The following is a 387,989-nucleotide window of genomic DNA, read 5'->3' as shown; positions in this document are numbered from 1 at the left end:
GGAAGACAGGACTAAAGACTGTCGGAGCTGACCGGTACTAATAAGCCGATAACTTGATAATCACTACACTCATACCGTTGTAAAGGCTGGTAGGAGTGGCCAGAGATTGCTTGCGTCCACTTTGTGGTTCCCAGAAGACGGGCACCCCGCATCCTCCTTCGGGAGGAGCGGAACAATTGAATACACGCACGGCGTGTAACCCAGATTTGACCATGTGCCCTCGGGTGCGTGTGTCGCCAGGGTTACGGCGGCCATAGCGAGAGGGAAACGCCCGGTCACATTCCGAACCCGGAAGCTAAGACTCTCAGCGCCGATGGTACTGCAGGGGGGACCCTGTGGGAGAGTAGGACACCGCCGGACACCATTCACGATGGCCACCCAGAAATGGGTGGCCATCGCTGTTTAACCGGTCGGTCTCTGTTCGAGGAGGAACAGGGCCGGCCGGAGCGACGATGACCGTCGTCGCCCGACTCCGGAACGAGGAGCAGCGATGACTCAGCACGACCCGACGCCCTCTCCGGAATCGAGGCCGCTCCAGAACGGCTTCGACGCCGTGGAGGAACACGTCCTGTCAGACGAGCTCCTCCGGATCGAGCAGACTCCGCTCAACGAGAGGGCAGCCGGATACGTCCAGCTGCAGGAGCAGCTGCGCATCCGACTCGAGAACGCCGACCGCGACCGATGACCGAAGACTCGCGACTCGACTCGGCTCTCGCCGAACGGGGCGTCGCCCGGTCCCGCACCCATGCCGCTCGGATGATCGCCGACGGTCTGGTGACGGTGGACGGCGTCCCTGCACTGAAGCCCTCGATCCGCGTCCGCGACGATCAGGACGTCGCGGTCGCCGGCCTCGACCACTACGTCAGCCGGGCCGCCCACAAGCTGCTCGCCGCCCTCGACACCTTCGCGACGGTGCGAGTCGCCGGCCGGAACGCTCTCGACGTCGGGGCGTCGACGGGCGGGTTCTCGCAGGTCCTGCTCGAGCGCGGCGCCGCCTCGGTGATCGCCCTCGACGTCGGGCACGCGCAGCTCGCTCCCCGGATCCGGTCCGACGATCGCGTCCACGTGGTGGAGGGGTTCAATGCGCGGGATCTCACCGCCGCCCGGCTCGCCGAAGCCGCCAGGACCGAGATCGTCCCGGACCTGGTCGTGTCCGACGTGTCCTTCATCTCCCTGCGGATGGTTCTGCCTCCCGTCGCCGCCTCCGTGGATCCGCTCGCCGACTTCGTGGTGCTGGTGAAGCCGCAGTTCGAGGTCGGCCGCTTGGGAGTGCGGGAGGGGATCGTCCGGGATCCGGAGCTGCGTCGCGAGGCCCTCTCGGACGTCCTGTGGTCGGCGTGGGACCTGGGGCTCGGCGTCGTCGGGCTGGCCGAGTCGCCACTCCCGGGGGGCGCTGGGAATCGCGAGTATCTGGCGCACCTCCACCGCGACCGCGGAACGATTCCGACAGAATGGAGGGACGCGGTCACCGCGCTCACCACCGGATGACGCGATCGTGTCCGCCGCTGTCGACCGACCAGAAGGACACACCCTCGATGCAGTCCCCTCGTGACGAGCGCAACATCCTCGTCGTCGCCCACACCGGACGGACGGACTCCCTCGATGCGGCGGTCCTCGTCGTCGAGCGCCTCCGGAACTCCGGCGCCCACCCCGTCCTCTGCGCCGACGACAAGGGCGACATCGTCGCGGTCGCTCCGGGTCTGAGCGACGTCGCCGTGCTCGGGTCCGACGTCCCGCTCGAGTCCATCGAGCTCGTGTTCGTGCTCGGCGGGGACGGGACCATCCTCCGCGCAGCGGAGATCGTCCGGTCCGGGACGGCCCCTCTGCTCGGCGTGAACCTCGGCCACGTCGGGTTCCTCGCGGAGAGCGAGCGGGACGATCTCGACGACGCCGTCGCCCGTGCGCTCGACGGCGACTACGCGGTCGAGGAGCGGATGACCCTGCAGGTGCGCGTCAAGATCGACGAGGCCGTCGTCTACGAGACCTGGGCGCTCAACGAGGCGACCGTCGAGAAGGGCAGCCGCGAGCGGATGCTCGAGGTCATGGTGGGCGTCGACGGACGTCCGCTGTCGAGCTTCGGCTGCGACGGCATCGTCGTGTCCACTCCGACCGGTTCCACCGCTTACGCCTTCTCCGGGGGCGGCCCCGTCGTGTGGCCGACCGTCGAGGCGATGCTCCTCGTTCCGCTCAGTGCCCATGCCCTCTTCGCGCGGCCCCTCGTCGTGGGCCCGTCGTCGAGCCTCGCCGTCGAGGTCAAGGAGAGGACCGACGGCGTCGGCGTCCTCTGGGCCGACGGCCGGCGCGCCTACGAGCTGCCGCCGGGAGCGCGCGTCGTCTACCGGCGCTCGCCCGTGCCCGTGCGCTTCGCACGCCTGCACGACGCCCCCTTCACCGATCGACTCGTGCACAAGTTCGGTCTCCCCATCCGCGGATGGCGGGGGTCGGCGGAGACGGAGTAAGGCCCGATGCTCGAAGAGCTGCAGATCCGCGACCTCGGAGTGATCGCCGAGGCGACGCTCCCGCTCGGACCGGGCTTCACCGCGGTCACCGGCGAGACCGGCGCCGGCAAGACGATGGTGGTCACGGCGCTCGGCCTCGTGCTGGGCGTGCGCTCGGACGCGTCCGCGGTGCGCTCGGGAGCGAAGCAGGCCTGGGTGTCGGGGCGCTGGCTGGTCCCCGAGGAGGGCCCGGTCGCCGAGCGCGTCCACGACGCCGGCGGCGATCTCGACGGCCCGGAGCTGCTCCTCGCGCGGTCCGTCTCGGCGGAGGGACGCGGGCGAGCCGTCGTCGGCGGCCGGAGCGCACCGGTCAGCGTGCTAAGCGAGCTCGCCGATCAGCTGGTCGTCGTGCACGGGCAGTCGGACCAGATCCGCCTCCGCTCCGCCGCGGCGCAGCGCGAGGCGCTCGACCGGTTCGGCGGACCCGGTCTCGCCGACGCCCTCCGCGACTACGCGAGCGCCTTCGAGCGTTGGCGGGCCAACCGGGAGGAGCTCGACTCGCTCACCGAGGCCCGGGAGACGCGCGCCCGCGAAGCCGAACGGCTCCGCTCCGCCCTCGCCGAGATCGAGGTGGTCGCCCCCCAGCGCGGGGAGGACGTCGAGCTCGCGGCGCAGTCCGCCCGGCTCGGGAGCATCGAGCAGCTCCGGCTCGCCGCCGGCGAGGCCCGCGAGGCGATCTCGTCCGAGGAGCTGGACGGGCGGGACGCGCTCGGGCTCCTCGAGACGGCGCGGCGCGTGCTGGAGCGGGCGGCCGAGCACGACGCCGCCCTGCAGCCGACGGTCCAGACGCTCGGCGAGGCGGCGGTGCTCCTCGTCGACGCCGCCGGCGGGCTCTCCTCCTACCTGGCGGAGCTCGACCTCGACGGCGCGCACGACCTGGAGCTGATCGAGAACCGGCGGGCGGAGCTGTCCCTGCTCGCCCGCACCTACGGACCGACCCTGGACGACGTGCTCGACCTGGTGGACTCCTCCGGACTCCGCCTGCTCGAGCTCGACGGCGACGACGAGAGGATCGCGGCTCTCGAGGCCGACACCGCGGCCGACGCGGACCTCGTCGACCGCCTCGCGACCCGGCTGACCGAGCTGCGGACCGCGGCGGCCGCCGAGCTGGGGGAGCGGGTCAGCGACGAGCTCACCGCGCTGGCCATGGCGGATGCGCGCCTGCACGTGAAGGTGACGGCCGCGGGGGAGCCGAGCGTCCACGGGCGCGACTCCGTCGAGATGCTGCTCCAGCCGCACACCGGGGCCGCACCCCGGCCCCTCGCCCGCGGAGCCTCGGGAGGCGAGCTCTCGCGGGTGATGCTCGCGATCGAGGTCGTGGTCGCCGCCAACGACCCCGTGCCGACGTTCGTCTTCGACGAGGTCGACGCAGGGGTCGGCGGAGCGGCGGCGATCGAGATCGGCCGACGGCTCGCGCGGCTCGCCGAGACGTCGCAGGTCATCGTGGTGACCCACCTCGCGCAGGTCGCCGCATTCGCCACGAACCACCTCCGCGTCGAGAAGGGCTCGGACGGCGCGGTGACCTCGAGCGCCGTGACGCAGCTCGACTCCGAGGAGCGGGTGTCCGAGATGGCGCGCCTGCTCTCGGGGCTCACCGACTCCGCCAACGCTCTCGCTCATGCGCGGGAGCTCCTCGAATCGAGTCGGCGGGGCTGATCGCGAGCGGCCCGGGACGACATCGATCCGTCCCGGGCGGTCCGCCGCCGCCGTTCTGCTGTTACGGTGGAACCCCGTGGTGGACTTTACGAACGCGGGCCTTTCCTCTTCTTCTCCCTCGGATCCCGAGGGCTCCTCCGGGTCCTCGACCCGGAACGCTTCGACGGCCGGGCAGGACGCCCCCTCGAAGATCACGAAGCACATCTTCGTCACCGGCGGTGTCGTCTCCTCGCTCGGCAAGGGACTCACGGCCGCGAGCCTGGGCAACCTGCTGACCGCGCGCGGGCTGCGCGTCGTCATGCAGAAGCTCGACCCGTACCTCAACGTGGACCCGGGGACGATGAACCCGTTCCAGCACGGCGAGGTCTTCGTGACCGACGACGGCGCCGAGACCGATCTCGACATCGGCCACTACGAGCGCTTCCTCGACATCAACCTGAACCAGGCCGCGAACGTCACGACCGGCCAGATCTACTCGCGGGTCATCGCGCGCGAGCGCGCCGGCGAGTACCTCGGCGACACGGTCCAGGTCATCCCGCACATCACGGACGAGATCAAGCGGCGCATGCGCCTCCAGTCGGAGGACGACCCGCAGCCGGACGTCATCATCACCGAGATCGGCGGCACCGTCGGCGACATCGAGAGCCAGCCGTTCATCGAGTCGGCCCGCCAGGTCCGCCACGAGCTCGGCCGCCGCAACGTCTTCTTCGTGCACGTCTCGCTGGTGCCCTTCATGGGCGCCTCCGGCGAGCAGAAGACCAAGCCCACCCAGCACTCCGTCGCGGCGCTGCGCTCGATCGGCATCCAGCCGGACGCGCTGGTGCTGCGGAGCGACCGGCCCGTCTCGGAGTCGAACAAGCGCAAGATCGCGCTGATGTGCGACGTCGACGAGCAGGCCGTGGTCAACGCCAAGGACGTCGCGTCGATCTACGAGATCCCGCAGATGCTCAACGAGCAGGGCCTCGACGCCTACATCATCGACCAGCTGGGCCTCCCGGCCGGCGAGGTCGTCTGGGACGGCTGGTCGCGACTGCTCGAGGCCGTGCACGAGCCCAAGCACGAGGTCACCATCGGCCTGGTCGGGAAGTACATCGACCTGCCCGACGCCTACCTCTCCGTGACGGAGGCCCTGCGAGCCGGCGGCTTCGCGCAGCAGACGAAGGTCGCCATCCGCTGGATCGCCTCCGACGGGCTCGAGGACCCCGAGGCTGCGGCAAAGGCGCTCTCCGAGCTCGACGGCATCTGCGTGCCCGGCGGCTTCGGCATCCGCGGTATCGAGGGCAAGCTCGGCGCGCTGCGCTTCGCGCGGGAGAACGGGATCCCGACGCTCGGGCTCTGCCTCGGCCTGCAGTGCATGGTCATCGAGTACGCCCGCAACGAGGCCGGCCTCGAGGGGGCCTCGTCGTCGGAGTTCGATCCGGAGACGGAGTTCCCCGTCATCGCGACGATGGCCGAGCAGGTCGAGATCCTCGCGTCCGGGGACATGGGCGGCACGATGCGCCTCGGCCTCTACACGGCCGAGCTCGCCGAGGGCTCGATCGTCGCCGAGGTGTACGGCGCACCTGAGGCTGCCGAGCGCCACCGTCACCGCTACGAGGTCAACAACCGCTACCGCGACCGGATCGCCGAGGCGGGGCTCTGGTTCTCGGGCCTCTCGCCCGACGGCCACCTCGTGGAGTACGTCGAGCTGCCCCGCGAGAAGCACCCCTACTACGTGGGCACGCAGGCGCACCCGGAGCTCCGCTCGCGCCCGAACGCCGCGCACCCGCTCTTCCGCGGCCTCGTGACCGCCGCCCTCGAGCGCCAGGAGGCCTCGCGCCTCTTCCCGGCATCGGAGGCGGGCGCCGATGAGTGAGCCGCTGTCGGACGAGCTCGTCGAGCCGGAGGTCCTGACCAGTGAGCGCGTCTTCGACGGGATGGTCTGGGGCGTCCGCGCGGAGACGTTCCGCTACGGCGGCGGCGAGCTGCGCCGGGAGTTCCTCGATCACACGGGAGCCGTCGCGGTGCTGGCCCTCGACGACGAGGACCGCGTCGCCCTGATCAAGCAGTACCGGCACCCGGTCCGCACCCGCGAGTGGGAGATCCCGGCCGGCCTGCTCGACGTGGAGGGCGAGGATCCGCTGGTCGCCGCTCAGCGGGAGCTGGGCGAGGAGACGGACCTGCAGGCCGAGCGCTGGGACCTGCTCTCGGAGTTCGCCACTTCGCCGGGCGGCAGCGACGAGGTCATCCGGATCTACCTGGCCCGCGGGCTCTCGTCCACAGGCTCCGCCTTCGACCGCGAGGCGGAGGAGGCCGACATGGAGCTGCGGTGGGTGCCGCTGGACGAGGCGGTCGAGGCGGTCCTCGCCCGCCGGGTGCAGAACCCCTCGCTGACGATCGCGGTGCTCGCGGCGCACGCGTTCCGCTCGCGCGACTGGGAAGGGCTGGGCGACGCGTCCTCGCCGTGGACGCGCCACCCGCGGGTCCGCCACCCCCGGGGGTGAGCCCCCGCGCCTGCGCCGAGGCGTACCTCCGGCAGGCGAGCGTGGAGCGCGGGCTCTCGGCGCACACGCTCGCGGCCTACCGGCGCGACCTGGAGCTCTACCTCGGCTGGCTCGAGGAGCGCGGGACCGTCGATCTGGCGCAGCTCGGACGGGTCGACGTGGGGGAGTTCTCCTCCTGGCTGGCCGCACGCCCGGAGCGGCCGCTCGCGGCGAGCTCGCGCGCACGGATCCTCTCGAGCGTCCGAGGGCTGCACCGCTTCGCCCTCGAGGAGGGGGTCGTCGCGGACGACGTTGCCCGGGACGTGATGCCGCCGAAGGTCCCGATGACCCTGCCGAAGGCGGTCACGGTCGAGCAGATGGCGGCACTGCTCGACGCGGCGCGCGGCGAGGAGCTCGCGGACCTGCGGGACCGGGCCCTGCTGGAGCTGCTCTACGCGACGGGCGCGCGCATCTCGGAGGCGGTGGACCTGAACGTCGACGACGTGGTCGCCGCGGAGGTGGTGCGGCTGACGGGCAAGGGGTCCAAGCAGCGGATGGTGCCGCTCGGCCGCTTCGCCCGCGAGGCGGTCGACGAGTACCTTGTGCGTGCGCGGCCCGAGCTCTCGCGGAGGGGACGCGCGACGCCGGCGCTCTTCCTGGGGGTCCGCGGGAGCCGCCTGTCGCGGCAGAGCGCCTGGCTGGTCATCCGCGCCGTCGCCGAGAAGGCCGGGCTGGACCGGGAGATCTCGCCGCACACCTTCCGGCACTCGTTCGCGACCCACCTGCTCGCGGGCGGCGCCGACGTCCGCGTAGTGCAGGAGCTCCTCGGGCACGCCTCGGTGGCGACGACGCAGATCTACACGCTGGTGACGGCGGACACGCTCCGGGACGTCTACACGTCCGCGCACCCGCGAGCGCGGCGCTAGAGCCGCGGACCCGCGCGGCGGGGCGCGGCGGCCGGGGAGCGGGGCGCCGGTACACTCGTCGGAGGCCGCGCGGGAGCGCACGCCGCCACGGAAGCGAGGACGACGCAGGTGACACGCAAGACGGACGACAAGGCCGAGCTCACCGGTCTCGAAGCCCCGACGCTCGGCCCGACCGGCCGCCCCCTGCGCGACTTCCCGCTGCCGGTGGAGCTCACCGGTCACGGCCCCGCTCGGATCATCTCCCTCTGCAACCAGAAGGGCGGCGTCGGAAAGACGACGACGACCATCAACCTGGGCGCGACCCTCGCCGAGTACGGCCGCCGTGTGCTGGCCATCGACTTCGACCCGCAGGGCGCCCTCTCGGCCGGCCTCGGGGTCACCACCTACGACGCCATCACGATCTACGACCTGCTCCTCGGCACCGTGAAGGACCCGGCCGAGGCGATCCGGAGGACCCGCGTGCCGGGCCTGGACGTCATCCCGGCCAACATCGACCTCTCCGCCGCCGAGGTCCACCTCGTCAACGAGGTCGCGCGCGAGCAGATCCTCGCCCGGGTACTCCGCAAGGTGAGCGCGGACTACGACGTCATCCTGATCGACTGCCAGCCCTCGCTGGGCCTGCTCACGGTCAACGCGCTCACCGCGAGCCACGGCGTCCTCATCCCGCTCGAGTGCGAGTTCTTCGCGCTGCGCGGCGTCGCCCTGCTGATCGAGACGATCGACAAGGTCCGCGACCGGCTCAACCCGGTGATCGAGCTCGACGGCATCCTGCCCACGATGTACGACTCCCGCACCCTGCACTCGCGGGAGGTGCTCGACCGGGTGGTCGACGCCTTCGGCGACAGCGTGCTCGAGACGGTGATCGGCCGCACGGTGAAGTTCCCGGACGCCAGCGTGTCCGGCGTCCCGATCACCCAGTTCGCGCCCGAGCACAACGCCGCGAAGGCGTACCGCAAGCTCGCCAGGGAGCTGATCTCGCGTGGCGCGGTCGCCTGAGGTCCTCCTCGAGGAGCGCACCGCTCCCACCGGGTTCCACCTCGCGCTGACCAACTTCGAGGGTCCGTTCGACCTCCTGCTGAGCCTCATCGCGAAGCAGCAGGTCGACATCACCGAGATCGCGCTGAGCGCCGTGACGGACGAGTTCCTCTCGTACCTGCACGGGATCGACTCGCTCGAGGGGCTGGACCGCGCGTCGGAGTTCCTCGTCGTCGCCGCGACGCTCCTCGACCTGAAGATCGCCGGACTCCTGCCCCAGGGCGAGCTCGTGGACGCGGAGGACGCGGCGCTGCTGGAGGCGCGAGACCTGCTCTTCGCCCGGCTCCTGCAGTACCGGGCCTTCAAGCAGGTGTCGTCGTGGTTCGCCGAGCGGATCGCGATCGAGACCGCCCGTCATGTGCGCGACGTGCCTCTGGAGGAGGAGTACCGGTCCGCGAAGCCGGAGCTCGTCTGGACCCTGTCGCCCGCCGACTTCGCCGCCCTCGCGACCGTCGCCCTCGCTCCGCGCGAGCTGCCGACGGTGGGCCTGGACCACCTGCACGCCCCGCAGATCAGCATCCGGGAGCAGGCCGCCCACGTCGTGGCGATGCTGCGCGCCCGCGGGAGGGCCACCTTCGGCGAGCTGATCGCGGACGCCGACGAGAAGGGCGTGATCGTCGCGCGCTTCCTGGCCGTGCTCGAGCTCTACCGGCACGCCGCGATCTCCTTCGACCAGCCGGAGCCGCTCGGCGAGCTCGCGCTGCGCTGGGTCGCCGAGCAGTGGAGCGATGCGAGCCTCGCCGCGCTCGGAGCCGACTATGACTCCTGACGCCGGCCCCGGGACCGTCGCTTTCGAGATCGACCGGGCGGTCGAGGCGATCCTGATGGTCGCGGACGAGCCGCAGCCGCTCGCCTCCCTCGCGACCGCGCTGTCGAGGCCGATCGCCGTGGTCCGCCAGTCGATCGAGCGCCTGGTCGCCGACTACGACGGCGCCGACGGAGCGATCCGCCGGGGCTTCGAGCTGCGCGAGGTCGGTGCCGGCTGGCGGATCTACGTGCGCCGCGAGTACGACCCGGTGGTCAAGGACTTCGTCCTGACGCAGAACCCGACGCGGCTCTCGCAGGCGGCGCTCGAGACGCTCGCCGTGATCGCCTACAAGCAGCCGGTCTCGCGCGGTCAGGTCGCGCAGATCCGCGCGGTCAACGTCGACTCCGTCGCGCGCACCCTCCTCGGCCGCGGCCTCATCGCGGAGGTCGGCCACGACCCCGAGACGGGCGCGGTCCTCTACGGCACCACCGAGCAGCTGCTCGTGCACCTCGGCCTCACCTCGCTCGACGAGCTGCCGAAGATCTCCCCCCTACTGAGCGACGGAAGAGACGGATTCGATGAGCGCGCCTGACAGCGGCCCCGACGGCGAACGACTGCAGAAGGTCCTCGCGGCAGCGGGGGTCGCCTCCCGACGAGTGGTCGAGGAGATGATCGTGGCGCGGCGGATCCGCGTCAACGGCGAGGTGGCGGACGAGCTCGGCCGCCGCATCGATCCGGCGACCGACCGGATCGAGGTCGACGGGGTCGCGGTGCAGCTGGACACCTCGCGCCGCTATGTGATGCTCAACAAGCCGATCGGCGTCGTCAGCTCGCTGGCGGACGAGAACGGACGCACCGACCTCAGCCTCTACACGAAGAACTTCGAGGAGCGGCTGTTCAACGTCGGGCGCCTCGACGCCGAGACCTCGGGCCTGCTCGTGCTGACCAACGACGGCGAGCTCGCCCACGTCCTCGCGCACCCGTCGTTCGGAGTGACGAAGACCTACATCGCGAAGGTGCACGGGCAGGTCCTCCCGCAGACGATCGCGACGCTGACCTCCGGGATCGAGCTCGACGACGGACCGGTGGCCGCCGACAAGGCGCGTCTCCTCGGCCGGCCGGAGGGCCGCTCGAACGCCTCGCTCGTCGAGATCACCCTGCACTCCGGTCGCAACCGGGTCGTCCGCCGGATGATGGCGGCGGTCGGCCATCCGGTGATCGAGCTCGTCCGCCGCCAGTTCGGGCCGCTGCACCTGGGCACCCTGCGCTCGGGCGATCTTCGGGACCTGACCCGGGAGGAGCTGGGCGCGCTGCTCACGATCGCGCGGCAGGGCGGCGAGGCGGTGGCGGCCGCTCCCGCGGTCCCCTCGAAGAAGGCGAGCGCGGGTGCGCGGCGGCCCCGGCCTGACAGCGGCGAGCGCGTCGCCCCGGCGGAGCGCGGCTCGGCCGGGCGATCCTCGGATCGCGGCGGATCGTCCGGACGGTCGTCCGACCGCGGCGGCTCCTCCGCCGGCGGCGGGCGGAGCGACGGTCCTCCGCGCCGGTCCGGCGCCGACAAGCAGCGCCGCGCCGATCGCTAGGCTGTCGGGGTGAATGAGCTCCTGCACCCCGCGCCGCCCGCGATGCGGACGACCGGGACGGTGCGGGTGGTCGGCTCCGGACTGCTCGGCGCCTCCATCGGCCTCGGCCTCGCCTCCCGCGGGATCGACGTCGTCCTCGACGACGCCTCGCCCGCGAGCCTCTCCCTCGCCATCGACTACGGGGCCGGCCGCGCCGCCTCCGCCGACGACCGGCCCTCCGTCGTCGTCGTCTGCGTCCCCCCTGACGTCACCGCGAGCGTCGTCGAGCGCGAGCTCGCGGCGCACCCCGGAGCCGTCGTCACCGACGTGGCGAGCGTCAAGACCCAGCCGCTGCGCGAGCTGCGCTCCCGCGGCGTCGACCTCGCCCGCTACATCGGCTCGCACCCGATGGCCGGCCGCGAGCGCGGCGGACCGGTCGCCGCGCGGGGAGACCTCTTCGTCGGCAGACCCTGGGTGATCTGCCGCGACGGCGAGACCGCGCCCGACGCGCTCGCAAGGGTGGAGGGCCTCGCTCTCGACCTCGGCGGCACCATCGTCGAGATGGACCCGGAGGAGCACGACCTCTCGGTCGGCCTCGTCTCGCACGCCCCGCAGGTGATCTCGTCACTGCTCGGCCAGCGCCTCCTCGACGCCCCGAACGCGGCGCTCCGCCTCGCCGGGCAGGGCGTCCGCGACGTCTCGCGCCTGGCGGCCTCGGCCCCCGAGCTCTGGATGCAGATCCTGGCCGCGAACCGCGAGCACGTCGTCGCGGTGCTCGACGCCTTCCGCGACGACGTCGCCGCGGTCGCCGACGCGCTCCGCGACCTCGAGGCGCCCGGCTCGCGCCGCGTGCTCGCCGAGCACCTGGCCGCGGGCAACGCCGGAGTGGCGCGCCTGCCCGGCAAGCACGGCCAGGACCAGCGCTTCTCGACCCTGATCGTCCTCGTCGACGACTCTCCCGGAACCCTCGCGCGGCTCCTGGTGGAGATCGGCGAGGCGGGCGTCAATCTCGAGGACGTTCGCCTCGAGCACGCGCAGGGGCGCCGAGTGGGTCTCGCCGAGATCTCGGTGGTGCCCGAAGCGGTCGCGCCGCTGACCGAAGAACTGACCATACGCGGCTGGAGGATCGCCGGATGAGCACCGAGCAGAACAGGCAGGAGGGCGGCCTGAACAGGATGACGCCCGCCCGCCGGGCACAGCAGAGCATCCCGGAGGACGGGGGCGCGGCTCCCGAGCGCGAGGCGCGCTCCGAGGCCGCCGAGCAGGGCGACTTCGGCGAGGCCGTCGTGGTCGCCATCGACGGCCCGGCCGGCAGCGGCAAGTCCAGCGTGTCGAGGGCTGCCGCCCGCCGCCTCGACTTCGAGTTCCTCGACACGGGAGCGGCCTACCGCGCGCTCGCCTGGCACGGGCTCGACCGCGGCCTCGACTTCGAGGACCAGGACGCGATCGTCGACGCGCTCGACGGCTTCGACTACTCCATCGGCACCGACCCCGAGTCGTACTCGGTGTGGGTCGGTCCGACCGAGGTGACCACCGCCATCCGCGAGCCCCGGGTGACCGCGCGGGTCTCGGCCGTGGCGAAGGTCCCCGAGGTCCGTCGGAGGATCACACTGCTGTTCCGGAGGATCATCGGCGAGACGCGTCGGGAGGGCATCATCGTCGAGGGCCGCGACATCACGACGGTCGTCGCACCGACCGCTCCGGTCCGGATCCTGCTGACGGCGAGCGAAGAGGCTAGAATGGTCAGGCGTTCGCGCGAGGTCACCACGGAATCCGCCGAGGCGACGGGTCAGGCGCTGCGGTCGAGGGACCGCGCCGACTCGCAGGTGGTCGACTTCATGAACGCCGCAGAAGGAGTCACTCTTCTCGACTCCACTCATCTCGACTTCGAGCAGACCGTCGACGCGGTCGTCGCCGAGGTCCGAACTTCGAGAGCAAGGGCCGGTCATGGCACAGGACACGCACGTCGGTGACGACGAGCTGAACTTCGGAGACGACGACCTCGTCGAGCGCCTCGGCGACCTCGACGAGCAGCTCGCCTCCTCACGCGCGCAGGCGCTCCGGAGCGGACTCGAGGACTACGACCTCGACGAGGAGGACCTCGACCTCCTCGAGTTCGCCGGGGAGGACTCGGACGAGGTCCGCTACCTCCCCGCCCTCCCGGTCGTGGCGATCGTGGGCCGCCCCAACGTCGGCAAGTCCGCGCTGGTGAACCGCATCCTCGGCCGCCGCGAGGCCGTCGTCGAGGACACCCCGGGCGTCACGCGCGACCGCGTGTCCTACAAGGCGGAGTGGATCGACCGGGCGTTCACCATCGTCGACACCGGCGGCTGGGAGCCCGACGCCCGCGGCATCGACGCCTCCGTCGCCATGCAGGCCGAGATCGCCATCGACCTCGCCGACGCCGTCATCTTCGTCGTCGACGCGAACGTCGGCGCGACCGCGACCGACGAGCACGTCGTGAAGCTGCTGCGCAAGACGAAGAAGCCGGTCTTCCTCGCCGCCAACAAGGTGGACGACGCCCGCCAGGAGCCGAACGCCGCATCGCTGTGGTCGCTCGGCCTGGGCGAGCCCCGCCCCGTCTCGGCCGTCCACGGCCGCGGCGTCGCCGACCTTCTCGACGCGGTGCTCGAGAAGCTCCCTCTGGAGTCGGCCGTCGCCAAGCGCGAGGTCGGCGGACCGCGCCGCGTCGCGATCCTCGGCCGCCCGAACGTCGGCAAGTCCAGCCTGCTCAACAAGGCGGCGGGGGAGGAGCGGGTCGTCGTCAACGAGCTCGCCGGCACCACGCGCGACCCGGTCGACGAGCAGGTCGAGATCGCCGGCAAGGTCTGGCGCTTCGTCGACACCGCGGGCATCCGCCGCCGCGTGCACCTCCAGCAGGGCGCCGACTTCTACGCGTCGCTGCGCACCTCGACGGCGCTCGAGAAGGCCGAGGTCGCCGTCGTCGTCCTCGACGTCTCGCAGCCGATCTCGGAGCAGGACGTCCGCATCATCGACCTGGTGCTGGAGTCGGGCCGGGCGCTCGTGCTCGCCTTCAACAAGTGGGACCTCCTCGACGACGAGCGCCGCCGCTACCTCGAGCGCGAGATCGAGACCGACCTCGCCCACGTGGCGTGGGCGCCCCGCGTCAACATCTCGGCCCGCACCGGCCGCCACCTCGAGAAGCTCGTGCCGGCGCTCGAGCTCGCCCTCGAGTCGTGGGACACGCGCATCCCGACGGGCAAGTTCAACGCGTTCCTCGCCGAGCTCACCGCGGCGCACCCGCACCCCCTCCGCGGAGGCAAGCAGCCCCGCGTGCTCTTCGGCACGCAGGCCTCGTCGCGCCCGCCGACATTCGTCCTCTTCACGACCGGGTTCCTCGACCCGGGCTACCGCCGCTACATCGCGCGCCGCCTGCGCGAGATCTACGGCTTCCAGGGGTCGCCGGTGAACGTCAACATGCGCGTCCGCGAGAAGCGCGCGCGCTGAGCGCAGCCGCACCGTGTCCGGCCCGTGGGAGCTCCTCCCGCGGGCCGTCCGCGTCTCCGGGAGGAGCAGCGATCGAGTCGCGCGGGCGGATGCTGCTGCCGAGGCGTCACGGCCGAGCGGGACAGCTCTCTCGAGAGGGAGCGAGGAGCCGCGCGGTCCGGCTTGCGGAGTTGCGGCCGCCCTCGAGCCGAGCGGTCGACTCTCTCGGCGAGCGTCTGCGCAGCGGCGCCCGACGAGGCCGGTCAGTCGCCGGTGGCGAAGGGCCACCACGGCGGCAGGAGCCGTCGGTAGGCGGCGAGGTAGCTGCCGGGATCGCGGGGCGCGGGCAGACGGAGCCACTGCTCCATCAGGCCGACGGAGCCCGCCGCGAGGAACGAGGCCGTCGCGTCCTCGAGGAAGCCGAGCGGTGCGTCCGCGGCCGGGACGTCGAGGATCCCCGTGTCGAGCGTCGCGGAGACGGCGGTGCGGAAGTGCCCTGCCAGCATCGCGCGGAGGCCCGAGTCCCCGCCGGGGGCGTCGAAGGCGCGGAGGTAGAGGTCGCGGTGGCCGTCCAGGTGGCCGAGGACGCGGGAGGTGCCCTCGCGGATGCTCGCGTCGGTCGCGGCACCGCTCCGGAGCTGCTGGAGGTAGCCCTCCCGGATCGCGTCGAGCTCGTCCTGCAGGGCGGCACAGAGCAGCTCCGCGGCGGACGAGGCGTGGGCGTAGAAGGTGGAGCGGTTCACGCCGGCGAGATCGGTGATCTCGGAGACGGTGAGGGTGGCGACGTCGCGGCCGGTCGCGAGTTCGACGATCGCCCGGTGCAGGGCCACCTGTGATCGCTTCTGCCGCGCATCCACTGCTGACGCCTCCCGAGCTGCCGACGGCGCGTCGACCCGTGCCGACGCGTTCCGCCCAGCGAGTCTACGGGGCCCGCTCGTTTTCACTTCCGGCGTCGGCATCCGCTAAGGTAGTCGAGTTGCCCGGGCCTCGGCCCGGTCTGCCACGGGCTGTGGCGCAGCTTGGTAGCGCACTTGACTGGGGGTCAAGGGGTCGCAGGTTCAAATCCTGTCAGCCCGACGGAGAGCCCTGATGAGACCACTGGTCGTCGTCAGGGCTTCCGTCGTTTCCGGGCCTCGTCGTGACGCTGCGGACCGCTCACCGGAGCGCTGCGGCGACCTCGGCGAAAGCCACGCGACGTCGAGCGGAGCGCGCCTCCCGCTCGGCGGGATCCCGTGCCCAGAGCGCCTGTCGCGACGGGTGGAAGGTGCGGATCACCGTGAGGCCGCGCTCGCGCTCGATCGCCGGGTGCCGCCTGAGGAGGCGCCGCCAGCCGTGATCGGCGTCGCCGCCCTGCAGGAGGACCACCTCGACGTCGGGGGCGAGCGCGAGCAGATGCAGGACGGTCTCGACGCCGGCGTCGAGCTGCTCGGCGTTCGGCGCCTGGTTGATGTACCAGGGGTAGGCGTTCCACGGCAGCAGGTCGACGGGGGCGAGCCCCACCTCGTCCATCAGCCCGGCCATGAGCTCGGCCGTCGGGTCGTCGTTCTCGGTGCAGAGGAAGCCGCTTCCGATGCCGTCCTGAGTGGCGGGGCCGGGATCGCGGAGGACGCTGAGGACGCGCGCCTCCACTCCGCCGTGCAGGGGCGCGACGTAGGGCAGCCAGCCGCGTCCGTAGGGGTTCCGCAGCTCGTCGACCCAGCGGTTCACGGGAGCCACGTGCGGTGCGTAGCGCTGCTCCCACTGGGCGCGGCGGAAGGAGAGGTCGGCCATGGAGCGGGGCATGTCCGCACTCTAGAGGGTGACCGGGGCGGCGCGGCACCCTTCCTGGTCGTCGGCCGTGCCGGCGGCGCCCGGACTGAGAGGCCGGAGCGGCATGCACGGCGTCTCCCCGACCGCCCGCAAGGGCGGCGGCAGGCCGGCTCCCTAGCGTCGGTGGACGTGACCCACTCCGCTCCGCTCGCCCGCTGGTGGCGCGAACCCTGGTGGGCGCGGCTCACCCTCCTCGCGATCCTGTGCGGTTCGACGGCCCTCACCGGCTGGAATCTCGCCCGGGGCGGAGACGCCGTCTTCTACGAGGCGGCGGCACGGTCGATGTCGGAGTCGTGGCACGCGCTGGCGTTCGGAGCCTTCGATCCCGCCGCCACGGTGACGCTGGACAAGCTGGCGGGGTTCGCGGTGCCGCAGGCGCTGAGCATCCGGCTGTTCGGCATGTCGACGTCGTCGATCGCGCTGCCGCAGCTGATCGAGGGGCTGATCACGGTCGCGGCGTGCTCGGTCGTCGGGCTCCGGTGGGGCGGCCGGGGGCTCGGGCTGGTCGCGGCGGCAGCGGCGGCGAGCACGCCGATCCTCGTGTCGATGTTCGGGCACCCGATGGAGGACGGGCTGCTCACGGCGGCACTCGCCGTGGCGCTGGTGTGGTGGCAGCGCGCGGTGCTGACGGAGCGGTGGTGGCCGCTGCTGATGACCGGGCTGTCCATCGGGATCGGCTTCCAGGCGAAGATGATGCAGGCCTGGTTCGTCCTGCCGGCGCTCGTGGTGGCGACTCTCGTCGGGGTGCGCGGGTGGCGCCGAGCCCTCGCCTGGGCGGGCGGGCTCCTGGCCGTCGTGGTGGGCGCCTCGGTGGCGTGGATGGTCGCGATGCAGGCGGTGCCGGCAGGGGACCGGCCCTACATCGACGGGTCGACGGGGAACGACGTCTTCGCGATGGTGTTCGGGTTCAACGGGCTCGACCGGCTGATCCCGGGAGCGGTGCCCGGCGCCGTCGTCGCTTCCGCCCACATGGCGACGATGGGCGGAGCAGCGGGGTCTTCGCCGGCCAAGCTGCTGCTGGCGCAGTACGCGACGCAGGTCGGCTGGCTGTATCCCGCGGCGCTCGCCGGGCTGGTGCTCGGCGCCGTGCGCTGGTGGCCGCGGCGGGGGAGGCGGGGAGGTGCCCGCGGTGCCTTCGCCCTCCTGGTCTGCCTCGCGGTGTGGCTGGTGACAGCGGCGGGCGTGCTCTCGGTGGCGACGGTGCCGCACATGGCGTACGTCGCGGCGATCGGCGTGCAGCTGGCGCTCCTCGCCGCGCTGGGCTGGGCGGAGGGGGTGCGGCTGCTCGCGTCGCCCCGGGTCGGCGCGCGGCTGGTGCTGCCGCTCCTCCTGGTCGGGCAGACGGCGTGGAGCGCGGCGCTCGCCGTGGGCGGGCAGCTGCCGTCGGTGCTGGGCCTGCCGCTCGCGGCGCTCGCCGGAGCAGGGCTCGTCGTGGTCGCGGTGGCGGCCCGGTGGAGTAGGGGCGGTGCGGCGGCGAGCAGAGGCGCGGCCCGGCATCGTTCGATCGCGCTCGCAGCGGCCGTCGTGATCCTGGCAGGGCCGATCGCGTTCAGCCTCCAGGTGCTCGACGCGTCCCTCGACGGGTCGGGCGGGGACGCGCTCGTCGGCCTGCGCTTCCCGCAGAGGGCCGAGACCTCGGCTCCGTTCGCGGTCTCGTCGCCGGACGCGGTCGGCGGGCACGACTCGATGACCGCCGACGAGACCGCACTGGTCGCCGCTGCTCGTGCCGCCGGCGGCGGGGTGGACGGAGCGCCCCTGTTCCTCACCGACTCCTGGGCGATCTCGGCGCCGATCATCACGGCGACCGGCGCGAGCGTGCTCACCGACGGCGGCTACTCCGGCCAGGCGCGGGTCTTCACCGAGCAGGACGTCGCCGGGATGATCGCGGCAGGACGCACGCCTCTGCTGGTTCTGAAGAACTCGGCGCCACCGACCGAGTCGGTGCGGAAGGCCGTGGTGGCGGACGGATGCACACAGCTGCAGGAGTGGGGGCCGGCGGCGACGGAGTCGGGAGAGCACGCCTCCGCGGTCACCGGGTTCTCGTTGTGGCGGTGCGTGGCGATGCCGCACGGCTCGGCGGGCGGGGTGTCGGGTGCCGGCCAGTGACGCCGTAGGGCAGTTCTCGCCTGGACGAGATCGGCTCCCGCCGGAACGATCGCCCTCGTCCTTGCGCTCGACGGGTCAGGCCAGGCCGAGGAGGTCGAGCGTCCAGGCGTGAGCGAGGACGTTCTCCTGGTGGGACTCCTCGGGCGTCAGTCCGCTGAGGTGACCGCCCGAGGTCGCACGGAGGACGACGTGCGCGGGATCGTCGCGCTCAGCCACTGCCCGGTAGGCGCTTGCGAATTCCGCGATCGCCGACGCGTCGACTCGGGCATCGCGGAGACCGGCTCGAATCCACGCGCGCGGAAGCGGTCGGCTCCGCCCCACCATTGTGGCGATCGTCGCGAGTGGAGAGAGCCCGCTCGCGAGGATCCAGTCAGGGTCACCGAACTCCTCACGGTCGGACGCCGCCGCGGCTGCGGAGCGATCATCGAGCGCGCCGACGGGATCGAGGAAGGGATGCACGAGGTGGAGGCCACGGAGTTCTGCGGGGCGACGGAGGCAGACCGTCGCAGCGACCAGCGCGCCCGCGCTCGCCGCGGTGAGAAGGAGCCGGTGCGAGTCGATCCCTGGAAGCTCACGAAGCAACGCCAGGCAGGCGAGGAGGTCCTCGATCGGGCGCTCGCGGCCGAGGCCGGTCGCCTGCCGATGCCACTCCGGGCCGTTCTCTCCGCCCCCGCGGACATGGCAGTAGGCGACCGCGGCTCCGCGCGCGAGGAGGTCGTCCGTGAAGGGATCGAACGGCCCCTCGAGGCTGATGCCGTAGGCGCCGTAGACGTGGACGACGACGGGACAGCTGTCGGCGCCGTCAGGAGTCATCAGGGTGAGCGGGACGAGGGTGCCGTCCCGGCTCGGCGCAGTGAGTGACGTGACCTTCATCCGTTCTGTGACCTCGGTGGCGAGTGCCTTACCCGGTACAGGGGTGACGCAGTGGGCGCGGTGAGCAGGGGAGGAGACGAGCATGATCGGGTGGCGGGTGATCGGATCGACGGCGGGAACAAGGGTCCCGGCCGCCGGCGCGAGCCAGAGCGCGTCTGCCCCGCCGCCGGGCAGCCACACCGCTCTCCTGCCGGACGACCGACCGAGTACGAAGAGCTCACCCTGGGCCTCCTGCAGGTGCTCCGCCTGAAGGGCCTTCGGAACGGGAACCTCGAGAGGACGCGTCGAGCCGGTCATCCGGACGACTCCGTGCCGTCGATACAGGACCGCGAGGCCGCCCCTGCAGGCGGAGACATCCGCGTTCTCCGTGCCGAGGTCGAGGCGACGGCACGTCGGGGGACTGCTCTCCTCTCCGGTCAGCACCCAGTACCGGGAGTCGCGCGCCCCTCTCGATGCGAGTACGGCGATCGCCCCGGCGACGCTGCGCAGATCGAGCCTCCGAGCCTGATCGGGCTCTTCGAGCAGCACGTGGGGAGTCGTCAGGCTGCGATGCCACCAGACCGCCTGCCAGGGCCGACCCGCGTCGTTCCGCCTTATCCAGAGGAATCCGTCCGAGAACGATCGGATGCGCGGGGAGACGGGGCGCTCGTCCTGAACGATCTCGACGGCTCCGCTCCTGGTCGCGACGGCGACGCGGATGCGGTGATGCTCATCACCGTCCTGATCGCTCACAAGTGCGAAAGCGGCGGCGCCCGGCGAGAGCACCAGAGACTCCTGCGGTGCGATGACGAGGGTGTGCTGCACGGGGCGCCCGTCGGGATCCCGGAGGAGCACCTGCCGGGGGCCTGTCGGCTCCGCGGCTGCGCTCGACGGCTGCAGAGCTGCGAGATGTCGCAGCCGTCCGGCGATCGCAGAAACCCGAGGCGGCAGTGCGTCGCGACCCGTGATCACGTCAGACACCCTGCTCACGCAACCTCGGTCCAGGGGGACGGCGAAGCCGAGCCTGCGCGGGAATCAGGAGGATCAGCGAGAGCACGATCCACGAGCCGATGAGGCCGAGAACGACGCTCGGGACCGGCCAGATCACTACCCCTTCGCCCAGTGCTGCGCGACTGACGAGCCAGCAGACCGCGCCGGTGGCGGCGACGGGTGCGGCAGCTGCTGTGGAAGCGGCGAGGGACATCGCGAGGCTCTCGGAGACGACGAGCCCGATGATCTGTCGGCGCTGCAGGCCCGCTGCCTGGAGCAGGGCGATCTCGCGCTCGCGGTTCTGCGCAGAGAGAGCGACGACAGTGGCGCTGGTGGCGAGCATCGACACGGCTACGACTGCGACGATCGTCAGAACATCGGTGAGATCGGCGCGGGTCCCGGGCCGGACCGCCGTCGTCATGGCGACGACGGACTCCACCGCGCACAGGAGCACGGCGATCGCCCCCAGCCCTGCCGTGAGCGGCGCGATCGTGGCGGTGCTGACCTGCACCCGGGCTGCTGCCGCGCGGATTCCGAGAGCCGCGACGACGAGACCCGATCGGGCGGAGAGCGCGTGCAGAGCCCGGAAGACGAGCGCGATCACCTCCGGGCAGAGGAGGTAGACGGCCACGAGGACGCTGCCTCCTACGTCGACGGCCAGGTTGAACATCGGCGCCGGTCCGGTCGCTCCGAGTTCTCGAGCAGAGGCGGATGCCGTGACAAGGCCGGAGGCGATGAGGAGGAGGGCGATGCCGCAGCCGATCCGCACCGCGCGCATCGCCGTACCCGGTCGACCGCTCCTGACTTCACGCAGCGCGGCGCTCGGCGGCGTGCGGGCGGTGCGGCGCGCGGGCAGGACTCCGCCCGCCAGAGCGGTGAGCGTGCCGAGCGCCAGCGTGACCACCGGAGCCCAGGGCGCGAGCGAGAAGCTCGGAAGATCGACCTCGGACGAGACGGCACCGTTGAATGCGGGAACCGCCCAGAACGCCAGCAGTGTCGAGAGGAGCGCTCCGATGCCGGCGCCGAGGAGACTCACGATGCCGAGCACGAGGAGAGTGACGACGAACACCTGGGCTCGGGAGGCGCCCAGCAGGAGCCAGAGCGCGTGCGTGCGTCCTGTGGCCAGAACGCTCGCTCGGCCGACGATCGTCAGGGCGACCCAGCCGACGAGCGCCACGACAGTGTAGATCGTGATCGAGAGGATCCGGAACTCCCCGAGCGCGACGCCGGCCTCCGTGACAGCGGCGGTGAATGCGGGGTCGCCGGTCCAGGCGAACTGCTGAACGCACAACCCGATCAGCGTCGCCATCAGGGCGACCACAGCGATCGCGGGAGACCATCGGCGCCACTCGTCGGCGAACAGGCGTACGACGTAACGGGACACGAGTCAGGCCCCGGCCTCTTCGAGGATGCTCAGCAGCTCATGGCTGGTGCAGCGTCCGGTCGTCCGCACGGTCCGACCATCGTGCATCACCACGACCGTGTCCGCGAGGGCTGCGGCGTCGAGATCGTGCGTGACCATCACGATCATCTGGCCCTCGTCCGCCATCGTCCTCAGAGTCGACAGGACGACCCGCGAGCTCTGCGAGTCGAGGGCGCCGGTCGGCTCGTCGGCGAAGACGATGCCGGGCCGCCGTGCAAGGGCGCGGCAGAGAGCGGTCCTCTGCTGCTCACCTCCCGAGAGCGTTCGCGCCGGCGCACGGCGCCGGTCGCGCAGGCCGAACGATTCCACGAGTCCACCGATCAGGTCGTGCGGCACGGGTGATCGGTCGAGCCTGAAGGGGAGCGCGATGTTCTCCTCGACATCGAGGAAGGGCACGAGGTTGTACTGCTGGAACACGAACCCGATCTGGGCGCGGAGCATGCGAGCGCGATCGGCCGCTGACAGCCTGTTCACGTCCCGGCCGTTGACCTCGACGACGCCGGACGTCGGCCGGTCCAGTCCGCTGAGGCACATCAGGAGAGAGGACTTGCCGGAGCCGGAGCGGCCGACGACAGCGGTGAGCCCGCCCCCTTCCAGATCGATGTCGCAGCCCCGCAGGACGGTCGTCCGCTGCCGGCCTACGGTGATGACCTGCTCGACGGCTCGAGCCTGGAGGGTGGGGATCATGAGCGTTTCTCCTCGACGAAGGTGGGGACGTCTTACTCGTGAGACGCCCGCGATCCACGTCATGCTGGATCGCGGGCGCCCGGTAGCGACTATCAGCAGTTGCCCCACGTGATCGAGCTGGGCCAGCCCGGGCACGGCGAGATGACGCTGAAGGTGCTGACGCGCGCGGCGTCGTGCGCGTCGGCCTCACCTTCGAGGGTCTGGAAATCGAGGATCCGGTTCATGTGATCACCTCCTCTCCTCGTCTCGGGCCGACTCGGTCAGAGTCCGAACGGCAGGGCGGAGCGTCCGGTCTCGAGCTCGTCGAGCGCTGCGAGCACTCCGAGCGAGCCGGTCAGGTAGTCCGACGAGAGTCGGAGGTTCTGGTTGCCGCGGAAGAAGACGCCGGTGTCGTCGAGCACGGCGTGCAGGCGCAGCGACCGGACGTGCGAGCGGAGGACCTCCTCGAGTTCCGCGCTAGGGCGGTGCAGTACGCGGCGGCGGAGGTAGACGAGGAATCCGGACAGACCGTGGGCGAGTGAGGCCTGCGCGCACTGCTGGTAGGACGCGGCGGCGTCGATGGACGCGAGGGGATCGGCGAAGAGCTCCTCGCCCGTGACCCGCCGCAGCTCCAGGATCGCCAGGCCGGGCCCGGTCGAGCCGATCCCCAGGTAAGGAAGAGTCCTCCATCCCTCGTCGAACTCGAGAGTGTTGTTCCGGGTGATCGCACAGCGCGCCAGATCGGCGTCGACGGCTCGTATCGCGAGCGTGATGTACAAGTCGTCGCCAGTGGCTTCGTGGAGTCGGGCGAACAGGATCGCGGCCGCAGACCATCCGTGCAGGAGGCCGACGGAGGCTCCTCGGACGTCCTCATCGAGCAGCGTGGTGAGATGGTGGGCCGCCTCCGACGGGTCCCCTCCGTCTGCGAGCTCGGCGAGCCCTGCACCGGCCCACCCCGACCACAGCGTCGGACCTGAAGGGGCGGCCGAGGGCCTGCGGTCGAGGACCTCGAGTGTGCGCGCGAGTCCTGCCTGGCGAGCCGCGTAGCGAATTCCCTCGCGTCCGCAGAGACCACGCGACCGCACCTGGGCCACGCGAGCGGCGAGCCAGTGATCGGCGGCCTCGAGGTCGACATCTCCGGATCGTCCTAAGACAGCGACGACTCCAGCCGCGCCGTAGGGGAATCCGGCACGGTGGTCCGCGCTGTCGCGGGCGAGGACAGGGATGTCTCCGGGAACGACCGGCGAGTCGTCCGTCCACTGAAGCACCGATGCGACACCGCGGGCGATCTGGCCGCGCAGCTGGTCGTCCGAGAGGGCGGCGAGTCGACCGACGTCTTCGTCGATCGACCTCTGACCGGAGGCGGGGAGTACGTCGAGGGTGGAGGTCCTGATCGACCGCAGCACGGCGGGCGGAACCGCGAGATCGTCTGCGGCTGCTCGGAGGAGCTGCTCGATCTTCGCGACGTTGCCCTGGTCGGCGATCGTCGCTTGGGGGAAGAGGAGATCGAGTTCGAGGATGCCGAGCGACCACTCGTCCGCTTCCGTCCCCTTCAGGCCTTCCAGGGGCTCGTAGCCGGGCGCTCCCTGGCGACAACGCCACTCCGGATCCATTCGATGCGCGAACTCGAAGTCGAGGAAGCACGGGTGCGTGCCGTTCCGCATGATGACGTTCTTCGGGTGGATGTCGCCGAGCAGCCATCCTGCGCGGTGCACGGAGGCGAGAGCAACGTCGAGGCGAGCGACGGTCGTGGTCAGCCAGGAGGTGTATGCAGGGTCACCGACGCGCCACGGTGCTGGTCGGAGCAGCGGAGTCCTCGTCATCCATTCGCGCTTCAGATCGTTCCCCTCGATGTGCTCCATGACCAGGTATCGGTGCTCCCAGGCCGTGAAGGATCCGTAGAAGACGGGTACGCAGTCCAGGGACTGCAGATCGACGAGCACCTCCTCCTCATGAGCCAGGCGAGTCACGGCGTCGACTCCGTCGGCGTCCAACCCGGCGTGCGGGCGCGCCTCCTTGAGGACCACGATCGTCCCGATCGGCACGAATTCGTCGGTCGTCGCTTCAGCGAGATAGACACCACCACCGTTCGAGAAGTGCAGCGCTGAGAGCATCGTGAAGCCGAAGGCGACCTCTTCCTCGTTCTCCGCCCCGACAGTGACGGACTCCGGTAGTGAAGCCCACGGGGGAGGTGTGAACGTCGGCCGCCGGACGTCCTCCACCTCGTTCCCGTCCGGGTCGAGCACCGTCGAGACGAAGCCGCTCTCCGTCTCGGACGGGACGAAGGCGCCGTAACGGAAGTGCACAGGCCCGGACTTCCACCGCCGGTCGGACAGTACGTACGGGCCTCTAAATCCGCGAAGACGGACGTCGAGGTCCTCCAGCGCTCGGGCGAACTCGTCGTCCGAACCGGGATACACGGTGATGAACTTCCCAGCTCCCGCTCGATCGGCGTACTTGCCGTTCTGCATCAGAAGGTGAGAGGTGGTCGAGAGATGCTTGAAAGGCAGTCGGGAGGCGAAGCAGTAGCGTGCAGCAGCGGCGAGGACCTTCTCCGCGTCATCGAGTGTCGACGAGAGGTGGAGCTTCCATCCCTGACGAGGGAGGAGGCAACCGTCCGGCATCCAGTTCCGCCACGGCCGCGACTCCCTCACCTGCCAGTCCTCCGGAGCGAAGGACGCGACGTCGAAGGCGTCGCCATCGATGTCGTCCCCCTCCTCGGCGACCGCGTAGAACGGGTTGCCCGGGCGGCAGTACCGGAGATATTCGAGGTCGAGCGGCATCGCTTCCCTTTCCTGTCCGACTTGTCTCGCGGTGCGGGATGCGGCTCCCGGCGCTGACTTCGAGGCTAGGAAGGTCCGCAGTCGACCACCTCCCGCCGAAGTCACGGATGAGGATGACCGGAGTCACGGTGAGGGCGTGACTGCGGTCACGGGTCGGCATCCCGGAGTCGGAGCTACAGTTGTCGACATGGGCTCAACTCCGGAGACGGCGGCGGAGATCTCCGCGCCGTCAGCGGCAGGACACGAGCGGGTCGCGGTCGCGCCGTCCCTGTCGAGCACCGTGGACAGGACCGTCATCGCACTTCAGGCGATCGCCCTGTGCTGCCTCGTCCTGGCAGGGATCCTGGGCGTCGTGGACTCCGCGCAGAGAGGCACGGGTGCAGCGGTCGCGGTCACATGGCTTGCGCTGGTGCCTGTGATCGCCGGGCTCTGGGCCGTCCGGCCCCGACTGATCCGAGCGGGACACGGGGTCGCCGTGACGACGGTGTCCATCGTCGCGGCGACGCCGGTCGTCGTCTTCGGCCGGCTCGATTTCACGATCCCGGTCCTCCTCCTCGTCGTGGCGTTCGCGGTGGTCGACGTCTCGCTCCGCGCAGGGGCGCACGCGATGATCTGGATCGCCTCCGTCGGACTGGCCCTCCATGTCGGGGGCGCCGTCGGCTCGGGGAGGGCGCTGCTCTCCGGAGTGCTCGACGGTCTGCTCAACGTGGTGCCCGTGGCCGTGCTGATGTGCTTCGGGATCGCCCTGGGACTCTCTCTTCGCGGCTTCGAGAGCGAGCGATCCGCCGACCAGCGTGTGATCAGGCGGTTGCATCGCGCCTCCGAGACGGAGAAGGAGCTGCTGCTGTCGGACGAGCGCGCCCGGAGCGCACGCGAGCTCCACGACGGCCTCGGGTACAAGCTGACCCTCGTCTCAATGAGTCTCGAGCTCGCTGATCGCCTGCGCTCCGCCGATGCCGAGCAGGCGTGGGCCGAGGTCCGCACCGCCCGATCCACGTCGAGCGAGGCTCTCGCGGACATGCGGATGTGGGTACGAGCGCTCAGTCCCTTCCGGGACGCGGGCGCCCGCGGCCTGGCTGCGCTGGAGTTGATCGCGGAGTCCTTCCGCGGCACGGGCGTGACCGCGGATGTGGTCGGCGACGAGGCGTCGGACCGTGTGCTCACCAGCGACGATGAGACCGCGCTCGTCGTCTACCGAGGCGTGCAGGAAGGGCTGACGAACGCTCTGCGGCACGGCGCTGCCCGCAGAGTCCGCATCGATATCGAGACGGACGACGTCCGGCTCGAGCTCTCGCTGCTCAGCGACATCGGCGCGGGAAGGAGCAACGGGATCAGCGACGGCGAGCCTGTGCTGGGGTTCGGGCTGCGCGGCCTCGACGATCGCGCGACGGCTCGCGGAGGTCGGTTGACGGCGCGGCGCATCGGCGACCGGTTCCTCCTGCGCCTCTCGATCCCTCTCGGAGCCGCCGACGGGGAACGGGAGAGCCGCGCCTCGTGACGGAGACGACACCGAGGCGAGTGCTGCTGGTGGAGGACCAGCAGATGATCCGCCGTGGGCTGGTCATGCTCCTCTCGACGGTCGAGGGTGTCGTGGTCTCGGCCCAGGCCGAGAACGGACAGGCTGCTCTGCACATTCTGCGCACGACGGAGGTGGACGTCGTCGTCACCGACGCGCGGATGCCGGTCATGGGCGGCGTGGAGCTCGCCGCCGAGTGTGCGCAGCTCCATCCGCGTCTGCCCGTCCTCCTTCTGACGACCTTCGACGACGACGCGCTCGTGCAGGCGGCCCTCTCGGCCGGCGCTTCCGGATTCCTCCTGAAGGACACCTCGGTGGAGGGTCTCGTCGTGGCCCTCGACGCGGTGATCGCCGGCGGGATGGTGATCGATCCGCGCGTCGCCCGGCCGGCCGTCCAGCCGGGTCGCACCGGCGAGAGCCCGCTGACGCTGCTCACGCGGAGCGAGCGGGTGGTCGCCGAGCTGGTGGCCGAAGGGCGGACCAACAGGGAGATCGCGGCCGCCCTCGTGCTCGCCGAGGGCACCGTGAAGAACCACGTCTCGGCGCTGCTGCGCAAGCTCGGCCTCCGCGACCGCACCGCGCTCGCGCTCACGCTCTACAAAGGCTTCCGCCCCGACGGCGCCTGAAGGCGCTGGTCGGATTGCGGCCCAGGCGCGGCCGTCCTCGGGCGCCCGGCCCGCCGCCTATCCTTGAGGGCGATGTCGAACTCCCGCGCCGAGGCCGCCTACCTGCGCTCCCTCGGCGCCTTCAGGACGCCGACCCTCGATCTCCTCCACGGCCGCTACGCGCCGTTCGTCGTCGCCGCTCTGTCGCTCGTGTTCACGGTCGACCGGCAGGCCGTGGCGGTCGCCGACGCGCACGCCGAGGTGGGGGAGCTGCTCGAAGAGCTCCGCTCGGCCGGGTACGACGAGGGCGAGCGCGCGCTGCCGAGCGGCACGGCGCGCGAGGTGTGCCGCTACTGGGTCCGCGTCGGCTGGCTCGTGCCGCAGATCGAGGGCGAGGCCGAGGTCTACCGGCTGAGCGCCCACGCCGTGAGCGCCCTCGAGATCACCGGGCGCACCGGAGGCGGACGCACGCGCGTCTCGAACTCGCGGGTGCGCACTCTGCTGGAGGCGGTCGAGCGGCTGGCCGCGGACGTCGAGCCCGACCCGGAGGCCCGGCTCTCGCGGCTCCGCGAGGAGCGGGCGCGCCTGAACGCCGAGATCGCCGCACTCGAGGAGGGCGCCGGTCTCGAGCCGGCCGACGACGAGCAGCTCCTGGAGGAGGCCGAGAACGTGGTGCACCTCGCCCGCGAGCTGCCGGCCGACTTCGCGCGGGTGGCGGAGTCGATCAAGGCGATGCAGCGCGACGTGGTCGCGGACCTGCGCCGCGACGTCCGTCCGACCGGCGAGGTGCTGCGGGAGTACCTCGAGCGCGGGCAGCACGTGATGCAGGCCACCAGCGAGGGCCGTGCGTTCGCCGGAGCCCTCCGCCTCCTGGGCGACCCCGAGCGGATCGATGCGCTCGCCGATCAGCTGCACACCGTGCTCGTGCAGCCGTTCTCCCGCCTGATGGACCCGGCCCAGCGCGGGGAGCTGGCCGCGATCGGCCGCCGGGTGGAGCTGGGCGTACAGGAGGTCCTGACCGCGCAGCGTCGCGCGTCCCACGTCATCACGGGCCAGGTCCGCACCCACGATCCCGCTCGCGACCGCCAGGTGGACGAGCTGCTGCGCGACGTGATGGCGGGGCTCCAGGAGTGGACGGGCGGGATCTCGCCGGACGCGGCGGTCGCGCCGCTGCGGCACCTGCCCGTCGCCGGGATCGGCCACCTGCGCCAGACCCTGGGCGACGTGCGCCCGGCCGGCGGGCCGCCGCCCCTGGCCGGAGACGACGGCGACGCCGAGTTCGTCGGCGACGACAGCCGGGCCTGGGGCGGTCCCCGCTACGCGGAGCTGGAGGCCTACGTGGCGGAGCTCGGCGACGAGTTCGATCTGGCGGACGCGTTCAGCGCGGCTCCGGAGGACACTCGACGGCCCGTCGACCTGCTCGGGCTGCTCGAGATCGCGCACCGGACGGGCCTCGTCGACCGCGAGGGCTACTCCGTCGTGAGCACGCGCCGACCCGACGGGACCGTGCGCCGCTTCGCCTTCGGATCCGTGACCGCCCGCACCGAGGAGGAGACCGACGATGAGTGACACCCTGGCGACCGACGGGACCGCCGCCGATCCGTTCATCGCGCCCGTGTCGATGGAGGAGGACCCCGACGAGCTCTTCCCCGGCGACCGCGGCGTCCTCGACACCGAGGTGCGCCGGGTGCTCGTGCACGTGCTGCAGCGACGCTTCCTCCTGGCCGACCGCCACCGCGAGCAGTGGGCCGTGCTCCAGGAGCACCGGCAGCTGATCGAGTCGCGGCTGAACGACCTCTTCGTGCGGCTCGTCGTCGACCACGAGCGCGGGGTCGCCTACAAGCAGCAGGTGCGCTCCGACGAGGTCGAGATGCCGGTGCTGCTGCGCGACCTCCCCTACACCCGCGCCGAGACGCTGGTCCTGGTGCACCTGCGCACGGTCCATCAGCGGGAGTCGGCGGCCGGCGAGGCGTCGGCGCGCGTGGACGTCGAGGAGGTCGAGCAGACGGTGCTCAGCTACTTCGCCGACGCCGAGCGCGACACCGCCCGCCGGCAGCGCATGGTCCGCAAGGCGCTGGAGCGGCTCGGGCGCGACGGCATCGTCGACGAGGAGTCCGCAGGGCGGTACAGGATCAGCCCGATCGTGGAGATCGTGCTGAGCGCGCCGAAGCTGCGGGAGCTGAGCGACTGGCTGCGCGGGCGGGCGGGCGAAGACGCTTCCTCGGTGGTCGCAGAAGCGGCGGTCGCCGAGGAGCCCGGCTCGGACGATCCGGAGCAGGCGGACGACGACGCGCTCGAGGACGACGGCCTCGACGAGGACGCGGACCCGCCCACGGACGGCGTCCTGCCCGGGACCGATGTCGCGGACGACGAGCCGGCCGACGACGAGCCGCTGGACGACGAGCCGACCGACGACGACACCCCCGACCCGGAGGACGACCCCCGATGACGATGCTCGACACCCTCTTCGGCCTGATCCCCGCCGCCTCCCGCGGTCAGCAGTGGCTCGCCGAGGACCTGCAGCTGGTCAACTGGGGCGGCTACGACGGCGCGCACCGGGTCCGCTTCTCGCCGGGGGCCACACTGCTCTGCGGCGGCTCCGGCTCCGGCAAGTCCACGCTGATGGACGCCTACATCGCCCTGATGATGCCGCACACCACGCCGTTCAACGGCGCCTCGAACGGCGGAGTGACGGGCCGTCCGCGCGGCGAGGACCAGCGCAACATCCTCTCCTACGCGCGCGGCAAGCTCGACGAGTCGCGCACGGACGAGGGCACGACCATGCGCGTCCTGCGCGGCGACGGAGTCGACACCTGGACCGCCGTCGCGATGACCTGGGTCGACCACGACGGCTCGCGCTTCAGCGCGGTCCGCGCCTGGTATGTCCCGGCCGGCTCCCGGGTGCTCGAGGAGACCGTGCGGATCCGCGCGAGCGCCGAGGGCCCGGTCGACCTCGCCGCGCTCGACCGGGCGGCGGCGCACCGCTTCTCCGACGCGTCGCTGCGCGCGGCGGGCCTGGATCCGCTCGGCACCGACCGCGAGTTCTCGGCGCGTCTGCACGCGGTGCTCGGCATCGGAGCGGCGGGAGCCGGATCGAAGGCGATGAGCCTGCTCGCCCGCATCCAGGCCGGTCAGCAGATCACGACCGTCGACGACCTCTACAAGCGGCTCGTGCTCGAGGAGCCCGAGACCCTGGCCTCCGCCGACGCGGTCGTCGCCCACTTCGACGAGCTCGAGAGCACGCGGCAGCGGATGCTCACCGCGCGCCAGCAGGTCGCGGCACTCGAGCCGTTGCGGGGTTTGCGCCTGCGCATCGCCGCGTCCGCGGAGCGCGTGCGCCTCATCGACGCGCTCGGGGAGTTCGATGCCCCGGTGTCGCCGGCGGCCCTGTGGCGCGCTGAGCAGCGCCTCGGCCTTCTGCGCGACGTCGAGGTCGAGCTGCGCGAGCGCACCCGCGCCGTCGACGCCGTGCTCCGCGAGAAGCGGGCGCTCGCCGAGGCGGCGGAGTCGGAGCGGGACGGGCTCGCCGAGGTGCTGCGGGCCTCCGGCGGCGACCGCCTCGAGACGGCCCAGCGCGAGCTCCGCGAGGTGGAGCGGCGGCTGGGCGCGGCGCGCGAGAACCGCGCCCGGCTCGAGGAGGACCTGCGCGCTTTCGGCGAGCCGGAGACCACCCGCGAGCGGTTCGAGGCGGTGCTCGCCCGGGCGGCGAGCGCGGCCGACGCCAAGCGCAGCACCCGTGCGGCCTGGTCGGACGCGGTCGCCGAGCGGAAGGCCGCGGCGCGCGATCTCGCCGAGCTCGAGGCGGAGCAGCGCTCAGCCTCGGACCGTCGGGACAGCATCCCCCGGCCTCTGCACGAGGCGCGCGAGCGGATCGCGGAGGCAGCCGGCCTCACCGCCGACGACCTGCCCTTCGTCGGCGAGCTGGTCGAGGTGCGTGCCGAGTTCGAGCCCTGGCGCGAGGCGTTCACGCTCGCCCTCGGCGGCTTCGCGACGACGCTGATGATCGACTCCGCCCACCTCGACCGCTTCCGCCGCGCCATCGACTCCCTCCGGCTCCCGGTCCGGCTCCGCTACGAGGGCGTGGAGACCGGGCTCGAGGAGGTGCGGGGCCTCGACCCGCAGACGCTGCCCGGGCGCCTCGACTACCGCGCCACCGCCTTCACCGGCTGGCTGCAGGACCGGCTCGAGGACCGCTTCGGCTACGTGTGCGTCGACAGCGCTGCGGAGCTCGGGCGCCACCGGCTCGCCCTGACCCTCACCGGTCAGCTCTCGCAGGGGCAGCGCGGTGCGCACGGCGGCCACGGCGCCGCGAACGTCCTCGGCTTCTCCAACACCGGTCGTCTCCGCGAGCTGAACGCCCTGGTCGAGGCGGCCCGGGCCCGCAGCGCGGCGGCCGTCTCGGCGGCGTCGGCGGCGGAGGAGGCCCTCGATGCGCTCGACGACCGGATGACGCGCCACGCCCGCCTCGCGCTGGTGAGCTGGGAGACGGTCGACGTCGAGTCGCTGCTCGCCGAGCAGGAGCGCTGGGAGGCGGTCGGCGCCGAGGCGGCGGAGGCGAACCCCGAGCTCGCCGGGCTGCAGGAGCAGATCGACGGGCTGCGCGGCCACCTCGAGCGCCTCCGCCAGGAGATCGCCCGCGCCGGTGTGGAGCGCGAGCGGATCGAGGCGGAGTGGGCCGTCGTGGTCGACGACGTCGACGCGAGCCAGGCGGTTCTCGATGCGGCGGAGCGCGCCGGACGCGAGCTCGACGACGACCAGCGCGCCTTCCTGGACGCCCGGTTCACGCTGACCGAGGCCGCGGCGTCCGGCAGCGCCTCGGACGTCCTGGTCCGCTTCGACGCAGCGCTCGCCACGGCAGCGCAGCGACTGGCGGAGGACCGCCGCTCCGCGGCCGAGTCGCACGAGCAGCAGCGCGAGAGCGCCGGCCGGATCATGACCGGCTTCCTCGACCGCTGGCCGAATCCCAACCTGCTCGCGGACCCCGAGGCGTCCGCGGGCGACTTCGAGCGGCTGCTCGACGCCCTCGAGACCAGCGGCCTGCACCGGCTCGAGACCGAGTGGCGCGACAGCCTGCTCACGCTCTCCGGCAACGACCTCACGAGCTTCGACTCCACGCTCGGCCGCTCGCTGCGGGAGATCCGCGAGCGGATCGAGCCGATCAACGTGATCATGCAGGATCTGCCGTTCTACGACGACGGCCACCGCCTGCAGATCACGACGCGCGAGAACCAGTCGGAGGTGCGCCGTCGCTTCCGCCGCGAGCTCCGCGAGGTGCGCGCGCAGATCCAGGCCGTGTCCGCGGAGGAGGAGCGCGAGCAGGTCTACCGGCGGATGTCCCGGCTCATCCAGCGGCTGCGGCGCACCGCGCCCGACTTCGGCGACCTCGTCGACGTCCGCAACCACGTCCGGGTCAGCGCCGAGCGCGTGGACGCCGTCACCCGAGCGCATGTGGCGCTGTACGACCACATCGGCGAGAAGTCCGGCGGGGAGTCGCAGGAGCTGATCGCCTTCATCGTCGGCGCGGCGCTGCGCTATCAGCTCGGCGACGCGGGAGCAGACCGCCCCCGGTACGCCCCGGTCTTCATGGACGAGGCGCTGATCAAGGCCGACGCCCACTTCACCAAGCGGGCGATCGGTGCGTGGCGCGGTCTCGGCTTCCAGCTCGTGATCGGCGCCCCGAACGACAAGTACAGCGCGATCGAGCCGCACGTCGAGGTGGAGTACGACATCCTCAAGGACACGCGCGGACGCTCCTGGGCCAGGCCGAAGGTGGGCCTGGCACCCTAGGGCTGCGTGCCGATCTTCGCGTGGCTGCGCGAGTAGGCGAAGTAGATCGCGAAGCCCACGGCCAGCCAGATCAGGAAGCGCAGCCAGGTCTCGATCGAGAGGTTGAGCATCAGGTAGGTGCAGATCAGGGCCGAGAGCAGCGGGAGCCACGGGTTCAGCGGGACCCGGAAGCCGCGCTTCAGGTCGGGCCGCTTGCGGCGCAGCACCACGACGCCGACCGAGACCAGCACGAACGCCGAGAGCGTTCCGATGTTGACCATCTCCTCGAGCACGCCGATCGGAGTGAGCCCGGCGAGCAGCGCGACGACGATGGTCACGACCACGGAGGTGAACCACGGCGTGCGCAGGCGCGGGTGGACGGTGGCCAGGCGCCGGGGGAGGAGCCCGTCGCGCGCCATCGCGAAGATGATGCGCGTCGCTCCGATCAGCAGCGTCAGCACGACGGTGGTCAGACCGGCGACGGCACCGGCCGAGATGACCGTCGCCATCCAGGTCTGCCCGTGGTAGGCGAACGCATTGGCGAGCGCGGCCGACGGGTCGAGCTCGCGGTAGGGGACCATGCCGGTCACGACGAGGGCGACGGCGCAGTAGAGGACCGTGCAGATGATCAGCGAGGCGATGATGCCGATGGGCAGGTCGCGCTGGGGGCGGCGGGTCTCCTCCGCTGTCGTCGCGACGACGTCGAACCCGATGTAGGCGAAGAACACCAGGGAGGCGCCGGCGATGATGCCGCCGACGCCGAACGTGGCCGGCTCGATGCCCGAGAGGAACTGGAGCAGCGGCTGGGTCAGACCGGACGCGGACTGCGAGGGCTCGGCGGCGGGGACGAACGGGGTGTAGTTGGCGGTGTTCACGAACTGCAGGCCCGCGATGATGACGAACAGGACGATGAACAGCTTGATCGCGACGAGCACCAGGTTGACGCGCAGCGATTCCTTGATCCCGAAGGTCATCAGCGCGCCGAGCACGAGGACGAGCAGGATCGCCGGCACGTCGACCACGCCGCCGTAGGTGAGCGCCGGCGGGAGAGTCACTCCCAGCTGCTGCAGCAGCGACCCGAGGTACGCGCTCCACCCCTGCGCGACCACGCTCGCTCCGAGGAACAGCTCGAGGATCAGGTCCCAGCCGATGATCCAGGCGAAGAGCTCGCCGAGGGAGGCGTAGGAGAAGGTGTAGGCGGAGCCCGACACCGGGACCGTGGAGGCGAACTCGGCGTAGCACATGGCCGCGAGGGCGCAGGCGAAGGCGGCGACGACGAAGCTCAGGACGATCGCCGGTCCGGCGATGTCGTGGGCGGCGCGGCCGGTGAGGGTGAAGATGCCGGCGCCGATGACGACTCCGACGCCGAAGACCGTGAGATCGAGCGCAGTCAGCGACTTCTTGAGCTTGTACTCGGGCTCATCGGTGTCGGCGATCGACTGCTCGACGGACTTGGTGCGGAGGAGGCTCACGGTGGTTCTCTCTGTGGGCTGCGGGGTGGAGGCGCGAGGGCCACTGGGGAGGATAGCGGGGCGGGCGCCTCTGCCGCGCCGGGCGTCGCGCGAGTACGCTTCCCGGCCATGAGCAGGATCTTCTCCGTGGCGTTCGCCGACGTGCACCCCCTCTACGTGGCGAAGGCGGAGCGCAAGGGCCGGACGAGGGAGGAGGTCGACGAGGCGGTCCGCTGGCTCACCGGCTTCTCGGACGAGGAGCTGGCCCGGCACCTCGAGAGCAGGACGACCTTCGAGGAGTTCTTCGCGGCGGCGCGCCTGCCTCCGCAGGCCTCGGCGATCACGGGGGTGATCTGCGGCGTGCGGGTCGAGACGATCGAGGATCCGCTGATGCAGCGCATCCGGTACCTCGACAAGCTGATCGACGAGATCGCGAAGGGACGGCCGATGGCGAAGGTGCTGCGGGCTCCCGCGGCCGGCTGAGCCGCCGGCCCCGGGCGCTCCTCCACAGGCGCCGATCCGCTCCGGTTCTCCCCGGTCCGGGCCGGCGGGATCTCGCGCCGCCGGCGACGCGAGCAGGGTGTCGGACATGACATCCACACAGCGAACCCCTGCTCCTCCGTCCCGCCGCCGCGATCCCGAAGTCCTGCGGGCGAGCGCGATCCAGGACCTCCTGGCGGCCGTCCCCTCCATCATCGGCATCCGTCCGGAGGAGTCCGTCGTGGTGGTGCCGTTCCTCGGCACGCGCGCCGGAGGCGGCTTCCGGATCCCGCTCCCGGAGACGTTGCGCGGGATGGAGGCGGAGGCGCTGGCGGGCGGCTGCGCGGCCATGATGGAGACGATGCCGCGGGCCACCGGTGTGCTGGTGGTGGTCTGCACCCGTGCGGGCTACGCCGAGGAGCGGGGGATCCCGCATCTCGACCTCGGCCGCGCGGTGCTCCGGCGCCTGGAGCGCACGCGCCTGGACATCATCGCCGTGGCCTGCATCGCCGCCGACGGATGGGGGCGCTACACGGACGCCGAGGAGTGCCGCAGGCCACGTCCGCTCCTCGAGATCGAGCGGAGCGAGACCGGCGTCCTCGCCCGAGCGGTGGCCGACGAGCCACTGGACATCGACGCGCTCTCCGTGCTGCCGCCGGTCGCCGAGGAGGATCGCGCGCTCGTCGCGGAGGTGCTCCGCCGGCCGCCCCTGGTCGGCGACACGGAACGGCTCGTCGAGCGCTGGCTCAGCGGACCGCGGGACGTCCGCCGCGAAGGACTGATCGTGCGGACCCTGCAGTCGCCGCCCCTCCGCGACCGGGTGACCGTGCAGATCGCGCGGAGCCCGCAGGCAGGAGTGGGAGTGCCGCCCGGCGCGGTGGGCGACGCCCGCGCCGGAACGGACGACGACCACGACCTCGAGCTGTCGGCCCTGCTGCTCGGCAGCGGGCGTGCTCCGGAGCGCGGCCGTCTGGCGCGGGCGACCGGGCTCCTCGCCCGCGCCGCCGCGCTGGCGCCGGAGGAGGCGCGCTCCTCCGTGCTCACCGTTCTCGCGTGGTGCTGGTGGGCGAGGGGAGTCTCGAGCCTCGCGGGGCTCCACCTCGACGAGGCGCTGCGGCTCGACCCCGACGACTCGATGGCCCGGCTCTACGCCTCGCTGTTCGCGGCCCGCCCCCTGCCGGACTGGGTGCTCGCGGCCGCTGCCGAGGCCCTCGACGCCGCGAGCGCCTGAGGTCGGGCGCCGGTCGGTGCGCTCGCCCCGGAGACGGATGCTCTTGCGCGGGGGAGGGGACGGCCCTAATGTGCAACCACATGGTTGTACGAATGGACGCCGACATCGACCTGCTCTTCCGGGCGCTGGCCGACAGCACCCGCCGCGACATCGTCGCCCGGGTGCTGGTCGGCGAGCAGTCCGTCTCCGCACTCGCGGCGCGCTACGAGATGTCGTTCGCGGCGGTGCAGAAGCACGTGGCCGTCCTCGAGCGGGCGGCACTCGTCCGCAAGCGGAGGAGGGGGCGGGAGCAGCTGGTGCAGGGCGAGGTCGCCGCAGTGCGGCGGGCGTCGCGCCTGCTCGACGCCTACGAGCAGCTGTGGGCGGGGAGGATCGACCGCATGTCGGACCTCCTCGACGAGGAGTGACACCCGCGAGCCGACCGGCGCGCGGGATCTGCTGGAGGGAGAGGCGCGATGAGCGTGCTGCAGTCCGTGAAGGACATCGAGGAACTGACCCTGACCGTGACCGCCGAGTTCGACGCGGGGATCGAGCGCGTCTGGCTCCTCTGGACGGATCCGCGCCGCCTCGAGCGCTGGTGGGGGCCGCCGACCTGGCCGGCGACCTTCGAGCGGCACGAGCCGGTCGAGGGCGGACGGAGCGCCTACGTCATGACGGGACCGGACGGCGAGCAGGCGCGCGGCTGGTGGCGCGTGACCCGGGTGGAGGAGCCGACGCGGTTCGAGTTCGAGGACGGCTTCGCCGACGAGCGCGGCGACCCGGTCGACGCGCTGGGGATCACCCGGGCCACGGTCACCCTCGACGAGATCGAGCCGGGGCGCACGCGGATGGTCCTCAGCAGCCGTTTCGAGTCGGTCGAGCAGCTCGAGCAGATGGTCCAGATGGGCATGGAGGAGGGACTCCGCCAGGCGATGGGGCAGATCGACGCGATCCTGCTCGAGGACTGAGTCGGCGCCCATGGAGGCTCAGCGCTCGCCGCGCCGAGCCTCCGTGTGGAGGAGCCGCCCGCGCTACTGCTCGGGGTCGGTGAGGGCGGCGGCGTAGGCGCGGACGGAGCGCTGGTACCGGGGGAGCCCCGGAGCCAGCGCCTCCAGCGCGATCCGCAGGGCTTCGTCGACGCGCCCGGCGCTGTGCAGGGCGAGCGCGAGGAACACCTCCCGCGCGGAGCCCACCGCGGGGTGCGCAGCGGCGCCGGCGAGGAGGTCGATCGCCTCGTCGGTGCGGCCGAGGTTCCGGAGTGTCGAGGCGTACTGGATCGTCGTCCGCGCCCGCCGCTCGTCATCCAGGCCGGCGGCGAGGGCGCGCTCGTACTCGACCGCCGCCTCCGCCCCGTGTCCCGCGCTGTCGAGGGCGCCGCCCAGCTCGAAAGCGGCGACTCCGTCGTGTCCCGGATAGCGGGCTGCGAGGACGCGCATCCGCTCGACGACGCCGTCCGGGTCGTCCTGAGCGTCGAGGCGCTCGACCGCCGCGAGCCAGAGGGCGAGCGCGTCGGTCTCGGGGCGGTCGGGGTCGGAGGCGCGTGTCTCGGTCACGCCTCCGACGCTACCGCGCCCGCACAGTGCGGCGGAGCGGGGCTACGAGGCGGTCGAGTCGGCGCCGTCGTCGTCCGACCCGCCGTCGTCGGAGCCGGAGGTGCCCGCTCCGACCGGCGCGGCGCGTCGGCCGGCCTCGATCAGGGCGGTCGACGCAGCCGCTCCGCCGATCAGGGCGAACAGCGCCCAGCCGGCTCCCCACTTGCGCTTGCCGATCAGGGCGTCGAACGAGAGCGCGCCGGGGCCGTCCGCGACGATCGCGGCCGTCGCCGCGACGAGGACGGCGTTGTACTCCCACCCGCCGCCCGCGTTCCACAGGCCGTTGCTCCAGTGCACCTTGCGCACGGCGGTGACCATCGTGGCGACGAGTCCGGCGGCGGCGAGCGGAGTCGCGGCGCCGAGGGCGAGAGCGGCGCCTCCGGCCGTCTCGGTCACCGCTGCGGCGACGGCGTTGCGCCGGGCCGGGTGCATCTCCAGGCTCGACATCATCTGCTCGGTGCCGTCGAGGCCGGGGCCGTCGAACGAGCCCCGCAGCTTCTGCAGACCGTGTCCGACGAAGAGCCCGCCGACGGCGAGACGGAGAACGAGTGAGCCGACCTTCATGGTGACCTCCGGGGTGGGGTGGGGACGTGTAGTGCGAGGGTCCCGGCTGCGCCGCGCCCGGTCAAGGGGTCGCGCCCGGTGAGCGAGCCGCGCGGGAGGCGTGCGCGCTCGGGGAGGGCTCAGAGCAGCGTGTAGGCGGAGGCGTCCATCATCACGGTGCCGTCGGTGCACACCTGGAGCTCGGCGGGGGCGCGGACAGCGCCGTCCGGGGCGTCGAGGACCTCGGCGACGAGGTACGCGGAGGTCCCGACCGTGCAGCCGTAGGCGCCGGGGGAGTGCCAGGCGACCCGGACGTCCGCCCGGGCGCCCGGGACGAGGATCACGGGAGCGTCGGGGTTCGGGCCGGACGCGTCGGCGACCGCGCTGATCCGGTTCCCGTCGGCGTCGGTCGCGTAGATGCCGGGGATGCCCGCGAGAGCGCAGTCGGAGGAGGAGGTGCTGGTGAGCACGAGGTCGAAGGCGCTGTTCCCGGCACCCGACGCGTCGGGGTCGGGGCGGTACTCCATCGTCAGGTCGGAGCCTGTGCAGCGCGCCGCCGCCGGATCCGCGGCGGGAGAACCGGTTGACGAGGGCTCGGGGGTCGCCGTGACCGTCACGGTCACGGTGGGAGTCGGCGTCGGAGCGGGAGTCGGCGAAGACGTCGGGGTCGCGGTCGCGGTCGGCGTCGGGAGCGGCGTCCGCGCGGACGGGGCTCCGCCGCTGCCCGCGCAGCCGGAGAGGACGAGGACGAGTGCTGCTGCTGCCAGCGCGGAGGCGCCGGTCCGGTGCGAGAACGTGCTCATGTCCGCAGTCTGCCACCGCCCGGACCGATCGGCCCCGCGGATCCGCGAGCATTCTCGGAGGTCCCGGTCAGGGAGGCGGAGGACGGATGCGGCGGGCGTCCGGAGGTGCCCCTCCCCGCGCCCGCCGCACCGGGGTCGGCGCTAGACGCGGACGACCATCTTCCCGGTGTTACCGCCGCGCATCATCGAGAGGAACGCGTCCACGGCGTGGTCGATGCCGTCGACGACGGTCTCGTCGTAGGCGATCTCTCCGTCGGCGAACCATCCGGCCATCAGCCGGTTGAACTCCGGCGCGTGGTCGAGGTAGCCGGACAGCGTGAATCCGCGCAGCGTGAGACCGCGGGTGATGATGTTCGCCATGTTGTCGGGGCCGGGCGTCTTCTCGGTGCTGTTGTAGCCGGCGATCGCTCCGCAGAGCGCCGCGCGGCCGCCGTCGCGGAAGGCGTCGAGGGCCGCTTCGAGGTGGTCGCCGCCGACGTTGTCGAAGTACACGTCGATCCCGTCGGGCGCGGCCTCGGCCAGCTGCTCGCGGACCGGGCCGGAGTGGTAGTCGAAGGCGGCGTCGTAGCCGTACTTCTCGGTCAGCAGGGCGACCTTCTCGGCCGAGCCCGCGGATCCGACGACCCGCTCGGCTCCGAGGAGGCGCGCGATCTGACCGGCGGCCGAGCCGACGGCTCCCGCGGCGCCCGAGACGAAGACGGTGTCGCCCTCCTTCATGCCCGCGATGGCGGTGAGCCCGACGTACGCGGTGAGTCCGGTCATCCCGAGGATGCCGAGGCGGAGCGAGAGCGGCACTCCGGGGATCTCGGGGACGACGCGGAACTGCGACGACTCGGCCTGCACGACGTCGCGCCAGCCGAGCTGGTGCAGGACCGCGCTGCCGACGGGGAACGCGGGGTCGTCGGAGACGGTCACCCGGCCGACGGCACCGCCGGTCATGGTCTCGCCGAGGGCGAAGGGCGGGGTGTAGCTCTTCACGTCGTTCATGCGGCCGCGCATGTAGGGGTCGACCGAGAGGAAGGCGTTCTCGACGCGGATCTCGCCCGCGGCCGGATCGCCGTACTCGACGGTCGCGGTCCGGAAGTCCTCGGCGACGGGCCAGCCGTCGGGGCGGCGGACGAGCTGGATCTGGGTGCTGGTGACGGTGCTCATAGGACCTTTCGTGGTGGTGGATCGGAGGGGATCAGAGTGAGAGGCCGACGGCGAGAGCGATCACCGCGAGCAGACCCGGGGTCATCTGGGTCAGCGCGGCGCGGCGCTTGGTCGGAGCGGAGAGGAGCAGGACGAGTGCTGCGGCGACCATCGATCCGGCGCCGGCGAACACGAGGGCCGCGCCGACGGCGGTGGCGCCGATCGCGACGGCGACGATGCCCGCCACGGTGACGACGGCGAGGAAGAGGTTGTAGAAGCCCTGGTTGTAGGCCATCTCCTTCGTCGCCTCCGCCTCGCCGGCGGTCGTGCCGAACGTCGATCGGGCGCGCGAGGTCGTCCAGAGGACCGACTCGAGCACGAAGATGTAGACGTGCAGCGCCGCGGCGAGAGCGGCGAGCACCAGTCCGAGAACGATCACGGCGGGCCTCCAGGCGATGGTCGTGATGCGGAGGGCTCCGCACCGATTGTGTAACGACCAGTCCACAATATACTGGAGCGAGCGGTCCGTGCCAGTGCGGCGCCGCAGCTGTCACCCCTCAGGAGGAGCACCGTGGGTCGCACGCAGGGCTTCGACACCGAGCAGGTCGTCCGCGCCGCCCGCGCCGTCTTCTGGGAGAGCGGCTTCGAGGAGGCGTCGCTCCCGGACCTGGAGTCCGCGACCGGACTGCGCCGCTCCAGCCTCTACCACGCCTTCGGCAGCAAGCGCGGGCTCTTCGACGCCGCCGTGCAGAGCTACCTCGACGAGGTGGTGCGGCCCCGGCTCGCCCCGCTCGTCGATCCGGGAGGGGCGTCGCCGACGGCGCTCGAGGTGTACTTCACCGGGCTGCGGGCGGCGCTCGCCGACTCCCGCACGCTCTCCGCGAGGAGCGGCTGTCTGCTGCTCAACGCCGCGGGCGCGCCGATCGCGCGCGACGACGCCGTGCGCGAGGTGATCGCCGACTACCGGGCCGAGCTGCTGGGCGCACTGCGCGCCGGAGCGCTGGCCCGCTGGCCCGACGCGCAGGCGTGGGCGTCGGCTCAGGCGGACGTCCTCGTGTCGCTCCTGGTGGCCGCGCTCGTGCTGGCCCGCGTCGATCCGGCGCAGTCGCTCGCCACCGTGGACGCCGCGCTCGCGCTCGTCCGATCCTCCGCGCCCTGACGGCCGGCGCGACGAACGCCGGAGCACCGCTCTCGCGCCGGGCCCGCCCTCGCACCCGGCGCGCCGGGTCGGCCCGCACAGCACGACGCCCCCGTGCGCCTCGCGTCCCGGTGGGACGGATGCGCGCGGGGGCGTCGGACGGGCGGGGTCAGTCGGTTCCGGCGTCGAACGCCGCACCCTCCGAGGCCAGGTCGGTGGCGCGTCCCAGCGCGTCTGCCGCTGCGGACCCGCCGCCCTCGGTGATCGCATCGGCCTCGCCGATCTCGAGCTCGCCGACGAGCTCGGCGGTCGGACCGCCGACGAGGCCGGCGGCCGCGTACTGCTCGAGCCGCGAACGGGAGTCGGCGATGTCGAGGTTGCGCATCGTGAGCTGCCCGATGCGGTCCTCGGGGCCGAAGGCGGCGTCGCCGACCCGCTCCATCGAGAGCTTGTCGGGGTGGTAGCTCAGCGCCGGGCCGGTCGTGTCGAGGATCGTGTAGTCGTCGCCGCGGCGCAGGCGCAGGGTGACCTCCCCGGAGACGGCCGAGCCGACCCAGCGCTGGATGGACTCGCGCAGCATCAGCGACTGCGGGTCGAGCCAGCGGCCCTCGTACATGAGGCGGCCGAGACGGCGGCCCTCCGAGTGGTACTGGGCGACGGTGTCCTCGTTGTGGATCGCGTTCAGCAGGCGCTCGTAGGCGATGTGCAGCAGCGCCATGCCGGGGGCCTCGTAGATGCCGCGGCTCTTGGCCTCGATGATCCGGTTCTCGATCTGGTCCGAGACGCCGAGCCCGTGGCGTCCGCCGATCGCGTTCGCCTCGAGCACGAGCGCGACGGCGTCCGAGAACTCGACGCCGTTCAGCGCGACGGGGCGGCCGGCCTCGAAGCGCACCGAGACGACCTCGGAGGCGATCTCGACCTCGTCGCGCCACGACGCGACACCCATGATCGGCTCGACGAGCTCGAGGCCGCTGGAGAGCTCCTCGAGGCGCTTGGCCTCGTGGGTGGCGCCCCAGATGTTGGCGTCGGTCGAGTAGGCCTTCTCGGTGGCGTCGCGGTAGGGGAAGCCGCGGGCGACCAGCCACTCCGACATCTCGGTGCGGCCGCCGAGCTCGTTGACGAACTGCACGTCGAGCCAGGGCTTGTAGATGCGCAGGCGGGGGTTGGCGAGCAGGCCGTAGCGGTAAAACCGCTCGATGTCGTTGCCCTTGTAGGTCGAGCCGTCGCCCCAGATGTCGACGCCGTCCTCGCGCATGGCGCGGACGAGGAGGGTGCCGGTCACGGCGCGGCCGAGGGGGGTGGTGTTGAAGTAGGTCTTGCCGCCGGAGCGGATGTGGAAGGCGCCGCACTGCAGGGCGACGAGCCCCTCCTCGACCAGCGCGCTCTTCGCGTCGACGAGGCGCGAGATCTCGGCGCCGTACTGGGCCGCGCGGGACGGGACGCTCTCGATGTCGGGCTCGTCGTACTGGCCGATGTCGGCCGTGTACGTGCAGGGCACCGCGCCCTTCTCGCGCATCCAGGCGACGGCGACGGATGTGTCGAGGCCTCCCGAGAATGCGATTCCGACACGCTCGCCCACGGGCAGACTGCTCAACACTTTCGACATGACTCCGATTTTAGGAGGAACGGGGACCTCCTCCGTGCCGCGGGAGGTCCGAGCCGCCTCCCGGGGCGCCGGCGCGGGGTGCGCTCCGGCCGTGGGAGCACGTCCTCCGTCGATCCGCGTCGATCGCCGCCGCCCCCGACCGGGGCGCGCGAGCCGGCCGGAGGCTCCGTGGTCCGGAGGCGGCGCCCGCGCCCCCGGCGCGGATCGCCCGCTCCGGCTGAGTAGTTCCGCGCGGCCCGGATGGACGGCCGTGGCGAGCGCGTGCCAGGCTCCGCTCGACCCCGGCTTCCGCCGCCGCCGCCTCCGAAAGGGCTCTCCGTGCCACGACCTCCTCATCGCCTCGCGGCGATGGCCCTCGCCTGCCTGCTCGCCGCGGGCGGTTCCGCCGCTCTGGCGCCGTCCGCCCTCGCGACGCAGGCCGTCGCCGAGACTCCGACCGCCTTCGTCCCGGGGGAGACTCCGCCCGCCGAGGCGCGCGGATCGCAGACCTACACGAACGCCCTCCTCGGCGGCGACTCGCTCGACGCGGGCGAGCGCATCTTCTCGAACGGAGACTCCGCGAGCTTCGAGATGCAGGCGGACGGTAACGCCGTGATCTACGACGCCGGGCGCCGCCCCGTCTGGAGCACCAGGACCCAGGGCACCGGAGCGACCACGGTGCGGATGCAGGAGGACGGCAACCTCGTCGTCGTGACCGGCTCCGGCATGCCCGTCTGGGCGTCCGGGACCGCGGAAGAGACCGGCGCGCTCGCCCTCATCCAGGACGACGGGCAGCTCGTGCTCGTCCGCCCGAACGGGGACACGGCCTGGTCCTCGGCCGACGAGCAGGCGCCCGAGCCGGAGCCGATCGCCGACGTCCTCGACAGCGGGCGCGAGCTCGCTCCGGGACAGCAGCTGACCGCCTCGGACGGCCGCTCGCGCGCCGCGATGCAGAGCGACGGCAATCTCGTCGTCTCCGTGGACGGATCGCCGCGCTGGAGCTCCGTCACCTCCGGAGCAGGCAACCGCCTCGCGATGCAGACCGACGGGAACGCGGTGGTCTCGGCCCCCGGGTCCGGCGTGCGCTGGCAGGCGGGAACGCCCGGGAACCCGGGCGCGCGGATGCAAATGCAGAACGACGGCAACCTGGTGATCACCGCCGCCTCCGGACGGCCGCTCTGGGCGAGCTCGACCTCGCGCGCGCCCGAGATCCGCGACGTCCTCTCCTCCGGCTCGCGGCTCAGCCGGGGACAGCAGCTCACCTCGCCGGACGGCCGGTCCCGCGCCTCCCTGCAGGGCGACGGCAATCTCGCGGTCTACTCGCGGGGGGACGTCCGCTGGGGCGCCGGCACCCAGGGCGAGGGCGAGACGCTCTCGATGCAGTCGGACGGCAACGCCGTGGTCACCTCCGCCTCGGGCCGACCCCTCTGGGCCTCGGGAACGGCGGGCAACCCGGGATCCCGCCTGCAGATGCAGAACGACGGCAACCTGGTCGTCTACTCCGCCTCGGGCCGCGCGCTGTGGGCGAGCGACACCCCTCCGGCGCCGCCCGCGCCCGCCGTCCGGGACACCCTCTCCTCCGGGAGCCGGCTCACCTCCGGACAGCTGCTGCGCTCCTCCGACGGAGGGAGCGAGGCGGTCATGCAGGGCGACGGCAACCTCGTCGTCTACTCGCGCGGCTCGGCCCGCTGGGCGGCCGGCACGTCCGGAGGCGGCAACCGGCTCGAGATGCAGTCCGACGGCAACGCCGTGGTCTACGCGGGCTCCGGCGGAGCACGCTGGCAGTCCGGCACGGCGGGCAGCCCGGGCTCCCGGATGGTCATGCAGAACGACGGCAACCTGGTGATCTACTCGCCGCAGGGCCGCGCACTCTGGGCGAGCACCCAGGCCGCGGCGCCGGCACCGGCGCCAGGCCCGGGACGACCTGCCTATCCCGGCGACGCTGTGAACTGCGACGACTTCCCGGACCAGGCCTCAGCTCAGCGGTACTTCGACCTGTACTACCCGTACTACGGCGATGTCGCCGGGCTCGACAGGGACGACGACGGGCTCGCCTGCGAGTCCAACTGATGGCAGCGAAGGTCCGCCCCTGACGGAGGGGCGGGCCTTCGGCCGTCCTCCGACGACGAGAGCCTCACCCTCCTCTCTCAGGCCCGAGCGGTCCCCTGCAGGCCTCCGGGCCACGCTCGCGGGTATCGAGTGGCGAAGACGACCCGCCTGCGCGAGAGGCTCTCCGGCGGACGACCATCGACAAGGCGCCTTGCGCACTGATGCTCCGCTGCCGCCCGAGCTCCCGCGCCGCCGGGCGACCCGGCATGCTGGGGCAGGACTCCGCCGACGACGCGGATCGGAAGGACGCCATGACCCCGACGACCCCCTCCAGCCGCAAGAGCCTGCTGGTCACCCCTGACGAGCTCGCCGAGCTCATGGCCTCCACCGAGCCGCCGCTCGTCCTCGACGTGCGCTGGCGCCTCGACCGGCCCTACGGCCGCCCGGAGTACCTCGCGGGCCACCTGCCCGGCGCGGTGCACGTCGACCTCGATCACGAGCTGGCCGCCCACGGCGAGCCGGAGGAGGGGCGCCACCCGCTGCCTCCGATCGAGGTGCTGCAGGAGGCGGCGCGCGGCTGGGGGCTCCGCCGGGGCCGGTCAGTCGTCGTGTACGACGACGCGCGTAGCGTCCCGGCCGCGCGGGCCTGGTGGCTGCTGCGGGCGACGGGAGTGGAGGACGTCCGCCTGCTCGACGGGTCGCTCGCCGGCTGGATCCGCTCGGGGCGGGAGCTCGAGACGGGCGACGTCTTGCGCGAGCGGGGCGACGTCGAGCTGGCCTACGGTCGGCTCCCGGTGCTGGACATCGACGAGGCGGCGGCGCTGCCCTCGGCGGGCGTCCTGCTCGACGCCCGCGCCCCTGAGCGGTACCGCGGCGAGGTCGAGCCGATCGACCCGCGGGCGGGCCACATCCCCGGCGCTCGGAACGCTCCCGCGTCCGCGGCGCTCGACTCCGCGGGGCGGTTCCGGCCCGCCTCCGCCCTGCGTCCGGGATTCGAGGCGCTCGGCGTGCGGGAGGACGCCCCCGTCGGCGTGTACTGCGGCAGCGGCGTCTCGGCCGCGGTCGACGTCGTCGCGCTCACGCTCGCGGGCTTCGCGCCGGCGCTCTACCCGGGCTCCTGGTCGCAGTGGTCGAGCACGCCGGGCCGGACGGTGGCGACCGGCCCGGACGCCTGAACCGCCTGCTCCGGAGCGCCCGCGGAGCTCAACTGAGGCGGGAGTGCTCGCCGAGGTGGTGCCAGGTGCGGTTGTGGTAGACGAGCGGCGCCGTGGTCTCGGAGTCCTCGGGCACGTGGGCCTCGAGGGCGTGCACGGCGACGATCGTGGACGATCCCGCCTCCATGCGGTTGATCACCGTGCCGCGGATCCAGGCGGCGGCGCCCGGGAAGAACGGCTCGCCCGTGGGCAGCCGGGACCAAAGCGACGTGTCGGCGAAGCGGTCGATGCCGCTGGTCGAGCCCAGGCGCGCCAGGTCGAGCTGCTCCGCCCCGAGCAAGTGCACGACCAGCGTCTCGGACGCCTGGATGGCCGGAGAGCTGGACGAGGCGGACGAGAGCGAGAAGACGAACAGCGGCGGCTCGGCGCTCACCGAGAAGACGGAGGTCGCGGTCAGGGCGACCGGGCCGGTGCCCGGGTCGGCGGTGATCAGCGCGACTCCGGCGGCGTGGTTGCGGAACGCGAGCTTGAAGTCCTCCGGGGAGAGTCCGGCGAAGGCGCGGTGCTCCGGCTCGCGGTCCGGGGTGGTGGCGAGGTTCTCGCGGCTCATCGGAGACTCCTGATCGATCGAGGGTGCGGCACGGGGTGGTGGCCCGCCGTCGCGCCGCAGCACGGCCCCTCCAGACTGGCGCACCGGCCGGGGGAGGGCCGCCCCATTGCGGAGTATGACGCCGCCACCTCGGGGAACGCCGATCCGCCGCTCCCTGTTCCCGATCACGCCGGATCGGGTGCCCGTCGTCGGCGCCGGCGTCCGCGCACCCGTCGCTCGCCCTCAGCGCAACCCGTCGCCGCGGCCGCGGTCTGCGCGCAGACTCGAGGGCATGGCCCACCGTCAGCGCACGTCCACCGCGCATCCCGAGAGCAAGACCTGCGCCTCCTGCGGTCGCGAGATCGAGTGGCGCGCGAAGTGGGCACGGGACTGGGACGACGTCCGCTACTGCTCGGACGCCTGCCGCCGTCGCGGAGTCGGTCCGGAGGAGGCGCGCCTCGAGGAGGAGATCCGCACCGTCCTGCTCGCGCGAGCGGCGTCGTCGACGGCGTGCCCGTCCGAGGTCGCGCGCCGGGTCGGCGGCGAGGAGTGGCGGCCGCTGATGGAGCCCGTGCGCCGGGCCGCGCGCCGCCTGGTCGACCGGGGCGAGATCGACATCGTGCAGGGCGGACAGGTCGTCGACCCCTCGCGGGCGAAGGGCCCGATCCGGCTGCGGCGGCGCCCCGGCGGACCCCTGTCGCCGGGCGGCGCCGCGGGCTAGCCTCAGCAGATGCCCAGCAGCGACGCCGTCGTCCTCACCGTCCCCGGACCGCACGGCGACCGGGAGGTGCGGATCTCGAGCCCTGAGCGAGTGCTCTTCCCGGAGCCGGGCATCACCAAGCGCGAGGTCGCGGAGTACCTGATCGCCGTCGGCGAACCGTTCGTCGCGGCGAACGGCGGCCGCCCCGTCTCGCTGCAGCGCTTCTCCTCCGGGATCGAGGGCGAGCAGTTCTTCTCGAAGAACCCGCCCAAGGGCGCGCCCGAGTACGTCCGGTCCGTCCCGGTGACGTACCCGAGCGGGCGGGTGCATCCGCAGCTCGTGATCGACGAGCCCGCGGCCGCCGTCTGGGCGGCGCAGATGAACACCGTCGTCTTCCACCCGTGGGCGTCCCGCGCCGATGCGCCCGACCTGCCCGACCAGCTGCGGATCGACCTCGACCCGCAGCCCGGCACCGACGTCGCCGACGCGGTCGTCGCCGCGCACGCGCTGCGGGAGGTCCTGCGGGAGGCCGGCCTCGACCCGTTCGTGAAGACGTCCGGCAACCGTGGCCTGCACGTCTTCGCGCCGATCGTCGCCGAGCACGAGTTCCTCGACGTCCGCCACGCGGTGATCGCCGCGGCGCGCGAGCTGGAGCGGCGGATGCCCGGGCAGGTCACGACGGCGTGGTGGAAGGAGGAGCGCGGCGAGCGGATCTTCGTCGACTTCAACCAGGCCAACCGCGACCGGACGATCGCCGGTGCCTACAGCCCGCGGCCGCTCGCGCACGCTCCCGTCTCCACTCCGCTGGACTGGGACGAGCTCGACTGCGTCGACCCGCGGGCCTTCACGATCCGCACGGTCCCGGCGCGCCTCGCCGAGCGCGGTGATCCGTGGGCACGGATGCACGACGCCCCCGGCCGCCTCGACGCCCTGCTCGGCTGGTGGGAGCGCGATGTCGCCGCCGGCCTCGGCGAGCTGCCGTTCCCGCCCGACTTCCCCAAGATGCCGGGCGAGCCGCCCCGCGTGCAGCCCAGCCGCGCGAAGAAGGCCTAGCCGAGGACGTCGCCGAGGTCGTACGCGGTCGGCTGCTCCAGCTGCTCCATGGTGCAGGAGGCGGCGTCGCGGTCCGGGCGCCAGCGCTCGAACTGCACGGTGTGCCGGAAGCGGTCGCCCTCGCGCTGGTCGTAGCGGACCTCGAGCACGAGCTCGGGACGCAGGCGCACGAAGGAGGTGTCGCGGCCGCTCGAGAACCGGCTCCGCTCGCCCTCGCCGCGCACCGGTGCTCCCTCCGCGTCGCGCTCGACCGCGGGCGCGAGCTCCTCCAGCAGCTGCACGCGACGCTCGTCGCTGAAGGCCGAGGCCCCGCCGACCTGGCGGACCTCTCCGTCGTCGCCGTGCAGGCCGAGCAGGATCGAGCCCACGCCCGGCTTGGAGGCGTGCTCGCGGTACCCGATCGCGATCACGTCGGCCGTGCGGTGGTGCTTGACCTTGAGCACGGCGCGCTTCCCGGGGGAGTAGGGCGCGGCCAGGGGCTTCGCCACGACGCCGTCCAGTCCTGCGCCCTCGAAGCGCTCCAGCCAGTCGCGCGCCAGGGCCTCGTCGTCGGTGGCGCGGCCGAGGTGCAGCGGATGCGGGACGCCGGCCATCACCGCGGCAAGCGCCTCCCGCCGCGCCGAGTACGGCTCCTCGAGCATGCTGCGCCCGTCCACGGCGAGCAGGTCGAAGGCGACGAGCATCGCCGGGGTGGTCTCCGCCAGCATCCTCACGCGGCTCGCGGCCGGATGGATGCGCTGCGAGAGCAGGTCCCAGTCGAGCCGCTGCGCTCCCGGCTCGCCGGTCGCCAGGACGATCTCGCCGTCGAGCACGCAGCCGTCGGGGAGCAGCCGGAGGAAGGCCTCGACGAGCTCGGGGAAGTACCGGGTCAGCGGCTTGGAGCCGCGGCTCCCGATCTCGCACTCCCCGCCGGAGACCGAGACGATCGCGCGGAACCCGTCCCACTTCGGCTCGTAGGAGTATCCGCCCGCGACGGCGGTCTGCTCCGGCACCGCAGGAACGGCCTTGGCGAGCATCGGGGCGACGGGGAGCGCGAACGGGAGGTCCATGCCCTGATCATCCCGGCCGCGGTCTCGGACCGCACCCCCTTCCGGAAGGCTGTGGACCGGGACGTTCCGGGCCCGCCGCGGAGGTTCGAGGCGTAGCGTTCCCGGCATGAGCATTGACTGGAAGCGCTGGACGCCCGTCGCCGTCGTCCCCGCGGTCGTCGTCGCCGCGGCCGTCGCCCTCCCCCTCTCGGCGAGCGCCGCGGGGGACCTCCCCGAGAAGTCCGCCGCCGACCTCCTCGCCTTCGTCGCCGAGAGCGACGCCACGGCGTTCTCCGGCGAGATCCAGCAGACCTCGGACCTCGGCCTGCCCGACCTCTCGGCGCTCGGCGGCTCCGCCGGCTCGGCGTCCGCCGACCCCGCCGACTCCCTCGTCGAGCTCGCCACCGGCTCGCACCAGGCGCGCGTGTACGTCGACGCCGAGAAGGGCGCGCGCCTCCAGGTGCTCGACCGGCTGGCCGAGCGCGACGTCGTCGCCTCGACGACCGACGGAGTCTGGATCTACGACTCGAGCGCGAACACCGCCACCCACCTCGTGCCTCCCGCGGGCGGAGCCCCCGAGGCCTCGCCGGGCGATCAGGTCGTGACGCCGTCGTCGGCCGCTGAGCAGCTGCTCGCCGCGATCGACCCGACGACCACGGTCGCGGTCGGCTCGGACGTCAGCGTCGCCGGGCGCGACGCGTACGAGCTCGTGCTCACGCCCCGCGACAGCGGCACCCTCGTGGGCTCCGTGACCGTCTCGGTCGACGGCGAGACGGGCCTCCCGCTCGGGGTAGCAGTGACCGCCCGCGGGGGCACCGCGCCCGCGTTCAGCGTCGCGTACACGAGCATCGACTTCTCGACACCCGACGCGTCCCTCTTCTCCTTCACGCCCCCGGCCGGCGCCGAGGTGACGGAGCAGGCCGCTCCGGTCGACGACGAGGCGGACGCCTCCGACGCGCCCGCCGCGGACACGGCCGAGCACTCCGACGTCGTCACCACGGGGTCCGGCTGGACGAGCGTCGTCGAGCTGCCCGCCGGTGACGCCGACGCGCTCTCCTCGCTCGACGCGGTCACCACGCCGGTCGACGGGGGCCGCGTCCTCTCCTCCGCCCTGCTGACCGTCCTCGTCACCGACGACGGACGCGTCCTCGCCGGCGCGGTCCCGGCCGAGACGCTCCGCGACGCGGCCTCCGCTCGGTGACGGCGGGCGAGCTCGCCGTCGAGACGCGGGGCCTCACCAAGCGCTTCGGGCGCCAGGAAGCGGTCTCCGGTCTCGACCTCGCCGTTCCCCGCGGCGCCGTCTTCGGCTTCCTCGGCCCGAACGGCTCGGGCAAGACCACGACGATCCGGATGCTGCTCGCCCTCGCCGCGCCGACCGCGGGCAGCATCACCGTCCTCGGGCAGGCCATGCCCCGGCGCGCGGCCGAGGTCCTGCCCCGGGTGGGGGCGCTGGTCGAGGGGCCGGGCTTCTACCCGTTCCTCTCCGGAGCGGCCAACCTCCGGCGCTTCGACGCCGCGGAGGCGGGCACCTCGTCCCGCACCCGCGACACCCGCGCGAAGGAGGCCCTCGCCCGTGTCGGCCTCTCGGCCGCGGCGCGCAAGAAGGTCGGCTCCTACTCCCTGGGCATGAAGCAGCGGCTCGGCATCGCGGTCGCCCTCCTCTCGCCGCGCGACCTGATCGTGCTGGACGAGCCCACGAACGGCCTCGACCCGCAGGGCACCCGCGAGGTCCGCGCTCTCGTGCGCGGACTGAACCAGGACGGCACGACCGTCCTCGTCTCCAGCCACCTCCTCGCCGAGATCGAGCAGCTCTGCACCCACGCCGCCGTCATGCGCACAGGGCGCCTCGTCGCCCAGGGCGGGCTGGACGAGCTGCGCGGGGACGCCGCCTCGGTCGAGCTGCTGACGCCCGACCGCGAGCGCGCGATCGTGGCCCTGCACACCCGGGGTCTGGAGCCGCGCACCGCGCCGGGCCCGCACCCCGCCGATCCGCCGCTGGTCGTCGCCGCTCTGCCGCCCGGGCTCGCGGCCGAGACGCTGGTGGCCGACCTCGTGCGGGCCGACGTCCGCGTCCGCGGGTTCGCCGTCCGCCGCCCCTCGCTCGAGGAGCGCTTCGTCGAGCTGACCGGGGAGGGCTTCGATGTCGAGCGCTGACGCGACCGTCCGCCGCGCGGGGATCGGGTCCCTGCTCGCCTCCGAGCTCGCCCTGCTCTTCCGCCGGCGCCGCACCTGGGCGCTGCTCGCGGCCCTCGCCGCCATCCCGATCCTGCTCGCCGTCGCGGTGCGGCTCTCGGGCGGGGACGGAGGCGGGCCGTCCTTCGTGGGAGCGATCGCCGGCAACGGCCTCTTCACCGGCTTCGCGGCCATCACGGTCGCCGTCCCGCTGTTCCTCCCGCTCACGGTCGGGGTCGTCGCCGGCGACGCGATCGCGGGCGAGGCCTCGCTCGGGACGCTGCGCTACCTGCTGGTCAGCCCCGTCGGCCGCGAGCGGCTGCTCGCGGTGAAGTTCGCCGCCTCCCTCGCCTTCTGCCTCGCCGCAGCACTCACTGTCATGGTGGTCGGGATCCTGATCGGCCTGGCGCTCTTCCCGGCGGGACCGGTGACGCTCCTCTCCGGCAGCACCGTCCCGCTCGGCGACGCGATCGGCCGGGCCCTGGCGATCGCCGTCTACGCGGCGCTCTCGCTGGTCGGGCTCTCGGCGATCGGCCTCTTCATCTCGACGCTGACCGATGTGCCGGTCGGCGCCATGGCGGCCACCGTCGTCGTCTCCATCGCGGCGCAGATCGTCGGCTCGCTCTCGCAGCTGGACGCCCTCCACCCGTTCCTGCTGACCGACCGGTGGTTCGACTTCGCCGACCTCCTGCGCGACCCGATCGCGTGGAGCTCCTTCGGCGAGAACGCGCTGCTCCAGCTCGCCTACGTCGCCGTGTTCGGGTCCCTCGCGATCGGCCGCTTCACCACCCGCGACATCCTCTCCTGATCCTGGGACGACGGAGGCCGCCCTCCCGCACTGCGGTGGGGGCGGCCTCCGATGTCGACGGGGTCAGCCCTGCGGAGCGATCCCGAAGCTGACGGAGCCGCCCTCGTCCACCTGCGCGTCGAGGACCTTGTCGCCGAGAGCGACGGAGGCGGCGACGTCGAGGAACACGCGCGCTCCGTCCTGCTCCACGACGGCGTCCGTCGTCTCGGGGGCCGCGGCGACCGCGACAGCGAAGTTGCGGGCGTCGAGATCGGTGCCGCTGATGCGCAGGCCTCCCTCGACGGGGGTCTCGGTCTGCCCGGTGATGGTCTTGACGACGGTGCTGGCGTTGTCGGTGAGCGTGAGCATCGGGTCGTTCCTTCCGTCCGTGGTCGATGAGGGGGCCACGTTGCCGGGATCCGGCGGCACCCTCAAGGCGGCGGAGCGGATGTGGAGGGGATGCACACCTGGACGGCCCGGGGAGTCGCGGCGCTCGCCGGAGCCGCGCCGGACCGGGGGCGCCGCATCGCCTGCCACACTGGCCGGATGCATCCCGCCGACTCCTGCCCCTGCGGAAGCCGCCGCCACTACGCCGACTGCTGCCGCCCCGCCCACCTCGGCGAGGAGCCCTCGCCGACGGCGGAGCGCCTGATGCGCAGCCGCTACAGCGCGAACGTCCTCGGCAGCGCTCCCTACCTGCTCGCGAGCTGGCACCCCTCGACCCGGCCGCGCCGCATCGACCTCGATCCCGACGTGCAGTGGCGCCGGCTCCAGATCGTCGACACCTCGTTCGGCGGGGAGGGCGACGAGGAGGGCCTGGTCGAGTTCCGCGCCTCCTACCGCTCGCCCGCCGGCCCCGGCCTCGTGCACGAGCGCAGCCGCTTCCTGCGCGAGGACGGTCGCTGGCTCTACGTCGACGGCGAGATGCTCGGCGACGAGGCCTGATCCGTCCGGGCCGTCCTACTCTGGAGGCATGGCCAAGGACTTCCGCCGGGCGGACGACGCGTCGCGCTACGAGCTCCACCTCGACGGCGCCTTGGTGGGCGTCCTCGACTACCGCGAGGCGCCCGGCAGCGTCTCCCTCGTCCGCTCCTTCACGACCCCGCCCTTCCGAGGCCGCGGGCTCGCCGGGGAGCTGGTCTCCTTCGCCGTCGCCGACATCGAGGCCGCCGGCGGGCGGAGCGTCGTGCCGATGTGCTGGTACGTCGGGCAGTGGTTCGAGCAGCACCCCGAGAAGGCGCACCTCCTCGCTCCCTCCTGAGCCGCTCGCTCACTCGCGGACCGCGGGCTCCACTCCGGCCAGGTCCGGGCCGAGGCCGATGTCGACCAGGCGCAGACGGCCCGCGTAGGAGTCGCCCGGAGGCAGCAGCAGACCGGCCTTGATCGCGCCGAAGGCGACCGTCACATCGGCGCGCAGCACGGTGGGATCGGGGACCGACCCGTCGTCGGGATGGATTCCGCTCGGCAGGTCGACCGCGACGACCACCGGGCGCTCGGCCCGCCGCTCCAGCGCGTCGAGCACCGCCTCGACGACGACGCGCGGCCGCCCCCGCAGCGCGGGCTCCGTCGCTCCGATGCCGAGGATCCCGTCGACCAGGACGTCCGCCCGCGCCACCGCCGCGGCGAGGCCGGGCGCGTCGTCGGCCGGCACCTGCCCGCAGCCCTCGTCGAGCGCCACGGCGAGGCCCCGGCGGTGCACCCGCTCGGCCGTGAGGACGAGGACGACGTCGGTTCCGGAGGAGGAGAGCTCGGCGGCCGCGTAGAGCGCGTCACCGCCGTTGTCGCCCGGACCGACCAGGACGAGCACCGAGGCCGGACGGGAGCGGTCGGAGCGCCCGGCGAGCACGAGACGCAGCTCGCGGGCGAGGCCGTCGGCGGCGCGCTGCATCAGCGGCTCCCGCCGGGCCAGGTGCGGAGCCTCGGCGGCCCGCACTTGCGCGGACGTGTATCCCTCGACCATGCGCTCCACTGTGCGCGCGGCGCTGCGGGCGTGCAACCCCGTCAGCTCTCCTGCACCGCCCGGTCCGACTCCTCGACGATCGCCCGCATCGCGGCCTCCGCAGCGTCCGCGTCGCCCGAGGCGACGGCGGCGGCCACCGCCCGGTGCAGCCGCACCGCGGTGGAGTCGGCCTCGCGCGGCATGAGCGCATTGCGGGTGCGGCCGGCGAGGACCTCGGCGACCAGATCGCCCAGCTGCGCGAGCATCCGGTTGCCGGACGCGGCCAGGAGGGATCGGTGGAAGGCGGTGTCGGCGGCGAGGTAGGCGGACTGGTCGGCTGCGCGGGAGTGGGTGGAGAGGGCGTCGCCCGCCTCCGTGAGCGCCCGCCGCTGCTCCTCGGTCGCGTTCGCCGCGGCGAGCCGGGCGGCGAGCGGCTCCACCCCGAGCCGGAGCTCGCTGAGCTGGTGCAGCTGGCGCCGCCGGTCCGGGCCGTCCAGTCCCCACGCGACGACCCGCGTGTCCAGGGCGTTCCAGCACTCCGGAGGCTGGACCCGCGTCCCCGCGCGGCGGCGGGACGTCACGAGCCCGAGCGTCTCGAGGACGCGCACGGCCTCCCGCATCACCGAGCGAGAGACCCCGCGCCGCTCCGCACGCTCGTCGGCGCTGAAGGTGGTGCCCGGCGCGAGCTCGCCGCGCACGATCTGCGAACCGAGCTCGTCCAGCACCGAGTGGTGCAGCGAGGGCGTCGGCGCGGGCATGCGGTCATCCTGCCATCGCCGGAGTCGCGCCCCGGCCGATCTTCGGGCATGATCGGGACACACGCAGGTTATGTCGGACAAAAGCCGGCCGCTGGCCGTCGGCTCGACCAAGGACGCTCATGACACCGACCCTCCTCCCCGCCCTCCGCGCCGCCGCCGGGGACGCCCCCGCCACCACCGCCGGGCAGGGGCAGCTGATCCTCGCCGCCGTCGTCGGCATCGCCGTGATCGTCGTGCTGATCACCTGGCTGAAGCTGCACCCCTTCGTCTCCCTGCTGATCGGAGCGCTGACGACGGGCCTGATCGCGGGGCTGGCGGCGGCGGACGCGGTCGCCAGCTTCGCGCTGGGGTTCGGCAACACCATGGGCGGCGTCGGCATCCTCATCGGCCTCGGCGCGATGTACGGCAAGCTCCTCGCCGACTCGGGCGGCGCGGACCGCATCGTGGACACCCTCATCGCCCGCTCGAGCACTCGCGCGCTGCCCTGGATGATGGGCTTCGTCGGCGCGCTGATCGGGCTGCCGATGTTCTTCGAGGTCGGGCTCGTGCTGCTGATCCCGGTCGTGATCCTGGTCGCCCGCCGGAGCGGTCTGCCGCTGATGAAGGTGGCGATCCCGACGCTCGCCGGCCTCTCGGTGATGCACGGCCTCGTCCCGCCCCACCCCGGACCGCTGGTCGCGATCGACGCGCTCGGCGCGAACCTCGGCGTGACCCTCGCGTTCGGCGTCCTGGTCGCGATCCCCACCGTCGTCGTCGCCGGCCCGCTCTTCGGCCGGGTCGCCGCCCGCTGGGCGCCGGTGGAGACGCCGCCGCTCTTCGGCGAGGGCGCGGGCGAGACGCGCGAGCACCGCCCGGGCTTCGCCGCCGCCGTCGCGAGCATCCTGCTGCCGGTCGTGCTGATGCTGGGCAAGGCGATCGCCGACATCGCGGCCCCGGGCTCCACGGACGCGTGGAAGGGGGTCCTCGACTTCCTCGGCACGCCGACCATCGCGCTGGGGATCGCGCTCCTGGCCGGTCTGGTCCTGCTCGGCCGCGGCGGCCGGATGAACCGCACCGAGCTGCAGGCCTCGCTCTCGAGCTCGCTGCCGCCGATCGCGGGCATCCTGCTCATCGTCGGCGCGGGCGGCGGTTTCAAGCAGGTCCTCGTCGACACCGGGATCGGCGGGGTGGTCGCCCAGCTCGCGGAGGGGAGCGGCGCCTCGGCGCTGCTGCTCGCCTGGCTCGTGGCCGTCGTGATCCGCGTCGCCACCGGCTCCGCGACCGTCGCCACCGTGACCGCCGCAGGGATCCTCCAGCCGCTGACCGAGACCATGGACGGGCCGATGGTCGCCCTCATGGTGCTCGCGATCGGCGCCGGCTCGGTGTTCCTGTCGCACGTCAACGACGCCGGGTTCTGGCTGGTGAAGGAGTACCTCGGGCTCAGCATCGGCCAGACGCTCAAGACGTGGACCGTGATGGAGTGCCTGGTCTCGGTGACCGGGCTCGCCGGGGTCCTCCTGATCGGTCTCTTCGTAGGAGGTATCTGATGACCGCTCTTCCCACCGTCCCCGTCCGCGCCGTCGTCGTCATGGGCGTCTCCGGCAGCGGCAAGTCGACCGTCGCGTCGCTCCTGGCGCGCCGACTCGGCTGGGAGTTCCTCGAGGGGGACGACCTGCACCCGCAGGCGAACGTCGACAAGATGCACGCCGGCATCCCGCTGACCGACGAGGACCGGGCGCCCTGGCTGGCCGAGATCGCCCGCGTGGTGGACCAGCGGATCGCCGCGGGCGGCTCGGTCGTCGTGACCTGCTCGGCCCTGCGCCGCCGCTACCGCGACGTCCTCCGCCGCGACGACCTCGTCTTCGCGCACCTCGCGGGATCGAGGGACCGTATCGCCGGGCGGCTCGCCTCGCGGGTCGGCCACTTCATGCCGACCACGCTGCTCGACTCGCAGTTCGAGGCGCTCGAGCCCCTCGGCGACGACGAGCTCCACGTCACGGTCGACGTGGGCGGCGCTCCGGAGGAGGAGATCGCCGAGATCCTCGGGGGGCTCGGCCTCGCGCCCGCGGGCGCCTAGAGCAGCAGCGACTCCACCGGCACGGCCGGGAGGCCGAAGGCCGCGGCGACGGCGGCGTTCGTCACCCGGCCGTCGTGGGTGCTCAGGCCGCGGGCGAGCGCCGGGTCGGCGGCCAGGGCGGCCCGCCACCCGCGGTCGGCCAGCGCGAGCGCGTAGGGGAGCGTCGCGTTGGTGAGCGCGCGGGTCGAGGTCTCGGGAACGGCGCCGGGCATGTTCGCGACGCAGTAGTAGACGCTCCGGTGCACGGGGAACACCGGGTCGTCGTGCGTGGTCGGACGCGAGCCCTCGAAGCAGCCGCCCTGGTCGATCGCGATGTCGACCAGCACCGAGCCCGGCTTCATCGTGGCGACCATCTCGTCGGTCACCAGCTTGGGCGCCTTGGCGCCCGGGATGAGGACGGATCCGATCACGAGGTCGGCGTCGGCCAGCTGCGCGGCGATCTCGTAGGCCGAGGAGGCGCGGGTCTGGATCGCGCCCTGGAAGCGGTTCTCGAGCTGCGCGAGGCGGGGGAGCGAGAGGTCGACGATCGTGACGTCGGCCCCCATGCCGAGGGCGTTCGCCGCGGCGTGCTCGCCGGCCGTGCCGCCGCCGATCACGACGACCCTCGCCTTCGGAGTGCCGGGGACCCCGCCGAGCAGCGTGCCCCGTCCGCCGACGGCACTCATGAGGTGGTAGGCGCCGACCGTGATCGACAGGCGTCCGGCGACCTCGCTCATCGGCGAGAGCAGCGGCAGCCGCCGGTCGTCCAGCTGGACCGTCTCGTAGGCGATGGAGGTCGTCCCGGCGGCGAGCAGCGCATCGGTGCACGGGCGGGAGGCGGCGAGGTGGAGGTAGGTGAAGAGCACCTGGTCGCGGCGCATCCGCGGGTACTCGGCCTCGATCGGCTCCTTGACCTTGAGGACCAGCTCGGATTCGCCCCAGACCTCGTCGGGCCCGTCGACGACGCGGGCGCCGGCGCGGCGGAAGTCTTCGTCCGACACGCGGGAGCCCAGGCCCGCGCCGGCCTCGACGAGGACCTCGTGGCCGCGGCGCACCAGCTCGTGGACGCCGGCCGGAGTGGCGGCGACCCGGTTCTCGTTGTTCTTGATCTCGGTGGGGATCCCGACGCGCACGGCGGCTCCTTCGCTGCGGCCCGCGGGGCGGGCGGTGGGCGCCGATACTGCACCGGCTCTGCCCCCATCGTGCGAAGATCGTGCCCGGAGCGAGGGAACTCCGCAGGATCGGTCGGAAGTCACCGCACGGGCCGAAGGTTCGTCGGCGGAGTGAGGGAGCGGGCGCATGCCACCGAAGGATCTGCACGACCTCGACGACCTGGATCCGGTCGATCGGACCCTGGTGCGCCTCCTCCGCGCCGACGCGCGGACGCCCAACAGCCGGCTCGCTGAGCGCGCCGGCATCGCCCCGTCGACCTGCGTCGCACGCGTCCGGGGCCTCGTCGAGCGCGGCGTCATCACCGGCTTCACCGCCGAGCTCGACCCGGCGGCGCTCGGCCTGACCCTGCAGGCGCTGATCAGCGTCAGCATCCGCGTCGGCCAGCGCCAGGCGATCACGCGCTTCGCGGAGGAGATCCGCGCGCTGCCCGAGGTGGTGCAGGTGTTCTTCCTCGGCGGCTCGGAGGACTTCATCATCCACGTCGCGGTCCGCGACTCCAGCGACGTGCGGGACTTCGTGGTCTCGAACCTCTCGGCGAACCCGGCGGTGGCCTCGACGCGCACGAGCCTGGTGTTCGACCACCACCGCAAGGGCCCGGCGGTCCCCGAGTAGCGCGGGCAGGCGCGGGTCCGAGCGGCCGCTCGGCCCGCGTCCGTCCCTCGGGGCTAGTGCGCCCCGGGGTTCACGTCGCCGCCCCCGCGCTGCATGAGGCCGGGGATGCGCTTGGCGAGCCCCGGGATCGCCTCGTCCGAGATCGAGATCCGCGTGTCGCGCAGGCGCTGGCGCAGCAGGGTCTCGACGTCCTCCTCCGGTCGCAGCTCGGCGTCGCCGGCGACCTGCAGCAGCACGCCGCGCAGCTTCTCGTCGAGCTGCGCGTCGTCGCTGCCGTGCTGGATCGGGTGGTCCTGGGATGCGTTCGTCATGCCTCCATGCTGGCACCGGCGACCCCGTGCCGAGAGGACTTGCGCCGCGGCAGGATGGTCGCATGCCGTTCACCCGCGCCGAGCTCGCAGCGTTCCAGGACCGCACCGTCGAGGACCTGCTGGGCGACGACGTCCGGCTCCTCTTCGTCGGCATCAACCCGGGACTGTGGACCGCCGCCACCGGCGCGCACTTCGCCCACCCCGGCAACCGCTTCTACCCGGCGCTCGTCGCGGCCGGGATCCTCGAGCGCGCGCCGCGCGTGTCCGAGGGGATGAGCGCCGCGGACCGCGCGGAGCTCGTCTCCCGCGGCGTCGGCATCACCAATCTCGCCTCCCGGGCGACCGCCCGCGCCGACGAGCTGACCGCGGAGGAGCTGCGCGAGGGCGCTCAGCGGCTGGTCGCCACCGTGGAGCGGGTGCGGCCCCGGGCCGTCGCGGTCGTCGGCATCACCGCCTACCGGATCGCGTTCGGACGCCGCAGGGCGGTGCAGGGCAGGCAGGAGGAGGACGTGGCGGGCGCGCCGCTCTGGGTGCTGCCGAACCCGAGCGGCCTGAACGCGCACGACACCGTCGCCTCGCTCGGGCGCGCCTACCGCGAGCCGGCGCTCGAGGCGGGGATCGTCTCTTCCGACGAGCTCCTGCCCGGGGACGTCGGACCCCGCACGCAGGAATAGCCGTCGACCCCCGGAGGTTGCAGAAGTCCATGAGTATGCATGAAGTCAAGTTCGGCGTCGACACGTTCGGCGACGTCACCGCCGGCCCCGACGGCGCCCCGCTGCCGCACGGCCAGGTCCTCCGCGACGTGGTCGAGGAGGGAGTCCTGGCCGACCGGGTCGGCATCGACTTCTTCGGGATCGGCGAGCACCACCGCGCCGACTTCGCCGTGAGCGCACCGGACGTCGTGCTCGCCGCCATCGCGGCCCGCACCGAGCGCATCCACCTCGGCTCCGCCGTGACGGTCCTCTCCTCGGACGACCCGGTGCGCGTCTACCAGCGCTTCGCCACCCTCGACGGACTCTCCGGCGGCCGGGCCGAGGTCATCCTCGGCCGCGGCTCCTTCACCGAGTCCTTCCCGCTCTTCGGCTACGACCTCGCGCAGTACGAGGTCCTCTTCGAGGAGAAGCTCGACCTCTTCCACGCCCTGATCCAGGGCGGCCCGGTCACCTGGCAGGGCACGACCCGCCCCGCGCTCACCGAGCAGAGCGTCTACCCGACCCTCGACAACGGCACCCTCCGCACCTGGATCGGCGTCGGCGGCAGCCCCGAGTCGGTCGTCCGCGCCGCCCGGTACGGCTTCCCGCTCGTCCTGGCGATCATCGGCGGCTCGCCGGCCCGCTTCCGCCCCTACGTCGACCTCTTCGGCCGCGCGCTCGACCAGCTCGAGCAGCCCCGCCTCCCGGTCGCCGTGCACTCGCCCGGCTTCGTCGCCGACACCGACGAGGAGGCGCGCGAGCTGTACTTCCCGCACCACAAGGCGATGATGGACGCCATCGGCCGCGAGCGCGGCTGGTCCCCGATGACCCGCGAGCGCTTCGAGGAGGAGGCCGGCCCCGACGGCGCCATCCACCTCGGCTCGCCCGAGACGGTCGCCCGGAAGATCGCGCGAACGGTCGAGGCCCTGGGCATCGACCGCTTCGACCTCAAGTACAGCGCCGGGACGCTGCCGCACCCGGCGATCATGCGCAACATCGAGCTCTACGGCACGCAGGTCATCCCGCGGGTGCGCGAGCTGCTCGCGCACTGACCCCCGCCGGGCGCCCGTTCCCCCGCTGGGCGCTCGGCGCGTTCCGAGCCGACGCAGTGCGCGCTCCCACCGGGCGCCCGGCCCGCGTCGATACACTCGGAACCCCCCGCCCCGACCCTCCCGGAAGCACATGCCCGACAGCCACGCCGCCCGCACCCCCTACGAGGTGCTGGGTGTCGCCGCCACCGCGTCCGACGACGAGCTCCGCCGGGCGTACCGGCTCCGCCTCCGCGAGACCCATCCGGACACGGGAGGCGACGCCGCGTCGTTCCACGCGGTGCAGCTCGCCTGGGAGCGGATCGGCAGCGCCTCCGCCCGCGGCGACTACGACCGAGGCGCTCCCGCCCCCGGGAGGTCCTCCCCGCAGTCGCCGTACACCGGCTCACCGCGCCCGCAGACCGCCTCGGCCGTGCGCGCCCGCTCCTACGGTCACCCGGGAGGAGCAGCGCGCGAGTACTACCTGCGCCTGGTGCGCGAGTGGCTCGGCCGCGGCGTCGAGACCGAGGACCCCTTCGACCCGGCGATCGTCCGCTCCGCTCCTCGCGAGGTCCGCTCCTGGCTCGCGAAGGCTCAGGCCGAGGAGGCGACGGCCGCGCTCGTCGGCGCGCTCGGCATCGCCTACACGATCTGGAACGACGTCGCGGTCGGCGACGGCGGGCTCAAGATCGACCACCTCGTGCTCGGGCCGGCCGGCCTGCTCGCGCTGACCTCCGCCGACTGGGGCGACCCGGTCCGCTTGAAGAAGGGCGAGCTGGAGGGCCCCGGGATCGCCGAGGACGAGAAGCCGATCGCCTCGCTCGCGAAGGCCGCGCGCCGTCTCGGCCGCGAGCTGGGCGTCCGCTTCTCGACGAGCGTCGTGGTCGTGCCGGACGACGCGCTGGAGCAGCCGTTCGAGCAGGTCGAGCGCGGCAGGCACCAGGGCGCCGTCGTCATCCGCCGCTCGCTGCTGCCGCAGCTGCTGCGCTCCGGCACGGACGACCCGCGGCTCGGCGGGTACGGCGAGTCGTTCGAGGTCCGCACCCGCGTGCAGAACCGCATCCGCTTCGTCTGACGCCGCGCTAGCCGCCGCTCGCGACCGCGGCAAGGGGTTAGCGCGCATCCGGCGCCCCGCCCACCATGGGACGTGCCCCCGGGCATCCACGACGAGCGGAACGAGGACGGACGATGGTGCGATTCGGATACACCCTGATGACCGAGCAGAGCGGACCCAAGCAGCTGGTGGGCTACGCGGTCGACGCCGAGAGGCTCGGCTTCGAGTTCGCGGTCTCGAGCGACCACTACTCGCCGTGGCTGACCGAGCAGGGGCACGCCTCCTACGCCTGGACGCTGCTCGGAGCGGTCGCGCAGGCCACGTCGACCATCGACCTCACGACCTACGTCACCGCGCCGACCATCCGCTACCACCCGGCCGTGGTCGCGCAGAAGGCCGCGACGCTCGCGATCCTCTCCGACGACCGCTTCACGCTCGGCCTCGGCTCGGGCGAGAACCTCAACGAGCACGTCGTCGGCGAGGGCTGGCCCTCGGTCGCCGTGCGCCAGGACATGCTCGAGGAGGCCGTCCACCTCATCCGCGAGCTGCACACCGGCGAGCTGGTGACCTGGGAGGGCGAGTACTTCCGCGTCGACTCCGCCCGCATCTGGGACCTGCCGGACACGCCGGTCGAGATCGGCCTGGCGGTCTCGGGGGAGAAGTCGATCGCCCGCTTCGCGCCGATCGGCGACCACCTCATCACGACCGAGCCCGACGCCGAGCTGATCTCGCAGTGGACCGCGGTCCGCGGTGCGGACGCCGCCCCCTCGCGCACGATCGGCCAGATCCCGATCTGCTGGGCGCCGGACAAGGAGCAGGGAGTGGCGCTGGCCCACGAGCAGTTCCGCTGGTTCGCCGGCGGCTGGGCGGTCAACTCCGATCTGCCGACCCCCGCCGGCTTCGCCGGAGCGAGCCAGTTCGTGCGCCCGGAGGACGTCGCCGAGCAGATCGCCTGCGGCCCCGACCTCGACGAGCTCGCCCAGAGCTTCGTGCCCTACATCGAGGCGGGCTTCACCGACATCGCCCTCGTCCAGGTCGGCGACGAGCTGCAGCAGCGGTTCCTCGACGAGGCGGCGGAGGGGCTCCTGGAGCGCCTGCGCGCGCTCGCCCCCTGAGGCCGCTGCCGGGTCGCGCGGTCAGAATCCGCGGAGGCGCTCGATGTCGCGCCGGTCGCGCTTCGTCGGGCGGCCCGCTCCGCGGTCACGGACGATCACGCCCGGCGCGGACTCCCGGGGTGGCGGCGGGGGTGTCTGGTCCTCCATGCACTCGGCGGCCACCGGCGCACCGACCCGCTTGACCACGAGTCCGCGGACGATCAGCTCCCGGTCGAAGCCGCCGATCCGGGCGCGGACCTCATCGCCCACCCGCACGGTCTGCGCCGCCTTGGCCCGCTCGCCGTTGACGCGGATGTGGCCGGCCCGAGCCGCGGTCGTCGCGGCGGAGCGCGTCTTGTAGATGCGCACCGCCCAGAGCCACGCGTCCACCCGCACGGCACCGGTCACCGGGATCTGCATCCCCCCAGTCTACGAACGGCGCCCGCTCGCCACCCACCCCGCGGTCCTACACTGGCCGCCGACAAGGAGGTTCCCATGAACCGAGACGACAGCATCTACACCGGAGCGGACGACGCGCTGCGGAGCGGCGACGACCGCATGGTCGCGGCGAACGACAGCTCCGGAGCCGGCGGAACCCGCGGCGACGTCGGCATGAGCACGACGAGCGGCGAGGGCACCGGGGTCCCCACCCGCGGCGCGCCTCCGCAGAGCGGATCCCCGTCCGAGCTGCGCCCCACCGGCTTCCCGCACGCGGGCCTGGAGTTCTCGCTCGTCCCGTCCGGGCACGAGGAGTGGCGGATCGAGCACCCGGGCGGTCGCACCGTCGGCGTCCTCGCCGTCATCTCGCACGCGGGCGAGGAGTCGGAGGCCGTGTTCGTCACGCGCCGCGTCGGCTCCGAGGACGCCGTGGCCGAGGGCACCGACTGGCGCGGCATCGTCTCGGCCGTGATCAACGACGAGGCGGCGGACGAGCGCGATCCGGTGCAGCTCGACCCCACCGTCGAGCACGTCCGCGGCGGACTGATCAGCCGCGGCCCCGCGGACGTCGACGGCCTCTCCTGAGCCCTCTCTCCTCCGGGACGCCGTCCGCGCTCGGCGCGGGGCGTCCCACGGGGAGGATCGGAGTCTCAGCGGGCGAGCAGCGCGGCGTTGATCCGGGCCGAGAGGTCGGCGTCGACGCGGCGGTCGGTCCCGTCGACGGCGCGGACGGGAGCGGCGTTGCGCGCGCTCGAGACCAGCCACGCCGCGTCCGCCGCCTCCAGATCGCCCGAGCGCAGCGGACGCACCGCCGTCCCGAGTCCGAGGCCCGGCGCGAGCGCGAACAGGTCGGCCTGCGTGGTGCCGGGCAGCAGCCCGAGGCTCGGCGGAGGAGTCACGAGCTCCCCGCCCGTCAGCAGCACGAGGTTCGAGGTCGGCCCCTCGAGCAGGTAGCCGTCGCTCGACACGAACAGGGCGTCGTCGGCACCGCGCCGGGCAGCCTCCCGCACGGCCGCACGGTTCACCGCGTACGAGAGCGTCTTCGCGCCGGCGAGCAGCCAGGGGGACGTCGACTGCACGTCCGAGCGCAGCCCGCGGTCCAGCAGCACCACGCGCACGCCGTCGCGGCGGGCCGGGCCGAAGTCCGGGCTGGTCTGGACGAAGACGACGCCGGTGGGCCGCCCGCCGCCCTCGACGCCGCGGGTCAGGATCGTCTTCACCATCGCCTCGGCGACGGGCGGGTGCGCGGCCACCGCCGCTCCGATCGCCTCGAGCCAGGCGGGCCGGTCCGGCCGGGGCAGGTCGAGCATCCGGGCCGAGCGCTCGAAGCGGTCCAGGTGCGCGTCGAGCGCCTGCAGCCGTCCGTCGACCAGGTTGATCGTCTCGAACACGCCGTCGCCGCGGGTGAAGCCGAGGTCGGTGACGTCCAGATCGCCGCGCCCGCTCGGATCGATGCGGTGCGCGGGTCCTCCCGGCGAGTGCGCCTCGGCGTCGAGGGAGGGTCGGTCGAGGACGACGAGGGTCTCAGCGGGCATGGGCGGTGCGGTCCTTCCGGGAGCGGCGGCGGGGGGAGAAGCGGAGCAGCGCGATCGTCAGCAGGGCGCCGATCAGGGAGCCGCTGCCGTTCGAGACCAGGTCCTGCACGTCGGAGACGCGGGTCGGCAGCCACAGCAGCTGCGCGGTCTCGACGGCCGCCGACACGGCGAGCCCGATGGCGGCGGCCCACAGGCGGCGACCCGCCGGCAGCTGCGCGGCGATCAGCGCACCGAGCGGCACGAAGAGCAGCACGTTCGCGGTGAACTCCGCCACGTCGAAGTCGAACCAGCCGGTGAGCGGCGTGGAAGCGAGGAAGGCGATGATCCCGCGGATCAGCGCGTTGGGCTCCCCGGCCGGGTAGGGCGCGGGCGTCAGCGTGATCAGGGCGATCAGCGCGAGCCAGGCGAGCGTCGCGAGGCGGAGGGGTCTCGAGCGGCGCATCGTCCGATTCTGCCAGCCCGTCGGGGTCGGGCGCGGCGGGCGCGGTGTGGGAGGCTGGAGGGCATGACCAGCGAGGACCCCGGCGCGGACGCCGTGCTCCCGCGCCACCCCTTCGACGCGTCGCTCGGCGACGGCTGGGTCGAGATCGGCGACGGACGCCGCTTCTGGGGGCGCTTCGGCGCCGCCGGCCTCCTCCTGCGCGATCCGTCGGGACGCGTCCTGCTCCAGCACCGCGTCAGCTGGAGCCACTTCGGGGACACCTGGGGGCTGCCCGGCGGCGCCCGTCACCCCGAGGAGACGGCCTTCGAGGCGGCCCTCCGGGAGTCGGAGGAGGAGGCGGGCGTCCCCGCCGACCTGATCCTGCCCGTGCTCTCCAGCGTCGTCGTGATCGGACCGTGGAGCTACTCCACCGTCCTGGCCGAGTCCCGCGAGCACTTCACTCCCCGCATCAGCGACGCCGAGAGCACCGAGCTGCGCTGGGTCGCCCCCGACGAGGTCGACTCCCTGCCGCTGCACCCGGGCTTCGGGGCGGCCTGGCCGGGCCTGCGCGCGCTCGGCTCCTCGATCCCCGTGCTCGTCGTGGACGCCGCCAACGTGGTCGGCTCACGCCCCGACGGCTGGTGGCGCGACCGCGCCGGCGCCGCGGAGCGCCTCCTCGCCTCCCTGGCCCGCCTCGCGGAGGCCGGCGTCCCCGGCCGTCTCCTGGGGATCGACGCCGACACGGTCTGGCCGCGCATCGCCGTGGTGCTCGAGGGAGTGGCGCGCGCCGCCCGTCCGGAGGCGGGCGCTCTCACGGAGCGGCTGACGGTCCACGCGGCCGACGGCTCGGGCGACGACGCGATCGTCGAGCTGGTCGGCGCGCTCGAGACCGCGGTCGTCGTGACGGCCGACCGTGGACTGGCCGCCCGCGTCGAGGCGCTCGGGGCCGCCGTGGTCGGTCCGAGGTCGCTGCTCGACCTCCTCGATCCCGCCCGGGAATAGGCCGCGGGGGCACCCGGTTGCATCCCCCATGGCTACGACTGCGATGACCCTCGACTCCCACGACCAGACGATCGCCGACGGCATCGTCCTCATCGACTTCTGGGCCGACTGGTGCGGCCCGTGCAAGCAGTTCGCTCCGGTCTTCGAGGCCACGAGCGAGAAGAACGCCGACATCACCTTCGCGAAGGTCGACACGGAGGACCAGCAGCAGCTCGCCGCGAGCTACGGCATCTCCTCCATCCCCACCCTCGTGGTGTACCGCGACGGCATCCCGCTGATGGCTCAGCCCGGCGCCCTGCCCGCCCCCGCGCTCGACAACCTGATCGAGCAGGTCCGCGGCCTCGACATGGTCGAGGTGCGCCGCCAGTACGAGGAGGCGAAGGCCGCTCAGGAGGCCGGCGCCGCCCCGCAGGCCTGATCCGCCCGGCGCCTCGACCCGCTCCGCAGGCGGGAGGCGCCCGCAGACGCACGAGAACCCGCGGCAGCCGTGAGGCCGCCGGGGGTTCCGTCGTTCCGAGCCGGGATCAGCCGGTGTTCTGCAGACCCGCCGCGACTCCGTTGACCGCGAGCAGGAGCAGCCGCTGGTTCTGCTCCGTCCCGGATCCGCCCGGGTCGGTGCGGAGCGCCTTCAGTGCGCGCAGCTGCAGGAGCGAGAGCGCGTTCACGTACGGGGTGCGCAGGCGCACGGCACGGCCGAGCACGCGGTGGCCCGTGAGCAGGCTCTCCTCGCCGGTGATCGAGAGCACCCACCGGCGGGTGAGCGCCATCTCGTCGAGCACGAGTCCGGCGAGGTCGTCGCGGGAGTCGAGGGCGAGGTAGCGGCGGGCGATGCCCTCGTCGGTCTTCGCGAGCGACATCTCGACGTTGTCGACCATCGTCGTGAACAGCGGCCAGGAGGCGTAGGCCTCGCGGAGCAGGTCGAGGTCGCCGACGGCCTCGAGCGCGCTGCCCAGCCCGAACCAGCCGGTCAGGTTGACGCGGGCCTGGGTCCAGGCGAAGACCCACGGGATCGCTCGCAGGTCCTCGAGCGACTCGACGGAGAGGCCGCGGCGGGCCGGACGCGAGCCGAGGGCGAGCAGGCCCACCTCCTCCTGCGGGGTGACCCGGGCGAACCACGGCGCGAAGCCGTCGGCCTTCACGAGCTCGAAGAAGCGGCGGCGCGACTCGCGGTCCATCGTCGCCGCCACCTCGGCGAAGCGCTCCGCGGCGCCCGCGTTGCGCTCGCCGACAGCGGGGGAGGAGGCGAGCAGCGTCGCTCCCGCCACCTGCTCGATGTGCCGGGTGGCGATGTCCGGGTTGCCGTAGCGGGCGAAGATGACCTCGCCCTGCTCCGTCAGCTTGAAGCGGCCGTCCACCGATCCGGGCGGCTGCGCGAGGACGGCCCGGTTGGCCGGCCCGCCGCCGCGGCCGAGCGCTCCGCCGCGACCGTGGAACAGCGTGAGCACGATGCCCTCGTCGGCCGCCCACTGCGCGATGCGCGCCTGCGCGTCGTAGAGCGCGAGCGTCGCCGAGACCGGTCCGACGTCCTTCGACGAGTCGGAGTAGCCGAGCATCACCTCGAGCCGGTTGCCGGTGGCCGCGAGGCGCGCCTGCACCTGGGGGAGGCGGATCATCTCGGCGAGGATGTCGGTCGAGGCGTCGAGGTCGGCGAAGGTCTCGAAGAGCGGGACCGCGTCGATGATCGGCGGCTTGCCGTCGGTCGCCGCCTCGGCCAGTTCGAAGACCGTCCGCAGGTCGTCGGCCGACTGCGTGAAGGAGACGATGTACCGCCTCGCCGCGTCGGTGCCGAAGCGCTCCTGGACCTTCGCGATCGCCCGGAACACCGACAGGACCTCGCGGCCGCGCTCGTCGAGCTCCTCGCCGGCGCGGATCGCGGCGATCGTCTCGCGGTGCACCTTCGAGTGCTGGCGCACCTCGATCTCGGCCAGGTGGAAGCCGAAGGTCTCGAGCTGCCAGACGAAGTCCTGGAGGTCGCCGTAGGCGGCGCGGACGTCCTCGGCCTCGACCAGGGACTCCTGGAGGGTGCGCAGCTCGGCCAGCAGCTCGGCGGCGGCGGAGTAGGCCAGCGGCCCCTCGGAGCGGGTCGCCGCCAGGCGCTCGGCCGCGAAGAGCAGGACGCGGCGGTGCGCCTCGTTGGGCGAGCGCTCGGCGATGTCGGCGGCGAGCTCGGGAGCCCGCTCGACGCAGGAGGCCCAGAGCGCCTCGACGGCGGCCGACGGGGGAGTGGTCGACGCGTCGAGGGTCAGCGCGCGGCCCACGCGGCGGGCGACCCGCTCGAGGCCCATGAGGACGTGCTCGGAGGCGATGTCCACCGCAGCGAGGGTCGTCTCTGCGGTGACGAAGGGATTGCCGTCGCGGTCGCCGCCGATCCAGGTGCCCAGGCGGACGAAGGCCGGTGCGACCGGAGCCCGGGTGCCCGAGCCCTCGCCGAGCAGAGCGTCGTCGAGGCGGCGGTAGACGCGGGGGAGCACCGAGAACAGCGACTCGTCGAAGACGCTCATCGCGGTGCGCACCTCGTCGAGGGGAGTGGGCTTGGACTCGCGCAGCGGAGCGGTGCGCCACAGCGTGTCGACCTCGGCCAGCAGCTTGCGGCGGATCTCCACCAGCACGACGCCGCCCATGCGCGGGTCGTCGCGCTGCTCGAGCAGGTCGCTGATACGGCGGATGGTCGAGGCCACTGCGCGGCGGCGCGCCTCGGTCGGGTGCGCCGTGAGGACCGGGCGGAACTCCAGTCGGGACAGGCGCGCGAACGCCTCGTCCTCCCCGAGCTCCCCGGTCAGCCGGCGCATCGAGGCGAGGATCGAGTCCTCGGGCGACTGCGCGCCGGCGTCGGCCTCGCGCCGGCGCAGCACGCGGACGCGGTGGAACTCCTCCGCCACGTTGACGAGGTGGAAGTAGCAGGTGAACGCCCGGGCGACCTCCTCGGCGCGCTCGAGCGTGAGCGAGGCGACGAACTCCTCCGCCTCCGCGGTCCCGGCGGCGTCGCCGCTGTCGTAGGCGCTGATCGTGAGCGCGCGCAGGCGCTCCACGTCCTCGTAGAGGGAGGGCTCGCCCGACTCGCGGAGCACCTGGCCGAGCAGCTCGCCCAGCAGGTGGACGTCGGCGCGGATCCTCTCGTCGAGCGGAGGCGCGGTCGTCCCGTCGGCGGAGGAGGGGGCGGTGGCGGAGGCGGGTGCTGCGGTCGCGGCGGACGCGTCGGAGAACGGATGCACGGGAGAGACCTTAGCGGCGGTGCGTATCGAGCACATGACGCCTGCGTCACGATCCGAACTGGAATGATCGAGGGGTGACCGTGACAACCGCACCCCCCGCTCCCGCCGTCCAGACCGAGCAGGCGGCACCCCATGTCGTCGTGCTGTTCGGCGCCGTCGGCGACCTGGCCCGGCGCAAGCTCATCCCGGGGATGGCCCACCTCGCGCTCTCCTCCCTCGCACCGGACCTGCAGATCGTCGGCACCTCGCTCGAGGAGCACGACGACGCCTCGTTCCGCGCCTTCGCGAAGCTGGCCTACGACGAGTTCGGGAGCCGCTCCCTGACGCCGGCGCAGTGGGACGAGTTCGCGTCCAAGCTCCGCTACGTCCCGCAGTCCGCGGGCCCGGCCGCGCTGGCCGCCGCCGTGACCGACGCCGAGGCGGTCCTCGGCCCGGACGTGAGCCGGCTGCACTACCTCAGCGTCCCGCCCAGGGCAGCTCTCTCCGTCGTGCGGATGCTCGCCGAGGCCGGGCTGGTCGAGCGCTCGCGGATCATCATGGAGAAGCCGTTCGGCGTCGACCTCGAGAGCGCGGTCGTCCTCAACGCGGAGCTCCACGAGACCTTCAGCGAGGAGCAGATCTTCCGGATCGACCACTTCCTCGGCAAGGAGCCGGCGCAGAACATCCTCGCCTTCCGCTTCGCCAACGGCCTCTTCGAGCCGATCTGGAACCGCAACTTCATCGATCACGTCCAGATCGACATCCCCGAGCGCCTCACGCTCGACCGTCGCGCCGAGTTCTACGAGTCCACCGGCGCCTACAAGGACATGGTCGTCACCCACCTCTTCCAGGTGCTCGCGTTCATGGCGATGGAGCCGCCGACCGCGCTGGAGCCCCAGGCCATCAGCGAGGAGAAGAACAAGGTCTTCCGCTCGATGCGTCCGCTGAACCCCGAGAACGTGGTGCGCGGCCAGTACATCGGCTACCGCGACGAGCCGGGCGTCGCCGCCGACTCCGAGACCGACACGTTCGTCGCGCTGAAGTGCGAGATCGACAACTGGCGCTGGGCGGGAGTGCCGTTCTACCTCCGCACCGGCAAGCGGATGGCCGAGGGTCAGCGCATCATCTCGATCGCGTTCCGCGAGCCCCCGAAGAGCATGTTCCCGCAGGGCTCCGGAGTCGGTGCCCACGGCCCGGACCACCTCACCTTCGACCTGGCGGACGCCTCGAAGGTCTCGCTCTCGTTCTACGGGAAGCGCCCCGGTCCCGGCATGCGGCTCGACAAGCTGAGCATGCAGTTCGCGCTCCAAGAGACCGACCGCGCGGGCGACGCGCTCGAGGCCTACGAGCGCCTGATCCTCGACGCGATGCGCGGAGACCACACGCTGTTCACCACCGCGGAGGGCATCGAGCGGCTCTGGGAGGTCTCCGCGCCCCTCCTGCAGGATCCGCCGCCCGTCCGTCTCTACGCGCCCGGCTCCTGGGGGCCGAACGCCATCCACCAGCTGATCGCGCCGCACGCCTGGCGCCTGCCGTTCGAGCGGGTCTGGCGCGACAAGCGCTGACCACGCCGCCGTGCGCCCCGCCTAGGCTGGGCGCATGGCGCGCACCGGTGAGGACCGGATCTGGACGGTCCCGAACGTCCTCAGCATGGTGCGCCTCGCCCTGGTGCCGGTGTTCCTCGTGCTCGTGGTCCTCGGCGAGGACGCGCTCGCGCTCCTGACCCTCGTGGTCTCGAGCCTCACCGACTACCTCGACGGCTGGATCGCGCGCCGCTTCGACCAGATGACGCGCCTCGGCCGCGTCCTCGATCCGGCCGCCGACCGCCTCTACATCTTCGCCACCGTCCTGGGCCTCGCGGCCCGCGGACTGGTGCCCTGGTGGCTGGTCGCCGTGCTGCTCGCCCGCGACCTGATGCTCGTGGTCCTGGCGGTCGTCCTGGCGAACAACGGCTACGGACCGCTTCCCGTGCACCACCTGGGGAAATTCGCGACCTTCTGCCTCTTCTACGCGCTCCCGCTGATCATGCTGGGGCAGGCGTTCCCTGCCCTCGCGCCCGCCTCGCTCCCCATCGCCTGGGCCTTCGCGCTGTGGGGCGCGTTCCTCTACTGGTGGGCCGGGATCGTCTACGCCGTCCAGACGCGGGACCTCGTCCTGGGGGTCCGCACAGGTGCTCAGGGGTCCGACGAGGGTCACGATTCGGATACGCTGACCTGATAGGAGGTACGTCTTGGTCGAGCCCGTCGGTGGAGCATCATCCGCCCAGCACAATTCCGTTCCCGGTGAGCCGTCGACGGAGACGACTCTGACGTTCACCGACGACATCGGTGCCCAGCTCGCCGCTCTCGACAACCGCGCGTCCCGCGAGGAGGCCGAGGCCGTCGGGGCTCTGCCCTCGGGATCCGCGCTGCTGGTCGTGCGCCGCGGACCGAACACCGGCGCCCGCTTCCTCCTCGACACCGACTCCACGACGGTCGGCCGTCACCCCGACGCGGGCATCTTCCTCGACGACGTCACGGTCTCGCGCCGGCACGCCGAGTTCGTCCGCCGCGGCACGGCGTTCGAGGTCCACGACCTCGGCTCCCTGAACGGCACCTACTTCGACGGGGTCCGGATCGAGTCCGCGATCCTCACCGACGGCTCCGAGGTGCAGGTCGGCAAGTTCCGACTCACCTTCTACGCGTCCCGCGCCGACCTCGTCGCCGCTCCGGACGCGTGAGCCGTGGGCCGCTCCTCCGCGCGCGCCCTCCCCACCGGCTCCGCCGCTCTGCTGAGCATCGGGCAGGTGCTGGCCAGGCTGACCACTGAGTTCCCGGACGTCACCCCGTCCAAGCTGCGCTTCCTCGAGGAGCAGGGGCTCGTCTCGCCGGCCCGCACCGACTCCGGCTACCGCAAGTTCTCGGGCTCCGACGTCGAGCGGCTCCGGATGATCCTCGCGCTGCAGCGCGACCACTACCTCCCCCTCAAGGTCATCCGCGGGTACCTCGACGACATCGACGCCGGGCGCGAGCCCGCCCTGCCGGCCGGTGTCGGGGGTCCGAGCGCCTCGCTCCTCGGCCCCGCCACGCGCTTGACCCGCGAGGGCCTCGCGGCCGAGTCCGGTGCCACGCCCGCTCTCGTCCAGGAGGCCATCGCCGCCGGGCTCGTGCGGGGCGGCGACGTGTTCGGGGACGAGGCCGTGACGACGCTCAAGGCGCTCGTCGACCTCGGCCGATCGGGTATCGAGCCCCGTCACCTCCGACCGCTCCGCGTCGCCGTCGAGCGCGAGATGTCGCTTATCGAGAGCGTCGTCGCCTCCAGCGCCCGCCGCGGAGAGGCGTCCGGCTCCGCCGGTGCTGCCGAGAACGCGGTGGGGCTCGCGACCCAGCTGGGCACGATCCGCGGGGCGATGGTGCGCAGCGCCCTCTCGCGGATCGCCCGCTCGTGAGGGCCGCGCCGCCGGCCGACGGGCGGCCCGTGCGACACGCCGCGGCGTCGAGGCCGATGTCGTTTACTCGGCCTGCGCCGGTCGGTACGGTAGGGAGCGCGTTCGGAGGATCCGGCGTCCGGATCCGAGAGGCACAGGGATGAGAGAAGTCAGCCGCGACGTCAGCGGCCAGCGCGACCTCGTCCTGTTCACCGACGGACTGCCCGAGCTCGACGCCGACGCGGGCTACCGCGGGGCCGTCGCGGCGCGCGCCGCGGGGATCACCTACCGGCAGCTCGACTACTGGGCGCGGACCGAGCTCGTCGAGCCCACCGTGCGCGGCGCGTCCGGCTCCGGCACGCAGCGCCTCTACGGCTTCCGCGACATCCTCGTGCTGAAGCTGGTCAAGCGCCTGCTCGACACCGGGATCTCGCTCCAGCAGATCCGCACGGCGGTCAACCAGCTCCGCGAGTCCGGGGTCGACGACCTCGCGCAGACGACCCTGATGAGCGACGGCGCGAGCGTCTATCTCTGCACCTCGAACGACGAGGTCATCGACCTGCTCAGCCGCGGCCAGGGCGTCTTCGGCATCGCCGTCGGCAAGGTCCTCCGCGAGGTCGAGTCGAGCCTCGTCGAGCTCGACCACCAGTCGGTCGACCCTGGCGACGAGCTCGCCCAGCGCCGCGCCTCCCGCCGCGTCGGCTGACCGCCCACCCCTCGCGGGTCGACCGCGGCCCCGGGGACTCCGATGTCTCCTCCGCGCGCTCAACTGGTCAGGAGCGGACCCGCCTGCAGCCGTGCTGTGCGAGCAACGGGCGCCACCCGAGTCTCACCGTGCTGATCGAGTGGCGGGCTCCGCCCGCGCATCGAGAGTCCGCGCCGAACTCCGACGCCGAGCGTCTGCCGGCGCCGTCCCTGGCGCTCCTCGAGCACCGAGCATCGCCCGCGAACCGAGACCTCGAGCCGGAGGAGTCCGACGGACCCGCCGGCCCTAGGTCGCGGCGGGGACCTGCTCGCCGATGCGTCCGGTGCGGATGACGCGGTCGAGCAGCAGGTCGAAGTTGTGCGCCATCTCCTGGGCGCTCTCCCCGGGCCAGACGTGGACGGGCTTCGCCGCGCCCTGCGCCTGCTGGAGGGAGGTGCGCTCCGGGAGCTGCGGGCTGAGGACGAGCGGCCCGAACATGTCGCGCAGCTCCTTGATCCGGAACTGGTGCTCCAGCGACTGGACGCGGGCGCGGTTGACGATGATGCCCAGCGGCTGGAGGCGCGGGCTGAGTCCGCGGCGGATCTCCTCGATCGCCCGGAGCGCCCGATCGGCGGCGGCCACCGAGAACAGGCCCGGCTCCGTGACGACGGCGACGCGGTCGCTCGCGGCCCAGGCCGTGCGGGTCAGGGCGTTGAGCGAGGGGGCGCAGTCGATCAGCACGAGGTCGTAGTCGGCCTCGACGCTCGCGAGGGCCTCCTCGAGCTTCCAGATGTCGCGGATGCTGGGGTGCGGCCCGTCGAAGTTGATCGCGGAGGGGCTGCCGATCAGCACGTCGATCGTGCCGTGGTGCTCCTTGGTCCAGCCGGAGGGGGCGATCGCCGAGCGGACGATCTTCTCCTTCGGCGACGTCAGGACGTCGGCGATGTTGAGGTGGCCGGCGACGTTGATGTCCATTCCGGTCGACACGTCGGACTGGGGATCGAGGTCGACGACCAGCGTTCGCAGGCCCTTCGAGAACGCCGCGGATGCAAGGCCGAGCGTCACCGTGGTCTTGCCGACGCCGCCCTTGAGGGAGCTCACGCTGAGTACATGCATGGCTGACTACTTTACGTTCCTCCGGGCGGCAGAACCTAACCGTTCGCTGCACGCGCCGTCCGCGCCGCCTCCGGAAGCGGGCCGCACTAGCAGTCGGAGCGCGCTCCGACCAAGCCGCCCGGCGCGATCCGGGCCCGCCGGTACACTCGTCCTGAGCGGAAGGAGGCTCGTTCGCATGGATGAGCGCAACGACGAACAGCCCGACACCGACACCGGCACCGGTCCCACGCCGCGGACCGCCATGGACGCGGCTCGGGAATCGGGTCAGTACTCCCCGCGAGCGAGCGACACCGCTCCGACCCTCCTGCCCGACGGCGTGCGGATCACCCCGCCCGGCCCGCGGCGCCGCTCCACCGCCCCCGCTCCGGTCGAGGACGAGGACGCGATCGACGTCGGCCGCCTCGGCCTGCCGCCCTCGCGCTCGCGCGCTCTCGTGCCCCCGGAGCCGAGTCCTGCTCCGACCCCCTCACCGGCTCCCGCTCACCCGTCCGGCGCGAACGGACCGGTCTCGGCGGGGATCCCCGCCCGAGCGGAGTCCGCCGAGAAGCCCGCGGCGTCCGAGTCCGCAGGGGAGCCCGCCGCCGTCCCCACGCGCCGCGACCGCCTCCGCGCCGAGTCCTCGAGCGCCGCTCCCGCCCCGTCCGCGCCGAGCGCCGCCGTCCCCGAGTCGGCGTCGATGCTCACCCCGGACAGGCTCCTGGAGGTCAACCGCAAGACCCGTCCCGCTCCCACGGGCGGCTGGCACCGCTTCCTCTACGGTCTGACCTTCCACACGGTCAACCTCGGCGACTCCGCGAAGGTGAAGGCGTGGAAGGCGATGGACGAGCGGATCGGCCGGCAGTTCGAGGGCGGCACCCGCTTCGTCCCGGTCATGACCCGCAAGGGCGGCGTCGGCAAGACCACGGTCACGACGCTCCTGGGCATGGCCCTCGCCGACGCGCGCGAGGACCGCATCATCGCGGTCGACGCGAACCCCGACCGCGGCACCCTGGCCGAGCGCGTCCCCAAGCAGACGCGGGCGACCGTCCGCGACGTCGTGAACCGCGCGGCCGGCGTGACGGGGTTCACCGAGTTCTCGACGATGGTCTCCCGCGACGAGACCCGCCTCGACGTCCTCGCCTCCGACACCGACCCGCAGCTCTCCGAGGCCTTCGACGAGGACGACTACAACGTGGTCGCCGATCTGGTCGAGCGCTTCTACTCGATCATGCTCACCGACTGCGGCACGGGCATCGTGCACTCGGTGATGCGGCCCACGCTGCAGCGCGCCGACACGGTGGTGATCGTCTCGGGCGGCAGCGTCGACGAGGCCCGCCTGGCCTCCGAGACCCTCACCTGGCTGGACGCGAACGGCTACGGCGCCCTGGTGCGCAACGCGGTCGTCGCGCTCAACACGGCGACGCAGGGCACGAGCCTGGTGAAGCTGGAGGAGATCGAGTCGCACTTCCGCTCCCGCGTCCGCGACATCGTCCGGATCCCCTACGACCCGGTGCTCGCCGCCGGCTCCGTGGTGAAGTGGGAGCAGCTGCGCGAGGGCACGAAGGACGCCGCGCGCCTGCTCGCCGCGCTCGTGGTCGAGGGCATGCCGGTCCGACGTGTCTGAGCCCCGGGCTTCCGGGGCGGCGTCCGCCGCGCACCAGGACCGCACCGACGGGCGCGACGCGTCCACCGACGCCTTCGACCTGATCGTCATCGGGGCCGGCTCCGGCAACTCGATCGTCGGTCCGGAGTTCGACGGCCTGCGGGTCGCGATCCTCGACGACGGGGAGTGGTTCGGCGGCACCTGCCTCAACGCCGGCTGCATCCCGACCAAGATGTTCGTCCATGTCGCCGACGTGGTCACCGACGTCGACCAGGGCGGCCCGATCGGCGTCCACTCCCGCCTCCGCCGCCCCGAGTGGGCCGAGGTGCGCGACCGGGTGTTCGGCCGGATCGACGCGATCAGCGAGGGCGGTTTCGAGTACCGCGATCAGCGCTCCCCGAACGTGACCGTCCTCCGCGAGAGCTTCGGCTTCGAGTCGCTCGGAGACGGCGACCGCCCGCACGTCCTCGTCAGCGCCAGCGGTGCCCGCATCAGTGCGCCGCAGGTGGTCGTGGCCGCCGGCTCGCGGCCCAGGCCGCTCCTCGCCGCGTACGAGCCGGACCCCCGCATCCAGGACTCCTCCTCCGTCATGCGGCTCGACGAGCTCCCCGAGCGGATGCTGATCCTCGGCGGCGGCGCGGTGGCCGTCGAGTTCGCCCACGTCTTCTCCTCCTTCGGCACGGCCGTGACCGTCGCCGTCCGCGGCGACCGCCTCCTCCGCGCCCTCGACGAGGACGTCTCGCGCCGGTTCACCGGGATCGCCGCCGAGCGGTACACGGTGCTCACCGGAGTGAGCGCCGAGAGCGTCGACGCCCGCCCTGACGGGCTCCGCGTCGCCCTCAGCGACGGCACGACGGTCGAGACCGACCTGCTCCTCGTCGCCCTCGGCCGCGACCCCAACAGCGACACGGTCGCCGCCGCCTCCGTCGGGATCGATCTGCACGAGGACGGCCGGATCAGCGTCGACCCCGAGCAGCGCGTCCTCTCCGGCGGACGCCCCGTGCCCGGCCTCTTCGCCCTCGGCGACGTGTCGTCCCGCTGGCAGCTCAAGCACGTCGCCAACCACGAGGCGCGCCTCGTGGCGCACAACCTCCTGCACCCGGGCGAGCTGCTCTCCGACACCCTCTCGCCGGTGCCCGGCGCGATCTTCGCCCACCCGCAGATCGCCCACTTCGGGCTCACCGCGGCCGAAGCGCGGGACCAGGGCCTGGACGTCGTCACCGTCACCCAGGAGTACGGCTCCACCGCCTTCGGCTGGGCGCTCGAGGACGACTCCAGCGCCTGCCTCCTGGTCGTCGGCATCGACGGCGCCCTCCTCGGCGCGCACATCATCGGGCCGCAGGCCAGTATCCTCATTCAGCCGCTCGTCCAGGCCGCCAGCGCCGGCACCGGCATCCGCGGACTCGCCCGCAGCCAGTACTGGCCGCACCCCGCAGCGAGCGAAGTCGTCGAGAACGCCCTCCTGAGCGCGGAGGAGGCCCTGAGGGAGCGCACCACATGACCGAACGCCAGATCCGCATCTTCGGGGACCCGGTGCTGAAGACCCCGTCCACGACCATCGAGACGGTCGACGCCGGCGTCCGCGGCCTCGTCGAGGACCTCGTCGACAGCGTCCGGCCGCCCGGACGCGCCGGCGTCGCAGCCCCCCAGATCGGCGTCAACCTCCGAGCCTTCAGCTACAACGTCGACGGCGTCATCGGGTACATCCTCAACCCCGAGATCATCGAGCTCAGCGGAGACCCGCGACCGGTCGACGAGGGCTGCCTCTCCGTCCCGAACCTCTGGTACCCCGCGATCCGCTACCCGCACGCGAAGGTCCGCGGCACCGACCTCGACGGCAACGAGATCGTCCTCGAAGGCGACGGCCTCATGGCCCAGGCCCTCCAGCACGAATGCGACCACCTCGACGGACGCCTCTACCTCGACCGCCTCTCCCAGGACGACCGCCGCGCCGCCATGAAGGCCGTCCGGGAATCCGACTGGTTCTGAGTTGGATTCCGAGCCGGTCCTTGCCCGGCTCGGCGCGGTCGGCTTTTCGAGGTGGGCGCGTTCGGTGGAGCGTCGTGCGTTCCGCCGACGGTGAAGCGCTGGCACGCGCTTCACCGGATACGGCTGTGTTGAGGGGGAGCCGGTCCTTGCCCGGCTCCGCGCGGTCGGCTTTTCGAGGTGGGCGCGTTCTGTGGAGCGTCGGGCGTTCCGCCGACGGGAAAGCGCTGGGACGCGCTTTCCCGGATACGGCTGTGTTGGTGGGGAGCCGGTCCTTGCCCGGCTCCGCGCGGTCGGCCTTTCGAGGTGGGCGCGTTCTGTGGAGCGTCGTGCGTTCCGCCGACGGGAAAGCGCTGGGACGCGCTTTCCCGGATACGGCTGTGTTGAGGGGGAGCCGGTCCCTGCCCGGCCCGGCGCGGTCGGCACCGCGACAGGGGCGCGTCGAGGAGAGCGTCGGGCGTTCCGCCGACGGGATAGAGCTGGGCGCGCTGTCCCGGAGGCGGCTGCGATCGGAACGGCCTGCTGGTGACGCGGGGAGAGCGCGGGGTCAGCGGAGGGAGATGCCCTCGGTGGCGGGGGCGGCGGAGTAGACGGCGGCGATGGTGTCGGCGAAGTCGGCGAGGATGACGTTGCGCTTGATGCTCATCTTCGGAGTCAGGTGACCGCTCGCCTCCGTGAACTCGGTCGGGAGGATCACGAACTTCCGGATCGACTCTGCACGGGACACGCGCTCGTTCGCCGCATCGACGGCCCGCTGCACCTCGGCCAGAACGACCGGGTTCACGGCCGCGTCCTCGAGTGAGAGGCCCTTGTCCTGCCCGTTGTTGGCGAGCCACGTCGGCAGCATCTCGGAGTCGAGCGTGACCAGAGCGGCGATGAACGGGCGCTGATCGCCGACGACGACGACCTGGCCGACCAGCGGGTTCGCGCGGATCGGATCCTCCAGCGCCGCCGGAGCGACGTTCTTGCCGCCGGCGGTGACGATGATCTCCTTCTTCCGCCCGGTGACGCGCAGGTACCCGTCCTGGTCCAGGGTTCCGAGGTCGCCCGTGCGGAACCACTCGCCGTCGAACGACTCGGCCGTCGCCGCCTCGTTGTTCCAGTAGCCGCCGAAGACGTCGATGCCGCGCACCTGGATCTCGCCGTCGCCCGCGATCCGGATCGAGACCCCGGGCATCGCCGGGCCCACCGAGCCGATCTTGAACCGCTCGGTGCGGTTGACGGTGGCGGGCGCCGTCGTCTCCGTGAGGCCGTAGCCCTCGAGGATCTTGATGCCGAGGCTGTGGAAGAAGTGCCCGAGCCGGTCCCCCAGCGGCGCCGAGCCGGACACGGCGAAGCGGACGTTCCCGCCCATGGCGGTGCGCAGCTTCGAGTACACGAGCCGGTCGAAGAGGAGGAACTGCAGCTTCAGCGCGAGCGGCACCGAGCCCGCCTCGAGCGCCATCGAGTGGGCGACGGCGACGTCGGCCGCGCGGCGGAAGATCTTCCCCTTCCCCCCGGCCTCGGCCTTCTGCTCGGCGGAGTTGTAGACCTTCTCGAACACGCGCGGCACGGCCAGGAGGAACGTCGGCTTGAAGGACGCGAGCGAGGGGAGCAGCTGCCTGGTGTCGGCCTGGTGCCCCACCTTCACCCCGCCGTGCACGCAGAGGATCGCGATGAAGCGGGCGAACACGTGCGCGGTGGTGATGAACAGCAGCGTTGACGCGCCGGGCTGGTGGATCAGCTCCGTCAGCGCGACCGCCGAGTTGCGGCTGAGCTCGACGAAGTTCGAGTGCCGGATGATGCAGCCCTTGGGGCGGCCGGTGGAGCCGGAGGTGTAGATGATGGTCGCGATGTCGGTGCCGGTCGCCAGCGAGCGGCGGCGCTCGATCTCGGCGTCCGGCACGTCGACGCCGCGCGCGACGAGCTTGTCCAGATCGCCCAGCCCGATCTGCCAGGCGAGGCGGACCTCGGGAAGGTCGGCGCGGATCTCGTCGAAGCGGGCGAAGTGCTCGGGGGTCTCGACGATCACGGCGTGCGCGCCGGAGTCGGCGAGGTTCCACTGCACCTGCGCGGGGGAGGAGGTCTCGTACACCGGGACGAGGACCCCGCCGGCGAACCAGACGGCGAAATCGATCAGCGTCCACTCGTAGCGCGTCTTGCAGATCAGTCCGACCTTCTCGCCCGGCTCGAGGCCGGCGGCGACGAAGCCCTTCGCGAGGGCCGTGACCTGGTCGAGGAACTCCTGCGCCGTCACATCGCGCCAGCCGTCGCCGTCGGGCAGCGCGAAGAGCGGGCGATCGGGCGTCTCGCGGACGCGGTCCAGCAGGAGGGCGGTCGTGTTGGCCTGGGGATCGGCCGGAACCACCAGGGGGGAATCGAACTGGTCCACGGCAACTCCTTCGGTACCAGAATGAACGTCGTCTCCACCCTACCGGCGCGGCGCAAGCTGTGGATCCGTTCAGGGTAACGATCCAGGGGTGGCTCCGCGAGGAGGGCCGACACGCGTCGCCGGGTCTCGCCGCTGAGCCGCATCGGAGCGCTCGCGGTCACTACACTCGTCCTGGCCGCCGCTCAGGGCGGCCCGCCGACGCTGCCGCGCCGGTGGCGACGGGAAGGCGGTTCGCGTGCACGCGATCGGGATCGACATCGGCGGCACGAAGATCGCCGGAGCCCTGGTCGACGAGTTCGGGGGGATCCTCCGCGAGGACCGTCGGCCCACTCCTGCCGGGCACCCCGAGCTGATCGTCGACGTCGTGGTCGAGATGGTCGAGCATCTGCGCTCCGGCCTGCTCCCGGGAGACGTCTCCGCGGTCGGAGTCGCCGCCGCCGGCTTCATCGACGCCTCGCAGTCGATCGTCTACTACGCCCCGAACATCAACTGGCGCAACGAGCCCTTCCGCGAGAAGCTCTCGGCCCGCATCGACCTGCCGATCATCATCGAGAACGATGCGAACGCCGCCGGCTGGGCCGAGTTCCGCTACGGCTCGGGCCGCCTCGTCAGCGACATGCTGATGCTCACCATCGGCACCGGAGTGGGTGGCGCGATCGTCATCAACGACCGGCTCCTGCGCGGCGGCTTCGGCGCCGCGGCCGAGATCGGGCACATGCGCGTCGTCCCCGGAGGCCTGCCCTGCGGCTGCGGCGCCCGCGGCTGCATCGAGCAGTACGGCTCGGGCCGCGCGCTCCAGCGCTTCGCCGGCGAACTGGCCGACGCGGGCGGAATCGGCCAGGGCATCGCCGACGCCCGCGCCCGCAACGGCGGCGAGCTGAACGGCCACCTCATCTCCGAGCTGATCACCGCCGGCGACCTCGGCGCCCTCGCGGCGCTGCGACAGCTCGGCCACTGGCTGGGCGAGGCGGCGGCCAGCCTGAGCGCCGTCCTCGACCCGCAGATGTTCGTCATCGGCGGCGGAGTGGCGCAGGCGGGCGACCTCCTGCTGGACCCCATCCGCCAGGCCTACCTCGACAACCTCCCCGCCCGGGGCTACCACCCCGAGCCCGAGTTCCGCATCGCGGAGCTCGTCAACGACGCCGGAGTCGTGGGGGCCGCCGACCTGGCGCGCCTGCACGCGAGCTCCCTCTAGCGGCACCCGCCGCACCCGATCCGCCGCACCGCCGAGGAGCCCGATGTTCTACTGGTTCATGAAGCACATCGTCGCGGGCCCGCTCCTGAAGACGATCTTCCGGCCGTGGGTGGTCGGTGCCGACAAGGTGCCGCAGAACGGCGGCGTGATCCTCGCGAGCAACCACCTCTCCTTCATCGACTCCGTGATCCTCCCGCTGGTGATCGAGCGGAACATGGTCTTCCTCGCCAAGAGCGACTACTTCACCGGCAAGGGCCTCAAGGGCTGGGCGACGCGGACGTTCTTCACCGCCACGGGGATGCTGCCCATCGACCGCTCCGGTGGCAAGGCGTCGGAGGCCTCGCTCAACACGGGCCTCCGCGTCCTCGCGGGCGGCCACGCCCTGGGCATCTATCCCGAGGGCACGCGCAGCCCCGACGGCCGCATGTACCGCGGCCGCACCGGTGTCGCGCGCATGGTCCTCGAGGCCCGCGTGCCCGTCATCCCGGTCGCCATGATCGACACCGCGCGCATCATGCCCATCGGGAAGCGCCTGCCGAAGCTGGGCCGCATCGGCATCGTCTTCGGGGAGCCGCTCGACTTCAGCCGCTTCGAGGGCATGGAGGGCGACCGGTTCATCCTCCGCTCGATCACCGACGAGATCATGTACGAGCTCCTCGCCCTGAGCGGCCAGGAGTACCTCGACGTCTACGCGACCTCGGTCAAGGAGAAGCGCGCGGCCCTCACCCGCTGAGCGCGCGCTCGACGCCGGGGCCCCCTCCCGGCCGAGCGCCCTGCCAGGCGATAAGCTCGTCAACCGCTGCCGTCCGTCCGGACGGCGGCCCTCCGCGCGCCGCTGGCGCCCGTCAGAACCGGGAACACCCTCGTGGTCATCGATCCGAACGAACCGTACGTCCTCGCCGCCCCCTCCGTGGTCGCCGGCCTGGACTATTGGCGCGAGCTCGAGATCAAGCAGCAGCCGCAGTGGCCCGATGCGGAGGCCGTGCGAGCGGCGTCCGCCGAGGTGGCCGCGCTCCCTCCGCTGGTGTTCGCCGGCGAGGTGGACCAGCTGCGCGAGCGTCTCGGAGCCGCGGCCCGCGGCGAGGCGTTCCTCCTGCAGGGCGGCGACTGCGCCGAGACCTTCGCCGGAGCGACCGCCGAGCAGATCCGGAACCGCGTCAAGACCGTGCTGCAGATGGCCGTCGTCCTGACCTACGGCGCGAGCATGCCCGTCATCAAGATGGGCCGGATGGCCGGCCAGTTCGCGAAGCCGCGCTCGAGCGACCTAGAGACCCGCGGCGACGTGACCCTGCCCGCCTACCGCGGCGACATCGTCAACGGCTACGACTTCACCCCGGAGTCCCGCGCCGCGGACCCGCGCCGCATCGTGCAGGGCTACCACACCGCCGCCTCGACGCTGAACCTCATCCGCGCCTTCACGCAGGGCGGATTCGCCGACCTGCGCCTCGTCCACTACTGGAACAAGGGCTTCACCGAGAACCCGCAGAACCAGCGCTACGAGCAGCTGGCCCGCGAGATCGACCGCGCGGTCAAGTTCATGGTGGCGTGCGGGGCCGACTTCGAGGGCATGAAGCGCACCGAGTTCTACACCGGCCACGAGGGCCTGCTGATGGACTACGAGCGCCCCATGACGCGCATCGACTCGCGGACCGGCACGCCGTACAACACCTCCAGCCACTTCATCTGGATCGGCGAGCGCACCCGCGAGCTCGAGGGCGCGCACGTCGACTTCCTGTCGCGGGTGCGCAACCCGATCGGCGTGAAGCTCGGCCCGTCGACCACGCCCGAGACGATGCTCGAGCTGATCGACAAGCTCGACCCCGAGCGGGAGCCCGGTCGCCTCACCTTCATCACCCGCATGGGTGCCGGGAGGATCCGCGACGCCCTCCCGCCGCTGCTCGAGGCCGTCAAGCGGAGCGACGCCCTGCCGCTGTGGGTGACCGATCCGATGCACGGCAACGGGCTGACGACGCCGACCGGCTACAAGACCCGTCGCTTCGACGACGTGGTCGACGAGGTCAAGGGCTTCTTCGAGGCGCACCGCGCCGCGGGGACGCACCCGGGCGGCATCCACGTCGAGCTCACGGGCGACGACGTCACCGAGTGCCTCGGCGGCTCGGAGCACATCGACGAGGCGACGCTCGCCACCCGGTACGAGTCGGTCTGCGACCCGCGCCTCAACCACATGCAGTCGCTCGAGCTCGCGTTCCTCGTGGCGGAGGAGCTCCGGGGCCGCGCGATCTGATCCCGACCCCGACCGCCGGTCGAGTCCCCGCCGAGGGGCTCGACCGGCGGCGTCAGGTCGTGATGGTGATCGACAGCTGGATCGTCGTGCCGCGCTGCACGAGATCGCCGGCCTTGTTGGACTGGTTCGTGACCTTGGTCAGCTCGTTCGGCGCCGCGTCGATCAGCGGGCCGAGCGTCGTCAGGGAGTAGCTCCACGACAGGTCCGCCGCCTCGAGGGCCGCCTTCGCCTCGTCGCGGTTCATCCCCACGACGTTCGGCACGGCGACGGGCTCGGGCCCCTTCGACACGACGACCGAGACGGTGTCGCCGGTCACGGCGGGCGCCTCGGGGTTCGCCTGCGTGAGGACGACGCCCGCGGCCACGGTGTCGCTCCAGTCCTCGCCGCTGCGGTCGAGGGCGAGACCGGCCGCCTCCGCCTTCGCCGTCGCGTCGTCGATCGAGAGGCCGACGACGTTCGGGATCGGTCCGAGGCTCACCACCATCGCGATGGTGCTGGTCTCGGACATCGTCTCGGGCAGCGCCGATCCGTCAGGCAGTGAGGCGGAGACGACCACACCCACGTCGACGTCGGCGTCGAAGATCTTCGAGACGTCGCCGACGGTGAAGGAGCCGCCCGTCACCGCGGCGGCAGCGTCGGCCTCCGAGAGGCCGGCGAGCGACGGGACCGGCAGCTGGCGCGGCCCGCTCGAGACGGTCAGCGTGATGACGGAGCCCTTGTGCACCCCCTGCCCGCCGGGCGGATCGGAGCTCACCACCGTCCCCGCGGGCACGGTGAGGTCGGGCGTCTCCTGCGGCTGCACCTCGAAGCCCTGCGCCTGCAGCTGGGCCGTCGCGTCCTGCTGCGACTGGCTGACGACGTCCGGGATCGACACGATCGCGCCGGGTCCCTCGCCGAACCACCAGGCCGTCCCGCCGCCGATGAGCGCCAGGAGGAGGACGACCACCGTGAGCAGGACGCCGCGGCGCCGTCGGACGCGGCGCCTGCTCGCGAGCCGGGCGACGGTGTCGTCGTCCTCGTCGACCACGAGCACCGCTCCGGGGGCCGGCGCCGGGTCGAAGACCGAGGTCTGCCCGGGCTCCGCCGTATCGAAGACGGCCGTCGCGGGCGCCGGATCGGCGACGGGCGCCGGGAGCGGGGTGACCGCCTGCGTGTTGCCGCGGCGGTCGCTCGGTGTGATGCCCATGAGCCGCTCGGCCTCGAGCAGCTGCGCGAGCATGACACCGGCGTCGCGGGGCCGCATGTCCGGGTCGCGCTCGGTCGCCCAGAGGACGAGCTCGTCGAGCGAGGTGGGGACGGAGGCGACCGTCGCGCTGGGGTACGGGACGGAGTCGTTCGCGTGCTGGTACGCGATCTGCATCGGCTGCTCGCCCGTGAAGGGCTGCTCTCCGGTGAGCATCTCGTAGATCATGATCCCGATGGCGTAGATGTCGCTGCGGGTGTCGGCGGTGCCCCGCGTGACCAGCTCGGGGGAGAGGTAGGCGATCGTGCCGAGGAGGGCCTGACCGGAGGCGGTGTTGGCGGAGGCGGCGCGCGCGAGGCCGAAGTCGCCGATCTTGATCCGGCCGTCGTCGGCGAGGAGCACGTTCTCGGGCTTGAGGTCGCGGTGGAGGATCCCGGCGCGGTGCGCGGCGGCGAGACCCGAGAGCACGGAGTGCATGATGTCGACGACCTGCTGGGCGGTCAGCCGGCCGCGCTCCTTGAGCAGGTCGCGCAGGGTGATCCCGGGGAGGTACTCCATCACCAGGTAGGCCATGTCCGAGTCCTGGCCCTGGTCGAAGACGCTGACCACGTTCGGGTGGGCGAGACGGGCGGCGGAGCGCGCCTCCTGGACGAAGCGGTTCTTGAACGTCGCGTCGTCGGAGAGGTGGCCGTGCATGACCTTCATCGCCACGCGGCGCTCGAGGCGCTGGTCGTGCGCGAGGTAGACCGTCGCCATGCCGCCGCGGGCGATCCTCGAGCGCACCTCGTACCGGCCGTCGACGAGACGGCCGAGGAGAGGGTCGAGCTGGCTGGTGGTCACGCGACGAGTCTAGGCAAGACCCCCGGGGGAACCGGTGAGCGACGCCCGGGCGGCGCAGGACGGGCCCGACTCCTTCTCCGGGGCGCCCGCAGTTGGCGGCCCTCCGGGCTCGTGGCAGTCTTGACGCGTGACCGACTCGTCCGCTTCCCCCGCCACCTCGACCGATTCCGAGCTCGAGTGGCTGACCGTCCCCGACCTCGTGGAGCTGACCGGGCTCGGCGCCGGCCGGGTCCGCCGCCTCCTCGAGGAGCGCCACCTGCTCGGCACCCGCCGCGACGGCGTGCTGAAGGTCCCCGCCCTCTTCCTCCGCGACGGGGAGCCGATGAGCGAGATCCGCGGCACCGCGATCCTGCTCGCCGACTCCGGCTTCACCGACGACGAGGCGGTCGACTGGATGCTGACGGTCGAGGAGAGCCTGGGCACGAGCCCGATCGTCGCCCTCCGCGCCGGCCGCAAGGCCGAGGTCCGGCGGGTCGCCCAGGCCCTGGCCTGATCCCGCCCGTCCGCTCCTAGGAGGTGCGGACCGTGACCTGGGCGGCCAGCTCGCGCAGCTCCGCCACGCCCTCCGTGCGGAGCGGCGCGTCGGGGAGGACCGCGATCGCCGCGGCCACCTCCTGGTCGATGCGATCCTCGAGCCGCTCGAGGGCGCCGCTGCCCGCGATGATCTCCTGCGCCCGCGCGATGGACGCCGCGTCGGCGTCGCTCCGGCCCACGACCGCGTCGAGCTCGGCCCGCTCGCCCGGCGAGCACGCGCCGCGGGCGAGGCCGAGCAGCACGGTGCGCTTGCCCTCCCGCAGATCGTCGCCGGCCGGCTTTCCCGTCACCGCCGGGTCGCCGAAGACTCCGAGGACGTCGTCGCGCAGCTGGAAGGCGATCCCGACCGGGAGCCCGAAGCGGCGCAGGGCGTCCAGCTGAGCGTCGTCGCCGCCGGCGAGGGAGCCGCCGATCACCAGAGGCGCCTCGATGCTGTACTTCGCGCTCTTGTAGACCACCACCCGCTCCGCCCGCTGCAGGTGCTCGTGCTCGGGGTGCTGCACCCACGCGCTCTCCTCGAGGATGTCGAGGTACTGGCCCAGCGTGACCTCGGTGCGCATCAGGTTGAACTCGGCGCGCGCGCGCTCGGCCGCGACTCGATCCCCGAGCGACCACTCCGCCGCGGCGAAGATCTCGTCCGACCAGACCAGGAGGAGGTCGCCGAGGAGGATCGCGGAGGAGCGGCCGAACTCGTCGCGGTCGCCGGTCCAGCCGCCGTCGGCGTGGAAGGAGGAGAAGCGCCGGTGCGCCGCGGGAGCGCCGCGGCGGGTGTCGGAGTTGTCGATCACGTCGTCGTGGACGAGGGCGGCGGCGTGGAACAGCTCCAGGCCGGCGCCCACCCTCGCGATCGGATCGGAGCCGCTCGGATGGGCCTCGCTCGAGGTGCTCGACACGGCGTTCCAGCCCGCCTCGCAGAAGCGCGCGCGGAACCGCTTGCCCCCGCTGAGAAAGTCCCGCGAAAGGTCGCCGAGGGCGGAGACGTCCTCTCCTATGGAGCGCAGAATTGGCGTGCGCCCGGTGAGGAATTCATCGATTCGGAGCTGGACGCGATCGACCAGTCGGGAGCTGTGGTTCACCCGACCAGCCTATGCACCGAAGGTGCCTGGTGCCTGCGTCGGGCTCGGTCTACACTGAAGCGCCGCCCGACCGGTCGAGCCCAGACGCCGCCTATTCCGGTGCCGATCCCCGAAAGGGTCGACGCCGCACCCTGAAGGGGTCACGATGCCGCTTTCGGAACACGAGCAACGGCTCCTCGATGAGATGGAGCGGAACCTCTACCAGAACGACGCCGATTTCGTGGCGGCGGTCGGCAAGGGGCGCGGCGGCACCAACTACCGAGCCCTCGTGCTCGGCATCCTGCTCGGCATCCTCGGTCTCGCCGTGCTCGTCGCGGGCGTGGTCGTGCGCCAGCCCCTCGTCGGCATCCTCGGGTTCGCCTTCATGCTCGGCGGCGTGATCGTGGCCATGCGCCCGGCCGCCGGCGGCTCCGCCGAGCCCGGCCTGCCCGACGTCGGCCGTCCGTCGAAGCCCCGCTCGGGCAACCGCCAGGGGTCCGGCTTCATGGACCGACTGAACGACAGATGGGACAACCGCGGAGACGGGCGCGGCTAGCCCCCCCCGCTCCACCACAGGGTCGATCCTCACGGATCGGCCCTTTTTTCGTGCCCGCGGGCTCCCTCCCGCGGCCTTCCCCCTCCACTTCGCCCCACTGTCGCGATTCCGCGGAAACACGCGGATGACCGGGGCCTCTCCGGCGCGCCCAGCGCCGCGCCGGGGTTGTGAGTGGGGGGAAGTGGAGTACTGTGGAGGACACACCATCCTTGGCCGGAAGAAGTGGGGGGCAATCCGTGTTCCTCGGCACCTATTCCCCCAAGCTCGACGAGAAGGGCCGCGTGATCCTCCCCGCCAAGTTCCGCGACGAGCTCTCCTCCGGAGTCGTCGTCACGCGCGGCCAGGAGCGGTGCCTGTACGTGTTCAGCCAGGCCGAGTTCGAGGTGATGCACGAGAAGATCCGGCAGGCGCCGGTGACCAGCAAGCAGGCGCGGGACTTCCTCCGGGTGTTCCTCTCGGGCGCGAGCGCCGAGACGCCGGACAAGCAGAACCGCGTGACCCTTCCGGCTCCGCTGCGCGCCTACGCCGGCCTCGACCGCGACCTCACCGTCATCGGAGCGGGCAACCGCGCCGAGATCTGGGCGCAGGGCGCCTGGGAGACCTACCTGCAGGAGCAGGAGTCCGTGTTCTCCGACACCCAGGAGGAGGTGATCCCCGGCCTGTTCTAGGTCCTGTCGCGCGACTCCCAGCCACTCGGCGCCCGGACGCACCTTCCCCGGTGTCCGGACGCGAGGTGGATGGGGATCGGACGACAGGAACGGGAACGGCGGGACCGCCATGGCAGAGAACACTCCGAAGGGCGCTCCGCGCCCGACCGAGGAGCGGCACCTCCCGGTGCTGCTCGAGCGCTGCGTCGAGCTCCTGGCTCCGGCGCTGGAGCGCGACGGGGCGGTCGTCGTCGACGCGACGCTCGGCATGGGCGGGCACTCGCTCGCGCTGCTCGAGCGCTTCCCCGGCCTGCACCTCGTGGGCCTGGACCGCGACCCCGAGGCGCTGCAGCTCGCGGGGGAGCGGCTCTCCGCCCACGCCTCCAGGATCGACCTCGTGCACGCCGTCTACGACGAGCTGCCCGACGTGCTCGACGAGCTGGGCATCGACACGATCGACGGTGCGCTCTTCGACCTCGGCGTCTCCTCGCTCCAGCTCGACGAGACCGAGCGCGGCTTCTCCTACTCCAAGGACGCGCCGCTGGACATGCGGATGGACTCGACCGCCCCGCTCACGGCGGCGAGCATCCTCGCCGACTACGACGAGACCGCCCTGCGCCGCATCTTCCACGAGTACGGCGAGGAGCGCCTCGCCGCGCGCTACGCCAAGAAGATCGTGGAGGCCCGCCGCGAGGCTCCGCTGGAGCGCTCCGGCCGTCTCGTCGAGATCATCCAGGCGGCGACCCCGGTCGCGATCCAGCGGAACGGCCACCCCGCCAAGCGCGTCTTCCAGGCGCTGCGGATCGAGGTCAACCAGGAGCTGTCCGTCCTCGAGCGGGCGATCCCCGCCGCCCTGGGCCGGATCAACGAGGGCGGGCGGATCGTCGTCGAGGCGTACCAGTCGCTCGAGGACCGGATCGTCAAGCGCGCGCTCCAGGCCGCGTCCTCCTCCACCGCCCCGGCCGGCCTCCCGATGGAGCTGCCGGAGCACCGACCCGAGTTCCGACTCGTCATCCGCGGAGCCGAGCTCGCCTCCGACGACGAGAAGGCCCGCAACCCCCGAGCGACACCCGTGCGTCTGCGCGCGGCCGAGAGGATCAGGAGCACCGCATGAGCGCCACCGCCGTCATCGACCCCGCCGTCATCGACACCGCCCGCCGAGCACGCCCCGAGGAGGAGGCGCCCCGCCCCCGCATCGAGGCCGTCCCGGCCGGTCAGGCGCAGTCGCGCCCGAAGCTCGTCTACGGGATCGTCGCCGTCGCCGGCCTTTTCGCGATCATCGTCGTCCAGCTCCTGGTGAGCGTCGGCCTCTCGCAGGGGGCCTACCAGATCTCGGCACTGCAGACCGAGCAGAAGTCGCTCACCCGCAGCAACGCGGAGAAGCAGGACGCCGTCGACACGCTGAGCTCGCCGCAGAACCTCGCCACCGCCGCACAGGGCCTGGGCATGGTCGCCAACACCGCGCCGGTCTACCTCCGCCTCTCGGACGGCGCCGTGCTGGGCGACCCCTCCTCCGCCGCGTCGAGCGAAGTCGCGGGCACCGCCTCCGCGCCGCTCGTGCCCAACGCCCTCGTCCCGGCTCTCCAGCCCGGCGCGAGCGCGTCCTCCCCGGCTGTCGACGGTGCGGCCGTACCGTTGCAGGGCGAGCTGCCCGCGCCCATCACGCACTGACGCACGGCGTCGCGGTCCGCCTCCGTGCGGGCACCCGCCCCGCGGGGCGCACGACGACCATCCGGACCCGACGAACGGCGGCCCGCCCGCCCGGAGCAAGAAGGACACCGCCGCAGTGAGACACCACCGCTCGAGCAGACGCCGCACGGCCGTCACGTTCGTCATCATCGTCGCCGTCGTCGGACTCTTCATCGGCAAGCTGGTGGACATCCAGATCGTGCGGGCGAACGAGCTCACCGATGCGGCCGCCCAGAACCAGTCGAACAGCGTCGTCACCTACGGTCAGCGCGGCCCCATCGTGGACCGCTCCGGGACGGTGCTCGCGGACACCACCACGCGCTACCGGCTGACCACCTCGCCGAAGAACGTGGCCGAGTTCCCGCGCGAGCTGGGCGAGGACCAGAAGGTCATGGTCAGCGTGCAGCAGGCCGCCTCCGAGATCGGCGCGATCACCGGGCAGTCGGTCGAGCAGATCACCGGAGCGGTGGACGCCGCGCTCGCGAAGGACGCCAAGGCCAACTACCTGATCCTCTCGGAGGGGCTCGACCTCGAGGCCTACCAGAAGCTCGTCGCGCTCGACATCCCGTGGACCTACTTCGAGACCCAGCAGGGACGCAGCTACCCCAACGGCGCGGTGGCCGGCAACCTCGTCGGCTACGTCGGGGCGGACGGAGCGGCCCAGGAGGGCATGGAGTACGCGGAGAACACCTGCCTCGCGGGGCAGAACGGGTCCGAGAGCTACGAGCGCAGCGCCGACTACGTCCGGATCCCGGGCAGCACCGTCTCGGAGACCCCGGCCGTCGACGGCGGGACGCTGAAGCTCACCATCGACTCCGACCTCCAGTACTACTCCCAGCAGGTCCTCTCGCAGCGCGTCGCCGAGGTCGGCGGCAGCTACGGGATCGTCGTGGTGCAGGAGGTCAAGACCGGCAAGCTGCTCGCAGTGGCCGAGACGCCGACCGTCGACCCCAACAACGTCGAGGCGAGCGCCTCCGCCGACCGCAGCTCGCGCGCGTTCCGCGCGCCGTTCGAGCCGGGCTCGACCTTCAAGCCGATGACGGCCGCGATGCTGATCGACCAGGGCCAGGCGGGCCCGACGACGCAGGTCGTCGTCCCGGACTCCTTCGAGAAGGACGGCGCCTCCTTCAGCGACGATTTCGCGCACACCCCGACGAACTACACGCTGACCGGCATCCTCAAGGACTCGTCGAACGTCGGCATCTCGATGCTCGGCTCCCGCCTGTCGGCCCAGACCCGCTACGACTACCTGCAGAAGTTCGGTCTCGGCACGCCCACCACGAGCGGCTTCCCCGGCGAGGAGGGCGGCCTGCTCGCCGACTACCAGGACTGGGACAACCAGACGAACTACACGACGATGTTCGGCCAGGGCGTCTCGGCGACCGCGGTGCAGGTCGCGAGCATCTACCAGACGCTCGGCAACGGCGGAGTGCGGCTCCCGTCGCAGCTGATCGACGGCTGCACCACGGCCGACGGCTCCGTCGTGGACGTCCCCGATGCGACGGGCACCCAGGTGGTGTCGAGCTCGGCCGCGAAGCAGGTCGTCGACATGCTGCAGACCCATTACAACGAGGGCTGGCTGGCGAACGACATCCACGTCGACGGCTACAACATCGCCACCAAGACCGGTACCGCGCAGCAGCCCGACGGCAAGGGCGGCTACTCGAAGAGCTACACCGTCTCGCTCGCCGGGCTCGCGCCGGCGGAGGACCCGGAGTACGTCGTGACGGTCACCATCGCCGATCCGGTTAAGATGAACACGTCCCAGGCGACGGCTCCCGTCTTCCAGCAGGTCATGACCCAGGTGCTCAAGACCAACCGGGTGGAGCCGTCCACGGTGCCGCCCGTCGAGTACCCGACGACGTGGTGAGCCCCGCCGGGACCACGATCCACGCACCAGTACGAGAGAAAGAGCGGGCAGTGCACGACCCTCGCCCGCAGTCCTCCCTCCGCCCCGAGCACCCCGTGCCGCGGAGCCTCTCGCAGCTCGTGGCCGAGTTCTCCCTCGGCCCGGTCCGCGGCCTCGAGGGCGTCGAGGTGAGCGGAGTCACGCTGGACTCGAACCAGGTCGAGTCCGGAGACCTCTACGTCGGTGTCGCAGGACGCCGTGCCCATGGCGCGGCCTTCGCGTCGGCCGCCGCGGCGTCCGGAGCCGTCGCCGTGCTGACCGACCCGGCCGGAGCGGAGCTCGCCGCCGACAGCGGCCTGCCCGTGCTGGTGACCCCCGACCCGCGGGCCGCCCTCGGCGACGTCGCCGCGTGGATCCACCGCACCCGCGAGGACGTCCCGACGCTCTTCGGCGTGACGGGGACCAACGGCAAGACGAGCGTCGTCTACATCCTCGACGCGCTGCTGCGCCGGCTAGGAGTCGTCTCCGGCCTGAGCTCCACCGCCGAGCGCCGGATCGGCGACGTCGCCGTGGTCAGCTCGCTGACCACTCCCGAGGCGAGCGAGCTGCACGGCCTGCTCGCTCGGATGCGCGAGTCCGCCGTCCGCGCGGTCTCCATCGAGGTGTCGGCGCAGGCGCTCACGCGGCACCGGATCGACGGCCTCGTCTTCGACGTCGTCGGCTTCACGAACCTCAGCCACGACCACCTCGACGACTACTCCGATCTGCGCGAGTACTTCGAGGCCAAGGCCGACCTCTTCGAGCCGGAGCGCGCACGCCGCGGCGTCGTCACGGTCGACAGCGCCTGGGGGCGCGAGCTCGCCGAGCGCAGCCGCATCCCCGTCGCGACGCTCGCCGGCTCTCCGGTCGTCGGAGTCGCCCCGACGACGCCCGCCGACTGGTCGATGACGGTGCTGGACGCGACGCCCGACAGCACCACCTTCCGCCTGGAGGGGCCCGAGAACCGCTCCGTCGTCGTCACCGTCTCGCTGATCGGCTGGTACATGGCGTCCAACGCGGCGCTGGCGATCGTGATGCTGGTGGAGTCGGGCTTCGACCTGGACGCCGTCGCGCACGCGCTCGAGGACAGTCGTCTCGACGTCTACATCCCGGGCCGCGCCGAGCTCGTCTCGGGGGAGCGCGGACCGCGCGTCTACGTCGACTACGGCCACACCCCCGACGCGTTCCAGAACGCGCTCGAGGCGCTGCGGACCATCACGCCCGGCCGCCTGTTCATGGTGTTCGGGGCGGACGGGGACCGCGACACGACCAAGCGGAGCGACATGGGCGCCATCGCCGCCCGCCTCGCCGACGTCGTTGTCGTCACCGACTTCCACCCGCGCTGGGAGGATCCGGCCGCCATCCGCGCCGCGCTCCTCCAGGGCGCCCGGGCCGCCGTGCCCGACCGGGAGATCCACGAGATCGCCGACCCGCGCGCCGCCGTGCGCGCCGCCGTCGCCCTCGCGCGCGAAGGGGACTCGATCCTCTACGCCGGGCCCGGCCACGAGGACTACCAGGAGATCGCAGGAGTGCACATGCCGTATTCGGCCAGAGACGACGTCCGTCACGCGCTGCGCGAGGCGGGCTGGCTGTAGATGATCGCCCTCACCCTCACCGAGATCGCCGAGGCCGTCTCCGGACGCCTCCACCTGGCCGGCTCGTCCGCCACGGCCGCCACCGTGATCGACGGAGCGACCGAGACCGACTCCCGCGAGATCGCGCCCGGCGGGATCTTCGTCGCCAAGCGCGGCGAGCACACCGACGGCCACCTCTTCGCTCCCGCCGCTCTCGAGCGCGGTGCCGCGCTGCTCATCGTGGAGCGCCCGCTCGACCTCGACGTGCCGCAGGTCCTCGTCGACGACTCCGTCGAGGCGCTCGGAGCGCTGGCGACCGAGGTCGTCCGGCTCGTCCGCGCGAAGGGCGGGCTCACCGTCATCGGCGTCACCGGCTCGAACGGCAAGACGACGACCAAGAACCTCCTCCGCACCGTCCTCGAGCGGGTCGGAGAGACGGTCGCTCCGCGCGGATCCTTCAACAACGAGGTCGGCGCGCCGATCACGATGCTCCAGGTGTCCGAGTCGACGCGCTTCCTCGTCGCCGAGATGGGCGCGAGCGCGGTCGGCGAGATCCGCCGCCTCGTCCGGATGGCCAGGCCCGACGTCGGCGTCGTCCTCGCCGTGGGCCTCGCGCACGCCGGCGAGTTCGGCGGGATCGAGCGCACGCTCGAGGCCAAGACAGAGATGGTCGCCGACCTCACCGCCGACGACGTCGCCGTGCTGAACGCCGACGACGGCCGGGTCGCCTCGATGGCGGGCCGCACCGCCGCCCGGGTCCTCTGGTTCGGCCGCGGCGAGAGCGCGGACGTCCGCGCCGTCGACATCGACGCGACCGCCGACGGCACCCGCTTCGCCATCGAGGTCTCGGCGGGGGAGGGCCGCGAGGCCGCTCGCGCCGAGCTCCTGCTGCGCGTCCTCGGCGAGCACCACGTGATGAACGCCCTCGCGGCGACCGCCGCCGCGCTCTCTGTCGGAGTGGCGCTGCCCGCGATCGTCGAGGCTCTCGCGACCGTCACCCTCGCCGAGCGCGGCCGCATGGAGGTCCTGGGCGGCGAGGACGTCCGCATCATCAACGACGCGTACAACGCGAGTCCCGACTCCACCGCGGCCGCCCTGCGCACCCTCGCCCAGATCGCGAAGCCCGGGGGGCGCACCGTCGCCGTCCTGGGAGAGATGAGCGAGCTCGGCGAGTGGGCCGACGAGGAGCACGAGCGCGTGGGCCTGCTGGCCGTGCGCCTCAACATCTCCCAGATCGTGGTGGTGGGCCGAGGCGCCCGCCGGATCCACGTCGCGGCCGAGCGCGAGGGGTCGTGGAGCGGCGAGTCCGTCTTCGCGGAGACCTCCGACGAGGCGTTCGACCTCCTCGAGGACTACCTGCGACCCGGCGACACCGTGCTGGTCAAGTCGTCCAACTCCGCGGGGCTGCGCTTCCTCGCCGACCGTCTCGGGGAGCGTCACCGATGAGGGCACTCCTCCTGTCCGGCGCGTTCTCGGGAGCCTTCACGCTCCTGATGACGCCCCTGTTCATCCGCCTCTTCCACCGCCTGCAGTGGGGCCAGTTCATCCGCGAGGACGGACCGAAGTCGCACCACGTCAAGCACGGCACGGCGACGATGGGCGGCATCGTCATCATCATCGGCACCGTGGTCGGCTACTTCCTCGGGATGCTGTTCGGCAACCGGGCGATCGCGCCGTCGGCCCTGCTGGTGCTCTTCATGATGGTCGGGCTCGGACTCGTCGGCTTCGTCGACGACTTCCTGAAGACCCGCAACCAGCGCAGCCTCGGCCTCGGCGGCTGGGCGAAGATCGCCGGCCAGGTCATCGTCGCCGCGGCCTTCGCGGTGATCGCGATCATGGTCCGCGACTCCAACGGGCTCACCCCCGCGTCCACCTCGATCTCGTTCATCCGCGACCTGCCGTTCGACTTCGCCTCCCTCGGCTGGATCGGCATCGGCCTGTTCGTGCTGTGGATCTGCATCATCGTCACCAGCACGTCGAACGGCGTGAACGTCGCCGACGGGCTCGACGGACTCGCGACCGGGTCCTCGATCCTCGCGATCGGCTCCTACGTCATCATCGGGTTCTGGCAGTCGAACCAGTGGTGCTTCGACCAGCACCTCAACCCCGAGGTCGTCGACAAGTGCTACCAGGTGAGCGACCCGTTCGACCTGGCCATCATCGCGGCGGCCGTCTCCGGTGCCCTGGTGGGCTTCCTCTGGTGGAACACCTCGCCGGCGCAGATCTTCATGGGCGACACCGGCTCGCTCGGCCTCGGCGGCGCGCTCGCGGCCCTGGCGATCCTCACCCGCACCGAGCTGCTGGTCATCCTCATCGGCGGCCTGTTCGTCATCGTGACCGGCTCGGTCATCCTCCAGCGGATCTACTTCAAGCTGACCCGGGGCAAGCGCATCTTCCTGATGAGCCCGCTCCACCACCACTTCGAGCTCAAGGGCTGGGCCGAGATCACCGTCGTGGTCCGGTTCTGGATCATCGCCGGCATCTTTGTCGCCGCCGGAGTCGGGCTCTTCTACCTGGAATGGCTGTCGCTGGCATGACCGATCCCGCCCGTCCCGACTCCCTCCGCAGCTGGCACTCGGACTGGCGCGGCCTGCGCGTCGCCGTGCTGGGCCTGGGCGTCACCGGGTTCTCGGTGGCCGACACCCTGACCGAGCTCGGCTCCGAGGTGCTGGTCCTCGCCGACCGCGCCGACGAGGAGCGCGAGCGCCTGCTCGAGGTGATCGGCGCCCGCCTGCACCGGGCCGACCGCCTCGACTCCGCTCCGGAGGAGCTGCACGCGTTCGCACCGGAGCTGGTCGTGGTGTCGCCCGGCTTCCGGCCGACGCACCCGATCCTCGTGTGGGCGGCGGAGTCCGGGATCCCCGTGTGGGGCGACGTCGAGCTCGCCTGGCGCGTCCGCGACAAGGTCGTGCGCGCCGACGGCACTCCGGCGGACTGGGTGGCCGTCACCGGCACCAACGGGAAGACCACGACCGTCCAGCTCACGGCGACGATGCTCGTGGCCGGCGGCCTCCGCGCCGCCCCCTGCGGCAACATCGGCGTGCCCGTGCTCGACGCGGTCCGCGACCCGCAGGGCTTCGACGTCCTCGTCGTGGAGCTCTCGAGCTACCAGCTGCACTACCTGGGCGCGATCGAGCCGATCGCGAGCGCGTGCCTCAACATCGCCGACGACCACCTCGACTGGCACGGTTCGTTCGACGCCTACCGCGCGGCCAAGGGCAAGGTCTACGCCGGCACCCGCGTCGCCTGCGTGTACAACCGCGCCGACGCGGCGACCGAGCAGATGGTGCTCGACGCCGAGGTGGTGGAGGGCGCCCGGGCGATCGGGTTCGGCCTCGGCGTGCCCGGCCCGAGCGACTTCGGGATCGTCGACGGCATCCTTTGCGACCGCGCCTTCCTCGAGGACCGCCGCACCAGTGCCCTCGAGATCACCACCGTGGACGAGCTCGCCGCTCGGAACCTCGCCGCTCCGCACATCGTCCAGAACGTGCTCGCCGCGGCAGCGCTCTCCCGAGCGTGCGGGATCGAGGTCACGGCCGTCCGCACCGCGCTGGCGTCCTTCGAGCTCGACGCCCACCGCATCCAGGTCGTCGCCGAGCACGACGGGGTGACCTGGGTGAACGACTCCAAGGCCACGAACCCGCACGCCGCCGACGCCTCCCTGCGCGCGTACCCGTCGGTCGTCTGGGTCGTCGGCGGCCTGCTCAAGGGCGTCGACGTGGACGCCCTCGTGGCCGCGCACGTCGGCCGCCTGCGGGGCGCCGTGGTGATCGGCGCCGACCGCTCGGCGCTGCTCGCGGCATTCCGACGACACGCGCCCGCCCTCCCCGTGAGCGAGGCGGTGCCGGACGACACTGGTGCGGTGATGCAGGCGGCCGTCGAGGCGGCCGCGACGCTCGCCCGCTCGGGGGACGTCGTCCTGCTCGCACCCGCCGCGGCCTCGATGGACCAGTTCCTCGACTACGCGGCTCGGGGCCGCTCCTTCGCGGCCGCCGTGGCGACACACCTGGGAGGGGGAGCCGATGACCGCTCCGACGACGAGCCGCCCCGCGGGCCGCTCGCGCACTGAGCCGCGCGGGAAGGACCGGAGCGGGGCCCGCTCCGCGCGGATCGTCCTCTCGAAGGTCTTCGCCTCCCACTCGCCGAACTTCTACCTCCTCTTCGGAACCACGCTCTTCCTGGTGCTGTTCGGACTGACGATGGTGCTCTCCTCCTCGTCGGTCACCTCCTACGTGTCGAGCGACGACTCCTTCGGGGGCTTCCTGCGCCAGGGCGGGTTCGCCCTCCTCGGGATCCCGATGATGCTGGTGGTCTCGCGGCTGCCCCTCGGCGTGTGGAAGCGCGTGACGCCGATCCTGCTCATCGCCGGCTGCGTCCTCCAGTGCCTCGTGCTCTTCACACCGCTCGGCGAATCCGTCGGCGGGAACCGCAACTGGATCCGCCTCGGCGCCTTCAGCATGCAGCCCTCCGAGATCATCAAGCTCGCGCTCGCCCTCTGGCTGGGGCTCCTGCTCGCCCGCCGCTACCGGTCGCCGAAGGACTGGAAGGACGCGCTCATCCCCGTCCTGATCGTCGGCGGCGCGGCGATCGGACTGGTCCTCATCGGAGGCGACCTGGGCACGGTCGTGATCATGGCGGGCATCGTCCTCGCCGCACTCTTCTACGCGAACGTCCAGATGAAGGTCCTCGTGCCGATCGTGGTGGTCGGCGCGATCGGAGCGGTGCTGTTCGCCGTCTCCAGCGACAACCGCCTCACCCGGATCATGTCCTTCCTCGGCGACTGCTCCAACGTCGAGGAGTACCAGAACTCGTGCTGGCAGCCGGTGCACGGCACCTGGGCGATGGCCTCCGGCGGGATCTTCGGCGTGGGCCTCGGCAACTCCAAGGCCAAGTGGTCCTGGCTGCCCGCCGCGGACAACGACTACATCTTCGCCATCATCGGCGAGGAGCTCGGGCTGATCGGAGCGATCGTCGTCCTGGCGCTGTTCGTGGTCCTCGCGGTCGCCTTCTTCCGCGTCATCCACGCGTCCTCCGATCCGTTCGTGCGGATCAGCACCGGCGCGATCATGGTCTGGCTGATCGGCCAGGCGTTCGTCAACATCGGCGTGGTCCTGGGGGTGCTCCCGGTGCTGGGGGTCCCGCTGCCGCTGATCTCCTCCGGAGGCACCGCCCTGCTCAGCTCGCTCCTCGCCATCGGCGTCGTCCTCTCCTTCGCCCGCACCCAGACCGCGCCCCTGCCCGGCGCGAGCGTGCTGCGCCGCAGGAAGGCGGCGGCGGAGTGACCCGCTACCTGCTCGCCGGCGGCGGCACCGCCGGCCACGTCAATCCGCTGCTCGCGACGGCCGACGAGATCCGCAGGCGGAACCCGCGCGACGAAGTGCTCGTGCTCGGCACCGCCGAGGGGCTCGAGGCCCGCCTCGTCCCCCTCCGCGGCTACGAGCTCTCGGTGATCCCGCGGCTGCCGTTCCCGCGCCGTCCGAACGCGGCTGCGCTGCGGTTCCCCGGAGCCTTCCGTGCGACCATCGCCGGCATCGTCCGGACGATCCGCGACCGGCGGATCGACGCGGTGGTCGGCTTCGGCGGGTACGCGGCAGCACCCGCCTACCTGGCGGCGCGCCGCGCCGGCGTCCCCTTCACCGTCCACGAGGCCAACGCGCGCCCCGGGCTCGCCAACCGCCTCGGCGCGCGCGCGACCCGCTCGGTCGGCGTGGCCTTCGAGGGCACGCCCCTGCCGCACGCGCGGGTCGTCGGCATGCCGCTGCGCCGCGAGATCGCCGAGCTCGACCGGGCCGCGCGCCGCGACGAGGCGATGGCGGCGCTGGGCCTCGACCCGTCCCGGCAGACCCTCCTGGTGACCGGCGGCTCCCTCGGCGCTCGACGGATCAACGCGACGGTGCACGCCGCCGCCCGGGATCTCGTCGCCACCGGCTTCCAGGTCCTCCACATCACGGGCGACCGCGCCGAGATCACGGACCCGGGGGTGGCCGGCTACCACCTCCTCGCCTACTGCGACCGGATGGACCTCGCGCTGTCCGCCGCGGACGTGGCCGTCTCCCGCGCGGGGGCAGCGACGGTCAGCGAGCTGACAGCCCTCGGCCTGCCCGCGGTCTACGTCCCGTACCCGGTCGGCAACGGCGAGCAGCGCTACAACGCGCGCGGCGTCGTCGACGCCGGGGGAGCGGTCCTCGTCGAGGACGCCGCCTTCCTCCCCGGCTGGGTCCAGCGGGAGCTCGTACCGCTCCTGGGCGACACCGCCCGTCGCGACGAGATGGCGCGCCGGGCCGCCCGCGTGGGAGTCCGCGACGGCTCCGGGCAGCTCGTCGACCTGATCGAGTCGACCCTCTCCGAGCCGCGCTGAGCCCGCTCCGCGCGGCTCGTGAGAGCACTCCCGCCCACCGTCTACACTGATCCGGCGCACCGCGGGAGGCCCCTCCCGCCCGCCGCGACCCACCCGAAAGCGAGAGCCCCGTGATCAAGCCCGACCTCGGCATCACCGTCCCCGACGAGCTCGGCTCGGTCCACTTCATCGGCATCGGCGGCTCCGGGATGAGCGGGATCGCCCGGCTGTTCCACCACGCCGGGCACCGGGTCACCGGTTCCGACGTCCGCGAGTCCCACCCCATCGAGCAGCTCCGGGAGCTCGGCGTCCCGGTCGCCATCGGCCACGACGCGGCGAACCTCGGGGACGCCGAGGCGGTCGTCGTCACCTCCGCCCTGTGGCCCGACAATCCGGAGTACCTGCTCGCGAAGGAGCGCGGCCTGCCCGTGCTGCACCGCTCGCAGGCGCTCGCCTGGCTGGTGCGCGGCAAGCGCCTGGTCGCGGTCGCCGGAGCGCACGGCAAGACCACGTCGACCGGCATGATCGTCACCGGCCTGCTCGGCGTCGACGCCGACCCCAGCTTCGTCAACGGCGGCATCATCGAGAGCCTCGGCACCTCCTCCGCCGCCGGCTCCGGCGAGGTCTTCGTCGTCGAGGCCGACGAGTCGGACGGCAGCTTCCTCCTCTACGACACCGCGGTCGCCCTCATCACGAACGTCGACCCGGACCACCTCGACCACTACGGATCGCTGGAGGCGTTCGAGGATGCCTTCGTCACCTTCGCCTCCTCCGCGAGCGAGCTCGTCGTCATCTCCTCCGACGACCCCGGCGCCGTCCGCGTCACCGAGCGGCTGGACGGCGGACGGGTGCTGACCTTCGGCGAGGCCGAGGGGGCGGACGTCCGCGTCGTCGACCTCGACCTCGTCGGCCCCGTCGGCTTCTCGGTCGAGTACGAGGGCAGGCGCTACTCGGCCCGCCTCCGCGTCCCCGGCCGGCACAACGCGATCAACGCGGCCGGCGCGTTCGCAGTGCTGGTGGGCCTGGGCTTCGATCCGGCCGCCTCGCTCGAGGCCGTGTCGGCGTTCGGAGGCACGGAGCGCCGCTTCGAGCTGCACGGAGCGGTCCGCGGAGTCAGCGTCTACGACGACTACGCCCACCACCCCACCGAGGTGGCCGCCGCCCTCTCCGCCGCGCGCACCGTGGTCGGCGAGGGCCGCATCATCGCCGTGCACCAGCCGCACCTCTACAGCCGCACCCGCCTCTTCGCCCGCGAGTTCGCCGAGACGCTCGAGCGCTACGCCGACGAGACGATCGTCCTCGACGTCTACGGGGCGCGCGAGGATCCGGAGCCCGGAGTGTCCGGAGCGCTGGTCAGCGAGAAGTTCGCCGACCCGTCGCACGTCTCGTTCGTCCCGGACTGGGCGGAGGCGGCCCGCCTCGCGGCCGGCATCGCGCGCGAGGGCGACTTCGTCATCACTCTCGGCTGCGGCGACGTCTACCGGATCATCCCGCAGGTGCTCGAGTCGCTCGGCGCGAGCGAGGCCGCGCCGGTCGCACGATGACCGCGGTCCTCGCGCCCGAAGCGGGGGAGCGGCCGTGAAGCGGCCCGACGGCGGACGCCCTCCGGCGCCCGGTCGGAGCGTCCCCACGCGCGGCGGCGAGCCGGAGCCGGACACCGAGCCGATCCGGATCGTCTCCGCGATCCGCGTGGACCCGGAGCCGGCCGAGCGCACTCCGTCGCGCGCGGGCGCGGTCCGCCGCACCCTCTCGGGCTTGCGCCTGCCCGGAGCCGAGAACCGGGCCGTCTCCCGGGCCGCCCGCGAGCGGAGGCGCTACGAGCGGGGGGAGGTCCGCCGCTTCACGAAGCGCGCGCGTCGGCGCCGCCTGATCGCCCTGGTCGTGGCCGGGTCGCTCGTCGCCCTCGCCCTGATCGTCGGAGTCGCGGCCTTCTCGCCGCTCATGGCCGTGCGCACGATCGAGATCTCGGGCACCCAGCGCGTCGACGCCGCCGCCCTGCAGAGCGAGCTCGACGACCAGCTCGGCGTCCCGCTCACCCTGGTGGACCGGGACGAGGTCGGCCGCGTGCTGGGCGCGTCCCCGCTCATCCAGAGCTACTCGGTGCAGACCCGGCCGCCGAGCACCCTCGTGGTGTCGATCGTCGAGCGCTCGCCCCTCGGCGTGATCGCGGCGGGGGGCCGCTTCGAGCTCGTGGACGCGGCCGGAGTCGTCATCGAGACGGCGGACTCGGCGCAGCCCGGCTACCCGGTCCTCACCACCGCGTCCGGCGACGCCTCGGGAGCCGGCTTCCGCGCGACCGCGCGGGTGCTGCGCTCCCTGCCCGCGTCGCTCGCTCCGCAGGTGACGGCCGCCACGGCCACGACCGGCGACGACGTCTCGCTCACCCTGCAGAACGGCACGGAAGTCGTCTGGGGCGGGTCGGACGAGTCGGCGCTCAAGGCCGTCGTGCTCGAGAAGCTGATGGCCGCGACCGACCCCGCCGTCGTCGGCATCTACGACGTGTCCTCGCCCCAGGCCGCCGTCGTGGCGCCCCGGCCCTGACCGGCGGCGGATCCGCGCGTTCTTTCGAGCGTTGCGGGCGTGTCTGCTGGGAGCGCGACCGGACTCCGCCTACCGTCGGAGCCGAACCCCAAATGCATACTCAGCATAACTTTAAGCCTCAACTACAGGTTTAAGGTTCAGCCCGGAGGCCGGAGACGTGACTTCAAACCAGAACTACCTCGCCGTGATCAAGGTCGTCGGCATCGGCGGTGGCGGCGTCAACGCCGTCAACCGCATGATCGAGCTCGGCCTGCGCGGTGTCGAATTCATCGCGATCAACACGGACGCACAGGCGCTCCTGCTCAGCGACGCCGACGTCAAGCTCGACGTGGGCCGCGAGCTGACCCGCGGACTCGGCGCCGGCGCCGACCCCGAGGTCGGCCGCCGCGCCGCCGAGGACCACGCCGAGGAGATCGAGGAGGTCCTCGCGGGGGCCGACATGGTCTTCGTCACCGCGGGCGAGGGTGGCGGTACCGGCACCGGCGGCGCGCCCGTCGTCGCGCGGATCGCCAAGTCGATCGGCGCCCTCACCATCGGCGTCGTGACCAAGCCCTTCGGGTTCGAGGGACGCCGTCGGCAGACGCAGGCCGAGGCCGGCGTCGCGACGCTGAAGAACGAGGTCGACACGCTCATCGTCGTCCCGAACGACCGCCTGCTCGAGATCAGCGACCGCGGCATCTCGATGCTCGAGGCCTTCGCGACCGCCGACCAGGTGCTCCTCGCCGGCGTCCAGGGCATCACCGACCTGATCACCACGCCCGGCCTGATCAACCTCGACTTCGCCGACGTGAAGTCGGTCATGCAGGGCGCGGGCTCGGCGCTGATGGGCATCGGCTCGTCGCGCGGCGCCGATCGCGCGATCAAGGCGGCCGAGCTGGCCGTCGCTTCACCGCTGCTCGAGGCCAGCATCGACGGCGCGCACGGCGTGCTCCTCTCGATCCAGGGCGGCTCGAACCTCGGCATCTTCGAGATCAACGACGCGGCGCGCCTCGTCCAGGAGGCGGTGCACGCCGAGGCGAACATCATCTTCGGTGCCGTGATCGACGACACGCTCGGCGACGAGGTGCGCGTCACCGTCATCGCCGCGGGCTTCGACGGCGGAGAGCCGGGCGGGACCGCTCAGGCCGCGATCGCCCAGCCGCGCCAGCAGCAGAGCTCGGCGAGCGAGTCGGCCGCCGAGCCCGTCCCGGCTCCCGCCGCCGCCCCTGCGGCCGGCTCGATCTGGTCGAGCACCCCCGTCGCCGCCCCGGCCCCTGTCGCCGACCCGTCCTTCGACGACGACGACAGCGACCTGGACATCCCCGACTTCCTCAAGTAGTCGTGCCGGATCCGGAGCTGGCCGCGCGCTGGGCCGAGGTCTCCGAGCGGGTCGCCGACGCGACCCGCTCGGCCGGTCGCGAGGCGTCCTCGATCACGACCATCGTGGTGACCAAGTTCCACCCCGTGTCGCTGCTCCGCGACCTCCTCGAGCTGGGCGTCGTCGACTTCGGCGAGAACCGGCACCAGGAGGCGCAGGAGAAGTCGGCCGAGCTGGCGGGGACCGCTGCGCGCTGGCACTTCATCGGGCAGCTCCAGAGCAAGAAGGCGCGCCAGGTGCGCCGCTACGCCGACGCGGTCCACTCCGTCGACCGGCTCGCGCTCGTTCCGCTGCTGGAGGCGGGGGAGGATCCGCTCGACGTGTTCCTGCAGGTCAACCTCACCGAGGATCCCGACCGCGGGGGAGCGTCGCCCGCCGACGTCGAGCCCCTCGCCGAGGCTCTCGCCGGGGCGCCCGGCCTCACGCTGCGCGGCGTGATGGCGGTCGCTCCGCTGGACGAGGAGCCCCGTCCGGCTTTCGCCCGGCTCCGGTCGATCTCCGACCGCGTGCGCGCCGTCGAGCCCTCCGCCACGGCGATCTCGGCGGGCATGTCGAACGACTTCGCCGAGGCGATCGCGGAGGGTGCGACACACCTGCGAATCGGATCGGCAATCACCGGAGAACGCCCCGCCCGCACCTAACCTCGTGGTGACCCACCTGTGGGAGCACACACGACACGGAGGACACCCCATGGCCAACCCGCTGAAGAAGACGATGGTCTACCTCGGACTCGCCGACGAAGAGGTCGAGTACGAGCGCGCAGAGCCCGTCGAGGCGGCCCCGGCGACGGCCCACCGCGCACCGGTCTCCCCGGTGCAGCCCGTCCCTCCCGTCGAGCCGGTGCAGCAGCCCCGCGCGACGGTCACCCCGCTCCGCAAGCCCACCCCCCAGACCCCGAAGGCGACGGCACCCGCCGAGATGAACGAGATCCTCACCGTCCACCCGAAGCAGTACCGCGACGCGCAGGTCATCGCGGAGAACTTCCGCGACGGCATCCCCGTGATCATCAACCTCTCGCAGATGAGCGATGCGGACGCCCGCCGCCTCATCGACTTCGCGAGCGGACTCTCGCAGGGCCTCTACGGCCGCATCGAGCGCGTGACGAGCAAGGTCTTCCTGCTCTCGCCGTCGCACATCACCGTCGCCGGCGACTCCGCCTCCGCCGAGAGCGACGCCGACGCGTCGTTCTTCGCGAAGTCCTGATCCCGGGGAGCCCTGGCCCCCGGTGACCTCCGTCGTCTCGCTCCTCGGGAGCGTCCTGTACTTCGTGCTGCTGCTCTACTTCTTCGCGATGTGGGCGCGGTTCGTGCTCGACCTCGTCCGCGTGATCCGACGCGACTGGCGCCCCCGCGGTGCCGGCCTCGTCGCCGCGGAGGGCGTCTACACCGTCACGGACCCGCCGATCGGCTTCTTCCGACGCCTGATCAAGCCGGTCTCGATCGGTCCGATCGCGCTCGATTTCGGCTGGAGCCTCACCATGCTCTGCGTCATCGTGGGCATGTACATCGCCACGTGGCTCCAGCGCGCCTGACCGTCCCTGTATCGTTGGCACGTCCGGACGTTCCCCGCGGTGTCAGCACTGCGCCGTGCGCCTGAAGTTGCTAGCTTTAGTCGCGCGTTGTTAAACGTGTACCTACTTGAAATCGAAGGTGGAAAGCCATGGCGCTCACTCCCGAAGACGTTGTCAACAAGCGGTTCCAGCCGACCAAGTTCCGTGAGGGATACGACCAGGACGAGGTCGACGACTTCCTCGACGAGGTCGTCGTGGAGCTCCGCCGCCTGAACCAGGAGAACGAGGAGCTTCGTCAGCGCCTCTCCTCCGACGACAGCCGCCCCTCGGACGCCCGAGTCTCCGACGCCACGCGCGAGAGCACTCCTGCTCCCGCCCCGGTGGTCGACGAGGCACCCGAGCCGGAGCCGCAGCCCGAGCCCGAGCCCACCCCGGCTCCCGCACCGGTCGTCGCTCCCGTCAGCTCCTCGCAGTCGGCTCCGGTCGACGAGGCCGAGAGCTCCAGCGGACTCCTGCAGCTCGCCCGCCGCCTCCACGAGGAGCACGTGCGCGAGGGTGCCGAGAAGCGCGACGCTCTCGTCGCCGAGGGCCGTGCCACGGCCGCCCGCATCGTCGCCGAGGCCGAGGCCAAGCAGCGCCAGCAGGTCGCGAAGCTCGAGGAGGAGCGCGCGACGGTCGAGCACCGCATCGACGAGCTCCGCACCTTCGAGCGCGAGTACCGCCAGAAGCTGAAGAGCTACATCGAGGGCCAGCTCCGCGACCTCGACACCCAGCCGGCGTCGACGGAGTCCTCGCTGTCGGGCTTTGGGGCGTAGTCCCGCCGCAGCGGACGTCAGGCCGAGGGTGCTCGTCACCCTCGGCCTCGTCGCGCTCGCGGTCTTCGCGATCGATCAGACCGCGAAGTTCCTGGTCACGACGAACCTGACCCTGGGCGAGGACGTCCATGTCCTCGGCGACGTCCTGATCCTGCACTACGTGAAGAACCCGGGTGCCGCCTTCTCCCTCGCGAGCGGGTCGACCTGGATCTTCTCGATCATCGCGGCGTGCGTCGTCGTCGCCGTGATCTGGTTCTCGCGCCGGATCCGCTCCACCGCGTGGGGCGTCTTCTTCGGCCTGCTGCTCGGCGGCACCCTCGGCAACCTCTTCGACCGGCTGTTCCGAGAGCCCTCCTTCGGGCTCGGACACGTCGTCGACTTCCTCTTCACGCCGTGGCTGCTCCCGGCGATCTACAACGTCGCCGACATCGCGATCTGCACGGCGATGGCGCTGTTCGTCCTCCTGAGCGTGCGGGGCGTCGGCCTCGACGGCACCCGTGAGCGCGCGGGCCGCGACGAGCAGGACCAGGTCGTGTCCGAGAACGGCGCTCCCGCCGCCCCCGGAGCGGGCGCCCGCGCAGCGGCCTCCTCCGTCGAGGAGGCGGCCCGCGACGCCGACCGCCCCGGCGGACGCTGATGGTGCAGTCCCGAGAGCTGCCGGTCCCGGACGGGCTCGACGGCCTCCGCGTGGACGCGGCCGTCGCGAAGCTGCTCGGCTTCTCACGCACCTTCGCGGCCGAGGTCGCCGAGGCGGGCGGAGTGAGCGCCGACGGACGGGTCCTCGACAAGAGCGACCGCGTGCGCGCCGGAACCTGGCTGAGCGTCGAGTGGAACCCGCGCGAGGAGCCGCGGATCGTGCCGATGGCGGTCCCCGGCCTCGGCATCGTGCACGACGACGACGACATCGTGGTGATCGACAAGCCGGTCGGAGTGGCCGCGCACCCCGCCGTGGGCTGGGAGGGACCGACGGTGCTCGGCGCCCTCGCCGCCGCGGGCTTCACCGTGTCGACCTCCGGTGCGGCCGAGCGCGCGGGCATCGTGCACCGGCTCGACGCCGGCACGAGCGGCCTCATGGTCGTCGCGAAGTCCGAGCGCGCCTACACGCACCTCAAGCGCGCGTTCCACGACCGCACGGTCGAGAAGGTCTACCACGCGGTCGTGCAGGGCCACCCCGACCCGCTCGCCGGGACGATCGACGCCCCGCTCGGCCGCCACCCGTCCTCGGACTGGAAGTTCGCGGTCCGCGCCGACGGCAAGCCCTCGGTGACCCACTACGAGACGATCGAGGCCTTCCCGTTCGCCTCCCTCCTCGAGATCCACCTCGAGACCGGCCGCACCCACCAGATCCGCGTGCACATGGCCGCCCAGCGCCACCCGTGCGTCGGCGACGCGATGTACGGCGCCGATCCGACCCTCTCGAAGCGGCTCGGCCTCACCCGCCAGTGGCTCGACGCAGTCCGGCTCGGCTTCACCCACCCGGGCTCGGGGGAGTGGGTGCAGTTCGAGGCGTCGTACCCCGACGACCTGGTGCACGCCCTCGAGGTGCTGCGCGGGGAGTGATCCGCGCTCTCCCGGCCGGACCCGCGTCCGGCGCGGTTAGACTTCTTCCCGCCGTGTCCACGGGCCCTCCCGGGTCGCCGGCCATCCCTCCCCTGCCCGCAGTCCGCCGGAGGCGCATCCTTGCCGAGTAACGATTCCTTCGTCCACCTCCACGTGCACAGCGAGTACTCGATGCTCGACGGTGCAGCGCGAGTGAAGCCGCTGATCGACGCGGCGGTCGAGGAGGGTATGCCGGCCATCGCCGTGACCGACCACGGGAACGTGTTCGGCGCCTTCGACTTCTGGCGCACCGCGACGGCGGCGGGGATCAAGCCGATCATCGGCACCGAGGCCTACCTCACCCCGGGGACGCACCGCTCCGACAAGACCCGCATCCGCTGGGGCGACGGCGGAGGGGACGACGTGTCCGGCTCCGGCGCGTACACCCACATGACGCTGCTCAGCTCGACCACGACGGGCATGCACAACCTCTTCCGCCTCTCCTCGCGCGCGTCGATCGAGGGCTACTACTTCAAGCCGCGCATGGACCGCGAGATCCTCTCGCAGTACTCCGAGGGCCTGATCGGCACCACGGGCTGCCCGAGCGGCGAGGTCCAGACGCGCCTGCGCCTCGGCCAGTACAAGGAGGCCCGCCAGGCGGCCGCCGACTACCGCGACATCTTCGGCAAGGAGAACTTCTTCGCCGAGATCATGGATCACGGCCTCGACATCGAGCGGCGGGTGATCGGCGACGTCATCCGGCTCGCGAAGGACCTCGACCTCCCGCTGGTCGCCACCAACGACCTGCACTACACGCACGCGCACGACGCGACCTCGCACGCGGCGCTGCTCTGCGTGCAGTCCGGGACCACCCTCGACGACCCCAAGCGCTTCAAGTTCGACGCGGACGAGTTCTACCTCAAGTCGCCGCGCGAGATGCGCCAGGTCTTCCGCGACCACCCCGAGGCCTGCGACAACACGCTCCTCATCGCGGAGCGCTGCGACGTCCAGTTCGACACCTCGGCGAACTACATGCCGCGCTTCCCGGTGCCGGAGGGCGAGACCGAGGACACCTGGTTCGTGAAGGAGGTCGAGGCCGGACTGCGCGAGCGCTACCCGGACGGCATCTCCCAGGAAGTGCGCGACCGGGCGGACTACGAGACCCGCGTCATCCTGCAGATGGGCTTCCCCGGCTACTTCCTCGTCGTCGCCGACTTCATCAACTGGTCCAAGCGCAACGGGATCCGCGTCGGTCCCGGCCGCGGCTCCGGTGCCGGCTCGATGGCGGCCTACGCGATGAAGATCACCGACCTCGATCCGCTGCGCCACGGCCTGATCTTCGAGCGCTTCCTCAACCCCGACCGCGTGTCCATGCCCGACTTCGACGTCGACTTCGACGACCGTCGCCGCGGCGAGGTCATCCGCTACGTCACCGAGAAGTACGGCGACGAGCGCGTCGCGCAGATCGTCACCTACGGCACCATCAAGGCGAAGCAGGCTCTCAAGGACGCCTCGCGCGTCCTCGGCTTCCCGTTCGGGATGGGCGAGAAGCTGACGAAGGCCATGCCGCCCGCGATCATGGGCAAGGACATCCCGCTCAGCGGCATCAACGACCCCGCCCACGCGCGCTACAAGGAAGCGCTCGACGTGCGCAACGTCATCGCCGAGGACCCGCAGGCCAAGCTGGTCTTCGACACCGCGCTCGGACTCGAGAACCTCAAGCGCCAGTGGGGCGTGCACGCGGCCGGCGTCATCATGTCCAGCGATCCGCTGCTCGACATCATCCCGATCATGAAGCGGGAGCAGGACGGCCAGATCGTCACGCAGTTCGACTACCCCGCGTGCGAGTCGCTCGGGCTGATCAAGATGGACTTCCTGGGGCTGCGGAACCTCACGATCATCGACGACGCCCTCGACAACATCCGCGCCAACCGCGGACAGGACCTCGTGCTCGAGGACCTCGAGCTCGACGACCAGGCCGCCTACGACCTCCTCGCGCGTGGCGACACGCTCGGCGTCTTCCAGCTCGACGGCGGCCCGATGCGCGGCCTTCTCCGACTGATGAAGCCCGACAACTTCGAGGACATCTCCGCAGTCCTCGCGCTCTACCGGCCGGGCCCGATGGGCGCCGACTCCCACACCAACTACGCGCTGCGGAAGAACGGCGTGCAGGAGATCACCCCGATCCATCCGGAGCTCGAGGAGCCGCTCTCGGAGGTGCTCGGAGGGACCTACGGCCTGATCGTGTACCAGGAGCAGGTCATGTCGATCGCGCAGAAGCTCGCGGGCTTCACGCTCGCGCAGGCCGACCTGCTGCGGCGCGCGATGGGCAAGAAGAAGAAGTCCGAGCTGGACAAGCAGTTCGAGGGCTTCTCGGGCGGCATGATCGCCAACGGCTACTCGATGGAGGCCGTCAAGACCCTCTGGGACATCCTGCTGCCCTTCTCCGACTACGCCTTCAACAAGGCGCACTCGGCGGCGTACGGCGTCGTCTCCTACTGGACGGCGTACCTCAAGGCGCACTACCCCGCGGAGTACATGGCCGCGCTTCTCACCAGCGTCGGCGACTCCAAGGACAAGATGGCCGCCTACCTCAACGAGTGCCGGCGGATGGGGATCAAGGTGCTCCCGCCGGACGTCAACGAATCGATCGGCTTCTTCACCGCCGTCGGCACCGACATCCGCTTCGGCCTCGGCGCCGTCCGCAACGTCGGCATGAACGTCGTCGAGGGCATCAGGGCCGCCCGCGAGGAGAAGGGCCGCTTCGAGACGTTCCACGACTTCCTCCGCAAGGTGCCGCTGCAGGTGACCAACAAGCGCACCATCGAGTCGCTCATCAAGGCCGGCGCCTTCGACTCGCTCGGCTCGACCCGCCGCGCCCTGGTCGAGGTGCACGAGGACGCCGTCGAGGCGGCGGTGGGGGAGAAGCGCAACGAGGCGAACGGCCAGGTCGGCTTCGACTTCGACAGCCTCTGGGACGAGCCGCAGGCCGCGATCCAGGTGCCCGAGCGGCCCGAATGGGCCAAGCGCGACAAGCTCGCCTTCGAGCGCGACATGCTCGGGCTCTACGTGTCCGACCATCCGCTCGCCGGACTCGAGACCGAGCTCGCCAAGCACTACAGCACCACGATCGCCGACCTGCTGATCTCGGAGACGATCGCCGACGGCGAGACCGTGGTCGTCGCGGGCCTCGTCACAAGCGTCCAGCACCGCATGGCCAAGGCCTCCGGCAACCAGTACGGGATGATCCAGGTCGAGGACTTCGGCGGCGAGATCACCTGCATGTTCATGGGGAAGGCGTACCAGGAGTTCGCCCCGGCGCTCACGAACGACTCCATCGTCGTCGTCAGAGGCCGCGTCAGCATGCGCGACGACGGGATGAACCTGCACGCGTTCAGCCTGTTCGCCCCCGAGATGAGCCAGGACGGCGACTCGGGACCGCTCACCGTCTCGATGCCCGAGTCGCGCGCGACCACCGACACGGTCTCGCAGCTCAGCGACGTGCTCATCCGCCACTCCGGCCAGACCGAGGTGCGGCTGAAGCTCATCAAGGGCGACACGGCCCGCGTGTTCGAGGTGCCGTTCCCCGTGCGCATCACCCCGGACCTCTTCGGCGAGCTGAAGAGCCTGCTGGGGCCGAACTGTCTGTATTGAATCCGAGCCGGTCCCTGCCCGGCTCGGCGCGGTCGGCTGGGGAGGGTGGCCGGGTTCGTGAGAGCGTCATGCGTCCGGCTACGACGATCCGCTGGCACGCGGATCGCCGGTTCGCCGGGCCTGTGGCGAGCCGGTCCCCGACCGGCTCGGCGCGGTCGGCTGGGGAGGGTGGCCGGGTTCTCAAGGGCGTCCTGCGTACGGCTACGACGATCCGCTGACACGCGGATCGCCGGTTCGCCTCGGAGGGTGCGGCGAGAGGGTGGCGGATCGGAGTGCGAGCCTGCGGCCGCCGGTGTCCTCCGGGTGGTCGAGTAGCCGCGGAGCGGCGGATCGAGACCGGGCGAGGGTCGGGCGGGACGGGGTCCGGGCGGGGGAGCGCGCGGCGAGGGAGCGGGGGAGGGCGGCGCGTAGACTGGGGCGGCCATGATCCAGACTCTCGACCTCCGCGGCCGTCGTCCCTCCTCCGCCGAGCTCCTCGCCCTCGTGCCCCGCAATCCGGGCACGTCCGCCTCCGTCGGGCCCGTCGTCGCCGAGCTGATCGCCGACGTCCGAGAACGCGGCGCGGAGGCGCTCCTCGACCAGGCGGAGCGGCTGGACGGCGTGCGCCCCCCGCACCTCCGCGTGCCCGCCGAGCAGATCGCCGAGGCGCTCGACCGCCTCGACCCGGCCATCCGCAGCGCACTCGAGGAGGCGATCGCGCGCGTCCGCCGCGCCAGCGCCGCGCAGATCCCCCCGCCCCGCACCACCGAGCTCGACGACGGCGCCACGGTCACCCAGCGCTGGCAGCCCGTCGCCCGCGCCGGGCTGTACGTCCCCGGCGGCAAGGCGGTCTACCCGTCGAGCGTCGTCATGAACGCCGTGCCCGCGCAGGCCGCCGGAGTCGCCTCCATCGCCCTGGTCTCGCCGCCGCAGAAGGCGTTCGGCGGCTCCGTCCACCCCACGATCCTCGCGGCGGCCGCTCTGCTCGGCATCGACGAGGTCTACGCGGTCGGGGGCGCCGGAGCCGTCGCCGCACTGGCCTACGGCGTCGACTCGATCGGGCTGGATCCCGTCAGCATCATCACCGGGCCGGGCAACGTCTGGGTCACCACCGCGAAGCGCCAGGTGCTCGGGCAGGTCGGCATCGACTCCGAGGCGGGCCCGACCGAGATCCTCGTGATCGCCGACGACTCCGCCGACCCGCGCCTGGTCGCCGCCGACCTGGTCAGCCAGGCCGAGCACGACGAGGCCGCCTCCGCGGTCCTGGTCACCGACAGCGCCGAGCTCGCCGCCGCCGTCGAGCGCGAGGTCGCCGCCCAGGCCGCTGCCACCCGCCACGCGGAGCGCGTGGCCATCGCACTCGACGGCCCGCAGTCCGCGCTCGTGATCGTCGACGACCTCGAGCTCGCCTGCGCGTTCAGCGACGCCTACGGCCCCGAGCACCTCGAGCTGCACACGGCCGACCCCGTCGCGACGGCCGAGCGGATCCACGACGCCGGCGCGATCTTCCTCGGCCCGACCACCCCGGTGAGCCTGGGCGACTACCTCGCCGGCTCCAACCACGTGCTCCCGACGCTGGGGCAGGCGCGCTTCTCCTCCGGGCTCGGCGCCTACACCTTCCTCCGGCCGCAGCAGCTGATCTCCTACGACCGCGGTGCGCTCGAGCGCGTCGCCCCGCACATCCGCGCTCTCAGCGACGCCGAGGCGCTGCCCGCCCACGGCGACGCCGTCGACGCCCGCTTCGCCTGAGACCGAGAGGCCCTCGATGTTCTGCCCCTTCTGCCGGCACCCCGACTCCCGAGTGATCGACTCGCGCACGAGCGACGACGGCCTCTCGATCCGCCGCCGCCGGCAGTGCCCGTCGTGCGGCCGGCGCTTCTCGACGACCGAGACCGCGAGCCTCGTCGTGATCAAGCGCAGCGGAGTCGTGGAACCGTTCAGCCGCGAGAAGATCGTCAGCGGCGTCCGGAAGGCCTGCCAGGGCCGGCCCGTCACCGACACCGATCTGGCCGTGCTCGCGCAGCGGGTGGAGGAGAGCATCCGCTCCACGGGCGCCTCGCAGATCGACGCGAACGACATCGGCCTCGCCATCCTGCCGCCGCTGCGCGAGCTCGACGAGGTGGCCTACCTCCGCTTCGCGAGCGTCTACCAGGCGTTCGACTCGCTGGACGACTTCGAGTCGGCGATCACCCTGCTCCGCGCCGAGCGCACCTCCGTGCCCCACAGCGCCGACGAGATCTGAGGCCCGGGTGTACCCGCTCCTGTTCCGCACCGTCCTGCGCCGCCTCGACCCGGAGCGGGCGCACCACCTGAGCTTCCCGGTGATCCGGGCCCTCGGAGCCCTCGCTCCGGTCCTGCGCCGGACCACCGTCCCGCGCGGAACGCCCGCGGTCGAGACGCTCGGCCTCCGCTTCGAGACCCCGTTCGGCGTCGCGGCCGGCTTCGACAAGGACGCCACCGCGGTCCTGGGCTTCGGCGCGCTCGGCTTCGGACACGTCGAGGTCGGGACCCTGACCGCTCGGGCGCAGCCGGGCAACGACCGGCCGCGCCTCTTCCGGCTGATCGCGGACCGCGCCGTCGTCAACAGGATGGGCTTCAACAATCACGGCGCCGAGGCCGCGGCGCAACGGCTGATCCGGCTGCGCAGCGCGCGCCGCCGCCCCGTGATCGGCGTGAACATCGGCAAGAGCCGGGTGGTCGAGGTGGACGACGCGATCGAGGACTACCTGATCAGCACGCGCCTGCTCGCGCCGCTCGCCGACTACCTCGTCGTGAACGTCAGCTCGCCGAACACCCCCGGGCTCCGCGGCCTGCAGGAGATCGACCGCCTCGAGCCGCTCCTCGCGGCCGTCAAGGACGCCGCCGACACGACGCCCCTGCTGGTCAAGATCGCCCCGGACCTCTCCGACGACGAGGTCGGCCGGGTCGCCGAGCTCGCCGTGCGCCTGGGTCTGGACGGGATCATCGCGACCAACACGACGCTCTCCCGGGAGGGCCTCTCGACCGATCGTGCCCTGGTCGAGGCGGCCGGCGCCGGCGGCCTCTCCGGTGCCCCGCTGGCCGCGCGCTCGCTCGAGGTGCTCCGCGTGATCCGCGGCGTCGTCCCCGCGGCCTTCTGCGTGATCTCCGTCGGAGGAGTCGAGACGGCCGAGGACGTGCGCGAGCGCCTCGACGCGGGCGCCACCCTCGTCCAGGGCTACACCGCCTTCATCTACCGCGGGCCCCTGTGGGCTCGGGACATCAACCGGGGACTGGCCCGCGCCTCCTGACCCGCCGTGCACCACGAAGGGCCCCCGGAGCCGCGCGAGGCGCGACCGCAGGGGCCCTTCGTGGTCCGCCGTCCGACTACTCGGGGAAGGCGCGGCGCTTGACCTGGGGCTTCGGCAGTCGCATGACGCGCAGCTGGAGGGCGCGCATCGCGGCATACCAGCGGATGCCCTTCTCGACCTTGTCGGCGCCGTAGCGCTCGGCGAGCTTCCGGCGCATCCGCATTCCGAGGAGGATGCAGTCGATCACCGCGAGGAGGAAGAACACCCAGAGGATGACGAGCGTCGCGTACTGCAGCTCCGGCTGCGGGAAGAAGCTCAGCAGCAGGACGACGACCATCACCGGGATGAGGAACTCGCCGAGGCTGAAGCGCGCGTCGACCCAGTCGCGCACGAACTTGCGCTGGGGACCCTTGTCGCGCAGCGGCAGGTAGCGCTGGTCGCCGGCGGCCAGGCCGATGCGAGCCTGCTCGCGCGACACGGCGGCCTTCTCGCGGGCGTCGCGGGCGGCCTGCTTGCGGTCGGTGACGACCAGCGGACGCTTGCGGGCCAGCTCCTGCTCGCGCCGGGTCGGCGTCGGCCGGCCCTTCCCGGAGCCGGGCGAGCCGGCGTCGTCGGGCGTGTCGGTTGCGATCGGGTGCTTGGCCACGGGGAACGTCCTTGGAATCGGGGGTCTCTTAAGATTACCTCCATGGCTCACGACGCTCCGACTCCGCCCGCACTCTCCTCCGACGAGGAGGCCGTCCTCGCCGCCGTCCGCGACGATCTGCCGCGCTCGCTCGCCCAGCTCGGGCAGCTCGTGCGGATCCCGTCCGTCTCGTGGGACGGCTTCGACGCCACCCGCGTGGCCGCCAGCGCCGAGGCCATCGCCGAGCTCGCGCGCGAGACGGGCGTCTTCGACGACGTCGCGATCCACAGCGCCACGATCGACGGCACCGACGTGCTCGGCCAGCCTGCCGTCCTGGCCACCCGCGCCGCGCGCAACGGAGCGCCGACCGTCCTCCTCTACGCCCACCACGACGTTCAGCCGCAGGGCGCCGAGTCGGCGTGGGAGACGCCTCCGTTCGAGCCGACCGTGCGCGGCGACCGCCTGTACGGGCGCGGTGCCGCCGACGACAAGGCGGGAGTCGTGTCCCACCTCGCCGCGGTGCGCGCACTCCGTGAGGTCGCGGGCGAGGACCACGACCTCGGGCTCGTCCTCTTCATCGAGGGGGAGGAGGAGTTCGGGTCGCGCTCGTTCCCCACCTTCCTCCGCGAGCACCACGACGCCCTCCGCGCGGATGCGATCATCGTCGCCGACAGCGACAACTGGGACGTCGACACCCCCGCGCTGACGGTGGGCCTGCGCGGCAACGTCACCTTCACCCTCACCGTCAGCACTCTCGCGCACGCCTCGCACTCGGGCATGCTCGGCGGAGCGGTCCCGGATGCGATGCTCGCGGCGGTCCGCCTGCTCGCGACGCTCTGGAACGAGGACGGCTCGGTCGCCGTCGCCGGCCTCACCGAGCACGACGGAGCGGTGCCCGAGACGACCGAGGAGGACCTCCGCCGCGACTCGGGGCTGCTCGACGGGGTCTCGCCGATCGGCACCGGCGCGATCCTCTCGCGCCTGTGGTCGAAGCCGGCCGTCACGGTCACCGGGATCGACGCGCCCAGCGTCGTCGACGCCTCCAACACCCTCGTCCCGTCCGTGCGCGTGAAGATCAGCGCCCGCATCGCCCCCGGCCAGGACGCGGAGGAGGCGTTCGCCGCCATCGAGAGCCACCTCCGGGCGAACTCCCCGTTCGGCGCCCACCTCGCGATCGAGGACGTCGACACCGGCAGTCCGTTCCTGGTCGACGCGACCGGCTGGGCCGTGGACCTGGTGAAGGGCGCGATGGCGGACGCCTGGGGACGCGAGCCTCTCGAGACCGGGATCGGCGGGAGCATCCCGTTCATCGCCGACCTCGTGCGCGAGTTCCCCGAGGCGCAGATCCTCGTCACCGGTGTCGAGGACCCCGACTCGCGCGCGCACAGCCCCAACGAGTCGCTGCACCTGGGCGTCTTCAAGCGCGCCGCGCAGACCGAGGCGCTGTTCCTGCTCCGCGCCGCCGCTCACCGCGACTGACCACCGGTCGTGGAATACCCGGGTGACCACCCGGGTTGCAGCCGTAGAATCCCGGAAGGCACGACGACCGTTCCGCCCGTCCCCTGAGGAGTGACATGTCAGACACACTGACCGACCAGACGGCGACCCCCCTCGCCACCCCGCCCAGCGCGGCCCACGGCGTCTCGATGACCCCGACCGCCGCCGCCAAGGTCAAGAGCCTGCTCGAGCAGGAGGGCCGCGACGACCTGCGCCTGCGCGTCGCGGTGCAGCCCGGCGGCTGCTCCGGCCTCATCTACCAGCTCTACTTCGACGAGCGCACCCTCGACGGCGACGCCGCGGTGGAGTTCGAGGGCGTCGGCCTCGTCGTCGACAAGATGAGCGTCCCCTACCTCGACGGCGCCTCGATCGACTTCGAGGACACCATCCAGAAGCAGGGCTTCACCATCGACAACCCCAACGCGGGCGGCAGCTGCGCCTGCGGCGACAGCTTCCACTGACGCCGCGCGGCCCCGGGCCGCAGCGCCTCCGAACGGCGCCCGACAGTCCACTCCGGTGGCCCGTCGGGCGCCGTTCGTCATGACTGCACCACTCGGCCGGGACGTCAAGAGCGGGTCGTCGTGCACCGGGCCGCCGGAGCGGAAGGGTAGGCTGGAGCCGGTCTAATACAGTTTCGTGTGAACTGGTCCCCAGTCTTCCGAAAGGTCACCGGTGCGCTTCAATCGCCGAATCCGCAGATGGGTCGCTGCCCCCGTCGCAGGAGCCCTCGCCCTCGTCCTCGCGGGCTGCACGCAAGAGCAGCTCCAGGGCTGGCTCCCCACCGAACCCGGCACGACGAACCACGTCGACCGCGTCATCGGACTCTGGGTCACCTCCTGGATCGTCCTGCTCGCCGTCGGCGTCGTCACGTGGGGTCTCACCATCTGGGCGGTGGTCGTCTACCGCCGTCGCAAGGGGCAGACCGGCCTGCCGGTCCAGTTGCGCTACAACATGCCGATCGAGATCTTCTACACGATCGTGCCGCTGATCCTCGTGATCGGCTTCTTCGCCTTCACCGCGCGCGACCAGGCGGCCATCGAGCAGCCCTACGACGACCCGGACGAGACCATCCAGGTGTACGGCAAGCAGTGGGCGTGGGACTTCAACTACGTCGACGAGGACGTCTACTCCGCCGGCATCCAGGGCCAGTACCAGGAGGGCGGAGACGCCGCCGGCTCGCTCGTCGAGTCCGAGATCCCCACGCTCTACCTGCCCGTCGGACAGAAGATCAAGATCCAGCTCGACGCGCGCGACGTGATCCACTCCTTCTGGGTCGTCGACTTCCTCTACAAGAAGGACATGATCCCCGGCAAGACGAACTACATGTACGTCACGCCGCTCAAGGAGGGGACCTACGCCGGCAAGTGCGCCGAGCTCTGCGGCGAGTACCACTCCGCGATGCTCTTCAACGTCAAGGTCGTCTCGCAGGGCGAGTACGACGACTACATCCAGTCGTTGCGCGACGCGGGCCAGACCGGTCAGCTCGGCGCCGAGTACAACCGCAATTCGAACCTTCCCGGAACCGGCGCGCCGGCCCGCGAGAACGAGGAGTAAGGGAGCATGAGCACCGCCACGGCACCCCGCCCGACGCGCACCGCCGGCACTCCGCCGGTCCAGCGCAAGGCGAACGTCCTCGTCCGCTGGATGACGTCGACCGACCATAAGGTCATCGGGTACATGTACCTGATCACGTCGTTCATCTACTTCTGCATCGCCGGCGTGATGGCACTCGTCATCCGCGCCCAGCTGTTCGAGCCCGGCTTGAACGTGGTCGAGACGCGCGAGCAGTACAACCAGCTGTTCACGATGCACGGCACGATCATGCTGCTGATGTTCGCGACGCCGCTCTTCGCCGGGTTCGCCAACGTCCTGATGCCGCTGCAGATCGGCGCCCCCGACGTCGCGTTCCCCCGCCTCAACGCCTTCGCGTACTGGCTCTACAGCTTCGGCTCGCTCATCGCGGTCGCCGGATTCGTCACCCCGCAGGGTGCGGCGTCCTTCGGCTGGTTCGCGTACGCGCCACTGTCGAGCACGACGTTCTCACCAGGGCTCGGCGGCAATCTCTGGGTCTTCGGCCTCGCGCTCTCGGGCTTCGGCACGATCCTCGGCGCGGTGAACTTCATCACGACGATCATCACGATGCGCGCTCCCGGCATGACGATGTTCCGCATGCCGATCTTCACCTGGAACATCCTGGTGACGTCGATCCTCGTGCTGCTCGCGTTCCCGGTGCTCGCCGCCGCGATGTTCGCCCTCGGCGCCGACCGCGTGTTCGACGCACACATCTACGATGCGGCCAACGGCGGCGTCCTGCTCTGGCAGCACCTGTTCTGGTTCTTCGGCCACCCCGAGGTGTACATCATCGCGCTGCCGTTCTTCGGGATCGTGTCCGAGGTCTTCCCGGTCTTCAGCCGCAAGCCGATCTTCGGCTACAAGACGCTGATCTACGCGACCATCGCGATCGCCGCCCTCTCCGTGACGGTGTGGGCGCACCACATGTACGTCACCGGATCGGTCCTGCTGCCGTTCTTCTCGCTGATGACCATGCTCATCGCGGTTCCGACCGGCGTGAAGATCTTCAACTGGGTCGGCACCATGTGGCGCGGATCGGTGACCTTCGAGACCCCGATGATCTGGGCGATCGGCTTCCTGATCACCTTCACCTTCGGTGGACTCACCGGCGTGATCCTCGCGTCGCCCCCGCTCGACTTCCACGTCTCGGACTCGTACTTCGTGGTGGCGCACTTCCACTACGTCGTGTTCGGAACCGTCGTCTTCGCGATGTTCTCGGGCTTCTACTTCTGGTGGCCCAAGTGGACCGGCAAGATGCTGAACGAGACGCTGGGCAAGTGGCACTTCTGGCTGCTGTTCATCGGCTTCCACACCACCTTCCTCATCCAGCACTGGCTGGGCGTCGTCGGCATGCCGCGCCGTTACGCCAGCTACCTCCCCGAGGACGGCTTCACCTGGATGAACCAGGTGTCGACGGTCGGAGCGATGATCCTCGCGGTGTCGCTGATCCCGTTCTTCTTGAACGTGTACATCACGGCCCGCAAGGCGCCCAAGGTGACGGTGAACGACCCGTGGGGCTTCTCCCGGTCGCTCGAGTGGGCCACCTCGTGCCCGCCGCCCCGCCACAACTTCACCTCGATCCCGCGCATCCGCAGCGAGGCCCCGGCGTTCGACCTCAACCACCCCGAGGCCGGCATCCCCGTCGGAATCGGTCCGGCGAAGGACGCTCCGGACGCCCCCACGTACGACAAGTCCGAAGGCACGGTGAAGTAGGGCCATGCGCGCCAACGTCAATCTCTTCTGGCTCCTCGCGGGCTTCTTCCTCCTCGCCGACATCACGTACATCGTGTGGTCGCTGCTCGACACGGGCCAGGTGGAGTGGGTCGGCACCGTCGGCATCGGCCTCTCGGCCGTGCTGGGCGCGTTCATCGCGTTTTACGTCGGCCGCGTCCACAAGGCGCAGGGTGCCGAGCTCCCCGAGGACCGCCTCGATGCGGACATCGATGACGGAGACCCCGAGCTGGGCTTCTTCAGCCCGTGGAGCTGGTGGCCGCTGATCCTGGGCGGTTCCGCGGCCCTCGGATTCCTCGGCCTGGCCGTGGGGTTCTGGATCACCTACATCGCCGTCGGACTCTTCCTGGTCGCCATCGCCGGCTGGGTGTACGAGTACTACCGCGGGTACTTCGCCCGCTAGGGCGCATCGCACGGCCGAGGGCCGGGTGCACGAGGGCTTGGGCTCCGTGCACCCGGCCTTTTCGCTTATCCAGGAGGAAGCGATGCGCGGTCGGGGCCCGGTCGGCTCGGCCGTTCGGCTGCGTGCAGGGGCGTCATTCGCCGATCGGTGGCGGATCGAGCCTCCCGGTGAGAGCCGGGACCTCCCGGTGAGGGCCGGGGCCTCCCGGTGAGGGCCGGGATCGCTCAGTCAGGGATGACGAGGTGAGCTGGATCTCTCGCGGTGTCCTGCTGGCGGGACACCGAGGCGTCCTGCGCGGAGGAACTCGTCTGGGCACATCCCGACGGCCCGCGACGCGGAAGCTCGCAGGCGAGTGCAGCGGGCGGCGCCGAGCAGGAGCGTCGGCCGGCGTCATCACCCCTACGGGTCCGCGCTGCGACGGCTCCTGCTCCAGTCGCGGGTGAGCGGGCCACGCCTGTGGCGGCTCTCCTGTGCGCCTATGGGCGTGCCGACGGCGGTGGCGCGCTACGGATCGCGGATACTGCTGCGCCTGCGGCTGTAGTGGGGCTGCTGCGCCTGTTCTGGCGCCTGCGCCGCCCTGCGGACGTCTGCACACCGTTCCGAACCCAGCGGAGCCCGCACCCCGGCGGAACCGCGCGCGCCCCTGCGGCTCTCGGAGCTCCTCGGTACGGCTAGCGGGTCGTGCCGGTCGGCGCGAGGACAGGGAGCCTGAGACGCCGCTGCAGCGACGGTCGTCGATGTCCGGAGGTCGCCTCCTCGGTCTCACCGGCGAGCGTCGCCGTCGCCGATCACAGAGGGTTCGACCGTGAGTGGGGGAGGGCAGTCCTGATAGGCCTGCTGGGAATGGGTACCCTCGAACCGATCCGGAGCGTCTCGACGTGTACGGGGACCGGGGACCTCACCGGACGACCACACTGCGAGCACGCAGAGGGGCTGGCACACTCCATGATCGGATGGCGGCGGACGTCTCCAGCTCGGCGGTGAGACGGCGTCTCGTGATTCAAGGAGCGGAGGTCTCGAGGTCCGGAGTATCGCCCCACGTTCCTGCCGGCTTGTCGCCGTCGAGGCGCTGTGATCCGGTCTCACCGGCTCTCGGTGCACCGACGACCTCCACCGCGCCGGAGGACAGGCGCCGCCCCCCTGCGGGAACGACGAAGGGCCCGGACGAATGAACGTCCGGGCCCTTCGGGGGAGGATCAGTGCTCGCTGTGCGAGCTCTCGAGCTCCTTCTGGGTGACGGGGGTGATCCGGTCCTCGAAGAACCAGCGGGAGAGGCCGGCGCGGACGCGCTGCGGGGCGGTGATGCGGCCACGCGAGTCCGGACGGATCATCAGGGGCTCGTACTCGTCCTGACCGACGAGCTTCCAGCGCTCGTACTCGTCGAGCTGCTGGTGCACCTCGATGAACTCGCCGCCGGGGAGGCGGACGATGCGGCCCGACTCGAAGCCGTGCAGCGCGATCTCGCGGTCCTTCTTCTGCAGCGCCAGGCAGATGCGCTTGGTGATGAAGTACGCGATGAACGGACCCGCGATGAGCAGGAACTGCAGGCTGTGGATCACGCCCTCCATCGTGAGGTGGAAGTGCGTCGCGATGAGGTCGGACGAGGCGGCGGCCCAGAGGACGGCGTAGAAGCTGACTCCGGCGGCGCCGATCGCGGTGCGGGTCGCGGCGTTGCGCGGGCGATCGAGCAGGTGGTGCTCGCGCTTGTCACCGGTGATCCACGCCTCGAGGAACGGGTAGAGCATGACCACGGCGATGAACAGTCCGAGACCGACGAGCGGGATCAGGATGTTGAACGACAGGGTTCCGATGCCCGGGATGGCCCACTCGAGTCCCGGCGGGACGAGGCGCAGGGCGCCGTCGGCGAAGCCGATGTACCAGTCGGGCTGGGTTCCCGCGGAGACGGGCGAGGGGTCGTACGGGCCGTAGTTCCAGATCGGGTTGATCGTGAACAGCGAGGCGATGAGGACGACGACGCCGAAGACGATGAAGAAGAATCCACCGGCCTTCGCGGCGTAGACCGGCAGCACCGGGTAGCCGACGACGTTCTGCTCGGTCTTGCCCGCACCGGGGAACTGGGTGTGCTTGTGGACGACCACGAACACGAGGTGCAGGGCGATGAACGCGAGCACCAGCGCCGGCAGCAGCAGGATGTGCAGCGTGTAGAGGCGGCCGACGATGTCGGTGCCCGGGAACTCGCCGCCGAAGAGCAGGAACGAGATCCAGGTGCCGACGATCGGGATGCCCTTGACCATGCCGTCGATGATGCGGAGGCCGTTGCCCGAGAGCAGGTCGTCGGGGAGCGAGTAGCCGGTGAAGCCCTCGGCCATCGCGAGGATGAAGAGGACGAAGCCGATGACCCAGTTGAGCTCGCGGGGCTTGCGGAACGCACCGGTGAAGAAGATGCGCAGCATGTGCAGGCCGATCGAGGCCACGAACAGCAGTGCCGCCCAGTGGTGGATCTGCCGCATCAGCAGGCCGCCGCGGATGTCGAAGGAGATGTCGAGCGAGGACGACATCGCCGCCGACATCTCGATGCCCTTGAGGGGCAGGTAGCTGCCCTCGTAGTGCGTCTCGACCATCGAGGCCTGGAAGAAGAAGGTGAGGAAGGTGCCCGACAGCAGGATGATGACGAAGCTGTAGAGCGCGACCTCGCCGAGGAGGAAGGACCAGTGGTCGGGGAAGATCTTGCGACCGAACTCCTTGACGACCGCGGAGATGCTCGTGCGCTCGTCGATGTAGTTCGACGCCGCTCCGACGTACCCCTTCTGGAACTTGCCGGATCCGAGGATGACGCCGTCCTCGGGCTCCGCGGGGGAGCTGGAGGGGCGTGAGGGGGTGGTGGTGGACATGTGAGTCATCGCTCCCAGAAGGACGGTCCGACGGGCTCCGTGAAGTCGCTTCTGGCGACCAGGTAACCCTCGGCGTCGACGGTGATGGGGAGCTGCGGAAGCGGACGCTTCGCCGGGCCGAAGATGACGGCGGCCTCGCGCGTGATGTCGAATTGCGACTGGTGGCACGGGCACAGCAGGTGGTGGGTCTGCTGCTCGTACAGCGCCACAGGGCAGCCGACGTGCGTGCAGATCTTGGAGTAGGCGACGATTCCGTCGTAGTTCCAGGTCTCGCGACCCTCACTGACGATGAGGTCCTCCGGCTTCAGGCGCATCAGGAGGACGGCGGCCTTGGCCTTCTCCTCCAGCTTGCCCTCGGCGTCGTTGAGGCCCTCGGGGATGACGTGGAAGGCGGATCCGAGGGTGACGTCCGATGCGAGGATCGGCGCTCCCGACGGGTCCAGGGTGAGCCTCGTGCCCTCTTCCCACAGGGTGGTCTTGAGGAGGGCGACGGGGTTCTGGTCCTGCGGGCCGAGGCCCCGGAACAGGATCACGGCGGGCAGGGGGAACACGACGAGGGAGGCGATCAGGCTGTTCCGGACGAGGGAGCGGCGGCCGAAGCCGGACTCCTTGTCGGACTGGTCGAAGATCTCGAGCGCACGGGCGCGGGTGGGCTCCGCGCTGCGGACGGGGTGGCGGATGTCGATGCCCTCGTGGTCCGACATCAGCTGCTTGCCCCAGTGGACGGCGGCGATGCCGATGCCCAGGAGCGCGAGGGACATGCCCAGGCCGATGAACAGCGTGTTCAGCCGGACCGACGCGACGTCCTCGGTGATCGGGAACGCCATGTAGGCGGCGACCGCGAAGATCGAGCCCGCGAAGGAGAGGTAGAAGAGCGTGTACACCGTGCGCTCGGCACGCTTCTCGACCTTGGGGTCGAGGTCGGTCATCCGGGGGCGGTGCGGCGGGAGGCCCGGGTCCTGGACGCGGTCCCGCGTCACGACCGCGGTGCCGGCCGGAGCCGTTCCGTGCCCGGTGGCCGACGAGGTGGCGAGGTCCGTGCCACCCTCATCGTGCTCTGCCATGGTTCTCCTTTTCACGCCGTGTCGGCACCAGTCGGTGCCGTGGGTCAGTCGCGCCCGTCAGGGCGCTGCAGTCGTCTAGTTGGATCGGGCGGTGATCCACACCGTCAGGGCCACGATCGCGCCGAGGCCGAAGATCCAGAGGAACAGGCCCTCCGCGACCGGCCCGAGGGAGCCGAGCGCGAATCCGCCCGGGGACGGGTTGGCCTCGATGTACTTGAGGTACGAGATGATGTCGCGCTTGTCCTCGGGCGAGATGTTCAGGTCGTTGAAGACCGGCATGTTCTGCGGGCCGGTGACCATCGCCTCGTAGATGTGCGCCTCGGTCACGCCGCCCAGCGGGGGAGCGAACTTGCCCTCGGTGAGCGCGCCGCCGGCTCCGGCGACGTTGTGGCACATGGCGCAGTTGATGCGGAACAGCTCGGCGCCGTTCGCCGCGTCGCCCTGTCCGTCGAGGACCTCGCCCTCGGGGATCGCGGGGCCGGGGGCCAGCGACGCGACGTAGGCGGCGAGCTCGCCGACCTGCTCGTCGGTGAACTGCACCGGCTTCTCGAGCGCCTGGGGGCCGTGCATCTGCATCGGCATGCGGCCGGTGCCGACCTGGAAGTCGACCGACGCCGCGCCCACTCCGATGAGGGAGGGAGCGTTATCGGTGCCCGCGGCGTCGAGGCCGTGGCAGGTGGCGCAGTTCGCGGCGAAGAGTTTCGAGCCCTCGTCGATCGTCTGCTGGCTGGTGGACGACGTCTCCGCGGAGGCGGACGTCGCGACGCCGACCGCGGCGTAGGTCCCGCCGGTGAGCCCGAGGCCGATGGCGATCAGGGCCAGGGTGGCGAGCGGGTGGCGGCGACCCTTCTTGGCTCGGCTCTTCGTCTTCGGGGAGGCCATCGAGGCGTCCTTCCTGCGGGGGTCGGGAGTGGAGTGGGGCATCGGCGGGCGCGTCACTTGAGGAAGTAGATGACGGCGAACAGGCCGACCCAGACGACGTCGACGAAGTGCCAGTAGTACGAGACGACGATGGCGCTCGTCGCCTCCTTGTGGCCGAAGTTCTTGACTGCGAAGCCGCGGCCGATGACGAGGAGGAACGCGATGAGGCCGCCGGTGACGTGCAGGGCGTGGAAGCCGGTCGTCAGGTAGAAGGCGGAGCCGTAGGCGTTGCTGGAGAGCGTGACGCCCTCGGAGACGAGGGTCGCGTACTCGAGCACCTGGCCGGAGACGAAGACCGCGCCCAGGGCGTAGGTGAGGAAGAACCACTCGACCATGCCCCACTTGAACGGGCTGAGGCCCGTCGCACGCGGCTGCAGCCGCTCGGCGGCGAACACGCCGAACTGGCAGCTGAACGACGAGGCCACGAGGATCACGGTGTTCACGCCCGCGTAGGGGACGTTGAGGATCTGGGTCTCGGCGCCCCAGAGCTCGGGGGAGGTGCTGCGCAGGGTGAAGTAGATCGCGAAGAGGCCGGCGAAGAACATGACCTCGCTGCCCAGCCAGACGATCGTTCCGACCGCGACCGGGTTGGGTCGGTTCACTACGGGCGCGGTGGCCGTGGGGGAGAGAGAGGTGCTCGTCACACAGACCATTATGGCCGATGGCAGGGGAGGGAAGTCGCACTAGCCGGGAGGCGATCCTCGTCGCATAATCTGGGAGCCATGTCGGAAACCCTGTCCTGGCCGCACGTTCTCAGCGCACTCCTCGAGTCCTCCGATCTGAGCGTCTCCGAGGCGACGTGGGCCATGGAGCAGGTGATGGAGGGCGCGGCGACTCCGGCGCAGCTCGCCGGACTGCTGGTGGCCCTCCGGGCGAAGGGCGAGACCGTCGACGAGATCGTCGGCTTCCGCGACGCGATCCTCGACCACGCGGTGCCGCTGGACGTGGACCCGATGGCCCTGGACATCGTCGGGACGGGCGGGGACCGCTTCGGGACCGTCAACATCTCCTCCACCGCGTCGATCATCGCGGCCGCCGCCGGCACGCCCGTCGTGAAGCACGGGAACAAGGCCGCGTCCTCCTCCTCCGGCTCCTCCGACGTGCTCGCGGCACTCGGGGTCGACCTCTCCCTCTCCCCCGAGCGGGTGGCCGAGGTGTTCCGGCGGACGGGGATCGCCTTCGTCTTCGCGTCCCTCTTCCACCCCGGCTTCCGGCACGCCGGTCCGGTGCGCGCCGAGCTGGGCGTGCCGACGGTGTTCAACTTCCTCGGCCCGCTCTGCAATCCGGCGCGTCCCGAGGCGTCGGCGGTCGGAGTGGCGCACCTCGACCGGGTGCCGCTGGTCGTCGGCGTGTTCCGGACGCGCGGGGCGACGGCTCTGGTGTTCCGCGGGGACGACGGCCTCGACGAGCTCACGACCACGGGTCACAGCCACATCTGGGAGGTGTCGCGCGGCTCCGTGGTCGAGCACGACCTCGATCCGCGCGACCTGGGCCTGCCCCGCGCCCGGATCGACGAGCTGCGCGGCCGCGACGCCGCCTACAACGCGAGCGTGGTGCGCTCGGTGCTCGCGGGAGACGGCGGCCCCGTCCGCGACATCGTCCTTCTGAACGCGGCCGCGGGCCTCGCGGCGTTCGACCTGGCGCGCGACCCGGACCTGGTGCGCACGCCCGTCCTGGAGCGCCTGCGGACGTCGATGGACCGCGCGGCGGAGGCCGTCGACTCCGGGGCCGCCACGGCCAAGCTCGAGGAGTGGGTCCGCGAGACGCAGCGCGCCGTCGTCCCGCTGCCGTAGGCGCGAGCGCAGGGCGTAACGTGGGGCTGCTGTCCGCGACGGTGCGGGCGGCGATCCACCACGCGCCGGATCGCCCGCAGGTCACGGGACGCCCGAGTGGTGGCCCGATCCTGGAGGAGACCTCGATGAAGAAGCTCATCAACGACCCGAAGAACGTCGTCACGGAGTCGGTGGCCGGCTTCGGCCTGGCGCACGCCGACCTGGTCCGGGTGGTGTCGGATCCCCTGTTCGTGGTGCGGGCCGACGCGCCCCGCTCGGGCAAGGTGGGCATCGTCAGCGGAGGCGGCAGCGGGCACGAGCCGCTGCACGCGGGCTTCGTCGGATTCGGGATGCTGGACGCCGCCGTCCCCGGTCCCGTCTTCACCTCGCCCACGCCCGACCCGATCGTCGCGGCCACGCAGGCCGTCGACGGCGGCGCGGGTGTGCTGCACATCGTGAAGAACTACACGGGCGACGTCCTGAACTTCGAGACCGCGGCCGACCTCGCCGGCGCCGAGGGGATCGAGGTGCGCAGCGTGATCGTCGACGACGACGTCGCGGTGAAGGACTCGCTCTACACCGCCGGCCGCCGCGGCGTGGCCGGCACCGTGCTGGTCGAGCGGATCGCGGGCGCCGCGGCCGAGCGGGGCGACTCCCTCGACGAGGTCGCGACGATCGCCGAGACGGTGATCGCCAACGTGCGCTCGATGGGCGTCGCCCTCACGCCGTGCATCGTCCCGCACGCGGGCGAGCCGAGCTTCGAGCTGGGCGAGGACGAGATCGAGATCGGCATCGGCATCCACGGCGAGCCCGGCCGGGAGAAGATCGCGCTGGAGCCGGCCGACCGCATCGTCGACCGGATCCTCGGCCCGATCCTGGAGGACCTGCCGTTCTCCTCCGGGGACGAGGTGCTGCTCCTGGTGAACGGCATGGGCGGCTCGCCGCAGATCGAGCTGTACCTCGCCTACCGCCGCGCAGCCGAGGCGCTGGCCGAGAAGGGGATCACCGTCGCACGCGGCCTCGTCGGCAACTACACGACGTCGCTCGAGATGCAGGGCTTCTCGCTCACCGTCCTCAAGCTCGACGACGCCCTGACCGAGCTGTGGGACTCCCCGGTGCAGACCGCGGCGCTGCGGTGGGGACGCTGAGCGCCCGCGCGCACACCATGACCGGAACGACAGCCGCAGGAGCGGCCCACGAGGAGGAGACGACCATGCAGGACGCACAGGGAGCCGGGCTCGACGCGGCGTGGGCGACGGCGTGGATCCGCCGCGCCGCCGAGTCGATCGCGGAGCACCGGGTCGAGCTGATCACGCTCGACCGGGCGATCGGCGACGGGGACCACGGCGAGAACATGGACCGCGGCTTCCAGGCCGTGGTCGCGAAGCTGGACGGGGCGCCGAAGCAGGGGCTCCCGGCGGACGTGCTCAAGCTGGTCGCGACGACGCTCATCTCCACCGTCGGCGGCGCCTCGGGCCCGCTGTTCGGCACGGCGTTCCTGAAGGCCTCCGCCGCGGTCGCGGGCGAGGACGCGCTCGAGGGTGCGGACGTCGCAGCGCTCCTGGCCGCGGCGAGGGACGGCATCGTGCTCCGCGGCAAGGCCGAGGTGGGCGACAAGACGATGGTGGACGCGTGGACGCCGGCGGTCGACGCGGCCGCGGCCGCCGCCGAGGAGGGAGCGGCTCCGGCCGACGTCCTCGCCGCGGCGGCGGAGGCGGCGCAGAGGGGAGCGGAGTCGACGGACCCGCTGGTCGCCCGCAAGGGACGCGCCAGCTACCTCGGCGAGCGCGCCATCGGGCACCGTGATCCCGGCAGCGTGTCGACCGTTCTCCTGCTCCGCGCAGCAGCCGAGGCGGCGGCGTGAGCGTCGGGCTGGTCCTGGTCTCGCACAGCGCGCAGCTGGCGGAGGGGCTGGTCGAGCTCGCGGAGCAGATGGCGGCCTCGGTCGCGCTGGTCGCCGCGGGCGGGACGGACGACGGCGGCATCGGCACCAGCTTCGACCGCATCACGGCGGCCCTGGCGGAAGCGGACTCCGGCGAGGGGGTCGTCGTCCTCTGCGACCTCGGCTCGGCGATCATGACGGCGGAGACCGCGGTCGAGTTCCTCGACGACGACGCGCGCGCCCGGGTCCGGATCGCCGACGCCCCGCTGGTGGAGGGGGCGGTCGCGGCCGCCGTCGCCGCGGGCACGGGGGCGTCGCTGGACGAGGTGCTCGCCGCCGCGGAGTCGGCCCGGGGCGAGGCGCTCGCTGCTCCCGCCGAGGAGGCCTCGCCCGGTGACGAGCGCGTGCAGCGCCGCGTCCGCCTCATCAACCCGAACGGCCTGCACGCTCGTCCCGCGGCCGACTTCGTCACGCTCGCCGCCACCTTCGACGCCCGGATCGACGCGAACGGCAAGGACGCCACGAGCCTGCTCGGCGTGATGTCGCTGGGGCTCGACCGCGGGGACGAGGTCGTCCTCTCGGCGTCGGGGCCGCAGGCCCACGAGGCGGTCGGCCGGCTCGGCGATCTGGTCGAGTCGGGCTTCGGCGAGGTGTAGCGCGCCGTCGACCGGTCCAGGGACCGCGGAGGCGCCTCCTCCTACGCTGAGCGCATGGCCCTCCGCGGAACCCGACCCCCGTCCGTCCTGCTCCGCCGACTCGTCACCGTCCCGCGCGTCGTGCGCCGGGCGGACGCTCGTGCGGCCCGGCGGCTGAACGCCCGTCGCCCGTCGCCCGTCGTCGACGGGGCGCTCGTGGGGCTCTCCCGGGCCGCGGACCACGGAGTCCTCTGGGCCGGCGTCGGCGTTCTGCTGCTCCTGGCGGGCCGTCCCCGCGAGGCTCTGCGGGGGACCGCCTCGCTCGCCGCGGCCAGCGCGCTCGCGAACCTGGTCGGCAAGCGCGTGTTCGGCGGCGACCGGCCGCTCCTCGTCGACGTCCCGGTCGGCCGGCGCCTGGCGACGGTGCCGACGTCGGCGTCCTTCCCCTCGGGGCACGCGGCGAGCGCCGCTGCCTTCGCCGCCGGGGTCGCGCTCGAGTCGCCCCGAGTGGGGGCGGCGGTCGCCCCGCTCGCCGCCGCCGTGGCCTTCTCCCGCCTGCACGTCGGCGTCCACTGGCTCTCGGACGTCCTCGGCGGCGCGGCGCTCGGCGCGGCGGTCGCGGTCGTCGGCCGAGCCGTCCTGCCGGCCGAGCCGCGCCACGTGCCCGTCTCGGAGCGCGCGACCCGGCCCCCCGTCGACCGCAGCCCGCTGGGGGACGGCGCCGCCCTCCTCGTGGTCCTCAACCCCGGCGCGGGCCGGGACTCGCACCGCCCGGATCCCGAGCCGCTGGTCCGGGCCCGGTTCCCGAAGGCGCGCGTGCACCGGCTGACCGAGGGGGAGGACCTCGCCGACGTGGTGCGCGAGGCGCGCTCGGGGGACTCTCCGCCCCGGGTGCTCGGGATCTACGGCGGGGACGGGACCATGTCGGTCGGTGCCGCTCTCGCCCGCGCCGAGGGGATGACGCTGCTCGTGCTGCCGGGCGGGACCATGAATCACTTCGCGAAGGCGCTGGGGCTGCTCACCGTCCAGGACGCGCTCGACGCGGCGACGATCGGCGAGCGCCGCGACGTCGACGTGGCCGAGGTCGTCGCGGACGGGGGAGACCCGGTCACGGTGCTCAACACGGTCTCGATCGGCGTCTACCCGGAGTTCGTCGCGGCCCGCGAGAAGCGCGAGAAGCGGATCGGGAAGCCGCTCGCCGCCGTGATCGCGGCCCTCTCGGTCGTGCGGCGCACCGATCCGTTCGAGCTCCGGCGCGACGGGCGCACGCAGCTCGTCTGGTCGTACTTCGTCGGGGTGAATCAGGAGCACCCGCGCACGGCCGCCCCGCTCGCCCGGCGTCGGCTCGACGACGGCCACCTCGACGTGCGCATCCTGCACTCAGGACGGACTCCTCGCACCCGGGGAGCGTTCTCGCTCCTGCTCGGCCGTACGGCGACCCCGGTGGTCGGCCGTGTGCCCGGCTGGCGGGCACCGGTGGTGGAGTCGTTCTCGACGCCGGAGATCACCGTCGGCGCGCGCCGGCCCGCGGGGGACGACCCCGAGTGGGCGCACGACGGCGAGACCGAGCGCTTCGACGGCTCCCGCGACGGATTCGACGAGGCCGTGGTGCGGATCGTGCCGCTGGGCCTGCGGGTCTACGCGGCCGCCGACTAGGGGGCGGTGCCGGCCCGGTCCCCGCCGTCCGGATCCGCCAGCAGCTCGGCCAGCGCGTCGAGGGCGGCGACCTGCCCGGCCACCACCAGCGAGCGGGCCTCGTCGAGCGGGTGCCACCGGGCGTCCTCCAGCTCGGGGAAGCTGCGCAGCACGCCGGAGCCCCGCGGCCACTCCAGCTCGAAGGTGTTGCTCGCGACGAAGGCGGTGTCCGCGAGTCCGCGCCCGGCGAAGACGGTGACGGTCTTGGCCGCGCTCTGCCGGAACGCGCCGAGGAGGGTCAGTTCCCCGTCGGGCGGAGGAGCGCCGGTCTCCTCCTCGAATTCTCGGCGCGCGGCGTCCAGCGGCGTCTCGTCGCCCGTGTGCACGCCCTTCGGGATCGTCCACGCGCGGGGGCGCCGGGTCCAGAAGGGGCCGCCCATCCGCCCGAGGAACACCTCGGTGCCGGAGGGGCCCTCGCGGTGCAGCAGGATCCCCGCGCTCGTCACCGCGGCCATCGCGTCTCTCCGGTCATCCCGCCATCCTGCCCCGCGCCCGTGGAAGGATCGGCAGGACCCGCCCGCGACCGCACGGAGTGAACCATGCACGACCACGAGATCCTCCGACAGCTGCGCGACGCGCTCGGCGACGCGGTCCTGACCGAGGGCCCCGGGTTCGAGGCCGTGCACACCGACAAGTCGGGCTTCTCCGCACCGGGTCGCGCGCTCGCGCTCGTCGCTGCCCGCTCGGTCGAGGACGTGCAGGCGGCGCTGCGCATAGCGACGGAGCACCGGCTCCCGGTCGTGCCGCGCGGAGCGGGAACGGGCCTCGCTGCCGGGGGAGTGGCGAGCGAGGGAGCGCTCGTCCTCTCGACCGCCGCCATGGACCGCATCCTCGAGGTGTCGCTCGAGGACGAGCTGGCGGTGGTCGAGCCCGGGGTCATCAATCAGGCGCTGTCGGACGCCGTCGCTCCGCACGGCCTCGTCTTCTCGCCCGACCCCGCGAGCCGCGCGATCTCGAGCATCGGCGGCAACATCGCGACGAACGCCGGGGGGCTGCTGTGCGCCAAGTACGGCGTGACCCGCGAGGCGGTGCTCGGGTTGACGGTCGTCCTCCCCGACGGACGCCTGCTCCGCACCGGCCGCCGCAGCGTGAAGGGAGTCACCGGGTACGACCTCACCGCGCTCCTGACCGGCTCCGAGGGGACGCTGGGCGTCATCGTGGAGGCCACCGTGAAGCTCCGCCCGATCCCGACCGGGCGCGTGGTCACGGTCGGCGCGTACTTCCCGAGCGTCGTCGCCGCGGCCGCCGCCTCCGCCGCGATCACCGCCGCGCGGCTCCGTCCCGCGGTGATGGAGCTGATGGACGAGGCGGCGCTCGCCGCGATCTCGCGCTACACCGGAGCGATGCTGGACCGCGGTGCCGCCTACCTCCTCGTCCAGACGGACGGCGGAGGAGCGGCGGAGGAGTCGCAGCGCGTCCTCGAGATCGTGACCGCCTCCGGGGGCGCCGCCGAGGCGACCGAGGACCCGGCCGAGGGTGAGGCTCTGCTGGCCGTCCGCCGGGCCTTCCACCCGGCGCTCGAGGCGGAGGGCCGCGTGCTGATCGAGGACGTCTGCGTGCCCCGCTCCGCGCTGCCGGCGATGTTCGCGGCGATCCGCGGCATCGAGGAGCGGACGGGGCTCAGCATCCCCACCGTCGCCCACGCGGGGGACGGGAACCTCCACCCGAACTTCGTGCTGCCCGCGGGGGACGGACCCGTGGGGGAGGACGTCTGGGACGCCGCCGCGGAGCTCTTCCGCACGGCCCTGGCCCTCGGCGGCACGCTCACGGGCGAGCACGGCGTGGGACTGCTCAAGCAGCGCTGGCTGGCGGAGGAGCTGGGCGAGGACTCGCTGGCGCTCCAGCGCGGGATCAAGGCCGTGTTCGACCCGCTGGGGATCATGAACCCGGGGAAGGTCTTCTGAGGAGGGCGCCCCGGGCTACAGCAGCTCGGCCGTGATCATCGAGGCGGTGAGCACGATCGTCGCCGCGGACATGAGCCAGTAGAGGACCGTCTCGCGCCAGGACCCGGAGGAGCCCAGGACGGGCAGCGCGGCGTAGCCTCCGGTGGTCCAGACGTGGCGCAGCGGTGTCCGGCGCAGGCGCCGCGGCAGGCGCACGCGCAGCGGCCACAGCCAGTTGATCCCGCCGGTCGTGAGGGCGTCGCCGGCCACGTGCACGAGGTAGCCCAGCGTCGCGGCGACCCGGAGCCACGCCCAGGTGCCGTCGGCGAGCACGACGAGCAGGACCGTGACGACCGTCGCCCCGGCCCAGGCGATGCGCCAGGAGGGGGCGGCCCGGACGGCCTTCGCGGCGAACGCGAGGGCGGGCAGCGTGAGCACGGCGGCCACGGCGACGGGGCCGACGACCGGCACCGGGAAGCGCAGCGCCGTGAGCACCGGCACCAGGTACCAGACGACGGCGACCGCGAGCAGCGAGTGCATCCCGTGCCGGTGCCCTCCGCTGATCCGGCCCGCGGTCGCCGTGAGCAGGGAGGCGCCCGGCGCCGAGCGGGAGACGGTCGCGCTCGCGTGGTCCGCGTCGGGCACCAGGGCCCAGCCGGCGGCGACTCCGAGGCCGACCAGTCGGAGGTCGAGCGGGAGACCCGCGAGGCCGAGGGGCCCGGCGACGGCGGGCACGGAGGCGGCGACGGCCCAGGCGAGCGCACCGGACACGGCGTGCGAGCGGCCCATCATCGCGGGTCGGCTCCTTCGACTGGGCGCTGCGAGGCCGAGGACGACCGCGGCGGCACGAGAGAACCCCCGGCCGAGTGCGTGAGCACGGACCGGGGGTGAGGGTGGGCGATACCGGACTCGAACCGATGACCTCTTCCGTGTGAAGGAAGCGCGCTACCAACTGCGCCAATCGCCCAGGGGGACGTGCTGGACGACCCGAGAGACGATCGTAGCGGATCCGCGGGGCCCGGATGCACCGCCGACGCCCGCCACGCCCGGGTGAACGGACGGCGACGAGCCGGTTTCGCGCGGAAAGACGCGGATCGGACTCCGAGCGGCGGGATCGGCGTCCGCTCGATTTGGATTCCGGCGCCGCTGTCGTATACATTCTTCTAGGTCGAGCCGGGCAGCGAAAGCGCCGGACAGACAGCAAGACAGCACGACACGCAAGACGGCAACACCAGTACGACCTACATGCGGATGTGGCGCAGCGGTAGCGCATCACCTTGCCAAGGTGAGGGTCGCGAGTTCGAATCTCGTCATCCGCTCGAACACCGGTCCTCGGACCGGCGTCATCGGGACGGCACCCTCGGGTGCCTCCCACCTGGTCGGCCCTCGGGCCGCCGACACCGAATCCCGTACACGGTGGATTGGCCGAGAGGCGAGGCAGCGGCCTGCAAAGCCGTATACACGGGTTCGAATCCCGTATCCACCTCGATCGTTCACCGAACGAGGCGCTCCGCACGGAGCAACGGGCGATTGGCGCAGCGGTAGCGCGCTTCCCTGACACGGAAGAGGTCACTGGTTCGATCCCAGTATCGCCCACCACGAGAACCCCCGGCCCCTGGCCGGGGGTTCTGTCGTTCCCGGCTCCGGCGCTACCCTCGCAGGATGCCCGCCCCGATCCCCGTCGACGACCAGGGCACCCTCCTGCGGCTCGTCTCGCGGGACGACGGACCGGCCCTCGCCGCCGCGTACCGGCGCAACCGCCGGCACCTCGCGCCCTGGGAGCCGACGCGCTCGACCCGCTTCTTCGAGGCGGGGGGCCAGACCGACGCCGTCGCGGACGCGCTCGCCGCGCACCGGGCCGGCAGCGTCCTCCCGCTCGTCCTCGACGCGGGCGGCGTGATCGTCGGTCGGCTGACTCTCGCGAACATCGTCCGCGGCGCCTTCGACAGCGGCGATCTCGGCTACTGGCTCGACAGCGGTCTGCAGGGCCGCGGCGTGATGACCCGCGCGGTCGGAGCCGTCCTGCGCACCGCGCGGGAGGATCTGGGGCTGCACCGCGTGCAGGCCGGGACGCTCCTCCACAACGTCGGATCGCAGACCGTGCTGCAGCGCAACGGCTTCGAGCGGATCGGCGTCGCGCGGCGCTACCTGCGGATCGCCGGGGAGTGGCAGGACCACGTCCTCTTCCAGGCGCTGCTCGAGGGCGGCCCGCTCCAGCCTCCGCCGACTCCGCTCGTCTAGGGTGAGCGGCGCCGGCCTTCTCCCGGCGCTCCGAGCGGGAGGGACGCGCCCATGACCACGCGGCACATCGGCGGACGAGAGTTCGACTTCGAGCGGCAGGTGGCCGTGATGGCGGTCGTGAACCGCACACCCGACTCCTTCTACGACAAGGGCTCCACCTTCGCCCTGGACAGCGCCATCGCGGCCGCCGTGCGCGCCGCGGAGCTCGGCGCCGACTGGGTCGACATCGGCGGAGTGCCGTTCGGCCGCGGCCCCGCCGTCACGCTCCAGGAGGAGCTCGACCGGGTGGTCCCCGTCGTGGCGGGCATCGCGGAGCGGAGCGACGTGGTCGTCTCGGTGGACACGACGAGCGCCGAGGTCGCGCGCGCGAGCATCGCCGCGGGCGCCTCCGTCATCAACGACACGAGCGGGCTGCACGACCCCCGGATGCTCGAGGTCGTCGCCTCCTCCTCCGCCCAGCTCGTCATCACCCACAGCGTGGGCGCCCCCCGCAGCGAGCCGGAGAGACCCGAGTACGACGACGTCGTGGCGACGGTGGTCGACCACCTGCGGAGCCGCGTCGATCGCGCGCTCTCGGGTGGAGTGCCTGCCGGGAGGATCATCGTCGATCCGGGTCACGACCTGAACAAGAACACCCTGCACACGCTCGAGCTCACCCGCCGGCTGGGCGAGGTGGCCGCGCTCGGCCTCCCGGTGCTCGCCGCGGTCTCCAACAAGGACTTCATCGGCGAGGCGCTGGACCGGCCGCAGGGGGAGCGCCTCGAGGGCTCCCTCGCCGCCGCGGTGATCTGCATCCTGAACGGTGCGCGGATCGTGCGCATGCACGACGTGCGCCAGGCGGTGGACGCCGTGCGGATGACGGAGGCGGTGCTGGGCTGGCGAGCGCCCGTCTTCCTCCGCCACAACGTGGAGCCGGCGGCGTGAGCGCCCGCATCGACGGCCTGTCGCCGGCCGGGCGGAACCTGTCCGACGAGGCTCTGCTGGCCCTCTACGCGGACGGGGCGGGCGAGCAGTGGCTCCGGGTCAACTTCGTCGCGAGCGTCGACGGAGCGGTCACCCGCGACGGCGTCTCGGGCGATCTCGGGGGCGCGGCGGACCTGCGCGTGTTCGACCTGCTCCGCCGGCTCGCCGACGTCGTGCTCGTCGCGGCCGGCACGGTGCGGACCGAGGGCTACGGTCCGATGGTGCTGAGCGACGAGTCCGTGCGAGCCCGGCTCGGCACCGGGCTCGCCCCGCAGCCCGTCTTCGCGATCGTCTCGGGGTCGCTCGACCTCGATCCCGCCTCGCGGATCTTCACCGAGGCGCCGGTGCGCCCGATCGTCGTGACCACCGGCTCCTCGCCGGCCCGCCGCCGCGCGGAGCTCGCCGAGGTCGCCGACGTGCTCGTCTGCGGCGACGCAGAGCTCGACGCGACGCGGATGCGGGCGCAGCTCGCGGAGCGGGGGCTCGGCAGGATCCACTGCGAGGGCGGTCCGTCGCTGCTCGGGACCCTCCTCGCCGCGGACGCCGTCGACGAGCTCTGCCTGACCGTCGCTCCGACGCTCGAGGCGGGGGACTCCGGGAGGCTCGCCCGCGGCGACGTCCCCGGATCGCGCCCGCAGCACCTGGCGCACGTGCTCAGCGCCGGCGACACGCTGCTCCTGCGCTACCTCCGCCGGCGCTGACCCGCCCTACTCGCGGCGCCGCTCGTTCCCGTCGCGCTTGGCCTCGGAGGCCGGACGGGCGGCGATCACGGGGTGGGCGCCGGTGAAGCCGTCACGGGCGGACGCGATCGCCAGGATGCGCGGCTTCGCGACGTGCCAGCCCACGATCAGGGCGGGCACGCCGACCACCGCGACGATCCCCACGGTCCAGGTGCCGGTCGGGAAGTCGACGGCGATGAGGACCACCACGATCACCAGGAACGCCAGGGTGAGCCACGAGGTCACCGGGGCGCCGGGCATCCGGAAGGACGGGCGCTCCAGGCGCCCGTGGGCCGCCCAGCGCTGCAGCTGCATCTGGCAGAGGACGATCATGCCCCAGCCCGTGACGATGCCCAGCGCCGAGACGTTGAGGACGATCTCGAAGGCCTCGGACGGCACGAAGAGGTTCAGCACGATCCCGATCAGGGTGATGCTCGCCGTGAGCAGGATGCCGCCGTAGGGGACGCCCTGCTTGTTCATCCGGCCGGTGAAGGCGGGGGCGGAGCCGTTGAGCGCCATGGAGCGGAGGATGCGGCCGGTCGAGTAGAGCCCGGCGTTGATGCTGGAGAGCGCGGCCGTCAGCACGACGAAGTTCATGATCGATCCGGCGATCTCGCCCGAGGAGCCGTCGCCCAGCGAGCTGAAGAACGTGACGAACGGGCTCTCGCCCTTCGAGTAGGCCGTGTAGGGCAGCAGCAGCGTCAGCAGCAGCACCGAGCCGACGTAGAAGACGGCGATGCGCAGGATGACCGAGTTGATGGCGCGCGGGATGACCTTCGCCGGCTCCGCGGTCTCGCCCGCCGCCGTGCCGACAAGCTCGACTCCGGAGTAGGCGAACACCACGCCCTGGACGACCAGGACGCTGGCGACCAGGCCGCCGGGCAGGATGCCGCCGTTGTCGTTCCAGAGGCTGATCCCGGGGTCCACGGCGACGCCGCCGGACTGCAGCGGCCAGCCCGCGGCGAGCACGACGACGCCGATCACCAGGAAGACCACCAGCGCCGTGACCTTGATGAGCGCGAACCAGAACTCCAGCTCCCCGAAGACCTTGACCGAGACGAGGTTCAGCGAGAGCACGACGACCAGGGCGATGAGTGCGAGGAGCCACTGGGGCACGGAGGAGAAGAGCGACCAGTACTTCACGTACAGGGCCACCGCGGTGACGTCGGCGATCGCGGTCATCGCCCAGTTCAGGAAGTACATCCATCCGGCGACGAAGGCGGCCTTCTCGCCCAGGAACTCGCGGGCGTAGGAGATGAAGGAGCCCGAGCTCGGCCGGTGCAGGACCAGCTCGCCGAGCGCGCGGAGGATCAGGTAGGCGAAGACGCCGCAGACCGCGTACACGACGACGAGCGAGGGACCGGCGGTGGCGAGTCGCCCGCCCGCGCCGAGGAAGAGGCCGGTGCCGATCGCGCCGCCGATGGCGATCATCTGCAGCTGCCGGGGCTTGAGCCCGGGACGGTAGCCCTCCTGCTCCTTCGAGAAGTCGGGCTGCACGGGCCCGCGGTCGTCGTCGCTCTGCGTCACGGGGGCTCCCTCGTCACCGGATCGCGCCGGGCGGCTGCTCCGGCACGCCCGTCAGGGTAAGGGCGCGCTGCTCGGAGGAGGCGGGTGGCGCGGTCCGCGGCATGCGGATCCTCTCAGGATCGGGGAGCCTACCCTGGGGGCATGAGCGGTCCGGACCTCGCACGGCAGTTCTCGCTCGACGGCGTCCGGATCCCGTCGCCGGCGAGGCGCCTGAACGGCGGCACCGATCCGGCGCTCGTCTGGCGCAACGAGCTCGACGGGCTGACCTTCCGCGTGGACGCCGGGTACCTGAAGTGGAATCCCCGGTCCACGGGCGTCGACCTCCGTCGCGAGATCGCGCGTCTGCGCTGGCTGGAGGGGCGGATCGTCGCGCCCCGGATCCTGGAGGCGGGCGAGGACGAGGAGGGGCAGTGGCTCCTCACCGCACCGCTGCCCGGGCGGAGCGCCGTCGACCCGGAGTGGACAGCCCGGCCGGAGGAGGCCGTCCGCGCGATCGCGGCCGGCCTGCGGGCGGTCCACGCGCTCCCCGTCGACGCGGTGCCCGAAGAGCTGCGCGGCGACTCCTGGTTCGCGCGCCGGCCGTCGGCGCTCGGCGCGGCTCCGGAGCTCGTGGACCCCGTCGTGGTGCACGGCGACGCGTGCGCTCCGAACACGCTCGTCGACGACGACGGACGCTGGAGCGGCACGGTCGACGTCGGCGACCTGGGCGTGGGCGACCGCTGGGCGGATCTGGCGGTCGCCGCGGTCAGCCTCGGCTGGAACTACGGCCCCGGCCACACCCCGCTGCTCCTCGCGGAGTACGGAGCGGATCCGGACGACGAGCGCGCGGCCTACTACCGCGCGCTCTGGTCGTCCGAGTCCTGAGTCATTTCTTCTTCGCGGCCTCGTCGTCCTGGGCCGCGCCCTCGTCGCTGCGGTTCTCGCTCGCCAGGCGCAGCCAGCGTCCGTCGCGGACGTCCTTCTCGTGCACGGCCGCCTTCTTGTCGCTCGCGGCGGTGTCGCGCGGGGGGAGCTGGATGGTCTCCTCCGCCTCGATGCCCGCCTGCAGCTCGCGTCCGCGCTCGAGCTCGGCGTCGAACTCCGCGCCGAAGAGCAGGGCGATGTTGGTGATCCAGATCCAGAGGAGGAAGACGATCACCGCGCCGAGCGAGCCGTAGGTCTTGTTGTAGTTGGAGAAGTTGGCCACGTAGAACGCGAAGCCGGTCGAGGCGATCAGCCAGATCGCCAGGGCGACGATCGATCCGATGCTGATCCAGCGGAACTTCGGCTGGCGGATGTTGGGCGCCCAGTAGTACAGGGTCGCGACGATCACGATCGCGATGACCACGAGCACCGGCCATTTCGCGATGTTCCACACGGTGAGGGCGGCGGGGCCGAGGCCCACGACGTCGCCGACGGCGGTCGCGACCGGTCCGCTGAGCACGAGGATGAGCGCCGCGATCACGATCAGGACGACCGTCACCACGGTCACGCCGAGCATCGTCGGGCGGAGCTTCCAGAAGGGGCGCCCCTCGTCGATCTGGTAGACGCGGTTCATCGCGCGGCCGAAGGCGCCGACGTAGCCGGAGGCGGACCAGATCGCTCCGACGACACCGGTCACGAAGGCGAGACCCGCGGCGGAGGAGCTGGTCAGCGCCTGGATCGGGTCGCGCAGCAGATCGACGACCTCGCTCGACGCGAGGTTCCCGATCAGGTCGAGCACCAGATCGGTGGTGGCCTGCGCCTGGCCGAAGAGCCCCAGCACCGACACGATCGCGAGCAGGGCGGGGAAGAGCGCGAGCACGGCGTAGTAGGTGAGCGCGGCGGCGAGGTCGGTGCACTGGTCCGCGCCGAACTCGCGGGCCGTCTTCTTGAGGACGTAGAACCAGGAGCGCTTGGTGATGTCGGTGACGTCGTCGGGCTTCCGGGAATCGTCGGGATCGGGCGCTGTCTTCTCGCGGGTCGTGCTCTGCTCGGCCATGCGGACACGCTACGGGGCCGACAGTCGTCGGACGGCCCCCTTGACGGCGCGGCCGGTCGTGTCGCGGGTCAGGCCCGGCGCTGGCGCGCAGCGGCGAGGGTGCCGAAGAGGAGGAAGGAGCAGGTCGCGGCGAGGACGGTCAGCAGCGGAGCCTCCCAGCCGCCGCTCGCGTCGTGCGCGAACCCGATGACGGTCGGGGCGGTGGCGGCCACGGCGTAGCCGATCCCCTGCACCGTGGCCGAGAGCCGCGACGCGTGGGCGTCGGAGCGGGAGAGCCGCACGACGAGCACGAAGACCACCGTGAATCCTCCGCCCTGGGCCGCGCCGCCCAGCACGCACCAGAGCGCCCAGAGCTGCGGGGCGAGCAGCAGCCCCGCCGGCACTGTGCACCAGAGGAGGCCGACGAGCACGATGCTCCCCAGGGGTCCGAGCCTCCGGACCAGGAGCGGGACGCCGAGGGCGCCGGCGACCGCGGCGAGCTGGAACACCGAGGCGCTCGCGCCCGCGGTCGCGATCGAGAAGCCGTTGCGGTCGACGAGCAGCGAGGGGAGCCACGCCGTCACTCCGTAGTACGAGAACGCCTGGCTCGAGAAGCAGAGCGCGAGCGCCAGCACGGTCGCGCTGCGGAAGATCCGCGGAGCCGGTGCGGCCGGTGCGCGGTCGGCGCGGGACGGGCGGGGAGTCGGACGCAGGGCCGCCCGAGGCCCCACGGCCACGAGCCAGCCGGCCAGAGCGAGGGCGTTGAGGGCGAGCCAGACGAGCAGGGCGCCGCGCCAGCCGAGGGCTAGAGCGAGCGGAGCGGTGCCGAGCGAGGTGATCGTCGAGCCGATGTTGAGGGCCGCGGTGTAGACGCCCGTCGTGAGGTCGACGCGCTCGGGAGCGACGTCCCGCCGGATCACGACGGGGAGGACGACGTTGCCGATCGTGATGGAGACGCCGATCAGGACGGTGCCCGCCACGGCCGGTCCCACGTCGCCGATCGATCGGACGATCGTGCCGAGCGCGACGCCGATCACCGTGACGGTCACGGCGGCGTCGGGTCCCGCGCGGCGGATCACCAGGAGGGCGAGCGGAGTCGCCAGGGCGAAGCAGAGCACGGGGATGCTGGTGAGGATCCCCGCCTGGCCCGCGGACAGCGCGAGGTCCTCGCGCACCGCGTCGATGATGGGCGCGACGGCGACGATCGGACCGCGCAGGACCAGCGCGACCAGGGCGACCGCCACGACGAGGAGCCAGGGAGCGCTCCGGCGCGCGGTCATCGGGGCGTCGAGGGCCGCGGCACCCCGGTCAGCCGGCCAGGCCGGGGACCCCGGCCGAGAGGTTGCCGACGATGGTGAAGACGCCCGACACCAGACCGAGGATCCCGGTGACGAGTCCGGCCGTCGCGAGCCCGCGACCGCCTCCGACGAGCGGTGCGGCCGCCCGGCCCTTCGCCGAGAAGACGACGGCGAGGATCGAGGGGATCAGCAGCGGATTGATCAGCAGGCTCAGGACGCCGAGCACGAGGCTCGCGATCGCCATGGGGTTGCGGCCCGCCGCGGAGGACGGGGCGGACGGATAGGCGTACAGCTCCTGCTCCGGAGCGCCCGGGGGCGTGCCGTAGGCGGGAGCGGGCGCCGAGGAGGACGGACGGGACCGGTCCGTCCACGCCGCGCCGTCCCAGTAGAGCTCCGAGCCGAGGTCGGCCGGGTGCGGGTACCACCCGGGCGCGGGCAGCGGAGCGGAGTCGTCGGGCATGGGGCGAGTCTAGAGCGGCGCCGATCAGCTCTTCGGCTGCTCGATGCCGAGCGCGTTCCCGTCGGGATCGAGGATCCAGGCCGCCCAGACGCTGCCGCGGTCGGCCACGCCGTTCTCGGTGCGCAGCTCGTCGCTGTCGTAGTCCTCCGGAGCCACGCCCCGAGCCGCCAGCGCGTCCAGCTCGGCGCGCAGGTCGGCCACCCGCCAGGCGGCCTTGGTCTGCTCGTCCTTCGAGCCCGTGGTGCTGGAGGTGACGGTGAGCCGCGTACCGCCGCAGGAGTAGGCGATCGCCGACTCGCTCTCCTCGAGGACCTCCAGTCCCAGGGAGCCGGCGTAGAAGGCGCGGGAGGCGGCGAGGTCGCGGGAGAGCAGAACGGGGCCGATGGGGGAGTCTGAGAGCACGGTGAGTCCTTTCGTCGGTGGGCCTCCAGTCGACGCCCGCTGCGGCCCGGCGCGGAAGGGGTTGCCACCGGGCGGGCCGGAGGGGGTCGGGCGCGGCAGAATGGCCTCGGCCGTGCCCGCCGCGCGGCCGGGAGGAGCCCTCATGAGCTGGACCATCGACGAGGTGGCGTGGACCCACCCGGACGCCGAGCGTCTGCGCGACGCGCAGCGGTGCGAGCTCGACGAGCGCTACGGCAACGACGACCACGAGCCCGGCACGCCGCCCTCGGCCGACGACGTGCCCGTCTTCCTGGTCGCCCGCGACGCGAGCGGCACGGCGGTGGCCTGCGGCGGACTGCGGCCTCTCGACGACGACGTCCTCGGACCGGGGGCGATCGAGGTGAAGCGGATGTTCGCCGACCGCGCCGCCCGCGGCACCGGAGCGGCCACGGCCGTCCTGCGCGCGCTCGAGGCGCGGGCGGCCGCTCTGGGCACGACGCGCCTGGTGCTGGAGACCGGGACGCTCCAGCCCGACGCGATGCGGTTCTACCTCCGGGAGGGCTACCACGCCATCCCGCCGTTCGGCGCCTACATCGGGTCCGAGCACTCGGTCTGCTACGCCCGCGATCTCGCTCCCGGCGCCTGAGCGTCAGCGGCGCAGGGTCTCCACCGGGTACTCGCCGAAGCGGCGGTGGTACGCCCCCGAGAAGCGGCCCTGGTTGAGGAAGCCCCAGCGCGCGGAGACGGCGCGCACGGTCTCCTCGCCCGGAGCGCCCTCGCGCAGCTCGACGCGCGCCCGGTCGAGACGCACGCCGCGCAGGTAGCCGAGCGGAGTGTCGCCGAAGTGCCTCCGGAACGCGGCCTGCAGCGCCCGCGGAGTGAGCCCCGCCGCTGTCGCGATGTCGGACACGGTGACGGGCGACGCGGCGAACGCGTGCAGGAACTCGGCGGCACGCAGCAGGTGCTCGAGCCCCGGCCGCAGCACCTGCGCCGGAACGACGACCGGCCGGTGCGCGAAGGTCGCGAGCAGGTGCAGAGCGACGCCGCGCTCGGCCGCCACGAGCTGCAGCGCTGTCGCCTCGCGGCCCGACCGGAGGACGCCCGCGAAGTCGTCGACCGCCCGCCACCAGCCCGGGAGTGCCGACGCGGAGGCGATCGAGCGGTGGTCGAAGACGAGCGGCAGCGGCACGCCGTCGCCGGCCTCGGACGCGACCTGCTCGAGGAGGCCGGCGGCCACGTGCACGAGCCGCTGCTGGAAGTCGCGGCTGACGAACTCGAACGGACGCGCGCTGGGGAACACGACCGGCCGCCCCGGCAGGTGGACGATCCGATCGCCCTCCGGGTCCACCACGCTCGTGCCGGAGAGGAACCACGAGACGACGTACTCGCCCGCCGGACGCAGCCCCCCGGACACGGAGCCCCGGAACACAGACGTCCGCAGGCTCACGCCCTCGCTCCCGGAGACGTCGTAGCGGAAGGAGAAGGGCCGCTCGACCGGTTCCGTCCGGAATCCCGATCCGCCGTAGCCGTCCGAGTAGAAGCGCCGCGCCTCCTCCAGGTCGGCCCCGGAGCGCGTGAAGCGCTGCAGCGCAGGACCGGCACCCATCGGACCAGGATGCCACCTGGACGGATTGCGCACCGGTCGCCCCCGCGCCCCTCTCCGGGGCACGTCCTGTCGGCAGGGTGACGGGGTCGGACGACACGGACGGAGACGCATGGAGATCAGCGCACGCAGACTCGCGGCACGCGACGCGGTGGCCGTCGTCGCCGTGCTCGCCGCACTCGAGGGGGCGCTCGCCGTGGACTCCCTGCCGCCCGGCCTGGAGGAGGTCCTCCTGCACCAGCTCGAGCGCAGCTCGCTCGTGCTCCCCGGCGCCGACCGGGACGAGCTCGCCTCCGCTCTGCGCGCGCTCGGCGTCCGCGTGCGCGACGCGCTCGGGTAGAGGCCGCCGCCGACTACAGTCGAGGGGTCAACCGAGCCCGAGGAGTGCCCGCACGTGTCGAACGAACCGTCGAATCCCGCAGAGAACGAGTCCCACTCGGTCGTCACCGAGGCGGGCACGGGATTCACGCACTTCACCGACCGGGCCGTGGTCGCGATCCGCGTCAACGGGGAGCTCAAGGACCTCGCCGCCGACGTCGTGCCGGGCGACCGCATCGAGCCGGTGCTCATCTCCTCGCCGGACGGGCTGAACATCCTCCGCCACTCCGCGGCCCACGTGCTCGCGCAGGCGGTGCAGCAGATCAACCCGGAGGCGAAGCTGGGCATCGGCCCGCCCGTCACCGACGGCTTCTACTACGACTTCGACGTCGAGGAGCCCTTCACGCCCGAGGCGATGAAGGCGCTCGAGAAGGCGATGGACCGCATCGTCCGCCAGGGCCAGCGGTTCGTGCGCCGCGTCGTCTCCGAGGAGGAGGCGCGCGCCGAGCTCGCCGGCGAGCCCTACAAGCTCGAGCTGATCGGGATCAAGGGCGGGGGAGCCGAGGACGAGAGCGTCGAGGTCGGCGGCGCCGAGCTCACCATCTACGACAACGTCGACCCGCGTTCCGGCGAGACGGTCTGGAAGGACCTCTGCCGCGGCCCGCATCTGCCCAACACCCGCATGATCGGCAACGGCTACGCCCTGACCCGCAACGCTGCCGCCTACTGGCGCGGCTCGGAGAAGAACCCGCAGCTGCAGCGCGTCTACGGCACCGCGTGGCCCACGAAGGACGAGCTTCGCGAGCACCAGGTCCGCCTCGAGGAGGCGGCGCGCCGCGACCACCGCAAGCTCGGCCACGAGCTCGACCTGTTCTCCTTCCCGGACGAGATCGGCTCCGGCCTCGCGGTCTTCCACCCCAAGGGCGGGATCATCCGCTACGAGATCGAGCAGTACATGCGCGAGCAGCTGCTCGCCCACGACTACGAGCTCGTCTACACGCCGCACATCACCAAGGGCGACCTGTTCCTCACGAGCGGGCACCTGCAGTGGTACTCCGAGGGGATGTTCCCCCCGATGCACCTCGACGAGCTGCAGGACGAGGACGGCAACGTCACCCGCCAGGGCCAGGACTACTACCTCAAGCCCATGAACTGCCCGTTCCACAACCTGATCTTCCGCTCGCGCGGCCGCAGCTACCGCGAGCTCCCGTTGCGCCTGGCCGAGTTCGGCACCGTGTACCGCTACGAGAAGAGCGGCACCCTGCAGGGCCTCACCCGCGTGCGCGGCCTGACCCAGGACGACGCCCACATCTACGTCGCGCAGGAGGACGTGTCGGCCGAGCTGACCCGCAACCTCGAGTTCGTGCTGCAGGTGCTGCGCGACTACGGCCTCGACGACTTCTACCTCGAGCTGTCCACGAACGAGGAGGGCAACCCGAAGTTCGTCGGTGCGCCCGAGCAGTGGGAGGAGGCGATCGAGTCGCTGCGCGCGGTCGCCGTCGCCTCCGGTCTCGAGCTGGTGCCGGATCCGGGAGGAGCGGCGTTCTACGGTCCGAAGATCTCGGTGCAGGCGCGCGACGCCATCGGCCGCACCTGGCAGATGTCGACCATCCAGCTCGACTTCAACCAGCCCGAGCGCTTCGAGCTCGAGTACACGGCCTCGGACGGCTCGAAGAAGCGGCCCGTGATGATCCACCGCGCGCTCTTCGGCTCCATCGAGCGCTTCTTCGCGATCCTCACCGAGCACTACGCCGGGGCGTTCCCGGTCTGGCTGTCGCCGGTCCAGGTCGTGGGCATCCCGATCGCCGACGAGTACCTGCCCTACCTCGAGGAGGTCGTCGGCGAGCTCAAGCGGTCGGGCATCCGCGCCGAGATCGACTACTCCAGCGACCGGATGCAGAAGAAGATCCGCAACGCCACGCTGCAGAAGGTGCCCTTCCAGATGATCGTGGGGGAGAAGGACCGCGACGCCGGAGCCGTCAGCTTCCGCTTCCGCGACGGCACGCAGGAGAACGGGATCCCGGTCGCCGACGCCGTCGCGCGCATCCGCGAGGCCGTCGCCTCGAAGGCGCAGGTCTGAGCGTGAGCGACGGCTGCGTGCCCGAGGGAGCGGAGGGCTCGGCGCACCTCGCCGGGGTTCCCGACGAGTTCCAGCGCCTGTGGACGCCGCACCGGATGGTCTACATCCAGAAGGGGCAGCCCGGAGCCGACGACTGCCCCTTCTGCGTGGCGCCGACGCTGAGCGACGAGGAGGCCCTCATCGTCGCCCGCGGGGAGCACGCCTACGTCCTGCTGAACCTGTTCCCGTACAACTCCGGCCACCTCCTGGTCTGCCCGTACCGGCACATCCCGCTCTACGACGAGGCCACTCCCGAGGAAGTGGCCGAGATCGGAGCGCTCACGCAGACGGCCATGCGCGTCGTCCGCTCGGTCTCGAACAACGACGGCTTCAACCTCGGGATGAACCAGGGCGCGGTCGCGGGAGCGGGGATCGCCGCGCACCTGCACCAGCACGTGGTTCCGCGCTGGGCGACCGACGCGAACTTCTTCCCGATCATCGCCCGCACGAAGGCGCTCCCGCAGCTGCTCGGCGACGTGCGGGCGAGCCTCGCGGCGGCCTGGCCGAGCCTCTAGACCGCCGCCCGGCCCCCTGTCCAGCGCCGCGGACGGCGGGCGCCGTCTCGTAGACTCGGAGCTGCCGTCGGCGGAAGTCGCCGCACAGAACAGGACTCGCGAACATGACCGACACCACCACTCCGTCCTCGTCCGCTCCCGAGCAGTTCGGCTCGAGCCGCGTCAAGCGCGGTCTCGCCGAGATGCTCAAGGGCGGCGTCATCATGGACGTCGTCGACGCCGATCAGGCCCGCATCGCGGAGGACGCCGGCGCGGTCGCCGTCATGGCGCTCGAGCGCGTCCCCGCCGACATCCGCTCGCAGGGCGGCGTCGCACGCATGAGCGACCCCGACCTGATCGACGGCATCGTCTCCGCCGTGTCGATCCCCGTCATGGCGAAGGCGCGCATCGGCCACTTCGTCGAGGCGCAGATCCTGCAGGAGCTCGGCGTCGACTACATCGACGAGTCCGAGGTCCTCTCGCCCGCCGACTACGTGAACCACATCGACAAGTGGAACTTCACCGTCCCCTTCGTCTGCGGAGCGACCAACCTGGGCGAGGCGCTGCGCCGCATCACCGAGGGCGCGGCGATGATCCGCTCGAAGGGCGAGGCCGGCACCGGCGACGTCTCCGAGGCGACCAAGCACATCCGCACGATCTCCGGCGAGGTCAACCGCCTGAAGGCGATGACCAAGGACGAGCTCTACGTCGCCGCGAAGGAGCTGCAGGCCCCCTACGACCTGGTCGTCGAGATCGCCCGGACCGGCAAGCTCCCCGTCGTCCTCTTCACCGCCGGCGGGGTCGCGACCCCGGCCGACGCGGCGCTGATGATGCAGCTGGGCGCCGACGGCGTGTTCGTCGGCTCCGGCGTCTTCAAGTCGGGCGAGCCCGCCAAGCGCGCGGCCGCGATCGTGAAGGCGACCACCTTCTTCGACGACGCGAAGGTCGTCGCGGAGGCCTCGCGCGGCCTGGGCGAGGCGATGGTCGGCATCAACGTGGCCGACGTGCCCGCGCCGCACCGCCTCGCCGAGCGTGGCTGGTAGCGCCGACGCGCCGCTCGCCGGCGCAGGACCGACGCGGGAGTCCCTCGAGGGGCTCCGCGTCGGCGTCCTCGCGCTGCAGGGCGACTTCCGCGAGCACGCGCACGTCCTGCGCGAGCTGGGCGCCGAGGTGGTGCTGGTGCGCCGCCCGGAGGAGCTGGCCGCCGTCGCGGGGCTGGTCATCCCGGGCGGCGAGTCCACGGTGATGGACAAGCTGTCGCGCCTCTTCGGCCTCGCGGAGCCGGTCGTCGAGGCGATCAGTGCGGGGATGCCCGTCTACGGGACCTGCGCCGGGCTGATCATGCTCGCCGACCGGGTCCTCGACCGCATCGACGGCCAGAGCAGCTTCGGCGGCCTGGACGTGTCGGTCCGGAGGAACGCGTTCGGCAACCAGCTCGACTCCTTCGAGACCGATCTCGACGTGCCGGCCATCGGCGATCCGCCGGTGCACGCGGTCTTCATCCGCGCACCGGTCGTGGAGGAGCTGGGCGAGCGGGCGACCGCGCTCGCCAGTGTCGCCGACGGGCGGGTGGTCGCGGTCGAGCAGGGCAACCTCCTCGGGACGGCGTTCCATCCCGAGATCACCGGCGACTACCGGTTCCACGAGCTGTTCCTGCGGAAGGTCGCGGCGACGCGCTTCGGCGACTGACCCGCTGCCGCCCCCTCCGCCAGGGGTGGACGGTGCGGGACCCGCGGGCCAGGGTGGTCGCATGCCCGAACTCCCCGAGGTCCAGGCCCTCGCTCTCGATCTCGACGCGCGCCTGGGCGGACGCGTCCTCGAGCGGCTCGACGTGTTCGCGATCTCCGCCCTCAAGACCGTGGCCATCCCGCCGTCGGCTCTCTCCGGCGAGACCGTCCACGGAGTGTCGCGGCACGGCAAGTTCCTCGACCTCGCAGTCGGCGAGGCCCACGTCCTCCTGCACCTCGCCCGCGCCGGCTGGGTCCGCTGGCGGCCCGAGCGGCCGACGGCGCCGGCGAAGCCCGGCCGGGGACCGCTCGCCGCGCGGCTGGTCCTCGACGACGGGTCGGGGTTCGACGTGACGGAGGCCGGCACCAAGAAGAGCCTCGCGCTCTCGATCGTCGCCGATCCGCTCGACGTCCCGGGCGTCGCCCGGCTGGGTCCCGATCCGCTGGACCCGGAGTTCACCGAGGAGATCCTCGGCGCGATCCTCGCCACGGCGGGCAGGGCGCAGGTGAAGGGCGTCCTCCGCGACCAGTCCCGCATCGCCGGCATCGGCAACGCCTACTCCGACGAGATCCTCCACGTGGCGCGCATGTCGCCCTTCAAGCCCGCCGCGCTCACCGCCGACGAGCTGGACCGCCTCTACGCGGCCCTCCGCTACACACTCGAGGAGGCGCTCGCCCGCGCCGAGGGCCTGCACGCGGCCGACCTCAAGCGCGAGAAGAAGCTCGGCATGCGCGTCCACGGCCGCACAGGAGAGGCGTGCCCCGTCTGCGGCGACACGATCCGCCAGGTGGTCTTCCACGACTCCACGCTCCAGTACTGCCCCACCTGCCAGACCGACGGCAGGATCCTCGCCGACCGGCTGCTGTCGCGGCTGATCAAGTAGCGAGCCGGTCCCTGCCCGGCTCGCCGCGGTCGGCTTCCGGAGATGGCGGGGGTGGGTGGAGCGGGTCGCTTCCGCCTACAGCGATCCGCTGGCACGCGGATCACTGGTTCGGCTGTGCTTGTGGCGAGCCGGTCCCTGCCCGGCTCGCCGCGGTCGGCTTCCGGAGATGGCGGGGCGGGTGGAGCGGGTCGCGTTCGCCTACAGCGATCCGCTGGCACGCGGATCACTGGTTCGGCTGTGCTTGTGGCGAGCCGGGCGCGGACCGGCTCTCGAATAGACTGGCCCCTGCCATCAGCGGCGCCCTCGGGGGCCGCACGCAACGAGATTTCCGAGGGAGCACCGTGTCCGGGCATTCCAAGTGGGCCACGACCAAGCACCAGAAGGCGATCAAGGACTCGCGCCGCGCGAAGTCCTTCGCCAAGCTGATCAAGAACATCGAGGTGGCCGCCAAGATCGGCGGCGCCGACCTCTCCGGCAACCCGACGCTCGTCGACGCCGTGCAGAAGGCGAAGAAGACCTCGGTGCCGAACGACAACATCGACCGCGCGATCAAGCGCGGCGCCGGCCTCACCGGCGAGGTCATCGACTACACGACGATCATGTACGAGGCCTACGGCCCCAACGGCATCGCCCTGCTCGTCGAGTGCCTCACCGACAACAAGAACCGCGCCGCGGCGGACGTCCGCACCGCGATGACCCGCAACGGCGGCACCATGGCCGACCCGGGCAGCGTCGCCTACAACTTCGCGCGCAAGGGCGTCATCTCCGTGCCCCACGGAGAGAGCGTCACCGAGGACGACGTGCTCGGCGCGGTCCTCGACTTCGGCGTCGACGACGTGCTCGACCACGGCGAGAGCTTCGAGGTCCGCGTCGAGCCGAGCGAGCTCGTCCCGGCCCGCTCGGCCCTGCAGGAGGCGGGCATCGACTACGACTCCGCCGACATCGAGTTCGTCGCCTCCCTCCAGGTCGAGGCCGACGCCGAGACGGCCCGCAAGGTCTTCCGCCTGATCGACGCGCTCGAGGACTCGGACGACGTGCAGAACGTCTACACCAACCTCGACATCACGGCAGAGGTGCGCGCCGAGCTCGAGAACGAGGAGTGACGCGGTGAGCCCGGCCCGATCCCGGAGGGCGGCCTGATGCGCGTCCTCGGGATCGACCCCGGGCTCACCCGCTGCGGCGTCGGCATCGTCGACGTCTCGCGCGACCGCCGCGCGACCCTCGTGCACGTGACGGTCCTCCGGACACCGCCCGACGACGCGCTGGAGCGCCGCCTGCTGGCCCTGGGCGACGGACTCGAGGCGCTGCTCGACGAGCACCGCCCCGACGCCGTCGCGATCGAGCGGGTCTTCGCTCAGAACAACGTCAGCACCGTGATGGGCATCGCGCAGATCAGCGGCGTCGCCCTCGTCGCGGCGGCCCGTCGCGGGCTCCCGGTCGGGATGCACACGCCGAGCGAGGTGAAGGCCGCCGTCACCGGCTACGGAGCCGCGGACAAGCGCCAGGTCACCGCGATGATCCAGCGCGTCCTCCGGCTCGACGCCCCGCCGCGGCCGGCCGACGCGGCCGACGCTCTCGCCCTGGCCGTCTGCCACGCCTGGCGGGCCCCTCTCGCGCCCTCCTCCGGGTCGGCGGGAGCCGGTGCCGACGGAGCGGCGGGCGGCACAGCAGCGCAGCGGGCGTGGCGCGCCGCCGAGGCCGCGAGTCGAACGCCTGTTCGAGCATCTAGACTGACGCGGTGATCTCCTCCCTCCGCGGCACCGTCCTCTCCGCCCGCGGGAGCCTCGCCGTCCTCGACGTCCACGGCGTCGGCTACGCGGTGAACGTGACCCCGCAGCACGCGCTCGAGATGCGCGTCGGCGACGAGACCACGGTCAGCACCGTGCTCGTCGTCCGCGAGGACTCGCTCACCCTCTACGGCTTCCCCGACGAGGAGCAGCTCGAGATCTTCGAGCTGCTGATCGGCGTGACCGGCGTCGGCCCGAAGTCCGCCCTCGGCGTTCTCGGCGCGGTCGAGCCGGACCGGATCGCGCAGGCGGTCGCCGACGAGGACGACGGGGTGTTCCGGAAGGTCAGCGGCATCGGCCCGAAGACGGCCAAGCTGATCATCCTGTCCCTCGCCGGCAAGGTGACCGTCCGTCCGCGCGCCGCCCGCGGCTCCGGTCCCGCCGCCACCGCCGCGCAGAACGTGCTCGCGGCGCTCGTCGGCCTGGGCTGGCCCGAGCGCACCGCGGCCGATGTGGTCGACGAGATCCTGCTCGACGCGCAGGCCTCCGACGCCGCGAACGTGCAGGCGCTGCTCCGGCTCGCCCTCGCCCGCCTCGGTCCGGCGGCCCGCTCGTGAGCGACGAGGTGCTGGGCGCCGAGGTCGCGTCGGAGGCCGAGGTCGCCTTCGAGGGCGCCCTGCGGCCCAGGAACCTCAGCGAGTTCGTCGGCCAGCGCAAGGTGCGCGGCCAGCTCGAGCTGCTGCTCAAGGCCGCGGCCATGCAGGGCCGGACCCCCGACCACATCCTGCTCGCGGGCCCGCCCGGGCTCGGCAAGACGACCCTCGCGATGATCGTGGCGGAGGAGAGCTCCTCGCCCCTGCGGCTCTCCAGCGGCCCCGCGATCCAGCACGCGGGCGACCTCGCCGCCGTCCTCTCCTCGCTGCTGCCCGGCGAGATCCTCTTCATCGACGAGATCCACCGCATGGCGCGCTCCGCGGAGGAGATGCTCTACCTCGCGATGGAGGACTTCCGGATCGACATCATGGTCGGCAAGGGGGCGGGAGCGACGTCCGTCCCGCTGGATCTCGCCCCGTTCACGCTCGTCGGCGCCACGACCCGCTCCGGCCTGCTGCCCAATCCGCTCCGCGACCGCTTCGGCTTCACCGCGCACCTCGAGTTCTACGCGGAGGACGAGCTGCGGCAGGTGCTCGCCCGGGCGGCACGGCTGCTCGAGCTCGACATCGACGCGGACGCGATCGCCGAGATCGCCGGCCGCTGCCGAGGCACCCCGCGCATCGCCAACCGCCTGCTCCGGCGGGTGCGGGACTTCGCCCTGGTCCACGGCGGACGGGCCGACGTGACCGCCGTCCGCGCGGCGCTGGAGCTCTACGACGTCGACGCGCTCGGACTCGACCGGCTCGACCGCGCGGTGATGGAGATCGTGCTGACCCGCTTCGACGGCGGGCCGGTCGGCCTGAACACCCTCGCCGTGTCGGTGGGGGAGGAGGCGGAGACGGTCGAGGCCGTCGTCGAGCCGTTCCTCGTGCGGATCGGATTGCTGACCCGGACGCCGCGCGGCCGCGTGGCGACCCCCGCCGCCTACCGCCACTTCGGCATCGACCCCCGGGGGACGGCGGCTCAGCCGCCCCTGTTCCCCGATGATCTATGATTCTCTAGGCCCGACGGGCCGCTCGATCCGCTCCGCCTCGACCTGAGGCCGCGCGGCGGATCGCCCATCCACTCCGGAAGGCCCACCCATGGATCCGACGATCATCCTGCTCGTCCTGCTGCTCGCCGTGATGATCATCTTCATGTTCCGCAACAACAAGAAGCGCCAGCGCGACGCGGAGAGCATGAAGAACAACCTCCAGCCGGGGGTGGAGCTCATGACCGGCTCCGGCCTCTTCGGCACCGTCGTGTCGATCGACGACGAGGCGAACAAGATCGTCATCGAGTCGACCCCCGGCACGCTGCTGACCATCCACCGTCAGGCGATCGCCCGCCTCATCGACCCGAGCGAGAACGCCGTCGCCGTCGACACCGAGGACGAGGCCGACCCGCTGACCGCGACCGGCTCGCCCGAGTTCGGCGAGCGCGACTCCGCGCACCGCGACCCGCTGGTGGACCCGGTCGAGCGCGACCGCCGCCCCGACGCGCAGTAGTCTCCTGGTCGGGCCGGGCGCATCGGCGCCCGCCCGCCCTTCTCCACGCCCGGGCGACCCCGGGCCGATCACCGTCGACCGAAGAGAAAGCTGAGCCCTGGGTGGCCGCATCAACCCCCGTCCGGAAGGCCCGCCGCTCCCTGAGCTGGCTCGGTGTCCTGATCCTCGCTCTCGTCGGACTCAACACGGCGGCCGTCCTCTGGGGCGGCGGCTCCTGGACGCCGAAGCTCGCCCTCGACCTCGAGGGCGGCACGCAGATCGTCCTGCAGCCGCAGCTGAACGACGGCGACACCGTCTCGTCGGAGCAGCTGACGCAGGCCGTCTCGATCATCCGCCAGCGCATCGACGCGTCCGGCGTCTCCGAGGCCGAGATCACGACCCAGGGCTCGAGCAACATCGTCGTCTCGATCCCGGGCACGCCCGACGACGAGACGCTCCAGCGCATCGAGGCCTCGGCGAAGCTCGACTTCCGCCCGGTCCTCGTCGCGAGCCAGGCCACCAACAGCTCGGTCGGCGGCGACGCGACGTCCTCGCCCACGCCGACGCCCGTCGACCCGTCGCTCGCGACGGAGCCGACCGCCTCGCCGACGAACGCGAGCGACCTCGCCTACCTCACGCCGGCGCTCGAGGCCCAGTACACCTCGTTCGACTGCGCGTTCCTCAACGGCCAGGACCCGAACCTCGCCCCGGCCGACCAGCCGCTCATCACCTGCGACGACAGCGGGACGGTGAAGTACGTCCTCGGCCCGGTGGAGATCACCGGCGAGGACATCTCGGACGCCTCGAACGGCCTGATGACGACCTCCTCCGGCGCCAGCACCGGCACCTGGGCCGTCAACCTCTCGTTCGACGACCAGGGCACGCAGGCCTTCGGCGACGTGACCTCGCGCCTCGTGGCGCTGCAGGGTGCGCAGAACCAGTTCGCGATCGTCCTCGACGGCCGGGTCATCTCGGCCCCGTCGACGAACGCCGCCATCACCGACGGCAACGCGCAGATCTCGGGCTCCTTCACCCAGGAGTCGTCGAAGACGCTCGCCGACCAGCTCAAGTACGGCGCGCTGCCGATCGGCTTCCAGGTCCAGAGCTCGGACAGCATCTCGGCGACGCTCGGCTCCGCCCAGCTCGCCAGCGGCCTGCTCGCCGGCCTCATCGGCCTGATCCTCGTCATCGTCTACTCCATCGCGCAGTACCGCGTGCTCGGGGCCGTCACGATCGCCTCGCTGCTCGTCGCGGCGATCGTCACCTACCTCGTCGTCACGCTGCTGTCCTGGCGGGAGGGACTGCGCCTCTCGCTCGCAGGAGTCGCGGGTCTCATCGTCGCGATCGGCATCACGGCCGACTCGTTCATCGTGTACTTCGAGCGCATCCGCGACGAGCTCCGCGACGGACGCGGCCTCCAGTCCGCCGTCGAGTCCGGCTGGCGGCGCGCGCTGCGCACGATCTTCGCGTCCGACATGGTGAACCTGCTCGCCGCGGTGGTCCTCTTCCTCCTCGCCGTCGGCAGTGTCCGCGGCTTCGCGCTCACCCTCGGGATCACGACGATCATCGACCTGATCGTGGTGGCGCTGTTCACCCACCCGATCCTGCAGCTGATGGCCACGAGACCGTTCTTCGCCGAGGGGCACAAGGCCTCGGGCCTGGATCCCCGGGCGCTCGGGGCCGTGTACCGCGGCCGAGCCGCCTTCCGTCCGCAGGACCAGGTGGTCGCCGGCAAGCGCGCCTCCGCGTCCCGTGAGGCGGCCAAGCGCCAGACCATCGCCGAGCGGAAGGCCGCCGAGGCGGCCGGCCTGCGCGACTCCAACGACTCGAACGGGAAGGACGCGTGATGGCCAGCTTCTCGCAGTTCGGAAACGACCTCTACACCGGTGCGCGATCGATCGACTTCGTCGGTCGGCGCCGCACGTGGTACCTCGTCTCGCTCGCCCTGATCCTGATCACGCTGCTCGGGACGGTCGCCCGCGGCGGCTTCAACTTCGGCATCGAGTTCACCGGCGGCTCGCAGTTCACGGTGTCCTCGCCGTCGAGCCTCGAGCAGGCGACGGCGACGGATGCGGTGACCTCGGTCGCTCCGGAGACCGTGCCGCGCGTGTCCATCGTCGGCGACGACTCCATCCGCGTGCAGACCGGCCAGCTCTCGACCGACGAGTCGACCGCGGTGCGGAACGCCCTGTCGGAGGCGTACGACGTGCCCACCGACCAGGTCGCCTCCTCCTTCATCGGAGCGGCGTGGGGCAACGACGTGACCCAGCAGGCCCTGCGCGGCCTGGTGATCTTCGTGGTCCTCGCGGCCCTGGCCATGTGGGCGTACTTCCGCACCTGGAAGATGTCGCTCGCGGCGATCGTCGCGCTCCTGCACGACCTCGTGATCGTGGCGGGCGTCTACGGCATCACCGGCACCGAGGTGTCGCCGGCGGCGGTGATCGGACTGTTGACGATCCTCGGCTACTCGCTCTACGACACGGTCGTGGTCTTCGACAAGATCCGCGAGAACACCGTGGAGGCGCTCGGCAGCACGACCCGCACCTTCTCCGAGACGGTGAACCTGGCCGAGAACCAGACTCTCGTGCGCTCCATCAACACCTCGATCGTCGCCGCCCTCCCGGTGGCCGCGATCCTCGTGATCGGTGCGTTCGTCCTCGGCGCGGGCACGCTCCGCGACATCTCGCTCGCCCTGCTGATCGGCATCATCGTCGGCACGTACTCGACGATCTTCGTCGCGGCGCCGCTGTACGCCCAGCTGCGCAGCCGGGAGCCCGAGATCTCCAAGCACGACAAGCGCGTGGAGTCGGCCCGGGCGAAGGCGACCGCGCCGGCCGTGCAGGGCTGAGCCGTGGCCGACTACGCACAGGTCACGGCGGCCGACGCCGTCGGACTCGTCGAGCGCGACGAGGTCTGGCTGCTCGACGTCCGGGAGCCGCACGAGTGGGCGGCGGGGCACGCTCCGGCCGCCCACCACATCCCGATGGGGGAGATCGGCGCCCGGCAGGACGAGCTCCCGGCCGACACGGCGATCCTGGTGGTCTGCCACTCCGGAGTCCGCTCCGCGATGGTGACGCAGGCCCTCGACGGCGCCGGCTACGAGGTCGCCAACGTCGACGCCGGCATGACCGCCTGGGCCGCGGCGGGCGGCGACGTGGTCGACGGCGAGGGGCGCCCGGGACGCATCGGCTGACGCCGGCGCCGTCCGCCCCGGGCGGAACGGTCATCGGCGCCGTCCGCACGGGCGATAATGGGGCGATGGAGATCCTCGCGTGACGGAAACGACGACGACGTCCTCGACCGCTGCCCTGCGCAGACTGGTCCCGCGGATCTTCTCGCGCGCGCAGCCCTCCGGGGCTGTCGACACCCTCGTCCGCACCGTCCGGATGCACCACCCCAAGAGCGACATCGCGCTCATCGAGCGCGCGTACTCGGTCGCGGAGCGGGCGCACGCGAACCAGAAGCGCCGCAGCGGCGAGCCCTACATCACGCATCCGCTGGCCGTCGCGCAGATCCTCGCCGACCTCGGCATCGGCTCGAAGACGATCGCCGCCGCGCTGCTGCACGACACCGTCGAGGACACCGACTACCAGCTCGACGAGCTCCGCGCGGACTTCGGCGACGAGGTCGCGATGCTCGTCGACGGCGTCACCAAGCTCGACAAGGTCAAGTACGGCGACAGCGCGCAGGCCGAGACCGTCCGCAAGATGATCGTGGCGATGTCGAAGGACATCCGCGTCCTGATCATCAAGCTCGCCGACCGCCTTCACAACGCGCGGACCTGGGGCTTCGTCCCCGCCGAGTCCGCGGCCCGCAAGGCCACCGAGACCCTCGAGATCTACGCGCCGCTGGCGCACCGCCTCGGCATCCAGGCCATCAAGTGGGAGCTCGAGGACCTGTCCTTCGCGGTGCTCTACCCCAAGATCTACAACGAGATCGAGAGCCTGGTGAAGCGGCGGACGCCGCAGCGCGAGGAGTTCGTGCAGAACGTCATCGACCTGATCAGCGAGGACCTGCGGGCCGGGCGGATCCGCGGTCGCGTCGTCGGCCGGCCGAAGCAGTACTACTCGATCTACCAGAAGATGGTCGTCCGCGGTCGCGAGTTCGACGAGATCTACGACCTGGTCGGCATCCGCGTCCTCGTGAACTCGGTGCGCGACTGCTACGCCGTGCTCGGCTCGATCCACGCCCGCTGGACGCCGATGCCGGGCCGGTTCAAGGACTACATCGCCACTCCGAAGTTCAACCTCTACCAGTCGCTGCACACGACGGTCGTCGGGCCGAAGGGCCGCGCGGTCGAGATCCAGATCCGCACCAACGAGATGCACCAGCACGCGGAGTTCGGCATCGCGGCGCACTGGAAGTACAAGGAGCAGATGGCCACCGGCAAGGTGCCCACCTCCGGATCGAACGACACCGACCTCGCCTGGCTCGCGCACCTCTCGGACTGGCAGTCGGAGACCACCGACCCGAACGAGTTCCTCGACTCCCTCCGCTTCGAGATCGGCGCCAAGGAGGTCTACGTCTTCACCCCGAAGGGACGCGTGATCGGCCTGCCGACCGGTGCGACCCCGGTCGACTTCGCCTACGCGGTGCACACCGAGGTCGGGCACCGGACGATGGGCGCCAAGGTCAACGGGCGCCTCGTGCCGCTGGAGTCGGCTCTGACGACGGGCGACGTGGTCGAGGTCTTCACCTCGAAGAACCCCGACTCGGGACCGAGTCAGGACTGGCTCCACTTCGTGCAGAGCCCCCGGGCCCGCAACAAGATCCGGCAGTGGTTCACCAAGGAGCGGCGCGACGAGGCGATCGAGCAGGGCAAGGACTCCATCGCCCGGGCGATGCGGAAGCAGAACCTGCCGCTGCAGAAGCTGATGAGCCAGGACACCTTCACCGAGGTGGCCAGCCAGCTGCGCTACAACGACGTCGAGGCGCTCTACGCGGCCGTCGGCGAGGGCCACGTCTCGACCCAGTCGGTGCTCGAGAAGGTCGTCTCCTCCATCCAGGGCGATCCGGAGTCGGACGAGAACGAGGTCACCCTCCCGCGCTCGCCCCGGCCGCGGAGCCGGAGCAGCGAGTCGGGCGTCCTCGTGAAGGGCGCGCCGGACATCCTCGTGAAGCTCGCGAAGTGCTGCACTCCGGTGCCGGGCGATCAGATCGTCGGATTCGTGACGCGGGGAGCCGGCGTCTCCGTGCACCAGGCGAACTGTCACAACGTGCAGGAGCTGCTGAAGGAGCCGGAGCGGATCGTCGACGTCGAGTGGGCGCCGTCCTCCAAGAGCATCTTCCTCGTGCAGATCCAGGTCGAGGCGCTGGACCGCTCGGGCCTGCTGAGCGACGTGACGCGCGTGCTCTCGGAGCACCACGTCAACATCCTCTCGGCGACGGTCTCCACCTCGAGCGACCGGCTGGCGATCAGCCGGTTCGTCTTCGAGATGGGCGACACCACCCACCTGGACCGCGTGCTGAACGCCGTGCGCCGGATCGACGCCGTCTACGACGTCTACCGGGTGAACGCGGGCTGATCCCCGGGCGGCGCCTCGCCGAGCGCCGCCCGCAGCCGTCGTCCGACGATCCTCCGTCCGGCGACGGCGCTGCCCTCCTCCAGCCTCGCGAGGACGGCGTCGAGGCCGGTCCGGGTGCTCCGAGAGAGCGCCCGGAGGATCGCGCCCGCGTCCTCCGTCCGGGCGAGGTCGATCAGCGTGCGAGCAGGCGACGTGACCGGCGCGCCGCCGAGGAGGACGACGTCGTCCTCGTCGAGCAGGACCTCGTGGCAGCGCAGGCGGGGGTTCGACGGCGCCTGTCGGCGCTTCCGCCGGTCGATCGAGGCGCTGTGCACCGGCGGCGGGCCGTGCGTCGCCCCGTGCACCCATGCGGCGGAGAGACGATCGGCGACGGCGCCGCGGGGGAGCAGCGAGCGCAGGGAGGCGGCCCGCTCGGACGCCCCCAGGGGCAGGTCCGCGACGAGGAAGCCCTCGTCGAGCGCGACCAGCTCGCCGTCGAGGCGGGCGGCGCACAGCTCCGCGAGAGGGAGGTGCCCGGGGAGGAGCACGGAGGGGAGGCGCATCCGGCCATGCTGGCCGATGCGCCTCCCCTCTGGAGCGTCGCGAGCGGATCTGTGGAGGGATCCGCCGGCGCGGGTCTAGCCGATCGCGTCGAGCCAGACCTTGCGGGCGTCGAGCGCCTCCTGAGCCTGGGCGATCGCGTCGCGGTCGCCGCGCGCCTTCGCCTCGTCGAGCTCGTCCTGGAGCTTCTGGATCGCGGCGGTCAGCTGCGAGGCGAGACCCTCGGAGCGGGCCTTGCGCTCCGGGTTGCTGCGGTTCCAGTGCTCCTCGTCGAGCTTGCGGACGTGCGCCTCGACCTTGCGGAGGCGGTCCTCGATGGTGCGCACCTGCTCGCGCGGCACGCGGCCGACGGCGTCCCAGCGCTCCTGGATCGAGAGCAGCACCCGCTTGGCCTTCTCGCGGTCCTGCTCCTGCAGGAGCGGCTCCGCCTCCTCGAGGAGGGCGAGCTTGAGGTCGAGGTTCTCGGTGTACTCGACGCTCTCCTGCGCGACGATCTCGGCCTTGGCGCCGTAGATCGCGTCGCCGGCGGCCTTGAAGCGCGCCCAGAGCGCGTCGTCGAACCGCTTGCCGGCACGGCCGGCGACCCGCCAGCGCTCGAGGAGCGCGCGGTAGTCCGGGATGGCGTCGGCGCCCTGGGGCACCAGCGCCTCGGCCTGGTCGATGAGCGCCTGCTTGGCCTGCTTGGCCTCGCGGTGCGCGGAGTCGAGGTCGGCGAAGAACGCCTTGCGGTTCTGCTCGATCGTGGTGCGCGCACCGCGGAACCGGCGCCACAGCTCGTTCGCGTCGTTCTTGGGCAGGCGCGGACCCTGCTGCTGGTGGTTCTGCCAGCGGGCGAAGAGGTCGTCGATCGCGGCGCTGGCCTGCTTCCACTGCGTCTTCGCCGGGTCGACAGCCGCCAGGGCCTCGGCCTCGGCGACGATGGCCTCGCGGTAGGCGAGGGCCTCGGACAGCGCGGCCTTCGACTCGGCCGCCTGCTGCTCGGTCAGATCCTCGACGGAGCCGCTCAGCGCGTCGACCCGGGTCTGCAGCGATTCGAGGTCGCCGACCGCGTTCGCCTGCGCAATGGCCGCGGACAGCGACTGCACCGTCCGGGCGACGTCTCCGGCGGGTGCGCCCCGCTTGGCGCGCTGCTCGAGCAGGGAGACCTGCCCGGCGAGCTCCGTGTACTTGCGCTCGTAGTAGGCGAGCGCCTCCTCGGGAGTCGCATCGGGGTACTGGCCGACCTCTCGCTCCCCGTCGCCGACGCGGACGTAGACCGTCCCGTCGTCGCCGACCCGTCCCCACGGCTGCTGGTCACTCATCGCTCGGAGCCTCACCTTGCTGTTCGATGTCGTGCTTCTCGGTGCCCGTCGCGTCGTCGGCCGGTGGGGCTCGACGGCCGGAGGGCCGAAGACCGCGCTCGGCCGCGAACGGGCAGTGACGACAAGCCTATTGCACTCCCCGCGCGGGCGGACCGTGACGACGCCGCGGGTGCGGCTACTGGACGGAGACGGAGGTGATGGTCACGGGCTCGGCGGGGGCGCCGTCACCCGATCCGTCGGCCGTGCCCTTCGACACGACGTCGCTGACGAGCGCGTCGAGTCCCGAGGTGACCTGCCCGAGCACGGTGTACCCGCCGGCCGCATCGGCGGGCAGGGTCGTGTCCTGGTAGACGACGAAGAACTGGCTTCCCTGGCTGTAGCCGTTGCCGCCCTGGCGGGCCATCGCGATGGTCCCGGCCGGGTAGACGCCGTCCTCGGGCGCGTTCTCGACGGGGCCGTAGCTGTAGCCGGGGCCGCCGGTGCCGTCGCCATTCGGGTCGCCGCACTGGAGGACGTAGAGGCCCTCCGTGGTGAGGCGGTGGCAGGAGACGCCGTCGTAGAAGCCGGACTGCGTCAGCGAGATGAAGGAGGACACCGCCTGCGGGGCGGCGGCGCCGGCGAGCGTGATGCCCAGCGGGTCCTCGCCGATCGTGAGCGTGCCCGTCCAGTCGCGGCCCTCGGCGATGTCGGAGGAGGGGACGTCGCCGGTGTTCGACCCCGTCGCCTCGGGCGTCGGGGTCGCGGAGGAGGAGGAGGTCGGCTCGGCGACCGGGGTGCCGGGGCCGTCGGAGAAGTAGAGGATCTGGGCGACGACCGCGAGCCCGATCACGACGACGGCGGCGATCGCCGCGATCACGTTGTCGCGCACGCGCCGCTTCTGCCTCGAGCGGTGGAGGCTCTGACGGGCCTGATAGGCCCGGAGCCGGGTGCGCGCCTCGCGGTCGTTCGACTTGCCCTGGGCCACGTGTTCCTCCGACGTCCTCGTCCGCGCGGCTTCGGCGCGGCGGCCCGCGCACGCAGGCCGCGTCGAGCCTACGAGAACCGCCGGAGGCGCGACAAACGCCGCTCCGTCGCGCCGGGCAGTCGGGCCGGGGCTCTGTCGGAGGCCGTCGTTACGCTGGGGGCATGACCATGCAGCAGGCCGGACTCCGCTCCGGGGCGACTCCGCTCGCCGTGCGGATGCGGCCGCGCAGCCTCGAGGAGGTCGCCGGCCAGCGCCACCTCCTGACGCCAGGCTCGCCCCTGGTCGCCCTCGCCGCCGACACGACGGGGGAGCGGGGAGCGGTGTCCGTGATCCTCTGGGGCCCTCCCGGCACGGGCAAGACCACGCTCGCGCAGGCGGTGGCCCACTCCAGCGGCCGCCGCTTCGTCGAGCTCTCCGCCGTCACGGCGGGCGTGAAGGACGTGCGGCAGGTGATGGAGGAGGCACTCTCCACCCGCGACCTCTACGGCACGTCCACCGTGCTCTTCCTCGACGAGATCCACCGCTTCACCAAGGCGCAGCAGGACGCACTGCTGCCCGGGGTCGAGAACGGGTGGGTCATCCTCATCGCGGCCACGACCGAGAACCCCTCGTTCTCGGTGATCGCGCCGCTGCTCTCGCGCTCGCTCCTGCTGACCCTCGAGCCGCTCAGCGACGACGACCTGGGCGTCCTGGTCGACCGCGCCCTGCACGACGAGCGGGGTCTGCGCGACTCGGTGACGCTGGAGGAGGAGGCCCGGGCGAGCATCGTGCGGCTCGCCTCCGGAGACGCCCGGCGGGCGCTGACCGCGCTCGAGGCCGCCGCCACCTCCGCCCGCTCGGAGGCCCGCGAGGCCGACCGGGTCGCCCGCGCCGCCGCCGCGGAGGACCCGGACGAGGAGGACGAGGACGACGAGGGCGCTCCCGTCGAGGCCGCCGCCGAGGAGCCCGCGCTCCCCGTGATCACGACCGAGGTCGTCGCGCGCGCCGTCGACCGCGCCCTGCTGCGCTACGACCGCAACGGCGACGAGCACTACGACGTCATCAGCGCCTTCATCAAGTCCATCCGGGGCTCGGACGTCGACGCGGCGCTGCACTACCTGGCCCGGATGATCGAGGCGGGGGAGGATCCGCGGTTCATCGCCCGCCGCATCATCGTCTCCGCGTCCGAGGACATCGGCATGGCCGACCCGCAGGCGCTCGTCGTCGCGATCGCCGCGGCCGACGCCGTGCAGTTCATCGGCATGCCGGAGGGGCGCATCCCGCTCGCCCAGGCGGTCGTGCACCTGGCGACCGCCCCGAAGTCGAACGCGTCCTACTCCGCCATCGACGCGGCCATCGCGGACGTGCGCGCGGGCCGCGCGGGCCGGGTGCCGGCGCACCTGCGCGACGCGCACTACCCCGGCGCCAAGAAGCTCGGCCACGGGAAGGGCTACCGGTACCCGCACGACGCCGACCTCGGCGTCCTCGAGCAGCAGTACCTCCCGGACCCGCTCCAGGGCGCGCGGTACTACCGGCCCACCGAGCACGGCAACGAGCGCGACGTCTCCGCACGACTGGCGAAGCTCCTGCGCATCATCCGCGGCGACCGGGGCTGACCGCGCCGACCGCGAACTCGCGCGACCCGCACGGGAGGCCGTGGCCTGATAGTCTTGCGAGGTTGCCCACCGCTCTGTAGCCGAGCGGAGCAGCGCATCCCTCTGAATCGCGCAGCCCGCCACTGCGGTCACCCTTCCCCCGCACCCGCGGAGGACACGACCGCGGCGTCCGCCCTCCTCCCGGAGCCGGCGGTCGAGAGCTGCGACCGAACCTCTCAGACCTTGGAAGGACCACTGTGTCGACCACGTCCCGTACCCGCTCGAAGACGCGCCTCTCGCGCGCCCTCGGCATCCCCCTGACCCCGAAGGCCGCCCGCTACCTCGAGAAGCGTCCCTACGCTCCCGGCGAGCACGGCCGCTCGAAGCGCAAGGCCGACTCCGACTACGCGGTCCGCCTGCGTGAGAAGCAGCGTCTGCGCGCCCAGTACGGCATCCGCGAGAAGCAGCTCCGCATCGCCTTCCAGGAGGCGCGCCGCACCCAGGGCCTGACCGGTGAGAACCTGGTCGAGCTCCTCGAGATGCGCCTCGACGCCCTCGTCCTGCGCTCGGGCTTCGCCCGTACCACCGCGCAGGCCCGCCAGTTCGTCACCCACCGCCACATCATGGTGGACGGCAAGACGGTCGACCGCCCCTCCTTCCGCGTGAAGCCGGGCCAGGTCATCCACGTCAAGACCCGCTCCGAGGGCACCGAGCCCTTCCAGGTCGCCGCCGCCGGTGGACACGTCGACGTCCTCCCCAAGACCCCGGGCTACCTCGAGGTCGAGATCGACAAGCTGCAGGCGACGCTCCTGCGCCGCCCGAAGCGCGCCGAGGTCCCCGTGACCTGCGAAGTGCAGCTCGTCGTCGAGTACTACGCGGCCCGCTGAGTCCAGCCCCGCAGAGAAAGGCCCCGGTGTGCGCACCGGGGCCTTTCCCGTTCCCGGGGTCGCGATCCGGAGTGCCCGCCGCGCTCCGAGAGTCCCGCGCTGCGCCCGATCCGGCCGTCGCGCCCGAGCCGAGCGCCCGTCCCTCTCGCGGCCCGTCGGTAGGCTGGAGTGCCGCGCTGGGCGGCATCGAACGGAGGTCACCGTGACCGGTGGAGACATCGCAGGGCTCATCGCCGCGGGGGTGTTCGCGATCCTGGTGGCGATCACCGCCGTCCCGCTCTGGAAGCTCGGACGCGTCTTCGACAGCACGAGCGAGGCCATCAAGCAGGCCAGCGACGGACTGACGCCGATCCTCGACGAGTCGGCCTCCACTCTCCGCGAGGCCAACCACCAGCTCGCGCGGGTGGACACGATCACCAAGGACGTCGCCGAGGTCACCGGCAACGTCAACGCGCTCGTCGCCCTCACGGCCGCGACCGTCGGCGGTCCGCTCATCAAGCTCGCCGGCTTCACCGCCGGAGTCCGCGCCGTGCTCGTCGCCGGACGGACGGCCGACAAGGCCGGAGCCGCGGTCGGCCGCTCCGCCGCGAAGCGCACGAAGCGCCCGCGCTCGAAGTAGCGCCGCGCCCGCGCCCTAGAATCGAACGGGTCGTCGCGCCGTCGCGCCCGCCCCGCCGCTGTGGAAGGACACCCCGTGAAGAACATCCTCCTGATCGTCATCGGGATCGGCCTCGGATTCGCGGTCGCCCACCAGGTCTCGCGCACCGAGGCGGGCGCCCGGCTCTTCGCCGACATCAACCGCACCGCGAAGGAGCTCGGCGAGGCCGTCTCCGAGGGCTACCACCAGCGCGAGGCCGAACTGAAGGCCGCCATCGGCGAGGGCTGACGCCCCGCCGCCCGACATCCGCGTCGTCACCGACCGAACCGTAACGGAACCCATGCAGACCGCAGACATCCGCAACCGCTGGCTCGACTTCTTCGGGAGCCGCGGCCACACCGTGGTCCCCTCCGCCTCCCTCGTGAGCGAGGACCCGAGCCTCCTCTTCACCGTCGCCGGCATGGTGCCGTTCGTGCCCTACCTCACCGGAGTGGTCCCCGCGCCCTACCCGCGTGCCACCAGCGTGCAGAAGTGCATCCGCACCAACGACATCGAGGAGGTCGGCAAGACGCCTCGTCACGGCACCTTCTTCCAGATGAACGGCAACTTCTCCTTCGGCGACTACTTCAAGGAGGGGGCGATCGGCTACGCCTGGGAGCTGCTCACCGGCGCCGAGAGCGACGGGGGACTGGGCTTCGACGAGAAGGACCTCTGGGTCACCGTCTACAAGGACGACGACGAGGCGATCGCGCTCTGGAAGACGATCGCGGGACTGCCGGACGAGCGCATCCAGCGCCTGGACAAGGACACCAACTACTGGTCGACCGGCCAGCCCGGCCCCGCGGGCCCCTGCTCCGAGATCTTCTTCGACCGCGGCCCCGCCTACGGGATCGACGGCGGCCCGGCGACGGACGACGACCGCTACGTCGAGATCTGGAACCTCGTCTTCATGCAGTACCTCCGCGGCGAGGGCACGAGCAAGGTCGACTTCGACATCCTCGGCGAGCTGCCGCGCAAGAACATCGACACCGGCATGGGCCTCGAGCGCGTCGCCTTCCTCAAGCAGGGCGTCGAGAACATGTACGAGATCGACCAGGTCCGTCCGGTCCTCGATCGCGCCGCCGAGCTCTCGGGCCGCCGCTACGGAGCCGTCCACGAGGACGACGTCCGCATGCGCGTCATCGCCGACCACGTGCGCTCCTCGCTGATGCTGCTGTCGGACGGCGTGACGCCGTCCAACGAGGGGCGCGGCTACATCCTCCGCCGCCTGATGCGCCGCACGGTGCGCGCCATGCGCCTGCTCGGAGTGGACACCGCGACGTTCCCCGAGCTCTTCGCCGCCTCGCGCGACGCGATGGCGTCGGCCTACCCCGAGGTGTCCACGGAGTTCGAGCGCCTCTCGACCAGCGCCTACGGCGAGGAGGAGGCGTTCCTGCGCACCCTCGCGGCCGGCACCGAGATCCTCGACCTCGCGGTCCTGAAGACGAAGAAGGCCGAGTCGCCGACGCTGCCGGGCGACACCGCGTTCCTCCTGCACGACACCTTCGGGTTCCCGATCGACCTCACCCTCGAGATCGCCGAGGAGTCGGGTCTGGCGGTCGACCGCGAGGCGTTCGATTCCCTCATGACCGCGCAGCGCACGCGTGCGAAGGCCGACGCGAAGTCGAAGAAGTCGGCGCTGGCCGATCTCTCGGTCTACGCCGACTTCCGCGCCCACGGCGAGACGCTGTTCACCGGCTACGACGTGCTCGACACCGAGACGCGCATCCTCGGCCTCATCGTCGGCGGGCACTCCGTCACGAAGGCGGTCGCGGGCGACATCGCCGAGGTGATCCTCGAGGCGACCAGCCTCTACGCGGAGTCGGGCGGCCAGGAGGCCGACGCCGGCCGCATCGTCGGCTCCGGCTTCGATCTCGAGGTCCTCGACGTGCAGAAGCCCGTCAAGGGGCTCATCAGCCACAAGGTCCAGGTCGCCAGCGGCGAGGTCGGAGTGGGCGACGCCGCCACCTCCGTCGTCGACCGCGACTGGCGCCGGGGCGCCACGCAGGCGCACTCGGGCACGCATCTCATCCACGCCGCGCTGCGCCAGGTGCTCGGTCCGCAGGCGCACCAGTCCGGCTCCTACAACAAGGCGGGCTACCTGCGCCTGGACTTCTCGTGGAACCAGGCCCTCTCGCTCGAGACCCGCAGCGAGATCGAGGAGATCGCCAACACGGCGATCCGTGACAACCTCGAGGTCGTCACGCGCGAGCTCCCGATCGACGAGGCGAAGGCGCTCGGCGCGATGGCCCTCTTCGGCGAGAAGTACGGCGACGTCGTCCGCGTGGTCGACATCGGCGGGCCCTGGTCGCGCGAGCTCTGCGCGGGCACCCACGTCGGGCGGTCGTCCGAGGTCGGCGTGATCAGCCTGGTCAGCGAGTCCTCGGTCGGATCGACCAACCGCCGCGTCGAGTCGCTCGTGGGCCGCGAGGCCTTCCAGGAGCTCGCCGCCGAGCGCGCCCTCGTCAGCACGATCTCGTCCTCGCTGAAGACCCCGCGCGAGCAGCTCCCCGAGCGGATCGGCGAGCTCGTCGCGAGCCTCAAGGCCGCTGAGAAGCGGATCGCCGCGTTCGAGGCCAAGGCCCTCGCCGACCGGGTGCCCGCCCTCGCCGCGACCGGCCGCACCGTGGGCGGCACGACCGTCGTCGCCGAGAGCATCGGCTCCGCCGGATCGACCGACGAGCTGCGCTCCCTCGTGACCTCCGTCCGCGAGCGGCTCGGCCAGGAGCCGGCCGTCGTCGCGCTCGCCGCCGACGTCTCGGGCAAGCCCGCGGTGATCGTCGCCACCAACCAGGCCGCCCGCGACCAGGGCCGCCGCGCGGGTGCGCTCGCCAGGCGCGCCGCCGGGATCCTCGGTGGCGGCGGAGGCGGCAAGGACGACCTCGCCCAGGGCGGCGGCTCCGACGTCTCCGCCATCGGCGCGGCGCTCGAGGCCGTGGTGCAGGAAGCGACCAGCTGAATGAGCCGGTTCGGCGTCCGGCTCGGCATCGATGTGGGCCGTGCCCGCATCGGGGTCGCCCGCTGCGACGCCGACGGCCTGCTCGCGGTGCCCGTCGAGACGGTCGCGCGGGCGGGCACTGACGGCGGATCCTCGGACGTCTCCCGGATCGCTCACCTCGCCGCCGAGTACGATGCCCAGGCGATCATCGTCGGACTGCCGTTGTCGCTGTCGGGGGCCGAGACGGCCTCGACGGAGGACGCGCGCGGATTCGCTCGACTGCTCGCCGAGGCGGTGCCCACCGCTCCGGTGCGGCTCGTCGACGAGCGGCTGTCGACGGTCACCGCTCAGAGCGCCCTGCACCGCTCCGGACGCACCACCCGCGGCTCCCGAGCCGTGATCGACCAGGTCGCCGCCGTGGTGATCCTGCAGCACGCCATCGATTCCGAGCGCTCGGCCGGCACCCCGGCCGGAGTCCTGCTCGAACCGAACGAAGGACCTCCCCGTGACCGACGTCCCCCCGAGCCGCCGCGACGCCCGCGCCGCCGAGCAGGCGCAGCCGACTCCGCCCGACCCGACTCCGGAGCAGCAGCCCGCGCCGACTGAGGCGCACGATCCGCTGGGCCGCCTCTTCACCGGGCCCGACGTGCCCGAGCCCCGCGGCCGCGACGACGCGGCCGCGTTCGACCCGGACGCGCGCCCGAAGCGTCGCCGCGCGGCTCGCGCGACGGGCGGCGCGAGGAAGCGCCGCAGCCGCCGCGGGCTCATCGGCGGGCTTCTGGCCTTCGGCGTCTTCGCCGCGCTCGTCGCCATCGCAGTCACGATCTTCCTCGAGCCCGTGCGCGGCCTGTTCGCCGAGCCCGAGCCGACCGACTTCACCGGCACCGGCTCGAGCGAGGTGCTGTTCACGATCCACCAGGGCGACGGCGGCAGCGACATCGCCAACAACCTCGTCTCGGACGGGGTCATCAAGTCGTACGACCCCTTCTACGACCTGCTCCTCGCCCAGAGCCCGGAGCCCGTCTTCCAGCCCGGCGCGTACTCGCTCAAGGCCGAGATGAGCGCCAAGGCCGCACTGTCGGCGCTGCTCGACTCCGAGTCGACGCGCCTCGCGAACACCTTCGTCATCCCCGAGGGGACGGCGCTCAAGGAGGCGCTGCCGCTCATCGCGGACGGCACCGGGGTCGCGCTGACGGACCTCGAGGCGGCCGCCGCCGACTGGGGCTCGTTCGGGCTCCCGGCCGGGGCGACGAGCCTCGAGGGGTTCCTGTTCCCCGCGACCTACGACATCGACCCGTCGACGCCGGCGCACGACATCCTGAAGACCCTGGTCGACCGGATGTACCAGTCGCTCGACCAGGCCGGCGTGCCGGCGGACGACCGCTACCGCGTCGTGGTGTTCGCGTCCCTCGTGCAGCGCGAGGCCCGCGTCGCCGAGGACTTCCCCAAGGTCGCGCGCGTGTTCCAGAACCGCCTCGACCAGGGGTGGCGCCTGCAGTCGGACGCGACCGTGGCGTACGGCACCGGCGCGACCGACCGCGTCTCGACCACGGACGCCGAGCGGAACGACGCCGGCAACGTCTACAACACCTACCAGCGCGACGGCCTGCCGCCCGCGCCGATCTCGAACCCGGGCGACGTGGCGATCGACGCGGTCATGCACCCCGCGGACGGCACCTGGATGTACTTCGTCACGGTGAACCTCGAGACGGGCGAGACGGTCTACTCCACCACCGACGCCGAGCACAACGCGGCCGTCGACCAGTGGCAGGCCTGGATGCGGGACCACCCGGAGTACCAGTGACGGCCGCCGGGTACCGCCTCGCGGTCCTCGGCGCGCCGATCGCGCACTCGAAGTCGCCCGCGCTGCACGCGGCCGCCTACCGGGTGCTCGGACTCGACTGGAGCTACCGCGCCGTCGAGACGACGGAGGCGACCCTCTCCGAGGTCGTGTCCGGTGAGCCCTGGCACGGACTGTCGCTGACCATGCCGCTCAAGCACGCGGTGCGCCCGCTGCTGGCGGAGGAGGACGCGGTCGCCCGGGTCACCGGCGCGGTCAACACCGTGCTGGTCGACCGCTCCGGCCCGGCACCCCGCCTCCGCGGGTTCAACACCGACGTCGCGGGCATCGTGCGCGCCCTCGCCGAGGCGGGCGTCGTCTCGGCGGAGCGCGTCCAGGTGCTCGGCGGGGGAGCGACCGCCGCCTCCGCCCTGGCCGCCGCCGCCGAGCTCGGCGCGGCGCGGGTCGACCTCGTCCTGCGGACGGCGTCGAGGGCCGTCGAGCTCGCTCCGCTCGCGGAGTCGCTCGGCGTCCCGCTCTCGGTCCGCTCCTTCGCCGACTGGTCCACCGGAGCGCCACTGGTGATCTCGACGCTCCCCGGCGGGGCGGCGGACGGCCTCGACGTGCCCGACGCGGCGGTCGCGGGCTCGACCCTGTTCGACGTGGCGTACTCCCCGTGGCCGAGCGCGCTCGCCCGGCGCTGGGAGCAGGGCGGCTCCCCGGTCGTCTCCGGGCTCGGGATGCTGCTCCACCAGGCACTCGTGCAGGTGCGGATCTTCGTCGGCGGCGACCCGGTCCTGCCTCTCGATCGCGAGGACGAGGTGCTCGCGGCGATGCGCCGAGCCGTCTCGGCGGGTCCGGCGCACTGACCTCGTGTGCCAGAATCGGAGGATGCTCCGTTGGCTCACGGCCGGGGAATCCCACGGTCCCGAACTCGTCGCCGTCCTCGAAGGACTGCCGGCGGGCGTCCCCGTCTCCCTCGACGACATCCGCGCCGATCTGGCGCGCCGGAAGCTCGGCTACGGCCGCGGAGCCCGGATGAACTTCGAGCAGGACGAGCTGACGATCTCCTCCGGCGTCCGGCACGGAGCGACGATGGGCAGCCCCATCGCCCTGCGCATCGGCAACACGGAGTGGCCGCGCTGGGTCGACGTCATGTCGGCGGAGCCCCGTGACCCCGAGAGCCTGCCCAAGGGCCGCGGCGCCGCGCTCACACGGCCCCGCCCGGGCCATGCCGACCTCGTCGGGATGCAGAAGTACGGCTTCCCCGAGTCCCGCAACGTGCTCGAGCGCGCCTCCGCCCGCGAGACCGCGGCCCGCGTCGCCCTCGGCGCCGTCGCCCGCCGCTTCCTCGGCGAGCTCGGCGTCTCGCTCGTCAGCCACACCCTCGCCATCGGGCCTGTCCGCGTGTCCGAGGGCTCGCCGCTGCCCGGCCCGGCCGACGTCGCCGCCCTGGACGCGGATCCGCTGCGCTGCCACGATGCCGCGACCAGCGCCCTCATGGTCGCCGAGGTGGACCGCGCCCACGACGACGGCGACACCCTCGGCGGCGTGGTCGAGGTCCTCGCGTACGATCTCCCGCCCGGACTCGGCTCCTACGTGCACTGGGACCGTCGTCTCGACTCCCAGCTCGCGGCGGCCCTGATGGGGATCCAGGCGATCAAGGGCGTCGAGGTCGGCGACGGCTTCCTCACCACCACCCGCCGCGGCTCGGAGGCGCACGACGAGCTCTTCCAGTCCGACGCCGGCATCTCCCGGTCCAGCGACCGGGCCGGCGGCACCGAGGGCGGGATGAGCACGGGGACCGTGCTGCGGGTCCGCGCCGGCATGAAGCCGATCGCGACCGTGCCGCACGCGCTGCGCACCGTCGACGTCGCCACCGGCGAGGCGGCCGGCGCCCACCACCAGCGCTCCGACGTCTGCGCGGTGCCGGCGTCCGGTGTCGTCGCGGAGGCGATGGTCGCCCTGGTGCTCGCGAACGCCGTGCTCGAGAAGTTCGGCGGCGACAGCGTCACCGAGACCCGCCGCAACCTGCAGGGCTACCTCGCCGCCATCCCCGACGAGCTCCGCACGGCCGCCGCGAGCGACCCGGCTCTCGGGCTCGCCTGATGGCCGCGTCCTCGGCGGCGCGCTGATGGCGGGCCACGATACCGGCGCGGCCCGCGCCCGCCTCGTCCTGATCGGCCCGATGGGGGCCGGCAAGACGACGATCGGCAAGCGGGTCGCGAAGGCGCTGAGCGCCGGCTTCGTCGACTCCGACGCGGAGTTCGTGCGCACCCACGGCCCGATCGCCCCCTACTTCGACGCCCACGGCGAGCCGGCCTTCCGCCGCGAGGAGCGCCGCGTCGTCGAGCGCGCCGTCCGCCGCGACGTGGTGCTGAGCCTCGGCGGGGGAGCGGTGCTCGATCCCGCGACGCGCGCCGACCTCGCGGACGTGCCCGTCGTGCTCCTCACCACCACGGCCGAGGCCGTCCGCGACCGGCTCGGCTCCGGCTCCCGCCCGCTGGTGCGCGGCGGGGTCGGCGACTGGGTCCGCATCTTCGACGAGCGGCGCCCGGTCTACGAGTCCCTCGCGGACACCGTGGTCGACACCTCCCGGCGGCCGATCACCCTGATCGCCGCCGAGATCGCGGAGTGGGTGCGCGCGCAGCGCCCCTCCGCCACCCCTGCACCATCGGACCCGGCGGCCACGAGCCGCCCGAGCGGAAGACAGTCATGAACGACGGCACCACCGCCATCCCCGTCGCCGGAGAGAACGGCTACGACATCCACGTCGGGCGCGGACTCCTCGACGGCCTCGCCGACGCGATCGGCCCCCGGGCCGCGAAGGTGCTCATCGTGCACCCGCCGACCCTCGCGGTCCTCGCCGCCGAGATCCGCGAGAGCCTGCTCGAGCGCTACGAGGTGCTGCTCGCCGAGGTCCCGGACGCCGAGGCCGCGAAGCGCGTGGAGGTGGCGGCCTTCTGCTGGCAGGTGATGGGGCAGTCGGACTTCACCCGCACGGACGCGGTCGTCGGCTTCGGCGGCGGCGCGATCACCGACCTGGCCGGCTTCGTCGCCGCCACCTGGCTCCGCGGGGTCGACCTGGTGCAGGTGCCGACCACCGTGCTCGGGATGGTCGACGCGGCCGTCGGCGGGAAGACCGGCATCAACACGGCCGAGGGCAAGAACCTCGTCGGCGCCTTCCACGCGCCGCGGGCGGTCGTCGCCGACCTCGACGTGCTGACCAGCCTCCCGCGCAACGAGATCCTCGCCGGCTTCGGCGAGATCGTGAAGTACGGGATGATCGCCGAGCCGCGCATCCTCGACATCATCGAGTCCGACATCGACCTGGCCACCGACCCGACGTCGGAGGAGTTCCGCAGCCTGGTCGAGCTGTCGATCGGGATCAAGGCGCGGGTCGTCGGCGAGGACTTCACCGAGAAGGGCCTGCGCGAGATCCTGAACTACGGGCACACCCTCGGGCACGCGGTCGAGCACGCCGAGCGCTACCAGTGGCGCCACGGCGCGGCCGTCTCCGTCGGGATGATGTTCGCGGCCGAGCTCTCGCGCCTGACCGGATCGCTCAGCGACGCGGTCGTGGACCGCCAGCGCCGGGTCCTCGAATCGCTGACCCTGCCGACGAGCTACCCGCTCGGACGATGGGAGACGCTCCTCGCCGCGATGCAGCGCGACAAGAAGACCCGCGCGGGGATGCTCCGCTTCGTGGTCCTCGACGACATCGCCCGCCCGAGCATCCTGCAGGGGCCGGAGACGTCGCTGCTGTTCGCGGCGTACCAGGAGATCGGATCGTAGGTCCGGCTCGGCTGAGCCCGGGCGGCGCCGTCAGCCTCCGCCCAGGGCGGCCCTCCGCGCCTGGGCGTACTCGGCCTCGGTGATCGTGCCCGCCGCTCGCAGCGCCTCCAGCTCGGCGAGCCGGTCCGCCAGCGGGCGGGCGGAGCCGGGACCCTCGCGCGCGAAGCGGGCCGCGACCTCGGTCCGCAGGGTCAGCGGATCCACTCCGAGCGAGCGCGCCCGGTGCACGTTCACGACGATCAGCACCACGACGAGCACGATCACGACGGCGATGACGATCGGCACGGCGATGAACGCGATCGAGTACCAGGGCGGCACGACGGTGTCGGCGGGAACGGCGTCCCTGTGCTCCTCCTCGGGGTCGGTCCTCCACCGTCTCGCGCTCCGGCGGACCGGTGGGGCGATTCGCACGCGGCGTCCAGACTCCTCTGCCGACGGGGCCGCGTCGACTACACTCGACGGGTCAGCCGGACCGGCCGATATCGCCGCGCCCGCGTACCGGGCTCGCCGGCGCAGACTTCCACCGAAACGGATCCCCCTTCGCATGGCCTCTACCACCGACATCAAGAACGGCACCGTCCTCAGCATCGACGGCCAGCTCTGGAACGTCATCGACTTCCAGCACGTCAAGCCGGGCAAGGGCGGCGCCTTCGTCCGCACCAAGATGAAGAACGTCCTCACGGGCAAGGTCGTCGACAAGACCTTCAACGCGGGCGCCAAGATCGACACGGCCAACGTCGACCGCCGCGACTTCCAGTACCTCTACCGCGACGGCGCGGACTTCGTGTTCATGGACACCAGCGACTACGACCAGATCACCGTCCCCGAGGCGGTCGTCGGCGACGCGGCGAACTTCATGCTCGAGAACCAGAACGTGACTCTCGCCCTGCACGACGGCGACCCGCTCTACATCGACCTCCCCGCCTCGGTCGTCCTCGAGATCACCTACACGGAGCCGGGCCTCCAGGGCGACCGCTCGACCGGCGGCACCAAGCCCGCGACGGTCGAGACCGGCTACCAGATCCAGGTCCCGCTCTTCCTCGAGCAGGGCACGAAGGTCAAGGTCGACACCCGCACGGGCGACTACCTCGGCCGCGTCAGCTGAGCCGGGCCTCCCGTGAGTGCTCGCACGAAGGCGCGCAAGCGCGCCCTCGACATCCTCTACAACGCCGACGTGCGGCAGATCAGCTTCGCCCAGTCGCTGCGCGCCGAGGCCGAGCGGGCGGCGAACGAGCCGGCCCGTGAGGCCTCGTGGCTCTACGCCCGCGAGATCGTCGACGGGGTCATCGACCACGCCGACGAGATCGACGAGCTGATCGCCCGGCTAGCCCAGGGCTGGACCCTCTCGCGCATGCCCTTGGTCGACCGCGCGATCCTCCGGATCGGGGTGTGGGAGATCCTGCACAACGACGCGGTGCCCGACGGCGTCGCCATCTCGGAGGCCGTCGAGGCCGCCACGTCGCTGTCGACCGACGACTCGGCGGGCTTCATCAACGGGCTCCTCGCCTCCGTCGCGGAGTCCCGCACGACGGCGTGACCCGCCCCGGAGACCTGCTCGGCCCGCCGGATCCCCGTGATCGGGCGGGCCGAGGTCGTTCCCGGGGAGGCCGTCCGGCGGCCCGCGCGACGGCCCCTATACTCGACACGGCTTTTCCTTTAACAGCCGTCCTGTGAGGCGGGGAAGGAGGTCGGTGTGACGGCACGAATCGTGCTCAACGGCGCTGACATCACGCGAGCGCTGACGCGCATCGCCCACGAGATCCTCGAGTCGAACCGCGGCCCCGAGTCGCTGGTCGTCCTCGGCATCCCGACGCGCGGCGTCGCCCTCGCGAGGCGCATCGCCGAGACGATCGCGCGGATCGAGCCGGACGGGCCCCCCGTCTTCGCCGGCTCCCTCGACGTGACGATGTACCGCGACGACCTCTCCCGGCACCCGGTCCGCACCCCCGCGCGCACCGCCGTCCCCGCGAGCATCGACGGCCGGACCGTGGTCCTCGTCGATGACGTCCTCTTCTCGGGCCGCACCATCCGCGCCGCCCTGGACGCCCTCAGCGACATCGGCCGTCCGCGGGCCGTGCGGCTGGCCGCGCTGGTCGACCGCGGGCACCGCGAGCTCCCGATCCGGGCGGACTTCGTCGGCAAGAACCTGCCGAGCAGCCTGAGCGAGCGGATCAACGTCCGGCTCGTCGAGACGGACGGTGAGGACCTGGTCGCGATCGAGTCGCAGGCCACCGGCGAGGAGACGGCTCCGTGAAGCACCTGCTCTCGACCCGGGACCTCGACCGCGCGAGCGCGATCGCACTCCTCGACATCGCCGAGGACATGGCGGACGTGCAGAACCGCGAGGTCAAGAAGCTGCCGACCCTGCGCGGGAAGACCGTGGTCAATCTCTTCTTCGAGGACTCCACCCGCACGCGGATCTCGTTCGAGGCGGCGGCGAAGCGGCTCTCGGCCGACGTCATCAACTTCAGCGCGAAGGGCTCCAGCGTCTCCAAGGGCGAGAGCCTGAAGGACACCGCGCAGACGCTCGCCGCGATGGGCGCCGACGGCGTGGTCATCCGCCACAGCGCCTCCGGAGCCCCCGCGGTTCTGGCGGCGAGCGGCTGGATCGACGCGTCGATCCTCAACGCCGGTGACGGGACCCACGAGCACCCGACCCAGGCGCTCCTGGACGCGTTCACCATCCGCCGGCGCCTGCACGGCGCCTCCGCGTCCCGCGGCAAGAGCCTCGACGGCGTCGCGGTCACGATCGTGGGCGACGTCCTGCACTCGCGGGTGGCGCGCTCGAACGTCTGGCTGCTGACGGCGCTGGGCGCCGAGGTGACCCTGGTCGCACCGCCGACCCTCGTGCCGGTCGACACGCGCGACTGGCCCGCGACCATCCGCTTCGATCTGGACGAGGCGATCGACACCGGGCTCCCCGACGTCGTGATGCTCCTGCGCATCCAGCTCGAGCGGATGTCGAGCGGGTTCTTCCCCAACGGCCGGGAGTACGCGCGGATCTGGGGCCTCGACGACGAGCGGCTCGCCCGGCTGGGTCCCGATACCATCGTCATGCACCCCGGACCCATGAACAGGGGCGTCGAGATCTCCTCGGCGGCCGCCGATTCGAGCCGCTCCACGGTGCTCGAACAGGTCACGAACGGAGTGTCCGTCCGGATGGCCGCGCTCTACCTGCTGCTGTCCGGCGAACGGGAGGTCCACTGATGAGCACTGCCCAGCCGCTTCAGAGCACGGCGCCGGAGCGGATCCTGATCTCGGGAGCGACGCTCGCCGACGAGTCGACCGCCGACCTGCTGATCGATGGGGGCGTGATCGTCGAGATCGGCGCCGACCTCGACTCGCGCGGGGCCCGCGTGATCGACGCCGACGGCCTGCTGGCGCTGCCCGGCCTGGTCGACCTGCACACGCACCTGCGCGAGCCGGGGTTCGAGCAGAGCGAGACGATCCTCACCGGCACGAGAGCTGCGGCCGCCGGAGGCTTCACCGCCGTCTTCGCGATGGCGAACACCTCGCCGGTGCAGGACACCGCGGGCGTGGTCGAGCAGGTGCAGAGCCTGGGCGAGGACGCCGGCTACGCGACGGTCCGCCCGATCGGCGCGGTGACCGTGGGTCTGGCGGGGGAGTCGCTCGCCGAGCTCGGCGCGATGGCCCGCAGCCGCGCGGCCGTGCGGGTCTTCTCGGACGACGGGAAGTGCGTCTCGGACGCGCTGCTGATGCGCCGCGCTCTCGAGTACGTCAAGGCGTTCGACGGAGTCGTCGCCCAGCACGCGCAGGAGCCGCGGCTCACCGTCGGCGCGCAGATGAACGAGGGCGCCGTCTCCAGCGCCCTCGGCCTGCAGGGCTGGCCCGCCGTGGCCGAGGAGGCGATCATCGCCCGCGACGTGCTCCTCGCCGAGCACGTGGGCTCCCGCCTGCACGTCTGCCACGTCTCGACCGCGGGCTCGGTCGACGTCATCCGCTGGGCGAAGGCCCGGGGGATCGACGTGACCGCCGAGGTCACCCCCCACCACCTGCTCCTCACCGAGCAGGCCGTCGCCGGCCAGGACGGGCCGAGCTACGACGCCCGCTTCAAGGTGAACCCGCCGCTGCGCCGCGACGAGGACGTGCTCGCCCTCCGCGAGGCCCTCGCCGACGGCACCATCGACATCGTCGCCACCGACCACGCGCCGCACCCGGTCGAGGCGAAGGACTGCGAGTGGGACGCCGCGGCGTTCGGCATGGTCGGCCTCGAGAGCGCGCTGAGCGTGGTGCACGCCGCCGTCGTCGAGGACGGGCGGATGAGCTGGTCCGACGTCGCGCGCGTGCTCTCCTCCGCCCCCGCCCGCATCGGCCGGCTCGACGGCTACGACCGCGGCCTCGCCGTCGGGGCCGCCGCGAACGTCGTGCTCTACGACCCGGAGGCGCGACGCCGCTTCTCCGTCGAGGACCTGCGCGGCCGCAGCGGCAACTCCCCGTACCTCGGTCGCGAGCTGCCGGGCCGCGTCGTCGCCACCCTCCACCGGGGCTTCCCGACCGTGCTGGACGGCGAGCTCGTCGACGCGGCGGTCGTCGCCGCCTCCGCGAAGGCCTCCCGTGGATAGGGCCGCGATCACGATCGTCATCGCCGCGGTCGTCGTCCTCGTCTTCGTCGGCATGCTGCTCTCCTGGCGCGCGCGGCGCCGCCGCTCGGCCGCCCTCGCGCCGGAGCCCGTGCCCGCGTCCTCGCTGGGCGCCGAGGTCGAGCGCGTCGACCTCCCGTACGTGGCCACGACCCGCTTCGAGCAGCCGCTCGAGCGCGTCGTGCTGCCGGGGCTCGGCTTCCGCGGCAACGCGGTGCTGCGCCTCCACGAGCGCGGCGTCGTGATCGCCCCCGTCGGCGAGCGCGAGACGGTGATCCCGGCCTCCCTCCTGCGCGGAGCGGGCCAGGGCAGCTACGTGATCGACCGCGTCGTCGAGGAGGGCGGCCTGCTCGTGATCTCCTGGTCGCCCCGCGGCGACGAGACCGTCGACAGCTACCTCCGCGTGGCCGAGCCCGCCCTCCGGGCGCACCTGGTCGCCGAGCTGCAGCGCCTCGCCGGCCTCCGTTCCTCCCCCTCCCACCCCGGAGCCGCCGACGGCGGCCCCGACACGACCCAGAAGGGCTCCTAGTCCGTGCCAACGACACGCCTCAGCACCGAACCCACCGCCGTCCTCGTCCTCGAGGACGGACGACGATTCCGGGGACAGGCCTACGGCGCCCGAGGCCGCACCCTGGGCGAGATCGTCTTCGCCACCGGCATGACCGGATACCAGGAGACGCTGACCGACCCGAGCTACGCCGGCCAGATCGTCGTGCAGACCGCGCCCCACATCGGCAACACCGGGACCAACGACGAGGACATGGAGTCGCGCCGCATCTGGGTCGCCGGCTACGTCGTCCGCGACCCCTCCCGCGTCGTCTCCAACTTCCGCGCGCAGCGCTCCCTCGGCGACGACCTGGAGACCGACGGCATCGTCGGGATCTCCGGCGTCGACACCCGGGCGATCACCCGCCACATCCGCTCGGCCGGCTCGATGCGCGCCGGCGTGTTCTCCGGCGAGGACCTCGCCCTCCCCGAGGAGGAGCAGCTCGCGCTGGTCCTCGGCGGCCGGCAGATGCAGGGGCTCAACCTCTCCTCCTCGGTCTCGACCGACGAGCAGTACACGGTGCCCGCCCGCGGCGAGCGCGTCGGCTCGGTCGCGGTCATCGACCTGGGGGTGAAGACCTCGACGGTCAACTACCTCGCGGAGCGCGGCTTCGACGTGCACGTGCTGCCCGAGTCGGTGACCGCCGAGCAGGTGCTCGCGCTCGACCCGTCCGCGCTCTTCTTCTCCAACGGCCCCGGCGACCCCGAGGCCTCGGACCGCCACGTCGAGCTGCTGCGCACCACCCTGCGCGCCGACCTGCCGTTCTTCGGCATCTGCTTCGGCAACCAGCTGCTGGGGCGCGCTCTCGGCTTCGGCACCTACAAGCTCCCGTTCGGCCACCGCGGGATCAACCAGCCCGTGCTCGACAAGCTCACCGGCCGCGTGGAGATCACCTCGCAGAACCACGGGTTCGCCGTGGACGCGCCGATCGAGGGCGAGCTGGACTCGCCCGAGGGCTTCGGCCGCGTCGAGGTCAGCCACTACTCCCTCAACGACTCGGTCGTGGAGGGCCTGCGCTGCCTCGACATCCCCGCCTTCTCGGTGCAGTACCACCCGGAGGCGGCGGCCGGCCCGCACGACTCCAACCACCTCTTCGACCGCTTCCGCGAGATGGTCGTGCAGCGCACGGCCGGGCGCGGGGCCTCGGAGCCCACCGACATCCCCACGACCAGCAGCATCGGAGAGCAGAAGTAATGCCGCGCAGGGAAGACATCCAGAGCGTCCTGGTCATCGGCTCCGGCCCGATCGTCATCGGACAGGCCGTCGAGTTCGACTACTCCGGCACCCAGGCCTGCCGCGTGCTGCGCGCCGAGGGGGTGCGCGTGATCCTCGTCAACTCCAACCCGGCGACGATCATGACCGATCCCGACTTCGCCGACGCCACCTACGTGGAGCCGATCACGCCCAAGGCGATCGAGGCGATCATCGCCAAGGAGAAGCCGGACGCGATCCTGCCGACCCTCGGCGGGCAGACGGCCCTGAACGCGGCCATCCAGCTGCACGACCTCGGGATCCTCGAGAAGTACGGCGTCGAGCTCATCGGCGCGAGCTTCGAGGCGATCAACCGCGGCGAGGACCGGCAGATCTTCAAGCAGCTGGTGCTGGACGCGGGCGCCGACGTCGCGAAGTCCTACATCGCGCACACCGTCGACGAGGCGATCGAGTACGCCGAGGACCTGGGCTATCCCCTCGTCATCCGCCCGTCGTTCACCATGGGCGGCCTGGGCTCCGGCTTCGCCTACACCCGCGAGGAGCTGGTGCGGATGGTCGGCGACGGCCTGCACCAGAGCCCCACCACCGAGGTGCTCCTGGAGGAGTCGATCCTCGGCTGGAAGGAGTACGAGCTCGAGCTCATGCGCGACACGGCCGACAACACGGTCGTCGTCTGCTCGATCGAGAACGTCGACCCCGTCGGCGTGCACACGGGCGACTCGATCACCGTCGCACCGGCGCTGACCCTCACCGACCGCGAGTACCAGAAGCTGCGCGACATCGGCATCCGGATCATCCGCGACGTGGGCGTGGACACCGGCGGCTGCAACATCCAGTTCGCGATCGACCCGGCGGACGGCCGGATCATCGTGATCGAGATGAACCCGCGCGTCTCCCGCTCCTCCGCCCTCGCCTCCAAGGCGACCGGCTTCCCGATCGCCAAGATCGCCGCGAAGCTCGCCATCGGCTACCGCCTGGACGAGATCCCGAACGACATCACCAAGGTGACGCCGGCGAGCTTCGAGCCGACGCTGGACTACGTGGTCGTGAAGGTCCCGCGGTTCGCGTTCGAGAAGTTCCCGGCCGCCGACAAGACGCTGACCACGACCATGAAGTCGGTGGGCGAGGCGATGGCGATCGGCCGCAACTACGCGCAGGCGCTGCAGAAGGCGCTCCGCTCGCTCGAGAAGCGCGGCTCGTCGTTCCACTGGGGCGCGCAGGAGCGCTCGGTCGAGGAGCTCCTCGAGATCGCGAGGACCCCGACCGACGGCCGCATCGTCACCGTGCAGCAGGCGCTGCGCCTGGGAGCCACGGTCGAGCAGGCGTTCGAGTCCACGAAGATCGACCCCTGGTTCCTCGACCAGATCGTGCTGATCAACGAGATCGCCGACCTGGTGCGCGAGCACGACGGCCTCGACGCCGGACTCCTCCGCCTGGCGAAGGACCACGGCTTCTCGGACGCGCAGATCGCCGAGCTCCGCGGGCTCGACGAGGCGGAGGTCCGCCGCACCCGCTACGCGCTGGACGTGCGCCCGGTCTACAAGACCGTCGACACCTGCGCGGGCGAGTTCCCGGCGCTCACGCCGTACCACTACTCCTCGTACGACGAGGAGACGGAGGTCGTCGCCGCCGACCGCCGCAAGGTCGTCATCCTGGGCTCCGGCCCCAACCGCATCGGCCAGGGGGTCGAGTTCGACTACTCCTGCGTGCACGCCTCGTTCGCGCTCTCGGACGCGGGCTTCGAGACGATCATGATCAACTGCAACCCCGAGACGGTCTCGACCGACTACGACACCTCGGACCGCCTCTACTTCGAGCCGCTGACTCTCGAGGACGTGCTCGAGGTCATCCACGCGGAGTCGCAGTCCGGCGAGCTCGTCGGCGTCGTCGTGCAGCTGGGCGGCCAGACGGCGCTCGGGCTCGCCGCGGGCCTCGAGGCGGCCGGCGTGCCCATCCTCGGCACCACCCCCGCGAACATCGACCTCGCGGAGGAGCGCGGCGCGTTCTCGCGGATCCTCGACGAGGCGGGGCTTCTCGCTCCGCGCAACGGCACCGCGACCGACCTCGACGGCGCCCGTGAGGTCGCGGTGGAGATCGGCTACCCGGTCCTCGTCCGTCCGTCGTTCGTCCTCGGCGGGCGCGGCATGGAGATCGTCTACGGCACGCCCCAGCTCGAGGACTACTTCGAGCGGATGGCCGGCGAGGGGATCATCGACGAGGCGCACCCGCTGCTGGTGGACCGCTTCCTCGACGACGCGATCGAGATCGACGTCGACGCGCTCTTCGACGGCGAGCAGCTCTACATCGGCGGCGTGATGGAGCACATCGAGGAGGCCGGCATCCACTCCGGCGACTCGGCGTGCACGCTCCCGCCGGTGACGCTCGGCCGCCGGCAGATCGACCAGGTGCGGGAGGCGACCCTCGCGATCGCGCAGGGCGTCGGAGTCCGAGGACTGCTGAACGTCCAGTTCGCGATCGGCCAGGGCGTGCTCTACGTGCTCGAGGCGAACCCCCGGGCCTCGCGCACCGTGCCGTTCGTGTCGAAGGCGCTGGGCATCCCGCTCGCGAAGGCCGCGTCGCGCCTGATGGTGGGCGAGACCATCGCCGCGCTGAAGGCCGAGGGCCTGCTGCCCGAGCGCGACGGCTCCGACGTCCCGATGGACTCTCCCATCGCGGTGAAGGAGGCGGTCCTGCCGTTCAAGCGCTTCCGCACCAAGGAGGGCCAGATCGTCGACTCGCTGCTCGGGCCCGAGATGCGCTCCACCGGCGAGGTCATGGGGATCGACCGCGACTTCCCGCGCGCCTTCGCGAAGAGCCAGGACGCCGCGTACGGCGGCATGCCGGCGAGCGGGACCGTCTTCATCTCGGTCGCCGACCGCGACAAGCGCTCGATCGTCCTGCCCGCGCTGCGCCTGCGCCAGCTCGGCTTCGACATCCTCGCGACCGAGGGCACGGCCGAGGTGCTGAACCGCAACGGGATCCAGGCCCGCGTGGTCCGCAAGTACAGCGAGACCGCCGAGGGCGACGCGCCCTCCATCGTCGAGCTGATCGCCCGCGACGAGGTCGACGTGGTGATCAACACGCCCAGCGGAGGAGCGACCCGCGCCGACGGCTACGAGATCCGCGCCGCCGCGGTCGCCGCGGACAAGCCGCTGTTCACCACGATCGCCCAGCTCGCGGCCGCGGTCGCCTCGCTCGACGCGGCGAACGAGCCCTTCGAGGTGACGAGCCTGCAGGACTACGCCCTGCGCCGCGCGGAGCGCACCGCGTGAGCGGCGGCGCGGCGGGCACCGCCTCCTTCGGCTCGCGCCTCGAGGCGGCGTTCGCCGCGCACGGCCGGCTCTGCGTCGGGATCGACCCGCACGCGTACCTGCTCGACGCGTGGGGCCTCGCCGACGACGCGGCCGGGCTCGAGAGCTTCGGCCGCACGGTCGTCGAGGCGGCGGCCGGCCGCGTGGGCGTGGTGAAGCCGCAGATCGCGTTCTTCGAGCGGCACGGCTCGGCGGGCTACGCCGCGCTCGAGCGCGTGCTCGCCGACGCGCGCGAGGCCGGACTGCTGGTGATCGCCGACGTCAAGCGCGGCGACATCGGCACGAGCGTCACCGCCTACGCCGAGGCGTGGCTCCGGCCGGGCTCGCCGCTGGAGGCGGACGCCATGACCGCGGCGGCCTACCAGGGGCTCGGCTCCCTCGAGGGGATGCTGACCCTCGCCGAGGAGGCGGGCAAGGGCGTGTTCGTCCTCGCAGCCACCTCCAACCCCGAGGCCCGCCCCGTGCAGCGCGCCCTCGTGCAGGACGGCGGCCGGGCGGGATCCACCGTGGCACGCGCGGTCGTGGCGGACGTGGCATCCTGGAACGACGCTCACGCTCGCGCGTCGATCGGCTCGGTCGGCGTGGTGCTCGGCGCCACTGTCGCCCTGGGCGACTTCGGCATCGGCATCGACGAGCCGCTGCACCCCGCACTCCCGGTGCTCGCGCCCGGCTTCGGCCACCAGGGCGCGGCCGTCGCGGACGCGCAGCGGCTGTTCGGCGCGCTGAGCGCCGCCACCATCGTCAGCGAGTCGCGCAGCGTGCTCGGCGCCGGCCCCTCGGGGATCGCGGCCGAGATCACCCGCCGCGCGACCGACATCCAGGAGACCCTTGTCCGCTGAAACCGTCAGCCCCGATCCCGGCGCCTCCTCGCGCCCGGAGGCCGTGCGCCGTCCCTCGCCGCCCGAGGTCGACCGGCGCGCCGCCTCCGAGGCCGCGATCGCGGCGCGCCGTGCCCGCGCCGCCGTCAAGAAGGCCGTCGCCGCCGGACGCCGCCCCGCGACCGCCGTGCTCGCGGCGGCCCAGGCCGAGCCGCTCGGAGTCGAGGGGCGGATGCGCGTCAGCGAGCTGCTCCGCGCGGTGCCGGCGCTCGGCGTGGTGAAGACGCCCCGGGTGATGGACCAGCTGCGGATCGCCGAGTCGAAGCGCCTCGGCGGGCTCGGCCGGCGCCAGGTCGAGGGCCTGGCGTCGTTCCTCGAGGAGCGGGAGTCCCGGCAGCGCCGCCCCGGCCGCAACCGCCTGCTCGTCCTCGCCGGTCCGACCGCGGTCGGCAAGGGCACCGTGTCGACCTACATCCGCGAGAACTACCCGGACGTCCTGCTCTCGGTCTCGGCCACCACCCGGGCCCCGCGTCCGGGCGAGGTGGACGGCGTCAGCTACTACTTCGTCGACGACGCCGAGTTCGACCGGATGGTCGCGGCGGGGGAGTTCCTCGAGTACGCCGTCGTCCACAACGCTCACCGCTACGGCACGCCCCGCGGCCCCATCGACGCCGCGCTGGAGCAGGGCCGGCAGGTGATGCTCGAGATCGACATCCAGGGTGCCCGCCAGGTGCGCGAGCGGATGCCGGACGCGCGGCTGGTCTTCCTCCTGCCGCCGAGCTGGGACGAGCTGGTCCGCCGGCTGGTCGGCCGCGGCACCGAGAGCGCGGAGGAGCAGGAGCGCCGTCTGGCCACCGCGAAGGTGGAGCTGGCCGCGCAGGACGAGTTCGATTTCGCCGTCGTCAACAGCACCGTGCCCGAAGCGGCCCGCGAGGTCGTAGAATTGATGTCGCCTCGTGCCGACGGCGCGCCCGCTGACCCGGGCCGCTGACACCGGGCCACCGACCACCTCCGGGCCGACGCCCCGGGTCCCACCGGGCACACGCCCCTCGGAGCCCGCGCGCCGTGTTGCTCCGGAGCCGCAGATCGGCGCTGATGCGCCTGCAAGGAGACATCCATGGCCAACAACCTCGGCATCATCGACCCGCCCATCGACGAGCTCCTCTCGAAGGTCGACTCCAAGTACGCGCTGGTGATCTTCGCCTCCAAGCGCGCCCGCCAGATCAACGACTACTACGCCGACCTCCACGAGGGCAGCCTGTTCGACAACGTCGGCCCGCTGGTCGACTCCACCATCGACGACAAGCCCCTCTCGGTCGCACTGCACGAGATCAGCGAGGACAAGCTCGTCGCCAAGCCCCTCGCCGAGTAGTCCCCTCCGGGTGGGCTCCTCTCTCGAGGCCGGCCGACGGCTCAACGTCGTCGTCGGCATCACCGGCGGCATCGCCGCGTACAAGGCCGTCGGAGTCGTCCGCGCGCTGGTCCTCGCGGGGCACGACGTGCACGTCGTCGCGACCGAGGCCGCGCTGCGCTTCGTCGGAAAGCCCACCCTCGAGGCCATCTCGCGGAACCCGGTGCACACCGAGCTCTACGAGGGCGTCGCCGAGGTCCGGCACGTGGCCATCGGCCAGGCCGCCGACCTCATCGTGATCGCGCCCGCGACGGCGCACACGCTCGCCAAGCTCGCCGCCGGCCTCGCCGACGACCTGCTCGGCAACACGGTGCTCGCGAGCACCGCCCCGCTCGTGGTCGCCCCCGCGATGCACACCGAGATGTGGGCGAACGCCGCCACCGTCGCGAACACGGCGGTGCTCCGCTCCCGCGGCGTGCACGTCGTCGGACCCGCGGTCGGCCGCCTCACCGGCGCCGACTCGGGCCCCGGCCGCATGGAGGAGCCCGAGACGATCGTGGCGGAGGCCCTCGCCGTCCACGCCCGCTCAGCCTCCGCCCGCCGCGACCTCGCGGGCGTGCGCGTCCTCGTGACCGCCGGCGGCACCCGCGAGCCCCTCGACCCGGTGCGCTTCGTCGGCAACCGCTCCAGCGGCAGGCAGGGCGTCGCGCTCGCGCTGGCCGCTGCGGCCCGGGGCGCGGAGGTCACCCTCCTCGCCGCGAACCTCGACGTGCCGGCGCCGGAGGGCGTCACGGTCCTCCCGGTGGGCACCGCGCTCGAGCTGCGCGAGGCCGCCCTCGCCGCGGCCCCCGGCGCGGACGTGGTGATCATGGCCGCGGCCGTCGCCGACTACCGGCCCGCCGCGGTCGCCGACGCGAAGATCAAGAAGGAGCAGCAGGGCGACCGTCTCGTCCTCGAGCTCGTCGAGAACCCGGACGTCCTCGCCGAGATCTCCGCCTCCCGGCGGGAGGGGCAGATCGTCGTCGGCTTCGCCGCGGAGACCGAGCCGGACCGGGACGCGATGCTCGCCCTCGGCCGCGCCAAGATCGCCCGGAAGGGCTGCGACCTGCTCGTCCTCAACAGGGTGGGCTGGGCCGAGGGTTTCCAGAGCGACAGCAACGCCGTCGTGGTCCTCGATCGGGCCGGCGATATAGTTGGTGAGGCCTCGGGCAGCAAGGCGGAGGTGGCCGATCGCGTCCTCGACGCGGTCGTGCGCTAGCCCCGCCGGTCCGCCCGCCCAGGCGCCGATCGCCTGCCGCCCGGCATCGCGCCCGCCAGGCCACTCCCGGTACGAACGACCCCGGTCCGCACGAGCCGGGACGAGAAGAGAAGCATGACCTCCGGTCCCCTCCGCCTGTTCACCTCCGAGTCCGTCACCGAGGGCCACCCGGACAAGATCTGCGACCAGATCTCGGACCGCATCCTCGACGCCCTGCTCCGCGAGGACCCGCACAGCCGGGTCGCCGTCGAGACGCTGGTCACGACGGGGCTCGTGCACGTCGCGGGCGAGGTCTCCACGAGCGGCTACGTCGAGATCCCCAAGATCGTGCGCGACACGATCGTCGAGATCGGCTACGACTCCTCGGAGAAGGGCTTCGACGGCCGCTCCTGCGGCGTCTCGGTCTCGATCGGCCAGCAGTCGCCCGAGATCGCGGCGGGCGTCGACACGGCGCTCGAGGTCCGCTCCTCCGAGGCGGGCGAGGACGCCTTCGACCGCCAGGGCGCGGGCGACCAGGGCCTGATGTTCGGCTTCGCGACCGACGAGACCCCCGAGTACATGCCGCTGCCGAGCTGGCTCTCGCACCGCCTCGCCGAGCGCCTGGCCGCCGTCCGCAAGTCGGGCGAGCTCGACTACCTCCGACCCGACGGCAAGACCCAGGTCACCATCGGCTACGACGGCACGACGCCGTCCACCATCGACACCGTCGTCCTGTCCACCCAGCACGCCGAGCACGTCAGCACCGAGACGATCCACGCGGACATCGCGGCGCACGTCATCCGCCCCGTCCTCGAGACGGTCGACCTCGACTCCTCCGCCGTGCGCCTGCTGATCAACCCGACGGGCCGCTTCGAGATCGGCGGCCCTCAGGGCGACGCCGGGCTCACCGGCCGCAAGATCATCGTCGACACCTACGGCGGAGCGTCCCGCCACGGCGGCGGCGCGTTCTCGGGCAAGGACCCGTCGAAGGTGGACCGCTCGGCCGCCTACGCCATGCGGTGGGTCGCCAAGAACGCGGTCGCCGCGGGGCTCGCCTCGCGGCTGGAGGTGCAGGTCGCCTACGCCATCGGCAAGGCGGCCCCGGTCGGCCTCTACGTCGAGACCTTCGGCACCGGCACCGTCTCCGACGAGACGATCACCGAGGCGATCCGCTCGGTCTTCGACCTGCGCCCGGCCGCGATCATCCACGCACTCGACCTGCTCCGCCCGATCTACGCGCAGACCGCGGCCTACGGCCACTTCGGCCGGGAGCTCCCCGACTTCACCTGGGAGCGCCTCGACCGGGTCGACGACCTGCGCTCCGCCGCGGGCCTCTCGTAGCGGGCGCGGCGGCGATGGCGACGAGCGGAGCCGTCGCGCGCGTGCTCCTGGACTCGCCCCTCCCGCAGCTCGACCGGCTCCTGGACTACGCGGTGCCGGAGGCGCTGCGCGGCGAGGTGGTCCCCGGCGTGCGCGTGCGGGTGCCGTTGCGGACCGGAGGCCGGATCGCCGACGCGTTCGTCGTCGAGACGGGGGAGGGGACCGAGCACGCCGGAGCGCTCAGCGGCATCGAGGAGCTGGTCTCGCCGCTCGTCGTGCTGACCCCGGAGGTCTGGGCCCTCGCCCGCCGGGTGGCCGACCGCGCCTCCGGGGGCGCGAGCGACGTGCTGCGCCTGGCCGTGCCGCGCCGCCACGTCCGCGTCGAGAAGGCGCGACTCGCCGCGGGTCCCGCTCCTGCGGCGCCCGCGGTCGAGGCGGGCGGCGTGACGGGCTACCCCGACGCCTCCTTCGTTGGACTCGCCGAGGGGGCCCGGCTGGCGGTCGGCGCCGTGCCGGCTCCGGTGAGGCTCGACTCGGGCGCGTGGGTCGGCGGCTGGGCCGTCACGCTCGCCGAGCTCGCCCGGGACACGCTCGCCGCGGGCCGCGACGCGATCCTGGCCGTCCCCGACTACCGCGACCAGGAGCAGCTGGAGCTCGCTCTCGCCGCCCTCGTCCCCGCGGAGGCGGTGGTGCGCCTCGATGCGCGGCAGAAGGGCGCCGAGCGCTACTCCGCCTTCGTCCGCTGCCTCGATCCCGGGCCGCGGGTCGTCGTCGGCAACCGCTCCGTCCTCTACGCGCCCTCCTCCGCCCTCGGCCTGATCGCGCTCTGGGACGACGGCGATCCGCTCTTCGCCGAGCCGCTCGCGCCCTACGCGCACGCGCGCGACGTCGCCCTGGTGCGGCAGGAGCAGAGCGGCGCCGGCCTCGTCCTGCTCGGCAACACGCGCACGGTCGAGGTCGAGCGGCTCGTCGAGATCGGCTTCGCGACCGAGGTGGAGCCGCGGCCGAGCCGCCGCCCGCACGTCGTGCCGACCGCCCAGCAGTGGGCGGCCGACGAGCACGACGCGGCAGCGCGCATCCCCTCCTCCGCCTGGCGGGAGGCGCGGAAGGCCCTCGACTCCGGTCCCGTGCTCGTCCAGGTCGCGCGCCCCGGCTACGCGCCGGTGGTCGCCTGCGCCCGCTGCCGGACCGTCGCACGCTGCAACCGCTGCCAGGGTCCGCTCGGCGTGCACTCCGAGGGCGGGCGGCCGAGCTGCGGCTGGTGCGGCCTGATCGCGGCCGACTGGACCTGCTCCGTCTGCGAGGCGACGGCTCTGCGCCTCGTCTCCCTCGGCGCGGGCCGCACCGCGGAGGAGCTCGGACGCGCCTTCCCGGGTGCCAAGGTGATCGTCGCCGACGGGCAGCGCCCCGTGCTCACCCTCCCCGACGAGCCCGCGCTCGTCGTGGCCACGCGCGGGGCGGAGCCGCGGGCCGACGGCGGCTACCACGCCGTCCTGCTGCTGGACGGCGAGCGGATGCTGGCCCGCGAGAGCCTGCGGGTCGCCGACGACGCGCTCCGCACCTGGTCGAACGCCGCGGCGCTGGCCCGCCCGGGCGCGCCGGTCCTCCTGGTCGGGGTCGGCGGCCGGCTCGCGACCGCCCTGGCGACCTGGCGGCAGGCCGAGTACCTCCGGGCCGAGCTCCAGGAGCGGCGCGCTCTGCGCTTCCCGCCCGCGGTGCGCCTGGCCACGGTGAGCGGCGACGCGCACGCGGTGGAGGAGGCGCTCGACGCGCTCGACGAGGACGACCGGCACGAGGTCCTCGGTCCTGTCGGGCTCGAGGACGGCTCCGTCCGGGCGATCGTCCGGTTCGACTACGCTCGCGGTGCGGATGTGGCCGCGCGCCTCCGCTCCGCCGTGATCCGCAACGCCACGCGCCGTCGTCGCCCGCCGACCACGCCCGGCCGCTTCCGGCCGGCCCCCCGGCTCCGGGTCCGTCTCGACGACCCTGACATCCTCTGACTCCCCAGGAGACCCCCGTGCGCCTCGTCTTCGCCGGCACGCCCGCCGCCGCCGTTCCGACCCTCCGCGACCTCGCCGCCTCCGCGCACGAGGTCGTGGCCGTGGTCACCCGGGAGGACGCCCCGGTGGGCCGCAAGCGCGTGCTCACCCCCTCGCCGGTCGCCGTCGCGGCCGAGGAGCTGGGGATCCCGGTGATCCGGGCGAACCGCCTCGACGAGGACGTGACCGACCGGATCGCGGAGCTCGCCCCCGACCTCGGCGTGATCGTGGCCTACGGCGGCCTCGTCCGGCAGCGCCTGCTGGCTGTGCCGCGCCTGGGCTGGATCAACCTGCACTTCTCCCTGCTGCCGCGCTGGCGCGGGGCGGCTCCCGTCCAGCGGGCGCTGATGGCGGGCGACACGCGGATCGGCGCGAGCGTCTTCCAGCTGGTCGCCGAGCTCGACGCCGGTGACGTGTACGCCGAGCTCGCCGTCGACGCGGGGGAGCGCACCGCGGGCGAGCTGCTGACGGAGCTGGCCGCGAGCGGCGCCGGCCTCACCCTCGGCGTGGTCGACGCGCTGGAGGAGGGCACGGCCGTCGCGACTCCGCAGGCCGGAGAGGCGACCCCCGCTCCCAAGCTCGACGCCGCCGACGGCCGGATCGACTGGAGCCTCCCGACCGCGCGGGTCCTCGCGCTCGTGCGCGGAACGACTCCCGAGCCCGGAGCCTCGACCGCGGTGGGGGACGCGCGCCTCAAGGTGCTCGCGGTCCGCGCGGCCGAGGGGGACCTCGCTCCCGGCGTCGTCCGCCTCGACTCGGGGCGCGCCCTCGTCGGCACCGCGGACGGAGCGGTGGAGCTGGTCACCGTCCAGCCCGCCGGCAGGACCCCGATGGCCGGCGCCGACTGGGCCCGCGGCCTGCGCGAGAGCACGGTGCTCGCGTGAGCGCCCGTCGCGAGGCCGCTCCCGCCCGCCGGGTCGCCTACGACGTCCTGCTCGCGGTGAGCGGGTCGGACGCCTACGCCAACCTGATCCTGCCCGCGCGGATCAGCGCCGCCGGCCTCTCGCCCGCCGACGCGGGACTGGCCACCGAGCTCTGCTACGGCACCCTGCGGATGTCCGGCTACTACGACCGCGTGATCGCCCTCGCGGCCGGCCGGTCCGTCGGGAGCATCGATGCGCCCGTGCTCGACGCGCTGCGCCTGGGCGTGCACCAGCTGCTCGCGACCCGCGTGGCCCCGCACGCCGCGGTGAACGAGAGTGTCGCGCTCGTCGCGGCCGGCTCCTCGCGGGGAGCGGTGGCCTTCGCCAACGCCGTGCTGCGCGCGGTCTCGCGCTCGAGCGCCGGCGAGTGGCGCGAGCGGGTCTCCGCGGCCGCGGTCTCCGGGGACGACCGGATCGCCGCGCTGAGCTCCCACCCCGTGTGGATCGTGCGCGCCCTGCGACGGGCGCTGGCGGCGGAGGGGGCGGCCGACGAGCTCGACGCGCTGCTCGCCGCCGACAACGCGGCTCCGCGGGTGAACCTGGTGGCTCTGCCGGGCCTGGCGTCTCCCGGCGAGATCGCCGACGCCGAATCCGACCGGTTCTCGCCGGTCGGCATGACCAGCACCGGCGGCGACCCGGAGGCCTTCCCCGCGGTGCACGAGGGCCGCGTGCGCGTGCAGGACGAGGGCTCCCAGCTCGCCGCTCTGGCGCTCTCCCGGGCACGGCCGGTCCGCCCGGGCGAGCGCTGGCTCGACCTGTGCGCGGGACCCGGCGGCAAGGCGGCGCTGCTCGCGGCGGAGGCGCGCGCAGGCGGGGCGGCGCTGCTCGCCAACGAGGTGGTCCCGGGCCGCGCGGGCCTGGTGCGGCAGGCGCTGGCCGCCGTCGACCCGTCGGTCGAGGTGCGCACCGGCGACGGGCGCGACCTGGGCGACGAGCAGCCGGGCTCGTTCGACCGCATCCTCCTCGACGCGCCGTGCACCGGTCTCGGTGCGCTGCGGCGTCGGCCCGAGGCGCGCTGGCGCAAGTCCGCGGCCGACGTGGAGCCGCTGGCCGCCCTCCAGGGCGAGCTGCTCGACTCCGCGGTCCGGGCTCTCGCTCCCGACGGGCTGCTGGCCTACGTGACCTGCTCGCCGCACCTCGGCGAGACCCGGCGCGTGCTCGCCCTCGCGCAGGAGCGGCACGAGCTCGAGCTCGTCGACACGCCGGCCGTGCTGCGCGCGGTGACGGCGGACCCGCTCCCGCTGCCGGACGGCCCCCTCCACGTGCAGCTCTGGCCGCACCGGCACGGCACCGACGCCATGTTCGTCCAGCTCCTCCGCCGCCGCCGGCCCCTCGAGGCGGCGTCCGGAGACGCCTGACCCCTCCGGAGCGGGAGCGTGCTCAGCCGGGCGGACGCCGAGGACGCTCCGATCTAGGCTGGACGCATGCCCGCACGGATCAATCCCAGCATCCTCTCCGCCGACTTCGTGAACTTCGAGGCCGAGCTGCAGCGCATCGCCGGAGCCGACCTCGTGCACGTCGACGTGATGGACAACCACTTCGTGCCGAACCTCACCTTCGGGCTGACCATGGTCCAGCGCCTCCAGGACGTCTCGCCCCGCCCGCTCGACCTGCACCTGATGATCGACGACCCCGACCGGTGGGCCCCCGACTACGCCGAGACCGGCGCCTTCTCCGTGACCTTCCACGCCGAGGCCGCGCGCGACGCCGTGGCCCTGGCGCGGCGCCTGCGCGGGATCGGCTCGCGGGCGGGGATCGCGCTCAAGCCGGGCACGATGGTGGACGACTACCTCGACCTCCTGCCCGAGTTCGACCAGGTCCTCGTGATGACGGTCGAGCCCGGCTTCGGGGGCCAGTCCTTCATGCAGGAGACGATGCCCAAGCTGCGCACGCTCCGGAACGTGGTGGACCGCACCGGGCTCGAGGTCTGGCTCCAGGTCGACGGCGGGATCGCACCCGGCACGATCGAGATCGCAGCGGAGGCGGGAGCCGACACCTTCGTCGCGGGCTCCGCGGTCTTCGGCGCGGACGACCCGGAGGCCGCGATCGCGTCGCTGCGCGAGACGGCGACCGCTCACCTGCACCGGCACTGAGGCGTCCCGCGCCCGGCCGCCGTATAGACTTCCCCGGTGAAAACTTTCGACGACCTCTTCGCTGAGCTGGGCGAGAAGGCCGCCGCCCGTCCCGAGGGTTCGGGCACCGTCCGCGAGCTCGACGCCGGCGTGCACTTCATCGGCAAGAAGATCGTCGAGGAGGCAGCCGAGGTGTGGATGGCCGCCGAGTACGAGGGCGACGAGCGCACCGCCGAGGAGATCTCGCAGCTGCTCTACCACCTGCAGGTGCTCATGCTCGCCAAGGGACTGACGACGGCCGACGTCTACCGGCATCTGTGAGCCCCGCCCCGCTCGCCGGGGTGCGCCTCCGCTCCGCGCCGTCGCGCCCGCACGCTCCCCGAGGAGCCGTGCCGCCCCCTGAACAGCCGTCGAGTCATGAAGGACGTCCCGTGACCACCACCCCCGCCCCGGCGCTCCTGCGCGTCGCCGTCCCCAACAAGGGCTCCCTCTCGGAGACCGCCGGTCAGATGCTCGCGGAGGCCGGCTACACCGGCCGCCGCGACCCGAAGGAGCTGCACGTCGTCGACGAGCGCAACGGGGTCGAGTTCTTCTACCTGCGCCCGCGCGACATCGCCACCTACGTCGGCTCCGGCGCTCTCGACGTCGGGGTCACCGGCCGCGACCTCCTGATCGACTCCGGCTCCGAGGCGCGCGAGATCGCGAGCCTCGGCTTCGCGAACTCCACCTTCCGCTTCGCCGGGCCCGCAGGCCGCTACGACGAGCTCGCGCAGATCGACGGCCTCCGCGTGGCGACCAGCTACCCGGGCCTCGTGGGCCGCTTCCTCCGGGAGCACGGCGTCGAGGTGACGCTGATCCGCCTCGACGGCGCGGTCGAGTCCGCGATCCAGCTCGGCGTCGCCGACGTCATCGCCGATGTCGTCGAGACCGGCACCACGCTCCGCAAGGCCGGCCTCGAGATCTTCGGGCCGGTCATCCTGGACTCGACCGCCGTCCTGGTCTCCGCCGCGGGGGAGCCCGAGGGCATCCCGGTGCTGCTGCGCCGCCTGCAGGGCGTGCTGGTCGCCCGCGAGTACGTGCTGCTCGACTACGACTGCCCCGTCGCGCTCCTGGAGAGCGCCACGGCGATCGCCCCGGGCTTCGAGTCGCCGACGGTCTCGCCGCTGCACGACGCCGAGTGGGTGGCCGTCCGCGTGATGGTGCCGCGCTCGGACATGAACCAGGTGATGGACCGCCTGTACGACCTGGGCGCCCGCGCGATCCTGGTCACCTCCATCCACGCCGCGCGCCTGTAGAGGGGGAGCCGATGAGTCTCGCCGTCCGCGTCATCCCCTGCCTCGACGTCGCCGCCGGCCGCGTCGTGAAGGGCGTCAACTTCCAGAACCTGCGCGATGCGGGCGACCCCGTCGAGCTCGCCCGCCTCTACTTCGAGCAGGGCGCCGACGAGCTGACCTTCCTCGACGTCACCGCCACGGTCGACGACCGCTCGACCACCTACGACGTGGTGCGGGCGACCGCCGAGCAGGTCTTCATCCCGCTCACGGTCGGCGGAGGCGTGCGCAGCGCCGAGGACGTCTCGCGACTGCTCGCGCACGGCGCCGACAAGGTGGGCGTCAACTCCGCCGCGATCGCCCGGCCCGAGCTCCTCGGCGAGATCGCCGACGTCTTCGGCGCACAGGTGCTCGTGCTCTCGCTCGACGTCAAGCGGAGCGACGCCACGCCGTCCGGCTTCGTCGTCACCACTCACGGCGGACGCCGCGAGACCGAGCTCGACGCCCTGGCCTGGGCGGCCGAGGCCGTCGAGCGCGGCGCCGGGGAGCTCCTGGTCAACTCCATCGACGCCGACGGCACCAAGCAGGGCTTCGACCTCGAGCTGATCGCCGCGATGCGCGAGCTGAGCTCCGTGCCCGTCATCGCCTCTGGAGGCGCCGGCGCCGTCGAGCACTTCGCTCCGGCCGTCGACGCGGGGGCCGACGCCGTGCTCGCCGCCTCCGTCTTCCACAATCGCGAGCTGACGATCGGCGACGTCAAGCGCTCGCTCGCGGCCTCCGGGATCGAGATCCGATGACCCCCGCCGAGCTCGACGCCGTCCTGGACCGCGCCGCCTTCGATCCGACCGGGCTCCTGCCCGCGATCATCCAGCAGCACGACACCCGCGAGGTGCTCATGATGGGCTGGATGGACCGCGAGGCGCTCCGGCGGACCCTCACCGAGGGCCGCGTCACCTTCTGGTCGCGCTCGCGCCAGGAGTACTGGCGCAAGGGCGACACGTCCGGGCACGCGCAGTACGTGCGGGGTGCCGCCCTCGACTGCGACGCCGACACTCTGCTGGTCCAGGTCGAGCAGATCGGCGCAGCCTGCCACACGGGCGAGCACGCCTGCTTCGACGTCGACCCCCTCGTGCCGTTCACCGGCCTCGGCCCGGCGGAGTGAGCATGAGCGGACGGCGGCTGAAGTACACGGCGATCCTCGGGGTCGTGCTCCTCGCCGCGCTCGAGCTGACCTCCTCCACTCAGACCTGGTCCACGCTGACCCTGGCCGCGATCGAGGGGGAGGGCCAGCGGATCGACGTGGCCGGGACCGTCGCCGCGCCCGCGCTCTCCGCCCTGGCGCTCGCGGGCCTCGCCCTCGCCGCGGCCCTCGCCATCGCCGGCCCCGTGTTCCGGATCGTGCTCGGTCTGCTCCAGGCCGTCCTCGGTGCCTCGGTGGTGCTCGCGGCCGCGACGGCACTGGGCGACCCCGTGCGCGCCGGCGCCTCGCTGGTCACGGAGGCGACCGCCATCGCGGGGGAGCAGTCCGTCGCGGCCCTCGTGGCCTCGTCCTCCGCGACGGCCTGGCCCGTCGTCGCCCTGGTCTGCGGCGCGCTCACGGCGCTGCTCGGGATCGGCGTCCTCGCGACCTCGGGCCGCTGGCCGGGAGCGGCGCGGAAGCGCGCCTCCCGCTTCGAGCCCGCCGACGGCTACGGCCACGGCGCGTCGACCGTGCAGACGGACGACGGCGACATCGACCCGGTCGTCTCGTGGGACGAGCTCTCGCGCGGCGACGACCCCACCTCGGGCCGCTGACACCGGCCGCGGTCGTGTCCGGCGGTCCGGCATCCCCGCCTCCTGCAGGCGGCTGCGCAGGCGAGTCCGGGGCCGGGCGCTCAGGCGCCTCACGCTAGACTGCTCTGGTCCCGATGCACCCCCAGGAGGAGACCCATGAGCACCGAGCACGACGACGACAACCACGGCCACTCGCCCGCAGCGTGGACGGCCGTCGTCATCATGCTGGTCGGATTCACGATCGGCACGATCGCGTTCTGGTTCGACGTGCCCCTGGTGGTCTGGCTCTCGGCCGGCCTGGTCGTGGTGGGTCTGCTCGTGGGCATGGGCATGGCCAAGGCGGGCTACGGCGTCAACGGCGCGAAGGCGAACCCGAAGGCGCGCGCCTAGGTGCTCGCCGACCTCACCGCCGGCGCCCTGGCCGACGCGGCCCGGCGCCGCGAGAGCGCCCCGCTCGAAGCCGTCGAGCGCCGCGCGCTCGCCCAGGCGCCCGCCCTCGACGCCCTGGCCGCTCTGGCCCCCGCCGAGCGCGTAAGGATCATCGCCGAGGTGAAGCGCGCCAGCCCGTCGCGCGGAGCCCTCGCCGACATCCCCGTCCCCGCCGAGCTGGCCGGACAGTACGAGCTCGGGGGAGCGAGCGCGATCAGCGTCCTCACCGAGGAGCGCCGCTTCAAGGGGTCCCTGGCGGACCTCGAGGCGGTCCGCGAGCGCGTGTCGATCCCCGTCCTGCGCAAGGACTTCGTCGCCGAGCCGTACCAGGTCCTCGAGGCCCGCGCGGCCGGAGCCGACCTGGTCCTCCTCATCGTCGCCGCGCTCGAGCAGCCCCTGCTCGCCGAGCTGCACGCCCTCGTCCTCGAGCTGGGGATGACCCCGCTCGTCGAGACGCACTCGGCCGACGAGCTCGAGCGGGCCGCCGACCTCGGCGCGCGGCTCATCGGCGTGAACGCCCGCGACCTCTCCACCTTCCAGCTCGACCGCGACCTCTTCGGCCGCCTCTCCGAGCGCTTCCCCGACGACGCGGTGAAGGTGGCCGAGTCGGCCGTCCTCACCGCCGACGACGTCGCGCACTACCGCGGCTCCGGAGCCGACGTCGTCCTCGTGGGCGAGGCTCTCGTCACCGGCGGCGACCCCGTCTCCACCCTCGCCGGCTTCCTGGCGCACTGACCACACCGATAGGCGGTACCCCCATGGCACTCCGGGATGAACTCGGCCCCTACTTCGGCGAGTTCGGCGGACGCTACGTCCCCGAGTCCCTCGTCGAGGCCCTCGACGAGCTGAGCGCCGAGTACGAGCGCACGAAGGTCGACCCCGCGTTCGCGGCCGAGCTGATGGAGCTGCACCGCAGCTACACCGGCCGTCCGTCGATCATCACCGAGGTGCCGCGGTTCGCCGAGCACGCCGGCGGTGCGCGGATCATCCTCAAGCGCGAGGACCTCAACCACACCGGCTCGCACAAGATCAACAACGTGCTGGGCCAGGCGCTGCTCACCAAGCGGATCGGCAAGACCCGCGTCATCGCCGAGACGGGAGCGGGCCAGCACGGCGTCGCGACCGCCACGGCCGCCGCCCTGTTCGGCCTCGACTGCGTGGTCTACATGGGGGAGGTCGACACCGAGCGCCAGGCCCTCAACGTCGCCCGCATGCGCCTGCTCGGCGCCGAGGTGATCCCCGTGACGACCGGCTCGCGCACCCTCAAGGACGCGATCAACGACGCGATGCGCGACTGGGTGACGAACGTGGGCACCACGAACTACATCTTCGGCACCGTCGCGGGCCCGCACCCGTTCCCGGCCCTCGTCCGGGACTTCCAGAAGATCATCGGCGAGGAGGCGCGCGAGCAGGTCCTCGAGCTCACCGGCTCGCTGCCCACCGCGGTCACCGCCTGCGTCGGCGGCGGCTCCAACGCGATGGGGATCTTCCACGCCTTCCTCGACGACCCCGAGGTCCGCCTCGTCGGCTTCGAGGCCGGCGGCGACGGGATCGAGACCCCCCGCCACGCGGCGACCATCAGCAAGGGCCGCCCCGGCGTCCTGCACGGCGCCCGCAGCTTCCTCCTCCAGGACGAGGACGGCCAGACCGTCGAGTCGCACTCGATCTCGGCCGGCCTCGACTACCCGGGCATCGGCCCGGAGCACGCGTGGCTCTCGAGCATCGGCCGCGCCGACTACCGCGCGGTCACCGACTCGGCCGCGATGGACGCGCTCATGCTGCTCAGCCGCACCGAGGGGATCATCCCGGCGATCGAGTCCGCGCACGCGCTGGCCGGCACGCTGGAGCTCGGGCGCGAGCTCGGCCCCGAGGCCACCATCCTGGTCAACCTCTCGGGCCGCGGCGACAAGGACATGACGACCGCTGCGCACTACTTCGGCCTCATGGACCAGGGCGCGGTGCAGTCGTGAGCGGCCGCGGACCGAGCGTCGCCGAGACCGTCCGGCGCCGGAACGAGGAGGCGGCGGGCGCCCTGATCGGCTACCTCCCCGTCGGCTTCCCCGACCTGCCGACCAGCATCGACGCCGCCGTGGCCATGGCCGAGAACGGCGTCGACGCGATCGAGCTCGGTCTGCCCTACTCCGATCCGGTGATGGACGGACCCGTCATCCAGGAGGCGACCCAGGCCGCCATCGCGGGCGGCTTCCGCCTCCGCCACGGCTTCGAGGCCGTCCGCGAGATCCGGGCGCGCGTCGACGTGCCGGTCCTGGTGATGACCTACTACAACCCCGTCCTGCAGTACGGGGTCGAGCGCTTCGCCACCGATCTGGCCGAGGCCGGCGGGTCCGGCCTCATCACGCCCGACCTGATCCCGGACGAGGGCGCCGAGTGGCTCGCCGTCTCCGAGTGGCTCGGACTCGACCGCGTGTTCCTCGCGGCACCGTCCTCGACGGACACGCGCCTGCGCCAGGCCGTCGACTCGAGCCGTGGATTCGTCTACGCGGTCTCGACGATGGGCATCACCGGCGCGCGCACCGATGTCGACTCCGCGGCCCGCACCCTGGTCGACCGCCTCCGCGCCGCCGGCTCCGAGAGCGCGTGCGTCGGCCTGGGCATCTCGACCGGCGAGCAGGTCGCCGAGATCCTCGCCTACGCGGACGGCGCCATCGTCGGATCCGCCCTGGTGCGGGCGCTGGCGTCCGGCGGGGTCGACGCGGTCGCCGAGACCTCCCGCGGCCTCGCCGAGGGCACCCGCCTGCGCTCCGCGCGCTGACACCCTCCCGCTACAATCGGGATGCCCACCGGGGCGCGGCCGAGCCGCGCCCGGGGGACCCCCTCCTTCGAAAGGTCGAGTACCGGTGTCCGTACCGCTGAGCATTCCGAGCCCCCCCGACGCGTGGAGTCAGTACGCCCTCACGATCGGCACCTTCACGCTCGCGATCCACACCTACGCGCTCTGCATCCTCGCGGGGATCATCGTGGCGACGATCATGACGAACCAGCGCCTCAAGCGCCGCGGCGCGGAGCCGTGGGTCGTGCTCGACATCATCATCTGGGCGGTGCCGCTCGGCATCGTCGGCGCCCGCGCCTACCACGTGCTCACCCACCCCGGCGACTACTTCTACGACGGCGCCGACCCGTGGGAGGTCGTCCGCATCTGGAACGGCGGCAACGCCATCTTCGGCGGGCTCATCGGAGGCGCGGTCGGCGCGTTCATCGGCTGCCGCTGGACAGGAGTGCGCTTCTGGACCTTCGCCGACGCCCTCGCCCCCGGCATGCTCGCCGCTCAGGCGCTCGGGCGCCTGGGCAACTGGTTCAACCACGAGCTCTTCGGCCTGCCCACGACCCTGCCCTGGGGCCTCGAGATCGAGACCACCAACCCGGCCTTCCCCGTCGGCCTCCCGGCGGGCACGCTCTTCCACCCGACCTTCCTCTACGAGATCCTCTGGAACGTCGTCGGCATCGCGGTCATCCTCCTGCTCGAGCGCCGTCTCAAGCTGCAGTGGGGCACCGTCTTCGCCGCCTACCTGATCTGGTACGGGATCGGCCGCGTCTGGTTCGAGTCCATCCGGATCGACCCGAGCGAGTTCTTCTGGGGCATCCGCACCAACGTCTGGGCCGCGCTCATCGCCGTGGTCATCGGCCTGGTCCTCGTGGTGATCCAGAAGCGCGAGCACCCGGGCGCCGAGCCCTCGGCCTACCGGCCGGGTCGCGAGTGGACGCCCGCCCCGGCTGCGGTAGAATTCGAGGACGTCGAGTCCGACTCCGACGACACCACCACCCCTGCTTCCGGCACCGACGCCGAGAAGCCGACGGTCTCCCGCACCTGACGGAGGTCGCGGAGCCTCCGCGACCGCCTCCCGGGTGCCCGACACCTCCACGACCGCCCCATCGCGGCGCAGCCACGAGCGCTGCCGCAGGCGGGTCGTCGTGCAGGCACCGCCGGCGGCGCGCGACGCTCGCGCCACGGCAGAACCCTGCGGCCCTCCCGATCGGGGAGCCGCTCCTCCTCCACCACCGCGGGCCAGCGACGTCCCGATCAGCCATCACCCCCGTGAGGACGGTTCCCATGGCCTCCGCCCAGCCCTCGACCCCGGCCCGCGCCGTGCCCTTCCTGGGCATGCCGCCGGCGCAGGGGATGTACGACCCGGCCGCCGAGAAGGACGCGTGCGGTCTCGCGATGGTCGCCACCATGCGCGGCACCGCCGGCCACGACATCATCGACGCCGCGCTGAACGCGCTGCGCAACCTCGAGCACCGCGGCGCCGTCGGCTCCGACGCGGGAACGGGCGACGGCGCGGGGATCATCACGCAGATCCCGGACGAGTTCCTCCGCGCGGTCGCTCCCTTCGAGCTCCCGCCGCTGGGCCAGTACGCGGTGGGCAACGCCTTCCTCCCGGTGGACGTGTTCGAGCGCGAGCGGGTCAAGTCGACGATCGCCGACATCGCCCGCGAGGAGAACCTCGCCGTGGTCGGCTGGCGGTCCGTGCCCGTGCAGCCCGACGAGATCGGCACGCTCGCCCGGGCCGCCATGCCGGCGATCGAGCAGCTGTTCATCCGGAGCGAGCTGACCGACGAGAGCGGCACGCCCCTCTCCTCCGTGCGCCTCGACCGCCTGACCTTCCGCCTGCGCAAGCGCGTCGAGCGCGAGCTCGAGGTCTACTTCATGTCGCTCTCGAGCCGCACGCTCGTCTACAAGGGCATGGTGACGACGCTCCAGCTCGAGCCGTTCTACCCGGACCTGTCCGACGAGCGCTTCGCGTCGAAGCTCGCGCTGGTGCACTCCCGGTACTCCACCAACACCTTCCCCTCGTGGCCGCTCGCTCAGCCGTTCCGGATGATCGCGCACAACGGCGAGATCAACACGGTGCAGGGCAACCGCAACTGGATGCGCGCGCGCCAGTCGCAGCTGAAGAGCCGCGAGCTGGGCGACCTGGCCCCGCTGTTCCCGATCGTCTCGCCCGGCCGCAGCGACTCCGCCTCGTTCGACGAGACCGTCGAGCTGCTCAACCTGGCAGGCCGGTCGCTCCCGCACGCGATCATGATGATGGTGCCGGAGGCCTGGGAGAACCAGGACGGCGCGCTCGACCCGAAGCGCCGCGCGTTCTACGAGTACCACTCGATGCTCATGGAGCCGTGGGACGGCCCGGCCGCGATCGTCTTCACCGACGGCGAGCTCGTCGGCGCCACCCTCGACCGCAACGGGCTCCGACCCGGCCGCTACGTCGTCACCGACGACGGGCTCGTGGTGCTCGCCAGCGAGATCGGCGTGCTCGACATCGACCCCGCGAAGGTGGTCCGCAAGGGACGCCTGCAGCCCGGCCGCATGTTCCTGGTCGACACCGAGCAGGGCCGCATCGTCGAGGACGAGGAGATCAAGGGGCAGCTCGCCGCCTCCGGTCCGTTCGAGGAGTGGCTCGAGAAGGGCCGCATCAACCTCAAGGACCTCCCCGAGCGCGAGCACATCGTGCACACGCCCGCCTCGGTCAACCGCCGCCAGCGCACCTTCGGCTACACCGAGGAGGAGGTCCGCCTCCTCCTGCTGCCGATGGCGCGCGCCGGTGCGGAGCCGCTCGGAGCGATGGGCTCGGACACCCCCGTGGCCGTCCTGTCCAAGCGCCCCCGCCTGCTCTTCGACTACTTCACGCAGGCCTTCGCGCAGGTGACGAACCCGCCGCTGGACTCGATCCGCGAGGAGGTCGTGACCTCGCTCCGTCTGGGCCTCGGCCCCGAGCGCAACCTGCTGACCGCCGGTGCCGAGCACGCGCGCCAGGTCGTCCTCGACTTCCCGGTCATCGACAACGACGAGCTCGCGAAGATCCAGCACATCGCGCCGCGCCCGCTGAGCCACATCACCACGACGATCCGCGGCCTCTACCGCGTCGACGCGGGACCCCGCGCGATGCAGGACCGCATCGACGAGATGTGCGATGAGGCCGACGAGGCCATCGCCGCGGGAGCGCAGTTCCTGGTGCTCTCGGACCGCGACTCCACCAAGGACCTCGCGCCGATCCCCTCGCTGCTGATGCTCGCCGCCGTGCACCACCACCTCATCCGCACCGAGAACCGGATGCGAGTGGGGCTCGTGGTCGAGGCGGGCGACGTCCGCGAGGTGCACCATGTGGCGACGCTCATCGGCTACGGCGCCTCCGCGGTCAACCCGTACCTGGCGATGGAGACCTGCGAGGACCTCGTCCGCAGCGGCATGCTGTCGGACGTCTCGCCGGAGAAGGCCGTGAAGAACGTGATCAAGGCGCTCGGCAAGGGCGTGCTGAAGATCATGTCCAAGATGGGCATCTCCACCGTGTCGAGCTACGCCGGGGCGCAGACCTTCGAGGCCGTCGGCCTCAGCCAGGCGTTCGTCGACCAGTACTTCACCGGCACCGTCTCGAAGCTCGGCGGCATCGGCATCGACGTCGTCGCCGAGGAGAACGCCGCGCGTCACCGCGCCGCGTACCCCGAGGACGGCGCGATCGTCGCGCATGAGCGCCTGGCGGTCGGCGGCGAGTACCAGTGGCGCCGCGACGGCGCCCCGCACCTGTTCAACCCGGACACGGTGTTCCGCCTGCAGCACTCGACGCGCAACCGCCGCTACGACGTCTTCCGCGAGTACACGAAGATGGTCGACGACCAGGCGAGCTCGCTGATGACCCTCCGCGGCATGTTCAAGCTCGACACCGCGGGGCGCACGCCGATCCCGATCGACGAGGTCGAGCCGGTCGAGGCGATCGTCAAGCGCTTCTCGACGGGCGCGATGAGCTACGGCTCCATCTCGCCGGAGGCGCACGAGACGCTCGCCATCGCGATGAACCGCCTCGGCGCCAAGTCGAACACGGGCGAGGGCGGCGAGGACACCGAGCGGCTGCTCGACCCGGAGCGCCGCTCCGCGATCAAGCAGGTCGCCTCGGGCCGCTTCGGCGTCACGAGCATGTACCTCACCCACGCCGACGACATCCAGATCAAGCTCGCCCAGGGCGCCAAGCCCGGCGAGGGCGGTCAGCTGCCGCCGACGAAGGTGTACCCGTGGATCGCGCGCACCCGGCACGCGACCGCCGGCGTCGGCCTGATCTCGCCGCCGCCGCACCACGACATCTACTCGATCGAGGACCTCAAGCAGCTGATCTTCGACCTCAAGCGGGCGAACCCGTCGGCGCGCATCCACGCGAAGCTGGTCAGCCAGTCGGGCATCGGAGCGGTCGCCGCCGGCACCGCGAAGGCCCTCGCCGACGTGATCCTCGTCTCGGGTCACGACGGCGGCACCGGCGCGAGCCCGGTGAACTCGCTCAAGCACGCGGGCACGCCCTGGGAGCTCGGCCTGGCCGAGACCCAGCAGACGCTGATGCTCAACGGCATGCGCGATCGCGTGGTCGTGCAGGTCGACGGCCAGATGAAGACCGGTCGCGACGTCGTCATCGGCGCGCTGCTCGGGGCCGAGGAGTTCGGCTTCGCGACGGCCCCGCTGATCGTCGAGGGCTGCATCATGATGCGCGTCTGCCACCTCGACACCTGCCCGGTGGGCGTCGCGACGCAGAACCCGGAGCTGCGCCAGCGGTTCTCCGGAAAGCCGGAGTTCGTCGTCAACTTCTTCGAGTTCATCGCCCAGGAGGTGCGCGAGTACCTCGCGCAGCTCGGCTTCCGGAGCGTCGACGAGATCGTCGGACACCGCGAGCTGCTCGACGTCGACCAGGCGATCGAGCACTGGAAGGCGAGCGGGCTCGACCTGACGCCGATCCTCGTCGGACCGGTCTTCACGGCGGAGGAGCCGCGCCGCCACGGCCGCGCGCAGGAGCACGAGCTCGAGCACCACTTCGACAACGAGCTGATCCGCCTCGCGGCGAACGTGCTCGACCACCGCGGCACCGTGCGGATCGAGCGCGAGATCAAGAACACCGAGCGCGCCGTCGGCACCATGCTCGGCCACGAGGTCACCGTCCGCTTCGGCGAGAACGGCCTGCCGGCCGACTCCATCGTCGTATCGCTCCGCGGCTCGGCCGGGCAGTCGCTCGGAGCGTTCCTCCCCGCCGGCATCACGCTGCGGCTCGAGGGCGACTCCAACGACTACGTCGGCAAGGGCCTCTCGGGTGGCCAGATCGTGGTGCGGCCGGACCGCCGCAGCACCTTCGACGCCTCGACGAACGTGATCGCGGGCAATGTGATCGGCTACGGGGCGACCCAGGGCACGATGTTCATCCGCGGGATGGTCGGCGAGCGCTTCCTGGTCCGCAACTCCGGCGCCACCGCGGTGGTCGAGGGAGTGGGCGACCACGCGCTCGAGTACATGACCGGCGGCCTGGCGGTGATCCTCGGCGAGACCGGGCGGAACCTCGGCGCCGGCATGTCGGGCGGCACGGCCTACATCCACGGCCTGCGCCGCGAGCTCGTGAACCGCGACGCGATCGCCTCCGGCGAGCTGACCCTCTCCGAGCTCGGCAGCGCCGACGTGGAGATCCTTCGCGACCTGCTCGAGCGGCACATCGCGGAGACCGAGTCGACCCTGGCCCAGGGGATGCTCGACGATTTCGACGGAACGGTCTCGCGTTTCGTCAAGGTACTGCCCCGCGACTTCGCCGCGGTGCTCGCGACGCGCGCATCCGCTGTGGAGGAGGGGCTCGACCCCGACGGCGACGTCGTCTGGGGACGGATTCTGGAGGTGACCGGTGGCTGATCCCAAGGGGTTCCTGAAGGTGCAGGACCGGGAGCTGCCCAAGCGGCGTCCCGTGTCCGTCCGCCTGATGGACTGGAAAGAGGTCTACGAGCAGGGCGACTCCGCCGTGCTGCGCCGGCAGGCGGGCCGCTGCATGGACTGCGGCATCCCGTTCTGCCACAAGGGCTGCCCGCTGGGGAACCTGATCCCCGAGTGGAACGACCTGATGTGGCGCGGCGAGGGCCGCCAGGCGATCGAGCGCCTGCACGCGACGAACAACTTCCCGGAGTTCACGGGACGGCTCTGCCCGGCGCCGTGCGAGTCGTCCTGCGTGCTCGGCATCAATCAGCCCGCCGTCACGATCAAGCAGATCGAGGTCTCGATCGTCGATCAGGCCTTCGGCAACGACTGGGTGCAGCCGCACCCGCCGGAGCGCCTGACCGGCAAGACCGTCGCGGTCGTCGGCTCCGGCCCGGCGGGGCTCGCCGCCGCTCAGCAGCTCACCCGCGCCGGGCACACCGTCGCGGTCTACGAGCGCGACGACCGCATCGGCGGCCTCCTGCGCTACGGGATCCCGGACTTCAAGATGGAGAAGAAGCACCTCGAGCTCCGCCTGAACCAGATGAAGGCCGAGGGCACCCGGTTCCGCGCGGGCGTCGACATCGGCTCCGACATCACCTGGGACGACCTGCGGGCGCGCTACGACGCGGTCGTGGTCGCCACCGGCGCTCTCGTGCCGCGCGACCTGCCGATCCCGGGGCGCGACCTCGACGGCGTGCACTTCGCCATGGAGTACCTCGTGCAGTCGAACCGCGCGATCGCGGGCGACCGCGTCTTCGAGCAGATCTCGGCCGAGGGCAAGCACGTCGTCGTCCTGGGCGGAGGCGACACCGGAGCGGACTGCATCGGCACCGCCCACCGCCAGAAGGCCGCGTCGGTCACGAACCTGGCGATCGGGCAGCAGCCGCCGTCGCAGCGCCCGGACAGCCAGCCCTGGCCGATGGACCCGACCGTGTTCGAGGTCTCGAGCGCCCACGAGGAGGGCGGGGAGCGGATGTTCCTCGCGTCGACCGTGGAGTTCCTCGCGAACGAGGGCGGCGAGGTCCGCGCGGTGCGCGTGGCCGAGACCGAGTACCTCGACGGGCGCCGCGTCCCCAAGGCGGGCACCGAGCGCGAGATCCCGGCCGACCTGGTCCTGCTCGCCCTCGGCTTCACCGGCCCGGAGGCGGACCATCTCGGCCGTCAGCTCGACGTCCCCTTCACCGAGCGCGGCAACGTCGCGCGCGGCGACGCCTTCGAGACCTCCGTCCCCGGCGTCTTCGTGGCCGGCGACGCCGGGCGCGGCCAGTCCCTGATCGTCTGGGCGATCGCGGAGGGCCGCTCCGTCGCGGCCGAGGTCGACCGCTACCTCGAGGGCACGACCCAACTGCCGGCGCCGGTCGGCCCCAACGACCGGGGCTTCACGCTCTAGTCCCCGGGACGCGATAGTCTCGGCCCGCCAGCAACCAGCTCACCCTCCCCGCTAACGACGCGCCTCCGGGCGCAGAACAACGGAGCACCCCCTCAATGAGACGAGCGAAAATCGTCGCCACCCTCGGCCCGGCAACGTCGTCGTACGAGACCATTCGTGCGATCATCGACGCCGGCGTGGACGTGGCCCGCATGAACCTCAGTCACGGAAGCTACGACGTCCACGAAGGCATCTACCGCATCGTGCGGAAGGCCGCGGACGACGCCGGGCGCGCGGTCGCGATCCTCGTCGACCTGCAGGGTCCGAAGATCCGCCTCGGCAAGTTCGAGGGCGGCCCGTACGCCCTCGCCGAGGGCGACGTCTTCACCATCACCACCGAGGACGTCCTCGGCACGCGCGAGCTCTCGGGCACCACGTTCAAGGGCCTCCCGGACGACGTGAACCCGGGCGACATGCTCCTCATCGACGACGGCAAGGTCGCTGTCCGCGTCACCGCCGTCGAGGGCCCCCGGGTCGTCACCGAGGTCGTCGTCCCCGGCAACGTCTCGAACAACAAGGGCATCAACCTGCCCGGTGTCGCGGTCAACGTCCCCGCCCTCTCCCAGAAGGACGAGGACGACCTCCGCTGGGCGATCCGCCTCGGCGCCGACATCATCGCCCTCTCCTTCGTGCGCAACGCCAGCGACATCGAGCGCGTGCACGAGATCATGGCGGAGGAGGGCCGCAAGGCTCCCGTCATCGCCAAGATCGAGAAGCCTCAGGCGGTCGACAACCTGCAGGAGATCATCGACGTCTTCGACGGCATCATGGTCGCCCGCGGCGACCTCGGCGTCGAGCTGCCCCTCGAGGCGGTGCCGATCGTGCAGAAGCACGCCGTCGAGCTCGCCCGCCGCTGGGCGAAGCCGGTCATCGTCGCGACCCAGATGCTCGAGTCGATGATCGAGAGCCCCCGCCCCACGCGGGCCGAGGCCTCGGACGTCGCGAACGCCATCCTCGACGGCGCGGACGCGGTCATGCTCTCGGGCGAGACCAGCGTCGGAGCCTGGCCCGTCGTCACCGTGCAGACCATGGCCCGCATCGTCGAGTCCACCGAGGAGCACGGCCTGGAGCGCATCCCCCCGCTGGGCAGCAAGCCCCGCACCCAGGGCGGATCGGTCACGCTGGCCGCCGCCGAGGTCGCGGAGTTCGTCGAGGCGAAGTTCCTCTGCGTGTTCACGGAGTCGGGCGACTCGGTCCGCCGCATGACGCGCCTGCGCCACGGCATCCCGATCATCGGCTTCACCCCCGAGCCGGCCGTCCGCCGCCGCATGGCGCTGAACTGGGGCGTCCAGTCCTTCGTCACGCCGCGCGTCAACCACACCGACGCGATGTTCGCGCAGGTGGACGCGGTGCTGCTCCGCGAGGGCCTCGCCCAGGCGGGCGAGACCGTGGTCGTCGTCTCCGGATCGCCCCCCGGGCGCGCCGGCACGACGAACGACATGCGGGTGCACATCGTCGGCTCGTCCAGCTCGGCCGACAGGGCCGAGAACTGGGACCACTGAGTCCAGCACCCCCGGAGGGCCCGGTCGCGAGAGCGGCCGGGCCCTCCGGCGTTCCCCGGCGGTCCGCGTGGCGGGACGCGCCTCCGCGGGCGGATACCGTGGACCCATGCGACTCGGCGTGCTCGACATCGGCTCCAACACGGTCCACCTGCTCCTCGTCGACGCGCACCCCGGCGCCCGCCCGGTGCCCTACCGCTCGCACAAGCGGAGCCTCGCTCTCGTGGCGCACCTCGACGAGGCGGGGGAGATCACCGAGCGGGGCCAGCGCGAGCTGATCGCGTTCGTGACCGAGGCCGCCGAGGTCGCCCGCGAGCACCGCGCGGAGGACCTGCTGGCGTTCGCGACCTCGGCGATCCGCGAGGCCGGCAACGGCGCGGCGGTCCTCGACCGGGTCCGCGCCGAGACGGGAGTGCACCTCCAGGAGCTCGGCGGCGAGGCGGAGGCGTCGGCCACTTTCCTCGCCGTGCGCCGCTGGTTCGGCTGGGGCGCGGGCTCGATCCTGGACCTCGACATCGGCGGCGGCTCGTTCGAGCTCTCGATGGGCGTGGACGAGGTGCCCGAGCTCGCCGTGTCGGTCCCGCTCGGAGCGGGGCGGGTGACGCGGGACCTGCTGGTCGGCGATCCCGCCTCGGCCACGAGCGTGAAGGCCGCCCGGCGTCACGCCCGCGAGGTGCTCGCGGAGCCCGTCCGCGGCTTCCTCGCCCTGGGGCGCCCCGACCTGGTCGCAGGCACGTCGAAGACCTTCCGGTCTCTGGCGCGGATCACCGGCGCCGCTCCGAGCGCCGCCGGTCCGCTGGTGCGCCGGGAGCTGCACCTGGTCGACCTCCGGCTGTGGTCCGCTCGCCTCGCCGCGATCAGCGCGGCCGACCGCTCAGCGCTGCCCGGCGTCTCCGCTCTGCGGGCTCCGCAGCTGCTCGCGGGCGCTCTCGTCGCGGAGGCGGCCATGGACGCCCTCGGCATCGAGACGCTGGTGATCTGCCCCTGGGCCACCCGCGAGGGGCTGATCATCCGCCGCTTCGAGCTGCTCGACGCGCAGATCCAGCGCGCGGACGTTCAGCTCAGCGCGATGCTGTAGGACAGCGACCGTCGGCCGCCCGGCTCGAGGACGATCTGGCGCGGCTTGTCGACGATGTCGCCGTCCCAGCCCTCGGGGGTCGGGACGCTCCGCCAGGGCTCGAGGCAGACGAACGGGGCCCCGACGGGCTTCCACACGCCGACCACGTCGAAGTCCCCGGTGTCGACGACGATCGCGCGGGCGGCGCCGTCGGCCTCGAGCCGGAGGGTCCGCCGGCGCGGCTCGTCGAAGATCATCACGCCCTCCTCGAAGTGCGCGTCGTCCACTGTCAGGACCCCGTCCTCGAGCGGCGCCGGGTGGCGCGCCTCGAGCAGCAGGTTCTCCGGAGCGCGGCGGTACCCCTCCGGCTCGGGCTGCGCGAAGCGGATGCGGTGCTCGCCGCGGCCCTCGGGCAGCGGCAGCGCGAAGGCCGGGTGGTTGCCGAGCGAGAAGCCCAGCGGAGAGGGACCCCTGTTCTCGACGGTCTGGGTGATCCGGAGCGAGGCGCCGGTCACGGCGTAGGCGATGAGGAGCGTCCAGTCGAAGGGGAACACCGCGCGCGTGGCGTCGTCGCTCCGGAGCCGGAACACCGCCTCGTCCGCCGAGACGCCCGCGAGCTCGAAGACCCGGTCCCGCGCGAAGCCGTGCTGCCCCATCCGGTGGTCCGCGCCGTCGTGGTGCAGCGTGTCGCCGGGGAGGCGCCCGATGATCGGGAACAGGACGGGAGCGTGCCGGCGCCACTCCGGGCCGGCCTGCCACAGGTACTCGCGGCCCTCGTCGTCGCGGAGGGACGTCATCTCGGCCCCGGCGGTCGTCAGGGCGAGGCGCAGGCTCTCGCTGCCGAGGGTGAGGACGGTGGGCGCGGGGGAGTCGCTGCTGGTCATCCTCCGATTCTGCCCGTCACGCGGTGCGGGCGGGGGTGTCGGCGGCGCGTGGCAGCATGGGGCGGTGCCTCCCGAGTCGACCCCCTCCTCCTGGCGCGCCCGCGTCGGCGAGCTCAGCGGATCCGCCGAGGCCGAGTCGCCGACCGTCCTCACTCCGATCGGGCTGCAGTTCGAGTTGCGCCGGCTGGTGCGCCGGGCCGACGATCCGTGGCGGGCGCCGGCGAGCGAGCGCGTCACGGCGAAGACCTACGACCCCGACGAGCGCCGCGACCACCGTCTGGCCACCCGCCCCGCCGTCCGTGGGCGCGGGGGCGCCTGGAACCGCACCACCCTCACCTGGAAGTCGCTGAACTTCCAGACCCACCGGCTCTCGCTCGACCCCGCTCACCAGCGCTGGTTCGCCGAGTTCGCGGCTCTGCACCGCGCCACGCGCACCGTCCACCTCGGGCAGGACCCCGACTGGATCCACCTCGACGACTACGAGAGCCCACTGCTCTGGCGGCTGCTCGAGCAGGCGCAGGCCGCCGGGATCCCGCTGCTCGCCCCGGAGAAGGGCGCGGTCCGTCTCGCCGGTCCCGCGCATGTGGCGGTGACGGTCTCGGCGGAGGAGGGAGCGCTCCGGCTGCGGCCCGTCCTGCGGATCGACGGCGCGGAGCACGCGCCCGAGTCGGCGCGTCCGGTCGCCCGGCACGGCGTCTACGCGGTCGAGGGCGGCGATCCGTCCTCGCTCCTGCTCGCGCCCGCGTCCCTGCCCTTCGACGACGAGGAGCTGCGGCTCCTCGACCACCCCGAGGAGACGGAGGTCCCGGCGGAGGACGTGCCCGAGTTCGTCGGCGAGCACCTCCCCGCCCTCCGCGGCCGCGTCGCGGTGCGCGAGGAGGGCGTCGACCTCGTCCTGGACGATCCGGAGCCCCCGCGCCTGGTCTGCACGGTCTCGTTCGAGCCGCGGCGCGCCGTCAGGGTGGGCTGGCACTGGCGCCGCTCGCCCGATCGCGCGGGCGAGCTCGACGGCACGGCCGACGCGGCTCTCGAGCGCGCGGTGCTCCGCCGGGTGCGCTCGGTGCTCGGCGAGGCCGGGTCCGCTCTCGTGCCGGAGCCGGGGACGAGCGCGGTCCTGCGCGGGGCCGAGGCGGCGGTGTTCGTGGTGGAGCAGCTCCCGCAGCTGGAGGGGATCGGCGGGGTCCGGATCGAGCGCGAGGGCGCGGCCCCGGACTACCGCCTGCTGACCGGACCGCTCACGCTCACCATCACCGCGGTCGACACCGAGAGCGCCGACTGGTTCGACCTCGGCGTCGTCGTGACCATCGGCGACGCGACCGTGCCGTTCCTGCCCCTCTTCCGCGCTCTGGCCGCGGGCGGCGACCGCATCCGCCTGGTCGACCACTCCTATCTCTCGCTCGCGCACCCCGGCCTCGACCGGCTCCGGGAGCTGCTGACCCGGGCGGACGAGCTCGAGGAGTGGGAGACGGGACCGCGGCTCGGCCGGCACCAGGCCGGGCTGTGGAACGAGCTGGAGGAGCTCGCCGACGAGAGCGTCCCCTCCGACGCGTGGCGCGCCGTGCTCGACTCCGCGCTGGCCGCCGGGTCGCCGGAGGACGTGGAGCCGCCGGAGGGCCTGACCGCCCGGCTGCGTCCGTACCAGCGGGCGGGCTACGCCTGGCTCGTGCACCGCCTCCGTCACGGGCTCGGCGGGATCCTGGCCGACGACATGGGCCTCGGCAAGACCCTGCAGGCGCTGGCCATGATGCTCGACGCGGTCGAGGAGGCGGGCCGCGCCGGGATCCGCCGCGCGCCGTTCCTCGTGGTCGCCCCCACCTCGGTCGTGCCGGGCTGGCGCTCGGAGGCCGAGCGCTTCGCGCCCGCCCTGCGCGTCCACGTCGTCGCGAGCTCGCGGGAGGGCGCGCTCGACGCGATCCCGGCCGACGCGGACGTGGTCCTCACCAGCTACGCGGTCCTGCGCCTCGGCGGCGAGCGCTGGGCGTCGAGGACGTGGTCGGCGCTGATCCTCGACGAGGCCCAGTTCGTCAAGAACCCCGCCTCGCAGACGCACCGGGCCGCCCGCGGGGTCGGCGCGCCCGTCACGCTCGCGCTCACCGGCACACCGCTGGAGAACTCGCTCGACGAGCTCTGGGCGGTCCTCGCCCTGGTGGCGCCCGGGCTCCTGCCGCCGCTGCGCCGCTTCCGCGAGGAGTACACCCGGCCGATCCTGCACGCGGAGGCGCCCGTCGGCATCGCCTCGCCCGATCTGTCCGAGGGACGGACCGTCAGCCACACCGAGGGCGCGCGCCGCCGCCTCGAGAGACTGCGCCGGCGACTGCGTCCGTTCCTGCTCCGCCGCACCAAGGAGGCGGTGGCGCCGGAGCTCCCCGAGAAGCAGGAGCAGACGATCGAGGTCGCGCTGACGCCCGCCCACCGGGTGCTCTACGACGGCTACCTCCAGCGCGAGCGGCGGAAGCTCCTGGGCCTGGTCGACGACCTCGACCGGCAGCGCTTCACGGTGTTCCGATCGCTCACCCTCCTGCGCCTGCTCGCGCTCGACGCGTCCCTAGTCGACCCGGCCTACCGGCACGTCCCGTCCGCGAAGCTCGACGTGCTCGTCGAGCAGCTCGACGACGTGATCGCGGAAGGCCGTCGGGCCCTCGTCTTCAGCACCTTCACCTCGTACCTGGAGCGGGCGGGGGAGCGGCTGCGTCGGCGCGGCATCCCGTTCGTGCAGCTCGACGGCTCCACGCGGGACCGCGCGGGAGTGATCGAGGAGTTCCGCTCGGGAGCCGCGCCCGTCTTCCTGATCAGCCTGAAGGCGGGCGGCACCGGGCTCACCCTCACCGAGGCCGACCACGTCTTCATCCTCGACCCGTGGTGGAACCCGGCGGCCGAGGCGCAGGCCGTCGACCGCGCGCACCGCATCGGCCAGGAGCGGCGGGTGAACGTGTACCGGCTGGTGGCGACGGACACGATCGAGGAGAAGATCGTGCGCCTCCAGGAGCGCAAGGGCCGCCTCAGCACGGCGGTGCTCGACGAGGGCGAGCTCTTCGCCCGGGCGCTGTCGGCCGACGACGTCCGCGAACTGCTGGCCGAGTGACCACGGCCCCACGAAGGGTGACAGAACGGCCAGCCGCGGCCCAGGATCCGAGCGCACACTGAGCGGATGAGACGCCGCCGCCCCCGCCCCCGCGCCGACTGGATCGTGGCCCTCGAGAAGGGCGACGACGCCGGGCTCTTCGGACCGGGCAGCGCGGTCTGGGCGGTCAACGGCGGCCTGCCCACGATGATCGCCGGAGTGCGGGCTCTGCTCATGCAGACCCTCCACGCCGGAGCGATGGCCGGTGTGCACGACCACTCCCGCTACCGCGAGGACCCGATGGGCCGGCTCGACAACACGGTCCGCTGGGTCCTGACCACCAGCTTCGGCGACACCGCCGCGGCGAGCGGAGCGGCGCGCTGGGTGACCGGCGTGCACGAGCGGATCGTCGGCTCCTACGAGGACGCCGGCGGGCGCGAGCGCTCCTACTCGGCGCAGGACCCCCGCCTGCTGCTCTGGGTGCACGACGCCTTCACCGACGCGTTCCTCGGCGCCCACGAGATCTGGGGCGGACGGATCCCCGGCGGCCCCGACGCCTACGTGCGCGAGTGGGCCGCCTCCGGCCGGCTGCTCGGAGTGCAGGATCCGCCCGAGAGCGTCGCGGAGCTCCGCGCGCAGCTCGCCGGATTCGCGGGCGAGCTCAAGCCCGACGCACGCGTGCACGAGGCGGTCGGCTTCCTCCGCGACATCCGGCTGCCGGGCGAGGCGGGCGTGGTCTACCCGCTGCTGTTCGCCGGCGCGGTCGCCTCACTCAGCCCCGAGGTGCGGAGGCTCCTGGGCCTCCGGCGCCCGTGGTGGCCCGCGATCACGGCGAACCGCCTGCTGTTCGTGTTCCTGGGCCGGTATCTCGGCCGGGTCTCGCCGAGCGAGCAGGCCGCGATCGACCGCATCGCCGGCCTCGACCAGGTTCGCACGGGCGCCTGACGCTCTTCCCGTACACCTGTCCGGGAAGTGGTAGACTGACGTCGATGACTCCCGCCCGCCTCGCCTCCGTGCCCGCGGCGGAGTCCCCCTCGGCGCTCGGCTCCGCCGATCCGCGAGCCCGGCGCACCCGCCGCCGCGTGTTCGACGCGGTCGAGCGGCTCGTCATGCAGAGCGACGGCGAGAGGGCCGAGGGCATCGCGGTGAGCGACATCGTGCGCGAGGCCGGGATCAGCCGCAGCTCGTTCTACGCCCACTTCGACGACGCGGCGGGAGTCGCCTCCGCGCTGCTCCGCCAGGACCTCGTGGTCGCCGACGTCGCCGAGGGCGATCCCGCCGACCGCTCCGGAGCCGACGCCCTGCAGCGCGGCTACTCGCGGCTCGTCGAGCGGCTGGTCGACCGCCACGCCTTCCATGCCCGGCTCCGCGCGCGGCCCTCCGCCCGGGTCGCCTCCGACGACGCCGTGCTCGACACGGCGCTCGCCCTGCACCGCGAGGTGCTCGCCCGGGTCGACGTCCCCGCAGCGGTCGACCCCGAGCTCACCGCGATCTTCGCGGCCGGCGGCGTCCTCTCCGTGGTCGGCGCCTGGCTCGCCGGCTCCCTCGACGGCACCGACGAGGAGCTGGTCGAGCACCTCGTCGCGCTGCTCCCGGCCTGGCTCGCCGCGGCGCCGCTGCGCCCCCTGGACTCCTCACTCCCACCACGCCCCACGACGAAAGGCACGACATGATGACATTCGAGGTCGGCGAGACCCTGGTCTACCCGCACCACGGAGCGGTGACGATCACCGGGCTCGAGAAGCGCTCGGTCAAGGGCGTCGAGAAGACGTTCATGACGATGAACGTGCACACCAGCGAGCTCACCATCACCCTCCCCGTCGAGAACGCCGAGCTCGTCGGCGTCCGCGAGATCATCGACGACGCCGGAGTCCAGGCGGTCTACGACGTCCTGCGCAGCGACGTCGCGGAGGAGGCCAGCAACTGGTCCCGCCGCTTCAAGGCCAACCAGGAGAAGATGGCCAGCGGCAGCGTGTACCGCGTCAGCGAGGTCGTCCGCGACCTGTGGCGCCGCGAGCAGGCGGGCGGCGTCTCGGCCGGCGAGAAGCGGATGCTCCTCAAGGCGCGTCAGATCCTCGTGTCGGAGCTCTCGCTCGCCCTGAAGGGCACCGACGAGGAGGCCTCGGCCAAGCTCGACGAGGTCCTCGCCTCGGCGATCTGACCCCGCGTCGCGGCGGGTCGGCTCACTCGGGCCGGCACGCCGCGATGATCCTCGCGGCGACCTCGTCCTGCGAGGCGGAGCCGTCGATCCGCACCAGGAGCTCGCGCTCGTCGTAGACCTCCGCCAGAGGAGCCGTCTCGCGCTCGTAGACCTCGATCCGGTTCCGCACCACCTCGGGGTCGTCGTCGGCGCGGTCCTGCTCCTGCGCCCGCACGTGCAGCCGCTCGAGGACCACGTCCGCGTCGGCCGTCAGCAGCACGACGCACGAGAGCGGCGTGCCCCGCTCCTCGAGGAGCTCCGCCAGCGCGTCCACCTGGGCGAGCGTGCGCGGGTAGCCGTCGAGGATGAACCCGTCCCGGGCGTCCTCCTCGGCGATGCGCTCGGCGACCAGGGCGTTCGTCAGCTCGTCCGGCACGTACTCGCCGGCCTCCACGAGCGCCCGCAGACGCCGTCCGAGGTCGGTGCCGTCGGCGACGTGCGCGCGGAACAGATCGCCGGTGGAGATCGCCGGCACCCCCAGCTCGCGCGACAGCACGGCCGCCTGGGTGCCCTTGCCCACGCCGGGCGGGCCCATCATGATGACGCGCATCGCTCGTCCTCCTCGGTGTCGTCAGGCGATGCTAGCGGTGCGGAGCGGGGTGGCCGGTGCACACCGCGCCCGTAGGCTGGCGGGACGAGCCGAGGAGGAGCGATGCCCGCAGCACCCGGGGCCGAGCAGGCCGCCGCCGATCTGGCCGCGCTCCTGCGCGAGCTCTCCGCAGAGCTCGACGCCCGCGGCATCGCCGACCAGGCCGTCGCCGAGCTGCGGACGCCGCGCGCGATCCTCGGCTTCCGCCGCAAGCCGGTGATGGCGCCGGTGACCCGCGCGTGGCGCCTCGGCGTGGTGCTCCTCGGACGCGAGGGCGAGCTCCTCGCGACGGGATCGGTCACTCGTGCCGTCGCTCCGCTGCACGCCAACAACCAGTCCGAGTCGCAGGAGGCGCGCCGCGAGATCCGGCGCGCCGCCTTCGACGGTCCGTTCCAGGAGGGCGAGATCGTCAACTACGGCTGGCGGCGCCTCGCACTGGACGCCGCAGCGCTCGAGTCGGGCCAGGAGCCTCTGGCCCTGCGCGGCTCCGAGGTGCTCGTGCGCTGGGCGCCCGGTCTGGGCGAGCAGGGACTGATGCCGCTGCGCCGGTACCTGGCCGACCGCCTCGACCTCCTCGAGGCCGACTAGCGCCGGGTCACTCCTCCTCGGCCAGCGGGTGGAACCACGGCGGGTAGACGGCGACGCGGGGAGAGGCGTCGATGCCCTCGAAGAGAGCCTTGACGCGGTTGCGGGCGGCGACCGACGCCACGCCGACCGTCGCGACGCCCTCGAGCGGGAAGCGCTCGGGCACGAGCGCCTCCGCGCTGCGCAGGGCCGGCTCGTCGACCAGGAGGCGCGCGAAGGTGCGCACGAGCGCGTCGCCCTCGGTGAAGCGCGTGAGGACGTGGGAGGCGTCGCCGTCGCTCAGCACCGGGGCGGAGGCGAGCGAGCCCACCAGGACGACGTACTGCGAGGCGGTGGTCTCGTGGGCGCTCGGCGACCAGTGCGGAGCGACCCGCTCGCCGCGCAGGTCGGCCCAGAGGGCGGCGTCGGGGGAGAGGAAGAAGGGCACGAAGCCGGCGACGCTGACGCCGTCCTTCACCTGCACGGTACGGCGGTGCTCGCGGGTGGTCTCGGCGCTGACGTCGATCGCGGGGCGCTCCTGGAGCTGCTGGTCCGCCAGGATCGCGCCGGCGGCGACGATCGCCTCGAGGTTGTCGAGGTGGGTGACGTGGTAGATCCGCTGCGCGGCGATGTCGACCTTCGGCAGGGGCTTCTCGCGCGCCGTGCCGCGGGCGGCGGCACGGGCGGTGGCCGCACGGGAGGTCCCGGGCACGCGCGCGGGGGCGCGGGTGGCACGGCCGACCTGCTCGGGGAGCTTCTTCGGGGTGCAGACGTCGCAGAGCGCGATGTCGAGGCCGTGGATGCATTCGGTGGGCACTCTGGATTCCTTCTGCGCGCGGGCTCGGGGTTCCGCCGCAGGGACGACGTTACGCGACCGGGGCCCTCGCGCGTCCCGGCGGCGGCGATCCGCGGGGCCGCGGCGTCCGCCCGGGCATCCTCTGGGAGGCGCCGGAGCACCGCTCCCCGCCGCGTAGCGTGAGCGGGATGAAGCGCGTGCCGCCCGCCGAGGGCCAGGAATCCGTCTGGGACTACCCGCGACCGCCGAGGGTCGAGACCACCACCGAGCACGTGGTCGTGCGGCTGGGCGGCGTCGTCGTCGCCGAGTCCCGCGACGCTCTCCGCGTCCTCGAGACGAGCCACCCTCCCGTCTACTACCTCCCCGTGTCCTCGTTCGCGCCCGGGGCGCTCGAGCCCGCGCCCGGCCGCAGCATCTGCGAGTTCAAGGGCGCGGCCTCCTACCTGACCGTGCGCGGGGGAGGAGGAGCGGTCGCGGAGGCGGCGGGCTGGACGTACCCCGAGCCGATGGCCGGCTTCGAGGCCCTCGTCGACACCGTCGCCCTCTACCCCGGCCGGATGGACTCCTGCACGGTCGACGGCGAGACGGTCCAGCCGCAGCCGGGCGACTTCTACGGCGGCTGGATCACCTCGCGTGTGGTCGGTCCGTTCAAGGGCTCGCCGGGCACGATGTTCTGGTGAATCAGACAGGGGAGGGCGGACCGAGCGGGTCCTGGACGAGGACCGCTCGTGCGGCGTCGATCCCCGAGGCCTCCAGCGTCCATTCCGGCCGCACCAAAGTCTCCGGCGTGACGCGGAACCGCAGCTCCTCGACCGGCGCACCGTCCGGACCGACGATCCGGTGCGTCCCGTTCGGCCGGTAGCCGAGGGCCTCCGAGACCCGGATCGAGCGGGTGTTCCAGGCGAGGGCGGCGCTCTCGGCGACCTCGGCTCCGAGGTGGTCGAAGGCGAGGAGGAGGACGGCCGCTCGCATCTCCTGCCCGAGGCCGCGGCCCTGCGCCGAGCGGGTGAGCCACGAGCCCGAGGTCAGGGTGCGGGTGGTGGCGAAGGACTCGGCGACCACGTCCTGACAGCCGACGACCCGGCCGTCCTCGACCACGGCGAACGCGACGCGCCACGCCTCCCGCGTCGTCTGCGCGCGCTGCGACCAGTGGAAGCGGGCGAGCTCGCCGGGCAGGCGCTCCGCCGGCGCCTCGGCCCAGGGGGAGGGGAACGGCGAGCGGCCGCTCTCGTGCACGCCCGCGAGGGCCGCGTCGGCGAGAGGGCCGAGGTCGGCGTCGCGGACCGGATGCAGCTCGAGCCGCGGCGTGCGCAGCTCCAGCGAGAACAGGGGCCAGGGGTCGGTGCTCATCCGACGACGCTAGCGAGCGGAGGCGCGCACCGCGCGACCAGGCGGGTACCGGTGGTGGGACTCGAACCCACAAGCCCTCTCGGACAGAGCATTTTGAGTGCCCCGCGTCTGCCATTCCGCCACACCGGCTCATCACCAGCCCGTCGAGAATACCGTAGGCTCATCGGCGTGACTGACCAGGAACCCTCGTCGACCGCACCCCGTCGGGTCGTCGTCGCCGAAGACGAATCCCTCATCCGCCTCGACATCGTGGAGATCCTCCGCGACAACGGCTTCGAGGTCGTCGGCGAGGCCGGCGACGGCGAGACCGCTGTGGCCCTCGCCACCGAGCTGCGCCCCGATCTCGTCATCATGGACGTCAAGATGCCCCAGCTCGACGGCATCTCGGCGGCCGAGCGCCTCTCGAAGGCGCACATCGCGCCCGTCGTCCTGCTCACCGCCTTCAGCCAGAAGGAGCTCGTCGAGCGCGCCAGCGAGGCCGGAGCGCTCGCCTACGTCGTGAAGCCCTTCACGCCCAACGACCTGCTGCCCGCGATCGAGATCGCCCTCTCGCGGTACGCCCAGATCCTCACCCTCGAGGCCGAGGTCGCCGACATGGTCGAGCGCTTCGAGACCCGCAAGCTCGTCGACCGCGCCAAGGGCCTGCTCAACGAGAAGATGGGGCTCACCGAGCCCGAGGCGTTCCGCTGGATCCAGAAGGCCTCCATGGACCGCCGGCTCACCATGCACGACGTCGCGCAGGCGATCATCGAGCAGCTGAGCACGAAGAAGGCCTAGCGCGAGGCCGGGCCCGAGGGCCCACGGCCTCAGGGCCAGAGGCGGGTGCGCTCCCACGGGGAGCCGCCCGCCTCCGTCGTTCCCGGGCGGTACTCGAGACGGGTGTGATCCTGCTCCGGCGCGGTCGAGCCCTGCCAGAACTCGATGCGCTCGGGCACGACGCGGTAGACGGCCCACTCCCGGTCGAGCGTCGCGGGCGAGCAGCCCACGGCGACGCTGGTCTGGAGCGTGACGAGGCCGAAGTCCTGCGCGCTGCGCATCGGCTCGCTCTGGCGTCCGACGAGCAGGGCGGTGCGAGCGGCCTCGGAGCGGCGGCGGAAGTCGTCGGCCGACTCCTGCGCGGAGGCGCGCTCGACCCGGCCCTCGACCCGGACCTGACGGCCCTGGACCGGCCAGAAGAAGGTCAGCGCGGCGTGCGGGTTCTCCTCCATGGCGCGTCCCTTGGGGCTGGTGGCATGGGTGGAGAACGCCCAGCCCGCCTCGTCGATCTCGCGCAGCACGAGCACGCGCGCCGAGACGGTGCCGTCGTCTGAGGCGGTGGAGAGCGTGGCGCCGTGGGGGAGGAGCTGGCCCGCGTCCTTCGCCTCCTCGAGCCACTGCGCGAACAGCTCGAGAGGATCGGCCGGAGCCGCCTCCGCATCGAACGAGGGCAGGTCGGAGGGCATGGACGGGAGGCTCTTGAGGAGATGGCGAAGGCTCATCCGCTCAGTGTCGCCCTTCGGGCACCACCGGGCACAGTCGCGCGCCGTCGCTTGACAGTGCCGCTCGCCGCGGTGCCGGGCCTCCGAGCGGCGCGGCCGACCGGTCGATCCCCGGTCGCGCGCAGGCGCGGGCGGTCCCGACGGCGATCGCGGTCCTCGCCCTCCGCTCCCGCGAGGGGGACCCGTCCGCTCCCCGTCAGCGGGCGTCTCGGATGATGTTGGTGATCCGCACGGTGGAGAGGCGGCGCCCCTCCTGGTCGCGCACGACGATCTCGTGGGTGGTGAGGGTGGAGCCCAGGTGGATCGCGTCGCAGGTGGCGATCACGAAGCCCGAGTGGACCGACCGGCTGTGGCTCGCGTTCAGCTCGATGCCCATCGCCAGGCGGCCCGCGCCGGCGTGCACGTTCGCCGCGATCGAGCCCATCGACTCGGCGAGCACGACGTGCGCGCCGCCGTGCAGGATGCCGACCGGCTGCCGGTTGCCCTCGACGGGCATCGAGGCCACCGAGTGCTGCGGGGTGAGCTCGTGCCAGAGGATCCCCATCCGCTCGGCGAGCTCGCCCATGCCGCGGCCGATCCCGGCGACCAGGTCGAGCGCGGGCGGGCGGATCCAGGCGGTCGTGGTGGGGGTCGGCTCGGTCACGTCGCTCCTCGCGCTGGAGCCTCGGAGCGGCCCTGACCGGCGGGCGCGAGCGGGCCGATCCGGTGTCGGAGGCGCTGTGTAGTCTGGCCCTGTGTCAGATCCGGAACAGCCTACCCTCCTGCTCGTCGACGGCCATTCCCTGGCGTTCCGGGCGTTCTACGCGCTCCCGGTCGACAGCTTCCAGACCCGCGAGGGCCAGCACACGAACGCCATCCACGGCTTCCTCTCGATGCTGATCCTGCTGCTGAAGAACGAGAAGCCGACCCACCTCGGCGTCGCGTTCGACATCTCCCGCTACTCGTTCCGCACCCGCGAGTACCCGGAGTACAAGGGCACCCGCGGCGAGACGCCGCCCGAGTTCAAGGGCCAGGTCCCCCTCCTCGAGGAGGCGCTGCACGCCATGAACATCCGGACCGTCTCGAAGGAGGACTTCGAGGCCGACGACATCCTCGCGACGCTCGCGCGCCAGGGGGCCGAGGCCGGCTTCCGCGTGCTGGTCGTCTCGGGCGATCGCGACACCATACAGCTGGTGACCCCGGACGTCACCCTGCTCTACCCCTCCACCCAGGGCGTCTCGCAGCTCACCCGCTACGACCGCGACAAGGTCTTCGAGAAGTACGGCGTCGAGCCGCACCAGTACCCCGAGATCGCCGCGCTCGTCGGCGAGACCAGCGACAACCTGCCCGGCGTCGACAAGGTCGGCCCCAAGACGGCCGCGAAGTGGGTCAACCAGTACGGCACGGTCGCCGACATCATCGCCCACGCCGACGAGATCAAGGGTGTGGTCGGCGAGAAGCTGCGCGAGCAGAAGGAGAACGCGCTCCGCAACCGCCGCCTCAACCGGCTGGTGACGGACGTCGAGCTCCCCCTCGGGCCGCACGATCTGACGCGCCGTCCGATCGATCCCGACGCGGTCCGCGAGATCTTCAGCCGCCTCGAGTTCAAGACCCTGCAGGAGCGGGTCCTCACGATCGCCGCGGAGGAGGGCGTCGACGGCGCTGCCGCGGCCCTGGCGGGCGACGTGGTCACGACCTCCGCACCCGCCGTCCGCACCCTGGTCGACGAGGAGCTCGCGCACTGGCTCGACCGCGTGTCGGCGAAGGGCACCGCGCCGGTCGCCGTGCAGGTCCTGCTCGGAGCCGGCGGGCTCGAGGGTGTGGGCCTCGCGGTCGAGAAGGAGACGGCGTTCGTCCCGTGGGCCGCCGAGCGGCCCGACTACACCGCGCTCGAGCAGTGGCTGGCCGGGCCCGCCCCCAAGTACTTCGCCGACGCGAAGCCCCAGATCAAGGCGCTGCGGAGGGCCGGACTCCCCGTCGCGGGGCTCGCGTTCGACACCCGCGTCGCCTCCTGGCTGGTGCAGCCCACCGGGCACCCGGCCACGCTCGCGGCGCAGGTCGCGCAGCACCTCGACGAGACCATGGCGCAGGGCGACCCGAACCAGCTGGTCCCCACCGTCGAGCCGATGGGGCCCGCCACCGAGGCCTGGTACGCGTACCGGCTCGTCGCTCCGCTGCGCGAGCGGCTGGGCGAGGGGATGCTCTCGGTGCTCGTCGACATCGAGCTGCCGATCGTCCAGGTCCTAGCGACGATGGAGCTCACCGGCGTCGCGATCGACGCCGACGTGCTGGCGCGCCTCCGCGCCGAGCTGACCGTCTCGGCCGCCGACCTCGCGAGCCGCGCGTTCGCCGAGATCGGCCACGAGATGAACCTCGGCTCGCCCAAGCAGCTGCAGCAGGTCCTCTTCGAGGAGCTCGACATGCCGCGCACCCGGGCCACGAAGACGGGCTACACCACCGACGCCTCCGCCCTCGCCGACCTGCAGGAGTCCCACCCGCACCCGTTCCTCGGGCTGCTCCTCGAGCACCGCGACGCGACCAAGCTCAAGCAGATCATCGAGACGCTCGAGAAGTCGGTCACCGCCGACGGCCGGATCCACACCAGCTACGACCAGACCGGCACGGCCACCGGCCGGATCTCCTCCAACGACCCGAACCTGCAGAACATCCCCGTCCGCAGCGAGGTGGGCCGCCGCATCCGCACCGCCTTCGTCCACGGAGCGGAGGCGAGCACCCTCCTCACCGCCGACTACTCGCAGATCGAGATGCGGATCATGGCGCACCTCTCCGGCGACGCCGGGCTGATCGAGGCCTTCCACTCCGGCGAGGACCTGCACCGCTTCGTCGGATCGCGGATCTTCGGCGTCGATCCGGGCGACGTCACCTCGGCCATGCGCAACAAGGTCAAGGCGATGTCGTACGGCCTCGCCTACGGCCTGAGCGCCTTCGGCCTGTCGAAGCAGCTGCGCATCTCGAGCGCCGAGGCCAAGCAGCTGATGACCGACTACTTCGTCCGCTTCGGCGCGGTGCGCGACTACCTCCGCAGCGTCGTCGAGCAGGCCCGCGAGACCGGCTACACCGAGACGATCTTCGGACGCCGGCGTCCGTTCCCCGACCTGCAGAGCGCGAACCGCGTCCTCCGCGACAACGCCGAGAGGGCGGCACTCAACTCGCCGATCCAGGGCTCGGCCGCCGACATCATGAAGCGCGCGATGATCGGCGTGCAGGCCGACCTCGACGAGCAGGGGCTCGGCTCGCGGATGCTCCTCCAGGTGCACGACGAGCTGATCTTCGACGTCGCCCCCGGCGAGGAGGAGTCGCTCGAGGCGCTCGTCCGCGGCCGGATGGCGGGTGCCGCCGACCTGAGCGTCCCGCTCGAGGTGCAGGTGGGCCACGGGTCCGACTGGGACGTCGCCGCGCACTGAGCCGGCCGCAGGGCCTGGCTAGGCTCGGAGGCATGAGCACCGACACCCCCCGCGAGCCCACCGCCGTCGACGCCGTCGCCGAGCGCTGGGTCGACACGCTCGTCGACCTCGACCCCACCCTCGGCACCGCGATCGGACGCAGCGGCGCGAACGGCCGTCTGGGCGACTACTCGCCGGCCGGTCTCGAGCAGGCCCGGGCGGCGACCGCCTTGGCCCTCGCCGAGCTCGAGGCCGCCGACCCCGTGGACGACGTCGACCGCGTCACGGCCGCCGACCTCGGCGCCGAGCTCCGGCTCTCCCTGGAGGGGCACGACGCCGGTCTGCCGCTGCGGGACCTCAACGTGATCGCGTCCCCGGCGCAGGAGCTGCGCGACGTCTTCGACCTGATGCCGACGGACGAGGTCGCCGACTGGGAGGCGGTCGCCGAGCGGCTGCTGGCCGTGCCGGCCGCCCTCGAGGGCTACGCGGAGACCCTGCGCGAGGGGATCCGCACCGGCGTGGTCCCCGCCCGCCGCCAGGTCGAGCTCGTCGCCGAGCAGGCGCGGAAGATCGCCGCTCCCCGCGGGTTCTTCGCCGAGCTGGCCGCGGAGGCCGCTCCCGCCGCCGGATCCCTGCCCGCGTCGCTCGCTCAGCGGCTGGAGGACGGCGCCCGCCGTGCCTCGGCCGCCTACGGGTCGCTCGCGCAGTTCCTCCGGGGCGAGCTCGCCCCCGCCGCGACCGAGCAGGACGCCGTCGGCCGGGAGCTGTACGCGCTGTACTCCCGCCGCTTCCTCGGCGCTGTCGTCGACCTCGACGAGACCTACGAGTGGGGGATCGAGGAGCTGGCCCGCATGACGTCCGAGCAGGAGGCGATCGCGCGCGAGATCCTGCCCGGCGCCTCCGTCGCCGAGGCGATCGCCCACCTCGAGGCGGACCCGGCCCGCACTCTGCACGGCGTCGACGCTCTGCAGGCGTGGATGCAGGAGGCCAGCGACCGCTCCGTCCGCGAGCTCGCCGGCACCGCCTTCGACATCCCGGAGGAGGTGCGCCGCCTCGAGTGCAGGATCGCGCCGACCCAGGAGGGCGGCATCTACTACACCGGTCCGAGCGACGACTTCTCGCGCCCAGGGCGGATGTGGTGGTCGGTCCCGGCCGGAGTCACCGAGTTCGCCACCTGGCGGGAGCTGACCACGGTCTACCACGAGGGCGTCCCGGGCCATCACCTGCAGATCGGCCAGGCCGTCCACAACCGCGCCCGCCTCAACACCTGGCGCCGTCAGCTCGCCGGGACCTCCGGCCACGCCGAGGGCTGGGCGCTCTACGCGGAGCGGCTGATGGAGCGCTTCGGCTACCTCGACGACCCGGCCGACCGCCTGGGCATGCTCGACGGCCAGCGGATGCGCGCGGCGCGCGTCGTGCTGGACATCGGCGTGCACCTCCAGAAGCCGATGCCGGGCTCCGGCACCGTCTGGACCGCCGAGTCGGCCCTCGACTTCATGCGGGCCAACGTGAACATGGACGACGCGTTCGTGCGCTTCGAGGTGAACCGGTACCTCGGCTGGCCGGGGCAGGCTCCGTCCTACAAGATCGGGCAGCGGATCTGGGAGCAGCTGCGCGACGAGGCGGAGGCGCGCGAGGGCGCCGCGTTCTCGCTCGCGGCCTTCCACCGGAGGGCGCTCGACCTCGGCGGCGTCGGTCTCGACACCCTCCGCTCCTCCCTCGCCGGCTGACTCCGGAACCCGCGCCTGGACGGGCGCGGCGAGATTGCCGTGCGCCTCCCGGGGCGTCTAAGCTGGGGTGTCACTTCTGTGGCGCCGCCGTGCCCGCGGCGCGCGAGGAAGGCCGGTCCTCCGGCCGGCCGAGCGCGGCTCCCGGGCCGGAGGCACATCCCTCACCACCGCAGTGGTCACCACTCCGCCGAGCCGCGAGGCCCGCAGGCGGCCGCCGCCCGAGACCCATCCATCCTGGAGCATCCCTTAATGACAACCGCAACGACCGACAAGGCAACCAAGCAGGTCGCGATCAACGACATCGGGTCTGCTGAAGACTTTCTTGCCGCGGTCGAAAAGACTCTGAAGTTCTTCAACGACGGAGACCTCATCGAAGGCACCGTCGTGAAGATCGACCGCGACGAGGTCCTCCTCGACGTCGGCTACAAGACCGAGGGCGTCATCCCCTCGCGCGAGCTCTCCATCAAGCACGACGTCGACCCCTCCGAGGTCGTCAACGTGGGCGACAGCGTCGAGGCCCTCGTCCTCCAGAAGGAGGACAAGGAGGGTCGCCTGATCCTGTCCAAGAAGCGTGCGCAGTACGAGCGCGCGTGGGGCGACGTCGAGAAGATCAAGGAGTCGGACGGCGTCGTCACCGGCTCGGTCATCGAGGTCGTCAAGGGCGGTCTCATCGTCGACATCGGCCTCCGCGGCTTTCTCCCGGCCTCGCTCATCGAGCTGCGCCGCGTCCGCGACCTCACGCCGTACCTCGGCCAGGAGATCGAGGCGAAGATCCTCGAGCTCGACAAGAACCGTAACAACGTGGTCCTGTCGCGTCGCGCGCTCCTCGAGCAGACCCAGTCCGAGAGCCGCACCACGTTCCTGAACAACCTGCACAAGGGTCAGGTCCGCAAGGGCGTCGTGTCGTCGATCGTCAACTTCGGCGCGTTCGTCGACCTCGGCGGCGTCGACGGTCTCGTCCACGTCTCCGAGCTCTCCTGGAAGCACATCGAGCACGCCTCCGAGGTCGTCGAGGTGGGCCAGGAGGTCACCGTCGAGATCCTCGAGGTCGACCTCGACCGCGAGCGCGTGTCGCTCTCGCTCAAGGCGACCCAGGAGGACCCGTGGCAGGTCTTCGCCCGCACCCACGCGATCGGACAGGTCGCGCCGGGCAAGGTCACGAAGCTGGTCCCGTTCGGTGCCTTCGTCCGCGTCGCGGACGGCATCGAGGGCCTCGTCCACATCTCCGAGCTGTCGGGCAAGCACGTCGAGCTCGCCGAGCAGGTCGTGTCGGTCGGCGAAGAGGTGTTCGTCAAGGTCATCGACATCGACCTCGACCGTCGCCGCATCTCCCTCTCGCTCAAGCAGGCGAACGAGAACGTCGACCCCGAGGGCACCGAGTTCGACCCGGCGCTCTACGGCATGGCCACGGAGTACGACGACCAGGGGAACTACAAGTACCCCGAGGGCTTCGACCCCGAGACCAACGAGTGGCGCGAGGGCTTCGAGTCGCAGCGCGAGGCCTGGGAGCTGGAGTACGCCGCTGCTCAGGCGCGCTGGGAGGCCCACAAGGCCCAGGTCGCCAAGTCGCAGGAGGAGGCGGCCACCGTCTCCGAGGGCGTCTCGGTCGGCGCCGGCTTCACCAGCGAGTCGACCACCGGCGGCACCCTCGCCGACGACGAGTCGCTCGCCGCGCTCCGCGAGAAGCTGTCCTCGAACAACTGATCGCGAGCACATCGCATCGAACGGCCGGTCCCCTCGGGGGCCGGCCGTTCGGCGTTCCGGGCGACGGCGCTGGGTAGGGTGGCCGGGTGCATCTCGTCGCCCTCACCGGAGGCATCGCCTCGGGCAAGTCCACCGTCGCCCGCCGTCTCGCCGAGCACGGAGCGGTGGTGGTCGACGCCGACGTCCTCGCGCGCGAGGTCGTCGAGCCGGGGGAGCCGGCGCTGGCGGCGATCGCCGAGCGCTTCGGCCCGTCCGTGATCCGCGCGGACGGCGCGCTCGACCGCCCGGCGCTCGGCGCGATCGTCTTCTCGGACGCGGCGGCCCGCGCCGACCTCAATGCGATCACCCATCCGGCGGTGACCCTCCGTTCGCAGCGGCTGTTCGCGGAGGCCGCCGAGGCGGACCCGGCCGCGGTGGTCGTCTACGACGTCCCCCTCCTGGCCGAGGGCCGTGGAGCGGGGGAGTTCGACGAGGTGGTCGTCGTGCACGCGCCGCAGCACCTCCGCATCGAGCGTCTCGTCGCCCTCCGGGGACTGACCGAGGAGGAGGCTCGTGCGCGGGTCTCGTCGCAGGCGAGCGACGAGGAGCGCCTCGCCCTCGCCGACGTCGTGATCGACTCCTCCGGCATGCTGGAGGAGACGCTCGCTCGGACCGACGCGCTGTGGGAGCGTCTCGCCCGCTGACGGTCCGTCCCGGACACCCGCCCTCGTGGCCGAGCGGCCCGGCCGGAGAGCGCACCCCCGTTCGCCGCCAGCGCACGCGCCGTCCGGTGTCGGTGGTCGCGGCTACGCTTCGAACCATGGAGCCAACCCGTGCCGTGCACCCGTTCGAGGTCATCAGCGAGTACAAGCCGAGCGGTGACCAGCCCGGCGCGATCGCCGATCTGAGCGCCCGCATCAACGCCGGCGAGACCGATGTCGTCCTGCTGGGCGCCACCGGGACCGGCAAGTCCGCGACCACGGCCTGGCTCGTCGAGGCCGTGCAGCGCCCCACGCTCGTGCTCGCGCACAACAAGACCCTCGCCGCGCAGCTCGCCAACGAGTTCCGCGAGCTGTTCCCCAACAACGCCGTCGAGTACTTCGTCTCGTACTACGACTACTACCAGCCCGAGGCCTACGTCCCGCAGACGGACACCTTCATCGAGAAGGACAGCTCGGTCAACGCCGAGGTCGAGCGGCTGCGCCACTCCACCACGAACTCGCTCCTGAGCCGCCGCGACGTGATCGTGGTGTCGACCGTCTCCTGCATCTACGGCCTCGGCCAGCCCGAGCAGTACCTCGAGGCGATGGTGGCGCTCCAGGTCGGCCAGCGGGTCGACCGGGACCGCCTCATCCGCAAGTTCGTGTCGATGCAGTACGCGCGCAACGACGTCGACTTCGCCCGCGGCACCTTCCGGGTGCGGGGCGACACGATCGAGATCATCCCGATGTACGAGGAGCTCGCGATCCGGATCGAGATGTTCGGCGACGAGATCGAGGCGCTCTACACGCTCCACCCGCTCACCGGCGACATCGTCCGGAAGCTCGACTCCGTGTCGGTCTTCCCTGGCTCGCACTACGTCGCCAGCCAGGACGTCATGCACCGTGCGATCGACACCATCCAGCAGGAGCTCGAGGTGCGCCTCGCCGACCTCGAGAAGCAGAACAAGCTCCTCGAAGCGCAGCGCCTGCGGATGCGCACGACCTTCGATCTCGAGATGATGCAGCAGATCGGATTCTGCTCCGGCATCGAGAACTACTCCCGCCACATCGACGGCCGCGAGTCGGGCGAGGCCCCGCACTGCCTGCTCGACTACTTCCCGGACGACTTCCTCGTCGTGATCGACGAGTCGCACGTGACGGTGCCGCAGATCGGTGCGATGTACGAGGGCGACGCGTCCCGCAAGCGCACGCTGGTCGAGCACGGCTTCCGCCTGCCCTCGGCGATGGACAACCGGCCCCTGAAGTGGGAGGAGTTCAAGTCGCGCGTCGGTCAGACCGTCTACCTCTCGGCGACCCCGGGCCGCTACGAGATGGGCATCGCCGACGGCATCGTCGAGCAGATCATCCGCCCGACCGGCCTGATCGACCCCGAGATCGTCGTCAAGCCGACGAAGGGCCAGATCGACGACCTGCTCGAGGAGATCAAGCGCCGCACCGAGCGCGACGAGCGCGTGCTCGTCACGACGCTGACGAAGCGCATGGCCGAGGAGCTCACCGACTTCCTCACGGAGGCGGGCGTCCGCGTCCGCTACCTGCACTCCGATGTCGACACCCTGCGCCGCGTCGAGCTCCTCTCGGAGCTGCGGGCGGGCGTCTACGACGTCCTGGTCGGCATCAACCTGCTGCGCGAGGGGCTCGACCTGCCCGAGGTCTCGCTCGTGGCGATCCTCGACGCCGACAAGGAGGGCTTCCTCCGCTCGTCCACGTCGCTCATCCAGACGATCGGCCGTGCGGCGCGCAACGTCTCGGGCGAGGTCCACATGTACGCCGACAAGGTGACGGACTCGATGCGGCTCGCGATCGACGAGACCGACCGCCGACGCGAGAAGCAGGTCGCCTACAACCTCGACCACGGCATCGACCCGACGCCGCTGCGGAAGAAGATCGCCGACATCACCGACGCCCTCGCCCGTGAGGGGGCCGACACCGCCAAGCTGCTCGCCGGGCGCGACGCCAAGAAGAAGAGCCCGACGCCGAACCTGCGCCGTCAGGGTCTCGCCGCGAACGGCGGCAACGACCTCGAGGCGATCATCTCCGACCTCAACGGGCAGATGCTCCAGGCGGCGGGCGAGCTCAAGTTCGAGCTCGCGGCCCGGCTGCGGGACGAGGTCCAGGAGCTCAAGCGCGAGCTCCGCCAGATGGAGAAGGCCGGGCACCTGTCCTGATCGGGGGCGCTGATCCGCAAGGGGAGGGGCCCGCGGATCAGCGCCCAGCGAACGCCACGGGCGATGTCGGTGGCTCCGCATACACTTTCGGAGTGTCGATCCTGAACGCCGTTACGGACCCCTCCTCCACCCCCTCTCCCTCCTTCCACCGCTTCGTCTCCTCGCTCGACGAGTCGTCCTCGAAGCTGGTGGTGAGCGGCGCGCGGGTGCACAACCTGCAGAACGTCGACCTCGAGATCCCGCGCGACTCGATGGTGGTGTTCACCGGTCTCTCGGGCTCGGGCAAGTCCTCCCTGGCCTTCGACACGATCTTCGCGGAGGGCCAGCGGCGCTACGTCGAGTCACTCTCCGCGTACGCCCGCCAGTTCCTCGGGCAGGTGGACCGGCCGGACGTCGACTTCATCGAGGGCCTCAGCCCCGCGGTCTCGATCGACCAGAAGTCGACGAACCGCAACCCGCGCTCCACCGTCGGCACGATCACCGAGATCTTCGACTACATGCGTCTGCTGTGGGCGCGCATCGGCGTCCCGCACTGCCCCATCTGCAGCGAGCGGATCTCCGCGCAGACCGTGCAGCAGATCGCCGACCAGCTGATGGAGCTCGAGACCGGTACCCGCTACCAGATCCTCAGCCCCGTCGTCTCGCAGAAGAAGGGCGAGTTCGTCGACCTCTTCAAGGAGCTGACCGCGGGCGGCTACTCCCGCGCCATGGTGGACGGGAAGCTCGTCCAGCTGAGCGAGCCGCCGGTGCTCAAGAAGCAGTACAAGCACGACATCTCCGTCGTGGTCGACCGGCTCGTGGCCGGCCCCGACATCCTCGGGCGCCTCACCGACTCGCTCGAGACGGCCCTGCGGCTCACCGACGGCATCGTGCAGATCAACTACGTCGACGGCGAGGGCGACGGCGCCTGGACCACCTACTCCGAGAAGCTGTCCTGCCCCAACAACCACCCGATCTCGCTGACCGAGATCGAGCCGCGGACCTTCTCCTTCAACGCGCCCTTCGGCGCCTGCCCGGAGTGCTCGGGCCTCGGCACGCGCATGTCGGTCGACGACGAGCTGCTGCTCGGCGACCCCGACCTGAGCATCGCCGAGGGCGTCATCATCCCCTGGACCACCCAGGGCAAGGGCTTGTTCCAGTACTACGAGAAGCTGCTCGACGGCCTCTCCCGCGACCTCGGCTTCACGCTCACCACCCCGTGGAAGCGCCTCAGCACCGAGGTGCAGCAGGCCGTCCTCCACGGCGACAACTTCGAGGTCAAGGTCAAGTGGAAGAACCGCTACGGCCGCGAGATGAGCTACACCTCGGGCTTCGAGGGCGTCGTGCCCTACATCGAGCGCCAGTTCGTCCAGGCCGAGACCGACGTCCAGCGCACGCGCTGGTCCGAGTTCCTCCGCGAGGTGCCCTGCCCCGTGTGCAAGGGCTCCCGCCTCAAGCCCGAGGTGCTCGCCGTGCTCGTGCACGGGGCGAGCATCGCGGACGTGGCCGACCTCAGCCTCGGCGACGCCCAGGACTTCATGAGCCGGCTCGAGCTGACCGACCGCGAGGCGCACATCGCCGCGCAGGTGCTGCGCGAGATCCGCGCGCGCATCGACTTCCTCATCGAAGTCGGGCTCAACTACCTCAACCTCTCGCGCGCCGCCGCCTCCCTGTCGGGCGGCGAGGCGCAGCGCATCCGCCTGGCGACCCAGATCGGCTCCGGGCTGACCGGCGTGCTCTACGTGCTCGACGAGCCGAGCATCGGCCTGCACCAGCGCGACAACCGCCGCCTGATCGACACCCTCATCAAGCTGCGCGACCTGGGCAACACGCTGATCGTGGTCGAGCACGACGAGGACACCATCCGCACCGCCGACTGGATCGTCGACATCGGCCCGGGCGCCGGGGTCAACGGCGGCAAGGTCGTGCACTCCGGCTCCTACGAGTCGCTGCTCGAGAACACCCACTCGCTGACCGGCGACTACGTCTCGGGCCGCAAGGCGATCGAGGTCCCGAAGAAGCGGCGGAAGATCGACCGCAAGCGGATGATCAAGGTCGTCGGGGCGAACGCCAACAACCTCCGCAAGGTCGACGCGGAGTTCCCGCTCGGCACGTTCGTCGCGGTCACCGGGGTCTCCGGCTCCGGCAAGAGCACCCTCGTGAACGACATCCTCTACCGCGTGCTCGCCAACCAGCTCAACGGCGCCCGCAAGGTGCCGGGCAAGCACACGCGCGTCACCGGCCTCGAGAACCTCGACAAGGTCGTGCACGTCGACCAGAATCCGATCGGCCGCACGCCGCGCTCGAACCCGGCCACCTACACGGGCGTGTTCGACCGCATCCGCAACCTCTTCGCCGAGACCACCGAGGCGAAGGCGCGGGGGTACCTGCCCGGCCGCTTCAGCTTCAACGTCAAGGGCGGCCGCTGCGAGGCCTGCTCGGGCGACGGCACCATCAAGATCGAGATGAACTTCCTGCCCGACGTCTACGTCGCGTGCGAGGTCTGCGGGGGAGCGCGCTACAACCGCGACACCCTGACCGTGCACTACAAGGGCAAGAACATCGCCGAGGTGCTCGACATGCCGATCGCCGAGGCGGCCGACTTCTTCGAGCCGATCACGGCGATCCACCGCTTCCTCCGCACGCTGGTGGAGGTGGGCCTCGGCTACGTCCGCCTCGGGCAGAGCGCGACCACGCTCTCCGGCGGCGAGGCGCAGCGCGTCAAGCTGGCGACCGAGCTCCAGCGCCGCTCCAACGGCCGCAGCGTCTACGTGCTCGACGAGCCGACGACGGGCCTGCACTTCGAGGACGTCCGCAAGCTCCTCCTCGTCCTCAACGGCCTGGTCGACAAGGGCAACACGGTGATCACCATCGAGCACAACCTCGACGTCATCAAGTCGGCCGACTGGCTGATCGACATGGGTCCCGAGGGCGGCGCCGGCGGCGGACAGGTGGTCGCGGTGGGCACCCCCGAGCACGTGGCGAAGGTCGAGGGCAGCCACACCGGCATGTTCCTCGCCGAGATCCTCGGCTGACGCGAGCGAGAGGCATGGCGCAGACAGTCGACTTCCGGCCGAAGCCGGGTGAGATCCCGACCCTCCCGGGCGTGTACCGCTTCACGGACGCCCGGGGGCGGGTGCTCTACGTGGGCAAGGCCAAGAACCTCCGCGCGCGGCTGAGCAACTACTTCGCCCCGCTGCCGAGCCTGCACGAGCGCACCCGCCGGATGGTCACCTCGGCCTCCGGGGTCGAGTGGACCGTCGTCGGCACCGACGTCGAGGCCCTGCAGCTCGAGTTCACCTGGATCAACGAGTTCGATCCCCCCTTCAACGTCAAGTTCCGCGACGACAAGTCCTACCCCTACATGGCGGTGACGCTCGGCGACGAGGCCCCGCGGGTGATGGTCACGCGGAACGCCAAGATCAGGAAGGCCCGCTACTTCGGGCCCTACCCGAAGATCTGGGCGATCCACGAGACGATCGACCTGATGATCAAGGCGTTCCCGATCAGGACCTGCAACGACTCCAACTACAAGCGCGCCATGCAGAGCGGCAAGCCCTGCTTCGCGTCGCAGATCGGCCGCTGCGGCGGGCCCTGCTCCCAGCGCGTCACCTTCGCCGAGCACCGCGAGATGGTCGACCGCTTCGTCGCCTTCATGGGCAGCCACGACCGCCGGATGATCGGCGAGCTCGAGAAGGAGATGCGCGAGGCCGCCGCGGCGATGGAGTACGAGCGCGCCGGCAAGCTTCGCGATCAGGCCGCCGCCCTCGACGCGGTCCTCGCCAAGAGCGCGGTCGTGCTCAAGGACAACGTGGACGTCGACCTCTACGCGATCGTCCACGACGAGCTCGCCGCCTCCGTGCAGCAGTTCCGGGTCCGCGGCGGGCGCATCCGCGGCGAGCGGGGCTGGGTCGTCGACAAGGAGCTCGACATGAGCACGGCGGAGCTCGTCGACACGGCCCTCCAGGCCGCCTACGAGACCGGCGACGTCCCGCCCCGGGAGGTCGTCGTGCCGGAGCTGCCCGAGGACACCGAGGCGCTCGAGGAGTGGCTGAGCGGACTGCGCGGCACGAACGTGCGCCTCCGAGCGGCCCAGCGCGGAGACAAGGCCGCCCTCCTCGAGACGGCGACGCAGAACGCGAAGCACTCGCTGATGCTCTACAAGACCCGCCGCTCCGCCGACTTCACCGCTCGGACGCAGGCCCTGGAGGACATCCGCGACGCCCTCGGCATGAGCGAGGCGCCGCTCCGGATGGAGTGCTACGACGTCTCCCACCTCAGCGGCACCAACATCGTCGCCTCGATGGTGGTCTTCGAGGACGGGCTCGCGCGGAAGGACCAGTACCGGCGGTTCTCCATCGCGGAGTCGACGGACGACACCGAGTCGCTGCACCAGGTGCTCACCCGCCGCCTCGCGTACCTCCGCGAGCCGGTCGAGCCCGCGGCGGTCGACCCCGAGACCGGCGAGGCCAAGCGGCGCAAGTTCTCGTACCCCCCGCAGCTGCTGATCGTCGACGGCGGCCAGCCGCAGGTCGCAGCCGCGCAGCGCGCGCTCGACGAGTCCGGGGTGACCGGCATCACCCTCTGCGGGATCGCCAAGCGCCTCGAGGAGATCTGGCTGCCGGACTCCGACTTCCCCGTCATCCTGCCGCGCAACAGCGATGCGCTCTTCCTCTTCCAGCGCATCCGCGACGAGGCGCACCGCTTCGCGATCACCCACCAGAGGACGCGTCGCAAGCGCGACATCTCGTCGCAGCTGGCCGAGGTGCCCGGGCTCGGAGGCACGCGAGTTCGCGACCTGCTGAAGCACTTCGGATCCGTCGCCCGGCTCCGCGAGGCGGGCGAGGCCGAGATCGCCGAGGTCAAGGGCATCGGCCCGACGCTGGCGGGCGCGATCCACGCGCACCTGCATCCGGACGGGTCCGCCGTCGGGGGCACGCCCTAGGCTGGAGGCCCGCGCTCCGGGGGAGAGCGGCCGGTGCCCGGCACCGAGGACACGAGCAGACACGAGCACGGAGAGCGCATGAGCACGGAGAGCGAGCAGCAGGACGTGCTGATCGTCACGGGGATGTCCGGAGCGGGCCGGTCCACGGCCGCGAACGCGCTGGAGGACCTCGGCTGGTACGTCGTCGACAACCTGCCGCCGCAGATGCTGCGCCCGCTGGTCGACCTGGCGCAGCGTGCGGGGGACACGCTGCCGAAGATCGCGGCGGTCGTCGACGTCCGCGGACGCGACTTCTTCGAGGACCTCGGCGACATCGTCCGCGAGCTGCGCGCCGGGGTCGACCTCCGAGTGGTGTTCCTCGAGGCCACCGACGCCGCGCTCGTCCGCCGCTTCGAGCAGGTGCGCCGTCCGCACCCGCTGCAGGGCCGGGGGACCCTCCTCGACGGCATCTCCGCCGAGCGGACGCGCCTCGCTCAGCTGCGGGAATCGGCCGACATCGTCATCGACACCTCGGACCTCAACATCCACCAGCTGGCCACCAGCATCACCGAGCGCTTCGCCGAGGCCGGCCGCGCGGGCCTCCAGGTCACGGTGATGAGCTTCGGCTTCAAGTACGGGCTGCCGACGGACGCCGACATGGTGGCCGACGCGCGGTTCCTGCCGAACCCGTACTGGATCCCGGAGCTGCGTCCGCACACGGGTCTCGACGAAGAGGTGAGAGACTACGTGCTGGCCCAGCAGGGCGCCGAGGAGTTCATCGACTCCTACTCCCGGGCCCTGCGCCCCGTGCTCGACGGCTACCAGCGCGAGAACAAGCGCCACGCGACCATCGCGATCGGCTGCACGGGAGGCAAGCACCGCTCCGTCGCGGTCGCGGGCCGTGTCGCGGCCCGTCTGGCCGAGCTGCCGGGCGTCGCCGTCAACGTGGCGCACCGCGACCTCGGCCGAGAATGATCCCCGCGCGCTCAGCCGCGCACCCGACGTAAGGAAGACTCCGTGGCCCTCACCGCAGACGTCAAGGGCGAACTGGTCGCGATCGTCTCGCGCAAGAACACCGTCCGTGCCGCCGAACTGGCGACCATCCTCCGCTTCTCCGGAGGACTGCACATCATCTCCAACCGCCTCGCGGTCGAGGTCGAGCTCGACTCCGCCCCGCTCGCGACCCGCGTGCGCCGCGACCTCGCCGAGCTGTACGGCGTCCGCAGCGAGGGCAGCATCGTCTCGGCCGGCGGATCCCGGAGGACCACGAGCTGGCTGGTGCGCGTCGTCGAGGGCGGGGACACCCTCGCCCGGCAGACCGGCCTCCTCGACCAGCGGGGCCGGCCCGTCCGCGGCCTGCCCAACCGCCTCACGACCGGCTCCCGCGAGGAGCTCGCCGCCCTGTGGCGCGGCGCCTTCCTCGCCCAGGGCTCGCTGACCGACCCGGGCCGCTCCGCGGCGCTCGAGATCATCTGCCCCGGCAACGAGGCGGCCATGGCGATCGTCGGAGCCGCCGGACGCCTGGGAGTCCAGGCCAAGTCCCGCGAGGTGCGCGGCGTCCACCGGGTCGTCATCCGCGACGGCGAGAGCATCAGCGCGATGCTCACCCTGATGGGCGCGACCGCGACCGTCGCGAGCTGGGAGGAGCTGCGCCAGCGCCGCGAGGTGCGGGCGACCGCGAACCGCCTCGTCAACTTCGACGACGCGAACCTCCGCCGCTCCGCCCAGGCCGCCGTCGCGGCGTGCGCCCGCGTCGAGCGCGCGATGGAGATCCTGGGCGACGACATCCCCGAGCACCTCCGCTACGCCGGGCGCCTGCGCCTCGCGCACCGCGACGCGAGCCTCGACGAGCTCGGCCACCACGCCGATCCGCCGATGACGAAGGACGCCGTCGCCGGCCGCATCCGCCGCCTCCTCGCGATGGCCGACAAGCGCGCGTCCGACCTCGACATCCCGGGCACCGACGCGAACCTCCCGGCAGAGCTGCAGGACCTGTAGGCCCGGCCGCACGGCGCGCCCCGCCCGGCGAACGCTGAGTGTCTCCTGGTCGATCAACGCAAGCCCTCCGAACGCGGAGGGGCCCCCTCGCTAGACTGATCGGGTCGCTCAGGACACTCCCGGCCCTCCTCCTCCGCCTCGCGGAGGACGCCGAGACGCCGGCGGGTCGCACGGGAGCGACGACCACGAACAGGAGATCGCACATGGCTGACTACACGCTCGCCGAACTGCCCTACGACTACTCGGCCCTCGAGCCGAACATCAGTGGGCGGATCATGGAGCTCCACCACGACAAGCACCACGCGACGTACGTGGCCGGGGCGAACACCGCCCTCGCCTCGCTGCAGGAAGCTCGCGACAGCGAGAACCTCGCGAACGTGAACAAGCTCCAGAAGGACCTCGCCTTCAACCTCGCCGGTCACGTGAACCACACCGTGTTCTGGAACAACCTCTCGCCGGACGGCGGCGACAAGCCCGTCGGCGAGCTCGCCGCGGCCATCGACGACAACTTCGGGTCGTTCGACAAGTTCCGTGCCCACTTCACCGCCTCGGCCCTCGGCATCCAGGGCTCCGGCTGGTCGATCCTCGCCTGGGACTCGCTCGGCGAGAAGCTCATCATCGAGCAGCTCTACGACCACCAGGGCAACCTCGCCGCGGCGACCGTCCCGGTCCTCCTCCTCGACATGTGGGAGCACGCCTTCTACCTCGACTACGTCAACGTGAAGGCCGACTACGTCAAGGCGTTCTGGAACATCGTGAACTGGGCCGACGTCTCCGCGCGCTTCGAGAAGGCCCGCGAGAAGACCTCGGGCCTGCTGCTACTGTCGTAGCGATCTCGGCGTCCCGGGCCCCGCGTCCGGGACGCCCTGTCGTCGGCTTCCACCCCTCCACTGCACCGTCGAGGTGCCTTTCCTCACCAGGAGATATCTGTGTCCGTCAAGATCGGCATCAACGGCTTCGGCCGTATCGGCCGTAACTTCTTCCGTGCAGCCCTCGCCAAGGGCAGCGACCTCGAGATCGTCGCGGTCAACGACCTCACCGACAACAAGGCCCTCGCGCACCTCCTGAAGTACGACTCCATCACGGGCCGCCTCGACGCGACCGTCGAGCTCGACGGCGACCGCATCGTCGTCAACGGCAAGCCGATCATCGTCCTCGAGGAGCGCGACCCCGCGAACCTCCCCTGGGGCGAGCTGGGAGTCGACGTCGTCATCGAGTCGACCGGCCGCTTCACCAAGTCGGAGGACGCGCGCAAGCACATCACCGCGGGTGCCAAGAAGGTCATCGTCTCCGCTCCCGCCACCGGCAGCGACGTCGCGACCCTGGTCCTCGGCGTGAACGAGAACACCTACGACCCCGCGACGCACGACATCATCTCGAACGCGTCCTGCACCACGAACTGCCTCGCGCCGCTCGCCAAGGTGCTGCTCGACAACTTCGGCATCGAGCGCGGCCTGATGACCACGGTCCACGCGTACACCGCCGACCAGAACCTCCAGGACGGCCCGCACAGCGACCTGCGTCGCGCCCGTGCCGCCGCCGTCAACATCATCCCGACCTCGACCGGTGCCGCCAAGGCGCTCGGCCTGGTCATCCCGGAGCTCGTCGGCAAGCTCGACGGCTACGCCCTCCGCGTCCCGGTCCCGACCGGCTCGATCACCGACCTCACCGTCGAGCTGACCAAGCCCGCCACCGTCGAGGAGATCAACGCGGCGTACAAGGCCGCCTCCGAGGGAGACCTCAAGGGCATCCTCAAGTACACCGAGGACCCGATCGTCTCGAGCGACATCGTGACCGACCCGCACTCGTCGATCTTCGACGCGGGCCTCACGAAGGTCATCGGCAGCCAGGTCAAGGTCGCCTCCTGGTACGACAACGAGTGGGGCTACTCCAACCGCCTCGTCGACGTCACCGAGTTCGTCGCCGGCAAGCTCTAAGGGCTGCGCGCAGTGACGCTCCGCACTCTGGACTCACTGGGCTCCCTCGCAGGCAAGCGCGTCGTCGTCCGCTGCGATCTGAACGTCCCCCTGAAGGACGGAACGATCACGGACGACGGCCGCGTGCGCGCGTCGGTGCCCACGCTCCAGCGTCTGGTCTCCGAGGGCGCCCGAGTCGTGGTCGTGAGCCACCTCGGGCGCCCCGAGGGGAAGCCCGAGGCGAAGTACAGCCTCGCTCCCGTCGCCGCCCGCCTCGGCGAGCTGCTCGACGCTCCGGTGGCCTTCGCCGAGGACACCGTCGGGGAGGCGGCCTCGGCCGCCGTCGACGCCCTCGAGGACGGCCAGGTCGTCGTCCTCGAGAACCTCCGGTTCAACGCCGGCGAGACGAGCAAGGACGAGGCCGAGCGCCGCACCTTCGCCGAGAAGCTGGCCGCCTACGGCGACGCCTTCGTCTCCGACGGGTTCGGCGTCGTGCACCGCAAGCAGGCGAGCGTCTACGAGCTCGCCGAGCTTCTCCCCAGCGCCGCCGGCACGCTGATCGCGGCCGAGCTCGAGGTGCTGGAGCGGCTCACCGAGAAGCCCGAGCGCCCCTACGCGGTCGTCCTCGGCGGCTCGAAGGTCTCGGACAAGCTCGGCGTGATCGAGCACCTGCTCCCGAAGGTCGACTCGATCCTCATCGGCGGCGGAATGCTCTTCACCTTCCTCAAGGCCCAGGGCCACGAGGTCGGCGCCAGCCTGCTGGAGGCCGACCAGGTCGACACCGTGCTCGGCTACCTCGCGACGGCGAAGGAGCTGGGTGTGGAGATCGTCCTGCCGACGGACGTCGTCGTGGCGTCGGAGTTCGGCCCCGACGCCGAGCACCAGGTCGCCTCGGCCGACGCGATCGAGGGCACGCCCTTCGGTGAGAAGGGCCTCGGCCTGGACATCGGACCGGACACCGCCGCGCACTTCGCCGAGATCATCGCGGCGTCCAGGACGGTGTTCTGGAACGGCCCCATGGGCGTCTTCGAGCTCGAGCCGTTCGCGGCGGGCACCAAGACCGTCGCGCAGGCGCTCACCGAGGTCGACGGTCTCAGCGTCGTCGGCGGAGGCGACTCCGCCGCGGCTGTCCGCGCCCTCGGGTTCCGCGACGACCAGTTCGGCCACATCTCGACGGGAGGCGGAGCGAGCCTCGAATTCCTCGAGGGCAAGCGCCTCCCCGGACTGGAGGTCCTCGGATGGTAGACACCGCCGCCCGCACCCCGCTCATCGCCGGCAACTGGAAGATGAACCTGGACCACCTCCAGGCCATCGCCTTCGTGCAGAAGCTGGCGTGGAGCCTCAAGGACGCCGATCACGACTTCGACGGCGTCGAGGTCGCGGTGTTCCCGCCCTTCACGGACCTCCGGCCCGTGCAGATCCTCGTCGACTCGGACAAGCTGCCGCTCAAGTACGGCGCGCAGGACGTCTCGAAGTTCGACAGCGGCGCCTACACCGGTGAGATCTCGGGTCAGTTCCTGAAGCAGCTCGACTGCGACTACGTGATCGTCGGCCACTCGGAGCGTCGCACGCTCCACGGCGAGACGGACGCGGACATCGCCGCCAAGTCGGCCGCGGCCGTCAATCACGGCGTCGCTCCGATCATCTGCGTCGGCGAGACCGCGGAGGACCTCGAGAAGCACGGCCCGTCGGCCGTGCCGGTCGCCCAGCTGAAGGAGGCCCTCACCGGCCTCCCCGCGGACGCCGACCTCGTCGTCGCCTACGAGCCGGTCTGGGCCATCGGCTCCGGACAGGCCGCGACGCCCGAGCAGGCCCAGCAGGTCTGCAAGGCGCTCCGCGGAGTCGTCGCCGACGTCCTCGGCGCCGACACCGCCGCGAAGACCCGCATCCTCTACGGCGGCTCCGTGAAGTCCGGCAACATCGCCGGCTTCATGCGCGAGCCCGACGTCGACGGAGCACTCGTCGGAGGCGCCAGCCTCCAGGTCGACGAGTTCGCGGCGATCGCGCGATTCCGGAACCACGTCGGGGTCTGAGCTGCTGCGACGAGAGGGCGGGCCCATCGGGCCCGCCCTCTCGTCGTCCACGCCGCTCCCCGCGCGGCGTGGCGCGGTCGGCTTCGCGACGGGGCGCGGTTCCGGGAGCGGGATGCGTCCGGCTACGTCGATCCGCTGGAACGCGGATCACCGGTTCGCCTCGGAGATCCCACACCGGCTTCGCGCGTTGGCCGGTGCGGTGCTGTCGGCTCGTCGCGGGGTGCTCTCCGAGAGCGTGGCGCGTTCGGCTCGATCGGTCCGCTGGTACGTGGATCACAGGCTCGCGGTCCGGCGACTGAAGAGGTTGTCGAGGGCACCGCGACGAGGCCACCCGCTCCGCCCCTCGACGGACACTCGTATACATCGCCCCGAACACGGGACGACGCATTCCTCGCGGATTCGCAGGCGCCGTTATACTCGTCGGGGCGCGCAACGCGCCAGAACTTCGAAAGGTACCGCGTGGACATCCTCCAGGTCGTGCTCCAGGTCATCCTGGGCATCACGAGCCTCCTGCTCACCATGCTGATCCTGCTCCACAAGGGGCGCGGCGGCGGACTGTCCGACATGTTCGGGGGCGGAGTCACCTCCAACCTCGGCGCGTCGGGCGTCGCCGAGCGCAACCTGAACCGCATCACCGTGATCCTGGGCGTCGTCTGGCTGGCCTGCATCGTGGTGCTCGGACTCATCACCAAGTTCACCACCGGAGCATAGGGGTACTCGCAATGGCATCAGGCGGCAGTGCAATCCGCGGTTCGCGCGTCGGCGCAGGACCCATGGGCGAGCAGGACCGGGGCTTCCACGCGGAGCGCGTCGCGGTCTCCTACTGGGACGCTCTCGGCAACGAGACGGTGCGCCACTTCTCGGCGGCCCTCCCCGAGGACGAGATCCCCGAGGTGATCGACTCGCCGCAGTCCGGTCTCCCCGCTGGCCGCGACCGGGCGAACCCGCCGCAGGTCGCGAAGACCGAGCCCTACAAGACGCACCTCGCCTACGTGAAGGAGCGCCGCACCGAGGCCGAGGCGGCTCAGCTCCTCGAGGAGGCGCTGCAGCAGCTGCGCGCCCGACGAGGCACCGCGACCCCGTCCTGATCCTCACCGGACGACGAACGATGGAAGGCCCGCCCCCTCGGGGGACGGGCCTTCCGTCGTTTCCGGACCGTGCTCAGTAGCTCGGAGCGATGAGCGACTCGGGGACCTCGGCCGCTGCCTCCTGGTCGACGAAGAACACCGTGCGCTTGCGGCCGAACGCGCCCGACGCGGGCACCTCGTTCGTGCTGGCACCCGCGAGTGCGAGGCCCAGGGCCGAGGCCTTGTCGGCGCCGGCGAGCACCATCCAGATGCGGTCCGACTGGTTGATCAGCGGCAGCGTGAGGGTGAGGCGCTCGGGCGGCGGCTTCGGAGAGTTGCGGACGGCGAGGACGCCGGGCGTCGTGGAGCGGATCGCGGACCGCTCGGGGAACAGCGACGCGATGTGCCCGTCCGGCCCGACGCCGAGGAAGGTGATGTCGAAGCGCGGGTAGTCGCGCCCCTCGGAGGCGTGCTCGCGCAGCTCCGCGTCGTAGGCAGTGGCGGCGCCGTCGAGGTCCAGGCCCTCGTCCGAGGCCGGGTAGGAGTGCACGTTCGCCGCCGGCACATCGAGGACGCTGAAGAGGTCCCCGGCCTGGACGTCGTTGCGGTCCTCGTGGCCGCGGGGCACCCAGCGCTCGTCGCCCCACCAGAAGTGCACGCGCGACCAGTCCACGTTGCCGGCGGCGGAGGAGGAGCCGATCTCCTTGAGCGTGGCGGCTCCCATCGTCCCTCCGGTGAGCACGACGTTCGCCGAACCCAGGTCGTCGAGGACGTCGATCGTCTTGGTGAGGAACCGGGCGGCGACCGAGCCGGCGAGGGTCTGCTTGTCGCGGTGGACCAGCACGCGGCGTTCGGTGGTCATCTCAGGGGACTCCTTCGGGTTCGGGTGCCGATCGGCGGGGTTCGGCTCCGTGTCGGGAAGCTCTGAGGTGCGGGCGCCCTGGACGGGCGCCCACACCTCAGGAGGCGCTGCCAGCCTCGGCCTTCTCAGTGAGCATGTCGACCCCGCGCGAGATCACTTCACCGTACAGGTCATCCGGGTCGAGCCGGCGCAGCTCCTCCGCCAGGCAGTCCCGGAGGCTGCGGCGGGGGAGCGAGATGTCGTGAACCGGCTGATCGGGCTGCGTGAGCGTCGCGACGTTGGGCACCGAGCGCTCGAGCTCGATCACTCCGGAGTCGCGGATGAGCCGCACGCCGTGGATCCCGCTGGACCCGGTCGCGCTGATCGTGAGCTCGTGGTCGACGGGGATGTCGAGCTCGAGCTGCAGCCAGGCGGCGAGCAGGATCGTCGAGGGCGAGTCGGGCGCGCCCGAGACCTCGACGGCCGTGATCGGCTCGTAGGGCGGCTGGTCGAGCACGGCGGCGAGCTGCGCGCGCCAGAGGGTGAGGCGGGTCCAGGCGAAGTCGGTGTCGCCGGGGGCGTAGGTGGACGCGAGGTGGTGCAGCGCTTCCGCCGGGTTCGACTGGGCCGACGCGTCGGTGATCCGCCGAGTGGCGATCCGGCCGATCGGGGACGCGGAGGCGTTGTCCGGAGCGCTGTTCGGCCACCAGGCCACGACGGGGGCGTCGGGGAGGAGCAGGCCCGTGACCAGGCTCTCCTCGTCCTCGGCCGCGTCCCCGTAGGGACGGAGCACGACGACCTCGCTCGCGCCGGCGTCGCCTCCGACCCGGATCTGCGCGTCGACCCGCGCCGTCGCGTCGACCGGGACCGTGGTGGTGCCGTCGTCTTTCGAGACCACGATGACGCGCATCGGGTGCTCGCGGGACGCGTCGTTCGCGGCTTCGATGGCCTCCTCCTCGCGACCCCGGGAGGTCGCGATGATGAGGGTGAGGACGCGGCCGAGGGCGACGGCGCCGCCCTCCTCGCGGATCTTGACGAGGGCCTTCGAGACCTCGCTCGTCGTGGTGTCGGGCAGATCGACGATCATGGACGCCTCCAGGTGCGGCCGTCGCGGGCGAGGAGCTCGTCGGCGGAATCGGGGCCCCAAGTTCCGGGGCGGTACTGCTCGGGCTGGCCCTGCGTGGCCCAGAACTCCTCGATCGGGTCGAGGATCTTCCAGGACAGCTCGACCTCCTCGTGCCGGGGGAAGAGCGGCGGCTCGCCCAGGAGGACGTCGAGGATGAGGCGCTCGTACGCCTCAGGGCTCGCCTCGGTGAACGCGTGGCCGTAGCCGAAGTCCATCGTCACGTCGCGCACCTGCATGCCGGCGCCGGGCACCTTCGAGCCGAATCGCATGGTGACGCCCTCGTCGGGCTGGACCCGGATGACGAGCGCGTTCTGGCCCAGCGACGTGGTCTGGCTCTCGGCGAAGAGCTGCTTCGGTGCCCGCTTGAACACGACCGCGATCTCGGTGACGCGGCGGCCGAGGCGCTTGCCGGCCCGCAGGTAGAACGGCACGCCGGCCCAGCGTCGGGTGCCGATGTCCAGGCGCATGGCGGCATAGGTCTCGGTGGTCGAGGTGGGGCTCATGCCGTCCTCCTCGAGGAAGCCGAGCACCTTCTCGCCGCCCTGCCAGCCGCCGGCGTACTGTCCGCGGGCGGTAGAAGTGGAGAGGTCGGCGGGGAGGCGGACGGCCGCGAGGACCTTCTCCTTCTCCGCACGGAGGTCGGCCGCGTCGAACGAGATCGGCTCCTCCATGGCGGTCAGGGCGAGCAGCTGCAGCAGGTGGTTCTGGATGACGTCGCGCGCCGCTCCGATGCCGTCGTAGTAGCCCGCGCGCCCGCCCACGCCGATGTCCTCGGCCATGGTGATCTGCACGTGGTCGACGTAGTTCGAGTTCCAGAGCGGCTCGTACATCATGTTGGCGAAGCGGAGGGCCAGGATGTTCTGGACCGTCTCCTTGCCGAGGTAGTGGTCGATCCGGAAGACGGAGTCGGGCGGGAAGACCGACTCGACGACGTCGTTCAGCTCGCGGGCCGTCTTCAGGTCGCTGCCGAACGGCTTCTCGATGACGACGCGGCGCCACTGGCCGTCCTTCTGCTCGGCGAGGCCGGAGCTGCGCAGCTGCTCGGTGACCTGCGGGAAGGACTTCGGGGGGATCGAGAGGTAGAAGGCGAAGTTGCCGTTCGTGCCGCGCTCGCGGTCGAGGTCGTCGACGGTCGTCTTCAGGCGGGCGAACGCCTCGGGGTCGTCGAACTCGCCCTGCACGAACCGGATGCCCTGCGCGAGCTGCGCCCAGACCTCCTCGTGGAACTCGGTGCGGGCGTGCTTCTTCACGGAGTCGTGGACGACCTGCTCGAAGTCCTGGTCGTCCCAGTCGCGCCGGGCGAATCCGACGAGGGCGAAGCCGGGAGGCAGGAGGCCGCGGTTGGCGAGGTCGTAGACCGCGGGCATGAGCTTCTTGCGGGAGAGGTCGCCGGTCACGCCGAAGATGACGAGGCCGCTGGGCCCGGCGATCCGGTTCAACCGGCGGTCGAAGCTCAACCTCAGCGGGTTGAACTCGGGGGTGATGTCCACAGACATGTGCAGTGTCCTTCTGTGTGCCGGTGGGACCGGCGCACTGCTATCGGTGAGGGAGGGGGAGGAGCGGGCGGGCCCGGCTGCTGCCCCGGGAAGTGGTCGCGGGACGACCGCGGGCACGCCGCCGCGCGCTCGAGAGCGCAGCGGCGGCGTGCCCGTCGGATCAGGTGTTGAGGGCCTCGAAGAGCGCCTCGAGGTCGGCCTCGGGGTCGGTCAGCGTGAGGGTCAGCACCGGCCGGCCGTGCTCGGCGAGCACGCTCGCGTCGCCGGCGGCCTGCGCCAGGATGAGCTGGCCGAAGGTGAACGGGCTGTCCGGGATCTCGAGGTCCACGTCGGAGCGCTCGGTGATCTGGAGGAACACGCCGGTCGGCGCCCCGCCCTTGTGGTACTGCCCGGTCGAGTGCAGGAAGCGCGGGCCCCACCCGAAGGTGACGGGGCGCTGGGCCTGCGCGGCGAGGAGGTCGCGCACGCCCTCGAGCTGCGGGAGCGCGAGGCGGTCGACGTACGCCTGGATCGAGACGTAGCCGCCGTCGCCCAGCTGCGCGAGGAGGCGGTCGACAGCGGCGGCGACGGTCGAGACGCCCTCGGTGACGCTGCTGCTGCCGGTGACCTCGATGCCCGCGTCGGTGAACGCGGGCGCCTCGGGCTCGGGGCGCTTCTCCAGCAGGGCCCGGGTCGCGACCTTCGCCGACTCGACGTCGGGCTGGTCGAACGGGTTGATGCCCAGGAGGCGACCCGCGACGGCGACGGCGTACTCCCACGTCAGCATCTGAGCGCCGAGCGAGCCGGAGAGGAGGATCTCGCCCTCGTGGCGGTCGCGCGGGAACAGGTGCAGCGCCGTGGCGTCCTCGACCAGGCGGACGACCTGCACGTCGGGCAGGTCCTCCGAGAGCTCGGGGGCCAGCGTGCCGAGGACGACGGGGAGGATGCCCGTGCCGTCCTTGCCGGTGGACTCGGCGATGAGCTGCTCCGCCCAGTCGGCGAAGCCGACGATGTCGGTCCCGTCGGCGACGATCGCGAGCTTGTCGCGGCGCGGGCTGGTCGCGGCGATCGCCGCTCCGAGGATCAGGCCCGGGTTCTCGGGGGAGTCCACGGCGAGCCCGAGGGAGGCCTCGGCCGCCTCGTCGAGGAGGGCCTCGATGTCGGCGCCGGCGAGCCCGGACGGCACGAGGCCGAACGCGGAGAGCGCCGAGAAGCGCCCGCCGATGTTCGGGTCGGCGTTGAACACGCGGTAGCCGGCCTCGCGGGAGGAGGTGTCCAGGGGCGAGCCCGGGTCGGTCACGATGACGATGCGGTCGAGCGGATCGATGCCCGCCTCCGTGAACGCCTTCTCGTAGGCCTTCTTCTGGCTCGCGGTCTCGACGGTCGAGCCGGACTTCGAGGAGATGACGACCGCGGTCGACGCGAGCCGGTCGTTCAGGGCCGCGAGCACCTGGCCGGGCGCCGTCGAGTCGAGCACGGTGAGCTCGACGCCGGCGGTGCGGGTGATGACCTCGGGCGCGAGCGAGGAGCCGCCCATGCCGCCGAGGACAATGTGGTCGACGCCGTTGGCCTGGAACTCCTCGCGCAGGGCGAGGATCTGGGGGATCAGGGGGCGGGAGACGGTGGTCGACTCGGTCCACCCGAGGCGCTTGGCCGCCTCCTCCTCCGCCGCGGCGCCCCACAGGGTGGGGACCTGGGCGGTGATGCCGGACGCGACCTCGTCGGCGACGAGCTCCGGGACGACGCGGTCGACGGCCTTCTCGGCGTCTCCGCTGACGTGGATCTGGATGGCCATGATCAGGCCTGCGCCTTCGCGCCCTCGAGCGCCGCGGTGACGGTGTCGAGCAGCTCGTTCCAGGAGACGATGAACTTCTCCACGCCCTCCTTCTCGAGCAGCTCGGTGACGTCGGCGTACGAGACGCCCTGCGCCGCGACGGCGTCGAGGACGGCGTTCGCGTCGGCGTACGAGCCCGTGACGGTGTCGCCGGTGATGACGCCGTGGTCGAAGGTCGCCTCGAGGGTCTTCTCGGGCATCGTGTTGACCACGCCGGCCGCGACGAGCTCAGTCACGTAGAGGGTGTCGGGGAGGTCGGTCGACTTGACGCCGGTCGAGGCCCAGAGGGGGCGCTGGCGGTTGGCGCCGGACTCCTGGAGCAGCAGGGCGCGCTCGGTGGCGAACGCCTCGACGAAGACCTCGTAGGCCAGCTGCGCGTTGGCGACGCCGGACTTGCTCTTGAGGGCGCGGGCCTCGTCGGTGCCGACGGCCTCGAGGCGCTTGTCGATCTCGGTGTCGACGCGCGAGACGAAGAACGAGGCGACGGAGTGGATGGTCGACAGGTCGATGCCGGCGTCCTTGGCCTTCTCGAGGCCGGCCAGGTACGCGTTGATGACGGCGCGGTAGCGGGCGAGCGAGAAGATCAGGGTGACGTTCACCGAGATGCCGGAGCCGATGACCTCCGTGATGGCCTCGAGGCCCTCGACGGTCGCGGGGATCTTGATCATCGCGTTGGGGCGGTCGACCTTGGCCCAGAGGGCCTTGGCCTGCTCGATGGTGCCCTGGGCGTCGTGCGCCAGGCCGGGCTCGACCTCGATCGACACGCGGCCGTCGTAGCCGTTGGTCGCGTCGTAGATCGGGCGGAAGATGTCGGACGCCGCGGCGACGTCGTCGGTGGTGATCTCGAAGACGGCGTCGGTCACCGAGGTGCCGGCGGAGGCGAGCTCGCGCACCTGGGCGTCGTAGGACTCGCCGTTGGTCAGGGCCGCGGCGAAGATCGTGGGGTTCGTGGTGACTCCGACGACGTTCTTCTCCTCGATGAGCTTCTGCAGCCCTCCGGTGGAGATGCGCGAGCGGGAGAGGTCGTCGAGCCAGATGCTGACGCCGGCGGCGGAGAGCTCTGCGGTGGGGGTGTTCTCGGTCATGTCTCTTCTTCTTCTGCGTAGGTGGTGCGTGGTGTGAGGGGGAGCCGCTGCTCCGACGGCGAAGGCCGCGTCCGTGGTGGACGCGGCCTTCGGGTCAGGAGGCTGCGAGCGACTCCTTGGCGGCGGACAGTGCCGCCTCGGTGGTGATCCCGAACTCGCGGAACAGGGTCTTGTAGTCGGCCGAGGCGCCGAAGTGCTCGATCGAGACGGAGCGGCCGGCGTCGCCGACGTACTTCTGCCAGCCCAGGCTCAGGCCGGCCTCGATCGAGACGCGCGCCTTCACCGAGGAGGGCAGGACCTTCTCGCGGTACTCGGCGTCCTGCTCCTCGAACCACTCGAGGGACGGAGCCGAGACGACGCGGGCGTTGACGCCCTCGCTCCTCAGGGCCTCGCGCGCCTCGACGGCGATCTGGACCTCGGAGCCGGTCGCGATGAAGATCACGTCCGGGGTGCCGCCCGGCGCCTCGGCCAGGATGTAGGCACCGCGGGCGACGTTCGCGGCGGAGGCGAAGGTCTCGCCCTCCGCGTCGCCCTCGCCGCGCTCGAACACCGGGATGTTCTGACGGGTGAGCGCGAGGCCGGCGGGGCCCTCGCGGCGCTCGAGGATGGTCTTCCAGGCGTAGGCGACCTCGTTCGCGTCGCCGGGGCGGACGACGTCCAGGCCCGGGATCGCGCGGAGGGTCGACAGCTGCTCGACCGGCTGGTGCGTCGGGCCGTCCTCGCCGAGCGCCACGGAGTCGTGGGTCCAGACGTAGATGGCCGGCGCCTTCATGAGCGCGGCGAGACGGACCGCCGGGCGCATGTAGTCGGAGAAGATCAGGAAGGTGCCGCCGAAGGGGCGGGTGTTGCCGTGCAGGACGATCCCGTTGAGGATCGCGCCCATGGCGTGCTCGCGGATGCCGAAGTGCAGCACGCGGCCGCCCTTCTTCCCGGTCCACTCGTGGGTCGAGAACTCCGTCGGGACGAAGGAGCCGGCTCCCTCGATCGTCGTGTTGTTCGACTCGGCGAGGTCGGCGGAGCCGCCCCACAGCTCGGGGATCACGCCGGCGAGGGCGTTGATGACCTTGCCGGACGCGGCGCGGGTCGAGACCTCCTTGCCGGGCTCGAAGACGGGGAGCGCCTCCTGGACGCCCTCGGGCAGCTCGCCCGAGAGGACCCGGTCGAGCAGCTCCTTCTTCTCGGGATTCGCGGACGCCCAGGCGGCGAGCTGCTCGTCCCACTCGGCGTGCTGGGCCTGGCCGCGCTCGACGGCCTTGCGGGTGTGCTCGATGACCTCGTCGGCGACGTCGAAGGTCTTCTCGGGGTCGAAGCCGAGCACCTCCTTGAGTCCGCGGAGCTCGTCGGCGCCCAGGGCGGAGCCGTGGATCTTGCCGGTGTTCTGCTTCTTCGGCGACGGCCAGCCGATGATGGTGCGCAGGATGATGAGCGACGGCTTGTCGGTCTCGCCCTTCGCGGCCTCGATCGCGGCGTGCAGCTCGGCGACGTCCTCGTGGTACTCGCCGGTCTTCTTCCAGTCGACGACCTGGACCTGCCAGTCGTAGGCCTCGTAGCGCGCCTTGACGTCCTCGGTGAAGGCGATGTTGGTGTCGTCCTCGATCGAGATCTGGTTGGAGTCGTAGATGACGACCAGGTTGCCGAGCTTCTGGTGGCCGGCCAGCGAGGAGGCCTCGCTGGTGACGCCCTCCTGCAGGTCGCCGTCGCCGGCGATCACGTAGACGAAGTGGTCGAACGGGGAGGTGCCCGCGGCGGCCTCCGGGTCGAACAGCTCGCGCTCGAAGCGCGAGGCGTAGGCGAAGCCCACGGCGGAGGCGAGGCCCTGGCCGAGCGGCCCGGTGGTGATCTCGACGCCGTCGGTGTGGCCGTACTCCGGGTGGCCCGGGGTCTTCGAGCCCCAGGTGCGCAGCGCCTTGAGGTCGTCGAGCTCGAGTCCGTAGCCGCCCAGGTAGAACTGGACGTACTGGGTCAGCGAGGAGTGGCCGACCGACAGGATGAACCGGTCGCGGCCGATCCAGGTCGCGTCGGACGGATCGCGGCGCATGACCTTCTGGAACAGGAGGTAGGCGGCGGGCGCGAGGCTCATGGCGGTTCCGGGATGGCCGTTGCCGACCTTCTCGACCGCATCCGCGGCGAGAACCCTCGCCGTGTCGACTGCCTTCTCGTCAATGGATTCCCATTGCAGTTCTGACACTTGGTACTGACCCTTCTCGAGACGTGGGGCAGACGGGGACCGTCCGCCCTCTCGCATGGTGGAGCACGCCGCATGACGACTTCGACACGATGCTCCGGCGACGGCCCTCTCGGCCCCGTGCCGACGATCGTCGGGCGGGCTCGGGTGCGTGCCGGGCGCTCTGGCGAGCAGTCCCGAGTATACGGAGGGGGGTGCGCCGCTGACCGGGGGTTGCGTGGTCGCATATGTCTGCGTCCGATTGGACAAGCGTGCACGCCGGGCCCGGCTCCCGGACGGGCGCATTACACTCGTTCGGGATCATCGAATCGTTAGAGGAGCAATGGACGCAGTCGTGGAGACCACCGCCGTCGAGCGGGACGGGGCGTCGCCGACGACCCTCTCGCGCAAGGTGAAGGCGTTCGTCGCTCTGACGAAGCCGCGCGTGATCGAGCTGCTCCTCGTGGTGACTGCTCCGACGATGATCCTGGCGCAGGGCGGGATCCCGAATCTGCTGCTGGTCCTCAACGTCCTGATCGGCGGCGCCCTGAGCGCCGGGTCCGCGGGCGCGTTCAACTGCTACTTCGACCGCGACATCGACCGGATCATGAACCGGACGAAGAACCGGCCGCTCGTGACCGGGGAGATCTCGGACCGGGCCGCGCTCGTCTTCGCGACCACGATCGGCGTCCTGTCGATCGTCTGGCTCGGCCTCACGGCCAACTGGCTCTCCGCGGGCCTCTCGCTCGCCGCGATCCTGATCTACGTCGTGTTCTACACGCTCTTCCTCAAGCGCCGGACGCCGCAGAACATCGTGTGGGGCGGCATCGCGGGCTGCATGCCGGTGCTGATCGGCTGGGCGGCGGTCACCGGCTCGCTCGACTGGGCCCCCGTCATCCTCTTCTCCGTCATCTTCCTCTGGACGCCGCCGCACTACTGGCCGCTGTCGATGAAGTACCGGGACGACTACCAGGCCGCCGGCGTGCCGATGCTGGCCGTCGTGCGCGGGCGCACGATCGTCGGGCTCCAGGTCATCCTCTACGCCTGGGCCACCGTCGCCTGCTCGCTCCTGCTGATCCCCGTCGCCGGAATGGGGGTGCTCTACACGGTGGTCGCGCTCGGCAGCGGAGTCTGGTTCATCGCCGAGACGCACCGCCTCTACAGCCTCGCGATCCGTCACGAGCACGTCTCGCCGATGCGGGTGTTCCACGGGTCCATCGGATACCTCACCCTGCTCTTCCTCGCCGTCGGCATCGACCCGCTGCTCCCCTTCTGATGGTGACGCCGTTCTCCTTGCTCGCCGAGCGGGTGACCCTGGGTCCGCGCGCACTGCGCTGGGGGACCACCGCGGCGCTCGTCGCGAGCATCCTGATCATCTTCTTCGGGGGCGTCGTCCGGCTGACCGGCTCTGGCCTCGGCTGCCCCACCTGGCCGGCGTGCGAGCCGGGCTCGCTCACCTCGACCCCCGAGCTCGGGATCCACGGCTTCATCGAGTTCACGAACCGCGCGTTCACCGGCGTCCTCGTGGTCGCGGTGGGCTGGGCGATCACGGCCGCGCGCCTGCAGAAGCCGCGCGACCGCACCATGACCCGGCTCGCCTGGTCGCAGTTCTGGCTCGTCGTCGCGAACGCCCTCGCGGGCGGCGCGACCGTCCACTCGGGCCTCAACCCGTACATCGTGGCCGGGCACTTCGTTCTCGCCATCGCCCTCCTCACCACCACCGCACTGACGTGGCACCGCGCCCACCGCTCGCAGTCCGTGGCCTTCGAGCCTGACCGCCCGACGCGGGCGCTCAGCATCGGGCTCGTCGGCCTGACGCTCCTCGTGATCCTCGTGGGGACCCTCGTGACGGGGACCGGCCCGCACGCCGGCGACTCCGCGGAGGTGCCCCGCATGCAGTTCCACTGGGAGAGCGTGACCGTCGTCCACGGCGTGCTCGGCACGGCGGTGCTCGTCGTGGGCGCCGCGCTGCTCCTGCGCCTGTCGCGGGCGGCGGGCTCGGAGCTCGCCCGGCGGCGCGTGGTCGCCTTCCTCGTGGTCGTCGTGCTGCAGGCGCTGGTCGGGGTCGTGCAGTCGCTCACCGCGCTGCCCGAGACGCTCGTCGCGGTGCACCTGCTCGGCTCGGCGCTCATCTGGGTCGGCGCGGTCCGCGTGCTGCTCGACGTCAACCCGAGGCTGTTCACCGTGCGCGCCCAGCGCCGGGACGCCGCCCAGGAGCTCCAGCCCGCCGCCTGACCGCGGGCTCCGGCTCGGCGGAGAGCAGGTGCCGCCGGAGGCGCAGGAGCACGCGGGGGAGCGCCCGCAGCGGGAGGTCGGCCGCGATCGCGCGGGCGAGAGGGCCGAACGCCCGTGCGGGTCCGGTCGGCAGGCCGGCGCCCACCAGTGCGGTCACGAGTCGTGCGGGGATCGGGGTCGATGCGTCGTTCGTCATGGCGGAACCGAATCACGGACCACCGACACCGGTATGGCCATGCGCGTCTGGAGGCACGTCACCGGTGCCCGGCCGACACCCAGGTGCGGAGGTTCCGCTGAACGGCGGACGCCGGTAGAATGAGAAGCTGGTCACGGTTCGACGCACCCTGCGCACGTGATCCGCACACGGCCCGATGGAGCGCCGACGCACACCTCCGGAATCCAGGGACGCACATCATCCGCTCCGCGCATCAGATCGATCGCGCGACCGGCCGGAGAGCACCCGCGGGCCACCCCCGGGGGAATGACTCCGGGACCCGACCGGTTAGCAGTGGGTAGGAAACGAGGTACACATGTCAGACATCCTGATCGACCGCCCCGAGCTCGAGAGCCTGGGCGTCTACGAGTTCGGCTGGTCCGACTCGGACTCCGCCGGAGCCTCCGCGCGACGCGGCATCTCGCCCGAGGTCGTCTCCGACATCTCCGCGCTCAAGAACGAGCCCGCCTGGATGCGCGACCGCCGCATGAAGGCCCTGAAGCTCTTCGAGCGCAAGCCCATGCCGACGTGGGGCGCCGACCTGTCGGACATCGACTTCGACAACATCAAGTACTTCGTCCGCTCCACCGAGAAGCAGGCGCAGACCTGGGACGACCTCCCGGACGACATCAAGAACACGTACGAGAAGCTCGGCATCCCGGAGGCGGAGCGCCAGCGCCTCGTCGGCGGCGTCGCGGCCCAGTACGAGTCCGAGGTCGTCTACCACCAGATCCGCGAGGACCTGGAGGAGCAGGGCGTCATCTTCATGGACACCGACACGGCGCTGCGCGAGCACCCCGAGATCTTCGAGGAGTACTTCGGCACCGTCATCCCCGCGGGCGACAACAAGTTCGCGGCGCTGAACACCGCGGTCTGGTCCGGCGGCTCCTTCGTATACGTCCCCAAGGGCGTCCACGTCGACATCCCGCTGCAGGCCTACTTCCGGATCAACACCGAGAACATGGGCCAGTTCGAGCGGACCCTGATCATCGCGGACGAGGACAGCTACGTCCACTACATCGAGGGCTGCACGGCTCCGATCTACAAGTCGGACTCGCTGCACTCGGCCGTGGTCGAGATCATCGTGAAGAAGAACGCCCGCGTGCGCTACACGACGATCCAGAACTGGTCGAACAACGTCTACAACCTCGTCACCAAGCGCGCGATCGCGCACGAGGGCGCGACGATGGAGTGGATCGACGGCAACATCGGCTCCAAGGTCACGATGAAGTACCCGTCGATCTTCCTGGTCGGCGAGCACGCCAAGGGCGAGACCCTCTCCGTCGCGTTCGCGGGCCCCGGCCAGCACCAGGACGCCGGCGCGAAGATGGTCCACATGGCGCCGTACACGCAGTCGTCGATCGTCTCGAAGTCGATCGCCCGCGGCGGCGGTCGCGCCGGATACCGCGGAGAGGTCCGGGTGGACGCGAACGCGCACCACTCGGCGAACACCGTGCGCTGCGACGCCCTCCTTGTCGACACCATCTCGCGCTCCGACACCTACCCGGCGATCGACATCCGCGTCGACGACGTGCAGCTCGGCCACGAGGCGACGGTGTCGAAGGTCAGCGAGGAGCAGCTCTTCTACCTGATGTCGCGCGGCCTGCCGGAGGACGAGGCGATGGCCATGATCGTCCGCGGCTTCATCGAACCGATCGCGCGCGAGCTGCCCATGGAGTACGCCCTCGAGCTGAACAAGCTCATCGAGATGGGGATGGAGGGCAGCGTCGGTTGACGCCCGCCTCCCCCCTCGAAGGGGCGCCCGGACGGGGCGCCCCGCACCCATCGAAAGGAACCACCGCCAGATGACGGTCCCCACGAGCGCCGCGACCCCCGAGATCGACGGCGCGGCCGCCGCTGAGCGCCTGGGCATCAGCGCCCACTCCGACGGGGCGTTCACGCCCGTGCAGACGCGCTCCGAGCGCTTCGCGTCGGCCGACGTCGAGGCCTTCGAGGCCGTCACCGGCCGCGAGATCGCCTGGAAGCTGACGCCCGTCGCGCGCCTCGGCGATCTCATCGACGGCGCGCTCGACGGCTCGCCCGCCCCCCTCGAGCACGCGGCGGTGGACGGTGTGGACGTCTCGTGGGTCGGCCGCGACGACCAGCGGATCGGCACCGCCGGGCTTCCCGAGGACCGCGCCGCCGCGAACGCCTGGTCGAGCTTCGAGAAGGCCCTCGCCGTCCGTGTGACGGGCGAGGACGAGAAGGTCGCCACCCTCGTCCGCTCGAGCCTCGGCTCCGCACCCCGCGCCGCGCACACGATCATCGAGGCGGCGCCCTACGCCCGCGCCGTCGTCGTGCTGCAGAACGAGGGGGAGGCCTCCCTCGCGGAGAACGTGGAGATCCTCGTCGGCGAGGGCGCGCAGCTCACCGTCGTCACCGTGCAGGAGTGGGCGGACGACGCCCGGCACCTGGCCAACCACTTCGTGCGGGTCGGACGCGACGCGAAGGTGAAGCACATCGTGGTCACCCTCGGCGGCTCCATCGTCCGGGTGAACCCCTCGGCGCACCTCGTCGAGCGCGGAGCGGACGGCGAGCTCTTCGGCCTGTACTTTGCCGACGGCGGCCAGCACCTCGAGCAGCAGGTGTACGTCGACCACGACGCCCCCGACACCCGCAGCCGCGTGACCTACAAGGGCGCGCTGCAGGGCGAGGGCGCGCGCACCGTCTGGATCGGCGACGTCCTGATCCGCAACAGCGCCACCGGCACCGACAGCTACGAGCAGAACCGCAACCTCGTCCTCTCGGACGGCACGCGCGCCGACTCCATCCCGAACCTCGAGATCGAGACCGGTGACATCGCCGGAGCGGGGCACGCCTCGGCGACCGGCCGCTTCGACGACGAGCAGCTCTTCTACCTGCAGTCCCGCGGCATCCGTGAGGACGAGGCGCGACGCCTGGTCGTGCGCGGGTTCCTCAGCGAGATCGTGCAGCAGATCAAGGTCGCCGAGCTCGAGGACCGCCTGCAGCTCGCGATCGAGGCGGAGCTCGCCGGCAGCGCCGGCCAGACCGGCTCCTCCCGCGGAGCGGCGGTCCCCGCATGAGCAACGCCGCGATGATCTGCTCGGTCTCCGAGCTGATCCCCAATCAGGCCATGCGGGTCGAGGTCGACGGAGTCGCGATCGCGGTCGTGCAGGACTCCGCCGGCGAGATCCACGCCATCGGCGACACCTGCACCCACGGCGAGATCTCGCTCTCCGAGGGCTTCGTCGAGGGCGACAGCCTCGAGTGCTGGGCGCACGGCTCCCAGTTCTCCCTCCGCACCGGCACCCCGCTGAACCTCCCGGCCTACGAGCCGGTCCCCGTCTTCGTCGTCGAGATCATCGACGGCGACGTCTACATCGACCCGACCGTCACGAAGGAAGTCTGAATGTCCGTTCTCCAGATCAGCGATCTCCACGTCAGTGTCGAGACCGAGCAGGGGACCAAGCAGATCCTCCGCGGTGTCGATCTCACCATCAACCAGGGTGAGATCCACGCGATCATGGGCCCCAACGGGTCCGGCAAGTCCACCCTCGCGTACACGATCGCGGGACACCCCAAGTACCACGTCGACGGCGGCTCGATCACCCTCGACGGCGTCGAGGTCCTCGACATGTCCGTCGACGAGCGCGCCCGCGCGGGCCTCTTCCTCGCCATGCAGTACCCGGTCGAGATCCCCGGTGTGACCAACACCAACTTCCTCCGCACCGCCAAGACCGCGATCGCCGGCGAGGCGCCCGCGATCCGCACGTGGACGAAGGACGTCAAGTCGGCGATGGCGAACCTCCGCATGGACTCGTCCTTCGCGGCGCGCAACGTCAACGAGGGCTTCTCGGGCGGCGAGAAGAAGCGCAACGAGATCCTCCAGCTCGAGCTGCTCGCCCCGCAGTTCGCCGTCCTCGACGAGACCGACTCCGGCCTGGACGTCGACGCGCTCAAGATCGTGTCGGAGGGCGTCAACCGCGCCCACCAGAGCACAGGTCTCGGCGTGCTGCTGATCACGCACTACACGCGGATCCTCCGCTACATCCAGCCCGACTTCGTCCACGTCTTCGTCGCCGGCCGCGTCGCCGAGCAGGGCGGCAAGGAGCTCGCCACCCGGCTCGAGGACGAGGGCTACGACCGCTTCCTGACCTCGGCGACGGTCTGATCATGGCGGTCACCACTCTCGAGCCGAAGCTCTTCGACCAGGTCGAGGAGGCCCTCAAGGACGTCATGGACCCCGAGCTCGGGGTCAACGTGGTCGACCTGGGACTCATCTACGACCTGGGCTGGGACGACGAGAACGACGCCCTCGTCATCCACATGACCCTCACCTCGGCGGGCTGCCCGCTGACCGACGTGCTCGAGGAGCAGACCGCCGAGTCGCTCGACGGCATCGTCGAGGCGTTCCGGATCAACTGGGTCTGGATGCCGCCGTGGGGTCCCGACCGGATCACCGAGGACGGGCGCGACATGATGCGCGCACTCGGCTTCTCGATCTAGCCGCTGCACACCGACGCCGAAGGGCCGGGAGGAGTCGTCCTCCCGGCCCTTCGACGTTCCTGTCGTCTTCAGCCGGTCGCAGTCCGTCGTGGAGTCGGAACGGCCGGACGGGTCGACTCCGGCGTCGAGGGCCGTCGTCGTCCCCGCCGGTCGAGTCGGTGGAGGTGCCCACCGAGGTCGAGCAGGAGGACCGGGCGGCTCGACCGCTGCTGGACGCCGAAGGGCCGGGAGGTATCGTCCTCCCGGCCCTTCGGCGTCCGTGCGACCGCTCAGCGCGAGCGTCGCGAGAGCATCGCCCAGGCGGTGGGGAGCAGCGCGGCAGCGACCAGCGCCTTGAGCGCGTCGCCGACCAGGAAGGGCACGAGTCCCGCGGAGAGGACGGAGCCGAGGTCGGCGGGCAGCCCCAGCGAGGCGAGGGCGGCGGCCAGCCAGGGCAGGCCGACGAGGTAGATGGTGGCGGTGCCGGCGAGGAAGGTCACCAGCGTGCCGACGACGCGACGGTCCCACTGCCGCTGAGCGAGCCATCCGGTGACGATCGACGCGAGGACGAAACCGACGATGTAGCCGCCGGTGGGACCCGCGAGGACCGCCCAGCCGTGCGAGCCCTCGGTGAAGACCGGGGCGCCGAGAGCGCCGACGAGCGCGTACACGAGCATGGACAGCGCGCCGCGGAGCGCGCCGAGCGTCGTGCCGACCAGGAGGACCGCGAAGGTCTGGCCCGTGAAGGGGACCGGCCACATCGGGATGAACAGCTGCGCCATCGCTGCGGTGAGACCTGCACCCGTGAGCACCAGCAGGGCGTCGGTCGCGACGGAGCGGGTGACGAGCCGGTCGGCGAGGACCGGGCGCGGGAGGGCGGAAGAGGAAGGGGACATGGGTGATCTCCGAGAGTCCTGGTCGCCCGAGAGCGAGGAGCGAGCGCGTCCGCGGTGAGCGGACGTGGATCCGCCCCGCGGCTCAGGAAATATACTAGGGGGCTGCCGCATCGCGGCCCCTTGCCCCACTCCTCCCGAACCGAACGCCATTTCTTGGCGGGAACGGACAGCACTGTGCTCAGCGTGCACGACCTCGAACTCCGAGTCGGCGCCCGACTCCTGATGGAGAACGTCTCCTTCCGGGTGGGCGACGGCGACAAGGTCGGCCTCGTCGGCCGCAACGGGGCGGGGAAGACGACGCTGACCAAGGTCCTCGCGGGCGACCTCATCGCCTCGAAGGGCACGGTCGACCGCGGCGGCGAGATCGGCTACCTCCCCCAGGACCCGCGCTCCGGCGACCCGGAGGAGCTGGCGCGCACCCGCATCCTCGACGCCCGCGGGCTGGGGCAGCTGGTGCTCGGCATGCAGGAGGCGACGGTCGCGATGTCGAGCAGCGACACCTCCGTGAGCGAGGCCGGCATGAAGAAGTACGGCAACCTCACGGATCGCTTCCTCTCCCTGGGCGGATACGCGGCTGAGGCGGAGGCCGCGTCGATCGCGAGCAACCTCAACCTCCCCGACCGGATCCTCGACCAGCCGCTCAAGACGCTCTCCGGTGGCCAGCGGCGCCGCATCGAGCTCGCGCGCATCCTCTTCTCCGACGCGAGCACGCTGATCCTCGACGAGCCGACGAACCACCTCGACGCCGACTCCGTCGTCTGGCTCCGCGAGTTCCTCAAGAACTACCGCGGCGGCTTCATCGTGATCAGCCACGACATCGAGCTGGTCGGCGAGACCGTGAACCGCGTCTTCTACCTCGACGCCAACCGCCAGGTCATCGACGTCTACAACATGAACTGGAAGAACTATCAGCGCCAGCGCGCCGCCGACGAGGAGCGCCGCAAGAAGGAGCGGGTCAACGTCGAGAAGAAGGCCGGTGCCCTCCAGCTGCAGGCCGCCAAGTTCGGCGCGAAGGCCTCGAAGGCCGCAGCGGCGCACCAGATGGTCGCGCGTGCCGAGCGCATGCTCAGCGGGCTCGAGGAGGTCCGCGCGGTCGACCGCGTCGCGAAGCTCCGGTTCCCGACCCCGTCGGCCTGCGGTCGCACCCCTCTGCAGGCTCAGAACCTGTCGAAGAGCTACGGCTCGCTCGAGATCTTCACCGCTGTCGACCTCGCGATCGACCGCGGCTCCAAGGTCGTCATCCTGGGGCTCAACGGAGCGGGCAAGACGACGCTCCTGCGCATCCTGGGCGGCGTCGACCAGCCCGACACCGGAGTGATCGAGGCCGGGCACGGCCTCCGGATCGGCTACTACGCGCAGGAGCACGAGACGATCGACGTCAAGCGCTCGGTGCTCGAGAACATGGTCTCCTCCAGCCCGAACCTCACCGAGACCGAGGCGCGCCGGGTCCTGGGCTCGTTCCTGTTCACCGGGGACGACTCGCACAAGCCGGCCGGGGTCCTCTCCGGCGGGGAGAAGACCCGTCTCGCCCTGGCGATGATCGTGGTCTCGGGCGCGAACGTTCTCCTGCTCGACGAGCCCACCAACAACCTCGATCCCGCGAGCCGCGAGGAGATCCTCGACGCGCTCGCGCACTACGAGGGCGCGGTCGTCCTGGTCAGCCACGACGAGGGAGCCGTCGAGGCGCTGAACCCCGAGCGCGTCCTGATCATGCCGGAGGGCACCGAGGACCACTGGGCGGCCGACTACCTCGACCTGATCACGCTCGCCTAGCGGGCGTCGAGCAGCTCGTCCTCGACCTCGGAGTCGCTGCGGCCGCGGCGTCGGCGGCGCTCCTCGCGCCGCTCCTCGGCCGCCACGACCTCGGGGTCGTCGGCGTTGCGGATTAGGTACTCGTGGCGGATCGCCCAGCCGAGCCCGCCGAAGCCCATGACGGCGAACAGCACCCACTGGATCGCGTAGCTGATGTGCAGGCCCTCGTCGGCGACCGGCTTGATCGCGGCCAGCGGGGGAGCGTCGACCGGCGCCGGCGCCTCGGCGACCAGCAAGCCGTACGCCGAGGTCCGCAAAGGCTCGTCCAGCTGCGTCGACAGGTCGTCGAGCTGGATCGTGGCGATCTGGCCGGCCGGTGCGGAGCGTCCGTCGATCCGTCCCTCCGCGGGCTTCAGGCGGGCGACGACGGTCACCTCCCCCTCGGGCGGCGCGGGGATCGCGTCGGGGGAGTCCTGGGTCGAGCCGACGGGGACCCAGCCGCGGTCGACGACGAACACGCTGCCGTCGTCGAGCCGCAGCGGCGTCAGGATCTCGAAGCCGGGGTTGCCGTTGTAGGGCCGGTTGCGGACGAGGGTCTGCCCCTCCGTCTCGTAGACGCCGGTGACCTCGACCGGGCGGTACTCGAGCGCGTCGTCCCACGTGGAGTCGGCGGGGAGCAGCCCGTCGAGCGCCACCGGGTCGGCGGTCCAGTTCGCGGTGACCAGCCGGTTGGTCGAGGCGGCCTGGTCGAGCCGCGCGACCTGCCAGCGCGAGAGCAGCACGCAGGCGACGGCGAAGACGATCGCGAGCGCGAGGTAGCCGAACCAGCGTCGCGAGAAGACGAAGCGCCAGGAGGGACGGGGCGCGTCGCCGCTCATCGTTCCGCTCCGCGATCGACCGTGTAGAGCGGCTTCACCTCGAGCGGGAAGTCGCGGGCGAGGAGGAATTCGCGCAGGAACTCCAGGTGCTCGCCGCAGGCCAGCCAGGTCTTCCGACGGTCCTCCGCGTGGATCCTCGGGTTCCGCCACTCGATCGCGAACGTCGCCGTCCGCGGGCAGCCCGCTCGGGAGCAGGCGTGCGCGTCGGGGACCCGGCCGAGCGGGATCACGGCCGGTCTCCCCGCGGGTCGCCGCCCTCGGGGCCGGTCGGCACCTCGGAGTCGGGGGTGGGGGCGGGGGGCTGCGGGACCGGCCGGGAGAGGACGATCGCACCCGGCCGCTCGACGTTGCCGCGCTCGCCCGCACTGCCGACGTTGGCCAGCACGACGGCGAAGTAGGGCAGGACCACGGCGCCGATGGCGAAGAACAGCAGCCACCAGCCGTGGGCGAAGAGCAGGCAGATGACGCAGAGCATCCTGATGCCCATGGCGATCGAGTACTTGATCGCGCGGGAGCGCCGCTCGGCGCTCGGCGACGGCGGTAGGGAGGTGAGTGTCTCGCGTGGTTTCACAGCCCTGCAAGCCTACGTCGCGGCGGGCGGGTGCAGGCCGGGAGGGCCTCATCCCGGAATCTGTTGCGCGACGCGCCTCTAGGATGTACGGGTCGCCCGGCGCCGCACGAGCGCCGGCAGGAGGGACACCATGACCACGCCGCGCACCGTCCTCGTCACCGGGGGCAACCGGGGGATCGGCTTCGCCATCGCCCAGGAGTTCGTGGCCGCCGGTCACCGGGTCGCCGTGACCGCGCGCTCGGGCTCCGGCCCGGAGGGCTCCCTCACCGTCGTCGCGGACGTGACCGACGCCGCCTCCATCGACGCCGCGTTCACGCAGGTCGAGGCCGAGCTGGGCCCGGTCGAGATCCTGGTGGCGAACGCGGGCATCACCCGCGACACCCTGCTGCTGCGCATGACGGAGGAGGACTTCACGTCCGTCGTCGACACGAACCTCACCGGGGCGTTCCGCGTCGTCAAGCGCGCATCGAAGGGGATGCTCAAGCAGCGCTTCGGCCGCGTCGTCCTCATCTCCAGCGTGGTCGGCCTCTACGGGTCGCCGGGCCAGATCAACTACTCCTCGTCGAAGGCCGCCCTCGTGGGCTTCGCCCGCTCGCTGACCCGCGAGCTCGGCGCCCGCAACATCACCGCCAATGTCGTCGCTCCCGGCTTCATCGAGACCGACATGACCGCGGAGCTCTCACCGGAGCAGCAGGCGGAGTACCGGAAGAGCATCCCGCTCGCCCGCTACGGCACCGCTGCCGAGGTCGCGAAGGTCACGCGCTGGCTGGCCGGCGACGAGGCGGCGTACATCTCGGGTGCCGTGATCCCGGTCGACGGCGGCCTCGGGATGGGCCACTGACCGATAAGCTGAAGAAGGATTGTCAATTGAAGGGTGAAGACGTCTTTCCAGTTATCTTCGACATCGTTCGTTCGAGGGAGATCCCGTCGCGGGGTGAGGCTCAGGCGAGAATAGAGTATGAGTTCTTACAGCTTGACCCGGCAGTTCACCACCTGCAGCCAATACGTCCCACTCTCGGCGATGAATTTCAGGCAGTTTACGAAACTCTCTCTGCCGCACTTTTAGCGACCGCGTTAGCGTGCTTGAAGATGCCGGAAAACATCGAAATTCGAGCTGGAATTGGTCGAGGACCCATCGAGGTACTTGGCGAGGGCTTAGTCGGTGTCCTGCAGGACGGGCCCGGATGGTGGAGCGCGCGAACCGCCGTCAACGAGGCTCGTCGTCTTCAGTACACGAGTGTGCCTAGTTGCCGGAGCTGGTTCGTACCGGCTGATAATAAGATAGGTGACGATGCTTTGGTGAACGCATATCTACTCAGTCGGGATATTGCTCTGGAAGGGCTAAGTGCGCGAGCGCGAAGAATAATCTCTGGTACGTACTTCGGTATGTCGCAAAAAGAGCTCTCACTCCAGGAGAAAGTTTCCCAGCCGGCCATCTCCCAAATTCTCCGTCGTGTAGGCGCACCAGCGTTGCTCAGAGGATTGAATGGGCTAGCTGCAGTTGAGTAACGCGGTTAGATCGCGTTCTCCCGACCATCGGCCCATCTTGGAAACTCGCATCTCCTGACCCACGTCACATAATAAAGAGTATGTACAGACCGTCGGCGGCTAGAAGAGCGATGCCACCTGCAGCTGCCAATAGCGATCGTCCGACATACAAGTGCTTCCGCCAGCAGATCTCGGCCATGGCGATAATCTGAGCGGTGAGGTTGTCTAACGCTTTATTGGCACGTAAGGCAGAAGCCAATTCGGTGGTCGAGAAGTTCCGGGCACCGCCAAAGTAGATGTAATTCGAATCGACACTGTGATTCGCAGACTTCCTCTTCAAGCGGGGCCGCACTGCGACGAGCGAGAAGATTCCTCCTATAACAAGGCAGCTCGTTCCAAGAATGAATAAAACCGCGGTAAATTGAGACAATCCCGAGAATACTCGCCCTTCGGAAGTGAGAGCGACCGTGGCAGTGATGGCGACTGTTTCGATGGACAAGGCGAAGGCTGCTTTTGTATCCACCTTTCCTGTCCAGTCCATTTGCGCAGAGTGTATCTTCCAGGCCAGATCAATTGCCTCAGATTCGGTCAGCTCTCGTCTTCTCGTCATTTTCTTCACGACTGAGTAGCCTCCAGGGTCAGATGATTTAAATGATCTTTGAAGCAGCGAACAATCGCAGCATTTACCTCAGCCGCGGAGGCCGAGGACAGGCAGCAGCTGCGACAGGTCGAGGCCGCCGACGACGAGGTCGGCGCGCTCGCGCACCAGGGGCTTGGCGTTGAACGCGACCGCGAGGGAGGCGACCGCCATCATCTCCAGGTCGTTCGCACCGTCGCCGACGGCGATCGTGCGCTGCGGCGGGACGCCCGAGACCGCCGCCCACTCGCGGAGCGCTTCCGCTTTGGCCGCGGCGTCGATGACCGCCCCGTCGACCGCTCCGGTCAGCAGGCCGCCCCCGCAGCAGAGGCGGTTGGCCCGGACGAAGTCGAGGCCGAGCGCACCGGCGACCGGGTCGAGGACCTCGTGGAACCCTCCGGACACCACTCCGATGCGGCCGCCGGCGGCGTGGACGCCGGCCACGAGCTCGGCGGCGCCGGGCGTGACGCGGACGCCCGAGCTCACACCGGGGAGCACCGACTCCGGGACCCCGGCGAGAGTGGCGACCCGCTCGCGGAGGCTCTCGCCGAAGTCGAGCTCGCCGCGCATCGCCCGCTCCGTGACGGCGGCGACGCGCTCCTCGGAGCCGGCGTGCACCGCGAGGAGCTCGATCACCTCGTCCTGGAGGAGGGTGGAGTCCGCGTCGAGGACGACGAGGAAGCGGGCAGGCGTCGCAGGACGCTCACTCATGGGCCGGTCCGATCGGTCGGGTGGGCGCGCCGGGGCGCAGAGCTCGACCCGCGGGGGTGCTACGGGTGGACGACGACGCCCTTGCCGACGACGGTGATGCCCGACTCGGTGACGGTGAACCCGCGCTCGCGATCGCGGTCGTGGTCCACGCCGACTCGAGCACCGGGCTCGACGACGACGTCCTTGTCGAGGATAGCGCGGACGACCAGCGCGTCCGGGCCGATGCGGACCTTGTCGAAGACCACCGAATCGGTGACCGTCGCGTTCGACTCGATGACCGTCCAGGGCCCGACGACGCTGCGCTCGATGTGCGCGCCCGAGATCACGGTGCCGAGCGAGACGACCGAGTCGACCGTCGATCCCATGTTGCCCTTGCCGTCGCGGACGATCTTGGCCGGCGGGGAGTTCAGCTGCGACGAGAAGATCGGCCACTGCTGGTTGTAGAGGTTGAAGACCGGCAGCGCCGAGATGAGGTCCTGGTGGGCCTCGAAGAAGGAGTCGATGGTGCCGACGTCCCGCCAGTAGTAGCGGTCGCGGTCGGTCGAGCCGGGGACGTCGTTGAGCTTCAGGTCGTAGACGCCCGCCTCGCCGCGCGCGACGAAGTCGGGGATGATGTCGCCGCCCATGTCGTGGTCCGACGTGGAGGACTCGCCGTCGCGGATGACCGCGTCGATCAGGGCGTCCGCGTCGAAGACGTAGTTGCCCATGGAGGCGAGGACCTCGTGCGGGGAGTCGGCCAGGCCGACGGCGTCCTTGGGCTTCTCGAGGAACTCGGAGATCATCGTCGGGACGATGCCGTCGCCCGCCTCGTCACCGGCGAGCTGGATGACGCCGAACTGGTCCGCGAGCTCGATCGGCTGGCGGATGGCCGCGACGGTCGCCTTCGCACCGGACGTGATGTGCGCGTCGATCATCTGCGAGAAGTCCATGCGGTAGACGTGGTCGGCGCCGACCACGACGACGATGTCGGGCTTCTCGTCGCGGATCAGGTTGAGGCTCTGCAGGATCGCGTCGGCCGAGCCGCTGAACCAGCGCTTGCCCAGGCGCTGCTGCGCGGGGACCGAGGCGACGTAGGAGTTCAGGAGCCCGGAGAGGCGCCAGGTCTGCGAGACGTGGCGGTCGAGCGAGTGCGACTTGTACTGCGTCAGCACGACGATCTGGGTGAGACCGGAGTTGATCAGGTTGGACAGCGCGAAGTCGATCAGCCGGTACTGCCCGCCGAACGGCACCGCGGGCTTGGCCCGGTCCGCCGTGAGGGGCATGAGGCGCTTTCCCTCGCCGCCGGCGAGGACGATGCCGAAGATCTTCTTTGACTGCATGGCACCACAGTAGGGGCTCGGGCTTCCCCGTGGACCCCGGCTGTCGCCGGGGGAGCGCCCTGTACTACGGTTCGGGGGTGCGAGTCGATCTGCTGACCAAGGAATACCCGCCCGAGGTGTACGGGGGAGCCGGTGTCCACGTGGCCGAGCTCACCAAGGCGCTGCGCAGCGACCTGGAGGTCGTGGTGCGCTGCTTCGGCGCGCCGCGCGAGGAGGAGGGCACGTTCGCGTACTCCGTCCCCGCGGAGCTCGCCGAGGCGAACGGCGCGCTGCAGACCCTCGGGGTCGACCTGCAGATCGCGCAGGACGCGGCGGGGGCCGACCTGGTCCACTCCCACACCTGGTACGCCAACGCCGCGGGGCGTCTCGCCCAGCTCCTGCACGGCATCCCGCACGTGGTCTCGGCGCACAGCCTCGAGCCGCTGCGTCCGTGGAAGGCCGAGCAGCTCGGCGGCGGCTACCGCGTCTCGAGCTGGATCGAGCGGGAGGCGTACGAGAACGCCGACGCCGTGATCGCGGTGTCCGGCGGCATGCGCGAGGACATCCTCCGCTCCTACCCGGCCCTGGACCCGGCGAAGGTCCACGTGGTCTACAACGGCATCGACCTCGACGCCTGGCACCCGGTCGAGGACGAGGCCGTCCTCGCCGAGCTGGGCATCGACCCCTCGCGCCCCTCCGTGGTCTTCGTCGGCCGCATCACCCGGCAGAAGGGCCTGCCCTACCTGCTCCGCGCCGCGGCGACCCTGCCTCCCGAGGTGCAGCTCGTGCTCTGCGCGGGCGCCCCCGACACCCCCGAGATCATGGCCGAGGTCACCTCCCTCGTCCGCAGCCTCCAGGAGGAGCGCACCGGCGTCGTCTGGATCGACCGGCACCTGCCGCGCCACCAGCTCTCCGCGGTCCTGACGAACGCGACCACGTTCGTCTGCCCCTCGATCTACGAGCCCCTCGGCATCGTCAACCTCGAGGCGATGGCCTGCGGTGCGGCGGTCGTCGGGACGGCGACCGGCGGCATCCCGGAGGTCGTCGACGACGGCGTGACCGGCCGTCTCGTCCCGATCGAGCAGGTCACCGACGGCACCGGCACCCCCGTGGACCCGGAGCGCTACGTCGCCGACCTGGCCGCCGCCCTCGCCGAGGTCGTCGCCGACCCGGAGACGGCGAAGCGGATGGGCGCCGCGGGCCGCGAGCGCGCGCAGAGCCACTTCAGCTGGACGCAGATCGCGCGGGACACCCGGGCGATCTACGACTCGCTCGTCTGAGCCTCCCGGCCGCCTCCTTTAGAATGGCTCCCATGCCCAGCGTTGTCTCGTTCGTCGATGTGTCCTTCGTCCGGAACGGCAAGCGGATCCTCGACCACGTGTCGTGGGACGTGGCCGAGGACGAGCGCTGGGTGATCCTCGGCCCCAACGGGGCGGGCAAGACCTCGATCCTGCAGATCGCCGCCGCGCAGAACTACCCCTCGACCGGTGCCGCGCACCTGCTCGAGGAGACCCTCGGCCGGGTCGACGTGTTCGAGCTGCGCCCGCGCATCGGCTACGCCTCGACCGCGATGGCGCGCCGCCTCCCGGCCGGCGAGAGCGTGCTCGACGTCGTGATGACCGCCGCCTACGCCGTCACCGGCCGCTGGAACGAGGGCTACGACGCGATCGACGAGCGCCGCGCCCGCCGCGTGCTGTCCGAGTGGAAGCTCGAGCACCTCGCCGAGCGCACTTTCGGGACGCTCTCGGACGGCGAGCAGAAGCGCGTCCAGATCGCCCGCGCGATCATGACCGACCCCGAGCTGCTCCTGCTCGACGAGCCGGCCGCGAGCCTCGACCTCGGCGCCCGCGAGGAGCTCGTCCAGCTGCTGGGCGGCTTCGCTAAGGACCCGGCGTCGCCCGCGATCGTGATGGTGACCCACCACGTCGAGGAGATCCCCGACGGCTTCACCCACGCCCTGCTCCTCCGCGACGGAGCGGTGGTGGCGGCGGGCCCGCTGGCCGAGTCCCTGACCGAGGCGACGCTCGCCGAGACCTTCGGGCTCGACATCGCTCTCACCCGCGAGAACGGGCGCTTCTCGGCCCGCGCCCGCGGCTGACCCCGGCTCCGGGGTCCGGGCGCGGCGCGACTTCTGCGCGCGCTGCCGGTCTGGTATTCTCGGTAGCTGGTTCGGGCCCGTTCGCGGTGCGCCCGCCCTCATCCACCCGTTCCCGTCGACGACAGGTGCGGTTCAGGACCATCGACGACAGGACACGACCATGAAGACCGACATCCACCCCGAGTACTCCGCGATCGTCTTCCGCGACCTCGCGTCCGGTGAGACCTTCCTCACCCGCTCGACCGCGAAGAGCAGCAAGACGATCGAGCTCGACGGCGTGACCTACCCCGTCATCGACGTCGAGATCTCCTCCGCCTCGCACCCGTTCTACACGGGCAAGCAGCGCATCATGGACTCGGCCGGCCGCGTCGAGAAGTTCAACAGCCGCTACAAGAACTTCGGCAAGTAGCGCTCCTCGAAGGGCCCTCGACCTCACGGTCGGGGGCCCTTCGTCGTTCCCGCGGGGCGGTCCTCAGTAGCGGTAGAAGCCCTCTCCGGTGGCCGTTCCGAGGCGGCCGCGATCGACGTACTCCGTCTTCAGGTGGGCGGCGAACGCCTGGGAGGCCTCGTCCGGGGCCGCGGCGGCGATGTTGTAGGCGGTCCGCAGACCGACGACGTCGAAGATCTGGAAGGGTCCGAGAGGGGCGCCGGTGCCGATCCTCCAGGTCTTGTCGATGGTCTCGTGGTCAGCGTAGCCGCCCATGAGCAGACCCGACGCGGCGTTGAGGAGCGGCACCAGCAGCGAGTTCAGGACGTAGCCGGCCTTCTCCTTCTGCAGCCTGATGGGCTCGAGGCCGCTGGAGACGGCGAACTCCACGACGGCGTCGACCACGGCGGGGTCCGTGTCCGCCGTTCCCATGATCTCGGCCGTGTTCTGCGCCCAGACGTGGTTGGCGTAGTGCAGCGCGAGGAACCGGTCGGGTCGGCCGGTCGAGGCCTTCAGGTCGCTGGGGAGCAGCGTGGACGAGTTGGTCGCGAAGACCGTGCGCTCGGGAGCGAGCGCACCCAGGCGGCCGTACAGCTCCTGCTTCAGGCCCAGGTCCTCGGGGGCGGCCTCGATCACGAGGTCGGCGTCGGCGACAGCCTCCGCGAGGTCGGAGGTGAGGCGGAGGGAGTCGAGCGCCTCCTGCGGTCCGCCGGCGACGCCGCCGGGCGCCGACTCGTAGACGCCCGCAAGACCGCGGAGCCGCTCGCGCGCCGACTCGAGGACGTCGTCGGAGAGGTCGTAGACGGTGACGGCGAAGCCGTGGAAGGACGACTGGAAGGCGATCTGGGAGCCGAGCACTCCGCTGCCGAGGACGGTGACCGTGCGGATGGTGGGCATGACTTCTCCTTGCGAGAGGGGGGGGGAGGGGAAACACGTGCTCACCCGATCCCACAGCGCCGCGGTCCGCGGAGCGAGGGCTTGCGCCGACGGGCGGGCCGTGGCCGTCGGGGAGCCGGCGCGGTAGCGTCCCGGCATGGTGTCCTTCGCCGACAAGCCGATCCTGCCGTTCACGACTCCTGAAGAGTGGGACGCCTACCTCCGCGGCGAGCCCGACCCGGACGGAGTCCGGCTGAAGCTGCGGAAGAAGGCCGCCGTCGATCCGGGGATCACCTACGCCGAGGCGCTCGACATCGCGCTCTGCCACGGCTGGATCGACGGTCAGGCGGGAGCCTTCGACGAGCAGTTCAAGCTCCAGGCCTTCACCCCGCGGCGTCGCGCGAGCCCGTGGTCCAAGGTCAACCGCGATCATGTCGCACGGCTGCTGGCGGAGGGTCGGATGCTGCCGGGCGGGCTGGCCGAGGTCGAGCGGGCACGTGCCGACGGGCGCTGGGACGCGGCCTACCGGCAGCGCGATGCGGAGGTGCCGGACGACTTCCAGCGGGCGCTCGACGCGGATCCGCAGGCGCTGGCCTTCTTCGCGACCGTCGGCGGGCAGAGGCGCTTCGCGTTCCTCTTCCGCCTCTCGCAGCTGAAGCGGGCGGCGACGCGGGAGCGGCGGATCGCGGAGTACGTGGCGCTCCTGCGCGAGGGGCGCACGCTGACCTGAGGGGTCAGTGGCGGACCGGCCAGCCCCCGTCGGCGACGAAGGACTCGTCGCGGACGCGGCGCATGTACTCCTGGAAGGACTCGGCCTGGGTGCGGCACCAGTCGACCTGGAGCGCGTGCAGGGCCTCCGCGCCGACTCCGAGCTCGTCCGCGAAGGCGCGGCCCAGCGCCTGGGCGACGCGGCCCGCCGCGATCGCGTCCGCGCCCGCGTCGTGCGCCTCGGTGAGGGCGACGCCGTAGTGCTCGGCGGCGAGGGTCAGGGTGCGCTTGCCCTTGCGGTAGCGGTCCACCGCCTTGTCGATCACGAGCGGATCGACGACGGGGCTCGGGTCGAGCAGCACGGGCACGCCCCAGCGGCGCGCCTCGTGGGCGAGAAGGGAGAGGTCGTAGGGGGCGTTGTAGACGACGACCGGGATGCCGCGGGCGAGGAGCGAGCGCAGCGCCTCGGAGATCTCGGCCACGACCTCGCCGGCGGGGCGGCCGTGCGCGCGGGCGTGCTCGGTGCTGATCCCGTGGACGGCGGAGGCGCCGGCCGGGATCTCGACCCCGGGATCGGCGAGCCAGGTCGTGCCCTCGATCGGCTCGCCCGCCGCGTCGATCACGCCGACGTGCGCGGTGACGATGCGGCTCGTGCGGACGTCGATGCCGGTGGTCTCGAGGTCGAACACGGCCAGCAGGTCGAACCACCGCGCCCCTTCGGAGGGGACGAGCTCCTGCTCGGCGTCGTCGAACAGCATCGGCTCGGTCTGCGTCTCGGTCGTTCCGGTGGTGCTCACGCCGACAGCCTAAAGGGGGCCTCCGACATCGGCCGGAGGCCCCTCGGCGTGCTGCCGGGTCAGCGGGCCTCGTGCGCCTTGGCGACGTGGAGCCAGAAGAAGCCCTGCGTGCCGAGTGTCATCGTCAGCGTGCCGTCGTCCGAGAATCCGGGGAAGCGGCCGCCGCCGAACAGGTCGCTGAGCGTCGATCCGGGGTTCTCCGGGTCCGTGATCGTGACCGAGACCGGGTTGTGGTTGAAGCTGAAGACGCAGAGCACCTCCTCGGGCTGGTCGCCCATCTCGGAGCCCGAGCCGGCGTAGTCCCGCACGAAGGCGAGCACCGACTCGTGGTCCGTCTCGAGGACGCGCATCGACCCCAGGCCGAACGCCGGGTGGCCGCGGCGCACGTGCAGGACGTTCCGCATCCAGTGCAGCAGGGAGCGGGACTGCGCCAGCTGCGCCTCCACGTTGACCTGGTTGTAGTGGTAGACGAGCGACTGGACGATCGGCTGCACGAGCTTGCCGGGGTCGGCGGCCGAGAAGCCGGCGTTGCGGTCGGGCGTCCACTGCATCGGCGTGCGCGACGCGTCGCGGTCGTTGAGCCAGATGTTGTCGCCCATGCCGATCTCGTCGCCGTAGTACAGGAACGGGCTGCCGGCGAGGGAGAAGAGCAGGGCGTTGATCAGCTCGAGCTCGGCGCGCGAGTTGTCCAGAAGCGGCGCGAGCCTGCGGCGGATGCCGATGTTGGAGCGCATCCGCGGGTCGTAGGCGTACCAGCCGTACATGGCCTGGCGGTACTCCTCGGACACCATCTCGAGCGTGAGCTCGTCGTGGTTGCGGAGGAACACGCCCCAGGCGGCGCCGCTGGGGATGTCGAACGTCTCGGAGAGCACCTTCTTCAGCTCGTTCGCCGTCTGCGCGCGGAGGGAGTAGAAGATGCGCGGCATGACCGGGAAGTCGAACGCCATGTGGCACTCGGGCTCCTCCTCCGTGCCGAAGAACGCGGCGACCTCCCGCGGCCACTGGTTCGCCTCGGCGATCAGGATGCGGCCGGGGTAGTCGCGGTCGACCATGGTGCGGAGGTTCTTGATGAACTCGTGGGTGGGCGGCTCGCCCTCTCCGTTGCCCTCGTCGGACTCGTAGAGGTAGGGGATCGCGTCGAGCCGGATGCCGTCGACGCCGAGGTCGAGCCAGAACTTGACCACGTCGTGGATCGCCTCGTGCACGGCGGGGTTCTCGAAGTTGAGGTCCGGCTGATGCGAGAAGAAGCGGTGGAAGTAGAACTGGCGGCGCTCGGCGTCGAAGGCCCAGTTCGAGTCCTCCGTGTCGACGAAGATGATGCGGATGTCCGGCCACTTGTCGTCGGTGTCGTTCCAGACGTAGAAGTCGCCGTAGGGCCCCTCGGGGTCGGAGCGGGACTGCTGGAACCACTCGTGCTGGTCGCTGGTGTGGTTGAGCGGGAAGTCCATCACGATGCGCATGTTGCGCTCGTGGGCCTTCCGGACGAGGTCGCGGAAGTCCTCCATCGTGCCGAACTCGGGGAGGATCGCCTTGAAGTCGGAGACGTCGTAGCCGCCGTCGCGCAGAGGCGACATGTAGAACGGCGGGAGCCAGAGGGCGTCGATCCCGAGCCACTGCAGGTAGTCGAGCTTGGAGGCGAGCCCGTTGATGTCGCCGGCGCCGTCGCCGTTGGAGTCGTAGTACGACCGGATCATCACCTCGTAGAACACCGCCCGGCGGTACCACTGGGGGTCGAGTGCGAGTCCGGGGAGTTGGATCGGCGACGTGAAGCTCACGGTGCTCCTTCTGCTGCTGCCTGAGCGGATGACCGTCTCGCGAGACGGGTGGGCGGTGCGCCGTGTTGCGAGCGCGTGATCATGCTCCCGGCTCGGATCGAGGCCACGCAAGGCGTTGCGGCCAGATCTTCGACGGGCTTTCCCTACGATAAGGAACGCGATGACCACTCCCTCCCCCTACGCCTCCGATCTCGGCCGTGTCCCCGTCCGCGAGGCCGCGGTGGACGTCGCCGGATCCCGCACCGCCTACTGGACCTACGGCGCTCCGGACGCCTCGAGCGTCCTCGTGCTGGTGCACGGGTTCCGCGGCGAGCACCACGGCCTCGAGCCCGTCGTCGCCCGTCTGCTCGCCGGGGGAGCGGACGTGCGGGTCGTCGCTCCCGACCTGCCCGGCTTCGGCTCCTCGACCCCCATGACGCGCCTGCCGCACGACGTGGACGGCTACGCCTCCTGGCTCGGCTCCTTCCTCGACGCGCTGGGGCTCCGCGGCGAGGCGGCCGTCCTCGGCCACTCCTTCGGCTCGATCGTCGCGGCCGCGGCCGTCGCGGACGGGCTGCCCGCTCCGCTCCTGGTGCTGGTCAACCCGATCGGCGCGCCCGCCCTGCAGGGTCCCCGCGGCGTCCTGACCAGGCTCGCCGTCCTCTACTACCGGCTCGGCGCGCTCCTGCCGGGCCCCCTCGGACGCCGCCTGCTCAGCGACCCGTTGATCGTGCGGGTGATGAGCCTGGCGATGGTGAAGACGAAGGAGCCGGCGCTGCGACGCTTCGTGCACGACCAGCACGACCGCTACTTCAGCGCCTTCGCCTCCCGCGACACGGTCCTCGAGGCGTTCCGCGCCTCCGTCTCGCACGACGTCGGCGAGTACGCCTCCCGGATCGGCGTGCCGACGCAGCTGATCGCCGCGGCGCAGGACGACATCACTCCGCTCCCGGCGCAGTACCGCCTGCTCGAGAGGCTGCCGCACGCCCGCCTGCACGTCATCGACGGAGTCGGCCACCTGATCCACTACGAGACGCCGGACGAGGCCGCCGCCGTGCTGCGGACGGCCCTCGAGGAGGGGATCGACCGATGAGGATCGTCGTCGACTGCCGGTACACCCGGCTCGAGCGGCACGACGGGATCAGCCGCTACACCGCGGAGCTCGTCCGCGAGCTCGCGAAGCTGCACGACGTGACCATGCTGATCAGCGACCGCCGCCAGCTCGCGATGCTCCCGTCGCTCCCGTGGGAGCGCGTGACCGGGCCCACCAGCCCGTTCGAGCCGTTCGTCGCGCTGCTGGTGAACCGGCTGCGGCCCGACGTGGTCTTCTCGCCGATGCAGACCATGGGCTCGCTCGGCCGCCGCTACCGGCTCGTCCTGACCGTGCACGACCTCATCTACTACCGCCACCGCACTCCGCCGCGCGACCTGGCCGCTCCCGTGCGCGCGCTCTGGCGGCTCTACCACCTCGCCTGGTGGCCGCAGCGGAGGCTCCTCCAGCGCGCCGACGCGGTCGTCACCGTCTCGGAGACGACCCGCGACCTGATTCGCTCCCACCGCCTCACCACCCGGCCGGTGGTCGTCGTCCCGAACGCGGCGACCGAGCCCGACGAGGCGAGCGCCGCTCTGGCGGGATCGCTGCCCGACCGGTCGGCCGCGCGCTCGCTCGTCTACATGGGCTCGTTCATGCCCTACAAGAACGTCGAGACGCTCGCGCGCGCGATGCGGCTGCTGCCCGACTACGAGCTGCACCTGATGAGCCGGGCGAGCGACGAGACCGTCGAGACGCTCCGGGCCCTGGCGCCGACCGCGAAGCTGGTGTTCCACCAGGGGGCGCCGGACGCGGAGTACCGTGCGGTGCTCGCGCGGGCGACCGCTCTCGTGACGGCGAGCAGGGACGAGGGCTTCGGGATCCCGCTGGTCGAGGCGATGGCGCTCGGGACGCCGGTCGTGGTGAGCGACATCCCGATCTTCCGCGAGATCGCCCAGGACGCCGCCGTGTACGTCGACCCGTCGAGCGCGAAGGGCATCGCGGACGGCGTGCGGTCGCTCGAGGACGGCGCCGTGTGGCGGACGCACTCGGCCCGGGCGAGGGAGCGGGCCGCGGCCTTCTCCTGGCGCGACTCCGCCCGGGTGCTCTTCGGGCTCCTGCAGGACCTCGGCCGGCGCTGACGCGGTCCGGCGATCGGACCGCCTCCGGGAGGTGGGCCGTCAGGCTCCCGGAGCCGGGCTGAGCACGTCGTCGAGGTCGACGTCCGCCACGACCACGTCGCCGGAGTCGTCGACGCCGACGATGCGCAGTGCCCCGTCGACGATCGCGAAGTCGTGCCGGGAGCCGTTGCCGACCGAGACGCCGTGCACGGGGAGGTCCTCGCTGCTGAGCGCGCGGATCAGGCTGCCGATGACCGCACCGTGCGTGGCGACGACGACGGACGCGTCGGGGAAGCGCTCGGCCACCTCGAGCAGCGCGGCGGTCGCCCGCTCGACGACCTCGGCGCGGGTCTCGCAGCCGGGGATCGGCGCGCGCTCGATGCCTCCGGGGAAGCGCTCGGCGAGCTCGGGACCGGTCATCCCCTCCGCCTCGCCGTAGGCGCGCTCGGCCAGGCCCGGCACCGCCAGCGGCTCGTCGAGTCCGAGACCGCGCGCGATGATCGCTCCGGTGTCGAAGGCGCGCTGCAGCGGACTGGCGACCACCGCGTCGAAGCGCCGGTCGGCGAGCAGCCGCGCCGCCGCCCGCGCCTGGGCGCGCCCGGTCGCGTTGAGCGGGATGTCGCTCCTGCCCTGGATGCGCCGGGTGGCGTTCCAGTCGGTCTGGCCGTGGCGGACGAGGGTGAGCTGGGTCACAGGGGCCTCTCGGGAGGTCGGGTGCGGAGCGGGCGGGAGCTCAGAGGGCGGTGGTGCGGCGCGCGGGCAGGCGCTCGGCGAGCTCGCGGAGCACCTCGCTGGTCCCTCCGTCGATCTTGATGCTTGCCCGCGAGTCGCCCTTGGTGGTGCCGCGGTTGACGATCACGATCGGCATCCGGGCGCGTCGGGCGATCTCGAGGAAGCGGATGCCGGAGTTGACCACGAGCGACGAGCCGGCGACGAGCAGGGCGTCGGCGCCCGCGACGATGGCGCGCGCCTCCTCGAACCGCTCGGTCGGGATGAACTCGCCGAAGAAGACGATGTCCGGCTTCAGGATCCCGCCGCAGACCGTGCACTCGGGGACGGTCATCGCCGAGACGTCGTGGACCTCGGCGTCGCCGTCGGGGTTGAGGGAGGAGACGTCGGGGTCGTCGAGCCAGGGGTTGAGCGCCTCGATCCGCTCGGCCACCGCGTCGCGGGCGAAGTACTGGCCGCAGGTCATGCAGCGCACACGGTCCGCCGAGCCGTGCAGATCCACCACGCGGCGCGAACCGGCTCGGACGTGCAGGCCGTCGACGTTCTGCGTGACGACGCCCGTGAGCAGGCCGCGCTCCTCGAGCCGGGCCAGGGCCCGGTGGCCGTCGTTGGGGCGCGTGCTGGTGAAGCGGCGCCAGCCGAGCTGGCTGCCGGCCCAGTACCGGCGGCGGTAGTCGGGATCGGCGACGAACTGGGAGTAGGTCATCGGGCTGCGCACCGGTGCCCCGGCTCCGCGGTAGTCGGGGATGCCCGAGTCGGTGCTCATGCCCGCGCCGGTGACGGCGGCGATGCGGCGCCCGCTGAGGAGTTCGACGGCCTGCTCGACCGCGAGCGCCTCGGGGCCCTCGGCGACCGGTGTCGGACTCGACTCCATCCGCGCCTCCTTCGAGGGCCGTTCGAGCGGCCCCTGGACGAGTTTAGTCCGCGCCGTGCCCTAGATTGCCGGGATGCCGATCGTGCACATCACCGACCTCGACCACCCGCTCCTCGCCGACTACCACCGCCTCACCGACGTGGCGCTGCGGCGGGTGCTGGAGCCGGAGGGCGGTCTGTACATCGCCGAGTCGGCCAAGGTGATCGAGCGGGCGCTCGACGCCGGGCACCGTCCCCGCTCGGTCCTGGTGCAGGAGAAGCGGCTGCCGGACGCGGCCGGGGTGCTCGAGCGTCATTCCGAGGTGCCGGTCTTCGTGGCGCCGGATCCGCTGATCGAGGAGCTGACCGGGTTCCACCTCCACCGCGGAGCGCTCGCCTCGATGCACCGTCCGCCGCTGCGGCCGATGGCCGAGCTGCTGGAGGGCGCGCGCCTCGTCGTGATCCTGGAGGACCTGGTCGACCACACCAACGTCGGCGCCGTCTTCCGCGCCGCGGCCGGCATGGGCGCGGACGCGGTGCTCGTGACGCCGCGGTGCGCGGACCCCCTGTACCGGCGCAGCGTCCGGGTGAGCATGGGCACGGTCCTGCAGGTGCCGTGGACGCGCACCCCCGAGTGGGCACCGGCTCGCCGCGCTCTGGAGGAGGCCGGGTTCTCGGTCGCCGCGCTGGCGCTCGCTCCGGACGCGGTGCCGCTCGACGAGTACGCGGCGGCTCGCCCCGAGCGCGTCGCGATCGTCCTGGGCGCCGAGGGGGACGGGCTCAGCCGCGCGGCGCTGGACGCCTCGGACACCGTCGTCACCATCCCGATGCTGCACGGCGTCGACTCGCTCAACGTGGCCTCGGCGAGCGCCGTCGCACTGTGGGCGCTGACCCGCGGGCGCTGACCGCCCGGCTCCGGCGCTCGGCGGCCCCGCGGTGACCTGCTGCTGACGCTCCCGCCGCTGGATCGGGGTCGGTGCCGCGCGTCACCCGCCGCGCCCGACGACGGGGCGGCGTCCGGGACGGGTGAGAGGCCCGCCCGTACGATGACGGGGTGACCTCCCCGACCCGATCCGACGACGCCCTCGACCTGTTCGGGGAGCCCGCCGCGCCGGAGCCGCGACCGCGTCGACGGCGCGGGGCGGTCGTCGCCGGTCTCGTCGCTGCGACCGTGCTGGTCGGCGGAGGCGGTGCCTACGCGACCAACGCGGCGACCGCGGAGCTGCCGACGGCGAGCGCCGTCGCGGTGGACCCCGTCCCGAGCACCGTCGACGCGCCCGCTCCGGCCTGGCCGGCCTACGGCTCCGGCGCCGTGGCGGCCGTGGGCATCGACGGGACGGAGGAGGACGGGCTGCTCGCCCGCTACGGCTCCACCGGAACCGTGCCGACGGGGAGCATCGCCAAGGTCGTCACCGCTCTCGTCGTCCTCGCGGCGAAGCCGATCGCAGAGGGGACGGACGGGGAGACCATCACCTTCACGAGCGCGGACGTGCAGTACTACAACGACACCCTGGCCGAGAACGGCTCGAACGCTCCGGTCACCGCGGGTCTGCAGCTGACCGAGCGGGAGGCGCTGACCGCCATGATGCTCCCGTCCGCGAACAACTACGCGAAGTCCCTCGCGATCTGGGCATACGGCTCGGAGGACGCCTTCCTCGCCGCGGCGCGCGGCTGGCTCGACGGGCAGGGGCTCGAGCGGACCTCCCTCGCCGACACCAGCGGGCTCTCGCCGGCGACGGTCAGCACGACGGCCGAGATGGTGCGCCTGGGCGAGCTGCTGATCGCGGACCCGGTGCTCGCTCCGATCGTCGCGATGCCGACCGCGGTCATCCCGGGGGTCGGCGAGGTCGACAACACCAACTCGCTCCTCGGCCGCTCGGGAGTGGACGGGATCAAGACGGGGACGACCGACGAGGCGGGCTCGTGCCTGCTGTTCTCGCTCGACGCGACCGTCGAGGGCCGGCCGGTCACCCTGGTCGGCGTGGTGGTGGGCGCGCGCACGCATCCGCAGCTCGCCGCGGACGTGCTGACCCTCGTGCCGACCGTCGAGGCGGGCTTCCGGACCGTCCCGCTGACCGTCGAGGGCCAGGACTACGGCACTCTCACGAGCGCGTGGGGGGAGACGGCGACGGCCGAGACCGCGGAGACTCGGTCCGTGCTGGTGTGGGGTGCGGTCTCGACGTCGACCACGGTCGCCCTCGATCCGCTCGAGACCGTCGCCGACGGCGAGCGCGTGGGGACCGCCGTCGTCGACGTCAACGGCACCCCGTACGAGCTTCCCCTCGTCGCCGACGGGTCGATCGAGGACCCGGGCTTCGCCTGGCGCCTCGGCCACCCGGCCGAGCTGTTCGGCTGAGCGCGGGGCGAGCCGCCGCCTCCCGGGAGCGGATCAGGCCAGGGGATCCGCGGCCCTATCGCCGACGATCCGCACGCCGGCGGTCGCGATGTCCTCGGCGACCTCCTCCGGCGTCGCGTTGCCCGGCACGACCGATCCCGGCTCCGAGGCCGCGGGATCGGTGCTCCAGCGCTCGGCGGAGGGCCGCTTGGCGGTGATGAAGTCGCCGGAGGACTGGTGGCGGACTCGGCGCAGCACCCAGGGCACGAGGTACTCCCGCGCCCACTGGATGTCCTCCGTGCGGGCGGCACGCCACGTGCGGGCGTGCAGCGGCTCCGGGGCCAGGGGGCGCAGGTCGTTCTCGACGTTCAGCGACTCGAGGACCATGCGCGCGACCTCGTGGTGGCCGTGCGGGTTGAGATGCAGGCGGTCCGGCGCCCACATCCGCACGTCCTGGATCTCCTGGAGGGACCACTGGTCGGCGACGATGCAGTCGTACCGCTTGGCCAGCGCCCGCAGGTTCTCGTTGTAGATCGCGACCTTCCCGCGGATCCACCCGAACACGGGGGAGAAGCCCACGTCCACTCCGGTGAAGAGGACGACGGTCGCCCCGTCGGAGCGGAGCCGGGCGAGGCCCGACTCGAAGCGGGACGCGATGTCGTCGGGGTCGGTCCCCGGGCGGATGACGTCGTTCCCGCCCGCGGAGATGGTGATGAGGTCGGGGCGCAGCTCCAGGGCGGGCTCGACCTGCTCGTCGACGATCTGCTGCAGGAGGCGGCCGCGCACCGCCAGGTTGGCGTAGGCGAAGTCCTCGTTCTGGCTGCCCAGGACCTCCGCCACGCGGTCCGCCCAGCCGCGGTGCCCGCCGGGGCTGCCGGGCTCCGGATCGCCGATCCCCTCGGTGAAGGAGTCGCCCAGGGCGACGTAGCGGGACCACGGATGACGCTGCTCGACCATCCCTCCATCATGCTCCGCACCCGGCCGCCGGTGGCACGGCGCGACACGCCGTGCGCCTCCCGGCGGGCCGCGGAGACCGAGCCGCTGTCGGAGGCGTCGGCTAGATTCGGTCCACGTGAACAGTCCCTCGAGCTTCGGTCATCAGGTCGGCACCTCCGCCGCTGAGCACCTGTCCCCGTCGTTCCCGGGCAGGGCACCGTGGGGTACCGCGAACAAGCTCCGCGCCTGGCAGGCGGAGGCGCTCGAGGCCTACTTCCAGCACGAGCCGCGCGACTTCCTGGCCGCCGCGACCCCGGGCGCGGGCAAGACCACCTTCGCGCTGCGTCTGGCCGCCGAGCTGCTGCACAACCGCACGGTCGACCGGATCACCGTGGTCGCACCGACGGAGCACCTCAAGCGCCAGTGGGCCGAGGCCGCGCACCGCGTCGGCATCCGCCTGGACCCGACCTTCACCAACCGCATGGGCCGCCACGCCCGCCACTACCACGGCGTCGCCGTCACCTACGCGCAGGTCGCCGTCCGCGCCGAGCTCCACCGCGAGCTCACCCTGTCCGGACGCACCCTCGTCATCCTCGACGAGGTGCACCACGCCGGCGACGCCCTCAGCTGGGGCGACGCGGTGCGCGAGGCCTTCGAGCCCGCGGTCCGCCGGCTCTCGCTGACCGGGACGCCGTTCCGCTCGGACACGGCGGCGATCCCGTTCGTCAGCTACCTGCCGGACGAGGAGGGCATCCGCACCTCGCTCACCGACTACGCCTACGGCTACGGCCGCGCGCTCGCGGACGGCGTCGTCCGGCCGGTGCTGTTCATGGTCTACGCCGGGCAGATGCGCTGGAAGTCGAAGGCCGGCGACGAGATGGAGGCGCGGCTCGGCGAGGGCAACACCAAGGACATCACCTCGCAGGCCTGGCGGACCGCGCTGGACCCGAAGGGCGACTGGATCCCCTCGGTCCTCCGCGCCGCCAACACCCGCCTCACCGAGGTGCGGCGCGCCGTGCCCGACGCCGGCGGCCTGGTCATCGCGACCGACCACTACACCGCGCGCGCCTACGCCGCCATGCTCCGCGAGATCAGCGGCGAGACCGTCACCGTCGTGCTCTCCGACGAGAAGGAGGCGAGCGACCGGATCGAGGAGTTCGCGAAGGACACCGGTCGCTGGATGGTCGCGGTCCGCATGGTCTCCGAGGGCGTCGACGTGCCGAGGCTCGCCGTCGGCGTGTACGCGACATCGGCGTCGACTCCTCTGTTCTTCGCCCAGGCGATCGGCCGCTTCGTGCGCGCGCGGCGCCGCGGCGAGACCGCCTCGGTGTTCCTCCCGAACGTGCCCGGCCTGCTCGCGCTGGCGGGCTCGATGGAGCTGCAGCGCGATCACGCCCTCGACCGCAGGACCTCCGACGACGAGGAGTACCCCGAAGCCGACCTGATGGCCGACGCCGAGCGCAGCGACAAGGCGTCCTCCGATCTCCTGGAGGAGGGCCGCTTCGAGTCGATCGGCTCGGCCGCCACCTTCGACCGCGTCGTCTACGAGGGCGCCGAGTTCGGGATGGAGGTCGAGGTCGAGAGCGAGGAGGAGCTCGACTTCATCGGCCTGCCGGGGCTCCTCGAGCCCGACCAGGTGCGGGAGCTGCTCCAGCACCGGCAGCAGCGGCAGGCCAAGCGCGCCGGCAGCCGCGCGGGGGCGGCGGCCCCGGCCGAGCCGGCGAGCGAGATCCCGGCGCCGCTCTACCGCACGCTCAAGGAGCAGCGCAGTCTGCTCAACTCCCTGGTCGGCCTGTGGGCACGGGGGACGGGCGAGTCGCACGGCCAGGTGCACACCGAGCTGCGCCGGCTCTGCGGCGGACCCGCGGTGGCGCAGGCGAGCGTGACCCAGCTGCAGGCGCGGATCGACCTCCTGCGGCGCAGGCTCGGCTCGCACTGATCGCGGTGCGGCGCCACGGTGCGTGGCGACGTGGCCCTGACGACGGGGCCGATCGCTGCTCCTGCCCAGCCCGGCCGTCCCCTCCGCGTGCACCGGACAGTCCCTCCGGCGCGTTCTAGCCGATGCACCCGGCGCGGCGCCAGCCCTCCCCGGCGGACCGGGCGCGACCGTACTGTTCGAGCGTGACCCACCGGGACGACCTGCCCGCTCATGCGCCCGCAGGACGAACCGGACGGCGGTTCCGGCCGCCGGTCGTGACCACTGGAGGAGGACCGCGCGATGAGCGCTGACCGTCAGGGGAATGCTCGAGACACGCTCGCTAAGCTGAGCAGTCGGTCCGTCGCGGAAGTGACGGACCATCACCCCCGACGTCGGGCATCCGCAGACCGCACATCGGCGTCTCCCGGACTGCCCGAGAACAATCCCCTGAGGAGTCTCGTGGAGACCTGGCCCGGAACCGCCTACCCGTTGGGCGCGACGTTCGACGGAAGCGGCACGAACTTCGCCCTGTTCAGCGAGATCGCCGAGCGCGTCGAGCTGTGCCTCTTCGAGGAGGACGGCACCGAGACGCGCGTCGAGATCCAGGAGTCGGACGCCTACGTCTGGCACTGCTACCTCCCGCAGGTCCAGCCGGGCCAGCGCTACGGCTTCCGCATCCACGGACCGTACGACCCCGATGCCGGCCACCGCTGCAACCCGAACAAGCTGCTGCTGGACCCCTACGCGAAGGCGATCTCGGGGGAGATCGACTGGGACCAGTCCCTCTTCTCGTACACCTTCGGCGACCCGGGCTCGACGAACGACGAGGACTCGGCGCCGCACATGATGATGGGCGTCGTCATCAACCCCTTCTTCGACTGGGCCGGTGACCGCCGCCCGCGCACCTCCTACGACAGCACCGTGATCTACGAGGCGCACGTGAAGGGGCTCACCAAGACGCACCCCGACGTGCCGGAGGAGCTCCGCGGCACCTACGCCGGAGTCGCCCACCCCGCGGTGATCGACCACCTCAAGCACCTGGGCGTCTCGGCGATCGAGCTCATGCCCGTGCACCAGTTCGTGAACGACTCGACGCTGATGGACAAGGGCCTCTCGAACTACTGGGGCTACAACACGATCGGCTTCTTCGCTCCGCAGAACACCTACTCCTCCACGGGCGACCAGGGCCAGCAGGTGCAGGAGTTCAAGAGCATGGTGAAGGCGCTCCACGCGGCCGGCATCGAGGTCATCCTCGACGTGGTCTACAACCACACGGCGGAGGGCAACCACCTCGGCCCCACCCTGTCGTTCCGCGGCATCGACAACGAGGCGTACTACCGCCTCGTCGACGACGACAAGCGCTACTACATGGACTACACCGGCACCGGGAACACCCTGAACGTGCGACACCCGCACTCGCTCCAGCTGATCATGGACTCGCTGCGCTACTGGGTGACGGAGATGCGCGTCGACGGCTTCCGCTTCGACCTCGCCTCGGCGCTGGCACGCGAGTTCTACGACGTCGACCGGCTCTCCACCTTCTTCGAGCTCGTCCAGCAGGACCCGGTGGTCTCGCAGGTGAAGCTGATCGCCGAGCCGTGGGACGTCGGGCCCGGCGGCTACCAGGTGGGAAACTTCCCGCCCCAGTGGACGGAGTGGAACGGCAAGTACCGCGACACGGTCCGCGACTTCTGGCGCGGCGAGCCGTCGACGCTGGGGGAGTTCGCCTCGCGCCTCACCGGCTCGGCCGACCTCTACGCGCACTCGGGCCGCTACCCGGTCGCCTCGATCAACTTCGTCACGGCGCACGACGGCTTCACCCTCCGGGACCTGGTCTCGTACAACGAGAAGCACAACGACGCCAACGGCGAGGACGGCAACGACGGCGAGTCGCACAACCGCTCCTGGAACCACGGCGTGGAGGGGCCCACGGACGACCCGCGGGTGCTCGCGCTCCGGGCACGCCAGCAGCGGAACTTCCTCGCGACGATGCTGATCTCCCAGGGCGTCCCGATGATCCTCCACGGCGACGAGCTGGGCCGGACCCAGAACGGCAACAACAACACCTACGCCCAGGACAGCGAGCTGACCTGGATCGACTGGGCGCACGCCGACCGGCCGCTGCTCGAGTTCACCGCGGCGCTCATCCGCCTGCGCGCCGAGCACCCGACCTTCCGACGCATGCGCTTCTTCGACGGCCGCCCCGTCCTGCGCGGCGACGGCGAGCCCCTGCCCGACATCGTCTGGTTCACCGCCGCCGGCACCGAGATGTCCCCGTCCGACTGGGACTCCGGCCTCGGCCGATCGGTGGGCATCTACCTCAACGGCAACGGGATCCGCGAGCGCGACCAGCGCGGGCGCCCCGTCACCGACGACAGCTTCCTCCTGTACTTCAACGCCGACGACGTCGACGTCGAGTTCGCGATCCCGAGCGACGAGTACGCGCTCGAGTGGAGCGTCCTCGTCGACACCGCCGGCGCCGAGGCGGACTCGATCCCGCGTCCGGCGGGGGCGATGCTCACCGTCCAGGCGAAGTCTCTCGTCATCCTCCAGGAGCACAGCACCCCCGAGCCCGAGGTCGACCACTCGGTCGCCGCCTCGCTCGCGTCCCTGGCCGCCACCTCGGCCATCCCGATCGTCTCCTCGACGGGACCCACCAGCCCCCACGCCGAGTCGACCGACTCCGCGACCGCACCCTCGACAGGAGCCTGACGTGCGTCTGCCCGCCTCCACCTACCGCCTCCAGATCCGGTCGGCGTTCGACCTCGACGACGCCGCCCGCGTCGCCGACTACGTGCGCGCGCTCGGAGCGGACTGGCTGTACTTCTCGCCGCTGCTGAAGGCCGAGCCCGGCTCGGACCACGGCTACGACGTGGTGGACCACACCGAGGTCGATCCCGACCGCGGTGGCGCGGCCGGCCTGGCGAACGCCTCGGCCGCGGCGCGGGCGGAGGGCCTCGGCGTCCTCATCGACATCGTCCCCAACCACATGGGCGTCGCGACCCCGAGCGAGAACTCGTGGTGGTGGGACCTGCTGAGGAACGGGAAGTCCTCCCGCTACGCCACCGCCTTCGACATCGACTGGGAGGCGGGGGGCGGGAAGCTGCGCGTGCCGATCCTCGGCGACGGTGCGAGCGAGGGAGACAGCGACAGCGAGCTCGACGCGCTCGAGGTCGTCGGCGACGAGCTGCACTACTACGAGAACCGCCTGCCGATCGCGCCCGGCACCGCCGAGCCCGGCGACTCCGGCCGCACGGTGCACGAGCGCCAGAGCTACGAGCTCGTGAACTGGCGCCGCGCCGACGCCGAGCTGAACTACCGCCGCTTCTTCGCGGTGAACACCCTCGCCGCCATCACGGTCGAGCGGCCCGAGGTGTTCGACGCCTCGCACGCCGAGATCGTCCGCTGGTTCACCGAGGGGCTCGCTGACGGCCTTCGCGTCGACCACCCGGACGGCCTGGCCGACCCGGGCGGATACCTCGACGACCTGGCCCGCGCGATCGGCGGCGCCCCGGTCTGGGTCGAGAAGATCCTCGAGGGCGACGAGGAGCTCCCGCCGCACTGGGCGACCGTCGGCACCACGGGCTACGACGCCCTGGCCGACGTCGACCGCATCCTGGTCGACCCCGACGCCCGCCCCGTGCTGGAGGGCCTCGACGCCGAGCTCACGGGGAAGGGCGCCCCGCTGCAGTGGGCCGACCTCATCCACGACACCAAGCGCGGCATCGCCGACGGCATCCTCCGCTCCGAGGTCCTGCGGCTGGCCCGCCTGATCCCCGGCATCGAGGGAGCGGACGACGCGCTGGCGGAGCTCCTGGCGACCTACCCGGTCTACCGCAGCTACCTCCCCTACGGAGCGGAGCACCTCGAGCACGCCCGCGTCGACGCCGTGCGCCGCCGTCCCGAGATCCGCGCGACCATCGACGAGGTCGCCGCGGCGCTCGGCGAGACCGGCACGCCGGTGTCCGTGCGCTTCCAGCAGACCTCCGGCATGGTGATGGCGAAGGGCGTCGAGGACACGGCGTTCTACCGCTTCAGCCGCCTCACCTCGCTGAACGAGGTCGGAGCGGACCCGGACGAGTTCGCGATCGACCTGGTCGAGTTCCACCGCCGCCAGGCCGTGCGCCAGGCCTCGTTCCCCGCCTCGCTCACCACGCTCTCGACCCACGACACGAAGCGCGGCGAGGACACCCGTGCCCGCATCACCGCACTGGCCGAGGACCCGGAGGCGTGGGCGGCGACGCTCCGCGAGCTCCACGCCCTCGTCGGCTTCGGCGACGGCCCGATCGAGCACCTGCTCTGGGAGGCCGTCGTGGGGACCTGGCCCGCGAGCCGCGAGCGCCTGCACGCCTACGCCGAGAAGGCGTCGCGCGAGGCCGACGACTCGACGCACTGGACCGCTCCTGACGAGCAGTTCGAGAAGCGGATGCACGCGGCGATCGACGCGGCGTTCGACGAGCCCGCCGTCCGCCGGCTGGTCGAGCAGACCGTCGAGCGGGTGTCGGTCGCCGGCTGGTCGAACGGCCTCGCCGCGAAGCTCGTGCAGATCACCGCCCCGGGCATCCCGGACGTCTACCAGGGCAGCGAGCTCTGGGAGACCTCCCTCGTCGACCCGGACAACCGCCGCGAGGTCGACTTCGGGCAGCGTCGAGCGCTGCTGGAGCGGATCGACGGCGGCTGGAAGCCCGCGATCGACGCCGAGGGAGCCGCGAAGCTCCTCGTCACCTCACGCGCCCTCCGGCTCCGCCGCGACCGCCCCGAGCTGTTCACCCGCTACGCCGCCGTCCCCGCGATCGGGCCCGCCGCTGAGCACGCGATCGCTTTCGACCGCGGCGGCGCGCTGACCGTCGCGACCAGGCTCCCCGAGGGCCTCGCCGCTTCGGGCGGGTGGAACGGCACGGTCGTGGTCCTGCCCGGGCACCCGATGGAGGACGTCCTCACCGGCCGCACCTTCGCGGGAGGAGTGACTCCGGTCGCCGAGATCCTCGCCGACTACCCCGTGGCACTGCTCGCCCCGGTCTCCTGACCGGTTCCGCACCGCACCGCAGACCGATCCGACCCCTCCTGGAGACAGCAGTGATCAGCACGACTCCCTACCGCTACGCACTCCCGACGACCGGGCCCGAGCGGTTCGACGTCTGGGCCCCCGAGGCCTCGACGGTCGAGCTCCTCCTCGGCGACGACTCGTCGCTGACGATGACCCGCCACGGAGACGACGGATGGTGGCGGGCGCCCGCGTCGGCCCAGGCCACCGGCGAGGTCGACTACGGGTACCGGGTGGACGGCAGTGGTCCGCTGCCGGACCCCCGCTCGCGCCGCCAGCCGAAGGGCGTGCACGAGCTCTCGCGCACGTTCGACCCCTCGGCGCACGAGTGGGGCGACTCCGCCTGGACCGGGCGCGAGCTCGCCGGCGCCGTCATCTACGAGCTGCACCTCGGCACGTTCACACCCGAGGGCACCCTGGACGCCGCGGCGGAGCGCTTCGAGCACCTGCGCTCGATCGGCGTGGACTTCATCGAGCTGCTGCCGGTCAACGCGGTGAACGGAACGCACAACTGGGGCTACGACGGCGTCCTCTGGTACGCCGTGCACGAGCCGTACGGCGGACCCGAGGCGTACCAGCGCTTCGTGGACGCCGCCCACCGTGCCGGCCTCGGCGTGGTCCAGGACGTCGTCTACAACCACCTCGGCCCGAGCGGCAACTACCTGCCGGAGTTCGGCCCGTACCTCAAGAACGAGAAGGCCAACACCTGGGGCAGCTCGATCAACCTCGACGGCGAGGGTTCGGACACCGTCCGCGGGTACATCATCGACAACGCTCTGATGTGGCTGCGCGACTACCACGTCGACGCCCTGCGCCTGGACGCGGTGCACGCCCTCTCGGACGAGCGGGCCGTGCACGTGCTCGAGGAGATGGCGAGCGAGGTGGCCGTGCTGTCGGCCCACGTCGGGCGCCCTCTGACGCTGATCGCCGAGTCCGACCTCAACGACCCGACGCTGATCACTCCGCGGGAGGCGCACGGCTACGGGCTCGACGCGCAGTGGAGCGACGACTTCCACCACGCGGTCCACGTCGCGCTGACCGGGGAGACCACGGGCTACTACGAGGACTTCGCGCCGCTCGGCGCCCTCGCGAAGGTGCTGACCCGGGGCTTCTTCCACGACGGCACCCTCTCGACGTTCCGTGGCCGTCACCACGGCCGTCCGGTGGACACCGAGCACATGCCGACCTGGCGCCTGGTGGTCTGCAGCCAGAACCACGACCAGATCGGCAACCGGGCGGTCGGCGACCGTCTGACGGCGTCCCTCGACGAGGGCCGTCTCGCGATCGCCGCTGCTCTGACGCTGCTGGGCCCTTTCACTCCCATGCTGTTCATGGGCGAGGAGTGGGCGGCGTCGACCCCGTGGCAGTTCTTCACCTCGCACCCGGAGAAGGATCTGGGTGAGGCGACGGCGAAGGGCCGCATCGAGGAGTTCGCGAAGATGGGCTGGGACCCGGAGGTCGTGCCCGACCCGCAGGACCCGGAGACGTTCCTGCGCTCGCGGCTCGACTGGTCCGAGGTCGGGGAGGGGCGTCACGCCCGCACCCTCGAGGTGTACCGCGAGCTGGCGGTGATCCGCCGCCGCTACCCCGAGCTGACGGACCCGCGCTTCGGGTCGCTCCGCGTGGAGTTCGACGAGGAGGCCCGCTGGCTGACTCTCGGCCGCGGTCGGGTGACCGTGGCGATCAACGTCGGCGAGTCCGCCGCCCGCATCGCCCTGCCGGAGGTGGCGGAGACGCTGCTCGGCGTCGGGGAGTACGCGGTGCAGCCCGGGGACACCGAGGTGGATCTCGGCGGTTCCTCGCTGCTGGTGACGCTGAGCGCCTGAGCGCCTGAGCGCCTGAGGTCCGTGGCGGCCGGCTGTTCAGGTGGCCGGCCGCCGCTGTCCTGAACGGCCGCCTCGGGCCCGAGCGCTCAGAGCGTGACCGCGGCGTACTCCGTCGCGGTCACGACCCGCACTCCCTCGTCGTGGACGAGCAGGAGCGCGCGGAGGGGGATGGCCCGCTTGTGGCACGCCGCCGCCAGGTGACGGGCGAGGACCCGATCGGTCTCGCCGAGGAAGGCGCGCCCGGGACGTTCCAGGGCGAAGGCGAGCGAGCCCACGTCCTGGTGCGCCACGGCCTTGGCGAGGGTGGCGACGATCCGCTCGGTCTTCTCCTCGTCGGGGTGCACGGGGAGCCCGTCCACCGGGTAGAGGATCGGCAGCTGCACGCCGTCGCGGTCGAGGAAGATCGGCCACAGGGCCCGGCGGTAGGCCGGTCCGATCAGCGAGGAGACGCGCTCGCGCAGCTCGCGGTCGTTCAGGAGCGGCGCATCGAGGTGCGGAGCGGGAGCGGCGTGGTCGAGAGTGGTCATGGTGTCGCTTTCTCGTGGGGCGAGCGGGCAGTGCCGCTGAGGGGTCATCGGAAGTTGCGGGAGGTGGTGCGAGCGCCGACCGTGAGGGTCTCGAACCTGTCGGCGAGGAGGTTCGTCACCCCCTCGTCGGAGCGCTCGAGGATCCCCCTGACCAGCAGGGCGGGTGCCTCGCGGGCCACGCGGCGGTAGCGGTTCCATACTCCGACGGAGCAGATCACGTTGAGGATCCCGTGCTCGTCCTCGAGGTTGAGGAAGGTCACTCCACCGGCTGTGGAGGGACGTTGGCGGTGGATCACGACCCCGCCGACCTCGATCCGGGTCCCCGAGGGGATGGCGGGGAGATCGGCCGAGGAGCGGGCGCCGCGGCGAGCGAGTCCCTCGCGGAGGTGGCGCAGCGGATGGTCGTCGGGCGAGATGCCGGTGGCCCAGAAGTCGAAGACCACGCGCTCCTGAGGGGAGAGCATCGGCAGGAGCGGGGGCTGCACGACGACCGTGGAACCGGCGAGGAACTCCTCGCGGTCGCCTGCGGCGGTGCCGGCCTCCCAGAGCGCCTGCCGGCGCTGCAGACCGAGCGAGTCGAAGGCGCCCGCGGCACCGAGGGCCTCCAGCTGAGCCGCGGTCGTGCCGACCCGACGCGAGAGGTCGGCCATGCTCGCGTAGGGTCCGCCGCGCTCGCGCTCGGCGACGATGTGCTCGGCGAGCGAGGTGCCGATGCCCTTCACCCCGGCCAGCCCGAGCCTGATCACGAAGCCGCTGTCGCGCCTGTGGTCGTCCGTGTGGAAGTGCTCGGTGCGGTCGAACAGCCCCGTGGGCGGCTGATCGGCGCGGAGGCAGTCGTCGCTCCCGTAGGCGCCACCGCCCCTCCGGCGTGCGGGGGTGTCCTCCTTCGCCTCGAGCCCCGGAGGCGCCAGCGAGCGGTTGACGTCGGGCGAGACGACCTCCACTCCGTGACGCCGGGCATCGGCGACCAGGGTGTGCGGGGCGTAGAAGCCCATGGGCTGCGCCCGCAGCAGCGCGGCGGTGAACGCGGCGGGGTAGTGCAGGCGGAGCCAGGCGCTCGCGTAGACCAGCAGGGCGAAGCTGATCGCATGGCTCTCGGCGAAGCCGAAGTTCGCGAAGGCCTGGATCCGGAGGTAGATGTCGTCCGCGACCTCGCCCGTGATGCCGTTGCGGGCCATCCCCTGGTAGAGCCGCTCGCGGAGGGTCTCGATCTTCTCGGTCCCGCGCTTGGACCCCATCGCCCGGCGCAGCAGGTCGGCGTCCTCCGCGTTGCAGTCGCCGACGGCCACGGCCACCTGCATGAGCTGCTCCTGGAAGAGCGGCACGCCGAGGGTGCGCTTGAGCGGCGTCACGAGGAGGGGGTGCTGGTACGTCACCGGCTCCTCGCCGAGCTTGCGGCGGATGTAGGGGTGGACCGCACCGCCCTGGATGGGGCCGGGGCGGATGAGCGCGACCTCGATCACCAGATCGTAGAAGCGGCGCGGCTGCAGCCGGGGGAGGGTGCCCATCTGCGCCCTGCTCTCGACCTGGAACACCCCGATCGAATCGGCGCGGCAGAGCTGGTCGTAGACGCCCTTCTCCTCCCGGGGGAGGGTGGAGATGTCCCACTTCTCACCGACGTGCTCGGCGACGAGGTCGAACGTGTACTGCAGGGCGGCGAGCATCCCGAGCCCGAGGAGGTCGAACTTGACCAGGCCCATCCAGGCGCAGTCGTCCTTGTCCCACTGCAGGACGGTGCGGTCCTCCATCCGGGCGGGCTCGATCGGGCAGACCTCGCCCACGGGCCGGTCGGTCAGCACCATGCCGCCGGAGTGGATGCCCAGGTGCCGGGGCGTGCCCAGCACCCGGGTGGTCAGGGCGACCACGTCCTCGGGGATGTCGTGGTCGGTGCTCTCGGTGACGGAACCCCACCGCTCGACCTGCTTCGACCAGCCGTCCTGCTGCCCGGCGCTGTATCCGAGGGCCTTGGCCATGTCGCGCACGGCGAACTTGGGCCGGTAGGTGATGACGTTGGCGACCTGGGCCGCGTTCAGACGTCCGTACTTCCGGTAGACGTACTGGATCACCTCCTCGCGCCGCTCCGAGTCGAAGTCGACGTCGATGTCGGGCTCCTCGTCGCGGATGCTGGAGAGGAACCGCTCGAACGGCAGGTCGTAGAAGATCGAGTCGACCGCCGTGATGCCCAGGACGTAGCAGACCGCCGAGTTGGCGGCCGAGCCGCGTCCCTGGCAGAGGATGCCGTTCCGCTTGGCGTAGTGGACGATGTCGTGGACGATCAGGAAGTAGCCCGGGAAGTCCTTCTGCTCGATCACCGCGAGCTCCTTCTCGAGGCGCGCGAGGACGTCGGCGTCGGCGCGGGGGTACTTGGCCGGCACGGCCTCGCGCACGAGCTCGCGCAGCCAGCTCATCGAGGTGTGCCCCTCGGGGACCTCCTGGCGCGGCAGCCGGGGCCGGACTCGGCCGAGCTCGAAGGCGATCTCGTCGGCGACGCGCACCGTGTTCTCCACGGAGCCGGGGTAGCGGCCGAAGCGCTCGGCCATCTCGGCGCCGGAGCGCAGGTGGGCGCCGCCCGCTGCGGGGAGCCAGCCGTCCATCTCGTCGAGGCTCCGGCGTGCTCTGACCGCGGCGAGGGCCGTCTGGAGGGGGCGCTCCTCCGGCCGGGCGTAGTGCACGTTCCCGGTGGCGACCGTCCGCAGCCGGAGCTTCTCGGCGATCGCCGCCAGCTGGTCGTTGGCGCGCGAGGCGAGGGGATCCCCGTGGTCGTACAGCTCCACGAGGACGTTGGCGGGACCGAAGAGCCGGACGAGCTCGCGGACCTCCTGCTCGGCCGCGGCCACTCCTGCGGCGGCGAGCGCTTGACGGACCGCTCCCTTGCGGCAGCCCGTCAGCACGATCCAGTGGCCGTCGGCGGCGCGCGCGAGCTCCTCGAGGTCGTAGCTCGGCTTGCCCTTCTCGGCTCCGGCGAGCTGGGCGGTGGTGATCGAACGGGCGAGGCGGTGGTAGCCCTCCTCGCGGCGCGCGAGGACGAGCAGGTGGGTCCCCTCCGGATCGGCGACCCCGTTCTGAGGCGAGGTGAGCCCGATGGAGAGCTCGGCTCCGAAGGCCGTGCGGACGGCGTGCCCCTGCGCGGCCTCGGCCATCCTCACGATGCCGTAGAGGCCGTCGTGGTCGGTGAGCGCGAGGGTGTCGATGCCGAGCCGGACCGCCTCCTCGACCAGCTGCTCCGGCTTGCTCGCCCCGTCGAGGAAGCTGAAGTGGGAGTGGGCGTGCAGCTCGGCGTAGGGCACCGGATGAGCCGGCGGCCGGACGTCGTCCCCTGCCACGTAGGCGGGGCGCTTGTGCGACCAGGCCGGACTGTCGCCGCCGTCGCCCTGGACGACCGTGCCGTCGGCGCGCTTGCCGCTGGAGAGGCGGCGCTCGAACTCCGACCAGAGGATCGGCGGGTTGTTCCAGCCCATCGGGGCTCCTTCGGTGCTCGTTCGCGGTGGTGGAGGGATGCTCCGGTTCAGTCGTAGCGGGCCTCTGCGGCCCAGACCCCGTCGAGGCAGAGCAGCAGCCAGGCGACACCGGCGGCGTCGACCACCTGGAAGCGGTCGTAGCGGACGGCGGTGCTCGGATCCCACCAGCGCTCGTCGATCGGCCAGGGACCCGCCCATCCGGCGAGGGGCTCCAGGCGTGCCTGAGAGGTCCCGGGGGTGAAGTAGGCGGGCACGGAGCTGAGGGCGCCGCGCTCGTCGACGGCGACGGGTTCGCCCCTCGGTCCGCGGACCAGCACGGCCGCGGGCTCCGCGAAGACCGTCGGCGGGAGGGGCGGCGGCAGGGAGCCGGGCCAGGGCAGGGTCCTCGGCCGTGCGTCGCCCGGCTCCCGGTCGCCCCAGGGGATCAGGTGCTGGCGGTCGCGGAGGGATCGACCCCCTCCGATCGACGCGGTCATCACGGCCTCGTGCCCGAGCATGCTCTGCACGCGGCTCAGCCCGTGGTGGACGCGCTCCTCCGGAGCGGTGCCCCAGAGACCCTGCTCGTGGTTGCCGATCGCGTCGACCGCCTCGGGCTCGACGCACAGCCGCGAGATCGGAGCTCCGAGACCGGTGTCGATCTCCCCGCTGCCCTGCAGCTGCCAGCGGACCCGGTCGAGCACGTCGCCCGGGGTGAACCATCTCGGGTGCAGCCAGCTCCGGGAGGAGACCTCACCGCGCTCGCTGACGACCTCGATGCGGATGGCGGTCGCGACCAGCTGTGCGCGGGTGAGCCCGGCGACGAACTCCTCCGCGGGGACGCGGAAGGCGAAGGCGGCCTGGTCGATGCGGTCCAGAGGGGGCTCGAACTCCATCGCCCGGTCGAGACGCTCCGGGGGGAGCCGGGGCACCACCGTCTCCGACTCTGCACCGGCGGCGAGGAGGTGCGCGTGGGCGCCCTCCGGTCCGAACCGGGCGGCGACGTCCTCGCGAGGGAGGGCGGCGAAGGCGCCGAGGGTGCGGACGCCGAGTCTGCGCAGGAGCGCCACCAGGTCGTCCCCCCGGCGGGGAGCACGGGCAGGGGCTGCGACGGACTCGGTCTCGAGGGCGTCGAGCGGGAGAGGAGCGAGGAAGCCTGCCGCTGCTCCTGGGGGCACGACGGCGACGGGGCGGCCGGAGTGCTTCGCGGCGAGCTCGGAGGCGAAGAGCCCGTCGGCGATCCCGATGCGGGCGTCGGGGAGACCCAGCTCGGCCAGCCGCTGCAGGATCGCCTCGGCCGCGCTCTGCTCGCTCCCGTAGTAGCGGCGCGGACCGCGGGCGCGGATCGCGCACAGACCGGGCCGGATCAGCTGGACGCCCGGGGTGATCTCCTCGAGCGCCTGGATGAGCGGCTCGAACGCCCGGTGGTCGAGCACCGGGTCGTACGGGAGGACGGCGAGACCCGTGCAACGGGACTGCGCCTCGCGCACGCGCATGCCCCGCCGGACCCCCTCCGCCCGGGCAGCGGGGGAGGAGGCGAAGACCAGGCTCTTCTCCGTGAGGGCCAGGGGGTGCTCGTCGCCGAGGCCGGCGTCGGCGGCGGCCGCGAGGAGGGGCCAGTCGGGGCACCAGACGAGGATCGTCCGCCGCAGCTCGGGTGCGCTCGCCATCTCAGACCGCCCGCTCGTGCAGGCGGCCGTGCTCGACCCGGGAGCCGAAGGCGCTCTCGACGCCGGGCATGCTCATCCGCACCGTGCGCACCCGGGTGCCGGCCCGGCCGACCACATCGACCATCGCCTCCCGGGAGCGCAGGTAGCCGTGGCCGTCGCCGAGCCCCTCCCAGCGGCTGCTGCGGATGCTGAGCCGCGCCTCGGCCTGGGGCCACTCGCCGAGGACCACGAGCGCGGCACCCCGCTGGCGCAGTCGTGCTCCCAGACGCGAGACGTCGGCCGAGGAGACGGAGGCGGGCGGACGGGTGAGCACGACGGTCAGCACATCGACCAGAGCGGCGGTGACGGTGAGCCAGTGCTCGGCCGGTGCGGGCACGAGCACCAGGCGCTCGAGGTCGATCCCCATGCCGGCCGCGGCCTCGGCCCCGAACTCCGGTACGCCCACCACGCCGCACCACGAGCCCTCGGCGGACGGGCCGGCGAGCAGCCCCATCGCCAGACTCATCGAGCCCTCCACCGAGTAGGCGGCACCCTGCTTGAGCGAGCCGCCCGGGAGCACGGAGGAGAAGGCCGGCAGGGTGGCGAGGCTCCTGGTCTCGAGAGTGGTCGCCTGCATGTCCCGGATGCGGGACTGCAGCTCCTTCACCGACGCGAGCTGCCGCAGAAGGGGCTCTGCGGCCTCGGCCGTCTCCGCGGAGACGAGGGGTGAAGGGGGGCTCATCTGCCCATGTTCGAACATGTGTTCGAGTATGTCAATCGCCACCGACATCCACCGGCGAGCCGCTCGGACCCCTCCGTGACTGCCGGGCAAGGGGCACCGTGAAGGAGGTTCCAGACTTCCCGGGCAGTCTCGCATCCGCCTCCGACATCCCCGTCCGGGGGCGTTCTCCACCGGGTCTCGGCGAGGAAGGGCCTCCTGCCGCCCCTCTACCATGGGAGCCATGTCCGACGCCCTGCCCGACCCCGCCGACTCCGACGCCACCGCCCCGGCCGCGCCGCGCAGAAGGACCCTCGTGGTCAAGATGGGGTCCAGCTCGGTCACCAAGCAGTCGGGTCCGGATCCCGTTCTCCTGGCCAGCGCGCTCGAGAGCGCCTTCGCCGCCCGCGCGCTGGGCTGGGACGTCGTGCTGGTCTCCTCCGGCGCCGTCTCCTCGGGCCGGGCGCTCTTCGCCCGCTCGCAGGAGGAGCCGATCAGCGCCCGCCTGGCGGCAGCGGTGGGCCAGACCGTCCTGATGGGCTTCTACCGCTCGGTGGCCGAGCTCTCGGGCGCCCTGGTCGCGCAGATCCTCATCGGCGAGTCCGACCTCGCCTCTCCCCGGCAGATGGCACACGTCGCCGAGGCGATCCGCCACGCCCTCGACGCCGGAGTCGTGCCCGTGGTCAACGGCAACGACACGATCGACTCCGCCGGCTCGGACAACGACGGCGTCGCCGGCGGATTGGCGATGCTCCTCGGCGCGGACCTGCTGCTGCTGCTCACCGACGTCCCCGGCGTCTTCGCCGGCAGCATCGCCGAGGGCGTGCACCTCGAGGAGCTGGGCATCTCGGAGCTGCGCCGCATCGGCGTGCAGAAGGGCGGTACCGGCCGAGGGGGCATCCGCTCCAAGCTGCGGGCCGCCGAGCTCGCCGCGCACAACGGCGTCTCGACCAGGATCGCCGGGGCGCGCACCCCCGAGGTCATCCTGGGCGCCCTGGGAGGGCCGGGCCCGGGCACCCTCGTCCGCGCCGTGCACGCGCATCCGCCCGTGGAGCAGCGCTGGATCTCCGGAGTGGCCACCGGCCGCGGCCGCGTCGAGATCAACCTCGAGGCCGAGCGGAGCATCGGAGCCGGCTCGAGCCTGTTCGCCTCGGGCATCAAGCGCGTCTCCGGCGAGTTCGGCGGCGGCGAGGTGATCGAGGTGCGCGCCCTCAGCGGAGAGCTCCTCGCGCGCGGCGTCTCCCGCGTCTCCTCGCGTCTGCTGATCCTGGTCCGCGCACTCCGGGTCGACGAGATCGCTCGCGTCTTCGTGGCGGTCCTCGGGCATGCCGCCACGACGGCACCGTCGGCGAGTCCGGAGGGGGAGGAGAGGCCGCAGCTGACCCGCGCTCTGGAGTACGCGCGCACTCTCTCCTCCGAGCACGCGCGGGCCGTCGCGATGGAGATCGTCTCCCTCTTCCCCGCCGAGAGCATCTCGGCCCTGCTGGGGCAGGGCGCGGGGGAGGGCGAGCTCGTCGAGCGCTACACCCGCCTCGTCCGCACCCTCGCCATCGTGGAGAACGAGAACCTGGCCGTCTTCCGCTCCTGACCGCCGGTGGCGCGCCACGTGTCAGTGCATTTCGCGCCTTCGCGTCATGATCGCCGTTCTCCGGTGTCTTCCTGGTGATGGCGCCGCTCCTGGGCGCCCCCGACGGAACGGATCATCGATGAGCGTCCCCACTTCCACAGCCGGCCACTTCCGCGAGTCCGACATCACGCCCGAGAGCTTCGAGATCGAGCGGCTCGAGCGGCGGCTCGCCCTGCTCGAGGCCTCGATCGCCCAGGGGGAGCGGGCACTGCTGGGCCGGGTCGACCCGAGCACCGGAGATCCCCTCCCAGGCGCCTGCGGGGGGCACCGAGCCCAGCTGGTCAGCAACCTGATGACGGAGCGGGCCCTCGCCGACCGCATCCGGGAGATGCTCGCCGCTCGGAGCTGACGGGGTGCGTACGGCACCATGGGGCCATGGTCACTATCACCGTCGCCGGTCTCGCCCAGCACTTCCACCCCGCCGAGCGGGGAACCGTCCGCCTCGAGATCCGGCGCGAGTCGCGATCCCGACCCCAGGCGCTCGCCGAGGTCACCGCCCTGCACGCGCGGGTCCGTGAGGAGGCGGCCGCCGAGCAGGCGTCCGGCGCCGCCACCTGGTGGTCCTCCGATCAGATCTCGGTCTCCTCGATCCGCCGGTACATCAAGGACTCGGACGTCACGCAGCTGTTCCATGTCGCGGCCGCCGGGGTCCGGGTGAAGTACCGGGACTTCGCGGCTCTCGGCCGCTGGGTCGGCTCGATCTCGGAGGTGCCGGGGATCCAGATCTCGGGGGTCGACTGGGACGTGACTGCGGCGCGACGGGCGGGCATCGAGCGCGAGGTCCGCACCGCTGCCGTCCGCGACGCGCGCGAGCGGGCCGAGGCCTATGCGGCGGCTCTCGGCCTGACCGAGGTGCGGGTGCTGACCCTCTTCGAGCCGGGACTGCGGCCGCACACGCGCATCGAGGGCGGCTCGGCGATGATGAGCCGCGCCAAGGCGTTCTCCTCTCCTGAGGAGCCGTTGGCCCTCAAGCCGGAGGACATCGAGGTCACCGCCTCGGTCTCCGCCGACTTCGAGGCGCACTGACGCGGAGACGCGACAGGGCGACCGGTTCCGCTGCGGACGGAGAGCGCCTGCCTGCACCTGCGACCCGCTGATCGTCTGCATGGCGACCCCGAGAGTCGCCCCGAGGCGACCGACCATCGGCTCCACGACGACCCCTCTCCGCCCCGATCAGCGGGCATGCGACCACCATACGTGTATTGAGGACTCCTCGGGAGCGCTGTCGCGGTTCGGCGACCGCCGTGCACACCCTCCGGGAATAGCGGGGGACCCCCGGGCGCTGAGGCAGGCATGGTCTCGCGCATCGGCTTCCTCTCCTTCGGCCACTACCAGTCCGTCCCCGGGTCTCAGACCCGCTCTGCTCGCGACGTCCTCCTCCAGACGATCGAGCTCGCGGAGGCGGCGGAGGAGATCGGCATCGACGGCGCCTACGTCCGCGTGCACCACTTCGCGCCGCAGCTCGCCTCGCCGTTCCCGCTGCTGGCGGCGATCGCCGCGCGCACCCGCCGCATCGAGATCGGCACCGGGGTCATCGACATGCGCTACGAGAACCCGCTCTACATGGCGGAGGAGGCGGCCGCCACCGACCTGATCTCCGACGGCCGGCTCGAGCTCGGGGTCAGCCGGGGATCGCCCGAGACGGCCCTGCGCGGGTCCGAGGCGTTCGGCTTCGTCCCCCCGGAGGGGATGACCGACGCCGACCTCGCCCGGCAGAAGGTGCGGATCCTCCGGGAAGCGCTCGCCGGGGCGCCGGTCGCGCAGTCCGATCCTGCGATGACGCGCCAGTCGCTCCCGCTCTCGATCGAGCCGCGCTCGCCCGGCCTCGAGGACCGGATCTGGTGGGGTGCCGGCAGCTTCGCGACCGCGCGCTGGGCGGCCGAGCAGGGCATGAACCTGCAGTCGTCGACCCTGCTCCTGGAGGAGGAGGGCGTGCCCTTCGACGAGCTGCAGGCCCGCCAGATCCGCGAGTACCGCGCCGCGTGGAGCGAGGCGGGCTGGGAGCGCACCCCGCGCGTCTCCGTGTCGCGCAGCGTCCTTCCGATCACGACCGATCTCGACCGGCTGTACTTCGGCGGCCGCGGCGAGCAGGACCAGGTCGCCCCCCTCGAGGGCGTCCGCGCCCGATTCGGCCGCAGCTACACGGGCGAGCCGGACGCCGTCGCCGCCGAGCTCGCTGCGGACGCCGCCGTGCAGGAGGCGGACACGCTGCTGCTCACCGTTCCCAACCAGCTCGGGGTCGAGTACAACGCGCGGCTCCTGCGCACTGTCGTGGAATCGATCGCTCCGGCTCTCGGCTGGTCGCCGGCGACAGCAGGCGTCTGACGCCGAGGCACGGTCTGTGCAGGAGGGCCCTGCGGTGCAGGAGCGCCCGTGCGGTGCAGGAGCGCCCGTTTACTGCAGGAGACGCCCCGCCTCTTCGGGAAAGAGCGGGGCGTCTGCTCTCTCCGCCCGCCGCATCCCTCCCACCGGCACGAGGAGGGAGGTGCCGGAAACGACGGAACCCCCCGCCTCTCCGAAGAGAGACGAGGGGTTCCGATCAATGTGTCCGAGGGGGGACTTGAACCCCCACGCCCTATACGGGCACTAGCACCTCAAGCTAGCGCGTCTGCCATTTCCGCCACCCGGACGAGTGTTTCCTTCGACCTGCGTTTCCGCGGCCGAAGAAGACATTAGCACGGTTCCGGAGCCTCTCGCGCCACCTCCCGGCCCACCGGCCTCCGCGCGCCGTCGAGCCCGCGCCGGTACCGTTGCCCGCATGTCCGACAGCATCGACAGCGCGCCCGTGACCGACAGCACCCTCGACGAGACGGCGCTCATCGCGCGCGATCTCATCCGCTTCGACACCAGCAACTACGGCGACGGGAAGGCGGAGCCGGAGCGCCCGGCCGCGGAGTACGTCGCGGCGAAGCTGCGCGACCTCGGCCTCGAGCCCGAGCTGATCGACTCCGACCCGGGGCGCACGAGCGTCGTGGCGCGGGTCGCGGGGGAGGACCGCGAGCGCGGCGCCCTCGTCGTCCACGGGCACCTCGACGTGGTGCCCGCCATCGCCGACAACTGGAGCGTCGACCCGTTCGGCGGCGAGATCAAGGACGGCATGCTCTGGGGTCGCGGCGCGGTCGACATGAAGAACATGGACGCGATGATCCTCGCCTCGCTCGGCGACATCCTCCGCGAGGGGAGGCGCCCCTCCCGCGACCTCGTCATCGCCTTCTTCGCCGACGAGGAGGCGGGCGGCGTGCGGGGATCGGGATTCCTGGCCCGTGAGCGGCCCGAGCTGTTCGCCGGAGCGACCGAGGCGATCAGCGAGGTCGGCGGCTACTCGATCGAGCTGGCCGGCAAGCGCGCCTACCTCGTGCAGACGGGCGAGAAGGCGCTGATGTGGCTGACCCTCCGCGCGCACGGCACGGCGGGGCACGGCTCGCAGATCAACTCCGAGAACGCCGTCACCCGGCTGGCGCAGGCGATCGCCCGCATCGGCAGCGAGGAGTGGCCCACGCGCCTCACCGACACCACGCGCGAGCTGCTCGACGAGGTCGCCCGCCTGCTCGGCCACGACCCCCAGCGCAGCACTCCGGAGGAGCTGGCGCTCGCCACCGGCACCGCCTCGCGCTTCATCGCCGCGACGCTGCGCACCACCGCCAATCCGTCGATGCTGTCGGCCGGCTACAAGGCCAACGTCATCCCGGACACCGCGGAGGCCACCATCGACGTGCGCGTCCTCCCCGGCGAGGAGGATTCCGTGCTCGAGACGCTGAAGGTCCTCGCGGGCGAGCACGTCGAGATCCTCGTCCAGCACCGCGACATCGGACTCGAGGTGCCCTTCGCCGGCCCCCTCGTCGAGAGCATGGCCGCCTCGATCCGCCGGTTCGATCCGGGCGCCGAGGTCCTCCCGTACCTGCTCTCCGGAGGCACCGACAACAAGGCGCTCTCGACGCTCGGCATCACCGGATACGGGTTCGCGCCGCTCCAGCTGCCGTCGACCCTGGACTTCCCGGCGCTGTTCCACGGGGTCGACGAGTGCGTTCCACTGGACGCACTAGTGTTTGGCAGGAAGGTCCTGACCGATCTCCTGCTGAGCTCCTGACGGCGCCGCGGACCGGGTCAGCACCGACCGATCCCGACCGACTGCTGGCCGACGACGCCCCAGCCCTCCTCGAAAGTGACGCATGGGCCTGCTCGACGCACTGATCCTGGGACTCGTCCAGGGTCTGACCGAATTCCTCCCCATCTCCTCCAGCGCCCACCTCCGGATTGTCAGCGAGCTGCTGCCCGGTCTCGGCGGCCGCGACACCGGAGCCGCGTTCACCGCGATCACGCAGCTGGGCACCGAGACCGCCGTCATCATCTACTTCTGGCGCGACATCGTGCGGATCGTGTCGCACTGGGCTCGCTCCCTCGTCGGCCGGATCACGCGCTCGGACCCGGACGCCCGCATGGGCTGGCTCATCATCCTGGGCAGCCTTCCGATCATCGTCCTCGGCCTCGTCTTCCAGGACGCGATCGAGACGACCCTCCGCTCCCTGTGGGTGGTGGCCACCACCCTCATCCTCTTCGGCATCCTGCTCGGCATCGCCGACGCGGTCGGCGCGAAGAAGCGACGCCTGCGCGACCTGGGCGTCCGCGACGGCCTGATCTTCGGAGGCGCGCAGGCGCTCGCCCTGATCCCCGGCGTCTCCCGCTCGGGAGGCACCATCACCGCCGGCCTCTTCCTCGGGTACGAGCGCAAGGCGGCGGCGCGCTACTCCTTCCTCCTCGCGATCCCCGCGGTGTTCGGCAGCGGTCTCTACCAGCTGTACAAGAGCATCAGCGACCCGGTCGTGCTCCCGAACCAGGTCCAGGTCGGCGGGCTCGAGACCCTCGTGGCGACCATCGTCGCGTTCGTGGTCGGCTTCGTCGTGATCGCGTTCTTCATGAGCTACATCTCCCGCCGCAGCTTCCTCCCGTTCGTCGTGTACCGCATCGTCCTCGGCGTCGTCCTCATGGTCGCGCTCGCTACCGGCCTGATCGCCGCCTAGATGCGCGCCTGGACCGCCGCCGACGTCCCCGCCCTGCCCGGCCGGGGGAGCGCACCGCGCCTGCACGACACCGCGACCGCCGGCCCCGTCGAGCTCGACGCGCCCAGCGGAGTCGCGAGCCTCTACGTCTGCGGCATCACGCCCTACGACGCCACCCACCTCGGGCACGCGTCGACCTACCTCGCCTTCGACACGGTCCAGCGCGTCTGGCTCGACGCGGGCTACACGGTCGAGTACGCCCAGAACGTGACCGACGTCGACGACCCGCTGCTCGAGCGTGCGACGGCCACCGGTGTCGACTGGCGCGACCTCGCCGAGGAGCAGGTCGAGCTGTTCCGCGGCGACATGGCCGCCCTGCGCGTCCTGCCTCCGCAGCACTACGTCGGAGTCACCGAGACTGTGGATCCCATCGCGGAGGCGGTCGCCCGCCTGGAGCGCGACGGCGTCGCCTACCGCGTCGCTGCTCCGGACGCGGCGGAGGAGGGCGCGAGCGACCTCTACTACGACATCGCCGCGGCCGAGAGCGCCGTCTGGCACCTGGGCAGCGAGAGCCGGCTCGACGCGGAGTCGATGGCCCGCTTCTCGGCGCTGCGCGGGGGCGACCCGGAGCGCGCCGGCAAGCGCGACCCCCTCGATCCGCTGCTCTGGCGGGCCGAGCGCGCCGGCGAGCCCGCCTGGGACGCCGAGGTCGGCCGCGGCCGTCCGGGCTGGCACATCGAGTGCTCGGTGATCGCCCTCGACCGGCTCGGACCCGAGTTCACCCTGCAGGGCGGCGGGAGCGACCTGGTCTTCCCGCACCACGAGTTCAGCGCCGGCCACGCCGCTTCGCTGTCCGGCCGTCCTCTGGCCCGCGCCTACGCGCACGCCGGGATGGTCGCCTACCAGGGCGAGAAGATGAGCAAGTCGCTCGGGAACCTGGTGCTGGTCTCACGTCTGCGGAGCGAGGGCGCGGACCCGCGGGCGATCCGCCTCGCGCTCCTCGCGCACCACTACCGCTCCGACTGGGAGTGGCTGCCCGAGGACCTGCCGTCGGCCGAGGCGCGCCTGGCGCGCTGGGAGGCGGCCCTCGCCGCCGTGGGACCGCGCTCGGCGCTCGAGGTGCTGGCGCAGCTGCGCGAGGCGCTGGCCGACGACCTCGGCACTCCGGCCGCCCTCGCCGTCGTCGACGCCGCACTGACCGAGGGCGTGGACGACCCGTCGCTCCTGCGCGACGCGGTCGACGCCCTGCTCGGGGTGCGCCCGGCCTGACCCCCTTAAGGCTCGAGTCCCGTCCGGCTCGAGTCCCGTACGGCTCGAGTCCCGTCAGGGGCGAGTCCCGTCAGGGCGGCCCGGAGTGTCATCGGTCGGGAACAGTCCAGTGATCGACGACCGTCTCGGACGAGCGGGCGCCGGCGGAGGCTACGGCCGCCAGGGCTCCTCGCCGGAGCGGCCGTCGCCGCGGCGGCGCAGGTAGCGCTCGAACTCCTGGGCGATCGCCTCGCCGCTCGCCTCGGGCGAGTCGACGGTGTCGCGCGCCTGCTCGAGCTGGGCGATGTAGGACGCCATCTCCTCGTCCTCGGCGGCGAGGGCGTCGATGCCGCGCTCCCACTCCTCCGCCTCCTCGACGAGGTCGCCGCGGGGGATCGCCAGGCCGACGACCTCCTCGAGCTTCTCGAGCAGCGCCAGCATCGCCTTGGGCGAGGGCGCGTTGTGCACGTAGTGCGGGACGGAGGCCCAGATCGAGACGGCGGGGATGCCGACCTTCTGCGCGGCCTCGCCGATCACGCTGAGGATGCCGACCGGCCCCTCGTAGCTGGAGCGCTCGAGCTCGAAGGAGCTCCGCAGCTCCGCGTTCTCGCTCGAGGCGAAGATCGAGATCGGCCGGGTGTGCGGGACGTCGGCGAGCATCGCGCCGAGGAAGACGACGGCGGAGATGTCGATCGCGAGCATGGCGTCGACGACCTCGGCGGCGAAGCTCTTCCAGCTGCGCGAGGGCTCGGTGCCGATCATGAGGTACAGCGCGCTCTCGGCGTCGACCGAGGTGTCGGCCGGGCCGAAGATCTGGGTGCCGGGCCAGGCGAGGCTGCGGCGGCCGTCCTCGCCGATCGAGAGCATGGGGCGGGTGTACTGGAAGTCGTAGTACTGCTCGGCGTCGACGGCGAAGAGGGGCACGTACTCCCCGGCGTCCTTGACCAGCCGCAGCGCGCCGCTGGCGGCGTCCCCGGCGTCGTTCCAGCCCTCGAAGGCCACGACCAGGACGTTCCCCGTGATCACGTTCATAGGCAGGATCTCCGCGTTCGGCTCGATGTGCGGGGAGCGCACACCGCGCCTGTCCCTCCGTCCAGGATAGGACCGCCCCCGGCCCCGCCCGTCCCGTCCGGCGGGATCGGCCGCGCTGTTCGCTCTCGGCCCGCGGCCGGGGAGGGGCGCGGCCCTGCCGGTACCATGGTCGCTCGTGACTCCCGAGACCTCCGCCCGGCCGCTGTCCTCCGAGCCGCTCGGAGGAGCGTCCGCCCCCGCCGCCGTCCTCTGGGACATGGACGGGACGCTCGTCGACACCGAGCCGTACTGGATGGCGTCGGAGCACGCGCTCGTCTCCTCCTTCGGCGGAGTGTGGACCCACGAGGACGCGATGGGACTCGTCGGCTCGGGCCTGCCCGCCGCCGCCCGCATCCTGCAGGGCAAGGGCGTCGACCTCTCCGTCGACGCGATCATCGACCGGATGACCGACGAGGTCGTCGACCAGCTGGCCGTGAGCATCCCGTGGCGACCGGGCGCGCTCGAGCTGCTGCGCGCGGTGTCCGAGGCGGGAGTGCCGCAGGCGCTGGTCACGATGTCGATCTCGCGGATGGCCGCGGCCGTCGTGGACCGGATCCCGTTCCCCGCCTTCGCCGCCGTCGTCAGCGGCGACATGGTCGAGCGCAGCAAGCCTCACCCCGAGGCGTACCTCCTCGCCGCGAGCACCCTTGGTGTCGACATCGCCGCCTGCGTCGCGATCGAGGACTCCCTCACGGGCCTCGGCGCGGCCGTCGCCTCCGGAGCCGCGTCGATCGGCGTCCCGCACCAGCTGGAGCTCGACCCCGCCGGCCCCTACGCCCTCTGGCCCACTCTCGCGGGCCGCACCGTCGCGGACCTCGCGACGGTGTCCTCCGAGCACCGCGGCTCCGGCCCGGCCACGACCGAGACGGAGGCCCGCCGATGACCGGTGAGGCACTGCAGCATTCCGGACCCTTCCGCGCGGGGGACCGCGTCCAGCTGACGGGACCCAAGGGGCGGATGAACACCATCACGCTCGTTCCCGGCAAGGTGTTCCACACGCACCGGGGCGGCATCGAGCACGACACGGTGATCGGGCTGCCCGACGGCTCGGTGGTGACCAACACCGTCGGCGTCGAGCACCTCGCGCTGCGCCCTCTCCTCGCCGACTTCGTGATGTCGATGCCCCGCGGCGCGGCGATCGTGTACCCGAAGGACGCGGCCCAGATCCTCGCCCTCGCCGACGTCTTCCCCGGCGCCCGCGTGGTCGAGGCCGGTGTCGGCTCCGGCGCGCTCTCGCTCTGGCTGCTGCGGGCGGTCGGTCCGACCGGCCGGCTGTCGTCGTTCGAGCGGCGCGAGGAGTTCGCGGATGTCGCACGGGCGAACATCGAGACCTTCCTCGGCTACACGCCCGACAACTGGAGCGTCACCGTCGGCGACCTCGTCGAGGCGCTGCCCGGCACGGTCCCGTCCGGCGAGGCCGACCGCGTCGTGCTCGACATGCTCGCGCCCTGGGAGTGCCTCGACGTCGCCGCCGACGCTCTCACGCCCGGCGGAGTACTCCTCTGCTACGTGGCCACCGTCACGCAGCTCTCGCGGACGGCGGAGGCGATCCGCGCCTCGGGCCAGTTCACGAACCCGTCGTCGAACGAGACCATGGTCCGCGGCTGGCACGTCGAGGGCCTCGCGGTCCGGCCGGACCACCGGATGATCGGCCACACCGGCTTCCTCATCACCGCTCGCCGGCTCGCTCCGGACACCGTGCTCCCCGAGCTCAAGCGTCGCCCGTCGAAGACGGACTTCAGCGACGAGGACGTGGAGGCCTGGACCCCCGGCGCGCTCGGCGAGCGCGCCGTGAGCCCAAAGAGCCTCCGCAAGCGGGTCCGCGAGTCCGCCACCAGCGCCGAGCTCTCCCGGGCCCGCGGGTTCGGCGAGGAGACCGCGGAGCCCGACGACGAGGGCATCCTCTAAGCTGTTCCCGGCCTCCGGGCCGTCTCCACCTCGGGCGTCACCGCTCCCCTTCTCTCGAATCGAGGACCCGTGCGCAGGACCACCGCGCTCATCGCCGGCATCGGCATCGTCGCCGCTCTCACCGGATGCACCGCGTCCTCCTCGCAGGCGGACTGCGACGCTCCGTTCTCCTCCGGCGACTCCTCGGCGGCGGTCAGCGCCACGGGCGACTTCGGAGCGAAGCCGGACGTCAGCGTCCCGACGCCGCTGAAGGCGGACGGCACGCAGGTCAGCACCCTCATCGAGGGCTCGGGCGCACCGCTCGAGAAGGGCCAGCTCGTCACCATCGACTACACCCTGGTCAACGGCGCGGACGGCACGGTCCTCGAGACCTCGCCCTACGACGGGTCGAGCACCGCCCGCTTCGGCGTCGGCGGAGCCGGGCTCGTCGGCCTGAACGAGGGCCTCCTCTGCACGCAGGTCGGCTCGCGCGTCGCCATCGCGATCGCCCCCGAGGACGGCTTCGGCCAGTCCTCGTCGCAGCTCGGCATCTCGGAGGACGACACGCTCGTGCTCGTCGCGGACGTCCGCGAGGCCTCGCTGGCCCGCGCGAACGGCGCCGCCCAGCCCGCGCCCGACGGCTTCCCGACGGTGACGCTCGGCGACGACGGACGCCCGGGGCTCGCGAAGCCCTCCGGTGACGCGCCGACCGACCTCCGCATCGCCCAGCTCAAGAAGGGCGACGGCGACGTCGTCGCCGAGGGCGACCAGGTCGTCGTGGCCTACACAGGCTGGCAGTGGAGCGACGGGAAGGTGTTCGACTCCAGCTGGGAGAAGGGCGCTCCCGCCGTCTTCACGGCCGCCGACGGCTCGACCACCCAGGGCGGAGTCATCGCCGGATTCGCCGACGCCCTCATCGGCCAGCCCGTCGGATCCCAGGTCATCGCGGTCATCCCGCCGGACCAGGGCTACGGCGACCAGGGCTCCCCTCAGGGCGGGATCCCCGGCGGCGCGACGCTGATCTTCGTCGCCGACATCCTCGGAAAGGTCTGACCGGGCCCGGCCCTAGACTGGAGGGCGTGCCTTCCGACGCCCCGTCCTCGAGCCGCGTCCCGGCCGAGGAGCGTCTGTTCAACCTCGTGCTCGCGCTCGTCGCGGCAGAGAACGGACTGACGAAGGCCGACGTCCTCTCCACGGTGCAGGGCTACCGGCAGCGGGTGGGCCGGGGCGACCGGACCTCGCTCGAGCGCCAGTTCGAGCGCGACAAGGACGACCTGCGCGAGCTGGGCATCCCGATCGAGACGGTCGACGCCCCGGGCGACCCGGGCAACACCCAGACCGTCCGGTACCGCATCGCGAAGCGCAGCTACGACCTCCCGGCCGACCTGACCTTCGACCCGGAGGAGCTCGCGCTGCTCCGCCTGGCCGGGGCGGTCTGGCGCGAGGGGACGCTCTCGGCGGAGTCGCGGCGCGCGCTGATCAAGCTGCGCTCGATCGGGGTCGAGTCCGTCGACCCCGTCATCGGCATCAGCCCCTCGATCCGGGTCCGCGAGGCCTCGTTCGAGCCGCTCAACGCTGCGCTCGACCGCGGCCAGGTCGTCCGCTTCCCCTATCTGAAGCCCGGCGGCGAGGAGCCGCGCGTGCGCACCGTGCAGCCCCGCGCCCTGGTGAACCACCAGGGGCGCTGGCACCTCCACGGCTGGGACGAGGGCGCCGAGGGCACGCGGACCTTCCTCCTGTCGCGGATCGTCGGGCCGGTCGCGTCCACCGGCCGCACCGCGCCTCTCGTGGAGGGGGACCACGCGGCGACCGCTCTCGCCCAGCTCGACGAGATCCTGCAGCGCAACAGCGCGCTCCTGCGCGTCGCCCCCGACTCCGACGCCGCCCTCCGTCTCGGCGGGCGTGCCGAGGCCGAGGGCGAGGGCCAGGGCCTGCTGCGCCTGCACTACACCGACCCGGACGTGCTCGCGGACGAGCTCGCCGGTCACGGTCCCGAGGTGCGGGTGCTCGAGCCGGAGGAGCTCCGCCGCCGCGTCCTCGACCGCCTCCGCCGCACCCTGGACGACCATGGAGGGGATCCCCGTGGCTAGACCCCGCTCCCTGCAGGCGCGCGACCGCCTGGCCGTCCTCCTCTCCCTCGTTCCCTACCTGCTCGACCGGGGCCGCGTCTCCGTCGCCGAGGTCGCCGCGCACTTCGAGATCCCGGAGGAGGAGGTGCGCCGCGCGGTGCGCCTCATCGCCGTCTCGGGCATCCCCGGCGAGACCGCGCAGTACCAGGCGAACGACCTCTTCGACATCGGCTGGGACGACTTCGAGGAGAACGACCACGTCGTCCTCACCCACCAGGTCGCGATCGACGACTCGCCGAGGTTCTCGGCGCGGGAGGCCGCCGCCCTCATCGCCGGCATGCAGTACCTCGCAGCGCTGCCCGAGAACCAGGGCAACGACCGGATCGCCTCGCTGATGGGGAAGCTCGCACGCGGCGCCTCCTCGGCCCCGAGCGCGGTCGCGGTCTCGCGCGGCACGGGCGCGGACAGCGCTGTGGCGCTCCTGCGGACAGCGATGGGCTCGGCGACGCAGGTCGCTTTCGACTACCGCAGCGCCCGCGGCGAGACCGAGTCCCGGCTCGTCGACCCCTTCGTGCTCGAATCGGTCGATCGGGACTGGTACCTGCGCGGATGGGACCACCTCCGCGAGGGCGTCAGGACGTTCCGGGTCGACAGGATGCGCTCCCTCCGCGACACGGGGACGCCGATCGTCCGGCGCCGCAACGAGGTGACCCTCTCGGAACGGCTCTTCGAGGCCTCCGCCTCCGATCTCGTCGTGGACCTGCGCGTCGCCCCCAGCGCCGTCGTGCTGCTGGGCGACTACGCGGCCGACGCCGAGTTCCCCGATCCCGTGCCGGGGGAGGAGGACCACGGTGTCCTCGTCCGTCTCCGCGTCGCCCATCTGGAGGGATTGACGCGCCTGGTGGCGTCGTTGGCGGGTCTCGTCACCGTGGTGGCACCCCCCGAGGCGCGCACCGCGGTCGCGCTCTGGGCGGCCTCCGCGCTCGCCGCGAACGAGGGGGAGCCGTCGTGACCTGGTGGTCGTGGATCCTGATCTGGCTCGGCCTCGCGCTGGGCGCTCTGGCGATGCTGGTCCTCTTCGCCCTCTCCTACTGGCGCAAGGGGAAGGTGCTCCTCGGACAGCTGTCCGAGGTCACCGCGAAACTCGAGACACTGAGTCCTGGAATGACGGACGACCTGCCGCCCCGGCCGTCCTCGTCGCTGTTCGCCGATCGCGACGACGTGAGGCGTGCGCACGAGGGCCGGCGTGACGCACGTCGCGACAGGATCGATCTCCGCCGGTCAGAACGGGTCGAACAGGGTAAGCTCCTCGTACACCGCAACCGACAAGTGAAGTGAGTCTGCAATGTTCGCTGGCCTCCAGGGGTGGCACCTCCTCATCATCCTCGCCGTGATCCTCCTCCTGTTCGGTGCGCCCAAGCTCCCGCAGCTGGCCCGCAGTGTCGGGCAGTCGATGCGGATCTTCAAGAGCGAGGTCAAGACCATGAAGGACGAGGACGGCACCGAGCGCCGTGAGTCGACCGAGGGGACCACCGGCACCGTCGCCGGATCCACCGGCACGACCACCGGCACCGGCACCACCACGCCGCCCGAGTCCCCGCTCAAGTAATGACGTCCGTGGCACCGAAGAAGCCACGGACGAAGCGGACGAAGAACCCCGACGGGCGCATGTCGCTCGGGGCGCACCTCGTCGAGCTTCGCAACAGGCTCTTCAAGTCGGCGATCGCGATCGTCATCGCGTGCGTCGCGGGGTGGTTCGTCTCGGAGTGGGTCTTCGAGGCCCTCAAGGCTCCGATCTCCGAGGTGGCCTCCACCCAGGGCAAGGAGGCGATCCTCAACTTCCCGACGATCGCCGGTGCCTTCGACCTGCGGCTGCAGATCGCCATCACGGTGGGCATCGTCCTGGCGAGCCCGGTCTGGCTCTACCAGATCTGGGCGTTCCTCGTCCCGGGCCTGACCCGCAAGGAGATGCGGTACGGCCTCGGCTTCATCCTCACCGCCATCCCGCTGTTCTTCGCGGGCTGTGCGGCCGGCTGGTTCGTGTTCCCGCACATCGTGGAGCTCCTGACGAGCTTCACCGGCAGCAACGCGGCGAGCTTCCTCGACGCCAAGATCTACTACGAGTTCGTTCTCAAGCTCGTGCTGGTCGTCGGCATCGCCTTCGTGCTGCCCGTCTTCCTGGTGCTCCTCAACTTCCTCGGCATCCTCCCCGGCATCCTGATCCTCAAGTCGTGGCGCATCGCGATCATGGCGATCGTGCTCTTCACGGCGATCGCGACCCCCGCGGCCGACCCGATCTCGATGTTCCTCCTGGCCATCCCGATCATCTTCCTGTTCTTCCTCGCCTGCGGGATCGCGATCCTGCACGACCGGCGCGCCGCCAAGCGCCAGCTGGTGTTCGACGGCAGCCCCTCCGACCTGCCCGCGTGACCGGACCGTCTCCCGCCGAGCGGTTCGCCGCGTTCCGGACGCGCCAGGGCCACGCGAGGGTCGAGGCGTTCCGCTCGACCCTCGCGTTCGACCTCGACCCCTTCCAGTACGAGGCCTGCAGCGCTCTCGACGACGGCCACAGCGTCCTCGTCGCCGCGCCCACCGGCGCCGGCAAGACGGCGGTGGCCGAGTTCGCGATCCACCTGGCCATGCAGGACCCGACGGCCAAGGTCTTCTACACGACGCCGATGAAGGCGCTGAGCAACCAGAAGTTCCAGGAGTTCGTCGAGGACTACGGAGCCTCCGAGGTCGGTCTGCTGACCGGCGACTCCAACGTCAACGCGCGCGCCCGCATCGTCGTGATGACGACCGAGGTGCTGCGCAACATGCTGTACGCCGACTCGGACCTCCTGCGCGACCTCGCCTACGTCGTGATGGACGAGGTGCACTACCTCGCCGACCGCTTCCGCGGCGCCGTCTGGGAGGAGGTCATCATCCACCTCCCGCAGCGCGTGCGGCTGGTCTCGCTCAGCGCGACCGTGTCGAACGCCGAGGAGTTCGGCGACTGGCTCCAGACCGTCCGGGGCGAGACCGAGGTCATCGTCTCCGAGGAGCGGCCCGTCCCGCTCGACCAGCACGTCCTGGTGGGCGGCAAGCTGGTCGATCTCTTCGACTCCTCCGGTCGGGCGGCGACGAACCGGGTGAACCCCGAGCTCGCCCGCATGGCCCAGGGCGGCTCCCGGGTCGAGCGCGGCGGCAGGGGCGGCCGCAACGGCCGAGGCGGTCGCGGCCGCTACCCGGAGCAGCGCACCGAGGAGCTCGTGCTGCGCTCGGAGGTCGTCGAGATCCTCCGCGGCAAGAACCTCCTCCCCGCGATCTTCTTCGTCTTCAGCCGTGCGGGCTGCGACCAGGCCGTGCGCCAGGTGCTGCGGTCGGGCGTGCGCCTCACCGAGCGCCACGAGCGCGACGAGATCCGCGCGATCGTCGAGGAGCGGTGCCGGACGATCCGCGACGAGGACCTCGCGGTGCTCGGCTACTGGGAGTGGCTCGACGGACTCCAGCGGGGCGTCGCCGCGCACCACGCCGGGATGCTCCCCGCCTTCAAGGAGGTCGTCGAGGAGCTGTTCCTGCGCCGGCTCGTGCGCGTGGTCTTCGCGACCGAGACGCTCGCGCTCGGCATCAACATGCCGGCCCGCACGGTCGTCCTCGAGAAGCTCGAGAAGTTCAACGGCGAGGCGCGAGTCCCGATCACACCGGGGGAGTACACCCAGCTCACCGGCCGGGCGGGCCGACGCGGCATCGACGTCGAGGGCCACTCGGTGATCCAGTGGCGCGGCGGGATGGACCCCCAGGCGGTCGCGTCCCTCGCCTCCCGGCGGACCTACCCGCTCAACTCCAGCTTCCGCCCCAGCTACAACATGGCCGCGAACCTGATCGAGCAGTTCGGGCGGGTGCGCACGCGCGAGATCCTCGAGTCGTCGTTCGCGCAGTTCCAGGCCGACCGGTCCGTCGTCGATCTCGCCCGCCGGGTCCGCCAGCAGGAGGAGTCGATGGCGGGCTACGTCACGGCGATGCAGTGCCACCTGGGCGACTTCGAGCAGTACGCGGCGATCCGCCGTGAGATCGGCGACCTCGAGCGCCGGGGCGCGGTGCGCGGCGAGTCGGCCTCCCACGCCGAGCGCGAGAAGCGCCAGGGACAGCTCACGAGCCTGCGGCGTCGGATGAAGGCGCACCCGTGCCACGCCTGCTCCGACCGCGAGCAGCACGCGCGCTGGGCTGAGCGCTGGTGGAAGCTGCGCCGCGAGACCGACGAGATCGAGCGCCAGATCCGCTCGCGCACCGGCGCCGTCGCCCGCATCTTCGACCACATCACGGACGTGCTGCTCGAGCTCGGCTACTTCCGCCGGGACGAGGTCGGCGAACTCTCGCTGACGCCCAACGGTCGCACGCTCCGCCGGATCTACGGGGAGCGGGACCTGCTCGTCGCCGAGTGCCTCCGGAAGCAGGCGTGGACGGAGCTCGATCCGGCCGGCCTCGCGGCGATGGCGTGCTGCCTGGTCTTCGAGCCGCGACGCGAGGAGGGGACGCTCGGCGAGCAGTTCCTGCCCCGCGGCGCGTTCCCCGAGGCGCTGGAGAGGACCCAGCTTCTGTGGGCCCGGCTCGACGACGTCGAGCGGGAGCACCGCCTGCCGGGCAGCAACCCGATCTCGACGAGCCTGGCGCTGTCGATGAACATGTGGGCCAAGGGCATGCCGCTCGACATGGTGCTCCGCGAGTCCGACATGGCCGCCGGCGACTTCGTGCGCTGGGCGAAGCAGACCATCGACCTCCTCGATCAGCTCTCCGTCGTCGCCGAGGGCAAGGTCGGCCGCGCGGCCCGGACCGCCCTCGACCTGGTCCGCCGCGGCATCGTCGCGTACTCGACGGTCGCATGACGCCGATCGCTCCTCCGCCCGACGGGCGGACCGTTCCGCTGTGGGTGGCGCTGCCCCTCGCCGCCCTCGGCGGCGCCGTGCTCGACCGCGGCTTCCCCGACTCCGACGTCTGGCCGCTGGCGATCGTGGGCGCCGCGGCGATCCTGTTCGCGCTGGCGGGGCGCGGCTTCTGGAGCGGGAGCCTCGTCGGCCTCGTCGGCGGAGCGGTCTTCTGGGGCGTCCACATCGAGTGGCTGACCCTCTACCTCGGCCCGGTCCCGTGGGCGGCCCTCGCCGGCCTGCAGGCGATCTTCTTCGCGCTCTCCGCGGGGCTGATGGCGGTTGTCTCCACGCGCGGCCACCGCGTCTGGACGGGACCGCTAGGCCGGATGGTCGGCCTCCCCGCCCTCCTGGCGGCGCTCTGGATCGGGCGCGAGTCGATCACCAGCGTCTGGCCCTACGGCGGCTTCGCCTGGGGCCGCCTAGCGATCTCGCAGTCCCTCGGCCCGCTCGCCGGTCTCGCGGCGTGGATCGGCTTCGCCGGCCTCGGCTTCGTGGTGGCGTTCCTCGCGGCCGTGCTCGCGCAGGCCGTCCGCGAGATGTCCGTCCCGGCCTCCTCTCGCGTCAGCGCCCTCGCGGGCTTCGCGATCGTGGCGCTGGTGTTCCCCGCCTGGCCGGCACCGACGGAGGGCACGACCCAGATCGCCGCCGTCCAGGGCGACTCCGATGCGGGCCTGTTCTCGCAGAGCTACCGCGGGCAGATCCTCGAGGACCACACCTCGGCGACGCTGCCGATCCTCGATCAGGACGTCGACATGGTGGTGTGGCCCGAGAACGGCGTCGACATCGATCCGACCCGGAACGCCCAGTCGGCCGCCGTCCTCGACTACCTCAGCCGGACGATGGACGCGCCGTTCGTCGTGGGCACGATCACGAACCCCTCGGACGACGTCTTCTACAACAGCTCGCTGCTCTGGAAGGCGGGGGAGGGGGCGACGCAGGTCTACGACAAGGTGCATCCCGTCCCGTTCGCCGAGTACATGCCGGACCGCGCGTTCTGGCGGATGTTCGCTCCGGACCTGGTCGACCTGGTGAGCCGGGACTACTCGATCGGCACCCGTCCCAACGTCTTCGACGTGAACGGCGTCCTCGCAGGCATCGCGATCTGCTTCGACATCTCGGACGACGCGCTGACGAACGCGATGGTCGACGGGGGAGCCCAGGTCATCCTCGGGCAGACCAACAACGCCGACTTCGGCCGGACGGACGAGAGCGTCCAGCAGCTCGCCATCGCTCGCCTGCGGGCCATCGAGACCGGGCGCAGCGTGGTCAACATCTCGACCGTCGGGACGAGTGCGATCATCGGGCCGGACGGCGCGACGATCGACTCCCTGACATGGTTCGAGCCGGGTGCCATGGTGGACGAGGTCCCCCTCAGCTCCACCACGACCCCGGCTCTGGTGTGGGCGCGAGACCTCGGCTGGTACTTCCTGGCCGCCGGTCTCATCGGCATGGTCTCGTTCGTCCTCAGGACGCGCGAGCCGCGACGCCGTTCCCGCTGACCGGCGCTACGCGCCGATCTTGTGCTCGCCGCGCCTGGCGCGCAGATAGGCGAGCCGCTCCTCGAGCAGCTCCTCCAGCTCCGCGCGGGTCCGGCGCTCGAGCAGCATGTCCCAGTGGGTGCGCGGAGCCTTCTGCTCGCCCTTGTCCACGACGACCGGCTTCGAGTCCACCATCAGAGTGGCCTCGTGACCGCAGGAGCGGCACTCCCAGGTCTCCGGCGCTTCCGCATCGGCCGAGAACACCATGTCGGTGTCGTGGCCGCAGTTCGCGCAGTGGTACTCGTACGTCGATCGCGGGGAGAAGACGACGCCTTCTTCGCTCTGCAGGCTCTGGGATCCGAGCCGCATTCCTCGCAAGCTTCGATCTGCCATTGTGTGGTCTCCTCTCGCTGTGCTTCCCCAGTGTCAACGTCGTACCTGGAGGTGGTCTTCCCGTCCCTGCCATTGCCAGAGAATCCTCAGGTCGGAGGCGTATTCCGCGGTTCCTGAGGGCGTGGCCGACGGGCGCTGAGGAAGGCGTCGACGGCCGCTCGGGCGAGGTCGGTGCGGTCGGTCACGAGCCCGTCGATCCCGAGCGCGAGGAGCTGCTCCATCCGCTCCGGATCGTCGATGGTCCAGAGGTGGATCTCGCAGCCGGTCACCCGCAGCCGGGCGAGGATCCGCGGCTCGGCGACGCGGAGGCCGAGCGCGCGCTCGGGCACCTGGAGCGCGTCGATGCCGCGGAGAGCGAGACGCACGGGGAGGGCGGCGCCGAGGTGGGCGGCGACCAGGGCGACGACGAAGCGGACCGCCGACGCCGAGGTCGCGGCGCCGGGAAGACGGCGGAGGGCCGCTGCTCGACGGATCTCGGAGAACGAGGTGATCAGGACGCGCTCCGCGGCGGCGGCGCCGGACACCGCCGCGACGACCGGGTCGATCGCGTCCCGCGACTTCACGTCGATGTTGAAGCGCGCGCGGGGGAGTGCGGCGAGGGCCTGCTCGAGAGAGGCGAGCCGGGCGCCGCCCGCCAGTCGGAGGTCGGCGAGCTCCTCCCACCGGGTGGCGGCGACGACGTGGCGGCGGCCGGAGCGGTCGATCACCTCGGCGTCGTGGACGAGCACGGCGACCCCGTCGAGGGAGGCGCGCGCGTCCGTCTCGAGGAGGTCCGCACCCGCGGCGAGGGCGCGTTCGAAGGCGGCGAGCGTGTTGCCCTCGGCCGGCGGGCCGAACCCGCGATGCGCGATCACCCGGGGGGTCGGCCCGCTCAGGGCGAGGGGTCGCTCAGGGGTGCGCATCGCGGACCGGGTCCGCGGCTAGACGGCCGGCGGCGGGGGAGTGGGCGCTGAGTCCGGGGTTCCGTCGGTCGTCGCGGGCGCCGCGGGGGCGGACGTGTCGGATCCGGGCTCGACAGGAGTGGAGCCGGCGGACCCGGATGCGGCAGGCGCGGACGCCGCAGGCGCCGACGGGGGTGCCGCGTCCTGTGGGCGGACCGCCGGGGCGGACTGGCCGCGCTGGCCGAGCGCGCCTCCGATGCCCTTCAGCGCCTCGGTGAGCTCGCTCGGGATGACCCAGAGCTTGTTCGCGCTGCCCTCGGCGATCTTGGGGAGCGTCTGGAGGTACTGGTAGGCGAGGAGCTCGCTGTCGGGGCGGCCCTCGTGGATGGCGTGGAAGACGGTGGTGATCGCCTTGGCCTCACCCTCGGCCCGCAGGACCGCCGCCTTCGCCTGGCCCTCCGCAGCGAGGATCGCGGCCTGGCGCTGACCCTCGGCGTTCAGGATCTGGGACTGCTTGGTGCCCTCGGCGGTGAGGATCACGGCTCGACGGTCGCGCTCGGCGCGCATCTGCTTCTCCATCGAGTCCTGGATGGAGAGAGGCGGGTCGATGGCCTTGAGCTCCACGCGTCCGACGCGGATGCCCCACTTTCCGGTGGCCTCGTCGAGGACGATGCGCAGCTGGCCGTTGATGTTGTCGCGGGAGGTCAGCGCCTCCTCGAGGTTCAGGCCGCCGACGACGTTGCGGAGCGTGGTGGTGGTCAGCTGCTCGACCGCGCCGAGGTAGTTGGCGATCTCGTAGGTCGCCGCCCGGGCGTCCGTCACCTGGAAGTAGACGACCGTGTCGATGGAGACGACGAGGTTGTCCTCCGTGATCACGGGCTGGGGCGGGAACGAGACGACCTGCTCGCGCAGGTCGATCAGCGGGCGGACCCGGTCGATGAACGGCACGACGAGATTGAGGCCCGGCAGCAGGGTCTTGTGGTACTTGCCGAGGCGCTCCACGACCCCGGCGGTGGCCTGCGGGATGATGCGGACCGCTCGGAAGAGGACGACCAGGGCGAAGAGGACGACGGCGGCGACGACGACGATGGTCACGACGGAGGACGGTGTCACGGTGTGCTCCTTTCGGCGGGGACGACGACCGCGGTCGCGCCCTCGATGGCGGTGACGACGACTCTCTCGCCGACTCCGAGTGTGCGGTCCTCGACGAGCGGGGACAGGCGGACGGTCCAGGTCTCGCCGTTGGCGAGCTTGACCTGGCCGGCTCCGGGGCCGGCGAGGACGACGCTGCCGGAGAGCCCGAGGAGAGCGTCCGCTCCGCTGGGGGTGGGATCGCCGCCCCGTTTCAGCAGCCGCAGCAGCGGCGGCCGGACGGTGAACAGCAGGAGGGCGGCGAGGACGGCCGCGACGGGGACCTGGACCCAGAAGGGAGCCCCGACCAGCCCGGTCAGCAGTCCGCCGATGCTGCCGACGGCGAGCATCAGGAACGTGAACTCGAGAGTGATCATCTCGACGATCGCGAAGATGAGGATCAGCGCGAGCCAGAGGATCCACGCGTACTGGGTGACAGCGTCCATGCTGTGTGCTCCTTCCCCTCGACGAGCATTCCCAGGCTATCAACGCCCCCCGGACGAGGGCTGGGAGAGGGGGTGCGCCGACGGTCTCGAGGCCCTTGGTAGACTCCTCCGTCGGGCCGTGGCCCGTCATCGTGCCCGATCCGGTCTCCGAGCCGGCGTTCTGGAGGAATACCCGTGTCCAATCCCCTCGCCCCCGGCTCCTTCGACGGCAAGCGCGCTCTCGTCACCGGGTCGTCCCGCGGCATCGGCGCCGACACGGTCCGCTACCTGGCCGAGGTCGGAGCCCGCGTCGTCGTCAACTACCGCTCGAAGGCGCCGCGCGCCGACAAGCTCGTCGCGCAGATCGTCGAGGCCGGCGGCACCGCCGTCGCCGTCGGCGCCGATCTCACCGACGCCGACTCGCGCGCCGAGCTCTTCTCCCGCATCGAGAAGGAGTACGGAGGACTGGACGTGCTCGTCCTGAACGCCTCCGGCGGCATGGAGAGCAACATGGGGGAGGACTACGCGATGGTCCTCAACCGCGACTCGCAGGTCGCCGTGCTCGACGCGGCGCTGCCGCTGCTCTCCGAGGGATCTCGTGTCGTGTTCGTCACGAGCCACCAGGCGCACTTCATCCGGACCACGCCCACGATGCCCGAGTACGAGCCCGTCGCGCTCTCCAAGCGCGCCGGCGAGGACGCCCTGCGCGAGCGGATCGGTGAGCTCGCCGAGCGCGGGATCGAGTTCGTCGTCGTCTCGGGCGACATGATCGAGGGCACCATCACCGCGACCCTGCTGGAGCGCGCGAACCCGGGCGCGATCAGCTCGCGTCGCGAGTCGGCCGGCAAGCTCTACAACGTGCAGGAGTTCGCGGCCGAGGTCGCTCTGGCGGCCGTCGAGCCGATCCCCGCGGACAACACCCGCCTCGTCGGCGACATCTCCGACTTCGCCTGATCGCCTTCGCGGAATGACCCCGGCGCGCGGGTCTGCGATCCTCGACGGATGACTCCGATGGACGGCAGCGGACCGGCATCGGGGGAGTCTGTCCGCGCCGACGGGTTCCGCACATCGGCAGCGGCGGCCGCCGGGCGGAGCGGCGATCTCGACAGAGACGGCGAGACGAGCATCCTCCTCGACGCCGTCGCGGTGATGGCGAACTGGAGGAGGCGCTCGCCCTTCCGGTGCCGCGCCTTCCGGCGGACGCCCGAGAGGACCGAGACCTACCGACTGGAGGTGCGGCCCGTCGAGGCGTCGTTCTCCTGCGTCGACGAGCGCACCGGGACGGTCGACGCGTACGACGCCCCGACCGGCCGGTACGTCTCCGGGGGCGAGGAGCGTCCGCTGGACCGATGGCAGCTGCTGCCGGAGCCGCTGGCGGCCCGCCTGGCCTTCCCGCTGAACCTGCCGGTCTGGGGACGGCCGAGCGACGGGTACTGGATGACCGGCGCGTCGATCGACGGCGCGCTCACCGTGATCCGTCTTCGACACCAGGCCGACGACGGTGTCCGCGGCACGATGACCGTCGATCCGCGGTTGCGGCTGGTCACGCGCTTCGACACTCCGACCGAGACGTGCTGGTACGAGGACGTCGAGGCGTGGGTGGAGCATTCGCCGATCCGCTGATGACGTTCCGGACCGTCGGGCGGCCTCAATCCCGGTCCGTCCGGCCCTTCCGCCGTTATCCGATAATGCACATTATGTCAGTTCGACCGAAGTCCCGTTCTGCAGGGATGGCGATCGGCTCCCTACAACGCTCCTGCGACAGGACGTCATCGATCGCCGCCGCGCTCCGATGGCAGACCGGGCGCTTCGACGGTGAGGCCTCGGATCACCGCGGCGACGACCAGGCGCTGCGTGAGTTCGGCGCTGGTGTCCACGGGCCACTGGCTCACCGACCCGACGTGCGCCGCGACGACCGCCTTCGCCAGGACGGCGGACTCGACGGCGGGGACGCGGCCGTGCACGGCGGCGAGGGCGGCGAAGCGCTCGCCCAGCTCGCGCGAGACGCGGTCGTCGTCGATCATCATCCGCTCGGCGAACTCCGGGTCCGCGGCAGCGCGTGCCAGGAGCACCGACCGCAGGGAGAACCACTCGCGGCTGGACGGGAGCGCGTCGAGGAGGGAGCGTACGGCGCCGTCGAGGGTCGCCGCGCGGTGCTCCTCCTTCAGCTGGACGTCGAGGGCCTCCTGCAGGCTCCCCCACACTCTCGCGGCCTGCTCCTCGTGGAGTGCGAGGAAGAGCTGGTCGACACCGGTGAAGTTCGAGTAGAACGCGCCGCGGGTGAAGCCCGCCTGCGCGCAGATGTCCTCGACGCGCTGGCCGATGGTGCCCGTGCTCTCGAAGAGCTCGGCGGCCGCGGCGAGGAGACGTCGTCGCGTCTCGCTCCTCCGCCGGACCGGAGCCTGCTCGCCTGTGACCACGCCCCCAGCCTATTCGGATCCTTGCGCTGAATGGGCCTTTTCAGTACGTTTCGTTTTCAATGCATACCGTATCGAAAACTGGATTGCCCGAACCTCGACGGCGACGGTCCCGGTGGCTGCCGACCGCGACCGTCGTGCTCATCGGGGCGGTCCTCGCCTGGCTGAACCGGGTGGAGTGGTGGGGGTGGCTCGTCGTCGCGGCGGCCGCGGTCCTGATCGCGGCCGTCTCGAGGAGCTGGCGGCACCGGCACTGGATGCTGCGTACGGCGGCCTGGGTCGCGTCCGCAGGGCTCGTCGGAGCCGTCGCCCTCGCCGCGGGTCCTCTCCCGGCGACGCGGACGCTCGCCGGTCCGCACACCGCCCCGGTCACGACCCGGCAGGGCGACGTCGTCGGTGTGCACGACGCCGCGGCCGGGGTCGACGCCTTCGCGGGGATCCCCTACGCCGCTCCCCCGGTCGGCCCGCTGCGCTGGGAGGCGCCCCGCCCGGCCCCGCAGCGGTCGGCGACCCTCGTGGCCGACGACTTCGGCCCCTCCGCCGTTCAGCCGGAGCCGACGTTCCTCTCCCGAGCGGCGACCCGCGTGCTCGACCTGCCGCTGGAGGAGACGCTCCTCGGAGGGTACGCGACGGACGAGGACAGCCTCCGCCTGAACATCTGGACGCCGGCCGGTGGAGCGGGTGACTCCCGCCCGGTCCTCGTCTACCTCCACGGCGGCGCGTTCGTCTCGGGGTCCGGCGCCCTCCCCGCCTACGACGGCGCGGCGCTCGCCTCCCGGGGCGCGGTGGTCGTCACCGTCGCCTACCGTCTGGGCGTCCTCGGATTCCTCGCCGGTGAGGTGCTCGGCGGCGGCACCCCGGGGAACCAGGGACTGCTCGACCAGGTCGCCGCTCTGCAATGGGTGCAGGACAACATCGCCGCTTTCGGCGGGGACCCGGGGCGGGTGACGGTCGCCGGCCAGTCCGCCGGCTCCGGCAGCGCCTGCATCCTCGGGGCCTCGCCCCTCGCGGCCGGCCTCCTCCACGGGATCATCGGGGAGAGCGGAGGATGCCTGGGGTCGGCGGGAGACCGCGAGGCCGGCGACCTCTACGACGACGCCGCCACCGCACGGGAGGCGGCTGCGCGCCTGAGCGAGGCGCTCGGCGGGGCGAGCCTGGCCGAGATGAGGGCCCTGCCGGCCGAGCGCATCGTCTCGGCCGCCGCGGACCTCTCGCAGCACTGGTGGCCCTCGATCGACGGCGTCGTCCTCCCCGACACGCCGCTCGCCGTCTACAAGGCCGGTCGGCAGAACGACGTCCCCCTCCTGCTCGGCAGCAACTCCGACGAGACCTCGCTCGATCTGCTGGGAGGCGTCGACTCGGATCCGGACGCCTACGAGCAGGAGGTGCGCCGGGAGCACGGAGACGACGCGGACCGATTCCTCGCGCTGTACCCGGGTGCCGTCGAGGATCAGGTCGTCGACTCCCGGCTGCGCGCCGGCAGTGACCGGACGATGACCGCCCCGATGCGGCTCTGGGCGCTGACGGCCGCCCGGACCGGGCGGGCGGGCGTCCACGCCTACATCTTCACGCGCACTCCCCCGGAGAGCGGACTCGAGCAGTTCGGCGCGTACCACGGCGCCGAGGTGATGTACGCGTACGGGAACCTCGGGGCGGACGGCGACGCCGACTACACGGACGTCGACCGCCGGCTCGAGCAGGAGATGACCGGGCGCTGGCTCGCATTCGTCTCCCACGGCGATCCGGACGCCGCCGGCCGCGAGCGGTGGCCGGCCGTCCAGGAGGATCCGGACAGCGTGCTCGAGTTCGGCGACGTCGTCCGGGTCGCCGGGCGCCCGTCCCCCGACGCGGTCGACTTCTGGCTCGCGGGGACGGGCTGACGCGGGGCGCTCCTCCCGGCGGAACCCTCCGGTCAGCGGGGAGCCTCCGCTCAGAGCTGCCCGACGAGGTGCGCCTGCCGGCCGTCGCGCGCGAAGACCGGAATGACGGCCAGCGGCGCGTCGGCGACGATCCACTGCCCGCCCTCGTGCTCGGCGCCCGTCAAGAGCTCCGTCCAGCGCGCCCCGGCGGGCAGGTAGACCCGTCGGGAGACGGCTCCGGCGTGCGTGACCGGAGCCACCAGCAGGTCCGATCCGAAGAGGTACTGGTCGGCCAGATCCCAGGCCTCCGGGTCCCCCGGGAACTCGTGGAACACCGCGCGCAGCACGGGCTGGCCCAGCTCGTGCGCCTCCCGCATCGCCTCGCGCGTGTACGGGCGCAGGGTCTCGCGCAGATGCAGCAGGCGGGTGAGGATCGGCGTGGCCTCCTCGCCGAAGCTCCACACCTCGTTCGCGGCTCCGGTCGCGGCGCGGCGGCTCCCGTCGGCGGCCGTGACCGGGGCCGACGGCGCGCGGTCGCCGTGGAGGCGCATCACCGGGCTGAACGCGCCGAACTGGAACCATCGCACGAGGAGCTCACGGAACTCCGGATCCGACGGGTCTCCCCCGGCGAATCCTCCGATGTCGGTCGTGAACCACGGGATCCCCGCGACGCCCATGTGGATGCCGGCCGTGATCTGGTGGCGCAGGTCCGCGAAGGTCGAGTGGATGTCGCCCGACCACACGAGCGCACCGTAGCGCTGGCTGCCCGCCCACGCGGTGCGGACGAGGTTGACGATCGCGGTCTCCCCGCCCTCGCTCTGCCCCTCGAAGAATCCGCGGGAGAACGCCTGCGGGTAGAGGTTGCCGACCTGGACGGCGGGGCCGGCGGCGTAGCGGTAGTTGTCGAAGTCGTAGACGCCGTACTCGGGCTCGGCCTCGTCGAGCCAGAAGAGCCGGATCCCGTGCTCGCCGTAGTTGCGCCGGCACGCCTCCCAGACGAACCTCCGGGCGGCGGGGCTCGTCGCGTCGTAGAACGCGCTCGGACCCTCGAACTGCATGTGCAGGTCCAGGCCCCGCTCGGCCTTGACGAGGAGGTTCCCCTTCTTCATCGCGATGTAGTTCTCGGACTCGACCGACACCTGCGGCCAGACCGAGACCATCAGCTCGATCCCGAGCTCGCGCAGCTCGGCGACCATGGCGGACGGATCCGGCCAGAACTCCTCCTCGAAGCGGAAGTCGCCCATGTGCGGCCAGTGGAAGAAGTCGGCCACGATCACGTCCATCGGCAGGCCGCGGCGCCGGTGCTCGCGGGCGACCTCGAGCAGCTGCTCCTGGTTCCAGTAGCGCAGCTTGCACTGCCAGAAGCCGAGGCCGTGCTCGGGCATCATCGGGACGTGCCCGGTCGCGTCGGCGTAGGCCCGGGTGATGTCGGCCGGGGTCTCCCCCGCGGTCACCCAGTAGTCGAGCTGCTGGGAGGACTCGGCGGACCACTCCGTGCGGTTGGCTGCGAAAGTCGCGCGGCCGATCGCGGGGTTGTGCCAGAGGAACCCGTAGCCGCGGCTCGACAGCACGAACGGGACGCTCGACTGGGAGTTGCGGTGCGCGAGCTCGAGCGTGCAGCCCTTCAGATCGAGGATGTCCTGCTGGTACTGCCCCATCCCGTACAGCTTCTCGTCGGGGGACGTCTCGAACAGCGCGGTCAGCCGGAAGTCGCCGCCCAGGTGCGGACGCTGCTCGCGGGCGCGCAGCTTGAGCGCTCCCCCGCTCCCGAGCTCTCGGAAGAGCAGCTCCCCCCGACGGTCGTAGAAGGAGAGGGAGCAGGAGAGCTCGTGGTAGCCGGTCTGGTACCCGTAGCCCTCCTGCTGCTCGAGGACGACGGTGATGTCGCCGGCGCGCAGCGTCGCCCGCGGTCCCTCGATCGAGACCTCCGGCGCGCGGCGCTCGGGGGCGATCAGCGCCCAGTCGGTGTCGAGGACCTCCCCGGACCGGCGGGCGCGGACCCGGACGCTGTCCCTCCCCCACGGCTCGACGACGACGGTCTCGCCGTCGCCGCGCCAGACGAGGCGGTCCCCCTCGAGCGCGAACGCGTCGGTGTCCATGTGCTCCTGCTTCCTCGAGTCGGGCACGGCGCTCAGTCCTTGACCGCGCCGGCGGTGACCCCGGCGGCGACGTAGCGCTGGGCCACGATCAGCAGCACGGCGGCCGGGATGGAGGCGATCACGGCGGTCGCCATGATCCCGTTCCAGTTGGTGGTGGTCGATCCGATGTAGCGGTAGAGGCCGAGGGTGAACGGCACGATGCTGTTGCCCGAGGTGAGCGAGTTCGCGTTGAGGAAGTCGGCCCAGGCGAACAGGAACGAGAACAGGCCCGCGGTCACGATCGAGTTCCGGCTCAGCGGGATGACGATCGAGACGAAGGAGCGCCAGTTGCTCGCACCGTCGATCCGCGCGGCCTCGATCAGCTCGTCGGGGATGCCGAGCATGAAGGCCCGGAGGATGATCACCGCGAACGGCACGGAGGCGGTCGCGTCGGCGAGGATGAGGCCCGGATAGGTGTTGAGCAGCCCCAGCGCGTTGTAGATCGCGAACAGCGCGGTGACCAGGACGATCCCGGGGATCATCTGGGCGAGGAGGAACACGAACATCACGACGCCGGTCCCCCGCACCCGGAACTTCGCCATCGCGAAAGCGGCGGGCAGGGCGATCGCCAGCGTCAGGATCACGCAGCCGATCGAGATCACGAGGCTCGTGATGAGGTTCGGCAGCTGCGTCGAGAACGCCTGCACGTACCCGTCGAGGGTCGGGTCGCCGGGGAACAGGCTCGGCGGGGTCTGGATCAGGTTCTGCGGCTTGGTCAGCGAGACGTTGACCATCCAGTAGAGCGGGAAGAGGAGGAAGCCGCAGAGCACGATCGCGATGACCACGTCGATCCCGCGGCGCAGCCCTGTGGTGTGCCGGTTCATCCGAGGTCCTCCTTGCGCTGGGCGCGGATGTAGATCACGCCGAAGACGAGGGCGACGATCACGAGGATCTGGCCGGCCGCCGCACCAACTCCGAACTGCAGGTCGGTGAAGGACTGCTCGTAGGCCCAGGTCGCGAGGGTGTGCGAGCTGTTGGCCGGGCCTCCCTTGGTGAGGATCCAGATGACGTCGAACACCTTGATCGTGTAGACGAGGCCGAGGAGGAGCGTGACGGAGGTCACCGGTCGCAGCAGCGGCCAGGTGATGCTCCAGAAGGACCGCCAGCGCGAGGCGCCGTCCAGTGCCGCGGCCTCGTAGAGGCTCTCGGGGATGCCCTGCAGGCCTCCGTGCAGCAGCACCATGTTGAACGGGATGCCCAGCCAGATGTTGGCGATGATGACCGCCCACAGCGAGACGGACGGATCGGTCAGCCAGCCGACCGGCGTGCCGATCGCGGCGTTCAGGATGCCGAACTGCTGGTCGAAGATCCAGCGCCAGGCCGTCGCCGAGACGATCAGCGGCAGGAGCCACGGCAGCAGGATGAGGGAGCGGAACGTCGCCGAGAGCGGGAACCGGCGGCTGAAGAACAGCGCCAGGGCCATGCCGATCGTGAACTGGCCCACCAGCGAGACCACGGTGAAGACCACGGTGTGCCAGGCGATGCTCGCGAAGATCGGATCGGTGACGACCGTGACGTAGTTGTCGAAGCCGACGAAGGGGGCGATCCCGGTCACGAAGGACGACGGTCCGAAGTCCTGGAGGCTGAGGACGACGCCGCGGATGATCGGGTAGACGAAGAAGACGGCGAGGAAGATCACCACGGGCGCCATGAAGGCGGCGGCGGCGAGGCGGAGGTGGGAGCGGGGTCGGCGGCGGGCGGGCGGCCTGGTGGCCGCCCCGCCCGCGACCGGCGCCGTGAGCACGGCGGGGTCGGTCATGCGGCCGCTACTTCAGGCTCGCCGCGGCGTCGTCGAGGGCCGCCTGCGGCGTCTTCGAGCCGGTCAGCGACTCCTGGATCGCGGTCCAGAGCGCCTTCGAGGTGTCCGGGTAGGCGACGCCGAGGTCGCTGGTGCGTCCCTGCGCGACCGAGATGGCCTCGACCCACGGCTGGAGCGCGGGGTCCTCGGTCGCCTGCTCGGCGGCCGCGTCGGCGTACGGCATGATGTACGACTGGCCGGCCGCCCAGGCCTTCAGGCTGTCGGGCTGGATGACGCACTGCGCGAACTCCGTGGCGAGGGTCTGCTTCGCGGCGTCGGAGGCGACCACCTCGACGAACTCGCCGCCGAGCGGGCTCGGTGCCGCTCCCCCGTCCTTCGCCGGGATCGGCACGACGCCGTAGTCGATGCCCGCCTCGTCGAGGGCGGAGAGCTGCCAGGTGCCGTTGACCATCATCCCGAGCTTGCCCGCGAGGAACTGGTCGCGGACGTCCTGCTGGTTGGCGTTGACGTTCGCCTGCGAGGCCGAGCCGCTCTTCACCAGGTCGGTCCAGAGCGCGAGCGCCGAGACGGCGTCGTCGGAGGAGATGTCCTCGAGGGTCGCACCGGAGCCCCAGAAGAAGGGCAGGAACTGGAAGGTGCCCTCCTCGGTGCCGATCGCGGAGAAGCCGAGCCCGGTGACGTCGCCCGCGGTGAGGGCCTTCGCGGCGGTGGTCAGCTCGTCCCAGGTCGTCGGCGGAGTGACGCCGGCGGCCTCGAAGAGCGCCTTGTTGTAGAAGAGCGCGAGGGTGTTCGAGCCGATCGACGAGCCGTAGGTCTTCCCGTCCAGCTGGCCGGCGGCGAGCACGTTCGGGAGGACGTCGCTGGTGTCGAGCCCGGAGGCGGCGTTGTCGACGAGCAGGCCGGTGTCGGCGAACTTCGCGACGTTGGGGTTGTCGAGGACGACCAGGTTCGGCGTGGTCTTCGACGCGGCCGACTGCAGGAGCTTGGTGGTGAGGTCGGGGTCGGAGGTGCGCTCGAGGGTGATCCCGGTCGAGGCCTCGCAGCCGGCCAGGAGCTGGCCGTAGGGGGAGGACGCGTCGTACTGGGTGAAGCTGTCCCAGAGAGTGAGCGACTTCGACGAGTCGTCGCCCGCTCCCTGTGCGCTGCACGCGCTGAGGGCGACTCCGGCGACGAGGACGAGGGAGGCGGCGCCTGCGGCCCGTCGGATGCTGTTCTTCACGGTATTCCTCTCTGAATACGGTCGGGACGAGCGGAGCGCTCGCGCCGGGAAGACCCTCCGGGGGCGCCCGCTGAGGCGGTCCGTCCGGAAGTCGTGGCGAGCCTAACCGAGTCGGAGAACCGGTTCAATAGATTTCGGAGAACCGGTTCACCGATCGCCCGGGGAACGCCCCCGGCGACCCGGTCGACGTCAGCCGCGCGCCCGCCGCCACGAGGGGACGACGCCCCGGCTGGTGCCCGGCGAGAAGGGCGCGGTGGTGCCGAGGTCCACGACCACCGCGGGCAGCAGCTCCGTCACTCCCGGAGTCGCGGTGCCGGCGAGCTCGTCGAGCACCAGGTCGACCGCCCGCGAGACCATCTCGTCGCCGGGCAGGTCCACCACGGTGACCGGCTGGTCGGCGTGCCGCATCACCGCCTCCGGGGCGATGGTCATGATCGAGCAGTCCTCCGGGACGCGCAGGCCCAGGCCACTGAGGCGCTGCAGGAACGGCTCGAGCACGCCCGGCCCGTGAGTGACCACGGCGCTCAGGCCGGGGAGCTGCTCCTGCGCCTGCTCGAACCAGTCGTCGACGTCGTCGGTGCTGGGGATGACGGCGCCCCGCACGCCGCGCAGGCGGCACTGGTCGAGGAAGCCCTCGCGGAACCGCAGGGCGAAGGCGTAGCCGCTCTCGTAGGCGTCGGGGCCCATCCCGAGGACCGCGATCTCGACGTGCCCGAGGTCGGCGAGGTGGTCGACGGCGACCCGCGCCGCGCCGTCGAAGTCGAGGTCGATCGCGCTGAACGGGCTGCCCTCGCCCGGGTAGCCGACCAGCGCGGTCGGCAGGCCGATGCTCGCGAGGACCGGCAGCCGGGGGTCGTCCCGGCGGATGTCCATCACGACGAGCGCATCGGCGAGGACGTCGCGCGCCAGCTCTCCCTCGCCCGTGCCCATCATCAGCAGGTCGAAGCCGCGGGCGCGGGCCGCGTACATCGCCGCCCGCACGAAGCGCATGAAGACGTCGACATCGGTCTGCCGCGACTCCGGATCGACGGAGGCGAAGAAGCCGAGGATGTTCGTGCGCCGCAGCGCCAGGGCCCGCGCCATCGGGTCGGGCCGGTAGCCGAGCCGCTCCACGCTCGCGAGCACGCGCAGGCGGGTCGCCTCCGGGAGCTTCTTGTTGCCGGAGAGCACGTAGGACACCGTGCTGCGGGCCACCCCCGCATCGGCCGCGACGTCGCGAATGGTCACCATGGGCTCAGCGTAGTGAGGGCGCGGCGACGGGAGGGCCCGCCGGCGACCCCCTCGACCGGTGGGCAGCAGCGTGCATACCAGGGCGGTCCGGCCGTCCCGCCGTGGGTGGAGAGCCGTCCGCCGCGAGCCGCGCGACGGCGCCGACGGACGCAGGCCGCGGACGAGCAGTCGGTCACGGTTGCGCGTGTATCGACGGGCACGTACGGTCGTCGGGTACCTCGTCGCGAGCCGCGACGTCGGTGCGGCCGCCACACCGGCCGATCCAGCGGCTCGCGGTCACGGGGGCCCCCCGCACGGAAGACGGACTCTTGCGCTCCAGCACCGGTACTGCGTCCACGACGCAGCAGCTGCTCTCGCACTGACGTCCCCCGTGCCCGCCCCTCAGGGGCGAGCCCCTGCTCCCTCGGAGCCCGGTGGTCGTCGTGCGCCGACACCGACCACTGGAGCACCGTGCCCTCCTCGTCCCGCACCACCCCGCCCGCCGTCGTCCTCCACGACTGCACGTTCGCCTGGCCCGACGGCTCCGTCGTCCTCGACCGCGTCACCGCTGCGTTCGGACGCGGGCGCACCGGTCTCGTCGGCGCGAACGGCGCCGGCAAGTCGACCCTCGTCCGCCTCGTCACCGGCGGCCTCTCCCCCACCGCCGGGAGCGTCTCGACGACGGGACCCGTCGACCTGCTGCCCCAGCGCCTCCGGCGAGGGCCCGACGACACCGTCGCCGATCTCCTCGGGATCCGGCAGCGCCTGGACGCTCTGCACGCGATCCTCCGCGGCGACGCGGATTCGAGGCACTTCGAGGTGCTCGCGGACGACTGGGACCTCGAGGCCCGGGCGCTCGCCGCACTCGGCGACGCCGGTCTCGACCTGGAGGAGGCGGACCTGCTGCGGCCGGTCGCGACCCTCTCCGGAGGGCAGGCCGTCCTCACGGCCGTGACCGGCGTCCGGCTGCGCGGCCGGCCGATCGCCGTGCTCGACGAGCCGACGAACGACCTCGACCGGCGCTCCCGAGGGCTTCTGCTCGACCTGGTCGACCGGTGGCGCGGGACGCTCGTGCTCGTCAGCCACGACTGGGAGCTGCTCGAGCACGTCGACGAGATCGCGGAGCTGCGCGACGGGGCGGTCCGCACCTCGGGCGGGACGTTCTCGGCGTTCGAGGAGCGGCTCGCCCTCGAGCAGGCGGCCGCGGAGCGCGATCTGCGCGACGCCGACCGGCTTCTCCGCGCCGAGCGGCGGCAGCGCATCGAGGCCGAGACGACCATCGCCCGCCGGGCGCGGGCGGGGGCGCGATCGGCGGAGTCGATGCCCGCGATCCTCGCGAACGCGCGGAGAGGACGAGCCGAGGCGACCGCGGGACGGCTGCGCTCCGGCCACGGGGCCGCGGAGGCGCGGGCGCGCGAGCAGGTCGACGCCGCGTCGCGGGCAGTGCGCGACGACGACCGGGTCCGCCTCGACCTGCCGGACCCCGGGGTCGCGGCCGGGCGCCGTCTGGCGGAGGTGACGGTGCGCGGCCGGACGACGGTGCTCCAGGGGCCGGAGCGGATCGCCGTGGTCGGCGCGAACGGGACGGGGAAGACCACCCTGCTCGAGCACCTCGTCGGGGCGCCGGGTGCGCGGGAGCATCCGCTCGCCGGCACCACGGCCCGAGCGCTGACGGAGCGGGTCGGCTGGCTCCCCCAGCGCCGCGAGGGACTCCTCGACGAGGAGGCCACCGTGCGGGAGCACGTCTCCCGGGCCGCGCCGGATCGTCCGGCGGTCGAGCTGCGGAACGCCCTCGCGCGGCTCCTGGTGCGCGGCGACGTGGTCGATCGGAGGATCGCGTCGCTCTCGGGCGGCGAGCGGTTCCGCGTCGCGCTCGCCGGGCTCGTGCTGGCGCAGCCCGCTCCGCAGCTGCTCGTGCTCGACGAGCCGACGAACGATCTCGATCTCGCCACGACCGACCACCTCGTCGACGTTCTCGCCGCCTGGCGGGGCGGCCTGGTCGTCGTCAGCCACGACGAGGCGTTCCTCGACCGGCTCGGACTCCACTCCCGAGTGGTGCTCGACGCGGAGTGACGGCTGGTCCCCCGGCCCCCGGCGGTTCTGGCCTCGACCGGGCCCCTGCCGCCGGGGAGACTGTCCGGGCCCCTCCCGCCCTCAGCGAACGGACCGACGTGCTCACCGGACTCAGCGCCTTCCCCCTCACAACGCTCCGCGACGACAGCATCGACGAGCGGTCGTTCGCCGCTCTCGTCGAGCGGCTCGCGCGGGCGGGAGTCGACTCGATCGGCGCCCTGGGCTCGACCGGCTCGGCTCCGTACCTGGACCGCGGCGAGCGCCGGCGCGCAGCAGAGATCGCCGTCCGCGGCGCCGGTCCGGTGCCGGTCGTGGTCGGGATCGGGGCGCTGCGCACCTCGCAGGTGCTGGCGCTCGCCGAGGACGCGCAGAGCGCCGGAGCGAGCGCGGTGCTCCTGGCGCCGCTCGGCTACCAGCCGCTGACGGACGAGGACGTGCTGGGGCTCTACGAGGACGTGACGGCTCAGCTCTCGGTGCCGCTCGTCGTGTACGACAACCCCGGGACGACGCGCTTCTCCTTCTCCGACGACCTCTACGGGGCCGTCGCCCGGCTGCCGCAGGTCGCCTCCCTCAAGATCCCCGGCGTGCCGGAGGGACCGGGCGCCGCGGCGGCGCGCGTCAGCGAGATCCGGGAGCGGGTGCCGGAGGGGGTCACCGTCGGGGTCTCGGGGGACGCCGCGGGTGCGCGCGGGCTGCTCGGCGGCTGCGACGCCTGGTACTCGGTGATCGGCGGCCTCTTCCCGCGGACGGCGCTGTCGATCGCCCGGGCGGCGCAGTCGGGCGATGAGGCGGCCGCGATCGCGGGATCGGCGCGCCTGCAGCCCGTCTGAGACCTCTTCGCGGAGCACGGCGGCAGCTACCGCGTGGTCGCGGCGATGGCGGAGCAGCTCGGTCTCGCCGAGGCGCGCTGCCTCCCGCGTCCGGTCCGCGGGCTCGGTGCACGGGCGCGGGCCCGGGTCGCGGAGGACCTGGCGGAGCTGGGGCCTGTGCTGGAGTGATCCGCGGGCGGGTCGGCGGGAGGACGGCTCGGACGGCGTGGTCGTTCCGGACAGCCGGAGGGGCGGGCCGGGGATGTCCCCGACCCGCCCCTCCGGCGGAGCACGCGACCTCAGCAGGCCTTGGACGCGCGGTAGGTGTTGCGTCCCGCCGCCACGAACAGCGCGTCGAGGACTCGGGCCTTGCCCGGCGCCACGGAGTAGCAGCTGCCGTCGAAGTCGGCGATGATGTCGGCCTTGCGCTCGACCGTGCTCGACCCGCAGTTGCGGAAGACGAGAGCGCGCTGGCGCAGGACGCCCTCGGGTCCGAGGGTGGCGCCGGTGGCCACCTCCTGGGCTCCGCACGCGTAGTTCCCGGCGCTCACGTACTGTCCGTTCGCGACCTCGGCCGCGGAGGCGGGCGTCGCGACAGCGACGACGCCGACGGAGGCGATGGCGCCCGTGAGGGCGAGGGTGGCAAGAGTTCGTCGAAGAGTCATGGTCGTTTCTCCTTCTGCTTCTCGGTCCCTTCACGCTGGCACCGGTCCGCCGACGAGCGCGAGGAACCTGGGAGCCTTCACACCGGGGGGCCAGACCGGTGCGGGGAAGTGCTCCCGAACGGAGCGAAAGGGTCGGAACCGGTGGGGCGGGCGATCAGGAACGGGCCTCTCCTTCGCTTCCGGAGCGCCTCGATCCGCCGCCGATGCGGTCGCCGAGCCGCCGACCGTTCCGTCCGTGCGGCGTCGTCCCTCCGCCGTCCCGCGACTGGCGCGCATCGACGGGTCGTCCGGCCGGTCCTCCGGCTAGCGTTGCAGGCACACCCCCCGCCGACCCGGACCGCTCCGCCGACCTCGTCGGTTCGCGGTCCCTGCACGAGGAGCCCCCGTGTCCCCCGACGATTCAGCAGTACCCCCCTCTCGAACTCCCGGCCTCCGGCGGCGCGCCGTCGTCGGCGGCGCCCTCACGGGTGCTCTCGCTCTGGGCGCGGCGACGCTCCCGGCCGCCTCCGCCTCCGCCTCCCCCGTGCCCGGCCTGCCCGGGGAGAGGACCCGCACGATCAACGTGAGGACGAAGAACCGCGGCGTGCTCTACGACGTCCTCACGGTCTCGATCGCGGGCGACCTCGCGCGGATCTTCGTGCCGCAGACGGTGAAGCCGCGGCAGGCCGCGGCGGTACCGGTGATCTGGTTCATCCACTCCGCGCAGGCCGACCACACCTCGCTGTCCAGCGTCTTCGCGTACCCGGCCGAGCTCGCCGTCGAGCGGGGCGCCATCGCGATCTGCCAGACGCTCGGCGGAACGATCTGGACCAACGACACCGCGCAGAAGCACCAGCGGAACGGCTACGCCTACCTCTCCGGCCAGTTCCCGATCGCCGCCAGCTACCTCTGGGCGATGTCGGCCGGCGGCGCGCTCGCCTGCGAGGACTACGGCGCGCGGGTCTTCCCCGGCATCAACGGCGTCTACCTGGTCAACGGCGTCTACGACCTCCGCGACACCCACGACCGCACGACGCGGGGCCGCTTCTCGATCGGCGGTGCGTTCGGCGGCAGCACCGCTCAGATCGACTCCCACAACCCGAAGCGGCTGCCCGCCTCCGCCTGGGCCGGCGCGAACATCCGCTCGGTGGTGTCCGACACGGCCCACCCGGACCCGAGCGTGCCGCCGGCACTGCACGGGCTCGCCCTCGTGAAGAAGGCGACGGCCACGGCCAGGGAGGCGACCGTCCGGACGCACGCGCTCGGCCACAACGCACCGTCGTGGGTGAACCAGGACGGCATCGACGCGATCTTCCGCTGGCACGCCGGGCTGGCCGCCGCGCCGGCGCCGTCGGCGACGCCGACCCCGACGAAGACCCCCGTCGTCCGCCCGTCCACCGCGGGCCTCTGGGACTTCGACCAGGCGGACGCCCCGTACGCGGGAGAGCCGGGGTCTCCGTTCCGACCCCGCTGAGCGGTCCGGACGCGACGGCGTCCCTCGGGATGCGCTGACCGTCACGGGCCCGCGGCGGGAGCGCTCGGCCGCAGTGAGACCGGGCCTACGTCCCCTCCGCGGAGCTCCGCGGCGCCCTCTTCCGGACAGGGCCGCTAGAGGACATTGTCAGCGGCGGGACGGCCGTGCCACGGTTCGAGGACGGCCGATGGGGGCCGTCCCGATCGAAGGCAGCACATGCGCTCCAGCACCGTCCCTCGTCCGCCCGCCGTCCAGGACGGCACGTCGCAGCCGCGGGATCCAGGAGCGGCGCGGCGGCTCCGGCGGGGTCTGCTCGGGTTGACCGCGGCCGTCGCGCTCCTCGTCGGCACCGCCGTTCCTCTCGCGGCGGTCGCCGCTCCGTCCGCCCCTGTCCTCGGGGTGGCGGCCTGGGGAAGCGGCACCGACGGGAAGACCACGGTCCCGGCCGGGGTCGAGGGCGTCCTCTCCCTCGCCGCGGGCCGGACCCACAGCCTCGCCGCGAAAGGCGACGGCGGGGTCGTCGCCTGGGGCCGCGGGTCGTACGGGCAGACCAGCGTCCCCGACGGTCTCACGGGGGTCGTCGCGGTCTCCGCCGGCGACTACAGCAGCCATGCGCTGAAGAGCGACGGGACCGTCGTCTCCTGGGGCTACGACGGCGACGGGCAGGTGTCGAGGAGTGCCGCGCTGACCGGGATCGTCGCGATCTCGTCCTCCCGCGACAACAGCCTCGCGCTCGGCAACGACGGCACCGTCACGTCGTGGGGCAGCAACGGGCTGGGCGAGGGCCTGGTCCCGGCCGGCCTCGGAGGCGTCACGGCCATCGCCGCGGGCCAGCGCCACAGCCTCGCCGTGTCCGGCGGGAGGGTGGTCGCCTGGGGCTGGGACCTCTACGGGCAGACCGACGTCCCCGCGGGGCTCGAGGGCGTGGTGGCCGTCGCGGCGGGAGAGACCCACAGCCTCGCGCTGAAGGAGGACGGCACCGTCGTCGCCTGGGGCGCGAGCTCCGACTCGGTCGTCGTCGACTACGGCCAGACCACGGTGCCGGAAGGCCTGTCCGGGGTCGTGGCGATCGCCGCCGCGTCCGACTACAGCCTCGCGCTGAAGGGCGACGGCACGATCGTCGGCTGGGGCCGGAGCTCGGCCGGGCAGCTGCAGTCACCCGCCGGCCTCGCCGGCACGACGGCTCTCGCAGCCGGACCCGATCACGTGCTCGCCCGGGGCCCGCGTCCGGTCCTGACGGCGGATGCTCCTCCCGCGTCCGGGCCGCTCGGAGCGGCCGCCTCGTACACCTTCGCGGCCGACCGCCCCGCCTCGTTCGCGATCGCCTCCGGCTCACTCCCCGACGGCCTGACCCTCAGCGCGTCCGGGCTCCTCTCCGGCACGCCGACGACCGCGGGCACGTCCACCTTCGCCGTCTCCGCGCGGAACCCCTTCGGCGCCACCGTCGGGGCCCCGCACACGTTCGCCGTGGCGGAGACGACGGTCGCGCCGACCCTGGCCGGCGACCCGCCCGCCGCGACGGTGGGCACCCCGTACGACTTCGACTACAGCGTGACGGGCACACCGGCGCCGACGGTCTCGCTCGTCTCCGGAACGCTCCCCGCCGGCCTGAGCCTCGATGATCGTGGCGGCCTGACCGGGACGCCGACCGCCGACGGACGCTCCACCTTCACCCTGCGGGCCTCGAACGCTGCGGGGAGCGCGGAGACCACCAGCACCGTCGTCGTCTCCCCCGCCGCCGCTGCACCGGCGATCTCCGGCACCCCCGGGCCGGGCGTCGTCGGCACCCCCTACGACTTCGGCTACACCGTCTCCGGCTTCCCCGCGCCGTCGGTGGCCGTCTCCTCCGGTGCGCTCCCGTCCGGCCTCACCCTGACTCCGGCCGGGCGCCTGACCGGGACTCCGTCCGCGCCGGGCACCTTCACGTTCACGCTGGCGGCCCGCGCCGGCACCGCCTCCGCGGAGACCACCAGCACCGTCACCGTCTCGTCGCCGACGGTCGCGCCGACCCTCTCCGGGACGGTCGCGGCCGGCGTCGTCGGCTCGGCCTACGACTTCCGCTACGCGGTGAGCGGCACGCCCGCTCCGTCGGTCTCCCTGGTCTCCGGCGCACTGCCCGCCGGACTCACCCTCGACGCGACCGGGCGCCTCTCCGGGACGCCGACCACGGCCGGGACCACCACCTTCAGCATCCAGGCCGCGAACTCGGCGGGCACGGCTCGGGCGACGAGCACGCTGACGGTCTCGCCAAAGCAGGTCGCGACGAAGGCCGATCTGCGCGTCGACCTCTCCGGGCCGGCCTCGGCGGTGAAGGGGAGGACGCTCACCTACACCCTCATCACGACGAACGCCGGTCCGGCTGCGTCTGGGTCGGTCTTCTCGCAGGTCGTCCTGCCCGCGGGTGTGCAGTTCGTCTCGGCGACAGGCTCGTACACCAGGGTCGGGAACGTCGTGGTGTTCCAGCGGGCCGGCCTGGCGGACGGGCGGACCGTGTCGGAGAAGATCACGGTGAGGGCGGCCGTCTCGGGCACGGCGACCGCGCTGGCGGCGGCGTTCTCGACGAAGACGCCGGACCCGTCCATCCGCAGCAACGCGGACACGGCGAGCACGACGATCCGCTGACCGCGGGAGCGTGACGGCGGGCGGTCCCTCGCGGGCCGCCCGCCGTTCTCGGTGCGGGAGCGTCGAGGTCCGCCGCGTCCGCGCCTCGTCTTCGACCGCTAGCCGGCCCGAGGGCGGTAGAAGCGCACGACCGGGAGGGCAGCCGTCGGAGCCTCGCGCACGACGATCTCGAGGCGCTGGACCAGGGCCGGGACGGTCGGCGTGGTCTCGAGCCGGCACTCGAGCTCTCCGTCGCGGCCCGGCAGGAGGAAGGCCGCCTGCGCCGCGGAGGCGCTCCAGAGCAGCCGCTCCACCAGCGGCCTCGCGGTCGGGTCCTCGGCGAGCCCGCCGATCTCCGCGATCGCCGTGGCGAGGCGGCGGGCGCGCACGTCGGCCGGCACATCGCTCAGCAGGTTGGGGCTGAACAGGGCGCCGCTGCCCGCCTCCCCTGCCCGGGCGAGGTCTCCCGCGACGATCGCGTCCTCGACGGCGGCGGCCGCGGCGAGGGTCGACGGGAGGAGGGTGATGGTCCGCGCCGGCGGAGCGGTGTCCTCGAGGGCGGCGCGGAGCAGTCCCGTCGCGGCGGCGGCGAGCTTCGCCCCGTTCGCGGTCGCGAAGACCACGGCCCCCAGGCCCGACTCCAGATGCCACCGCATGTTCGACGACCAGCCCGGCAGGCCGCCGGAGTGGTGGGCGATCCCGCCGAAGCGGACGTCGTGCTCGACGACGAGGCCGAACCCGTAGGCGGAGCCGTCGAGCGTGCTCTCGACGGCGCGAGGGCTCAGCGCGGGGACCGGCGTCCAGCCGCGCTGCATCTCGCGGCGGGAGGCACGGCTCAGCACCGGGTCGTCGTCCGCGCCGTCCTCGCCCTCGAACGCGGAGGAGAGCCAGCCGCTCCAGCGGGCGATGTCGCCGACCGTGCTGAACATGCTCGCGGCGCAGGCGCCCGCTCCGGTGCCGGTCACGGGGCGGGGCACCCAGGTCCCTCCGTCGTCGAAGGTGCTGAAGCCGGCCGCCAGGTCGGTGCCGTCAGGGTAGTCGCCGCTGTCGTAGCGGGTGTCGTGGAGGCCGAGCGGCTCGAGGATCGTCCGCGTCGCGAAGGTCGGGAAGTCCTCCCCGGTCACGTTCTCGACGAGCACGCCGAGCAGCCAGAAGCCGATGTTGGAGTACTGGTAGACCTCACCCGGCCGCTCCGTAAAGGTCAGCCCGCGGCTGACGACCTCGAGGAACTCCTCCCGCGTCAGAGCCATGACGTCGTCGGCCCAGCCGTTGTCCTCCGGGAGCCCCGAGCAGTTGCTGAGGAGCTTCCTGACCGTCACGGGCAGCGGCCGGCCCGCGGAGTCGAGCGGGTCGGTGAACTCCGGCACGTGGTCGGCGACGCGGTCGTCGAGGCGGAGCAGCCCGCGGTCGCGCAGGATCAGCACCGCCGCCGCCTCGAAGCTCTTCGACATGGAGGCGATGCGGTGCACGGTCCCGGGCCCGGGAGCGGCCCCGTCGAGGCGGTGCTCGCCGCGGCCGTGGTGGACGAGGAGCCCGCTGCGGTCGAACAGAGCCCAGCTCACCGAGGGGGCCGGCGGCGCCTCCTCGTCGAACCACCGGGCCAGCCGGTCCTGGAGCGGCGGGGAGAGGAGCGTCGGCGGAGGGAGCGTCATGCCCTCATCCTCCCGCACGCGGCACAGGCCACCGCGGTCCCGCGGGTCACCGCGGGAGGACGCCGTCGGGGCTCAGCCAGTCCGGGCGGCTCCCCTCGACCGCGTCCAGGACGTCCTCCTGCGTGCCGGTCGCCGATCTCCGCGGCGACGGCCGCTCCGGCGGGCTGACGGGTCCCGGCGAGAGCCCGGAGCGACCGCCGTCACCTGCGAGCCGGACGAGGAACTTCTCAGGTCCTCTTGCGTGTCGCAGGCGCGGAACCTAGTTTTGTCGAACCGGTTCGAAGCACTGTTGCTCCGACCCCGGACCGACGCCCGCCGTCGTCCGGCCGGCTGTCCCCACAGAAAGTGACCAGCGTGACAACGATGTCCTCCCCGAGGCGCGGCACCCGCTCCCTCGCCCTCGCGCTGAGTGCCGCGACACTCGCCGCCCTCGCCGTCGCTCTCCCGAGCGCCGAGTCCGCCTCCGCGGCCGACACCTCCGTCCCCGCCGACGCGCTCATCCTCCAGTACGACTTCGAGCAGGGGCAGGTGTCCGGATCCACGGTCGCCGACCTCTCGTCGAAGAAGCTCGACGGCACCGTCGTCAACAGCGCGAGAGCGACGTACGTCGCGGGTCGGAAGGCCGGTACGACCGCGATCGACCTTCCCGGGGGCGCGGCGGACTCGACCTCCGCGCCGTACCTGACCGTGCCGAACGGGCTCTTCCAGGGCGTGACGCAGACCACCGTCTCCGCCTGGACGAAGTGGTCCGGCACCGGAGGCTTCCAGTGGCTGTGGTGCCTGGGCATCAGCCCCGACGCCGCGTCGGCCTTCGCTCCGTCGTTCGACGGCGGCAGCGCCCGCGCGATCATCAAGCAGCTGAAGGACGGCGGTGAGACCGGGGTCTCCAGCTCCTCGCCGCTGCAGAAGGACCAGTGGGTCAACGTCACCGCGACGATGGACGGCACGACCGTGACCCTGTACCTCAACGGTCTGCAGGTCGCGACGGCTCCCGCCTCCGTCGATCTCGCGAAGCAGCTCTACTCCGCCTCCGCCTCCAAGAGCGGCAACATCGGCCGGGCGCTCTGGAACGTGCACCCCTACTTCGACGGAGCGATCGACGACTTCCGCGTCTACAACCGGGCTCTGACCGCCGCTCAGGTCCGGGGTCTGGCGGGCGACGCCGCGCCGGCCGTCACCGGCGTTCTCTCGACGAGCGTCGCGGTCACCACCGGCATCGGCGTCGCGCCGGCCCTGCCGGGGGTCCCCGCCACCTACTCCGACGGCGTGAACCGCGACGCCCCGGTCACCTGGGAGAGCGTCCCCGCCTCCGCGTACGCGAAGCGCGGCACCTTCACCGTGAAGGGCACCGTCACCGGCCTCGGCACCGCGGTCACGGCGACCGTCACGGTGCGCGCACTCGACGAGATGACCATCGACCTCGGCACGAGCACCGGGGAGTTCATGGGCGGCGCGTCCGGCACCCTCTACGGGGTCTACGGCGAGGGCCTCCCCTCCGACAACCTCCTCGAGGGGATCGACCTGCGCACGGTCTCGACCAAGGCGCAGGACGGGCCGCAGCATCCGGGCGCGGACGCGTTGAGCGTCGCGAAGGCCGTCGCCGACACCTCGGACGGCGACACCTACATCTACATGACGGACATCTACCGCGGCTTCCCCTACGAGTGGCCGGGCAGTACTCCCCAGGAGAAGCTGGCCGACTACCAGGCGAAGATCGCCACGCAGGTCGACCAGGTGCTCGCGCTCCCCGAGGAGTACCAGGACAACATCGTGTTCGTGCCGTTCAACGAGCCCGAGGGCAACATGTTCGGCAACGGGAAGTGGAGCTACGACGGGAAGAGCTGGCTGGAGGACCCGACCGCGTTCTTCGCGGCCTGGGACAGCACCTACGCGCTGATCCGCGACAGGATGCCCGACGCCCGCATCGCCGGACCGAACACCAGCGTCCTCTACGACCAGGTCCGCGGGTTCATGACCCACACGCTCGAGCAGGACACCGTCCCCGACGTGATGACCTGGCACGAGCTGAGCGCCCCGGGTGAGATCCGCACCAACGTCGACCGCTTCCGGGCCTGGGAGGACGAGCTGTACGCGGGCACGTCCTACGCCGGGAAGCACCTGCCGGTGAACCTCAACGAGTACGCCTTCAATTACCACACCTCCGTGCCCGGCCAGATGGTCCAGTGGATCAGCGCGCTCGAGGACAAGAAGGTCGACGGCGACATCGCCTACTGGAACATCGACGGCAACCTCTCCGACTCCGCGGTGCAGGCCAACCGCGCCAACGGCCAGTGGTGGCTCCTCAACGCCTACGCCTCGATGACCGGCGACACCGTCGCGGTCACGCCGCCCAAGCCCGGCCAGAGCTACACCCTCCAGGGCGTCGCGACCCTCGACACCGCGGCCAAGCAGGCGAGAGCCCTCTTCGGAGGCGTCGGCGGCTCGCAGAAGGTCGCGTTCGAGCGCATCCCGGCCGCCACCTTCGGCTCGAAGGTCCACGTGGAGGTCAGCGAGATCCGCTGGACCGGCCAGGTCGGCGACTCGGGAGCCCCGCAGACGGTCAAGGAGTTCGACGCGTCCGTCGTGGACGGCGCCCTCTCGCTCGACTTCGGCGGATCCCTCCCCGCGCTCGACGTCGACTCCGCCTACGAGGTCGTCCTGACCCCGGGCGCCAACGCGTCGTCGCCGTCCGCCTCGCCCGTCGCCTTCCGCCAGAAGTACGAGGCCGAGGACGCCCGCTACACCGGATCGCGGAACCTCAACGGACCCGAGGGCTCGCCGACCAACGTCGGCGGCTTCTACACCTCGGGCGGACGCAACGTCGGCGGGATCCGCACCGGCGGCGACCTGAAGCTCGACTTCGCGGTCACCGTCCCGAAGGACGGCGAGTACGACCTCAGCGTCTTCGCCAACTCCCTCAACACCTACGCCGCCAACGCCCAGCAGGGTCCGATCAACGCGTTCCTGAGCGTCGACGGCGCTGCGGAGCAGGAGATCCTCCTTCCGCTGGCCTACAAGTTCGTGGTCTGGGACCACGCGGACACGAAGGTGAAGCTGACCGCCGGCACCCACACGATCTCGCTCGCCGCGAAGAACCTCGCCGGCACGAAGTCGACCGTGGGCGACGCGATCGTCGACAAGATCGAGCTCTCCCTCCCCAGCGCGGCCGCCGCGACCTCGATCCACGAGGCCGAGACCGGCACGCTCGACAACGGAGCGACGGCCGACTACTCCCGCGCCGGCGTCTCCGGCTCGGGCACGGCGACGCTCACCAGCGGCGCCTCCACCACCGTCTGGGGCTACTCCGCGAAGGACGCGCCGTCCTCCGTGACCGTGGACACCCTGGGCGGCGGCACCGGCGACCTCTACGTGAACGATGTGAAGGTCGGGCCGGTGGGCGCGAGCTCGACCCGTCAGGTCTTCCTCTCGGGCGGCGTGAACAAGATCGAGGTCGTCGGCACGAGCGGCACGCTCCTCGTCGATCGGATCGTCATCGGAGCGAGCGCGAACCCGCCCGCGACGACGAGCTATGAGGCGGAGGCGGCCACGATCACCGGCCCCGCCACGGTCCGCGACCTGTCCTTCGCGTCGGGCGGCAAGGCCGTCGGGAACATCGGGGGCGGACGCGACGGCGACTCGACCCTGACCTTCGGCGACGTGAAGGCCGAGCAGGACGGGACGTACGCGCTCACGCTGCGCTACTCCAACGAGGAGCAGTCCCCCGCGACGCACTACAACCCCGACCCGCTCGCCCGCCACGCGGACATCACGGTCAACGGAGTGACGCAGCGCGTGCTCTTCCCGCACACGTTCCACCAGAACCAGCTGTGGGACCTGAGCGTGCCGGTCACGCTCAGGAAGGGCTCGAACACCATCGCGATCACCTCGAAGGAGCTCCCGGGCTTCGACGGGACGACCTACCTCTCCGACACCTTCCCCGGCGTCCTGCTCACCTCGCAGTACGCGCCCAACATCGACAGGATCTCGGTCACGCCCTTCGTCGGGCGGACCACGGGCCTGACGGTGAGCGGCACGGCGGCCTCGCGCTGCACCGCGGGGAAGGTCACGATCACGGGGACGGCGACCAACACCAGCGCGGTCGCCGCTGACATCACGATCGGCTCGGCCTGGGGCACGAAGACCTTCACCGGAGTCGCTCCCGGCAAGACGGTCTCAGCCGCCTTCAGCACCCGCGCTGCGAGTGTCGGAGCCGGCGCTCTCGACGTGCGGATCGCGGGGACGGTCGACGGCGCTGCGGCGAGCGGATCCACGGCACCGGCCTACGGTGCGGCGCGCTGCGGCTGATCCGTCCAGAACGCCCTGACGCGGCCGGGCACCTCGTGCGCCCGGCCGCGTCGGCGTGTCGTCGGGACCGGAGGTTCCCCGACGGGGACGAGCGCGCCGTGGACGAGCAGAGCGCCGGAGCCGCAGCGTCCGGTGCTCGCTCCGGGGACGCGGCGCCCGAGTTGCGTGCGCCGCGCCGCACTGCCACTCTCGACACGGTTCGAGCGGGGGTGGAGATGGCCACGATCGGAGACGTCGCGAAAGCGGCAGGGGTCTCGCGCAGCACGGTGTCGTACGTCCTCTCCGGCAAGCGCAGCATCTCCCCCGAGACGCGCAAGCGCATCGAGGACGCGATCGCCGAGCTCGACTTCACGGTCAACGCCGGAGCACGGGCGCTCGCGACGCGCCGCACCATGGCGCTGGGCCTGCTCGTCCACTTCGACCCGGACGAGTTCGCGCCCGCGATGGTCGAGTACGTGCTCCCCATCACGGCCCGCGCCCGCGAGCTCGGCTACGACGTGCTGCTGGCCACCGAGGCCGACGGGGCGGCTGCCGTCCGCCGGCTCACGCGCTCCGGCCAGGTCGACGGACTGATCCTCCTGAGCGTCGCGGACGACGACGACCGGCTGCCCGTCCTGCGCGCCTCGCGGCGGCCCGGTGCCGCCCTCGGCGTGCCCGCGGACGCCTCCGGGGTGGACGTCTTCGACCTCGACTTCGGCGACGCGGCCCGCCTGCTGATCGAGCACCTGGGCGCCTTCGGGCATCGGAGCATCGGTCTCATCACCCCGCCTGAGCGCGTCTTCGACCGCGGAGGGACCTACGGGCTCCGGTTCCGCGAGTCGGCTCTCGAGACCTCCGGTCGGCTCGGGATCGAGCTGGTGCTGCGCCCGGCCGCCACCGCCGCCGACGCCGTCGAGCCGATGGTCACGGCGTTCCTCGACGACAACCCCGGTCTCACGGCGCTGGTCGTCCACAGCGACCGGACCATCGCGATGCTTCCCGCGATCCTGGGCCGACGCGCTGTCGCCGTGCCCGGGCAGCTGTCCGTCGTGAGCCTGTACTCGGCCGAGTTCGCCCGCGACTTCTCGCTCCCCTACAGCTACGTCGAGACGGGTGCCGCCGAGCTCGGCGCGCACCTGGTCGACACGCTCGTCGAGCGGATCGAGCAGCCGTCCCGCGGCGAGGAGCCGTCGATCCGCCTCCTGCCCGCGCGTCTCGTCGACCGCGGGAGCGCCCGCGCGGTCTGAGGACCGCTCCGGAGCCCCCGAGGCCCGGTCAGAAGCGCGAGGCGACCTCGTAGAGGACCTCGTCGTCGCCCGCGTAGACGCCGTCGCGCCGCGGCCAGTGCGCGATCACGTCCGTGAAGCCGAGCTCCTCCGCCCGGCCGGCCATGTCCTCGAACCGGGCGACGCTCTCGAGGGAGTAGTCGCCCCCGGAGTCGAGCGAGAGGTGGCGCTCGACGGTGCGCGGGTCGCGCCCGGCCGCGTCGAGCGCCGCGTCGAGCCGCCGGGAGAGGGACGCGACCGCCCGCCACCACTCCTCGCTCGACACTCCCTCCGGGCCGGTGGTGACCCAGCCCTGCCCGCGCTCGGCGACGAGCGCGAGGCCCTTCGGCCCGTTCGCGGCGAGGACGAACGGGACGCGGGGGCGCTGCACCGGCTCGCCCACCATCCGCGCCGAGCGGGCGGTGAACCACTCCCCCTCGAGGTCCACGCCGCTCGAGCCGGGCTCCTCGAAGCGCAGCAGCGCGTCGAGGGCCGTGACGAACTCGGTGAAGCGCTCGTGCCGCTGCCGGGGCGAGTAGTCGGGCTGCCCGAGCACGCGCGCGTCGAAGCCCGTGCCGCCCGAGCCGACCCCGAGGATCGTCCGACCGCCCGAGATCTCGTCCAGCGTCGCGATCTCCTTCGCGAACGGCACTGGGTGGCGGAAGTTCGGGGAGGTCACGAACGTGCCCAGGCGGAGCGTCTCGGTCACCATCGCAGCAGCGGTGAGGGTGGGGACGGTGGCGTGCCACGGCTGGTCGGCGAGGGAGCGCCAGGAGAGGTGGTCGTAGGTCCACGCGTGGTCGAAGCCCAGGCCCTCGGCCGACTGCCACTTCCGGCGGGCCTCGGCCCACGGGTCCTGCGGGAGGATGACGATGCCGTGTCGCATCGTCCGAGTGTACGAGCGCCGTCGGGTCAGAGCGCGGCGGGCGGCACCGGGGGCGGATCGGGCACCTCGTCCACGACCGAGCGCGGGACCATCAGGGTCGGCATCCGCACGCGCAGGCGCAGCGGTTCCCGCTCCGACGCGCCGAGCAGCTCGCGGGCGGCGCTCCGCACCTGCCGGGCGAGCGCCGGGTGCACGGCCCCCGGATCCTCGAACGCGGCGACCAGCTCGCGCAGCACTCGGGTGGTGCTCCGCGGGTCGCCGTCCTGCCTGGGCATCGGATCGGCCCCTCACTCTCGGCACGGCCGTCAGGGTCCCGGCGGTGCAGCGGATGTCTCGGGCCGACGGTAGGGCCGGGGACGGCGCCGTGGCACTGAGGTTGACAACGGGAGGACCCGGCGGATCGCGGTGCGCGGGGTGCGATCCGCGGCGAGGGCGGTCCTGGCGGGGAACGACGGCCACCGCCGGGAGAGCCCGCTTCCACGATCGCGCCCGTCCGGTCGCGGCTGCTCTCGGGGCGTGATCACGACGACGGAGCGGGTGGACGACTGGATCGAGGGCTGGTGCCGTGCACGCGGCGTGCAGCGCGTCCGCGAGGACGGAGCATGGCTGGTCGATGTCGGAGCGGAGTCGCGCACGCGGGAGCGGATCCTGGTCGATCCGTCGCCCTCCGCGCTGCAGGCGGGCGCCGAGCAGACGGCCGGGCCCCGGGAGTGGATGACGGTCATCGGCCTGGGCGACGACGCCCGCCTCGCGCCCGCCGCCGGGCTGGAGCTCGTCGCGGGCGACGAGAGCCTGATGGCGGCGCTCCTCGGCCCGGGCAGCACCGCGGAGGGAGCCCTGCTCGAGGGTGCCCTGCTCGCGGGAGCCGTGCTCGAGGCCGCCGACGGAGTGGCGAGCGTCCGGCTGCTGGTCGACGGAGTCGTCGCCGCGCAGGGCACCGCCGCCGTGCACGGGACGGTCGCGGTCCTGGACCGGATCGAGACCGATGCGCGGTTCCGCCGACGCGGGCTGGGACGGCGGGTCGTCGACGCCCTCACCGCCTGGGCCCGGTCCGAGGGCGCACGGAACGGTCTCCTCGTCGCCAGCACGGACGGCCGCGCCCTCTACCTCCCCCTCGGCTGGGAGGTGGTCGCGCCGGTGCGCATCTGGCGCAGGGCCGCACTCCGAGATCCGGGACAGGGCTGCGCGGCCGCCGGGCGATGATCCCCCGCCGTACGGCCCTCCGGGAGCGCACGTCCGCCTGAGTACGGAATCCCGCGCAGCGGATACAGGCGGCGGAGAACGGCGGAGCAGCCGTGAACCGGCCGCCCGCCGATCTGTATTCAGCCGATAACACCACCCTCGAAAGAGGGACGCCCGCTATCGCTCGAACGGCCTTGTCCGAGAAGCGGATCATTCGCTTCTCGGACTCGTGTCACCGCCCTCGGGTCGTCACCCGAGAGCGCCCTTCTCGGCCGAGTAGAGCTGCTTCACCTGCTCCGCGGTCAGCGCCCGGTCCCACACCCGCAGTCGGGCGAGGGAGCCGGCGAAGCGGTTGATCATCGTGCCGTCCCGGCCGACCGCTCCGACCACGAAGTCGCCCGGAGCCGCGTTGAGGCCGTCGGGGTAGACGTAGGGGTTCTTGGCGTAGGTCGCGCCGAGCTTGTCGGTGTACACCGGGTACGCGGTGGCGGCGCCGTCGAGGTACGAGACCGCGACTGCGCCGTCGTACGTCCCGACGTGCAGCTGCCACACGCCGCGCGTGATCCGGCGGGGCTCCACCGAGTAGTCGCGCGAGTACGGGTAGCCGGGCGTCGGCCCGCCGAGCTTCGAGACGTGCATGCACACGCGCTCCCAGCCGCCGTACTCGGGGAGGTTGTTGAACAGCGCGTAGGAGCGCAGCGGCCCGACCGTCGACTCCTCCCAGACGCCCGCGATGCAGGCGCCGTCCGCGTCGGAGTTGAGCACCCACACCGCGATCGTCACCTGGCCGGTCGAGGCGCCCAGGTTGAGCGGGCCGACCTCGTCCTTGGGGACGACCAGGTGGTCCGTCGTCCCGTTGAGGGCGACTCCGGTGCCGAACGGCGTGGCGACGGCGCGGGCGGAGGAGCCCGCGCCCTGCCGGAGCGCCGGAGCGCCCGCGACGGCCGAGGCGAAGGGGGCGGCGCTCTCGGCGAAGGACCACTCCGCGATCGGCGTGGGCACGGTGACCGTGGGGACCGGAGCGGCGTCGCCGACCACGAACGCGTCGAGGATCAGGTTGGTGCCGCTCGAGGCCGGGTTGCGGCCGCTCCCGCGGCGGATGGTCACCGTGTGCGGCCCGGCCGCGAGCTGTCCGCTGCTCCAGACCGTCTGCTTCGACCGCGTCGCGGCGCTGTAGCGGTCGACGGACGCGACCTTGACTCCGTCGAGCTCGACCTCGTTGATGCCGGACGAGCCGGTGAGGCGGCTGATCCAGCTCACGCTGGTACCCGTGAAGGCGAGGGTGGCGGAGGCGCCCGCGGTGGTCGAGTAGGCGATGCTGCCGCCGCTGTCCGTGCTCGCCTTCAACGTCGACCAGGTGCCGGTCGTGACGATCGGGGCGGCGCCGTTCTCGTAGGTGCCCGCTCCGGGCAGCGTCGTCGCCGGCGGAGGCGTCGCGTCGCCGACCACGAAGGAGTCGAGCAGCAGGTTGGTCCCGGTCGAGGCCGGATTGCGGCCGCTCCCCCGGCGGATCGTCAGCGTGTGCGGCCCGGCGGCGAGCTGTCCGCTGCTCCACACCGTCTGCTTCGAGCGGGTGGACGCGCTGTAGCGGTCGACGGAGGCGACCTTCACACCGTCGAGCTCGACGTCGTTGATCCCGGAGGACGACGTGAGTCGGCTGATCCAGGCGATGCTCGTGCCGGTGAAGGCGAGCGTCGCGGAGGCGCCGGAGCTGGTCGAGTAGGCGATGCTCCCGCCGCTGTCCGCGGTGGCCTTCAGCGTCGTCCAGGTGCCGGTGGTGACGATCTGCGCGGCGCCGTTCTCGTAGGTGCCCGCGCCGGGCAGCGTGGACACGGGTGGCGTCTCGGGCTCGGGCTCCGTCTGCGGCACGGGGCCCTCGGTGATCCAGCGCTGGAAGGTGTCGAGCATCTCCTTGTTGGTGAAGCTCGGGACCTTGTGCCCGTCGGTGCCCTCCCCCGGGTGGGTGCGGACCGTCGCCTCCTTCGCCAGGGGCAGGGCCGCGGCGTGGAGGGCGGCGCCGTGCAGGGCGAACGGCACGACCTTGTCGTCGGGCGATCCGGTGATCCTCAGCCGCGCACCGCGCCACACCGACGCGGGCAGCCGCGCCGGGTTGGTGGCGGCGATGGCCGCGGCGTCGGCGTACTCGGGGCCGATCCGGTCCGGTTCGCTCGCCGCCCGCTCCTCCATGTCGTAGGAGCTGTTGCAGAGGTACGCGCCCCGGATGTTCGGCACCATTCGCTTCCCGTAGGCCCAGGTCAGAAGCGGCCCGCCCCCGGAGTCGGAGCGGAGGAGGCTCGCGTCGATCCGCCATACCGACGAGGCCCAGGCGACGACAGCGGCCTGGATCTCGATCGCCCGCGGGCTCGACCAGATGCTGCCGCCGTAGGTCGGGCAGATGCTGACGATGCCGCGGTCCACGGCGAGGTCGGCCGAGTACGCGAAGGCGCTCGAGAGCGCCGTGTGGGTGCCGTTGCGGGCGTGGTAGTACCAGAGCATCGATGCGCCCCTGGTCTGCGACGGAGGCGTCGCGTGCGGCACGAACAGGCGCGCCCGGTCCCCCGCGACGACGACGTCGATGATCTCGTAGCGCTTCCCGCCCGTCTTCGACGTGGCGGTGGACAGGCGCGAGACCTCGCCGGGCAGTCGGGGCACCGCGGTGAGGTCGCCGGCCGCGAGGGCCGGCGTCGCGAAGGCGATCGCGCCCGCGCCGGCGACGGATCCGGCGAGGATCGTGCGGCGGGAGAGAGCGGAGAGGGCCTTGACGCCCGATCGGGAGCCGGTGCGGGAGGAGTCGGCGGAGTCGCCGACGGCAGTGTCCTGAGGAGTCACGGAAGAGAGAGCCTTTCCGATCGTCACCGTTCCGGGTACACCGATCGAAAGAGGAGGAGAAGGCGTTCAGTGAACGAGCGGCAGCGCTCGCGCTACTGATGCGGATCACCTTCTCCTCGAGAAGGAAAGGGAAGCCGGATCAGGCTAACAGAGGGGATGAGAAGGGGTTCAGTATTTCTACCCACCGTTTCATCAACCGGAGAAGAAGGAATCGCTTATCCGGCCGCTTATCGTCCCTTTTCCGGTGACACGACGCGTACTGGACACCGCCGTCTGGCAGGATGCCCCCGTGTCGGAGACGGGTCGGCTGCAGCGGGGCGGCGCCCTCCCCGTGCTCCTCGTGTTCCTCCGCCTCGGGCTGACCTCGTTCGGCGGGCCGATCGCGCACCTCGGCTACTTCCGCGAGGAGTTCGTGGTGCGCCGCGGCTGGCTGACCGATCGCGCGTACGCCGACCTCGTCGCGCTGTGCCAGTTCCTCCCGGGACCCGCGTCCAGCCAGGTCGGGATGGCGGTCGGCCTGCAGCGCGCGGGACTCGCCGGACTGGTCGCCGCGTGGTGCGGATTCACGCTCCCCTCGGCGATCGCCCTGGTCCTCGTCGCCGGGCTCGTCGCCGGTGCGGGCGACGTCGCCTCCGCCGGCTGGCTCCTGGGCCTCCAGGCGGCGGCGGCCGCGGTCGTCGCACAGGCCGTGCTCGGGATGGCGCGCTCGCTCGCACCGGACCGCCGCCGCGCGACGATCGCCGGCGCAGCGGCTGTCGCCGTCCTCCTCGCCCCGGAGCCCGCGCTGCAGGTGGCGGTGATCGCGGCGGCGGGCCTGGCCGGCGTTCTCTGGCTCCGCCGCGAGGAGGGGGCTCCGGACGACGGCCCGGGGTTCGCGGTCCGGATCCCGACGGCGCTCGCGGTCTCGGCCCTCGCCCTCTGGGGGCTCCTCCTGGCCGGCCTCCCCCTGCTCGCCGCTCTCACCGGCGAGGGAGCGGCGGGTCTCGCCTCCGTCTTCTACCGCGCGGGCGCTCTGGTGTTCGGGGGCGGCCACGTCCTGCTGCCTCTGCTGGAAGCGCAGACGGTCGGCGCCGGCACGGTCGGGCAGAGCGAGTTCCTGGCCGGCTACGGGGCGGCGCAGGCGGTGCCCGGCCCGCTCTTCACCTTCTCCGCGTTCCTCGGCGCGGTGGGCGCGGGGACGCCGGACGGTGTCGCGGGGGCGGCGATCGCGCTGGTCGCGATCTTCCTGCCGGGCGCTCTGCTCGTGGTCGGCGTGCTCCCGTTCTGGCAGCGGCTGCGGCACCTGCCGGTCGCGCAGAGGGCGCTGGCCGGCGTGAACGCCGGCGTGGTGGGACTGCTCGGCGGCGCCCTCTACGACCCGGTGCTGACCGAGGGCATCGGCTCGACCGGCGCTCTGGCGCTCGCGATCGGCGCCTTCGTGGCGCTGACGCGCTGGACCGTGCCCCCGTGGATCGTCGTCCTCGCCGCCGCGGGCCTCGGCGCCCTGCTCCTCTGACTCCCTCCGGGGACGACGATCCGGACCCGCCCTGGCAGTCTGGACGCATGAGGGCTCGGGGGACGACAGCGGCAGTGGCGACGACGGCAGCGGCGGGGCTCCTGCTGCTGGGCGGGTGCACCGCCGGCGGCGGGGCCGAGGCGGGCGCCACGGCGTCCGCGCCCGCCTCGCGGACGCCGAGACCCGCCATCACCGACCTGATCACTCCGAGCCCGACCCCCTCCGCTCCGGCGACCGCCGAGCCGGTCGGAACCGTCGTCGACGCCGGGCCGGTCGGCGAGGGAGTCCCCGCCACCGTCTCGGGCACCGGCCCGGCCGACGTGTCGTTCCAGCGGCAGGGCGAGTTCGCGGTCGTCCTGAGCCTGGACTGCTCGGCCTGCACCGGCACGGCGATCGTCACCGCCGCGGGCCGGATGACGCCCTTCGGCGAGGCCGCCGCCCCGATGACGGGGTCGTTCCTGACCGGGATCTTCCGCGACGACCCCGTCGAGCAGCAGGTGATCGTCCGAGCCGACGGGCCGTGGACGCTCGGCCTGCAGAGCTGGAACGACCTCGCGACGGTGAGCGGTGCACAGTCCGGCACCGGCCCGGCCGTCCTGTTCTTCTCCGACGACGTCCCGCGCGTGACGGTCGACTACACGCCCGCGGGTCCGGACGACTCGTTCTCCGGCCGCGTGTTCACGACCTCCGATCAGCCGCAGCTGTTCGGCGACTCCGTCGCCTTCTCCGAGGTGTTCGAGGCCGACCTGCCCGGCGTCATGGCCGTCCAGACCGAGGGGACCTGGACCGTCACGCCGACGCCCTGACCCGGGGTCGCGACGCGCCGGCCGCGGAGTCGGGGAACGGGCGCCCCTCGGCCCAGACCCGCTGCACGCGGAGCGACGCGTCGAGCAGGACGACGTCGGCGCGGTACCCGGGGGCCAGCAGGCCGAGGTCGCCACGGCCGAGCACGCGGGCGGGAACGGCGGTGAGGGCGGCGACGGACGCCTGCAGCCCGAGCCGGCCGGGCCCGACGGCCCGCCGCAGGGCCTCCTCCTGCGTGAGCGTGGATCCGGCGAGCACAGCGGTGCCCGCGAGCCGGGCGACTCCGCCGAGCACCTCGACGTCGAGCGGGCCGAGGCGGTGCACTCCGTCACCCGCCCCGGCCGCCGCCATCGCGTCGGTGACGAGCGCGATCCGCCCGGGAGCCGCCGCGAACGCGAGCCGCACCACCTCGACGTCCGCGTGCCGGCCGTCGAGGATCAGCTCGAGCGCGACCCGCTCGTCTCCCAGGGCCACCGGGATCGGGCCCGGGGAGCGGTGGCCGATCCCGGGCATGGCGTTGAACGCGTGCGTGACCAGCCGGGCTCCGCGGTCGAACGCGGCCCGCGCCTGGTCGGCGTCCGCCTCGGTGTGGCCCACCGCGACCACCGTGCCGGCGCCGGCGAGCCGCTCCACCGCGGCGAGGGCTCCCGGCAGCTCGGGCGCGAGCGTGATCTGCGCGAGGCGTCCGCGGGCGGCGTCCAGCAGCCGGCCGACCGCGCCGGAGGAGGGGTGCACGAGAGCCGCGGGGTCGTGCGCTCCCCTGCGCGAGGGCGCGAGGAACGGGCCCTCGAGGTGCGCGCCGAGCACGAGCGGGTCGGTGGCCGCGAGGGCCGAGACCGCGTCCAGAGAGGACTCCAGCTGCTCCAGCGGCGCCGAGACCAGGCTGACCAGCGAGCGCGTGGTGCCACGGGAGCGGTGCAGCGCGAGGCCCGCGCGGATCGCCTCCGCTCCTCCGTCGAAGCCGTGACCGCCCCCTCCGTGCACATGGAGGTCGAGGAAGCCCGGGACAGCGGTGAGGCCCCGCGCGTCGTGCAGCTGCGCCCCCTCCGCCTGCGCCTGCCAGCCGGTGCCGGTGCCGGTCGCCGTGATCGCGCCGTCCCGCGCGCGGAGCCAGTGGTCCTCCACCGTCCCGGCCGCGTCGACCTTCCGTGCGCTGTGGATGATCAGCGCGGCGTGCGCCATGCGGTCCCCTCCTGGGTGTCGGTTCCGGATCGGCGGGGACTCCGCCCCTCCCGACGATGGCACAGCCCCTGCCGGTCGAGCCGGTCCGACACCGATCACTGCGCCACCCGAACGCATTCCGCGCCTCCGCGTCACGAACAGGGACCTCGCGCGTCTCCTGTGCATGCCTCCCCTGGACACCCGAACCCCCGCCCCCCGCCTCGCCGCCTCCCGCCGGCCGCTCGACGTCGTCGCCATCGCGGCGGCCGCCCTCGTCAACGAGCGCTACCTCGATCGGCGCTTCACCGTCCACCACCTCGCCGCCGAGCTGCGGATGCCCGCCCTGCTGCTGCGGCTGCGGTTCCGCCGCTGCTACGGGCTCGGCCTCGACGAGCACCTCGCCCTCCGCCGACTCGAGCTGGCCGCCGTCCTGATGGCGAGCACCCCCGTCGCTCTCGGCGGCCTCGACCGCATCGCCCGGGGCTCCGGCTACCGGGGCACCGCCGAGCTGGACCGCGACCACCGGAGGCACCGCCGGTCCTCCGCGCTGGCCGCCTGGTTCCGGGCCGCCCCGCGTCCCGAGCGCGAGCACCGGCCCGGCACCCGGCCCGAGGAGGAGCGGCTCGCCGCAGCGCCGGGCGCCGCGACGCCGGACCGCCCCAGCAGCGTCCGCTCGGCACCTGTCACCCCGCTGAGGCGCCGCGCCTGAGCCCGGCCGCGGAGCGGTACAGTGCCACGATGCGCACCTCCGGAACCCGCCGATGACGGCCGTCCGCTACGTCGCGATCGGCGATTCCTTCACCGAGGGCGTCGGCGACGAGCGGCCGGACGGCACCCCGCGCGGCTGGGCCGATCTGGCGGCCGCGGGATGGGCGGCGGCCACGGGTGAGCGGATCGAGTACGCCAACCTCGCGATCCGGGGCCGGCTCATCGCGCCGATCCTCGCCGAGCAGCTCGAGCCCGCGCTCGCCCTGGGTCCGACCCACCTCTCCTTCAACGGCGGCGGCAACGACATGCTGCGCCCGCGGGCCGACATCGAGCGGATCGCCGACGCCTACCTCCGCGTTCTCGAGCGCTGCGACGAGCAGGGCGTCGTGCTGATCGCCCTGGCCGGCGCCGATCCGTCGCCGCGGCTCCCGCTCGGCTCGCTCATCCGTCGCCGCGGGGACGCGCTGACCGACGCCGTCCTGCGCCGGACGAGCCACCGGACCGACGTGGTCGTCGCCGACAACTGGCACGACCCCGCTTTCGCCGATCCGGCGCTGTGGTCGGAGGACCGCCTGCACCTCGGCCCGCGGGGGCACCGGCGGGTGGCCGACCGGGTCCTGCGGGCGCTCGGGCTCACGCCGCCCGCCGCGCTGCCCGACGCTCCCGAGGCCGCACTCCGGCGCGGCGGAACCGTGCAGTACTACCGGCAGCACGTCGCGCCGTGGGTGCAGCGCAGGCTCACCGGCACGTCCTCCGGGGACGGCCGCGCCGCGAAGTACGCGGGCTTCGTGCCGATCGACCCGGTCTGACGCCTCCTCCGAGGAGCACGGCCCTCGTTCGATGGGCAGGGATCTCCCCTGAGGCGCTCAGCGGCGACCACTCGTGGCCGCTCGACGGCGTCGAGCGCTCAGTGCCAGCCGTACCGCGCCGAGAGCACCCGGGCGACGGCGTCGTACCGAGCGCGCTCCAGAGCAGCTCCTTCGCGGCGCATCCCGGCGGGGTGCACGCGGAACACGCGCTCCGGGTCGACCCAGCTGGGGCGCCCGTCCGGGTCCCAGCCGCCGGTGCCGACGGCCAGGTAGTCGGAGTGCTCCTTCGAGCTCAGCCGCACGGCGAGAACCGTCCCCGACTTCTCGACCGCGAGCACGAGCACCGGGCGGTCCTTGCCGCGGCCGTCGTCCTCCTCGTAGGGAACCCAGGTCCAGACGACCTCGCCCGGGTCCGGGTCGCCGTCGGGCGTGGGCGCGTAGCCCAGGCGGACCCCGCGGAGCCGCGACGGGTCGACCTCGACGGTGCGGCCCACTCCGCTCGCGCCCGGCGTCGGCGCCGTCGTGCTCAGGTACGGGCGCTGCGGGCGGGGCCCGGCGTCCGGGCGCGGGGCGACCGCGCGGCCGAGGAGTCGGAGGAGCAGGGACACGACCGAGCGCGAGGAGGGCACCCCGGAACCCTAGCCCGGATCCGCGGCCGCCCGCCCGCGGGGGCGCGCCCGGCGGTCTCCCGGCCCGGACGCGCCGACGGGGTGCCGGCTCCGGAGAGCCGGCACCCCGTCGGGTGCTGCGGATTAGGGGGTCAGTCCGCCAGGACGTAGCCCGCCTCTCCGTGGATGGCCGTGTCGATGCCGGCGATCTCGTCCTCGTTCTTCACGCGGAAGCCCATCGTCTTCTGGATGATCCAGCCGATGAGGAGCGTCATGACGAAGGAGTAGGCGAGGACGGTGAAGGCCGCGAGGGCCTGCTTGCCGAGCTGGCTCGCGTCGCCGGTGAGGAACAGGCCCACGCCGGTGCCGAAGAAGCCGATGTAGAGCGTTCCGATGAGGCCGCCGACCAGGTGCACGCCGACCACGTCGAGCGAGTCGTCGTAGCCGAGGCGGTACTTGAGGTCGATCGCCAGGGCGCAGACGGCTCCGGTGATGACTCCCAGGACGATCGCCCAGAACGGCGACAGGCTGGCGCACGCCGGGGTGATCGCGACGAGGCCCGCGACCGCGCCCGAGGCGGCGCCGATCGAGGTGGGCTTGCCGTCCTTGATCTTCTCGACGACGAGCCAGCCGAGGATCGCGGCGGCCGGAGCGGCGATGGTGTTGAGGAAGGCGACGGCCGCGATGCCGTCGGCGGCGAGCTCGGAGCCGGCGTTGAAGCCGAACCAGCCGAACCACAGCAGTCCGGCGCCCAGGAGCACGAACGGCGGGTTGTGCGGCTGGTGCGCGCCCTTGGTGAAGTTGACGCGCTTGCCGAGCACCAGGGCGAGGGCGAGGGCCGCCGCTCCGGCGTTGATGTGGACGGCGGTGCCGCCCGCGAAGTCGATCGCGCCGACGCCGTAGGCGATCCAGCCGCCGTCGACGACGGTGGCGTCGTCGCCGAGGGTGAAGTTGAAGACCCACGAGGCGACCGGGAAGTAGACGACGGTGGCCCAGACGCCGGCGAAGACCATCCAGGCGCCGAACTTCGCGCGGTCCGCGATGGCGCCGGAGATGAGCGCGACGGTGATGATCGCGAACGTCGCCTGGAACGCGGCGAAGGCCAGCGTCGGGAAGGCCGACGTCTGCTCGCCGAGCGCGTCGTTGTAGATGCCCTGCAGGCCGATCTGGGCGGTGTCGATGCCGAGGACGCCGTCGATGCCGACGAAGGTGTCGGTCCCTGCGGGGCCGGACGGGCCGTTGCCGAACGCGATCGCGTAGCCGTACAGGACCCAGAGGACCCCGATGAGGCCCATGGCTCCGAAGCTGAGCATCATCATGCTGATGACGCTCTTCGCACGCACCAGGCCGCCGTAGAAGAAGGCGAGCCCGGGGGTCATGAGCAGGACCAGCGCGGCTGCGATGAGCAGGAACGCGGTATTGCCTTGATCCATTGTTGAACCTCTCGTGAGTGTGCAGAGAAAAGCCCGGAGCGAGGACGCTGCGTCGGAGCACGGCCTGGAGACACGCGGGTGTCGGGTCACCTCGGGTAGCCGACAGTCTGGTGGCGCGAGGTTTCGTCCCGTGAGGCACCGCGTTTCGCGGAGGTTACGGCCGAGGCCCCTGTGTAAAAAGCGCGTTACGGCGCGCTGGCGGACGGCACGACGACGAGCCCGGGAACGCCGGGAGGAGAGCGGATCCGCCCCTAGGAGCGGGGCGCCATCGAGGTGAGCGCGATGAGCCGCGACATCGAGCGCAGGTACTTCTTGCGGTAGCCGCCGCTCAGCATGTCGCCGCCGAAGACCTCGTCGAGGGGCGTCCCGGAGGCGAGGACCGGGATCTGCGCGTCGTAGACCCGGTCGATGAAGGCCACGAGGCGCAGGGCGTCGGTCTGGTCGGTCAGAGCGGTGACGCCCCGGAGCACGATGGTGTCGACGCCGTCGATCACCTTGATGTAGCGGGAGGGGTGCACGGTGCCCAGGTGGTGCACGGCCTCCGCGAACGGGTCGTCGGTGACGACGGAGCCGGCGGGGGCGGCCGCGACGAGAGCGTCGATCTCCTCGTCGGTGCGCACCACGGCGTGGCCCTCGATGTCGCGGCGCCGGTAGTCGGTGCCGTCGATCCGCATCGTCTCGAAGTGGGCGGCCATCGACTGGATCTCGCGGAGGAAGTCCGCTGCGGCGAAGCGCCCCTCGCCCAGCGCGTTGGGCGGGGTGTTCGAGGTCGCGGCGATGCGGGTCCCGGAGGCGACCAGCTCGCCGAGGAGCCGCGTCATCAGCATCGTGTCGCCCGGGTCGTCCAGCTCGAACTCGTCGATGCACAGCAGCGCCGAGCCCTTGAGGAGCGAGACGGTCGCCGCGTAGCCGAGCGCGCCGACGAGCGCGGTGTACTCGATGAACGTCCCGAAGTAGGTGCGGCCCGGCACCGCGTGCCAGATCGCCGCGAGCAGGTGGGTCTTGCCGACGCCGAAGCCGCCGTCGAGGTACACGCCCGGCTTGACCGCGGGGGCCTTCTTCCGGCCGAAGCCCAGGAAGCCGCCTCCGCCTCCCTTGGATCCGCCGCCGGCGGCGAACGCGCGGAGAGCCTCCACCGCGTCGGCCTGCGAGGGGTACTCCGGGTCGGGACGGTAGCTCTCGAAGGTGGCGCCCTCGAACTGGCGCGGGGGCACCAGCGTCGACGCGATCTCGTGCCCGCTGATCTGGGGCGAGCGGGCGGTCAGGCTGCTCGTCGATCGGACGTCGTCGGGGCTCACTCGCGTCTCGCATCCTGCGCACGGCGGGGGTCAGTGCGCTCAGTGGCGGCGGCCGCACCGGGCACGGAGCCGCCGCGGTTCTGTGTCGAACTCTTACGGCGCCCTCCGTGCGGCGTCGTCCGCGGACGCGTACTGTCGCTGAAGGGCGGGCTCCAGCGTAGCCCGCCGTGGAATCACGCCCGCGCTCCGCGCACCATCCTGGAGGTCCTCCTTGTCCGTCGAAACCGATCCGTCGCCGAAGTTCGCCTCCTACGCGCACCCCGAACGGCTCGTCAGCGCCGACTGGCTCGAGCAGCGCCTCGGCACTCCCGGTCTCGTCGTCGTCGAGTCCGACGAGGACGTCCTGCTCTACGAGACCGGCCACATCCCCGGCTCCGTCAAGATCGACTGGCACACCGACCTCAACGACCCGGTGCAGCGCGACTACATCCACGGTGCCGCGTTCGCCGCGCTCGTCGGCGGCAAGGGCATCGCCCGCGACACCACCGTCGTCGTCTACGGCGACAAGAACAACTGGTGGGCCGCCTACGCGCTCTGGGTCTTCACCCTCTTCGGCCACGAGGACGTCCGTCTGCTCGACGGCGGCCGCGACAAGTGGCTCGCGGAGGGCCGCCCGACGACCACCGACGCCTCCTCCCCGGAGCCCGCCGAGTACCCCGTCGTCGAGCGCAGCGACGCCGAGATCCGCGCCTTCAAGGACGACGTCCTCGCGCACTTCGGCAACCCGCTGATCGACGTCCGCTCCCCGGAGGAGTTCACCGGGCAGCGCACCACGGCGCCGGCCTACCCGGAGGAGGGCGCCCTGCGCGCCGGTCACATCCCGAGCGCGCAGAACGTGCCGTGGGGCAGGGCCGCCGCCGAGGACGGCACCTTCCGCCCCCTCGACGAGCTGAACGGCATCTACCGCGAGGGCGCGGGGCTGAAGGACGGCGACTCCGTCATCGCCTACTGCCGGATCGGCGAGCGCTCCGCCCACACCTGGTTCGTGCTGACCCACCTCCTCGGCTTCGAGGGCGTCCGCAACTACGACGGCTCCTGGACCGAGTGGGGCAGCGCCGTCCGCGTCCCGATCGTGCAGGGCGCCGAGCCCGGCGAGGCTCCCGCGGCCCGCTGACGCGTCACGACGGAGGCCGGGAGCGCCGATCCGCCCGTCGACGGGCCGGATCCGGGCTCCCGGCCTCCGCTGCGACCGCCCGCCGCCCCTCCCCCGATGAGACACTGGACCGGATGACCGACACCACGCTCCCCGACGCTCTGCGCGACATCCGCGAGGAGTTCCTCGCCCTCGAGAAGCCGGAGCGCCTGCAGCTCCTGCTCGAGTTCTCGAACGAGCTCCCCGACCTGCCCGAGCGCTACCGCGACCACCCGGACCTCTTCGAGCGCGTGGAGGAGTGCCAGGCGCCCGTCTTCATCGTCGTCGACGTCGAGGGCGGGATCGTGCACCTGCACGCCACGGCTCCCCGCGAGGCGCCCACGACGCGCGGCTTCGCGTCGATCCTGGCGCAGGGCCTGGCCGGGCTCACCCCCGAGCAGGTGCTCGCCGTCCCCGACGACTTCCCGCAGACCATCGGCCTCTCGGAGGCGGTCTCGCCGCTGCGCCTGCGCGGCATGACCGCGCTGCTCGGCCGTACCAAGCGGCAGGTCCGCGCGCACCTGGCCGCATGATCCTCCGGCCGCTCGTCCCCGCCGGTCCGCCGATCGTGATCGGCGAGGAGGGCGCGCGAGCGGCGGTCGCGGACGCCTGGCGTCCCGACGAGGCGGTGCGCGTGCGCCTGAACATGATCGCGAGCGTCACCGGCTCCAGCACCGGCTCCGACGGCACGAGCGAGACGCTCACCAACCGCGTCGACCGCACGATCCTCGGAGTCGTCCGCGAGCAGGCCGACGTCGTCCTCGTCGGAGCCGCGAGCGTCCGCGCCGAGGGCTACCGCGTCCCCCGGCGGGTCCCGCTCGCCGTCGTCTCCGCCTCGGGCGATCTCGCCGGGCACCGCCTGGAGCTGCAGGAGGGCTCCCGGGTCCTGCTGCTGGTGCCGGAGTCGCGCGGCGCGGTGGAGGGGCTCCCCGCCGGCGTCGAGGTCGTCCCGGTCCCGTCCTCCTCGGAGCGGATCGGCGTCGACGAGCTCCTGGAGGCTCTCGCCGGGCTCGGCCTGCACCGCGTCGTCTGCGAGGGCGGCGCCTCGCTCTCGGGCCAGTTCCTCGCCTCGGGCCGGGTCGACGAGCTGTGCCTCACCACCTCGCCGCGCGTCGTCCTGCCGGGCCTCCCGGTCGCGACGGGCACGGCCGTCGTCGACGACGCCTACGCCCTGACGCTCCTGGCCGCGGACGATTCCGGGGCCGTCTACGCCCGCTGGAGCCGCACGCGCTGAGAGCCGCCCACCCGGCGTGCCTCCGCGTCCCGGGCGCGTCGGAACCCTAGTCTGCGACCGTGCCCGAATTCCCAGCGTCGTCCCAGCTCCCCGAGGAGTTCCGGGTCGCGACGGAGTCGATCCGCGCCGCTGCCACGCGCGCCGAGCTCACCGTGTCCGAGATCGCCTCGCCGTCGGGTCTCGCGCCCTGGGCCCTCGCCCTGTCGGGCGACGTCGCGCCGCACGCGCACGGACGCGACTCCGAGCTGGGCACGGGGCGCTTCATCCTGCTCTACGACCCCGAGGAGCCCGAGCAGTGGGGCGGCCCCTTCCGTGTCGTCTGCTTCGCCCAGGCCCCGCTCGAGGTCGAGATCGGCACCGATCCGTTCCTCGCCGAGGTCGCCTGGTCCTGGCTCATCGACGCCCTCGGGGCGCGGGGCGCCTCCTATTCCGCCGCGTCCGGCACGGCCACCAAGGTGCTCTCCACCGGTTTCGGCGAGCTGGCCGCTCAGGGGGACGGTGCGCAGATCGAGATCCGCGCCTCCTGGAGCCCGGATGATGCGCAGCTCGCCGCTCACGTGGAAGGGTGGGGGGAGCTGTTGTGCATGCTCGCGGGTCTCCCGCCCGTATCGAGCGACGGTGTGACCCCGCTCGCCTTCCGACGGAACAACCGTGACTGATTACCGTGTCCTCTCCACGCCCGACGAGTTCCTCGCCGCGGTCGACGCCCTCGCCGCCGGCGAGGGCCCCGTCGCCGTCGACGCCGAGCGCGCCTCCGGCTTCACCTACTCGCAGCGCGCGTACCTGATCCAGGTCTACCGGCGCGGCGCCGGCGCGTTCCTCTTCGATCCCCCCGCCATCGGCCGGATGGACGCCCTGCAGGCGGTCATCGGCCAGGAGGAGTGGGTCCTCCACGCCGCCAGCCAGGATCTCGCCTGCCTGCGCGAGGTGGGCCTGGACCCGGTGCGGATCTTCGACACCGAGCTCGCCGCCCGGCTCCTCGGACTGCCCAAGGTGGGCCTCGGCGCCGTCGTCGAGGACCTCCTCGGCATCCACCTGGCCAAGGAGCACTCGGCCGCCGACTGGTCGACCCGCCCCCTCCCCCAGAGCTGGCTCGTCTACGCCGCGAAGGACGTGGAGCTCCTCGTGGACCTCCGCGACCGCATGGAGGAGATGCTCATCGCCGCGCGGAAGACGCGCATCGCCCGCGAGGAGTTCGAGGCGACGCTCGCGCGCGCCCCGAAGGCGGTCCCGCCGGATCCGTGGCGCCGCCTCTCCGGCATGCACTCGCTCCGCGGCCCGCGCCCCCTCGCCGTGGCGCGCGAGCTCTGGCTGGCCCGGGACGCGTTCGCCCGCGAGCGCGACATCGCTCCCGGCCGCCTGATCCCCGACTCCTCGATCATCGCGGTCGCCCGCAACATCCCGACCAGCATCGGCCAGCTCTCGGGCCGCCGCGATTTCACCGGCCGCGCCAGCCGCGGCGAGGTCGAGCGCTGGTGGGCCGCGATCGAGCGCGGGACGACGACCGAGGACCTGCCGAGCCCGACCCGCCCTGCCGCCGACACGCTCCCCCCTCCGCGCGCGTGGGGCGATCGCAACCCGGCCGCCGACGCCCGTCTGAAGGCGGGACGCGCCGTGGTCACCGAGATCGCCGAGCTGCTCTCGCTCCCGGTCGAGAACCTGCTCACGCCGGAGCTGCTGCGCCGGGTGGCCTGGAACCCGCCCGAGCCGTTGACCGCGGAGTCGGTCGCCGCGGAGCTCACCCGCGCCGGCGCCCGCGCCTGGCAGGTCGAGGCCACGTCGGGCTCGATCGCCACCGCGTTTGTCGAAGCGGCCCAAGCGCCGGCCGAGGGCACCGAAACCCCTTCGTAGGAAGCGGCAAAGGATTCCGGCTGCGCGGTGCCGGTTCCTACGATCGACGGCGACCGTGAGTTCCTGGGAGGCATTGTGGCCGAGAGATCCGAAGTCGTGTTCGTCGACGGAGTCCGTACTCCGTTCGGGCGTGCCGGCGAGAAGGGCATGTACTGGCAGACCCGAGCCGACGACCTCGTCGTCAAGGCGATGATCGGTCTGCTGGAGCGCAACGGCGCGCTGCCGAAGGAGCGGGTGGACGAGGTGGCGATCGCCGCCACCACCCAGCAGGGCGACCAGGGCCTGACCCTCGGCCGCACGGCGGCGCTGCTCGCAGGGCTGCCGAAGTCGGTGCCCGGCTTCGCCATCGACCGCATGTGCGCCGGAGCGATGACCTCGGTCACCGCGACCGCGGGCGGCATCGCGTTCGGCGCCTACGACGTGGTCCTCGCCGGCGGCGTGGAGCACATGGGCCGGCACCCGATGGGCTTCGGCGCCGACCCCAACCCGCGCTTCCTCTCCGAGCGCCTCGTCGGCGAGGACGCGCTCAACATGGGCCGCACGGCGGAGCGGATCCACGACCGCTTCCCGCACCTGACGAAGGAGCGCGCCGACCACTACGCCCTGCGGAGCCAGCAGAAGCTCGCCGCCGCGTACGCCGCCGGCAGCATCCAGCCGGACCTCGTCCCCGTCGCCACGCGCAGCGCCGCGGGCTGGGGCCTCGCGACCGCCGATGAGGCACCGCGCCCCGAGACGACCCTCGAGGGCCTCGCGGGCCTGCGGACCCCGTTCCGCCCCCACGGCCGGGTGACCGCGGGCAACTCCTCCGGGCTCAACGACGGGGCTACGGTGTCGCTCCTGGCCAGCGCCGAGGCCGCGGAGGAGCTGGGCCTGTCCGCGAAGATGCGGATGGTGAGCTTCGCGTACGCCGGCGTCGAGCCCGAGATCATGGGCATCGGCCCGGTCCCCTCGACCGAGAAGGCGCTCCGCAAGGCGGGCCTGGGCATCGAGGACATCGGGCTCTTCGAGCTCAACGAGGCGTTCGCCGTGCAGGTGCTCTCCTTCCTCGACCACTTCGGCCTCGACGACGACGACCCGCGCGTCAACGAGTACGGCGGAGCGATCGCGATCGGCCACCCGCTCGCCTCCTCCGGGGTCCGGCTGATGATCCAGCTGGCCCGGCAGTTCGAGTCGCACCCCGAGGTCCGCTACGGCGTGACGGCCCTCTGCGTCGGCCTCGGCCAGGGCGGCACGGTGATCTGGGAGAACCCGCACTACGACGGCAAGCGCGGACGACGGAAGGGACGCTGACCCATGCTCGACGGATTCGAGAACCTCGTGGACCTCGCCGAGGGCGAGGTCGTCACCCACTCCTACGTCCGCGACGTGCCGCTGCCCAGCGGCCGAACGCTCGCTCTGATCACGCTCGACAACGACCGCGACCACACCCGCCCCAACACCTTCGGGCCGGCGTCGCTCTTCGAGCTGGCGGACGTCCTCCTGGCGCAGAAGGAGCGCGCCTCGCGCGGCGAGATCCAGGCGGTCGGCATCACCGGCAAACCGTTCATCCTCGCCGCGGGAGCCGACCTCAGCAAGGTCGGGGCCATCCCGAGCCGTGAGCTCGGCCGCCAGCTGGCGCGCCTGGGCCACCGCACGCTGGGGATGCTGGCCGAGCTGGGCGTGCCGTCCTTCGCCTTCATCAACGGCCTCGCCCTGGGCGGCGGCACCGAGATCGGCCTGAACGCCGACTACCGCACGGTCGACTCCTCCATCCCCGCGCTCGGGCTCCCCGAGGTCTTCCTCGGCATCATCCCCGGCTGGGGCGGCGCGTGGCTCCTGCCGAACCTGATCGGCATCGAGAACGCCCTCAAGGTCGTGGTCGAGAACCCGCTCAAGAACAACCGCACGCTCAAGGGCCAGGAGGTGTTCGACCTCGGCATCGCCGACGCGATCTTCCCGCCCGCCGCCTTCCTCGAGGACTCGCTCCGCTGGGCCGACGGCGTGATCGGCGGCTCCGTGAAGGTGGAGCGGCCGAACGCACCCGGCAAGCTGGAGCGGCTGGTCAAGTGGGACGTCGCGATCTCGATCGCTCGCAAGCAGCTGGAGTCGCGGATCGGCACGGTCGCGGCGTCTCCGTACCGCGCGCTGGAGCTTCTCAAGGCCGCGAAGAACACCACCCGCGAGGAGGGCTTCGCCGCCGAGGACGAGGCGCTGGCCGACCTGATCTCGGGCGACCAGTTCCGCGCGAGCATCTACGCGTTCGATCTGGTGCAGAAGCGCGCCAAGCGTCCCGCGGGAGCGCCCGACAGGGCGCTGGCCAAGCCCGTCACCAAGGTCGGGGTCGTCGGCGCGGGCCTCATGGCCTCGCAGTTCGCGCTGCTCTTCCTCCGCCGCCTCCAGGTGCCGGTGGTCATCACCGACCTCGACCAGGAGCGGGTCGACAAGGGCGTCGCGGGCATCCGCGCCGAGATCGATGCGCTGCTGGCGAAGGGGCGCGTCTCTCCCGACGACGCGAACCGCCTCCGGGCGCTGATCACCGGCACGACCGATCGCTCCGACTTCGCCGACGCCGACTGGGTGATCGAGGCGGTCTTCGAGGAGCTGTCGGTGAAGCAGGAGGTCTTCGCCGACATCGAGCGCTACGTCTCGCCCACGGCGGTGCTCGCGACCAACACCTCGTCCCTCTCCGTCGAGCGCATCGGCGAGCGGCTGGAGCACCCGGAGCGCCTCGTCGGCTTCCACTTCTTCAACCCGGTCGCGGTCATGCCGCTGATCGAAGTGGTCCGGACGCCGCACACCGACGACGAGACCCTCTCGACGGCGATGGTCACCGCCGCGAAGCTCAAGAAGAACGCCGTCATCACGCGCGACACCCCGGGCTTCGTGGTGAACCGCGTGCTGGCGAAGGTCCTGGGCGAGGCGATGCACGCGGTCGACACGGGCACTCCCTTCGAGATCGTCGAGCAGTCGCTGGCTCCGTTCGGCCTGCCGATGACCCCGTTCGAGCTGCTCGAGCTGGTGGGCCTCAAGGTCGGCGCGCACGTGCTCGACACCCACCACGCCGCGTTCCCCGACCGCTTCTTCGACAGCCCCAACCTGCACCGCCTCGCCGAGCTCGGCCACGTCTTCGAGCGCGACGCGAAGGGGCGTGTGAAGGGCGTCGACAAGCGCGCGGTCGCGATCGTCGCCGGGGGCACGGAGCCGATGACGGCCGAGCAGCTGCGGCTGCGCGTCGAGACGGGTCTCGCGGACGAGGTCAAGCGGATGCTGGACGACGACGTCGTGCACGCCGCGGAGGACATCGACCTCTGCCTGATCCTCGGCGCGGGCTACCCGTTCCAGATGGGCGGGCTCACGCCCTACCTCGACCGGGTCGGCGCGAGCGAGCGGGCGTTCGGGGACACGTTCCACCACCCCGCGATCCGCGGCGTCGACTGACGCGGAGTGCAACGACGCGGAAGGGGCGCCGGATCTGATCCGGCGCCCCTTCCGCGCGTCGCCTGCGGGACGGGTCCCGACGGCCGATCAGTCGCTGCGGGCGTCGTCCCGGGCCTCGACCTCGTCCGGGAGCGGACGGGCGACCGGGATCTTGCTGCCCAGCACCTGCGCGACGACGTCGCGAGCGATGTGCTGGGGAGTGAGTCCGACGTCCTCGAGGATCTCCTCGCGCTTGGCGTGGTCGAGGAACTGGTCGGGCAGCCCGAGCTCGGTCACCGCGGTGTCCACGCCGGCCTCGCGCAGGTCCTGGCGGATGCGCGTGCCGATCCCGCCGACGCGCACCCCGTCCTCGATCGAGACGACGATGCGGTGCTCGCGGGCGAGCTCGATGATGCTGGTGGGCACGGGCACGACCCAGCGGGGGTCGACGACGGTGGCTCCGATGCCCTGGGCCGCGAGCCGCTGAGCGACCTCGAGACCCATCGCGGCCATCGGCCCGACCGTGACCAGCAGCACGTCCTTGCGCTCGGCGCGGGCGAGCACGTCGACCCCGTCGCCGAGGCGCTCGACGGCGTCGATCTCGTCGCCGACGCTCCCCTTCGAGAAGCGCACCACGGTCGGCGCGTCGGTGACGCCCACGGCCTCGCGCAGCTCCTCGCGCAGACGCACGGAGTCTCGCGGAGCGGCGAGGCGGATGTTCGGGACGACCTGCAGGATCGCCAGATCCCACATGCCGTGGTGGCTCGGACCGTCGGGCCCGGTGACTCCGGCGCGGTCCAGTACGAAGGTGACGCCCGCGCGGTGCAGTGCGACGTCCATCAGCACCTGGTCGAAGGCGCGGTTCACGAAGGTGGCGTACAGCGCGACGACCGGATGCAGCCCGCCGAAGGCGAGACCGGCGGCCGAGGTCACGGCGTGCTGCTCCGCGATGCCGACGTCGAAGACGCGCTCCGGGTACTTCTCCGCGAGGCGGTCGAGACCGACGGGCCGGAGCATGGCGGCCGTGATGCCGACGATCGTCGGGTCCTCGTCGGCCAGGGTGACGATCTCCTCGGCGAACACCGAGGTCCACGATCGGGCCCCGGCCGCGCTCAGCGGCTCGCCCGTCTCGGGGTCGATCTGCCCGACGGCGTGGAACTGGTCGGCGAGGTCGTGCACGGCCGGACCGAAGCCCTTGCCCTTCTGGGTGATCGCGTGGACGATGACCGGCTGGCCGTAGTCCTTCGCCTGCTGGAGGGCCTCCTCCATCGCCGTCAGGTCGTGTCCGTCGATCGGCCCCAGGTACTTGATGTCGAGGTTGGAGTAGAGCGCCTCGTTGTTGATGAAGCGGCTGAGGAAGCCGTGGAGCCCGCCGCGCACGCCGCGGTAGACGGCGGCGGCGGGGCCGCCCAGCCGCTCCGAGACGGCCCGGGAGCCGCGGTGCATCGTGCGGTAGGTCGGCCGCGTGCGGACGCCGTTGAGGAAGCGGGCCATGCCGCCGATGGTCGGGGCGTAGGAGCGCCCGTTGTCGTTGACCACGATGACCAGCCCGCGGGAGTTGTCGTCGCTGATGTTGTTCAGCGCCTCCCAGGTCATGCCGCCGGTGAGGGCGCCGTCACCCACGACCGCGACGACGTGGCGGTCGGTCTGACCGGTCATCGTGAAGGCGCGGGAGATGCCGTCCGCCCAGGACAGCGAGCTGGAGGCGTGCGAGCTCTCGACGATGTCGTGCGGCGACTCCCTCCGCTGCGGGTAGCCGGCGAGGCCGCCGCGCTGCCGGAGCTTCGAGAAGTCCTGGCGACCGGTGAGCAGCTTGTGGACGTAGGACTGGTGGCCGGTGTCGAACACGATCGCGTCGTGCGGCGAGTCGAAGACCCGGTGGATCGCGATGGTCGTCTCGACGACGCCGAGGTTCGGCCCCAGGTGGCCTCCGGTCTTCGAGACCTCGCGCACGAGGAAGTCGCGGATCTCCTGCGCCAGCGTCTCGAGCTCGGCCGCGGTCAGGCGATCGAGATCGCGAGGACCGCCGATGGTCTCGAGAACAGCCATGCGCGCCGCCTTCCGGGGTCGTGAGCGAGGTGGGGACGTCTCCCGAGTCTACGCACGGGGCCCCCGGGAACGCGTGTGCGCCTCCCCCGCAGGGAAGGCGCACACGCTCTGCGGCTGATCTAGACGAGCGAGCGCAGCACGTACTGCAGGATGCCGCCGTTGCGGTAGTAGTCCGCCTCACCGGGGGTGTCGATGCGGACGACCGCGTCGAACTCGACGGTCCGCTTGCCCTCGGCCGAGTGCTCGGTCGGCTCGGCGACGACGTGGACCGTCTTGGGGGTGACGCCCTCGTTCAGCTCCTCGATGCCCGAGATGCTGATCGACTCGGTGCCGTCCAGGCCCAGCGACTCCCAGCTCTCGCCCGCGGGGAACTGCAGCGGGACGACGCCCATGCCGATGAGGTTCGAGCGGTGGATCCGCTCGAAGCTCTCGACGATGACCGCCTTGACGCCCAGCAGGCTCGTGCCCTTGGCCGCCCAGTCGCGCGACGAGCCGGAGCCGTACTCCTTGCCGCCCAGGATGACGAGCGGGGTGCCCTCGGCCTGGTAGTTCTGCGACGCGTCGTAGATGAACGACTGCGGGGCGTCCGGCTGAGTGAAGTCGCGGGTGTAACCGCCCTCCACGCCGTCGAGCAGCTGGTTGCGCAGGCGGATGTTCGCGAACGTGCCGCGGATCATCACCTCGTGGTTGCCGCGGCGCGAGCCGTAGGAGTTGTAGTCCTTGCGGTCGATGCCGTGCTCGTCGAGGTAGCGGCCGGCGGGGCTGTCGGCCTTGATCGAGCCGGCGGGGCTGATGTGGTCGGTCGTGACGGAGTCGCCGAGCTTGGCGAGCACGCGGGCACCGGCGATGTCGGTGACCGGGGTCGTCTCCATCGTCATGCCGTCGAAGTACGGGGGCTTCCGCACGTAGGTCGACGACTCGTCCCACTCGAAGATCGAGCCCTCGGGGGTCTGCAGCGCGCGCCAGCGCTCGTCACCGTCGAACACGCCCGCGTACTGCGTGTCGAACATCGACTTGTCGATCGACGAGTCGATCGTCGCCTGCACCTCGGCCGCGTCGGGCCAGATGTCCTTGAGGAACACGTCGTTGCCGTCGGAGTCGGTGCCGAGCGCGTCGACCTCGAAGTCGAAGTTCATCGAGCCGGCGAGCGCGTAGGCGATGACGAGCGGGGGGCTCGCCAGGTAGTTCATCTTCACGTCCGGGTTGATGCGGCCCTCGAAGTTGCGGTTGCCCGAGAGCACGGCGGTCACGGCGAGGTCGTTGTCCTGCACCGCGGCCGAGATCTCCTCGAGCAGCGGGCCGGAGTTGCCGATGCAGGTCGTGCAGCCGTAGCCGACCGTGTAGAAGCCGAGCGCTTCGAGCGACTCGGTCAGGCCGGCCTTCTCGTAGTAGTCGGTGACGACCTTCGATCCGGGCGCCAGCGTGGTCTTGACCCACGGCTTGGCCTTCAGACCCTTCTGCGCCGCGTTGCGGGCCAGCAGGCCGGCCGCGAGCATGACGGACGGGTTCGACGTGTTGGTGCACGAGGTGATCGCCGCGATCGCGACGGCGCCGTGATCGATCGTGAAGGTCCCGCCCTCGCCGAGCTCGACCGTGGTCGGCTTGGAGGCGGTCGCCGGCGCGTGCGAGCGGTGGGTGTGCTCGTGGCTGCTGTGCTCGTCCTGCGGCTGCAGCTCTCCGGGGTCGGAGGCGGGGAACGACTCCGCGATGGTCAGGTCGACGATGTCGTGCGAGACGTCCGCGTAGTTGGTGAGGTCCGACTCGAACTGCGTCTTGGCGGACGAGAGCTCGATCCGGTCCTGCGGGCGCTTCGGGCCGGCGATCGAGGGGACGACGGTGCCGAGGTCGAGCTCGAGGTACTCGCTGAAGACCGGCTCGACCGCGGGGTCGTGCCAGAGCATCTGCAGCTTGGAGTACTGCTCGACGAGGGCGATCTGCTCGTCGCTGCGGCCGGTGAGGCGCAGGTAGTCGAGGGTCACGTCGTCGATGGGGAACATCGCGGCGGTGGAGCCGAACTCGGGGCTCATGTTGCCGATGGTGGCGCGGTTGGCGAGCGGCACCGCGGCGACGCCGGCCCCGTAGAACTCGACGAACTTGCCGACCACGCCGTGCTTGCGCAGCATCTGCGTGATGGTGAGCACGACGTCCGTCGCGGTCACGCCGGTCGGGATCGAGCCGGTGAGCTTGAAGCCGACGACCTTCGGGATGAGCATCGAGACGGGCTGGCCGAGCATCGCGGCCTCGGCCTCGATGCCGCCGACGCCCCAGCCGAGCACGCCGAGGCCGTTGACCATCGTCGTGTGCGAGTCGGTGCCGACGCAGGTGTCGGGGTAGGCGCGCAGCACGCCGCCCACCTCGCGGGTCATGGTGACGCGGGCCAGGTACTCGATGTTGACCTGGTGCACGATGCCGGTTCCGGGCGGGACGACCTTGAAGTCGTCGAAGGCGGTCTGGCCCCAGCGGAGGAACTGGTACCGCTCGCCGTTGCGCTCGTACTCGAGCTCGACGTTGCGCTCGAGCGCGTCCTCGGTGCCGAAGAGGTCGGCGATGACGGAGTGGTCGATGACCATCTCGGCGGGCGCGAGCGGGTTGATCCGGTTCGCGTCGCCGCCCAGGGCAGCGACGGCCTCGCGCATCGTGGCGAGGTCGACGATGCAGGGCACGCCGGTGAAGTCCTGCATGACCACGCGGGCCGGCGTGAACTGGATCTCGGTGTCGGGCTCCGACTCCGGGACCCACTCGCCGAGGGCGCGGATGTGGTCGGCGGTGATGTTCGCGCCGTCCTCCGTGCGGAGGAGGTTCTCGAGCAGCACCTTGAGGCTGAACGGGAGCTTCTCGTGACCGGGGACCCGGTCGATGCGGAACACCTCGTAGTCGGTCGAGCCGACCTTCAGGGTGTCTTTCGATCCAAAGCTGTCTACCGCGGACACGTCGCCCTCTCCTTCGCTGACTGCAGCGTCCGCCGACGGGCGGAGCCGCTCTCCGTCCTCATCTTGACGACCGCGCACAGCGGCCTGCCACCAAGGAGGACCTAACTCCTCGACGCCGAGGCGCCCGGTCGACCTCGCCGCGACGGTGCGGGGAGGCGAGCGCTATTTATCTCGACGTCGAGACAATTCTACGCACGATCCGGAGCATCGCCCGCATCGGCGCGCTCGTCGGCTCCGCGGTACTCGGCCCGGACGGCGAGCACGGTGAGCACCAGCAGCGGCGCGTACAGGGGCAGGCCCAGCGCCAGCTTCCAGATGCCCAGCGCCGTGGTGTCCTCGGCGAGGAACAGCGGGTACTGCACGGCCAGGCGCAGGAGGAAGAGCCCCGCCCACGCGAGGGTCAGGGCGCCGAAGAGGCGGCGCTTGCGCCGATCGGATCGCCAGGCGGTGCCGTCCCCCATCAGGAAGCCGGCGGCGACGCCGATCAGGGGCCAGCGCACGAGGACGGAGAGGAGGAAGACGAGCCCGTAGACGAGGTTGGTGAGCAGCCCCAGGGCGAAGTTGTCGACGCCCCGCCCGGTGAACAGCGCCAGTGCGGCCGAGACCACCACGGCGAGCAGTCCGCCGACGGCCTGGATCACCGGCGTCCGGCCGAGCACCCGCGCCACCGTGAACGCCACGGCGAGCCCGACGGATGCGACCAGCGAGAGCACGAGCTCCGAGGTGACCGTGTAGAGCAGGACGAAGGCGATGCCGGGCACGACGGCCTCGAGGATCCCCCGGACGCCGCCCATGGTGCGCAGCAGCGCCTTCCCGTCGAACGGCTCGCCGTCGGCGACCGCGCCGAGTCCCGAGCGGCGGGCGGCCTGCGCGATCGCGTCGCCGACCTCGGGCCGGACCGGCTCCTCCGATCGGGCCGGGTCCTCGGGCCGCACCGGCTCCATGCCGGTCAGCTCGCGCTCTGCTGGGTCTGGCTGCCGGTCGGCACCTTCAGCGGGATCAGGTCGCGCGGAGGCATCGGGCCGCTGCCGCGGACCACGACGATGCTGCGGAAGAGCTCCTCGACCGAGGCGGCCGCCTGCTCGTCGACGGCTCCGGCTCCGGCGATCACGCCGCGGAGGAACCAGCGCGGACCGTCGACGCCGACGAACCGGGCGACGCGGGTCTGGCCGCCGGCGATCGGGAGCTCGGCGACGAGCTCCGGACCGAAGACGCCGTCGCGCTCCGTCGTCGATCCGCCCTGACGGCCGATCTGCTCGGCGATCTGGCCGCGGATCTCGTGCCAGAGGCCCGAGGAGCGCGGCGCGGAGAAGGGCTGCACCTGCAGCGTCGACCCTGCGTAGTCGAGGCCGACGGCGATGACGCGCTTGGTCCCCTCCTCGACCTCGAGGCGGATGTGCATGCCCTCGCGGGGAAGCACCTTCACCCCGCCGAGGTCGATGTAGGGGCGGACCGGGTTGGCCTCGCGCTCGTCCAGGGGCCCGGCCTCCGCGCGGTCCTCCGGCGCCGACTTCTCGAAGTCCTGCTGGACGGGCTCGGCGGCCTCGCCGGTCGTGGACTGGATGTCGCTCATGCGCTCTCCTCGTGGATTCTGGTCTCCTGGGCGCCGGCGGCGTACCCGGTGGATCCGAAGCCGCCCGTGCCGCGGACCGACTCGGGAAGCTCGTCGACGGCCGTGAACCTCGCCTGGACGACGGGGACGATCACGAGCTGCGCGATCCGGTCCCCCGCCGAGACGCGGTACGTCTCGCGGCTGTCGGTGTTCAGCAGCGCCACCCGGATCTCGCCGCGGTAGCCCGCGTCGATCGTTCCGGGGGCGTTGACGACGGTGATGCCGTGCCTGAAGGCCAGCCCGCTGCGGGGGACGACGAAGCCGGCGTGGCCCTCCGGGAGGGCGACGGCCACCCCGGTGCCGACGGAGGCGCGCTCACCGGGGGCGAGCACCACGTCCTCCGTCGAGTGGAGATCGGCTCCCGCGTCGCCCGGACGGGCGTAGGAGGGGAGCCGGTCCGCGGTGATCGGGACGTCGACGGTTGCAGGCACGTGACGAGGGTAGACCAAACGTCTGATCCAATAGGGTCATGCCGTCCTACCGAGAGAGGCTGTGGCCCGCGCCCTGGCTCTTCGTCGCCACCGCCCTCGTGATCCCCGCCAGCATCCTGGTGTTCGCGCCCATCGACCTCGCGGTGGGGGTGATCGTCGCGGTCGTTCTGTACGCGGGCTGCGTGCTGTCGCTGCTGGCGCTCACCCCCGTGATCGAGGTGGCGGAGGGGGAGCTGCGCGCCGGCCGCGCGCACATCCCGCTGGACCTCGTGGGCGAGCCGTCCTCCTACTCGGGGGACCAGGCGTTCGCCGAGCGCGGTACGCGCCTGGACGCGCGGGCGTACCTGGTCATCCGCGGCTGGGTGAAGGAGGTGGTGCGGGTCCCGATCGAGGATCCGGCCGACCCGACGCCGTACTGGCTGGTCTCCACCCGCCGCCCGGACGACATCGTCGCCGCGATCCGGGGATCACGGCGACGGAGCGGTCGTCCATCGGAGCCGGGAGGCGCTTAAGCAGCGCACTCCAGGCAGATCGGTCCGAGCTTCTCCTCGTGGTCGATCTGCGAGCGGTGCTTCACGAGGAAGCAGCTCACGCACGTGAACTCGTCCGCCTGGGGCGGAAGGACCACGACGTCCAGATCGAGGTCGGACAGATCGGCACCGGGCAGTTCGAATCCGCCCGGGTTGTCGGCGTCATCGACGTCGACGACTCCGGACATCTTGTCGGGGACTCGCTCCTTCAGGGCCTCGATCGACTCGGAGTCGTCATCGGTCTTGCGGGGGGCGTCGTAGTCCGTAGCCATTCCCATCCACTTCTTATTTCTGCTGTTCAACAAATCGGCGGGGTCAGTGTGCATCACGACGCATCGATTCGCAAACCACCTCGAACGGCTCTTGACACCCGCTCGCCCTGCCTCCTTCCGCACCAACTTTCGACCCGCCCGGGGTATTCCCGGCCGATCGCCCGGGCGCGTGGCATCCTTGCCCGGTCCGCGTCCAGAAGGAGGGTCCCCACGATGATGGAACTGAAGGTGATCGGCGTCGAGGGCGGATCGCTCGTCCTCGTGTCCGAGGGCGGCGAGCGCTTCTCGGTCCGCATCGACGAGACGCTGCAGAGCCAGCTGCGGCCGCGGGTCCACACCCTCCCGCCGCGCGAGAAGCGCGTCTCCCCCCGTGAGATCCAGGCCCACATCCGCTCCGGGCTCTCCGCCGAGGAGGTCGCCGAGCTCACGGGCGCCGACCTGGGCTACGTCCAGCGCTTCGAGGGACCCGTCACAGCCGAGCGCGAGCACATCGTCGCGTCCGCTCTCGCCGTGCGCGTCTACACGACCACCGACCCCGATCCTCTCGAGGAGGGCACGCCCTTCGGTGATGTCATCCGCGACCGCCTCGCGTCGCTCGGCGCCGAGGGCGAGCAGTGGTCGAGCTGGAAGGAGGAGGAGGGCTGGGTCGTCAAGCTCCTCTTCCGCTCGGACGAGATCGACCACGACGCCCGCTGGCGCTTCGACCCGCGGAAGGCGCTGCTGTCGCCGCTGACCTCCGAGGCGATCACGCTCTCGCAGCAGGGCGAGATCCGGCCGACCCTCATCCCGCGCCTGCGCGCCGTCATCCCCGCCGCCGTCGACGAGCTCGCCACGCGCTTCGACCCCGAATCCGCGGAGGCGCCGACCCGCTCCGCCCGGGCCGACCACCCCACGGCAGGCCGCCCCGCCGCGATGCCGCACGCCCGACCGGCCGCCGTCCGCCCCTCCGACACGGAGCCGCAGCCGGCCCTCTCCGAGACCCCGCGCCCGATCTCGACGCTCCCCCGCCCCGTCACCAGCACGACGGAGCAGCGCGAGCGCAACCTCAACGACACCGCCGACCTGCTCGACGCCCTGCGGCGCCGCCGGGGCGAGCGCGATCACGCCTCGAGCCTCCGCGTCCGCGAGGAGCCGGAGCCCGAGGCCGAGGCCGCTCCTCCGGTCGAGAAGGCACCGGAGCCGCCGCGCACCGCTCCCCCGGTCCCCGAGCAGCCGTCGGGCGTGCGCGGGAGCCTCCGCCGGGGGCGGGCGTCGATGCCGAGCTGGGACGAGATCGTCTTCGGAGCGCGCAGCGACGACTGACCTCCGCCGGCGCGGCTCCGCCGGGGTGGACGGTGCCCCCGTCCCCTCGGCCCGGCTCAGGCCAGCGCGCCGAAGCGGAGGAGCGGCACCTGCATCTCCTCCGGCGTGAGCGACCCGTGCTGCCCGATCATGGAGCGGCCGGAGGAGTCGTCCGCCGCGTAGTAGGCGATGGTCCTCCGCGCCGCGACGAACACGTCGCCCATCCGCTCGGCCGCCGCCGGAGAGACCTCGCCGAACCAGCCGCTCACGGCGACCTCGTCGCGCGTCGCGATCCAGGCGCGTGCGCCCTCCGCCTCGATCCAGCGCCGCGCCACCTCGTCGGGGTCCACACCCGGCTCGAGGTGCAGCTGCAGGCAGCGGGGCTCTCCGCCGAGGTGCCGGACGCCCTCGAGCAGCGGTCCCCGCTCGACGAGCACGTGCGAGGACGCCGGAACGTCCACGATGCCGTGGTCGGCGGTGACCAGCACGCTCTCGCGGGCGGAGAGCCCGCGGACCGCTCCGCCGACCTCCCCGTCCAGGAGCTCGAGCGCCGCCGTCCACTCCGGCGACTCCCAGCCGCGCGCGTGCGCCGCCTGGTCGAGCTCGGGGACGTAGAGGTACACGAGCTGCCGGCCGCCCTCGTCGAGCAGGGCGCGCGCCGCCGTGAAGCGCTCGGCGACGCCGCCGGCGGAGTGGTACTCGGCGCCGCGCAGGATCGCCCGCGTGAGACCGGAGCGGGCGTACCGCGCGGGGCCGATCACTCCGGCCCGGACACCGGCGGCCGAGGCCTGCTCGAAGACCGTGGGGTGGGGCTGCCACGTCTCGGGCACCATGCCCTCGTCCCAGCCGGAGAGCTGGTTGACCAGGCGGTCGGAGGCGCGGTCGAGCACGCGGTAGCCGACCATCCCGTGCCCGCCCGGGCGCAGGCCCGTCGTCAGGCTCGCCAGGGCCGCCGCGGTGGTCGTCGGGAAGCCCGAGACGAGCGTGGTGCCGCGGTTGAGGGCCGGAGCGAGCGTGCGCGAGTGGCCCCCGCGCTGGCGGAGGTTCGCGGCACCCAGGCCGTCGACGAGGACGACCACGATCCGCTCGACGCGGGGCGAGCCGAAGAGGCCGGGGCGGCCCAGGAGCGCGTCGAGGGCGCCCGGCAGGACGTCGGCGAGGCTCCGCCGCCCGTCGGGGGCTGGCGGTAGCATGTGGGTCATCGCGCCCAGTTTCGCACAGCGCCGCCGTCCCCGCCGGGCCGGTGCGGCGGAGCGTCCGCGTGAACGGGAGGGCCGGTCCCGTCCGCGAGGCGCCGTCTCCGCTCCGCCCGTCCCGTCGAGCGCCGCAGGGCGGTGCAGTCCCCCGCCGCCGCCCCGCGCCCGCCACCGAATCGAGTCATGAACGCTGCAGCCCCCTCCTCCGGATCCTCGCTCACCGAGCGCATCGAGGACGTCGACGTCTCGGCCGAGATGGAGGGGTCCTTCCTCGAGTACGCGTACTCGGTCATCTACTCGCGGGCCCTGCCCGACGCCCGCGACGGCCTCAAGCCGGTGCAGCGCCGGATCCTCTACATGATGAGCGAGATGGGGCTGCGGCCCGATCACGGCCACGTGAAGTCGGCCCGCGTGGTCGGCGAGGTGATGGGCAAGCTGCACCCGCACGGCGACGCCTCGATCTACGACTCCCTCGTCCGCCTCGCCCAGCCGTTCACGATGAGGGTCGCCCTCGTCGACGGGCACGGCAACTTCGGCTCCCTCGACGACGGCCCGGCCGCGGCCCGCTACACCGAGGCCCGCCTCGCCCCGGCCGCCACGGCCATGACCGAGCACCTCGGCGAGGACGTCGTCGACTTCGTCCCGAACTACGACAACTCGCACGACCAGCCCGAGGTCCTCCCCTCCGCGTTCCCGAACCTGCTGGTCAACGGGGCCAGCGGCATCGCCGTCGGCATGGCGACGAACATGGCGCCCCACAATCTCGTGGAGGTGATCGGGGCGGCCCGGCACCTGATCGCCCATCCCGACGCGTCCCTGGACGACTTGATGTCGTTCGTCCCGGGACCGGACTTCCCGAGCGGTGGCACGATCGTCGGCCTCGCCGGCGTGCGCGACGCCTACGCGACCGGCCGGGGCGGCTTCAAGACCCGCGCGCGCGTCTCGGTCGAGAGCATCACCGCGCGCAAGTCCGGCCTGGTCGTCACCGAGCTGCCCTACCTCGTCGGCGCCGAGAAGGTCATCGACAAGATCAAGGACAGCGTCCAGAACAAGAAGCTCAGCGGCATCTCGGACGTCACCGACCTGACGGACCGGGACAACGGCCTCCGGCTCGTCATCGGGATCAAGACCGGCTTCAGCCCGGAGGCCGTCCTCGAGCAGCTCTACCGCTACACGCCCCTCGAGGACGCGTTCTCGATCAACAACGTCGCGCTGGTCGACGGCGGCCCGCGCACCCTCGGCCTGAAGGAGCTGCTGCAGGTCTACATCGGCCACCGGGTGCAGGTCGTCACCCGGCGGACCCGCTACCGACTGCGCAAGCGCCAGGAGCGGCTGCACCTGGTCGAGGGCCTGCTCATCGCGATCCTCGACATCGACGAGGTCATCCAGCTGATCCGCGGGAGCGACGACACCGCGGCGGCGCGGGCCCGGCTGATCGAGGTCTTCGACCTCAGCACCCTGCAGGCCGACTATATCCTCGAGCTCCAGCTCCGCCGCCTCACGAAGTTCTCGCGCATCGAGCTCGAGACCGAGCGCGACACCCTCCTCGCCGAGATCGCCGAGCTCGAGGCCCTCCTCGCCAGCCGCTCACGGATCGACGAGCTGGTCTCGGACGAGCTCGACGAGGTCGCCCAGCGCCTCGGGACCCCGCGGCGCACCCTGCTCACCGAGGCGCGTCCCTCCGTCGCCACCACCGGGCGGAAGGCCGCCGCGGTGCTCGAGATCGCGGACGTGCCCTGCCGGGTGCTGCTGAGCACCACCGGCCGCATGGTGCGGGTCGACCGCGACCCCGAGGCCGCTCCCCACCCCGAGCGCGCCACGCGCCGCTCGAAGCACGACGCCGTCCTCAGCGTGCTCGACACGACCAGCCGGACGGAGATCGGCGCGGTCACCAGCGCCGGTCGGCTCCTCCGCTTCTCGCCGGTCGACGTGCCCGCCGTCCCCTCCTCCTCGGTGCAGCTGGGCGCGGGCGTGCGCATGAGCGACTACCTCCCGCACCTGGCGAAGGACGAGCGGGTGCTCGCGCTCGTCGCCCTCGACGACGAGCGGCCGATCGCGCTCGGCACCCAGCAGGGCGTCGTCAAGCGCGTCGCGCCGGGCGAGCTGCCCAACCGCCCGGACATCGAGCTCATCGCCCTGAAGCCGAAGGACGCCGTCGTGGGCGCGGCCGCGTCGGCGGAGGAGGACGAGCTGGTCTTCGTCACCGGCGAGGCCCAGCTGCTGCGCTTCCCCGCGTCCGCCGTCCGCCCTCAGGGCCGGACCGCCGCGGGGATGGCCGGGGTCAAGCTGGCCGAGACCGACGACGTCGTGCACTTCGCCGTCGTCGCCGCCGAGGACCGGGACGAGGCCGTCGTCGCGACGGTCGCCGTCGACAGCTGGGCCCTCTCGGGGACCGACACCGGCAGTGCGAAGGTCTCGCCGTTCTCGGAGTTCCCCGCCAAGGGCAGGGCCACCGGCGGAGTCCGTGCGCAGCGCTTCCTCAAGGGTGAGACCGCCCTCGGAGTGGCGTGGGTCGGCCCCGGTCCCGCGCACGCGCTCGAGGCCGACGGCTCGGTCGCCGCGCTGCCCGACTCCGGGATGAAGCGCGACGGCTCCGGCGTGGCGCTCGCGGCGCCGATCGCGACGATCGGAGCGGCGCCCGAGGTGTTCTGAGCCCCGCGGCTCAGACGTCGATACGGTCCCGCGACAGCGACTCGGACCCGCGGACGATGAACTCCTTGCGGGGTGCCACGTCGTTGCCCATCAGCAGCTCGAACACCCGGCCGGCGTTCTCCGCGTCGGCGACCCGCACCCGCCGGAGGGTGCGACGGGAGCGGTCCATGGTCGTCGTGGCCAGCTGGTCCGCGTCCATCTCGCCGAGCCCCTTGTAGCGCTGGATCGGGTCCTGGTAACGGCGGCCCGCCTTGCCGAGGGCCGCGAGCACGCTCTGCAGCTCCTTCTCGGAGTAGGTGTAGATCGTCTCGTTCGGCTTCTTCCCCGCGTTCATCACCACGAGCCGATGCAGCGGAGGCACGGCGGCGAAGACGCGCCCCGCCTCGACGAGCGGCCGCATGTAGCGGAAGAAGAGCGTGAGCAGCAGGGTGCGGATGTGGGCGCCGTCGACGTCGGCGTCGCTCATCAGGATGATCTTCCCGTAGCGGGCGGCCGAGAGGTCGAAGGAGCGGCCGGAGCCGGCTCCGATCACCTGGATCATCGAGGCGCACTCGGCGTTCGAGAGCATGTCGGCGATGCTCGCCTTCTGCGTGTTGAGGATCTTCCCCCGGATCGGCAGCAGGGCCTGGTACTCGCTGTTGCGGGCGAGCTTGGCGGTGCCGAGGGCGGAGTCGCCCTCGACGATGAAGAGCTCGCTGTTCTCGACGTCGCTGCTGCGGCAGTCGACCAGCTTCGCCGGAAGGGAGGAGGACTCCAGCGCGTTCTTGCGGCGCTGCGTCTCCTTGTGCGCGCGGGCCGAGATCCGCGACTTCATCTCGGCGACGACCTTCTCGAGGAGCTGGGAGGTCTGCGCCTTGTCCTCGCGGCGCGTCGAGGAGAACACCGCGCCCAGCGTCGAGGCGATGGTGGAGGCGACGATCGCGCGGACGGCGGGCGTGCCCAGCACCTCCTTCGTCTGGCCTTCGAACTGCGGCTCAGGGAGCCGCACGGTCAGCACGGCGCTGAGCCCGGCGAGGACGTCGTCCTTCTCGAGCTTGTCCGAGCCGACCTTGAGGCGGCGGGCGTTCGCCTCCACCTGGGAGCGGAGCAGCTTCAGCAGGCCCTGCTCGAAGCCGGTCTGGTGCGTCCCGCCCTTGGGCGTCGAGATGATGTTCACGAAGCTGCGCATCACCGTCTCGTAGCCGGTGCCCCAGCGCAGGGCGATGTCGACCTCGCAGGTGCGCTCCACCTCGGTGGGCACCATGGCGCCGCCGGGGGTCAGCACCGGCACGGTCTCGGTGAAGGTGCCGGAGCCGGTGAGGCGCAGCACCTCGGTCACGGGAGCGTCGGGGGCGAGGAACTCGACGAACTCCGAGATGCCGCCGTCGTAGCGGAACATCTCGGCGCGGCGCTCGTCCGCCCTGTCGTCGACGATGTCGATCGTCAGGCCGGGGACGAGGAACGCGGTCTGCCGGGCGCGCGTCACCAGGTCGTCCGTCTGGAACGAGGCGCCCTTCGTGAAGATCTGGCGGTCGGCCCAGTAGCGCACGCGCGTTCCGGTGACGCCCTTGGCGACCTTCCCGACGACCGTCAGCTCCGACCCGTTCTCGAACGGCGTGAACGGAGCGTCGGGGGTGGGCTCGCCCGCGTCGGCGAAGCGCCCGGGCTCCCCCCGGTGGAACGACATCCGGTAGGTGCGGCCGTTGCGGTCGACCTCGACGTCCAGGCGCTCCGAGAGCGCGTTGACCACGGAGGCGCCGACGCCGTGCAGACCGCCGGACGCCGCGTAGGACCCCGAGCCGAACTTGCCGCCCGCGTGCAGCTTCGTGAACACGACCTCGACTCCGGAGAGCCCCGTCTTCGGCTCGATGTCGACCGGGATCCCGCGCGCGCGGTCGCGCACCTCGACGCTGCCGTCGGCGTGCAGGAGCACGCTGATCTCGGTCCCGTGCCCGGCCAGCGCCTCGTCGACGGAGTTGTCGATGACCTCCCAGAGGCAGTGCATGAGGCCGCGCGAGTCGGTCGATCCGATGTACATGCCGGGCCGCTTCCGGACCGCCTCGAGACCCTCGAGGACGGAGAGGTGGCGGGCGTTGTAGTCGGTGGAGGCCATCCGCCCAGTCTACTTTCGGGAACCGCTCCGGCCGCGGTGGCGCGGCACCCGGCGACAGCACGATGGCCGCTCGGCGCGGGGCCCCTACGCGCAGAGCGAAATGCCGACCGATCGACTCCGTGCGGAAACAATCGCGTGCTTGGATGGGTTCCACTAAGCAGAGATCGAAGAACGAGTGCAGGAGGCCAAGTCATGTCGACCACAGCAACCCAGAACGGCGTGGACGAGCTCGCCGGTGCCCACCAGCTCTCCGCCGCCGACCGCTGCGACAGCTGCGGTGCGCAGGCGTACATCCGAGTGGTCGTGAACAACGGAGAACTGCTGTTCTGCGCACACCACGGGAAGAAGTACCAGGAGAAGCTCTCCAGCATCGCCCAGAGCTGGCACGACGAGTCCGCCCGACTCTTCGAGGAGCAGCGCCCCTAGCGCGTCCCCGATCAGCCCGGACGGTGCGTCAGCGCCCTACCGACCGACACCGAGCCGCTTCGCGATCACATCGCGAGCGGCTCGTGCCGTTTCATCGACCAGGCGGAGACGCTCGTCCGACGGGGAGTAGGCGTCGCCGTGGGCGCGCCGCAGGATCGCGTCCGCGAGCGAGGGGTTCTTCGCGAGGACGGGGCCGTGCAGGTGCGTGCCCAGAAGGCCTCCCTCCGCGTAGCCCTCGTGGCCGGCGCCGTCGCCGGTGCCGTGCAGCACTCGGCCGAGCGCGTCCTCGGGCGCGATCCCGGTCATCCGGCGCTCGTGGTTCTCGAATCCGACGAGGACGCCGCCCGGCGTCTCGACGAGGAGGTCGTCGGTCGCGCGCTCGCCCGTGACCGAGTCTCCGGGAAACAGCCCGATACCCCGGGCGCCGCCCGCGGCCGTGCTGATCGAACCGGCCAGCATCTCCCAGCCGGCTCCGACCGCGACCACCTGAGTGCCCTGGTCGACCCAGGCCCGCAGCGTCGGCGCGATCTCGTGGAGGAGTGCCAGGACGCCCGGGAGGTCCTCGTCCGCTCCCGTCCCGGCGACCAGGACGTCCGGACGGACCTCGGCGTCGGAGGCGGTCATGAGCGGCACGACCTCCGCCTCGACGCCCGACCAGCGCGCCCGAGCCGCGAGGACCCGGGCGTTCGCCGCGTCGCCGTTGCTGTCCAGGACGTCGGGAGCGAGCACGGCGATGCGGAGGGTGGTCACGCGGTCTCCTCGCGGTTGGTGACGAGCTGCAGGTGCGCACGGGTGCGGCGCATCGAATCGGCCGAGAAGACGATGGTCTTCCGGCCGGAGGCGGGGGTCGGCAGAGCGAGGAACGCGTCGAGCGCGCGACCCAGGTCCTCGTCGACGGAGTCGACGCGCACGCCGTCGTAGCGCAGGTGCAGCGCCGCCTCGTGCGCCTTCGACCCCGAGACGACACGGACGTGCCCGAGCACGGAGGTGTCCACGGGCCAGAAGTAGGAGGGGTCTCGGACGTCGGAGCCGATCGCGAGCATGATCTGCTCGGTCCCCTCGGGGATCTCCGCGATGTTCAGGCGGTAGCTCGCCGGGTTCTGAACCAGGACGAACTCGACTTCGTGGCCGCGCACGGTGACGATCTCGCCCCGCCCGAAGACGGGGTCGATGCTCGAGAGCGCGGAGGCGGCGAGGGCCGGGTCGAAGCGCTCGGCGAGCACGGCGCGGGCCGTGGAGACGGCCGCCGCGGCGTCCACCGCGTAGTGGACGCCCCGTGCGGGGAGCTGGACCTCGAGCGGGTCGCCGTCGCTGATGATGCGCGCGGCCGCTCCCGTCGTGCTCTCGACGACGGTGGTCGCACGGTCGGTCCCGGCCTCCGCCTCTGCGGCGTAGCCGAGACCGCCGGACGCGGAGTCGCGGACGGAGGAGGAGACGCCGTACCAGCGGATCCGCTCGTCGGGGAGGGAGGTCGCGACATCGGCGACGTGGCGGTCGTCGGCGTTCAGCACGACGGGACCGGTCGCGCGGGAAGCGATGGTGCCGAGCATCCGGGCGACCATGGCCGGATCGAAGAAGCGGTCGATCTGGTCGACCACCACGTTCGTCAGCAGGACGACGCGGGGGCGCATCCGGGGCGCGAGGCGCGCGCCGTGACCCTCGTCCATCTCGAGGACGGCGATGTCGGCGTCGATCCGTCCGCGGAGGTCCGCCCGCTCCAGGAGCGCGGAGGTCAGCCCCTGGGCGATGTTGGCCGTCGACGGGTTGGTGAAGACCCGGAGCCCGTGCGCGCGGAGCACCGCGACCAGCATCTTGGTCGTGGTCGACTTGCCCGCCGATCCCGTGACGACCACGAGGCCGTCCCGGAACCCGTCGAGCACCGCGGGCAGGAATCCGGGCGCGACGCGGTTCACCACGAGTCCGGGCACGGCGGATCCCCCGCCGGGCTTCCGGACCCGCGCGGCGAACCGGGCGGCCCTCCCGAGGAGGACCGCCGGAGCGTAGCGGATCACCGGCCTACTCGAGGTAGTCGCGGAGCGACTGCGAGCGGGACGGGTGGCGGAGCTTGGCCATCGTCTTGGACTCGATCTGACGGATGCGCTCGCGCGTCACGCCGAAGGTGTCGCCGATCTGGTCGAGCGTCTTCGGCATGCCGTCGCCGAGGCCGAAGCGCATGCGGATCACGCCGGCCTCGCGCTCCGAGAGCGAGTCGAGCAGCGACTCCAGCTGCTTCTGCAGCATGGTGAAGCCCACGGCGTCGGCCGGGACGACCGCCTCGGTGTCCTCGATGAGGTCGCCGAACTCGCTGTCGCCGTCCTCGCCCAGGGGCGTGTGCAGCGAGATCGGCTCGCGCCCGTACTTCTGCACCTCGATGACCTTCTCGGGGGTCATGTCGAGCTCGCGCGAGAGCTCCTCGGGCGTGGGCTCGCGGCCCAGGTCCTGGAGCATCTGGCGCTGCACGCGGGCCAGCTTGTTGATGACCTCGACCATGTGCACCGGGATGCGGATGGTGCGGGCCTGGTCGGCCATCGCGCGGGTGATCGCCTGGCGGATCCACCACGTGGCGTAGGTCGAGAACTTGAAGCCCTTGGTGTAGTCGAACTTCTCGACCGCACGGATGAGGCCCAGGTTGCCCTCCTGGATGAGGTCGAGGAACTGCATCCCGCGACCGGTGTAGCGCTTCGCGAGGCTGACGACGAGCCGGAGGTTCGCTCCGAGCAGGTGGCTCTTCGCGCGCTGGCCGTCCTTCGCGACCCAGCGCAGCTCGCGGACGAGCTCCGGGCTGAGGTCGGTCGAGTTGGCGAGCTTGTCCTCGGCGAACAGGCCGGCCTCGATGCGCATCGCGAGCTCGACCTCCTCGGCCGCGTTCAGGAGCGCGACCTTGCCGATCTGCTTCAGGTAGTCCTTGACCGGGTCGGCGGTGGCGCCGGTGATCGCGGTCGAGTAGACCGGGACCTCGTCGTCCTCTCCGCCGAACGACAGGACGAGCGCACCGCTCGGGAGCGGCTCGGCCGGAGCGGCGACGGCAGCGGCGGCCGGGGCCTCCGGCGTCTCCGCGTCGTCCTTCGCGTCGGTCTCGGTGTCCTCGGCGACGACCTCGGTCTCCTCCTCCGCCGCCTCGTCGGGCTCGACGGCGTCGGTCGGCTCCTCCTCGGTGTCGGCGGGAGCGGCGGCCTTGGTCGTGGCGCGCGAGCGGGTCGTCTTGGCCGCGGTGGTCTTGGCCGCCGTGGTCTTCGCCGCGGGCTTGCGCGTCGCGGGCTTCTTGGTGGTCGTCGTCACGTCGTCGTCGACGGCGTCGAGCGTTGCGGTCTTGGTAGCTCTGGTGGCCATGGCGGCACCTCTCCATCCGTTGCGTCCCGGGGGCGGGCGGCGCGGGAAGGCGTCGTCCGTCGGTGGGCATTACGAGGACCCATGTCAAGTCGAGGACGTCGCACGCCCGACGTGGGCCTGGTGCTCCTCGACCCGAACGGGTCCTATTGACAATTATTGCACGTCTGAGTAGTGCAGCCGTGCGGTGCGGTGCGAGTGGGGCTAGATCCGGCGGGATCCGGGCCGTTCCGCTGGGACATCGCGTCTGCAGAAGGGCGGATCGACGGACGACCGTCAGCGCCCCGCGCGGCCGCGGCGCATCCGGTCACTCAGGGCAACCCAGAGAGGGGCCACGGTTATTCCCTCGTCCTCGGCCAGGCGGCGGCGGGTCCGGCGGCGCGCGACGACGAGTCCGACGACTCCGGCGCCGACCACCACGTACTGCACGCACCACGCCAGGCGGAAGTGCTCGAGCGAGTAGGTCTGCTCGGAGGAGGCACCGGGACCGGCCAGTGCGTCGAGGATCAGGCCGATCGCGAACATCATCGTGAAGCTGGCCAGGAACCCGCCCACGTTGACGACTCCGTTCGCCGCGCCGAGGCTCCGCGAGGGGTTGAACGTGCGGGCGAAGTCGAACCCGATCATGGAGCCGGGGCCGCCCGCTCCGACGACGATCAGGAGCAGCACCACGAGCCAGTACGGCGGGACGCCGGGCCAGAGCAGCACGACGGTCCAGGCGACCGCCATCGCCGAGACGATCCCGAGCACGAGGTTGCTGCGGCGCATGGGGTGGCGAGCGGTCAGGACGCCGAGCACCGGCCCGACGACGATCCCCGCGATCACGACGATCGTGAGGGTCGGCGCGGCGACGGTCGGCGGCAGGCCGATCGCGTAGACGAGGAAGGGGTAGCCCCAGAGCAGCGTGAACACCGTGCCGGAGGACTGCGTGACGAAGTGCGACCAGAAGCCGAGCTGCGTCCCCGGCCGGCGCAGGCTCACTCCGAGCTGCGCGATCGTCGCCCGGAGCGTCGGGGGCACCACCGTGATCGGCTCGGTGCGCGGCGGGACGTCGGCGACCAGGAGGAGCACGCCGAGGAAGGACACGGCCCCGAGGCCGGCGGCGCTGAGGAACGCGGGCTCCCAGCCGAACGTGTGGAGGATCGCCGCGAACGGGAGTGCGGAGAGGATCTGGCCCACCTGGCCGATGTTGCCGATCCACTGCGAGAGCTGCGGCACGATCGGTCCGCTGAACCAGGTCACCGTGAGGCGGATCACGGAGGTGAAGATCGCGGCGTCCCCGGCTCCCAGCAGGATCCGCCCGACGATCGCGACGCCGATGCCCGGCGCGATCGCGACCACGACCTGGCCCGCCATCATCAGGGCCGTGCCCGAGAGGATCAGGGTCCGCGGGCCGAACCGGTCGATGAGGATCCCGACCGGGATCTGCATCCCGGCGTAGACGATCAGCTGGACAACGGCGAGCGACGAGAGGACGGCGGCGGCCACCCCGAACCGCTCCGCGGCGTCCACTCCTGCGACGCCCAGCGTCGTGCGGTCCAGGACCGCGACGAGGTAGGCGAACGCTCCGGCACCGAAGACGAACCAGGCTCGACGATCACGCACTCGTCCGATCCTACGGCCGCTCAGGAGGCGGTGGGCTCCTCGCCCGGGCGGCGGATCGCGAGGAACTTCTCGAGCTCGGCGGCGATCGCGTCGGCGCTGGGCACGAAGCCGTCCTCGTCGGTGAGCGGCGAGCGGAGGCTCGTCCCCTCCATGTAGGTGTCGTGCCGCGCCTCGAGGGCCGAGACCAGCTTCTGCAGCTCGTCGTTGCCGCCGACCTGCTCGTCGACCTTGCCGAGGAACTCCCGCCCGCTCTCGCGCAGGCGGTCCGTCGGGAAGATGAGGCCGGTCGACGCCGAGATGCTCTCGAGCGCCGCGACCGCCGCCTGCGGGTACTCGGTGTCCGACAGGTAGTGGGGGATGAGCAGCGCGAAGCCGACCACGGTCAGACCGCGCTCGTAGAGGCGCAGCTCGAGCAGGTGGAGGACGTTCGAGGGCACCTGCGTGTGCGGCTTCCAGACCGACATCGCCTCGATCAGGTCCTCGCGGTTGCCGCTCACGGTGACGCCGACGGGCCGGGTGTGCGGCACGGGCATCGGGATCGCCTGGACCCACGTGGTCGAGGCGACGTCGAGCCGCTCGAGGAGGGAGACCACCGCGCGGGTGAACCGCTCCCACTGGAAGTCGGGCTCGAAGCCGGTGAGCAGGAGGAACGGCTGGTGCAGCTCGTCGTGCGCGAGCGAGAGCCGGAGCATCGCAGGACGGTAGTCCGTCAGGTGGTCCTGGTCGAACGTGATGATGGGGCGGCGGGCCCGGTAGTCGAGCAGCTGATCCTGGTCGAAGACCGCGACCCCGCGGTGCTCGAGGGTCTCGAAGAGGTACTCCCCCAGCTGCCCCACCGCTCCCCCGGCGTCGGCCGAGCCGGTCAGGCCCGCGACGAGGTGCAGCCCGCGCGGGATCTCGGAGAGGTCGCCCTCGATCTCGAACAGGTCTTCCGGATCCAGCATGCGTCCAGTCTAAACGGGGGTCCCGGCGCCCCGGCCGGGTCCGCTGAGCCCTCAGCGAACAGCGCCTAGCATTGCCGCCATGCCCCTCTCCTCTCTCGAGTACTCGACCGTTCCCGCCTCCGACATCGACACCGACGCCCTCGTCCTCGGCGTCGCCCCGGGACCCGACGGTCCCCGGCTCGTCGGCGCGGAGGGCTTCGAGGAGCTGGCCCCCGCGCTGAGCGCGCTCGGCGCGACCGGCGCGGCCGAGACGCTCGTGCGCGTGCCGTCCTCGGTCCGTGCCGGAGTGATCGTGCTCGTCGGACTCGGCTCGGCGGAGCCCGACGACACCGCGCTGCGGAACGCCGCGGGCGCCGCCGTCCGCCTGCTCGCGGGGTCCGCCTCCGTGGCCCTCTCCCTCCCCGCCGGCTCCGACGGCACGCTCGCCGCGGTCGCCGAGGGCGCCGCGCTCGGCTCCTACTCCTTCACCGCCTTCCGCGGCAGCACCGCCGCCGCGGCGAAGGCGCCCGTCGAGCACGTCGTCCTGCTGGGCGGCGGCGAGTCGGCCGACCCCGCCGTCCTGGACCGGGCGCTCGTGCTCGGCCGCGCGGTCGGCACGGTGAAGGACCTCGTCAACACTCCCCCGTCGCACCTCTACCCGCAGACGCTGGCCGAGGCCGTGCAGACCGGCGCAGAGGGACTGCCCCTCGAGGTCACCGTCTGGGACGAGGAGGCCCTCGCGGAGGAGGGGTTCGGCGGCATCCTCGGAGTCGGCAGCGGCTCCTCCCGCCCGCCCCGCCTCGTGAAGGTCGCCTACGCGCCCGAGGGCGCGAGCACCCACCTCGCCCTGGTCGGCAAGGGCATCACCTTCGACAGCGGCGGACTCTCGCTCAAGCCGCCGGCCTCGATGATCGGGATGAAGACCGACATGGCGGGCGCGGCGACCGTGTACGCCGTCGTGCGCGCCATCGCGGAGCTCGGCCTCCCGCTCCGCGCGACCGCCTGGCTCTGCATCGCCGAGAACCTCCCTTCCGGGACCGCGATCCGCCCGGACGACGTGCTCACCGTGCGCGGCGGGACCACGGTGGAGGTGCTGAACACCGACGCCGAGGGCCGACTGGTGCTCGCCGACGGCCTCGTCGCCGCCAGCGAGGAGCAGCCCGATGCGATCATCGACGTCGCGACGCTGACCGGCGCCTCCGTGGTCGCCCTCGGCAACCGGACCGTCGGCGCTCTGGGCGACGACGAGCTGGTCTCCCGCGTCCTCGACGCCGCCCGCGCGGCGGGAGAGCCCTTCTGGCAGATGCCCCTCCCCGCGGAGCTGCGACCGCTGCTGAACTCGGACATCGCCGACATCGCGAACGTCAAGCCGGGCAACACCGCCGGCGGCATGCTCCTCGCCGGCCACTTCCTCCGCGAGTTCGTCGGGAAGCGCGGCGAGGGCGAGGACGCGACCACGATCCCGTGGGCGCACCTCGACATCGCCGGCCCCTCGAGCAACGGAGGCGGCGGCTACGGCTTCACCGGAGCCGGCGCCACGGGGGTCTCGGTGCGCGCGCTGATCGCCCTGGCCGAGGGCTTCGCGAGCGCGTAGTAGGGTCGACGGGGCGGGAGATCCCGCCTCGTCCCCCCTCCCGATCCGCTCGGCGCTCAGCGCCGGAGCCGGTCGGCCGGGAAGCGGGACCGCACGTCGCGAGGGAGTCACTGGGTGTCGGAAGAGCGCTACGACCTGGTCGTGCTCGGAGGTGGCAGCGGCGGGTACGCGGCGGCCCTCCGGGCGACGCAGCTCGGGATGAGCGTCGCGCTCGTGGAGCGCGACAAGCTCGGCGGCACCTGCCTGCACAGGGGATGCGTGCCCACCAAGGCCCTGCTGCACGCCGCCGAGCTGGCGGACGGCGCCCGCGAGGGAGAGAAGTACGGCGTGCTCTCGAGCTTCACCGGGATCGACATGGCGGGCGTCACGCGCTACCGCGAGGGCGTCGTCGCCGGCAAGTACAAGGGGCTCCAGAGCCTCGTGTCCTCGCGCGGCATCACGGTCGTCACGGGCGAGGGCCGTCTCACCGCGCCCGGCACGGTGACCGTCGGCGAGCACGTGCTCCACGGCGCGTCGATCGTCGTCGCCACCGGGTCCGCCTCCCGCACCCTCCCCGGCATCGAGATCGGCGGCCGGATCCTGACGAGCGACCAGGCTCTCGAGCTCGACCACGTGCCCGCGAGCGTCGTCGTCCTCGGCGGCGGAGTGATCGGCGTCGAGTTCGCGAGCGTCTGGCGCTCGTTCGGCGCCGAGGTCACGATCGTCGAGGCCCTCCCCCACCTCGTTCCCAACGAGGACGAGAGCGTCAGCAAGCAGCTGGAGCGCGCCTTCCGCAAGCGGGGCATCGCCTTCCAGCTGGGATCCCGCGTCGCGTCGGTCTCGCAGAGCGAGGGCGGCGTCTCCGTGTCGCTCGAGAGCGGCGCCACGGTGGAGGGCGAGATCCTGCTGGTCGCCGTCGGCCGCGGCCCGGTGACCGCGGGCATCGGCCTCGAGGAGGCCGGGGTCCGCCTCGACCGCGGCTACGTGCTGACCGACGAGCGCCTGCAGACCTCCGTCCCCGGCGTGTACGCCGTGGGCGACATCGTGCCGGGGCTCCAGCTCGCGCACCGGAGCTTCCAGCAGGGGATCTTCGTCGCGGAGGAGATCGCCGGTCTGGGCCCGCAGGTCGTCTCGGACGTCAACGTCCCGAAGGTGACCTACAGCGACCCCGAAGTGGCCTCCGTCGGCCTCGGCGAGGCCCGCGCGATCGCCGAGTACGGCGCCGAGCGCGTCGCCGTGTACGACTACGGCCTCGGCGGCAACGCCCGGAGCACGATCATCGGGACCACCGGCTCCGTGAAGGTCGTGCGCCTGGTCGACGGCCCGGTCGTCGGCGTGCACATGGTCGGAGCCCGCGTCGGCGAGCTGATCGGCGAGGCTCAGCTCATCGTGAACTGGGAGGCGCATCCCGAGGACGTCGCGCCCCTCGTGCACGCGCACCCCACTCAGAACGAGGCGCTCGGCGAGGCGCACCTCGCTCTGGCCGGGAAGCCGCTGCACGCCCTGTAGAACCACTGCGGTGCGGCGACCCGCCGCTTCCGCATCAGTAAGCTGGACATCGAAACACAAGCGTCTTAAGGAGACAGGCTCATGAGCGAATCCGTCAGCCTCCCGGCACTCGGAGAGAGTGTCACGGAAGGAACGGTCACCCGCTGGCTGAAGAACGTCGGGGACCGCGTCGAGGTGGACGAGCCCCTGCTCGAGGTCTCGACCGACAAGGTCGACACCGAGATCCCGTCGCCCGTCGCGGGAGTGATCGAGGAGATCCTCGTCCAGGAGGACGAGACCGTCGAGGTCGGCGCCGAGCTGGTGCGCATCGGAGACGGCTCCGGAGCCGCGTCGGCGTCCGAGCCCGAGGCTCCCGCCGAGGAGGCCCCCGAGGTCCAGGCCGCCGAGACCGAGGCCACTGACGAGGCGACCCCGTCGGTGGACGCCGAGAGCGACGCCGAGGCTCCCGCCCCGGCCGAGCCCGAGCCCGCCCCGGCCGCCGAGAAGCCCGCCGCCCCCGAGGCCGCGGCTCCCGCTCCGTCGGCTCCCGCC

348 protein-coding genes, 7 tRNA genes, 1 rRNA gene and 2 pseudogenes are annotated in these 387,989 nt (G+C 72.1%); 247 read left to right on the top strand and 111 right to left on the bottom strand.

Annotation, left to right across the window (positions count from 1 at the left end; genetic code table 11):
* Positions 1 to 243 precede the first annotated feature (243 nt).
* The 15 genes and pseudogenes from rrf (at position 244) to der (ending at position 14,352) form a co-directional block, all read left to right on the top strand.
* Positions 244 to 360: ribosomal RNA gene (rrf, locus tag C5C46_RS01790) — 5S ribosomal RNA — on the top strand.
* A gap of 130 nt (positions 361 to 490) precedes the next feature.
* The gene (locus tag C5C46_RS01785; RefSeq protein ID WP_104225427.1) at positions 491 to 685 is read left to right on the top strand and encodes a hypothetical protein; all 195 of its coding nucleotides are present in this window, start codon (positions 491 to 493) and stop codon (positions 683 to 685) included.
* Positions 682 to 1,488 (top strand): TlyA family RNA methyltransferase, encoded by an 807-nt coding sequence (locus C5C46_RS01780; RefSeq protein WP_104225426.1) that lies wholly within the window; start codon positions 682 to 684, stop codon positions 1,486 to 1,488. The genes C5C46_RS01785 and C5C46_RS01780 overlap by 4 nt, the downstream gene beginning before the upstream one ends.
* Before the next feature lie 47 nt (positions 1,489 to 1,535).
* Positions 1,536 to 2,459 (top strand): NAD kinase, encoded by a 924-nt coding sequence (locus tag C5C46_RS01775; RefSeq protein ID WP_104225425.1) that lies wholly within the window; start codon positions 1,536 to 1,538, stop codon positions 2,457 to 2,459.
* A gap of 6 nt (positions 2,460 to 2,465) precedes the next feature.
* Complete coding sequence (gene recN / locus C5C46_RS01770; RefSeq protein ID WP_104225424.1) at positions 2,466 to 4,154, top strand: DNA repair protein RecN; 1,689 nt, start codon at positions 2,466 to 2,468, stop codon at positions 4,152 to 4,154.
* Between the two features lie 190 nt (positions 4,155 to 4,344).
* Positions 4,345 to 6,009, top strand: coding sequence for a CTP synthase (locus C5C46_RS01765; RefSeq protein ID WP_104222604.1), 1,665 nt, complete (start codon positions 4,345 to 4,347; stop codon positions 6,007 to 6,009).
* On the top strand, positions 6,002 to 6,637 hold the full coding sequence (locus C5C46_RS01760) for an NUDIX hydrolase (RefSeq protein ID WP_104225423.1): 636 nt from the start codon (positions 6,002 to 6,004) through the stop codon (positions 6,635 to 6,637). Before C5C46_RS01765 ends, C5C46_RS01760 begins: the two co-directional genes overlap by 8 nt.
* The gene (xerD, locus tag C5C46_RS01755; protein WP_104225422.1) at positions 6,634 to 7,542 is read left to right on the top strand and encodes a site-specific tyrosine recombinase XerD; all 909 of its coding nucleotides are present in this window, start codon (positions 6,634 to 6,636) and stop codon (positions 7,540 to 7,542) included. The genes C5C46_RS01760 and xerD overlap by 4 nt, the downstream gene beginning before the upstream one ends.
* Positions 7,543 to 7,650: 108 nt before the next feature.
* Positions 7,651 to 8,538, top strand: a complete 888-nt coding sequence (locus C5C46_RS01750) for a ParA family protein (protein WP_104222502.1) — start codon at positions 7,651 to 7,653, stop codon at positions 8,536 to 8,538.
* Entirely contained in the window at positions 8,522 to 9,346 is an 825-nt protein-coding gene (locus C5C46_RS01745) for a ScpA family protein (protein ID WP_104225421.1), read from the top strand. Before C5C46_RS01750 ends, C5C46_RS01745 begins: the two co-directional genes overlap by 17 nt.
* The gene (scpB, locus tag C5C46_RS01740; RefSeq protein WP_104225420.1) at positions 9,336 to 9,917 is read left to right on the top strand and encodes an SMC-Scp complex subunit ScpB; all 582 of its coding nucleotides are present in this window, start codon (positions 9,336 to 9,338) and stop codon (positions 9,915 to 9,917) included. Before C5C46_RS01745 ends, scpB begins: the two co-directional genes overlap by 11 nt.
* Positions 9,904 to 10,674, top strand: a pseudogene (locus tag C5C46_RS01735) (pseudouridine synthase); the annotation flags it as partial. The gene scpB and the pseudogene C5C46_RS01735, both read left to right, overlap by 14 nt.
* Before the next feature lie 273 nt (positions 10,675 to 10,947).
* Positions 10,948 to 12,021: a prephenate dehydrogenase gene (locus C5C46_RS01730; protein ID WP_104222605.1), complete on the top strand. Its 1,074-nt coding sequence runs from the start codon at positions 10,948 to 10,950 to the stop codon at positions 12,019 to 12,021.
* Positions 12,018 to 12,857 carry a (d)CMP kinase gene (gene cmk / locus C5C46_RS01725; RefSeq protein WP_258059253.1) on the top strand — a complete coding sequence of 280 codons (840 nt, stop codon included), beginning with the start codon at positions 12,018 to 12,020 and terminating at the stop codon, positions 12,855 to 12,857. The genes C5C46_RS01730 and cmk overlap by 4 nt, the downstream gene beginning before the upstream one ends.
* Positions 12,832 to 14,352, top strand: coding sequence for a ribosome biogenesis GTPase Der (der, locus tag C5C46_RS01720; protein ID WP_104222506.1), 1,521 nt, complete (start codon positions 12,832 to 12,834; stop codon positions 14,350 to 14,352). Before cmk ends, der begins: the two co-directional genes overlap by 26 nt.
* A 242-nt stretch (positions 14,353 to 14,594) precedes the next feature.
* Here der and C5C46_RS01715 read toward each other — a convergent pair whose 3' ends face one another.
* Entirely contained in the window at positions 14,595 to 15,188 is a 594-nt protein-coding gene (locus C5C46_RS01715; protein WP_181069118.1) for a TetR/AcrR family transcriptional regulator, read from the bottom strand.
* Positions 15,189 to 15,334: 146 nt separating this feature from the next.
* On the opposite strand from C5C46_RS01715, the gene C5C46_RS01710 reads away from it, so the two are divergent.
* Positions 15,335 to 15,408, top strand: a tRNA-Pro gene (locus tag C5C46_RS01710).
* Positions 15,409 to 15,486: 78 nt separating this feature from the next.
* Here C5C46_RS01710 and C5C46_RS17175 read toward each other — a convergent pair.
* Positions 15,487 to 16,113: a uracil-DNA glycosylase gene (locus C5C46_RS17175; RefSeq protein ID WP_104225418.1), complete on the bottom strand. Its 627-nt coding sequence runs from the start codon at positions 16,111 to 16,113 to the stop codon at positions 15,487 to 15,489.
* A 156-nt stretch (positions 16,114 to 16,269) separates the two neighbouring features.
* On the opposite strand from C5C46_RS17175, the gene C5C46_RS01700 reads away from it, so the two are divergent.
* On the top strand, positions 16,270 to 18,246 hold the full coding sequence (locus C5C46_RS01700; protein WP_104225454.1) for a glycosyltransferase family 39 protein: 1,977 nt from the start codon (positions 16,270 to 16,272) through the stop codon (positions 18,244 to 18,246).
* 75 nt (positions 18,247 to 18,321) lie between these two features.
* Here the strand turns inward: C5C46_RS01700 and C5C46_RS17400 are convergent, their stop codons facing one another.
* The 5 genes from C5C46_RS17400 to lanKC form a co-directional block, all read right to left on the bottom strand.
* Positions 18,322 to 19,059 (bottom strand): prolyl oligopeptidase family serine peptidase, encoded by a 738-nt coding sequence (locus C5C46_RS17400; RefSeq protein ID WP_374953786.1) that lies wholly within the window; start codon positions 19,057 to 19,059, stop codon positions 18,322 to 18,324.
* 1,012 nt (positions 19,060 to 20,071) lie between these two features.
* Positions 20,072 to 21,472, bottom strand: coding sequence for an FtsX-like permease family protein (locus tag C5C46_RS01690; RefSeq protein ID WP_104225416.1), 1,401 nt, complete (start codon positions 21,470 to 21,472; stop codon positions 20,072 to 20,074).
* A gap of 3 nt (positions 21,473 to 21,475) precedes the next feature.
* Entirely contained in the window at positions 21,476 to 22,198 is a 723-nt protein-coding gene (locus C5C46_RS01685; RefSeq protein ID WP_104225415.1) for an ABC transporter ATP-binding protein, read from the bottom strand.
* 92 nt (positions 22,199 to 22,290) lie between these two features.
* Positions 22,291 to 22,422 (bottom strand): hypothetical protein, encoded by a 132-nt coding sequence (locus C5C46_RS17165; RefSeq protein WP_258059251.1) that lies wholly within the window; start codon positions 22,420 to 22,422, stop codon positions 22,291 to 22,293.
* 36 nt (positions 22,423 to 22,458) lie between these two features.
* Positions 22,459 to 24,960, bottom strand: coding sequence for a class III lanthionine synthetase LanKC (gene lanKC, locus C5C46_RS01680; RefSeq protein WP_104225414.1), 2,502 nt, complete (start codon positions 24,958 to 24,960; stop codon positions 22,459 to 22,461).
* Positions 24,961 to 25,147: 187 nt separating this feature from the next.
* Between lanKC and C5C46_RS01675 the strand changes: the two genes are divergently transcribed.
* The 5 genes from C5C46_RS01675 to C5C46_RS01655 all read left to right on the top strand — a co-directional run bounded on the left by C5C46_RS01675 (position 25,148) and on the right by C5C46_RS01655 (position 32,868).
* Positions 25,148 to 26,458 (top strand): sensor histidine kinase, encoded by a 1,311-nt coding sequence (locus tag C5C46_RS01675; protein ID WP_104225413.1) that lies wholly within the window; start codon positions 25,148 to 25,150, stop codon positions 26,456 to 26,458.
* Complete coding sequence (locus tag C5C46_RS01670) at positions 26,455 to 27,102, top strand: response regulator transcription factor (protein ID WP_258059250.1); 648 nt, start codon at positions 26,455 to 26,457, stop codon at positions 27,100 to 27,102. The genes C5C46_RS01675 and C5C46_RS01670 overlap by 4 nt, the downstream gene beginning before the upstream one ends.
* 72 nt (positions 27,103 to 27,174) lie before the next feature.
* Positions 27,175 to 28,650, top strand: a complete 1,476-nt coding sequence (locus C5C46_RS01665) for a DUF3375 domain-containing protein (protein WP_104225412.1) — start codon at positions 27,175 to 27,177, stop codon at positions 28,648 to 28,650.
* Entirely contained in the window at positions 28,643 to 29,530 is an 888-nt protein-coding gene (locus tag C5C46_RS01660) for a DUF4194 domain-containing protein (RefSeq protein ID WP_104225411.1), read from the top strand. The genes C5C46_RS01665 and C5C46_RS01660 overlap by 8 nt, the downstream gene beginning before the upstream one ends.
* Complete coding sequence (locus C5C46_RS01655) at positions 29,527 to 32,868, top strand: ATP-binding protein (protein ID WP_104225410.1); 3,342 nt, start codon at positions 29,527 to 29,529, stop codon at positions 32,866 to 32,868. The genes C5C46_RS01660 and C5C46_RS01655 overlap by 4 nt, the downstream gene beginning before the upstream one ends.
* Here the strand turns inward: C5C46_RS01655 and C5C46_RS01650 are convergent.
* Entirely contained in the window at positions 32,865 to 34,319 is a 1,455-nt protein-coding gene (locus C5C46_RS01650; protein ID WP_104225409.1) for an amino acid permease, read from the bottom strand. The two genes, C5C46_RS01655 and C5C46_RS01650, sit on opposite strands and share 4 nt — an antisense overlap.
* Positions 34,320 to 34,427: 108 nt before the next feature.
* On the opposite strand from C5C46_RS01650, the gene C5C46_RS01645 reads away from it, so the two are divergent.
* From C5C46_RS01645 to C5C46_RS01630, 4 genes are all read left to right on the top strand, one after another.
* A complete protein-coding gene (locus C5C46_RS01645; RefSeq protein ID WP_104225408.1) occupies positions 34,428 to 34,781 on the top strand; it encodes a DUF2200 domain-containing protein in 354 nt (117 codons plus the stop codon).
* 106 nt (positions 34,782 to 34,887) lie between these two features.
* Positions 34,888 to 36,009 carry a DUF4192 family protein gene (locus C5C46_RS01640; RefSeq protein WP_104263031.1) on the top strand — a complete coding sequence of 374 codons (1,122 nt, stop codon included), beginning with the start codon at positions 34,888 to 34,890 and terminating at the stop codon, positions 36,007 to 36,009.
* Between the two features lie 80 nt (positions 36,010 to 36,089).
* A complete protein-coding gene (locus tag C5C46_RS01635; protein ID WP_104222609.1) occupies positions 36,090 to 36,416 on the top strand; it encodes a metalloregulator ArsR/SmtB family transcription factor in 327 nt (108 codons plus the stop codon).
* A gap of 48 nt (positions 36,417 to 36,464) precedes the next feature.
* The gene (locus C5C46_RS01630) at positions 36,465 to 36,956 is read left to right on the top strand and encodes an SRPBCC domain-containing protein (protein WP_104222538.1); all 492 of its coding nucleotides are present in this window, start codon (positions 36,465 to 36,467) and stop codon (positions 36,954 to 36,956) included.
* Positions 36,957 to 37,019: 63 nt separating this feature from the next.
* On the opposite strand, the gene C5C46_RS01625 is transcribed toward C5C46_RS01630, so the two are convergent.
* From C5C46_RS01625 to C5C46_RS01600, 5 genes are all read right to left on the bottom strand, one after another.
* The gene (locus C5C46_RS01625; protein ID WP_258059249.1) at positions 37,020 to 37,541 is read right to left on the bottom strand and encodes a tetratricopeptide repeat protein; all 522 of its coding nucleotides are present in this window, start codon (positions 37,539 to 37,541) and stop codon (positions 37,020 to 37,022) included.
* A 42-nt stretch (positions 37,542 to 37,583) separates the two neighbouring features.
* Positions 37,584 to 38,144, bottom strand: coding sequence for a DoxX family protein (locus tag C5C46_RS01620; RefSeq protein ID WP_104222539.1), 561 nt, complete (start codon positions 38,142 to 38,144; stop codon positions 37,584 to 37,586).
* A gap of 119 nt (positions 38,145 to 38,263) precedes the next feature.
* Positions 38,264 to 38,926 (bottom strand): DUF4232 domain-containing protein, encoded by a 663-nt coding sequence (locus tag C5C46_RS16710; protein WP_181125676.1) that lies wholly within the window; start codon positions 38,924 to 38,926, stop codon positions 38,264 to 38,266.
* A gap of 141 nt (positions 38,927 to 39,067) precedes the next feature.
* Complete coding sequence (locus C5C46_RS01605) at positions 39,068 to 40,078, bottom strand: NADP-dependent oxidoreductase (RefSeq protein ID WP_104222542.1); 1,011 nt, start codon at positions 40,076 to 40,078, stop codon at positions 39,068 to 39,070.
* A 31-nt stretch (positions 40,079 to 40,109) separates the two neighbouring features.
* Positions 40,110 to 40,496, bottom strand: a complete 387-nt coding sequence (locus C5C46_RS01600; protein WP_104222543.1) for a DUF1304 domain-containing protein — start codon at positions 40,494 to 40,496, stop codon at positions 40,110 to 40,112.
* 132 nt (positions 40,497 to 40,628) lie between these two features.
* Between C5C46_RS01600 and C5C46_RS01595 the strand changes: the two genes are divergently transcribed.
* Positions 40,629 to 41,216 carry a TetR/AcrR family transcriptional regulator gene (locus C5C46_RS01595; RefSeq protein ID WP_104225404.1) on the top strand — a complete coding sequence of 196 codons (588 nt, stop codon included), beginning with the start codon at positions 40,629 to 40,631 and terminating at the stop codon, positions 41,214 to 41,216.
* A 148-nt stretch (positions 41,217 to 41,364) separates the two neighbouring features.
* Here the strand turns inward: C5C46_RS01595 and argG are convergent, their stop codons facing one another.
* Positions 41,365 to 42,801, bottom strand: coding sequence for an argininosuccinate synthase (argG, locus tag C5C46_RS01590; RefSeq protein WP_104222545.1), 1,437 nt, complete (start codon positions 42,799 to 42,801; stop codon positions 41,365 to 41,367).
* 348 nt (positions 42,802 to 43,149) lie between these two features.
* Between argG and C5C46_RS01585 the strand changes: the two genes are divergently transcribed.
* Positions 43,150 to 44,850 carry an excalibur calcium-binding domain-containing protein gene (locus C5C46_RS01585; protein WP_181136473.1) on the top strand — a complete coding sequence of 567 codons (1,701 nt, stop codon included), beginning with the start codon at positions 43,150 to 43,152 and terminating at the stop codon, positions 44,848 to 44,850.
* 290 nt (positions 44,851 to 45,140) lie between these two features.
* Positions 45,141 to 46,004, top strand: a complete 864-nt coding sequence (locus C5C46_RS01580; protein ID WP_104225451.1) for a sulfurtransferase — start codon at positions 45,141 to 45,143, stop codon at positions 46,002 to 46,004.
* Positions 46,005 to 46,032: 28 nt separating this feature from the next.
* Here the strand turns inward: C5C46_RS01580 and C5C46_RS01575 are convergent, their stop codons facing one another.
* Positions 46,033 to 46,593, bottom strand: coding sequence for a flavin reductase family protein (locus C5C46_RS01575; RefSeq protein ID WP_104222547.1), 561 nt, complete (start codon positions 46,591 to 46,593; stop codon positions 46,033 to 46,035).
* Between the two features lie 271 nt (positions 46,594 to 46,864).
* Between C5C46_RS01575 and C5C46_RS01570 the strand changes: the two genes are divergently transcribed.
* Entirely contained in the window at positions 46,865 to 47,293 is a 429-nt protein-coding gene (locus C5C46_RS01570) for a DUF2256 and DUF3253 domain-containing protein (protein WP_104225402.1), read from the top strand.
* Positions 47,294 to 47,302: 9 nt separating this feature from the next.
* Entirely contained in the window at positions 47,303 to 48,325 is a 1,023-nt protein-coding gene (ligD, locus tag C5C46_RS01565; RefSeq protein ID WP_181136472.1) for a non-homologous end-joining DNA ligase, read from the top strand.
* Here ligD and C5C46_RS01560 read toward each other — a convergent pair.
* Positions 48,322 to 49,374 carry an ATP-dependent DNA ligase gene (locus C5C46_RS01560; protein WP_104225401.1) on the bottom strand — a complete coding sequence of 351 codons (1,053 nt, stop codon included), beginning with the start codon at positions 49,372 to 49,374 and terminating at the stop codon, positions 48,322 to 48,324. The genes ligD and C5C46_RS01560 overlap by 4 nt on opposite strands.
* Before the next feature lie 106 nt (positions 49,375 to 49,480).
* On the opposite strand from C5C46_RS01560, the gene C5C46_RS16705 reads away from it, so the two are divergent.
* Genes C5C46_RS16705 through C5C46_RS01545 form a run of 3 tightly spaced genes read left to right on the top strand, consistent with a single transcriptional unit; the run spans position 49,481 to position 52,333 of the window.
* Entirely contained in the window at positions 49,481 to 50,554 is a 1,074-nt protein-coding gene (locus tag C5C46_RS16705) for a DUF2092 domain-containing protein (RefSeq protein ID WP_104225400.1), read from the top strand.
* Positions 50,551 to 51,507, top strand: coding sequence for an ABC transporter ATP-binding protein (locus C5C46_RS01550; protein ID WP_104225399.1), 957 nt, complete (start codon positions 50,551 to 50,553; stop codon positions 51,505 to 51,507). Before C5C46_RS16705 ends, C5C46_RS01550 begins: the two co-directional genes overlap by 4 nt.
* Positions 51,494 to 52,333 (top strand): ABC transporter permease, encoded by an 840-nt coding sequence (locus C5C46_RS01545; protein ID WP_104225398.1) that lies wholly within the window; start codon positions 51,494 to 51,496, stop codon positions 52,331 to 52,333. The genes C5C46_RS01550 and C5C46_RS01545 overlap by 14 nt, the downstream gene beginning before the upstream one ends.
* Positions 52,334 to 52,396: 63 nt before the next feature.
* On the opposite strand, the gene C5C46_RS01540 is transcribed toward C5C46_RS01545, so the two are convergent.
* Entirely contained in the window at positions 52,397 to 52,681 is a 285-nt protein-coding gene (locus C5C46_RS01540) for a hypothetical protein (RefSeq protein ID WP_104225397.1), read from the bottom strand.
* A gap of 177 nt (positions 52,682 to 52,858) precedes the next feature.
* On the opposite strand from C5C46_RS01540, the gene C5C46_RS01535 reads away from it, so the two are divergent.
* Positions 52,859 to 53,257: a YchJ family protein gene (locus C5C46_RS01535; protein ID WP_104225449.1), complete on the top strand. Its 399-nt coding sequence runs from the start codon at positions 52,859 to 52,861 to the stop codon at positions 53,255 to 53,257.
* A gap of 28 nt (positions 53,258 to 53,285) precedes the next feature.
* Positions 53,286 to 53,573, top strand: coding sequence for a GNAT family N-acetyltransferase (locus C5C46_RS01530; RefSeq protein WP_104225396.1), 288 nt, complete (start codon positions 53,286 to 53,288; stop codon positions 53,571 to 53,573).
* A 9-nt stretch (positions 53,574 to 53,582) separates the two neighbouring features.
* Here the strand turns inward: C5C46_RS01530 and C5C46_RS01525 are convergent, their stop codons facing one another.
* Together C5C46_RS01525 and C5C46_RS01520 are read right to left on the bottom strand one after the other, a co-directional pair.
* Positions 53,583 to 54,272 carry an NAD(P)H-hydrate epimerase gene (locus tag C5C46_RS01525; RefSeq protein WP_104225395.1) on the bottom strand — a complete coding sequence of 230 codons (690 nt, stop codon included), beginning with the start codon at positions 54,270 to 54,272 and terminating at the stop codon, positions 53,583 to 53,585.
* 41 nt (positions 54,273 to 54,313) lie between these two features.
* Positions 54,314 to 55,009, bottom strand: coding sequence for a FadR/GntR family transcriptional regulator (locus C5C46_RS01520; RefSeq protein WP_104225394.1), 696 nt, complete (start codon positions 55,007 to 55,009; stop codon positions 54,314 to 54,316).
* Positions 55,010 to 55,128: 119 nt separating this feature from the next.
* Between C5C46_RS01520 and C5C46_RS01515 the strand changes: the two genes are divergently transcribed.
* Both C5C46_RS01515 and C5C46_RS01510 read left to right on the top strand, forming a co-directional pair.
* Positions 55,129 to 56,535, top strand: coding sequence for a GntP family permease (locus C5C46_RS01515; RefSeq protein ID WP_104225393.1), 1,407 nt, complete (start codon positions 55,129 to 55,131; stop codon positions 56,533 to 56,535).
* Positions 56,535 to 57,065, top strand: a complete 531-nt coding sequence (locus C5C46_RS01510) for a gluconokinase (protein ID WP_104225392.1) — start codon at positions 56,535 to 56,537, stop codon at positions 57,063 to 57,065. The genes C5C46_RS01515 and C5C46_RS01510 overlap by 1 nt, the downstream gene beginning before the upstream one ends.
* Here C5C46_RS01510 and ald read toward each other — a convergent pair.
* The gene (ald, locus tag C5C46_RS01505) at positions 57,062 to 58,177 is read right to left on the bottom strand and encodes an alanine dehydrogenase (RefSeq protein ID WP_104225391.1); all 1,116 of its coding nucleotides are present in this window, start codon (positions 58,175 to 58,177) and stop codon (positions 57,062 to 57,064) included. The two genes, C5C46_RS01510 and ald, sit on opposite strands and share 4 nt — an antisense overlap.
* 166 nt (positions 58,178 to 58,343) lie before the next feature.
* On the opposite strand from ald, the gene C5C46_RS01500 reads away from it, so the two are divergent.
* A complete protein-coding gene (locus C5C46_RS01500) occupies positions 58,344 to 58,829 on the top strand; it encodes an Lrp/AsnC family transcriptional regulator (protein WP_104222560.1) in 486 nt (161 codons plus the stop codon).
* A gap of 53 nt (positions 58,830 to 58,882) precedes the next feature.
* Here the strand turns inward: C5C46_RS01500 and C5C46_RS01495 are convergent, their stop codons facing one another.
* Positions 58,883 to 59,140 carry a hypothetical protein gene (locus C5C46_RS01495; RefSeq protein WP_104222561.1) on the bottom strand — a complete coding sequence of 86 codons (258 nt, stop codon included), beginning with the start codon at positions 59,138 to 59,140 and terminating at the stop codon, positions 58,883 to 58,885.
* A gap of 62 nt (positions 59,141 to 59,202) precedes the next feature.
* Here C5C46_RS01495 and C5C46_RS01490 point away from each other — a divergent pair, with 62 nt between their 5' ends.
* From C5C46_RS01490 to C5C46_RS01475, 4 genes are all read left to right on the top strand, one after another.
* Positions 59,203 to 59,814, top strand: a complete 612-nt coding sequence (locus tag C5C46_RS01490) for a mismatch-specific DNA-glycosylase (protein ID WP_104225390.1) — start codon at positions 59,203 to 59,205, stop codon at positions 59,812 to 59,814.
* Between the two features lie 35 nt (positions 59,815 to 59,849).
* Complete coding sequence (locus C5C46_RS01485) at positions 59,850 to 60,884, top strand: LLM class flavin-dependent oxidoreductase (protein WP_104225389.1); 1,035 nt, start codon at positions 59,850 to 59,852, stop codon at positions 60,882 to 60,884.
* A 130-nt stretch (positions 60,885 to 61,014) separates the two neighbouring features.
* Positions 61,015 to 61,935: a J domain-containing protein gene (locus C5C46_RS01480; RefSeq protein WP_104225388.1), complete on the top strand. Its 921-nt coding sequence runs from the start codon at positions 61,015 to 61,017 to the stop codon at positions 61,933 to 61,935.
* A gap of 113 nt (positions 61,936 to 62,048) precedes the next feature.
* Positions 62,049 to 63,029, top strand: a complete 981-nt coding sequence (locus tag C5C46_RS01475) for a TIGR03557 family F420-dependent LLM class oxidoreductase (protein ID WP_104222565.1) — start codon at positions 62,049 to 62,051, stop codon at positions 63,027 to 63,029.
* A gap of 21 nt (positions 63,030 to 63,050) precedes the next feature.
* Here C5C46_RS01475 and C5C46_RS01470 read toward each other — a convergent pair whose 3' ends face one another.
* Positions 63,051 to 63,428, bottom strand: coding sequence for an RNA-binding S4 domain-containing protein (locus tag C5C46_RS01470; RefSeq protein ID WP_104225387.1), 378 nt, complete (start codon positions 63,426 to 63,428; stop codon positions 63,051 to 63,053).
* 75 nt (positions 63,429 to 63,503) lie between these two features.
* On the opposite strand from C5C46_RS01470, the gene C5C46_RS01465 reads away from it, so the two are divergent.
* Positions 63,504 to 64,031, top strand: a complete 528-nt coding sequence (locus tag C5C46_RS01465; protein WP_104225386.1) for a hypothetical protein — start codon at positions 63,504 to 63,506, stop codon at positions 64,029 to 64,031.
* Between the two features lie 65 nt (positions 64,032 to 64,096).
* Here the strand turns inward: C5C46_RS01465 and C5C46_RS01460 are convergent, their stop codons facing one another.
* Together C5C46_RS01460 and C5C46_RS01455 are read right to left on the bottom strand one after the other, a co-directional pair.
* Complete coding sequence (locus C5C46_RS01460; protein ID WP_104225385.1) at positions 64,097 to 64,981, bottom strand: aminotransferase class IV; 885 nt, start codon at positions 64,979 to 64,981, stop codon at positions 64,097 to 64,099.
* Positions 64,971 to 65,423, bottom strand: coding sequence for a VanZ family protein (locus C5C46_RS01455; RefSeq protein ID WP_104225384.1), 453 nt, complete (start codon positions 65,421 to 65,423; stop codon positions 64,971 to 64,973). The genes C5C46_RS01460 and C5C46_RS01455 overlap by 11 nt, the downstream gene beginning before the upstream one ends.
* A 63-nt stretch (positions 65,424 to 65,486) precedes the next feature.
* Here C5C46_RS01455 and C5C46_RS01450 point away from each other — a divergent pair, with 63 nt between their 5' ends.
* Both C5C46_RS01450 and trxA read left to right on the top strand, forming a co-directional pair.
* The gene (locus tag C5C46_RS01450) at positions 65,487 to 66,404 is read left to right on the top strand and encodes an NUDIX domain-containing protein (RefSeq protein ID WP_104225383.1); all 918 of its coding nucleotides are present in this window, start codon (positions 65,487 to 65,489) and stop codon (positions 66,402 to 66,404) included.
* A 28-nt stretch (positions 66,405 to 66,432) separates the two neighbouring features.
* Positions 66,433 to 66,822 (top strand): thioredoxin, encoded by a 390-nt coding sequence (gene trxA / locus C5C46_RS01445; RefSeq protein WP_104225382.1) that lies wholly within the window; start codon positions 66,433 to 66,435, stop codon positions 66,820 to 66,822.
* 106 nt (positions 66,823 to 66,928) lie between these two features.
* On the opposite strand, the gene C5C46_RS01440 is transcribed toward trxA, so the two are convergent.
* Positions 66,929 to 69,652: a phosphoenolpyruvate carboxylase gene (locus C5C46_RS01440; protein ID WP_104225381.1), complete on the bottom strand. Its 2,724-nt coding sequence runs from the start codon at positions 69,650 to 69,652 to the stop codon at positions 66,929 to 66,931.
* A gap of 44 nt (positions 69,653 to 69,696) precedes the next feature.
* Between C5C46_RS01440 and zwf (C5C46_RS01435) the strand changes: the two genes are divergently transcribed.
* The 5 genes from zwf (C5C46_RS01435) (at position 69,697) to C5C46_RS01415 (ending at position 73,707) form a co-directional block, all read left to right on the top strand.
* A complete protein-coding gene (gene zwf, locus C5C46_RS01435; RefSeq protein ID WP_104225448.1) occupies positions 69,697 to 71,160 on the top strand; it encodes a glucose-6-phosphate dehydrogenase in 1,464 nt (487 codons plus the stop codon).
* 34 nt (positions 71,161 to 71,194) lie between these two features.
* Complete coding sequence (locus C5C46_RS01430; RefSeq protein ID WP_104222572.1) at positions 71,195 to 71,812, top strand: CDP-alcohol phosphatidyltransferase family protein; 618 nt, start codon at positions 71,195 to 71,197, stop codon at positions 71,810 to 71,812.
* Between the two features lie 13 nt (positions 71,813 to 71,825).
* A complete protein-coding gene (locus C5C46_RS01425; RefSeq protein ID WP_104222573.1) occupies positions 71,826 to 72,314 on the top strand; it encodes an FHA domain-containing protein in 489 nt (162 codons plus the stop codon).
* Between the two features lie 3 nt (positions 72,315 to 72,317).
* Positions 72,318 to 73,022: a MerR family transcriptional regulator gene (locus C5C46_RS01420; protein WP_104225380.1), complete on the top strand. Its 705-nt coding sequence runs from the start codon at positions 72,318 to 72,320 to the stop codon at positions 73,020 to 73,022.
* Positions 73,023 to 73,161: 139 nt separating this feature from the next.
* On the top strand, positions 73,162 to 73,707 hold the full coding sequence (locus C5C46_RS01415) for a MerR family transcriptional regulator (RefSeq protein ID WP_104222575.1): 546 nt from the start codon (positions 73,162 to 73,164) through the stop codon (positions 73,705 to 73,707).
* 285 nt (positions 73,708 to 73,992) lie between these two features.
* Here C5C46_RS01415 and C5C46_RS01410 read toward each other — a convergent pair whose 3' ends face one another.
* On the bottom strand, positions 73,993 to 74,802 hold the full coding sequence (locus C5C46_RS01410; RefSeq protein WP_104222576.1) for a ParA family protein: 810 nt from the start codon (positions 74,800 to 74,802) through the stop codon (positions 73,993 to 73,995).
* A gap of 175 nt (positions 74,803 to 74,977) precedes the next feature.
* On the opposite strand from C5C46_RS01410, the gene C5C46_RS17160 reads away from it, so the two are divergent.
* Genes C5C46_RS17160 through def form a run of 3 tightly spaced genes read left to right on the top strand, consistent with a single transcriptional unit; the run spans position 74,978 to position 78,373 of the window.
* Entirely contained in the window at positions 74,978 to 76,405 is a 1,428-nt protein-coding gene (locus C5C46_RS17160) for a MinD/ParA family protein (protein ID WP_258059246.1), read from the top strand.
* Positions 76,398 to 77,885 (top strand): mycothione reductase, encoded by a 1,488-nt coding sequence (locus tag C5C46_RS01400; RefSeq protein WP_104225379.1) that lies wholly within the window; start codon positions 76,398 to 76,400, stop codon positions 77,883 to 77,885. The genes C5C46_RS17160 and C5C46_RS01400 overlap by 8 nt, the downstream gene beginning before the upstream one ends.
* Positions 77,882 to 78,373 (top strand): peptide deformylase, encoded by a 492-nt coding sequence (gene def, locus C5C46_RS01395; RefSeq protein WP_104225378.1) that lies wholly within the window; start codon positions 77,882 to 77,884, stop codon positions 78,371 to 78,373. Before C5C46_RS01400 ends, def begins: the two co-directional genes overlap by 4 nt.
* 544 nt (positions 78,374 to 78,917) lie before the next feature.
* Here def and C5C46_RS01390 read toward each other — a convergent pair.
* Positions 78,918 to 80,741, bottom strand: a complete 1,824-nt coding sequence (locus C5C46_RS01390) for a long-chain fatty acid--CoA ligase (protein WP_104225377.1) — start codon at positions 80,739 to 80,741, stop codon at positions 78,918 to 78,920.
* 235 nt (positions 80,742 to 80,976) lie between these two features.
* Between C5C46_RS01390 and C5C46_RS01385 the strand changes: the two genes are divergently transcribed.
* From C5C46_RS01385 to C5C46_RS01375, 3 genes are all read left to right on the top strand, one after another.
* On the top strand, positions 80,977 to 81,936 hold the full coding sequence (locus C5C46_RS01385) for an ROK family glucokinase (RefSeq protein ID WP_104222580.1): 960 nt from the start codon (positions 80,977 to 80,979) through the stop codon (positions 81,934 to 81,936).
* Between the two features lie 43 nt (positions 81,937 to 81,979).
* Complete coding sequence (locus C5C46_RS01380) at positions 81,980 to 82,669, top strand: 1-acyl-sn-glycerol-3-phosphate acyltransferase (RefSeq protein ID WP_104222581.1); 690 nt, start codon at positions 81,980 to 81,982, stop codon at positions 82,667 to 82,669.
* 177 nt (positions 82,670 to 82,846) lie between these two features.
* Positions 82,847 to 84,181, top strand: a complete 1,335-nt coding sequence (locus tag C5C46_RS01375; RefSeq protein WP_104225447.1) for a class II 3-deoxy-7-phosphoheptulonate synthase — start codon at positions 82,847 to 82,849, stop codon at positions 84,179 to 84,181.
* A gap of 52 nt (positions 84,182 to 84,233) precedes the next feature.
* Here C5C46_RS01375 and pknB read toward each other — a convergent pair whose 3' ends face one another.
* Positions 84,234 to 86,204: a Stk1 family PASTA domain-containing Ser/Thr kinase gene (gene pknB / locus C5C46_RS01370; RefSeq protein WP_104225376.1), complete on the bottom strand. Its 1,971-nt coding sequence runs from the start codon at positions 86,202 to 86,204 to the stop codon at positions 84,234 to 84,236.
* A gap of 127 nt (positions 86,205 to 86,331) precedes the next feature.
* Here pknB and C5C46_RS01365 point away from each other — a divergent pair, with 127 nt between their 5' ends.
* Entirely contained in the window at positions 86,332 to 86,697 is a 366-nt protein-coding gene (locus C5C46_RS01365; protein WP_104222583.1) for an Rv2175c family DNA-binding protein, read from the top strand.
* A 16-nt stretch (positions 86,698 to 86,713) separates the two neighbouring features.
* Here C5C46_RS01365 and C5C46_RS01360 read toward each other — a convergent pair whose 3' ends face one another.
* Positions 86,714 to 87,814: a polyprenyl synthetase family protein gene (locus C5C46_RS01360; protein ID WP_104225375.1), complete on the bottom strand. Its 1,101-nt coding sequence runs from the start codon at positions 87,812 to 87,814 to the stop codon at positions 86,714 to 86,716.
* A gap of 145 nt (positions 87,815 to 87,959) precedes the next feature.
* Between C5C46_RS01360 and C5C46_RS01355 the strand changes: the two genes are divergently transcribed.
* From C5C46_RS01355 to C5C46_RS01240, 24 genes are all read left to right on the top strand, one after another.
* Positions 87,960 to 88,349 (top strand): DUF3040 domain-containing protein, encoded by a 390-nt coding sequence (locus C5C46_RS01355; protein ID WP_104222585.1) that lies wholly within the window; start codon positions 87,960 to 87,962, stop codon positions 88,347 to 88,349.
* A gap of 236 nt (positions 88,350 to 88,585) precedes the next feature.
* Positions 88,586 to 89,017, top strand: a complete 432-nt coding sequence (gene mraZ, locus C5C46_RS01350) for a division/cell wall cluster transcriptional repressor MraZ (protein WP_104222586.1) — start codon at positions 88,586 to 88,588, stop codon at positions 89,015 to 89,017.
* Between the two features lie 109 nt (positions 89,018 to 89,126).
* Entirely contained in the window at positions 89,127 to 90,110 is a 984-nt protein-coding gene (rsmH, locus tag C5C46_RS01345) for a 16S rRNA (cytosine(1402)-N(4))-methyltransferase RsmH (RefSeq protein WP_104225374.1), read from the top strand.
* On the top strand, positions 90,107 to 90,667 hold the full coding sequence (locus tag C5C46_RS01340; protein ID WP_104222588.1) for a hypothetical protein: 561 nt from the start codon (positions 90,107 to 90,109) through the stop codon (positions 90,665 to 90,667). The genes rsmH and C5C46_RS01340 overlap by 4 nt, the downstream gene beginning before the upstream one ends.
* 115 nt (positions 90,668 to 90,782) lie before the next feature.
* Entirely contained in the window at positions 90,783 to 92,555 is a 1,773-nt protein-coding gene (locus tag C5C46_RS01335) for a penicillin-binding protein 2 (RefSeq protein WP_244229623.1), read from the top strand.
* A 50-nt stretch (positions 92,556 to 92,605) separates the two neighbouring features.
* The gene (locus tag C5C46_RS01330; protein WP_104225373.1) at positions 92,606 to 94,168 is read left to right on the top strand and encodes a Mur ligase family protein; all 1,563 of its coding nucleotides are present in this window, start codon (positions 92,606 to 92,608) and stop codon (positions 94,166 to 94,168) included.
* On the top strand, positions 94,169 to 95,593 hold the full coding sequence (gene murF / locus C5C46_RS01325) for a UDP-N-acetylmuramoyl-tripeptide--D-alanyl-D-alanine ligase (RefSeq protein WP_104225372.1): 1,425 nt from the start codon (positions 94,169 to 94,171) through the stop codon (positions 95,591 to 95,593).
* Positions 95,590 to 96,684, top strand: a complete 1,095-nt coding sequence (gene mraY, locus C5C46_RS01320) for a phospho-N-acetylmuramoyl-pentapeptide-transferase (RefSeq protein WP_104222591.1) — start codon at positions 95,590 to 95,592, stop codon at positions 96,682 to 96,684. The genes murF and mraY overlap by 4 nt, the downstream gene beginning before the upstream one ends.
* Complete coding sequence (murD, locus tag C5C46_RS01315; RefSeq protein WP_104225371.1) at positions 96,681 to 98,216, top strand: UDP-N-acetylmuramoyl-L-alanine--D-glutamate ligase; 1,536 nt, start codon at positions 96,681 to 96,683, stop codon at positions 98,214 to 98,216. Before mraY ends, murD begins: the two co-directional genes overlap by 4 nt.
* Positions 98,170 to 99,429, top strand: coding sequence for a putative lipid II flippase FtsW (ftsW, locus tag C5C46_RS01310; protein ID WP_104225370.1), 1,260 nt, complete (start codon positions 98,170 to 98,172; stop codon positions 99,427 to 99,429). The genes murD and ftsW overlap by 47 nt, the downstream gene beginning before the upstream one ends.
* Positions 99,426 to 100,505 (top strand): undecaprenyldiphospho-muramoylpentapeptide beta-N-acetylglucosaminyltransferase, encoded by a 1,080-nt coding sequence (gene murG, locus C5C46_RS01305; protein WP_104225369.1) that lies wholly within the window; start codon positions 99,426 to 99,428, stop codon positions 100,503 to 100,505. Before ftsW ends, murG begins: the two co-directional genes overlap by 4 nt.
* 110 nt (positions 100,506 to 100,615) lie before the next feature.
* Positions 100,616 to 102,028 (top strand): UDP-N-acetylmuramate--L-alanine ligase, encoded by a 1,413-nt coding sequence (gene murC, locus C5C46_RS01300; RefSeq protein WP_104225368.1) that lies wholly within the window; start codon positions 100,616 to 100,618, stop codon positions 102,026 to 102,028.
* A gap of 34 nt (positions 102,029 to 102,062) precedes the next feature.
* On the top strand, positions 102,063 to 103,025 hold the full coding sequence (locus C5C46_RS01295) for a cell division protein FtsQ/DivIB (RefSeq protein ID WP_104225367.1): 963 nt from the start codon (positions 102,063 to 102,065) through the stop codon (positions 103,023 to 103,025).
* A 157-nt stretch (positions 103,026 to 103,182) separates the two neighbouring features.
* On the top strand, positions 103,183 to 104,343 hold the full coding sequence (gene ftsZ, locus C5C46_RS01290; protein WP_104222597.1) for a cell division protein FtsZ: 1,161 nt from the start codon (positions 103,183 to 103,185) through the stop codon (positions 104,341 to 104,343).
* Positions 104,344 to 104,345: 2 nt separating this feature from the next.
* Positions 104,346 to 105,023, top strand: coding sequence for a YggS family pyridoxal phosphate-dependent enzyme (locus C5C46_RS01285; protein WP_104225366.1), 678 nt, complete (start codon positions 104,346 to 104,348; stop codon positions 105,021 to 105,023).
* 49 nt (positions 105,024 to 105,072) lie between these two features.
* Entirely contained in the window at positions 105,073 to 105,585 is a 513-nt protein-coding gene (locus tag C5C46_RS01280) for a cell division protein SepF (protein WP_104222599.1), read from the top strand.
* 22 nt (positions 105,586 to 105,607) lie between these two features.
* Positions 105,608 to 105,913 (top strand): YggT family protein, encoded by a 306-nt coding sequence (locus C5C46_RS01275; RefSeq protein WP_258059242.1) that lies wholly within the window; start codon positions 105,608 to 105,610, stop codon positions 105,911 to 105,913.
* Between the two features lie 128 nt (positions 105,914 to 106,041).
* A complete protein-coding gene (locus C5C46_RS01270; protein WP_104225365.1) occupies positions 106,042 to 106,707 on the top strand; it encodes a DivIVA domain-containing protein in 666 nt (221 codons plus the stop codon).
* Between the two features lie 28 nt (positions 106,708 to 106,735).
* The gene (gene lspA, locus C5C46_RS01265) at positions 106,736 to 107,344 is read left to right on the top strand and encodes a signal peptidase II (protein ID WP_104225364.1); all 609 of its coding nucleotides are present in this window, start codon (positions 106,736 to 106,738) and stop codon (positions 107,342 to 107,344) included.
* 2 nt (positions 107,345 to 107,346) lie between these two features.
* A complete protein-coding gene (locus tag C5C46_RS01260; protein ID WP_104225445.1) occupies positions 107,347 to 108,267 on the top strand; it encodes an RluA family pseudouridine synthase in 921 nt (306 codons plus the stop codon).
* A 171-nt stretch (positions 108,268 to 108,438) separates the two neighbouring features.
* On the top strand, positions 108,439 to 111,900 hold the full coding sequence (gene dnaE, locus C5C46_RS01255; protein WP_244229655.1) for a DNA polymerase III subunit alpha: 3,462 nt from the start codon (positions 108,439 to 108,441) through the stop codon (positions 111,898 to 111,900).
* 423 nt (positions 111,901 to 112,323) lie between these two features.
* Positions 112,324 to 113,628, top strand: a complete 1,305-nt coding sequence (hisD, locus tag C5C46_RS01250) for a histidinol dehydrogenase (protein ID WP_104225362.1) — start codon at positions 112,324 to 112,326, stop codon at positions 113,626 to 113,628.
* Between the two features lie 16 nt (positions 113,629 to 113,644).
* Positions 113,645 to 114,121: a transcriptional regulator NrdR gene (gene nrdR / locus C5C46_RS01245; RefSeq protein ID WP_104224657.1), complete on the top strand. Its 477-nt coding sequence runs from the start codon at positions 113,645 to 113,647 to the stop codon at positions 114,119 to 114,121.
* 7 nt (positions 114,122 to 114,128) lie between these two features.
* On the top strand, positions 114,129 to 115,148 hold the full coding sequence (locus tag C5C46_RS01240; protein ID WP_104225361.1) for a quinone-dependent dihydroorotate dehydrogenase: 1,020 nt from the start codon (positions 114,129 to 114,131) through the stop codon (positions 115,146 to 115,148).
* Positions 115,149 to 115,224: 76 nt separating this feature from the next.
* Here C5C46_RS01240 and C5C46_RS01235 read toward each other — a convergent pair whose 3' ends face one another.
* Entirely contained in the window at positions 115,225 to 115,794 is a 570-nt protein-coding gene (locus tag C5C46_RS01235; protein WP_181027102.1) for a DUF3043 domain-containing protein, read from the bottom strand.
* A 42-nt stretch (positions 115,795 to 115,836) separates the two neighbouring features.
* Between C5C46_RS01235 and C5C46_RS01230 the strand changes: the two genes are divergently transcribed.
* The 5 genes from C5C46_RS01230 (at position 115,837) to C5C46_RS01210 (ending at position 120,976) form a co-directional block, all read left to right on the top strand.
* Positions 115,837 to 117,252 (top strand): dipeptidase, encoded by a 1,416-nt coding sequence (locus C5C46_RS01230; RefSeq protein WP_104225360.1) that lies wholly within the window; start codon positions 115,837 to 115,839, stop codon positions 117,250 to 117,252.
* 95 nt (positions 117,253 to 117,347) lie between these two features.
* Positions 117,348 to 117,731 (top strand): iron-sulfur cluster insertion protein ErpA, encoded by a 384-nt coding sequence (erpA, locus tag C5C46_RS01225; protein ID WP_104224654.1) that lies wholly within the window; start codon positions 117,348 to 117,350, stop codon positions 117,729 to 117,731.
* Positions 117,732 to 117,942: 211 nt separating this feature from the next.
* Positions 117,943 to 118,824: a cytochrome c oxidase subunit II gene (coxB, locus tag C5C46_RS01220; RefSeq protein ID WP_104224653.1), complete on the top strand. Its 882-nt coding sequence runs from the start codon at positions 117,943 to 117,945 to the stop codon at positions 118,822 to 118,824.
* Between the two features lie 6 nt (positions 118,825 to 118,830).
* Positions 118,831 to 120,555: a cytochrome c oxidase subunit I gene (gene ctaD, locus C5C46_RS01215; protein WP_104224652.1), complete on the top strand. Its 1,725-nt coding sequence runs from the start codon at positions 118,831 to 118,833 to the stop codon at positions 120,553 to 120,555.
* 4 nt (positions 120,556 to 120,559) lie between these two features.
* Positions 120,560 to 120,976: a cytochrome c oxidase subunit 4 gene (locus C5C46_RS01210; protein WP_104224651.1), complete on the top strand. Its 417-nt coding sequence runs from the start codon at positions 120,560 to 120,562 to the stop codon at positions 120,974 to 120,976.
* Positions 120,977 to 122,172: 1,196 nt separating this feature from the next.
* Here the strand turns inward: C5C46_RS01210 and C5C46_RS01200 are convergent.
* From C5C46_RS01200 to C5C46_RS01185, 4 genes are all read right to left on the bottom strand, one after another.
* Entirely contained in the window at positions 122,173 to 123,828 is a 1,656-nt protein-coding gene (locus tag C5C46_RS01200) for a ubiquinol-cytochrome c reductase cytochrome b subunit (protein WP_104224650.1), read from the bottom strand.
* A gap of 5 nt (positions 123,829 to 123,833) precedes the next feature.
* Complete coding sequence (locus C5C46_RS01195) at positions 123,834 to 124,892, bottom strand: ubiquinol-cytochrome c reductase iron-sulfur subunit (RefSeq protein WP_104225358.1); 1,059 nt, start codon at positions 124,890 to 124,892, stop codon at positions 123,834 to 123,836.
* A 75-nt stretch (positions 124,893 to 124,967) separates the two neighbouring features.
* On the bottom strand, positions 124,968 to 125,774 hold the full coding sequence (locus tag C5C46_RS01190; RefSeq protein WP_104224648.1) for a c-type cytochrome: 807 nt from the start codon (positions 125,772 to 125,774) through the stop codon (positions 124,968 to 124,970).
* A 53-nt stretch (positions 125,775 to 125,827) separates the two neighbouring features.
* Positions 125,828 to 126,466, bottom strand: coding sequence for a heme-copper oxidase subunit III (locus C5C46_RS01185; protein WP_104224647.1), 639 nt, complete (start codon positions 126,464 to 126,466; stop codon positions 125,828 to 125,830).
* Positions 126,467 to 126,535: 69 nt separating this feature from the next.
* Here C5C46_RS01185 and trpD point away from each other — a divergent pair, with 69 nt between their 5' ends.
* The 5 genes from trpD to C5C46_RS01160 all read left to right on the top strand — a co-directional run bounded on the left by trpD (position 126,536) and on the right by C5C46_RS01160 (position 131,758).
* Positions 126,536 to 127,606, top strand: coding sequence for an anthranilate phosphoribosyltransferase (gene trpD / locus C5C46_RS01180; RefSeq protein ID WP_104225357.1), 1,071 nt, complete (start codon positions 126,536 to 126,538; stop codon positions 127,604 to 127,606).
* Positions 127,607 to 127,731: 125 nt separating this feature from the next.
* Complete coding sequence (gene dhaK / locus C5C46_RS01175; protein WP_104225356.1) at positions 127,732 to 128,733, top strand: dihydroxyacetone kinase subunit DhaK; 1,002 nt, start codon at positions 127,732 to 127,734, stop codon at positions 128,731 to 128,733.
* A 65-nt stretch (positions 128,734 to 128,798) separates the two neighbouring features.
* Positions 128,799 to 129,449, top strand: a complete 651-nt coding sequence (dhaL, locus tag C5C46_RS01170) for a dihydroxyacetone kinase subunit DhaL (protein ID WP_104225355.1) — start codon at positions 128,799 to 128,801, stop codon at positions 129,447 to 129,449.
* Positions 129,446 to 130,123, top strand: coding sequence for a dihydroxyacetone kinase phosphoryl donor subunit DhaM (gene dhaM / locus C5C46_RS01165; protein ID WP_104225354.1), 678 nt, complete (start codon positions 129,446 to 129,448; stop codon positions 130,121 to 130,123). The genes dhaL and dhaM overlap by 4 nt, the downstream gene beginning before the upstream one ends.
* A gap of 54 nt (positions 130,124 to 130,177) precedes the next feature.
* Positions 130,178 to 131,758 carry a bifunctional phosphatase PAP2/diacylglycerol kinase family protein gene (locus tag C5C46_RS01160; RefSeq protein ID WP_104225353.1) on the top strand — a complete coding sequence of 527 codons (1,581 nt, stop codon included), beginning with the start codon at positions 130,178 to 130,180 and terminating at the stop codon, positions 131,756 to 131,758.
* On the opposite strand, the gene C5C46_RS01155 is transcribed toward C5C46_RS01160, so the two are convergent.
* The gene (locus C5C46_RS01155) at positions 131,755 to 132,252 is read right to left on the bottom strand and encodes an NUDIX domain-containing protein (RefSeq protein ID WP_104225352.1); all 498 of its coding nucleotides are present in this window, start codon (positions 132,250 to 132,252) and stop codon (positions 131,755 to 131,757) included. The two genes, C5C46_RS01160 and C5C46_RS01155, sit on opposite strands and share 4 nt — an antisense overlap.
* Before the next feature lie 84 nt (positions 132,253 to 132,336).
* On the opposite strand from C5C46_RS01155, the gene C5C46_RS01150 reads away from it, so the two are divergent.
* On the top strand, positions 132,337 to 133,701 hold the full coding sequence (locus tag C5C46_RS01150; RefSeq protein WP_104225351.1) for an FAD-binding oxidoreductase: 1,365 nt from the start codon (positions 132,337 to 132,339) through the stop codon (positions 133,699 to 133,701).
* Positions 133,702 to 133,716: 15 nt separating this feature from the next.
* On the opposite strand, the gene C5C46_RS01145 is transcribed toward C5C46_RS01150, so the two are convergent.
* Together C5C46_RS01145 and C5C46_RS01140 are read right to left on the bottom strand one after the other, a co-directional pair.
* Positions 133,717 to 134,472 (bottom strand): metal-dependent hydrolase, encoded by a 756-nt coding sequence (locus tag C5C46_RS01145; protein ID WP_104225350.1) that lies wholly within the window; start codon positions 134,470 to 134,472, stop codon positions 133,717 to 133,719.
* 102 nt (positions 134,473 to 134,574) lie between these two features.
* Positions 134,575 to 134,647: transfer RNA gene (locus tag C5C46_RS01140), tRNA-Val, on the bottom strand.
* Positions 134,648 to 134,927: 280 nt separating this feature from the next.
* Here C5C46_RS01140 and C5C46_RS01135 point away from each other — a divergent pair.
* The 6 genes from C5C46_RS01135 (at position 134,928) to C5C46_RS01110 (ending at position 137,585) form a co-directional block, all read left to right on the top strand.
* Positions 134,928 to 134,999: transfer RNA gene (locus C5C46_RS01135), tRNA-Gly, on the top strand.
* A 96-nt stretch (positions 135,000 to 135,095) separates the two neighbouring features.
* Positions 135,096 to 135,166 (top strand) — tRNA-Cys (locus C5C46_RS01130).
* A 38-nt stretch (positions 135,167 to 135,204) separates the two neighbouring features.
* Positions 135,205 to 135,279, top strand: a tRNA-Val gene (locus C5C46_RS01125).
* Between the two features lie 63 nt (positions 135,280 to 135,342).
* Complete coding sequence (locus tag C5C46_RS01120) at positions 135,343 to 135,921, top strand: GNAT family N-acetyltransferase (protein ID WP_104225349.1); 579 nt, start codon at positions 135,343 to 135,345, stop codon at positions 135,919 to 135,921.
* A 51-nt stretch (positions 135,922 to 135,972) separates the two neighbouring features.
* Positions 135,973 to 136,845 (top strand): dihydropteroate synthase, encoded by an 873-nt coding sequence (folP, locus tag C5C46_RS01115; RefSeq protein ID WP_104225348.1) that lies wholly within the window; start codon positions 135,973 to 135,975, stop codon positions 136,843 to 136,845.
* On the top strand, positions 136,842 to 137,585 hold the full coding sequence (locus C5C46_RS01110) for a pyrimidine reductase family protein (RefSeq protein WP_104225347.1): 744 nt from the start codon (positions 136,842 to 136,844) through the stop codon (positions 137,583 to 137,585). The genes folP and C5C46_RS01110 overlap by 4 nt, the downstream gene beginning before the upstream one ends.
* 6 nt (positions 137,586 to 137,591) lie before the next feature.
* Here the strand turns inward: C5C46_RS01110 and C5C46_RS01105 are convergent, their stop codons facing one another.
* The gene (locus C5C46_RS01105) at positions 137,592 to 139,130 is read right to left on the bottom strand and encodes an amino acid permease (RefSeq protein WP_258059241.1); all 1,539 of its coding nucleotides are present in this window, start codon (positions 139,128 to 139,130) and stop codon (positions 137,592 to 137,594) included.
* Between the two features lie 141 nt (positions 139,131 to 139,271).
* Here C5C46_RS01105 and C5C46_RS01100 point away from each other — a divergent pair, with 141 nt between their 5' ends.
* Positions 139,272 to 139,994 carry an aminoglycoside 3'-phosphotransferase gene (locus tag C5C46_RS01100; RefSeq protein ID WP_104225346.1) on the top strand — a complete coding sequence of 241 codons (723 nt, stop codon included), beginning with the start codon at positions 139,272 to 139,274 and terminating at the stop codon, positions 139,992 to 139,994.
* A gap of 1 nt (position 139,995) precedes the next feature.
* On the opposite strand, the gene C5C46_RS01095 is transcribed toward C5C46_RS01100, so the two are convergent.
* The 4 genes from C5C46_RS01095 to C5C46_RS01080 form a co-directional block, all read right to left on the bottom strand.
* A complete protein-coding gene (locus C5C46_RS01095; RefSeq protein WP_104225345.1) occupies positions 139,996 to 141,090 on the bottom strand; it encodes a YihY/virulence factor BrkB family protein in 1,095 nt (364 codons plus the stop codon).
* A gap of 68 nt (positions 141,091 to 141,158) precedes the next feature.
* Entirely contained in the window at positions 141,159 to 142,349 is a 1,191-nt protein-coding gene (locus C5C46_RS01090) for a CynX/NimT family MFS transporter (protein ID WP_104225344.1), read from the bottom strand.
* A 28-nt stretch (positions 142,350 to 142,377) separates the two neighbouring features.
* Positions 142,378 to 142,827: a DUF2510 domain-containing protein gene (locus C5C46_RS01085; RefSeq protein WP_104225343.1), complete on the bottom strand. Its 450-nt coding sequence runs from the start codon at positions 142,825 to 142,827 to the stop codon at positions 142,378 to 142,380.
* 24 nt (positions 142,828 to 142,851) lie between these two features.
* Positions 142,852 to 143,229 (bottom strand): VOC family protein, encoded by a 378-nt coding sequence (locus tag C5C46_RS01080; RefSeq protein ID WP_104251082.1) that lies wholly within the window; start codon positions 143,227 to 143,229, stop codon positions 142,852 to 142,854.
* Between the two features lie 142 nt (positions 143,230 to 143,371).
* Here C5C46_RS01080 and C5C46_RS01075 point away from each other — a divergent pair, with 142 nt between their 5' ends.
* Positions 143,372 to 143,854 (top strand): GNAT family N-acetyltransferase, encoded by a 483-nt coding sequence (locus C5C46_RS01075; protein WP_104225442.1) that lies wholly within the window; start codon positions 143,372 to 143,374, stop codon positions 143,852 to 143,854.
* 3 nt (positions 143,855 to 143,857) lie between these two features.
* Here C5C46_RS01075 and C5C46_RS16520 read toward each other — a convergent pair whose 3' ends face one another.
* Entirely contained in the window at positions 143,858 to 144,814 is a 957-nt protein-coding gene (locus C5C46_RS16520; protein ID WP_104327523.1) for an AraC family transcriptional regulator, read from the bottom strand.
* Positions 144,815 to 144,923: 109 nt separating this feature from the next.
* On the opposite strand from C5C46_RS16520, the gene C5C46_RS01065 reads away from it, so the two are divergent.
* The 15 genes from C5C46_RS01065 (at position 144,924) to C5C46_RS00995 (ending at position 159,725) form a co-directional block, all read left to right on the top strand.
* The gene (locus tag C5C46_RS01065; protein ID WP_104225342.1) at positions 144,924 to 145,151 is read left to right on the top strand and encodes a hypothetical protein; all 228 of its coding nucleotides are present in this window, start codon (positions 144,924 to 144,926) and stop codon (positions 145,149 to 145,151) included.
* A 147-nt stretch (positions 145,152 to 145,298) separates the two neighbouring features.
* Positions 145,299 to 147,209, top strand: coding sequence for a threonine--tRNA ligase (gene thrS, locus C5C46_RS01060; protein WP_258059257.1), 1,911 nt, complete (start codon positions 145,299 to 145,301; stop codon positions 147,207 to 147,209).
* Positions 147,210 to 147,211: 2 nt separating this feature from the next.
* Positions 147,212 to 147,763 carry an HIT domain-containing protein gene (locus tag C5C46_RS01055; protein WP_244230646.1) on the top strand — a complete coding sequence of 184 codons (552 nt, stop codon included), beginning with the start codon at positions 147,212 to 147,214 and terminating at the stop codon, positions 147,761 to 147,763.
* A gap of 104 nt (positions 147,764 to 147,867) precedes the next feature.
* A complete protein-coding gene (gene pdxS / locus C5C46_RS01050) occupies positions 147,868 to 148,785 on the top strand; it encodes a pyridoxal 5'-phosphate synthase lyase subunit PdxS (protein ID WP_104224629.1) in 918 nt (305 codons plus the stop codon).
* A gap of 73 nt (positions 148,786 to 148,858) precedes the next feature.
* Positions 148,859 to 149,431, top strand: coding sequence for a pyridoxal 5'-phosphate synthase glutaminase subunit PdxT (gene pdxT, locus C5C46_RS01045; protein WP_374953785.1), 573 nt, complete (start codon positions 148,859 to 148,861; stop codon positions 149,429 to 149,431).
* 61 nt (positions 149,432 to 149,492) lie between these two features.
* Positions 149,493 to 150,353, top strand: coding sequence for an Fpg/Nei family DNA glycosylase (locus C5C46_RS01040; protein WP_104225339.1), 861 nt, complete (start codon positions 149,493 to 149,495; stop codon positions 150,351 to 150,353).
* Between the two features lie 341 nt (positions 150,354 to 150,694).
* A complete protein-coding gene (locus C5C46_RS01035; protein WP_104224772.1) occupies positions 150,695 to 151,456 on the top strand; it encodes a YebC/PmpR family DNA-binding transcriptional regulator in 762 nt (253 codons plus the stop codon).
* A gap of 36 nt (positions 151,457 to 151,492) precedes the next feature.
* The gene (gene ruvC, locus C5C46_RS01030) at positions 151,493 to 152,095 is read left to right on the top strand and encodes a crossover junction endodeoxyribonuclease RuvC (RefSeq protein ID WP_104225338.1); all 603 of its coding nucleotides are present in this window, start codon (positions 151,493 to 151,495) and stop codon (positions 152,093 to 152,095) included.
* Positions 152,092 to 152,697, top strand: coding sequence for a Holliday junction branch migration protein RuvA (gene ruvA / locus C5C46_RS01025; protein WP_104225337.1), 606 nt, complete (start codon positions 152,092 to 152,094; stop codon positions 152,695 to 152,697). The genes ruvC and ruvA overlap by 4 nt, the downstream gene beginning before the upstream one ends.
* Positions 152,694 to 153,728: a Holliday junction branch migration DNA helicase RuvB gene (ruvB, locus tag C5C46_RS01020; RefSeq protein WP_104224769.1), complete on the top strand. Its 1,035-nt coding sequence runs from the start codon at positions 152,694 to 152,696 to the stop codon at positions 153,726 to 153,728. The genes ruvA and ruvB overlap by 4 nt, the downstream gene beginning before the upstream one ends.
* Before the next feature lie 88 nt (positions 153,729 to 153,816).
* Positions 153,817 to 154,221, top strand: coding sequence for a preprotein translocase subunit YajC (gene yajC, locus C5C46_RS01015; protein WP_104224768.1), 405 nt, complete (start codon positions 153,817 to 153,819; stop codon positions 154,219 to 154,221).
* A gap of 101 nt (positions 154,222 to 154,322) precedes the next feature.
* Positions 154,323 to 156,047, top strand: coding sequence for a protein translocase subunit SecD (gene secD / locus C5C46_RS01010; RefSeq protein ID WP_104225336.1), 1,725 nt, complete (start codon positions 154,323 to 154,325; stop codon positions 156,045 to 156,047).
* The gene (gene secF, locus C5C46_RS01005) at positions 156,047 to 157,048 is read left to right on the top strand and encodes a protein translocase subunit SecF (protein WP_104225335.1); all 1,002 of its coding nucleotides are present in this window, start codon (positions 156,047 to 156,049) and stop codon (positions 157,046 to 157,048) included. Before secD ends, secF begins: the two co-directional genes overlap by 1 nt.
* 3 nt (positions 157,049 to 157,051) lie before the next feature.
* On the top strand, positions 157,052 to 157,393 hold the full coding sequence (locus C5C46_RS01000; protein WP_104224765.1) for a rhodanese-like domain-containing protein: 342 nt from the start codon (positions 157,052 to 157,054) through the stop codon (positions 157,391 to 157,393).
* A 79-nt stretch (positions 157,394 to 157,472) separates the two neighbouring features.
* Complete coding sequence (locus tag C5C46_RS00995; RefSeq protein WP_104225334.1) at positions 157,473 to 159,725, top strand: bifunctional (p)ppGpp synthetase/guanosine-3',5'-bis(diphosphate) 3'-pyrophosphohydrolase; 2,253 nt, start codon at positions 157,473 to 157,475, stop codon at positions 159,723 to 159,725.
* On the opposite strand, the gene C5C46_RS00990 is transcribed toward C5C46_RS00995, so the two are convergent.
* The 3 genes from C5C46_RS00990 to C5C46_RS00980 all read right to left on the bottom strand — a co-directional run bounded on the left by C5C46_RS00990 (position 159,704) and on the right by C5C46_RS00980 (position 162,530).
* The gene (locus C5C46_RS00990) at positions 159,704 to 160,267 is read right to left on the bottom strand and encodes a type IV toxin-antitoxin system AbiEi family antitoxin (RefSeq protein ID WP_104225333.1); all 564 of its coding nucleotides are present in this window, start codon (positions 160,265 to 160,267) and stop codon (positions 159,704 to 159,706) included. The two genes, C5C46_RS00995 and C5C46_RS00990, sit on opposite strands and share 22 nt — an antisense overlap.
* Before the next feature lie 75 nt (positions 160,268 to 160,342).
* Positions 160,343 to 161,566 carry a DUF349 domain-containing protein gene (locus C5C46_RS00985; RefSeq protein WP_104225332.1) on the bottom strand — a complete coding sequence of 408 codons (1,224 nt, stop codon included), beginning with the start codon at positions 161,564 to 161,566 and terminating at the stop codon, positions 160,343 to 160,345.
* 175 nt (positions 161,567 to 161,741) lie between these two features.
* Positions 161,742 to 162,530 carry a peptidylprolyl isomerase gene (locus tag C5C46_RS00980; protein WP_104225331.1) on the bottom strand — a complete coding sequence of 263 codons (789 nt, stop codon included), beginning with the start codon at positions 162,528 to 162,530 and terminating at the stop codon, positions 161,742 to 161,744.
* Positions 162,531 to 162,691: 161 nt separating this feature from the next.
* On the opposite strand from C5C46_RS00980, the gene C5C46_RS00975 reads away from it, so the two are divergent.
* The 11 genes and pseudogenes from C5C46_RS00975 (at position 162,692) to aroB (ending at position 174,141) form a co-directional block, all read left to right on the top strand.
* Positions 162,692 to 164,125, top strand: a complete 1,434-nt coding sequence (locus C5C46_RS00975; protein WP_104225330.1) for a replication-associated recombination protein A — start codon at positions 162,692 to 162,694, stop codon at positions 164,123 to 164,125.
* Positions 164,126 to 164,361: 236 nt separating this feature from the next.
* The gene (rpsD, locus tag C5C46_RS00970; RefSeq protein WP_068210518.1) at positions 164,362 to 164,991 is read left to right on the top strand and encodes a 30S ribosomal protein S4; all 630 of its coding nucleotides are present in this window, start codon (positions 164,362 to 164,364) and stop codon (positions 164,989 to 164,991) included.
* A gap of 202 nt (positions 164,992 to 165,193) precedes the next feature.
* Positions 165,194 to 165,610: a DUF948 domain-containing protein gene (locus tag C5C46_RS00965; protein WP_104224759.1), complete on the top strand. Its 417-nt coding sequence runs from the start codon at positions 165,194 to 165,196 to the stop codon at positions 165,608 to 165,610.
* Between the two features lie 75 nt (positions 165,611 to 165,685).
* Positions 165,686 to 165,877, top strand: a complete 192-nt coding sequence (locus tag C5C46_RS00960; protein ID WP_104225329.1) for a hypothetical protein — start codon at positions 165,686 to 165,688, stop codon at positions 165,875 to 165,877.
* A 52-nt stretch (positions 165,878 to 165,929) separates the two neighbouring features.
* The gene (gene alaS / locus C5C46_RS00955) at positions 165,930 to 168,587 is read left to right on the top strand and encodes an alanine--tRNA ligase (RefSeq protein WP_104225328.1); all 2,658 of its coding nucleotides are present in this window, start codon (positions 165,930 to 165,932) and stop codon (positions 168,585 to 168,587) included.
* Positions 168,588 to 169,061: pseudogene (gene ruvX / locus C5C46_RS00950) on the top strand (Holliday junction resolvase RuvX); the annotation flags it as partial. It lies immediately after the preceding gene.
* Between the two features lie 10 nt (positions 169,062 to 169,071).
* Positions 169,072 to 170,370, top strand: coding sequence for an endolytic transglycosylase MltG (gene mltG, locus C5C46_RS00945; RefSeq protein ID WP_104225327.1), 1,299 nt, complete (start codon positions 169,072 to 169,074; stop codon positions 170,368 to 170,370).
* A complete protein-coding gene (locus C5C46_RS00940) occupies positions 170,367 to 171,215 on the top strand; it encodes a shikimate dehydrogenase (RefSeq protein WP_258059240.1) in 849 nt (282 codons plus the stop codon). Before mltG ends, C5C46_RS00940 begins: the two co-directional genes overlap by 4 nt.
* Before the next feature lie 22 nt (positions 171,216 to 171,237).
* The gene (gene aroC / locus C5C46_RS00935; RefSeq protein ID WP_104225326.1) at positions 171,238 to 172,455 is read left to right on the top strand and encodes a chorismate synthase; all 1,218 of its coding nucleotides are present in this window, start codon (positions 171,238 to 171,240) and stop codon (positions 172,453 to 172,455) included.
* A 25-nt stretch (positions 172,456 to 172,480) separates the two neighbouring features.
* A complete protein-coding gene (locus C5C46_RS00930; protein ID WP_104225325.1) occupies positions 172,481 to 173,065 on the top strand; it encodes a shikimate kinase in 585 nt (194 codons plus the stop codon).
* A complete protein-coding gene (gene aroB / locus C5C46_RS00925) occupies positions 173,062 to 174,141 on the top strand; it encodes a 3-dehydroquinate synthase (protein WP_104225324.1) in 1,080 nt (359 codons plus the stop codon). The genes C5C46_RS00930 and aroB overlap by 4 nt, the downstream gene beginning before the upstream one ends.
* Positions 174,142 to 174,171: 30 nt before the next feature.
* Here aroB and C5C46_RS00920 read toward each other — a convergent pair whose 3' ends face one another.
* Positions 174,172 to 174,552 (bottom strand): SHOCT domain-containing protein, encoded by a 381-nt coding sequence (locus C5C46_RS00920; protein WP_146078913.1) that lies wholly within the window; start codon positions 174,550 to 174,552, stop codon positions 174,172 to 174,174.
* A gap of 133 nt (positions 174,553 to 174,685) precedes the next feature.
* Between C5C46_RS00920 and efp the strand changes: the two genes are divergently transcribed.
* The 31 genes from efp to C5C46_RS00765 all read left to right on the top strand — a co-directional run bounded on the left by efp (position 174,686) and on the right by C5C46_RS00765 (position 209,776).
* Complete coding sequence (gene efp, locus C5C46_RS00915; protein ID WP_068210208.1) at positions 174,686 to 175,246, top strand: elongation factor P; 561 nt, start codon at positions 174,686 to 174,688, stop codon at positions 175,244 to 175,246.
* Positions 175,247 to 175,258: 12 nt separating this feature from the next.
* On the top strand, positions 175,259 to 175,678 hold the full coding sequence (gene nusB, locus C5C46_RS00910) for a transcription antitermination factor NusB (protein WP_104224751.1): 420 nt from the start codon (positions 175,259 to 175,261) through the stop codon (positions 175,676 to 175,678).
* Positions 175,679 to 175,834: 156 nt separating this feature from the next.
* On the top strand, positions 175,835 to 176,395 hold the full coding sequence (pyrR, locus tag C5C46_RS00905; RefSeq protein ID WP_104224750.1) for a bifunctional pyr operon transcriptional regulator/uracil phosphoribosyltransferase PyrR: 561 nt from the start codon (positions 175,835 to 175,837) through the stop codon (positions 176,393 to 176,395).
* A complete protein-coding gene (locus C5C46_RS00900; RefSeq protein WP_104224749.1) occupies positions 176,392 to 177,348 on the top strand; it encodes an aspartate carbamoyltransferase catalytic subunit in 957 nt (318 codons plus the stop codon). The genes pyrR and C5C46_RS00900 overlap by 4 nt, the downstream gene beginning before the upstream one ends.
* Entirely contained in the window at positions 177,348 to 178,724 is a 1,377-nt protein-coding gene (locus tag C5C46_RS00895; RefSeq protein WP_104224748.1) for a dihydroorotase, read from the top strand. Before C5C46_RS00900 ends, C5C46_RS00895 begins: the two co-directional genes overlap by 1 nt.
* Entirely contained in the window at positions 178,717 to 179,271 is a 555-nt protein-coding gene (locus tag C5C46_RS00890; protein ID WP_104225322.1) for a hypothetical protein, read from the top strand. Before C5C46_RS00895 ends, C5C46_RS00890 begins: the two co-directional genes overlap by 8 nt.
* 3 nt (positions 179,272 to 179,274) lie before the next feature.
* Positions 179,275 to 180,483 carry a glutamine-hydrolyzing carbamoyl-phosphate synthase small subunit gene (carA, locus tag C5C46_RS00885; RefSeq protein ID WP_104225321.1) on the top strand — a complete coding sequence of 403 codons (1,209 nt, stop codon included), beginning with the start codon at positions 179,275 to 179,277 and terminating at the stop codon, positions 180,481 to 180,483.
* Positions 180,483 to 183,773 carry a carbamoyl-phosphate synthase large subunit gene (carB, locus tag C5C46_RS00880; RefSeq protein ID WP_104221829.1) on the top strand — a complete coding sequence of 1,097 codons (3,291 nt, stop codon included), beginning with the start codon at positions 180,483 to 180,485 and terminating at the stop codon, positions 183,771 to 183,773. Before carA ends, carB begins: the two co-directional genes overlap by 1 nt.
* A complete protein-coding gene (gene pyrF, locus C5C46_RS00875) occupies positions 183,770 to 184,651 on the top strand; it encodes an orotidine-5'-phosphate decarboxylase (protein ID WP_104225320.1) in 882 nt (293 codons plus the stop codon). Before carB ends, pyrF begins: the two co-directional genes overlap by 4 nt.
* 43 nt (positions 184,652 to 184,694) lie before the next feature.
* A complete protein-coding gene (gene gmk, locus C5C46_RS00870; RefSeq protein WP_104354723.1) occupies positions 184,695 to 185,621 on the top strand; it encodes a guanylate kinase in 927 nt (308 codons plus the stop codon).
* A 126-nt stretch (positions 185,622 to 185,747) separates the two neighbouring features.
* A complete protein-coding gene (gene rpoZ, locus C5C46_RS00865; RefSeq protein ID WP_104225318.1) occupies positions 185,748 to 186,002 on the top strand; it encodes a DNA-directed RNA polymerase subunit omega in 255 nt (84 codons plus the stop codon).
* Positions 186,003 to 186,012: 10 nt separating this feature from the next.
* Positions 186,013 to 187,239 (top strand): bifunctional phosphopantothenoylcysteine decarboxylase/phosphopantothenate--cysteine ligase CoaBC, encoded by a 1,227-nt coding sequence (coaBC, locus tag C5C46_RS00860; protein WP_104225317.1) that lies wholly within the window; start codon positions 186,013 to 186,015, stop codon positions 187,237 to 187,239.
* A gap of 114 nt (positions 187,240 to 187,353) precedes the next feature.
* Positions 187,354 to 188,559, top strand: a complete 1,206-nt coding sequence (gene metK, locus C5C46_RS00855) for a methionine adenosyltransferase (protein WP_104221839.1) — start codon at positions 187,354 to 187,356, stop codon at positions 188,557 to 188,559.
* Between the two features lie 14 nt (positions 188,560 to 188,573).
* Positions 188,574 to 190,538 (top strand): hypothetical protein, encoded by a 1,965-nt coding sequence (locus C5C46_RS00850; protein WP_104225316.1) that lies wholly within the window; start codon positions 188,574 to 188,576, stop codon positions 190,536 to 190,538.
* Positions 190,539 to 190,555: 17 nt separating this feature from the next.
* Positions 190,556 to 191,461: a methionyl-tRNA formyltransferase gene (gene fmt, locus C5C46_RS00845; RefSeq protein ID WP_104225315.1), complete on the top strand. Its 906-nt coding sequence runs from the start codon at positions 190,556 to 190,558 to the stop codon at positions 191,459 to 191,461.
* Positions 191,458 to 192,858, top strand: coding sequence for an RsmB/NOP family class I SAM-dependent RNA methyltransferase (locus C5C46_RS00840; RefSeq protein ID WP_258059239.1), 1,401 nt, complete (start codon positions 191,458 to 191,460; stop codon positions 192,856 to 192,858). Before fmt ends, C5C46_RS00840 begins: the two co-directional genes overlap by 4 nt.
* A 66-nt stretch (positions 192,859 to 192,924) precedes the next feature.
* Positions 192,925 to 193,593: a ribulose-phosphate 3-epimerase gene (gene rpe / locus C5C46_RS00835; RefSeq protein ID WP_104225313.1), complete on the top strand. Its 669-nt coding sequence runs from the start codon at positions 192,925 to 192,927 to the stop codon at positions 193,591 to 193,593.
* Positions 193,594 to 193,629: 36 nt separating this feature from the next.
* A complete protein-coding gene (locus C5C46_RS00830) occupies positions 193,630 to 193,893 on the top strand; it encodes a phosphoribosyl-ATP diphosphatase (protein WP_055791842.1) in 264 nt (87 codons plus the stop codon).
* Between the two features lie 110 nt (positions 193,894 to 194,003).
* Positions 194,004 to 194,867: an ATP phosphoribosyltransferase gene (hisG, locus tag C5C46_RS00825; RefSeq protein WP_104221851.1), complete on the top strand. Its 864-nt coding sequence runs from the start codon at positions 194,004 to 194,006 to the stop codon at positions 194,865 to 194,867.
* Between the two features lie 11 nt (positions 194,868 to 194,878).
* On the top strand, positions 194,879 to 195,640 hold the full coding sequence (gene hisF / locus C5C46_RS00820) for an imidazole glycerol phosphate synthase subunit HisF (RefSeq protein WP_104225312.1): 762 nt from the start codon (positions 194,879 to 194,881) through the stop codon (positions 195,638 to 195,640).
* A complete protein-coding gene (hisI, locus tag C5C46_RS00815) occupies positions 195,637 to 196,005 on the top strand; it encodes a phosphoribosyl-AMP cyclohydrolase (protein WP_104221855.1) in 369 nt (122 codons plus the stop codon). Before hisF ends, hisI begins: the two co-directional genes overlap by 4 nt.
* A gap of 2 nt (positions 196,006 to 196,007) precedes the next feature.
* Positions 196,008 to 196,637 (top strand): Trp biosynthesis-associated membrane protein, encoded by a 630-nt coding sequence (locus C5C46_RS00810; RefSeq protein WP_104225311.1) that lies wholly within the window; start codon positions 196,008 to 196,010, stop codon positions 196,635 to 196,637.
* Between the two features lie 135 nt (positions 196,638 to 196,772).
* The gene (locus tag C5C46_RS00805; protein ID WP_104221860.1) at positions 196,773 to 197,006 is read left to right on the top strand and encodes a DUF6704 family protein; all 234 of its coding nucleotides are present in this window, start codon (positions 196,773 to 196,775) and stop codon (positions 197,004 to 197,006) included.
* Positions 197,007 to 197,780, top strand: a complete 774-nt coding sequence (gene trpC / locus C5C46_RS00800) for an indole-3-glycerol phosphate synthase TrpC (RefSeq protein ID WP_104221862.1) — start codon at positions 197,007 to 197,009, stop codon at positions 197,778 to 197,780.
* Positions 197,781 to 197,803: 23 nt separating this feature from the next.
* Positions 197,804 to 199,015: a tryptophan synthase subunit beta gene (gene trpB, locus C5C46_RS00795; RefSeq protein WP_104225310.1), complete on the top strand. Its 1,212-nt coding sequence runs from the start codon at positions 197,804 to 197,806 to the stop codon at positions 199,013 to 199,015.
* Positions 199,012 to 199,818, top strand: coding sequence for a tryptophan synthase subunit alpha (gene trpA, locus C5C46_RS00790; RefSeq protein ID WP_104225309.1), 807 nt, complete (start codon positions 199,012 to 199,014; stop codon positions 199,816 to 199,818). The genes trpB and trpA overlap by 4 nt, the downstream gene beginning before the upstream one ends.
* Before the next feature lie 85 nt (positions 199,819 to 199,903).
* Positions 199,904 to 200,875, top strand: a complete 972-nt coding sequence (gene lgt, locus C5C46_RS00785) for a prolipoprotein diacylglyceryl transferase (RefSeq protein WP_258059238.1) — start codon at positions 199,904 to 199,906, stop codon at positions 200,873 to 200,875.
* Positions 200,876 to 201,114: 239 nt separating this feature from the next.
* Positions 201,115 to 205,710 (top strand): glutamate synthase large subunit, encoded by a 4,596-nt coding sequence (gene gltB, locus C5C46_RS00780; RefSeq protein ID WP_104225308.1) that lies wholly within the window; start codon positions 201,115 to 201,117, stop codon positions 205,708 to 205,710.
* Entirely contained in the window at positions 205,703 to 207,160 is a 1,458-nt protein-coding gene (locus C5C46_RS00775) for a glutamate synthase subunit beta (RefSeq protein ID WP_104225307.1), read from the top strand. Before gltB ends, C5C46_RS00775 begins: the two co-directional genes overlap by 8 nt.
* A 95-nt stretch (positions 207,161 to 207,255) precedes the next feature.
* Entirely contained in the window at positions 207,256 to 208,701 is a 1,446-nt protein-coding gene (pyk, locus tag C5C46_RS00770; protein ID WP_104221869.1) for a pyruvate kinase, read from the top strand.
* A gap of 106 nt (positions 208,702 to 208,807) precedes the next feature.
* The gene (locus C5C46_RS00765) at positions 208,808 to 209,776 is read left to right on the top strand and encodes an exopolyphosphatase (RefSeq protein WP_104225306.1); all 969 of its coding nucleotides are present in this window, start codon (positions 208,808 to 208,810) and stop codon (positions 209,774 to 209,776) included.
* Here the strand turns inward: C5C46_RS00765 and C5C46_RS00760 are convergent.
* The gene (locus C5C46_RS00760) at positions 209,755 to 210,639 is read right to left on the bottom strand and encodes an aldose 1-epimerase family protein (RefSeq protein WP_104221873.1); all 885 of its coding nucleotides are present in this window, start codon (positions 210,637 to 210,639) and stop codon (positions 209,755 to 209,757) included. The genes C5C46_RS00765 and C5C46_RS00760 overlap by 22 nt on opposite strands.
* 64 nt (positions 210,640 to 210,703) lie before the next feature.
* Here C5C46_RS00760 and C5C46_RS00755 point away from each other — a divergent pair, with 64 nt between their 5' ends.
* The 4 genes from C5C46_RS00755 to C5C46_RS00740 all read left to right on the top strand — a co-directional run bounded on the left by C5C46_RS00755 (position 210,704) and on the right by C5C46_RS00740 (position 215,861).
* The gene (locus C5C46_RS00755; protein WP_104225437.1) at positions 210,704 to 213,721 is read left to right on the top strand and encodes a DEAD/DEAH box helicase; all 3,018 of its coding nucleotides are present in this window, start codon (positions 210,704 to 210,706) and stop codon (positions 213,719 to 213,721) included.
* Between the two features lie 66 nt (positions 213,722 to 213,787).
* A complete protein-coding gene (locus C5C46_RS00750) occupies positions 213,788 to 214,645 on the top strand; it encodes an oxygenase MpaB family protein (protein WP_104221875.1) in 858 nt (285 codons plus the stop codon).
* A 44-nt stretch (positions 214,646 to 214,689) separates the two neighbouring features.
* Complete coding sequence (locus tag C5C46_RS00745; protein ID WP_104225305.1) at positions 214,690 to 215,373, top strand: TetR/AcrR family transcriptional regulator; 684 nt, start codon at positions 214,690 to 214,692, stop codon at positions 215,371 to 215,373.
* A complete protein-coding gene (locus C5C46_RS00740; protein WP_068257183.1) occupies positions 215,373 to 215,861 on the top strand; it encodes a CarD family transcriptional regulator in 489 nt (162 codons plus the stop codon). The genes C5C46_RS00745 and C5C46_RS00740 overlap by 1 nt, the downstream gene beginning before the upstream one ends.
* 22 nt (positions 215,862 to 215,883) lie before the next feature.
* Here the strand turns inward: C5C46_RS00740 and C5C46_RS00735 are convergent, their stop codons facing one another.
* On the bottom strand, positions 215,884 to 216,450 hold the full coding sequence (locus C5C46_RS00735) for an adenylate kinase (protein WP_104221879.1): 567 nt from the start codon (positions 216,448 to 216,450) through the stop codon (positions 215,884 to 215,886).
* A gap of 102 nt (positions 216,451 to 216,552) precedes the next feature.
* On the opposite strand from C5C46_RS00735, the gene C5C46_RS00730 reads away from it, so the two are divergent.
* Positions 216,553 to 217,077, top strand: coding sequence for a hypothetical protein (locus tag C5C46_RS00730; protein ID WP_104225304.1), 525 nt, complete (start codon positions 216,553 to 216,555; stop codon positions 217,075 to 217,077).
* Between the two features lie 7 nt (positions 217,078 to 217,084).
* Here C5C46_RS00730 and C5C46_RS00725 read toward each other — a convergent pair whose 3' ends face one another.
* Positions 217,085 to 217,870 carry a DarT ssDNA thymidine ADP-ribosyltransferase family protein gene (locus C5C46_RS00725; RefSeq protein ID WP_181136471.1) on the bottom strand — a complete coding sequence of 262 codons (786 nt, stop codon included), beginning with the start codon at positions 217,868 to 217,870 and terminating at the stop codon, positions 217,085 to 217,087.
* Positions 217,871 to 218,037: 167 nt separating this feature from the next.
* Between C5C46_RS00725 and C5C46_RS00720 the strand changes: the two genes are divergently transcribed.
* Positions 218,038 to 218,529, top strand: a complete 492-nt coding sequence (locus tag C5C46_RS00720) for a DUF427 domain-containing protein (RefSeq protein ID WP_104225302.1) — start codon at positions 218,038 to 218,040, stop codon at positions 218,527 to 218,529.
* A 1-nt stretch (position 218,530) separates the two neighbouring features.
* Here the strand turns inward: C5C46_RS00720 and C5C46_RS00715 are convergent, their stop codons facing one another.
* On the bottom strand, positions 218,531 to 219,199 hold the full coding sequence (locus tag C5C46_RS00715; RefSeq protein ID WP_104225301.1) for a GNAT family N-acetyltransferase: 669 nt from the start codon (positions 219,197 to 219,199) through the stop codon (positions 218,531 to 218,533).
* Between the two features lie 46 nt (positions 219,200 to 219,245).
* A tRNA-Leu gene (locus C5C46_RS00710) sits at positions 219,246 to 219,328 on the bottom strand.
* A 39-nt stretch (positions 219,329 to 219,367) separates the two neighbouring features.
* On the opposite strand from C5C46_RS00710, the gene C5C46_RS00705 reads away from it, so the two are divergent.
* The gene (locus C5C46_RS00705) at positions 219,368 to 219,976 is read left to right on the top strand and encodes an ANTAR domain-containing response regulator (RefSeq protein WP_104221889.1); all 609 of its coding nucleotides are present in this window, start codon (positions 219,368 to 219,370) and stop codon (positions 219,974 to 219,976) included.
* 29 nt (positions 219,977 to 220,005) lie between these two features.
* On the opposite strand, the gene C5C46_RS00700 is transcribed toward C5C46_RS00705, so the two are convergent.
* Both C5C46_RS00700 and C5C46_RS00695 read right to left on the bottom strand, forming a co-directional pair.
* Positions 220,006 to 220,677 (bottom strand): pyridoxal 5'-phosphate synthase, encoded by a 672-nt coding sequence (locus C5C46_RS00700; protein WP_104221891.1) that lies wholly within the window; start codon positions 220,675 to 220,677, stop codon positions 220,006 to 220,008.
* A gap of 196 nt (positions 220,678 to 220,873) precedes the next feature.
* Positions 220,874 to 221,320 carry a PaaI family thioesterase gene (locus tag C5C46_RS00695; protein WP_374953047.1) on the bottom strand — a complete coding sequence of 149 codons (447 nt, stop codon included), beginning with the start codon at positions 221,318 to 221,320 and terminating at the stop codon, positions 220,874 to 220,876.
* A gap of 91 nt (positions 221,321 to 221,411) precedes the next feature.
* On the opposite strand from C5C46_RS00695, the gene polA reads away from it, so the two are divergent.
* The 15 genes from polA to C5C46_RS00620 all read left to right on the top strand — a co-directional run bounded on the left by polA (position 221,412) and on the right by C5C46_RS00620 (position 242,298).
* The gene (polA, locus tag C5C46_RS00690; protein WP_104225300.1) at positions 221,412 to 224,081 is read left to right on the top strand and encodes a DNA polymerase I; all 2,670 of its coding nucleotides are present in this window, start codon (positions 221,412 to 221,414) and stop codon (positions 224,079 to 224,081) included.
* 32 nt (positions 224,082 to 224,113) lie between these two features.
* Entirely contained in the window at positions 224,114 to 225,790 is a 1,677-nt protein-coding gene (locus C5C46_RS00685; RefSeq protein ID WP_104225299.1) for a DUF885 domain-containing protein, read from the top strand.
* Positions 225,791 to 226,039: 249 nt separating this feature from the next.
* A complete protein-coding gene (gene rpsA, locus C5C46_RS00680) occupies positions 226,040 to 227,494 on the top strand; it encodes a 30S ribosomal protein S1 (RefSeq protein ID WP_104225298.1) in 1,455 nt (484 codons plus the stop codon).
* Between the two features lie 86 nt (positions 227,495 to 227,580).
* Entirely contained in the window at positions 227,581 to 228,177 is a 597-nt protein-coding gene (coaE, locus tag C5C46_RS00675; RefSeq protein WP_104225297.1) for a dephospho-CoA kinase, read from the top strand.
* Between the two features lie 116 nt (positions 228,178 to 228,293).
* Positions 228,294 to 230,360 (top strand): excinuclease ABC subunit UvrB, encoded by a 2,067-nt coding sequence (gene uvrB, locus C5C46_RS00670; protein WP_104221901.1) that lies wholly within the window; start codon positions 228,294 to 228,296, stop codon positions 230,358 to 230,360.
* Positions 230,361 to 230,548: 188 nt separating this feature from the next.
* Entirely contained in the window at positions 230,549 to 233,374 is a 2,826-nt protein-coding gene (gene uvrA / locus C5C46_RS00665) for an excinuclease ABC subunit UvrA (protein ID WP_244229661.1), read from the top strand.
* A 14-nt stretch (positions 233,375 to 233,388) separates the two neighbouring features.
* Positions 233,389 to 235,284 (top strand): excinuclease ABC subunit UvrC, encoded by a 1,896-nt coding sequence (gene uvrC / locus C5C46_RS00660; RefSeq protein WP_104225296.1) that lies wholly within the window; start codon positions 233,389 to 233,391, stop codon positions 235,282 to 235,284.
* Positions 235,285 to 235,362: 78 nt separating this feature from the next.
* On the top strand, positions 235,363 to 236,238 hold the full coding sequence (gene rapZ, locus C5C46_RS00655) for an RNase adapter RapZ (protein WP_097166020.1): 876 nt from the start codon (positions 235,363 to 235,365) through the stop codon (positions 236,236 to 236,238).
* Positions 236,239 to 236,280: 42 nt separating this feature from the next.
* The gene (gene whiA, locus C5C46_RS00650; RefSeq protein WP_104221905.1) at positions 236,281 to 237,261 is read left to right on the top strand and encodes a DNA-binding protein WhiA; all 981 of its coding nucleotides are present in this window, start codon (positions 236,281 to 236,283) and stop codon (positions 237,259 to 237,261) included.
* Positions 237,262 to 237,464: 203 nt separating this feature from the next.
* On the top strand, positions 237,465 to 238,091 hold the full coding sequence (locus tag C5C46_RS00645; protein ID WP_104221907.1) for a superoxide dismutase: 627 nt from the start codon (positions 237,465 to 237,467) through the stop codon (positions 238,089 to 238,091).
* Positions 238,092 to 238,190: 99 nt separating this feature from the next.
* Positions 238,191 to 239,198: a type I glyceraldehyde-3-phosphate dehydrogenase gene (gene gap / locus C5C46_RS00640; protein ID WP_104221909.1), complete on the top strand. Its 1,008-nt coding sequence runs from the start codon at positions 238,191 to 238,193 to the stop codon at positions 239,196 to 239,198.
* A gap of 12 nt (positions 239,199 to 239,210) precedes the next feature.
* A complete protein-coding gene (locus tag C5C46_RS00635) occupies positions 239,211 to 240,422 on the top strand; it encodes a phosphoglycerate kinase (protein ID WP_104221911.1) in 1,212 nt (403 codons plus the stop codon).
* Positions 240,416 to 241,210 (top strand): triose-phosphate isomerase, encoded by a 795-nt coding sequence (gene tpiA / locus C5C46_RS00630; protein WP_104221913.1) that lies wholly within the window; start codon positions 240,416 to 240,418, stop codon positions 241,208 to 241,210. The genes C5C46_RS00635 and tpiA overlap by 7 nt, the downstream gene beginning before the upstream one ends.
* Before the next feature lie 459 nt (positions 241,211 to 241,669).
* Complete coding sequence (gene secG, locus C5C46_RS00625; protein WP_104221915.1) at positions 241,670 to 241,921, top strand: preprotein translocase subunit SecG; 252 nt, start codon at positions 241,670 to 241,672, stop codon at positions 241,919 to 241,921.
* Positions 241,922 to 241,932: 11 nt separating this feature from the next.
* Entirely contained in the window at positions 241,933 to 242,298 is a 366-nt protein-coding gene (locus C5C46_RS00620) for an RNA polymerase-binding protein RbpA (protein ID WP_055791968.1), read from the top strand.
* Positions 242,299 to 242,371: 73 nt separating this feature from the next.
* Here C5C46_RS00620 and pgl read toward each other — a convergent pair whose 3' ends face one another.
* The 6 genes from pgl to tkt form a co-directional block, all read right to left on the bottom strand.
* Entirely contained in the window at positions 242,372 to 243,139 is a 768-nt protein-coding gene (gene pgl / locus C5C46_RS00615) for a 6-phosphogluconolactonase (protein ID WP_104225295.1), read from the bottom strand.
* 97 nt (positions 243,140 to 243,236) lie between these two features.
* A complete protein-coding gene (locus C5C46_RS00610; protein ID WP_104225294.1) occupies positions 243,237 to 244,205 on the bottom strand; it encodes a glucose-6-phosphate dehydrogenase assembly protein OpcA in 969 nt (322 codons plus the stop codon).
* Positions 244,202 to 245,740, bottom strand: coding sequence for a glucose-6-phosphate dehydrogenase (zwf, locus tag C5C46_RS00605; RefSeq protein WP_104225293.1), 1,539 nt, complete (start codon positions 245,738 to 245,740; stop codon positions 244,202 to 244,204). The genes C5C46_RS00610 and zwf (C5C46_RS00605) overlap by 4 nt, the downstream gene beginning before the upstream one ends.
* A 160-nt stretch (positions 245,741 to 245,900) precedes the next feature.
* The gene (locus C5C46_RS00600; RefSeq protein WP_104225292.1) at positions 245,901 to 247,514 is read right to left on the bottom strand and encodes a glucose-6-phosphate isomerase; all 1,614 of its coding nucleotides are present in this window, start codon (positions 247,512 to 247,514) and stop codon (positions 245,901 to 245,903) included.
* Positions 247,515 to 247,516: 2 nt separating this feature from the next.
* Positions 247,517 to 248,638, bottom strand: a complete 1,122-nt coding sequence (tal, locus tag C5C46_RS00595) for a transaldolase (RefSeq protein ID WP_104221924.1) — start codon at positions 248,636 to 248,638, stop codon at positions 247,517 to 247,519.
* Positions 248,639 to 248,732: 94 nt separating this feature from the next.
* Positions 248,733 to 250,826, bottom strand: coding sequence for a transketolase (gene tkt / locus C5C46_RS00590; protein ID WP_104225291.1), 2,094 nt, complete (start codon positions 250,824 to 250,826; stop codon positions 248,733 to 248,735).
* A 319-nt stretch (positions 250,827 to 251,145) separates the two neighbouring features.
* Here tkt and C5C46_RS00585 point away from each other — a divergent pair, with 319 nt between their 5' ends.
* The 7 genes from C5C46_RS00585 to C5C46_RS00555 all read left to right on the top strand — a co-directional run bounded on the left by C5C46_RS00585 (position 251,146) and on the right by C5C46_RS00555 (position 257,718).
* Positions 251,146 to 252,078, top strand: a complete 933-nt coding sequence (locus C5C46_RS00585) for a heme o synthase (protein ID WP_104221928.1) — start codon at positions 251,146 to 251,148, stop codon at positions 252,076 to 252,078.
* Positions 252,078 to 253,037, top strand: coding sequence for a heme A synthase (locus C5C46_RS00580; protein ID WP_104225290.1), 960 nt, complete (start codon positions 252,078 to 252,080; stop codon positions 253,035 to 253,037). The genes C5C46_RS00585 and C5C46_RS00580 overlap by 1 nt, the downstream gene beginning before the upstream one ends.
* Positions 253,038 to 253,567: 530 nt before the next feature.
* Positions 253,568 to 254,986, top strand: coding sequence for a Fe-S cluster assembly protein SufB (sufB, locus tag C5C46_RS00575; RefSeq protein WP_104221933.1), 1,419 nt, complete (start codon positions 253,568 to 253,570; stop codon positions 254,984 to 254,986).
* Between the two features lie 70 nt (positions 254,987 to 255,056).
* The gene (sufD, locus tag C5C46_RS00570) at positions 255,057 to 256,295 is read left to right on the top strand and encodes a Fe-S cluster assembly protein SufD (RefSeq protein ID WP_104225289.1); all 1,239 of its coding nucleotides are present in this window, start codon (positions 255,057 to 255,059) and stop codon (positions 256,293 to 256,295) included.
* Entirely contained in the window at positions 256,292 to 256,621 is a 330-nt protein-coding gene (locus C5C46_RS00565) for a non-heme iron oxygenase ferredoxin subunit (RefSeq protein WP_077222834.1), read from the top strand. Before sufD ends, C5C46_RS00565 begins: the two co-directional genes overlap by 4 nt.
* On the top strand, positions 256,622 to 257,383 hold the full coding sequence (gene sufC / locus C5C46_RS00560) for a Fe-S cluster assembly ATPase SufC (protein WP_104221937.1): 762 nt from the start codon (positions 256,622 to 256,624) through the stop codon (positions 257,381 to 257,383).
* A gap of 2 nt (positions 257,384 to 257,385) precedes the next feature.
* The gene (locus C5C46_RS00555) at positions 257,386 to 257,718 is read left to right on the top strand and encodes a metal-sulfur cluster assembly factor (protein WP_104221939.1); all 333 of its coding nucleotides are present in this window, start codon (positions 257,386 to 257,388) and stop codon (positions 257,716 to 257,718) included.
* 269 nt (positions 257,719 to 257,987) lie between these two features.
* Here C5C46_RS00555 and C5C46_RS00550 read toward each other — a convergent pair whose 3' ends face one another.
* A complete protein-coding gene (locus tag C5C46_RS00550) occupies positions 257,988 to 258,593 on the bottom strand; it encodes a biotin transporter BioY (protein ID WP_104225288.1) in 606 nt (201 codons plus the stop codon).
* Positions 258,594 to 258,767: 174 nt separating this feature from the next.
* Between C5C46_RS00550 and C5C46_RS00545 the strand changes: the two genes are divergently transcribed.
* Positions 258,768 to 260,366 carry an ABC-F family ATP-binding cassette domain-containing protein gene (locus tag C5C46_RS00545; RefSeq protein WP_104221943.1) on the top strand — a complete coding sequence of 533 codons (1,599 nt, stop codon included), beginning with the start codon at positions 258,768 to 258,770 and terminating at the stop codon, positions 260,364 to 260,366.
* Here C5C46_RS00545 and C5C46_RS00540 read toward each other — a convergent pair.
* The 3 genes from C5C46_RS00540 to C5C46_RS00530 are packed head-to-tail and all read right to left on the bottom strand — an operon-like array spanning position 260,363 to position 261,794.
* Complete coding sequence (locus C5C46_RS00540; protein ID WP_104225287.1) at positions 260,363 to 261,223, bottom strand: SURF1 family protein; 861 nt, start codon at positions 261,221 to 261,223, stop codon at positions 260,363 to 260,365. The two genes, C5C46_RS00545 and C5C46_RS00540, sit on opposite strands and share 4 nt — an antisense overlap.
* Positions 261,220 to 261,453 (bottom strand): hypothetical protein, encoded by a 234-nt coding sequence (locus C5C46_RS00535; protein WP_104225286.1) that lies wholly within the window; start codon positions 261,451 to 261,453, stop codon positions 261,220 to 261,222. Before C5C46_RS00535 ends, C5C46_RS00540 begins: the two co-directional genes overlap by 4 nt.
* Positions 261,450 to 261,794: a DUF3099 domain-containing protein gene (locus tag C5C46_RS00530; protein WP_104225285.1), complete on the bottom strand. Its 345-nt coding sequence runs from the start codon at positions 261,792 to 261,794 to the stop codon at positions 261,450 to 261,452. Before C5C46_RS00530 ends, C5C46_RS00535 begins: the two co-directional genes overlap by 4 nt.
* Positions 261,795 to 261,924: 130 nt before the next feature.
* On the opposite strand from C5C46_RS00530, the gene C5C46_RS00525 reads away from it, so the two are divergent.
* Both C5C46_RS00525 and C5C46_RS17395 read left to right on the top strand, forming a co-directional pair.
* Positions 261,925 to 262,635: a beta-ketoacyl-ACP reductase gene (locus C5C46_RS00525; protein ID WP_104225284.1), complete on the top strand. Its 711-nt coding sequence runs from the start codon at positions 261,925 to 261,927 to the stop codon at positions 262,633 to 262,635.
* Positions 262,636 to 262,661: 26 nt separating this feature from the next.
* Positions 262,662 to 263,303 carry a SatD family protein gene (locus C5C46_RS17395; RefSeq protein ID WP_181136470.1) on the top strand — a complete coding sequence of 214 codons (642 nt, stop codon included), beginning with the start codon at positions 262,662 to 262,664 and terminating at the stop codon, positions 263,301 to 263,303.
* A 64-nt stretch (positions 263,304 to 263,367) separates the two neighbouring features.
* Here the strand turns inward: C5C46_RS17395 and C5C46_RS16515 are convergent, their stop codons facing one another.
* The 3 genes from C5C46_RS16515 to C5C46_RS00510 all read right to left on the bottom strand — a co-directional run bounded on the left by C5C46_RS16515 (position 263,368) and on the right by C5C46_RS00510 (position 265,949).
* Entirely contained in the window at positions 263,368 to 263,892 is a 525-nt protein-coding gene (locus C5C46_RS16515) for a Pycsar system effector family protein (protein ID WP_258059255.1), read from the bottom strand.
* Between the two features lie 78 nt (positions 263,893 to 263,970).
* Complete coding sequence (gene serB / locus C5C46_RS00515) at positions 263,971 to 264,630, bottom strand: phosphoserine phosphatase SerB (RefSeq protein ID WP_104225283.1); 660 nt, start codon at positions 264,628 to 264,630, stop codon at positions 263,971 to 263,973.
* 59 nt (positions 264,631 to 264,689) lie between these two features.
* Positions 264,690 to 265,949 (bottom strand): glucose-1-phosphate adenylyltransferase, encoded by a 1,260-nt coding sequence (locus C5C46_RS00510; RefSeq protein ID WP_104221960.1) that lies wholly within the window; start codon positions 265,947 to 265,949, stop codon positions 264,690 to 264,692.
* A gap of 77 nt (positions 265,950 to 266,026) precedes the next feature.
* On the opposite strand from C5C46_RS00510, the gene glgA reads away from it, so the two are divergent.
* The 3 genes from glgA (at position 266,027) to C5C46_RS00495 (ending at position 268,435) form a co-directional block, all read left to right on the top strand.
* On the top strand, positions 266,027 to 267,208 hold the full coding sequence (gene glgA / locus C5C46_RS00505) for a glycogen synthase (RefSeq protein WP_104225282.1): 1,182 nt from the start codon (positions 266,027 to 266,029) through the stop codon (positions 267,206 to 267,208).
* A 32-nt stretch (positions 267,209 to 267,240) separates the two neighbouring features.
* Complete coding sequence (locus tag C5C46_RS00500) at positions 267,241 to 268,026, top strand: ABC transporter ATP-binding protein (RefSeq protein WP_104221964.1); 786 nt, start codon at positions 267,241 to 267,243, stop codon at positions 268,024 to 268,026.
* Positions 268,027 to 268,186: 160 nt separating this feature from the next.
* A complete protein-coding gene (locus C5C46_RS00495; protein ID WP_068253003.1) occupies positions 268,187 to 268,435 on the top strand; it encodes a type B 50S ribosomal protein L31 in 249 nt (82 codons plus the stop codon).
* A 63-nt stretch (positions 268,436 to 268,498) separates the two neighbouring features.
* Here C5C46_RS00495 and C5C46_RS00490 read toward each other — a convergent pair whose 3' ends face one another.
* Positions 268,499 to 269,350: a 3-hydroxyacyl-CoA dehydrogenase gene (locus C5C46_RS00490; protein WP_104225281.1), complete on the bottom strand. Its 852-nt coding sequence runs from the start codon at positions 269,348 to 269,350 to the stop codon at positions 268,499 to 268,501.
* Between the two features lie 136 nt (positions 269,351 to 269,486).
* Between C5C46_RS00490 and C5C46_RS00485 the strand changes: the two genes are divergently transcribed.
* Positions 269,487 to 270,059 carry a YdeI family protein gene (locus C5C46_RS00485; RefSeq protein ID WP_104221968.1) on the top strand — a complete coding sequence of 191 codons (573 nt, stop codon included), beginning with the start codon at positions 269,487 to 269,489 and terminating at the stop codon, positions 270,057 to 270,059.
* 4 nt (positions 270,060 to 270,063) lie between these two features.
* Here the strand turns inward: C5C46_RS00485 and C5C46_RS00480 are convergent, their stop codons facing one another.
* Both C5C46_RS00480 and treS read right to left on the bottom strand, forming a co-directional pair.
* Positions 270,064 to 270,795, bottom strand: a complete 732-nt coding sequence (locus C5C46_RS00480) for a 3'-5' exonuclease (RefSeq protein WP_104222136.1) — start codon at positions 270,793 to 270,795, stop codon at positions 270,064 to 270,066.
* A gap of 98 nt (positions 270,796 to 270,893) precedes the next feature.
* Positions 270,894 to 272,609, bottom strand: a complete 1,716-nt coding sequence (treS, locus tag C5C46_RS00475; RefSeq protein WP_104221970.1) for a maltose alpha-D-glucosyltransferase — start codon at positions 272,607 to 272,609, stop codon at positions 270,894 to 270,896.
* A 160-nt stretch (positions 272,610 to 272,769) separates the two neighbouring features.
* Here treS and C5C46_RS00470 point away from each other — a divergent pair, with 160 nt between their 5' ends.
* Both C5C46_RS00470 and C5C46_RS00465 read left to right on the top strand, forming a co-directional pair.
* Positions 272,770 to 273,681 (top strand): alpha/beta fold hydrolase, encoded by a 912-nt coding sequence (locus C5C46_RS00470; protein WP_104225280.1) that lies wholly within the window; start codon positions 272,770 to 272,772, stop codon positions 273,679 to 273,681.
* Positions 273,678 to 274,760, top strand: a complete 1,083-nt coding sequence (locus C5C46_RS00465; RefSeq protein ID WP_104225279.1) for a glycosyltransferase family 1 protein — start codon at positions 273,678 to 273,680, stop codon at positions 274,758 to 274,760. Before C5C46_RS00470 ends, C5C46_RS00465 begins: the two co-directional genes overlap by 4 nt.
* A 39-nt stretch (positions 274,761 to 274,799) precedes the next feature.
* Here C5C46_RS00465 and C5C46_RS00460 read toward each other — a convergent pair whose 3' ends face one another.
* Positions 274,800 to 275,432 (bottom strand): histidine phosphatase family protein, encoded by a 633-nt coding sequence (locus C5C46_RS00460; protein ID WP_104221976.1) that lies wholly within the window; start codon positions 275,430 to 275,432, stop codon positions 274,800 to 274,802.
* A 40-nt stretch (positions 275,433 to 275,472) separates the two neighbouring features.
* A complete protein-coding gene (locus C5C46_RS00455; protein WP_104225278.1) occupies positions 275,473 to 276,342 on the bottom strand; it encodes a Sir2 family NAD-dependent protein deacetylase in 870 nt (289 codons plus the stop codon).
* Positions 276,343 to 276,415: 73 nt separating this feature from the next.
* Here C5C46_RS00455 and C5C46_RS00450 point away from each other — a divergent pair, with 73 nt between their 5' ends.
* Together C5C46_RS00450 and C5C46_RS00445 are read left to right on the top strand one after the other, a co-directional pair.
* Positions 276,416 to 277,225, top strand: coding sequence for an RNA methyltransferase (locus C5C46_RS00450; RefSeq protein WP_104225277.1), 810 nt, complete (start codon positions 276,416 to 276,418; stop codon positions 277,223 to 277,225).
* A gap of 149 nt (positions 277,226 to 277,374) precedes the next feature.
* The gene (locus tag C5C46_RS00445; RefSeq protein WP_104225276.1) at positions 277,375 to 278,676 is read left to right on the top strand and encodes a D-alanyl-D-alanine carboxypeptidase family protein; all 1,302 of its coding nucleotides are present in this window, start codon (positions 277,375 to 277,377) and stop codon (positions 278,674 to 278,676) included.
* Between the two features lie 33 nt (positions 278,677 to 278,709).
* Here the strand turns inward: C5C46_RS00445 and C5C46_RS00440 are convergent, their stop codons facing one another.
* A complete protein-coding gene (locus C5C46_RS00440) occupies positions 278,710 to 279,612 on the bottom strand; it encodes an SGNH/GDSL hydrolase family protein (protein ID WP_104225275.1) in 903 nt (300 codons plus the stop codon).
* A 115-nt stretch (positions 279,613 to 279,727) separates the two neighbouring features.
* Here C5C46_RS00440 and C5C46_RS00435 point away from each other — a divergent pair, with 115 nt between their 5' ends.
* The 4 genes from C5C46_RS00435 (at position 279,728) to treZ (ending at position 288,379) form a co-directional block, all read left to right on the top strand.
* On the top strand, positions 279,728 to 281,530 hold the full coding sequence (locus C5C46_RS00435) for a DEAD/DEAH box helicase (RefSeq protein ID WP_104221986.1): 1,803 nt from the start codon (positions 279,728 to 279,730) through the stop codon (positions 281,528 to 281,530).
* 438 nt (positions 281,531 to 281,968) lie between these two features.
* Complete coding sequence (gene glgX, locus C5C46_RS00430) at positions 281,969 to 284,221, top strand: glycogen debranching protein GlgX (RefSeq protein ID WP_104225274.1); 2,253 nt, start codon at positions 281,969 to 281,971, stop codon at positions 284,219 to 284,221.
* Between the two features lies 1 nt (position 284,222).
* On the top strand, positions 284,223 to 286,535 hold the full coding sequence (treY, locus tag C5C46_RS00425; RefSeq protein ID WP_104225273.1) for a malto-oligosyltrehalose synthase: 2,313 nt from the start codon (positions 284,223 to 284,225) through the stop codon (positions 286,533 to 286,535).
* 50 nt (positions 286,536 to 286,585) lie between these two features.
* Positions 286,586 to 288,379, top strand: coding sequence for a malto-oligosyltrehalose trehalohydrolase (gene treZ, locus C5C46_RS00420; protein ID WP_258059237.1), 1,794 nt, complete (start codon positions 286,586 to 286,588; stop codon positions 288,377 to 288,379).
* Positions 288,380 to 288,465: 86 nt separating this feature from the next.
* On the opposite strand, the gene C5C46_RS00415 is transcribed toward treZ, so the two are convergent.
* The 4 genes from C5C46_RS00415 to C5C46_RS00400 are packed head-to-tail and all read right to left on the bottom strand — an operon-like array spanning position 288,466 to position 294,731.
* On the bottom strand, positions 288,466 to 288,906 hold the full coding sequence (locus tag C5C46_RS00415) for a hypothetical protein (RefSeq protein ID WP_104221992.1): 441 nt from the start codon (positions 288,904 to 288,906) through the stop codon (positions 288,466 to 288,468).
* Positions 288,907 to 288,950: 44 nt separating this feature from the next.
* A complete protein-coding gene (locus tag C5C46_RS00410; protein ID WP_104225272.1) occupies positions 288,951 to 292,364 on the bottom strand; it encodes an error-prone DNA polymerase in 3,414 nt (1,137 codons plus the stop codon).
* Between the two features lie 47 nt (positions 292,365 to 292,411).
* Positions 292,412 to 294,010 carry a DNA polymerase Y family protein gene (locus C5C46_RS00405; RefSeq protein ID WP_104225271.1) on the bottom strand — a complete coding sequence of 533 codons (1,599 nt, stop codon included), beginning with the start codon at positions 294,008 to 294,010 and terminating at the stop codon, positions 292,412 to 292,414.
* 1 nt (position 294,011) lies between these two features.
* Positions 294,012 to 294,731, bottom strand: coding sequence for a hypothetical protein (locus C5C46_RS00400; protein ID WP_104225270.1), 720 nt, complete (start codon positions 294,729 to 294,731; stop codon positions 294,012 to 294,014).
* Positions 294,732 to 294,951: 220 nt separating this feature from the next.
* Here C5C46_RS00400 and proB point away from each other — a divergent pair, with 220 nt between their 5' ends.
* The 4 genes from proB to C5C46_RS00380 all read left to right on the top strand — a co-directional run bounded on the left by proB (position 294,952) and on the right by C5C46_RS00380 (position 298,659).
* Positions 294,952 to 296,295, top strand: a complete 1,344-nt coding sequence (proB, locus tag C5C46_RS00395; RefSeq protein ID WP_181136469.1) for a glutamate 5-kinase — start codon at positions 294,952 to 294,954, stop codon at positions 296,293 to 296,295.
* A gap of 118 nt (positions 296,296 to 296,413) precedes the next feature.
* Positions 296,414 to 296,683 carry a hypothetical protein gene (locus C5C46_RS00390; RefSeq protein ID WP_104225268.1) on the top strand — a complete coding sequence of 90 codons (270 nt, stop codon included), beginning with the start codon at positions 296,414 to 296,416 and terminating at the stop codon, positions 296,681 to 296,683.
* 26 nt (positions 296,684 to 296,709) lie between these two features.
* Entirely contained in the window at positions 296,710 to 297,360 is a 651-nt protein-coding gene (locus C5C46_RS00385; RefSeq protein WP_104225267.1) for an SIMPL domain-containing protein, read from the top strand.
* A 267-nt stretch (positions 297,361 to 297,627) separates the two neighbouring features.
* Entirely contained in the window at positions 297,628 to 298,659 is a 1,032-nt protein-coding gene (locus tag C5C46_RS00380) for an LLM class flavin-dependent oxidoreductase (protein ID WP_104225266.1), read from the top strand.
* Positions 298,660 to 298,879: 220 nt separating this feature from the next.
* Here C5C46_RS00380 and C5C46_RS00375 read toward each other — a convergent pair.
* Positions 298,880 to 298,964: transfer RNA gene (locus tag C5C46_RS00375), tRNA-Leu, on the bottom strand.
* Positions 298,965 to 299,092: 128 nt separating this feature from the next.
* Between C5C46_RS00375 and C5C46_RS00370 the strand changes: the two genes are divergently transcribed.
* From C5C46_RS00370 to mshC, 3 genes are all read left to right on the top strand, one after another.
* The gene (locus C5C46_RS00370; protein ID WP_181136468.1) at positions 299,093 to 300,421 is read left to right on the top strand and encodes a M20/M25/M40 family metallo-hydrolase; all 1,329 of its coding nucleotides are present in this window, start codon (positions 299,093 to 299,095) and stop codon (positions 300,419 to 300,421) included.
* 82 nt (positions 300,422 to 300,503) lie between these two features.
* A complete protein-coding gene (locus C5C46_RS00365) occupies positions 300,504 to 301,352 on the top strand; it encodes an undecaprenyl-diphosphate phosphatase (protein WP_104225265.1) in 849 nt (282 codons plus the stop codon).
* On the top strand, positions 301,353 to 302,600 hold the full coding sequence (gene mshC, locus C5C46_RS00360; RefSeq protein WP_104225264.1) for a cysteine--1-D-myo-inosityl 2-amino-2-deoxy-alpha-D-glucopyranoside ligase: 1,248 nt from the start codon (positions 301,353 to 301,355) through the stop codon (positions 302,598 to 302,600). It begins immediately after the preceding gene.
* Between the two features lie 150 nt (positions 302,601 to 302,750).
* On the opposite strand, the gene C5C46_RS00355 is transcribed toward mshC, so the two are convergent.
* On the bottom strand, positions 302,751 to 303,611 hold the full coding sequence (locus tag C5C46_RS00355; RefSeq protein ID WP_104222142.1) for a proteasome assembly chaperone family protein: 861 nt from the start codon (positions 303,609 to 303,611) through the stop codon (positions 302,751 to 302,753).
* A gap of 175 nt (positions 303,612 to 303,786) precedes the next feature.
* Between C5C46_RS00355 and C5C46_RS00350 the strand changes: the two genes are divergently transcribed.
* From C5C46_RS00350 to lnt, 10 genes are all read left to right on the top strand, one after another.
* Positions 303,787 to 304,533, top strand: a complete 747-nt coding sequence (locus tag C5C46_RS00350) for an HAD family phosphatase (RefSeq protein WP_258059236.1) — start codon at positions 303,787 to 303,789, stop codon at positions 304,531 to 304,533.
* Positions 304,530 to 305,558 (top strand): tRNA (adenine-N1)-methyltransferase, encoded by a 1,029-nt coding sequence (locus C5C46_RS00345; protein WP_104225263.1) that lies wholly within the window; start codon positions 304,530 to 304,532, stop codon positions 305,556 to 305,558. Before C5C46_RS00350 ends, C5C46_RS00345 begins: the two co-directional genes overlap by 4 nt.
* 69 nt (positions 305,559 to 305,627) lie before the next feature.
* Positions 305,628 to 306,590: an FKBP-type peptidyl-prolyl cis-trans isomerase gene (locus tag C5C46_RS00340; RefSeq protein ID WP_104222014.1), complete on the top strand. Its 963-nt coding sequence runs from the start codon at positions 305,628 to 305,630 to the stop codon at positions 306,588 to 306,590.
* Positions 306,591 to 306,616: 26 nt separating this feature from the next.
* Positions 306,617 to 307,627: a YafY family protein gene (locus C5C46_RS00335; RefSeq protein ID WP_104222016.1), complete on the top strand. Its 1,011-nt coding sequence runs from the start codon at positions 306,617 to 306,619 to the stop codon at positions 307,625 to 307,627.
* Positions 307,620 to 308,618, top strand: a complete 999-nt coding sequence (locus C5C46_RS00330; RefSeq protein WP_258059235.1) for a YafY family protein — start codon at positions 307,620 to 307,622, stop codon at positions 308,616 to 308,618. The genes C5C46_RS00335 and C5C46_RS00330 overlap by 8 nt, the downstream gene beginning before the upstream one ends.
* Entirely contained in the window at positions 308,615 to 308,944 is a 330-nt protein-coding gene (locus C5C46_RS00325) for a hypothetical protein (RefSeq protein ID WP_104222020.1), read from the top strand. Before C5C46_RS00330 ends, C5C46_RS00325 begins: the two co-directional genes overlap by 4 nt.
* 7 nt (positions 308,945 to 308,951) lie before the next feature.
* Entirely contained in the window at positions 308,952 to 309,215 is a 264-nt protein-coding gene (gene tatA, locus C5C46_RS00320) for a Sec-independent protein translocase subunit TatA (RefSeq protein WP_104222022.1), read from the top strand.
* Complete coding sequence (tatC, locus tag C5C46_RS00315) at positions 309,215 to 310,036, top strand: twin-arginine translocase subunit TatC (protein ID WP_308471125.1); 822 nt, start codon at positions 309,215 to 309,217, stop codon at positions 310,034 to 310,036. Before tatA ends, tatC begins: the two co-directional genes overlap by 1 nt.
* Positions 310,033 to 312,471 carry an RNA helicase gene (locus C5C46_RS00310; protein WP_104222026.1) on the top strand — a complete coding sequence of 813 codons (2,439 nt, stop codon included), beginning with the start codon at positions 310,033 to 310,035 and terminating at the stop codon, positions 312,469 to 312,471. Before tatC ends, C5C46_RS00310 begins: the two co-directional genes overlap by 4 nt.
* Positions 312,468 to 314,012 (top strand): apolipoprotein N-acyltransferase, encoded by a 1,545-nt coding sequence (gene lnt / locus C5C46_RS00305; RefSeq protein WP_104225261.1) that lies wholly within the window; start codon positions 312,468 to 312,470, stop codon positions 314,010 to 314,012. Before C5C46_RS00310 ends, lnt begins: the two co-directional genes overlap by 4 nt.
* Before the next feature lie 6 nt (positions 314,013 to 314,018).
* Here lnt and C5C46_RS00300 read toward each other — a convergent pair whose 3' ends face one another.
* From C5C46_RS00300 to C5C46_RS00285, 4 genes are all read right to left on the bottom strand, one after another.
* Positions 314,019 to 314,384, bottom strand: coding sequence for an RNA polymerase-binding protein RbpA (locus tag C5C46_RS00300; RefSeq protein WP_068207052.1), 366 nt, complete (start codon positions 314,382 to 314,384; stop codon positions 314,019 to 314,021).
* An 86-nt stretch (positions 314,385 to 314,470) separates the two neighbouring features.
* Positions 314,471 to 315,286, bottom strand: coding sequence for a glycerophosphodiester phosphodiesterase family protein (locus C5C46_RS00295; protein WP_104225260.1), 816 nt, complete (start codon positions 315,284 to 315,286; stop codon positions 314,471 to 314,473).
* Positions 315,287 to 315,304: 18 nt separating this feature from the next.
* Positions 315,305 to 316,360 carry an SPFH domain-containing protein gene (locus C5C46_RS00290; RefSeq protein WP_374953249.1) on the bottom strand — a complete coding sequence of 352 codons (1,056 nt, stop codon included), beginning with the start codon at positions 316,358 to 316,360 and terminating at the stop codon, positions 315,305 to 315,307.
* A gap of 14 nt (positions 316,361 to 316,374) precedes the next feature.
* Positions 316,375 to 316,842 (bottom strand): NfeD family protein, encoded by a 468-nt coding sequence (locus C5C46_RS00285; protein ID WP_104225259.1) that lies wholly within the window; start codon positions 316,840 to 316,842, stop codon positions 316,375 to 316,377.
* A gap of 174 nt (positions 316,843 to 317,016) precedes the next feature.
* Here C5C46_RS00285 and C5C46_RS00280 point away from each other — a divergent pair, with 174 nt between their 5' ends.
* Entirely contained in the window at positions 317,017 to 317,775 is a 759-nt protein-coding gene (locus tag C5C46_RS00280; protein ID WP_104225258.1) for an SDR family oxidoreductase, read from the top strand.
* Between the two features lie 48 nt (positions 317,776 to 317,823).
* The gene (locus C5C46_RS00275; RefSeq protein WP_146078911.1) at positions 317,824 to 318,444 is read left to right on the top strand and encodes a hypothetical protein; all 621 of its coding nucleotides are present in this window, start codon (positions 317,824 to 317,826) and stop codon (positions 318,442 to 318,444) included.
* 146 nt (positions 318,445 to 318,590) lie between these two features.
* Here C5C46_RS00275 and C5C46_RS00270 read toward each other — a convergent pair whose 3' ends face one another.
* Positions 318,591 to 319,241, bottom strand: a complete 651-nt coding sequence (locus C5C46_RS00270) for a TetR/AcrR family transcriptional regulator (protein WP_104225256.1) — start codon at positions 319,239 to 319,241, stop codon at positions 318,591 to 318,593.
* 83 nt (positions 319,242 to 319,324) lie between these two features.
* Here C5C46_RS00270 and C5C46_RS00265 point away from each other — a divergent pair, with 83 nt between their 5' ends.
* On the top strand, positions 319,325 to 321,118 hold the full coding sequence (locus tag C5C46_RS00265; protein WP_146078910.1) for a carboxylesterase/lipase family protein: 1,794 nt from the start codon (positions 319,325 to 319,327) through the stop codon (positions 321,116 to 321,118).
* A 50-nt stretch (positions 321,119 to 321,168) separates the two neighbouring features.
* Here the strand turns inward: C5C46_RS00265 and C5C46_RS00260 are convergent, their stop codons facing one another.
* The 5 genes from C5C46_RS00260 to C5C46_RS00240 form a co-directional block, all read right to left on the bottom strand.
* A complete protein-coding gene (locus tag C5C46_RS00260) occupies positions 321,169 to 323,196 on the bottom strand; it encodes a TIM-barrel domain-containing protein (RefSeq protein ID WP_104225254.1) in 2,028 nt (675 codons plus the stop codon).
* A gap of 32 nt (positions 323,197 to 323,228) precedes the next feature.
* Positions 323,229 to 324,059 carry a carbohydrate ABC transporter permease gene (locus tag C5C46_RS00255; protein ID WP_104222044.1) on the bottom strand — a complete coding sequence of 277 codons (831 nt, stop codon included), beginning with the start codon at positions 324,057 to 324,059 and terminating at the stop codon, positions 323,229 to 323,231.
* Positions 324,056 to 324,994: a carbohydrate ABC transporter permease gene (locus C5C46_RS00250; protein ID WP_104225253.1), complete on the bottom strand. Its 939-nt coding sequence runs from the start codon at positions 324,992 to 324,994 to the stop codon at positions 324,056 to 324,058. Before C5C46_RS00250 ends, C5C46_RS00255 begins: the two co-directional genes overlap by 4 nt.
* Positions 324,995 to 325,001: 7 nt before the next feature.
* Positions 325,002 to 326,213, bottom strand: a complete 1,212-nt coding sequence (locus C5C46_RS00245) for an extracellular solute-binding protein (RefSeq protein WP_104225252.1) — start codon at positions 326,211 to 326,213, stop codon at positions 325,002 to 325,004.
* 189 nt (positions 326,214 to 326,402) lie between these two features.
* A complete protein-coding gene (locus tag C5C46_RS00240; protein ID WP_104222050.1) occupies positions 326,403 to 327,443 on the bottom strand; it encodes a LacI family DNA-binding transcriptional regulator in 1,041 nt (346 codons plus the stop codon).
* A 450-nt stretch (positions 327,444 to 327,893) separates the two neighbouring features.
* Here C5C46_RS00240 and C5C46_RS00235 point away from each other — a divergent pair, with 450 nt between their 5' ends.
* Both C5C46_RS00235 and C5C46_RS00230 read left to right on the top strand, forming a co-directional pair.
* Entirely contained in the window at positions 327,894 to 329,495 is a 1,602-nt protein-coding gene (locus C5C46_RS00235; RefSeq protein WP_104225251.1) for an ABC-F family ATP-binding cassette domain-containing protein, read from the top strand.
* A gap of 98 nt (positions 329,496 to 329,593) precedes the next feature.
* Positions 329,594 to 330,325 (top strand): dihydrodipicolinate synthase family protein, encoded by a 732-nt coding sequence (locus tag C5C46_RS00230; RefSeq protein WP_308471124.1) that lies wholly within the window; start codon positions 329,594 to 329,596, stop codon positions 330,323 to 330,325.
* Positions 330,326 to 330,603: 278 nt separating this feature from the next.
* On the opposite strand, the gene C5C46_RS00225 is transcribed toward C5C46_RS00230, so the two are convergent.
* Entirely contained in the window at positions 330,604 to 330,969 is a 366-nt protein-coding gene (locus C5C46_RS00225) for a hypothetical protein (protein ID WP_104222056.1), read from the bottom strand.
* A gap of 385 nt (positions 330,970 to 331,354) precedes the next feature.
* On the opposite strand from C5C46_RS00225, the gene C5C46_RS00220 reads away from it, so the two are divergent.
* The gene (locus C5C46_RS00220; protein ID WP_104225250.1) at positions 331,355 to 332,422 is read left to right on the top strand and encodes a hypothetical protein; all 1,068 of its coding nucleotides are present in this window, start codon (positions 331,355 to 331,357) and stop codon (positions 332,420 to 332,422) included.
* A 216-nt stretch (positions 332,423 to 332,638) separates the two neighbouring features.
* Positions 332,639 to 335,044 (top strand): putative Ig domain-containing protein, encoded by a 2,406-nt coding sequence (locus C5C46_RS00215; RefSeq protein ID WP_104225249.1) that lies wholly within the window; start codon positions 332,639 to 332,641, stop codon positions 335,042 to 335,044.
* 98 nt (positions 335,045 to 335,142) lie between these two features.
* Here the strand turns inward: C5C46_RS00215 and C5C46_RS00210 are convergent, their stop codons facing one another.
* Positions 335,143 to 336,675 (bottom strand): serine hydrolase, encoded by a 1,533-nt coding sequence (locus C5C46_RS00210; protein WP_104225248.1) that lies wholly within the window; start codon positions 336,673 to 336,675, stop codon positions 335,143 to 335,145.
* A gap of 363 nt (positions 336,676 to 337,038) precedes the next feature.
* Here C5C46_RS00210 and C5C46_RS00205 point away from each other — a divergent pair, with 363 nt between their 5' ends.
* Positions 337,039 to 340,980, top strand: a complete 3,942-nt coding sequence (locus C5C46_RS00205) for a LamG-like jellyroll fold domain-containing protein (protein ID WP_104225247.1) — start codon at positions 337,039 to 337,041, stop codon at positions 340,978 to 340,980.
* Between the two features lie 215 nt (positions 340,981 to 341,195).
* Complete coding sequence (locus C5C46_RS00200) at positions 341,196 to 342,206, top strand: LacI family DNA-binding transcriptional regulator (RefSeq protein WP_104225431.1); 1,011 nt, start codon at positions 341,196 to 341,198, stop codon at positions 342,204 to 342,206.
* Positions 342,207 to 342,234: 28 nt separating this feature from the next.
* Here C5C46_RS00200 and C5C46_RS00195 read toward each other — a convergent pair whose 3' ends face one another.
* On the bottom strand, positions 342,235 to 343,110 hold the full coding sequence (locus tag C5C46_RS00195) for an LLM class flavin-dependent oxidoreductase (RefSeq protein ID WP_104225246.1): 876 nt from the start codon (positions 343,108 to 343,110) through the stop codon (positions 342,235 to 342,237).
* A 26-nt stretch (positions 343,111 to 343,136) separates the two neighbouring features.
* Positions 343,137 to 343,385 (bottom strand): hypothetical protein, encoded by a 249-nt coding sequence (locus C5C46_RS00190; protein ID WP_146078454.1) that lies wholly within the window; start codon positions 343,383 to 343,385, stop codon positions 343,137 to 343,139.
* 241 nt (positions 343,386 to 343,626) lie between these two features.
* Here C5C46_RS00190 and C5C46_RS00185 point away from each other — a divergent pair, with 241 nt between their 5' ends.
* Entirely contained in the window at positions 343,627 to 344,313 is a 687-nt protein-coding gene (locus C5C46_RS00185) for a GNAT family N-acetyltransferase (RefSeq protein ID WP_219812252.1), read from the top strand.
* A gap of 228 nt (positions 344,314 to 344,541) precedes the next feature.
* Here the strand turns inward: C5C46_RS00185 and C5C46_RS00180 are convergent, their stop codons facing one another.
* The gene (locus C5C46_RS00180; RefSeq protein WP_104225244.1) at positions 344,542 to 347,121 is read right to left on the bottom strand and encodes a LamG-like jellyroll fold domain-containing protein; all 2,580 of its coding nucleotides are present in this window, start codon (positions 347,119 to 347,121) and stop codon (positions 344,542 to 344,544) included.
* Positions 347,122 to 347,410: 289 nt separating this feature from the next.
* Here C5C46_RS00180 and chrA point away from each other — a divergent pair, with 289 nt between their 5' ends.
* Positions 347,411 to 348,616, top strand: a complete 1,206-nt coding sequence (gene chrA, locus C5C46_RS00175; RefSeq protein WP_258059233.1) for a chromate efflux transporter — start codon at positions 347,411 to 347,413, stop codon at positions 348,614 to 348,616.
* A 74-nt stretch (positions 348,617 to 348,690) separates the two neighbouring features.
* Positions 348,691 to 349,422 (top strand): hypothetical protein, encoded by a 732-nt coding sequence (locus tag C5C46_RS00170; RefSeq protein ID WP_104225243.1) that lies wholly within the window; start codon positions 348,691 to 348,693, stop codon positions 349,420 to 349,422.
* On the opposite strand, the gene C5C46_RS00165 is transcribed toward C5C46_RS00170, so the two are convergent.
* Positions 349,406 to 350,602: an N-acetylglucosamine-6-phosphate deacetylase gene (locus tag C5C46_RS00165; protein ID WP_104225242.1), complete on the bottom strand. Its 1,197-nt coding sequence runs from the start codon at positions 350,600 to 350,602 to the stop codon at positions 349,406 to 349,408. The genes C5C46_RS00170 and C5C46_RS00165 overlap by 17 nt on opposite strands.
* A gap of 163 nt (positions 350,603 to 350,765) precedes the next feature.
* Between C5C46_RS00165 and C5C46_RS00160 the strand changes: the two genes are divergently transcribed.
* Positions 350,766 to 351,290: a hypothetical protein gene (locus C5C46_RS00160; RefSeq protein WP_104225241.1), complete on the top strand. Its 525-nt coding sequence runs from the start codon at positions 350,766 to 350,768 to the stop codon at positions 351,288 to 351,290.
* A gap of 52 nt (positions 351,291 to 351,342) precedes the next feature.
* A complete protein-coding gene (locus C5C46_RS00155; protein WP_104225240.1) occupies positions 351,343 to 352,098 on the top strand; it encodes an SGNH/GDSL hydrolase family protein in 756 nt (251 codons plus the stop codon).
* Positions 352,099 to 352,196: 98 nt separating this feature from the next.
* Here the strand turns inward: C5C46_RS00155 and C5C46_RS00150 are convergent, their stop codons facing one another.
* The 3 genes from C5C46_RS00150 to zapE form a co-directional block, all read right to left on the bottom strand.
* On the bottom strand, positions 352,197 to 352,727 hold the full coding sequence (locus C5C46_RS00150) for a type II toxin-antitoxin system PemK/MazF family toxin (protein WP_167299028.1): 531 nt from the start codon (positions 352,725 to 352,727) through the stop codon (positions 352,197 to 352,199).
* Between the two features lie 131 nt (positions 352,728 to 352,858).
* Positions 352,859 to 354,139, bottom strand: a complete 1,281-nt coding sequence (locus tag C5C46_RS00145; protein ID WP_104225239.1) for an ammonium transporter — start codon at positions 354,137 to 354,139, stop codon at positions 352,859 to 352,861.
* A gap of 251 nt (positions 354,140 to 354,390) precedes the next feature.
* Positions 354,391 to 355,437 carry a cell division protein ZapE gene (gene zapE, locus C5C46_RS00140; protein WP_104225238.1) on the bottom strand — a complete coding sequence of 349 codons (1,047 nt, stop codon included), beginning with the start codon at positions 355,435 to 355,437 and terminating at the stop codon, positions 354,391 to 354,393.
* A gap of 211 nt (positions 355,438 to 355,648) precedes the next feature.
* On the opposite strand from zapE, the gene C5C46_RS00135 reads away from it, so the two are divergent.
* The 7 genes from C5C46_RS00135 (at position 355,649) to C5C46_RS00105 (ending at position 363,071) form a co-directional block, all read left to right on the top strand.
* Positions 355,649 to 356,551, top strand: coding sequence for a sulfurtransferase (locus tag C5C46_RS00135; RefSeq protein ID WP_104225237.1), 903 nt, complete (start codon positions 355,649 to 355,651; stop codon positions 356,549 to 356,551).
* Positions 356,552 to 356,664: 113 nt separating this feature from the next.
* Complete coding sequence (locus C5C46_RS00130; RefSeq protein ID WP_104222086.1) at positions 356,665 to 357,102, top strand: SufE family protein; 438 nt, start codon at positions 356,665 to 356,667, stop codon at positions 357,100 to 357,102.
* The gene (locus C5C46_RS00125; protein ID WP_104222088.1) at positions 357,099 to 357,803 is read left to right on the top strand and encodes a dihydrofolate reductase family protein; all 705 of its coding nucleotides are present in this window, start codon (positions 357,099 to 357,101) and stop codon (positions 357,801 to 357,803) included. Before C5C46_RS00130 ends, C5C46_RS00125 begins: the two co-directional genes overlap by 4 nt.
* Positions 357,804 to 357,862: 59 nt before the next feature.
* Positions 357,863 to 358,462 carry a DUF3000 domain-containing protein gene (locus C5C46_RS00120; RefSeq protein WP_104222090.1) on the top strand — a complete coding sequence of 200 codons (600 nt, stop codon included), beginning with the start codon at positions 357,863 to 357,865 and terminating at the stop codon, positions 358,460 to 358,462.
* Positions 358,455 to 359,654 (top strand): ribonuclease D, encoded by a 1,200-nt coding sequence (locus C5C46_RS00115; protein ID WP_104222092.1) that lies wholly within the window; start codon positions 358,455 to 358,457, stop codon positions 359,652 to 359,654. The genes C5C46_RS00120 and C5C46_RS00115 overlap by 8 nt, the downstream gene beginning before the upstream one ends.
* A gap of 75 nt (positions 359,655 to 359,729) precedes the next feature.
* Entirely contained in the window at positions 359,730 to 360,944 is a 1,215-nt protein-coding gene (locus C5C46_RS00110; protein WP_104225236.1) for a thiolase family protein, read from the top strand.
* 3 nt (positions 360,945 to 360,947) lie between these two features.
* Positions 360,948 to 363,071: a 3-hydroxyacyl-CoA dehydrogenase NAD-binding domain-containing protein gene (locus C5C46_RS00105; protein ID WP_104225235.1), complete on the top strand. Its 2,124-nt coding sequence runs from the start codon at positions 360,948 to 360,950 to the stop codon at positions 363,069 to 363,071.
* 87 nt (positions 363,072 to 363,158) lie between these two features.
* Here the strand turns inward: C5C46_RS00105 and dxs are convergent, their stop codons facing one another.
* From dxs to dut, 5 genes are all read right to left on the bottom strand, one after another.
* Positions 363,159 to 365,099, bottom strand: a complete 1,941-nt coding sequence (dxs, locus tag C5C46_RS00100) for a 1-deoxy-D-xylulose-5-phosphate synthase (RefSeq protein WP_104222098.1) — start codon at positions 365,097 to 365,099, stop codon at positions 363,159 to 363,161.
* Between the two features lie 119 nt (positions 365,100 to 365,218).
* Entirely contained in the window at positions 365,219 to 368,029 is a 2,811-nt protein-coding gene (gene acnA / locus C5C46_RS00095; protein ID WP_104225234.1) for an aconitate hydratase AcnA, read from the bottom strand.
* A gap of 188 nt (positions 368,030 to 368,217) precedes the next feature.
* Positions 368,218 to 368,973 (bottom strand): DUF3159 domain-containing protein, encoded by a 756-nt coding sequence (locus C5C46_RS00090; protein ID WP_104225233.1) that lies wholly within the window; start codon positions 368,971 to 368,973, stop codon positions 368,218 to 368,220.
* 5 nt (positions 368,974 to 368,978) lie between these two features.
* Entirely contained in the window at positions 368,979 to 369,602 is a 624-nt protein-coding gene (locus tag C5C46_RS00085) for a DUF3710 domain-containing protein (RefSeq protein ID WP_104222103.1), read from the bottom strand.
* Positions 369,599 to 370,072, bottom strand: a complete 474-nt coding sequence (dut, locus tag C5C46_RS00080) for a dUTP diphosphatase (RefSeq protein ID WP_104222105.1) — start codon at positions 370,070 to 370,072, stop codon at positions 369,599 to 369,601. Before dut ends, C5C46_RS00085 begins: the two co-directional genes overlap by 4 nt.
* 38 nt (positions 370,073 to 370,110) lie before the next feature.
* Between dut and C5C46_RS00075 the strand changes: the two genes are divergently transcribed.
* On the top strand, positions 370,111 to 370,584 hold the full coding sequence (locus C5C46_RS00075; protein WP_104225232.1) for a DUF3093 domain-containing protein: 474 nt from the start codon (positions 370,111 to 370,113) through the stop codon (positions 370,582 to 370,584).
* On the opposite strand, the gene C5C46_RS00070 is transcribed toward C5C46_RS00075, so the two are convergent.
* Positions 370,581 to 370,874 carry a DUF4193 domain-containing protein gene (locus C5C46_RS00070; RefSeq protein ID WP_055792269.1) on the bottom strand — a complete coding sequence of 98 codons (294 nt, stop codon included), beginning with the start codon at positions 370,872 to 370,874 and terminating at the stop codon, positions 370,581 to 370,583. The genes C5C46_RS00075 and C5C46_RS00070 overlap by 4 nt on opposite strands.
* A gap of 213 nt (positions 370,875 to 371,087) precedes the next feature.
* Between C5C46_RS00070 and sepH the strand changes: the two genes are divergently transcribed.
* Positions 371,088 to 372,176, top strand: coding sequence for a septation protein SepH (sepH, locus tag C5C46_RS00065; RefSeq protein WP_104222108.1), 1,089 nt, complete (start codon positions 371,088 to 371,090; stop codon positions 372,174 to 372,176).
* A 56-nt stretch (positions 372,177 to 372,232) separates the two neighbouring features.
* On the opposite strand, the gene C5C46_RS00060 is transcribed toward sepH, so the two are convergent.
* Entirely contained in the window at positions 372,233 to 373,357 is a 1,125-nt protein-coding gene (locus C5C46_RS00060; protein ID WP_258059231.1) for an alkaline phosphatase family protein, read from the bottom strand.
* A 177-nt stretch (positions 373,358 to 373,534) separates the two neighbouring features.
* Between C5C46_RS00060 and C5C46_RS00055 the strand changes: the two genes are divergently transcribed.
* Positions 373,535 to 376,003 carry a DNA topoisomerase (ATP-hydrolyzing) subunit A gene (locus C5C46_RS00055; RefSeq protein ID WP_104225231.1) on the top strand — a complete coding sequence of 823 codons (2,469 nt, stop codon included), beginning with the start codon at positions 373,535 to 373,537 and terminating at the stop codon, positions 376,001 to 376,003.
* Between the two features lie 10 nt (positions 376,004 to 376,013).
* Here C5C46_RS00055 and C5C46_RS00050 read toward each other — a convergent pair whose 3' ends face one another.
* A complete protein-coding gene (locus tag C5C46_RS00050) occupies positions 376,014 to 378,095 on the bottom strand; it encodes a type IIA DNA topoisomerase subunit B (RefSeq protein WP_104225230.1) in 2,082 nt (693 codons plus the stop codon).
* Between the two features lie 192 nt (positions 378,096 to 378,287).
* On the opposite strand from C5C46_RS00050, the gene C5C46_RS00045 reads away from it, so the two are divergent.
* Entirely contained in the window at positions 378,288 to 378,521 is a 234-nt protein-coding gene (locus C5C46_RS00045; RefSeq protein ID WP_068212876.1) for a hypothetical protein, read from the top strand.
* A gap of 36 nt (positions 378,522 to 378,557) precedes the next feature.
* Here C5C46_RS00045 and C5C46_RS00040 read toward each other — a convergent pair whose 3' ends face one another.
* The 5 genes from C5C46_RS00040 to C5C46_RS00020 all read right to left on the bottom strand — a co-directional run bounded on the left by C5C46_RS00040 (position 378,558) and on the right by C5C46_RS00020 (position 384,397).
* Positions 378,558 to 379,271, bottom strand: coding sequence for a type 1 glutamine amidotransferase (locus C5C46_RS00040; protein WP_104225229.1), 714 nt, complete (start codon positions 379,269 to 379,271; stop codon positions 378,558 to 378,560).
* The gene (locus C5C46_RS00035; protein ID WP_104225228.1) at positions 379,268 to 380,533 is read right to left on the bottom strand and encodes a Mur ligase family protein; all 1,266 of its coding nucleotides are present in this window, start codon (positions 380,531 to 380,533) and stop codon (positions 379,268 to 379,270) included. The genes C5C46_RS00040 and C5C46_RS00035 overlap by 4 nt, the downstream gene beginning before the upstream one ends.
* A gap of 4 nt (positions 380,534 to 380,537) precedes the next feature.
* Positions 380,538 to 381,851: an RNA polymerase sigma factor gene (locus C5C46_RS00030; RefSeq protein WP_104222118.1), complete on the bottom strand. Its 1,314-nt coding sequence runs from the start codon at positions 381,849 to 381,851 to the stop codon at positions 380,538 to 380,540.
* A 273-nt stretch (positions 381,852 to 382,124) separates the two neighbouring features.
* Positions 382,125 to 383,453, bottom strand: coding sequence for a nitrate/nitrite transporter (locus C5C46_RS00025; protein ID WP_104222120.1), 1,329 nt, complete (start codon positions 383,451 to 383,453; stop codon positions 382,125 to 382,127).
* Between the two features lie 20 nt (positions 383,454 to 383,473).
* Positions 383,474 to 384,397 (bottom strand): proteasome assembly chaperone family protein, encoded by a 924-nt coding sequence (locus tag C5C46_RS00020; RefSeq protein ID WP_104225227.1) that lies wholly within the window; start codon positions 384,395 to 384,397, stop codon positions 383,474 to 383,476.
* Positions 384,398 to 384,476: 79 nt separating this feature from the next.
* Here C5C46_RS00020 and C5C46_RS00015 point away from each other — a divergent pair, with 79 nt between their 5' ends.
* From C5C46_RS00015 to C5C46_RS00005, 3 genes are all read left to right on the top strand, one after another.
* Positions 384,477 to 385,970: a leucyl aminopeptidase gene (locus C5C46_RS00015; RefSeq protein ID WP_104225226.1), complete on the top strand. Its 1,494-nt coding sequence runs from the start codon at positions 384,477 to 384,479 to the stop codon at positions 385,968 to 385,970.
* Between the two features lie 114 nt (positions 385,971 to 386,084).
* The gene (lpdA, locus tag C5C46_RS00010; RefSeq protein WP_104222126.1) at positions 386,085 to 387,458 is read left to right on the top strand and encodes a dihydrolipoyl dehydrogenase; all 1,374 of its coding nucleotides are present in this window, start codon (positions 386,085 to 386,087) and stop codon (positions 387,456 to 387,458) included.
* Between the two features lie 81 nt (positions 387,459 to 387,539).
* Positions 387,540 to 387,989: biotin/lipoyl-containing protein (locus C5C46_RS00005; protein ID WP_308471123.1), on the top strand; the 450-nt coding region annotated here is incomplete at its 3' end.

Origin of the sequence: Rathayibacter sp. AY1E6, from assembly GCF_002931115.1 — a bacterium.
Lineage (GTDB): Bacteria > Actinomycetota > Actinomycetes > Actinomycetales > Microbacteriaceae > Rathayibacter.
Note: the sequence above shows the minus strand (reverse complement) of the source record. Positions and strands in the feature narration are given on the sequence as shown.

What these genes read in the sequence shown, in the direction of transcription:
- C5C46_RS01785 (WP_104225427.1), top strand. Translation starts at nt 491, where the DNA reads ATGACTCAGCACGACCCGACGCCCTCTCCGGAATCGAGGCCGCTCCAG.
- C5C46_RS01780 (WP_104225426.1), top strand. Translation starts at nt 682, where the DNA reads ATGACCGAAGACTCGCGACTCGACTCGGCTCTCGCCGAACGGGGCGTC.
- C5C46_RS01775 (WP_104225425.1), top strand. Translation starts at nt 1,536, where the DNA reads ATGCAGTCCCCTCGTGACGAGCGCAACATCCTCGTCGTCGCCCACACC.
- recN (WP_104225424.1), top strand. Translation starts at nt 2,466, where the DNA reads ATGCTCGAAGAGCTGCAGATCCGCGACCTCGGAGTGATCGCCGAGGCG.
- C5C46_RS01760 (WP_104225423.1), top strand. Translation starts at nt 6,002, where the DNA reads ATGAGTGAGCCGCTGTCGGACGAGCTCGTCGAGCCGGAGGTCCTGACC.
- scpB (WP_104225420.1), top strand. Translation starts at nt 9,336, where the DNA reads ATGACTCCTGACGCCGGCCCCGGGACCGTCGCTTTCGAGATCGACCGG.
- C5C46_RS01730 (WP_104222605.1), top strand. Translation starts at nt 10,948, where the DNA reads ATGCGGACGACCGGGACGGTGCGGGTGGTCGGCTCCGGACTGCTCGGC.
- cmk (WP_258059253.1), top strand. Translation starts at nt 12,018, where the DNA reads ATGAGCACCGAGCAGAACAGGCAGGAGGGCGGCCTGAACAGGATGACG.
- der (WP_104222506.1), top strand. Translation starts at nt 12,832, where the DNA reads ATGGCACAGGACACGCACGTCGGTGACGACGAGCTGAACTTCGGAGAC.
- C5C46_RS17175 (WP_104225418.1), bottom strand. Translation starts at nt 16,113, where the DNA reads ATGCCCCGCTCCATGGCCGACCTCTCCTTCCGCCGCGCCCAGTGGGAG.
- C5C46_RS17400 (WP_374953786.1), bottom strand. Translation starts at nt 19,059, where the DNA reads ATGACTCCTGACGGCGCCGACAGCTGTCCCGTCGTCGTCCACGTCTAC.
- C5C46_RS01685 (WP_104225415.1), bottom strand. Translation starts at nt 22,198, where the DNA reads ATGATCCCCACCCTCCAGGCTCGAGCCGTCGAGCAGGTCATCACCGTA.
- C5C46_RS17165 (WP_258059251.1), bottom strand. Translation starts at nt 22,422, where the DNA reads ATGAACCGGATCCTCGATTTCCAGACCCTCGAAGGTGAGGCCGACGCG.
- lanKC (WP_104225414.1), bottom strand. Translation starts at nt 24,960, where the DNA reads ATGCCGCTCGACCTCGAATATCTCCGGTACTGCCGCCCGGGCAACCCG.
- C5C46_RS01675 (WP_104225413.1), top strand. Translation starts at nt 25,148, where the DNA reads ATGGGCTCAACTCCGGAGACGGCGGCGGAGATCTCCGCGCCGTCAGCG.
- C5C46_RS01665 (WP_104225412.1), top strand. Translation starts at nt 27,175, where the DNA reads ATGTCGAACTCCCGCGCCGAGGCCGCCTACCTGCGCTCCCTCGGCGCC.
- C5C46_RS01660 (WP_104225411.1), top strand. Translation starts at nt 28,643, where the DNA reads ATGAGTGACACCCTGGCGACCGACGGGACCGCCGCCGATCCGTTCATC.
- C5C46_RS01655 (WP_104225410.1), top strand. Translation starts at nt 29,527, where the DNA reads ATGACGATGCTCGACACCCTCTTCGGCCTGATCCCCGCCGCCTCCCGC.
- C5C46_RS01645 (WP_104225408.1), top strand. Translation starts at nt 34,428, where the DNA reads ATGAGCAGGATCTTCTCCGTGGCGTTCGCCGACGTGCACCCCCTCTAC.
- C5C46_RS01640 (WP_104263031.1), top strand. Translation starts at nt 34,888, where the DNA reads ATGACATCCACACAGCGAACCCCTGCTCCTCCGTCCCGCCGCCGCGAT.
- C5C46_RS01635 (WP_104222609.1), top strand. Translation starts at nt 36,090, where the DNA reads ATGGTTGTACGAATGGACGCCGACATCGACCTGCTCTTCCGGGCGCTG.
- C5C46_RS01630 (WP_104222538.1), top strand. Translation starts at nt 36,465, where the DNA reads ATGAGCGTGCTGCAGTCCGTGAAGGACATCGAGGAACTGACCCTGACC.
- C5C46_RS01620 (WP_104222539.1), bottom strand. Translation starts at nt 38,144, where the DNA reads ATGAAGGTCGGCTCACTCGTTCTCCGTCTCGCCGTCGGCGGGCTCTTC.
- C5C46_RS16710 (WP_181125676.1), bottom strand. Translation starts at nt 38,926, where the DNA reads ATGAGCACGTTCTCGCACCGGACCGGCGCCTCCGCGCTGGCAGCAGCA.
- C5C46_RS01605 (WP_104222542.1), bottom strand. Translation starts at nt 40,078, where the DNA reads ATGAGCACCGTCACCAGCACCCAGATCCAGCTCGTCCGCCGCCCCGAC.
- argG (WP_104222545.1), bottom strand. Translation starts at nt 42,801, where the DNA reads ATGTCGAAAGTGTTGAGCAGTCTGCCCGTGGGCGAGCGTGTCGGAATC.
- C5C46_RS01585 (WP_181136473.1), top strand. Translation starts at nt 43,150, where the DNA reads ATGGCCCTCGCCTGCCTGCTCGCCGCGGGCGGTTCCGCCGCTCTGGCG.
- C5C46_RS01580 (WP_104225451.1), top strand. Translation starts at nt 45,141, where the DNA reads ATGACCCCGACGACCCCCTCCAGCCGCAAGAGCCTGCTGGTCACCCCT.
- C5C46_RS01575 (WP_104222547.1), bottom strand. Translation starts at nt 46,593, where the DNA reads ATGAGCCGCGAGAACCTCGCCACCACCCCGGACCGCGAGCCGGAGCAC.
- C5C46_RS01570 (WP_104225402.1), top strand. Translation starts at nt 46,865, where the DNA reads ATGGCCCACCGTCAGCGCACGTCCACCGCGCATCCCGAGAGCAAGACC.
- ligD (WP_181136472.1), top strand. Translation starts at nt 47,303, where the DNA reads ATGCCCAGCAGCGACGCCGTCGTCCTCACCGTCCCCGGACCGCACGGC.
- C5C46_RS01560 (WP_104225401.1), bottom strand. Translation starts at nt 49,374, where the DNA reads ATGGACCTCCCGTTCGCGCTCCCCGTCGCCCCGATGCTCGCCAAGGCC.
- C5C46_RS16705 (WP_104225400.1), top strand. Translation starts at nt 49,481, where the DNA reads ATGAGCATTGACTGGAAGCGCTGGACGCCCGTCGCCGTCGTCCCCGCG.
- C5C46_RS01545 (WP_104225398.1), top strand. Translation starts at nt 51,494, where the DNA reads ATGTCGAGCGCTGACGCGACCGTCCGCCGCGCGGGGATCGGGTCCCTG.
- C5C46_RS01540 (WP_104225397.1), bottom strand. Translation starts at nt 52,681, where the DNA reads ATGCTCACGCTCACCGACAACGCCAGCACCGTCGTCAAGACCATCACC.
- C5C46_RS01535 (WP_104225449.1), top strand. Translation starts at nt 52,859, where the DNA reads ATGCATCCCGCCGACTCCTGCCCCTGCGGAAGCCGCCGCCACTACGCC.
- C5C46_RS01530 (WP_104225396.1), top strand. Translation starts at nt 53,286, where the DNA reads ATGGCCAAGGACTTCCGCCGGGCGGACGACGCGTCGCGCTACGAGCTC.
- C5C46_RS01525 (WP_104225395.1), bottom strand. Translation starts at nt 54,272, where the DNA reads ATGGTCGAGGGATACACGTCCGCGCAAGTGCGGGCCGCCGAGGCTCCG.
- C5C46_RS01520 (WP_104225394.1), bottom strand. Translation starts at nt 55,009, where the DNA reads ATGCCCGCGCCGACGCCCTCGCTGCACCACTCGGTGCTGGACGAGCTC.
- C5C46_RS01515 (WP_104225393.1), top strand. Translation starts at nt 55,129, where the DNA reads ATGACACCGACCCTCCTCCCCGCCCTCCGCGCCGCCGCCGGGGACGCC.
- C5C46_RS01510 (WP_104225392.1), top strand. Translation starts at nt 56,535, where the DNA reads ATGACCGCTCTTCCCACCGTCCCCGTCCGCGCCGTCGTCGTCATGGGC.
- C5C46_RS01500 (WP_104222560.1), top strand. Translation starts at nt 58,344, where the DNA reads ATGCCACCGAAGGATCTGCACGACCTCGACGACCTGGATCCGGTCGAT.
- C5C46_RS01495 (WP_104222561.1), bottom strand. Translation starts at nt 59,140, where the DNA reads ATGACGAACGCATCCCAGGACCACCCGATCCAGCACGGCAGCGACGAC.
- C5C46_RS01490 (WP_104225390.1), top strand. Translation starts at nt 59,203, where the DNA reads ATGCCGTTCACCCGCGCCGAGCTCGCAGCGTTCCAGGACCGCACCGTC.
- C5C46_RS01485 (WP_104225389.1), top strand. Translation starts at nt 59,850, where the DNA reads ATGCATGAAGTCAAGTTCGGCGTCGACACGTTCGGCGACGTCACCGCC.
- C5C46_RS01480 (WP_104225388.1), top strand. Translation starts at nt 61,015, where the DNA reads ATGCCCGACAGCCACGCCGCCCGCACCCCCTACGAGGTGCTGGGTGTC.
- C5C46_RS01475 (WP_104222565.1), top strand. Translation starts at nt 62,049, where the DNA reads ATGGTGCGATTCGGATACACCCTGATGACCGAGCAGAGCGGACCCAAG.
- C5C46_RS01470 (WP_104225387.1), bottom strand. Translation starts at nt 63,428, where the DNA reads ATGCAGATCCCGGTGACCGGTGCCGTGCGGGTGGACGCGTGGCTCTGG.
- C5C46_RS01465 (WP_104225386.1), top strand. Translation starts at nt 63,504, where the DNA reads ATGAACCGAGACGACAGCATCTACACCGGAGCGGACGACGCGCTGCGG.
- C5C46_RS01460 (WP_104225385.1), bottom strand. Translation starts at nt 64,981, where the DNA reads ATGCCCGCTGAGACCCTCGTCGTCCTCGACCGACCCTCCCTCGACGCC.
- C5C46_RS01455 (WP_104225384.1), bottom strand. Translation starts at nt 65,423, where the DNA reads ATGCGCCGCTCGAGACCCCTCCGCCTCGCGACGCTCGCCTGGCTCGCG.
- C5C46_RS01450 (WP_104225383.1), top strand. Translation starts at nt 65,487, where the DNA reads ATGACCAGCGAGGACCCCGGCGCGGACGCCGTGCTCCCGCGCCACCCC.
- trxA (WP_104225382.1), top strand. Translation starts at nt 66,433, where the DNA reads ATGGCTACGACTGCGATGACCCTCGACTCCCACGACCAGACGATCGCC.
- C5C46_RS01440 (WP_104225381.1), bottom strand. Translation starts at nt 69,652, where the DNA reads ATGTGCTCGATACGCACCGCCGCTAAGGTCTCTCCCGTGCATCCGTTC.
- C5C46_RS01430 (WP_104222572.1), top strand. Translation starts at nt 71,195, where the DNA reads ATGGCGCGCACCGGTGAGGACCGGATCTGGACGGTCCCGAACGTCCTC.
- C5C46_RS01415 (WP_104222575.1), top strand. Translation starts at nt 73,162, where the DNA reads ATGAGAGAAGTCAGCCGCGACGTCAGCGGCCAGCGCGACCTCGTCCTG.
- C5C46_RS01410 (WP_104222576.1), bottom strand. Translation starts at nt 74,802, where the DNA reads ATGCATGTACTCAGCGTGAGCTCCCTCAAGGGCGGCGTCGGCAAGACC.
- C5C46_RS17160 (WP_258059246.1), top strand. Translation starts at nt 74,978, where the DNA reads ATGGATGAGCGCAACGACGAACAGCCCGACACCGACACCGGCACCGGT.
- def (WP_104225378.1), top strand. Translation starts at nt 77,882, where the DNA reads ATGACCGAACGCCAGATCCGCATCTTCGGGGACCCGGTGCTGAAGACC.
- C5C46_RS01380 (WP_104222581.1), top strand. Translation starts at nt 81,980, where the DNA reads ATGTTCTACTGGTTCATGAAGCACATCGTCGCGGGCCCGCTCCTGAAG.
- C5C46_RS01355 (WP_104222585.1), top strand. Translation starts at nt 87,960, where the DNA reads ATGCCGCTTTCGGAACACGAGCAACGGCTCCTCGATGAGATGGAGCGG.
- rsmH (WP_104225374.1), top strand. Translation starts at nt 89,127, where the DNA reads ATGGCAGAGAACACTCCGAAGGGCGCTCCGCGCCCGACCGAGGAGCGG.
- C5C46_RS01340 (WP_104222588.1), top strand. Translation starts at nt 90,107, where the DNA reads ATGAGCGCCACCGCCGTCATCGACCCCGCCGTCATCGACACCGCCCGC.
- murF (WP_104225372.1), top strand. Translation starts at nt 94,169, where the DNA reads ATGATCGCCCTCACCCTCACCGAGATCGCCGAGGCCGTCTCCGGACGC.
- mraY (WP_104222591.1), top strand. Translation starts at nt 95,590, where the DNA reads ATGAGGGCACTCCTCCTGTCCGGCGCGTTCTCGGGAGCCTTCACGCTC.
- murD (WP_104225371.1), top strand. Translation starts at nt 96,681, where the DNA reads ATGACCGATCCCGCCCGTCCCGACTCCCTCCGCAGCTGGCACTCGGAC.
- ftsW (WP_104225370.1), top strand. Translation starts at nt 98,170, where the DNA reads ATGACCGCTCCGACGACGAGCCGCCCCGCGGGCCGCTCGCGCACTGAG.
- C5C46_RS01280 (WP_104222599.1), top strand. Translation starts at nt 105,073, where the DNA reads ATGGCCAACCCGCTGAAGAAGACGATGGTCTACCTCGGACTCGCCGAC.
- C5C46_RS01270 (WP_104225365.1), top strand. Translation starts at nt 106,042, where the DNA reads ATGGCGCTCACTCCCGAAGACGTTGTCAACAAGCGGTTCCAGCCGACC.
- dnaE (WP_244229655.1), top strand. Translation starts at nt 108,439, where the DNA reads ATGCTCGACGGTGCAGCGCGAGTGAAGCCGCTGATCGACGCGGCGGTC.
- hisD (WP_104225362.1), top strand. Translation starts at nt 112,324, where the DNA reads ATGATCCAGACTCTCGACCTCCGCGGCCGTCGTCCCTCCTCCGCCGAG.
- nrdR (WP_104224657.1), top strand. Translation starts at nt 113,645, where the DNA reads ATGTTCTGCCCCTTCTGCCGGCACCCCGACTCCCGAGTGATCGACTCG.
- C5C46_RS01230 (WP_104225360.1), top strand. Translation starts at nt 115,837, where the DNA reads ATGGCTCACGACGCTCCGACTCCGCCCGCACTCTCCTCCGACGAGGAG.
- erpA (WP_104224654.1), top strand. Translation starts at nt 117,348, where the DNA reads ATGTCAGACACACTGACCGACCAGACGGCGACCCCCCTCGCCACCCCG.
- ctaD (WP_104224652.1), top strand. Translation starts at nt 118,831, where the DNA reads ATGAGCACCGCCACGGCACCCCGCCCGACGCGCACCGCCGGCACTCCG.
- C5C46_RS01210 (WP_104224651.1), top strand. Translation starts at nt 120,560, where the DNA reads ATGCGCGCCAACGTCAATCTCTTCTGGCTCCTCGCGGGCTTCTTCCTC.
- C5C46_RS01200 (WP_104224650.1), bottom strand. Translation starts at nt 123,828, where the DNA reads ATGTCCACCACCACCCCCTCACGCCCCTCCAGCTCCCCCGCGGAGCCC.
- C5C46_RS01195 (WP_104225358.1), bottom strand. Translation starts at nt 124,892, where the DNA reads ATGGCAGAGCACGATGAGGGTGGCACGGACCTCGCCACCTCGTCGGCC.
- C5C46_RS01190 (WP_104224648.1), bottom strand. Translation starts at nt 125,774, where the DNA reads ATGGCCTCCCCGAAGACGAAGAGCCGAGCCAAGAAGGGTCGCCGCCAC.
- C5C46_RS01185 (WP_104224647.1), bottom strand. Translation starts at nt 126,466, where the DNA reads ATGGTCTGTGTGACGAGCACCTCTCTCTCCCCCACGGCCACCGCGCCC.
- trpD (WP_104225357.1), top strand. Translation starts at nt 126,536, where the DNA reads ATGTCGGAAACCCTGTCCTGGCCGCACGTTCTCAGCGCACTCCTCGAG.
- dhaK (WP_104225356.1), top strand. Translation starts at nt 127,732, where the DNA reads ATGAAGAAGCTCATCAACGACCCGAAGAACGTCGTCACGGAGTCGGTG.
- dhaL (WP_104225355.1), top strand. Translation starts at nt 128,799, where the DNA reads ATGCAGGACGCACAGGGAGCCGGGCTCGACGCGGCGTGGGCGACGGCG.
- C5C46_RS01160 (WP_104225353.1), top strand. Translation starts at nt 130,178, where the DNA reads ATGGCCCTCCGCGGAACCCGACCCCCGTCCGTCCTGCTCCGCCGACTC.
- C5C46_RS01155 (WP_104225352.1), bottom strand. Translation starts at nt 132,252, where the DNA reads ATGGCCGCGGTGACGAGCGCGGGGATCCTGCTGCACCGCGAGGGCCCC.
- C5C46_RS01150 (WP_104225351.1), top strand. Translation starts at nt 132,337, where the DNA reads ATGCACGACCACGAGATCCTCCGACAGCTGCGCGACGCGCTCGGCGAC.
- C5C46_RS01145 (WP_104225350.1), bottom strand. Translation starts at nt 134,472, where the DNA reads ATGATGGGCCGCTCGCACGCCGTGTCCGGTGCGCTCGCCTGGGCCGTC.
- C5C46_RS01120 (WP_104225349.1), top strand. Translation starts at nt 135,343, where the DNA reads ATGCCCGCCCCGATCCCCGTCGACGACCAGGGCACCCTCCTGCGGCTC.
- folP (WP_104225348.1), top strand. Translation starts at nt 135,973, where the DNA reads ATGACCACGCGGCACATCGGCGGACGAGAGTTCGACTTCGAGCGGCAG.
- C5C46_RS01100 (WP_104225346.1), top strand. Translation starts at nt 139,272, where the DNA reads ATGAGCGGTCCGGACCTCGCACGGCAGTTCTCGCTCGACGGCGTCCGG.
- C5C46_RS01095 (WP_104225345.1), bottom strand. Translation starts at nt 141,090, where the DNA reads ATGGCCGAGCAGAGCACGACCCGCGAGAAGACAGCGCCCGATCCCGAC.
- C5C46_RS01090 (WP_104225344.1), bottom strand. Translation starts at nt 142,349, where the DNA reads ATGACCGCGCGCCGGAGCGCTCCCTGGCTCCTCGTCGTGGCGGTCGCC.
- C5C46_RS01085 (WP_104225343.1), bottom strand. Translation starts at nt 142,827, where the DNA reads ATGCCCGACGACTCCGCTCCGCTGCCCGCGCCCGGGTGGTACCCGCAC.
- C5C46_RS01075 (WP_104225442.1), top strand. Translation starts at nt 143,372, where the DNA reads ATGAGCTGGACCATCGACGAGGTGGCGTGGACCCACCCGGACGCCGAG.
- C5C46_RS16520 (WP_104327523.1), bottom strand. Translation starts at nt 144,814, where the DNA reads ATGGGTGCCGGTCCTGCGCTGCAGCGCTTCACGCGCTCCGGGGCCGAC.
- C5C46_RS01065 (WP_104225342.1), top strand. Translation starts at nt 144,924, where the DNA reads ATGGAGATCAGCGCACGCAGACTCGCGGCACGCGACGCGGTGGCCGTC.
- pdxS (WP_104224629.1), top strand. Translation starts at nt 147,868, where the DNA reads ATGACCGACACCACCACTCCGTCCTCGTCCGCTCCCGAGCAGTTCGGC.
- C5C46_RS01040 (WP_104225339.1), top strand. Translation starts at nt 149,493, where the DNA reads ATGCCCGAACTCCCCGAGGTCCAGGCCCTCGCTCTCGATCTCGACGCG.
- ruvC (WP_104225338.1), top strand. Translation starts at nt 151,493, where the DNA reads ATGCGCGTCCTCGGGATCGACCCCGGGCTCACCCGCTGCGGCGTCGGC.
- yajC (WP_104224768.1), top strand. Translation starts at nt 153,817, where the DNA reads ATGGATCCGACGATCATCCTGCTCGTCCTGCTGCTCGCCGTGATGATC.
- secF (WP_104225335.1), top strand. Translation starts at nt 156,047, where the DNA reads ATGGCCAGCTTCTCGCAGTTCGGAAACGACCTCTACACCGGTGCGCGA.
- C5C46_RS00990 (WP_104225333.1), bottom strand. Translation starts at nt 160,267, where the DNA reads ATGCGCCTCCCCTCCGTGCTCCTCCCCGGGCACCTCCCTCTCGCGGAG.
- C5C46_RS00985 (WP_104225332.1), bottom strand. Translation starts at nt 161,566, where the DNA reads ATGAGTGACCAGCAGCCGTGGGGACGGGTCGGCGACGACGGGACGGTC.
- C5C46_RS00975 (WP_104225330.1), top strand. Translation starts at nt 162,692, where the DNA reads ATGACCATGCAGCAGGCCGGACTCCGCTCCGGGGCGACTCCGCTCGCC.
- alaS (WP_104225328.1), top strand. Translation starts at nt 165,930, where the DNA reads ATGCAGACCGCAGACATCCGCAACCGCTGGCTCGACTTCTTCGGGAGC.
- aroC (WP_104225326.1), top strand. Translation starts at nt 171,238, where the DNA reads ATGCTCCGTTGGCTCACGGCCGGGGAATCCCACGGTCCCGAACTCGTC.
- C5C46_RS00930 (WP_104225325.1), top strand. Translation starts at nt 172,481, where the DNA reads ATGGCGGGCCACGATACCGGCGCGGCCCGCGCCCGCCTCGTCCTGATC.
- aroB (WP_104225324.1), top strand. Translation starts at nt 173,062, where the DNA reads ATGAACGACGGCACCACCGCCATCCCCGTCGCCGGAGAGAACGGCTAC.
- efp (WP_068210208.1), top strand. Translation starts at nt 174,686, where the DNA reads ATGGCCTCTACCACCGACATCAAGAACGGCACCGTCCTCAGCATCGAC.
- C5C46_RS00895 (WP_104224748.1), top strand. Translation starts at nt 177,348, where the DNA reads ATGAGCACTGCCCAGCCGCTTCAGAGCACGGCGCCGGAGCGGATCCTG.
- carB (WP_104221829.1), top strand. Translation starts at nt 180,483, where the DNA reads ATGCCGCGCAGGGAAGACATCCAGAGCGTCCTGGTCATCGGCTCCGGC.
- rpoZ (WP_104225318.1), top strand. Translation starts at nt 185,748, where the DNA reads ATGGCCAACAACCTCGGCATCATCGACCCGCCCATCGACGAGCTCCTC.
- metK (WP_104221839.1), top strand. Translation starts at nt 187,354, where the DNA reads ATGACCTCCGGTCCCCTCCGCCTGTTCACCTCCGAGTCCGTCACCGAG.
- C5C46_RS00850 (WP_104225316.1), top strand. Translation starts at nt 188,574, where the DNA reads ATGGCGACGAGCGGAGCCGTCGCGCGCGTGCTCCTGGACTCGCCCCTC.
- rpe (WP_104225313.1), top strand. Translation starts at nt 192,925, where the DNA reads ATGCCCGCACGGATCAATCCCAGCATCCTCTCCGCCGACTTCGTGAAC.
- hisF (WP_104225312.1), top strand. Translation starts at nt 194,879, where the DNA reads ATGAGTCTCGCCGTCCGCGTCATCCCCTGCCTCGACGTCGCCGCCGGC.
- hisI (WP_104221855.1), top strand. Translation starts at nt 195,637, where the DNA reads ATGACCCCCGCCGAGCTCGACGCCGTCCTGGACCGCGCCGCCTTCGAT.
- C5C46_RS00810 (WP_104225311.1), top strand. Translation starts at nt 196,008, where the DNA reads ATGAGCGGACGGCGGCTGAAGTACACGGCGATCCTCGGGGTCGTGCTC.
- C5C46_RS00805 (WP_104221860.1), top strand. Translation starts at nt 196,773, where the DNA reads ATGAGCACCGAGCACGACGACGACAACCACGGCCACTCGCCCGCAGCG.
- trpB (WP_104225310.1), top strand. Translation starts at nt 197,804, where the DNA reads ATGGCACTCCGGGATGAACTCGGCCCCTACTTCGGCGAGTTCGGCGGA.
- gltB (WP_104225308.1), top strand. Translation starts at nt 201,115, where the DNA reads ATGGCCTCCGCCCAGCCCTCGACCCCGGCCCGCGCCGTGCCCTTCCTG.
- pyk (WP_104221869.1), top strand. Translation starts at nt 207,256, where the DNA reads ATGAGACGAGCGAAAATCGTCGCCACCCTCGGCCCGGCAACGTCGTCG.
- C5C46_RS00765 (WP_104225306.1), top strand. Translation starts at nt 208,808, where the DNA reads ATGCGACTCGGCGTGCTCGACATCGGCTCCAACACGGTCCACCTGCTC.
- C5C46_RS00760 (WP_104221873.1), bottom strand. Translation starts at nt 210,639, where the DNA reads ATGACCAGCAGCGACTCCCCCGCGCCCACCGTCCTCACCCTCGGCAGC.
- C5C46_RS00750 (WP_104221875.1), top strand. Translation starts at nt 213,788, where the DNA reads ATGAGACGCCGCCGCCCCCGCCCCCGCGCCGACTGGATCGTGGCCCTC.
- C5C46_RS00745 (WP_104225305.1), top strand. Translation starts at nt 214,690, where the DNA reads ATGACTCCCGCCCGCCTCGCCTCCGTGCCCGCGGCGGAGTCCCCCTCG.
- C5C46_RS00740 (WP_068257183.1), top strand. Translation starts at nt 215,373, where the DNA reads ATGACATTCGAGGTCGGCGAGACCCTGGTCTACCCGCACCACGGAGCG.
- C5C46_RS00735 (WP_104221879.1), bottom strand. Translation starts at nt 216,450, where the DNA reads ATGCGCGTCATCATGATGGGCCCGCCCGGCGTGGGCAAGGGCACCCAG.
- C5C46_RS00730 (WP_104225304.1), top strand. Translation starts at nt 216,553, where the DNA reads ATGCCCGCAGCACCCGGGGCCGAGCAGGCCGCCGCCGATCTGGCCGCG.
- C5C46_RS00720 (WP_104225302.1), top strand. Translation starts at nt 218,038, where the DNA reads ATGAAGCGCGTGCCGCCCGCCGAGGGCCAGGAATCCGTCTGGGACTAC.
- C5C46_RS00715 (WP_104225301.1), bottom strand. Translation starts at nt 219,199, where the DNA reads ATGAGCACCGACCCCTGGCCCCTGTTCTCGCTGGAGCTGCGCACGCCG.
- C5C46_RS00700 (WP_104221891.1), bottom strand. Translation starts at nt 220,677, where the DNA reads ATGAGCCTTCGCCATCTCCTCAAGAGCCTCCCGTCCATGCCCTCCGAC.
- C5C46_RS00685 (WP_104225299.1), top strand. Translation starts at nt 224,114, where the DNA reads ATGAGCACCGACACCCCCCGCGAGCCCACCGCCGTCGACGCCGTCGCC.
- rpsA (WP_104225298.1), top strand. Translation starts at nt 226,040, where the DNA reads ATGACAACCGCAACGACCGACAAGGCAACCAAGCAGGTCGCGATCAAC.
- uvrB (WP_104221901.1), top strand. Translation starts at nt 228,294, where the DNA reads ATGGAGCCAACCCGTGCCGTGCACCCGTTCGAGGTCATCAGCGAGTAC.
- uvrC (WP_104225296.1), top strand. Translation starts at nt 233,389, where the DNA reads ATGGCGCAGACAGTCGACTTCCGGCCGAAGCCGGGTGAGATCCCGACC.
- rapZ (WP_097166020.1), top strand. Translation starts at nt 235,363, where the DNA reads ATGAGCACGGAGAGCGAGCAGCAGGACGTGCTGATCGTCACGGGGATG.
- C5C46_RS00645 (WP_104221907.1), top strand. Translation starts at nt 237,465, where the DNA reads ATGGCTGACTACACGCTCGCCGAACTGCCCTACGACTACTCGGCCCTC.
- tpiA (WP_104221913.1), top strand. Translation starts at nt 240,416, where the DNA reads ATGGTAGACACCGCCGCCCGCACCCCGCTCATCGCCGGCAACTGGAAG.
- C5C46_RS00620 (WP_055791968.1), top strand. Translation starts at nt 241,933, where the DNA reads ATGGCATCAGGCGGCAGTGCAATCCGCGGTTCGCGCGTCGGCGCAGGA.
- pgl (WP_104225295.1), bottom strand. Translation starts at nt 243,139, where the DNA reads ATGACCACCGAACGCCGCGTGCTGGTCCACCGCGACAAGCAGACCCTC.
- C5C46_RS00610 (WP_104225294.1), bottom strand. Translation starts at nt 244,205, where the DNA reads ATGATCGTCGATCTGCCCGACACCACGACGAGCGAGGTCTCGAAGGCC.
- zwf (WP_104225293.1), bottom strand. Translation starts at nt 245,740, where the DNA reads ATGTCTGTGGACATCACCCCCGAGTTCAACCCGCTGAGGTTGAGCTTC.
- C5C46_RS00600 (WP_104225292.1), bottom strand. Translation starts at nt 247,514, where the DNA reads ATGGCCATCCAGATCCACGTCAGCGGAGACGCCGAGAAGGCCGTCGAC.
- tal (WP_104221924.1), bottom strand. Translation starts at nt 248,638, where the DNA reads ATGACCGAGAACACCCCCACCGCAGAGCTCTCCGCCGCCGGCGTCAGC.
- C5C46_RS00585 (WP_104221928.1), top strand. Translation starts at nt 251,146, where the DNA reads ATGGACGCAGTCGTGGAGACCACCGCCGTCGAGCGGGACGGGGCGTCG.
- C5C46_RS00580 (WP_104225290.1), top strand. Translation starts at nt 252,078, where the DNA reads ATGGTGACGCCGTTCTCCTTGCTCGCCGAGCGGGTGACCCTGGGTCCG.
- sufB (WP_104221933.1), top strand. Translation starts at nt 253,568, where the DNA reads ATGTCAGACATCCTGATCGACCGCCCCGAGCTCGAGAGCCTGGGCGTC.
- sufD (WP_104225289.1), top strand. Translation starts at nt 255,057, where the DNA reads ATGACGGTCCCCACGAGCGCCGCGACCCCCGAGATCGACGGCGCGGCC.
- C5C46_RS00565 (WP_077222834.1), top strand. Translation starts at nt 256,292, where the DNA reads ATGAGCAACGCCGCGATGATCTGCTCGGTCTCCGAGCTGATCCCCAAT.
- sufC (WP_104221937.1), top strand. Translation starts at nt 256,622, where the DNA reads ATGTCCGTTCTCCAGATCAGCGATCTCCACGTCAGTGTCGAGACCGAG.
- C5C46_RS00555 (WP_104221939.1), top strand. Translation starts at nt 257,386, where the DNA reads ATGGCGGTCACCACTCTCGAGCCGAAGCTCTTCGACCAGGTCGAGGAG.
- C5C46_RS00550 (WP_104225288.1), bottom strand. Translation starts at nt 258,593, where the DNA reads ATGTCCCCTTCCTCTTCCGCCCTCCCGCGCCCGGTCCTCGCCGACCGG.
- C5C46_RS00540 (WP_104225287.1), bottom strand. Translation starts at nt 261,223, where the DNA reads ATGAGCGGCGACGCGCCCCGTCCCTCCTGGCGCTTCGTCTTCTCGCGA.
- C5C46_RS00525 (WP_104225284.1), top strand. Translation starts at nt 261,925, where the DNA reads ATGACCACGCCGCGCACCGTCCTCGTCACCGGGGGCAACCGGGGGATC.
- C5C46_RS16515 (WP_258059255.1), bottom strand. Translation starts at nt 263,892, where the DNA reads ATGACGAGAAGACGAGAGCTGACCGAATCTGAGGCAATTGATCTGGCC.
- serB (WP_104225283.1), bottom strand. Translation starts at nt 264,630, where the DNA reads ATGAGTGAGCGTCCTGCGACGCCTGCCCGCTTCCTCGTCGTCCTCGAC.
- C5C46_RS00510 (WP_104221960.1), bottom strand. Translation starts at nt 265,949, where the DNA reads ATGCAGTCAAAGAAGATCTTCGGCATCGTCCTCGCCGGCGGCGAGGGA.
- C5C46_RS00500 (WP_104221964.1), top strand. Translation starts at nt 267,241, where the DNA reads ATGCCCAGCGTTGTCTCGTTCGTCGATGTGTCCTTCGTCCGGAACGGC.
- C5C46_RS00495 (WP_068253003.1), top strand. Translation starts at nt 268,187, where the DNA reads ATGAAGACCGACATCCACCCCGAGTACTCCGCGATCGTCTTCCGCGAC.
- C5C46_RS00490 (WP_104225281.1), bottom strand. Translation starts at nt 269,350, where the DNA reads ATGCCCACCATCCGCACGGTCACCGTCCTCGGCAGCGGAGTGCTCGGC.
- C5C46_RS00485 (WP_104221968.1), top strand. Translation starts at nt 269,487, where the DNA reads ATGGTGTCCTTCGCCGACAAGCCGATCCTGCCGTTCACGACTCCTGAA.
- C5C46_RS00480 (WP_104222136.1), bottom strand. Translation starts at nt 270,795, where the DNA reads ATGCTGTTCGACGACGCCGAGCAGGAGCTCGTCCCCTCCGAAGGGGCG.
- C5C46_RS00470 (WP_104225280.1), top strand. Translation starts at nt 272,770, where the DNA reads ATGACCACTCCCTCCCCCTACGCCTCCGATCTCGGCCGTGTCCCCGTC.
- C5C46_RS00465 (WP_104225279.1), top strand. Translation starts at nt 273,678, where the DNA reads ATGAGGATCGTCGTCGACTGCCGGTACACCCGGCTCGAGCGGCACGAC.
- C5C46_RS00455 (WP_104225278.1), bottom strand. Translation starts at nt 276,342, where the DNA reads ATGGAGTCGAGTCCGACACCGGTCGCCGAGGGCCCCGAGGCGCTCGCG.
- C5C46_RS00450 (WP_104225277.1), top strand. Translation starts at nt 276,416, where the DNA reads ATGCCGATCGTGCACATCACCGACCTCGACCACCCGCTCCTCGCCGAC.
- C5C46_RS00440 (WP_104225275.1), bottom strand. Translation starts at nt 279,612, where the DNA reads ATGGTCGAGCAGCGTCATCCGTGGTCCCGCTACGTCGCCCTGGGCGAC.
- C5C46_RS00415 (WP_104221992.1), bottom strand. Translation starts at nt 288,906, where the DNA reads ATGACCACTCTCGACCACGCCGCTCCCGCTCCGCACCTCGATGCGCCG.
- C5C46_RS00410 (WP_104225272.1), bottom strand. Translation starts at nt 292,364, where the DNA reads ATGGGCTGGAACAACCCGCCGATCCTCTGGTCGGAGTTCGAGCGCCGC.
- C5C46_RS00405 (WP_104225271.1), bottom strand. Translation starts at nt 294,010, where the DNA reads ATGGCGAGCGCACCCGAGCTGCGGCGGACGATCCTCGTCTGGTGCCCC.
- C5C46_RS00400 (WP_104225270.1), bottom strand. Translation starts at nt 294,731, where the DNA reads ATGAGCCCCCCTTCACCCCTCGTCTCCGCGGAGACGGCCGAGGCCGCA.
- proB (WP_181136469.1), top strand. Translation starts at nt 294,952, where the DNA reads ATGTCCGACGCCCTGCCCGACCCCGCCGACTCCGACGCCACCGCCCCG.
- C5C46_RS00390 (WP_104225268.1), top strand. Translation starts at nt 296,414, where the DNA reads ATGAGCGTCCCCACTTCCACAGCCGGCCACTTCCGCGAGTCCGACATC.
- C5C46_RS00385 (WP_104225267.1), top strand. Translation starts at nt 296,710, where the DNA reads ATGGTCACTATCACCGTCGCCGGTCTCGCCCAGCACTTCCACCCCGCC.
- C5C46_RS00380 (WP_104225266.1), top strand. Translation starts at nt 297,628, where the DNA reads ATGGTCTCGCGCATCGGCTTCCTCTCCTTCGGCCACTACCAGTCCGTC.
- C5C46_RS00370 (WP_181136468.1), top strand. Translation starts at nt 299,093, where the DNA reads ATGTCCGACAGCATCGACAGCGCGCCCGTGACCGACAGCACCCTCGAC.
- C5C46_RS00365 (WP_104225265.1), top strand. Translation starts at nt 300,504, where the DNA reads ATGGGCCTGCTCGACGCACTGATCCTGGGACTCGTCCAGGGTCTGACC.
- mshC (WP_104225264.1), top strand. Translation starts at nt 301,353, where the DNA reads ATGCGCGCCTGGACCGCCGCCGACGTCCCCGCCCTGCCCGGCCGGGGG.
- C5C46_RS00355 (WP_104222142.1), bottom strand. Translation starts at nt 303,611, where the DNA reads ATGAACGTGATCACGGGGAACGTCCTGGTCGTGGCCTTCGAGGGCTGG.
- C5C46_RS00345 (WP_104225263.1), top strand. Translation starts at nt 304,530, where the DNA reads ATGACCGGTGAGGCACTGCAGCATTCCGGACCCTTCCGCGCGGGGGAC.
- tatA (WP_104222022.1), top strand. Translation starts at nt 308,952, where the DNA reads ATGTTCGCTGGCCTCCAGGGGTGGCACCTCCTCATCATCCTCGCCGTG.
- tatC (WP_308471125.1), top strand. Translation starts at nt 309,215, where the DNA reads ATGACGTCCGTGGCACCGAAGAAGCCACGGACGAAGCGGACGAAGAAC.
- lnt (WP_104225261.1), top strand. Translation starts at nt 312,468, where the DNA reads ATGACGCCGATCGCTCCTCCGCCCGACGGGCGGACCGTTCCGCTGTGG.
- C5C46_RS00300 (WP_068207052.1), bottom strand. Translation starts at nt 314,384, where the DNA reads ATGGCAGATCGAAGCTTGCGAGGAATGCGGCTCGGATCCCAGAGCCTG.
- C5C46_RS00295 (WP_104225260.1), bottom strand. Translation starts at nt 315,286, where the DNA reads ATGCGCACCCCTGAGCGACCCCTCGCCCTGAGCGGGCCGACCCCCCGG.
- C5C46_RS00285 (WP_104225259.1), bottom strand. Translation starts at nt 316,842, where the DNA reads ATGGACGCTGTCACCCAGTACGCGTGGATCCTCTGGCTCGCGCTGATC.
- C5C46_RS00275 (WP_146078911.1), top strand. Translation starts at nt 317,824, where the DNA reads ATGACTCCGATGGACGGCAGCGGACCGGCATCGGGGGAGTCTGTCCGC.
- C5C46_RS00260 (WP_104225254.1), bottom strand. Translation starts at nt 323,196, where the DNA reads ATGGACACCGACGCGTTCGCGCTCGAGGGGGACCGCCTCGTCTGGCGC.
- C5C46_RS00255 (WP_104222044.1), bottom strand. Translation starts at nt 324,059, where the DNA reads ATGAACCGGCACACCACAGGGCTGCGCCGCGGGATCGACGTGGTCATC.
- C5C46_RS00250 (WP_104225253.1), bottom strand. Translation starts at nt 324,994, where the DNA reads ATGACCGACCCCGCCGTGCTCACGGCGCCGGTCGCGGGCGGGGCGGCC.
- C5C46_RS00240 (WP_104222050.1), bottom strand. Translation starts at nt 327,443, where the DNA reads ATGGTGACCATTCGCGACGTCGCGGCCGATGCGGGGGTGGCCCGCAGC.
- C5C46_RS00225 (WP_104222056.1), bottom strand. Translation starts at nt 330,969, where the DNA reads ATGACTCTTCGACGAACTCTTGCCACCCTCGCCCTCACGGGCGCCATC.
- C5C46_RS00215 (WP_104225249.1), top strand. Translation starts at nt 332,639, where the DNA reads ATGCGCTCCAGCACCGTCCCTCGTCCGCCCGCCGTCCAGGACGGCACG.
- C5C46_RS00210 (WP_104225248.1), bottom strand. Translation starts at nt 336,675, where the DNA reads ATGACGCTCCCTCCGCCGACGCTCCTCTCCCCGCCGCTCCAGGACCGG.
- C5C46_RS00205 (WP_104225247.1), top strand. Translation starts at nt 337,039, where the DNA reads ATGTCCTCCCCGAGGCGCGGCACCCGCTCCCTCGCCCTCGCGCTGAGT.
- C5C46_RS00200 (WP_104225431.1), top strand. Translation starts at nt 341,196, where the DNA reads ATGGCCACGATCGGAGACGTCGCGAAAGCGGCAGGGGTCTCGCGCAGC.
- C5C46_RS00195 (WP_104225246.1), bottom strand. Translation starts at nt 343,110, where the DNA reads ATGCGACACGGCATCGTCATCCTCCCGCAGGACCCGTGGGCCGAGGCC.
- C5C46_RS00190 (WP_146078454.1), bottom strand. Translation starts at nt 343,385, where the DNA reads ATGCCCAGGCAGGACGGCGACCCGCGGAGCACCACCCGAGTGCTGCGC.
- C5C46_RS00165 (WP_104225242.1), bottom strand. Translation starts at nt 350,602, where the DNA reads ATGGCGCACGCCGCGCTGATCATCCACAGCGCACGGAAGGTCGACGCG.
- C5C46_RS00160 (WP_104225241.1), top strand. Translation starts at nt 350,766, where the DNA reads ATGCCTCCCCTGGACACCCGAACCCCCGCCCCCCGCCTCGCCGCCTCC.
- C5C46_RS00155 (WP_104225240.1), top strand. Translation starts at nt 351,343, where the DNA reads ATGACGGCCGTCCGCTACGTCGCGATCGGCGATTCCTTCACCGAGGGC.
- C5C46_RS00145 (WP_104225239.1), bottom strand. Translation starts at nt 354,139, where the DNA reads ATGGATCAAGGCAATACCGCGTTCCTGCTCATCGCAGCCGCGCTGGTC.
- C5C46_RS00130 (WP_104222086.1), top strand. Translation starts at nt 356,665, where the DNA reads ATGACCGACACCACGCTCCCCGACGCTCTGCGCGACATCCGCGAGGAG.
- C5C46_RS00125 (WP_104222088.1), top strand. Translation starts at nt 357,099, where the DNA reads ATGATCCTCCGGCCGCTCGTCCCCGCCGGTCCGCCGATCGTGATCGGC.
- C5C46_RS00105 (WP_104225235.1), top strand. Translation starts at nt 360,948, where the DNA reads ATGCTCGACGGATTCGAGAACCTCGTGGACCTCGCCGAGGGCGAGGTC.
- dxs (WP_104222098.1), bottom strand. Translation starts at nt 365,099, where the DNA reads ATGGCTGTTCTCGAGACCATCGGCGGTCCTCGCGATCTCGATCGCCTG.
- C5C46_RS00090 (WP_104225233.1), bottom strand. Translation starts at nt 368,973, where the DNA reads ATGGAGCCGGTGCGGCCCGAGGACCCGGCCCGATCGGAGGAGCCGGTC.
- C5C46_RS00085 (WP_104222103.1), bottom strand. Translation starts at nt 369,602, where the DNA reads ATGAGCGACATCCAGTCCACGACCGGCGAGGCCGCCGAGCCCGTCCAG.
- C5C46_RS00075 (WP_104225232.1), top strand. Translation starts at nt 370,111, where the DNA reads ATGCCGTCCTACCGAGAGAGGCTGTGGCCCGCGCCCTGGCTCTTCGTC.
- C5C46_RS00070 (WP_055792269.1), bottom strand. Translation starts at nt 370,874, where the DNA reads ATGGCTACGGACTACGACGCCCCCCGCAAGACCGATGACGACTCCGAG.
- sepH (WP_104222108.1), top strand. Translation starts at nt 371,088, where the DNA reads ATGATGGAACTGAAGGTGATCGGCGTCGAGGGCGGATCGCTCGTCCTC.
- C5C46_RS00060 (WP_258059231.1), bottom strand. Translation starts at nt 373,357, where the DNA reads ATGACCCACATGCTACCGCCAGCCCCCGACGGGCGGCGGAGCCTCGCC.
- C5C46_RS00055 (WP_104225231.1), top strand. Translation starts at nt 373,535, where the DNA reads ATGAACGCTGCAGCCCCCTCCTCCGGATCCTCGCTCACCGAGCGCATC.
- C5C46_RS00050 (WP_104225230.1), bottom strand. Translation starts at nt 378,095, where the DNA reads ATGGCCTCCACCGACTACAACGCCCGCCACCTCTCCGTCCTCGAGGGT.
- C5C46_RS00045 (WP_068212876.1), top strand. Translation starts at nt 378,288, where the DNA reads ATGTCGACCACAGCAACCCAGAACGGCGTGGACGAGCTCGCCGGTGCC.
- C5C46_RS00030 (WP_104222118.1), bottom strand. Translation starts at nt 381,851, where the DNA reads ATGGCCACCAGAGCTACCAAGACCGCAACGCTCGACGCCGTCGACGAC.
- C5C46_RS00020 (WP_104225227.1), bottom strand. Translation starts at nt 384,397, where the DNA reads ATGCTGGATCCGGAAGACCTGTTCGAGATCGAGGGCGACCTCTCCGAG.
- C5C46_RS00015 (WP_104225226.1), top strand. Translation starts at nt 384,477, where the DNA reads ATGCCCCTCTCCTCTCTCGAGTACTCGACCGTTCCCGCCTCCGACATC.